This is a genomic window from Microbacterium zouquanmingi (assembly GCF_052266695.1).
Taxonomy (GTDB): Bacteria; Actinomycetota; Actinomycetes; order Actinomycetales; family Microbacteriaceae; genus Microbacterium.
Genome location: NZ_JBQPQZ010000001.1, coordinates 170,111 through 629,426 on the forward strand (window position 1 = coordinate 170,111; position 459,316 = coordinate 629,426).

Genomic DNA, 459,316 nt, shown 5'->3' on the forward strand with positions numbered 1-459,316 from the left:
TGGCGAAGCTCGCGGGTGTCTCTCCGCGCACGGTCTCCAATGTCGTGAACGACTTCGTCCATGTTCGCGACACCACCCGCCAGCGCGTGCTCGCCGCTATCGAAGAGCTGGGATACCGTCCGAACATCTCGGCCCGCCGCCTGCGTCAGGGACGCACGCGGATCCTCGGATTCGCAGTTCCCGAGCTCTCGCAGCCCTACTTCGCCGAGCTCAGCGAACTGGTCGAGATCGCTGCGCAGAAGCGCGGATACACCGTCATCGCCACGCAGACCGGCGGCATCCGCGAGAACGAGGTGCGCGCCCTCCGCGACCTCGGTTCGCACATCGTAGACGGGCTCGTCTTCTCACCGATGTCGATGGAGAAGGAAGAGCTCTACCGCACTCCCCCGAATGTGCCCACCGTGCTCATCGGCGAGCAGATCTCCAGCTCGCGCTACACGAACATCGCCATCGACAACGTCGCAGCGACCGCGGACATCACCCGACACCTGCTCGAGCGCGGCCATCGGCGCATCGCCACGCTCGGCGCATATCACTCCGACGTCTACCGCAGCTCGCGCCTCCGGCTCAGCGGCTACCGCCAGGCACTCGACGATGCAGGTGTGCCCTTCGACCCTGACCTCGTGCTGTACACCGACCGTTTCGGAAGGCAGGCGGGGCTGGAAGGCATCATGCAGGCGTGGCAGGACGGCACTCGCTTCGACGCTCTCGTCTGCTTCACCGACCTCCTCGCCTTCGGTGCGATCCGAGCCTTCGCCAACCTCGGTGTGCGCATACCCGACGACGTCGCGATCGCTTCGATCGATGACGTGCAGGAGGCGGAGTTCTCCGTTCCCTCGCTGACGACGATCGCACCGGACAAGCAGGCGATCGCTGATCAGGCCGTCGATTCGCTGCTCGCGCTGCTCGATGACAACGACCTGGAGCCGACGAACATCGACATCGGGTACGAGCTGATCGTGCGCGAGAGTTCCGGACCGAACTGATCCCCCGAACGTCCGACGCCGGTGGCAGGATGGGCGCATGCCCGAGATGCCTGAGGTGCAGGGACTCGTCGACTTCCTCGGAGAGCGCGTGGTCGGGCACGCGATCACACGCACCAGCGTCGGCGAGATCGCGGCCCTGAAGACCTACGATCCGCCGAACACCGCCCTGCACGGCGCGACGATCACTGCGGCGAGCAGACAGGGCAAATTCATCGTCCTCTCCTGCGGAGATGAGCTGCATCTGGTCTTCCACCTCGCCAAGGCGGGCTGGCTGCGCTGGTACGAGCTGCTGCCGACCACGCTGATCAAGCCGGGCAAGTCCCCGATCGCGCTGCGCGTCGCACTCGATGACGACAGCGGCTTCGATCTCACCGAGGCGGGCACGAAGAAGTCGCTGGCCGTCTACGTCGTGCGCGACCCTCAGGACGTCCCAGGGATCGCGCGACTGGGTCCGGAACCGCTCGGCGCCGATTTCACCCGCGACGCGTTCGCCGCTCTTCTCGAGGGCAAACGGATGCAGATCAAGGGGCTGCTGCGCGACCAGAGCGTCATCGCCGGCATCGGAAACGCCTACAGCGATGAGATCCTGCACGCCGCGAAGATGTCGCCGTATGCGATCAGCGGCAAGCTCGATCCCGCCGAGGTCAACCAACTCTACGACGCGATGCAGAGCACGCTGAAGGATGCCGTGTCGACAGCATCCGGTAAACCGCCGGCCGACCTCAAAGACGCCAAGCGTTCCGGGTTCCGTGTGCACGCACGCCGAGGCGAAGCGTGTCCGGTCTGCGGCGACACCGTCCGCAGCGTGTTCTTCGCCGACCGCTCACTGGAGTACTGCCCGACATGCCAGACCGACGGCAAGATCCTCGCCGACCGGCGACTGTCCCGCCTGCTCAAATGACCTCGTGCAACGCGGAATGAATCCCGGGCTTGCGCGTTGACTACACTGAGCATCAACGTGCTCCGGGGTCGGTGAGAATCCGAACCGGCGGTGACAGTCCGCGAGCGCTTCGGATTCCGAAGTGCCGATCCGGTGAAATTCCGGGACCGACGGTGATGCGAGAGAGATCTCGCTAGTCCGGAAGGGAGGCAGCACGATGCGCGCAAGCGCGACTTCTGTCATCCCCGGAGCCAGACCGAAGGACGACGGATGGCAGTGACCGGGGCAGAGCGCCACGCGATGACGCGCGCGATCGAACTCGCCGCCCGCGGCCCTCGCGGTGTCAATCCGCAGGTCGGCGCAGTGATCCTCTCCCCCACAGGCGACGTCATCGCCGAGGGCTGGCATCGTGGCGCCGGCACCCCGCACGCTGAGGTCGACGCGCTCTCGAAGCTCGAAGACGGTGCCGCCCGCGGGGCGACAGCGGTCGTCACTCTCGAGCCCTGCAACCACACCGGACGCACGGGGCCCTGCGCGCTCGCGCTGATCGACGCCGGCATCGCCCGCGTGATCTACGCCGAGAGCGACCCCGGTGACGCATCGAGCGGAGGCGCCGAGCGGCTGCGTGCCGCCGGCGTCGAAGTGCAGTCCGGAGAGCAGACCGATGCCGTCGACACCCTGATCTCCGACTGGCTGACCGCGCATCGACTGGGCCGCCCGCACATCACGGTGAAGTGGGCGCAGAGTCTGGACGGTCGTGCCGCCGCCTCAGACGGCACCAGCCAGTGGATCACCGGCTCCGATGCGCGGGCCGACGTGCACCGCCGCAGGTCCGCTGCGGATGCGATCATCGTCGGCACGGGCACCGTGCTCGCAGACGACCCCGCGCTCACTGCCCGCGACGGAGATGCCCTGTACGACGATCAGCCGATCCCCGTCGTGATCGGGTCGCGCAAGACACCGGCGGATGCCGCGCTGCGCCGTCATCCGCACGAACCGCTGTTCTACGACACGCGCGATCTGCACGCCGTCGTCGCCGATCTTCATGCCCGCGGCATCCAGAGCGTCTTCATCGAGGGCGGTCCGACTCTTGCCAGCTCGTTCATCGCCGCGGGTCTCGCCGACCGCATCCTCGCCTATATCGCCCCCGTGCTCCTCGGCGGCGATCGCCTGGCTCTCACCGATATCGGCGTCCCGACCATCGCCGCTGCGCGGCGCCTTGCCGTCGACGAGTGGAAGCCGCTCGGCGCGGACCTGCTCGTGATCGCCCACGTCATCGACGACGACCCCCAGGGAGGAACCCACTGATGTTCACCGGAATCATTGAAGAGATCGGCGAGATCACCGCTATCGTGCCGTCCGGCGACGGCTGGCGTCTGACGGTGCGCGCGGCGAAGGCCGCACACGATGCCGTGCACGGCGAGTCGATCGCTGTCTCGGGTGTCTGCCTGACCGTGGTCGATTCTTCACCCGACACCTTCACCGTCGACGTCATGAAGCAGACGCTCGACGTCTCGGCATTGGCGACGGCATCTGTGGGAACGGCAGTCAACATCGAGAAGGCGATGCCGGTCGGTGCCCGCCTCGGCGGACACATCGTGCAGGGGCATGTGGACGGCACCGGCGTCGTCATCGATGTGCGTCCCGGCGATCAGTGGAGCGTGCTGCGCGTCTCCCTCCCCGCGGAGCTCGCACCACTCGTCGTCGACAAGGGGTCGATCTCGATCGATGGCACCTCCCTCACCGTCAGCGCGGTGAGTGAGGCGATCCCTGAGCCTGTCGAGGGGGCGGCCAGGCGCGACTGGCTCGAAGTCTCCCTCATTCCCGAGACCCTTGTCGCCACCACTCTCGGGCGCCTGGTCATCGGCGACCGCGTCAACCTCGAAACAGATATCCTCGCCCGTCATGTCGAGCGCCTTCTGGCGTTCCGGGCCGCTGCGGAAGGAGGCTCGCGATGAGCCTGTCCACCATCGAAGAAGCCCTCGAGTCGCTGAAGGCAGGTCGCCCTGTCATCGTCGCCGACGATGAGGATCGCGAGAACGAGGGCGACATCATCCTGTCGGCCGAGCTCGCCACACCCGAATGGGTCGCGTGGACAGTGCGCTGGTCATCCGGCTTCATCTGCGCCCCGATGCCGTCTGATCTCGCCGATCATCTAAACCTCCCTCCGATGGTCGAGGCCAACGAGGACGCCCGCTCCACCGCCTACACCGTGAGCGTGGATGCGGCCGAGGGCGTCACGACCGGCATCAGTGCCTCCGACCGCGCACACACTCTGAATGTTCTCGCGAACCCGGAGTCCACGGCGACGAGCGTCATCCGTCCCGGCCATGTTCTGCCGCTGCGCGCTGTCGATGGTGGCGTGCGCGAGCGCAGCGGCCACACCGAGGCAGCCGTCGACCTCATGAAGCTCGCGGGCCTGCACCCCGTCGGCGCGATCGCCGAGGTCGTCGCCGAGGACGGCAGCATGATGCGTCTGCCCGGGCTCCAGGAGCTCGGCAGGAGCAACAGCATCCCCGTCATCACGATCGAGCAGCTCATCGCGCACCTGAACGTGATCGACCCGCTCTCCGAGCCGATCACCCCCTCGCGCAGTGGTCGCCGCCGCGTGAGCCTACGAGCGGATGCCACGGTGCCGACCGACCACGGCACGTTCCGCTTCCTGGCGTACAAGGATCGCGTCACCGGAACCGACCACATCGCGGTCGTCTCGGGGGAGCTCGGCGAGACCGCGCTCGTGCGTGTGCACTCGGAGTGCCTGACCGGAGAAGCCTTCGGTTCCCTGAAGTGCGAGTGCGGGCCGCAACTGGATGCCGCACTCGACGCGATCGAGCAGGACGGCGGCGTCGTCATCTACATGCGCGGCCACGAAGGACGCGGCATCGGCCTGATCAACAAGCTGCGCGCCTACAGCCTGCAGGAGGACGGGCTCGACACCGTCGACGCGAACCTCGCCCTCGGCCTCCCCGCCGACGCGCGCGAATACGCGGCAGCCGCCGGCATCCTGAGCGACCTGGGGGTGTCGAAGGTGCGCCTGATGACCAACAACACCGACAAGGTCAGCAAGCTTCGCGAGCTCGGCCTCGATGTCATCGAGCAGGTGCCTCTGATCGTCGGCGTCGGACCGAACAACCACCAGTACCTCGAGACCAAGCGCGATCGCATGGGCCACATCATCGGCGAGGACGAACTCGCCGCGGCCCTCGCCGAAGGAAAGGACAACGCATGAGCGGCGTCGGAGCCCCCTCCCCTACTGAGAAGATCGACGGCACAGGTCTGCGCGTCGTCGTCATCGCCGGCACCTGGCATGATGTCATCACGAACGGGCTGATCGCCGGCGCAGAGCGCGTGCTCACAGCATCCGGAGCGTCTTTCGACACCGTGCGCGTGCCCGGGTCCTTCGAACTCGCCATCGCCGCGCAGGCGGCGTTCGCCGGTGGGGCGGATGCTGTGGTCACACTGGGCGTCATCATCCGAGGCGGCACTCCTCACTTCGAGTACGTGTCGGCGGCGACCACCGACGGACTCACGCGCGTCGCCCTGGATGCCGGAAAGCCGGTCGGATTCGGCGTACTCACTCTCGACGATGAACGGCAGGGTCTAGACCGGGCAGGCCTGGAAGGGTCGAAGGAAGACAAGGGTGCTGAGGCCGCGGATGCCGCGCTGCGCACAGCGCTTGTCGTCAAGGCGCTGCGCGGCTGAGGGTCGCCTGTGTGGCGGGAGGATGCGCGGAGGGCTAGCCTGTGGGCATGGAGACCCTGCGCCACATCGTTCTTTTCATCCACCTCATCGGCTTCGCCACGCTCTTCGGATCGTGGGCCGTGCAGGCGTTCGGTGGCAAGCGCCAGTTCACGAGCCTGATGAACACGGGCATGGCGATCGCCGCTGTCGCCGGTTTGATCCTCGCAGCCCCGTGGGGTCTGCCCGAGGGCTTCGAGATGAACTACGCCAAGATCGGCACCAAGCTTGTGATCCTGCTCATCATCGGTGCACTCCTCGGCATCGGCCTCGGCAAGCAGCGCAAGAACCAGAGTGTCGCACCGGCCCTGTTCTGGCTCGTCGGCGTCCTGACGCTCGTCAACGCCGGTATCGCTGTTCTCTGGTGACTCCGCGAGGTGTCACGACGCGAGCGCCTTCGTGATGCCCTCCGTCGGCGATGAGGCAACAGATCGTCGACGGCTCCGACGATGCTCATCAGCCCGCCCGGCCGCGGTTCGACGCTGAAGTCGATCAGCGCCTGCGCCAGCTCCGTGCTCATGCGTCCACGGACGAGCACTTCGAAGACCTGCGCGGTGTCCTGTTCGCGATCGGGATGTTCCTCGCCGGCGCTGCGCTGGGGCTGCTCGCCTCACAGCTCGGCAACGTCAACATGTCGAGTGTGACCGAGGAGGACACCAGTGAGGTCGGCGGACTCCAGGGCGTATTCCAGAACCTCGGCTCCTCGCTCGGCACCGCGCTGATCGGGTCGATCCTGATCGGCGCGCTGTCGACTTCCTTCGCCGCGGGGGTGACGGCGAGCAATCTGCCGAGCGACGTGCGCGAGACCGTGATCGATGCTCTTCTCACGCGGAATACCCACCGAGCTCGCGATCCGACGACGAACGAGATCGTCGGAGAGCCAGTGATCGACGAGCTCTCCGAAGGCGTAAAATCCCGAGGTGCTTGTCTCTCGAGCATCCGAACGTCAGGAGTACCTTGAGCGCCCCCGTCAAACCCGCCAACCCGCGCTCGCGCGTCATCACCGCGAGCCTGGTCGGAACCACCATCGAGTTCTACGACTTCTACGCGTACGCGACGGCTGCGGTCCTCGTGTTCCCGATTCTGTTCTTCCCGAGTGACAACGAGACGGCCTCTCTCCTGGCCTCTTTCGCCGTCTTCGGTGCGGCCATGGTCGCGCGCCCGATCGGTGCGATGGTGTTCGGTCACTTCGGCGACAAGTACGGACGCAAGGCGACGCTGGTGGCATCCCTGCTCACGATGGGAATCGCGACCGTGCTCATCGGTCTGCTCCCGACGTTCCAGCAGATCAACTGGCTCGCACCCCTGCTGCTGCTGGTTCTGCGTCTCGCCCAGGGCTTCGCACTCGGCGGAGAGTGGTCGGGCGCGGCCCTCGTCGCCACCGAGAATGCGCCGAAGGGCAAGCGCGCCTGGTACGGGTCCTTCCCGCAGCTGGGTGCGCCGATCGGCTTCATCATCGCCAACTTCATCTTCCTCGCGATCAACTGGCTGCTGCCGCACGCCGAGGATCCGGCGCTGAAGTCCGAGGCGTTCCTCTCCTGGGGGTGGCGCATCCCGTTCCTGTTCTCGGCCGTCATGGTGATCATCGGCCTGTGGGTGCGTCTGAAGCTCGTCGAGTCCGACACCTTCAAGAAGGCCGAGGAGAAGGGCACCATCCGCAAGATGCCGCTCGTGACGGTGTTCCAGCACCATTGGAAGCAGCTCATCCTCGGCACGTTCATCATGCTGGCGACGTACGTGCTGTTCTACCTGATGACGAACTTCACCCTCACGTACGGCGTCGCACTGACGGATGCTGAGGTGCCAGGTCTCGGGTTCGGATACACCGACTTCGTGCTGATGCAGATCGTCGGCGTCGTCTTCTTCGGAATCTTCACGCTGCTCTCCGGCCCGATCGCCGATGCCATCGGCCGCCGGAAGCTGCTGTTGTGGGTGACCGGGGCGATCATCGTGTTCGGCCTCACGTTCAACGTCTTCCTGATGCCGACGGCTGACCCGAAGTTCACCGGCGCACTCGTGCAGGCGTTCCTCGTCCTCGGCTTCATGCTCATGGGAACGACGTTCGGACCGATGGGCGCACTGCTGCCCGAGCTGTTCCCGACCAATGTGCGCTACTCAGGATCTGCGATCTCGTACAACGTCTCGTCGATCCTCGGCGCCGCTGTCGCGCCGTTCATCGCCGTCGCGCTGTGGGCTGCGGCCGACGGTTCACCGTGGCTGGTCGGCATCTATCTCGCGGCGATGGGTGTGCTGACCTTCATCGCGCTGATCTTCACGCCCGAGACGAAGGATCACGACTACGAGTCCGACCTCGGCCTCGCGCAGAGCGCGGAGCTGTGAACCCGGAGCCGTAAGCGCAGTCAGTAGCGGGCGAACACTTTCTGCTGCGCACCGTCGAGCACCATCTGGCCGCCGTAGGGCACGATCCACTGCGGCCGGGTGTGCCCGAACGGCACACCGACGCACACGACAGCATCCGGGTTGTAGCGGGCGATCGTCTCGATCACCACGTCGCGCTGGGCGGCGCGCAGCGCGTCTGCCTCGGCCGCGGACGGAAGGAACTCGAAGTCGCTGACCGGCGGGCGAGCGACGACGACACCGGCGATAGCCGCGAGGATGCCGCGCTCCCCCAGCCCGCGGAGCCACCGTGCGACCCATCCAGCCGCTGGACGCTCCTCGCTGGTCTCCACGAGCAGGATCGCGCCTTCGAGATCGCCTGCGGCCGGCAGACGGTCCGCGAAGGCGAGCCCGTCGAGTACCTCGAGGCATCCACCCCAGGTGCGGCCTTCCACGCGCTTCGCGGGGCCCGCCCAGGTCCACTGGTCGGTCGGGATCCGGTCGCCGTACTCGGTGAGCGCGCGCGAGTCTTCCCATCGCTTACCCACGTCCTCAGACTCCCCCGGTTCGGTGAGCTCGATCTCGCCGCCGTCGAGAAGGGCTGCGCGCAGGGACCGCAGGTGGATGTCATCGACAGCGGGACCTGGGCCGAGATGCACGGCAGTCGATCCGCCGTAGAACCCCTCGACACCGTGGCGCCAGAGCCAGTTGAGGATGTTCGTATTGTCGCTGTATCCGACGAACGGCTTCGGGTCCGCTATCGCGAACGCGGCATCCAGATGCGGCAGGACGAGAATCTGGTCGTCCCCGCCGATCGTGGCGAGAATCGCCCGGATGCTCGGATCGGCGAACGCCGCATTGACATCGGCCGCACGCGCCGCGGGGGTCGCGCCGAGCTCGCTCGTCGTCGGGTACTCGAGCGGGATGAGCCCCGTCAGATCTGTGAGGCGCCGCAGCGCCTGCTCGTGCAGCTCTGGCGCCACGGCGGGAGCGGCGAAGGAGGGAGAGAGGACGGCGACGCGGTCACCGGGAACGAGCTTGGGCGGTGTGAGCATCCGCCCATTGTGGCATCTGCCCGGCGTCCGCCTTGCCCGGCAAGACTCGCGCTCGATGAGGCATCCGCGGAACCGCGTCAACATGGCTTGACGATCGAACCGTGTCAATATATATTGACGATATGACCGCACGCACCGCGCAAGAGCTCGACCCCGACGGCGAGCCGATCGCCGAGCTGCACCGGCTCGCCGGCATCCGCACCGAGATCGCGCGTGCCGAAGAGGCTCAGGTGCACCGCGCCCGCCTGGCCGGATACTCCTGGCAGGCCATCGCCAGCGCCCTCGGAGTGACGAAGCAGGCCGCGCACAGGAAGTACGGTCGTAGGTAACCCCTTTTACTCAGATCGAGGTCTCGCATGTCTCGTACGGCGCCCACCCGCCGACGCGGACGCGGCGCGCAGCAGGACGGCCCGCGCGCCACATTCCGTCAGCTTCTCCCCTTCCTCTTCGAGCACAAGCGCACGCTGATCGTCGTCGCGGTGCTCAGCGTCATCGGCGCCGCCACCTCACTCGTGCAGCCGCTGCTGGTCGGACAGGTGATCAGCGCGGTGCAGACCAATCAGACCCTGGGCATGCTCGTGTGGGCGCTCGTCGGGTTCGTGGTGATCTCCTCCGTCATCTCGGGATACCAGCACTACCTGCTGCAGCGCACGGGAACGGCCGTCGTGCATTCCAGCCGCCGCCAGCTCATCGCCCGCATCCTGCACCTGCCGATCCGCGAGTTCGACGCCCGCCGCACCGGTGACCTCGTCTCGCGCGTCGGCACCGACACGACACTGCTGTACGCCGTGCTCACCCAAGGACTGGCGGATGCCGTCGGCAGCACGGTCCTCTTCGTCGGCGCACTGATCGCGATGCTCATCATCGACCCCATCCTGCTGCTGATCATCGTCGTGGTCGTGGGCGTCTCACTCACCGTCGTCGTGGTCCTCGGCGGACGCATCCGCACGGCATCATCCGCTCAGCAGGTGAAGGTCGGCGAGCTGGCATCTGCCGTCGAACGCGCTGTCGGCTCTATCCGCACCGTTCGGGCCTCGGGCGCGACCGAACGCGAGTCAGAGGCGGTCTCAGGGCTCGCGAAGGATGCGTACGGCATCGGCGTGCGCATCGCCAAGGTCTCGGCGCTCGTGGTGCCGATCTCGGGCGTCGCCCTGCAGCTCTCGCTGCTCGCCGTGCTCGGAGTCGGCGGCTTCCGCGTCGCCGCGGGGGCACTCACCGTGGCATCCCTCATCACATTCGTCATGTTCCTGTTCATGCTGCTCATGCCGCTCGCGACGACCTTCGGCGCGATCACCTCGGTGAACCAGGCGCTCGGAGCGCTCGGTCGCATCCAAGAGGTCTTGGACCTCCCGACCGAGGATCAGGACGACGCAGCGATCGCGGCATCTGTGAGCGACACTTCGACAGGGTCAGTGAGCGCGAACGGTGCGGCACCCGCGCTGTCGTTCCATGACGTGCGCTTCCGCTACCCCGACGCCGTCATCGCCGCCCGCGAGGCCGCGACGAAGGAAGCGCGCACGCTTCTGGTCGACGCGCATCTGGAGCGCACAGAAGAGGCGTTGGATGCTGAAGCACCCACCGGCCACGACGTGCTCCGCGGCGTCTCATTCGACGTGCCACGCGGTGCACGAGTCGCGCTGGTCGGACCCAGTGGTGCGGGCAAGAGCACGATCCTGTCTCTCGTAGAGCGCTTCTACGACCCGACCGGTGGTTCCATTCGCCTGGACGGACACGACATCCGCACCTATCCGCGCGCCGAGCTGCGCGCCCGCTTCGGCTACGTCGAGCAGGATGCCCCCACACTCGCCGGAACGCTCGCCGACAACCTGCGTCTTGCCTCGCCCGACGCGACGGATGCCCACTGCGAGCGGGTACTGCGCGCCGTGAACCTCGGCGATGTGCTCGAGCGCGGGCCTCTGGGCCTTCAGACGCCGGTGGGAGAAGACGGCGTCATGCTCTCTGGCGGTGAGCGCCAGCGCCTCGCGATCGCCCGCGCACTGCTGACCGAGGCTCCGATCCTGCTGCTCGACGAATCGACTTCGTCCCTTGACGGGGTGAACGAGCAGCGCATGCGCGAGGCCATCGATGCCGTGTCTGCCGACCGCACGCTCGTTGTGATCGCCCACCGGCTGTCGACGGTGGTCGACAGTGATCTGATCGTCGTGCTGCAGGACGGCGAGGTCGTCGGAAGCGGCACGCACACCGAGCTGGTCGAACAGGTTCCGCTGTACCGGGATCTCGCCCGGCATCAGCTGCTGGCGTAAGGCCCTCGACTCGCAGCATCCGGTCGGATCTCACGATTTACGGACTCTGTCCCGATCTGCAGACTGATTCCCCCGAAACGTCAGCAGAACGGGACAGGCCCGGATGATCGGGCGCGTGCGCCCGGCTATCTCGCGGCAGCAGGATGGCGGGACCACTCAGCCATGGGTCATCCCAGTCATCCCGCCGCCGCGGGTCTCAGTGAGACTGCAGATGCAGCCTCAAGCTTGTGCGAGGCGGTAGCGCAGCGAGGCGAGCTCGGTGCGCAGGGCCGCCGGAAGTGTGTCACCGAAGGTGTCGTAGAACGCCTCGGTCGAGTCGGCTTCGGCCGCCCAGGCCACCGGATCCACCTCGAAGAGCTCCTCGAGATCCTTCTCCGGCACATCCACGCCGTCGAGGTTGAGGTCCTCCGGACGGGGCAGGCGACCGATCGGGCTGTCAATTGCGGTGACCTCGCCGCTGATACGACGGATGATCCAGTCGATCACGCGGGAGTTGTCGCCGAATCCAGGCCACAGGAAGCGGCCGTCCGAACCGCGACGGAACCAGTTGACCTGGAAGATGCGCGGTGCGCGGTCGAAGCGCAGCGACCGGCCGACCTTCAGCCAATGCGCGAAGTAGTCGCCCATGTTGTAACCGCAGAACGGCAGCATCGCGAAGGGGTCGCGGCGCAGTTCGCCGACGGTTCCCTCAGCTGCGGCCGTGCGCTCCGAGGAGATGGTCGATCCGAGGAAGACGCCGTGCGTCCAGTCCGTGGCCTCGACGACGAGCGGTACGTTGCTCGCGCGGCGACCGCCGAACAGGATGACGTCGAGCGGGACTGCCTCTTCCCAGTCATCCGAGATCTGCGGACACTGCGCGGCAGCGACCGTGAAACGCGAGTTCGGGTGCGCAGCAGGGCGACCGGAGTCAGGCGTCCAGTCATTGCCCTCCCAATCGATGAGGTTCGCCGGCGGAGCGTCGGTCAGACCCTCCCACCAGACGTCGCCATCGGGGCGAAGCGCGACGTTCGTGAAGATCGTGTTGCCCCAGAGCGTCTCGATGGCGGTGACGTTGGTCGACTCGCCCGTGCCCGGTGCGACGCCGAAGAAACCGGCCTCGGGGTTGATGGCCCACATACGGCCGTCTTCACCCGGGCGGATCCAGGCGATGTCGTCGCCGAGAGTCTCGACCTTCCAGCCGGGGATGGTCGGGCGCAGCATCGCCAGGTTCGTCTTGCCGCATGCCGAGGGGAAGGCGGCAGCCACGTGGTAGGCCTTGCCCGCGGGATCGATGACGCGGATCAGGAGCATGTGCTCGGCGAGCCAGCCCTCGTCGCGGGCGATGACCGACGCGATCCGCAGCGCGAAGCACTTCTTGGCGAGGATGGCGTTTCCGCCGTAGCCAGAGCCGTAGGAGTAGACCTCGAGAGTGTCGGGGAAGTGCACGATGTACTTCTCGTCGCTGCACGGCCACTCGACGTCGTTCTCACCAGGAGCGAGCGGTGCGCCGACCGAGTGAACGGTCTTGACCCACGGCTTGCCCTCGGCGATCTGACGGGTGACCGCGTCTCCAACGCGGGTCATGATGCCGATGGATGCCACGGCGTAGGCGCTGTCAGTGATCTGGACGCCGATATGCGAGAGCGGACCGCCGATGGCACCCATCGAGAACGGCACGACGTACATCGTGCGGCCGCGCATGGAACCCTCGAAGATCTCGTCCATCTTCTTGTGCATCTCGGTGGGCTCAGCCCAGTTGTTCGTGGGGCCGGCGTCCTTCTCCTTCGCGGAAGCGATGAAGGTGCGCGCCTCTGTGCGAGCGACATCGCTCGGGTGAGAGCGGGCGAGGTACGACCCTGGGCGCCACTCGGGATTGAGCTTGATGATCTTGCCCTCATCGACGAGCCCGCGCAGAATCGCGTCGTTCTCGGCGGCGGAGCCGTCGACCCAGTGCACGGCGTCGGGCTGAGTGAGTTCGGCGATCTCGTCCACCCAGACCTGAAGCTCGGCCATGGCAGGCGTGTCATAGGTCGGAGCCGCTCCCAGGGTTCGCACTGCGGTAACCGCCGGAACGCGAGGGGTGAAGGTCTCAGCCATAGCCATGTCTACTCCTTGGTGATCGAAGAGATCGGTGTATGCATCCATTCTGCGCAACCTAAACGGGCACTTTCGGACGTTTCTGCTCTAAAGAAATGCGTTTCTTTCGCTATGATCAAGGAATGAGCAGCTCCGGCATCCATCTCACGACTCTCGGGCACCGCATCCGTCACCACCGCGTGGCTCAGGGCTTCACCCTCGACGAACTCGGCGCCCGGGTCGGCGTCGCAGGCTCACAGCTGAGCCTCATCGAGAACGGCAAGCGCGAACCCAAGCTCTCACTGCTGCAGGCCATCGCGCAGGCGACCGGCACCGAAGTCTCAGACCTCATCTCCGACGAACCGCCGAACCGGCGCGCGGCACTGGAGATCGAATTGGAGAAGGCGCAGGCAAGCCCGGTCTTCCGCCAGCTCGGCATCGACCCCGTGCGTGTGTCGAAGGGCATGCCAGACGAGACCATCGAGTCGGTCCTCGGCCTGCACCGTGAGCTGCAGCGCCGTGAGCGCGAGGCTATTGCGACTCCTGAAGAGGCCAGGCGCGCGAACACCGAGCTGCGTCTGCGCATGCGCGCGCAGAACAACTACATCAGCGATATCGAGAAGCTGGCAGAGAAGCAGCTCAAATCTGCCGGGCACGTCAGCGGCGCACTCACCCACCGCACCGTGATCATCATGGCCGAGAAGCTCGGCTTCGAGCTGATCTACGTGAACGATCTGCCGAAATCCACACGCTCGGTCACGGACCTCGAGAACAGCCGGATCTACTTGCCACCGGCATCCATTCCAGGTGGTCACGGCCTCCGCTCAATGTCGCTCCAGGCGATGGCGCACCGCCTTCTCGGCCACAAGCCGCCGACCGACTACGCCGACTTCCTGCAGCAGCGTCTCGAGATCAACTACTTCGCAGCGGCGTGCCTCATCCCTGAGACTGCTGGTGTAGCTTTCCTGCAGCAGGCGAAGAAGGACCGCAACCTCGCCGTCGAGGACTTCCGCGACGCATTCGGTGTCACGCACGAGGCCGCCGGGATGCGCATGACCAACCTCATGACCGAGCACCTCGGCATGAAGCTGCACTTCCTGCGCGTCGACCAGGCCGGTGCGATCACCCGCGTGTACGAGAACGACGACCTGCCACTGCCGATGGACGTGACCGGTGCAGTGGAGGGGCAGCCTGTGTGCCGCAAGTTCCAGGCGCGGGCTGCTTTCACGCAGCAGAACCGCACGACCGAGCGCCACCAGTACACGGACACTCCGTCGGGGACCTTCTGGTGCGCGACCCAGACCGGATCGGGCAGCGACGGCGAGTACTCGGTCACCGTGGGCGTGCCGTTCGACGACGCACGCTGGTGGCGCGGAAGGGAGACCGCCGATCGCGCCGTATCGACGTGCCCGGATGAGGCATGCTGCCGCCTGCCCTCCCCTGAGCTCGCCGGACACTGGGCGGGGCGCTCCTGGCCGAGCGCGCGCGTGCACACCCACATGTTCTCGCCGCTCCCCCGAGGCGCGTTCCCCGGTGTAGACGCCAGCGAGGTCTACTCGTTCCTCGACCGCCATGCGGCCGAGTAGGCCACTACCCGCTTGCGGCCCCGCACGGGCTGGATTTCGTCGCTCGAAAGCACTCCGCAGCGACGAAATCCATCTCGCGAGGCGGGGAAACGGTGAAAAGCCAGCATCAGCCGGTGATGAATGCGGCGTAGCGACCGAGCGCTGCCGCGACCTCCGCATCCGGCGCAACGCCGGTGGTGAGCAGTTCGGGCACAGGGTCGTCGGCGAGCCGGCCGACAGCGGTCGAATGCCGCCAGGTGCCGACAACGACGCCCTCAGCGAGGATGATCGGGCGCACCATGCCGTTCTTTCCCGGTCCGATGGCGGCGAGGTGTTCGGGTGGACAGGCGACCGTACGGTCCCGATACGAGATGTAGTACTCCTCGAAAGGGCCGAGGGCGAAGACGGATGCCGCGCGCGTCCGTAGCCGCGGACGCGTGCGCGCCAGGAACACGCCGTCGTCGATCTCATGGATGCGGTCATCGGGAACGGATGCCGCGGCCCGCGCCACCCCGAGCGTGACACCTGCCCACCAGGCAAAGTCCTCGGCAGTCGCAGGCCCGTGCCCGATGATGTAGCGAGCGAACATCTCGGCGGCAGGATCAGCGGGCGCGCCTGAGGTCTCGATGTGCTCCTCCGCGAGGACGAACAGCTGCTCGCGCGAGGCGCCGCCCTGGCGCGGCACGACGGGCCCCTGACAGATGATGCCGCGCAGGGCGAGGTTCTGGATCGAGTGCAGCCCGCGCTGACCTGTCGGGTCGATGCCCGCGGTCTCGAGCACGGTGAACAGCTCGGTCCGGGTCATCGCGTTGCCACCGCGCAGGGCGCGGGTCACCACGCGTTCGACCATGGCGAGCTCGTCGGCGCCGAGCCCCAGTTCCCGATAGCGCGGCGCGGCCATCCGCAGCTGGCGCGCGCCGGTCACACTCAGCACCCACGCCAGATCTTGGGCGGGGATGATGTGCAGCGTGCCGCGCTGCGTCCAGGCGCGGATGAGCGCGCCGCGGTTGAACAGTGCGTCCACCGCCCGCAGAGTCGACGCGCCAGTGGTCCGTGCGGCGAGCGCCCAGCGGCCCGCCCAGAATTCCTGCGCCTGCACGGCGAGCATGTGGTGCGCTGCATCCGCGACCGACCGTGCCGGTGCGATCAGCCGATGCGAGCGCAGGCGCTCCGCGCGCAGCATCCGGGGTTCCATCCCCCCATCCTGCCGGGTGCGAGCACTCCCGCACAGGGAACTACGCGCGGCGCGGGCGAGACCGTCAGACCTCCAGAGTCACCTCGCGGCGCGTCGGCAGCACGATCGGGTGCGAGCCCGCCATCACTTCGAGCACACGGATCACCTGGCACGAGTAGCCGTACTCGTTGTCGTACCAGACGTACAGCACGACATCACGGTCGTTCGCGATGGTTGCGAGCCCATCGACGATGCCGGCGCGATGAGAGCCGACGAAGTCCGTCGAGACCACTTCGGGCGACTCGACGTAATCGATCTGCTGGCGCAGCTTCGAGTGCAGTGAGACGCGGCGCAGGTAGTCGTTGAGCTGGTCCTTCTGCGCCGGGCGCTCCAGCGTCAGGTGGAGCACGGCGAGCGAGACATCAGGGGTGGGAACGCGAATCGCCGACCCGGTGAGCTTTCCCTCGAGCTCTGGCAGCGCCCGCGCCACAGCCTTCGCCGCGCCCGTTTCGGTGATGACCATGTTCAGCACTGCGGAGCGTCCGCGCCGGTCACCGGTGTGGAAGTTGTCGATGAGGTTCTGGTCATTCGTGAACGAGTGCACTGTCTCGACGTGTCCGCGCACGATGCCGTACGCCTCGTCCATGGCCTTCAGAACCGGCGTGATCGCGTTGGTCGTGCAGGATGCTGCCGACACGACGCGGTCGCCGTCCTCGATGGTCGCATCGTTGATTCCGTGCACGATGTTCTTCAGGCTCCCCTTGCCGGGGGCAGTCAGCAGAACTCGTGCTGCCCCCTTCGCCTCGAGGTGACGAGCAAGGCCCTCTTCATCGCGCCAGCGCCCGGTGTTGTCGACGATGATCGCGTGGCGAATACCGTAGCCGGTGTAGTCGATGGATGCCGGATCGTTCGAGTAGATCACCTGAATGCGCGTGCCGTTGGCGATGATCTGCTCGGCCTCTTCATCGACCGTCACGGAGCCTGCGAAGCGGCCGTGCACAGAGTCCCGCATCAGCAGCGAAGCGCGCTTGACGAGGTCGTTCTCCGAGCCGCGTCGCACGACGATCGCGCGCAGACGCAGTCCGCTGCCGCCGCTGTTGTGGGCGATGAGAATGCGGGCGAGCAGCCGTCCGATGCGGCCGAAGCCGTAGAGCACGACGTCGGTGGGATCTGCGGGTGTCGCGCCCATCGCCGGTGCGAGCACCTCGCGGAGGTACTCGTCCAGCGGTGCATCGGTCCGTCCCTCGACAAGACGTGCGACGTCGATCGAGGATGCTCCCGGGGCCAGTTCACGCAGACCTTCGAGCACCGCGAGGGTCTCTTCGAGTGCGAGCTCTTCATGCCCGAGCTGCGCCACGCGCTCGTGCAGTTCGATGATTCCCGTTGTCGACAGTCCGAGCAGCCGGTGCCCGTGCAACGAGGTCACGACCTCCCGATCACGGCGAAGTTCACCGACGAGGGGAACCATCTGTTCTGCGAGTTCTTCCTTGGCTTTCCAGTCATCACTGTGTGCCGCGAAGTCGTTCATCTGCGTCCTTGCATGTCTGAGCGCACCGAAGATCGTCCGGCGCGCAGGTTGCCGGGTAAAGCTTCGGGGGATGCCTCCAGGATACTGCGAAGCGCGAGGCCGTGATGCACCCCGGCTAGCCTGGATGCATGACCACCACTCTCTTTGCCCGTGCCGCGCTCCTGGACATGGATGGCACGCTCGTCGACTCGACGGCGGTTGTCGAGCGCCTGTGGTGGGAATGGGCAGCTCCCCACGGCCTCGACCAGGACACAGTGCTCCAGACCGTCCACGGCCGCCAGGGCTGGCAGAGCATGTCGATGCTGCTTCCCGACCGTGACCATGCGATCAATCTCGAAGAGAACCAGCAGATGCTCGCCCGCGAGAGCGCCGAGACCGACGGTGTCATCGAGATCCCCGGGGCCGCAGCGCTTCTGAGCGCGCTGCAGCGCGTGCCCCACGCGATCGTCACCTCAGCCGACATCGCGCTCATGAACGCCAGGATGAGTGCTGCAGGATTACAGATCCCCGCACTCGCGATCACAGCGGAGCGCGTCTCGAACAGCAAGCCCCACCCAGAGGGCTTCCTGCTCGCCGCATCCACTCTCGGCATCGCCGCTGCCGACTGCGTCGTCTTCGAAGACTCCGGCGCGGGCATTCGCGCAGGGATCGACGCCGGCATGACAGTCATCGGCGTCGGACCGCACGCACCGTCATTCGGTCCGGCGCATCACGTCGATGACCTCACGCAGATCGAGCTCGCCCCGAGCGATGGCGGGTTCGAGATTCGGATCAGCTGAGAAGTCGCCGTCAGGCGAGCCCGGCGATCGCCTCGCGCAGGATGCCGTCGGCGTCCGCCAGCGCAGCCTTCGCGCGCTCCGCGTCGGCACCGGTCACCAGCATGAGTACGGCGAGCTTCACCGAGCCATCCGCCGCGCGCAGCGCGGTCGATGATTCATCGATCTCGGCCCCCGAGAGCTGCGCGACAGTGCGAACCGATCGCGCGTGCAGCTTCTCGTTCGTCGCGATGAGATCAACCATCACGCCGCGATAGGTCTTGCCGAGCTTGATCATCGACAGCGTGGTCAGCATGTTGACGACGAGCTTCTGCGCGGTGCCCGATTTCAGCCGCGTCGAACCCGAGATGTACTCGGGACCGGTGACGACCTCGATCGCGATCTCAGCCGCTGCGCCGATCTCGGAATGCGCGTTCGACGAGATCGCCACTGTGAGCGCGCCGACGCTGCGTGCGTACTCGAGCCCGCCGGTGACGTAGGGCGTGCGCCCGGATGCCGAGATGCCCACGACCGTGTCGCGATCGGTGAGTTCGAGTTCGCGCAGCGCCTGCGGCGCAGCATCCGCATCGTCTTCGGCATTCTCGACGGCGTTGCGGATCGCCCTCTCGCCACCCGCGATCAGACCGACGACCATCGAGGGATCAGTCCCGAACGTCGGCGGACACTCACTCGCGTCGAGCACGCCGATGCGTCCGGCGGTTCCTGCGCCGATGTAGATGAGGCGACCACCGCGGCGGAAGCGTGCGGTGATGCCATCGACGGCCAGCGCGATGACGTCTGCGCGCTCCGCGACAGCGGCGGGCACGCGCCGGTCCTCTTGATTCATCTGATACACGAGCTCGACGGTGCCCTGCAGGTCGAGGTCGCCGCGCTCGGTCGTCACCGCCTCGGTGCTAAGCGTCGAGAGCACCTCGAGGAGCTCGGTCAGACGGGAGGAATCCGCTTCGGGGACAGTCTTATCGGGCACGGTGCACAAACCTTTCGTGGGGCATGTCGCTGCGGCGCACGAGAAGTGCGGCGCCATCTAGTGCGTCTCCGGCAGCTGGGGTGAGCGTGCGGCCGGAAATCGTCAGGGAGTTCTCGAGTTCGCTTCTGAACCAGGCGTGATCGGTCAGCCCGCCGTGGATCACGACGGCAGGGTCGGCGGATGCTGCGGTGGCGGATGCGGCGAGCAGCCGCACTGCCTCTCGAACGATCGCCTCGGCGACGGAGTCTCCGGCTTCCGCGGCATCCAGCACGAGCGGGGCGACGGTGGCGAGCTGCCTTGCGACGGGGATCTCACCGGCGAGCCAGGCGACGGCATCCGCGTGTGGTGCGATGTGCGCCTGCACGGCGACAGTGAGCACTGTCTGGTCTGCGAGCCCCGCGCGAGCACGCAGCGTCGCCCGAACGCCTTCACGGCCGATCCATGAGCCGCCGCCGAAGTCGCCGAGGTCGGGTCCCCAGCCATCGACCAGTCGCACACCTTCGGCATCGACGCCGAGGGCAGCGGCACCTGTGCCAGCGATCAGCAGCGTTCCCGGGTCTCCTTGCAGCGCCCCGACATGCGCGGTGACGACATCGGAGGCGACTGCCGCTGTGGCACCGGTAGCCCGCGCCAGCGCCCGTGCGAGTTCGAGCGCCGCGGATGATGCCGACCAGGCTCCGGCAGCTCCCACCCCGATCGCCTCTACCGCGCCCGCCTGTTCGAGAAGCGGAAGGATCGCGGCGAGCGCCGTGTCGACGCCATCGCTGGTGGCGAGCCCAGGGGAACCGGCATCGGCGAATGTCTCTCGCTCAGAGCCGCGAAGAACAGCGACTCGGCAACGAGACTTCCCAAGGTCGATGGCGGCGATCGTGAGCGGTATCGGCATCTCTCAACTCTCAGCTCAGCAGGCAGGACGGGAACAGTGAAAAGAGTCTACATGGAGCGTATGCTTGATGAAAAGAATTTACTCTTCGTTGAGGTTCCCGACGAGACATACTGTAATCCCACCCAGAAGGAGCGCGGATGAGCATCCAGTCCACGATCGAGGCCGCGGCGTCGACACTTCCGCCTTCACTTGCACGTATTGCGGCCGTGGTGCGGGAGACCCCCTCCACAGTGATCGATCTGACGATCAACGAACTCGCCGAGAAGTGCGATACGTCAGTGGCGTCCGTCGTGCGATTCTGCCGCGCGATCGGATTCAGTGGCTATGCTCCTCTGCGCATGGCGCTGGCCACAGAGCTCGGCAAGGAGTCCGCCCAGTTCCCCACGCGGGGAGCCCTCGGCTCAGAGATCTCCGACAGCGACACGCTCCCTGACGCAGTATCCAAACTCGCCACCCTCGAACTGCTCGCCATCGAAGAGACCGTCGGCAGCCTCGACTTCGGCGTGCTGGACGAGGCGATCACTGCGATTGATCAAGCGGAGCGCATCCTGCTCTTCGGGATCGGCGCCAGCCATTTCATCGCGGGCGACCTCGCCCACAAGCTGCTGCGCGTGGGGCGCAACGCTCACGCCATCACAGACCCGCACGAAGCCATCGCGGCGACCGCGCTGAAGAGCGGGCCGACCGTCGCGATCGGGTTCTCACACTCGGGGGCCACCGCCGAGACCGTGCGCTTCTTGCGCGCAGCGGGGCAGAGCGGTGCCACGACGATCGCGGTGACGTCGTCGAAGGAGACGCCGCTGGCTCGCGTCGCGGACCACGCGCTGTACACCGTCGTGCGCGAATCGACGTTCCGCGCTGGCGCGATGGTGAGCCGCATCGCGCAGCTCGCCCTGGTCGACTGCCTGTTCATCGGCGTCGCCAAGCGTCGCTACGCAGAGACGATGGACGCCCTCCAGCGCACGCGCGACGCAACACTCGCGCTGCGCGACTGACCGAGCAGCGCACCCTCGCCGAGGGCCGACCTCGTCAGAGCCGTACGACCTCTTCGTCTGCTGACGCGGTTTCTGCGGTCGCCCGCAGGAACACGATGATCCAGCTGAAGATGAGGATCGCGGCGATCAGCTCGACGGCGGTGAGGTTGTAGTAGCCCGTCGCGAAGAAGATCACCACGAGCACGATCACCGCAACATAGATGTATCCGAGTGCGACGAACACCTTAGAGACCGACGGCACCAGCCACGGCAGCGCGAGGACCACGAGGCCGAACGACACCACCATGCCGGTGGCCACGGTGTTGTGCACGAGGAAGAACTTGTCGACCGGGAAGATCCCCACGCACGTGAGGAAGATGCCCATGAGGATGAGACCGATGCGCACGACGTGGCGCCGGCGGATGGCCTTCTGGTCATCGACGGGCAGCTCCGAGGTCGCATAGCGCGCGATGATCGTCACGATGACGCCGGCGACGATCACGGTTCCGTTGAAGACCCACGACGAGGCATTGCTGGCCATGCCCAGTGCGGAGAGGTTGTCCTGCCACCAGTGCGCATCAGTGGCCGTGAGCATGCTGGCGAACGCGCCCACGACCAGGAAGATCGCCAGCACGAGCGAGAGTGTCATCGGCGTCAGCGATGCCGAGCTCAGGAAGCAGATGTACGCGGTCAGCGCAAAAGCGACGGCGACCAGGATCGCTCCGGGAAAGTCGAAGACCGGAGCGCCTGTGAAGCTGAGCTCGAGCAGCGACGCGACGCCCCACCACCCCAGGAATGCTGTCGATGCGTAGGCGAGCGCGATCGCTGCGATGTCGTACCAGCGCAGGCGATCATCGTGCATCTTCAGCCCGTCCGCACGGGTCTTCATGCCGATCTCGCGCGCCACGACGTATCTGCCCAGCAGCACGGACAGAACCGCGACCACTGCCCCGCCGATTGCGGCGTACGTACCGATCGAGCCCTCTCCCGTGATGGCGAGTTCGCGCCCCCAGAAGATGATGATCGCGATGAGGAAACCGAGCGCGAAGAACACCGCGCCGACGAGCAGAGCCGCACTCTCGAGAGTGATCACGCCCCTGCGCGAAGCGTGCTGCACCCGCTGCAGGAGTGATGAGGTTGAGGTTGTCATAGTCAGGCCGTCCCGGTGAGTCAAGGTACTTCCCAGCGTAGTGGGGGCCGCATGCTCAGCAGTGGTTTGGCGAACGACAGTAGAATCGAGTCGTCCGGCCGAGCCGGTGCTCGAAAAAAGGGCACGACGCCGACGTCGCAGCGATGCGATGCGCGAGACACATACGGAATCCTTCACCGATACCGTCTCGAAAGGCTTGCCATGCCCTCGGTTTCCGCACACGTCGCTCTCACCCTCGCTCAACACATCGATGCCGTCTTCGGCGTGATGGGCAACGGCAACGCCTACTTTCTCGATGCCTTGGAACGCGAGACCACGGCGGGATTCACCGCGGTGCGTCATGAGCAGGGCGCGGTCGTCGCGGCCGATGCCCACTATCGCGCCTCCGGCCGTGTCGCTGCGGGGACGGCGACCTACGGTGCAGGCTTCACGAACACGCTGACGGCCCTCGCGGAGGCGGTGCAGGCGCGCGTTCCGCTCGTTCTCGTCGTCGGCGATGAGCCGACCTCTGGCCCTCGCCCATGGGATGTGGATCAGATCGCACTGGCTTCGGCCGTCGGCGCCCGCACTTACACCGTCGGACATGCGGATGCCGCGGCGACAACCGTCATCGCCATCGAGCACGCACTCACCTACCGCGTGCCGGTCGTGCTCGCGATTCCCTACGACGTCGCCTCACGAGAAGCAGGGCCGGTCCCTGACGTTCCTTCCCCCCGCGTGCCTTCCGCCCCTGAACCAGAAGGCGAGTTCGCCGAAGGGATGCTGGATGAGATCGCTGCTGCGCTGCGCGATGCGAAGCGGCCGTTCCTGCTCGCGGGACGCGGCGCGTGGCTCTCCGGAGCAGGCGAGGCACTGGGGGCTCTGGCTGACGCGACCGGTGCGCTGACAGCATCCACCGCTCTCGGGCGAGGCGTGTTCCCCGCTGCAGAATTCGATCTGGGCGTCACCGGCGGATTCGGGGCAGACGGAGCGATGTCGCTGGTTCACGATGCCGACGTCGTGGTCGTCTTCGGTGCCTCGCTGAATCAGTTCACGATGCGCTTCGGCGAGCTGTTCGCCCCGGGAACCCGGGTGTTCCAAGTGGATGTCGCACCGGCCGCAACGCACGCCCACGTGGGCGGCTTCGTTCGAGGCGATGCCCGAGTGGTCGCGGAGGCCCTCGTCGCCCGGCTCAGTCGTACGAGCTTCTCCGGGCTGCCGTGGCGGGAGACAGTCGATGTGGCGGCGGCGCGCGCGTATGACGCCGGCGATGAACTCGCCCAGGACGGCCGCATCGACCCCCGCTCGGCTGCCCGTCGCATCGCCGAACTTCTGCCCGAGGACCGCATCGTCGTCTCGGACGGCGGACACTTCATCGGCTGGGCCAACATGTACTGGCCCGTCGCGGCCCCCGATCGCATGATGATGGTCGGCACCGCTTTCCAGGCGATCGGCCAGGGATGGCCGAGTGTCGTCGGCGCAGCGCGCGCGCGGCCTGAATCGACCATCGTCCTGACCACCGGAGACGGCGGCGGCCTGATGGCGATCGCCGATCTGGAGTCAGCCGTGCGCGCAGCGGGTGGACGTGGCTGCGCGGTGGTGTGGAACGATGCCGCGTACGGCGCCGAGGTTCACCTGTATGGACGAAAGGGTCTCGCCGAGGAGCCGATGCTGATTCCCGAGGTCGATTTCGCGGCATTCGCTGCCGCAGTCGGCGCCGAGGGGGTCGCCGTACGCACTCTCGATGATCTCGATCGTCTTGCGAGCTGGGTTGCGCAGCCGGCGGCCGAGCGCCCATTCCTGCTGCTCGACCTGCGCATCTCCCCCACGGTCATCGCGCCGTACCAGCAAGAGGTCATCCGCGTGAACTCCTGACGAGCCGTCTCTCACTCGAACCGTTCGATGCCCTCCAATCGGATCTGGTCGAGATCGAGTCGCGCAGAGATCTGATGCACGATGAGATCGTCTACGGTTCCCGCACGGCGGAGGCGACGAAGCACCTCGCGCTTGTGCTCGAGCATCGCGAGCTTCAGCCGCGACAGCTCGTCGTTCTTCAGCAGCGGCGAGCGCTGCTCGAGGTCGACATCCGACGAGGTGGCGACCATCTGCAGAACTCTCCCGGATGCCGCGACGGGAGCACTGCTCAGCTCCACCGAGCCATCGGCCAGCGGATCCGGTTCGTCCAGCATCTCTTCCATCGCCCCCACCTCGGCATTGACCAGGGCACGCTCCCTCGCCATCGCCCTGGCATTCGCGAGCTCGAGCATCTCGTAGCCGTCGCGTCGCACTCGATCTCGCACCTCTTCGCTGATCCCGTGCTCAGCGGCGAGCGCGTCCAGCGCCGCCATCGCCGAGCCCGAGATCGCACGCTCAGCGAGTTCGGACTCTTCGTCCTCGGCGTGATCGACCGGATACCGCGCCCAGCGGGCCACTATCGGCAGAAGAGGGCCCTGCACGAGAAGACTGAGCAGGATCACTCCTGCGGTGACGAAGATGATGTCGTCGCGGCCGTCGAGTCGGGCGCCGCTCTCGGTTGCGAGCGGAACCGAAAGCGCGATCGCGAGTGAGACCGCACCCCTCATCCCTGCCACGGTGCTCACGATCTGCATCCGCGTGCGCAGGCCGAGCGGGTGCACCGCCCCTCCCCCCATGCGCTGGAACGGCACCGCGAGCATCTGGAACAGGAAACGCACGACCAGAAGCGCCACCCATACGGCGACGGTGGCAATGGTCAACCAGCCGATCATTCGCAGCGAGGTCTGGTGCACGACCCATTGCACCTCCAGCCCGATCAGCACGAAGAGCGCCCCGTTGAGCAGGAAGACCCCGAACGGCCAGACCGCTTCTGCCTGTCGCCGGGAAGCAGCGGTGGTGACTCGCGGGCTGAGATACGCCGCGATGAGTCCGGCGACGACGACGGCGAGAACACCCGATGCATGAATCATCTCAGCGATCATGAACGCGGTGAACGGAACCAGCAGCATCGTCACATTGGTCGCGATCGTCGTGTGCACTCGACGCAGCAGCAGCCAGGCTGCAGCGGCGACCGCGATTCCGACTGCGATCCCGCCGAGGTACGACACAAGCACCGTCCAGGTGACGATCAGTGGAGTCACCTGGCCACCGACGGCGATAGACACGGCGATCGCGTACAGCACCAGCGCGGTGCCGTCATTCGTGAGGCTCTCCGCCTTCAACTTCATGAAAGCGCGCCGAGGCAGCAGTCTGCCAAGAGCTGCGACAGCCGTCGCATCCGGCGGCGCGACCGCGGCACCCAGGATGAGTGCGATCTCCCATGGCATTCCGAACATCACCGCCACTCCCGCTACCGCGAATGCGGAGGCGACCACGAGCAGAGTGCTCATCGGCAGGATGTATCGGAAGTCACGCCTGATCGACCGCAACGAGGTCGTCAGGCTCTCCCAGAACAGCATCACCGGAAGGAACAGCAGCAGCACCGTCTCCGGCGGCAGCTGCACCTCGCGCAGCGGCGGGACGAACCCCAGAAGCAGGCCGAACACGACGAGCACGAGTGGCAGCGCCAGGCGAAGACGCGGCGCGAGCAGCGTTCCCACCAGAATCGTCAGCCCCAGCAGGACCGTGATCTCGAGACCTTCCATGCGCATCGCCCTTCTGCCGTCGCGGGCGGACACGCAACGTGCGAAGAAGCACAGCGCCCGTCAAGGAAAAGGTATTCCTTGACGGTGCATCATAAAAGCCCCATCACTGTGCTCACGAGGCACTGTGCTCACGAGGCGCTGCCGTCAGGCTGCGCTGTAGTCGGGCAGCTGCTGCAGCGTCCACGTGTTGCCATCGGGATCGTCGAACGTCACGAACCTCCCCCATGCCTGCTCATCAACACCGTCAGCCTCGACGCCGACGTCGCGCAACTGCGCGAGGGCGGCATCTGCATCGGCAACGACGACCTGGATCGTGTTCTGCTGCCCGGGCTCGAGGCTGGTCCCGAGGTTCGTGCCGAACGCGATCGAGCATGCTGATCCGGGAGGCGTCATCTGCACGAACCGCAGCCCCTCAGCCGGGGTGTGATCGTGATCGGCGTTGAAACCGATCTTCACGTAGAAGTCCTTCGAGCGATCGACGTCGGTCACCGGCACGAAGATGAGTTCGATCTTCCAGTCCATCATCTGCTCCTCCTGGCGGGCATCGGCGCCCGGCCATCCACCACGCTACGCGCGACCACGGACATTCGTCCTGGATACTGATCAGATGACATCGCAGCGAGCGGCCGATCGAATGCAGATGATCCTCGACTCTCTGTGTCTCGGACAGAACGACGCACGGGTGAGTCAGCTGGTCGATGCGTTCGGAGGCGAACCCGTCGAGGTTCATGAGTACCGCTTCGGTGAACCACAGGTGTTCTCGCGGCACTTGTGTTTCGAGTCCGGCGGGGAGATCGTGCTTCACGACGATGCCGTCATCGCCGTGATCCTGCATGTGACCGCAACACCGTTCGCTCCACGTGGGCTCGACGTGGCGGAATGGATCGATGGTGTCGACAACGACGCGACGTTCCACGATTTCAAGACCGTCTTCGGCTCGTCATGGCACTTCGCCGACGGTGACCGCTGTTTCACACTCGATTCCGGGTTCGTGCTCCCTGAGTTCAAGAAGTACGGCGGCTCTGCAGCCGGCGATCTGCGGCGCGTGCTCTTCATCGTTGATGATCCGAAAGCCGATTGTCGCCCGGCAGACGAAGACTGCTCGGTGTGCCGCGATCTGATTCGCCGAACGTCCGACGGATCCTTCGACGTGGATGAAACGGTCGACGCTCTCATCGCGGCCGTCGACGCCGGGAGCCTCAAAGAAAAAGGCAGATGCGTGCCCCTCGCCGATCTTCGACCTTTGCATGTCTCGGCGTTGATGGCGCTGGTTGAGAGTCAGGCCACCTGCACCGCATGCCACCGGGTCGCATGCATCACGCTTCACCGCGATTCTGCCCCGACCTTCGGCCACTATCCCGTCGATGCCGCGATGCGACGTCCGCTCGAGGCGATTCCTCCTATCGAGCGATGGGCTGACGATGCCCGAATCGCTGCGGCCCGCGACGCAATGCGATACGTCGATCATGAACCGGCATCCTGGTTCCTCGTCGAGCGACCCGACGGGCTGTATCTCGACGTCAGGTACGCGATCAACACGATGGTCGACGACAGTGCTCTGATCCTTTTGGATGAGTCAGAGCAGCAGCAGTATCGCGAACGCGGTCACGGCTACATCACCGAGCTCGCCAGGCGTATCGAAAGAAGCGGTCCTTATGAAGAGACGTCTCCCTTCTACTCGAGGGACCTCTACCGCCGACCGGGCGGCCGACAGAAGTACGCTGCCGAGGTGAGCGCGGCGATCGCCAACCACACCTGGCTCGCGCAGATGAAGCAGTCAGCGGCGAAGCCCTGAGCTGCGGGCTCTTCCGCGAGCTGTCGTCAGATCCAGCCCTTGTCCTGCGCGATCCGCACCGCCTGGGCGCGGTTCGAAGCGCCGACCTTGCCGATCGCCGCGGACAGGTTGTTGCGCACCGTACCCGGTGAGAGGAACACTTCGGATGCGATCGCCGCGGCGCTGCGTCCGTCAGCTGCCAGTCGCAGCACCTGCTGCTCGCGTTCGCTGAGGGGGTTCGCGCCCTCGAACAGGCTGGCTTCGGCCAGCGCCGGATCGACGACGCGCAACCCTGCGTGCACCCGGCGCACAGCGTCGACGAGCTGCTCCACCGGAGCATCCTTCACGACGAATCCGCTCGCACCAGCCTCCAGAGCGGACCGCAGATAGCCGGGGCGCGCGAACGTCGTGACGATCAGCACCCGGGTATCGGGGCTCGCATCGCGCACGGCGCGCGTAGCGACGATGCCATCCATCCCCGGCATCTGAATATCCATCAGGCAGACGTCGGGATTCGTCTCGGAGACGACACGAACGGCTTCTTCACCATCGGAGGCAATGCCCACGACGCGGAGATCGGACTCGAGCTCCAGCAGGGCTGCAAGCGCACCGCGCAGCATCGCCTGGTCATCGGCGACCACGATCGTGATCTGCTCTGAATCTGTCACCAGGTCACCTCCACTTTCGTTCCCTGGTCGTCGGCCGGTGCAACACGAAACATTGCTCCGCTGGTCGTAGCGCGCTCGCGCATCCCGCGCACACCGTTGCCCTCGTTGCCGCTGTTTCCGCGCCCATCGTCGATCACCGCGAATTTCCCCGGCGCGATGCGCACAGTGACGCTCTTCGCATCCGCGTGCCGCAGAACGTTGGTCGTCGCCTCACGCAGAATCCAGCTCGCCGTCAGCGACTGCACCGGGGAGAGCACTGCGGGATCCCCCTCCACATGCAGCACCACGTCGGCCGACCTCAGCGCATCACGACAGGACTCGAGCTGGCTGCCGAGCGCCGCACTGCGGACCCCCGCGACCGTAGCGCGCACCCCGGCGATCGCCTCGGCGGTGAGGGACTCGATGTCCGCGAGCTCTGCCTTCGCGCGCCCAGGGTCGCTGTCGATGAGCTTGCGCACCAGCTGCGCCTTCAGCTTCACGACGGTCAGCGAGTGCCCGACGAGATCGTGCACATCACGAGCGACCGCTTCTCGCGCCTCGCTCGTGGTGAGCTCGCGATCCAGAGTGTCGGCTTCCGATGACCGAATGATCAAGGTCGTGGACACCGTATTGACCACCCCCAGCATGAGCACGATCGCGAGGATCGCGAGGTAGGTGAGCCACCCGGGCAACAGGAACACCGTCGCTGCCGTGATGACCACTCCCGAAGCGAGAGTGATCCAATGCGCGGGCCTGGTGAGTCCGTATGACGCGAACGACATGATGAAAGGAATGAAGCTCAGCGCGTTGCCGCCCACACTCGGGATCGTCAACACGCCGCAGACGATCAGCGCAGCGAACGCGCACCACTGAATGGGCTTGGGCGGACTCATGAGCCCGCCTCCGCTGCCGCTCATGCCGTTGATGAACCCCGCGACATAGATCACCACGAAGGCTGCCAGTGCGATCCAACCGGTGATGACCCAGCCGCGCGCCGCCGGAGAGTTCACGAGGGCGATGACCGGGTAGACGAGGAACACCAGCCAGATCACAGCCATCAGCCAGCCGTAGCGCTCCCACGGCGAGCGCTGGCCTCGGCGGGTGGTTCCATCCGTCATGTCTCGACCCTATCGGCGCGAGTACGAGCGCTTGATGCCTGCCATCACGAGGGCGGTGAACAGCGCGAGCCACACCACGATGTTCAGCACGACCATCCACAGCGGATCGACCTGTCCGGTAGTAAGGGTTCCGTCCGTGAGCGGCCAGCGGCTCAGTGCGACGTAGCCGTAGAGAGGGGTGAACCGCGCAATGTCGAGCATGACGCCATCAAGCGGCATGAACACGTTGCCGAAGAAAGCGAAGAAGGTCATCGAGATCGATGCCAGCGCCGCAGCCGTATCGGAGTTGAAGAACAGCCCCACACCGAGCCCGTACAAGCCGTAGACCAGGCCGAGGCTCAGCATGATCCCGGCAGACGCCCACCATCGCCAGGCATCGGATGCCTCCGCACCGGTGGCGAATCCGACGGCGAAGACCAGCAGCACCGCGAGAGCCGCGAAAGCGAGCGAGGTGAGGAGCTTGGTCACCGCGTATCCGGTCGTTCCAAGCGGAGTCATGGCGAGCTGACGCCCCCAGCCCTGCTTGGATTCCGTCGCTGCCAACGAGGACAGCGAACTCATCGCGACCGCGCAGCCGTAGGCCGCCATCGACACCATCACGTAGAACTTGACGTTGCCGTGTCCTGCGGTGATGTCGCCGTAGCCCATGCTCGCTCCGAAGAGCAGATACATCGCCACCGGCATCCCGAGCGTGAACGCGAGCGTGTACGGGTTTCTGACCTGACGCATCGCTTCGACGCGCAACATTGTGGGTGAGATCGACATGGCCATGATCAGTCCTCCGTGAGGGCGGTGAAAGCGGTTTCGAGGGTGGGCGCTGCGATCTCCAGATCGTGTGCCCCGGCGTTCAGAAGAGCGGATGCCGCGGCATCCGAATCTGTCGCCCGCAAGCTGACTCGATCACCGTCGACGCGCACGTCGACGATGCCGTCTGTCGCTTGCAGTTCGCGCACCAGAGCATCCGCACCTTCGGCGGGAAGGTTTGCTGCGAGGGTGCGTCCGCCGAGGTTCGCGCGCAACTGCGCGGTGGGCGCATCGGCGACGATCGCGCCCCGGCGCATGACGACCGTGCGGCGAGCGAACTGCTCGGCCTCTTCGAGGTAGTGCGTGGCGAAGAGAATCGTGCGGCCTGCATCCGCATCGGCGCGCATGACGTCCCAGAAGTGCCGGCGGGCGTTGACGTCCATTCCCGCGGTCGGTTCGTCGAGCACGAGGATGTCGGGGTCGGCGACCAGCGCCAACGCGAACTTCACCCGCTGCTGCTCACCACCGGAGCACTTGGCGACGCGACGGCGTGCGATCTCGGTCAGATCGGTGCGCGCGAGCACGTCCGGAACACGTGAGAGAGCGTCGGAGCCGTGCAGTGATGCGATCACCTCGACGGTCTCGCGAACAGTGAGGTCCGACAGCAGTCCGCCGGTCTGCAGCACGCCGGCGATCACGCCGGACTTGGCTGCCTTGCCCGGCTTCTCTCCGAAGATCGTCACACTCCCGCTGCTCGGCTCTGCGAGGCCAAGCAGCATGTCGAGAGTGCTCGTCTTGCCGGCACCATTGGGCCCGAGAAGAGCGACGATCTCGCCACGGCGGATGCTGAGGCTCACGCCGTCGACGGCCTTCACCGCACGCTCGCCCACGCCGAACCGCTTCTGCAGGTTCTCGATCGCGATGGCTGTGTCGGCTGCCGCGACTGCGGGTGTCCTCGGAGTCAGAGTTGCCTGTGAAGTGCTCATGCATCCAGCTTGGCGCAGCCGCTGCACAGGTTCCGGAGGCCGCTGTCACCTCGTCGGCATGACACGTGTCATGCCGTGGTCGGGGTCAGGCTCGCAGGAAGACGCCGTCCAGGAACGACGTGAGCTCGTCCGCCGCATCCAGCGGCAGCACCGCGGCGACGTACTGATCCGGGCGCACGACGACGACCACGCCGTCTCGGCTCAGCTCGCGCTCAGCGAAGATGTCCGCGTCCGTCCACGCGTTGGGAGCTGCGGTATAGACCTTCTCCCAGTCCGTCAGTCCCAGCGGACCGGACTTCGGCAGGAACAGCTCCGGCGCTGACAGGATCTCGATGTCCTCGTACTTCTCCTGGTAGATCACCTTCACATCGAAGACAGCATCCGCGTCAGCATCCGCCGGCGTGAATCCGGCGAGAATGGGCGCGGCATCTGCCGCCCACTTCTCCAGCTGTTCGTGCGAGGCGTCCGAGAACGCGTACACGCGCCAGCGCCCGTCGGCCTTCGCGTGGTGCCCGAGGTGCGCGACGTTGCCATCGCAGACCCGCACCACCTCGACCGACTTGAAGCGCCTCCCGAGCGGGAAGCCCACGGCGAGATCCTGGTGCTCAGAGCCGCCCGTGATCGCCGAGGGCTCGTAGTGCGTCATGAATCCAGAGGGGAACTCTGCGGTCGCGAGGTAGTAGTTCGACAGCTCCTGCGGGTCGGAGATCTCCTCGGGCTTGCGCGCCATGAGGGTCGACCATTCCCGGTCGAAGTCGATGAGCTGCTGCGCGACCGGCTGCCGCTCTGCGGAGAAAGTGCGCAGCAGGCTCTCCGGCGAGATTCCGGTGAGCACGGAGCCCAGCTTCCAACCGAGGTTGAAGCCGTCCTGCATCGAGACGTTCATGCCCTGGCCGGCCTTGGCGCTGTGGGTGTGGCAGGCATCTCCGGTGAGGAAGACGCGCGGTGCGCGGTCAGAAGTTCCAGCCACGTCATCGAATCCATCCGTGACGCGGTGTCCGACTTCGTAGACACTCGACCAAGCGATCTCTTTCACGTCCAGGGTGTACGGATGCAGGATCTCGTTCGCCTTCCTGATGATCGCTTCGATCGGCGTCTGGCGCACGCGATGGTTGTCGTCTGCGGCGACCTCGCCCAGATCGACGTAGACACGACTGAGGTAGCCGCCCTCGCGCGGAATATGCAGGATGTTCCCCGCCGCCGCGTTGATGGCGGCCTTGGTGCGCCAGTCCGGGAAGTCCGTGTTCGCCAGGATGTCCATGACGCCCCAGGCGTGCGCCGAGAACTCACCGATGTGCTGGCGACCGATCGCCTCGCGCACGCCACTGCGAGCCCCGTCGCAGCCGACGACGTACTTCGCACGGATCGTGCGCTCCTCGCCGTTGCGCTCCCCCGCGACGTAGCGCACGCGCACCTCAACGGGGTACTCGCCGGTCTCGCCGATGGTGAGCCCGAGGAACTCCACGCCGAAGTCCGGCACAATGCGCCCAGGACCGTCGGCAGCAGCCTCGGCGAAGTAGTCGAGCACGCGCGCCTGGTTCACGATGAGGTGCGGGAACTCGCTGATCTTGAATCCGTAGTCCTCAGTGCGAGTCGTGCGGATGATGTTCTCGGGGTTCTCCGGGTCGGGACTCCAGAAGTTCATGTACGCGATGTTGTACGCCTCAGCGATGATCCGCTCGGCGAACCCGAACGCTTGGAAGGTCTCCACGCTGCGCGGTTGAATGCCGTCGGCCTGGCCGAGCGGAAGCCGGCCGTCACGGCGTTCGATGATCCGCGTGGTGATCGTCGGATATTGCGACATCTGTGCGGACAGCAACATCCCCGCGGGCCCAGATCCGACGATCAGAACGTCCATCTCATCGGGAAGGTCAGCCGGGCGATCGATGCCGGTGCCCGCCGCCGCGACGACATGCGGGTCCTTCGAGACGTAACCGTGGTGGTGGAACTGCATTTCTTATGCCCTCGACATTCCGTAGATCGGACTCACTGATTGTTCGTCTTCATGGTCAGGACCCAGCGGAATCCCGCTTCGGTCGCGCAGCAGCAGAGTCGCGATCAACCCGATCAGCGTCATCCCCGCCAGGTACCAGGTGACCATCTCGGTGGAGCCGGTGGCAGCCACGATGGCCGCGGCGATCGTGGGAGCGAATGCGCCACCGACGATGGCACCGATCGCGTACGAGATAGAAACTCCCGAGAACCGAATGGATGCTGGGAACAGCTCTGTGTACAGCGCGGCTTGCGGCCCGTACGTGAACCCGAGGCCGATCGTGAGGATCGCAAGGCCAAGGAACAGAAGCCCGACGCTCCCGGTGTTCACCAGCGGGAAGAGCAGGAACACACCGACCAGCTGGAAGATCCACCCGGAGATGTAGGCGTTGCGGCGACCGATCTTGTCAGAGATCCATCCGGCGAGAAGAGTCGTCAGCAGCCAGGTGACCGCAGAGCCCGTGACCGCCCACAGCACCTCGCCGCGGTCCAGGCCGATCGGGCCCTCGGGGTTGGTCGCGTAGCCCTGGATGTACCCGCCGGTGGTCATGTACCCGACCGCGTTGTTGCCGGCGAAGACGAGGGCTGCGATGATCACGAGGAGCAGGTGCTTGCGGAACAACTGCACGATCGGCATTTTCGCCTTCTCCTTGCGTGCGGCGAGCTCGGCGAACACGGGGCTCTCTTCGACGTTGCGACGCACGTAGTAGCCGATCAGGATCAGCACGACGCTGAGCAGGAAGGGGATGCGCCATCCCCAGGCGAGGAATTGGTCGCCAGGTGCGATGACGGTCATGATCGCCATGACGGCAGAGGCCAGCAGCAGGCCGAGCGGCACGCCGATCTGCGGAGAGGCGCCGAAGATGCCGCGCTTGTGCTTAGGAGCGTGCTCGACGGCCATGAGCACCGCGCCGCCCCACTCGCCGCCTGCAGAGATGCCCTGCAGAATGCGCAGGAAGACGAGCATGATCGGTGCACCGATGCCGATGACCTCAGCGGTCGGCAGAACACCGATCAGCGCAGTGGCCGCACCCATCAGAATGAGCGTCCACATCAGCACGCGCTTGCGGCCGAGCCGGTCTCCGAAGTGTCCTGCCAGAAACGCGCCGAGTGGACGGAACAGGAAGCTGATGCCCACCGTGGCGAATCCGAGGATCACGGTGTTGGTTCCGAGCGCCGAGAAGAACAGCTGTCCGAAGACGAGGCCGACGGCGGTGGCATAGATGAAGAAGTCGTACCACTCGACGGTGGTGCCGACGACAGTCGCGAAGACGACGCGGCGGCGATCTGCGGCACTGGCGATGGTGCCGGTCGGCGTGAAGCCGGGCTGATCAGTCATTGATGCTCCTTGGGGGGACGTCGTTGTCTCGGGGCTGAAGTCATCCTTGCAACCTCGTGATCAGATGATATACGATTTCAAATACATCGCACAAGAGCGATGCACACACCGCAAGGAGGCGCTCACTGTGACGGACTCGATCGGTCGTCCTGGCAAGATCATCGCGATCCACCTCAGCTACACCTCTCGCGCGCAGCAGCGCGGCCGGCGGCCCGCTGCTCCCTCGTACTTCTTCAAGGCCGCAAGCTCGGTCGCGGCATCTGGTGGCACTGTCGAGCGCCCAGCCGGCACCGAGCTGCTCGCCTTCGAGGGCGAGATCGCGCTCGTCATCGGCGACCCCGCCCGACACGTGAGCCTCGAGGATGCGTGGTCGCATGTCGCATCCGTCACCGCGGCCAACGACCTCGGCCTCTACGACCTGCGCGCGAACGACAAGGGCTCGAACGTCCGCTCGAAGGGCGGCGATGGCTACACGCCGCTGGGTCCCGACCTGATCGACGCGCAGTCGATCGATCCGGGCGACATCCGAGTGCGCACCTGGGTCAACGGTGAACTCCGTCAGGACGACAACTCCGCCGGCCTCATCTTCCCTCTCGCGCAGTTCGTCGCAGATCTGTCGCAGCATTTCACGCTCGAGACCGGTGACGTGATCCTCGCCGGCACCCCGGCGGGCTCATCGGTGATCGTCCCCGGCGATGTCGTCGAGGTCGAAGTGGATGCTCCGAACGCACCCGGCTCCCCCACCTCGGGCCGGCTGGTCACCACTGTCACGCAGGGTTCGATTCCGTTCGACAAGACGCTGGGCTCGCTTCCCGCTGTCGATGACACGCAGCGCACGGAGGCGTGGGGATCTGCTGAGGAAGCGGATCTCACCCCCGCCACGCCGAGCGGCCTCTCTGCCGAGCTGCGGGCGAAGCTCGAGAAGGCCCCCACCGCCGGGCTCTCCGCCCAGCTGCGCAAGCGCGGGCACCACCAGTGCTTCATCGATGGCGTCGCCGCCAACATACCTGGAACGAAGATCGTGGGCACCGCGCGCACGCTGCGTTTCATTCCTGCTCGCCAAGACCTCTTCGCAAGCCATGGCGGCGGCTACAACGCGCAAAAACGCCTGTTCGACGCCGTCGGCGAGGGCGAGGTCATCGTCATCGAGGCACGAGGCGAGGCCACGACCGGAACGCTCGGCGATATTCTCGCCCTTCGCGCCACCGCGCGCGGCGCGGCTGGAGTGGTCACCGACGGCGGCGTGCGCGACTTCGACGAGGTCGCGCGCATCGGCCTACCGGTGTTCTCGCAAGGCGCCCACCCATCGGTACTCGGACGCAAGCATGTCCCCTGGGAGCTCGACATCACGATCGGCTGCGGTGGAGCCGCTGTTCAGCCCGGCGACGTGATCGTCGGTGATGGTGACGGCGTGATCGTGATTCCCCCGTCCATCGCTGAAGAGATCGTCGATGCGACCCTCGCGCAGGAGGACGAAGACGCCTGGATCGCCACGCAGGTCGAGGCAGGGCACCCGGTCGATGGCCTGTTCCCCATGAACGCCGAATGGCGCGCGAAGTACGAAGCGAGCCGTGCATGATCAAACCCCCCAGCAAGTCACAGCGCGCCTACCAGTGGATCAAAGAGCGCATCGCGAGCCAGAGCTACACACCCGGATATCGGCTCGTGCTCGGCAGCATCGCCGGCGAGCTCGACATGAGCGTCGTCCCCGTACGCGAGGCGATCCGCCAGCTCGAAGCCGAAGGTCTCGTGCAGTTCGAGCACAACGTCGGCGCACGCGTCGCCATGGTCGATGATGCGCAGTACCGCCACAGCATGGAGGCGCTCAGCGTGCTCGAGGGCAGTGCGACTGCCCTGTCGGCACCGCACCTCAAGTCCGAAGACCTCGAGCGCGCCCGCGCGATCAACGAGAAAATGACCGAGACCCTCGGTCACTTCAACCCGACTGCGTTCACCCAGTTGAACCAGCAGTTCCACGAGGCCCTCATCGCCTCATGCCCCAACCCGCGCCTGCGTGAGCTCGTCACCCTCGAGATGCAGCGCCTGAACCGTCTGCGCGATTCGACCTTCAGCTTCGTTCCCGGCCGTGCGCATGAATCGGTCCGCGAGCACGAGCAGATCATCGCGCTGATCGAGACCGGGGCGCCGTTCGCCGAGATCGAGGACGCCGCACGCAGACACCACTCGGCCACCCTCGAGGCCTACATTTCGCACGACCGTGCAGCTGCCCAAGAACAGCGCGACGATGCTGTCGCCGCCCCCGTCCATTGATACCGGAGGAATCATGACCGACTCACGCATCCCCGCAGACCTTCCCGATCACATCCAGCACTACATCGACGGAGAGTTCGTCGACTCGCTCGACGGCGACACCTTCGACGTGATCGACCCGGTCACCAACGAGGTCTACATCAAGGCGGCTTCCGGCAAGGTCGCCGATATCGACCGCGCCGTCGCCGCAGCCAAGCGCGCATTCGATGAGGGTCCATGGCCCAAGATGCTGCCCCGCGAGCGCTCGCGTGTGCTGCACAAGATCGCCGACATCGTCGAGTCCCGCGATCAGCGCCTTGCAGAGCTCGAGAGCTTCGACTCCGGCCTCCCGATCACCCAGGCTCTGGGTCAGGCTCGTCGCGCCGCCGAGAACTTCCGATTCTTCGCCGACCTGATCGTCGCGCAGGCCGATGACACCTTCAAGGTGCCGGGTCGCCAGATCAACTACGTCAACCGCAAGCCGATCGGTGTGGCAGGGCTCATCACGCCGTGGAACACCCCGTTCATGCTCGAGTCGTGGAAGCTCGGCCCTGCGCTTGCGACCGGCAACACGGTCGTGCTGAAGCCGGCCGAGTTCACCCCGCTGTCGGCATCCCTCTGGGCTGGCATCTTCGAGGAGGCCGGCCTCCCCGCCGGAGTCTTCAACCTCGTCAACGGCTTCGGCGAAGAGGGCTTTGCCGGCGACTCGCTGGTGAAGCACCCTGACGTTCCGCTCATCTCGTTCACCGGCGAAAGCCGCACCGGACAGCTGATCTTCGCCAACGCCGCGCCGTTCCTCAAGGGACTGTCGATGGAATTGGGCGGTAAATCGCCCGCTGTCGTGTTCGAAGATGCCGATCTGGACACGGCCATCGACGCGACCATCTTCGGCGTCTTCTCCCTCAACGGCGAGCGCTGCACTGCGGGTTCGCGCATTCTCGTGCAGCGCAGCATCTACGAGGAGTTCGTGACGCGCTACGCGACACAGGCAGGGCGCGTGAAGGTCGGACTCCCGAACGACCCGACCACCGAGGTCGGCGCTCTCGTCCACCCCGAGCACTACGACAAGGTCATGAGCTACATCGAGATCGGCAAGGGCGAGGCGAAGCTCGTCGCCGGCGGCGGGCGCCCGGAAGGGTTCGAGACCGGCAACTTCGTCGCCCCCACCGTTTTCGCCGATGTCTCCCCCGATGCGCGGATCTTCCAGGAGGAGATCTTCGGACCTGTCGTCGCGATCACGCCGTTCGATGACGACGAAGAGGCTCTCACCCTGGCGAACAACACCAGGTACGGCCTGGCTGCGTATATCTGGACGAATGACCTCAGGCGCGCACACAACTTCGCAGGAAATATCGAGGCAGGCATGGTCTGGCTGAACTCGAACAACGTGCGGGACCTCCGGACCCCGTTCGGCGGAGTGAAGGCGTCCGGCCTCGGCCACGAAGGCGGATACCGATCGATCGACTTCTACACCGACCAGCAGGCCGTGCACATCAACCTCGGCGAGGTCCACAACCCCGTTTTCGGAAAGCAGTAAGGACGCTGACATGACGAACCGTGAAGACATGACCCTGACCTCCTCGGGCTACTACGTGAGCGCAGAGGCACCCATCCAGACAGATAACCCGGTCGCGACCCCCAAGACGTCACCGCCAGACATCCTCCGCTGCGCGTACATGGAGCTCGTGGTCACCGATCTCGCAGCCTCCCGCCAGTTCTATGTCGACATCCTCGGCCTGCACGTGACCGCAGAGGACGACGAGGTGATCTACCTGCGCTCGACGGAGGAGTTCATCCACCACAACCTCGTGCTGCGCACGGGCCCGATCGCGGCCGTTGCCGCGTTCTCGTACCGTGTTCGTTCAGCGGAGGACCTCGACCGTGCCGTCGAGTTCTACACCGAACTCGGCTGCGACGTCCGCCGCAATGCAGATGGCTTCGTCAAGGGCATCGGCGACTCGGTGCGCGTGGTCGACCCGCTCGGCTTCCCGTACGAGTTCTTCTTCGAGACCACCCACGTCGAACGCCTCTCCTGGCGGTACGACCTGCACACTCCGGGTGAGCTCGTGCGTCTGGACCACTTCAACCAGGTCACCCCTGACGTGCCACGCGCAGTGCGCCACTACCAGGACCTCGGCTTCCGCGTCACGGAGGATATCCAGGACGAAGAAGGCACCGTCTACGCCGCCTGGATGCGCCGCAAGCCCACCGTGCACGACACCGCCGCTACCGGCGGCGATGGCCCGCGGATGCACCACGTCGCGTTCGCCACGCACGAGAAGCACAACATCCTCGCGATCTGCGACAAGCTCGGATCGCTGCGCCGTTCGGATGCCATCGAGCGCGGCCCCGGCCGTCACGGTGTGAGCAACGCGTTCTACCTGTACCTGCGCGACCCTGACGGGCACCGCGTCGAGATCTACACCCAGGACTACTACACGGGCGACCCCGACAACCCGGTCGTCACCTGGGATGTGCATGACAACCAGCGTCGTGACTGGTGGGGCACCCCCGTCGTACCCTCCTGGTACACCGAGGCTTCCCTCGTGCTCGACCTCGACGGCAACCCGCAGCCGGTCATCGCACGTACCGACTCCAGCGAGATGGCGGTCACGATCGGCGCCGATGGCTTCTCGTACACCCGCAAGGACGAGGGCGAAGACTCCATGCCCGAGTACAAGCAGGGCGAGTACAAACTGGGACACCAGTTGTGACGCTGCCTGCCGAGGTGATCGAAGCGATCGCGGACGAGCTCGCCGAGGCCGATCGCACGAAGAGCGTGATCCCGCGGATCACCGCGCGATACCCGGATGCGACGATCGAGGACTCCTATGCCATTCAAGGCATATGGCGGGACAAGAACGTCGCCTCCGGGCGCAAGCTCGCCGGTCGCAAGATCGGACTGACATCCAAAGCGATGCAGCAGGCAACCGGGATCACCGAGCCCGACTACGGCGTGATGTTCGATGACACCGTGTTCTCCTCTGGCGCCGAGATCCGGTTCGACGACTTCTCGAACGTGCGCATCGAGGTCGAACTCGCGTTCGTGCTGAAGGCGCCGCTCGAGGGCCCCGACTGCACGCTGGAAGACGCTCTGGCCGCGATCGACTACGCCGTTCCCGCGCTCGAAGTGCTCAACTCCCACATCGAGCTCGAGGGCCGCACGATCGTGGACACGATCAGCGACAATGCCGCCTACGGTGCGATGGTGCTCGGCGACGTGCGCAAGCGTCCCGATGAGATCGACCTGCGCTGGGTGCCCGGTGTCCTCTCGCGCAACGGCGAGATCGAGGAGACCGGCGTCGCACAGGGCGTACTCGGCCACCCGGCGACCGGAGTGGCATGGCTGGCGAACAAGTTCCACCAGCACGGTGCGCGCCTGGAGGCCGGCGAGGTCATTCTCGCCGGCTCCTTCACGCGCCCGATGTGGGTGCACAAGGGCGACGAGGTGCGCTGCGACTACGCAGAGATGGGCGAGATCACATGTCGTTTCATCTGACCCCGCCTCCGTCGTTCCGCGATCGCCTCGCGGCGAGCTCTCGGCCCCTGATCGGCGCGTGGATCTGCTCAGGCAGCCCGGTCGCGGCCGAGATCGTCGCGGGCTCTGGCCTGGACTGGACGCTGATCGACGGCGAACACAGCCCGATCGGCTTGGAGGCGATCCTCGCACTGCTGCAGGCTGTGGCGCCCTACCCGATCACCCCGGTCGTTCGTGTGCCATCGGCGGATCCGACCTGGATCAAGCAGGTCCTCGACCTCGGAGCGCAGAACCTGCTGGTGCCGATGGTGAACTCCGCTGAGGATGCCGCCGCCGCTGTCGCCGCCACCCGCTACCCGCCTCTCGGCGTCCGCGGCGTGGGCAGCGCGCTTGCGCGCGCAGCGCAGTTCAACCGCATCGAGGGCTACCTGCAGCGCGCTCACGAGATCACCTCGCTCACGGTGCAGATCGAGACGGATGCCGCAGTGCAGAACGCTCGTCGGATCGCCGAAGTCGATGGCGTGGACGCGGTCTTCATCGGTCCGAGCGATCTCGCAGCCTCCATGGGGCTGCTCGGCCAGCAGGAGCATCCCGACGTCGTCGCAGCTGTCGAGCACACGATCGCTGAGGTGCGCGCAGCCGGAAAGCCCGTCGGAGTGAACGCATTCGCCCCCGACACTGCCCGCCGCTATCTTGAGGCCGGGGCAGAATTCGTGCTGGTCGCCGCCGACGTATCGATCCTCGCGCGTGCGACCGAGAATCTGGCTGCGGAGTGGATTCCTGCGGCAGAGGCATCTGACCGGGCCAGCTACTGACGACTAGCGTGAGAGCATGCCTCACCTGCTGATCGTGCATCACTCACCGTCGTCGGGGGTGGCCGAGCTCGCCGCAGCGGTACTGCGTGGCGCGCGCACGGCGAAGGGCGAAGGCGTAGAGGTCATTGAACGTGCTGCCCTCGAGGCGACAGCGCAGGATCTGCTCGACGCGGATGCCGTGATCTTGGGCACGACGGCGAATTTCGGATACATCTCCGGTGCCCTCAAGCACTTCTTCGATACGACGTTCTACGAGACGCTCGAACACACGAAGGGTCTCCCCTTCTCCTACTGGATCCACGGCGGCCACGACACGACAGGCGCCGAGCACGCGATGACGTCGATGACGACCGGTTACGGCTTCCGGCTCGCCGCCGCGCCCGTGGTGTTCACCGGTGACATGACCGAAGAGCACCTCGAAGAAGCCGAGGACATGGGCGCAAGCGTCGCCTGGTCGCTCACGCTGTGAGCGGCGCACTCACCGCAGCGGGTCGGTGAGGAGCCTTGCGAAGGCTGCCTCGGCTGCGCCGATCAGCAGACGGTCCTGCCCGAGGGCAGCGGATGCGATATGCAGTTCTTTCGCAGAGATGGCGAGCGAACGCTCGCGTACCGCCGCGTCGAACCCCTCTGGGTCCTGATCGCGCAGAATGCCGAGGAATCCGCCGAGCACGATCATCGAAGGGTTCAAGACATTCACGGCGTTGCTGATGGTCGCAGCGAGCACGCCGCGTTGACGGTCGACCTCATCGTCCGCGGTGGGTCCCGGGTCGCTGGCGAGAGCGGCGGCAAGAGCGGCATCATCCCCGCCCACCAGCTGCGCTGCTGACATGAGCCGCGCCCTCCCGACCTCATCCTCCAGAACGCCGTCATGAGTGCGGCGATGTGATTCGTTCGCGATGCCGGGCCTGGTCTGTCCCCATTCACCGGCATAGCCGCCCGCTCCCCGGATCAGCGCACCGCCGAGGATCGCACCTCCACCGATACCACTGGCACCACCGTTCAGGTAGACGATGTCGGCATGCTCGCGAGCGGCGCCGAAGAGATGCTCAGCACGCGCACCCAGCGATGCATCGTTGTCGACGGCCACCGGCACGCCGAGTGCTTCGGAGAGCGGCGTCGCGATGTCTTCATCACGCCATTGCAGATGGGGCGCCAGGCGCACCAGTCCGTCGCCGGAGCGCACGAGACCCGGAACCGCCACGCCGATTCCGACGATGCGGCTGCCCGCGAGCTCGCCGTCCATCCATTCGCCGACGACGCGCGCGACGGTCTCGACCACCTCCGCGACCCCTGGGCGCACAGCGTCGACGCGGGCGCGCACGCGCACCGCTCCGCCGAGGCTGACCGCCCCGATCTCGATGGCGTCGACCTCAGGGTTCACCCCGATCGCCACGATCTCACGACTGCCCGCGACGATGGGGCTCGGCCGTCCAACCCTCTTGGTCGGATCGGGCTGCTGCTCGACGACAAGTCCGTGCTCTGCCAGTGCCGTCACGAGGTCCGCGACCGTCGACCTGTTGAGGCCCGTTTCCGCGGTGATGAGCGAGCGCGATCTTGGACCGAGGTGATGCACCAGACGCAGCACCTCGCCGAGGTTGGTACGGCGCACCTCTTCGACTGCGGTCGCGCGTTCCTTCATCGAGGTGCTCGTTCCTGTGTCATGGTCGATTGTTCTCAGGCTACCGGCGCGACCGCCTCATCCTCGGAGGGCTCGTAGCGGAAGTCGCGGATTCCCACGCAGCCGTGCGGTTCACGCCCATGACTGGTCGCGAAGACGCCCAGCCAGATTCCGAGGAAGCCGCCTGTCGACGAAGCATCCAGTTCGCGCCCGTCAGCGCGCGCCAGCACCTCGCCGCCTGCGACGAGCTGGTAGTCGTACCCGCGAGCGCGCACACCGAGAGTGACGGCTGCTTCGGCTGGGACGACCTGTCCGTCACTGACTGTGTCGCGGCCCGCCTTGCACTGCACGCTGCTCAGCTGCAGTCCAGCATCCGTTCTTGTGACCTGCACGCTCGCGTGGTCCTTCTCGGACTGCCGCACGACCAGCCCGGCTGTCTCACCCACGGCGAGCGCGGACACGTCGAGATCGACCGTCACATCGACGTGGTCGTGCTGCTGCCGCACACCGACGAATGCCACTGTTCCCGCATCGGTCAGAGTCTCTGACCTCACCGGCAGCGTCCATCCGTCGCCGTCAGAGGTGGCGATCGATCGCGGCACCGCGCGCAGAGACGTCCAGCGCGGGTCATCGGGAAGCACGATGCCTGCCCTTCGCGCGTCCGGCTGCCAGGTGCGATCGTCCACGGCCGCATCCAACCACGGAATCTCGATCGCCTGGGCCAGGCTTCCACGCCCAGGGGCGAACACGGGCCAGCCGTCCTCCCACGCGACGGCGCACAAGAAGGTCTCGCGTCCCAGCGGGTAGTGATGACCGTCCGCCGCACGCATTGCGAGCATGACTGCCTGCCATGAGCCGTCCGGGGCCTGGAAGAGGTCGGCGTGTCCCGCACCGATCACGCGCGAGCTCCGACCGAGGTGCCGATGGGTGAACACCGGATTGGCCCGGTTGCCGACGTAGGGGCCAGTGACCTCGTCAGCGCGTGCAACGCTCACTGCGTGATGGAACTCCGTGCCGCCTTCCGCCGCGATCAGGTACCAGCGGCCGTCGATCAGGTACAGGTGCGGCGCTTCAGCCCACACCACCCCATCCACCGCTCCATGCCAGATCACGTGCTCTTCGCCGATGAGTGTCTGCTGGGTGCGGGAGTACTCCCGCACCCAGACTTCGGTCTGATGGAACCACAGCGGATCGTCGGCGAGCCTGGTCCCATGCATCCACACCCGACCGTCTTCGTCGAACGCCACCGAGGGATCGATCCCTCGGACATCGAGCCAGACGGGATCACTCCATGGACCTGCGGGGTCCTCTGCGGTGATGACGAAGTTGCCTCCGCGCGAATCATCCTGTTGATCGACGATCGTGCAGACGATCCAGAACCGCTCTCCGTCATGTCGGATCGTCGGCGCGTACAGTCCGCCGGACGACGCGATCCGGTCGAAATCGAGCATCCCGTTGCGATCGATCGCGCAGCCGATGGTCTCCCAGTGCACGAGGTCGCGCGATCGCAGAATCGGGAGACCCGGCAGGTACTCGAAGGTCGACGTCACGAGGTAGTAGTCCTCACCGACCCGGCAGATCGAGGGATCCGGAAAGCACCCGGGAAGGATGGGGTTGGCCGCCGTGATCACGAATACGAGACTTCCACCAGACGAGCATCGGCCCCCGTGACGGCATGGACCTCACCGATGAGCGGAAGCACCCGTGCCGGCGTGGCGGAGGCACCGAAGTCGCGGTGATGACGATCACGCGAGTTCACGATCGCACCACCGGTCGTATCTCCGCGCTCGAGGTCAGGGGTCGCAGCCGCATGCGACCCCACCCAGACAGCGACATCACCGGGTTCGACGACCTTCACCCGTCGCCGGTCGGTGAAGGCGAACCTCGTCACAGGAACATCGAAACTTACTCGACGCGACTGGCCTGGCTCGAGCGGCACCCGCGCGTAGCCGAGCAGCTGAGTCACGGGGCGAGTGACGGATGCGACGAGGTCGCGCCCGTACAGCTGCACGACGTCCGCGCCCTCTCGGGAGCCCACGTTCGTCACGGTGACCGAGGCACTGAAGCGTCCGTCAGTCGTTGCCTGCGCATCGACGACGAAGTCCGTGTACTCGAAGGACGTGTACGTCAGGCCGAACCCGAACGGACGCACCGGCGTGGGGTCGGTCGAGGTCACGTCCGACGGTCCGCCGAGAATCGGATGCAGGTAGCTGTACGGCTGCGCACCCGCTGCCCGAGGCAGGCTCAGCGGCATCCTGCCGGATGGCGAAACGGCGCCGGTCAGCACGTCTGCGATTGCTGTCGCTCCCTCTTCGCCGGGGAAGAACGCCTGGAGCACTGCGCCAGGACGTGCCTCACCCGTGTCGAGCGCCCACTCGATCGCATAGGGGCGACCCGTGAGCAGCACCATGACGACGGGGGTTCCCGTCGCCGCGATCCGCTCGACGAGCTCGCGCTGAACACCAGGAAGGTCCAGTGACTCCACGTCGTTTCCCTCCCCCACCGTTCCGCGGCCGAAGAGCCCGGCCTGGTCGCCGATGATCACGATCGCGATGTCGGCGTCCGCCGCAGCCTGCTCGGCTTCGGCGAAGCCGGAACGGTCATCGCCTTCGACCTCGCCACCGCGGACATGCACGATCTCGGCATCCGGAATCGCGGCGACGAGCGCTTCGCGCACCGTCGGGATCTCGAACCCGTTCTCGAATCCCGGGTGGTGGGCCAGCACGTGGTTCGCGAAGGAATAGCATCCCTGCAGCGCATCCGTGCGATCGGCGTTCGGTCCGATCAGCGCGATGCGCCGGGCAGAGGATGCCAGCGGCAGGACGCCATCGTTCGACAGCAGCACCAGCGACTGCGCAGCCAGCCGCCGCGCCACCTCCCGGTGGCGCGGAGTGTCGAGGTCGATCTCCGCGGGCGGGCCGTCTTCGAACACGTCGGGCTCGAGCAGACCGAGCTGCTCCTTCTGCATGAGCACACGGATCACGGAGCGGTCGATGTACGCCTCGTCGAGGACGCCTGCGCGCACCCGATCGAGGAGCGGTGCGAGATACGCGTCCCCCGAAGGCAGCTCGACATCGATGCCTGCCTTCAGCGCGAGCTCCGCGGCTTCGCCGCGATCGACAGCGACCGCGTGCATCACTTCGAGGAAGGCGACCGCGAAGTAGTCTGCGACCACGACACCGTCGAAGCCGAGGCGTTCCCGCAGCTCATGCGTCAGCAGCTCCGGGTCGGATGCCACCGGGATCTCGTCGATCGCCGCGTAGCTGTTCATGACGCTGCGGACGTCGCCGTCGCGGATCGCCATCTCGAACGGCGGGAGGAACACATCGGCGATCTCGCGCGGACCGGCCGAGACCGGCGCGTGGTTGCGCCCCGCGCGCGACGCCGAGTACCCGAGGAAATGCTTGAGAGTCGCGTGGACCCCTGCGGACTGCAGCCCCTGCACATACGCAGTGCCGACGGTACCGACCAGATACGGGTCCTCTCCGATGCACTCGTCGACCCGCCCCCAGCGAGGATCGCGGACGACATCGAGCACCGGAGCGAGCCCCTGATGGATCCCGAGCTCCCGCATCGACTTCCCGATCAGCGCACCCATCTCGGCAACCAGATCAGGGTTGAACGAGGCTCCCCATGCGAGCGGAGTCGGGAACGTCGCAGCCTTCCACGCCGCAAGCCCCGTCAGGCACTCCTCATGCACGATGGCGGGGATGCCGAGGCGCGTCTCACTCTTCAGGCGCCGTTGCTCCGTCCACAGCCACGCCGCTCGTTCCACGGGGTCGACTGGCCTCGTGCCGTACACGCGGGTGAAGTGCCCGATGCCGTGACGGGTGATCTCTGCCAGCGCCTCAGAGTGACCGCCGCCTCCCATCTCGTTCTGCATCGGTGCGACGACCTCGCCACCCTGGTCGAGCCAATAGCCGACCAGCTGTGCCGCTTTCTCCTCGAGCGTCATCTGCGCGAGCAGTGCGCTCACCCGCTCTGATGCGACGGGGAATGCGGGAATCTCCGCGGTCATCTGAGGTGCCTCCAAGAAAGTATCGCTCGTCATGATCAGCCCTTCACCGCGCCGGTGAGTCCGCCGACGATGCGGCGCTCGAACAAGCTGAAGAAGATCAGGGCAGGAACCATGGACAGCGACGTGTATGCGAGCACACGTGCCGTGTCGACGGAATACTGCGAGGCGAAGCTCTGCACACCCAGTGGGAGCGTGAACAGACTCTGATCGCTGAGGATGAACAGCGGCAGCATGTAGCCGTTCCAGGAGCCGACGAAAGCCAGGATGCCTACGGTGATGACGCCGGGCAGGCTCAGTGGGATGACCATCCGCCAGAAGAACCCGAGTCGGGATGCACCGTCGATGGATGCAGCCTCTTCGAGCTCTTTCGGGATCGCTCGCAGGAACGGCACGAGGATGATGATGGTCGTCGGCAGAGCGAAAGCGATCTGCGGCAGGATGATCCCGGCCAGGCTGTTGACGAGCCCGAGGTTGCGGATCAGCAGGTACAGCGGCGTGATCGCGACGGTGATCGGGAACATCAGCCCTGCAGCGAACACCGAGTACATCAGGCCTCGTCCGCCGAAGTCGTAACGGGCGATCACGTAGCTGGCCATGAGCCCCAGCAGCACCGCGCCCACTGTGGTGCCGACTGCGGCGATCGTGGAGTTCAGCATCGCAGTCCAGAACTCGGAGCTCGCCAGCACGTCACCGTAGTTGGCGAGCTGCCAGGGTGCCGGGAAGCCGGACGGATCCAGGGTGATCTGGGAGTTCGTGCGGAACCCGCCGATGATGATGTACAGCACGGGCGTGATGCAGATGGTGATCAGGACGATCGCGATGAGGTAGACGCCGGGGCTTCCCCAGCGCACCTTCGGCGCACGGCGCACACCGCCGGGCTTCTTCGGCTGGACGAGCAGCGACGTGCTCAGGTTCTCGGTCGTCACTTCTTCTTCCTTCCGCTTTCGCCGGTCACTGCACCCTCGGTGTCGCGACGCAGCACGAAGCGCTGGTAGACGAGGGCGACGACCAGGGAGATGAGGAACAGCGTCACCGCCACAGCGTTTCCGAAGCCGTAGCTGCCGGCGAGGTGACCGTTCTGATACATGTAGGTCGCCATCGTCGACGTGCCTGCGGTGGCAGAGATGTACTGGCCCCAGATGATGTTGACCAGGTCGAACAGCTGCAGCGCGCCGATCATCGACAGGAACGCCCAGATGCGGATCGTGGGTCCGAGCAACGGCAGCGTGATGTGCCACTGGATCTTCCAGAAGCCGGCGCCGTCGATGGCAGCCGCCTCGTAGAGCTCTTCGGGGATCGACTGCATGCCCGCGAGCATGAGGATCACAGCGAAGCCGATGTACTTCCACGTGATGATGACCATCAGCGTCCAGATCGCGATGGAGGGGTCAGCGAGCCAGGACTGCTGGAATGCACCGAGGCCCCACTTCTCGAGAAGAGAGTTCAGTGCCCCCGCGTCCTGCATCATCAGGCTCCATCCGATGCCGACGATGACCTCGGAGATCACGTAGGGCATGAAGATGAGCACACGGATGATGGAGCGACCGCGAATCTTCTGGTTCAGCAGCAGTGCGAACAGAATCGCGATCGGGCCCTGCATGACGAGCGACAGCACGACGATGATGAAGTTGTGCGTCACCGCGTTGCGGAAGCTCTCGTCCTGCCAGAGCAGAACGTAGTTGTCCAGCCCGACGAACTCGGTCGGCCAACCGAACCCGTTCCATTTGAAGAAGCCGTAGTACGACGCCATCACCACGGGGAAGATGACGAAGCCGACGAAGACGATGAGGGCGGGACCTGAGAGGAGAGCGATCTCACCGCGCTTGCGCCAGTCGACGCGTCGCGGCCGCCGCACCGGGGCCGGCGAGTTGCCGGCCCCGGTGTGGGCGTTCTCAGGCACGGCGTTCGCCGTGACCTGGGTGTCGATCATGTGCCGGTTCAGCCTCTCGCTGCAGCCGTGGTGATCTGCTCGACGAGCTTGTCGGGCGTGCCCTGACCTGCGAGCATCTCGACGACGCCGACGTTCAGCGCGTTTCCGACGTTCTGGCCGAGCGCGGTGTCCAGCCACAGCGCGACGTACGGAGCCTGGCTGTAGGCCTCCATCAGCGGTATCAGCGACGGGTCGGTGACAGCACCGGTAGCCTCCTGCGACGCGGGGATGGTCTGGAAGGCCTCAGCGTACTTCTCCTGCCATTGCTTCGAGGAGACGAAGTTGAGGAAGTCCTCGCACGCTGCCGGAGAATCTGTCGAGCAGGAGTAGCCGTCAACGCCACCCATCATCGCTCCGGCCTCGCCTTCGCCGCCGGGAACCTCGGGGAAGGGGAACCAGCCGAGGTCAGGCAGCGGCTGCTCGTCGGGAGTCAGGCTCGCGATCACGCCGACGTTCCAGGCGCCCATGAGCTCCATGGCTGCCTTGTGGTTCGCCACGAGTCCTGCCGAGGAATTTGCTCCCTCCTGTGCGGAGGTCGTCAGGAAGCCCTCGCTGAAGGGATCGGTGCCCGCGAAGTCTGCCAGGTTCTCCGCAGCAGTCAGCCAGCACTCGTTCGTGAAGTCGGGGTCGGTGACAAGGTTGGAAATGACGTCCTGGCCGCAGGCGCGCAGCGCGAAGAAGTAATACCAGTGCGCTGCCGGCCATGCGTCCTTTGCACCAAGGGCGATCGGCTGGATGCCGGCATCCTTGAGCTTGCTGACGGCGGCATCGAGGTCATCGAGCGTCTTGGGCTCTTCAGCAATGCCGGCCTGCTCGAACAGGTCCTTGCTGTAGAAGATTCCACCCGGCAGCACAGCACTGGGCATGCCGTAGATCTTGCCGTCGACCGTGAAGGCCGCGAACGGCGCTTCGCCGAATGCGCTCTTCACATCGGGGTCGATGGCGTCAGTCAGGTCTTTGACCTTGCCCGCAGAAACGATGTCTGCGAGTTTGCCGCCACCGCGAGCCATGAAGATGTCCGGCATGTCGCCCGAGTTCACGGCGGTCTGCAGCTTGCCATCCATGTCTTCGTTCTGGATGGAGGTGACCTTGATGGTCACCTCGGGGTTTTCTTTGGTGAATGCTGCGGACGCATCATCCCAGTACTGTTTCCCATCACCGGTGGTGGAGTTGTGCCACATGGTCAGTTCGACGTCTCCACCCTCTGCGGTGTCGCCGGATCCACCAGAGCAGGCCGTCAGGCCCACTACCATCAGGGCTGCGACGGCTACCGCCGCCCCCCTCGCGCTGCGCATCTTCATGCCGTGTTCTCCTCTTCGTCGAGTGATTGCCTTTGTAGGGTGTTCGCACCGCTGCGTGAGCGATGATACGGCCGTTGCGGTCATTTGTTGCCAGCAACCCCAATATGCCGTGCGCCTACTCTGGCATCCGAGATCACGTTGTGTCAAACGTTATCGATAACGTTTTCGACACCTTGGCTATAGTGAAGCCATGAATGGCCGGATCACGATCAACGACGTCGCCCGTGCTGCCGGAGTCTCGGTCGCAACGGTGTCCAAAGCGATCAACGGGCGATACGGGGTCTCCCCCGAGACGATGGCGACCGTGATGGGCGTCGTCTCCGATCTCGGATACGAGAGCTCACTGGTCGCCACCTCGATGCGCCGTCGCAGCACGAACGTCATCGGCGTGCTGGTGGCCGAGTTCGAGCCGTTCTCGCTCCAGCTGCTGCGCGGAGTCTCCAGCGCGCTCCAGGACACCGACTACGACGTTCTCGCGTACGCCGGAACGGTATCGGCCGGCGACCACCTCGGCTGGGAGCACCGATCCCTGTCACGCCTGGGCGGCACACTCATCGACGGGGCAATCCTGGTCACACCCACCACCACGCGCACGAAGACTTCGGTGCCGATCGTCTCCGTCGACCCCCACATCGGCGCAGATGACCCCGCCACCGTGGGGGTTGCGAACGTCGAGGGGGCGCGCGCAGCGACCGAGCACCTCATCTCGCTCGGCCACCGCCGGATCGCGCACCTGCGCGGGCGCATCGACCTCGAATCCGCTCGGGAACGAGAGCGCGGATACCGTGAGGCCCTCGAGTCGGCCGGCATCCCCTTCGATCCCGAACTCATCGCCGATGGCGGATACCGCACCTCGGATTCCACAGAGGCGGCACGAGAGATTCTCGACCTGCCGGACGCCCCGACCGCGGTCTTCGCGGCAAACGACCTGTCTGCCATCGAGATGATCCGCATCGCTTCGGAGCGCGGACTGCGAGTGCCGGACGATATCTCGGTCGTCGGCTTCGACGACATCCTCGATGCCGCCTCGCACACACCACAGCTCACGACCGTGCGCCAGCCGCTGCCCGAGATGGGAACCGCCGCCGTGCGGATGCTGCTGGACGTGCTGCGGGGACACACACCGGAGCCGATCCGGATGCCGACGACACTCGTCGTGCGCGAATCCACCGCCGCCCCTCGACGCTGAGAATCGTCTCCGGCGATTGCAATTGCGGACGGGCCCTCGATGGCTTATGTTGTCTATCACAACTTATATTGAGCCACCGCTTGCAGAGGAGCAGCCATGCCCACCCCCACCCGCGAAGACAAGTTCTCCTTCGGTCTCTGGACCGTCGGCTACAACGGCACCGATCCCTTCGGCGGCCCTACCCGTCCGGCACTCGATGTCGTGCACGCTGTCGAGAAGCTCGCTGAGCTCGGCGCCTACGGTCTGACCTTCCACGACGACGACCTCTTCGCCTTCGGCTCCACCGACGCCGAGCGTCAGACCCAGATCGACCGCCTCAAGGGCGCGCTGGCTGACACCGGGCTGATCGTGCCGATGGTCACCACGAACCTGTTCAGCGCCCCCGTCTTCAAGGACGGCGGCTTCACCTCGAACGACCGCGACGTGCGTCGTTACGCGCTGCGCAAGGTCTTCCGCCAGCTCGACCTCGGTGCCGAGCTGGGAGCAAAGACCTTCGTCATGTGGGGCGGCCGCGAGGGCGCAGAGTACGACTCGGCCAAGGACGTCCGCCAGGCACTCGAGCGCTACCGCGAGGCCGTCAACCTGCTCGGCGACTACGTCACCGACAAGGGTTACGACATCCGCTTCGCCATCGAGCCCAAGCCCAACGAGCCCCGCGGCGACATCCTGCTGCCCACGCTCGGCCACGCGATCGCCTTCATCGACTCGCTGGAGCGCTCCGAGCTGTTCGGCGTGAACCCCGAGGTCGGCCACGAGCAGATGGCGGGCCTGAACTTCACCGCTGGCATCGCGCAGGCGCTGTACCACGGCAAGCTCTTCCACATCGACCTCAACGGCCAGCGCGGCATCAAGTACGACCAGGACCTCGTGTTCGGTCACGGCGATCTGCACAACGCATTCTCGCTCGTCGACCTGCTCGAGAACGGTGGCCCTTCGACAGGCTCAGGAACCCAGCCCGTTCCCGCCTACGACGGCCCTCGCCACTTCGACTACAAGCCGTCGCGCACCGAGGACGAGACGGGTGTCTGGACCTCGGCCGCAGCGAACATGCACACCTACCTGCTCCTCAAGGAGCGTGCCGCTGCGTTCCGCGCCGACCCCGAGGTCCAGGAAGCACTGGCTGCTGCCAAGGTCGACGAGCTCGCACAGCCGACTCTGAACCCGGGCGAGAGCTACGACGACTTCCTCGCCGACCGCAGCGCCTACGAGGACTTCGACGCAGACGCCTACCTCGGCGGCAAGGGCTTCGGCTTCGTTCGCCTGCAGCAGCTCGCCACAGAGCACCTTCTCGGCGCGCGCTGATCATGCCGCTTGCTCTCGGGGTCGACAGCTCGACCCAGTCCTGCAAGGTCGTCGTGGTGGACACCGCGACCGGTGCCGTCGTGCGCACCGGTCGCGCCTCCCATCCTGACGGCACGTCAGTCGACCCCGAGGCGTGGTGGACGGCGCTGAACATCGCGCTCACGGAGGCCGGCGGACTCGACGACGTCTCCGCGTGGGCGATCGGCGGCCAGCAGCACGGAATGGTGGCGCTCGACGCCGAAGGCCGCGTCATCCGCGATGCACTCCTCTGGAACGACACTCGTTCTGCGGATGCCGCGAAAGAGCTCATCGCTGAGTTCGGCGCCGAGCAGCTCGCTGCTCGCACAGGGCTCGTCCCAGTGGCGTCGTTCACCATCACCAAGCTGCGCTGGCTGCGCGACAACGAGCCGGAGAGCGCATCTCGCGTCGCGGCCGTCGCGCTTCCGCACGACTGGCTCACCTGGCGGCTGCGCGGTTTCGGGCCGGAGAACCCCGTGCTCGACGAGCTCGTCACCGACCGCTCGGATGCTTCAGGCACCGGATACTGGGATCCAGCCACCGGCGAGTACGACCGCGAACTGCTGATCGCCGCTCTCGGTCATGACGCGGCGCTCCCCCGCGTTCTCGGCCCCGACGAGTCAGTGCGCGATGCCTCTGATCGCCTGGTCGGAGCGGGCGCCGGAGACAACGCGGGCGCAGCCCTCGGACTCGGCGCAGCCCCCGGCGATGTCGTCGTCTCGATCGGCACGTCCGGAACGGTCTTCGCGGTCAGCGAGCGCGTTGTCACGGATCCGTCCGGTACGGTCGCCGGCTTCGCCGACGCGACCGGCAACTTCCTCCCCCTGGTGGCGACGCTCAATGCGGCGCGGGTGCTGGCTGTCACAGCATCCCTGCTGGGTGTCTCTCTCGACGACCTCAGCGCACTCGCGCTGGAGGCGGACGCTGGCGCCGGCGGGCTCACTCTCGTGCCGTATTTCGAGGGCGAGCGCACCCCGAACCTGCCGGATGCCACGGCGACGGTGTCTGGAATGACTCTGGCCTCCACGACCCGCCCCAACCTCGCCCGCGCGGCTGTGGAAGGCATGCTGAGCGGGCTCGGTGCAGGTCTTGACGCGCTTCGCGCTCTCGGCATCCCGCTTGAGCGCGCGCTCCTGATCGGCGGCGGAGCGCAGTCCGAAGCTGTGCGGCAGGTCGCCGCCCAGGTTCTCGGCCTTCCCATCGAGGTGCCGGAGCCCGCGGAGTACGTCGCTCTCGGCGCCGCCAAACAGGCCGGAGCGCTCGTCAGCTGAGCATCACCAGCGGTTGGCGACGTCCTCTGCCCACCCGAACAGTGAGCTGATCTCGATGCGTCTGCCATCGACGCGCACCCAGCCGTCAAAGGTTCCGAACACCTGATCGCCTCGCGTTCCGATCACCCCCAGATTGGTGCGCGAGGTGTGGTCGTACTCGGGCGTCAGTGTGACGTCGACGTCCGTTCCGGTGATGCGCCAAGGCTCCATGGGACGCTCGAGGTCGTACTCCCAGCGCAGCTGCTCCGAGATCTTCGTCGTCCGCCCATCGACGATCAGGGCGTTCTCGGTCATGCCGGTGCCCTCGGTCCATCTGGCACCGAACTGCAGCCCGACCAGGTGCCCGTCGGTGTGGCCGACCGCGGCAGCCCAGTTCCAGCGCACGTCGTGGTGCCAGCGCCCGCGCCCGTGGTCGAGCACGGCCCACGCATTCTCGAGCTCTGTGACGACCCCATCGATCTCGATGTGCCCGATCGCCGGACGCACGACGTCCTTCACCGTGTACTGGAAGCGCCTCCTGCTCCACGGCACGACGACCGCCATCGACTCGTGACTGGTCTCCCGTTCCGCGCTGATGCACACCGACAGCCCCGGTGCCTTCGCGGTGATCTTGGTGGCGCCTCGCACCTCGGTGATCTCGATCTCGAGATCACGCGTCTTCGCCGTCGCCGGTCCTTCACCCAGTGTTGGCGGCAGCGTCGCCGTCCACGGACCGCCGATCTTGCCTCGATCGGTCGTAACTCCAGTCCGCCGATCGCGCACCCAGAATCCGTGCACGGCGGCATAGTCGAGAGACGACACGGTGATCGAGATGATGTGGGTCGGGCTGACGATCGCCCAGTACTCCCAGCGCTTGTTGCGGCCGCGGTCGCGGATGCCGCGCGCGATTCCCGAGGTGTCATGCAGCGGCGTCCGGCTCCAGCCGACGGCATCCGGGTTGAGATCGCCGTTGGGCAAGCACAACGGGACGGGACTCGTGATCTCGCGCTCGGTCATCGTTCAGCACTCTCCTTGACTGATTCTTCGAACATCTCGCGGAACTGCGCGTTCAACGCGCGCACGATATCGGGGTCCGGCTTCACAGCGCTCCGATCAGCGGTGAGCAGGCCGTTCGACTCGTCCTCGACATCTGCCAGCTGGGTGTACACCGTCGCTGACAGCCCTTGGGCGATCGCGGGAAGCACCTCACGACGATGCAGCTTCTCATACGCTTCGGTGAGCGCTTCGCGCGTCTCGAAGCGCCGGTAGCCGAACTCCTTCTCGGGATAACTGTGCCCGGGCAGGCGCAGGCTGTATCCACCGTATTCGGAGACGACCAGCACCCTGCCATCGCGCCGCCACCAGCGCGCAGGACGGATCGGCTGGAAGTACACGTGCAGACTGCGCAGGTCTCCTGCGCCCTGGTCATGCCATCCGCTCGCATGATCGATCACCCGATCCGGGTCGCGCTGGCGCACCCGCTCAGCGACCTCCGCCGCATCGAACTGCCCCCAGCCCTCGTTGAAGGGAACCCAGGTCACAACCGCCGGCGAGTTGCGCAGCAGATCCACCGTGGCATCCAGCTCGTCGAGGAACTCTGCCCGGCCTTCGGCATCTGCTCTTCCGAACGCGCCGTAGCGGTGATCGGAGATCCCGACATGCGGTGAGATGGCGGGGGCCGAGACGACCCACCGCTTGTAGCGCTCACCGCCGTTGACCGCGTCCTGCCACACCAGGATGCCGAGCCGGTCACAGTGGTGGTACCAGCGCAGCGGCTCGATCTTGATGTGTTTGCGGATCATCGTGAATCCGAGATCCTTCATCGCGACGACGTCTGCTTCCAGTGCCGCATCGTCAGGCGGGGTGTAGAGACCGCGCTCCCAGTACCCCTGATCGAGCACGCCGATGTGCGGGTACGGGTCGCCGTTCAGATGCAGGCGCGGGATCCCGTTCGCATCCGGCTGCACACCGACACTTCGGACCCCTGCGTAACTGGTGACCCGGTCATCGCCGAGGGTCACTTCGATGTCGTAGAGATGGGGATCCTCCGGTGTCCACAGCCGTGGCTCGGCGATCTGCAGCTGGAGGGCTTCTCCTGGGGCCCCATGGGCGGTCGCGACGCGCTGTCCGGCCTGACTGATCATCACCGCAACCGGGGCGGCACTCGCCGCCTCGACGGTGATCTCGACGGATGCGGTCGCCGCTCCCGTCCGCGCATCGGGGGTCCGCAGGCGCAGCCCGGTGACGTGCTCGTCTGGAACGATCTCGAGCCAGACGGTCTGCCAGATTCCCGACTGCGCGGTGTACCAGATGCCCCCTCTGTCGAGTCGCTGCTTGCCGACCGAATGGTGCGATGTGTCACTGACGTCGCGTACTTCGACGATGAGCTCGTGCACGTCGCCGACGCCCAGAGCGCGTGTGATGTCGACGGTGAACGGCAGGTAGCCGCCGATGTGCGCGGCGACCTCGACTCCGTCGATGAGCACACGGCACGATTGATCGACCGCGCCGAAGTGCAGCAGGGTGCGATGCCCTCGCTTCGCTGCGACATCAAGCCTCCGGCGGTACCAGAACGACTCGTCCGGTTGCAGCTGTCGTCCGACGCCGGAGAGCGCGGCCTCGGGCGAGAAGGGCACAAGAATGCTGCCGTCCCAAGACTGGGGCGAGACTCCTGCGGCGGTGAACGCGCAGTCCCATCGTCCGTTGAGGATCATGAAGTTCTCGCGCCGCAACTGCGGCCTGGGATACTCGGGGAACGGCACAGCATCCGTCGTCATCGGCGTCGCTCCATCCGCGCACGGACGATGGCAAGCACCGGCACGAAGACGAGCACCGCCGCAGCGGCGAGGAACATCTCAGGACCTGGGACGGGCTTGGACACACCGAGGTCGACGTACGTCTGCCCAGCCCCGGAGATAACCCACGCACCGAGGAATGGTCCGACGATCATCGGGACCATGATCGCCGTGACCATGCGCAGTCCCTGCACCATCCCTGCGCGTCCGTCCGGCGTCTCGTCGCGCACCGTCGCCGAGATCGACGCGACCGCGAGCATCATGCCGCCAAGCGCGAGGGATGCCGCGACGATGACGAACACCATGTCTCGAGCGAAGAACATCAGCACGAGACCGACCGCGAACAGTGCTGCCGCGGGAAGCAGCACCCGCCGCTTGCCCACCCGGTCCATGACCCGACCTCCGAGCACACTGATCACGGCCGCAGCGATGAGCGATACGCCGAGCACGAGCGCGTAGGAGTCGACCTGCAGCCAGTACTGCAGGTAGATGATCACGTACGGCAAGAAGACCTGACTTGAGGTGCCGATGACCAGCCAGAGAACCAGCGAGAGGTACAGCGGCGCGTTCGCGCGAATCACCGCGGGGCGGAATCCCTCGATCAGCCGTGCGGCCACCGATGGACCGTGGGAGCCTGCCGGAAGGGCATCCCGCGGCACCTCTTTGACGAGGAACCAGGCGATGAATCCCGTGACCACGGTGGCAGCACCGACGACGGCGAAGAACAACCGCCACTCCCCCGCGCGTGTCAGAGGGTCCAGAAGACCGAACACCAGCAGCATGGCCATCAGCGGCATGATCGCCAGGACGCCGTCGACCCGCCCACGGGTGCGGACAGTCGTCGACTCGGTCACCCAGGCGCCGAAAGCGGCATCGTTCGCCCCAGAGCCGAACACGCTCATCACGCAGTCCAGGACGATCACGCCGACGACCGCTGCGAGCACATACGGCGCCGCGACGGCACCTGAATCCGGCGCCAGCAGCCCGAAGCCCGCGGTGCACAGGCCCCAGGCGATGTAGCCGATCGCGATGAAGACGCGGCGTCTGCGCAGCCGGTCTGACCACGCGCCGACGAAGATGGTCGCCGCGGTGGCCGCCACGGCGCTGAGGGCGACCATCGTGGCGATCGCCGCGGGGTCCGGCGTGATCGTCTCGTACACGAACACGTTGAGATACATGTTCTCGACGGTCCAGGCGAGCTGGCCGACCAGCCCGATCACGATCACCGTGAACCACAGTCGCGCGCCTGGGCGCTCCTCAAGGTCTGCGCGACTGCGCGGTGCAGAGTTCTGTTGTGCTGACGTCATCGTCGTTACCCCTTGCGGCCGGGTGCGGTGTGCGGCGGAGTGCAGTGCGTGTGCTCTTGCCACACTTTTCCACGTGGCAAAGCTCTAACACTCTAGTGCAGCAGCGCCCAGCGTGTGGCGAATGGGTAGGACTGCCCCGGCCGCGACAGTGGCGGACTCATAGGATGTGCGGCCACACTGGAGGCATGACTTTCGCAGCCCTTCAGCCACTCGCCGATCGCGCGTCCCTTTTCGCCGCTCTCCGCCAGGACGCGCTCACCAGTGCCGTCGACGCACTCGGCGAGCACCGCTGGGATGCCGACATGGCTGCCGGCACGCTGACGTTCAGCTCGATCACCAACCCCGCGCAGAACATCGTCACGCGGCCGCATCTGATCGCGACGATCGCGCCGGGGCCCCGCTCGCTGCTGTGGGCCTGGGCTCACCCTCAGGGCGACCCGCAGGGCATCGCCGCGCAGCTGCGCGATTACGGAGCACAGTACGATCTGGTCGAGCTGACCCAGTCCGAGCTCGCGTTCCCCGACGACGTCGGCGCTGATGCAGAAGCCTGGATCTCCGACACCGCGCACCAGATCGGTGCGATCGCCACCGAGATCACCGGGCGCTCCCCCTATTACTCCGCGCCGATCGGCGGTGGCACGCGAGCCGTGTTCCTGCTCGATGCGCCCCTCCCCGCCACGACTGTCGCGGATGCCGCCGCCAAGGCGCCTCGCATCCTCTCGGGCCTTGCCCTCAGCGATGCCCGCTCGTCTGTGTGGGATGCCGCGCGCCTCGCCGGCTGGAACCTGGAATGGACCGACGCCGAGTTCACCGGCGCGAAGGTCTCGGATGCTTCGGGCACAGCGACATTCCGATTCGATGAGCAGGCTCGGATCACCGGCATCGAGGGTAGTCTCGGCGCATGAAGAACTGGCTGATCCGCGCAGTTTCGCTGTACGTCTTCAATGTCGTCGTACTGTTCCTGATCGGCCTGATCATGCGCAGTGTCAGCGTCGGCTGGCACGCACTGTGGGCATCGATCATCCTCACGCTGGCGACTCTTGCGCTCAAGCCCACGCTGCTCAAGGCGTTCCGCGGCTCGGCAGCGAAATCGGCTGACTCGCGCTCGAAGCTGGCAGAGAAGCTCGTTCAGTACCTGCTCGTCTTCATCGTCGAGCTCATCGTCTGGGTGCTCACCGTGGTGCTCAGCGGCGTGAACGTGAACGGGTGGTTCTGGGGGTACGTGCTTCCCCCGCTCTATCTGCTGATCGCCTGGGTCATCTACGACCAGATCGACGACCGCATGGAGGCCAAGACCGGAGAGCTCATGGGTTCGGTCGCCTCGAAGGTCAAGGGCAGGGGTGCCGCGGCATCCGCCCCATCGTCTTCTGCGGGGCCGTCGCCCGCCCAGGCCGCAGGGCGCGCGGAACTGGACGACGGGCTCACGCCAGAGCAGCGCCGCATGCTCGACGAGCTCTAGGCGCTCTCGCCATCCCGCTCAGCGGGATGCTACGAGCCGCTCGGCTGCCTCGACGACGTTCGTCATCAGCAGCGCGACGGTCATCGGGCCCACGCCGCCGGGGTTCGGCGACACGAAGCCGGCGACCTCTGCGACATCGGGGTGCACGTCGCCGAACACGCGGCTCTTGCCGGTCTCGGGGTCATCCTCACGGGTGACGCCGACATCGAGCACCGCTGCGCCCGGCTTGACGTCTGAGGCCTTGATGAGGTGCTTGACTCCGGCGCCCGCGACGATCACGTCGGCCTGGCGCAGATACGGCGACATGTCAGGGGTACCGGTGTGCACCTGGGTGACGGTCGCGTTGATGTCGCGACGGGTCAGCAGCAGGCCCATCGGCCGGCCAATCGTGACACCTCGCCCGACGACGACGACGTGCTTGCCGCCCAGGTCGTAGCCATTGCGCTGCAGCAGTTCGATCACGCCGCGCGGGGTGCATGGCAGCGGCGTAGTGATCGGGTTGTTGACGTTCAGCACGAGGCGGCCGAGGTTCGTGGGGTGGAGGCCGTCCGCATCCTTCGCCGGATCGATGCGCTCGAGGATCGCGTCGGTGTCGAGGTGCTTCGGCAGCGGCAGCTGCACGATGTAACCGTGGCAGTCGGGGTCGGCGTTGAGCTCGTCGATCAGCGCCTCGACCTCTTGCTGCGCAGCATCCGCCGGCAGCTCGCGCTGGATCGAATTCATCCCGATCGCCTCGGACTGCCGGTGCTTCATCCCGACATACAGCTGTGATGCCGGGTCCGCACCGACGAGCACGGTGGCGATGCCGGGCACGATTCCCTGCGTGCGCAAGGCGGCGACCCGCGCTGTCAGCTCGCTCTTGATCTCCGCAGCTGCGGCTTTGCCGTCCAGTACCTGTGCGGTCATGTTGTCTTCCTCTCGAGCATCCCTCGAGAATTGCTCTGCCGCGCGAGAATCTGCGTGGCAGCAGAATCCTCGCGCGGCAAACCGATTCTCGCGGTGAATGTGGGCGGGGCGCGGCTTACTGCTGCAGGTCGGGGTACAGGGGGAACTGCACGGCGAGGGCGTCCACACGGGCCTTGAGAGCCTCGACGTCGGCGTCCGGGATCAGCGCCTCGGCGATGATGTCGGCGACCTCGGTGAACTCGGCATCGCCGAACCCGCGGGTGGCGAGCGCAGCTGTGCCGATGCGCAGCCCCGAGGTGACCATCGGCGGGCGAGGGTCGTTCGGAACAGCGTTGCGGTTGACGGTGATGTGGATGTCGTGCAGCAGGTCTTCGGCCTGCTTGCCGTCGATCGCGGCATCCCGAAGGTCGACGAGCACGAGGTGCACGTCGGTGCCGCCCGAGCGCACGGCGATTCCGGCGTCCTTGACGTCCTGCTGGGTGAGGCGGTCGGCGAGGATGCTGGCACCGGAGAGCGTGCGGACCTGACGGTCCTTGAACTCCGGCGTCGCTGCGAGCTTGAACGCCGTGGCCTTCGCAGCGATCACGTGCATGAGCGGTCCGCCCTGCTGACCGGGGAAGACAGCGGAGTTGATCTTCTTCGCGATCTCAGGGTCGTTCGAGAGGATGAAGCCCGAACGGGGGCCGCCGATCGTCTTGTGCACGGTCGATGAGACGACGTGTGCGTGCGGAACCGGGTTCGGGTGCAGACCTGCCGCGACGAGGCCGGCGAAGTGCGCCATGTCGACCCAGAGCAGAGCACCGACCTCATCGGCGATCGCCCGGAACGCAGCGAAGTCCAGCTGACGCGGGTATGCCGACCAGCCGGCGACGATGACCTTGGGCTTGTGCTCCATGGCGAGACGGCGGACCTCGTCCATGTCGACGAGCGACGTCTCTGGGTCGACGCCGTAGGCGACGATGTCGTAGAGACGGCCGGAGAAGTTGATCTTCATGCCGTGGGTCAGGTGTCCGCCGTGGTCGAGCGAGAGACCCAGGAGCGTATCGCCGGGGCGGGCGATCGCGTGCATGACGGCGGCGTTCGCCGTGGCACCGGAGTGCGGCTGAACGTTCGCGAACTCGGCGCCGAACAGGCTCTTCACGCGCTCGATCGCGAGGGATTCTGCGACGTCGACCTCTTCGCAGCCGCCGTAGTAGCGACGACCGGGGTAGCCCTCGGCGTACTTGTTCGTGAGCACCGAGCCCTGCGACTGAAGCACGGAGACGGGCACGAAGTTCTCGGATGCGATCATCTCGAGGAAGGTGCGCTGACGCTTCAGCTCGCGGTCGAGGACCTCGGCGATCTCGGGGTCGACCTCGGAGAGCGGGGCGTTGAAGTACGGATCGGTCATGTCGTCCTCTTTCGTTGCGGAATGAATGTCATCGGGGAATGGATGTCATCGGCCCAGGCGCGCGGTCGAATTTCCGTAACGGTCGCTCCCCGGTGGTAGCCCACCCAGACGCCAGTCGCGACCGTTCGAGCATACCGGAATCACTGGCGCCCGAACAGCGCTCGCACTTCGACGTTGCGGCCTGCACGGAGTACCTTTTGTTCATGACCCTTCCACTTGTTCCCGCTCCCTCCATCCTCGTCGAGCGCACCGGCGCACTCGCCCTCGCTTCGAGTGCGCGCGTCGTCGTCGAGGACGGCGCTCCCGGGGCCAGCACGCACCGAGAGCAGGTGGATGCCGCAGCATCCGTCCTGGCGGATGTGATCGCCGAGCGCGTTGGGCGCCGTCCGGAGATCGTGGACGGCGCCGCGGAACCGGGCGATCTCGTTCTCCGGCACGATCCCGACCACGGCGCGGAGGGCTACACCGTGCGCGTCGGCGAGGTCGTGCGCATTGAGGGCGCGGCCGCCGGTCTCTTCTACGGCATCCAGACCGTTCGTCAGCTGCTCATGCGCGATGGCGCCGCATGGACGCTGCCGCGCGTCGACATCGATGACGCCCCGCGTTTCGAGTACCGGGGGGTGATGCTCGACGTCGCGCGCACGTTCTTCGACGTCGACACGGTGAAGGCGTTCATCGAGCGGGCGGCATCCCTCAAATTCAACCGTCTGCACCTTCACCTCACCGACGACCAGGGATGGCGGCTGCAGATCGAGAGTCGTCCGCTGCTCACCGAGAAGGGGGCGACGACGGCAGTGTTCGGGCGTCCGGGAGGGTTCTACACGAAGGCCGATTTCCAGGAGATCGTGCGTCACGCGAGCGCGCACCACATGCTCGTCGTGCCGGAGATCGACCTGCCGGGTCACACGCACGCGATCGGCCTCGCGTATCCCGGCATCGTCGAGGAGCCGGTCATGAACGATGCGCTCATCGCGCAGGCAGAATCACTCAACCAGCCGCTGCCGATCAGCGGCGAGCCGTACCTGGGCTGGGGCGTCGGACACTCCTCGGTGAAGATCCACGACGAGAGCACGTGGGAGTTCCTGCGGGATGTCCTCTCCGAACTCGCCGACCTCACTCCCGGACCGTATCTTCATGTCGGCGGCGACGAAGCACTCGGCACCCCACCCGCGGACTTCGACGCCTTCATGGAGCGGGTCACCGCCCTGGTCGCAGAATTGGGCAAGACACCCGTCACGTGGCACGAGGCGGGCTCCGCGCAGGTAGCCGAGGGGACGATCGGCCAGTACTGGGGAAGCGTCACACCATCCGCGGCGCACGCCGATGAGGCGCGACGCTTCGCAGAGCGCGGGGGCCGGGTGATCATGTCACCGTCTGACACCGCATACCTCGACCAGAAGTACGACGCCGATTTTGCGCTGGGTCTCGACTGGGCAGCACTCATCGATCTGAAGACCGCCTACGAATGGGAGCCCACGGCGATCGTCGACGATCTCCCCGCCGAAGCCGTCATCGGAGTGGAGGGTCCGCTGTGGAGCGAGACGATCGCGACGCTCGCCGACATCGATCAGCTCTTCTTCCCCCGTGCCGCCGCGCTCGCAGAGACGGCCTGGTCGGCTACCGACCGCCGCGAGTGGTCGTCGTTCCGGGAGCGGGTGGGCGGACTCGGCGCCGTGTGGGATGCCGCAGAATGGGGAGGCCACCGCCCCGCCGAGGTCAATTGGAGCAACCGATGAGCGCCACCGTGATCCATTCCGCCCGTCTGATCACCAACGGGACCGAGACTGAGAACGCCTGGGTGCGCTTCGAGAACGGTCTGGTCGTCGAAGTCGGCACCGAGTCTGATTGGCCCGATGCCGACACGATCCTCGACGCCACGACGATCGCCGGCCCGGATGCCGTGCTCGCGCCGGGCTTCGTCGACATCCACGGGCATGGCGGCGCCGGAGCATCCTATGACGACGGCGCGGAGGCGATCCGCGCCGCACGCGCGATGCACAGGCATCACGGCACGACACGTGCGGTGATCTCGCTCGTCACGGCCTCTATTGACGATCTCATCGGCCAGGTCGGTGCGATCGCAGACCTGATGCAGACGGATGCCGATGTTCTCGGTTCGCACCTCGAAGGACCGTTCCTCGATGTCGCGCACCACGGCGCGCATGAGCCGTCTCTGCTTCGCGCTCCACTGGCGGAGGACGTGCAGCGGCTGCTCGACGCGGGGCGTGGCACGGTGCGCCAGGTCACGCTCGCCCCGGAACTGCCCGGCGGTATCGAGGCGATCCGACTGATCGTCGCGGCCGGCGCTGCGGCCGCGGTCGGCCACACGAGCGCAGATGCCGCTCAGACTGGTGCCGCGTTCGATGCAGGAGCGACGATCCTCACTCACGCGTTCAACGCGATGCCCGGCATCCATCACCGCGCGCCCGGTCCTGTGCTCACCGCCGCGGCAGACCACCGCGTCGTGCTCGAGGCGATCGCGGACAACGTGCATCTGGACCCGAAGGTCATCAAGCTGCTGTTCGACTCAGCTCCTGGCCGGGTGGCGCTTGTCACCGATGCCATGGCGGCCGCCGGCAGCGCCGATGGCAGTTACGACCTCGGTGCAGTACGGGTGACGGTAAAGGACGGCATTGCGCGCACGGATGCCACCGGATCCATTGCGGGATCGACTCTCACTCAAGACATCGCACTCCAGCGCGCGGTGCAGGCAGGAGTGCCTCTGGTCGACGCTGTCCGTGCACTCACGCAGACGCCAGCGGCAGCGATCGGTCTGGGCGCGCGTCTGGGACAGCTCGCACCCGGATTCGTCGGCGATGCCGTGGTGCTGGACGCAGCACTGCAGGTGAAGCATGTGCAGACGGGCGCGGCAGTGCGCTGAGCACACGCGCGATGAGAGGTGGAGGGGCCGCCCTCCCCAGCGGCGGACCCCGGCTCCCTCCGGGCCGAGAGCGGGAGGCCCAGGACCTCCTCCCCCGAGGGTCCTGAGCCTGCCCGACCGATGCGTTTACCCCTTGCATCGGAGCCGAACTCCGCCCCCCGGTGGAGTTCTTGTGGCTGTCTCTCACCTAGGAGACGAACGTCATGCCGATTCATTACGCGAGATCGAAAAGATTTTTTGAGAATTGTCTCCGAGTTATCCCCAGGGCTGGCCAGGCTGGGAATTTCGCGAGAGAATAGCTCGGGCGCGTGATGAATGAGCGATTCACGCGTCTCTTCTTGTGGAGGCCAACGACACGCCCCACAACCTACGGATGACAGTGCATAACGACGAAACCTCTGAGACCGAACCGGCAGCTGATGCTGACCTGATCCTGCGCACCCGCTCAGGAGACGGTGAAGCGTTCGGTGAGCTCTGGCGCCGCCACTACCCGTCGGGCGTCGCGGTCGCCCGCTCAGTCACGTCGAGCATCGATCCTGATGACCTGGTCCAGGAGTCGTACGCACGCATCTATCAGGCGATCCTGAAGGGCGGCGGCCCGAACGGTTCGTTCCGCGCCTACCTGTTCACGAGCATCCGCAATACTGCCGCCGCGTGGGGACGCGCGCGTCGCGAGACCGCGATGGACGAGCTCGAGACCGTTCCCGACCCTGACAGCACTGAACAGGCCACCAACGACGCGCTCGACCGCGGACTGACAGCGCAAGCGTTCCGCAGCCTGCCCACGCGCTGGCAAGAGGTGCTCTGGTACTCCGAAATCGAGCAGATGAAGCCTGCCGAGATCGGCCCCCTGCTGGGCATGAAGGCCGGTGCCGTGTCCCAGCTCGCCTTCCGCGCCCGCGAGGGGTTGCGCGAGGCATGGGTGCAGGCGCACCTTCGCAGCACAGCTTCCGATTCGGAATGCCACTGGACGATAGAGCATCTCGGAGCTTACTCACGCGGCAACGTCAGCACACGAGACCGCGCACGCGTCGACGCGCACCTCGGTGGCTGCGCACGCTGCCTCATCGTCGCCGGCGAAGCCGATGAGGTCTCCAGCCGACTCGCGCTGGTTCTGCTGCCCTTGGTCCTGGGTATCGCCGGAGCCAGCGGTTACGCAGCCATGCTGCAGACCGGCGGTGTTCCTGCCGTCGCCATCGCCGCAATGCCTTCCAGCGTGGTCGCTGGCGGCGTCGTCGTCACCGGTGCGACACCGGCCGGTGTGGAGGCTGCGGCGAGCACCGCTGGCAGCGGCTCAGCGGGCAGCGGTGCGAGTGGCGGAGCCATCACGGGCATCGGTGCACTCGTCGGCGCGGGATCGGCGGCGCTGGTCGTCGCCGGCGTAGTCGCAGCCGCGGCGATCGTCCCCGGTCTTCTCGTTGCCAGTCCCGTGACGTCACTGCCCAGCGCTGGTGATGCAGACAGCTCATCCATCTCTTCGGATGTCGCGCCCGATGGCAGCATCGAGTCGAAGGACACCCTCGTTCTCGACGTTCCGGAGAAGAAGACGCCGAAGGATGCTCCCGACCTGCAGCCGCCCGTCGCGCCGCCCGTCGCCGAGGCACCGGTGAAAGAGGCCTCTGCGCCTGTCGACGACGAGCAGTCCGGCGACCGTGAGGGTAACGACGGCATAGAGACGACGGAGCCGACCGACCCCGGCGACGGTGGGGAGACCGATCCGACGGACCCGACGGAGCCGACGGACCCGACCGACCCGACCGACCCGACCGACCCCACGGACCCCACCGACCCCACGGACCCGACCGATCCGACGGACCCTCCCGTGGATCCCACGGAGCCTCCTGTCGACCCGACAGACCCCGCCGAACCAGCCGGTCCCACCGCTCCTGTGACGATCGTCGGCACATCGGTCTCGATCGACAGCGCAGGAAAGACCCATCTCAACATCACCGTGAACGGGGTTCCCGGCACCACCGTGCAGGCGCTCATCGACGGCAGTTCGAACGGTGCGGGGCAGATCGTTCTCGATGCCGACGGCGCTGGCGTGCTGGACCTGCGTCCTACCTTCATCCAGATCGTGCGCAATGCGAGCGTCACCATCCAGTACTTCACTGACGATGGTGCGGAGTATCCGCTCATGAGCACACTCTGGTCCCTTGGCGCCAACCGCAATTCAGCAGCCTCCGCCGAACAGCCCACCGACGTCGAACCTCTCGCGCAGGCGCCGCAGAGCGCCGTCGAGCCTCCCTCAGCGGCGATGCCAGCAGACGAGTTCGCCATCGAAGAGACCATGGTTCCTGAGCAGCCCGCTGCCGACGAGTCCACCGATGCCGTTGAGACCGCTCCCGCGGCGGAAGTCCCCTCCGACGAACCTGCCATCGAGGAGCCCGAACCGGCGCCGACTGAGGAATCGATCCCGGCCGAATAGACTGGGATCATGCCCGAAGCAGTAGACGCCGTCCCCGATCCCACCCGGCCCAGGATCAGTCCACTCGAGATCATTCGGACCGTCGTCCTGATCGTCGCGCTGGCGTCGCTTGCGATCTGGGGCTTCTCGATGTGGGGCTTCCCGTGGAGCCTCGTCCTCGGTCTCGGCACACCCGCCGTCGTGCTGCTGGTCTGGGCGCTCTTCCTCTCTCCTCGCGCCGTACTGCAGCTGCATCCGTTCATCCGCGCGGCTGTCGAACTGCTGATCTACGCAGGCGTCACGCTGGCGTGGTGGTCGATGGGACAGGCGTGGGCTGGCATCGCCTTCGCGGTCGTCGCCGTGGCAACCGGTGTCGTCACGGGTAGGAGAAACCTGCGTTGACCGCCCTCGCGGCCCTGAGGGAAGCACTCGGCGACATTGTCGACGTCGCCGAAGATTCTCTGGAGGCCGCGCGCTCTGACCGGTCGGGACATCGCTCCCGTGGCAGACCGCTCGCAATCGTGCACGCGGAGAGCATCACCCACGTGCAGCAGACGATGCGTCTTGCTACCGAGCATCGCACTCCGGTCGTTGTTCGCGGCGCCGGAACTGGGCTCGCAGGGGCTGCGAATGCCGGCCCCGGCGAGATCGTGCTGTCGACCGTACGGATGAATCGGGTGCTCGAGATTCGCCCAGATGATCTGATCGCGGTCGTCGAGCCCGGCATCCTCAATTCGGATCTGGGCGCCCTGCTCGCCGAAAGCGGACTGTGGTGGCCACCTGACCCCGCCAGCCGCGACATCTCCACCGTCGGAGGCAATATCGCCACCGGCGCCGGCGGCCTGTTGTGTGCGAAATATGGCGTGGTCCGCGATTGCGTGCTCGCCATCGATCTCGTGCTCGCCGACGGGCGCCTCCTGCACCTGGGGCACCGGAGCGTGAAAGGCGTCACCGGTCTCGACTTGACGTCGCTCGTCATCGGCTCGGAGGGCACCCTCGGTGTCGTCGTCGGCGCCACTCTCAAACTTCGCCGCGTCGTCGAGGGCGAGACGTGCACGCTCACCGCACTGTTCTCGAGTGTGCGCGCAGCGGCAATGGGGTCGGCCGCGGTCACGGCATCCGGTGTCCAGCCGGCGATCATGGAGCTCATCGACGCGACCAGCCTCGCCGCAGTGCACGCGTACCTGTCGCTGTCCGCTCCCCCGCCCGCGACGTCACAGCTGACCATCCAGACCGATGGGCCCACTGCCCGCTCCGATGCCGATCGCATCGCAGAGGTCCTGCGCACGGCAGGCGGAGAGGTCGCGCTCACCTATGACCGCACCGAGGGCGAGCGGCGGCTCACGATCCGCCGCTCGATGCATGGCGCCTTCGCGAGTCTCGGCACGACCCTGATCGAAGACGTCTCGGTGCCGCGCAGCGCCCTGCCGGCGATGTACGACGAGATCGCCCGCATCGAAAAGCAGTATGGGCTGATCATCCCCTCGGTCGCCCATGCCGGCGACGGAAACCTGCACCCGAACTTCATCTTCGAAGGCGAAGAGGTCCCCGACGTCGTGTGGGCCGCCGCAGATGATCTGTTCCGTTCCGCGATCCGGTTGGGCGGCACCCTCACCGGCGAGCACGGCATCGGGATACTGAAGAGCCGGTGGCTCTCCGAAGAACTCGGCGAGGATCAGTGGGGGATCCAGCGACAGATCAAACGCGTGTTCGATCCCCTCGGCATCCTGAATCCCGGAAAGGTGTTCGATCATGCCTGATATCCACGTCAGCGCGGCGGTGATCCACGATCAGACCCGACGCGTGCTCGTCGTGCGCAAGCAGGGCACGACCGCGTTCATGCAGCCGGGAGGGAAGCCGGAGGCCGGCGAGAGCCCGGCCCAGACGCTCGCCCGCGAACTCGATGAAGAGCTCGGGCTGATCGTTGCCGAGACCGAACTGGAGCCCTTGGGCAGATTCACGTCCGCCGCCGCGAATGAACCGGGTCACCGCGTCATCGCCGACGCGTTCGCGCTCACGATCGACGCGGATGCGGTCAGCGTGCAGGCCGAGCTCGCCGAGCTGCGATGGATCACCCCGGCAGACATCGGCACGCTCGAGCTCGCGCCGCTGAGCCTCGAGCACCTGCTGCCGATCGCCTGGCCCGCGCTCGCGCGGGACCAGGACGCGCCCTCCCGGCGTTAGAGCCCCTGCCACTCCGGCTTGTTGTCGAAGGCGTAACGGTAGTAGTCGGCGAGCTTCAGCTGGGAGGCTGCGGCTTCATCGACGACGACCGTCACGTGTTCGTGCAGCTGAATGGCCGACCCCGGCAGCAGCGCGCTGACTGGCCCCTCGACGGCACCGGCGACGGCCCGTGCCTTCCCTTCGCCGAACGCGAGGAGCACGAGATGCCGCGCGCGCTGGATCGTGCCGAGGCCCTGAGTGATGCAGTGCATCGGCACATCGTCGATCGAGTCGAAGAAGCGGGCGTTGTCCTTGCGGGTCTGCTCGGTGAGGGTCTTCACGCGCGTGCGCGAAGCGAAGGATGAGCCGGGCTCGTTGAATCCGATGTGACCATCGGTGCCGATTCCGAGAATCTGCAGGTCGACGCCGCCAGCAGCCTCGATCGCGGCCTCGTAGTCAGCACCGGCATGCTGGACGCTCTCCAGAGCACCGTTCGGAGTGTGGATGCGCTCGGGGTTCAGACCCAGCGGTTCCACGACCTCGCGGGTGATCACAGACCGGTAGCTCTCGGGGTGAGCGGGGTCGATGCCGACGTACTCATCGAGAGCGAATCCGCGCACCTGCGACACATCTGTTCCCGCGAGACGTCCGTGCAGCGCCTCGTACACCGGGAGCGGAGTCGATCCGGTGGCAAGGCCCAATACGGCATCCGGACGCCGCGCGATCAATCGCACGATCTCATCCGCGACCAGCGCTCCCGCAGCAGCGGGGTTCTCGACGATGACGACTTCAGCCATGGATAGCAATCTCCTGTTCGGGGGCGAGCGCTCCGACCAGCGCGGCGCCGAGGGCGGCCGCCGGAGAACCGGAGGGAAGCAATTCGATTCTCTCATCGAGATGCAGCGACCGCAGGAACGGCGACCCTGCCGCATCGGCGATGAGAGAGTTTCGGATGAGGACGCCGAGGCGCTCACCGAGGGCGGTGATTCCGCCGCCGATGACGACCGTCTCGACGTCACAACTGAGCACGAGCACCCGCACGGCGGCCGCTGCGCCGCGCGCGAGGTCGGTGCGAAGCATCAGCGCTTCGGTGTCGCCTGCGTCGGCCGCGTCGAAGATGTCGCGCACAGGGAGGGCACCGGGTCGTCCCCAGGCGCGGGCGACCGAGCCTCCGCCGCAGAGCGTCTCGATGCAGCCGCGCTGACCGCAGGTGCACACTCGTCCGGTCGGATCGACGGAGATGTGGCCCACTTCACCCGCCGTGCCTCTGGCGCCTCTCCAGAGGCGACCGTCTGCGACGATTCCGGCGGCCACTCCCGTGCCGAGGTTGAGGTACGCCATCGAGGGAGCAGCCTGCGATCCGCGCAGGGATGCTGCGCCGAGAGCGGCGGCCTTCACATCATTCTCCACGGCGACAGGAACACCGAGCCTGGCGCCGGCGAGCGTGGCCAGATCAAGCGACTCCACACCGAGATTGACCGCGTGCAGCACCCGACCATGTGCTGCGTCGACGAGGCCAGGGATGCCGACGCCGACGCTGCGCACATCCGCAAGATCGAAGCCCGCTTCTGCCTGCAACTCGCGGACGCTGTCCACGACATCTGCGACGACAGCATCCGCTCCGTGCCCTGTCGGGCGACGAACGCGGCCGATGATGTCGCCCGCATCCGAGACGGCGACGGCATCTGTCTTCGTCCCGCCGATGTCAAGACCGATGCGAACGGCAACGACGCGGGAAAGGTCTGCCAGTGGCACTACGAGACTCCCAACTGACCGGAGAGCACCATGACAGCAGTACCGCGAAGCACGATGTCGTCCTGGCGGGTGAGCCGGATCACGACGTCGTCGAAGACACCTTCGAGCGTGCGGGCGCGCAGCGTTTCGGTGGCCGCCTCGATGAGCGGCCCGTCGAGCAGATCGGATGGTCCGGAGAGCACCACTTCAGAGAGGTCGAGCGCTGTGACGATGGGAGCGATAGCGATCGCCATGCGCGCTCCCGCATCGCGCAGGATCACGTCGCGGGCATCGGGGTGTGCTGCAACTTCGTCGCGCAGTCGCGTGACGCTGAGCCAGGCCTCCAGGCATCCGTCTCGTCCGCAGACGCAGTGCGGCCCCCCGTCGGTGCCGACGATGACGTGCCCGATCTCACCGGCGGCGAAACGGCTTCCCATCAGCGGTTGACTGCCGGAGATGAGACCTGCGCCGACGCCGAATCCGATCTTAATCAGGATGAAGTCGGACCGAGCGTCCCCGAACGTGTATTCGGCGAGCACCGCGGCGTTCGCGTCATTGCGCACGAGCACAGGCAGATCGAGGTCAGCTCCGAGTCGGGCCTCGAGAGGGAAGTCCCTCCAGCCGAGGTTGGGAGCGTTCAGGACGACCCCGTCCGGGCGCACGACGCCAGGGGTGCCGACGCCCACGCCCAGCAGCGACGCGGTGGCCGCAGACACGAGTGCGCGACTGAGGCTGAGAACCGCGTCATAAGCTGCGCCTCCGTCGGACTGCGCGGGCCGTGCGACCTCACGGCGCACCAGCACGTCGCCGTCGAGGCTGAGAACCGCGCCGCGGAACACTTCGGTGTCCGAGAGATCGAGCCCGATGATCTGGTGCCCGAGGCGATCGATGTCGATGAGGATAGGCGGCTTTCCGGGGCCGCTCGTCTCGCGGATGCCGAGTTCGATGACGATCCCGTCTGTGATGAATTCGGCGACGAGATCGGAGATGGTCACGCGGGTCAGCCCGGTCTCGCGCGAGAGATCGGCGCGACTCATCGACCCCGCGTGGTACAGCGTCTGCAGCACCAGCGCCCTGTTGTGCCCGCGGGCATGTTCGGGGAGCACCTTGGCGCGGGAACGCAGAGAGCGCGCCGGCCCGAAGGCATGCGGCTGCGCGCTGACGTACTGGACAGGGGTCGAATCCCGCGGCTCACCCGTTTCGGACATGTTTGTTAGTTCACCTTACGAACAGGGGTCTGCGCAAGTCGGAGTTCTTTCACGAGCTCCGTCACGATCTGCTCGCGGTCGGCGATGCTGATCGGCTTCCCGGGGATGCCGGGCCGACGCTGGTCGGGTGTCGGCCCGTCGAGCTGACGATACTGCACGCCGGCGGCGGCCAGTCGGCTCTGCTGCACCGGGAGACGGCGGAGGAAGCCTTCGATGTCGCCCGGTGCGCCCCCGGCCCAGAGTCGTTCCGCGATGGCGCTCAGACGCGGGAACATTGCGAAGTCCACGCGGTCACGGGTCGTCAGGTGCTCGGTCCAGGTGTTCGCCTGCCCACCGATGACGCCGTCCGGCAGGCTCAGACCGTACGCCCGCTCGAGCGAGAGCGGAGGACCGACCGGCACCGGCTCATCATCGGATGCGGATTGGCGATAGTCGAGATAGGTGTGCAGGTCGGGGCATCCGATGACCGGGATGCCGCGGCGCAGCGCCTCCGCCATGGCCACGGGGCCGCGCCAGGCGAGAATCGTCACACCATCGGGGACGTCGCCTTCGAGCACCTCATCCCACGCGATAGCCGTGCGCCCGCGGGCGCGGACATGCTCGACGAAGTGCCGGGTGAACCACGGCTGCACGTCGTGCGGTGCAGCAAGGCCGATCTCCTGCATCCGCTCGGCCGCCGCGGGACTCTGCGCCCATTCGTCGACCGGAACCTCGTCACCGCCGATCCCGATCCAGGGCGAGTCGAAGACGTCGCACAGCGCATCGATCGCCGCACGACCGAATGCCAATGCGTCTGGCGTCGGCGCCAGGACGCGGGGGTTGACTCCGAATCGCTCCCAGGGCGCCGTGGCCGCCTCGCCGACGTCGACGTTGCCGAGATCGGGATAGGCCGCAAGCGCAGCCTGCACGTGACCCGGCAGTTCGACCTCCGGCACGATCGTGACGAAGCGAGCTGCCGCATACTCGACGAGCTCTCGAAGCTCCGTCGTCGTGTAGAACCCTTCGTGCACACCGGCAACAACGCTCGCACGGGGCCCGTGACCGCGCTGAGTGGCGTCGCGGCGCGCACCGATCTCGGTGAGCCGGGGGAATCCGGGCACCTCGAAGCGCCAGCCCTGGTCATCGGTGAGGTGAAGGTGCAGCACATTCAGGTGGTGGGCGGCGAGCAGGTCGACCAGTCGGCGGATGTCGGCCGCCGGCCGGAAGTGCCGTGCGACGTCGAGCATCGCGCCGCGCCAGCGGTGAGCGGGGGCGCCCGCCCACGTGCCAGCGGGGATGCGAGAGCCGATCGCCGCGTCGGGAGCGCACAACTGACGCAGAGTCATCGCTGCCCGGAAGACGGCTACCGGTGCAGCCCCGGCGAGCACGATCTGGTCGCCATCGGCCTCGATCCGGAACGATTCATCCCTTTCGAGACTGTCATCGATTCGCAGCACGATCCGCGGAGCATCCGGATTCGTCGCATCGCTCAGTCCGAGACTCTCGCGCAGAATCGCGCCGACGCCGCCGAGCGACTCCGGCGCGATGACGGCTGCATCGCGATGCAACACGAACGACGCGCGGTGCGGGTCGATCTCGGCCTCGATCAGCGGCATGGTCGCCCGGTGAGGCGGCGGCGGCATCCGAAGTGCGCGACCGGGTGCGGCACCCGTGACATCGCCATTCGCGACGACGGGGGCGCCCGCGATGAGCACCTCGATGATTCCGACCGGTCGTGCTCTCGGATCGTCGAAGGTCGCGCCGGCGGCGATGGTATCAGGATCGAACAGCACGAGGTCGGCCGCGGCTCTCTCTCGGATCACACCACGCGGTGCGTCCGCGCGATCGAGCCCCAGTCTGCGCGCCGGTGTGGCCGAGAGATGCTGCACAGCCTCTTCCAGACTGAGGACGCCGAGCTCTCGCACATAGCGCCCCAGGTAGTGCGGGAACGCTCCGAATCCGCGAGGGTGCGGCTTCGCGCCGATCAGGATCCCGTCGCTGCCCCCGGTGTGATGCGGATGCCGCATGATCTCGCGGACGTTCTGCTCGTCACCGATGTGCATGAGGATGCCGGTGGCCCCGGCATCCTCCACGATCGTGTCGAGCACGACATCGATAGGGCGTCGGACTTGGTCAGCAGCGATCTGGGCGATGGTGCATCCGACCAGCCCGGAGAGGGCGGGATTCGCGGTGCCGGAGATCTCGATCTGCAACCAGTCCGCCCGTTCTCCGTGGAAGCCGTCGCAGCCGACTTCTTCGAGTTCGACGCGCACCTGCTCACGACCAGCGGCATCCAGCGCTCGGATGGCGGCGATGAGGTCTCCGCCGCCCGCGAGCCTGCTCGGCAGGAGGGCGGCGAGCGTCGTCGCGCCCGGCAGATACGGGTAGGTGTCGAGAGTGACGTCGACGCCGTCAGCGATGGCCGCATCGACCAGCGCGAGCAGGTCGGCGGCACGACCGCGATTGGGCGCAAAGTTCATCGTGGCGTGAGTGAGGTGGATGGGGCAGCCTGTGCGGCGACCGATATCGAGCGCCTCGCGGTAAGCGTCAAGGGCTCCCCCGCCATAGCTGCGGGTATGCGGGGCCCAGTATCCACCTCGCTCGGCCACGACGCGGCACAGGGCCTCGAGCTCAGCGGTGGAGGCGTACATTCCCGGCGTGTACGTGAGTCCGCTCGACATTCCGAATGCGCCGGCGTCGAGCGCTGCGCCCAGCAGCGCGCACATCCGGCCGATCTCCGCCTCGGTCGCGGCCCGGTTCTCATGACCGACGGTCATCATCCGGAGGTTCCCCTGGGGAACCAGCACGGCGACGTTCGCCGCCGTTGCCGCGTCTATCGCGGTGAGGAAGTCGTCCATCGTGCGCCATGGCGCATCGCACGGGCCGTTCCATCCGGCGATCTGCGCGGGAATTACCGACGCCGCCGCGTCATCGAGCGGAGCATATCCGAGGCCGTCCTGGCCCACGACCTCGGTGGTGACGCCTTGGCGCAGCTTCACCTCGTGCGCGGCGCCGGTGAGCACGGCAAGATCGCTGTGCGCGTGCATGTCGATGAAGCCGGGGGCGAGGACGAGACCGCTCGCCTCGACTTCGACCGCACCGGCCGGCAACTCGAGAGTTCGCTCGTCGCCTGTGCGGATGACGGCGACGATCCGCTCTCCCTCGACAGCGACATCTGCCGTGTACCGCGGAGCACCGCTGCCGTCGATGACTGTGGCGCGGCGGTAGATCCGCACGCGTCCCGCGGCAGCCTGTTCCGCGCTCAGAAGCATGTCGCCACCGCACCGATGATGTTCGGGTCATCCGCATCCGGATCGTCGATCACCGGCACGACCCGCCATTTGTCGAAGGCCGTGCACGGGTGCGACAGCCCGAGACGCACCACGGTGCCGACCGGAACCTGCCCCCCTGGGGCGAACTGCAAGAACGCATGCTGATCGTTCAGCGCGGTGATCTCACCCTGCACGGACTGGGGGACGGGAAGGTCGATGTCGAACGGCACGTCTCGGCGGCCGGCATCCAGAAGCGCGAGTCCCGGCTCCGGCTGTGAGACCACTCGTGCCCACGCATGCATCGCCGAACGCAGCCGCGCTGTACCGGTGAGCGGCCCGAACGGGGACATCCGCTCGTAGAAACCGTCGTCGTGGATCTGGAAGGCCCCCGATCGCAGCACGATCTCGACGTCGTCGCCTTCTGATGCGAGCACTGTCGCCGCCCGATCCGGGAACGAGCTGCCTCCGGCCGTGAGGATCGGACGGATGCCGGTCAGGTACGACAGTCGATGGTGCAGCTCGAGGATGGTGCCGAGGAAGGCATCGACCGCCTGCACCGACTCCGCACTTCGGTCGGGACCGAACGGCCCCTCGTAACCGCCGACGCCGGCGAGCCGGAGTCCCGCGGCATCGGTGATCGCCTGAGCGACCCTCTCGCCCTCGTCGATCGTCCGTGCACCGGTGCGCCCGCCGGCGCCGCCGAGTTCGACGAGCACATCGAGCGGATACCGAGGATCGATGCCCGCGCTCGCGAGAATCGTGATCGTGTCCACCGAATCCGCCCAGCAGATGATCCGCAGATCAGGATCGGCGGCGAGCGCCCGGCCCAGTTCGGCCGCGGCCGCGGCATCCGTCACGGAATTCGCGATGAGCACTCGGCGAACACCCGCCTCGATCGCGATCGAGGCCTGCCATGGGGTGGCCACGCTGATCCCCCATGCACCGGCGTCGAGAAGACGCTGCCAGAGGGCCGGCGCCATCGTCGTCTTGCCGTGCGGGGCGAGGACGACTCCCTGCTCCGCAGCCCAGTCGAAGACCGTGGTCTCGTTGTGCGCGAGGGCTGTCTCATTCACGGTCATCACCGGGGTGCGGAACTCGGACAGCCGTAGTCCCGCATCGGCGATGTCAGAGAGCCGCAGTCCGTGCGCTCGAGTGGGGAACGCCTTGGCCCATCGCCCGACGACCGGATCCGGAATTAGTAGAGGCATCTAACAATGCTACTAGGGTAAAAAGCATGACCATGAAGACCCGAATCATCACTGACGCCGCACCGGCTGCCGCGCACACCTTCTCACAGGGAGTGCGCAAAGGACCCTTCGTCCAGGTCTCCGGTCAGGGCCCCGTCGACCCGACGACGAACGAATACCTCTACCCCGGCGACGTCGCCGCCCAGACCACACGCACCCTCGAGAACGTCAAGGCGATCATCGAGGCATCCGGTGCGAGCTTCGACGACGTCGTGATGCTGCGGGTCTACCTCACCGAGCGATCGGACTTCGCCGCCATGAACGACGCCTATGGCGCCTTCGTGACCGCGCACACCCCCAGCGGCGTGCTTCCCTCGCGCACCACCGTGTTCACCGGCCTTCCCCGCGAGGAGATGCTCGTCGAGATTGACGGAATCGCGATTGTCGAGAGCTGAGCTTTCCCCCATGGGTGCTCCTCCCCATCGGCGGCGACCCTTCTGATGTGTTTGACTTGGTCACCGACCGGAGAATCGCACCGCTCTTCGTGGTGCCGTCATTGAGGAAATCACATATGAACCGTCGTATCGCAGCATTCGCCATCGCCACCGTCGCCGTCCTCGGCCTCACCGCATGTTCGGGAGGCGCGTCCGAGGACACCTCGAATGATTCGGCCGACTCGGCTGACAGCTCGGCGCCCGCAGAAGAGACCAACACCGACCAGTCCGTCGAAGAGGCTTGTGGCATCGTGCTGCCCAAGCTCCAGGAGGCGAGCACCGCCGCCGGTGAGATCGACACGACCGGGGCGACCGACCCGCAGACCACTGTCGACCAGTTCGACACCGTCGTCGCCGCCTTCGGCGACGCAGCAGACAGCGTCTCCAACGAAGAGGTCAAGGCTGCGACCACCGCGGTCTACGAAGACTTCGGAGCGCTGAGCGAGGTGCTCTCCAAGGTTCTCGTCGACCAGGACATGTCGGCAGCATCCGACCTCAGCACCATCACCACCGACATGACGGACTCGGCCACCGCACTGCAGGAACTCTGCAGCTGATCGGCTGAACCTCGAAGCGGGCCAAAACCGTCAAACGCCCGGGGGCCCCTCCTTTCCACACCCCCTCCCCCCCCCTCTCAACAAAACNCTGAACCTCGAAGCGCCCCGGCATCGTCAGATGCCGGGGCGCCTCTGCTTGACACACCGTTGCCTCGCCGTTATAAACAGCCCCGTATGATAGTGGGATATGTCACGTCAACTCACGGGGGGGTGAATTCGTGACCGATCTCATCGCATCACCTGGTGCAGAGACCGCTCCGAGCGCAGCGGTTACAGAGGCGTTGCCGCCGAACGATGGCGATCAGCCACTCGAGTGGGCACCTCGCGAGCCCGCACCCAAGAAGCACCGCACCGCCCTCTGGGTAGGACTCGGCGCGGGTGCACTGCTGGTGGCTCTGGGCGCCGCCTCGATGGTCCTTATCGCTCCTGGCACGACGATTGCGGGGATCCCGGTCGGCGGCTTGACCCCTGGCGCCGCCGCTGACGTCGTCGAGTCCCGCCTCGCTGACGTGGAGATCACGCTGACCGATGTCAACGGCGAACCGGTCATCACCGGTTCCGAGATCGGCGCGAGCGTCGATGCCGCGGCGCTTGCTGATGCGGCATTCACCGAGCACCCCATGTGGAATGTCGGCTCGTGGATGTCGGCCCCGATCGCAGGCGACATCGCCCTTGACCCCGCGCTGGCGCACAAGACTCTGCGCGCGCTGGCTCCGACAAGCTACGAAGACGCTGTCGACGCGGCCGTCGTCTTCGATGAGGCCACTGGCACTTATGCGACCACCCCGGCCATCGCCGGAACCGGCGTCGACCTCACTGGCCTCACCGCGGCGATGACCGATGCCGTCGCCTCAGACCACAATGCCGGTGAGTACTCCGGCGCGCCCTCTGAGGCGCCTGCCGCCGTCAGCGATGCCGACGCCACAGACGTCGCCACCAACCTGAACACGATGCTCACCACGCTCGGCTTCTATATCGGAGAAGAGCGCACCGTTCCGGTGGCTCCCGCTGTCGCTGCGACCTGGATCGATGTCGTCGACGAGGACGGCACGCTGCGTGTCGTTGCAGACGAAGCTGCCATCCAAGCAACTGTCGATGCCCTTCCTGCCGCGGTCGATCGCGCACCCGTGTCCGCAGAAACCATCACCAACGCCAACGGCACCGTGCTCAGAGAGCTGACGGCCGGTGTCAACGGACGCGCACTTGGAGACACCAGCACGGTCGCCGCAGACTTCGCCGAGAAGATCGAGGCTGGCGATGCCGTCCAGCCGATCGCGGTCACAGAGACTCCATTCGAGAGCACGGCGCTCGTTCGCGAGATCGACATCAACCTCTCGAACCAGACGGTTTCGGCTATCGAGAACGGCGCTGTCGTCGACTCCTGGTATGTGTCCTCAGGTATCGGCGAGAACGCTACGCACACCGGGTCGTTCCAGATCGGCTGGAAGACCTCCAGCCAGAACATGGGCAACCGCGATCTCACCAAGGCGCCCAACTACTTCCAGCCGGATGTGCCGTGGGTCATGTATTTCAACGGTGATGAAGCGCTGCACGGTGTCTACTGGCACAGCAACTGGGGCAACCCGATGAGCCACGGCTGCGTGGGCATGCCCATCGGAAAGGCCCAGTGGCTGTACAACTGGTCGCCCGAGGGCGTCACCGTCAACGTGCACTACTGACGCCGCCCTGCTCCACGCTGCAGTTCCCTGCTTCGCGCTGCTCAAAACCGTTCGCGCTGCTGATATTTTCGCCGCGCGAACAGGAATAAGCAGCGCGAGCAGGAATGAGCAGGAATGAGCCGCGCGAGCAGCGTGATGAATACGTAAAAGGCCGGATGCTGAAGCATCCGGCCTTTCGCGTAATCAGCGTCAGATCGCGTCGATGATCGCGTTCAGCGTCTGCGAGGGACGCATGATCTTCGCGACCTTCTCGACGTCGGGCCGGTAATACCCGCCGATGTCCGCGGCAGAGCCCTGAGCGTCGATGAGCTCGGAGACGATCTCCGCCTCGTCGGCTGCGAGCTTCTCAGCGATGGGGGCGAAGGCTGCCGCGAGCTCGGCATCCTTCGTCTGCTTCGCGAGCTCCTGAGCCCAGTACAGCCCCAGGTAGAAGTGGCTGCCGCGGTTGTCGATCGTGCCGAGCTTGCGCCCGGGCGAGCGGTCCTCCTCGAGGAAGGTGCCGGTTGCGGCATCCAGGGTCTCGGCGAGGACGCGGGCCTTCTCGTTTCCGGTGCGGTTCGCGAAGTGCTCGAGCGAGGCTGCCAGCGCGAAGAACTCGCCCAGCGAGTCCCAACGCAGATAGTTCTGCTCGACGAGCTGCTGCACGTGCTTCGGCGCCGATCCACCGGCACCGGTCTCGAACAGTCCACCGCCGGCGAGCAGCGGAACGATCGAGAGCATCTTCGCCGAGGTGCCCACCTCGAGGATCGGGAACAGATCCGTGAGGTAGTCGCGCAGCACGTTGCCCGTCACCGAAATGGTGTCGAGGCCGTGACGCATGCGCGCGAGCGTGTAGCGCGTCGCCTCTTCAGGGGCCAGGATCGAGATCTGCGCCCCATCGGTGTCGAGGGTTGCAAGCGCCTGGTGCACCTTCGCGATGAGCTGTGCATCGTGGGCGCGGTTCAGGTCGAGCCAGAACACGGCCGGGTCGCCGGTCGCCTGTGCACGAGAAACCGCAAGCCTCACCCAGTCCATGACCGGGATGTGCTTGGTCTGCGTTGCACGCCAGATGTCGCCCGCACCCACGCGGTGCTCGATCACGACATGGCCTTCACCATCGAGAACCTCGACGCGGCCGGCCGAAGCGATCTCGAACGTCTTGTCGTGGCTGCCGTACTCCTCAGCGGCCTGCGCCATGAGGCCCACGTTCGGCACGGTGCCGATCGTGGCCGGGTTCAGCGGACCGTTCGCGATGACGTCCTCGATCACGGCCTGGTACACACCGGCGTACGAGGAGTCCGGGATGACAGCGAGCGTGTCATCCTCTCCGCCGTCGACCCCCCAGAGCTTGCCGCCATTGCGGACGAGCGCGGGCATCGAGGCATCCACGATGACGTCCGAGGGGACGTGCAGGTTCGTGATGCCCTTGTCGGAGTTCGTATACGACAGGCGGGGACCTGCTGCGATCTTCGCGGCGAACTCGTCAGCGATCGCCTTGCCGCCCTCGATTTCTGCCAGGCCGGCGAGGAGCGAGCCGAGGCCGTCGTTGGCGCTGAGGCCGGCCGATGCCAGCTGGTCGCCGAAACGAGCGAACACATCCGCGAAGAAGGCCTTCACGACGTGGCCGAAGATGATCGGGTCAGAGACCTTCATCATCGTCGCCTTCAGGTGCACCGAGTACAGCACGTCGTCGCTCTTGGCCGCCTCGAGGGTCTCAGCAAGGAAAGCATCGAGAGCGGATGCTGACAGGAAGGTCGCATCGATGATCTCGCGCGGCAGCACCTTGAGGTTGTCCTTGAGCACGGTGACCGTGCCGTCCTCTGCGGTGTGACGGATCGTGAGGACGTCGTCGTGGGCGGCGACCCAGCTCTTCTCGTTGTGCTTGAAGTCGTTCTCGCTCATCGTGGCGACACGGGTCTTCGAGCCTTCGGCGAACGGCTTGTTCGTGTGCGGGTGCTTCTTGGCGTAATTCTTCACGGCCAGCGGCGCGCGGCGGTCGCTGTTGCCCTCGCGCAGCACGGGGTTCACAGCAGAGCCCTTGATGCGGTCGTAGCGTGCGCGGATGTCCTTCTCTTCGAGCGAGGACGGCTCATCGGGGAAGCTGGGGATCTCGTAGCCCTGCGCCTGCAGTTCGGCGATGGCTGCCTTCAGCTGCGGGATGGATGCCGAGATGTTCGGCAGCTTGATGATGTTCGCCTCGGGCAGTGTGGCAAGGCCGCCGAGCTCAGCGAGCGCGTCGGACACTTCCTGATCAGCCGTCAGCCGCTGCGGGAACGCTGCGAGGATGCGGCCGGCGAGCGAGATGTCGCGGGTCTCGATCTCGATTCCCGCCTTGCCTGCGTAAGCCTGAACGATCGGGAGGAGCGACGCGGTGGCCAGAGCCGGTGCCTCGTCCGTGTACGTATAGATGATGGCGTCGTCGGTCACCGGGAGATTCTCCGTTCACGAGTCAAATTTGTCTCGATACCAAGATACCTGAGTCGACTTATCAACGTTCGCTGACAACTTGGCGCACACACTGCGCAGAGACGTTACCCTGGGCGTATGACTGAACTGCGCGTGGTCGAACTGTCCGCTGCGACGATCGTCGCGGTCAACAACCTGTCTCTCAAGCCAGGGCAGGAGCAGTTCCTCGCACCTGTCTCGTATGGGATCGCCGCTACGGTGATCAACCCGCAGACGTCCTGGCAGCGTGTGGTCCTCGATCGCAACGAGGTCGTCGGCTTCGTCAGCGCCAACTTCGACCCTGAGGCGCCCGAAGAGCATTTCCGCTCCGTGCTGTGGCGCATCAATGTCGATGCCGACGATCAGGGTCGAGGCGTCGGCCGCTTCGCGGTAGCAGCGCTGATCGACGAAGCCCGCTCGCGCGACATGGGCCACGTCGATGTCATCTACGAGGCAGGCGATGGCGGCCCTGGCGCATTCTTCGAGCGCGTCGGCTTCACGCAGGTCGGCGAGACCGAGTACGGCGAGGTAATCGCGTCCATCCAGGTCGCCCCCTAATACCGGCGGCGGGGTCTCGGATCCCCTCCCCCACCGAGGCTCCGTCGCCTTCCTTCGATCGCTGGCATTCTTTTTGTTGCCCAACCCCACAAAAGGGTTGCGCTCTGCCATCGTCTCTGCATATCATTTCGTCGAAGCGCTTCGCGAAACGCTTCGATGAACTGATCTCACCGAGACGATGGAGTCCGCATGACCTCGATCCACGACGTGGCCAAAGCCGCTGGCGTCTCGATCAGCACGGTCTCCTATGCGCTCAGCGGCAATCGACCGGTTTCTGAGAAGACGCGTCGCCGCATTGAGGATGCCGTCCGAGAACTCGGCTACCTCCCCAATGCCGGCGCGCGGATGCTCGCAGGGCGACGCACGCACATCTTCGCACTCACCGAGCCTCTGCGTCCCGATACTCACGCGCCGACGCACATGGCTTTCGTCCTTGCCGCCTCGGTCGCAGCACGCAAGCGCGGCTATGACATCCTGCTCCTCACCGACGAGCAGGCCTCCGCAGGCATGAGCCGCGTCACGGCGAGCGACCTGGTCGACGCCGTACTGGTACTCGACGTCGCCCCCGACGATGAGCGTGTCGAGATCGCTCGCTCGATTCGCACGCCGACGATCTTCATCGGCATTCCCGATGATCACGAAGGGCTGCACTGCGTCGACCTCGATTTCGAGAGTGCTGGCGCTCTGGCGGTCGACCGACTCGTCGATGCGGGACACGAGAACATCGCACTCATCGGGCAGAGCGAAACCGCCTATCGCCGCTCGAACTTCCCGCGCCGGCTCCGTGCGGGCTTCCTCTCCCGCGCCGAGGAGCGCGGCGTTGCACCCGCGTTCAGTGCGAGCGGAGCATCCGTCACCGACAAGCGCATCGTCCGTCGCGCTGTCACCTCCGCACTCGACGAGGGAGCGACAGCACTCGTGCTCCACGCAGCTGACGATGTGCACGAGATCGTCCTGTCCGTCCTCGCAGAACGCGGCCTGCGCATCGGCGTGGACATCTCGGTCATCTCCGCGTGCGCCTCGTTCGACACCACGACGCTGGCCGTTGCCATCGACACCATCCCCCTCATCCCCCAGCTGTCCTGCGATCTCGCCGTCGACCTCGCGGTCCGAAGCCTCGACGAATCGCTTGTTCCGTCTGTACACCTGATTCCTCCCGAGTATCGAGAGGAAGGGTCAGTCGCACCCCCACGGGCGTGACCGATCCGCAGTCGATCGTTGCGCCATGCCCGCTGTCGAAGCGCTTCGATTCCACACCCGTCACACAGCGAACAACACCTGAAAGCACTGCCCGGCACCGCCGGACCCGAGAAAGGAGTGCCGACGATGGCACGATTCACCCGCAGTACGAAGACCCTGGCCGCACTGGCCGCGGTCACCACCCTAGGACTCACGGTGAGCGGATGCTCCGCCGGTGGGGGTGACGACGGAGCATCCGACACCCTGAAGCTCTGGCACTACGAGGGTGCTGACAGCGCGATGGGCAAGGCCTGGGCCGAGGCGATCTCGATCTTCGAAGAAGAGACCGGCGCCACGGTCGAGTTCGAGGAGAAGTCCTTCGAGCAGATTCAGAAGACGGCCAGCCAGGTGCTCGACACCGATGCCGCACCCGACCTGATGGAGTTCAACAAGGGAAACGCCACCGCCGGCTTCCTCGCATCGACCGGTCTGATCACCGACATCTCTGACGCTGTCGCTGAATACGGCTGGGACGAGAAGCTCGCACCTTCGCTACAGACGACAGCGCGCTACAGCGAAGACGGCGTCATGGGCGGAGACGCCTGGTACGGCGTCCCGAACTACGGCGAGTTCGTCGGTGTCTACTACAACAACGATGCCTTCGCCGCGGCAGGGCTCGAGATCCCCGAGACGTACGACGAGTTCGTCGCTGTCATGGATGCATTCGTCGCACAGGGCATCACTCCCCTCGCCGAGGCCGGCGCGGAGTACCCTCTCGGACAGCTCTGGTATCAGCTGGCGCTGACCCAGGCCGACCGCGGTTTCGTCGACGACTACCAGCTCTATGAGAACCCGGTCGATTGGGAGGGCGACGAGATCACCTACGCGACTCAGACGCTCCAGGATTACGTCGACAAGGGATACATCGCCAGCGACGTCTCGTCGATCAAGGCGGAGGATGCCGGAGTCTCGTTCATCAACGCAACCTCGCCCATCTTCGTCTCCGGCTCCTGGTGGTACGGACGCTTCGTCAACGAGGCCACCGGCTTCGACTGGACGCTGCAGGCGTTCCCCGAGGCGGAGCTCTCGCTGGGCTCGTCGGGCAACCTGTGGGTTGTGCCGGAGAACGCATCGAACAAGGAGCTCGCGTACGAGTTCATCGACATCACCATGCGCCCGGAGATCCAGGCGATCATCGGCAACAACGGTGGCCTTCCGGTCGCCGCTGACCCGGCAGACATCACCGACGAGAAGAGCCAGGAGCTCATCACCGCCTTCAACGGCGTCCTCGATGCTGATGGCCTGTCGTTCTTCCCGGACTGGCCGGCCCCCGGCTTCTATGACGTGATCGTGCAGGAGCTGCAGGGACTGATCACCGGTGCGCAGGACGTCGCCACGACCAACGCCAACCTCGGCGAGCAGTACGACGAAGGAACTGCGGAGTACCGCTGATCGATCGGTGGGGGCGGCTCAACACCGCCCCCACCCTCTCGCAGGGAAAGGCAACCACCATGTCACAACTCACACGCACCAAGCGGGTGCGCCCGCCGGCTGAGCAGCCGTCGATCCCACAGCGCGGCTCCGGCACGAAGGCTTACTGGGCGTACCTTCTCCCGGGCTTCGTCCTGCTGCTGGTCATCGTGATCGTGCCGCTCATCTGGAACGTGTACCTCACCTTCACCAAGTGGAAGGGGGTGCGCGCCCCCGAGTTCATCGGCCTCGAGAACTGGGTGAAGATCTTCGGCGACGACGACTTCTGGACCTCGTTCACGAACTCCATCTGGATGGTTCTTGCCATGGTGGTGCTGCCGACCATCCTCGGACTGGTCATCGCGGCTCTCCTCTTCGATGTCGTAGGGCGAAAGTTCGGCGGGCGCACCGCCAGCTTCCTGCGTGCGACCTTCTACCTCCCGCAGATCCTTCCGGTCGTCGTGGCCGGCATCGTGATCGGCTGGATCGTGCGCCCAGGATCGGACGGAGCGCTGAACCAGATCCTCGGCGCCTTCGGCATCGGTGCGGTCGATTGGCTCGGCAAGATGCCCTCGGCGCTCATCGTGCTCATGGTCGTGCTGATCTGGGTGCAGATCGGCTACCCCGTCGTCGTCTTCATGGCGGCCCTCCAGCGCGTCGACCCCGAACTCTACGAAGCCGCCGAGCTCGATGGAGCGAACTGGCTGCAGCGGTTCCGTCTCATCACGATGAGCATCATCCGCCCCGAGATCTTCGTCGTCACCCTCACCTGCACGATCGCGGCTCTGAAGGTCTTCGGCCCGGTCTACGTCATCACCGGCGGCGGACCCGCAGGGTCAACGCTGGTTCCCGCGTACTACGCGTACCAGGAGTTCTTCACGAAGCGGAACGTCGGCTATGGCGCCACAATCGCCACAGTTCTGACGATCGTCGTCGTCATCGTCTCGATCGTATTCATCCGGGTGCAGAACGCACTCGAGCGCAAAGAGAGGGCGGGACTGTGATGCACGCCACCACTGCCATCGTCACCGGCAAGCACGGGAAGAGCCGCCCCCGCGGGGGAATGACCAAGAAGCGCGGAGTCGACTGGCTGCTGCTCGCGCTCGTCATCATCGGAGCGATCGCTGTGCTCGCCCCGTTCTACCTCGTGCTGGTCAACTCGTTCAAGTCCCCCACCGAGTACGCCACAGCGGGCCCCCTGGGACTCCCGGCAAGTCTCGACTTCAGCGGAATGGTCGCGTTCTGGGAGCGCGTGAACTTCCCCGAGAAGGTCTGGAACTCGATCTTCATCTCGGGTGTCGTCTCGGTTCTCGCCGTCGTCATCTCGATGTTCAACGCCTTCGCCATCGGCATCGGCCGCGTGCGCGGACGCAGCTGGATCGTGCTGCTTTTCCTGATGGCGAACCTGCTGCCGCAGGAAGCGCTGCTCTACCCGCTGTACTACATGTTCAAGTCGGTAGGTCTCTACGACAACGTCTGGTCGGTGATCATCGTCTTCACCGTCGTGCAAGCGGCGTTCGGCACCTATCTGCTCTCTTCCGTGTACGGCACGTTCCCGAAGGAGGTGCTCGAGGCCGCATCGATCGATGGTGCGACCAAATGGCAGATCCTCTGGCGGGTGGTGTTCCCGATCAGCAGGCCGACCCTGTCGGTGCTCCTCATCTTCTTCTTCATCTGGACATGGAACGAGTTCCTCCTCCCGCTGACGTTCCTGGCATCCAATGCGAATCAGACCGTCCCCGTGGCGATCAGCGTTCTGCAGGGCGACCGGCTCATGGATGTCACCACGACGAGCGCCTCAGCCCTCCTGGGCATCATCCCCACGCTCATCTTCTTCCTCATCTTCCAGCGCACGCTCACGCGTGGCATCACGGCAGGAGCCATCAAATAATGAAGTTCACCGACGGATTCTGGCAGCTGCGCCCAGGCGTCACCGCGCTGTACGCACAGGAGGCGTACGACATCGAGCCCACGTCGAACACCCCGGACGGGCAGGGTCTGGTGATCACCGCTCCGACCTTCGTCATCTCCAAGCGCGGCGACACTCTCAACCGCCCGGTGCTGACCACGACCCTCTCCTCCCCCGCGGACGGTGTGATCCGGGTACGCATTGCACATCACGAAGGCGGCCACTGGCACGGCGGTTTCGAGCTGCCTGGCGCATCCGAAGGCGGAGCGGGAGCAGCATCCGTCACCGCGGCCAGCGGTGTGCTCACCGCTGGCCCCCTGACCGCGCGCGTCACCCCTGGCGCCCCGTGGAACCTCTCTTTCGAGATCGACGGGCGCCGGGTGACCGGCAGCGGACACAAATCGCAGGGTTACCTGCGCGTCGCCCCGGACGCCGAGGTCGACCAGGGCATCGTCGGCAACGCGCGCGCCGCATCGCCGGTGCCCGCCGAGACGACGTTCGTGCACGAGCAGCTCGATCTGGGCGTCGGAGAACTCATCTATGGGCTCGGCGAGCGCTTCGGCCCCGTGGTCAAGAACGGCCAGACCGTCGAGATCTGGAACGCTGATGGTGGAACCTCCAGCGAGCAGGCCTACAAGAGCGTGCCGTTGCATCTCTCCAACCGCGGCTACGGCATCCTCGTCAACGATCCGGGCCACGTCTCGTATGAGATCGGCTCGGAAGCCGTTGAGCGCGTGCAGTTCTCGGTGCCAGGCGAAGTGCTCGAATACTTCGTGATCGCGGGCCCCGCTCCGAAGGACGTGCTGGAGCGGTACACCGCGCTCACCGGGCGCCCGCCGGTGGTTCCGGCCTGGTCGTACGGCCTGTGGCTGTCGACCAGCTTCACAACCGACTACGACGAGAAGACCGTCAACTCGTTCATCGACGAGATGGCTGCACGCGAGCTTCCGGTCTCGGTGTTCCACTTCGACTGCTTCTGGATGCGCGAGTTCAACTGGTGCGATTTCGAGTGGGACCCCCGGGTGTTCCCCGACCCCACCGGAATGCTCGAGCGGCTGCACGAGAAGGATCTGCGCGTCTCGGTGTGGATCAACCCGTACATCGCGCAGCGTTCGCCGCTTTTCCGCGAGGCGGGTGACGCGGGGTACCTCGTGAAGCGCGCCGACGGATCGATCTGGCAGTGGGACCTGTGGCAGGCCGGAATGGGGCTCGTCGACTTCACCAACCCGGATGCTGTCGCCTGGTACCAGTCGAAGCTGCGAGGACTCGTCGCACAGGGAGTGGACTGCTTCAAGACCGACTTCGGCGAGCGCATCCCGACCGATGTGATCTGGGCCGACGGGTCAGACCCCGCTCGGATGCACAACCTCTATACCCAGCTCTATAACCGTGCCGTGCACGAAGTGCTCACCGAGGCTCGCGGCGAGGGCGAGGCGGTGCTGTTCGCCCGCTCCGCGACCGCCGGAGGCCAGAGCATGCCCGTGCACTGGGGCGGGGACTCGACCTCGACCTTCGCGTCGATGGCCGAGACGCTGCGCGGGGGGCTTTCGCTCGCACTCAGCGGCTTCGCGTTCTGGAGCCATGACATCGGCGGCTTCGAGGGCACGCCAGATGCCGGGGTCTTCAAGCGCTGGACGGCGTTCGGCCTGCTCGGCTCGCACTCTCGCTTCCACGGCTCGAGCTCGTATCGCGTGCCGTGGGCGTTCGATGAGGAAGCGGTCGAAGTGACCCGCATCTTCACCCACCTCAAGATGCGGCTGATGCCCTATCTGTTCCAACTCGGCGTGGACGCTGCGGCGACCGGTGTGCCGATCATGCGCCCGATGCAGCTCGAGTTCCCTGACGATCCCTCAGTCGCACACCTGGATCGCCAGTACATGCTGGGTGGGAATCTGCTCGTCGCACCGGTGTTCTCCGAGACCGGAGAGGTGGAGTTCTATCTGCCACAAGGTGAGTGGACCTCGCTGCTGACGGGTGAGGTCGTGCAGGGCGGCGGCTGGCGCCGTGAAACACATGATTACACATCTCTGCCTCTCTACGTCCGGCCCGGTAGCGTTGTGCCATGGGGCGCGCGCGAGGACCGTCCCGATTACGACTACCACGATGGCCTGACGCTGCGGGTGTTCCGCGGAGGCTCCGGAACCGCATCGGTAACAGTCACCGCCCCCGACGGTACAAGCCGCACTTACACTGCAGACCTTGAGGAGACCACCGAATGACTTCCATCACCGGTTCCGCTGACTATCGCGACTCCGGTCTCGTCTTCCCGCCCTCGTTCACGTTCGGATCGGCGACCGCGTCATACCAGATCGAGGGTGCGGCTGCCGCGGATGGCCGAACCCCCTCCATCTGGGACACGTTCAGCAAGACGCCCGGCAAGGTCTGGAACGGCGACACGGGAGACGTAGCCTGTGACCACTACCACCGCGCCTCGGAGGACCTCGACCTGATGAAGGACCTGGGTCTCGGCGCGTACCGCTTCTCGATCGCGTGGCCGCGCATCCAGCCGACCGCCACCGGCGAGGTCAATCAGGCGGGCATCGACTTCTATTCGCGTCTGGTCGACGGTCTGCTCGAGCGCGACATCCGCCCCGTCGCCACGCTCTATCACTGGGACCTCCCGCAGTACCTCGAAGACGCCGGCGGCTGGACCTCGCGCGCCACCACCGATGCCTTCGAACGCTATGCCGAGATCATGGGCACCGCGCTCGGCGACCGCGTGCACACCTGGACGACGCTCAACGAGCCGTGGTGCTCGGCCTACCTCGGCTACGGCCAGGGCGGCCACGCACCAGGGCGCACCGAGCCGGCATCCGCGCTGGCTGCCGTGCACCACCTCAACCTCGCGCACGGCCGCGCGATCCAGGCGCTGCGGGCAACCTCCACCGGAGACCCCGACTACTCGGTCACGCTCAACTTCCACGTGCTGCGCGGCCAGGGCGACGGTGCTGCCGAGGCGATGCGCCGCATCGATGGTCTCGCGAACCGCGCGTTCACGCATCCGATGCTGCGCGGCGAGTATCCCGCCGATCTGCTCGCCGACACCGCGGAGGTCACCGACTGGTCTTTCGTGCAGGACGGCGACCTTGCCACGATCAACCAGCCCATCGACGTGCTCGGTGTGAACTACTACTCCACGGCGACTGTCCGGCTGTGGGACGGCGTGTCCGAGAAGCAACAGAACGACGGGCATAAGGGCACCTCGGCCGGCACCGCATGGCCGGGCAGCGACCAGGCCGTCGAGTTCGTACAGCAGCCTGGGCCGTACACAGCGATGGGCTGGAACATCGCGCCGGAGGGCCTCGAGGAACTGCTGGTCTCGCTCTCGGAGCAGTTCCCCGAGCAGCCGCTCATGGTGACCGAGAACGGCGCCGCGTTCGAAGACGAGGTCGCAGAGGACGGGACTATTCCCGACCCCGAGCGCACCGACTATCTGCGTCGCCACTTCACCGCAGCGCACCGTGCCATGGAGCGCGGTGTCGACCTGCGCGGCTACTTCGTCTGGTCATTGCTGGACAACTTCGAGTGGGGCTATGGTTACGCGAAGCGATTCGGCATCGTCCGCGTCGATTTTGACACTCTGGAGCGCACGGTGAAGGACTCCGGGCGCTGGTACCAGGAGCTCGTGCACACTCGCTCTCTGCCTGCCTGAGCAGCGCTGGGCTCAGCGGTCCTGGTCGTCGCGCGGACGTTTGCGTGACGACCAGACCGCGAAGGCGGATGCCGCGGCTCCCGCGGCCTTATCCAACGCCTCCGCGGAACGATTGAGCATCTCCTGCGCGCTCTCCTGCCACCCGTTCGCACTGTTCGGGTTGCGGCCAGCAGCGCGCTCTTTCGCTGTGTGCTCAGCGATGTCGAAGGTGCGCTCGAGGCGTGCCACCGCTTCCCGGTATGCGGAGTACTCTTCGATCGAGAGACCGGCGCTCGACGAAGGACGAAGATCACGCGCCGCGCGTGCAGCGGCAAGGAACGCGGCCATCGCCGGATCCTTGCCATCGCTCATGACGGGGTACGCGATGAGCAGTGCCGGGTCGGTCTCGTATGCCATCCAGCGGGCGGTGATCGTGTCGTGGGCCCGGTGCAGTCGGGCGATCGGATAGCGCTCGCGCTGGGATGCCGATGGCACCTCCGCCTGCGCCACGCTCACGCGCACGCGGCGAGCGCGCACATCCGCACGTGCAGCTCTGGCATCCTGCTCGGCCTGCTTCAGCGCACGACGTGCACTTGCCACGTCTAACGCGGATGCTCGAGATGCCGTGCGTTCTGCGACCAGGCGTGCGTGCTCTGCACGGGCGATCTTGACCGCTCTGCGGCGTTCACCGGCGTCGCGCTGAGCGTCGCGCAGATCTTTGCGCGCAGCATCCAACGCCAGCCGGCGGCCGCTGTTCTTGACGCCGCGGCGCACGCCGACGGCGGTGACGGCGCCCGCTCCGACCGCGGTCGGAGCGACCCACCACCACTCGGCAGCCAGCATCCACAACGGATCCACTCTCCGATGGTATCGGTCGCGCGCTGGCCGCCGGTGGTCGTCAGACGAGCGTCTCCTGCCAGGCCGCATGCAGCTGGGCGAACTTGCCGGTTCCGCTGATCAGAGCATCCGGAGTGTCATCCTCGATGATCTTGCCGTGTTCCATCACGAGCACCCTGTCGGCAATCGCGACCGTCGACAGCCGGTGCGCGATGATGATCGCGGTGCGGTCGGCGAGCAGAGTCTGCAGCGCGTCCTGGATGAGTCGCTCTGACGGAATATCCAGGGATGCCGTGGCCTCATCGAGGATCAGCACCGCGGGGTCCGCGAGGAACGCGCGAGCGAACGAGATCAGCTGGCGCTGCCCCGCCGACACTCGCCCGCCGCGCTTGTTCACGTCGGAGCTGTAGCCGTCCGGCAGGGCGGAGATGAACTCGTCCGCACCCACAGCCCGGGCAGCCGCCCTGATCTCGTCGAGCGTCGCATCCGGCTTTCCGAGCGCGATGTTGTCGGCGACAGTGCCGCTGAACAGATACGCCTCCTGTGTGACCATCACGATCGCACGGCGCAGATCCTTCGGATGCAGCGAACGAAGATCCACGCCGTCGAGCGTCACATTCCCCTTCGAGGGATCGTAGAAGCGCGAGATGAGCTTGGCGAGCGTCGATTTGCCCGCTCCCGTGGTCCCTACCAGGGCGATCGTCTGGCCTGCGGGAATGTCGAGCGAGAAGTGCGGCAGGATCGTCTTCTCTCCCGAGTACCCGAACGTCACCTCGTCGAAGTTCACGTGCCCGCGAGACTCCCACAGGTCGACGGGCTCTTCGGGGTCAGGGACTGTCGGGACCTCATCGAGCACGCCAGAGACCTTCTCCAGCGCCGCCGTGGCGGACTGGTAGGAGTTCAGGAACATCGCGATCTCCTGCATGGGCGCGAAGAAGTTGCGCACATACAGCACGGCGGAAAGCAGCACGCCGACAGTCAGCGCGCCGTCGGCGACACGGATGCCGCCCCACAGCACGACAAGCCCCAGGGTGAGGGCCGCCACGGCCATCAGGCCGGGCTCGAACGTGCCGAACAGCAGCATCGAGCGACGGTTCACGTCGCGGTAGTCGCCGGCGACCTTCTGGAAAGCGACGTCGTTGCGCGGCTCCTTGCGGAACGCCTTCACCGCACGGATGCCGGTCATCGTCTCGACGAACTGCACGATCACCTTGGCGCTGATCACGCGCGACTCGCGGAAGATGACCTGGGAACGCGTGTAGAACCAGCGCATCAGCAGCACCAGCGGCACCCCTGCCAGCAGCAGGATGACGCCGGACTGCCAGTCCCACACCATCAGCGCGATGAACGTGAACGCACCGAAGAGCACGCCGGAGACCAGGTTGTTGAGGCCGCCATCGAGAAGCTCGCGGATCGAGTCGAGGTCGCTCGTCTGACGGGAGATGATGCGACCAGATGTGTACGTCTCATGGAACTCGAGACTCAGCCGCTGCGTGTGCAGGAAGATGCGCTTGCGGAGGTCGATGAGCACCGCCTGGGTGATGCGCGCGGCGAGGACGACGTACCAGCCGATCAGTGCCGCAGCCGCAGCTCCCGCGACCAGGTAGACGGTGCCGATCAGGAACGTCGGCATCCAGTCGGCGTTGTCCAGTACCTGCGGCAGAGCCCAGTCGATCCCGATGCTGATGAGGATGGGGCCGGCGACCTGCAGCGCCGTGGAGATCACGAGAACGACCGCGGCCAGGATAATCCTCGTGCGCAGCGGCGAGACGAGCGAGCCGAGCAGCCGCAGAGAGCGCTGACGGATCGCGCGGCTCTCTTCGCGCGTGTAGTTCGAGCGGTCTTCATCCTGGGTGCCGGTCAGCGACGCACTCACGCCTGCACCTCCTCTTCTTCGGTCTGCGTATCGTTCTGCATGTCGATGATCGGAATCGCACCGGTGCGCGCGGCCTCCTCGGCCTCGAGACTGGAGATCACGTGGCGGTAGTGCGAGCTCGATCGAAGAAGCCCCGAGTGCGTGCCGACAGCCGTGATCCGTCCCCGCTCGAGAAGTGCGACACGATCCGCGAGCGCCACCGTCGACGGCCGGTGCGCGACGATCAGCGCTGTCGTCTCGGCGAGCACGTGGCGTAGCGCCTCTTCGACGAGCGCCTCAGTGTCGACGTCCAGCGCCGACAGCGGGTCATCCAGCACGAGCACCTTGGGAGCCGCGGCCACCGCGCGGGCAAGAGCAAGTCGCTGGCGCTGACCGCCTGAGAGACTCAGCCCCTCTTCGCCGATCACGGTCTCCACGCCGTCGGGCAGCTCGTCAACGAAGCCGGCCTGCGCAACACCGAGCGCTTCGCGCAGCACACGCTCGCCTTCCGCACTGTGGATGTCGAGCTCGGCGCGTCCGAGCAGCACGTTCTCGCGCACGGATGCGGAGAAGAGCGTGGCGTCCTCGAACGCCATGGCGATGTGTCGACGCAGCTCGACGAGCGAGAGATCGCGCACATCGACGCCGTCGAGCAGCACTCGCCCACCCGTCACGTCGTACAGGCGTGCGGGCAGTGTCGTCAGCGTGGTCTTGCCGCTTCCGGTGAGGCCCACCAGTGCCATCGTCTCCCCGGGGCGCAGGACGAGGTCGATGCCGTCCAGGAGGTCGCGCTCGGCGGCTCCGGCATCCTGGTACCGGAAGTGCGCGTTCTCGAAGACCAGCTCACCGCGCGGCTGGCTGATCTGCACGGGGCTTTCCGGGTCTGTGATGCTGTTCGTCTCGGAGAAGATGTCGAACACGCGGTCGGTCGCGGTGCGGGCATCCAGCATGAACGAGAAGAGGAACCCGATCGATTCGATCGGCCACCGCAGCACGGTCGCCATCGCGAAGAACGCGAACAGCTGCGCGTCATCGATGGAGCCCTGCGAGATGAGCCAGATGCCCGACATCAGGCTCACACCGAAAGCGATCTGCGGCATCAGATCGAGGAAGAACCACAGCGCACCGACAGAGCGCGCCTTGCTCATCTCGGTCTCGCGCAGAGTCTCGGCCTGGCCGGAGAAGCGCTTGAGGGCGTGCTGTCCGCGGCCGAAGGCCTTGAGCACGCGGATGCCGTGCACACTCTCCTCGACGCTGGTGGCGAGATCACCGGTCTGGTCCTGGCTGCGGCGCGTGAGCACGCCGTAGCGCTTCTCGAACAGGTATCCGCGGATCCACATCGGGATGCCGGTGACCAGAAAGATCACCCCCAGCAGCCAGTGCCAGCGGAACAGCAGCACTGAGCCGATGAGGATCGTGAGGATGTTCACGACGAGCAGGATGAGCCCGAACGCGAGCCACCGGCGGATCAGACCGATGTCCTGCATCATGCGGCTGAGCAGCTGTCCGGACTGCCAGCGGTCGTGGAAGGCGACCGGCAGCGCCTGCAGCCGCGAATACAGCTGCGTGCGCATCTGGTACTCGACCTCGGTGGAGGGCTTGAGGATGAACCAGCGGCGCAGCCACACCATCACCGCCTCGCCGAGCCCGAGTGCGAGAACGGCAACCGCGCCGACGACGATGAGACTGATCTCACCGGACTCGATCGGTCCCCGCAGGATCTGCTCGAGCACGATCGGGATCATCAGGGCGATGATTGCCGCGGCGAGTGCGCTGGCGGCACCGCCGGCGAAGCGCCAGACGACCGGCTTGACGAAGGGGGCGAGGCGCCAGAGCGCCTGAGGAGTCGACAGCGAAGCGGAGTGCGAAGACGGGGAGGAAGACATGACTCTCAAACAAGTTGTGGTGCGGAAGGCGGTCGACGCGACAGCCTTACAGCCTATTGCTCTGAACCTCCGCTTCACAACCACTATTCCGCGATCGCGCCAGCGGATCCGGCGCCGTAGGCTGGGCGGATGAGCTCACGACTGCGCGTCACCGGTATCGACACGGGTCCCGACGACCTGAGCGAACAGCTGCCCGCCGAGGCCCGGCTGCTGCGTCAGATCCCGGGCCCTGACCGTCCTGACTACTTCTTCGCGGTGCTCGACGAAGCGATCAGGTATCGCACGTCGCTGACAGCGCTGCGCGAGCTGGGCGTGAATCCGGATGCCGCGGACCCGCAGCTCATCCGCATCCACGAAGACGGCACCGTCGACCTGCTCGTATTCGGCATTGTGATCGCGGCGCGCATCGCGGGCTCGCATCCGCACGCCGGCATGAAGGATTTCCCCGTCATGCTCGCCTACGTCGTCGACAACACCGCGCTGCGCGATGAAGTGCTCGACTTCACCAAGATCGTCTACTCGGCGGTCGGCTTCATCAGCGATATCGACTCCGAGACAGCGGCGCCGGTCAGCGCGAGCTGAGTGCGCGCTCGCGCGCAAGCAGTGATTCTTTGACCGGAAGGCCCCACGCGAAGCCTCCCAGCGAGCCGTCCGAGCGCAGCACGCGATGGCACGGAACGAAGAGTGCGGGAGCGTTGCGGGCGCAGATGGATGCCGCGGCACGCACCGCGCTCGGACTGCCGAGCTCCGCGGCGAACTCCGCATAGCTGAGCGGCTGACCCGGTGCGATCCTTCGCAGCCCGTCCCAGCCGACCTGCTGCAGTTCTGTGCCGAACTGGCGCACCGTGACGGAATCGATCGCGGTGAGGTCTCCCGCGTAGTACGCGCGAGCGGCAGACGCGGCCTGGGTCTGTCCCTCACGGATCTCGGCGGGACGATTCTTCGCCGCCAGCCGGGCGATGATCTCTGCCTGGTCGGGGGTCCACCCCGAGGCGAGCACTCGCTGGTGTTCGTCCACCAGAATGGTGAACGCGCCGTCTGCGGTGTCGATGGTCTGGATGAGAGCGGTCATGAGAGCTCCTCGTCGTGGCGTGCGGTCTTCTGTCGGCGCGGCGCCCGCACGGGAGCGGCACGCCAGAGGTGTGCGGAGAGGTAGCTGCGCCATGGTGCGGCCCGTTCTGCCCAGACTGTGAGCGGCGCAGCATCCGCCGGAATGCCGGAGGCCCCGGCTCCCGCGCGAATCGCGACGTCACCGGGGAGGAAGACGTCCGGATCGCCGATGACGCGCATTCGCACGTAGTCCGCAGTCCACGGGCCGATTCCCGGCATGGCGAGAAGGTCACGGCGCTGCGCGGCACGGTCGTCGCCGACGGTGAGGGTGAGCGTGCCGTCGGCAAGAGCCGCGGCAGCGCCCGTGATCGCGCGAATCCTGGCCGCTGGCCCCCTCAGCACCTCCGCGCCGCGCTCGGCGATCGCCGTCATCGTCGGGAACAGAATCCCCTCTTCACCATCGGGCGCCGCGACCCGCTCCCCGAGCGCCTGGGTCAGAGCGGTCAGCGCCGTGCGTGCGGCCGCGACAGTGATCTGCTGGCCCACCATCGCGCGGATGAGCATCTCGTGCGGGTCGGCCGAACCCGGCACCCGGATGCCGGGGACGTGGGCCACGAGCGGCGCGAGCAGCGGATGCCGCGAGAGCGCCGTGTCCACCGCAACAGGGTCGGCATCCAGATCGAAGACGCGGCGGGCGGTCGCGACGAGCGGGGCGAGGTCGCCCAGGTGTGCGACGCGCACTCGCAGACGCAGTCGGCCGTCAGACTCCTGGCGCACCTCGAACCACGCGGGCCCACCGGGCATCCGCAGGTGACGAGCGAAGGAATTCGCCGTCGACGTCTCGGCCCCGGGGATCGCACGGGCGGTCATCCATGCGAAGATGCCGGCGGCATCCATGGGCTCGCGGTGCGGCAGCAGCAGATCGATCTCGCCGAGGACGGTCTCCGGCTCCTGTGCGGCACGGCGGCGCGCCCGCAGCTCGCTCGGCGTCAGGCCGAACACCTCGCGGATCGTCTCGTTGCACTGGCGGATGCTCGAGAACCCTGCCGAGAACGCGACATCTGCGACCGGAAGGTCAGTGCCCACCAGCAGCATCCTGGCGTTGTGCGCGCGATGCGCGCGAGCCAGCGCAAGAGGACCTGCGCCGAGTTCTGCGGTCAGCAGACGAGTCAGATGCCTGCGGGAGTAGCCGAGTCGCGCAGCCAGCCCGGGAACGCCCTCGCGCTCGACCACTCCGTCAGCGATCAGACGCATGGCCCGGGCCGCGGCATCCCCTCGCAGATCCCAGGCAGGCGAGCCGGGAGCAGCCTCCGGAAGACACCTCTTGCACGCCCGAAATCCCGCCTCGTGGGCTGCGGCGCTGGTCGGATAGAAGCTGACATTCTGCTGCTTCGGCGTGCGCGCGGGGCATGAGGGGCGGCAATAGATGCCGGTGGAGTGCACGGCCGTGACGAACTGCCCGTCGAAGCGGGTATCGCGCGCGTCGATCGCGCGATACCGCTCGTCGAAGGTCATCGTCTGGAAGGTCACAGCTCCACTCTGACACGTCCGGATGCCGCGGGCTCGCGGAAATCGGACATGACAGTGCAGCTCAGATGTGAGCGCTGACAGCAGCCGCGTCGGCCACGAGCGCGAACAGATCCTTGGGGTCGACGGGATCAGCGATGAGATCGACGTCCTGGTAGACGTCCGTGCCCTCGATTGCGTCAGCGAGGTAGCGCAGCGCCGAGAAGTCCTCCAGCGCGAAGCCGACGGAGTCGAACACGGTTACCTCTTCGGCCGACGTGCGTCCAGGCGCGTCACCGCGCAACACGCGCCAGAACTCGGTCACCGGGTGATCGGCTGCCAGCTGCTGGATCTCGCCTTCCACCCTGGTCTGCGGCGGGTACTCGACGAAGATGTCGGAGCGTCGCAGAATGCGCGGGTCGAGCTCGGTCTTGCCAGGGCAGTCTCCGCCGATGGCGTTCACGTGCACGCCCTTGCCGACCATGTCGTCGGTGAGGATCGTCGCGTAGGCCTTGTCTGCGGTGCAGGTGGTGATGATCTCGGCACCCTGCACGGCCTCTTCGGCGCTCTGGGCCCTGACGACGTCGAAACCGAGCGGGCGGATGTTGCGCTCGAACGCGTCCATGGCCGCGGGGTCAGTGTCCCAGATGCGCAGGCGGTCGATCCCGAGCATGGCACGAAATGCGAGCGCCTGGAACTCTGACTGACTCCCGGTGCCGATCATCGCCATGGTCGAGGCGCCTTGCGGCGCGAGCACGCGTGCGACCAGCGCCGAAGTCGCCGCCGTGCGCAGCGCCGTGAGGATCGTCATCTCCGTCCACAGCGTCGGGTAGCCGCTGGCGACATCGGCCAGCACGCCGAATGCGGTGACCGTCTGCAGGCCGCGCGCCGGGTTCCCCGGGTGGCCGTTGACGAACTTGAACGCGTAGGTGCGGTCGTCGCTGATCGGCATGAGTTCGATCACACCGACCTCGGAATGGTTCGCCACCCGTGCGGACTTGTCGAACTCCGGCCAGCGCAGGAAGTCCGCTTCGATCGCAGCCGCGATCCCCGTGATCGCCGCCTCCAGCCCGGTCATCCTGACCCAGCGCTGCATTCCCGGCACATCCACGAAACGGACCATCCGCGCACTCCTTCGCTCAGTCTTCCCACCGTAGAGACAGAGCGAGCGCACTTTCAATCAGCAGCATGAGTCATTCCTGCTACTTCGTAGACATAATGCACACTTCTGGCATACATTCTGTGTCATGGCTGCCCTGGACGACCTGGACCGACGCTTGGTTTCGCTGCTGCGCGCGAACGGACGCGAGCCTGTCATCACCCTGGCCAGAAGGCTCGGCGTCACACGCGCGACGGTAGACAACCGTCTGCGACGACTCCTCGACAACGGCACCATCGTCGGCTTCTCCGTGCGCGTGCGCGACCCCGCCGAAGCCTCGACCGTGCGAGCCCTCATGATGGTCGCAGTCGAGGGGCGCAACACCGACGATGTCATCCGCAGCCTCCGCGGCATCCCGGAAATCGCAGCCCTCCACACGACGAACGGACGCTGGGATCTCGTCGCCGAGATCATCTGCGACAGCCTCGCGTCATTCGACGAGACGCTGGGCGCGGTGCGCGGCATCGACGGGATCCGCGACAGCGAAACGAGCATTCTGCTCAGTTCCGCGACCGCATGACCGGCGATGCCGCGAGCGGCGTCAGTGGAAGAAGTGCCGCTCTCCCGTGAAGAACATCGTGACGCCTGCGGCGTTCGCCGCAGCGATCACCTCGTCATCGCGCACGGATCCACCCGGCTGAATGATCGTCGAGATGCCGGCGTCGATGAGCACCTGGGGGCCATCGGCGAACGGGAAGAACGCATCGGATGCGGCGACCGACCCCGTTGCGCGATCCCCCGCGCGCTCCACCGCAAGGCGGCAAGAGTCGACGCGGTTGACCTGCCCCATGCCTACGCCGACCGTGGCGTTGCCCTTGGCGAGCACGATCGCGTTGGACTTCACCGCGCGGCACGCCTTCCAGGCGAAGATCATGTTCTCGAGCTCGGAGTCATCCGGGCGTTCGCCGGAGACCAGCTCCCAGTTCTTCGCGACCGAGAGGATGTCGTCGGGGAAGCGGTCAGCGTCCTGCAGCAGCAGACCACCCGACACGAGGCGCACATCCATGCGCTCCTGCTGCCAGTCATCCGGCAACTGCAGCAGGCGAAGGTTCTTCTTCGCCTTGAACACCTCGAGCGCTGCGGGTTCGAAGGAGGGGGCGACGATGACCTCGGTGAAGATGTCCTTGAGGTTCTCCGCCATCTTCAGCGTCACGGTGCCGTTGGTGGCGATGACGCCGCCGTAGGCGGAGACCGGGTCGCACTCGTGCGCGCGCAGGTGCGCGCTGGCGATCGGGTCGAGTGCGTTGGGTGCCGTGGTCGCGATGCCGCAGGGGTTCGCGTGCTTCACGATGGCCACCGCGGGCAACACCATGTCGAAGGCGGCGCGCAGCGCGGCATCCGCGTCGACGTAGTTGTTGTACGACATCTCCTTGCCCTGCAGCTGAACTGCCTGGGCGATGCCGTGCTCGCCGACGCGTGTGTAGATCGCACCGCGCTGATGCGAGTTCTCGCCGTAGCGCAGGGTGGACAGGCGCTCGGCCTTGATCGTGAGGTGTTCGGGCAGTTCACCGGTTTCGTCGTTGAGCGTGCCCTCGGAGAACCAGGCGGCGACAGCCGCGTCGTATGCCGCGGTGTGCGCGAACGCGCGAGCGGCGAGCTCCCGGCGCTGGGTGAAGTTCGTGCCGCCCGCCTGGATGGATTCGATGATCGCGGGGTAGGACTCGGGCGAGACGACGATCGCGACGTTGGCGTGGTTCTTCGCCGAGGCGCGCACCATGGCAGGACCGCCGATGTCGATCTGCTCGACGACGACATCGTCTGCTGCTCCCGATGCGACGGTCTCGACGAAGGGGTACAGGTTCACGACGACGAGCTCGAACGGTGCGATCTCGAGCTCAGCGAGCTGTCGCTCGTGGTCTTCGAGACGTAGGTCGGCGAGAAGTCCGCCATGGATGCTGGGGTGCAGAGTCTTCACGCGCCCATCGAGCATCTCGGCAGTGCCGGTCACCGAGGCGACATCGGTGACCGCGTGCCCGGCTTCACGGATCGTCGCCGCGGTGGATCCCGTCGAGACGATCTCGACACCGGCGTCGACCAGGGCCGCTGCCAGCACCAGCAGGTCGGTCTTGTCGCTGACCGACACCAATGCGCGTCTGATCGGGACGACGTCGCGATCGCGGTACAGGGATGAATCGTGGCTCGGACCGGCCATAGATGTTCTCCTTCTTGCGGGGGCGTGCGGGGGTTCGGTCAGGGGATGAGAGCGAGGTCGCCGGTGGCGATGCGGCGCACGACGTCGATGAGCAGCCTGCGCTCGACGGGCTTGATGCGCTCGTGCAGGGTGTGCTCGGTGTCGCCGGACTGCACGGGGATCCGCTCCTGCGCGAGGATCGGCCCCGAATCGACGCCGTCGTCGACGACAATGACGCTGGCACCGGTCTGTGTCGCACCGGCAGCGAGCGCGTCACGGACGCCGTGCGCTCCGGGGAACTCCGGAAGGTACGCCGGGTGTGTGTTGATGATGCGCGGTGCGTAGTGAGCGACGAGGTCCGCCGGGAGCAGACGCATGAGGCCACTCAGGACAATGAGGTCGGGCTGCCAGACGTCGAGCTGCCGGCCGAGCTCCTCGCCCCATGCTTCGCGGCTCTCGAATGCGCGGTAAGGAACAGCGAAGCTCGGGATGCCGAATTCTTCAGCGTGCGCGAGCCCATCGGCATCGCGATCAGCGCCGACGACGACGATCCGCGCGGGGAAATCCGGGTGGCGTGCGGCTTCGAGGAGGGCGCGGAGGTTCGAGCCGGCGCCAGAGATGAGAACGGCGACCGTGAGCACCCGGCCAGTCTAGCGGGGCGTGGGAGTGCTGCCGTCTTCGAGCGGCGACGTGCCCATCTCGGCGACCCAGCGGTCAGTGCGCTCCTCGGCGATCTCATCGCGATTGCGCGGTGCGAGAAGCATGATGGCCGCACCGACCAGCACTTCGGCTCCGATGGCGAGCGCTGTCCACCCGGCGTGGGGCCCGATCTCTGCCATGCGCCCGGGGCCGATCGACCCCGAGGCCAACGCCGAGGCGATGGCGACAACTCCGGCGGTGAGCCCCGCGACGGCCGAAGCGATCGCGACCCGCGGCCCGACGGCGTGTGCAGCATCGCTCCACACAAGACGTGATCGGATCAGCCAGCCGGCGAACGCACCAGCGCCGACCGGAAGCAGCACGACGATGAGCATCCAGATCGAGCTGTTCTCCGGTAGCAGTCCGAAAATCGGCACACCGGGAACGACGCCGAGCTGCGTCCCTGCGGGCGAGACCGCCGTGCCTGCGCCGACGGCGAAGCCGGGTCCTGCGATCCACGCGGTCGCCCACACCAGCAGCGTCGGGAGATAGGCGAGATGCCCGAGGGTGAGCACTGTCGCTCCCGTCGCGTCCACGCGCGCCAATTCGAACAGCGCGACCACCTCTCCCCCGCGCACAGCGACCGCGAGCGCGACGGCGAGCGCCGCTGCTCCCATCAGGGCGACGGTCACTGCGGCGGTGCCGCGAACGACTTCACCGGGGACGACTCTCCAGTCTCCCCAGCCGTCGACCCGGTCGTGGATGCGGTCGATGACCCCGCCATCTCCCTCACGCCACGCGTAGGACACGGCCCCACAGAGCGCGCCGACGAGATAGACGACTGAGGGCAGGAGTATCGCCAGCCACATCTGCACCTCCGCGATCGCGCTGCGCGCCGTGAGCGCGACGAGAACGGCGATCGCGGTGAAAACGATCGTGCCAGCCACAGCGCCGAGCAGCCCGGCTCCCGAGCGCGCGGCGCGTACGCCGGAGCGAGCAGCGAACAGCAGGGTGAACACGAGGAACGCCAGGGGCGTCAGCGAGAGCGTGAAGCGCGCAGCATCCGGGGCGATTCCGACGGCGGAGACGACGGCATCCGGGATGACGATGTCCATCGGCACCCCGTGACCGAACTGCCAGAGCGTGCCGGTGACGGGCCAGAGACCTCCCCAATCGGCTGTCGCGCCGAGCGTGAGGGTCCAGAGAAGGGTCAGGGGCGCGAGCAGCACCGCCAGTCCGACGGCCGCCGCGATGGCGGCATCGACGGCAGCGAGAATCGCGACAAGAAGGCGTTGCATGACTCAACGAGACTACGACGAGAACCTGATCGCCTCGCGTGGGCGCGCGCGAGCGCGCGGACACGATATCGTTCCGAAGGAGGTTTCCCGATGACAACTGCCCCCTCACCCGCCACCAACGCCCCCGCCGAGCCGCCAGCCGAGCCGAAGAACGCGCTTGACCGCTTCTTCGAGATCACCAAGCGCGGCTCGACGATCGGCACTGAAATCCGTGGCGGCATCGTCACGTTCGTCACGATGGCCTACATCGTGATCCTCAACCCGATCATCCTCTCCACCCCTGACATCGACGGCAACGTCCTCGACGGCGGCGCGGTCGCAGCGGCCACCGCCCTCACCGCCGGTGTCATGACTCTGCTGTTCGGCATCGTCACCCGCCTTCCGTTCGCTTTCGCCGCGGGACTCGGCATCAACGCCTTCCTGGCCTTCTCGGTCGTTGGATCGGTGACCTGGCCGGAGGCCATGGCGCTGGTCATGATCAACGGCGCGGTGATCGTGCTGCTGGCTGCAACGGGCCTTCGGAAGATGATCTTCGACGCCGTCCCCGTGCAGCTGAAGCTGGCTATCACGGTCGGCATCGGCCTGTTCATCGCCTTCATCGGTTTCGTCAACGCCGGATTCGTCACCGCGACCGGCAACCCCTCGCCGCCGATCGACCTCGGTGTCGGCGGCTCGGTCGCCACGATCCCGACGCTGATGTTCGTCGTGACGCTGCTCATCGGCGGCGTGCTGATGTCGCTGCGCACCAAGGGCGCGATCCTGATCGCTCTGGTCTCCGGCACCATCATCTCGGCGATCATCGCCGCGATCTGGCCCGACTCCGGATTCGTGTTCGACTTCTCCGGCGGAATCGTCGGCGTTCCCGACCTCAGCCTGATCGGACAGGTCGACTTCGGCTTCGACCTCGGCCGCGTCTCTGGCGTCGCGCTCGTGATGATCGTCTTCACGCTGATCTTCTCGAACTTCTTCGACGCCATGGGCACGATGACCGGCCTCGCCGGTGAAGCAGGCCTTGCCGACAAGAAGGGCGACTTCCCGCGCATCAAGTCGGCGCTGGTCATCGAGGGCGTCGGCGCGATCGCCGGTGGTGCAACATCCTCCTCGTCTGCGACCGTGTTCGTCGAATCCGGCTCCGGTATCGGTGAAGGTGCACGCACCGGATTCGCGACCTCGATCACCGGTGTGCTGTTCCTGCTGGCGATGTTCTTCGCGCCGCTCACCGGATTGGTGCCTGGCGAGATCGCCGCAGCGGCGCTCGTGCTCGTCGGTGCCCTCATGCTCTCGCAGATCAAGAACATCGACTTCAGCGACTTCCGCGTGCTGCTGCCGGTCTTCCTCACTGCGACCGTCATGCCGATGACCTACTCGATCGCCAATGGCATCGGCGCGGGCTTCGTCAGCTGGATCGTCGTGAACGCACTGTCCGGCCGCGCCAAGACCATCCACCCGCTGCTGTGGATCGTCGGTTTCGGGTTCGTGCTGTTCTTCGCCCGCGGGCCGATCGAGGCCGCCTTCGGCGTCGCCTGATCGCTCCGCGCCCCGACCAGGGCCGCGACCTGCTGAGATTCCCTCTGCGCTGAACGGCGCAGAGGGAATCTTCGTCTCTACGGTCGGACAAATGTAACGAAAAGGTCTCGACGCCGAGGCTCCGCTCTGTCAGGATGCTGATCATGAGCGTTCGACGACGACGCCTGTGGGGTGCAGGGGCGGCTTGTGCAACCGTGTGCACACTGCTCACGGGCTTCGTCTCACCCGTCGCTCATGCTCTCGCTTCTCCACCCGACGCCGCCCGGCACATCACGGGTGCAGCCACCAGCTCGGCGTCGCTGCTCGACCTGGTCACTCTTCGCCCATTGGCCGTGCTGCGCGAGCCGGGTCAGACCGCGGCGATCATCGGGCACCGCGGTGATTCCGCTGCAGCTCCCGAGAACACCATGGCCGCGTTCGAACTGACGACGAGCGTCGGCGCGGAGTACTTCGAGGTCGACATCCGGATGTCGAAAGACGGCGTCCCTGTCGTCATGCACGACAGCACTGTCGATCGGACGACCGACGGCACGGGAGCGGTGGCCGATCTGACGATCGCCGAGCTCGAGGCTCTGGACGCCGGATCCTGGTTCGACGAGTCCCACGCCGGCGCCCGTATCCCCGCGCTCGACGACGTGCTCGCTCTCGTCGCCGGCCCTCACCGCACCGACGTCGTCATCGAGTACAAGGGCCGCTGGACCAAGGCGGGCGTGAGGGCGACGATCGAGATGATCGACCATGCCGGTCTGGAGAACCGGGTCATCGCGCAGAGCTTCAGTGAGAAGACCGTCGCGCAGCTCAGAAAAGCCGCTCCCGATCTCGTCGTCGGCTGGCTCACCCACGCCCTTGACGCACAGACCATCTCAACCGCTCGCCAGATCGGTGCGGATGCCGTCAACCCTGCGGTCGCGAGCGCACGAGCCGTGGCTCTCGCGCACGATGCGGGGCTCGGCGTCTTCGTGTGGACGCACGACGCGGATGCCGACTGGGAGGAGCTCACCGCGATGGGCGTCGACGGGATCGTCACGAATCGCCCTGACGCACTCCAGGCGTGGTCTCATCAGCGCAGTGCAGATAGAAGAAGGCCCCAGGGTGGAGCCCGGGGCCTTCAGTTCTAGCTTACACGTGCTTACAGAGCGTTCACGATCTCGCGCATCAGGTCTGCAGTCTCGGACGGGGTCTTCCCGACCTTGACGCCGGCGGCCTCGAGTGCCTCCTTCTTCGCCTGTGCGGTTCCTGCGGAGCCGGAGACGATGGCACCTGCGTGGCCCATGGTCTTGCCCTCGGGTGCGGTGAAGCCCGCGACGTAGCCGACGACCGGCTTGGTGACATGCGCCTTGATGTACTCGGCCGCGCGCTCTTCGGCGTCGCCGCCGATCTCGCCGATCATGACGATCGCCTTGGTCTCGGGGTCTGCCTCGAACGCCTCGAGAGCGTCGATGTGCGTGGTGCCGATGACCGGGTCGCCGCCGATGCCGATGGCGGTCGAGAAGCCGAGGTCGCGCAGCTCGAACATCATCTGGTAGGTCAGCGTGCCCGACTTCGAGACGAGACCGATCGGGCCCTTGCCGGTGATGTTCGCCGGGGTGATGCCGACGAGCGCCTCATCGGGCGTGATGATGCCGGGGCAGTTCGGGCCGATGATTCGGGTCTTGTTGCCCTTGCTCTTCGCGTATGCCCATGCCTCAGCCGAGTCGCCGACGGGAACACCCTCGGTGATGACGACGAGCAGCGGGATCTCGGCGTCGATGGCCTCGATCATGGCGGACTTGGTGAAGGCGCCGGGGACGAAGGCGATCGACACGTCTGCGCCGGTCTCCTTCATCGCCTCTTCGACCGTGCCGAAGACGGGGAGCTCAACGGCCGCGCCGTCCTTGTCGGTGTGCGAGACGGTCGTGCCGGCCTTGCGGGCGTTGACGCCGCCGACGACCTGGGTGCCGGCCTTGAGCATGAGGGCGGTGTGCTTGGTGCCCTCGCCGCCGGTGATGCCCTGGACGATGACCTTGGAATCCTTGTTCAGGAAAATCGACATTTCTCTTATTCCTTTTCTAAGATCTCAGGCGTTCGCCAGCTCGGCGGCCTTGTCGGCGCCCTCGTCCATGGTGGCGGCGAGAGTCACAAGCGGGTGGGCGTACTCGGCGAGGATCGCGCGTCCCTCTTCGACGCGGTTGCCGTCCAGGCGCACGACGAGCGGCTTGGATGCCGCGGCGCCGAGAGTCTCGAGCGCACCCTTGATGCCGTTGGCGACAGCGTCACACGCGGTGATGCCACCGAAGACGTTGACGAAGACCGACTTGACCTGCGGGTCGCCGAGAATGACGTCGAGGCCGTTCGCCATGACCTCGGCGGATGCTCCGCCACCGATGTCGAGGAAGTTCGCGGGCTTGACGCCACCGTGGTTCTCACCGGCGTAGGCGACCACGTCGAGCGTCGACATGACAAGGCCTGCGCCGTTGCCGATGATGCCGACCTGGCCGTCGAGCTTGACGTAATTCAGACCAGACTTCTTGGCCTTGGCCTCGAGCGGGTCAGCGGCATCCTTGTCCTCGAGCGCCTCGTGCTCGGGGTGACGGATCTCAGAGGCGTTCTCGTCGAGAGTGACCTTGCCGTCGAGCGCGATGATGTCGCCCTCTTCGGTGCGAACCAGCGGGTTGACCTCGACGAGGGTTGCGTCCTCGCCCTTGTAGACCTCGTAGAGCTTCACGAAGACGTCGGAGACCTTCTCGATGAGGTCTTCGGGGAACTTCGCGGCGCGAGCGATCTCGACGGCCTTCTGCTTGTCGATTCCGGTCAGCGGGTCGACCTCGATGCGGGCGAGAGCCTCGGGACGCTCGACAGCGAGCTCTTCGATCTCCATGCCGCCCTCGACGCTGCACAGCGACAGGTAGGAGCGGTTGGCGCGGTCGAGCAGCACGGAGAAGTAGAACTCCTCGGCGATGCGGGCACCGGCTGCGACCATGACGCGCTTGACGATGTGGCCCTTGATGTCCAGGCCGAAGATGGCCTTGGCTGCTTCGTACGCCTCATCGGGGTTCTTGGCGACCTTGACACCGCCTGCCTTGCCACGACCACCGGTCTTGACCTGAGCCTTGACGACGACCACGCCGCCGAGCTTCTCCGCTGCCGCTTTCACCTCCTCGGGGGTGTCCGCGACGATGCCGGCGAGGACCGGCACTCCGTACTTCTCGAAAACGTCTCGTGCCTGGTACTCGTACAGATCCACTGTGCTTCCTTCACTGGGCTGCGGGGGCGGAAAGTCTCTCGATATCGAGATATCGACCAGTAGTACAGCCTACTACTCTCGTCTGAATGGGTAATCCGGCACCGCCGTGATGGCGCATAGCCCTAGGCTTCGTGCTATGCATGAGTCCGCAAAAATGCCGGGCGGCGTCGTTGCCGCAGCACTGGCTCTGTTCCGCGAGCAGGGGTTCGACCAGACTTCTGTCGAGCAGATCGCGAAAGCCGCGGGTGTGTCCCGGTCTACGTTCTTCCGACAGTTCGGCGGTAAGGAAGACGTCGTCTTCGCCGATCATGAAGTGCTCCTCGGAGAGCTGCGCGAGTTTCTCGCCGAAGGGCATCGCGACCCCTGGGAAGCAGTCTGCCGCGCGTCGCAGCACGTGTTCTCGCACTTCGCGCACGACCCAGAGATCGCCCGGCTCCGCTACCAGGTCGTGCGGCAGGTCCCGGCGCTGCGTGAACGCGAGATCGTGACGGTGTTCCGCTACGAGCGGCTCTTCGATGACTACCTGCGCCGTGCGCTTCCCGGGATCGACCCGTTGGATGCTGTCGGCTTCGCCGCCCTCGTCACCGCGGTGCACAATCACGTGCTCCGCCAACTGCTGCGCGGCACGAAGCGCGTGGCACCATCGGTGCTGCAGTCAGCACTCGACGATGTGCGCCGCCGATACGGCGTGCTGCCGGAGGCCCCGGATGCCGCCGCAGACGACGTCATCGTCGCGGTGTTCCCACGGGCCATGCCGATCGCGGAGGTATCGCGCCGGCTGCAGTCTGAGCTGGAGTCGTAGCTCAGTCGCAGTTGCAGCCGCCGGAGGCGTTGCGCACCATGAAGCACACGTCGCACACGCCGTATTCGCGTTCGGCCACCGGCGTCGCCTTCGGCTTGGCCGGAGCCGCCGAGCTCGCACGCGGTGCGCGCGATGCAGGCTTCTTGAGCGGGCTCAGCGGTCGGAACTCGCTCGGGTGCGAGACGTAGAAGTAAGGGGCGCGCCCTTCGCTCGGGCGAAGTCGCAGCGCGGCGGAGCCGACGAGGATCTGCTCGTCCTCGGTGAAGCCGTTCGTGTAGGTCTTGCCGATGTGGAGCGGTGCTCCTTCACCGAGGCGGATCGCCTCGATGTATCGGCCTCGGTCGATCAGCGAGCTGATGCCGACGGCATCCACGATCGCGGTGATGAACTCGATGTTCGCCGGGTCGGTTCTATGCGCGCGCAGCGCGTCGGAGAGATTGCGGTATGGACGGGAAGTGCCTGCGGGCGTAGGGCCCTGAATCTCATTCATCATCTCCAAGGGTCTCACGTCCAGCTGGGCAGTTGCGCCGAATGCCGCACACGGAGAGGTTCGGGCTGGAAGACTGAGGACATGACACGCGCGACGATCATCGGCAGCGGGCCGAACGGACTCGCCGCAGCCGTATCTCTCGCCCGTGGCGGCTACGAGGTCCGCGTCCTCGAAGCTGCGGACAGCATCGGGGGCGGCATCCGCACGACAGAGGCAACCCTCCCCGGCTTTGCGCACGACGTGTGCTCTGCGGTGCACCCCGCGGCGCTCGCATCCCCGTTCTTCCAGGCGTTCGGACTCGCCGAGCGCGTGGACTGGATCATGCCGGAGATCTCATACGCACACCCCCTGGATGGCGGTAGGGCAGCCATCGCCTGGCGCGACATCGAGCGCACCGCGAAGGATCTGGGTGCAGATGAGCGCTCCTGGCTCGCGCTGCTGCGTCCGCTGAGCTCGCACATCGACGGCGTCGTCGACTTCACCGGCAACCAGATGGTGCGACTGCCGCACGAACCGGTCACGGCCATGCGCTTCGCGATGCGAATGCTCGAGCACGGCACACCGCTCGCACGACGCGCATTCCGCACACCTGAGGCCGCCGCACTGCTGTCGGGGGTCTTCGCCCACGCGAACACTCCGCAGCCGTCGCTGGCGGGAGCCGCGGCAGGACTCCTGCTGGCCGCGCAGGGCCATGCGAGCGGCTGGATGTATCCGCGCGGCGGGGCGCAGCGCATCGCGGATGCTCTCGTGACTGATCTGGAGGCACACGGCGGCACGGTCGAGACCGGCGTGCATGTGCGCGATCTCGCCTCGCTCGACTGGGGAGATCCGAATCACGGCGACGTGCTGCTGCTGAACTCGTCGCCGCGCCTTGCGCTGACGCATCCGGATACCCCCGCGTCGTACGCGCGCGCCCTGCGACGCTACCGGTACGGACCCGCTGCCGCGAAGGTCGATTTCGCTCTTGATGGCCCCGTGCCGTGGCTCGACGCGCAGGTCGCACAGTCCCCCACCGTCCACGTGGGCGGCACCCGCGAAGAGATCTGGGCGAGCGAGAACGCTGTCATGGCCGGTCGCGTCTGTGCCCGCCCGTACGTGCTCGCCGTGCAGCCCTCCGTGCTTGATGGCTCTCGCGCCCCTGCGGGCAAGGCAGTGCTCTGGGCGTACGTCCACGTTCCCTTCGGATCCGACCTGGACGCCACCGACCTCATCACCGCGCAGATCGAGCGCTTCGCGCCGGGCTTCCGCGATCTCATCCTCGCAACACACTCGGTCCCGGCATCCGATCGGGAAGCGATCAACCCCTCCGAGATCGGCGGGGACGTGTTGGGCGGGGCATTCACCATCCCACAGGCACTGGCGCGCCCGGTGCTGTCGACGCATCCGTGGCGAACTCCGATGCGCGGGGTGTATCTGGCCTCGGCATCCACGCCGCCTGGCCCCGGGGTGAACGGAATGGCGGGCTGGCACGCGGCCAGGACCGTGCTCGAAGATGCCGGGCGGCCGTCCATGCTCACCGAGCTGTTCGCCTGATCGGCCGCGCGGCCGCGCCCCCGCGGCTGCCCGACCGCCCGCCCGCGGCCCGGACACTTGTCAGTGGATTTTCACACCTGCCAGCGTGTTTCGGCCGGTTTCCCAGCCGTCCGCGCATTTCGACTGACATGTGTCCCTGTCGCTCCGCGCGCACACGCGCGAAGATGGGGCCATGCGCTACGAGATCCCCGCACCGATGCTCGCGAAGGCGGCCACATCCGTTCCCGACCCAGTGAAAACAGTGGGCGGGATGCTGTTCGAGCCGAAGTGGGACGGGTTCAGAGGGCTGATCGCGTGGGACGGCGACACCGTTGAGATCGGTTCGCGCGGTGCGAAGCCGCTCACCCGCTACTTTCCCGAGCTCGTCGACGCTCTGCCGCAGATCCTCTCGGAACCGTGCCTGCTCGACGGCGAGATCGTCGTCGCCACCGGCGCACCGGGAGCACAGCGCCTCGACTGGGAGGCTCTGAGCCAACGCATCCACCCCGCCGCATCACGAGTCGCGCGACTGGCAGAAGAGACTCCCGCGATGTTCATCGCGTTCGACCTGCTGGCCCTCGGCGAGGAGTCCTTGCTGGCCGACCCGTTCCACCAGCGCCGAACCCGCCTGGAGAAGCTGCTGGGTGGTGTGCCGCACCCTCTCCACCTCACCCGCACGACACGTGACCACGCGGTTGCCGTGCAGTGGCTCGCCCAGTTCGAGGGTGCGGGGCTCGACGGCGTCGTCGCCAAGCCGCTGGACCAGCCGTACGCACCCGGCAAGCGCACGCTCATCAAGATCAAGCACGCACGCACCGCGGATGTCGTGGCGCTCGGCTACCGCATTCACAAGTCCGGTTCCGGCGTCGGATCACTTCTGGTCGGACTGTACGACAGCGACGGCACGCTTCGCCAGGTCGGCGCAGTCGCGGCCTGGAGCGACAAGCGCCGCCAGGAGCTCGTCGACGAACTCGCGCCGCTGGTCGAACGGGACGAGTCCGGCGACGCAGTCACGGGCGAGGGCGAGCGCAGCCGCTTCACCGGCGCGAAGGATGTCTCGTTCGTGCGACTCCGCCCCGAGCGCGTGCTCGAGGTGCGCTATGACCAGCTCGAGGGTGCGCGGTTTCGCCACACAGTGCAGTTCGAACGCTGGCGCCCTGACCGCGACGCGCGCTCGTGCACGTATGAGCAGCTGGAGACCGTCGCGGGGTACGACCTGGCCGACGTGCTCGCGTGACCGCGCGGGGTTTCAGTCCTCGATGCGGTTGCCGTCGGCATCCCAATTCGCGTCGACCCGCTTGCTCGGCTGAACCCGCGGCGGTTCCCCGGGCATCTTGGGAAAATCAGGCGGGAACGGCAGCTCTCCGAGACCGTTCGACACGTCGCGCTCCCACCATTCGAGCAGGGTGCTGATGCGGCCAGGGTTCTCCTGCATGCGCGCCCAGGGGTCGCCCACGTCGGCAAGACGCTGCGGGATGGTTCGGACAGTGAAGCTCTGCGGGGCGACGTCGTCGAGTTCGTCCCACTCGACCGGCGTCGATACGCTCGCGGTCGGCAGTGCGCGCGGACTATAGGCTCCTGCCATCGTGCGGTCACGATTGGCCTGGTTGAAGTCGACGAAGATGCGCTCGCCGCGCTCTTCCTTCCACCAGTTCGTGGTGACCTCGTCGGGCATCCGTCGCTCGAGCTCACGGCCGGCAGCGATCACCGCGTGCCGAACATCGAGGAACTCGTGCGTGGGCTCGATCGGGCAGAACACGTGCAGTCCTCGGTTGCCACTGGTCTTGATGAAGGCTTCCAGCTCCGCCTCACGCAGCACTTCTCGGAGGCCGTGGGCTGCGGTCACGGCATCCGAGAAATCCGTTCCCGGTTGCGGGTCGAGATCGATGCGCAGCTCGATCGGCTTGTCGGTATCCGAGGCGAGGGACGCCCACGGATGGAACACGATCGTGTTCATCTGAACTGCCCACACGATCGCGCTCGGACGGTTCAGGACGATCTGCGGATGCCGCCGACCGCTGTTGTACGTGACCGTCACCGCATCCACGAAATCAGGGGTTCCCTTGGGCGGGTTCTTCGAGAAGAAGCTCTCCGAAGAAGGGCCCACACCGTTGCGGAACCGCTCGAGCGACACCGGCCGATGACCGTTCGCGTTCAGGAACGGCTCGGCGACGGTCTGCACGTACTCGGCGAGCTCGGCCTTCGTGATGCCCTCTGAGCCTGTTGAAGGGTCTGGCCAGATGACCTTGTTCGGACTCGACAGGTCCACGTCGCGCTTCCCCTCAGGGTCAGCGATCGTCAATGTCACGCGCTCGGAAGCCATGCACCGACCCTACGGGCGTCGCGCGGCTTGCGGTAGGGGTCAGTCGCTGACGTCGACCGCGCGCACCAGCACCGCGCCCAGAGCGTCACGCTCGACGACGAGCGAGGGCCCAGCCGAGTCGATGATCACGCCGGAGAGGGCGGTGTGAGCGGAGAGCACCTTCGCGAGCTGATCCGGCTCGAAGGGCAACGGCTTGTCGCCCCGGCCGAGGGCGACGATCTCGAGCGGGTGCGAGAACAGCTGCAGAAAGCGTCGACCGTCAGCGGTGCGCGCTTCGGCGATGCCGACCTCGCCCTTGCCTCCGCCGTCGTTGACCGCCACCCACATCTTGGTCTTCGCGAGCGCGTCACCGACCTTCTGCACGGTATCCTGCTCGCGCGGGGCTGCGAGCAGCATCTTGACGGTCATGTTGACGTCGGCCTGCTCGAGCGCCTTCTTGAGCACCTCAGCGGGGAACACCGCCCGGCGCGCGCCGGAGGCGTTGTCGAGGATGAGGCCGGCGAAGTCTCCGGCGACGAGCTGCTGCAACACGGCCGTCACCGGCTGAGCGATCGCAGACGTCGCGGTGGGTTCGGTCTCGCGTTGCACGGATTCGCGCACGGCGGCAGCGGAGCTGAACGCGAGCATGTAGCTGCGCTCTGCGTCGCGGACCACGGCGATGGACAGCGGCTTACCTTCGGCCAGCTGGGCGCGCGCATCACCGTGCACCCGCAGGTACAGGTGGTTCTGCATCATCTGACGCAGCACGCCGATGAGCTGTTCGTTCGTCGAGCCTTCAGCACTCTCGGCGAGTTCAGCGAGCTCGGCAAGGGCCGTGCGCAGCAGCACGTTGTCCTTCATGCCCGGCATCGACTCGGTCGGCTCCGGCGGAAGCAGCGGCGCCAGCGGAAGAGTCCGCTTCGGCTCCGCCGCGGGTGCGGCGGGCGCCGTCTGCTGCACGGGTGCGGATGCTGCGGGTGCTGATCCTGCAGGACGCGCTGCGGCTGGCTGAGCGGGGTCTGGCAACGCGATCTCGGGACCCGCCGCAGCGCCTACACCTCGGAAGGCCTGGACGGAGATGCCGATCTCGGGGACCGGTTCTGCGGGCTGTGCGTATTCAGGAAGCTCGTCCGGAGAATCCGCCTGGTTCGGCGTCTGCGACTCGGACAGCGCGTCGCCGGTCTTCTTGCGGCGGGAGAACATTGCCATATCGATCAGCCTAACGTGGGGATGCCGCGTGCGAGCCTCAGCGGGGGCCTCAGAGCTTCTGGATCGGAGCGATCTTGATGAGGAGCTTCTTGAGCCCTGCGGAATCGAATCGCACATGGGCGATGCGCTTGGCGCCTTCACCGGTCACAGCGTCCACTCGCCCCTCGCCGAAGTCATCGTGCCGGATGCGGTCGCCGGCTGTGAGCTCGAGGTCGCCGTTGTCGCGGACCTTGCCGGTGACCTTGTTGGGGAACTTGTCCATCGCCGTCGACAGTGGCTTGATCCCGTCGCGCGAGCCGAGTGGCTTCACGGCGAACCGGTCGTTGCCGCCTCCGCCGCCGAAGCCGCCGGAGCCGCCGCCGAACCCACCCCGCCGCGCGTTGAGCGCACGGGACTGCGTGCCGCCGCGTGAGTTCACGTCTCCTGGAGACTGCCGCCAGTCGACGAGCTCGGCAGGGATCTCTTTCAGGAATCTGCTCGGCATCGCTACAGACACTTCGCCGAACTGCGCGCGTGTCATCGCGAGCGAAAGATGCAGTCGCTTTCGGGCGCGGGTGATGCCGACGTAGAACAGCCGTCGCTCTTCTTGCGGTCCGCCCGGCTCACCCGCGGAGATGCGGTGCGGGATGAGATCTTCTTCGACACCGGTGACGAACACCGCGTCGTACTCGAGACCCTTCGCCGTGTGCATCGTCATCATCGACACGGATCCGGATTCATCATCGAGATCGTCTGCATCGGCGACGAGCGCCACCTCTGTGAGAAAGTCGACGATCGTGCCCTCAGGGTTGTTGCGGGCGAAGTCGCGCGTGACGGCGACCAATTCGTCGAGGTTCTCGACGCGGGCTTCATCTTGCGGGTCGCGACTGGCGCGCAGCGCGTCGAGGTAGCCGCTCTTACCCAGCAGCAGGCTGAGCCCATCAGCGACAGCGGTGGGCGGGGGAATCTCGCCGGATGGCGGCAGCAACAGCGCGGTCGCCTCTTTCAGCACGGCATCGAGCTGAGTGATCGCCGCTTGGATCTTCGGACCGACACCGAGCTGAGCCGGGATCGACAGCGCATCGCGGAACGAGATGTCGTGATCTTCTGCGAACCGTGCGATCGCAGTCTCAGTGACATCGCCGATGCCGCGACGCGGCCTGTTGAGAATGCGGCGGACCGACATCTCGTCGGCCGGGTTCGCCACCGCGATCAGATACGCGAGGGCGTCCTTGATCTCTGCGCGCTCGTAGAACTTCGTGCCGCCCATGATCTTGTAGGGCACAGCAGAGCGGATGAAGATCTCTTCCAGCGCACGCGACTGCGAGTTGGTGCGGTAGAACACGGCCATCTCGGAGTACGGCATGCCTGAGCGGCGCAGGGACTCGACCTCGTCTGCGACGAACTGCGCCTCGTCATGCTGCGAGTACCCGGTGAAGCCGACGATCTTGTCGCCGTCGCCGCGGTCGCTCCAGAGGTTCTTGGCTTTGCGATCGAAGTTGTGCCCGATCACGGCGTTCGCGGCCGAGAGGATGTTCTGGCTCGAGCGGTAGTTCTGCTCGAGCAGCACGACCTTCGCCCCGGGGAAGTCGCGCTCGAACTCGCTGATGTTGCGGATGTCAGCGCCGCGGAACGCGTAGATCGACTGGTCGGAGTCACCGACGACGGTGAGGGATGCGCCGGGCAGCCCCGGCGTCGTCTCTGGCTCGAAGATCATCATGCCGTCTGAGGCATATGGGTCAGGTGCATCCGCCGACACCGGCCGGGTGAGCTCATGGATGAGCGCGTACTGGGCGTGGTTGGTGTCCTGGTATTCGTCAACGAGAATGTGCCGGAACCGGCGGCGGTACGTGTCGGCGACCTTCGGGAATGCACGGAACAGGTAGACCGTCTGGCCGATCAGGTCGTCGAAGTCGAAGGCATTCGCCTTGCGCAGGCGACGCTGGTAGTCGCCGAAGATCTCGACGAACTTACGCTCGGCGGGGTCGCTCATGTTCGCGTCGCGCGCGTACGACTCGGCGTCTTGCAGTTCGTTCTTGAGCTTGGAGATGCGGCCCTGCGTCGATGCCGGGGTCAGACCGTAAGCATCGGCCTCATGCTCCTTCACCAGGCGCTTGATCAGTGCACGCGAGTCGCCGGAGTCGTAGATCGTGAAGGATTTGGTGAAACCGAACTGGTCCGCCTCGCGGCGCAGGATCCGCACGCACGCCGAGTGGAAGGTCGAGATCCACATGCCTCGGGATGCTTCGCCGACGATGTCTGCGACGCGTTCACGCATCTCGCCCGCGGCCTTGTTCGTGAAGGTGATCGCAAGAATCTGACTCGGCCACGCCTCTCGATTTCGCAGCAGCGAGGCGATGCGACGGGTGAGCACACTCGTCTTGCCCGATCCCGCGCCCGCGACGATGAGCAGCGCGGGACCACGGTAGGTCACTGCTGCGAGCTGCTGCGGGTTGAGACCCGCGAGGAGGTCGTCCTGGCCTGATGCGGAGGGAGAGTCGGGGCCGGTGGATGAGGGAACGATGAGAGGAGCGTCGGTCATGGCGTTACGAGTCTAGGCTGGGCCGCAGACACCCGGTTGCGATCCGGATCAGGAGGACGACATGATCAGCGACCTGCCAGAGCAGGAGTGCTACGAACTGCTCACCACCACGACCGTCGGTCGGCTCGGATTCACCGAGAACGACCGCATCCAGATCTTCCCCGTGAACTATTCCGTGTCGGGGCGCGACCTGCTGATCCGCACGTCATCCGGCGGCAGCCTCAGCCGACTCGGCGACGAACGCGCGCAGGTGGCGTTCGAGATCGATTATCACGATGACCTCGCCGGCACCGGTTGGAGCGTCCTGATGCACGGCCAGGTGTCCACGGCCTCGCCCGAAGGCGGTCTGGACGGCTTCGATCGAGTCTCACCCTGGGCGGGCGAAGACCGCGCGAAACCCCTGCGATTCCGCATCGACAGTATCTCCGGCCGACGCGTGCGTCGCAACCGGCACTGAGCAAAGGAAAGCTCCATGCGCACGATTCTCAACATCATCTGGGTGATCTTCGCCGGCTGGGCCCTCTTCCTCGGGTACGTGCTTGCGGGAATCCTGCTGTGCATCCCGATCATCACGATCCCCTGGGCGATCGCCTCGTTCCGACTGGCCGGCTACGCGTTCTGGCCGTTCGGGCGCGAGGTCGTCGAGAAGCCGCGCGCCGGCGTGGGCGCATTCCTCGGAAACGTCATCTGGGTGATCCTCGCCGGATGGTGGCTGGCCATCGGTCACATCATCTCCGGTGTCGTGCTCTGCCTCACGATCATCGGCATCCCGATGGCCATCGCCGATTTCAAGATGGTGCCGGTCTCACTCATGCCGCTCGGCAAGGACATCGTCTCCACCAGGCGTGGCCCCTTCGACACGAAGTAGACGCGCGCGACGCATATTGACGCGCGCGGGATGGATTTCGCGGCCCGCACGCCCGTGCGGGCCGCGTTTTCCATCCCGCGACTTATGCCGAGTCGCCCCGTACGCCTTATGCCGACTGGCGCCGCACTCGGCGGGCGACGATGGTGAGGGCGCCAGCCAGCAGAAGCGTCAGCGCCAGGACGAGGGCCATGGCGGGGAGTTCGGATCCCGTCGTGGCGAGCCCGTCCGCGCCTGCCTCGCCGGAGACAGCGTCATCCGGGCCGGAGCCGTCGCCGGAGCCTGCGCCGCCGTCACTCCCGCCACCGCCGCCGCCCTCAACACCGGCCAGCGTGCCTGCGCGCAGCGCCTCTGCGGCGTAACCATCCGCAAACCACCACACCGCACGCTGACCGTCCGCCGACAGCGAGGCCGGTGCCGTCGCGAAGCCCTCGTTGTTGATGTCGGGCATGGACGCCGCACGCGCGAAGTGTGCGATCGCAGGATCGGCCGTGCCGTTCAGCGTGATCTGTGCCGACTTGCCGCCGCAGCCGTCATCGCAGACGGCCCAGAGCACGCCGAGCACGGAGTCGTAGTCGAGGCTCATCACTCCCGCGAGTCCCGGGTCGATGGTCGAGACGAGCACTGCAGAGCCGTCTGCGGCGAGCGCAAACGCGTAGACCCCGCCACCGTCCTCGACGGCGACGAAGAACAGTCCGTCGCCGGGATACGCGGCGCCGTCGTACGCCGCCTTCGTGTTGTCGTCGAAGAGCGCACCGGTGAGCGTCTCATCCGACACCCACTCGACGGCCTCGATCCCGAGGTTCGCGCCGACGGCAGGAAGCAGCGCGGTGAGATCCCACTCGGTCAGCGCGACGAGGTCACGGCCGGGTGCATCAGGGTTCACCTGGAGGATCGTGTTCTGGTTGACGCCCTTCGCGCTGTTATCGCGCTCGGATGCCGCATAGACGAGCCCATCGCCGTCGACAGTGATGCCTTCGGTGTCGGGGCCGGCAGCATCCGGGTTCGCGGCATCCTTCTGGAAGCGCACCCGCTTACCATCCGCCCATCCGTCGGCGAAGGCGACGGAGCCGTCTGCTGAGGCGACGAGCTTCCAGATCGTGCCGGTACCGTTGTCGATCGCCCACAGGAACGTGCCCTCTGCCGTCTCCTGCACGTCCAGTCCCGAGCTGTCCTCAAGGAACATCGGCGCCCCATCAAGCACCCGCACGTCGGCAGAGCCCGGCCACTGCGAGACGGCGACCTCACCGACGCAGATGTTGGCCTCGCCCGGTGTCGGCTCTGCGGTGACCGCAAACGGGCCTGCGGTGTCAGGGCAGCGTCCCCACGTGGTCAGGGCGTGTCCTGCACCCCAGACGGTGGAGTCCACGAGACGGTCGCCGTCGAAGACACGAACAGTGTCGTCCTTGCCGATGCCGAAGCCGAGGTCGTCGATGACGAGATAGCCCGCGGCCGGGATGCTGGTACCCGCAGCGATCTCGTACACATGAGCGTCATCGTCGTCCTTGAGCACGATGCCGGAGACGTCGAGCGCGTTACCTGTCGGGTTGACGAGCTCCACCCAGTCGGGCTCGCCGTCGGATTCCACCTCGTTGATGCGCACCGGATTGCCGCAGGCGTTGCGGATGCCGGGAGTGCCCACTGCAACATCCGCGAAGTCGCCGGCGCCATCCTCGCAACGCGCCCAGACGCCTTCTGCGTGGGCGTCGTAGACGTGCTCAGCAACGGTGAGTCCTGACGCGTTGCGGATGGTGACGGTGTCGCCATTGCCCAGGCCGAATGTGAAGTGGTCAGTGCCGTTGAAGACGAAGTACTCGCCGGGTGCGAGGATCGTACCCGCATCAAGCGGGTTCACATCAGCGGCGTGTCCGACCGGGTCGTTGTCCATGAGGGTCCAGCCGGAGATGTCGACTGGCTCCGTTCCGGTGTTGACGATCTCCGCCCAGTCCGGGGAACCGTTGGAGTCGATCTCGTTGATCGCGATCGTCGGCGGGACGCAGTTGTTCGCCTCGCCCGGTGTGGCGTATGCGAGCGCAAAGTCACCGATGCCATCGATGCAGCGCGCTAACGAGGCAGCCCCGAAGTCGCCGTCGATTGCGGCGTGGCTGGTCCATGCGCCAGTGCGATCGCTCAGTTCGCCCGCCGGGTCGAAAAGGCGGATCTCATCGGCGCTGCCGATTCCGAACTGGCCGAACTCTGTCTCCACGCCCTTTGTGAGGCCCACGTCGCCCTGTTCGACGACGAGGAACTCGCCGGCGGCGAGCACAGTGCCGTCGCGGAAAGCCCAGCGATGGTCGAGGTCATCATCGCTGTCGCGGATCTCGTAGCCCGAGATGTCGAACGGCTCGGTGCCGGGGTTGTACAGCTCGACCCAGTCGGCGGGCTGCGAGTCGACCTCGTTGAGAACGACTGCACCGGGGACCGGCGCCGTCGCGCAGTTGTTCGCCGCGCCGGGCGTGGCCTCGGTCGCGTGCGCCCAGTCGCCCGTGCCGTCAGGGCAGCGTGCAAAAGTCGCGATCGGCGCGGTGTTCTCGTACGTGTATGCGTCGACCTCGGCGCTGGTGGCATCGTAGAGGACGACCTCATCGCCCTTGCCCAGGCCGAACGCGAAGTCAACGTCGGTCTCGAGCACTACGAACGCCCCCGGCGCGAGCTCCGTACCCCGGGCGAACGGCGTGCTGAAGCGGTCGCGCTTGTCGTCGGAGATCGTCCATCCCGCGATCGATGCGGTATCGGTGCCCCTGTTGAAGATCTCGACGCGGTCGGAGTAACCGGAGATTTCGTCGTAGATGATCTCATTCAGCACGACGTCGGAGTCGGTGCCGGGTGTGCCTTCTTCGCCGCCATCGGTCGCGAAGATGTTCTCGGCGCCCTTGCTCGATTCTGCGGTGATGACGTACTCGGCGTCCGCACCGTCGCCCTGAGCGCCCCAGCTGGGCACGGCGTGGGTGTCGGCTGGCCAGGAGGTCTCAAGCACCGGAGTGTCAGTAGCAGTCGTTGCCCCCGGAGCGAACAGTCGGACGCTGTCGCCCTTGCCGAGACCGAAGGCGAAGTCCGTGTCGGTGTCCAGGACGAGGTACTCGCCCGGCTCGACGACCGTCGTCGACGCGAACGTATAGGCATCCTTCTGCGCGTTGTCGAGCAGGATGTAGCCACCCAGGTCGACGTCGCTGTCCGAGTAGTTGTAGAACTCGATCCAGTCGTCGGGGCTCCCCCCGTTGGACACGACTTCGTTGATGCGGATGCCGAGCGGCTCTTCAGCAGCTGTGGCAGCGGTCGGCACGGCGAGCAGCGTGGCAGCGCCGAGGGCGCACACAACGGATGCCGAAAGCCCGCGGGACAAGCGAGACATGTGACTCCAGGGGGTCGGGACGAGGAGAGGAACCTGCCCAGTCGACCGACTCCGGCTGTCGGAGAGAAGTACGGCATCCGACCGGGAGGTGAACGGACCGTGGCGTGTCGGAAACCGGCTCCGCGGCATCCCCGGTGGCGACCGCCTGGTCGTGCTCAGATGGGTGCGTCCGGCTGTTGGCGAACACCCTGCGTCGTAGAGAACCGCGCTCTGAAGGCCGTCGGCGTTATGCCCAGTTGACGAGCGAATGCTCGCCGGAGAGTCTCATCGGTGCCCATTCCGCTGAGTTGAGCTACGAGAGTGATCGGGTGGCCGTCCAGGATCAGGGTTCGTGCAGCGTCTACGCGGATCTGTTCCAGCCATCGCGCAGGGCTGGTCCCGATGTCGGCATGGAAGATCCGGTTGAGGTGACGCACGCTCACCCCTACTGCCGCCGCCATCGAGCTCACGGTATGGTCCCCCGCAGGATCGGCCACGACCATATCCATCACCGCGCGGAGTAGCCCGTTCGTTGCCGGAGGATGGCTCAATGCAGTGGAGAACTGACTTTGCCCGCCCGGGCGGTGCATGAACATCACCAGTTCACGAGCTACATTCCGAGCCGCCTCCACCCCGAGGTCGTCTTCAACCAGCGCCAATGCCAAATCGATTCCCGCCGTCACCCCTGCCGAGGTCAGGAAGCGACCGTCCCGAACATGGATCACGTCCGGCTCGACGACAATTCGCGGATGCCACTGCGCTAGCTGGTGCGCGTGACGCCAATGTGTCGTGGCTCGACGATCGTCCAGATATCCCAGCGCAGCTAGAACGAACGCGCCCGTGCACACCGAAGCCACGCGCTGTGCTGAAGCGGACAAGGTCTCCGCCGCAGCCATCAGCTGAGGGTCCTGTGGGAAATTCACCAGCGCCTCGCCACCGGCTACCAGCACGGTGTCACACGGCCCTGCCTCTGCTACAGCGATCGTGTCAGCGAGCACGAGGCCGGACGACGAGGCCACCGGCCCGCCCTCGACCGAGATGAAAGTCACCTCGTAGTGACTGCGCGAAGGGTCGGCTAGGTGAAACACCTCGGCTGGCCCGCTGGCATCGAGCAGCGTCATGCCATCGAAGACCAACACTCCGATACGGTGACTCAAGTCCGAAACCGAGGGTTATATGACAATCGGGACATGGCTTCACTCTACCCGCGGCGCAAAAATGAGAAGCAAGCAAACTCATGACTTCGACGAAAGGCACCTACCATGACTGAAATCATTGCCGGCGTGACAGTTCCCGACAGCAAAATGGCGCGAGACGCCACCGACCTGCTGCGTGACGTCGCCAACGACCTGGTTTTTGATCACTCCCGTCGAGTATTTCTCTTCGGCTCGCTACGTGGGCAAGAACAGGGGCTCGACTACGACCCTGAGCTGCTGTACATCGGAGCGATGTTCCATGACCTCGGCTTGACCGAAAAGTATCGCCGTACGGACCAGCGTTTTGAGATCGACGCTGCCGATGTGGCCCGCAGTTTCCTCAGCGAGTACGGTATCGACGGTGAGGCTGGTGACAAGGTGTGGAACGCTATCGCGTTGCACACCACCCCGGAAATCCCACTCCACATGGACCCCGTGGTCGCTCTCGTGACGCGCGGCGTCGAACTTGACGTGCTGGGCATCGGATACAACGCGATCACCGACCAGCAACGTCAGAATGTCGTCCAGGCCCACCCGCGCCCAGACTTCAAGAACCAGATCTTGGCCGCTTTCACCGACGGCCTCAAGGACCGACCGGACACCACCTTCGGCAACGTCAAGGCCGATGTGCTCCAGCACTTCCTTCCCGGCTTCCAGCGCGGAGACTTTGTTGAGGTCATCCGCAACAATGCTTGGTCAGAGTGATGTGAAATGGCCCGAAATGGTGCGCGATGTTCAGGCGATCCGAGTTCCCGGTGGCAGCATCCGAGCCGGAGTCCTCGTACGCGCCCAGGCGCCAGCGAATAGCCCGCCGGCAAGGACGACTTGGATGCCGAGACCGACGAACCAGCTCGGCACAGTGCTTTCGATCACCTCACGCGGTGCAGGTGAAGGGTTCTGCATCGTCGGCCGATCGCACTCGTCCCAGCGGTAATCCTCCGGCGGCAGCTGCGAGCTGCGCACGCTGTACTTGACCTGACCGAACATATCCACCGGCCAGCCGTTCGTGTCGTAAACGGTGGGAGTGGCATCCGCGAGTACGACGAACGGGTTCGCCGCGAGCACCCACCAGACCCGATCGAAGCGCGGTACATCGTGCGTGTAGGTCTCCCAGCGGTCGCAGTCGACGTTTCCCATGCTGTCGTAGGGACGGTTGTAGCTCGTTGCCTCGCTGCGCAGCGCCGTGCCACCGAGCCCGAAGGCGATGAGGGTGCCGATCGTCAATGCCGCAACAACGAGGTAGGTCGCCGCGACCGAGAACAGCGGGCGCGCGATGAGGCCGCTCAGGCCCACCCCGATGCCTGCGACGATGACGATCTCGGCGGCGAGCACGAGCAGCGACACCGCGAGTGTCGCCGGATGCACTCCCCCACCGACCAGCGATAGCGCGAGGAACGGCACCGCGACAACGAGAAACACCCCGCCGGTGGCGACCGCAGCGACGAGCTTGCCGACCATGATGTCGCCGGTGGATACCGCAGTCACCTGCACCGCCGCCAGCGTTGCGGCATCCCGATCGCCGTTGATCGCGTTGCCACTCAGCGTCGGCGAGACGAGCACGACCAACAGCAGCACGACGTTGACGACGATCGAGTAGACGCCAGCGCCCGCCGCTTCAGTGAATGAGTAGACCGCGAAGGAGAGCACGGTGACACCGAGCAGAATGAGCGCGAAGACGCCGAGCAAGATGTACCAGCCGACACTGCGCAGCCGCTGGATCAGTTCGAGCCGGGCAATGGTGCCGATGTGCGAAAAGTTCATGCTCGAGGCTCCGTCCGCGGCAGGTTGAGGAAGGTGTGTTCGAGCGCACTCTGCGCGGGGGCGAATTCGCTCACGCCCAGACCCGACTCGACGATCCGGCGAAGCCCTGCGGCTGCCGCCGCTTCGGTCTCGAAGCCGACGATGACGGCATTTCGGTCGATGCCGAGCGTACCCGGCTCGATGGCCAGTGCCGCGGCCACTTGGTCGGCATCGGCAGGCAGCCGCCCGGCATCAGTCCCCGCAAGACGAATGCGCCAGGCGCGTTCGGTGGCCTGTGCCGGCGCACCGTCGACGACGGAACCGGCGACGAGGAACACCGCATCGTCGATGACCTCTTCGAGTTCAGAGAGGATGTGGCTTGAGATGAGCACCGTGCGCCCCTCGGCCGCGAGCCGCCGCAACAGCACGCGCAGCTGCACGCGCGCTTCAGGGTCAAGCCCCGATGCCGGTTCGTCGAGCAACAGCACCTGAGGGTCGTGCACGAGCGCCCGCGCCAGGCCGAGCTTCTGCTTCTGCCCGCGCGAGAGCACCTTCGCCGGGGCATCCGCGAGCTCGTCCAGACCGACCAGGGCCAGCAACTCCGCTGCGCGCGCCGCCGCAGCATCCCGTTCAATGTGGTAGAGGCGTGCGGTCGTGACGATCGTCTCGCGCGCGGTGAGCGACGGCCAGGCACCGAGCGCATCCGGCATCCAGCCCAGCAGTCGTCTTGCGCTCAGCGGATCGTCGATCGGATCAACGTCGCCGATGCGGATCGTGCCAGAGTCGGGGGCGAGCAGAGATGCCAGCATCAGCAGCAGCGTCGTCTTGCCGGCGCCGTTGGGACCGACGAGACCTGTGACGCGACCGCGCTCGGCACGAAAACTCGCGGCTCGCACTGCGTGCACCGCGCCGAACGATCTGCTGACACCTTCGGCTGCGATTCCGCTCATCCGGTCAGTCTGTCAGGGACCATCCTTCGCGGAAGAATGCCACCCCGAGATCAGGATGGTCGACGAAGACGCCGTCGACGCCAGTGCGAGCGATGACCGACCACTCGGATTCGTAGTCTCCGTAGGCCTGCGGGCTGCCGTCACCGCGGAACTCCGCGGAGAGGAACGTATTCTCCGGTCGCGCCGTCCACGTGAAGACCGTCAAGCCTCGTTCGTGGGCGTCTTGGACGATCGTGTTTCCTGCGGCCAGCAGCATGCGCTTGCTGACGCTGATGCCATCCACTTCTCCGACGAGTCCGTCCAAGCCCTGGGGCGTGACGGTCGCCTTGTAGGTGAGCGCCTGGCGCCCGTGAGCGACGAGCTGGTCGTAAGGGCGGCCGGATGCTTCGATCAGGTAGATGTACGACGCGAAGACGCCCGCGGCACGCAGCTGTCGAAGAACGGTCGATTCGAAGGCTTCGATGGTCAGTGGCAGCTCGCCGTCCGCCCAGCCTGCCGCACGCAGGTCGCGCGCGATCAGCGGAGCCAGATCCAGACCGATGCTTGCGAAGTAGGTGGCGTGCTTGACCTCGAGGACGACGCCGATCTCCCGACCGTGATCACTGGATCCGTCGCGCACGAGGTCGAGCAGATCGATCAGGCGCAGAATCGGCTGCGTGTCATCGAAGGACGCGCTCGTGACGCGCAGCTCCGGCAGCCGCTCGCGCACTCGGAGGGTCGCCAGCTCCTCCCAGGTGAAGTCCTCGGTGAACCACCCCGTCAACGGCTCCCCGTCGATGCGCTTGGTCATCTTGCGGTCGGCGAACTCCGGATGGTCTGCGACATTCGTCGTGCCGGAGATCTCATTCTCGTGCCTGACCACGAGCACGCCGTCCTTGGTGGCGACCACGTCGGGCTCGACAGCATCCACCCCCATCGCGAGCGCGAGTTCGTACGAGGACCTGCTGTGCTCTGGACGGTAGCCGGGAGCGCCGCGATGGCCGATGACGAGCGGCGATTTCCTAAGCATGGTTTCAGGTTAGAACACCCCGCTCATAGGCTTCCGCCGGTATCGTAGAGGAAAGCGACCTTCAAACCTCTCGGAGTGAGGCCCAACCACCATGAGCAATTTCGCGTTCAACAACCCGGCGTTCCAGAAGCAGGATCCGCGCAACGTCGCCACCTACCCTGGTGCGCCCGGCTCCCAGCCCGGTGTTCAGGGCTCCCAGACTGCATCGCTCGCGCACGGCGCGGTGGATGCCGCCGCCAACGCACAGCTCGAGGGAATGTACGCAGCCCCGCCAGCCGGCGCGATCGAGACCGACCGGATGAGCGTCGAAGACACCGTCTGGAAGACTGCGGGACTCTTCGTCATTCTCCTCGTCACCGCCGCGATCGGCTGGGTATGGACCCTCGGTGGCGTAGAGGCGATCCCCGGCGCGGGCGCTTCGATGGCTCCGATGCTCATCGGCGCACTCGGCGGCTTCGTCCTTGCGATGATCATCACCTTCACCTCCCGCAAGAAGGTGCGCCCGGCGCTGATCTTCGGCTACGCAGCGCTTGAGGGACTGTTCGTCGGCGGTATCTCGGCATTCTTCGAGACCATGTACCCCGGCATCGTCATTCAGGCGACGCTCGCGACGGTCGCTGTTGTCGGTGTGACGCTCGCTCTCTTCGCCAGCGGCAAGATCCGCGCCTCGAAGAAGATGACGAAGATCTTCATGATCGCGATGCTCGGCTACCTCGTCTTCTCGGTGCTGAACCTGATTCTCATGTGGACGAACGTCCTTCCCGGCGACCAGGCCTTCGGCCTGCGCAGCATGACGATCGCCGGCATCCCGCTGGGCCTGATCATCGGTGTCCTGGTTGTCTTCATGGCCGCGTACTCGCTGGTGCTCGACTTCGATCAGATCCAGCAGGGTGTCCGCAACGGCGCACCCCGCAAGTACGGCTGGGTCGGCGGCTTCGGCATCATGGTCACCGTGGTGTGGCTGTACGTCGAGATCCTGCGCATCATCGCGATCGCCCGCGGCAGCAACTAAAGATTTTCACGGCAGAGGGGCTCATTTCTTCGGAGATGGGCCCCTCGCTCGTACCAGAGACACTCCGTCAAGGGGTTGTCTGAGAATCTCCAGCAAGAGCATGATGTGTGTACATCGTCACCAACGACGTAAAGGAGCGCATCATGAGTTTCCTCGGTTTTCTTCTTCTCGGCCTCATCGCCGGTGCGATCGCGAAGCTGATCCTTCCTGGCAAGCAGGGTGGCGGCTGGTTCATCACGCTGCTGCTCGGGGTCGTCGGAGCCATTCTCGGCGGATGGATCGGCAGCCTCCTCTTCAACCGACCACTCACTGAGTTCTGGGATCTCGGCACCTGGGCTCTCGCCATCGGTGGCGCGATCATCGTGCTACTGATCTACGGCCTCATCGTCGGCCGTGGCAACAAGGTCCGCGACTGACCTACTAGTCGGAGGCCTTCGCCTCTAGAAGGGCGCGCTCCCTGTCGTTCCCCGCGAGTTTCGCGGCGGCCACGAACTCGGAGCGCGCTTCTTCTTTTCTGCCGAGCCGCAGCAGCAGTTCGCCTCGCGTCGCGGGAAGCAGGTGGTAGCCGCGCAGCGCATCGGAGGCGGCGAGCTGATCGATGATGCGCAGAGCGGATGCTGGACCTGTTGCCATCGCCACCGCTGCTGCCCGGTTCAGTTCCACGACCGGCGACGGCGCCAGCCGCCCCAGCGCCTCATAGAGCACGACGATCCGTTCCCAGTCCGTCTCTTCAACGGAGGCTGCCACCGCATGACATTCCGCGATCGCTGCCTGGAGGCCATAGGCACCACGGCCCCTGCCGAAAGCATCCGCCCTCTCGAGAGCCGAGCGACCGCGTGAGATGCATCCGCGATCCCAACGGCGACGGTCCTGATCGGCGAGCAGGATCGGCTCACCCTGCGCGTCGACGCGCGCGGGGAAGCGCGCAGCGGTGAGTTCCATGAGGGCGAGCAGACTGTGCGCGTCGCGCTCGCGAGGCACGAGCGCTGTCAATACGCGCGCGAGGCGGATCGCCTCGTAGCTGAGGTCAGGGCGCATCCAGTCTTCGCCGCTGCTGGCCGCATAGCCCTCGTTGAAGATCAGGTAGAGCACGCCGAGAACCGCAGACAGGCGCTGCGCATACTCGTCGCGCGTCGGCACCTCGAAAGGTACCTTCGCAGCTCCCAGAGTCTTCTTGGCTCTGACGATGCGCTGCTGCACCGTGGCGGTGGGCACGACGAAGGCGCGGGCGATCTCTTCGCTCGAGAGACCGCCGATGACGCGCAGGGTCAGCGCGACGCTTGCCTCACGCGAGAGCACCGGGTGGCACGAGATGAAGATCAACCGCATCACGTCGTCATCGATGAGATCGGGGTCCCACGGATCGGTGTCAGCGCCCACCTGCGCACGCTCAAGGTCATGGGCGATCGATGCGACCCGGTCGTCGAGGCGCTCCTGGCGTCGCCACCCGTCGATCGCGCGACGCTTGGCGACCGCCGTGAGCCATGCTGCAGGGTTCCGCGGCACTCCCTCGGCGGGCCACTGCCGCAGCGCCTCGACGAGAGCATCCTGTGCCAGATCCTCGGCGAGCGCGAAGTCGCCGACCATCCGCGTCAGCGTTGCCACGATTTTCGCTGATTCGATGCGCCAGACCGCGGCGACGGTGTGCTCCGCATCTCTCGCGGAACGCACCGGCGCGTCGTCAGCTTCTGCGGTCATGTCACTGCTGCTGCGCGCGCTGTTCGGCGTCGTCGCGCCAGCCCTGTTCCTTCTGGATCCACTCGTTGTCGGCCGGGAAGTCGTCCATCTCGGTGACACGGCGCACCTCGAGGAGCCCGCCCTCGAGGAGAGGAGCACGGCTCGCCCACTCGATGGCCTCTTCCCGGCTGGCGACCTCGATGATCCAGAAGCCGTTGAACAGCTCCTTCGTCTCGCCATAAGGGCCATCGGTGACCAGCGGCTTCTCGTCGCTGAAGTCGACGACGAATCCTTCTGCCGCATCGGTCAGGCCTTCACCGGCGAGCAGCACGCCAGCCTTGATCATCGACTCGTTGTACGTGCCCATCGCTTCGATGATCTGCTCGAACGGGATGGTCTTATACGCCTCTACGCCTGCGTCGGTCGATCGCATGATCAGCATGTACTTCATGATTGTTCTCCTCCAGTCACCGGGCCGGTTTCGACCCTCTCACTGAAGACGTCGAACGGGAAGACCCCGGATCGACACAGAGCGAGAAAACTATTCAGCGGCGGGCGGGAGCGTCCAGAACATCGCGCGCTGCGGCGGCGAGGGCGGCGAGAGAGCGCTCGCTGCTCCAGACGGATGCCGCAGCCGGCGCCTCGTGCGCCAGCCGCTCATACAGCGCCGGTTCAGTGAGGACGCGTGTCAGTGCGGCTGCAAGAGCGTGTTCATCACCATCGGGCACGAGGAGACCGCCGCCGGCCGCGAGAAGATCGCTCGGGCCGTACCGGATGTCGTACGAGACGACAGGGCACGAGTGTGCGAGGGCTTCGGCGAGCGAGAGCCCCTGTCCTTCGAATGCACTGGCAGAAACCACGACGGCGGCGCGTTCGAGCACCTCTGCGGGGGTGGCCGTGACTCCGCACAGCAGCACGCGGTCACCACAGCCGAGTTCGGCGATGAGTGTCTCCAGATCCTGCTTCGAGGGACCGCCTCCCCAGATCTCGAGCGTGGAACCCGGAACGTCCGCTGCGAGGAAGGCACGGATGATGTGATCGACGCGCTTGCCCGGCGCGAGCCGAGAGAGCGAGATCACCAGGCCCGGCTCGGGTGCGCACTGCTCCCCTGCGGTGATCTCGATACCGTTGGGCATCACGATGCTGCGGATGCTCTCGCCGAAGCGGGCTGCGACATCATCGCGCTGGCGCTGCGTGGGCCAGGCCACAGCATCGAAGCGGTCCGCGAGGGCGAACCAGCGCGTCCAGAGGGCGTTCATCGGAGCATCCGGCGTGTACGGCGCCTCGAGGTGCATGGTGTGGATCGTATGGATGATTCGCACGCGCGGATCGTCCCAGTCCGCGATGAGCTCGCCGAGCTGACGGGACTCGCAGATGACGACGATCGGCCGGTCGCCGAACCCCGCTGTGAGGTGCTCGAGCCAGGCGCGGTACAGTCCGCGAAAGCCGGCCACACCGCCGACGACGCTGCCGTACTCGTCGTAGACGAGCACCGGCTCATCCGTGAGATGCCAGTCAGGATTGCCGGGGATCACCGGCAGTGCGGCGAACGGACGGCATTCGGCGTCGCGCAGCATCCGATATTCACGAGCCTCGCGGGGCTGGGAAAGATCAGCGGATGCCGCGGTGCGCAGCCACTGCGCCGCACCGCCTTCTGGCGTGACCGCTTCATCGAAGAGGTTGCGCAGGCGAGAGGGCGCGTCGATCGCGCCGCGCTGGGTGAACATCGACCGATGCTCGGCGTGCGCCGTAGCATCCCCCGGATCGAACGTGAGCAGCGAGACGTTTACTCCGGCGCCCACCAGCGCGCGGGCGCGCGCCAATGTCGCGACCGTGTACCCGCCGTCAAGGTCGGGAATCAGTCGGCTGGAGAGGACCAGATACTCTGCATCCGGCAGAGACCTGTCCCCCACCGCGACTACTCCCACTCGATGGTCCCCGGGGGCTTGGAGGTCACGTCGAGCACTACTCGGTTGACGTCGCGCACCCCGTTGGTGATGCGGTTGGAGATCTTCGAGAGCACGTCGTACGGCAGTCGGGTCCAGTCAGCCGTCATGGCGTCTTCGCTGGAGACAGGGCGCAGCACGATGGGGTGGCCGTACGTGCGGCCGTCGCCCTGCACTCCGACCGAGCGGACGTCGGCGAGCAGCACGACAGGGCACTGCCAGATCTCGTTGTCGAGGCCGGCCTTGGTGAGCTCTTCGCGGGCGATGGCATCGGCCTCGCGCAGGATCTCGAGACGGTCGGCGGTGACCTCGCCGACGATGCGGATGCCGAGGCCGGGGCCGGGGAACGGCTGGCGGCCGACGATCGCCTCTGGCAGGCCGAGGTCGCGCCCGATCTGGCGCACCTCGTCCTTGAAGAGGGTGCGTAGCGGCTCGATCAGCTCGAAGTCGAGGTCTTCGGGAAGACCGCCGACGTTGTGATGCGACTTGATGTTCGCCGTGCCAGTGCCGCCGCCGGACTCGACGACGTCGGGGTAGAGCGTGCCCTGCACGAGGAACTTCACCGGTTCGCCAGAAGCCTTGGCTTCGGCGACGAGATCGAGCTGAACCTTCTCGAAGGCGCGGATGAACTCGCGGCCGATGATCTTGCGCTTCTGCTCGGGGTCACTGACGCCCTTGAGGTGTCCGAGGAACGTGTCGGCGGCATCCACAGTGATCAGGCGCACGCCGGTGGACGCGACGTAGTCCTGCTCGACCTGCTCGCGCTCGCCCTTGCGGAGGAGGCCGTGGTCGACGAAGACCGCGGTGAGCTGGTCGCCGATGGCCTTGTGCACGAGAGCCGTCGAGACGGCGGAGTCGACGCCGCCGGAGAGTGCCGAGATGACACGTGCCGATCCGACCTGCTCGCGGATGCGGGCGACCTGCTCGTCGATGACGTTGCCGCTGTTCCAGTCGGCAGCGAGGCCTGCAGCCTTGTGCAGGAAGTTCTCGAGCACCTGCTGACCGTGGTCGGAGTGTTTGACCTCGGGGTGCCACTGCACGCCGTAGAAGCACTTCTCGTCGCTGCCGAAGGCGGCTACGGGAGTGTCGGTGGTGGAGGCCAGCACCTCGAAGCCTTCCGGGGCGCGGGAGACCTGGTCGCCGTGGCTCATCCAGACGTTCTGGGTGCGGGGCTGTCCGCCGAGCAGCACGCCGCCGTCACCGGTGAGCGCAGCATCCGTCGCGCCGTACTCACGCAGGCCGGTGTTGGCGACCTCGCCGCCGAGGGCGCGCGCCATGACCTGGAAGCCGTAGCAGATGCCGAGCGTGGGGATGCCGAGGGTGAAGATCGCATCGTCGAGCGTCGGCGCGTTCTCTTCGTACACCGACGAAGGCCCACCCGAGAGGACGAGCGCGACCGGATTCTTCTCGGCGATCTCCGCAGCGCTGACGGTGTGCGGAACGATCTCGCTGTAGACGCCGGCCTCACGCACGCGACGCGCGATGAGCTGCGCGTACTGCGCACCGAAGTCGATGACGAGGACCGGGCGCTGGGCGGTGTCTGCGCTCATCGCGCTGCCTCCTGAGTGTGGGTTTCTTCAGTGCTAGAGGTCCCTGAGCCTGTCGCGGTCCCTGAGCCCGTCGAAGGGTCACGGGATGCGAGGTACGCCTTGACCTCGCGGGAGATACGAGCCTCCATGAAGAAGGAGAGCAGCGGAATGACGCCGCCGAGCGCGAGAACGATGAACCGGCTGAACGGCCAGCGCATCAGGCTCCACAGGCGGAAGATCGCGAAGAGGTACAAGACATAGAACCAGCCGTGCGCGACGAGGATCAGCAGCGAGATGTTGGTGCCGTCGCCGACGGAGATCAGCTCGCACCCCATGCCACCGGGCACGAACAGCGAGTACCACTGACATCCGTCTCCGACGATGACGTCGGCGAGCCAGAGGACTCCCCCCGATCCGCCCGCGAACAGCTCGAGGTGGATGGGGCTGTACTTCAGGATCATCTCGGCCAGCAGCAGAAGCAGCATGACACCGGTGATGATCGACGCGATCTGATAGAACTTCAGCGCCCCGCGGATCTTCGGGAAGGAGGCGACTTTCGGCTCTGGCATGGTGTCCAGTCTACCCGGGGCCGGCCGTGCGCCCGGTCGTCCTCGATCACGCCGCCGGCGGGCAGGCGAGAAGCGCCCGCCGTGCACGCGCTCGTAGCGCTGAGCGCATGAACACTATCGAAAGCATCACACTCGAAGTCGCCGACCTCTCAGCCACCGAAGCGTTCTACGCCCAGGCATTCTCGCTCGGAGACCGGCTTCGACTTCGCGAATCGGATGCCGCCGCCTCCGTGTTCCGCGGATACACGCTCTCGCTCATCGTGTCGCAGCCGGCGAACGCGCAATTGCTGCTCGACGACAGCGCTGGCCAGATCGGAGAGGCGTGCGGCCGCAGAGGGCCCGCCGGGATTGATCCCGACGGGCCCTCTGCGTCACTGCTCGATCAGAACCAGCTGGTGAGGAGGTCCCAGAGCCAGTCGAGGATCTGCCCCACGATGCCGCCGCCATGACCGCCGCCCTTGGTGACGGTGACCATGTCAGTGGCCTGGTCGCCGTCGGCCTGTGAGACGCTCACGGTGTAGCGTCCGGCGTCGGTGTTCTTCGGCACGGTGAGCGAGGCCGAGAAGGAGCCGTCATCGCCGACCACGACAGCGCCGAGGTCGATCACCTTCCCCTTCTTCGACTCGAGCGCGACCGTGACGGTCTCGCCAGGGATGAAGTCCACGCCCGAGAGACGAAGCGCCTTGCCTGCCGAGACAGTGTTGCCCGCGACCTCGATGGTTCCAGCGAACTCCTGCTCACCCGCATCCGCGATCGTGAACGGCACCTGCACGCTTGTGCCCTCGGCCGTCGCGACGGTGAGCAGCTGCTCACCGAAGACTCCCTCAGGAACCGTGAACGCGAGGCTGGCGCGTCCTGCCTCGTCGGTCGTGTCGACGACGGCAGGGTCGACAGCACCGGTTGCGAGAACCGTGTCGCCGAGCGACACCGTGACCTCGCCGGGTACCGGGTCTCCGCCACTGAATGCGAGCGAGGAGAGGTCGATCGTGACCTCGTCGCCGGCGCTGTAGCCGTCAGCATCCGCGGCGCTCAGCGTCACGCCGACTGCGCGCTGAGCGAGGTCGGGTGCTGCCGTGCCGTTCGCGTCGAACCAGTCGACCATGGACTGCAGGTCGATCTTTCCGGTGTCTGCCTTGCTCGTGCCCTCTGCGAAGGTGGCGAAGTTGTCTCCACCCGCTGCGAGGAACGAGTTCGCCGCAACAAGGTACGACGCCGCAGGGTCGATCGGCTCGCCGTTCAGCGTGATCGAGGTGATCCGCTCCCCCGCTGCCGCCGTCGGGTCGTAGGTGTACTGCAGACCCTCTGAGAGACCGAGCTTCAGGAACGGACGGCTCGCGCCCTCCGGCTGCCACTGCTCCTCGAGCACGCCCTTGAGCTGCGCGCCGGTGAGGTTCAGAGTGACCAGCGTGTTGGCGAACGGCTGCACCGTCGCCGCCTCGCGGAAGGTCACGTTGCCGTCGGGGTCGCTCTCGCCCGTGGAGGCGTACGTGAGGTTCGCACGGATGCCGCCGGGGTTCATGATCGCGAGATCCGCACCGGTTGCCCACTGCTGAACGTCGGCGACGAAGTTGCCGATGGTCGACTCGCCTCCGCGGTTCTCCGACCCGTCGGTCTGGCGTGCGCGGTTGAAGTCACCGGTGATGTTTCCCACCGGCTCCGCACCGAGCACGTCGGCTTCCTGCTTGGCTGCGTCGACGATGGCCTGCACCGCACCATCAGCGTCGTACAGCGGCGTGATGACGTCCTTGCCGGTGACCGGGTCCTTCTCCGTCTTCGTGAGCGGCTTGATCTCGTTCGTGATTGAGAGCAGCTCCTTCGACTCGGGGTCGACCTGCAGGTTCATCAGACCGAAATTCTCGCCGTACTGACCCGCCGAGACGACCGGGCGGCCGTCGATGACGTGGTTGTACGCGAGGTGCGTGTGTGCCGAGACGATCGCGCTGACGCTGTCATCCACACCGGCGACGATCTCGCCGAGCGCCGATTCCGGGGTGATGCTCGCGACGTCGGTCGACGTCGCACCCTCGTGCACGAGAAGGACCAGCACATCGGCCTCGCCGTTGGCAGCGTCACCGTCGGTGAGTTCATCAGCCACCGTGTTCACCGAATCGACGATGCTGCGCACCTCGAGATCAGCGATGCCCTCGGGCGACACGAGCGAATCCAGCTCTTCCGTCACCGCACCGATGAAGCCGACGCGGACACCGTCCATCTCCTTGACCCACGCGGGCGCCAGAGCGGTCTCACCGGTCTCGGTGAGGAACACGTTCGAGGAGATGTACTCCCAGTCCGCGCGCTGCTGCACCCGGTCGCGCAGGTCCTCCCACCCCTGATCGAACTCGTGGTTGCCGGCGGCGCTCACTTCGAGCCCTGCCGCGTTCAGCGCGTCGATCGTGGGGTTGTCGTCATTGATGAACGATGTGAAGGTGGATGCACCGATCAGGTCACCGGCTGCCGCGAACACGGTGTTCGGGTTCGCCTCGCGCACCGACTTCACGGCGCCGGAGAGCACTGCGGCACCGGCTGCTGCACCATCAGCCTCGATCCGACCGTGGAAGTCGTTGATCGTCACGATGTCGATGTCTACCGGTGGGATCTCGCTCGAGATTCCGACGATGACCGGGTCATGATCGCTGGAGCGGAACGGTGTGCCCGCTTCGGCTGCGCCGAACGCGTAGCCGCGGTCGCTCCATTCAGGCGAGTTGATGCCCCAGACGCCCGTTCCCGTCACGGAACCGGCCAGCGACGGAGAAGCGATCGCGTGGTCGAGCGAACCGAGCTCACCGTCGAACGTGTAGGTGTACTGCCCCGCTGCGTTCGTGGGAACCAGGTCGGTCCAGCCGGCCTGCGCGAAGACGTCGATCGGGTCTTCCTTCGCATAGGCGTTGAAGTCGCCGAGCAGCAGGACGTCTTCGCTGCCGCTGGTCTCGGCGAGCTCGTCGGTGAATTCCAGCAGCGACTGCGCCTGGGCGGTGCGGTCGGCGTTGAAGTGTCCCTGGCCGTCGGCCGGCTCTGCGCCGTCGCCGGACTTCGACTTGAAATGGTTGGCGACGACCGAGACGATCCGGCCATCCATGTCGAAGGTCTGCGCGATGGGCTCGCGTGCATTGCCCCAGACCGACTCGTCGATCTGCGCTGCACTGTCGCCCACCGGCGTGACAGCGTCCTTGCGGTAGATGATGGCGCTGGTGATGACGTCCGTCTCGGTGTCGAGCAGTGCCTCAGGAGTCGGAACGTAGTCCCACACTTCAGCATCCGCGTCGGCGTTGAGGCCGTCGACGAGATCGGCGAGCGCGACATCTGCCGTGCCGTCGCCGAAGTGGATCGAGTTCTCGATCTCCATCAGAGCGACCACGTCGGCGTCGAGCCCGTTGATCGCGGTAACGATCTTCGAACGCTGGACATCGAAGAACCCCTGGTTCTTCGCGCCGCGGGCCAGAGGGTCGTCTTCGCTCATCGTCGTGAAGTAGTTGAAGACGTTGAAAGCGGCGACCTGCACGTCACCGCCGACTTCCGGAGCCGTCTGCGGGCGCGGGTTGTCGGTCGTGAAGGCCGCCTTGTATGTCGCATCGCTCGCGTCATCGATGGGGATGACCGGCTGCAGACGCCAGTCATCGAAGCCGTACTGCAGCACGTAGCCGGCCTCGGCGAAATCGACGACATCGCCGTTTCGAACGACGACGTCTTCGGTGAAGTACGGCTGCTCTCCCGGATGCGCGTTATTGCTGACCTGCACGCTGTAACCGTCGTCGAGCAGCACGCGGTCCGCGCGGTTGGCGGCGACGATCGCGTCAGCCTCCGCACCGGGACGAGTGACCTCTGTGCTCTTGACGTTGAGGTCCCCGGGGTTCAGCCACAGCGTGCCGTAGTTGTAGAGCTGGTGGCTCGAGGCCACCCGGTAGGTGCCAGCGGGCGCGACGAGCATATTCTCGTACGCTTCGCGGTCTGCCCCGACGACTGTTTCGGCGAGTGCCGTCGCGGCAGGCGCTCCGACGCCCGCGGTGACGACCGTGACGTCTGTGACTGCAGACGGTGAGATCTGCGTCTGTCCGTAGTTCTCGCCGGCGACGCCGGTCACCGAGACGAGGTCGCCGATCGCGAGCTCAGGAGCGAGAGCGTTCAGGTAGACGAAAATGCCATCGGATGCTCCGGGCGTGGCGTCTGTGTCTCCTCCGCTGCCTGCGGTCTGGATCGAGATGCCCTGGTAGCCGCCGGTGCGGTAGTCGCCGGTGACGATTCCCTCGACCGTGACTGTCTGCCCGGCAAGGGGTGTGGCGTCGCCTGTGCCCTGCACGTCGGCGATCGACACCGCGACGGGCTCAGTGGGCTCCTCTGGCTCTTCCGGCTCTTCCGGCTCTTCCGGATCCGTCGTCCCGGTTCCCTGCGGTGTGATCGTCGCCGACAGGCTGAAGTCGGCCGAGTTGTCGTCGGTGTCGACGCCATCGGCGCGGTTCAGCGACTTCACGTCCTGATTGTTCGCAGGGGCGGTGGCGAGCGCGGTCTCGAAGGTGTTCGAACCGCCGTAACCGAGCAGGTCGACGACACCGTCGGCGCTGACGATCGAGCCAGGGGTGAGAGCCGCCGCCGAGGTCCCCTGCACGAGCGCGAGGGTCCCTGTCGTGCCGCTGGGCGAGAGGCTGCTGGTCTGGTCAGGGGTCGGCAGCGCCGCACCCGCGGTGCCGTTGCTCCCGCCCTGCACGAGGAAGTATCCGCCAGCGGGGATCGTGCCGGAAAGAGCGATGACGCTGTTGAAGTTCCCGGTTCCCGTCGCGGAGCGATACTGCAGCGACATGCCATCGAGGACGATGTCTGCATCTGTCGGGTTGTAGAGCTCGACGAACTTGTTCGTGAACGCGGCACCGGCGCTTCCGCCGGAGAGATAGGCCTCGTTGATCACGACACCAGTGGCGTCTGCTGCCGCGAAGGCAGGTGAGGCGATGAGCGTTCCAAAGCCCATCGCGCATGCGGTGGTCAGCGCGAGAGCGCCGATGCGCCCCCGTCTGCGTGAAATCGATGATGCAGCGTTGGGTGCTGCACCGTAGGGGGTGGACATCATGCGGTAGTACTCCTCGACGTCGACGTATACACGGCTCCTTGGTCAGGCACCGCGGAGGTGGACGGCCGCTCGCATCAGCGCGAGTGCCCCTTCTACCTCAGAGCGAGTCTATGAACTGGATGAGACATTCTCGAGGGAATTCGAAGATCGCTCACCGGAAGTTCTCCTGCGCGTTGCCGTCAGAGCGCGGAGCCGGTGCGCTCTTCGAACTCTTCGACCTCGAGCTGCCAGCGGTCCTTCGCCAGGCGGTACCAGATGTAGAACGCGAATCCGGCGAAGACCGCCCACTCGATCGCATAGAAGACGTTGAGCCAGTTCACGGGGGAGAGTTCGTGCGGCGCGGGTGAGACGATATCGACCAGCCCGTCGGGAGCCGTCGTCGACGCGAGATACGGCCGGTACATCGCAAGCTGTTCCGTGTCGTGCCACTGGCCGAGCAGCATCGCGGGAGACATCCTGCTCATCCCGAAGGGTTCGTCCGTCGTCGGCAGTGCGGGGCCCTCATCGGAGATGATGCGGCCGGTGACGTCCACCTCGGTGCCTGCCGCGCTCTGCTCAAGGGCAGCCGCCGCAGCATCCGCACTCTCGCGGTCGGGTGCCCACCCGAGTGCGACGGCGATCGACGTGCCCTCGGCAACCCGGAGCTGCCCGGTCACCCAGTAGCCGGCCACGCCTTCATCAGAACCGTCGCCCTCGTTGAATCGCGACGAGACGACGAGGAAGTCGCCGCCGATCCACGTGCCAGCGGCCTCGACCCGCTGGCCGACCAGCGGCTCAGGGAGGTACTCGCCCGGCTGCACCACGGCAGTGAGGGCGCGCACGTCCTCGGTGATGCCCGCGGGCGGCGGATCGGTATCGATGGCGCGGTCGAGCTGCCACTGGCCGAGAAAGGCGAAAACGCCTGCCACGACGAGGCATGCGCACAGCACCGCGATCCAGCGGCCACGCAGCATGACCTCGCGAAGAGTCGGGGGGAACTCCGGGATCGTCACGAGTACTCGACGCAGCTCACGACTCGTACGGAGCGAGCACGACCTCGACGCGCTGGAACTCCTTGAGGTCAGAGTATCCGGTCGTGGCCATCGACTTGCGCAGCGCCCCGATCAGGTTCGCGGTGCCGTCGGCGACCGGAGCCGGGCCGTACAGGATCTCTTCGAGCGTCGCGATGCCGGGCGTCTGCACGCGGCGACCGCGCGGCAGCTGCGGGTGGTGCGCTTCAGGACCCCAGTGGAAACCTCGTCCAGGAGCATCCGTCGCGCGAGCCAGCGCGACGCCGAGCATCACTGCATCCGCACCCATCGCAAGCGCCTTGACGATGTCGCCGGATGTGCCGACTCCTCCGTCAGCGATGACGTGCACGTAGCGTCCGCCCGACTCGTCGAGATAGTCACGACGCGCGGCGGCGACGTCGGAGACGGCCGTCGCCATCGGCGCGTGGATGCCGAGGGTCGCGCGAGTCGTGGATGCCGCTCCCCCGCCGAACCCGACGAGCACGCCCGCCGCGCCCGTGCGCATGAGGTGCAGAGCAGTCGTGTAGGTGGCGGCACCGCCGACGATGACGGGAACGTCGAGGTCGTAGATGAACTTCTTCAGGTTCAAGGGCTCAGCGACGCTGGAGACGTGCTCGGCCGACACCGTGGTGCCGCGGATCACGAACAGATCAACGCCTGCGGCCGCGACGGTGTCGTAGAGCTCCTGGGTGCGCTGCGGGGTGAGGGATCCAGCAACCGTCACACCGGCCTCGCGGATCTCTGCGAGGCGTGAGGTGATGAGTGCGGGCTTGATCGGCTCGGAGTACAGCTGCTGCATCCGGACGGTCGCCTTCGCGTCCGGCAGCGCGGCGATCTCGGCGAGCAGCGGCTCGGGATTCTCGTAGCGCGTCCACAGTCCTTCGAGGTCGAGGACGCCTAGGCCCCCGAGCTTGCCGAGCATGATCGCAGTCTCGGGGCTGACGACCGAGTCCATCGGAGCGCCGATCACCGGAGTGTCGAACGAGAAGGCGTCGATCGCCCATGCTGTCGAGACGTCTTCGGGATTGCGGGTTCGCCGAGACGGCACCACCGCGATGTCGTCGAACGTGTATGCGCGACGCGCGCGCTTGGCCCGACCGATTTCGATGTCCATGCTCACGAGTCAAGCCTACCCGCAGCGGCTCACGAGCACGCCGTACGGGCCGAGCATCGAGTCATCCGCTGCGCTTGCGAGCACGGGTTCGGCCTTCGGCATCCCGCGCGGACGCGAGATCTGCCGATCGGTGAGGTTGACTTCGATGAGCCATTCGTCCTCTCCCTCGCCCCCGGTACGCACCCACGCGAAGCAGTCGCGCGAGCGCGGGGCGAGAAAGCGGATGCCGCCGGCGGCGAGCGCCCGATGCTCGCGGCGCAGCCGGATCAGGTCACGGGTGAAACTCCACACCGAGTCCGGTTCGTCCATCTGCTCGGCCACGGTGAAGCCGATCGAGTTCTCATTGCCTGCCTGCCACGGTGCGCCCGTCGTGAATCCGGAATGAGTCCCCGGCTCCCACCGCATCGGCGTCCTGGCGTGATCGCGCGCACCGGGCAGCACCTGCGCGAACGCCTCGGCATCGCTGTGCCCCGCCGCCCGTAGCTCCGCGTGGCGGTTGCGCGACTCCACGTCGCGGAGCTCGTCCAACCCCGCGAAATCCTGATCGATCGCACCGATCTCCTGCCCCTGGAACAGGAACGGCACCCCGCGCAGCATGAGCTGGATGGTCGCGAGCGCCTTGCCCACCGCGGTGCGCAGCCGCGGGTCGTCGGCTCGCGCTCCCAGCACTTTCGACAGCATCCGCGGATTGTCATGATTGTCGAAGAACAGCGCCGCGTGATCGCCAGGGCCGAGCCGCGTCAGCAGCTGGGTGTAATAGGTCTTCAGGTACCGGAGGTCGTAGGAGTAGTCATCCCAGCGGATGCGCCCCGGCATCTCGAGCACGTCGAAGTTGAACACCAGATCGAGTTCTGCGCGCTCCGGATCGCTCAGCAGACGCCCCATCTCGATCCCGACGCCGGGGGTCTCCCCCACCATCAATCCGTCCAGCGCCCCACCACCGGTGAAGCCCGCGGTACGCAGTTCGTGCAGATACTCGTGCAGTCGCGGGCCGAAGAAGTAGTTCTCGATGCCGAAGAAGCCCATCAGGCGCCCGATCGCCTCGTTTCCGTCCGGGAGGCCGTCGCGCTTGGAGATGTAGTTGATGACGTCCATCCGGAAGCCGTCGATTCCCCGGGCCCGCCACCATCGGACGATGTCTGCGACCTCGGCGCGGACCGCCGGGTTCTCCCAGTTCAGATCCATCTGCTCCGGTGCGAACAGGTGCAGAGCCCAGCGCTCCGCTTCGGGAATCCACCGCCATGCGCTGCCGCTGAAGAACGAGGTCCAGTTATTCGGCGGCGCACCGGACCCGTCTTCCCCCGGCGCCCCGGGTCGCAGGTGGTAGTAGTCGCCGTAGGGCCCGTCGGGGTCGGCGATGGCCGCCTGGAACCATTCGTGCTGCGCGGAGGTGTGATTGACGACGAGGTCCAGGATGATCCGCATGCCTCGGTCGTGGCATCCGGCGATGAGCTCATCGAGGTCGGCGAGAGTGCCCATCTCGGTCATCACGGCGCGATAATCGCGCACGTCGTAGCCCATGTCCTCGTTCGGCGAATCGAAGATCGGCGACAGCCAGACGCAGTCCACGCCGAGATCGTGCAGGTAGTCGAGTCGGTCGATGATCCCTCGGAGGTCTCCGATCCCATCGCCGTCGGAATCCTGGAACGAGCGCGGATACACCTGGTAGAAGACGGCGCTCTCCCACCAGCTCCTTTTCGCCTGTTCATCGGATCCGGTCGCCTGTCCGATGCGCTCCGGATGCTCCGCCAGGATGTGCGCGAACGCATCGGCGACCCCCGGGCCGATGAGGGGCGCGGCGAGCGTGCCGAGCGTGCGGAGGCGGAGGTTGGCGACGAGAGGGTTGGTGACCCAGCGCGGCGAACGCCCCAGCTGCAGCAGGATCTTGTCGACGGCGTCCCGTCCGACCGGATGCGCGTACACGTCTCTGAAGCGGATGCCGGCGTCACGACGCGCCATCGGGTAACTCCTCCGCTTTCTCGCGAAGCCGCAGATCGGCGACGATCTCGGCATACCGCGTCTCGTCCAGCCGGTACCGCCGGGCGAGCACCAGCCAGCTCACGACGACCAGAACCAGCGGAACCGCCAGCATCGCGATCTTGAACGCCAGCGCACCGGCGTCGGTGACGTCGGCAGCGCTTCCGGCCTCATTGATGCCGGAGACGATGAGGGTGATGCCCACGGCACCGGATGCCAGTGCACTGGATGCCTTGTAGATAAAGGGCTGCAGCGAGAAGGTGATCGACTCGTTGCGACGACCGAGTTTCCACTGTCCGTACTCAACCGAGTCGGCGATGAACATCATCATCAGCAGCTGGATGAACGCTTGACCGGCGAACAGCAGGAGACCTGCGATCCCGATGAGCAGCATCGAGGTGCCTGCGAGCAAGAACACCGCGTACCCGACTGCGCATGACGCGGTCGCCAGCAGGTGCACGCGGCGGCGACCCAGACGCGCCGAGGCGAGAGGGAACAGCAGCAGCCCGCCGATCTGGCTGACGCCGAGGATCGCGGCGAACATCGGATACATTCCCACATCGCCGTAGATATAGGTGAAGTAGTACAGACCGAGGCTCGCGGTGATCGTGTACCCGGTCATGAACAGCACCATCGCGAGAGTCACCCAGAGGAGCTGGTCGTTGCGGCCGATCACCGCGAAGAGCTCGCGCAACGGGGTGTGCACCCGCTCGCCAGCGACCTGCTCTTTCGTGGTCACGAGGGTGATGGTCTGGAAGACCAGCATGAATACCGCCACGACGACGGCCAGCGTGAGCCAGGCCGACTGCGCCGAGCCGAGCATGCTCTCCAGCGCAGACGTCACCGGAACGATGGCGATGACGACGCCGAAGATCCCGATGTTCGCGCACACCCGGGCGATGACTCCGATCCGCTCGCGCTCGACCTGATTGCGCGACAGCGACGGGAGCATCCCGTAGTACGAGATGTCATTGACCGTGTAGGCGACCTCCCACACCAGGTAGACCACGATGAACACGACGACGAACCACGGGCCGTCGACCCCCCAGTCGGAGAACATCACCACTGTCGCGCCAGCCCACGCCAGTGCACCGCCCGCGATCCACGGTTTGAATTTTCCCCAGCGGCTACGCGTGTTGTCGACGACCAGGCCCATCACCGGATCGTTGATCGCATCGAAGAGCCGCATCACCACCAGCACAACCGTGATCGCGGCGAGGACAGCGTTCGAGATCTGGACGACCTCGGTGAGATACACGATGAGGAACATCGTGACCATGGTGGCTGCCATGTCCCGGCCGAGCGTGCCCAATCCGAACCTCCACGCGTTGCGCCGGGAGGGGCCGGTGCGTGGGGGCAGGACGACGTCGGCTGCGCTGCCGACGGCCACAGGTTCCGTCATCGCGCCAGCTTAGTGGCGCCCTGCCGCCGTCGCGGTGGCGCCCTGGCACCTCAGGCGAGGACGCTCGAAACCGGCACCGGGTTCGCGAAGACATCGAGGACCGGGCAGTGCTCGTCGACGACCCGTCGAAGGTTCGCGTACTCCTCGGCGGTGTTCGGCCCGGCGATATCGATCTTCAGTCGTACATCGTGGAATCCGGCGCGTCCCGACCCGTCGATTCCGAACAGCCTGCGCGCGTCGAGGTCGCCCTCCGCGATGATCTCGATCTCATCGATCGTGAGGCCCAGCGACTGCGCGTACAGGCGGTAGACGACGACCTGGCACGAGACGAGGGCTCCGAGCGCATACTCGACCGGGCTCGGAGCTGCGTCGTCTCCGGCGAGAGCTCCGGGCTCATCCACGAGGAAACGGTGTCTGCCGGCCTGCACCTCTGTGGCCACCGATCCCACACCGCGCCCGCTGACCCGGTAGGTGAGCGCGGCGTTGCCCACATCGCGCGCGATGCGCTGGGTCCATGCCGTACCCGCGTCGGTCAGGCGCTCGTTCCGCTCAGCGGGCGTGACGGATGCGACGGTCTCTGCCTGTTCCTGAAAAAGAGTCATGACGCGACCGTAGCCACAGCATCCGCTCGCTCGCGGCGACCGCGTTACATGCCGTCATCACCCGTCATCGGACGCAATAAAGCCCCGCGCGCACACGGAGGGTAGCGACTACTTCTTGTAGTTGGGCGCCTCGACCACGATCTGCACGTCGTGCGGGTGCGATTCCTTGAGTCCTGCGGCCGTGATGCGCACGAACTTGCCGCGGGTCTTCAGCTCTTCGATCGTGCGTGCACCGACGTAGAACATCGACTGCCGAAGGCCTCCGACGAGCTGGTACGCCACCGCGGCGACAGGGCCGCGGTAGGGCACCTGTCCCTCGATGCCCTCGGGGATGAGCTTGTCGTCGCTGGGCACATCCGCCTGGAAGTAGCGGTCCTTCGAGTACGAGGTCTGCTTGCCGCGCGTCTGCATCGCACCGAGCGATCCCATTCCGCGGTACTGCTTGAACTGCTTGCCGGACTGGAAGACGATCTCTCCGGGCGACTCGTCGGTGCCGGCCAGAAGCGAGCCGAGCATGACAGCATCCGCACCAGCGACGAGCGCCTTGGCGATGTCACCCGAGTACTGCAGACCGCCGTCGGCGATCACGGGGATGCCGGCGGGACGCGCGGCGAGGGATGCCTCGTACACAGCGGTTACCTGCGGCACGCCGACACCGGCGACGACCCGGGTGGTGCAGATGGATCCGGGGCCGACGCCGACCTTCACCGCATCCACACCGGCTTCGATGAGCGCCTGCGCGCCCTCGCGGGTGGCGATGTTGCCGCCGATGACGTCGATGTGCGCGAACGACTCGTCTGCCTTGATGCGCGTGACGAGGTCGATGACGCCCTGGGACTGGCCGTTGGCGGTGTCGACCACGAGGACGTCCACACCGGCGTCGCGCAAGGCCTCAGCGCGCTCCCACGCGTCGCCGAAGAAGCCGATCGCAGCGCCTACGCGGAGGCGCCCCTGCTCGTCCTTGGTCGCGAGGGGGTATTTCTCGCTCTTGTCGAAGTCCTTGATGGTGATGAGACCGGCGAGCTTGCCGTTGTCGTCGATGAGCGGCAGCTTCTCGACGCGGTGCTTCGCGAACAGCGCGATGACCTCGCCGGCTGCCACGCCCACGGGCGCCGTCACGAGGCTCTCACTGGTCATGACGTCCTTGACGAAGGTCGTCGGGCGCTCGAACGCGGAGACAAACCGCATGTCGCGGTTGGTGATGATTCCGACGAGCCGGCCTTCTTCATCGACGACGGGAAGGCCCGAGATGCGGTACTTCGCACACATCTCGTCGACCTCTTCGACCGTCGCACCCGGCGATGTGGTGATCGGGTCGGTGATCATTCCGGATTCGCTGCGCTTGACACGGTCGACGTGCGTGGCCTGGTCAGCGATGGAGAGATTGCGATGCAGGATGCCGATGCCGCCCTCGCGTGCCATCGCGATGGCCATGCGGGACTCAGTGACCGTGTCCATGGCGCTGGAGAGGAGAGGCGTCGCGACCGAGATGCGGCGCGTGATGCGAGAGGAGGTATCTGCCTCGCTCGGGATCACATCAGTGTGCCCGGGAAGAAGAAGGACGTCGTCGTACGTGAGTCCGACGAAACCGAAGGGATCGTGCTGGTCCATGAATGATCCTCCTGCAGGCGTGGTGTTCTACCAATTCTAAGGGCGCGGATGCCGGGAAAATTCCCAGAACGGCATCCACTGAGCACTTCGCGCAGCCCACCGTTTCTATAACGACACACCGAACAGTGGCGTGAAACCGAGCCGAGACATTACGCTCAAAGCGTCGTTCATCACAGCCGATGCGACCCGAAGCCTCGGCACCCCTCGGACGACAAGGGAGGTTTCGTGGAACTGACGACCAGCCACAGACGCGGGCGCATACCGTGGGTGATCGCCCTGGTGAGCTTCCTGCTCGCGGCAGCGATGCTGTTCATGGCAGCACCTGCTTCATTCGCCGATACCGGTGACGGAGAGACGGACACCACGACGGCGTCCCCCAGCGATTCAGGCAGCGACGAGCAGGAGGTCACAGACTTCTTCTTCGCCGGAGTCATCAAGTACAACGCAGACCCCCTGCCCGGGGTCGCTGTCTCGATCGAGGGCAACGGCTTCGAGGCCGAGACCGAGACCGACGACACAGGGCGCTGGACGCTCTACGTCCCCGAGAGGGGCGAGTACGAGCTCACCGTCGATGAGTCGACCTTGCCGGATGGAGTCATCGTCGAAGGCGACTCTGCCTCGCAGGATGTCGAATTCGGGCTCGGCAACCGCGTCATCGTCAACCTATTCCTCGGTGAGGGCGTGCGCGAGACCACGAGTTTCGTCGACCAGCTCGTAGAGCGGATAATCAACGGCCTCAACTTCGGCCTGCTGCTCGCCCTCGCAGCGATCGGCGTCTCGCTGATCTTCGGAACCATGAACCTCACCAACTTCGCCCATGCCGAGATGGTGACGTTCGGCGCGGTGATGGCGGTGGTCTTCGGCGTATCCCTGGCGATACCGATGTGGCTGACGATTCCACTCGTCGTGATCTCCGGCGCGATATTCGGCTATCTGATGGATGTCGGCCTCTGGAAGCCCCTGCGAAAACGGGGAATGGGAATCATCCCGCTCATGATCGTGAGCATCGGATTCTCGTTCGCGCTGCGATACGTGTTCCTCTTCTTCTTCGGCGGCGGCACCGTGCAGCTTCCCAACGCGGGCGCTCCGAAGATCGAGATCTGGGGCCCGATTAGGCTCAGCTCGATCGACATGATGTCGATGGGACTCAGCATCGTCGTCCTCGTAGCCGTCGCATTCTGGCTGTTGCGCACCCGCACAGGCAAGGCGACGCGAGCGATCTCCGACAACCCCTCTCTTGCCGCGGCATCCGGAATCAACGTCGACCGGGTCATCCGGATCGTGTGGATCCTGGCATCCGCTCTCGCCGCCCTCGGCGGCATCCTGTGGGCGTATTTCCGCCCCGGCGTCCGCTGGGACATGGGCGTGCACATCCTGCTGCTCATCTTCGCGGCCGTCTGCCTCGGCGGCCTCGGAACGGCCTTCGGCGCGCTGATCGGCTCGATCATCGTCGGCCTCCTCGTCGAGGTCTCAACGCTGTGGCTGCCCTCTGACCTGAAGTACGTCGGAGCGCTGGCCGTCCTCATTCTGGTGCTGCTGTTTCGACCACAGGGCATCCTCGGTCGAAGAGAAAGGATCGGTTGATCATGGACTGGGGAGCAATCTTCGGAAACACCGCATCCTGGATGCTGAGCCCGACCACCATCGCCTATGCCATCGCGGCGACCGGGCTTGCCGTCCACTTCGGCTACGCCGGACTGCTCAACTTCGGTATGGCCGGATTCATGGCGATCGGTGCGTACAGCTACGCGATCTCGATCCTGACGTTCGGTCTGCCGTGGTGGGTGGGCATCATCGTCGGCATGGTGATGTCGACGGTATTCGCCTTCATCCTCGGCATCCCGACTCTGCGGCTGCGCGCTGACTATCTGGCCATCGCGACGATCGCCGCGGCCGAGATCGTGCGCCTGCTGTTCACCTCGACCGCGTTCGAGGAGCAGACGAACGCCGCTGACGGCCTCGGCGGCTACCACGCAGGGTTCCGTGCGGCCAATCCCTTCCCCGAAGGCACCTACGGCTTCGGCCCCTGGACCTACAACGCCAGCCAGCTCTGGGTGCGCGTGTTCGGTCTGCTGGTGCTCGCGGCGTGCATCTACCTGGTGTGGGCGCTCATGCGCAGCCCATGGGGACGGGTGCTCAAGGGAATCCGCGAGGACGAGGACGCCGTGCGCTCGCTCGGAAAGAACGTCTTCTCATACAAGATGCAAGCGCTGGTCATCGGTGGAATCATGGGTGGCCTCGGCGGCGCCGTATTCGCGCTGCCATCGGCGGTGGTGCCGGCGAGCTACACGACGTCGCTGACGTTCTTCCTCTGGACGATCCTGCTACTCGGTGGAGCAGCAACGGTCTTCGGGCCGGCGCTGGGAGCGGTGATCTTCTGGGTCATCATGGCGTTCCTCGAGGGTGTGCTGCCGAGCTTGGCAGCGCAAGGCATCCTTCCGATGTCGGCGATCCAGGCGGCAACACTCCGCTTCGTGATCGTCGGGGTCGCACTCATGCTGCTGGTGATCTTCCGCCCGCAGGGACTCCTCGGAAACAAGAGGGAGCTGACCTTTGTCAAATAACTCTGCAGAGAGCACGCCGAAGACCGGACGGATCAAGACGACAGGTCTTCACAAGGGCGATGCCGTCCCCGGTTGCGAGAAAGTCGATCCGATTCTCGTCGCCGACAAAGTAACGCGGCGCTTCGGCGGTCTGACCGCCGTCGACGTCGATCACATCGAGGTCCCCCGTCACGCCATCACGGCGCTGATCGGGCCGAACGGTGCCGGAAAGACGACGTTGTTCAACCTGCTGTGCGGCTTCGACAAGCCGAACACCGGCAAGTGGAGCTTCGACGGGCACCAGCTCTCGGGCATCCCCTCGTTCAAGGTCGCGCAGATGGGGCAGGTGCGCACATTCCAGCTCACCAAGGCGCTCTCGCTGCTGACCGTGCTCGAGAACATGAAGCTCGGGGCGCCGGACCAGAAGGGCGAAGGGTTCCTTCCCGCTCTGATTCCGGCGATTTGGCGCAAGCAGGACACCGAACTCGAAGCGAAGGCGATGGACCTGCTCGCCCGGTTCAAGCTCGACACGAAGGCGTCCGACTACGCCGCCAGCCTCTCGGGAGGTCAGCGCAAGCTGCTCGAGATGGCGCGCGCGCTGATGCGCGACCCTTCGCTGGTGATGCTCGACGAGCCGATGGCCGGTGTGAACCCGGCCCTCACCCAGTCGCTGCTCGACCACATTCTCGACCTCAAGGATCTGGGCATGACCGTGCTGTTCGTCGAGCACGACATGAACATGGTCCGTCACATCGCCGACTGGGTGATCGTGATGGCCGAGGGACGGATCGTCGCTGAAGGTCCGCCGCAGACCGTCATGCAGGATAAGGCCGTCATCGATGCCTACCTCGGCAGTCACCAGGACGTCGACCTCGGGGTCGTCACCGGGCGCTACAAGGGCGAGATCGATGAGTCTGCCAGCGAGATGCTCGAGGAGATCCGCGAGGAGCATGAAGCCGCGGTTCAGGCCGCCGAGGAGGACAAGCCATGAGCACGCCAACTGCCCCCGCAGCCGAACAGACAGCCGCGCAGCCCGTCGGGGACATCGTCGTCGAGGTCAAGGGCCTCACTGCGGGGTACCTGCCAGGGGTGAACATCCTCAACGACACGAATCTGACGGCTGCGAAGGGCGAGCTGGTCGGCATCATCGGCCCCAACGGCGCGGGCAAGTCGACGCTTCTGAAGGCGATCTTCGGACAGGTGAAGGTGCGCGGAGGCGAAATCCTCGTGAACGGCGAGAGCATCGTCGGGCTGAAGGCCAATGAGCTCGTGCAGCGCGGTGTGGGGTTCGTCCCGCAGACGAACAACGTGTTCCCCTCGCTGACCATCGAAGAGAATCTGCAGATGGGGATCATCCAGCGGCCGAAGGCGTACAAGGAGCGGCTGGAGTTCGTCACCGGCATCTTCGCCGAACTGGGCGCCAGGCTGAAGCAGCGCGCGGGGTCGCTGTCGGGCGGCGAGCGCCAGATGGTCGCGATGTCGCGAGCGCTGATGATGGATCCCTCGGTGCTGCTGCTTGATGAGCCTTCGGCTGGACTGTCACCGGTGCGCCAGGATGACGCGTTCATCCGCGTCTCCGACATCAACAAGGCGGGCGTGACAACGATCATGGTCGAGCAGAATGCGCGCCGCTGCCTGCAGATCTGCGACCGCGGCTACGTTCTCGACCAGGGCCACGACGCCTACACGGGAACCGGTCGGGAGCTGCTCAACGATCCGAAGGTGATCGGGCTCTACCTCGGCACGCTCGGGGAGGACTGAGGCGCGGGCCTGCGTCGCGTCCGCCCGCCCGCGTCCGCCGCGTCCGCGTCCGCGTCGCGCGCCCGCGTCCGCCCGCGTCCGCGTCGCGCGTCCGCCGCGTCCGCGTCGCGCGTCCGCTACGCGCGGCGCGGGATGGATTTCACGGCCTGGATGCTGTTTGCGCCGTGATTTCCATCCTGCGCTCGGCCATGACTCTCCGAAGCTGCGCGACGAAAGCATCCCGCGCACCCGCGGCCAGGTCGGCCTCCGTGAGGTGAAGGCTCACCCATCCGGCGGCGGTGAGCGCGCGGTGACGCTGGATGTCGCGCCGCCACTCGTCTTTGTCAGTGCGATGCCCGTCACCGTCGTATTCGATGCCGATCTTGAGCTCGGGGTAGGCGAGGTCCGGGCGGGCGATGAGCTCGCCCTCCACACGAACCTCGAACTGCACCACTGGTTCCGGGAGGCCGCTGTCGATGATCAGTAGGCGCGTCTCGGTCTCTTTCGGAGATTCCACTCCGACACGCGCAGAGGGCAGCGCCTGCTGAATCGTTCGCTGCCCGGGGAACTGCCGCCACATGGCCAGACGCGCCTCGATCTCTGAGAGCGTCGCCATCGGTTTTCCTGGTCCGAGGTCTGGATAGTTCAGCGCGGGCGTCAGCAGAGCGTCGATCATGACGATGGCTTGATCGACGGTGAGATCCGGCGCGCACATGAACAGCGCCGCGACGGCGTCGACGACCGGCACACCCTTCAGAATCCGGGTCACAGCACGCTCGGTTTTGAGCCTGCTCCCCCGCACTCTGCTCGTCTTCGGCGGTGTCGTGCCGGTCGGGACGACCACGTCGATCTCTTCGCCCTCTTTCCATCGCGTCGGCAACGGCAGCCCCCATAGCCGCGCGGCGGTCGTTCTGCCGAATCGTTGCCCGGGTTTGAGCCGCAGCGCGCAACACCTCACCCAGTCATCGAACGTCTCTGGCATCGTCATGGAGCGGACGCCGCTGTACGGACGATGCAGGTCGCGCGCGCTGTGCCGTCCTGGCCTGACGCCGACGGCTTCGGCATCCGCGATCGAGAATCGCTCGCCGAGCCGGCGCGGAAGCTTGGTTCTGTGGTGCATGCACTTCATCGTGCCGCGGTCGCGGGTCGCAGCATCCGGTCTAACCCACGTTCCGTGGACAACCCACCCAAGCCGGTCCCTGTGCAGAACGAGTGCCGCGCGCCCAACCCGTCGCGTAGCGCCCCGCGCAGCACCCCCGGACCGATCGCGCAAAGTGCACGCGGGCCGCGCACGGGATGAAAAACACGGCCTGGCCCGCCGCCCCAGACCCGGAATCCATCCCATGCCCGCCACGCGACCGGCGCAAGCACCGCACGGGATGGAAAGCGCGGCCGAGAACGCCTCCCCAGCCCCGAAATCCATCCCGCGCGCGCACGCCCGCGCCGAACGCGGCCGGGCGCGCAGAACGCGGCCGGGCGCGCAGAACGCGGCCGGGCGCGCAGAAGGGCCGGATGCCGCGGCATCCGACCCTTCGCGCACGTATCAGTTGATACGGGTGTGAGTGTTGTCGGCTCCGTACTGGAAGACGCCGATGGTCGCCTCGGTCGGGTCGCCGTTCTCATCGAACGTGATCGCGCCGGAGTATCCGTCGTAGTCAGCAGTGCCGCCGTCGAGGATGATCTGTGCACAGTCCGCGAAGGTGTCGCACTTCTCACCGTCACCCGAGCCGCCGGAGACCTCCTGGAGGGCACCTGCGATGTCGGTCGCATCCGTGGAGTTCGCAACCAGCGAGGCGAGTGCGAGCAGAACCACCGCGTCGTAGGACTCCGCGGCGTAGTTGAAGTCGACGAGCTCCTTGCCCGACTGCTCCTGCCACTGGTCGATCAGACGCTGCTGGAAGTCATCCGCGAGCACGGGCCCGGGCTGGGTTCCCTTGCTGCCCTCGATCGAGACGGGCATGTCGGCACCCCACTGCTGCGTGTTGCCGTCGACGAAGTAGAACTTGCTGCCGTCGAATCCGCTCGAGATGAACGCCGGAACGATCGTCGAGGTCTCCTCGAATCCGATCACCGCGACGGCGTCCGGGTTCTGCGCGAGGATGGTCGAGATCTGCGCGTCGAACGAGGTGTCGTTGGCGTTGTACGCCTCGGATGCCACGACCGTGCCGCCGCCCGCCTCGAAGTTCTCGGTCAACGACTTCTCAAGACCCGAGCCGTACGCGTCGTTGAGGTAGATGATCCCGAGGTTCGCGTGGCCGTCGATGCCGATCTCGCTGGCGAGGACCTCGCCCTGGAGCAGGTCGCTCGGAGCGGTGCGCCAGTAGAGGTTGTCATCGGGCCATTCGGTGAAGTCCGGCGAGGTGTTGGCCGGCGAGAAGGTGATGACACCCGCGCTGACCGCCTGGTCGAGGAAGAGCTTGGTGACACCGGACGATGCCGCACCGATGATCGCCGAAACGCCCGAGTCGAGCAGACGCGGGACCGTGGTCTCGAACGCCTTGTTGTCGGGGTCTCCGGAGTCTCCGTATTCGACCTCCACCGTGATGCCGAGATCTGCCTCATTGATCTCGGCGACGGCAAGACCGACGCCTGCTTCCTCGGGCGGGCCGAGGTAGGCGAGCTGACCGGTCTGCGGGAGGACCGTTCCGATGCTGAGCGTGAGTGCTTCACGATCAGTCGGTGCCGCCGGCTCTTCGGCGTCGCCGCCGCCGCCACTGCTGCACCCTGCCAAGACCATCGCGCCCGCGCTGATCAGGGCGATGCCGCCGATGACCTTTCGCGTACGCATGTGTGTGAAGACGCTCATGCTGCTCCCTTGCTATTCATGATCGCGACGACTCGGGCGTCGTCCGTGCCCTTAACGTATACGCGAAGAGGTCACGCGTGTGTTGCGATGCGTTAACGGTGTGTCCGGCGCGATCGCCTGGCCGCCAGAGCGAGGTCGACGAGGAACACCCCGACAGCGACCCACACGATGATGAATCCGATCCAGCGCTCGGCCGGCATGGGCTCGTGCAGGATGAGCACTCCGGTGAGGAATTGCATGATCGGAGTGATGAACTGGATCATCCCGATCACGGTGAGGTTGATGCGGCGAGCGCCCGCGGCGAACAGCAGCAGCGGCACTGCGGTGGCGATGCCGGCGAACAGCAGCAGCAGCGTGTGCCCAGTGCTGACGTTGCCGAAGGTGATCCCGGTCGTCTGCGCGACGATGATCAGCTGCACGGCCGCAACCGGCAGCAACCAGAAGGATTCGAGGGTGAGGCCGCTCACGGCATCCACCGCCGGTCCGACCTTCTTCTTGACCAGGCCATAAAGCCCGAAGGATGCTGTCAGCGACAGCGCGATCCACGGGAAGGCCCCGTAGCCGATGATGATGACGACCACAGCCAGCACAGCGACGCCGATGGCGACCCACTGCAGTCTGCGGATGCGCTCGCGCAGCACGAAGACGCCCAGCAGGACGGTGAAGATGGGGTTCATGAAGTACCCGAGAGACGTCTCAACCACTCGCTCGCTCAGCGTGCCGATGACGAAGACCTGCCAGTTGATGTAGATCAGCGTCCCCGCCAGCGCCGTCCACCCGAGGAGTCTGGGCTGCCGGATGATCGCGATGATGCGCCGCCATCCCCTGGCGAGTGTGAGCAGCAGTAGGCAGAACACGAACGAGAAGACGACGCGCGCCGCAACGATCTCCCAGGGACCTGTGGGCACGAGCAGCAGGAAGTACAGCGGAAGAAAGCCCCAGAGCAGGTAGGCGGCGGTGGCGTATGCGGCCCCTGTCGCCCGGGTCCGCGGGGATGCGACGATGCTCACTGCTCCACCTTAGGGCCCGGATCGGAGGCGCTACTGCGCGTTCAGAAAAATAAATCCGTCGAATTGACTATTACCTCTGGCGCTCTACGCCGAACAGTTCTATAGTGAGCCCCACCCCAGCAGTTCGAACTACCTGAACCGAGCCGCACACGCGGTCTCGGCTCATCCCAGCGACATGAGCGAACCTTCTTTCCTGGTCGCGATTGACGTCGGCAACAGCAGGGTTTCAGCTGCCGTTGCCCACGGTTCACGCGAGCCATACGATAACCCAGCTCTGTTCTCGTTAAGCGCTAACGAGCCCAGTGCTTCTTCTGCTGTGTACATCGCAGAGGACGGCACGCTGTTCTTCGGCGACGAGGCCGCGCACTACGGATCGACGAGTCCGCACCGGCTGGTCCGTGAATTCGCCCACGACGTCGGCGACGATGTCCCCGTGCTGATCGGTGAACACGCCGTACTCGCAGAGGACATCGTTGCGCGGCTGTGCGCCTGGATCGTCGATGAGGTCACCGCGGCAGAGGGCGAGCGCCCCGCGCTGATCGCCATCACTCATCCCACATCCTGGGGCGGACACCGCCTGTCACGCCTTCGCGCGGCCCTCGAGCGCGCGGGCATCGATGCACCCGTGCTGGTGAGCGAGTCCGAAGCATCCGCTCGACAGTCCGAGACGGTCCTTCCCCTCGATCCGGGGAACATGCTCGCGGTCTACGACCTCGGCGGCACCCGGTTCGACGCGCGTGTCCTGCGCCAGCGTTCCGGGGGGCGTTATCAGCCCGTCGGCGAGCAGGTGAGCATTGAGCACCTGGGAGGTGCGGACTTCGATGACGAGCTGATGCGCCATGTGCTCGCCAGCCAGAGCACTGATGTCTCCGACGCACCACTGGCTGCCTTGGCCGAAGTGCGCGGCGCGATCGTCAAGGCCAAAGAGCTCCTCTCCTCGGCGGGAGATGCGACAGTGCAGCTCGGCGCGCTCGCCGGTGGCGCGAGCGTGCGCATCACTCGCTCAGAACTCGAAGGCATGATCGTCGATGACCTCGACAAGACCGTCGAAGCCCTCGACCTCGCGATCGAGTCGGCAGACGCACACGGAGATCGGCTGAAGGGGATCGTCCTCGCCGGCGGGTCCTCTCGCACTCCGCTGGTCGCCCAGCGGCTCTCCGAACGGTTCGACGTCCCGATCGTCGCGGATGCTGATACGAAGGCCACCACGGTACTCGGCGCCGCGCGCATCGCGCGCGACCTGATCTCCGGCGTCGATGCCCCCGCCGACGCAGCCCCGGCGCCGAGCGCACGCACAGCGCGAGCCATTGAACAATGGACCGGGAAGAAGCCTGGCCAGGAGACCGAGCAGGAGGAGCAGGACGAGTCGGAGAACCAGCCGACGAGGGCCGCCGCGTTCGTGCGCACATTGTTCGCCAAGCCGTCTCGAACGACCTCTCCTGCGCTGCTCGCTGTGGCTGCGGTCTTCATCGCCGCCACGATCGTCCTCAGCAACACGACAGCCGCTGGCACCCGTTGGCCAGACTTCATCACGGAGGCGGCATCCAAGATCATGAGCCTGCCGAAACCTCTCGGTACTGCGCCGACGAAACCGTCGCCGGCTCCGAACCCGGCGCCGGCCGCACCCGCGACCCCCCAAACTCCGGCCGCAGAGTCGGGCATCCTTCCGGTGAGCAGCACGAAATCGGATGCTGGCGCGAAACAGACTCCGCCCAAGACCAGGCAGTCCGGGCCGAAGGTGGAACCGACCTCGCCTTCCAACGATTCCGGAGGCACACCGGGGTCTGGTCCGGTCACTCCCGGTTCGACCAACACGAGCAGCGATCCCACCACCGGCGGCCAGACCGACACCACGCAGCCTCCGGCAGATACGGGTGGTACGAGCGACACGACCACGACGCCTCCGCCGGACACCACTCCGACAGACCCGATTCCCGAAGACACGAACCCGCAAGACCCCGCCCCGGAAGACACCACCCCCGACGTCTCCAACCCGACAGACCCGACCGCTCCGCCCGCTGACACGACGCCACCACCAGAGAACCCTGCACCGGAGAACCCGACCCCGGTGTCAGAAACCCCTGAAACAGCCCCGACGACCAGCGAACAGCCCTCAGGTCCGGTAGCCACGCCCACCTGATCGGAGACGCCTGATCATGCTCGCCGAGCAACAGCGACAGCCCGCGACGACGTACGACGATTCCGCGCGCGCCACATCACGTCGGTTGTCATTGCCCGCACTCTGGGAGCACATGATCGGTCCGGCGCTCGAAGCCATCGACGATTCTGCTCCGCGTGCGCTGGTGGTCGGAAACGCCGGGTCGGGAAAGTCTACGACCCTGCGCCATCTGCATTCGCTGCTGACAGAGCGGGCCCGCGATGCCGTGTACATGCGCCCTGGCCCCGCGGATATCACTGAGGTTCCGCGCTCCCGCGTGCTCATCGTCGACGACCTGCACCGACTCGGCGGCGATCAACTGGCACAGCTGCGCATTCGCGCGGCAGACCCGGATGCGTCCCTCATCGTCGCGCTGCGCCCAGCGCGCTGGGACGACACGGTCGCCGAGATCTCGCAGCATCTCGAGCAGCATCATCCGAGCGTCGTCCTCGGACACGTATCGCGCGCCGACCTGCTGACGCATCTGTCTCAGCATGATCTGCGCATGTCGGAGGCATGCCTGAGCGACATTCTCGAGATCACCGGAGGCGTGTCCTGGCTGGTCAGCGAGGCGCTGCGCGCCCACGATGACCGCGACTGTCGAGGCGGTGCGGCGCACAGCGAACTGCGCATGGCACTTGAAGAGCGGATCGCGCACCGATTGAGCATGACCGCACCAGGCCTGCGCGCGCAGATCGAGCGGATCTGCGTCTCAAACGCCGGGATGCCGGACGCTGCTGATGAGTCCGGCGACCACGCCCTGCACGGTTACGCCGAAGGGCTTCTCCTGCGCAACGGACAGCCTGTTCCGCTCGTGCGCATCACTGCGCAGGCGGGGATGCCAGCCGGTCGCCTGATCGCGCTGGATGCCGCCGTCGCCCACACAGCGGGCGCGCCCCCGGGCGACCCGAGTCCACCGGGCGAAGTGCTGATCCGATATGCGGATACGCTTCTTCCCACGCATCCGAAGCGCGCCGCAGAGCTGTACGAGGGCGCCATCCGCTCCGGTGAGGATGCTTCGCTGCTGGCCGGACGACGCGCAGAAGCCGCGTGGGCGGCCGGGGACCTCGACACCGCGAGTGCGCTCGTGGACGAAGCAGGCCCGTTGACGGGTCCCTCCGCAGGTGCTCATGACCGCGACAGGCTCGCCGACACCACAGCAGCGATCTGGGCGGCACGCGGAATGATGGAGCAGGCCCACACGGTGTATCAGGTCACCTCGCCCTCCGGTCCGCTCTCCGCCGCCCGCGCGCGCATCGCTTCACTCGGCATCGGCATCGCTTCGGACACAGCTGCGGACGCCCCCACCACGACCGAAGATTCCGCCATCCCCTCGACTCTCGGCGTCGCGATGCGCCTGCTGCGCCGCGGACTCGATGCCTCGCTCGCGCCGGAGCAGGCTGAGCCGTCGCTGTCAGATCTCGTGCGCGCATCAGAGATGTACACGACCTCGCATGAGGCATCCGGCATTCCGGAACTGCCCGCGGTCATCGCGGCGATCGTCGCGTTGAATCTCGGCGCACTCGCCACAGCGTCTTCCGTCATCGACGATGCGATCGCGGGTGGGCAGGGCGGGCCATGGGCACGCCCCCGTCTGTTGCTGTGGCGTGCGTGGATCGCCGTGGAGCTCGCCCGGCCGGGTGAAGCCCGCGATGCGCTGGCGAGCGCCACTGCCGCGCGCTCCCCGCGCGACCTTCTGCTTGCGGATGCCGTGCGCGTCGCGATCGCGCGCCGCTACGAGGATGCCGCAGGGTTGGAAGCAGCCTGGCGTCGAGCGAGGGCGAGCCTGTTGCGGGTGGACGTCGATCTGTACCTGCTGCACCCCCTGGCCGAACTCATCAGCTCCGCATCGCGGGTGGGAGACCCCGAGAGGATCCGTCCGCAGTTCGAGCGAGCGCTCCAGCTCGTGAACCAGCTGCACGATCCTGCACTGTGGTCTGCCCATCTGCGCTGGGCGGGAATCCAGAACGGCATCCTGCTGAACAGCCCGGAATCGCTGCGCCCGCACGCGAAAGCACTCGTGGAAGCCTCGGCGCACAGTCGCATCGCCAGCACCATGGCGAAGGCGGGACGGGTCTGGACCTCGGTGCTCGGCGGCACCGTCGAGGCCGAAGCCGTAGAGAAGGCCGCAGAGGATCTCGCGTCCATCGGTCTGGTCTGGGATGGCGCACGCCTCGCCGGTCACGGCGCCGCCAGGTCGCAGGACCGCAAGGTGTCCGCACGACTGCTCGCCTGCGCGAGAGAACTGCACCCGATCGACGGGTCGCGTCGGGCGATGGCAGCGAAAGGCGGCGATGCGACGACCCCGACGAAGAGCACCCCGCAGGAGGTGCTCAGCGAACGCGAGCTCGAAGTGGCACGGCTGGTCATCGAAGGGAAGACCTACGCCGAGATCGGCGAGACGATCTTCATCTCGCCCCGCACTGCCGAGCATCACATCGCGCACATCCGGCGCCGGCTGGGTGCGAGCTCACGCTCCGAGATGCTCGCGCAATTGCGGCAGCTCATCGGGACTGACCGCGGCGCCGGCACCCCGCACCCCGGCGAAGACGGCACACCCCCCTAGTTCCACGGGGATGTATCGGGGTCACCCCCGATGATGCGAGCATCGCGGCGCAATACGCTCAGATGAGCTCCCCGATAGTGAACCATTGTCAGAGCAAGGCGAAGAGGCAACCTCATGATTTCACCTGTAGAGACCATCGCAGATGCGCTGATCTCGTTCATACTCAGCCTTCTGCACGATCCGGATGCCGCGGAAGAATTCACCGCTGATCCGGAGGCGGCGATGATGCGCGGCGGCGTGCAGAACGCCTGCGTCGCGGACGTGCGCGCGGTAGCGCCAGTCGTCGTGGATCACCCGTCGGTCACACCGCGCCCTCCGCACCCTGGGCCTCCCGAACCGCCGTCACCTCCCGACCCGGTGGTCAACGAGATCGTTCGCTTGGTGAGTCAGTTCACCACGATCGATGCCCGTTCGACGATCGTCGACCAGTCGGTGAACCAGAACATCTGGACCGACGGCGGCGATGTCACGCAGATCTTCGATCAGGACGCCGTGGTCGCTTCGGGCGATGAATCGGTCGCAGCCGGCGATGACGCCACGCTCACCGATACCGACACCGACATCACCACCGGTGACATCAGCATCGGCAACGACGAGTACAACGACTCGAACAACACCGACGGTTCCGATAACTCCACGATCGACGATTCGTTCCAGGACAACTCGCAGAACGATGCATCCGTCGACGTCACGGTGGAGGATTCGTTCCAGGACAACTCCACCGACGCGGGAACACAGGCACAGGTCGCCGCGACACCAGAGCTCTACGAACCGGTAGTGGCCCACGAGGAGCCAGCGGACGTGCTCGAGTCCGACATGGCCGCAGCTCCTGCGGAATCCTATACAGAGGATGCCTCCGGCGTCGTCGTCGAAGACGAGCCGATGATCGAGGAGCCGGTCGAGCAGCAGTGACCATTCAGTCCAACCCCGCTCCCGGCGATGGGAGCCCGCCGAGACGAGAGGCCCCCCAGCGGCCTCTCGTTCGCGGCGCGAACGAGGCACCGGTGTTGGTCAAGGTGCCGCCGCCCTTCTCGATCAGGCTGAGTCAGTTCTTCTGGATCATGAGCTTCGCGGTGGGCGGGTTCACCGCGGTGTACTTCTTCATCATCCGACAGGATCTGCTGCCATTGATCGCCGATGTCGCCAAGGGAGTGACCGAGGGTCGAGATGAGGCGACGTACAAGTCCGCGGCCGACATCATCTTCTGGATCGTGTTCACGGCGCTCGTTGCGATCCTGCTCACACAGATCGTGCTGATGGTGTCGTTCATGGGACGACGGCCTGGCACACGGTGGTGGCAGCTGGCCACCCTCGCCGTGCAGGCGCTCGTCGTGGTGCTCTCACCGGAGTGGGTTGCGCTGGGTCAGCAGGGTCAGCCACTCCCACCGCTTCTTACCGCTCAGGCGGTGCTTGTTCTTCTCGCTCTGCTCGCCAGCGTCCTGCCCCGCGCCATCGCCTGGACCGCCCGACAGCATGACGTCCGTCGGGGCCCAGAGACTCCGGCCGGCGCCGACTTCTGACGCGACCTCCTCGAGGCTGCGAAGAATCGTCCGGCACACCCCGACCGCGGCGCGCTCTGCCCGCGGCGACTGGCTCAGGCTCCGCCAGTGATCGATCTTCTCCGTCACGCTCGCGCGGAGCGCCTCGGCGTCAGCATCCGCGGGTAGACCGAGACGTGTGTGTACTGCGGTGCCGTCGACGCCGGCGATGCGCTGGGCCTCTTCTGCATCAGCATCCGACACCGGCAGACCGTCTGAGCGGGCGAGCGCGAGCAGCGCGAGCTCGCGTAGAGTGTGCGCACTCATCGTGATGCGCTCGATGCCGGCGTGCACCTCGTCCAGGCCCTCCGTGGGGTGGGCGCGCAGCAGTTGCTGAAGTTCCAGCAGCACCCCGCGGGTCTTCAGCGTCGCGGCTCTCGTGTGGAACTGCGCGGCGACGAACTCCTGCAACTCGATGAGCCCGCTCTGCTGCACCATCTGATCGGACAGTTCCGTCGAGGTGCGCGCACCGCCTCGGATGAGCGCGGTCGCCAGACGCACGCCGAAGATCCCGAACCGTGCGAGGAGATCTTCTCGCACGGTCGTGCTGAGCGTCGTCGTCGTGGAAGGACCTGCGAATCGGTCTGCCGAGATGATCAGCTTCTCACGGTCGGCGCGGTTCAGGCCTGCGAGCTCGCGAAGGGCGATGTACTCGCTCTCGCGGAGTGTGCGCGCCCCCTCGGCGAGAAGGCCGGCGACCGGCACGACCCGGAGCACCAGTGAGGCGAGGTCACCATCGCGCTCGTATCGCTGGGCTACTCTGCCGGCCGAGAGCAGCGAGTCGATGCGCCCCGCGCCGATCTCGTCCGACCGGGACAGCACCCCCACCGCACACACCGTCTGCGCGGCTCCTGCCGCAGTGTCGCGGAATGCCTCGAGGAAGTGCACGTCGGCACCGTGCAGATGCCGCATCAGATACACGACGGCATCCGCTGTCGACGGCGACTCGTCGGGGGTGAGGAAGCTGTGGGTGCGCGCAGAAGTCGCTTCAGACAGCGAACCGATGCCGGGCGTGTCGATGAGGATGACTGATCTCAGTCCCTCCAGCGGCCAGCCGACGTCGATCCATTCGACCTCCTCGGCTGAGAGCCCTCCGAGCGAGAGCACGAGCCTGCTGCCGTCGCGGCGAATCGGCATCCGACGCGGCGGGCCGACTCGCGGATGCAGCGTGATCGTCGGCGTGGCGCTGTACCGGTACCAGGTGACGACCTTGGTGCATTCTCCGGTGTCGGTCGGCGCGATCTCCTCGCCGAGCATGGCGTTCAGGAGGGTGGACTTGCCGGCCTTGACCATTCCGGCGATCGCCAGTCGGAGCGGCTCGTGCAGCCTCGTGCGCAGCCGTTCAAGCCCCGCCAGAACCGTCGAGTGGCGATGGTAGACCGTGGCAGCGGCGCTGAGCACGCGGTCGGCGTCAGCGATGACGTCTGTCATCGCGCGGTCCCGGAGTGCGCGGTGTCCTCAGCGGGCTGCGCGGACGGCCGTGCCGGGAGGCCGCGCCGCACGGGCGCTGGTGGGAGCTCGGGGATCAGGTCGCGGAGGCCGTCGAGCATGGCGATCTTCTCCTGCAGGGCGATCACCCGCTCATCACGTGTCGCGGTGAAGCTCCCCGCGGCCGTCTTCGCCGAGTTCAGTGCTTCAGAGAGCGAACGGTGCAGTTCCTCTGCCATCGAGCCGAAGTGATCGCGGGCAGTGCGCTGCACAAGGCGCAGCCGGTCCTTCAGCTGCTTTCCGACCTGGAAGATGACCTCATCGATGTACCGCCGCACGAGCAGCTTCGCTTCCTGCTGGCGGCGTGCCAGACGGGCGTGCATGTCCTCGCGGTAGGCGCGACGCCCGACGAGGATGCCGGCGAGCAGTGAAAGCGGATTGATCAGCGCCATTCCGATCAGACCGGTCGCGAGCCCCACCATGAGAACCCCACCGTAAGAGCCGCGCACACCGATGTAGATCTTCTCACCGGCGCCCATGCGCCCAGGGTCAAGGCCCGAGATCGGCTCGACGGGGTCGAGTACGCCTTCCGTGCTGCCGACATCGATCGCGGGGATCGCCGATTCACCCTCGCTGAACAGGTCGGCGACCTCTTCAGAGAGCCAGCGCGAGCGCTCGTCCGTCCACACGAACGTCTCGGTCACCGCGGAGGTCGCTCGCTGATCGATCCATTCGCTGATCTGGTCCCAGATAGGGCCAGGATCTCCCTCATCGATCGCTCGCTCTGCCTCGCGTTGCACCGTGCGAAGGCGGTCGCGCAGGTCATGCTCCATGTCGGCGATGAGGTCGCTGATGCCGTCGGTGAGGGTGACCTGCCAGTGGGCGGAGCGCCCGCGGAACTCGTCTGCCTTCGCCTTGGCCTCTTCGAGCTCGGCGATCATCCGCGGGGTGTCCTGCGGGTTGCGCAGCGCGTTCAACTCGGCGCGCATCGAGATGGCGAGCTGCTCGACCACCGAGAGCAGATCATGCACTGCGCTGCGCTCATGGATCACTTCAGCCCGACCGAGTACCTCGCGGCGCAGGTGGGCGACGAGTGCGGGGAAGCCGGACTCGTCGTTGAGCTCACGGTCCTGCAGCTCGGCTGCGAGCAGACGGAGGTCGCTCGATACCGAGAAGATCGGCACGTCGTCGCCGACGCCTTCGAGGTGGCCGCGGTCGATATCCTCGACCTGACGCCATTCCGGATACAGATCGGTCTTCGCGAGCACCGCTGCCACATTGGGAGAGACGCGCATCGCGTGCTTGAGGAACTGCACTTCCGGCTCGGTGTACTCCTGTGAAGCGTCGGAGACGACCAGCACCGCATGCGCAGTGGACAGGGCCGACAGGGTCGTCAGAGCATTCGACGAGTCGAGTCCGCCGACGCCGGGAGAATCGATGAGCTTCAGTCCGCCCTTGAGGAGCTCGCGCGGAAGCAGCACCTCTGCCGCGAGGAGGCCCCGCTCGTTGGAGGGGTTCCCCTGCTCTGAGACGTACTGTGCGAGATCGCTCAGTTCGATCTCCTCCCGCTCCACTGTGCGCACGGGCGGTTTCTTCGCCGAAGATCGCGTGGCCGGCGCATCCACTCGCCGGAGAACCCAGGCAGATGACTCCTCGCCGTATCCGACGGCGAGCGGCACACTCGTGGCGATATCGTCGTCGACCGGGCACACCGGCGCGTTCACGAGCGCGTTGATGAGCTTGCTCTTGCCCTGCTTGAACTCGCCGACGATGATCACGCGCACGGCGGGGTCGCGCAGCCGTGCGCTGGTGTGCTCGAGTCTTTCCGCGAGATCGGCGCGCCCTGTGGACGCGGCGATATCGCCGACGTCGCGGACGACGTCGACGATCGGTGTGACCTCGAAGTCTCTGTTCGGCACGTGAACTCCCCTGTCGTTCGCTGCCATTGGGCTGTTCGCAGCCGCACGTCCCGGGATCAGCCCAGGAAATCGATGTCGAATGTCCCGTCGCCGATGTCGGCGATGGGATTCGTTCCTTCGTCCCCCCAGAGCGAATCACTGTCGACGTCCCAATCCGACACATCTACGTTGTCGATCTCCTCGGCGAACATCTTCATTCCCGTGGGATCGGAGAACGCAGCATCCGAGTTATTCCATGCCGCGCCATCGGAACCGGTCTCGTCGATCGGGTCAGGCTCGTCATGGAACATCAGATCCCGCTTTCAGATCAGGATGCTTCGGAGTGTACTGGTACGCCCGGCCCCCCGAAAGGGAGGCCGGGCACTGTGTGCGGTTCGGATCAGAAATCGAGCTCCGTCGCGTCGCCGAACGGGCTGGCGACGTTCGAGTTCTCGACGTCGACATCCACCTCGAGCGAGTTGTCCTGGAAGGAGTCCTCCACCGACCAGTTGTCGGAGTTGTCGGTCATCGACTGGTCGTTGAACGAGTCGTTGACAGACCAGTTGTCAGACAGATCGGTGTTGAACGAGTTGTCGAAGTACTCGTTGCCGATGTTGATGTCTCCGACGGTGATGTCCGTGTCAATGTTGGTGATGCTGGCGTCTTCGCCGGCCGCAACCGATCCATCACCAGAGGCCACGTTGCTCGACTGACCGAAGTACTGCGAGACGTTGCCGCCGGAAGCGTCGCCGGCTCCTGCGAAGGCGTTGCCACCGTCACCGCCGCTGGCGTTGCCGCCATCTGCGAGGGAACCTGCATCTCCTGCACCCTGCGTGCCGCCGCCGTCGCCCTCGGCGTCGCCGCCGACACCGACACCAATCAGACCGACGCCGACACCCGTGCCGCCGTCAGATGCGCCGTCGCCGCCGTTGCCGGTGTCGCCACCGTTCGCGCCGGAGAATGCCGGCCCGCCCCAGCCGCCGTCTGAGTCGCCTCCGACGGCGATGGCTGCGCCGCCCGAGCCGGACGAGGTCGTGATGTTCTGGTTCACGGACTGGTCGTTGACCGTGCTGCGGCTGTCGATCTCAAGGTCGAGGTCGCCCCCGCCGCCGAGCCCGAATCCCGCACCTGCTCCAGAGCTGTCGAGCATCGCGTCGACGTCGACCTGGCTGTTGCTGTACTGGCGGATGCCAGCGTTGACCGAGAAGTCATTGGCCGAGTCGTGCACCGAGTTGTCCTGGAAGGAGTCGTTGATCGAGTCCTTCAGGCTGGAGTTGTCGTTGTTGGAGTCTGTGTCGGAGAAGTCGTCGTTGTCGTTGAACGAGTCATCGACGTCGACGTCGACATCCGTCTCGGTGTTGCCGACGTTGTTGTCTTCGATGTTCGTGTCGGTGTTGCCCACCTCGTTGTCAGCGATGACGGTGTTGTCGTCGACACTCGTTTCGGTGTTGCCCACCTCGTTGTCGGCGATGACCATGTTGTCTTCGACGTTCGTGTTCCCGATGTCCTCGACGCCCAGATTCCACTGGAGACCGAGAACGTTCAGGTTGTCTTCTACAGCCATGATGTTTTCCTCTGTTCGTGAGACTGCCGGAATGGCTTCGTCTTACGAGTGTGGATCTCGCGCGCTCTCCCTACATCGGGGGTCCCCCCGAGGCTTGACAGGAGTCACCGGGGGATCCCCGGGGGCTGATGGGGGGCGGATGGGTGACTTGCTGTCCCGAGCACAACAAAGGCCCGGATGCGTGATGCATCCGGGCCTTCTGAAGCGTTGAGCTTATGGAACCGCTCAGCGAACGACGACAGCGAGGACGTCGCGAGCCGAGAGCACGAGGTACTCATCGGCGCCGAACTTCACCTCGGTGCCACCGTACTTGCTGTACAGGACACGGTCGCCGACGGCGACGTCGAGCGGAACGCGGTTGCCGTTGTCATCGATGCGACCGGGGCCAACGGCCACGACCTCGCCCTCCTGGGGCTTCTCCTTGGCGGTGTCGGGGATGACCAGTCCACTCGCGGTGGTCTGCTCTGCCTCGACCTGCTGAATGACGATGCGGTCTTCGAGCGGCTTGATGGAAACCGACACGGTCTACCTCTTCTTTCTTGACGCTGACACGAAAGACTTGTTCGCACTCTCAACCCGAGAGTGCTAATCACAAGTGTAGGCGGTCGGCTGGCACTCACGCAATGCGAGTGCCAGTTTCGGGTGCTCGCCGTAGTCTGGACCAGTGGAGATGTCCGAGTTGACTGCACTGCTCACCCCCGAGGGCCTTCGGCTGCTCGACGAGGTGGGCACGATCTCATCGACCGCTGAAGTCGCGCAGACCGTGTCACGCCTTCGGGCTGCGGGCCATTCCCCTGATCTCGTGTCGGCCGTGGTCGGTCAGGCGCACCTGCGAGCGAAGGGCGCAGCCAAGTTCGGCGGCTTCGCCGAGCGGATGCTGTTCACCAGAGCCGGCCTCGAGCAGGCGACGCGTCTGGGGGTCGCCGCCCGGCACGCCGGGCGCATGCGCCGCGCGGGCATCTCACGACTGGCAGATCTGGGCTGCGGCATCGGCGGGGACGCCCTCGCGTTCGCCGGCGCAGGACTGGGCGTGGTCGCCGTCGATGTCGACGAGGTCACCGCCGCGATCGCCGCCTACAACCTCGCACCGTTCGGCGATGATGCCGCGGTGCAGCACGGCACCGCCGAAACCACCGATCTCGCCGGGATCGACGCGGTTTGGCTCGATCCGGCGCGCCGGACCGCCGGGCACAGCGAGACACGGCGGGTCATGGCATCCGATTACTCCCCCTCGCTCGACTGGGCGTTCGCGCTCGCAGAGCGCGTGCCCTGCGGCATCAAGCTCGGCCCTGCCCACGACCGCGATGCCCTGCCGGCAGACGCCGAGGCGCAGTGGGTCAGCGCCGACGGCAGCGTCGTCGAGCTCGTGCTGTGGTCGGGCATCCTCGCCCGCGAGGGCGTGCGCAGATCAGCGCTGGTGATCCGCGCAGACGAGTCGCACGAGCTGACGGCAGGGGCGGATGCTGAGGACGCGGAGACCCGCGAACTCGGGGCCTTCGTGCACGAACCCGACGGCGCGGTGATCAGGGCAAGACTCATCGGCGACGTCGCACGATCGCTGGATGCCGGGATGCTCGATGCGAAGATCGCCTATCTCACCGGGGACGCCGCGGTCACGAGCCCTTTCGTGCAGTCGTTCCGGGTGCGCGAGGTGACAGCGGCGAACCCGAAGGCCATCAATGCTGCGCTGCGCACGCACAACGTCGGCACGCTCGAGATCAAGAAGCGCGGAATGGATATCGATCCCGCCGCCTTCCGCAAGAAGCTGAACCTGCGCGGGAGCGCGAGCGCCACACTGATCCTCACACGCGTGGGCGACAAGCGCATGGCGATTCTCGCCGAGCGGGTCTGAGAACGGTCGGCTACTGGCCGGTCTTGTCGTCGATTGATGAAGGATCATCGGCGCCGAAGTAGTACTCCGCGTCGACGTCCTTGTACACCGTCAGCTGCGGCGAACGCATCTCGGACTGCGTGACGACGTAGCGGGTCGGGGTGCCGTCCACCTCGGTGCTGAGCGTGAGCATCTCATCCGGACCTTCGGCGCACGCCTCCGCGAAGTTGTGGGCGTCGGTGGACGCGATCACGCAGAGCATTCCGGTCTCCCAGCTCGACCACACGACGGTATCGCCGTCGTAGCCGAGGATGCTCAGCGCCGAGCCCATGTAGCCGGCCGCCTCCACCGAGTGCAGCTGGGCGAGCTCATCCTCGGTGTACTGCGCCTCCCAGTTGCGGTCTATATCCCACACTTGGATGAACGGTACGATCTCACCGTTCGTCGCGGGGATCAGGCTCGCCGTGAGCTGCTGCCCGGCCTTGTCTGCGCCTTCCGGAACGGTGCCGGTCGCGCTTGGCCAGGCGTAGTTGTCCATGTCACCTCGAGTCACACACCCGGTCCGAGCCTCGGTCTTCGGTCCGGTGATGATCACGCAGAGCTCTTCGCCATCGGAGCGGTCGGCGCGCCAGACGACGACGCCGTGCTCCTCGGCAACGGGCACGACGGTGCCGAGGTCGTAGTCCTGCCTGGCCTCGAGTTCGGCCTGCGTGTCGCCGTGTGCGGCGGCGAGCGCGGATGCTTCGCTGTCCCAGCCCCAGATCCCCCAGCCGATGCCCAGACCGACCGCGAGGAGACCCGCCGCGGTCGCCAGGAGGATCGGCCAGCGACGGGGGCGCCGCGGCGCTTCGACAGCGCCGATCGCTGAGTCTGTCGAAGCGTCGACAGAACCGCGCGGCCCTTCGACAGGCTCAGGGACCGAAACTTCAGGCTCAGGGACCGAACCTGAAGCGTCGGCGCCGATCGTGCCCCACCCCTCGAGTTCACGCAGTCGCGTGAGCTCTTCGGACGACAGACCATCGCCCTGGCCGTAGGCCTTGGCGCGCAGCATCCGCAGCTCTGCGTACCCTTCGACAGGCTCAGGGACCGGCTCTGAACACATCCGGCTATCCGAACTGCTCGAACTGCATGCCCGCCCAGACGAGCCATCCGAGGCTGAAGATCGTGGCAGCCATTCCCAGCACGAGCGCCCACGTCGCCATCGCGCGGCTTTCGACCGGACGCCGCAGCGACATGATCGCAGCGACGACCGAGATGATCGCAAGCGGGATGCCCCACCCGACGAACCACGATGCGATGAGCGCGACGATCGCCGCAAGGAGCGCCCACGGAGCGAGGCGCGAATTGTCTTCGATGGGCTCGAGCGACTGCGGATCCCACTGCGCGATCGGCATCCCGACGTCCTCTGACGGCCCGCTGCTGACGGTCGATTCCACGCCGATGGGCCCCGTCGGCATGCGCGTGTACTCCTCGCGGCGCGCGCCGGGCATGCGTGCGGGCCGCGGGGGCTCTGGCGTATTCGTCATGAGGCGCGCTCGGCGATCTGGATCTCGGTCACCGGCAGTGTCGAATCCGCTCCGAACTCGAGCGTCGAGGGCCGTCGCCCAGAGGCGATGAGGTCGGCGGCGAGGGCCGCGATCATCGCACCGTTGTCGGTGCACAGCGACAGCGGCGGAATCCGCACTGTGACCCCGGCCTCTGCGGCACGGGCCAGCGCGACTTCGCGCAGTCGTTTGTTGGCGATCACTCCCCCGCCGAGCAGCAACCGCGGCACGCCTCGATCCGCACACGCGGCGAGCGCCTTGGTGACGAGCACGTCGACGACGGCCTCGCGGAAGCTCGCGGCGACATCTGCGCGCGGTACGGGTTCTCCGGCGGCCTCGCATCGCTCGACCCATCGCGCCACGGCGGTCTTGAGCCCCGAGAACGAGAAGTCGTAGCGGTGCTTGGCCATATCGGTCGCCTTCGACAGGCCCCGCGGGAACCGAATCGCCTTCGGGTCGCCGTCGACGGCTGCCCGGTCGATCTCCGGCCCTCCCGGATACGGCAGCGACAGAAGCCTGGCCACTTTGTCGAATGCTTCACCGGCGGCGTCGTCGATCGTCTCACCGAGCAACTCGACGTCGGTGGTGAGATCGCGCACGTGCAGGAGCGAGGTGTGTCCGCCCGAGACGAGCAGGGCGATCGTGGGGTACTCCAGCGGCTCGGAGTCCGGTGTCACGATGTCGGCGGCGATGTGTCCGACGAGGTGGTTCACCGCGTACAGCGGCTTGCCGAGCGAGACCGCGAGCCCCTTGGCTGCACCGACTCCGACCATGAGTGCGCCAGCAAGGCCCGGGCCGCTGGTGACGGCGATCGCGTCGAGGTCTTCGAGTCGCACCTGCGCGGTCTCGAGCGCAGCCTCGATCGAGGGCTGCAGTGCTTCGAGGTGCGCGCGAGCGGCGACTTCTGGGACGACGCCGCCGTAGCGGGCATGTTCGTCCATGCTGGAGGCGATCGTGTTCGACAGCAGCGTGCGCCCGCGCACGATGCCGATGCCGGTCTCGTCGCAGCTCGTCTCGATTCCAAGCACGAGGGGTTCAGGGCTCACATCTTCACCTTCATCACGATCGCATCCACATCGTCTGGCTGGTAGTACCGCGGACGCCTGCCGATCTCTTCGAACCCCTCTGACAGGTACAGCGCCTCGGCTGCCGGATTGTCTGCGCGCACTTCGAGGAACACCTCGCGGGCACCGCGGGCGGATGCCTCGGCAAGCAGCGTCCGCAGCATCGCGCGTCCTCGCCCTTCGCCCCTGCGCGCGTCGATGAGCGCGATCGTCTGGATGTCGGCATCCGCACTCCCCCGGATCGACCGCAGCCCTGCGTACCCGATGACTCCGCCGTCTTCTTCATCGACGATGTAGTGGCTGTAGTCGGTGGCGAGCTCTGCCGCCATCGCCTCGCTGCTCCACGCATCGGTGGGAAAGGAGGCGTTCTCGATCGCCATGATCGCATCGAGGTCCGCGGGGGTGGCCAGACGGATCGCCATCAGCTCACCCGCTTCGGCGCACCGGGGACGGTGACATCGGGCTGACGCAGATACAGCGGCTCGGCGTCGGCGAGCACCCGTCCGGCCAGCGCCGCGCGCAGGCCGACCCGCGCCAGGGCCGCCGCGTCGAGCGTCGCCACCTCGATCGAATGGATGCCGCGCAGCCGTTCTTCCGAATCGACCCTGGGCACGAGGACGGTGGGCTCTGTGAGATTCGGGATTCCGTCGGCATCCGCCCCGTCGAAGACGGAGATCGCGACCTCGCGGCGGCGGGCATCCGTGACGATGGCGAACGGCGTGTTCGGAGCGTCGGCCTCGATCACGGCGAGGGCTGCGGCGAAGTGGCTGGGCACGGGGATGACGGGGATGCCGCGACCGAGTGCGAACGCACGCGCCGCGGCGATGCCGATTCGCAGTCCCGTGAAGGGACCGGGGCCCATACCCGCGACGACGTGGGTGATCTCGTCGTCCCCGGCATCGGCGAGCGCCTGATCCAGGAGGGTGCCGATCACCTCGGCGTGGCCGAGCGGGTCGGGGCTTTCGGCAGTCGCCCGCGCGTGGCCGTCGGTATCGATGAGGGCCACAGCCGTCCCGAGCGAGGTGTCGACGGAGAGAATCACCTCTCCAGGGTAGTCGGCGCTCGGTCGATGCGTTCGATCGTCACGACGCGGGGTGCGTCAGCATCCAGATCCTCGTCGGCGAGCTCTTCGTCACCGCCGACGGGCCGTTCGATCTCAATGTCCCACCAGGCGTCCGTGATCGCAGGGGCCATCTCGCGCCCCCACTCGATCACGACGACGGACCCTGCAAGGTCCACGTCGAGGTCGTCGAGCTCTGCAGCCGAACCGAGCCGGTACGCGTCGGCGTGCACGAGCGGGGCGCGTCCGACGAGGGAGGGATGGGTGCGGGCGATGACGAAGGTCGGGCTCTGCACGGGGCCGCGCACCCCGAGCCCTTCGGCGAGCCCCCGGGTGAAGGTGGTCTTCCCCGCGCCGAGGGGCCCGGTGAGCACGATCAGATCGCCAGCGACGAGCTGCTCGCCGATGACGAAGCCGAGCCGCTCCATGTCGTCGGAGGTCGTGATCTCACGACGTCCGAGGAACGCGGGGTCGATGCTCACGCGCTCCTCCGCGGCACGCGGTTGCCGATCCGCGTGACGATCTCGTAGTTGATGGTGCCGGCGGCGTTGGCCCATTCCGTGGCCGAGGGAACTCCGAGCGTCGGGTCGCCGAAGAGCACGACCTCGTCCCCCACCGAGACGGGAGAGTCGCCGACATCGACGACGAACTGGTCCATGGCGACGCGGCCCGCGACCGTGAAGCGGCGCCCGCCGATCGTTACGGGACCACGACCGGATGCCTGCCGGGGAACACCATCGGCATAGCCGAGCGGGACGAGGGCGAGCGTCGTCTCATCCTTCGTGCGGTGGTCGTAGCCGTACGAGACGCCGGCACCCGTGGGAACGCGCCGGACCGCGGCGACGGATGCGCGCAGGGTCATGGCAGGGCGCAGCCCGAGCTCGGCGGACGACCGATCATCGAACGGTGAGAGTCCGTACAGGCCGATGCCGATGCGGACCGCGTCGAGACGGGCCTCGGGCAGATCGATCGCCGCGGCTGTTGCGGCGATGTGCCGGATCTCGGGATGGATGCCGAGGGATGCGGCGAGCTGGGTGCCCTCTTCGAACCGGGCGAGCGCTTCGCGGTCATCAGCATCCGAAGCATTGGAGAGGTGGCTGAAGAGGCCGACGATGCGGATGCGGCCGATGCGCTCGAGTCTGGCCGCTTCGGCGAGCACGCGCGCCCAGTCCTTCGGTGGGATGCCGTTGCGCGACAGGCCGGTTTCGAGTTTGAGGTGAACGCCGAGGACGCCTTCGGTGCCGGCGGCAGCGCCGGCCGCCTCGAGCTGGTCGAAAGACGAGATGCCCACTTCGATGCGCTGCTCTGCGGCGCTCTCGAAGCGCTCACCCGGCGCGTGTAGCCAGGCCACGATCGGGGCGTTGATGCCTTGGCGGCGCAGGTCGAGGGCTTCGGCGATCTCTGCGACGCCGAGTCTGGTTGCACCTCCAGAGAGCGCGGCGACCGCCGCGGGCGCCGCGGCGTGGCCGTATGCGTTCGCTTTGACGACGGCGATGACGTCGACCCCGGTGAGTCTGCGGATGTGCCGGGTGTTGTCGGCGATGGCATCCATGTCGATGGTCGCCTCGCGGAACGGGACGGTCATGCTGCTCCCTCCGAGTTCTCGATGCGTTCGGCGATGCGCTCAGCGATGACGAATGCGGTGGCGAGCCCCGCGTCGTGCGACATCGTCAGGTGCAGGCTGGTGATCCCCCGCTGTTCGACGACGTCGGCGGTGGTGCCGGTGAGACGGAAGTACGGCTTGCCGGACTCTTCTGAGCCGATCTCGATCTCGGTCCAGTGCACGCCGTCTGAGCCGCCGAGCGCCTTGATGAGCGCCTCCTTCGCGGCGTAGCGGGCGGCGAGCGATGGGAGCTTGAGTGCACGCTCGGTCGGGGCGAACAGGCGCTCCATCAGCCGCGGAGTGCGAGAGATCGTGCGCTCGAACCGCGGGATGTCGACGAGGTCGATGCCGGTCCCGATGATCACGGTTCCAGCCTACCGGCCCGCGTCTCGCCGACCCCTGTCCCGGTCTCCTGTTCCCTGTCCCCTGTCCCCTGTCCCCTGTTCTACGGACGGATGGCTGGACGACCGCACATCGGGCCGCCGAACCTTCGGCGGGTCGGCAGCCATCCGTGCCGTGCCCCGGCCATCCGTGCCGTGCCCCAGCCATCCGTGCCGTGCCCCAGCCATCCGTACGCGGCACGCACGCAGCCACTCTTCCTGCACATCGGCCATCTTCGTCCGATTTATCCACATCGGCCCGTTTTGCACATACGACCGAGCCCGAAACGGGCAGGATCTGGGCATGGGCTCGGCATGTCAACTCATCGATCACTTCGGCGGGATCGCGCGCGGTCAGCAGCTCACTGCGTTCGGCTTCACCCGCAGGATGCTGGCGGATGCCGTAAACCACGGCGAGATCAGCCGTCTCCGCCCTGGCGTATTCTTCACGACATCCGTACCTCTCGCCGTGCGCGTCGCGGCCGAGCACGGTGGCGCTCTCACTTGTGCAGGTGCGCTGCGCCTGCACGGCGTGTGGGTGCTGCATGATGATCCGTCACCGCACGTCTGGCTCGGGCAGGCCGGGCGCGTTCATCACGAAGGGTGTCGCTGCGTGCCTCACTATCGCCCGGGGCAGATGCTGCTCGGCGTCGCAGAAGTGGAGCTCGCCCTCATCCACGCCTTCTATTGCCACGGCGACGAGTTCTTCTTCTGCGCGTTCGAATCGGCGTGGAACAAACGACTCATCAGTGCAGGCGCGCGATCTCGCATTCGCAAGGCGCTGCCCGCATCATCCCGCTGGTTGGTCGACTTCGCCCACCAGGACTCCGAGAGTGGCCTCGAATCACTCGTGCGGCTGCGCCTGCACCTCGTGGGCATCGTCGTGCGCGCTCAAGTGCAGATTCCCGGTGTTGGCCGGGTCGATTTCGTGATCGAGGGCCGGGTCATCCTCGAGGCAGATGGTGCGGAGCACCACGACGTGCCGCGGCAACGGCATCGCGATCTGCAACGGGATGCCGCGGCATCCGCCCTCGGATACGAATCGCTGCACTTCGACTACGCGATGATCATCCATGATTGGCCGAGGGTCATGTCGGCAATTCGTGCCGCGCTCGATCGCGCACGTGCCTGACCGACCCCGGCCCGTCGCCCGCGGTGCGCACGGATGGCTGGCCCGCGGCACGCCCGGCCGCGGATACAGCACGAAGCACCGGCCATCCGTACCGATCCCCAGCCATCCGTCCCGGATACCAGGGACGAATGACCGAGAAGACGGAAGGGCTGCGGAAGCAGGCGGCAGTGGCAGCTACTCGACGGTGACCGACTTGGCGAGGTTGCGGGGCTGGTCGACGTCCAGGCCCTTGGCGGTCGCCAGAGCCATGGCGAAGATCTGCAGCGGCACGACCGTGAGTACCGGCTCGAACATGGGTCCGGCCAGCGGGATGTGGATGACCTCGTCCGCGAACGGCAGAACGGCGGCATCCCCCTCTTCGGCGATGACGATGACGCGGGCGCCGCGGGCACGGATCTCCTGGATGTTGGAGACGACCTTCGAGTGGATCAGCGCGGAGTGGCGCGGCGACGGCACGATGACGAACACGGGCTGACCGGGTTCGATGAGGGCGATCGGTCCGTGCTTGAGCTCGCCGGCTGCGAACCCTTCGGCGTGGATGTAGGAGATCTCCTTGAGCTTCAGCGCACCCTCGAGAGCGATCGGGTAGCCCACGTGGCGGCCGAGGAACAGCACCGAGCGGGTGTCTGCCATCCAGTTCGCGAGCTGCGAGACGTGGTCGTTCTCCTTCTCGAGCACCTGTGCGATCTTGGCCGGCAGGTCCGCCAGCTCGGAAACAGCCGTGTCATCGGTCAGCACCTGGCGCACGCGCCCCATGTGCAGGCCGAGCAGCAGCAGAGCGGTGATCTGCGCCGAGAACGCCTTGGTCGATGCGACGGCAACCTCGGGGCCGGCATGCGTGTAGACGACGGCATCCGATTCGCGCGGGATCGTCGCGCCCTGGGTGTTGCAGATCGACAGCGTGCGGGCGCCGCGCTCGCGCGCATACTTGACGGCCATGAGCGTGTCCATGGTCTCGCCGGACTGGCTGATCGAGATGACGAGCGTGTCGTCGCCGATCACCGGGTCGCGGTAGCGGAACTCGTGCGCGAGCTCGACGTCGGTCGCCACACGCGCCCACTGCTCGATCGCGTACTTGCCGACGAGGGCGGCATAGGATGCTGTGCCGCAGGCCGTGATGATCACGCGGTTGATTCCGATGAAGAGCTCGTCGAGCCCGTCGAGCTCGGGGATCACGACCTGACCGTCGTGCACGCGGCCACGGATCGTGTTGGCGACGGCCTCGGGCTGCTCAGCGACCTCCTTCGCCATGAACGAAGACCATCCGCCCTTCTCAGCGGCGGCGGCATCCCAGGACACCTCGAACGGCTCGGCTTCGACGGGGTTGCCGGAGAAGTCGGTCACGGTGACGGCATCAGGGGTAATCGAGACGATCTGGTCCTGACCGATCGCGAGCGCCTTGCGGGTGTGCTCGACGAAGGCGGCGACGTCGGACCCGAGGAAGTTCTCCCCCTCGCCGAGGCCGATCACCAGTGGCGAGTTGCGGCGAGCGCCCACGACGAGGCCCGGGTGGTCCTGGTGCATGGCGAGAAGAGTGAATGCGCCTTCAAGACGGTTCACGACGTTCTGGAACGCGGTCTGCAGGTTGCCGCTCTTCGCGTACTCGCGTCCGAGAAGGGCTGCGGCGACCTCGCTGTCGGTCTCGCTGAGAAACTCGACGCCCGAGGCAGCGAGCTCGTCGCGGAGAGGGGCGAAGTTCTCGATGATGCCGTTGTGGATGAGGGCGAGCTTGCCGCCGTCTGCGAGGTGCGGGTGCGCGTTGACGTCGGTGGGTCCGCCGTGGGTGGCCCAGCGGGTGTGGCCGATGCCTGTTGCACCATCAGGGAGGGGTGCGTCGGCGAGCGAATCGCGCAGAGCTGCGAGCTTTCCCGCCTTCTTGCGCATGCCGAGGTGACCATCTGCATCGATCACCGCGATGCCGGCCGAGTCGTACCCCCGATACTCGAGGCGGGCGAGCCCGGCGATAAGGATGTCCTGGCTGGGGCGAGGGCCCACGTATCCGACGATTCCACACATGGTGTCAAGAATAAGCGGCAGATTTTGCGAGGGTTCCGAACGAAAACCCGTTCACAGTTTGCGCAGCAGCACGCTCTCGACGTTGTGGTCCAGACCCTTGTTCAGCACGAGGGTCGCCCGGTGCCTGGTCGGCATCACGTTCTCAATCAAGTTCGGCATATTGATCTCATTCCAGTACCCCATCGCGGTCGCGCGCGCCTCGGCATCGGTGAGATGTGCGAAGACGTTGAAGTACGACGAGGGGTTCGCGAACGCGCCCTGTCGCAGCGCCAAGAACCGATCCACGTACCACTTCTCGATGTGCGAGGTGTCGGCGTCTACGAAGATCGAGAAGTCGAAGAGGTCGCTCACGGCGACATCATTCGGCGCGGGCGGTGGCTGCAGCACGTTCAGTCCCTCGACGATCACGACGTCAGGGCGGCGCACGACGACCCGAGCATCCGGAACGATGTCGTAGCGCATGTGCGAATAGAACGGCGCGCGCACCTCAGGGGCACCCGACTTCACCTCGGTGAGGAACTCCAGAAGGGCCCGGCGGTCGTACGACTCGGGGAATCCCTTGCGGTCCATCAGCCCGCGGCGCTCGAGCTCGGCGTTCGGGTACAGGAACCCGTCGGTCGTGACCAGCTCGACTCGGGGCGTCCCAGGCCACCGGCTCATCAGTTCACGCAGCAGACGGGCGATCGTCGACTTCCCCACCGCAACAGATCCCGCAACACCCACGACGAAGGGAGTCGTGACGTCTTCTTCGTCGAGGAAAGCGCTCGTCGCCGCCCCCAGCCGCTTGGTCGCCGATGCGTAGAGGCTGAGCAGCCGACTCAGCGGCATGTACACCTCGCGGACCTCGGTGAGGTCAAGGCGATCGCCGATGCCGCGCAGTTCTACGACCTCGGTCTCACTCAGCGGCTGATCGAGCCCTGCGGCCAATCGCGCCCACTCCGCTCTTCCGATCTCGCGGTACGGCGATAGAGGCGCTGTCGTGTCGGCGGTGGTCACGGCATCCATCGTATCGGGCACCGAAGCGCTGCCCGCCCGATGGGTATGCCCCGCGACCCATCCGGGCCGCGGGGCATACTCTTCTGCGTTATCGGTTACGCCTGCACGCGACGGCGGCGGATCATCGCGACCGCGCCGATCGTCATGACGAGCAGTGCCATCGCGCTCACACCGAGCCACTGTGCGGCTTCGGCACCCGTGACAGCCAGCGCACCGACCGGAGTGGTCACGCTGTCCTCATCGGTGACCTCAGACCCGGTGGGCGGTGTGCCCGTGACGTTCGCGTCGTTCGTGATGCTGCCGGCCGCGCGGTCACCCGCGGTGACGGCGTACGACGCGGTCGCCGTGACGGATTCACCGGGCGCGAGCACGCCCTCAGCAGCCGGCCACTCACCGTAGGTGATCTCCGACAGGCCCTTGAGCTCATCGGTGATCGACACCCCGGTCAGCGTCACGTCGCCGGTGTTGGTGACGGCGAATGCGTACGAGATCGTGTCTCCGCTGACGGCGCCGGTCTTCTCCAGCAGGATGCTGGGGTTCTGCGGCACCGGCTGATCGAAGTCGTCCTCGTCGGTGACCGGAGTTCCGCTCGGCGGGTTTCCGGTCGTCGTCGCGGTGTTCTCCACCACGCCGGCGTCCCGGTCGGCCTGCGTCACCGTGTACGACGCGGTCGCCGTGACCGACTGGCCGGGAGCGAGCATGCCCTCAGCCGCAGGCCACGCGCCATAAGTGATCTCCGACAGGCCCTCAAGCTCATCAGCGATCGACACCCCGGTTAGCGTCACGTTGCCCGTGTTGGTCGCCGTGAACTCATAAGAGATGGTGTCGCCGTCGAGCGCGCCGGTCTTCTCCAGCAGGATGCTGGGGATCTGCGGCACTGGCTGGTCGAAGTCATCTTCGTCGGTGACCGGAGTGCCAGTCGGCGGGTTTCCGGTCGTCGTGGCGGTGTTCTCCACGATCCCGGCGTCGCGATCGGCCTGCGTCAACGTATACGTTGCCGTCGCCGTGACCGACTGGCCGGGAGCGAGCACGCCCTCAGCCGCAGGCCACGCACCATAAGTGATCTCCGACAGGCCCTTCAGGTCGTCGGCGATCGACACTCCCGTCAGGGTCACATCGCCCGTGTTGGTCGCCGTGAACTCATAAGAGATCGTGTCGCCCTCGAGCGCGCCGGTCTTCTCCAGCAGGATGCTGGGGTTCTGCGGCACCGGCTGATCGAAGTCGTCCTCGTCGGTGACCGGAGTTCCGCTCGGCGGGTTTCCGGTCGTCGTCGCGGTGTTCTCCACCACGCCGGCGTCCCGGTCGGCCTGCGTCACCGTGTACGACGCGGTCGCCGTGACCGACTGGCCGGGAGCGAGCATGCCCTCAGCCGCAGGCCACGCGCCATAAGTGATCTCCGACAGGCCCTCAAGCTCATCAGCGATCGACACCCCGGTTAGCGTCACGTTGCCCGTGTTGGTCGCCGTGAACTCATAAGAGATGGTGTCGCCGTCGAGCGCGCCGGTCTTCTCCAGCAGGATGCTGGGGATCTGCGGCACTGGCTGGTCGAAGTCATCTTCGTCGGTGACCGGAGTGCCAGTCGGCGGGTTTCCGGTCGTCGTGGCGGTGTTCTCCACGATCCCGGCGTCGCGATCGGCCTGCGTCAACGTATACGTTGCCGTCGCCGTGACCGACTGGCCGGGAGCGAGCACGCCCTCAGCCGCAGGCCACGCACCATAAGTGATCTCCGACAGGCCCTTCAGGTCGTCGGCGATCGACACTCCCGTCAGGGTCACATCGCCCGTGTTGGTCGCCGTGAACTCATAAGAGATCGTGTCGCCCTCGAGCGCACCGGTCTTCTCCAGCAGGATGCTGGGGTTCTGCGGCACCGGCTGATCGAAGTCGTCCTCGTCGGTGACCGGAGTTCCGCTCGGCGGGTTCCCTGTCGTCGTCGCGGTGTTCTCCACCACGCCGGCGTCCCGGTCGGTCTGCGTCAGCGTGTACGACGCGGTCGCCGTGACCGACTGGCCGGGAGCGAGCACGCCCTCAGCCGCAGGCCACGCACCGTAGGTGATCTCCGACAGACCCTCGAGCTCATCAGCGATCGACACCCCGGTCAGCGTCACGTTGCCCGTGTTGGTCGCCGTGAACTCGTAAGAGATGGCGTCGCCCTCGAGCGCACCGGTCTTGACCAACGAGATCCCCGGGCGTGAGTCGAGGGGCTGATCGAAGTCGTCCTCATCCGTGACCGGAGTGCCAGTCGGCGGGGTTCCCGTCGTCGTGGCAGTGTTCTCCACGATCCCGGCATCCCGATCGGCCTGCGTCAACGTATACGTTGCCGTCGCGGTGACCGACTGGCCAGGAGCAAGCACGCCGTCAGCCGCAGGCCACGCACCATAAGTGATCTCTGAGAGACCCTTCAGCTCATCAGCGATCGAGACACCCGTCAGGGTCACATTGCCCGTGTTGGTCGCCGTGAACTCATAAGAGATCGTGTCGCCCTCGAGCGCACCCGTCTTGACGAGAGAGATACCGGGCGCCTGCGGCACAGGCTGGTCGAAGTCGTCTTCGTCCGTGACGGGGGTGCCAGTCGGCGGGTTTCCGGTCGTCGTGGCGGTGTTCTCCACGATCCCGGCATCCCGATCGGCCTGCGTCAGCGTGTACGTTGCCGTCGCCGTGACCGACTGGCCAGGAGCAAGCACACCCTTAGCCGCAGGCCACGCGCCATAAGTGATCTCCGAGAGGCCCTCGAGCTCATCAGCGATCGAGACACTCGTGAGCGTGACGTTGCCCGTGTTGGTCGCCGTGAACTCATAAGAGATCGTGTCGCCCTCGAGCGCACCGGTCTTGACCAACGAGATTGCCGGGGCGAGCTCGGGAAGCTCGACGATTGCCGGGGACTCATCGGTGACGGGCTTGCCCGCGGGCGGTGTACCTGCGACGGTCGCCGTGTTGGTGACCTCGCCAGCGATGATGTCAGCGGCCGTGAGGTCGTACGTCGCCGATGCGGTCACCGATTGCCCGGGTTCGAGCACTCCCGGCTCACCCGGCCACGTGCCGAACTCGATGCTCGACAGTCCCGGCTTGGGGTCGGTGAGAGTCACGTTTTTGAGCGTGGCCGATCCGTCGTTGGTGACGGTGAATGCGTAATCCACGGTGTCCCCCTCGACGCCGATGGCGCCGGCAGCGAGCGTTCCGGTCTTCTCGAGGTCGATCGAGGCGCAGTTCGCGTTGACGATCTCGAGCAGAGTCGCCTGAAGCTCGTGGAATCCGGCGACGTAGTAGTCGCTGTCTTCGACGGGGCCGGAGATCAGCTTGATGTGCTCACGGAATTCTTCGAGGGCAGCACCTGAGAGGTTGTCGCTGACGCCGATCGGAACGATCCGGGTGTCTTCGCCCTTGAGCGCATTCGCGCTGCGCACAGCTGCATCGAGCACGGGCTTGTCGGTGCTGTTGCCGGGGCCGGCGGCGGGGCTGCCGTACTGCGTCGGGTTGCCGTCGGTCAAGAACAGCAGCGCGTCGTAGTGCTCTTCGGATGCCGCGACGGCGGCGAGGCTGCGATCCCAGTTGGTGCCGCCCTGCTGGCTCGCGGGGCGCTGTACTCCATTGACGTAGGAGCTGATCGCTGCGACACCAGCAGCATCGGCGACCGAGGTCAGCGGAAGCGGCGCGTTCGCAGGTACCGCTGAGGCCGGCGCGTTCGATGCGAAGGTGTGCACGGCGACCTTGACCGGGTACCCCTCGAGTGCGGTGACCAGTCCGCTCAGCTCTTCACGAGTCTTCGAGAGCTGCGCGTCGGTGACGGAGTTCGACAGGTCGATGCTGATCGCGAAGTCCATCGCGCAGTGCTCGGACAGCGCCGGGTTCGGTTGCACTGGTACATCGGATTCGACCGCGTTGGCGGTCGCCGCTCCGCCGAGGGCCAGCGCCGCCGCGAGAGTCGCAGCCACGGCCCCCTTCGCAGCGATGCGCGCACGCCGGCGCGGCATTGATTCTGGACGTGGTCGTCTCACGTGAATGACTCCTCTTTGCTCCCCCGGGCGCGCAGCAAATCAGATGCCAATGCGCGCGGCAGTCGGGTAACTGCCGACGTGACGTTACCCAGGGGCCACAAGGGCAAAAGCGCGGGTGAGTCGAATTCACCCCGCAGTTCACCCCGGCGTGTCGGGCCCGTCGGGACGCCTGATGAGCAGCGGGTCAGGGAGTGGTGCTGGCCAGCAGCCCGTGCCCGAGCGCGATGGCGAGCGCCTCTTCCCGCGAGGCGGCGCCGAGCTTGCGGTACAGACTCCGACGCTGCGACTTCACGGTGTTCGCCGAGACGTGCAGCCGGGCGGCGATCTTGTTCACGTTCGCGGTCTCGATCAGCTCGGCGAGGATGACATGTTCGCGTGCGGTGAGTTGAGGCACGCTCCCGCGTGCGTCCAAGGCCGGCCACGGCACGTCCAGGTCGAACAGCTCCCGATCCTCGACCGAGGTCAGCAGGAACGGCGTCGTCAACCCGTAGGTGCCGGCGATAGTGCCCGCCCGGCGCGCAGCCACCGCGGCTTCAACAGGGCGACCGAGCCGCCGCAGCACGATCGCATCGAGAACGGCGATCTGCGCCCTGACGCCTGGAGTCTCGGCCGCGATGGTCCCCAGCATCTGCAGCGCACGTTCGTGCAGCCCGTCGAACACGAGCGCCCGCGCCGCACCGATCGCCACCGGTGCGGCATCATCGGCGCGCGCCGTGAGCTTGCGTGCCGATGCGAGATCGCCGGCGGCGAGCGCCAATGAGGAATCCGTCAGATCGAGCAGGCGGGTCTGCGGGCGCGTGGTCCGAGAACCGCGGGAACGGCGAAGTGCGCGGAACCGCTCCAGTCCGGCATCCGCTTCGCCCCGGCAGATGTCGATCTGCGCCCGAAGATGTGCCAGCAGCGGCCAATGCTCGATGGTGTCGATGATGTGCCACACGCTGTCGAGGGCGGCCTCGGCGCGGTCGAGCTCACCGTGCTCGATGTGGATCTTCGCCTGCGCCATGTGCAGCAGACTGCCCGCGTACTCGTTGAGGATGTCGTCGGCCCACGCGTGCTCGAGCGCCGTGTCGACCCATCTCTGCGCCGAACCGAGGTCGCCGGCGAGCGCATGGACCACCGCGACGCCGCCCAACGAGATCAGCTGGATTCCGGGGCGCCCAGCGTTAGACAGGGCCCGCTCGAACTCGGCGGCCGCCTCGTCGAGGTGACCGGCGTACATGAGACTGATCGCACAATGCGTGTGCAGGTCGCCGAGCAGCCCCTCGATGGCGCGATACTCATCGGCCGGGAGCTCGCTGAGGATGGATGCCGCGGCGCGCGCCGACTTCGCTCCGCCGTCGCCGATGCCGAGCAGCCGCTGCAGCACGGATTCGATCACGCGCAGCAGCGCGCGATCGGCGGAACCGGGAGGAGCAGTGCGCGCGCCGATGAGGGCGATGCCCATGAGCTCGACGGCCCGCAGCCGGTGTTCGTGGCGAGCGTTGTAGATGAGCGCCTGTGCCATGGCGATGATCGGCCAGCGCCTCAGCTCCCACAGATGGATGCTGCGCAGCAGGATCATGATCGATGCGCCGTGCGCCTGGAGCAACGGTATCCCCCCACCCCTGAGCGCGCCATCGATGACCGGGAGCGACGCTGCGGCCGCGCCCTCGATGAGCGCTCCGTACCAGGCTCCCTGACCGAGCAGGGTCTGCGCGGCATCCTCCCGCACGGTCTGCGCGTTCTGCTGCGGGTGCATCTTCCGCGTCGCCGCGCGCACCGGGGCGGTGAGCAGGAACAGCGGGTGACCGGCATCCGCCACCCACTCCCCGAGACCTGCGCGCTCGCACTCCGCGATGAAATCCGCCGGCCCGCCGAGGCCGGCGACCACTTCGCCGGTCAGCACCTCGGGTATCGCGAGCGTGGCGTGCGGTGATGACAGCGGTCCCGGTGGCAGCTCTGCCAGGAGCGCCTGCACGATGTCGTCTCGGACCGTCTTCAGCGCGGCGACGGCGCCGACAGCCGACGGCAGCCCTCTGGTGGCGAGCTGGACGGCGCGGGCGTCGAGCGGCGACCCGCGCATCGACAGATAGGCCTGGGTCTCCTGGTCCGTGAAGGCCAGCTCGGCGATGAATTCGGCGCGCTCACCGGCCGGCACGGCGCTGCGACTGTGCGCGGCGGCGCGGATGACGAGCCCCTGCCGTGATCGGCGCAGCTCGCCCACGCGCGCCCAGTCGGCCTCGGTCAGCGCATCGGCATCGTCGATCATGAGGACGTCGCCCATCGGGTGCGGGATGCTGTGCGGCGCGGCCCAGGCGACGTTCGGATGCCGCGCGGCCCACTGCCGCAGGAGCATTGTCTTTCCCGCGCCGACCGGACCCACCAGGACGACGAGAGGCGCGGCAGAGGAGAGTGCGGAGAGCAGCCGGGGGCGCTCGAGTGACGTCGATGCGGCCGGGGATGTCGCCATCGGACCCGGAGCTGCCATTCCCTCACTCTATCTAGAGCGCTCTTCGGCGATGACGTGGTCTATCTGCTCGCCGCGGTCAACCTCGTCGCGCTCGGCTCGCTCACCACTCCCGTCTTAGCCGGAATCCCGCTGAAGATCGACGACCTCATGCCAGCCGATCAGCGGGCGACGGCGCTTGCAACGGTTCTGACGCTCGGCGGGCTGGCCGCATTGATCTCGAACCCGCTGTTCGGCGCGCTCTCGGACCGCACGCGAGGACGGTTCGGCAGACGCAGACCCTGGATGCTGGGCGGCGCCGTCGCCGGTCTCATAGGGGTCGCTGCGCTCTCTGCATCCGATTCGCTTCCGGCGATCATGGTCAGCTGCGTGTGCATCCAGACGGCCTTCAATGCGATCCTCGCCACAGCGGCCGCGCTACTCGCCGACACGGTGGCCGAGAGTCGTCGCGCCGCCGCATCCGGGGTGTTCACCGCGGCGGCGTTCGTCGGTGTCCTTCCCCCGCTCGTGCTCACGGCACTGTTGCCGCGCCACGTCGATCTCGTCTCGTTGGTGATGCCGGTCGCCGCGCTTGCCGTCGTCGGGGTGGCGATGACGGTTCCCGATCGGGCCTCAAGCGCACTGCCGACTGCCGGGCGCGGCCGGCGCCAAACTCCCGTCTCGCGGGCATTCGCTGCGGTGTGGCTGCAACGGCTGGCGATGCAGTCAGCGCTGTCGCTGGCGACCGCTTTCACGCTGTACATGATCATCGATCGGATGACGTCAGATCCGGTGGCGGCGACACCGATCGCCATGATCGCCGCTGTCGCCGGCGGTGCGGGCATCGTCATCGGAGCGGCATTCGGCGGAGCGTTGGCGTCACGCCTGCATCGATACATGCCGTTCCTGGTATGCGGCGCGGTGGGACTCTCCATCGGTGCGTCGCTGCGCGCGGTCGCGGACGTTCCGATCGCACTCTGGGTCGCATCCGCTGTCGGTGGTCTCGCAGTCGGCGCCTACCTCGCTGTCAATCTGGCACTGGCGATGCGGGTTCTTCCCGAGGGCCGCGCCGGCACCTACCTCGGTGTGCTCAGCATCACCGAGACGATCCCCCAGGTGCTGGTGCCGTTGGTCGCCGCGGGGCTGATGCGTCTCGGCCAGGGCGATCCGTTCTCCGGCGCGAGCGACAACTACCTCGTGCTGTACGCATCCGCAGCGGTGCTCGCGCTACTCAGCCTCGCGACGCTTCCTGCGCTACGCGCCGCTTCCCGCCCGCATCGTGCGATCGACGCACGATCAGCGCTGTAGTCTCGTCCCGTGCGTCTGGGAATCCTCGACATCGGCTCGAACACCGTCCACCTGCTCGCCGCCGATGCGCGCCCAGGTGGTCGGCCGCTGGCGACGACGAGCGATCGCAGTGTGGTGCGCCTGATGCGATTCCTCACCCCAGAGGGCGCAATCAGCGAGGAGGGCGTGCGAGCACTGGAAGCCGCCGTCACCCGCGCCCGGCAGATCGCCGAAGCCGAGCGCGTTGAGACGCTGCTGGCCACGGCGACCAGCGCGGTGCGCGCTGCGCTGAACGGCGAAGAGGTCATCGCTCGCATCGAGGCGGCGCTCGGCCAGCCGCTGCAGGTGCTCACGGGGGTCGAAGAGGCCGAGCTCACCTTCCTCGCCGTGCGGCGCTGGTTCGGGTGGGATGCCGGACGCATTTTGCTGCTCGATATCGGCGGCGGCTCGTTCGAGTTCGCCGCCGGCGGCGATGAGGTGCCGGAGGTCGCGGCATCCGTTCCCCTGGGCGCGGGGCGCACGACCGTGCAGTTCCTGCCGGAGGATCCACCCGGTGAGGATGCTGTCGAGCTGCTGCGCGCGCATGCTCGCGAAGTTCTCGGGCCGGTGACCGAGAAGCTCAATGCCCTTCCCTCCCCCGATCACCTGGTCGGATCCTCGAAGGCGATCCGCTCGCTGGCGAACCTCGCCGGACGCGAGGTGTCGGGGCTGGGCTTCGATCGCACGGTGATGTCGCGCTCAGCGCTGAAGTCGTGGATTCCGCGGCTCGCTCGTATTCCGGCATCCGCTCGTCAGGAACTGCCGGGCATCACTCCCGACCGCACGTTCCAGATCGTCGCGGCCGCGGTCTGCCTGCACACGGCGATGAAGATGCTCGACATCGACGAGCTCGAGGTCTCGCCATGGGCGCTGCGTGAGGGCGTGCTGCTGCGCTACACCGAGTCGATGAATTGGAGCGGTGTCGGGATCTGAAACCGGCGCACCGGGGTCAGCGGCGCTCGATAACCTTCTCCGGCCGGATGTCGAGCCTCCGCAACAACTGTGCATTGAGCGCGACGACGACCGTCGACAGCGACATCAGGATCGCGCCGACCGACATCGGCATCACGAAGCCGATCGGAGCGAGCACTCCGGCGGCGAGCGGAACCGAGATGAGGTTGTAGCCCGCGGCCCACCACAGGTTCTGCGTCATCTTGCGGTAGCTGGCCCGAGACAGCTCGATGACCGACAGTACGGCGCGCGGATCGTCGCTGGCGAGGATGACGCCTGCCGACGCGATGGCGACATCGGTGCCCGCGCCGATCGCGATTCCCACATCGGCCTGTGCGAGCGCCGGCGCGTCGTTGACGCCGTCGCCGACCATGGCCACCATTCGCCCTTCGTCCTGCAGGTTCTTCACCGTCGCGGCCTTGTCTTGCGGGCGCACGCCGGCGAAGTACCGGTCGATGCCCAGTTCCGACGCCACCGATGACGCGACGGCTTCGGCGTCTCCGGTGATCATCACGACCTGCACGCCACGGGCGTGCAGAGCATCGATCGCCTCGCGTGATTCGGGGCGGATCTCATCTGCCAGCCGCAGAGCGCCCGCCACGCGCCCGTCGATGAGCACGTGCAGGATGATCGCGCCGTCAGCACGCCAGTCGTCGGCGATCGGCAGTTCGTCCGCCCCCTCCTGGTCGAGCAGGTAGGGCCCGCCGACCTGCACGACGTGCCCGTCGACCTCGGCACGCACCCCGATCGCGGGCGATGACGAGAACCCAGACGATCGCGGCACCTCGAGGTGCGCTGCGGCGTTCACGATCGCGCGAGCCAGCGGATGCTCGGAGTCGCTCTCGGCGGCAGCAGCGAGCGCCAGCATCCGATCGTCGTCGCCCGATTCGACGGGATGGATGCCGGTGATCATCGACTCGTCCATGCTCGCGGCGCCCTGAAGCACGGTGCCGTCCGCTGGTACACGACCGCCGGGGCGCACCACGACGACGTCGCCGATGCGGAGATCTGCCGGAGCGACAATGACCGTGGTGTCGCCGTCGACGCGTTCGGCCTCATCGGGAAGGAGCGCTGACAACGAATCCAGTGCAGAGGTGGTCTGGGCGAGCGAGCGCATCTCGATCCAGTGACCGAGCAGCATGATCACGACGAGCAGCGCGAGCTCCCACCAGAACTCGAGTTCGTGGTGCAGCAGGCCGAGCGTCGCACCCCACGATGCGAGGAACGCGACCGTGATGGCGAGCCCGATAAGCAGCATCATGCCCGGCGCGCGCGTGCGCAGCTCGTGCACGGCACCGGTGAGGAACGGAGCACCGCCCCACACGTACATCACGGTTCCCAGCGCCGCAGAGATCCAGGTCGTCCAGGCGGGGAGTTCGTGCCCGATCAGCATCGCGAACGCACCCGAGAAGGCGACGACGGGCACCGCGAGCACGAGCATGATCCAGAACAGCCGGCGGAACTGACCGACATGATCGGCGTGACCGGAATGACCTGTGTGCGCCGAGTGGTCGTGCTCTACGTGGTGATGCTGACTCATCGGTTCTCCTCTGTGCTGCACGCGGTATCCACCGTCTACCTGAATACCCCCTAGGGGTATACTGATGGAGTCGTTCACCGTGCCGGACTGCAGTTCGATGTCGCCGGTTGATCTCTGAATAACCGGCGCACGGCGCAAGGAGATGCATCGTCGCCGATACACTGTGGCTTAAAGGGGAAGGAAACATCAGTGACACCTTTCTCAATGCCGTCGAATCGGGGATATTTCGGCGACGCACGGTGCCGATCGATCTGGCAATGGCAGCTGCTCATCGCCCTCAGCGTCGTCATGATCGGCCTGGGCGTGGCACTGCTGACGCCCATGCGATACGGCGATTGGTGCTTCAGCGTCGGCATGATTCTCGTCGTCGTGCTGACCGTGGGGTCGCTCGCGGTGCCGTGGCACCGGATCAACGCATCCGGCGTTCTCATCCTGCCGATACTCAATGTCTTCGCCATCGCCTTCATCACGATCGGCGATACTCCGGTCGCGGCCTACCTGTGGGTGATCCCCGTCACCTGGGTCGCGTCGTACTACTCCAGCGCGGCCATGGTGACGGTGCTCCTCCTTGTCGGCGCGCTGCGGATCGTCATCCTGATCGAGGACGGGATCTCCCCCGAGCGCACGATCAACACCGTGATGCTGGTCGTGACGCTGGGGATCGTCGCGATCATCACACGGGTCGCTGTGAGGCGGAACCGTTCGACCAGACAGCTCCTCAGCGACCAGGCCGGCAGGCTCGCCCGCTCGGTGCTGCGCGTCAACGAGCAAAAGGCCAGGAACAAGCGTCTGCTCGACTCCCTCGATATCGGCGTGGCCCGATTGACCGAGGACGGACTCGTCGAAGTGTCAAATAAAGCCTTCCACCGCATCTACTCGGTCGTCAGTACCTCGCAGTTCCACCCCGGCCGTGTCGTCGAATACCGTGCGCGTCGCGGCGAGTCGGTTCCTCCGAATGAGACCGCGATGATGCGCGCGGCACGCGGCGAGCTGTTCGAGAACGAAATCGTGTGGCTGTTCGGCTTCGACGGAGCGTGGCGCGCGGTCAAGGCCACGGCCAGAGTGCTCGGCCCCGAACAGGGCGACGACGGCCTGCTCCTGATCGTCGAGGACGTGACCGAAAGCATCGATCCGTACGCCATCGACGATGCGAAACGACGCAGCATCTCGCACGAGCTGCGCAATCCGCTGACGGCCGTGCTCGGCCACCTGGATCTGGTGCTCGAACGCGAGGATCTTCCCGGGGCAGCGCGCGCACAGTTGGAAGTCGTCGAGCGCGCTGGCGAGCGGATGCAGCGGCTCATCGACCAGGTACTGGAAGCACCCCAGGCGCGCGACGACGACCCCGTCCACGACTTCGATCTCACCGCCCTCGCGCGCGACTCGACGGAGGCATTCGCCCCGACGGCCGAGGCCGCCGGGGCGACCATCGTCGTCAAACTCGACGAGCCGTTGATCGCCCGCGGCGACGCCTTCCGTCTCCGCCAGGTGATCGACAACGTCATCGGCAACGCGATCAAGTACGCCCCGCACAGCGGCAAGGTCGCCGTGCGCACGTATGTCTCCGAGCTCGGCGAGGTCGCGTTGCAGGTCATTGACAACGGCATCGGCATCGCTGCCGAGGACATCCCCCGCATCTTCGAACGGGATTTCCGCACGGATGCTGCGCGCGCCAGCGGCATCCCCGGCACAGGACTCGGGCTCAGCATCTCGCGCGCGATCATCGAGTCCCAGGGCGGCCGTTTTGAAGTCATCAGCGACCTCGGTCAGGGAACCGCGGTCACGCTCACTCTCCCCACGCCGCTCAACAGCCCTCATGAACGGATGCCCGATTGATCACCCCATCTCTGGTGATGCCCGTCATCGCCATCACCACCGTGTGCACCATCGTCTCGATCGCTCTCGGATTCCTCCCTCGTCCATCCCGTGCGACAGTGCTGTGGTCGGCAGCGTTCGCGACGACGATGATCGCCTCTTACTTCTGGCTGGCGTACGAGCTGTTCATGTCCTCGTGGCTCCGGGACCTGGCCGCCGCGCTGGCGATCGCTCCGATGGCATTGATCTGGTCGGGCGTGCGCGCGTATCGGAGAACGCCCCGCACCTACGTGTGGCTCTCGTCGGCGTTCATCGTCGTCATCACCCTGATACTGCTCGGGTCGACCGCCATCGGCCTGTACGGCATCGGATTCCGGGTGCTCTTCTGCTCGACCGCTGTGTTCGCTGCACTGATCGTGTGGGAACTCGCCAAGCTCGGCCCCCGACTGCTCGATGAGGCGTTCCCGCTCATCGCCGCGGCCAGCCTGCTCGTCGTCGTCGCCCTGATCTATGTCGCCAGCGGCATCCTTGTTGCCTGTGGCGTCATCGGGGTCGACGCAAGCGCGACGTTCGTCGGTACGCTCAACTTCATCGGCATCGCCGTGTTCGCTGTCTGCACGCTGGTGACGACGCTGCTGCTCACCGTCAAGTCCGACGAGACGGCCATCGCACCGACGACCATGTTCGAGGCCTCCGCACGTCGCCGCCTCATCCGCGCCGAAGCGGCGCAAGAACCATGGTGGTCGCTGCTGGATATCCGCCTTGACGACCCGGATGAGATCCGCACCGCGTCGAGCACGGCGGCCTTCAACGATGTCGCACAGCTGTTCGCGATTCACATCGATGATGTGTTCCCCGCCGATGCCGACATCGACCGAGTGACGCCGACCCGCTTCCTGATTCTGGTGCCTCGCCCGCAGGGCGGCGTGCGTGAGCTGCTGACGGAGCTGCTCGAACGCGTGTCCAGCACGAACATCGGCACGCAGTACGCGGTGCGCATCTCGGCGAGCATCGGGTGGGTCCCGGTTTCGGCCGTCGGGTACGACTTCGGCGTGCTCGTCGCGATGGCGGATGCGTCAGTTCTGGCCGCCCAGTCAGCGGGCGGCGACAGATGGGAACGCGTCCATGGCACGGCGTAAACGCACCTGGCCGCGGCTGAGCAAGCGCACGTTCTGGCTCCTCATCGCCGCAGTCGCCCTCGTGGCGATCATCGTCGCCCTGGTGTTCGCCGTGACGGCGGTTCAGCAATGGTTCCATTCCGCGACAGCGCAGCCGCCGGGGGTCGGGACCGCCGTGGTCGCCGCAGAGCAGTCGAAGGCTCGGCAGGCGTTGGAGTCGATGAGCATGGACGCTGACGCCATTGCTGCCACGGAGTACTTGGCCGCCCAACCGACGGCGTACTGGCTCACCCCCGAGCAAGATCCGCCTGGCACGGCGGGCTCTGCGACCGCGTCGCTGCTGGCGCAGGCGAGGGAACAGGATGCCGCACTTGCGATCGTGATCTACGGTCTCCCCGAGCGCGACTGCGGCAACCACTCCGCCGGAGGGCTCTCGCCCGAGGACTACCGCTCGTGGGTGCGCGAGATCGGAAAGGCGCTCAGCGGGGCCCCTGATCTCAAGAAGATCGTGATCCTCGAGCCGGACAGCCTGTCTTTGGCCACGGAGTGCGGCAATCTGGACGATCGGGTCACCGAGCTGAAAGCAGCAGTGGAGGCTCTGGACGCTCCGGCTACGTGGATCTACCTCGACGGAGGGCACAGCGGGTGGCACTCTCCTACCGAGGCCGCATCCCTCATCAGCGCTGTGGGCGCGAACGACCGCATCCGCGGGTTTGCCACCAACGTCTCCAACTACCAGTCCAGCTATGACGAGTTCGAGTACGCGCACGCGGTCTCAGAGCACCTCGGCGGCCTGCACGCCATCATCGATACTTCCCGCAACGGTGCCGGCACGGCGGGATCCGAGTGGTGCAACCCCCGCGGGCAGCGTGTCGGCGATGCCGGTGGTACCTACGGCGATGACGTCGTCGACACGAATCTGTGGGTCAAACCCCCCGGTGAAAGCGATGGCCCGTGCAACGGAGGACCAGCCCCCGGGGTCTGGTGGCCGGAGGGCGCAGTCGAACTGACGCGTCCTTGATGAGCGGCTGCAAAAGGCGGCCATAATTATACGGCGCGTGCGCAGGATTCACATGTAGCCCCTGTAGCATGTCTTGTGGCGATCCCGACCTCCTGTGCGACCCCACCACCCCGAAGGTCTCTCAGCTCCCGCGCGCGCTCTGCACTAACCACGCGCGCACTGCTCAAGTTGAAAGCGACGTACTGCACCGATGATGGACGACTCCCCCCGCCCGAAGACCGCCGTGATCGTCGAAGACGACCCGGATGTACGCCACCTGCTCGCTGAAGTTCTGGAATCAGCGGGTTTCTCCACGGTCTCCGTCGGCAACGGCATCGATGGAGTGCGCGCCGTCGTCAACTACCAGCCGCTGATCACCACGCTCGATGTGAATATGCCCGGCATCGACGGGTTCGAGGCGGCACGCCGCATCCGGGCCCAGAGCGACACCTACATCATCATGCTCACGGCGCTCGATGAAGAGGCCGATGTCGTACTCGGACTCGGCGCTGGTGCCGATGAGTACCTGAACAAGCCGTTCCGTCCGCGGGAGCTGCGTGCACGCATCGAGGCGATGCTGCGCCGCCCTCGTCTGGGTTCGGCAGCTCCGCAGCCGCGTCAAGAGGAGGTCGGCCCCTCCTTCCCCGGCGCGCGCACGAACGCACCGGGGGGCGTGGGCGCGGCTCCCGTCGCCCCCACTGCCCCCGCACCTGCCATGCCGGCCGCTACCGCACCGCAGGTCGCGCCGCAGCCTGACGCGCACCCCACATTCGTGCTCACCCCCGAGCGTCCGGTCGATGCACCCGCAGAGCCGCAGCGAGAGGGCGAAGAACTCGCCCCGACGAGTGTGGTCACCGCTGAGCTGGCCGAAGGCACGTGGGACGCGCATCGCGACCTGCAGCTGAACGCCGATGCCCGAATCGTGCTGATCCGAGGCGAAGAGCTCGAGCTGACCCGCACCGAGTTCGACCTGCTGTCCACGCTGATGTCGTCCAAGCGCCGGGTGCGCAGCAAGGCCGATCTCACCCTCGTGCTGCGCGGCGAGTCGTACGTGACGAGCTACTTCGTCGGAGAAGCCGACAAGCGCGCCATCGAAGCGCACATGACGAACCTGCGCCGCAAGCTCGGCGATTCGGCTACCACACCGCGGTACATCGAAACCGTCCGCGGTGTGGGCTACCGGATGACCTCCGAGATCAACGCCTAGCTAAACCTGGTACCCCTGGTGCCGGCGCAGGAGCTTGAACATCATCATCACGGTCTGAATCACAGTGACCACGCCCACGACGGGCCAGCCGATCCACAGGATCGCCGACTGGGTGACCGGGCCCAGCAGCATCCATACGACGGCGAGTCCCGCAATGACGACGATCAGCAGGATGAACGGCATCCAGTGCCCGCTTCCGCTGCCCGTTTCAGCCTTGGCCTGCATCGCCCAGTTATCGACCTTCTTGCGTGAGAGAAAGCGGAACCACGACCGCAAGAAGTGACTCAGCCTGATCCACATGAAGATCTCGGCGGGAAAGACCAGGCCGGCGAAGAGGATGTCGCTGTTCTTGTGGTCTTTGATGCTGAAGGCCATGCGCAGGTTCAGCAGCACGGCGACTGCGACGGGAACCAGCCACCAGGGCGAGAACACGAACGCGTTGATCGAGAGCGACCCTGCCAGCAGGGTGATGAACGCGATGCGCACGAAGAGGTTGGTGAGCATGCCGAAGTTCTCGAACCAGCGCAGACGCAGGTTGGGGTGGAACGGCTGCCCCTTGGTGTCGCCACGCTGACCAGGCCACATGAGTTCGATCGCCCCGAAGGTCCACTTGACCTGCTGGGCGTCGTAGGCGCGCAGAGTTGTCATGCCGCCGACGTCGGCGCGCGCGTAGGGGCTGATCTTGGTCAGGTATCCGGCGCTCTTGATCTGCAGTGACAGCAGGGAGTCCTCGACCTCGCTGTCGCGCACCCAGGGCGTGCGCTGATGGTTGGCCTTCATGACCGCGCGCAGGGCCGTCGTCGAGAAGATCGAGAACTGTCCGCCGAGCACAGCCATGTTGCGCCCGCGCAGCAGGTTCTGCAGGTTGAACGCGGCGAACTGGGTGCGCTGGCCTGCGATGAGGAATTTGGCGATGGTGCCCTTGATCGGGTCCGGGTCGATCGAGTAGATCGCCGAGATGCCGCCGATGCGGGAGTCCGAGACTGCTTCGGTCTCGAGGTACTCGACGGCGCGCTTGTCGCCGAGAGTGTCGCCGTCGACGCCGAGCAGATAGTCATAGCCTTCGACGAGCGAGTAGCCGTAGTTGAGTGCGCCGACCTTCTTGTCGGGGTTCTTGCCGATATCGTGCACGAACACTTCAGTGAATTGCTCGCCGAGATCAGTGATGATCTCGTGCGGACCGGCGAATTCGGATGCGACGCGCACCGTCTGATCGGTGGTGTTGTTGACCACGACATGAATGACATCGGGCACGCGTGACTGTGCGAGCAGCGTTGTGAGCACCCCGGCGATGGACTCTTCTTCGTTGTATGCGGGGATCACGCAGCCGATGGTCGAGCGGTGCACCGTGGTGCTCTCGAGCACGGCGTCGAAGTCGTCGGCGAAGCCCGTGACGTGCTCGAGCTCACCGAACTCGCTCTCGGTGAAGGATTCTATGGATCGTTGAGACGGATTGAACTGTGTCGACATGTCGCTCACTCGCTCGCAGGGTAGATCGCGATCGGCAGCACCTGGTAGATCATCTGCTGCTGGAACGTGGTGTCATCGTTCGCCGAGCCTTCGACCGACACGGTGATGGCGAAGTCGAGGGTGATGCCGTAGGTGTCGTTCGGCAGCTGGTGGATCGTGGTCTGCGGCACGAGCAGTCCGCCCTGGAAGCTGTTCAGCAGCAATCCGCGGTCAGAGCGCAGGGTGTCGACGGGAACGAGCGTACGAGGGTCGGCACTGAACTGGAACGGGCTCGAGGACTGGTTCGAGGTCTGCGAGGTCTGCGACGTGATCGAGATCTGCGAGATGTAGACGCGACGCTTCTCGGTGAGCACAGCTTTCTCAGAGACGCGGTGGTCGTAGACGTTGACCGAGAAGCCGAAGGTCTTCTCGTTGGTCGGCGTCCATTCCATGGTGCGCTTGGGGTCGAAGGCCCAGACATCGAGTCGCACTTCGAGGTCTTCGGCGACGTCGCTGGAGAGCGAGACCGAGCCGTCGCGGGTGAACTGCGAGTCGAATGACAGCTCTTCCGGCGGTGTCTTGGCATCGGGCTGCTGGGTCGGCACGACGGCTTCGGCCTGCTGTGCGCCATTGAACGCGTCGATGATCTGAGAGCATCCGGTCGTCACGGACAGGGCGCCGATGAGGGCGATGACAGCGGCGGCGCGAGCGGCACCGCGGAGGCGACGGGAAGTCATGTGAACACCGATTCTGAAATTGCGTGCGGACGGCCTGTTGTACGACCTTCAACCACGCTACAGTGCGGTTTCGGGGCCCTCGCGGGTATTGGCGAGGACTTAAGAGGATCTTGCGGTGATCTTGTGCGTACCTGGAGCGACTACTCGGATTCGGCCGCAGGCTGCGCGATGGCAACGGTCAGTGTGTCGGTCGCGGTCTGCTTGGCGAACTCGTTGGAGGTCGGGGTCGTCTGCACCAGGAAGTCGTAGGTGAACTGCACGGTGACGTGGGTCGCTGCGTCGTCGACCGGGCCGACGTTGAAGGTCTGCGAGTAGCTGTACGGGTCGAGCACGAGGTACCCGGGGCTGACACTGGATGCGTCGACCTGCGGATCGAGAGGTGCGAACGTCGTGTCTTCGTTGGCGCCGAATGCGACCATGGTGGCCTTCTGCAGGTAGACCTTCTGGCCGTCGTCGGGGGTCACGGTGGTCACCAACGAGATGCTGATGGGCTTGACGGCGCCGGGAGTCCATCGATCCATCGCGAGCGTCGACCAGTAGTCGACGCTCGCGACGACGGCGCCGGCCGTAAGCTCGCGGGCAGTGCTGCCACTGGCGAGGTCGTTGGGCACGGGCGCTGCGACGCTGACCTCCGGCTTCGGGGATGGGCCCGCCTGCTCCTGCGTCCATGGCGCGGGTCCGCACCCAGCCATAGCAACGGATGCTGTCACGGCAGCGACGATCACAACGGCGCGCCGGATACCTCGAGTATGCATTCTTCTCCCCTACCATGCCCCTGCATGGCTCGAGGTAATCCTATGCCGCTGGCGGGTCGATCCCGCCCCATGCATAGCTGAGTGCGGTGCGCGGTCGCATCGTGAATGATTCTCCGGTGGGGTGATGCAGCGCGAAGTCGTCTTGCTGTCGGCGGCTGATCCTCCATCCGCCCTGGTGCAGCGTCATGTGGTGATATCGACAGAGCAGAATGCCGCGATCGATGTCGGTTCTGCCGTGGTCGCGATCCCATTCATCGATGTGATGTGCTTCGCAGTAGGACGCGGGGCGGTCGCACCCTCGCCATCGGCAACCGCCGTCGCGGATGGCGAGGGCGATGCGCTGTCGTGGGGTGAAGAGCCGCTGTTCGCGGCCGACATTGAGTGGATTTCCGTGTGGATCGAGGGTGACCGACACGATTCCGCTGTCGCAGACGTGCTGTTCGGCCACGGCCGCCGGCATCGAGATGAGGTGGTCTTCGGTGTGCACGACAGGCGCACCGGCACCGTCGGCGTCTACCACCTGCACGAGGCGCACGCCGGCTTGGCGCGTGCCGAACACGCTCTCGGCGTCGGCGAGAGTTCCTGTGCGCAGCACGTCAATGATCAGGTCGTAGGCGAGCTGGTCGTTCGTGCGCGGATCGTCGATGAGTGACGCGGCGCGTGCCTTCTCGTCGGGGTCCACGAATCGCGGTCCTCCGCGGCGCGGACGCAAGACTGCCGCCATCATCGTCTCGACGAACACTTCGCCTTCGTCGTCGAAGGCTATCGACGCGCGCTTCTGCCCGTCTTGCCCGCGATAGATGCGGAACGATCGGTTCTCGTACCGTGCGAGGAACCGCGCTTCGGCGCCTTCCGGGTCGAGCATGTCACGGATCGTCCGCGCCGCCTGCGCCAATTCTTCGACCGTGCGCTGTCCCGCCTCGCCGACCAGTTGCCGCGCGGCCTGCGCCCACGCTGCCCTGTCACCCATCTCGTCGCCGCTCCCCGCACCGGCCTCGGGCGGTTCCCCCAGTCCGCGCCGAATCGCGTCGAACTGCGCCGACGTCATCTGCCCATCGCGCATCGCGTCGCGCAGCGGCTGGAACCACGGCCCCCGCTCAGCCGCGCCATCCCAACCGACCGCGCCATCCGAACCGGCCGCGCCATCGATCAGCGCTTCACCGACCCGTGCGGCCCTGTTCGCCTCGGCCTTCGTCGAACCGGTCACGTCTTGAATCAATGATGCTGCCGAGCGATGCCCCTGCGTTGCTGACAGCCCCGAATGCCCACGCTCGCGCGAAGACCGCATCGCGATCACTCCGGCGGCCGCCATCTGGACCTGTTCTACCTGCTTGGCCAGCGCCGCTGTTTCGGCGAGCACGTTCAGCACCTCGGCATCTGACATAGACGCGATCGATGCCCGCGCGCAATCGGCATCTCCGACGTCGGCCCCGCACCCGCGCAGGGTGGGGATCAATGCCGCAACATCATCGAAAAGTGCCATACTTAATCATCTCAGAGGCCACCGACATTCGGACAAAGTTTCCCACTTATGTGGATAACTCTTATCCACTCCCCCGTAAACTCGATTCCATGCCCCGACCGTCTGCGCTTTCGATCACGGCCCGGGTTCTACTGGTCCCGTACATCGTCGGTTTGGCGCTCATCGTGTGGTTGCCAGCATCCGCTGCCTCTCGCGTGACGGGGCTCGCGTTCCGCGCTGCGCGAGTCTTCGCCGAGTACACCGGCATCTCGCTGTCGACGAGCTACACGCTGTTCGAGTTCCTGGCGAACATCGCGCTGTTCGTCCCGTTCGGCATTCTGCTGACCGCCGGCTGGCCGCGCACGAACACCTGGTGGATCATTCTGCTCGGCTTCTCGGCGAGCGCAGCTATCGAGCTCGTGCAGACGATGCTTCCCAGTCGCTATCCGACGCTGTCGGACGTGATCGCGAACGCACTGGGGACGATCATCGGATGCCTGGTAGTGAGGCTCTTCCTCCCGACCAGGGTCGCCCGCAGCCAGCCCGTGCGCGCACAAGCATAAAGCGCCCTGCTCGCGGCGCCGATAGGCTTCGGTCGCTGAGCCTGTCGAAGCGCCCGAGGCCGCGAGCTCGGACCCTTCGACAGGCTCAGGGATCGACAGGCTCAGGGATCGACAGGCTCAGGGACCGCGTTCCTTTCCCTATCGGCGCGACTCTAATCTGCGAGCCCCGTCGTCCACTAACGTGAGGTCTATGGCAACGAAGTCGGCGCCACCGAGAGCGCGTAAGACCGGAGTCGCGATGACCGTCGTCATGGCGCTGCTGGTCGTTGCGCCCATGATCGCGCTGAGCGCCTCTCCCCTGCATGTGAACAGCAGCCTCTGGTATCTGGGAATGCTGCCCGCGCTGATGGGGCTCTTCACTCACCGGCGGCTGGCGCTCGCGGCATCCGTTCTCACTCCTCTACTCATGGGCGCAGCCCTCCTGCTGCGCGATGACCCACTGCTCGGCGCGCTCTTCATGGCCGCGATCGGCGTCGGCACCGGGCTGTCGGCGGCGCGCGGATGGCACCTGATGGGTGCGTTCGCAGGACCGCTGGTGGCGTACGCGCTCATCGGTAACCTGCATGTCGCTCTCCCGGGTGACACTGTAGCCGCGGATGCTTCGCTCGTCTCGGGCCTCGTCACGATGGCCTATGTCGCTGCCGGCGGGCTGTGGACGACGCTGATGGGTGCGTTCGTCATCCGAGCGGTGGGGGTGAAGACTCCGCGCTCAGTGCCCGGTCACACCGCACGGCACTTCGCTGCGGCGCTCGGAATCCTCATCGGCGTCGCGGCGTACGTCTGCATGCAGTGGCTCGATCCCGCGTCGTGGTGGATCATCCTCACGTTCTTCGTCGTCGTGCAGCCGTACTACGCCGATTCCGCCAGGCGGATGCTCGAGCGCGTGGGAGGGACCTTCGCCGGTGCCCTCATCGCCGTGATCGTCGTGGCGGCATTGCACGACTTCCCCACCGTGATCACGGTCATCGCGTTCGCGCTCACGCTCGGCGCCGCCTACGCGAACCTCAAACTGCCCTACTGGATCTTCGCGATGCTGCTGACCCCTGCCGTGGTGCTCCAGACGACGGGGACCACCCACGATCTGCTCTTCGCAATCGGCGAGCGCGCCCTCTACACGCTCGTCGGCGCCGCAGCCGCGATCATCGTGATGTCGGTCGGGCACATGTACCTCGGCATGCGGATGAAGCGTCGGATCAGCTAGGGCGCGTCTCCCAATAACGTGGCCCAGGTGAGGCAAGCGTGGAGGACTGCTCCGGCACGGTAGGTGATGAGCATTGCGCCGTCGTTGCGTTGCCCACCGGTGACGACGATCGCTAACGGGAGGCCGTTGCCATCGACGGCATGATGGATCTTCGTCGTCAGCCCACCACGCGAGCGGCCGATGCCGTGGCCTGCAGGCTCGACGTCATCGATCGGCAGGTTCTTGTGATTCGATACCGCCGCCTGTGTCCTGGTCAGGGCGGGTCGTGTTCGTCGCGTGCTGATGCGCACGCGCGATCGTCGCATCCACGGACACATCCCAGTCACCCAAGCCCGCCGCGTCCGCACGTGCGAGCAGTGCCTGCAAGATCCGATCCCAGGTCCCGTCCCCGGCATAGCGGCGGTGCCGCTTCCAGATCGTCTGCCACGGCCCGAACTCAGCTCGAGGCACATCCCGCCATGGAGTTGAGGTCCTGAACCGATAGACGATTCCGTCCACGACACGACGATCGTCCTCGAAAGGTCGCCCACGTCGCCCTGTATTCGAGGGCAGCAAAGGCCCGATCACCGCCCATTGAGCATCACTCAACCGACGCGCACGAGAACCCACAACTGAAGACACGCATCCAGCTTCGCCGATCAATCACGTCCCATATAGGAGACACGCCCTAGAGCGCTCTTCGGCGATGACGTGGTCTATCTGCTCGCCGCGGTCAACCTCGTCGCGCTCGGCGGGCTGGCCGAGTTGATCTCGAACCCGCTGTTCGGCGCGCTCTCGGACCACACGTTCACGGGGTCAACCCGGGTGTCGCCGTAGTGAGCTCATCGATGCCGTGTTGCATGCACGCAACGCCGAAGAGATCCCCACCGCGCTGTAGTCTCGTCCCGTGCGTCTGGGAATCCTCGACATCGGCTCGAACACCGTCCACCTGCTCGCCGCCGATGCGCGCCCAGGTGGGCGGCCGCTGGCGACGACGAGCGATCGCAGCGTGGTGCGCCTGATGCGATTTCTCACCCCAGAGGGCGCAATCAGCGAGGAGGGCGTGCGAGCACTGGAAGCCGCCGTCACCCACGCCCGGCAGATCGCCGAAGCCGAGCGCGTTGAGACGCTGCTGGCCACGGCGACCAGCGCGGTGCGCGCTGCGCTGAACGGCGAAGAGGTCATCGCTCGCATCGAGGCGGCGCTCGGCCAGCCGCTGCAGGTGCTCACGGGGGTCGAAGAGGCCGAGCTCACCTTCCTCGCCGTGCGGCGCTGGTTCGGGTGGGATGCCGGACGCATTCTGCTGCTCGATATCGGCGGCGGCTCGTTCGAGTTCGCCGCCGGCGGCGATGAGGTGCCGGAGGTCGCGGCATCCGTTCCCCTGGGCGCGGGGCGCACGACCGTGCAGTTCCTGCCGGAGGATCCACCCGGTGAGGATGCTGTCGAGCTGCTGCGCGCGCATGCTCGCGAAGTTCTCGCGCCGGTGACCGAGAAGCTCAATGCCCTTCCCTCCCCCGATCACCTGGTCGGATCCTCGAAGGCGATCCGCTCGCTGGCGAACCTCGCCGGACGCGAGGTGTCGGGGCTGGGCTTCGATCGCACGGTGATGTCGCGCTCAGCGCTGAAGTCGTGGATTCCGCGGCTCGCTCGTATTCCGGCATCCGCTCGTCAGGAACTGCCGGGCATCACTCCCGACCGCACGTTCCAGATCGTCGCGGCCGCGGTCTGCCTGCACACGGCGATGAAGATGCTCGACATCGACGAGCTCGAGGTCTCGCCATGGGCGCTGCGTGAGGGCGTGCTGCTGCGCTACACCGAGTCGATGACGTGGGGCGGCGTGGGGATCTGAGTGATCGCCCTGTCGCGTTAGATCAGTCCGCGCTCCAGCGCGAGGCGCACGGCATCCGACCGGTCTGATGCGCCGAGTCTGCGATAAAGGGTCCGCAGCTGCGACTTGATGGTGTTCGGTGAGACATGGAGTCGAGCGGCGATCTGCGGGATCGATTCTGTGGTCAGCAGCTCGGTCAGCACGATCCGCTCGCGGGGCGTGAGCGGATCGTGCGTTGCCAGGGCAGCGAACGGGTCTCCCAGCGCAGCATCGAGCACGTCGCGATTCGCGTCCGACAGCAGTTCGCCGAGTTCGAACCGGGGGATGAAAGCCAGCGGCGAGACGAGGCGATATCGCTGAAGCACGTGGATTGCGCGGTACGCCAGCTCCCGGGCGCCGCCGGCGTTGCCCAACCTCTTGTGCGCGACCGCCGAGACGAGCAATCGCTCCGCGAGTTCGCGCGGCGGTGCCGCATCGGCGTTTCGTTCCACCGGCAGGAGGGCGATCGCGCGCTCTGGATGCTGGGTGGCGAGATGAAGTCGTGCGCGAGCGAGGATCGTGGCCGGCAGAGGCTGCGCCTCGTCGAGCACCCGCCGCGCGGTGCGAAGGTCTCCCGTGGCGGTCGCCAGGTCCGCGTGAATCGCGCGGAGCCTGCTGGTGAGGATGGCGCTTGCCGGACGTCCATGATGATCGCGCAACCCGAGGGTGAGCTCGTCGAGGCCGGCGGCAGCGTCGTCCGTTGTGAGGCGGATCAGAGCGCGAACCCAGAGGATGGTGGGCCAGTGTTCTACGACGAGGCCGCCGTTCTCGAACGGGTCGAGGGCCTGCAGTGCGTCGGATGGGTCTCCGCGCTCGAGGTGCACGATCGCGCTGGCGATGTTCCAGCCGACGCCGTAGAGCGAGCGCGACCAGGCTTCGAGGTACTCGGGAGAGATCGAGCCGAGAAGCTCCCCCGCGGTCGGCATCTCGCCTCGGACGGCATGCGCATATGCAAGAAGACTCCGGCGGTGGCGCGTGCGACCGGGGTGCGGGTCCTCGTCGAGGATGTACCCGACCGCGATCGCGGTGTCGATGTGCCCGGCGAGCATCTTGGTGATCAGAACCTGCTGGAGTCCGACGTGAACAGTCGATCCGACCCGTGCTCGAGGTTCCGCCCCCATGGCGGCGACGTGGTCGACGATGTCATCTCCGACGATCGCGGCCTCTTCGTATCGGCGCGTGGCCCGAAGACCGGCGAATCTCGCGATCAGGACCAGAAGTCGGTCGGAGGGGTTGGCGGCGGGAGCCCGAGTGCTCAGCTGCCGGATGCCGATATCGACCAGGTGCTGGAGTCGACGGGAGGGACGCGCTTCGCTCTCGCTGAGCATCACGGCGTGGCTGATCGCGAGAGTGCCGTGCTGTTCCAGCCTCTCCAGTGGCACGGTGTCGAGCAGGTGAATCACTTCTGCATTGCGGTGCTGGCTGAGTTCCGAGAAGTTCTCCGTGAAGAACGGCCAGACGTCCTCGTCCCGCCCGGCGGCGAGGAGCAGCCGGATGACGTCGACCGGGTCGCCCCACGCAGAGAGGCGGGATGCCGCGACGCTGCGTGCCCGGCGGATCTCGGTGTCGTCAAGTTCGGTGAGCAGCTGGCGTGTCAGGGATGCGGCGACGAGTGAGTGGAAGGCGAAGATGCGGCGACCGCTTCTGCTGTAGAAGCGGCCCAGCCCGTCTCGCTCGAAATCTTGCACCAGGGACCAGGCGTCGTCACGACCGCTGAGGGCTGCGGCCAGTGGCGCGTCGACCTCGGGCGAAAGCGCGACGAGACGGGCGACCTGCTCGTGCTCGACGTCGGCGAACGTCGGGAGCAGCTCCCGGGCTGCGAACGCGCTGACGGCGCTGACGATCTCTGATCGTTCCGCACTGCTAGCGCCAGGGCTCCGGTCACGAAGTGCCGTGAGCGCCAGCCGCGTCGCAAGGGCGTGCCCGCGAGTGACATCGTGCAGCACGTGCAGTTCATCGGGGAGGAGACGGCTCGTCACCTCGGGTGCCAACTCGGCGATCTCGTCGAAGGTGAACGCGAGTTCATCGGAACCGATCGCGCCGACGTCGAGCCGGGTGGCGACGAGAGGATCCTCGAGCCGGGTACGGGAACGTGCGGTTGCGACCAGTTCGAGCATGGGGGCTCGCTCGAGCACCCAGATCAACTTCGTCTGGGCGTTGTCCGCGAGCAGGTGCAGGTCGTCGAGCACCACTCGCACTCGCTCTCCGAAGGCGAACAGCGCCTCGACGAGCAGGCCCGGCACCATCGATACATCGATGGTGCCGCTGAGGAATGCGTTCAGCTGATCAGGTTCGGTCGATCCACGCTGTGCCACGACCGATGTGACGACACGATGCCAGAAAGAGTCGTTCGTGCCGCTGTTCTCGTCCAGTGCTATCCAGAACGTCGGCACGTCGTCACGTCGTTGCTGGACCCACGAGGCCACGGCAAGAGTTTTGCCAGCGCCGCCCTCTCCTCGAACGATCGCCACCCGGCCTAGTTGATCCAAGTGGTCAAGCAGACGCTGGCGGACGAGATAAGACCGTCGGGGCGCTCTCGAGGGCGCGTCGGGCGTCGCGCCCTGCTCACGTGCCTCGATCATCGTTGTCTCCACGTCTGGCCTCGATCAAGAGGCTTCGTCAAGAGGTCGACCGGGAAGTGGCCATGAAGTGCCGGCTTGGGGCAAGACCGGCGCCGCCGGCGCCAGCGCCAGCGCTCGACCGGACCCTACCCTAGCGGGCAGGAAGCATGGCGCCCCAGGCTGAGCCCGGCAGGCGCCGGGTCATACGATCGGTACATGCCCCGCACGCCCGCTCTCGTCGTCGCGGCACGTATCCTTCTCGTCCCGTACGTCGTCGCGCTGGGGCTGATCGTCTGGTTACCGGCCGAAGCCGCATCGGGCGCGACCGGCATCGTGTTCGAGTTCGCGCGGTTCGTGTCGGAGCAGTCGGGCGTCCCCCTGCAGACCAGCTATACGGTGTTCGAGTTCGTGGCGAATATCGTCCTCTTCGTTCCCTTCGGTCTGCTGGTGGCGATCGCGTGGCCACGCCTGAACGCGTGGTGGGTGATCTTGGCGGGCTTCTCGACGAGCGCGCTCATCGAGCTGGTCCAGTTGGTGGTTCCCGAGCGCGTATCGACGATCTCCGATGTGATCGCGAACACCCTCGGGACAGTCATCGGATGCTTCGCGATCCGCGGCATCCGATCCCTCTCGAAGGCCGCGAAAAAGTAACCCCAGACGGAGTTCTGCGGACGGGTCACGCTGCATTGCCCGCACCCGCCCTGAACCGTGCAGGCGGCGGATCGATCCCGCCGAAGGCGTAGCTGAGCACGGTGCGCGGTCTCAGCGCAAACGTCTCCCCCGATGAGCTTCGCAGGATGAAGTCGTCTTTGCCGTCGCGAGTGATGCGCCACTTGCCGTTGTGCAAAGTCATGTGGTGATAGCGACAGAGCAGGATTCCCCGATCGATATCGGTGCGACCATGATCTCGCTCCCACTCGTCGATGTGGTGGGCTTCGCCATACGATGCAGGTCGATCGCATCCGTGCCACCGGCATCCGCCATCACGCACTGCGAGCGCAATGCGCTGTTTCGGTGTGAATAGTCGTTGTTCTCGGCCCACGTCGAGCGGATTCCCGAACGTATCGATCGTCACGGGCACGAATCCGCTCTCGCACATCCGCTGCTCTGCCACCGCTTTCGGCACGGACATGGAATGGTCTTCGCTGTGCGCGACCGCGGCGGGGTGACCGTCGGCGTCGACGATCTGCACGAGCCGCACTCCGGCCTGACGCGTTCCGAACACGTTCTTGGCGTCTGCGAGAGTGCCGGCGCGGAGCACATCCATGATCAAGTCGTATGCGAGCTGGTCGTTCGTGCGGGTGTCATCGACGAGAGACGCCGCCCGCTCCTCCTCATCAGAGTCCACGAACCGCGGACCGCCTCGTCGCGGCCGCAACGCCGCGGAGAGCATGGTCTCGACAAACAGATCACCCTCGTCATCGAGCGCCATGCTCGCGTGCTTCTGTCCATCCTGATCTCGGTACGTGCGGAAGGATCGCTTCTCGAACCGCGCCAAGTACCGTGCCTCGGCGCCCTCCGGATCGAGCAGATCACGCACCGTGCGCGCCTGCTGCAGGAGTTCCTCCACTGTCCTCACGGCAGCTTCTGCGACGAGGTGCTCCGCGGCCTGCGCCCATGTCACGCGGATTTCTTCCCACGCTTCGCGTGAAGCTTCGCTCATCGCCCCCACACCGTCGATCGCCGGCGGCTCACCGAGCCCCCGCCGGATCGCGTCGAACTGCGCTGACGTCAGCGTTCCACCGCGCAGGGCGTGGTTCAACGGCTGGAACCACGGTCCGCGCGCAGCGCGTTCCTCGTCTCCCGGATGCAACCCGTTTGCCGGCAGACCGTCCAAGGGTGCAGCATCCGCCCCACCGCCCGCAGCATCCGCCCCACCGAACCATTCCGAGCGCCCGTCATCGAGCAGGGCCTCACCGACTCGCGCCTTGCGATTCGCGTCTGCCTTCGTCGACCCCGTCACGTTCTGGATCAGCGCCGCCGCCGACCGGTGGCCGCGCGACTGCGATAGCCCGGAATGCCCTCGATCGCGCGTCGAGCGCGCGGCGATCACGCCCGCCGCTACCACCTGAATCTGCTCGGCCTGCGTCACGAGATCAGATGCCTCTTGAAGAACTTTTACGACGTCAGCATCTGCCATCGCCATCAACGAGGCCTGTGCGTCTTCTGTCCCCTCACCGCCGGCAAGCTGCCCACGCAGGGTGGGGATCAGCGCCGCGACGTCGGTGAAAGTTGCCATACTTCATACTCTCAGCCACCACCGACATTGAAACAAAAGTTCGCAAATCTATGGATAACCAACTATGAAGCTCGACCCCGGTGCGGAGGGGGTGCACCGAGGTCGAGTTCTTCATCTCTCGCCGACGAGGCAGGCCTCATTCGGTCGTCTCTCGAATCGTAGGTTCGCCATCTGACATCGCGCTACGGGGGCATACCCCCTGATTCGCATCAGACCCTTCGGGTTTCAGCGAGCGCCGCCCCTAAAGCCGCCGCCGAGCAATAGTCACACCAAGGGTGACATCACTCGCACCCGACGCCGTCCCCATCACGGTCGAGCTTGCGACTGTAACCGGGATCGCCGGCATGGATCGGCGCCGCTCCCGCCGCGCGCACCGCATCGCAGTTCTTGTAGTACACGTCCGGCGCGGGAGCGGGCGCGGGAACCGGAGCGGGCTCAGCAGGCGCGAAGGGCACCGGCTCAGCCGGAGCAACCGGAGCAGGCTCAGCCGGCGCGACCTCGACAACCGGTGCGATCACCGCATACGCAGAGGTCAGCGCCGGCTCATCTGCACACGCCGCGAGCACTCGCGCGATGGCATCGCGCTCGGGCTGCGTGACCCATAGTCCGTAGGCGGCCTTCACCGAGACCTGACGCGCGACGTACTCGCAGCGGAAGCTCTTGTTCGACGGCAGCCAGGTCGCGGCGTCTCCATCGCCCTTCTGTGCATTGGCCTTTCCGTCGACGGCGAGCAGGTTGATCGGATCATTCGCGAACGACGCACGCTGATCAGCGCTGAGCGCCTGCGCACCCTTCTGCCATGCATCCGAGAGCGCGACGACGTGGTCGATCTGCACGAGTTCCGACGTGCCCTGCCCGCGCGAGAACCCGATGATGTTTCCCGTGAATGGGTCGTCCAGCGTGCCCGAGGTGACCTTGCAGGGTCCGGAGCGGACGACGCCTGTCAGCTGCGTGGCGAGCGTGTCGTTGCGGGTGTCGCATCCGTTGCGGTCCACGTCGAGCCAGCGTTGCCCGAACTCGTCGCGGTCGTATCCGGTCTTCGCCGCTCGTCCCTTGACCGGCAATGTCCCCAGCACCTCGAGCGCCGTGCGCCCCTCGGTTGCGGACGTGTCGGCGACCGTGCCCGCCTCGCCCGCGAATGCCACGAGTTCGTCGTCGGGAACAGCAGAAGCAGAAGGAGTGGCAGATGGAGACACCGAGACAGAGGGCGCAGCCGACGCCATCCCCGCAGGCTCCTCACGCGATGACCCGTAGACCCCGGCGCTGATATTGCCGGTGATGAGGAACGCGACGGCCGAGACAGCCGTGACGATCGTCGCCACCTTGCGGCTCGGGAACCGCAGCCAGGTCGGGGTGTTCTTGACGAGCGCGACGATCCCCGTGATGAGCACCACGAGCCACAGCGGGGCGAAGATCGGCGCGAGGATCACGCCGAGCAGGAGCACGCCGATCCCGATCAGGATCCAGGCCCAGATCGGCAGTCGTCGCCCCTGCGGGGCGGTCTGCAGAGCGGATGCCGCGGGCGGCGGCATCATCGACGCAGGTTGTTCGACCGAGTGCACGTGCGCGGTCCACGCCGCGCCGTCCCACCAGCGGACGTCGCCCTCATGGGCGGCCGAAGGGTCCGAGTACCACCCGGGAGGAGTCGATGTCATGTTGCCGTCCTTGAAGAGCGTCCGTGCTCATTCAAGCGCATAAAAACTATGCTGACGCAGCTCCGACCAGCCGCCCTCTCAGAACCAACCGCCCCGCCAACGGCCTGATGCCGCGCCGAGGACGTAGCGCTCAGCGGACGGGGAGCAGGTGACGCGGCGGCCCTTCGACGCGCGCGATCGCGATCTTGACTTCGACAAGTTCGTCGGCGACCCTGTCGATCCGCGCGCTCAGCTTCTCATCAAGCGCACTGATCTTGCCGTCGAGCCCGTCGATCCGCGCGCCGAGCTTGTGCTCCAGTCGGTTCTCGAGAAGATCCATCCGGTGCACCATCCAGCCGAACGCGCCGGCGAAGGCAAGCAGAATCGATACGATGCCGATCAGCACCGTGATCATCTCGACGGACATGTACACCCCTTCATTGTGCCTGACGGCTGCGCGATCCGGCAGTGCCCCGAGCGTAGCCGCGGCTTTCGACACCTCGAACACCAGAAGCCCGCAACGGGGGACAGATCTCCAATCTCAGCGATCGTGCAGAACCAGTTGAGTCAGCACTCCTAGGTGCACGAAGTCGTGATCAGATCTCGCACTCCGGCGCGGGCGGCTCCGGCCCCCTGCCTGCGGTGATGACCACCCAGGCGAGCCCGTAGGTCAGCGCCCAGAACACGAACCCGCGACGAACGCTGTTGCTCCATCCATGGGCGCCAGGAAATCGGCCTGCGTCTTCCGCCATTGCGGAACCACTCGAATCACGAGCAACATCCCCGCGAGACATGCCGTGATGACGCCCAGTACTGCTACGCTTCCCCGTCGTGCCCGTGCTTGATCAGTGCTCCGGCGATCATCCCGATCGGGATGCTGAAGACGATCCACGCCGCAACAGCCACAAGCACCCAGCCGGTCTCGTCCATGAGAATTCCGATCGTCGTGCTCAGAACCGTATGGCTGCGACGAGAAACGCCGCCACGGGGACCTCTCCCCTTTTACCGCTCCTATTCTTAATAGGGTGACTGAGATGATCCCCCACGGCATGACCCGGCGCGAACTGCGCGAACGGGCCGCAGCGCTCCACAAGAGCACAGAGCCGCGCATTCTGATGGTCTGCACGGGAAACATCTGCCGCTCCCCCATGGCTGAAGCCCTGCTCCGCGCGAGAATGGGCACCCCCGAAAAAGCCACCCACGCGGTGCGAGTGCACAGCGCTGGCACGCGCGCACTCATCGACAAGGCGATGACCGCCGACGCTCAGCAGCTCGCGGTCCGCAACGGCGCAGAAGAGAGCGACGTCGAGGCGCATCGCGCACGCTGGCTCGTCGAGCAGGTTGCTGAGGATGCTGATCTCATCTTCGCGATGGCGCGCGAGCATCGCACGACGGCTGTCGAGCTCGCCCCTCGCATGCTGCGCAAGACGTTCACGATCCGCGAGTTCGCGCGCCTCGCGAGTGCGCTCACCGACGATGAGGTCAAGAGCACAGCGGATACCGCGGGCACAGAGCCCCGCGCACGCCTCGCCGCCGTCACGGCACTGGTGACCCAGCAGCGGGGTATGTCACCGCATGCCGCTGACGATGATGATGTCATCGACCCGTACCGCCGCTCGCACGAAACCTATGAGCGCTCGGCTGCGCAACTCGTTCCCGCAGTCGACGAAGTCGCGCGCATACTGCGCGCGACGCTCGCCTAGCGCAGCTCAGGTCGTTCATCGCGTCCGTGCCCTATCGCGCGGTCACCCGGAACGATAGGTTCATCGCATGGACGACTACTCAGGAGCCGCTGCCGGAATAGGCATCGGCGTACTCATTTTCGGTTTCCTCGTGTACATCGCCACGCTCGCTCTCGCGTTGTGGATCGGCTACCTCATTATGCGCACGGCCGTGAAGAACGGCATTCTGCGTGCGGATGCGGAACGTGCACGGATGCACCCCGCCGCACAGCACGGGGCACCACCGACCTCCCCGCCCGGTTCCGGGTACTCGCAGTAGCAACAGAGAACTGGATTGGTCCACTCGCACGGTTCGTTGGATAGACCTATTGCCGCCAGTGAGCCGGGACGCTGGGAGGTACACCAGCCAATCGGATGGCTTCTGCCCCGGCCCTGTCGAATTTCATCCTGTCGAGCTGAGCTGACCCCGCCTCCGCGCGAGGTAATCTGCACTTCATGGGAACCATCGAGTACAACAGCTCACGCCCTCCGATCGAGGTTGAAGACGAAACCCTCGCGCACCTGAAGATCGTGATCGCAACGAAGCTCCGCCGTAACGAGAGTTTCATGATGACGTGGCTCCCCGATGAGAAGAACCCCGCGGGTCGCCTCACCATCTGGATGCACCCGAGCATTCCCCTCGTTCTCGCTTTCGAGAACGCCAAGATGTCGCCAATCGACCCGAAGAGACTCGCGCGCATGGTGGACCACCTCAACGCCCGCGGAGAGCTCGTACTCGACGAAATCGTCTGAAGCTGGTTGCGTCTAAAGAAGCCTCACCCGAGCTACGTCGCCCCGTTCCTTCTACTAGCGTGATGCTATGCCCACGGAATCGCCATCGCCCGCCGCGCGCAAGACCAGCGTCGCGATGCTCGTCATCATGGCGTTGCTCGTCGTGGCACCGATGATCGCGCTGAGCGCGTCGCCCCTGCGTGTGAACGGCAGCCTCTGGTACCTGGGCATGTTGCCCGCGCTCATGGGGCTCTTCACACACCGGCGACTCGCCCTCGCGGCGTCCATTCTCACCCCTCTACTCATGGGCATCGCCCTCATGCTGCGCGAGGACCCGATCCTCGGAGCGGTCTTCATGGCTGCCATCGGCATCGCAACGGGGCTGTCGGCGATGCGCGGGTGGCACGTGATGGGAGCGTTCGCAGGCCCGCTGGTTGCGTATGCCCTCATCGGAAACCTGCAGGTCACTCTTCCTGCCGGCACCGTCGTCGCCGATGCGTCGGTCACCTCGGGCCTGGCAGCGATGGCGTGTATCGCTGCGGGCGGCCTGTGGACGACGTTGATGGGCGCTTTCGTCATCCGGGCCAGCGGAGTGAAGACCCCGCGCTCGGTTCCCCGTCACACTGCACTCCACTTCGCCGCGGCGCTCGGAATCCTCATAGGCATCGCCGCGTACGTCTGCATGCAATGGCTCGACCCAGCCTCGTGGTGGATCATCCTGACGTTCTTCGTCGTCGTGCAGCCGTACTATTCCGACTCCGCGAGGAGGATGCTCGAGCGCGTGGGAGGAACCTTCGCCGGCGCGCTCATCGCCGTGATCGTCGTCGCGATATTGCACGGGGCTCCCGCGGTCATCACCGCCCTCGCTTTCGTACTCACGATCGGCGCCGCTTATGCCTATCTCAAGCTGCCCTATTGGGCCTTCGCGATGCTGCTGACCCCTGCCGTCGTGCTTCAGACGTCGGGGAGCACGCATGACCTCCTTTTCTCCATCGGCGAGCGCGCCCTCTACACACTGATCGGTGCCGCGGCAGCGATCACCGTGATGTCGGTCGGCCACATGTACCTAGGCATGCGAGCCAAGCAGAGCGCCGCATCCAACATTCACTGATCCCTGGCCCGGAACCCGGAAGAGAACTGTGCCTACGGCTCTATCACGGGGTCCGGCAACTCATCCCCGTAGAAGCGTTGCGTTCTTCGTTCTCACTCATGCGAGCAGACTAAGGCGGTGACGAGCGCTGCGCCCAGGGGCTTGCGCGGTGGAGCGGTCAGAGAGTGCAGCAGCGATGGCTCACTCTTCGCCAGCGCGGATCACACCTAACAGGTAAGTGAACACCAGCACTGCGCACAGAAAGATGAGTGCACCCCAAAGGGGTTCAAGCCCCCAGACAGTGCACGCGGTCCACGCCGCGCTGCACACTGTGACGATCGCCAAGAATCCGGAAAGCCGCCGGTGGTTTCCTGCTTCATTCAGAGACCTCGGACGAAACATGCTCAGCACCAGGGTGAACGCCGCTGACACGATCGTGATGCTGACGCTCACGACGTAGTCCCATACGTTCAGAATGACCATATCGATGTCGCTACCCGAGCAGCGTCCCGGCGACCGTCAGCAGCACGCCGGTTCCGTTGAACACGATGTGCACGAGGATGGCGGGCCAGATCCGCCCGGTGAAGACGACGAGCAACCCGCACACCAGCCCGACGAGAGTCAGACTCACTGCGGCGTCCGCCGACATCGCTCCAGCCAGATAGTGGGCGGCGACGAACAAAGCGGTGGATGCCACGACCGCGACGAACCCGCCGATGACGATGCCCGCCCGGTCATCGCCGGCGAACCGGCGCACGAGAGTGAAGATGACGACGAGCAGCAGCCCGCGGAAGAAGAGCTCCTCGATGACCGGCGCGACGATCGCCCCGCCGAGCAGGTCTTCGGCCCACCACAGCGGTGGCAGCGCTCCTTCGAGTGAGGGGTAGGAAGGCAACGCGCCTGAGCCTCCGAACGATACGGCCAGCCACCCTTGAATTCCACGCAGGATGCCGCCGAGCACGATGCCGTATAAGACATCCACCGCACGGAACTGCATCAGTCCGCGCGGAACACCACGGCGCAGCATCGCGAACAAGACCGCCGCCAGCAGCAAGGCCCACAGTACGAGCGTTCCGGCGAAGCCACCGAGCCATGCCCCGGCCAGCAGGCCGGCTCCGAGTGCCAGCAGAGCGATACCGAGAAGGTCGAGGTTCCATCGCCGCATCGACGATCCGCCGCGCCACCACGGGCGACGTCGCCCGGAGCGGGCGCGCACGCGCTCGGGCGCGGGAGTATCAGTGCTCATCGCCACCAGGCTACCGGTGCGCACAGGTATGCCGGTGGCCCGGCACAGCGGAGCACCTGTGGGACAATGACCCGGTACCCCGCGACCTTACGAGAGGCACCATGGAGCTCAGCGATTACATCCGCATCCTCCGCAAGAACTGGCTGGTGATTCTGGTCACGACGCTGGTCGGTCTCGCGGCTGCCGCGGGCTACTCTCTGACGCGTACGCCGATGTACGAGTCCCAGGCCGTCGTGTTCGTGCAGTCACAGGCCGGTGGCACCGCAGCTGAATTGCAGCAGGGGTCGAACTTCGCGCAGTCGCGCATCACCACCTATGTGAGCCTGGTACGTGAGCCCGTGGTCATGAATTCGGTCATCACTGAGCTCGGTCTCGACATGTCAGCTGATGATCTGGCCGAGAAGGTCGAATCCTCCAGTCCTCTTAACAGCACGCTGATCGAGATCACCGTCACCGATGCTGATCCCGTTCAGGCTGCTGACATTGCGAACGCTCTGGGTGCGAGCCTCGCGGCCGCCGTTGAGCGCATCGATACCCCCGCGGGGCAGGATGCCAGCCCGATCAAGCTCACTCGAGTGCGCGACGCTCTTGCAACGTTCACCCCCGTGAGCCCGAACGTGCCACTGAACATCGTTCTCGGCGTCCTCGTCGGCCTCGCGATCGGCATCGGCGTCGCGGTGCTGCGCGCCGTCCTAGATAACAAGGTGCGGTCGCCTCGCGACGTCGAGGCGCTGACGGATCGTCCCCTCATCGGTGCGATCCCGCACGATCCGAAGGCGAAGGAACGTCCGCTCATCCTTCATGCCGACCCGCATAGCCCTCGATCCGAGGCGTTCCGGTCGCTCCGCACCAACCTGCAGTTCCTCGAGATGGATGGCGGGCACACGTTCGTCATCACTTCGAGCATTCCCTCAGAGGGCAAATCGACGACAACGATCAACCTCGCCCTCGCCCTCGCCGACACCGGCAAGCGTGTTGCTCTGCTCGACACTGACCTGCGTAAGCCGAAGGTCGCCGAGTATCTCGGCATCGAGGGCGGCACCGGTCTCACCGACGTACTGATCGGCCGCGCACGCGTTGCCGACGTGTTGCTGCCCTGGGGGGGCCGCTCGCTGTATGTCTTGCCTGCCGGAAAGATTCCGCCGAACCCGAGCGAGCTGTTGGGCTCTGAGCGCATGCACAAGCTGCTCGACGCGCTCGGTAAAGAATTCGATGTCGTGCTCTGCGACGCCCCTCCGCTACTGCCAGTCACCGACGCCGCAGTGCTCTCGCGCGCGACATCAGGAGCGATCATGGTGGTTGCAGCCGGTCGCACCACGAACCACCAACTCGAAGGGGCTCTCGAGGCTCTCGAGACCGTCGGCTCGAAGGTCGCTGGCGTCGTGATGACGATGGTGCCGACGAAGGGCGCCGATGCATATACCTACGGTTACGGGTATGGCTATGGCGGTTACGGAACCTACACGCCCGATGCTCCCACCAAGGTGACGCCTAAGAAGAAGGCGGCTCCCTCGAAGGAGGCGATCACAGATCCCTCGACACCGGCCACAATGTCAGGTGACGAGTCAACGACCTTCGACGATCTGCTCAATCCTCGATGAGTCTGCAGCGTGAAGCGTAGGGAGCGCAGAGAAAGCGCGCCGAGACGATGGATAGTCGGCGCTGTCGTTGCTGTGCTTGCCACTGGTGCGCTCGCGCTGACCGCTCTCGCCTTTGCGCATGTGCGTTCTGCGCCAGAAGACGGCATCGTCGCCCCGATCCCCACGCTCACGCAGCCGAGCGATCAGACGGCGTCGCCGAGCCCTACGCCGACCGAGACCACCGCCCCAGCATATGACCGCTCGCAGGAACGTTTCTTGGCTGCCGCGTCGGACATCATCTGGCGCGGGGTTGCAGGCCAGTGCGGATCTGTCGAACCGCTGCTCGAGCGCTCAAGCGACGGAGGGGTGACGTGGACAGATGTCACACCGCGCTATCTCGGCATCGGGCAACTGATCACTTTGCTACCGTTCGCCGATGGTCAGGCCGAGATCGTTGCCGCGATGGGTGACAACTGTGACGTTCAAGCACTTCGAACTTTTACCCAGGGGCAGTTCTGGGAGTCGTACCCCGAAGTACTCGCAGCGTCTCAGTACGTTGATCCGGCTGATCCAGCGAGCATCGTGCGGCCTACTGGCGTGATGGCAGCACCGTGTGTCGATGCTCGTAGTTTGCGCAACGCCGGCGCGGTGCTCGCCCTCGTCTGTGAAGACGTCGCGTACGTGCTCGGCGAGGATGCGGAGTGGGTCGCGCTGGCGGCGACCGCCGCGACGGCCCTCGCTGTCGATGCCACAGATGTGGTCGTGGCGCATCGATCTGACGGGTGTACGGGAGTAGCGCTCACGCGCTACACCGACGCAGACCCGCAGGCTGCGCAAGACGCCGGATGCTTCGCCGATGCGGCCGCGCCACTGGCGCTCGCCGCGTCCGCTGCCGGCGTCACGCTCTGGAGCGGCGAAACCGTCGTAACTCAGTAACACACGAAACTTTGTGGAACCTTTGGTCTGGTAACGTGCATCCCGGGGAAGGATGCATTCAGTTTCATACTAGAAGGACACCTGTGACGTCGATCAGACGGACTAACGTTGCCTCCATTTTGGAGACCACTCCCCCACATCAGAAGGACTGGCGTCGACTGTACGCCCGCAACCTTCGCATCACAGATTTTTTCGTACTCGTTTGGGTCGTATTCGGCACCCAGATCGCCTGGCTGGGCTTCGCGGGTGCTTCCGTTCCGACGGACAACCTGCTCGGACTGCCGAATCTCTCCTATTGGACCTTTTCCGCTGGACTAATCGTCGTATGGATGTGGGCTCTGAGCCTTGTCGATTCTCGGAGCCATCGGGTGTTCGGCACCGGGACAACCGAGTACGTGCGTGTCGCGCGCGCAAGTTTCTCAGTCTTTGGCTGCATCGCGATCGTCGCATTCCTAACGAAAGTCGATGTCGCCCGGGGATACCTGCTCATCAGCCTACCGACCGGGATCATCACTCTGGTCTTCGTGCGCTGGTTATGGCGGCAGTGGCTCGTGTCGAACCGGCGAGCTGGCACGCACTCGGCCCAAGTCATACTGGTTGGGTCAGAGAGGTCCGTATTGAGCATCGCAGCCGAACTTCATCGGACTCCCGCCGCGGGCTATAAGGTGGTTGGTGCGTGTACGGCCACCGGCACAGTAGCCGCGGCCGTTCAGGGTGTGATCGATTTTCCCGTGCTAGGTCGGATCGATTCTGTTAGCCAGGCGCTGGAGACAACGGGCGCAGACACCGTGATCGTGACAAGCAGCGGAGACTTACCTCCGAACGGAGTCAAGGAGCTTTCTTGGGCACTCGAGGCAGGCAAGCAGCACCTCGTACTGGCGCCGAGCATTACCGACATCGCCGGCCCCCGGATACACACACGACCAGTGTCTGGTCTCCCGTTGATACACGTCGAGACTCCACGGTTCAGTTCGGGCCAACGCTTCTCTAAGCGCCTGACTGATATTTTGGGCTCACTGGCGCTCATTGTGCTCGCGTCTCCCGCGCTCGCCGCGGTGGCGATCGCCGTTAAGACAACCAGCACAGGGCCGTTGCTTTTCAAACAAGAGCGGATCGGCCTTGGTGGGGAAGCCTTTAAAATGCTCAAGTTCCGTTCGATGCGTGTTGGGGCAGACTCAGAGCTCGAAGGGCTGTTGACGAGCCAAGGAACGATAGAGCAACCTTTGTTTAAGGTAAAGAACGACCCGCGAATCACCCCTGTGGGAAGGTTCATTCGAAAGTACTCCCTCGATGAGCTCCCGCAGCTCTTCAACGTACTGAGCGGCACCATGAGTCTCGTGGGTCCGCGGCCGCAGATTGCTGCAGAAGTTGCGCTGTACACGGACGCCGCGCGACGTCGTCTGCTAGCAAGACCGGGGATCACGGGTCTATGGCAGGTAAGTGGGCGCAGCGCGTTGAATTGGGATCAAGCTGTGCGACTTGATTTGTATTACGTCGAGAATTGGTCCTTCATTGGAGACCTCGGAATTCTGTTGAAGACGGTGAAGGCAGTCCTCTCTCCCGGGGAGTCAGCGCATTGATCAAGTTCTCTGCCCGGCCCCTCCCGAGCGCATCACCAGGCGACCGTCGTCATGCGACCAGTACCGTCGCAACGCGGAGTCAGGTCCAGCTAAGCCGACGAGCACCGTCCAAATCATCCACGCGGAAATAACGAGAGATAGGAGAGGCGTGTCGAACCGCCCTTTCAAGCCGTTTGTGACCCTCACGGGCGAGTACCAGAATGTAGGAGACGGCGTGATTCGCCGTATTGCTTTGGATTGGGTTCGCGTCCCAGACAGTGACATTGTCGCTTACACCGGTGGAGCGCCCGATGACTGGATCGACCAAATGGCGCTATCCCCTTCTGATACGGTCATCCGGGGCGGTGTACGGGGGTTTTTCCCATGGATTTGGCGGATGGTGACTTGTAAGGCACGCCCCGTTTTGCTTACAGAGCCAGGCGAGATGACGCTCGCGCGGTATAACATGCCTCGCCAACTCGGGATCTTGGTCGCCGTGCTGGTCACACGCGCAAAACGCGGAATCGTCGTCCTGCCGCCCCGCGCTGTCACTCGTCGGACCGAGGCGTTGCCTTGGGTCCCGACGGTCCGAGTGCATCGAGCGATAAGCCGTCTGGCAACGTTCTCACTCTGGCGAGACGAATGGAGCTTGGCGAGAATTGGTTCCGGAGAAATCGTGCCAGACACGGCGTTCGGCGCAGAGATACGACACGCGATACCTCCGACCGAGCGCGACATTCTGTTCGTAAGCATGCGCGGGGCTCGCCCGCTACCCTCGAACGAGTGGTTTAATGCGCTTCGCGAGACCGCAGGTGTGTACGGCCTCGATATTATTGTGGCGGCCCAGGTAGAAGAGGACGATAGTAGAGCGGAGGAAATTGCGCTACGACTGGATGCAAATTTCCTGCCCTGGGATAGGAGCGGTATCGCGCGCGAGCAACAGTTGCGTGAAGTTTACGACAGGACGCGCGTCGCAGTCGCCGACCGTCTGCATGTGCTCATCCTCGCTGCGATGTCGGGAGCAGTTCCGCTGGAGATGGTGGACGCCCCCACGACCAAGATTTCGTCTCACTTCGCGACGATCGGAGTTCAATCCATAAGCTTCGATACACACGGGAAGCGTGCGCGCGAAATGTGCACTTGGCTGGCCGAACAGTACGACCGAGCGGACGAGGTTCAGGCAAGAATCGTGAACGCGAGAGGCACGATAACCGATCTGCAGCAGAGAATCGCGCAAGAACTCAAACTATGAAAGCAACTCCGGGCGGCACTCAGCGCACAGCGAAGGGCCTCGTAGTCGCGGGACAGGTGGCAGGAGGCTTGGCGCCCCTGCTAATGACGCCCATACTCACAAGGGCCTTCGACCCCAGCGTACTCGGCGCGTATCAGCTGGCACTGGCGATCGCGCTCGTCTTGCAGCCGCTGGCCACTTTACGGGTGGAGTTCGCACTGCCCGTCACGAGGGACCGGGGGTTTGCAATACGGCTCGTACGACGAGCAGTATTGATGACCGCGGCCGTGTGCGCTTTATTCTTGCTCGTAGGCGTTTACGGCCTCGTGGTCGGTATGGTAGCCGTAACGATGACCTGCGTCATGTCGGCCGCGCTCTTGGTGACTTACGCGACCGGCGCTGTCGACACAGCTCTGCTTATCCGCTCGCGGGATTTCAAGGCTCTTGCGTCACGAAACGTCCTTTTTGGCCTGCTGACGGCTGCGCTACAGCTTGGAGTCGTTTTCGTAGTCCCCCATGTGCTTGCGCTGGCCCTCTCAATAGTCTTCGGGCGTTTATTGGCGGTCCTCCTGACTCGGTCCCGTCGAGGCATTGAGTCGCTGGCAGGAGCGAGCGGTGAATCCATGTACGGGAGAAGGCGTATGTTTTACGCTGTACTCTCAGCACTTGGCGCGAGTTCTACGGCCCAGGGACTTCCGCTCTTCCTGGGTGCTACACAAAGCGTCACCTCAGTGGGGTATATTAGCGTTGCTCAGCGCATCACAACAGTCCCAGCCGCGCAACTCGCGCAGGCCTTTACTCAGCTCCTCCAGATCGAGACCTCGCAAGCTATTAAGACGGGCGAGCGCTCTCTTGCCGAAACGCTCAGGCGGCCGACGGCGATCACCTTTGCTTTCGCTGTCGCAGCTGGCGTCATCATCGCCATAGCCGGACCACCTCTAGTGGAACCCATGCTAGGACCAGGGTGGGATCAAGTCGCCGATCTCCTTCCAATTCTCGCGGTGCTGACTTTCACACAGCTACTTTCCGGCGCCCTGAGCCCCGTATTGGCGTTACTCGCGCAGGAACACTGGCTCGTTGCCGTTAACTTCACGCGGTTGATTCTGAGTGTCGGAGGCGCGGCAATCGCAACCACTCTTTCCTCCAACATCACCGTAATCGTTGCAGGATTCACCATCGGCAGTACGCTCGCGTTCTTGCTCCACATGTTTGTCGTTCTCCTTGGAGTTCGACGCTTCGATGGTGCGCGAAAGCACAACATTTCAGACGATCCGGACACCGAAAGCACGGAACCCAGTGAAAGTAATTAGTACCGTCCAGGGCTTCACCCCGCATCGAGTTGTGCGATGGGCGAAAGCGCGAAAGTACGATATAACCCTCGCAAGGGAGTACCTGGCTGACTACAGAAGGTACAGACAGCATGCTGTTGATAGCACCCGAATCGAACGACTGTCCCCGAGCCAACTTGAGGCCCAAATTACGAAAGATTACCACCGCATCGAGAAGGGTCTGGCGTTACCCTCACCTAGGCAACCTTTCGGACTGGATGTACTCGAGCGACTTGACGTCCTCATTCCCATGGCGCAGCGGGTCGCGCCATCCGCGCCGTACGTAGAACGCGCCCGCGTTGCACGTGATGCCCTCGACCGCTGGAACTCAAACGGAACCTCAGACGATCAAGTTGCTCCAATGATTTCGGCGGTCTCCAGTAGCGGCATATCCGATCCTATCCATCACTTATTCGTGACGCGGCGGTCAGTGCGCACCTTTGAAGCGACACCGGTTGACCCGGCTCAGGTCACGGAGGCAATTCGGTTAGCGCTAAACACACCTTCTGTTTGCAATCGCGCACCATGGAACGTGCGTATTTTTTCCGGCACCGAAGCGACCGATATTCTGCGCCATCAGAACGGGAATCGTGGATTTGGCCACCAGATCCCGGCTGTGTTGTTGGTTACCGTCAACGTGGGCCTGATGACAGGGACCGGAGAACGCAACCAGGCATGGATTGAAGGTGGCATATTCAGTTCTACCCTTGTTTGGGCGCTGCATTCAATGGATATCGCTACGTGTCTACTTAACCTGAGCCTTGAGACTGATCGTGCGAACGAACTTCGTGTGAATGCGGCCCTAGACGACTCGGACGTCCCGATCGCAATGATCGCGATCGGTCATGCAACACCAACCGCACGCGTGGCGGCGTCCACTCGAAGAAGGCTGGCGGACGTTCTGCGCTAGCACCGGAGATCATCGTGGTGGGTGCCGCGACCCCAGCGCGCCATCTCGATCGCGTCGAGGACCGTCTCTGTGCGCATGTGTGACGCGCACCGCCACCCCAACGATCGTCCTCGAGTACGCGTCGACGATGAAGCAGACTTACGCGACACCGGCCCATCGTCAGATCGATTACCCAGAGCCGGTTCGGGGCCGTCGCGGTGAACTCCCACTTCACGAGGTCCGGATGTCGCGCGGCCGCGGGATCGGGATGGGTTGTCTTCACTCGTTTGCTTCGTGTCGCGCCCTCGATTCCGACGTCACGCATAAGCCAGCCGGTCTGATCTCGACCGATGTCGATCCCGTTGCGACGGGCGGTCTTCCAGAGCTTGCGACCCCGTAGACGCAGTAGTTCGCCCTTCCAGAGCGAAACCAGTGCCGGCAAGAGTGCGGCGTCGTTCACCGCGCGCGCCGACGGGGCCCGGTCATTCGCGGCGTAATAGGTGCTCGGAACTACCTGCAGCACCGCTCTTAGCGCGTCCTGACGAACTCAGTTCCCGATGCGCGTCACGTGCCGGCACGCCTATCGGTCTCGCTGACATGACGCCGGCTTCCCTTCAGACGGCTATCGATCAACACGAGCAGAACGCAATCTGCGAAGCCACGCCCGAGGCTTGAGCACCACTCTTCTGAGCGAAGGGTACCCATCGCCGAGATACTTTAGAACTAGAGCCTTCGTCGCGAGTTTTGGGTCGACGGATGCAACCTTAAAGATGCGTGCGGCCTGCAGGCTTGACCGCGTGCGGTGCATCACTTCGCGTTGCGTTGAATCAGACGCAAGACGCAATGCCGTGCCGACGATCGAAAGATCGACGTCTAGCGAAAATCTCTCCATGAGCGTACGTCGACGTGCTGTGTCAGGAAGGCTTCGAGCCGCCCTTAAAACTGCATCACGCGAGTAATCCAAGTTTGCCAGCGGAGGATCCACTGAGTTCGTCACTGATCCGTCGCGAATCACGTGGTAGTAAAGCACGTTCGATATCAGCACTACATGTCGCGCCGAGGACAGGGCGGATGCCACAACACAAAGATCCTCTTGCGTGCGCATATTCGGAAATGGCTCGCGCCCCAAAAGCGCGCGGCGGAACAACTTATTCCACAAGTAGCCTCGCAGCACTCCGCGTAACAGAAGGTCAACCGCGTCGCTAGGCCCCACCGCAGCGTCATCATTGACGCCGTCAGTAACCTTTAGATCAACACCCGAGCCCAGTCGCCAACGAGCCCGGCATGCGACCACATCAGCAATACCACCTTCTGTCGCTTCGACGAGCACATCCAGAATGTTCGGCGCCCACTCGTCATCCCAGTCCACGAACCAAACGTAGTCGCCGTGTGCGACTGTCAGACCGAGGTTCCTGGCACCAGCAGGGCCAAGATTCTCCTCCGCCGTCAACAAGAATCGCGAGTCCCCACGGGCACAGAAGTCGGCAAGAACCGCACCAGTTCCGTCCGACGAGGCGTCATCAACGAAGATGAACTCGGTGTCGTCGCAACTGAGCTCCCCCAGCTGTCGCAGCGTGTGCTTGATCGCGTCGCCCGCGTTATGCACGGGAAGAATGACCGATACACGAACCATCACGAATCCTCCGTCTTAGCCAGCCGGGGCCGATCCTTCTTACGTGTCGGTGCCCGAAGGAGGGGCGCCGGTTCATGATCCTTCGTCAGGCAGGCCAGCAGGATCAGACTCGCCAGTATGGGAACGGAATGCCCGTCGACAGTACCCGGATTCCACATAACTTCGGTGATCCCGCTAATCAGGATATAGCAGAGCAATGTAAAGCCTGAAACGACTGTGGCATCGTTCAGGACAACTAGCCGAAAAAGACGCCAGAGCACGATGCCGTAGAGAACGCAGCCCAGCACCCCCGTCGCGAAAAAGAGAAGCACGAGTTGGTTGTGCGGAAAGTTAGTGGGCGGCAAAAGCCCGATGTTTTGGTACTGGGACCATCGACTTATTCCGAGGCCAGCCAACTCCGAGCCCTCCACCACGCGAAGGGTCCGTAACCAAATGCCTCCTCGGTTCGAGAAGTCGGCTGGTTCGGCTGAAGCAACAACGTACGTGCTCGTCAACATAAAAACGAGAACTACCCACGGCAGTACACCAGATCGCCAAGAATTAGGTGTCCTGGATAGCAAGTATCCGAAGACAAAAGATAGCCCAAGCGAAAGAGCAGCTGTGCGCGATGTTGCTGCGATAAGGACGACACCGCAGAGCACCAAGACCAGTACCCGTATTCGTCCCGCACCCGATACTGTTACAAGAATTGCCGCCACGGCAGCCACCTGCGCGAGATAATTCTCGGAGCCAAACGGCCCAGTAAATATTCCGTTAAACAAGCCACACTTGAACTGGTCACACGCACGCCATGGGTCGGACGAGAATGAGGCCAGCGAAGAGAGCCCCAGAAGCGCCCCACCAATGGCAGCTACGGAACGAGGAGAAATATGCGAAGCGCTGAACACTAGACCGAGAACTGCCCAGAAGAAGACAGGCCCTGCTCGAGCGAGGAGATCAACGAGCGACGAGCTCGGATTAGCAAGAGAATTTGTCAGAAATACCAGCGCAGCCATAACGGCCGGCAGAAACGCTGCGGGCACAACCCCTTGACGCCAGTAGTCCGGACGAACAATCAAGAGCAATATGCCCCAAGCGGAAGCCAGCACAAGGATCGATAACTGTACAACGGTGCGACTGCCCACAAGTTGCGTCTCGTAGGCAACCAAAGACACTGATATGAATAAGGCCAATGCCGTGGCACCTCGGTCAGAATGCTTGTCGCGCGTGAGGACCACGAGGCTCGCTAGGACGCATATCAGCGCCAATCCCGCGATGACGAGACCAACCTGCTGCTGCATCAAACTTTCCCGTCAAAGGCTATGCGCCACGATTCCAGAACGGCATCGGAGCTGAATATCCTGGAGCGCGCTTCGTCTGCGGCTGCGAAGACTTCGCTCGCCGGAGGAGTCGCTAGGATCTCTCCTATTGCATTCGCCAACTCAACAGCGGAGTCACCAACGAGCAGTCCTGGCACGAATGCGGGCACGATGCCCCGCGACACAGAGTTCGTCACGGCGACAACCGGTACGTGCCGATTCGCTGCCTCAAAGTACACGTAGCCGAAAGTCTCCCCGTGTGCGCAGTGAACGAGTAGATCGGCTCGCTCTAGGAGGCCCATGGCAGCGTCGTGCTCCAGAAATCCCTCGAACGACACATGGGCGCCTATCCCGAGTTCGTCTACGAGTCGCCGAAGAGCAAGCTCATTAGGACCCGATCCGACGATGCTCATGACCGCAGGCGAAGCGAGCTTCGCGAGAGCTTTGATCGCGAGTTCCTGGTTTTTCGTGTCGGTCAGCGAGCCGAGCATGATCAACCTCGCCGGATTATTGGCGCGCTCGGAAGTCGACCGTCCCAAAGGCTCCTCGATTACATTTGGAATCACGCGAGCATTGGCCACGCCCAGCGAACGAAGGTCCTGAGCCAACGGCTCGCTAACCCCAATAACTAAATCTGCTCGACGATACAGGCGCCGGGCGAGACCGGAAAGAACTTTTAACATTGCATTTGTTTGGATCTTCTCAGCACTTAAAGAGTGCTCCCAGACAATAATTCGCCTTTTATCGCGTCGATTCACGAGCAAGTACGGGATAGCCGCCCATGCTCCTACAAGAATTACTAGGTCTGTACCCGCAGAAACCCTTCGTGCTTTCGATGCTCGCCAGACGTTGAGGCGTTTCACTCCCTTTATTGGAGGTCCACAAATCACGGCATTCGGGAGCACTTTGAGGTCGCGGGCATCGCCTCCCATACAAACCACTTCGGAACTTACGCCGGATATCTCGAAGAGACGTTGCAGAACGACCAGGGCATTCTCAACACCGAGTCGAGGAGCCAGGTGCGAGGCGATAAACGATACGTTAGTCATTGGCTATCACCTGACGATCCGCATGGCGCTTTCGATACCACTTCGACTCAGTAGCCCTGCGGCTCCGATAACCACCGGACCTAGGGACGGCACCTTTCGTGCTCTTGTGATCGCCCGCAAGCATGTGCGCACCCCGTCCCAGGAGCGCGCCTGCAGCGCGTATCGCAATGTTTGCGCCGCGACGAAGTCTACGAACACTCGACCATCGCGCGGCTCCAAGACCTGCTCTGCCCAGCTAATCGACGCCCGCCAGTTCGAGCCGCTCGAGATTGATCCAGCGCTGCCGACGACGATGCTCACCAAGACCTCGGGACAATGGAAGACCTGAAAATCAGGATCCTTTGCGAGACTGAGAATCCAATCCCAGTCTTGGTGACGCGGCAAAGATTCGTCCCAAAGCACGCGCTTAGCCAAGTCCGCACGGACTAAGAGAGTGGAGGTGAACAGCGATGCGCGCAGTGCGCCTGGCCGGCGACGCACGAAAAGATAGCGCGCAGGGTCCTCGCCTCGCGCAATCAAACGAGAAGGAACGGCACTCGCAACCGATGCGAGCGACAGGGAACTCACTTGCGCCACTCGGGATGAGATCACGGTAGCGTCGTTCGTCACGGCTGCACTGAGTTGCTTTTGCAGTTTATCAGGCGTCCAATAGTCATCATCGTCCAGGAATGCGACCCACGTGCCGGAAGCTGCCGCTAGCCCTATGTTTCGAGCTCTTGCACCGCCTGCCCCGCCGCCAGTGAAAATGACCTGCGCTTCTGCGGCAGCCACGCGAACCGCCGGTGCGCGTGGGTCGTCAGTGGCCATGTCAGCCACCACAATTAGCTGCACATCGCTGATTGATTGTTGCCCCACCGACTCAATCGCTCGCTTCAGCTCGGGCCGACCCACTGAAGGGATCACCACCGCAACGTCGAACTCACTCACGTCGTCCTCTTCCTCATCCACGCTAAGCCAATCGCATCCGCCTACGATCAGCATGCGTCCGCGATCAGCATCCGGCTAGTGGCGCCGGGACGATTGTCGCAGATCAGCGCCGTACACTCGTCCTGGGGTAGGTAAAGCCAGTCCCAGGAAAGCGACGAACCTCACCACGACGACGTCCTGCTCTTCACGGACTCGTTCAATTCCAAGGAGCCCAGTGAAACTCTCAGTTATCGGTTGCGGTTACCTTGGTGCGGTGCACGCTGCCGCAATGGCGTCGATTGGGCATGAAGTCGTCGGCATCGACGTCGACGAGCGCAAGATCGCCTCGCTGTCCGCTGGCGAAGCCCCCTTCTTCGAGCCGGGGCTGCCCGAGATCCTCTCGGAGGGTATTGCGTCAGGCAAGCTGCGCTTCACGACCGACATGGCTGAAGCCAAGGGCGCCAAAGTGCACTTCATTGGTGTCGGAACCCCGCAGCAGAAGGACGGGTACGCTGCGGACCTCACGTACGTGAATGCCGCAGTTGACGCGCTGCTCCCATACCTGAGCCCGGGCGACATTGTTGCGGGCAAGTCCACTGTGCCTGTGGGCACCGCGGCCGAGCTGGCGCCACGGATTGAAGCTGCAGGGGCGACGCTCGTGTGGAACCCGGAGTTCTTGCGCGAGGGGTGGGCGGTGCAAGACACCATTGACCCGGATCGGTTGGTTGTCGGCGTCCCTTCGACAGGCTCAGGGAGCGGAGACGAAGCAGGCTCAGGGAGCGGCGACGGGAGCGAATCACGCTCTTCGACAGGCTCAGGGAGCGTCGATAGCAACGCGGCAGACGTGCTGCGGGAGGTTTATCACCCGGCAGTTGCGAAGGGGACGCCGTTCATTGTCACCGATCTTGCAACGGCAGAACTCGTAAAGGTCTCGGCGAACGCCTTCCTCGCGACGAAGATCTCGTTCATCAACGCCATGGCAGAGATCGCTGAAGTCACTGGCGCAGATGTCACCCAGCTTGCCGACGCGATCGGTCACGATGCGCGAATCGGACGGCGCTTCCTCGGCGCCGGCATCGGCTTCGGTGGAGGTTGCCTACCCAAGGACATCCGTGCTTTCGCTGCGCGCGCGGAAGAGCTCGGCCGCGGCGAGTCCGTCAGCTTCCTGCGCGAAGTCGACGCGATCAATCTCCGTCGTCGCGAACGTGCCGTTCAGCTCGTAGTCACCGCTCTGGGCGAAGACGTCGTCGGCAAGAAGGTGACCGTACTCGGCGCGGCGTTCAAGCCGCACAGCGATGACATCCGCGACTCCCCCGCACTCGATGTCGCTGTTCGCCTCAAGGGCCTCGGCGCTGAAGTCACAGTCACCGACCCCGAAGCGCTCGAGAATGCCAAGCGCCAGCATCCGCAGTTGAACTACATCGAAGAACGCGACGACGCCCTGCGCGACGCCGACGTCGTCGTCGTCGTGACCGAATGGGACGAGTACCGCCGCCAACTCTCACCCGAGCACGCGGGATCTCTGGTTGCCGACAAGGTCATCGTCGACGGACGCAATTGTCTCGACGCAGCCGCGTGGCGCGCAGCGGGATGGACGTACTACGGAATGGGTCGGCCGTAAGGCCCGACCCTTCGGCAGGCTCAGGGACCGATCGATCAGGGACCGACCGAGTCGACGGGCTATCGTGGCAGGGTGACTTCCGAGAGCCACGCCGCGCAGCGGCGACAACGCGCGGGGCGAGTGACCGCATGGGTGCTCGGAATCATCCTGCTGCTGGCGATCGCGGCCACCGCCTGGATCGGCGTGCGGGGCTTCCTTGCCTATATGCATCTGACGAGCGCCCAGGATTCGGCGAGTGACGCAGCATCCGCTCTCTCTGATCCGGCCAAGGCCGCCAACCTCATCGCCAACATCTCGTCGCACACTGCCGCCGCGCACGACCTCACCGACGACATCGTGTGGAAAGCGGGCGAGCAGCTGCCCTGGGTCGGGCCTCAGCTCGCCGCCGTCTCGACGGTCGCCGCCGCACTCGACGACGTCGCCTCACAGTCGCTGACGCCGCTTGCCTCGGCGGCAGCATCCTTCTCGCTCGACAGCATCCGACCGCAGAACGGCGCGATCGACCTCACGATCTTCACCGACCTTCAAGACGCGGCCAGCACCGGCGCCTCCGGCATCGGCGCCGCAACATCCGTGATCAACGGCATCGACACCACTCCCCTCGTCTCACCCCTTCGAAAGGCCGTCGACAAGGTCTCTGATCTGCTCACCCAGGTGCACACCGGAGCCGACGCCCTGAACCGCACCACCCAGCTAATGCCGGCCATGCTCGGCGCGGCCGGACCACGCAACTATCTCGTCGTCTTTCAGAACAACGCCGAATGGCGCTCGCTCGGCGGCATCGTCGGGGCGATGGTGCTCGTGCACACCGAGAACGGGCAGATCACTCTCGCAGGGCAAGCGTCATCGCAGGACTTTCCGCACTACGACTCTCCGGTCGTGCCGCTCACCGATGACGAGGTGCGGTTGTTCGGCACGCAGCCGGCGACGTACGTGCAGAACATCACCCAGATTCCCGACTTCACCCGCGACGCACCGATCATCAAGGCGATGTGGGAACAGCAGACCGGCACCCCCATCGACGGGGTGCTCTCACTCGACCCCGTGGCACTCTCGTACCTGCTCGAGGCGACTGGGCCCCTCACGCTGCCCACCGGCGACGAGCTGAACAGCTCGAACGCCGTGCAGCTGTTACTCAACGAGGCCTACCTGCGCTACGAAGACCCCGACGTGCAAGATCTGTTCTTCGCCGCCGCGGCTGGCTCGGTGTTCTCTGCCTTGACCGCGGGCGGCACCGATCCGGTGACGCTCGTCTCGGCACTCGGGCGCGCGGGCAATGAGGGCCGGCTCATGGTCTGGAACGCCGCGCCCGAAGAGCAGGCGATCCTCGACGGGACCACCCTGCAGGGAGCGCTCGGCCCCCTCGACCCAGACGTCACCGAGTTCGGCGTCTATCTCAACGACGGCACCGGCTCGAAGATGGACTACTACATGGAGGCCGCCAGCGATGCCGCGTGGTGCGATGGCGAAGCAGCGCTCAGCGTCACTCTGCGTAATAATGCACCGGCGGATGCGGCCTCACTTCCCAAGTACATCACCGGCGGCGGAAGCTTCGGCGTTCCGCCCGGGATCGTCGAAACACTCGCGTACGTGTACCTGCCCGAAGGCGCTGAGCTCGTGTCGACTTCCGTCGTGGGGCAAGAGAATCCCAGCTTCGGCGGCGGAACCGACGACGGCAGGCAGGTCATCGTGTGGAAGACCCGACTCGCTCCTGGCGAGCAGATCACTCTGAATGTTCGCGCAAACGTGCCGGGGAGTAACCAGATCGTTACGCGGATGACACCGACAATTCATAGAGATGACACGTCTCCATTTGCAATTACCTGTGAAGTTACCCAATAATCGGTATGGAATCGATTGGCGTTGGGCGCTCCTTCTTGTGCACCGGCGTATGAGTTGAACGGTGGCATCCTGCTACCGAGCAGGATCTACACAGTCCGGAGGGGACTCATGAAGCACACGTTTACGAAGGCAGCCGCAGTGGCCGCGCTCGTCGCCGGAGCAATGTTCGCTGTTCCGGTGGCGGCATCCGCCTACACCCCCGAGCCCAGCGGCGAGACCAGCACCTCGACCGTCGCCCCGGGTGGCACATTCACGTTCTTCGTTCAGGATGACGCGTTCGTCCCGAGCGAGCCCGTCTCGATCAGCCTCACGGGTGAGTACGCTTCTGGCGCATCTCTCGCGTTCGTGAAGTTCGCTGTCGAGACCAAGGCGCTCGGCACCACCACCGCTAACGCAGGCGGTGGCACCGACAACGTGCGGATCACTCTGCCGGCCAACGCCTCGGGCACCTACACGATCCTCGCGACCTCGCCGTCCAACCCGGTTGGCGCTGCCGCGACGGTCACGGTGGGCACCGCGACGAACCCCGGTGGCACTGACGACCTCGCCACCACTGGTGCAGATAGCGACGCGCTGCTCACCCTGTGGATCGGTGGCGGAGCGCTTCTGCTCGTCGGTGGCGGTATCGCCGTCGCAACGGCAGTGCGCCGCAACAAGCACCAGGCTGACGCAGCCTGACCCAGTTTTAACGGCGATGGCCGCGATTCCTTCGGGAGTCGCGGCCATCGCCTTTTTGCCTGCGTGGTGCGCTTACTTGGTTCTTACGCGCTGGTAGGGCTTCGCGACCGACTCCCCCACGGCCTGCGCCATGAGCTGCTCGGCCGTGTGGTTCTTGCGCGCGAGCTTCGCGATCATCTTGGTGAAGCGCGCCCCCTTGGCGAGGTCCTTCGCAGTGCGATCTTCGACCGCGTAGAACCACCGCGCACTCTCTGGCAGCAGAGAGAGGATGCCGTTGATCACGCGCCGTGTGCCCCAGCGAGCGATCGGACCCTTCACGTCAGGGTGGCGCAGCGTGTGCCCTGCAAGAGCGGCGAAGAGCGTCAGCGCCTTCGTGTTCATCTCTTCGTGGATGTACGCGTCGAGTTCCGCGAAGGTCTCGAAGTACGGGCCAGGAACGTGCAGGCTCTCTCCGCCTCTTCGGGACTCCTGAACGATCCGGTCCGAATCGGCTGTGGAAAGCCCCGGCCCGAACTCCTGGTAGCCGCGCACGGCCGACCAGATGTAGGTCCACCAAGTCCACCGCTGCCACGTGGGCTGCTTGGCGCTGACGACCTCACCCGTTTCGGGGTTGGTCCACGATGCGCGCTCGTGCAGCCGATCGACGTGCGCGGCCGCGGCATCCGCATGCGCCTTATCGGCGAAAATCGCGTCCCGCAGATACGCCGACGTGCGATCGAAGCGTGCCGCCATCTCTTCTGGACCGTCGGACGTGAGCGACACGCGCTCGAAGTGCACCATCATGCCCGGCTCGAGCATTTGCAGGAACAGCGCGTTCTTCGCGCCCAGCATCGTCGAGGGGTCGGAGAACACTCTCCATGACACGCTCTCGGGACCGTAATATCCCTCGTCGGCGCGAGGTGCGTCGGCGAGCTTTCGGCTCGGATAATCTTCGGACAAGGCAGCTCCTTATTTGGGGGTTTGGTCTACACGGCAGAGGTCCCCTCCCACGTGTTGTGGAAGGGGACCTCTGCTGTCTCTTACTTCGTTGTCGCCTTACGACGTCGAACCACAAGCGCGATTCCGCCGAAGGCGAGGAGCATCACTCCGAGAAGCGCTGCGTTGGTCATCTGCTCGACGGGAAGACCCGTCGTCGCCAGCGATCCCTTGCCACCAGCCGCCGTGGTGACGATCGTCTGGCTGACACTCGTTGCCTGGCCCGCGCTGTTCAGGCCCGTCCCGACAAGAGTGTGAGTACCCGCAGCGAGTCCCGCAGGAAGCTTCACCGTGAATGTCGCCACGCCATTGCTGTCTGCGATCGCACTGCCGAGCAGGATCGGCTCGGAGTACACGTAGAGGTTCACAAGCGAACCGGGTGCGAAGCCCTTGAGCACAACTGTGATCGTTGCCCCTGCGGCGGCATTGCTCGGAGCGGACGTCACCGTCGACCCGCCCGTGTTCGCAGGAGGCGTCGCCGGCGGAGCGCTCGCGGTCACGGTTCCGGTCGCCGCGGCACTCGCCGGCGAGTCACCAACCGCATTCTTCGCGATCACACTGGCCGAGACGGATCCCGCCGCGAGGTTCACGAATGCGCAAGACAGGGTCTCCGTCGTGCAGGTGACCGTCTTGGAGCCCTGTGTCAGCGTGACCTTGTAGCTGTCAGCATCCGCAGCAGCCGACCAGGAGACGAGCGCCTGCAGTTCGCCACCGCTCACCGTGACACCGGTCGGCATCGCCGGGGGAACCGGAATCAGCGTCCATACGCCGGTCAGCGTCATCGACTGCGTCACCGGGGAGGTGAAGTTCCACATCGCCGTACCGTCAGTCCACCCGTCGAAGGTGTAACCGGCGCGGGTCGGGGTCGTCGGCTGCGCCACTGCGTCGCCCTCGTCGACGGTCACTGCTGTTATCGGGTCGCCGTTAGCGGCGTCGAAGTTCACGTGGAAGATCTGGGTGACCTCCCCGCCGGATTCCTGGGCCTCTTCGAGGGATTCGTAGTGCACCGTGGTTCCATCGAGAACGACCGACGCGGCGGCGTGAGCGCGGGCGTCTGCTGTGGCCAGGACCTCGTACTTGAAAGCGGCGTGATCACTGTGGACGAGCTGCGACTTGCCATCGGCGACCAGGTTCCCTGCCGCGACGTCAGCGGTGAATGATCCGCCGCTGACGAAGTTGCTGAGGGCCGCGCCCGCCGAGTTCGTCGACATCACCCCACCCGTGAACGCACCGCCGGTCACCGTGACGTCGACGTCGCCCATCGGCACGTTGCCTTCGGGGTTCGCCACGTAGATCGCTGCGCCGCCGCTATACGCGCCCCCGTCGACCGTCACGTTGATGGCTTGCTTCGTGAGATGCTGCGCGATCGCGACGCCGACGTTGGTCGATGTCGCGCCGCTCGTCGCAGCGGCGAAGGTCGGCGTGCCGGTGCCAGCGCTGACCGTCGTGTCGGTCAGCGTGAGCGAGCCGGCGCGCACTTCGATTCCCGTGCCGGTGCCGCTGTCGGCGTCGATGGTGGAGTTGTGGATCGTGGTGCTGCCGGCTCCCGCGAGGTACATACCGAGCGAGTCGCCGTCACCAATGATCGTGGAGTTCGTGATGTTGAGGACGGGCATCACCTGGGTGGTGCCCGTGTTGATCGCCCCGTGGATGTAGACGGCGTAGTAGTAGCCGGTCAACGTCGCTCCGTCGATGTTGGCGACCATGCCGTTGTTGCCCCCACCTTCTGAGCCCGTGAGGAACACAGCGGGCCAGCCCTCGGCGGATACGCCTCCTGCGATGTCGACGACCGTGTAGTCCTCCACTGGGTCGACCGACCCGCGGAGTCGAAGGGGATCATCGTCGTAAGTCGTGCTGACGTCGATCGCCCCCGGGCCGTTGATGCTCAGGTGGACGTTTTGCGCTTCGAGCCTGTTGCTGCTCTCGGTCGTGATGGTGTGACCGGCGAGATCGAGCGTGAGCGTGCGGCCCTCGTCGAACCATGCGGCCCGATCGAGCGTTGTGTCGTCGAGCAGCGTGATCGTCGCTCCGTCGAGTGCAGCATCAGCTGCGTCAGCGAGCGTCGCGTACTCGTGCGTACCACTGGAATCGGTCACCGACGCAACACCACTGGCCGCAGAGGCCGCCGTGGGCACGAGGCCCAATCCCAAGACCGCAACCACGGTCCCTATTGCCGCGACATGCAGCGTTCTCATACGGGTCATTCAACCGCTCCCAGTCTTTCGCCCAGGCAGCACTGCCAGGGTTCGGGTCGTCCACCGTCGGCAGACCAGCGCAGTCGGGTACCGCGCGTAGGCCACACCGTAGCGCAGCCCCATCACCTCGTCAATCAATCGGGTGGTGGTGCGATGGCTGCGCGGATGCACCCTGCGGGAGTACTTTGGTCGCATGGTCACTGCGCTGGCGGAGTGGAGCGAGTTCAACGTCGCGATGGCAGGAGCGAGTGCCGCCCTCGCCGGACTGGTCATCGTCGCCGCCAGCGTCAACATCGACAAGATCATTCACGCCGGCACGCTTACTGCGCGCCTGGGGGCAGCGATCGCGTCGCTCGTGCTGGCCCTCGTGGCATCCGGGGCCGCGCTCATTCCCCGGCTCGACCTGCTCGGGTATGGAATCGTCGTGCTCGCGTGCACTCTCATCGCGGGCGCATTCCAGGTGCACGCCATGCGGGTCATCATGCGCGACACCGCCCCCGAGCAGCGGGCACGCGTCGTGAAGTCAGTACTCGGATACCTGCCGATCGTCGCGTATCTCTCAGGCGCAGTTCTGTTGATCGCCGGGGTCTCTTCAGGTCTCGTCCTCGTAGCCGCCGGATGCCTGCTCGCCATCGTCTCGGCGATCGTGGTCTCGTGGGTGGTGCTGGTCGAGGTGCTGCGCTGAGTTCTGTATCTCTGAGTTCTTCGGGCTCTCGTTCGAATGTCTGTGACCCCTGGGACTATGAGATATGGCCATTTTCAGCGAGTTGCGCGAGACCCTCGATGGGTTGGAATCGCGCATCGGCGACGTCGATATCGACGTCCTGCTGACGGCCATGCGCGGCCTCGACGACGACGAGATCGTCGCCGGCCTGGCAGAGGCGGCCGCCATCGCGAATTGTGCCGAGCGGATGCTGACGGTCGGCGCCGCCATCATCGCAGAGCGGTCGCAGCGCGAGGCCGGGCATTCCGGGCTCGCGGCCGTGCACGGCCATCGCAACGCGGTATCGCTGGTGCAGTCGGTCATCGGCGGCACGCGCGCCGACGCGGCACGTGCGGTGCGGTTGGGCGAGTTCGTCGCCGAAGGTTCGGATGCCGCGGCCGCGGTCGAGGCGAAAGAATCATCTGGCGGCGACGCGGATTCTTCCGGCGCCGGTGGCGATGTCGCCGGTGTCGATGTCGCCGGCGGTGCGGATGCTGCGGAAGGCGGCGGCGAGGCCGCTGGCGAGACGCGCGTGCGGATGCCGTGGCACGAGCCGTTGCGTCAAGCCCTGTTCTCGGGAGCGCTCACCACCGCGCAGCATGATGCGATCCTGCGCGGATTAGGGCAGCCACCCGTTCGAGGCGAGGCTGAGGGCCCGACCGACGCGATGATCGATGTCTGGTCACTGGCCGCGGAGCAGCTCGCCCGAGAATCCCACGACACGTCGGTCGAAGATCTCGCGCGCAGAGCGCGGCAGATGCGCGACTCGCTCGACCCAGAAGGGGTACAGGAGCGCTTCGAACGCTCGTACGCAGCGCGGTCGTGGCGGTCCTGGCGCAATGCCGAGGGGCAGCATCACACCCACATCGTGTCCGATGATGAGAATGCCGCCTGGCTCGATGCGATTCGAGACGCAGCGCTGCGGCCTCGTCGTGGCGGGCCGCGGTTCATGACCGATGAGGAGCGCGCCGCAGCAAGTGCCCTCGTCGACGATCCGCGCACGAACGACCAGCTCGCATACGACCTGTTCATGGACGTTCTGCGAGCGGGAGCCCTGGCAGACGCCTCAGATGTCTTCGGTGCCCGTCAGCCCGGTATTCGCATTGTCACGATCGATGGCGCCACCGGAGTGCATGACGCATTCGGGCGGATGCTCGCGAACGGACACCTCGAAGACGGCGGCGATGCGCTGCCCGGCGTCGTGCTCGACCGCAACCTCTGCGTCGTCGGCAGCCGGAACGTCACCGTCGACGCCGCCGGCAACCCTCTCGACGTGGGCCGAGAGCAGCGACTTTTCACCCCTGCGCAGCGGATCGCTCTCGCTGTGCGCGACGGCGGGTGTATGTTCCCCGAGTGCCGGGCACCCGCCTCGTACTGCGAAGCGCACCACTGCGACCATTGGAAAGAAGACCTCGGCCGCACCGACATCAACCGCGGCATTCTGCTGTGCCGACATCACCACATGCTGCTGCACAACAACAAGTGGAAGATCACGCGCGACGAGCTCGGTGCGTTCATGCTCCATCCGCGCAGACGCGGGAGCGGCACGGGCGGAGCCGGTCGCAGTGGCAGTGGCAGTGGCAGTGGTGACGGACGGGGTGATGATCCACCGCCGATCGTGCTCACCAGTCGGTCAGCCCTCCGCTGGGCGTGGGACCCGCCACCCGAACGGGCGGGGTGGCGAAGTCGCGCATCCGTCAGCTGACCGAGCGTCTAGCTGACCGAGCGTCGATGGCGACGCACGAGCAGACCGGCTCCAGCGATCAGCGCGAGCGCCGCGGCGATCGTCCAGCCGATCAGACCTGCGCCGTCACCACCGGTCGTCGCCAGCGCGCCGTCAGAGGCTCCGTCAGAGCCCTTGCCGTCCGTGCCCGCACCCGAGCCGCCAGAGCCGCCGGGCGTGCCGCCATCGCCGTCTCCGCCGTTTCCATCACCATCACCCGGGCCCGGGTCTGCAGCGGGCAACACCGTGAACAGCTGCACCGGCGAGACGTCGATCGCGCCGTACGGATCACTCGTGCGCACGTACCAGCCGCGCTCCCCCACCTCGGCCAGCGGCCACGTGGCCGACAGGATCGATCCTGACTCCACCTGCTCGAATGACGCGATCTCGTTCGCCGTGAGGATTTCTGCCGAGAAGGCATCCGTCCCCAGTATCCGCTCGACCGTCGAAATGCCGAGGTCTGCGAACGACAGCTCGAACTCCTGCGGGGCTGCCGCGAGCGTTGCGTCATCCGAGTTGTATTTGCCCAGCAGGCCGCCGTTCGCGGGGTCCTCCAGCGACGGGGAGAACGTGCGCACGATCATGCGCTCTCCCACCGTGTCGAAGTGCAGCAGGCGCAAGAAGCCCTGACCGCCCTCAGGAAGGCCCTGATAGTCGAACAGCATTGAGTAGACGTTGCGATCCATCACGCCATCGCCGTCGTCATCGAACTGATCGGTGCGGGTCAACGCGCTGTGGTAGTGCCCGGAGAACACCATCTTCACGTTCGGGTTGGTCGCGACGACCTCATCGAGGATCCGCTGCGGCGTAGCTCCCAGCCCACCCGTGGTGAGGATGAACTCATGCTGCGCGATGATCGCCACCCGATCGGGATACTGCGCGAGCACCTCGTTCATCCAGGCGATCTCGACATCGCCCGGACCCCACCCGGTGTAGACCATGATGAAGTCGATCCCACCCGCCGACAGCAGATCGTAGTGACTGCGATTGTTCTGGTCGCTGCCGCCGTACCAGGGGTTGCCCGCGAACCGATCCTCACCGAAGTACGTGCCGTAGTTCGTATAGTCGATCACCGAGTGGCCCACGTCATGGTTGCCGGCCAGCACACCGTACGGCAGACCGGCCTCGTCGAGGCGGCGGTACTCCGGGTCGGCGTTCTCCCACTGGTACGTCTGGTCGTAGTCGTCGACGATGTCGCCGGTGTGGAACAGATACTGCAGATTCAGCGTCTCGCGCTGCGCGAGCAGATAGCTGTGGATCGCCTGCTGGTGACGGTACCGGTCCTCTTCGGGAACGAGGTTCTCGTTGTAGTACTGGGTGTCGGACTCCCACCCGAAGGTGAAGTCGTACTCGGCGCGCGGAGTATCCAACGGGTGTCCCGGCGTCACGCCCGATTCGCGCGTGCTCAGATCAGTGCCCGCGAATCCCTCGGAGTGCTGGATCAGCACCCGCACGGCACCGTCGTGCGCGTGCGCGGTGACATCGATCGCCGCATCCAGCGTGAACGAGCCCTCATCGGCCGCGACGTGCCGGGTCTGCTCGGTCCACGCCGAGCCGTCTGCGGCGAGCGCGTACAGCACCACCGTCGCACCGGCGTTCGCGTGACCAGACCACGACACCCGCACGAGCGAGCCGTCGCCGGCGTCACCCGTGGCAACGTCGAAGAGCTGGTACGGGAACGCCTCGTTCGAAGACACATCTGCGGCGAGGCCGTCGGCGCTCGACAGCATCCGGATGTCTTCGTCGCTCAGTAGCTCGGGCTGCGCGCGATCCAGGCTCTGCGCGTCGTTCACCGTGCCCGACTGCAGTTCGATATCACCATCCGACAGGTCGACGCGACGGCCCTCGAGGAATGACACGTCGAGCACGTCTCCGGTCGGGTCTTCGACCTTCGCCTGCAGGGTCACGTCTCCTGCCTCGACCTCTTCGCCTTCGGCAGGCGACAACGCACCGGCGCTGGGCTGCTCGTCATAGGTAATGAAGCTCGTGGTGTATTCCGAAACGTTGCCCAGAGCATCCGTCGCCGTGATCGCGAGCGTGTGCGTACCTGCGGGCAGCACGACGGACGAGGTCTCGTACGGGAGCGGGATCTCGACTCCGTCGAGCATCGCGACCGTCTGCCCGACACCCGCTCCGGCGTCGGTCACCTCGGCGTCGATCGAGATCACGCCCTGGAATGCCGTGCCGTCGACGATCTCGGTCGTGACCTCCGGGCCGGTGTTGTCGACGTTCACGGTACGCGAGACGGTGTTCGCCGCATCCGTAGCCGCCACGACCGCCTGGCCGTCGTCGTGCGATGTCGTATTCCACTGGGCCGTGACCGCAGAGAATGCGTCATCCGGCAGGGTGAACCGTGCCTCGTAGAAGTCGAACTTGCCCGCGCTGTCGCCCATCGAGAGCACGGTCTCGGGGTTGTCGTACCCCTGCGGGAAGAGCGTGCGCCCGTCAGGGAGGATCATGCGCAGCCCGCGGATCACGAAGTCGTCGTTGTTCTCGAACTCATCGATCTCGGGGGCCTTCTTCGTGCCCGCCCAGACGCTGACGACCAGCTCGTCGCCCTGACGCACGTACGACAGCGGCACCGGGGTCGAGATGGTCTCCCAGTTCGAGTAGGTGCCCTTGTCGAAGATGTTCAGCACGTCATCGCCGATGCGCACACCGTTCTTGAAGTAGTAGTCGGTGTTCGACGTCTCGAACGCGAACACCGGCTCCGACTCGAGGCTCGTCGCGGTCTCGAGCGCATTGCCGTTGACGTCCAGGGCGATCTCTGCCGGGTACTCGTCTGACGCAGCAACAACCGTCTCGATGCCGCCCTTCGCGGCACCGCCGACGTACGCGCCGTCTTCGAGGCCCAGGCGCAGCGGCTCGGTGGAGACGCCCTTCACGTTGACGCGAACGGTGTCGAGCGTCGTCGTGTGCGTGCCATCGCTCGCCGTGACCGAGTACTCGAACCACGACTTGCCCGTGAGGTCGACTGCGGGGATCGTGTGGACGTACGCACCGTCGCCGGCATCCGACATGTTGACCGCCGGCATCTCGCCGTCGACGTCGTTGGCCAGCTCGAGCGTCACCGTGCGCGTCAGCACGTCGTCCGTGATGCCGAAGCTCAGCACGAAGTCCGCGGCCGGGTCGATCTCGCCCGCGGTGCGGTTCTCAATGACGGGAGCCGTGGTGTCGGGCGCGGGGATCATCAGCCCCGCGGGCACCTGGTCGGCCTGGATCGCACCGGGGGTCGCTGGAGTGATACCCAGAATGCGCTGCAGCGTCAGGTCGTCGTCGCTGGTGACGTAGCGGATGCCCTGATCGACCATCGTGTCATCGGCGCCGGCGAGGTTGTAGTGACCGCGGTTGATGGAGTGACCGGTGTTGGTGATGACCTCAACTCCGCGCGGGGTGCCGTTCGCCATTCCGCCGGAGAAGATCTCGACGAGGTTCTCGCCGAGCGTGAGAGTCGTGCCGAACGCGGCGTTAAACTCCGCTGCTCCGAGCTCGTCGTTCGGGCCGTTCTTGATCCACAGCACGAGCGTCTCTCCGGCCGGGATCACCACATCGGCGGGAGTCGCCGGCCACCGGCTCGTCTGCGTGTTGGTGTGCTCATCGACCGCGTAGAGGTAGTTGATCGAGTAGTCGCCGAAGTCGATCGGCTCGCTCGTGGCGTTGTACAGCTCGATGAACTCGAATCCGTCAGAGGCGCCGACGTTCGTCGAGTCGGGCAGCAGCTCGGTCACCTGCAGCGGCGCCGCGACCACCGAGGGATCGGGCTGCGGGTCGAACTCGGGCTCAGGCTCGGGGGCGTGTGCCGTGAGAGCGTCGGGTGAGATCACGCCCGGCGTCGGGGAGGCCGCTTCTTCGAGAAGCGGCATGCTGTGCTGGGCGATGTCGCCGGGAATGCGGAAGTGCGCGCTCAGGTCAATGCCGACCGAGCCTGCCGGATAGTACGACCAGCCGACGATCTCTTCAGCCTCGGCTACGTCTTTCACAACCCGGATGCCGCGGCCCCCGCCGTTCGCCATCCCGGCCTGTCCCTCGATCCGGATCACCCGCGTCTCGGCGGGTGCGCCCCAGTGGCCGCGGAACTCGTCCGCCGTGTGCGCGAAGGAGTCCAGGGTCGCGGTCGTGTAGCTCAGCCACATCACGACGGTCTCGCCGGGGGCGATCGCGGTCGGTGCGGCATCAGTGTCGGCATCCGTCGTCACCGTCAGCGCGACGTCACGAGTGCGGTCATCGGAATCCGCGAAGGAGTAGGCGAACGAGTACCCGCCGGTGGTCTCGGACGTCTGCAGATCGATCGGCTGGTTCGTGGTGTTGTGCACCTCGAAGTACTCGAAGGCGTCGGTGCCCGCGTTATCAGGTGCGATCTCGGTGACCATGAGCGGCCAGTTCGAAGCCGGCCCTGGCTGCGGCTCTTCGGGCTGCGTCGGCGCCGGACGCTCCAGCGCGATCGGCAGCACCGTGCCGGGGGTGCGCTCGGACTGCAGGCCGAGCACGCTGAGGCTTTCCGGCGCACCGGCCGTCTCTGGTGCGGCCGGCAGACGGAAGTGCACTCCGAAGTCATCGCCCATCGACCCCGCCGGATAGTGCGACCACGTCAGCAGCGCGTCATTCTTCAGAACCCGGATGCCGCGGTCTCCGCCATTGGCCATCCCCGCCTGGCCCGTGAGACGGACGACCTGGGTAGCAGCATCCACCCCGTGGTAGGTGCGGAAGTCATCGGCCGTGTGGGCGAACGAATCGACAGTGCCGCCGGTGTAGCTCAGCCAGAGAACAGCGGTCTCACCTGCGGCGAGTACCAGCGGCTCGGCGGTGAGCGCGACGTCGCGGCTGCGGTCGTCAGAGTCGGCGTAGGAGTACGCGAACGAGTAGCCCTCGGCCGCAAGATCGATTGCCGCGGCGGACGTGTTGTGAATCTCGACGTACTCGAACTGGTCGCTGCCGACGTTGTTCGCGACGATCTCGGTGACGATGATCGCGGGGGCGGCGGTGGCGGCTGCCGTCTTGGCGGGCGCCGCGGTGGCGGTCGCCGTCTTCAGCGCGTGCGGCGGGGCCGTGACGGATGCCGCGACCGGACTGACCGGAAGCAGCGTGGCGGCCAGCACGGTCACGCCGAAGATGGACGGGAGAGCAAGAGCAGGGCGGCGCAGGAGCACGTGGACACACCAATGGCTGGGGAAGTCGACAGGGACGTCCCGAAGCTATTGATGCGTCCGCAACGAGCGGTGTCGCACACACCCGACCTGCGTGGCCGTGAGGTTGCCGTCAGGTGAACTGGCACGCGCTACAGCGCGAGGCGCTCCTTGACGACCGCGGCAAGCCGGTCGGCGTAGGACTGTGCGGATTCAGCATCCGCCGCCTCGACCATCACGCGCACGAGCTGTTCGGTTCCGGACTTGCGCAGCAGCACTCGTCCTGAATCGCCGAGCTCGGCCTCGATGGCGGCGACGGCGCTCTGCACGCCCTCATCATCTGCGCAGCGTTCTCTGTCGACTCCGCGCACGTTGATGAGCACCTGCGGGTACACCGTCATCACGTTCGCGAGCTCAGCGAGGGTCTTCTTCTTGTGCGCCATCTCAGCGACCAGGTGAAGGCCAGTGAGCACACCGTCACCGGTCGTCGCGAACTCGCTCATGATGACGTGCCCGGACTGCTCACCGCCCAGCGCGAAGCCGCCTGCATTCATGTCTTCGAGCACGTAGCGGTCGCCGACAGCAGTCTGGCGCACGGCGATGCCGTGCTCTTCCATCGCGCGGTGCAGGCCGAGGTTGCTCATCACGGTTGCGACGAGGGTGTCCTTGACGAGGTGACCGCGCTCTTTCATAGCCACCGCGAGGATCGCCATGATGCGGTCGCCGTCGATGATGCGGCCGTCAGCGTCCACGGCGAGGCAGCGGTCTGCGTCACCGTCGTGGGCGATGCCGATGTCGGCGCCCAGACGCACGACGGCCTCAGCGAGGTTGTCGAGGTGCGTGGAGCCGACGCCGTCGTTGATGTTGATTCCGTCGGGCTCGGCGCCCATGACCGTCACGGTCGCGCCGGCGGCCTTGAAGGTCTCGGGTGAGACGCCGGATGCCGCGCCGTGCGCACAGTCGAGCACCACGTGGATGCCGTCGAGCGAGTGCGGGAGCGAGCCCAGCAGGTGCAGCTTGTAACGGTCTTCTGCGTCGGAGAAGCGCTGGATGCGCCCGACGCCAGAGCCGGTGGGGAGAAGCATCTCCCCCGCCATCGCGGCCTCGATGCGCTGCTCGACCTCATCGGGGAGCTTCACGCCGCCGCGGGCGAAGATCTTGATTCCGTTGTCCGGTGCGGGGTTGTGCGACGCGGACACCATGACGCCGAAGTCGGCGTCGTGGTCGCCGACGAGGAACGCCAGGGCCGGAGTGGGAATGACACCCGCGTCGAGAACGTCGACGCCGGATGCTGCGAGGCCTGCCGAGACGGCGGCCACGAGGAATTCACCGGAGATGCGCGGGTCGCGGGCGACGACTGCGGACAGTCGCTTGCCCTCGCCCTTGCGAGCCTCTGCAGTGCGGCCCTGGCCCAGGACGACAGCAGTCGCCTGGGCCAGGGTGAGCGCCAGATCGGCGGTGAGGATGCCATTGGCAAGCCCTCGCACGCCGTCCGTGCCGAAAAGCGGCATCGGAGTGGTGATCCTTAGCGCTTCGAGTACTGAGGCGCCTTGCGGGCCTTCTTCAGACCAGCCTTCTTGCGCTCGATGACGCGAGCGTCACGAGAGAGGAAGCCGGCCTTCTTGAGCGTTGCACGGTTGTTCTCGACGTCGATGCCATTCAGCGAGCGGGCGATGCCGAGACGCAGTGCGCCGGCCTGGCCCGAGTCGCCGCCACCTGAGATGCGCGCGATGACGTCGTACGCACCCTCGAGGTTCAGCACCTTGAACGGGTCGTTGATCAGCTGCTGGTGCAGCTTGTTCGGGAAGTAGTCCTCGAGCGTCCGGCCGTTGACCGTGATGGTGCCAGAGCCCGGGATCAGACGCACGCGGGCGATGGCCTGCTTGCGACGACCGACGGCAGCGCCGGGGACGTTGAGAACCGGACGGGGAGCCGTCTCGGTTGCCGCGGCCTCAGGGCTCGAGGTCGAGTAGTTCTGCGGAGTTTCGGTGGATTCGATGTCAGCCACGAGTATGTCCTTAGTCGTTACGGCGCTTACTGGGCGACCTGGTCGAGGGTGTACGGCTGGGGCTGCTGCGCGGCGTGCGGGTGCTCGGCACCGACGTACACCTTGAGCTTCGACAGCTGCTGACGGCCCAGGCTGTTCTTGGGGAGCATGCCGCGGACGGCCTTCTCGACAGCGCGGACGGGGTTCTTCTCGAGGAGCTCCTCATAGGAGACCTTCGACAGACCACCCGGGTAGCCGGAGTGGCGGTAAGCCATCTTCTTCTGAAGCTTCTGGCCGGTCAGGGCAACCTTGTCGGCGTTGATGATGACGACGAAGTCGCCGGTGTCGACGTGGTTGGCGAAGGTCGGCTTGTGCTTGCCGCGCAGGAGCGCTGCAGCGTGGGATGCCAGGCGGCCGAGAACGACGTCGTTGGCGTCGATGACGACCCAGTCACGCTGGATTGTCGCGGCCTTCGGGGTGTATGTGCGCGTCACAATAGTGCTGCTTTCTTGTTCGAACGGAGAGGTTCGTGAATCCCACTCCGGGGTGGTTCTCTTCGAAGCTCGCTGAGCTTGTGAAGCGGAACACGCCAGTGGAGGGCTCACGTTCGTGCGCCCAGCAGTAGGGCACCAAGGAGATAGCCTACGGCATTGCGTGTCACCCAGGCAAATGCGCGCTATCAGGACCGGCACCTTCGATGAGCTGGTCGAGCCCAGCCGAGTAAGTCGCGGGCGGCGGTGGTGGAGCCTTCGAGACCACCATCTTCACGACCGCAGACTCGGAAGAGGCGAACCGCAGAGTGTCCGCCGAGGCGAACGTGCCCTGCAACAGGTAGGCCTCGACCGCGAACCCGGCAGCGATGCGTCTCTGAAACTGGGTGAAGCGATGCGCCGAAGCTCCGCCGCGCGCGTCGATGCCGACTAGGTCCTCCTGGTTGACGAGGTTGGTCACATAAGCGAGCCGTGCGGCCTTCTTGGTGAGCGTGTTCGGGTCCCTCGCATCGGCTCCACCACTAACAGCGACGGAATCAGACAAGGGGCGGCACGGAGGAATCCGTACCGCCCCACAGCTATTGCCGTCTTGCTCAGGCCTCCAGCCGGCGACGCTTAATGATCAGCAGCGCACCGCCACCGATCAGCGCCACCATGGCCGCGATCAGACCCGCTGGGACGAGGCCTCCACCGGTGGTGGCGAGATCCGGGATCCTCTCAAACTCGTTGTCGAGCGAGATCTCGGCATCCACGCCTGGTTCGCCGGTCACTGTCACCACGACCTCGGTGCCCTCCCCGTCGATCGCGACGTCCGCGGACTCGCTCGACCAGACCGCACCCAGCCACTTGGCGTTCGCGGGCAGGCCGGTCGCGGAATCCTCGGTGAGGGCGACCTCGGTGCCCAGCGGCAGGCCCTCGATCACTCCCGGCGTTCCCGCCTTGAGGTCGAGCGTCACCCGCTGCTCTTCGCCCATGAGGTCGGTCCACGTCGCGATGACGGGGAACACGACATCCGCCGGGACGACATCCGAGTCGCCCGAGAGCGTCTTTCGCACCCATAGGCTGCCGAGCGACGCTGTGGCATTGTTCGTCAGCACCACGTCGACGTCGGTCGCCGCGCCGATCGTGATCGTCGCACTGCCGTCCCCGTGGAGCACGATGCCCACGGCATCCCAGATCGGAGCATCCCACGTGAATGCCGCGCCGTCGACCGGCGCGTGCTCGGTGAGCGTCACCTCGGTGCCGTGCGGCAGGTCGCCACCGAACGGCACGACCGTGCCGTTGGTCGGGACCGTGACATCCTGCGCGAACGGCTCGCCGTCTTCGAACCAGGACGCCGTCACCAAGACCTCATCCGGAACATCAGAGTTGTTCAGCAGGACTCCCGAGACGTCTTTCGCGAGATTGAAGGTGCCCGGCGCCCATGTCGCCTCGTTCGTCACCGTCACCAGCGTCGCGTCGGTGTGCTGGTCGGACACGATGATCTCCGCGCTGCCGTCACCGTTGTCGGTGACGCCATCGCCCGTAATCGTGATCGAGTCCCAGATGACCGTGTCGATACCGGGGCGCTCGCCCTCGGTGATCATCACGACGGTACCCGCGAGGAAGTCATCGCCGAGCAGCGTCGGCTCCACCGCGTTGATCGTGATGTTCTTCGACTGCTCGATGCCCTCACCGTCGGTCCAGGTCGCCGTGACCGGGAACTCGGTGTCGGAGTCGACCTCGCCCGTCGCTTCACCAGCGATGCCCTTGATCAGGCTGAGCCCCGCGACAGAGGTCGCCGCGTGGTTCTCGAGAGTGACGGTGGCGGCAGCATCCCGACCGATGGTCACGACCGCGTCGCTGCCTTCGACAGTCACTCCGGTTCCTGACCAAGTCGGCGACCCCCAAGCGATGCTCGAGCCGTCGCTGAGCGGCGTCTCGGAGAGCGTGACCTCGGTACCGATGAGCAGGTTCTCACCGAGCGGCAACGGAGTGCCATCGGTGGGAACCGTCAGCGTCTTCGTGCCCTCCGTGCCCTCCGCGTCCCAGGTCGCCGTGACGGTGACGCTGGCGGGGACGGCCGGATTCGCGGCCTGCTCGCCGGTCACGGTCTTCACGAGCGAGAAAGTGCCGACCGTGCGCTCGACCGAGTTGGTGAGAGCGACCGATGCCGGTGCCGACGCATGCGCGGCGGTGATGGCCACGCTCGCAGGGCTGAACACCGGGGTCCCCCAGGTGAGCCGATCATCATTAGCCGGGGCTGCCTCGCTGAAGGTGACGACCGCGCCGATCGGCAGGTCGCTCAACGTGGCAGGCGCGCCTTCGGTCAGATCGATCACGCGGTCCGGCTGCGCGGGGAAAGTCGCGCCCAGCGCGCTCGTGTCGATCTTCGCGGTGACCTTGTAGTTCTTCGCGTCATCGACCAACGCTGCCGCCCCACCGGTCACGGCCTTGACGATGCTCAGCGACCCCAGCTGCGCGGTGTTGGTGAGACCGACGGCGATGTTCTTGCCCGGGGCCAGGGAGACCGTGGCTACTGTTCCCCCATCGCTGACGATGACGCCGGCGCTCTCGGTGAAGACCGGAGTTCCGAAGGCGACGCCGGGGATCGAGGGGAAGGTCGGCTCGGTGATCTTGGCGGTCCAGCCAGTGCCGCGCGAGTTCGGTCCGCTGACCGCGTCGCCGTTCAACGGCACCTGACGGTCGTACTCGAGCTGCATCGTGCCGCTCGGGTCGAACTCCTGCACATGCACGGTGAACATCGCATCCGCTGGCACGAAAGCCGCACCCGGCGTATCGGCGATCAGTTTGCTGATCGCCATCGAGCCGCGCGGCACGCCCGAACCGGAGCCGCTCCCGCGATTGCTCTGCGTCACCGACTTCTCATAAGTTTTGCCGTTGACGGTGGCCGTGTTGCCGTATGTCGTGCCCGGAGCATCCATGCCGCCAGTCGTCGTACACGTCGTATAGCTGATGACGTACTGGTACTCGCGGCTGAAACCGGTCTGCGTCGTCTTGTCGGGCTGCACAAGAGTCGGCTGAGGGATCGTGAACGTCAGCTTCTGGCCGTCTTGGGCGACCGTGACCGTCTCGGTCAGATCAACGGTCTTGAGTCCGCCGTTGGTGATCTGGTCGCGTGCCTCGATCTTCAAGCCGAGCTGCGCGGCCGGGCCGCCGGTCAGCTCACCCGCCGTACACACCTGGTGCGCGTCGGAGAGCGTGTCGGTGACGACCAGGTCGCTCTCGATATCGGCCAGACGCTCACCCGGAACCGTGATGTCCCAGTTCATCGTCGTCTGCGGCAGGTGCTCGACGCCGTCGAGGGTCACGCCCTTGGTGTTGATGGAACCGTTCTTGCCCTCGGTGCGTGTCGGAACCACCGCTTCCACGGGGCGGGTGATGACTCCGTCTACATTCACGCTGTTGGAGTATGCCGTCCCTGCCGCAGGCAGATTCGGGTCGGTCACGCAGGTGTTGTACGTCACGACGTAGCGGTAGTCGGATGCCTTGAACTGCAGAGCCGCGGAATCGTTGATGTCGAACTGCACCTGGAAGACCTGCTCCGACTGAGACCGGATGGTCGGCGTCAGCAGCGCTGTGACATCGCGCTCCAACTGGGTGCTGGGTCCGTACTGCTCGGTGATCCTGATCCCGCTGATCGTGCCCGGCTTACCGTCCGCGGGCAGGCACAGTTCATGGCCGGCGCCGAGGGTCTCGGAGAAGGTGAAGCCGTCCTTGCCCTCGAGGTGATCGCCCGGGACCGTGACGGCCCACGCGATTTTGCCATTACGATCGCCACTGTCGAGGACGGAGCCCAACTTCGTGAGCTCCTCGTGCCACGACTGCGGGTTGATGCCGATGACTCCGGATGACGCATCACCCCAGATGTCGACCGTGGCCTCGTTGGTGTACTCGGTGGTCGCGGGGTCGATCTGCCCGTCGGGCGTGCAGGTGGCGTAGCTCACGCGGTAGGTGACGTTCGGGTCGAACCCGCCGTCGGGTGCGGTCAGCGCGATGGTGAAGTGCTGCGCATCGGTGCCGGGGACGACCGTGGCGATGCTCGACACGTCGACGACCTTGTCACCGCGCACGGTCTCGACCTTGAGCTGCGAGGGCTCGCAGAGGACGTGTCCGACGCCGAGCGTGTCCGCGATGTTGACCGTCTCGTGGCCCTGCAGGTTCTGACCGGGAAGATTGATCTTCCACGTCATCGACCAGTTGTTCGTGTTCATCTCACCGGTCTTGTCCCAGTTGTCAGGGATCTCGATGCCGTCGTCGATGCCGCCGCCGCCAGGGAGGACGATGGGAGTGCCTGCGCCGTTCAGGCTGAAGCTCAGCTCCTTTTCTGTCGTCGCCTCGACAGCCTTGACGTCGAAAGCGAACGTACCCTGAACGAGTTCGGGGTTTGCCTCGACCTCGTCGGTGAGCGTGCACACGACCTCATCGACCCCGGCAGTCGCCAGGCACGTCGCCCAGATCGCTGTCGATCCATCAGGACGCGGCCCGGTGAGATTGAACGGAACATCCGTGGGGATGTTGAGCTCCTTGGGGAGCCCGATCATGAAGGTGTCGCCCTTGTGCGGGTCAGCGGCAGACGCGTCCCAGGTTCCGCTGATCTCGATCGTGTCTCCGATCACCAGCTGTCCATCGACTCCCGTACCGCCACCCGTGGTGACCGCATCGACCACGATGGCGTTGTTCGCGGCCGCCATCGCCGTAGCCGGCAGCGCGACCAGCCCGACGGCGGTAAGCGTCACCGCGCCCACGGCCGAAACGATCCGTCGGATCAAACTCCCTCGACGTGCGGCACCGGTTTTATGGCGCGCTCGAATGTACTTCTCAGCCTGCACGAAGTGCTTCTCCCCTATTAGTCCCCAACAGGCGCCGTCAGCCGAAGTTTCTCCGAGACGACGCAAAGGTCTAATTTTATGAGTTAGTTCAGCGCAGGTACAAATCCGACCGCCGTCGCATGCCGATTTGAGAATACGCTGCGAATGCTCTACACCCAGCGGATCCTTACGGGTGCATTCACTCCGGGAACGGTGCGTCGGCACGGGTGAGGGCGCGCACGCGCGGCTACTCCGGGAACGGCACGCGCGAAGCGCGACCAGAGGGGGCGTTAACGAAGTCCGTCCCGGCGCGCAGGCGACTCTTCTCGATGTTCACGAGCGCGGACTCGACGGATGCCGCGAACACTCGCCCACCGGCATCCCCGGGGTGGGTGCCGTCACCGGCGAGGAGATCCTCATGCGGGGTGATGGCGCCCGACCAGTCGGCGATCCAGACGCGGCGGTGGCTGTCGGCGAACGCCTCGAGATCGGCGTTGACGCCGGGAATCCAGTCTCGTGGCGCATGCGCGTTGACGAGGATGATGTTGCGATCCGCACCGGCGATCTGCGCCATCTGCTCGAGCACATCCCTATCGACGGGACCGTTCGTGCCGAGTGCGACCACGACGTTTTCGCGGAGCGCGCCACCCGCGGCGAGGCTCTGCAGAATGTCCGGTCCCGCCCAGATCGACCGCGAAACTTCTGCGTCCACGGCGATGCCGGGGAACTGCTCGAGCAGTGCCGGCGCAGAGGCCAGCATGACCGAGTCCCCCACCGCGGTGATCTCGGTGCCGGCCGGAATCACGATCTGGTCTTCGGCCGGGGCTGGAGCAGGTGTGGGCGCGGGTGTGGTGGTGGCCTCGCCCAAGGCATCCTGTCCGCGAGTGATCGCGTCCGCCGCGGTTGTCGTGTGCGGCGCGCTGATGATCGCCGCGGTCGTGCCGCCGATGGCGACCAGCACGACCGCCATCGCTGCGATTCCGCTGAACCTGCTGAGCGGAGCGCCCGCGATCCGCCGACCGAGCGCGCGCAGCGCGAGACGGAATCCGTATCGGCGGAACGGCTGCTCCACGAAACGGTACGACAGCGCTGCAGCGGCCACTGAAACCACGAGCGCAGCGATTCCGGTCCACACCGGAATGCCCGCTTCAGGCCCGAAGCCCTGGGTGCCGACGAGCATCAGCACGAGCACCGGCCAGTGCCACAGGTAGATGCCGTACGAACGATCGCCGACCCACTTCAGCGGGGCGACATCGAGGCTGCGCCCGAACCACGAACCGGGCCAGATACCGACGAAGATGGCGAGGGCTGCGCCGCCGCCACGACGATCGCCGACAGCCCGACCACTCCCCCGAGCAGCGCAGCCGCGCGCGCATTCTGCGAACGCATCCATTCCCGTTCCGACATATTCGTGACGGCGAGCGCCAGCGCGATGCCGATGAGCAGGCCGAAGGCGTGCGCATCCGTGCCGAAGTAGGCGCGGGTGACATCACGGGACGCGACGAGCTGCGCCATCCACCACGCCGACCCACCCGCGGCGACGAGCATGAGTGCGACGCGCGGCCAGCGCCCTGGAATCAGCAGCACGAGCGGAAGAAGCAGCGGCCACACCACGTAGAACTGTTCTTCCACCGCCAGCGACCAGAAGTTGCGGAACAGCTCAGGCGCGGTCGCCGCGAAGTAATCGGTGCCGTCGGCGACCGCGAGCCAGTTGTAGCTGAAGGTCACCGCCCCCAGCACCTGACGCCCCATGCCCACCAGCAGGTCGCCGCCGAGCATCCAAGCCGCCGTCGCACAGACCGTGACGACGACCGCGAGAGCGGGGATCAGCCGTCGTGCGCGTCGCCGCCAGAAATCGACGAGGCGGCGCGGCGAACCGAGCCGCCCGAGCCTCGACGGACGCAGCAGAAGAGAGGTGATCAGAAAGCCGCTGATGACGAAGTCTGGTTCAGCATCTGAGGAGGGCGACTTCGCGGATAGATCGGGGCGAAACCAAAGCTCCAGCTTAGGCTGGGCCCGTGAGGATTCGTCTGGATATCGCCTACGACGGCACGCATTTTCGCGGGTGGGCGACGCAGCCCGGCCTGCGCACCGTGCAGGGCACTCTTGAGGCCGCTCTCGCACGTATCGTCGGCTCTGACGTGCGCTTCGTCGTCGCCGGACGAACGGATGCCGGGGTGCATGCCGCAGGGCAAGTCGCCCACGTCGATCTCGACGACGAGCAATGGGCGCGCATCGAATCGCGCCACGGGCGCGCAGCATCCGACCCAGCCGCGACGATCGCACGCCGCATGCGCGGCGTGCTCGGCGCGTACCCCGACGTCGTCGTGCACCGCTCCTCGCTCGCGCCGAAGGGCTTCGACGCGCGCTTCTCGGCGGTGTGGCGCCGTTATCGCTACCGGCTCGCTGACGACGCCGCCGGTTACGATCCGGCGCGCAGGCACGACACCACCAGCATCCGGGGCGTTCTGGATGCCCGGGCGATGGATGCCGCGGCACGCTCCCTCATCGGACTCCACGACTTCGCCGCGTACTGCAAGGCCCGCGACGACGCGACGACGATCCGCACCCTGCTCGACTACCGCTGGGCGCGGGATGCCGATGGCGTTCTCGTCGCGGAGGTCAAAGCCGATGCCTTCTGCCACAGCATGGTGCGCGCGCTCGTCGGTGCATGCGCGGCTGTCGGCGAGCAGCGCCTCGATGTCTCGGATCTCGCCGTTCTTCGCGATGCGTTGGAGCGCACGAGCGCGTTCAAGGTGCTGGCCGCACGCGGGCTCACACTGACCGAGGTCGGGTATCCCGCCGACGACCTGCTCGCCACCAGGGCGGAGCAGACCCGCGCGCGGCGCGACACCGAGTAGCGTGGCAAACGTGAAGGTCATCTCGTACAACCTGCGCAAGCATCGCGCCGCGACCGAGCTCGAGCAGCTCGTGGACCAGTACGCGCCCGATCTGCTGTGTCTGCAGGAGTGCGATGTCGACGCGCTGCCCGACGAGATCAGCGGTCTGGCCCTCGCCGATGCCACACACGGCAACCGCCTGGGACTCGCGCTGTACTACCGGAAGAACACTTTCCGGCTGCGGGACATCCGCACGTTCGGGCTGAAGAAGTCACTCCACGATCGGATGCTTAAGCCCGCGCACGAGCGCGTGCTCGGGGTACGGCTGCAGGACATCGACAACGGCCAGGAGTTGATCGTCGCATCGTTCCATGCGGCGCCGCTGACCGCGCTGAACTCGCTGCGGCGCAACCAGATCCGTGCCGCGCTGACCGAGCTCGAGTCGATGGGCGCAGGCCTGCCGCTGCTCATGGTCGGCGACTACAACTACCCGGTGTTCAAAGAGAATCTCGGGCAGACGGTCCGCGATCACGGGTACACCCTCACGCTCAGCGACGATCGCACCTACACGCGGTATCGGGTCTTCAAAGGGCACTACGACTTCGCGACTTCGGATGGGTTCCGCATCGACAGCATCCAGACCCTGCCTCAGCGATCGAGCGATCACCGCCCGATTCTGGTGACCACCACCATCGGTTAGCACTCTTACCCACTGTTCAGGTCGCAAAAGGGGTCGCTCTGACCTCACGAAAACGGCATAGTTCGCGACCTGAACTGGTTTCGGCGGTCAGCGCTCGACGAGAATTCCGTCCTCATCGGCATACAAGTGCTTGCCGACGCGGAACACGATCCCCCCGAATGCAAGGTCGACATCGATCTCGCCGGCACCGAGCTTTGCGCTCTTGCGAGGGTTCGTCCCGAGAGCTTTCACGCCGAGGTCGAGGTGCGAGATGGCGACGCTGTCTCGTATCGCCCCGTGGATGACAACGCCGGCCCACCCGTTGCGGACGGCCGACTCGGCGATCATGTCGCCCATCAGCGCGGTGCTCAGCGAACCGCTGCCGTCGATGACCAGCACGGCGCCGTCGCCTGGCGTGGCGAGTGCGGCCTTGACGAGCGCGTTGTCCTCGAAGCAGCGAATCGTGCGGATCGGCCCGTCGAAGGCCGAGCGTCCGCCGATCGAGCGGAACTGCATCGAGGTCGGTTGGAGGTCTTCGCCGAACTCATCGTAGAGATCTGCAGTGGCTTTGGTCATGCAGGCATCTTCGCATGGGCAGCTCTATCCCCCTGCAACTTGTGTGATCTACCTGGGAAGTTGCTATCTTGACCAACGTTGACTGTTCTAGCGGCGCTTGTCGCATACTCGGGGGGAATTGAACTTGAAATCGATACACCGCAGGTGGCTCACCACCACCGTGGCTACCGTGGGCGTTACAGCCCTCACTTTCGGCGGAGCGGTTCTTCCCGCATCCGCTGACGACTCGGCCGAGCCTGTCGAGCTCAACATCACCGCAGACAAGTACGAGCTCGCCGCCGCTCGCACCGGTGATTCCGCCGCAGAGATCGAGGCCAAGGAAACGGCCGAGCTGATCAGCGTTTCGGATCAGGGCTTCTTCTATTACGTCGACGAGGCGCACGAATCCCACGGCCTCTCGCTCTTCAACCTGCCTCAGGCTGAAGGCGCCCCCATCCCCAGCACCCCCGCCGCAGGTTCGCGTCCTGGCGCACCGGTCACCGTGTACCTCGACTTCGATGGCGAGACGCTGACGGGCACACAGTGGAACGCCTACGCGGAGATCCCTTCGCTGGCGTTCGCCGCTGGCACTGTGCCGGACAAGGCCGCTGTCTGGGCCGCCGTCTCCGAAGACTACGCACCATTCAACGTGAACGTCACGACCACGCGCCCGAGCCCCGACGCGCTGTACAAGACGTCCATTGGCGATAACGAGTACGGCGCTCACGTCATCATCACTGATTCCTACACCGACGTCCTTCCGGCCGCTGCAGGCTCCGGCGGTATCGCCTGGGTGAACGCTGTAGGCTCCGAGTACATGTCCGGTGCGCTCGTCTTCACCGAGGGCTCCGGCGGCGACGCCAAGAAGATCGCCGAGATCGCGTCGCACGAGTCCGGACACAACTTCGGCCTCGGGCACGACGGCATCGCAGGCTCCACCGACGGTGAGTACTACATACCGACGCAGGGCCTGTGGGCACCGATCATGGGCGCCGGCTACTACACGCCTGTGACCCAGTGGTCCGCCGGCGGCTACGCCGGAGCGACCAACACCCAGGATGACCTGGCGACCATCACCGATCGCGATGCGGCGGCTGCTTACTTGATCAACGTCACGCTGTCGGACGGCACCCCGTACGAGGGCAGGGTGTGTGTGCTCTCGGGTGACCCGGCGAACCCTCAGCCTGGTGACCAGTACCGCGCCTCGAATCCTGACGGCACCTGCGACCCGATCGGCGAACTGCTCACGCTCAACTTCACCTACACGGATCGCGCGAACTACGCTGCCGACACCGTCGGCGACACGCCCGCCACGGCAGCGGTGCTCGACAACGCTGACGACACCTTCGAGGCCGCAAGCGTCATCGAGACCACAACGGACGTCGATGTGTTCGTACTGACCACAATCGGTGGCGAGCTCACCGCCCAGGTGTCGGTCGCCGAGATCGGGCCGAACCTCGACGCCAAGCTGACCCTCACCAACGCAGCCGGCGCGATCGTCGCAGAGAACGACCCGGCGGCAGCGCGTGTCAGCATCAGCACGGCCTCGGGCCTGAACGCGTCGATCTCCGAGACTGGTCTCGCCGCCGGCGCATATTACCTGTCGGTCGAAGGAGTCGGCACAGGTGACCCGAGTACTGCGACACCCGACAACGCGAACGGCTACGTCAAGTACGGCAGCCTCGGCAACTTCACGCTCTCGGGCACTGCCGACGCCACCGACCCCATCGTGATCGAGACTCCCGCTGACGGTGCTGCTGTTGCAGGAGCATCCGAGATCGACGTCACCGGCACCGCAACTCCCGGCGCCCAGGTGACGCTCACCATCGCCGGCACGGTCGTCGACACAGTGACCGCTGACAGCAATGGCGACTGGGCCGCTGCTGTCACAGTGGGCCAGTACGGCAACACCGTGATCACCGCCTCGCAGACCATCGATGGCATCGAGATCGCCGGCACCGATTCGGTCACTGTGACCGCTCCTCCGGCTCCGGTCGCGGCTCCCGTGATCACGACGCCCGGTGCGGGATCGACGACGGGTGACACCACCCCGACGATCGGCGGCACCGGAGTTGCCGGCGCCACGGTCATCATCACGGTGCGGAACGCCGACGGCAAGGAGGTCTTCGCCGAGGCCCTCGTCGCGGCGGACGGCACCTGGTCTGTTGACCTGACCGGAGCGCTCGCTGACGGCACCTACACAGTCGTCGCGGTCCAGTCGCTGGGCGGGATCACGTCCGACGACAGCGCAGCGGTCGCGTTCACGGTTGCGGCAGCTCCCGGCGGCACCGGTGGCAACGGCGACGGCAATGGCAACGGCGGCGACAGCCTCGCTACGACCGGTGGCGACTTCAACGCCACGCCGTTCGCAGCGATGGCCGGTGTGCTGCTCCTCATCGGAGCAGGCCTGGCCGTCTACGCACGACGCAAGCACCTCTCCTCGGAGAGCTGAGTCGTCTGACTGAAGGGGCGGGGATCGGGTAACTGGTCCTCGCCCCTTTTTTTCGCCAGATCTCAGAAAGGATCCTTATGATGAGGGGCCGTTCGCACCACCGCAGGATGCCGCTCGCCAGGAGGCTGACGTGACAAACCAACCAGGACGTCGAAGTCGAGGACTCACGATCGCGCTGCTGATCGTCGCTGTCGTGATCGTTGTGGGAACCATCATCGTCGTCGTGTCCGCGACGCGCGGTGGCCAGATTTCAGCATCCGCCCGACCGTCCTCGTCTGCCCAGCCCGAGACTTCGGCGCCGGCCGATCCGAATACTGACACAGAAGAAGGCACCGTGCAGCCGTCGCCATCCCCGTTCACCGGAGCAGTCCTCCCCGAGCCCATGGGCGGCCAGGAAGCTATCGATGCTCTCGGAGACAAGATCGAGATCGTCGCGAAGCGCAACGCCATGACCGTCGAGGAGCTCGAGGAGCTCCTGCTGCGCGACAAGACCGCGCAGGTCTCGACGACGGGCTTCATCGTCTACATTGACACCTTCAAGAACGAAGGCTGAAGCAGGAGCGGGTCTTGGACCCGCGACCGCGCGATTATGCGTGGCAGCGCTGATCAGGCGCGACCGATGCGCAGCTCTCGCGGGGTCAGCCGATAGATGTCTTCCAGAGCCCTGCGCATACTGTCGCTCGATCCGAACCCGGCCCTCGCCGAGACGTCACCGATGGTCAAGTGATCGAACCGCGAGTCCTGCAGAATCGAACGTGAGATCCGCGCGCGTTCGCGGCGGATCTCACCGGCGATTGACGTGCCAGCCTCGGCGAAGATCACTTGCAGGTGCCGCAGGGACATGCCGACGGCTCTGGCTACCCCGGCTGGGTCGAGTCGAGGGTCCGAGCTGTCCGCGGAGATCGTCGCCATAGCGCGATCGCGCGCGGCGGCGCGGGGCGAGCCCGACGGCGGGTTCGTTCCCTGACGCGCGCGGAGGACTGACCCCGCCATCTCGAGCACCATCCGATCGACCGTCTGACTGTCGCCCGGCGACACCGGTTGCTCGCTCTCGACGGATTGCGTGAGAAACGCCCCCATCGCGCGCTCGGACACGCTGAGTTCGTCGAAGAATCGAGCGTCGTCGCCGAGCATCGGCACGAACTGCACCATCTGTTCGCGGGGCACCCGCGCAACGACGAAGCGCCAGTCGCTCACGAACCGTACCCGGTTGGGCAGGCCGCTTGACGCAATGATCAGCGGACTGCTCGACGCGACCCAGACTCCGGCGTGCAGATACTCGAACTCGCCCTGGTGAACGAAGATGATGTCGATGGTGGGCAAGTCAGGACGGATCGGTCGCCGTTCGATCTCGCTCGGGGAGCCGCTCACACCGATGACGAGGATCGCACCGAACGCACGCACCCTGGCGTTCATGCTCAGCTCACCGCTGACCCCGCGAACTCCGATCTTGGCGAGGTCGCGACTGCCGTACAGAGTGATCGAACGTTCTTCCAGGCCCTCTACTTCGGGGGCGGTCTGAGGGTACACCCGTTCATGCTACCCCTGAATGAGTGATCACCGGACAGCCCGACGAGCCACGCCGCTCCGCTGCAGGGAGCGGCGTGACGTGTCGATCACCCCTGGTCGTCGGAGCAGACGAGCCCGTCTTCCGGCAGGTCACCAGAGAGCAGGTAGCCGGTGATCACGTCGTCGACGCACACAGAGCGCCCAGTGAAGGAAGCGCCATGTCCCGCCCCTTCGAGGGTGACGAGCCTGGCATTGCCGAGCTGCCGGGTGAGCTCCTGCGCTCCCTCATAGGGGGTCGCGTGGTCGCCGGTGATCCCCACAACCAGCACGGTGGCATCGGGCGATCCGGTGAAGGTGTCGGTGATGTCGTCTCCGCTCCCGGGGAGCGCGTCGCAGCCAAGATTTGTGAACGGACGGAGGGATTCGTCCGTGATCTCGGGGCCACCATACAGCACGGGCATGCCCATCTCGTTGATGTGGTCAAGCAGACCGATGATGTTGGGATCATCGGGGAAGGAATGGCAACGCACGACCGTTCCCGCAAGACTGACACTCGCACCGCCGCCGGTCATCGCTGCGACGAGGTCGTCGATCTGAGCCTGGTCGCCCGCGAGCACGCCAGCGACCGTCTCGAGCGCTTCGGTACGCCCAGCGCCGCGCTTATACAGCGCCGTAGTGAGGTAACCGTGCAACGTCGAGCTTGTGAGCTCGGAGCCATCGCTGGCGAGGAGCGGCTCGGCCGCGAGTGTGTCCATCACTGCGAGGTATTCCGCCTCAGACGTGATCGGGCACGACGCCGCGTTGTATGCGGCGCCGCATTGAGCGAACAGTTCGACGACCTGAGTCGCGATCGCGAACTGCTGGTTGAACGAGCCGATCAGCCCAGCCCATTGCGCGGCCTCCGCACTATCGAGAACCATGCGTCCGACATTCTCGGGGAACAGCGTCGAATACGTCGCACCGAGCATGGTGCCGTATGAGTATCCGAGGTAGTTCAACGTGTCGTCGTTCACCAGATGGCGCATGAGTTCCATGTCTCGAGCGACCTGCGAGGTACCGATCGAAGCCGCGAGCGGCTGATCCGCGGCGCAAACGGCAAGGTTGATCTCGAAGACGTCCGAGACTCCATCGCACTCGAGAGGTGTGCTCCGGCCGATACCGCGCGGATCGAAGCCGAAGAGGTCGTACTGCGCCGTGATCTTATCGAAGCCGGGCGACAGGGCTATCCCGAACGTGTAGGCCAGCCCACTCGCACCGGGTCCACCGGGATTGCCGAACAGTGTGCCGAGCTTCTCGGCGTCGCCGGTAGCACCGCGCCGCGTCACCGCGAGCTCGATCGTCTCAGAATTGTCGGGATCGTTCCAGTCGAACGGCGCCGCGATCATGGCGCATTCGAAGGCATCAGCATCCCCGCCCATCGACTCCATCACCCCGACGAGGTCATCGGTCATACCGAAATCGGCGCCGCACTCTGCCCAGTCGATGGTCTGCGCGTACACTTCGGCGAAGGACTCGGCCTGCACATCGCTCGCTTTCGACTCCGCGCCCGTGGAACAGGCGGTCATTGCTAGTCCGGCGACGGCGAGCAGCGCGGCCACCCGAATAGTTCGCTTCGTCGTACTCTCACGCATACTGTCTCCCTCAGACGCACGCCTGTCATAGGCGATTTTCGTTATCCTGCCATCGTCCAGGACACGGAGCTGCCGCACAGCGACGAGCGCCGATCTCAGCGCGAATTGCGCGGGGGACGCGCGAATTGCGTCGCGCAGGACAGCCAGCCCTGCCGTTTCCGTAGGTGCGAATGCCAAAGTGGTGTCGCCGGCCGGAGCCGGACCGTGCCCCATCGGCGTATGAAACGGGTACAAAACCGGCACAGAAACGCGCCCGCCCCCATTGCGAGAAGAATTTCCCGGCTTAAGGTGCGTTCGGAGCCGGGAAATTCTTCTCGCAATGCCGGAGACGTGGCGGACTGGCCCCGCGACGACGCGCCCGACATACGACAAAACCCCCGACTTTCCGGGGGTTTTCATCTGTAGCAGGAGCGGGGCTTGAACCCGCGACCTCACGATTATGAGTCGTGCGCTCTCACCAACTGAGCTACCCTGCCGCACGACATCCGATCAAAAGAAAGGATGCTGCGAGCCCCGAGTCAGGATTGAACTGACGACCCCTTCCTTACCATGGAAGTGCTCTACCACTGAGCTATCGGGGCGCTGTCACCCGTGAAGGCAACCACACGAGAATACCATCACTTCGGCGTTCTCACGAAACCGGGACGACCCCGTCATAGCGACCAGCATTTTCCTGTAGCCACGGGAGCGGATCGATGGTCGCTCCATCGATGATCAGCTCGAAATGCAGGTGCGCTCCGAACGAACGACCGGTGTTGCCCACCTTGCCGATGACGTCGCCGACCTCGACCATCTGCCCCGCCTTGACGAGCAGAGATCCGTACTGCATGTGCGAGTAGTGGCTGGTGACCAGGTCGCCGTCGATCATGTGATCGATGTAGACGGTGACACCGTAGTTACCCCCGGTCTCGGTCGCGATCCGGACGGTACCGCCCGCAATCGCCTGAACCGGCGCACCATCGCCCGGGACGAGATCCAAGCCCTCATGCAGGCGCCCGTCGCGCATGCCGTAGCCGTAGCTCATGCCGACGCCCACCATGAAGGGCCACTGAATCGCGGCATCCGGATCGTTCGTGTAGACCGACGTCGAATAGTCGATGCCCTGCTCATGCGCGATGTCGATCAGCGACGCGGTCGAGAACTTATCGGCGCGTTCGATCGTGCCATTCTGCAGATCCGACGACGCGACGAACGCCTGGATCTCGTCCCCGCGGATTCCTGATCCGCGCTGTTCGGATGCTGCGACAAGCGACGCCGCTACCGAGGACTGCGCACTCTGAGCCGCAGCCACGGCCCCCGCCGGCAGCGTCATCGACACCGCGAGCAGACCGGCGACGCCCATGATGCCGACCGAGGCACCAACAGTGAGGAACCTGCTTCTCGTGCGCTCCTCCGGCATCGGCAGCGGCGCCGAGCGGAACGCGCTCAGATCCCGCGGCTCAGCTGCTCCGGCGCCGGTCACGTAGACGGGCAGACTCGGCGGGACGGCGAGGAACGCTCGGCATGCCGAGTTGAATGAATCGACTCCGTCTTCGCAGCTCGCCGGCTCAGCCTGCGACTGCTCGGCTCGCGCTCGCCTGATGCTCGCCCTCGTCAGAGGAGCAGGCTCAACGACCACAGGCTCGCGCTCAACGCTCTCGGGCGCAACATCCTCACCCTGTCGAAGCTCACGCAGCGCACGCCGCGACAGCGGCACGGCAGCGGTAGCGGCATCCACCGTGGCTTCTGCAGCGCGACGTCGCGAACGACGCGTGGGCGCAGGGCCAGCGAGGGAGGAATCAAAGGGCAAAACAGAACTCTCGGGCAGTCGTCAGCGGGGGCGCCTTCGTGTGGGTAGCACGAAGGTAACGATTACAAAAACACTACCTTGGCGACGTCGACAATGACATGCCTTTCACCATTACTTTTCGTCGGAAAGAACACTCAGCAGCCGCGTGTGCAGCGCGGGGCCGGCAGCGACCGTCATCGGACGAGCGGATGCCGCGTCCAGCCAGCTCACCATGCCGCCGGCCTCTTGCACGAGCAGCGCGCCCGCAGCGAAGTCCCAGGGATTGAGCCCGCGTTCGAAGTACCCGTCCAGACGCCCTGCTGCGACGTACGCGAGGTCGAGCGCAGCGGCCCCCATCCGTCGAAGATCACGCGCGAGCGGCATCACTTCGCGCACGGTGGCGATGTCGCCGTCGTGCGTCGCGGGGTCGTAGCCGAACCCGGTCGCCAGCAGCGCTCCCGCCGGGGTCTCTGTCGTCACCGCGAGCTTCTCACCGGCGAGCCAGGCACCGCCGCCATGGGATGCTTCGAACAGCTCCCCCAGCGCCGGCGCGTGCACGGCTGCGGCGAGCGCCTGCCAGCCACCAGGAACGGTACCGCCCTGCACTGCGGCGATGCTCACGTTGTACATCGGCATGCCATAGGCGTAGTTCACTGTGCCGTCGATCGGATCCACGACCCAGGTCACCCCGGTCGTCGATACGGCGGCGCCAGATTCCTCGCCCAGAAAGCCATCGCCCGGGCGCTCGGCCGCGAGTCTCGTGCGGATGAGATCTTCGACCTCGCGGTCAGCCTCGGTGACGATGTCTGCCAGGTTCGTCTTGGTCGCCGCAAGAGAGACGCCAGCCGCCCGGCGCTGCCGAGCGAGGGCTCCCGCTTCACGGGCGATGTCTGCAGCGAGCTCTCGCAGCCGTGCGGGGTCGACCGACACCACGCCGCTCACTGGTGCGGCGCCGGAGGCGGAGGCGGGAACGCGCCGGGCGCCGGGGGCGCGATCGGCGGCTCTTGTGGCGCAGCAGGCTGCTCAGGAGCAGCAGGCTGCTCTGGCATCGGCGGCACGGGTGGCACTGCTGGTGGCTGCGGCATCCGCTCGTGGGTCGCGTCGAGGTCGGCCTGCACGGGAGAAGCCTGCACGGGAGGGGTCTGCGGCGTGGGGAACTGCCACGCCGCTTCGCCCAGGATGCCATCGTGCGCGGCTGGCGCTCCGGCAGGAGGCACCGGGAAACCATCTGGACCGATCGGAGCATCCGGAGAGGAGACGAGGCCTACAGGCGCGTGCTGACCGGACGGCGCCTGCAGGGCGATCTGCGTCGGATACCCGGTGTAATACGCGTTCCAGTCCGGGGATCCGTCCGAAAGAACCGGCAGCGGAGTGACTCCATCGGCGTACGTCGGCCATTGCTGCGCCGCAGACCCTGCGGGGGCGGTGGGCGCCGCGAGGGCGGGAGCGTACGCCTGCACCGGCGCGTAACGGCCAGCCGACGCAGGCTTTTTCGGGGCGAACAGGGCGTTCAGCAGCGGAATCAGAGTCGTGCCGACAGCGGCGAGGATCGCGAGCGCGACCACGATGCGCCAGTACAGCTCGCTGTAGTCGAAGGTGTCTGGGAGCGTCAGGAAGATGACGAGCATCGCCACGAGCAGCACCAGCATCGCGATGGTGACGTAGTAGATGACGCGTGTGAACGTTGTGACGTACCGCTGCGCGGCGGGGGTGAACAGCCGCACGTGCAGCAGCGCGAGCTGCAGAACGCCCACGATGACGAGCAACATGAAGAAGCGACCAGCGCCGCCGGCGTACTCGTAGGGCTCACTCGGAAGCCAGATCTTGATGGCACCCGCGATGAGCGCGACGATCCAGGTGATCATGCTGGCAAGCGCCAGCCAGTCAGGGCGACGGGCCGCCAGACCTGCTTCGAGGATTGCGATCCCCGCGAATCCCGCGAGCAGGAGGATCGTGAGGAACGCTCGCCCGATGATGCCGTTCTGGTCGCCGATGAGCACCCACACGACGCAGACCAGCGCCGCAGCGATCAGGGCGCCGATGGCGATCCAGATCGCGCCACGGATCAGCAGTGACGCACCCGGCTTCGACTGGGCGTGATTGATCTCTGACATCATGATCTCCTCGTCGTCAGCGTTGCACTCATCCTCGCATGCGACGGCGTCTGCACGACGGGCATCCGGGCGGTTGTGAGTAACTCGTCGAGGATCTCAGCGAGCTTTCTTCGCCGACTGCGCAGCGAACGCCGCGACCCGCGCCTTCGCATCGGGCGTGTCGAAGGATGCCCCGATCGAACGGGCCTCTTCGGCGAGCTGGTCCGCGAAGCTGCGCGCCGGCTGCGAACGGACCAGCCGCTTCGCCTGCCCGTACGCGCGCGCGGCGCCCGCGAGCCAGAACCGTGCGATCTCCTCCGCGCGTGCACGCACGCGCTCGGCCTCGTCTGCAGCATCCGACCCGCTGACCACCTCGGCGACCAGACCCCATTCGAGAGCCTCTTCGGCGCTGAGCAGGCGGTCCTGCAGCACCAGCTGAAGCGCGCGGCGCTGGCCGACAGCATCCGCCAGATGCGCCGAGACCGACAGGTCGGGCGTGAGGCCGATGTTCGCGTACAGGCTGCCGATCTTCGAGCGTCCACCGATCACGGCGTAGTCCGTGCAGAGCAGAATGCCCAGGCCTCCGCCTGCCGTCGTGCCGTGCGCGGCGGCCACCACGGGGACCGACGACTCGGTGAGAGCCCGGATCCCCTCGTTGATGACACCGGCGAGCGCGGTGAGCGGACCGCCGTCTGCCATCGACGTGGCCATCTCGATCACGTCGCCGCCGGCGCAGAAGGACGGGCCGGATGCATCGAGCAGAATCGCCCGCACATCATCTCTCGACGTCGCCTCTATCGTCGCATCCCGCCATGCCACCGCGAGATCCTCGTTGAAGGCGTTCAGCCGTGCGGGACGGTTCAGAGTGAGGCGCGCGAGCCCCTCATCGATCGACAACAGGATGGCATCGCTCATGGGCATCTCCTTCGAAGCGCGGACTCCGTCAGCCTAGCCGCGACCGTGGACCCCGGCATCGTAGTCCGAGGAATACGTTCTTCCGTCGTGCGGATCCCCAACGTGACGCACAGCACGAGGCCCCACGTCTGCGTCGTGGGGCCTCGTTCGTTGTTCGAATCAGCCGAGCGGACCGTACAGAGACGGGGCAGTCCGCGCCTGGTTTGCCTGTTCGATCGCGTAGGCGAAGCCGAGCAGCTCACCCTCGGCGAAGTCGCGCCCGAAGATCTCGAGGTTGACGCCGGCGCCGGTGATGGTGCCATCAGCCTCGATCGCCTGTCCCATGGGGACGGTCACCGCCGGCATACCGGTGTTCGGGCTCAGCCGCAGGTTGTTGCCCACGGTGCCGTAGGGGTTGCCGCTGGGATAGACCATCGCATCCAGTCCCCGCTCATCGAGGACCCCGGTCATCTGCACCTTGAACGCGGCAAGCGCCGTGCTGTGGCTGCCGTCCGGCCCTGCCCACGCGAGGTAAGTCTCCTCGGTGACCTGCGCGCGGCTCTCGTAGGTGCGCTGACGCGACGTCACGAAGCGCCCGGACTCGACGATCTGCTCGATCGTGCGAGCCGCCACTTCCGGCGCGAGATATGCATCGACGTACTCAGTCAGATCGTGGCGGAATTCGTTCGTGCTCCCGCTTCCCTCACCGAGCACGCGCGAGAACCACTCCGGTGCGGCGATCTCGACGATTGTCGCACCCTGAGCTTCCATCAGCGCCTTCGTCTCAGCCCACAGACGCAGAGTCGTCGGGTTGGTGCCGAGCATCGACGGGATATACCCGATCTGCGCGCCCTCGAGCGCGTTCGCGTCGAGATACTCCGTGTACGAGACGGGCACGTGTCCTGCCTGCGCCGCCGTCACAGGGTCGTTCTCGTCGACGCCGACGACGGCATCGAGCGCGACTGCCGCATCGATCACGGATCGGGCCATCGGTCCGCCAGTATCCTGGGTGAGCGCGAGCGGCACGATCCCGTCACGGCTGGCAAGCCCCACAGTCGGACGGATGCCGACGAGCTGGTTGTACGACGATGGAACGCGGATGGATCCTCCGGTGTCGGTGCCGAAGCCGATGCCCACGAGGTTCGCGGCGATCGCGGCTCCCGTGCCACCGCTGGATCCGCCAGCGGTCCGTTCGGTGACGTAGGGGCTCGCAACGTAGAGTGCCGCGCCGGTCTCCTGGTTCGCCGAGAACTGCGACTCGAAGCCGTAGGCGAACTCATCGAGACTCGTCTTCGCGAGGAGCACTGCTCCGCTCTCGCGGAGGCCCGTGACCATCGTCGCGTCGTCGGCCGTCCAGTTGTCATCCCAGCATCCGCACCCGGCGGTCGTGGCCATGTCGGTCGTGTTGTAGTTGTCCTTGACGGCCACCGGCACACCCAACAGCATGCTCATCATGCCGTTCGACGCGCGCTCGGCGTCGGCGGCGGCCGCCGCCGAGAGCGCCGCGTCGCTCGTGCTGATGATCGAGTTCAGCGCGCGTCCACCCGCAGCGATGTCGATCAGCGTGCGGTCGTAGGCTGCAATCCGGGCGAGATACTGCTGCGTGATCGCAACCGAGGTGGTGACCCCGGCATTCATCGCAGCCTGCATGTCAAGGACGCTCGCTTCAACGAGCTCGAACGGGCCGTCGTCGTACACCATGCGCTGTGAGAGGCCAGCGAGGTCAGTGACGCTGAGCTTCCCATCGCCGTCGAAGTCCCAGCCCGCGAGCGCGTCCCATCCCACGGAGCCGGCGGTATCGCCCAGGCTGTCGGCGAGCACCTCGAGGTCCGCGACGGTGACCTGGGCATCCCCGGTCAGATCCTTCTCGGTGTAGAACGGCATGAGCAGTGCCGTCGAAGCGTCCGTCGTCTCCGCGCTCGCGGGCACGGTCGCGAAGAACGCGCCACCCATCGACACGATCGCAACGGACGCGGCGGTGAGTCGTTTCGCGTTACGCACTCGGTGATTCCTTCCCGCAGACTTCATCGACGAGGTGGGGATGCTTTCGGTCATCGGACAGCTCCCTTGCGAGCACGGCGGGCGAAGAGAACGATGCCTGCTGCGATGGCCGCGAGGGCCGCGCCGATCAGCACGCCGACCATCTCGGTGCTTCCACCGGTGGAGGCGAGGTCGCCATCGATCTTGTCGGTCGGGCTATTGCCGCCGCCTCCGCCACCTTCGGTGACGGGCGGTGTCGTCGGCGTCGGAGTGGGGGGTGTGGGTTCGGCGACCATCACCGCATCAACGGTCACATCCGTGAACGCCGTAGCGACGCCATCAGTGCCGACGAGTGTGAGTGTCGGTGCCGACAACGCGGCATCTCCCTCGGCCACGGCCGTGAACTCGAGCGTGGCGATGATGAGATCGCCAGCCAGCCCCGGGGAACTCCCCAAGCGCGTGTAGGTGAGGGCGACCGAATCCGTCGACGCGGCTGCGGCGCCGAATCCGCCGTCCGGATATTCGTCGCTGTCGGGTACGAAGGTGATGACGGACTCGTCGAACTCCACCTCTGCCTCGTAGGCGAACAGATCTGCGGAACCTGCGACCGTCACGGTGACCGCAAAGTTGTCGCCGACCGTCACGTCTGCGGGGGCTGCGACAGCCACAGCCGTGACGCTCGCGGCATACGCTGCGGGCGCGATGGTGAGTGCGGCGAGTCCGACGAGCACCAAGGTGGTGATCGTCGCCAGCCGGCGTCTGGGCACGGGGTGTATCGGGGTGCTTCGGGGCATGCCGGAGCCGTCCTTCCAGGGAACATGATGAAACGATCGAACGCTCACCCCATCGGAAGCGACCGCTTCAGGCACACCCTCTCAGGCACAGATGTCGCCGTGATGTCGGATTGTTGCCAGCAGGTTTCGCCTACGCCGCAGACGGTCCCACCCGGATGTTGATGCTCTTCATCAGCGGCTGATCGCTCTGCGCACTGAAGTCGTTCGGACCGATCAGCACGTTCATCTCGGGCATGTAGCCGGCCGCACTCCCCCGCGGCAGGTCATAGGCGATGGCACGGTAGCGGCGCAGGCGCCGCTCTGTGCCGTCCTTCGATGTGGAGACGATGTCGACGAAGTCACCCGTCGCGATACCGCGCTCGCGCATGTCCTCCGCATGCAGGAAGATCAGCTCGCGCAGGTTCTTCACCCCGCGGTAGCGGTCATTCGCGGTGTAGATCGTGGTGTTCCACTGGTCGTGTGCGCGCATGGTCTGCAGCACGAGCATGTCCTCTGCGGGCGGGCGCACATCGTGCAGCGGTGCGGCAGAGAACATCGCCCGCGCGGTCGGCGTGCGGAAGTCGCGCTCGCGCGCGGGCTGCGGAATCCGGAATCCGTTCGGTGTAGCAATGAGCTCGTTGAAGCCATCGAAACCGGGGAGGACTCTGGCCATCACATCTCGGATGCGCGCGTAGTCGGCGACGTACTCCTCCCACGGCGTCGCGCTGTCGGGGATGGTCGCCCGCGCCATGCGGGCGATGATGTCGGGTTCGGAGAGCAGACGATCGGATGCCGGCTTTCGCCCGCCGACCGACAGATGAACCATGCTCATGGCATCCTCGACGGTCTGCCCCTGCCGCCCGCTCGACTGGTCATCGCGTTCGGTGCGTGCCAGGCACGGCAGGATCAGGGCCTTGGCCCCGTGCACGATGTGGCTGCGGTTGAGCTTCGTGCTCACCTGCACCGTGAGCCGGCAACTGCTCATCGCCTCGGCGGTGAACACTGTATCGGGTGCGGCGGTGACGAAGTTGCCGCCCAGCCCCACGAACACTTTCACCGCCCCTGCGTGCATCTGGTGGATACTTCCGACGGTGTCGAGTCCGGGCCGGCGTGGAGAGGTGATGCCGCAGACTTCGTCGAGCTTGTCGAGCAGCCACGCAGGCGAGTGGTGGTTGATTCCGCAGGTGCGGTTGCCCTGCACGTTGCTGTGACCGCGGACCGGAGCGGGCCCTGCGCCGGGGCGCCCGATGTTGCCGCGCAGCAGCAGCACGTTGACGATCTCGCGGACCATGTCGACGGCGTGCTCATGCTGGCTGATGCCGAGGCACCAGCTCACGATCGCGCTGTCGGCCTTCAGATAGATGCCACCTGCCGTGCGGATCTGCTCCTCGCTGAGCCCCGACTGGATGACGAGATCGTCCCAGCTGGTGGCTTCCACCAGCGCGCGGTATTCCGCGAGCCCTTGCGCGAAGCGTTCGAGGAACGCAGCGTCCAGTGCCGCAGCATCCGTCTCCGCCGCCTCGAAGACGACCTTCGCGATGCCGCGCATGAGCGCCATGTCTCCGCCCGGACGCACCTGCAGATCAAGCGTTCCGGTCTCATGCGTCTTGAACAGCGCCATGTCGACGAAATCGTGCGGCACGGTCGTCCGCCGGGATGCCGCCTCGATGAGCGGGTTCACATGCACGACCTGTGCGCCGTTCTTCACGGCGTTCGACAGCGCCGTCAGCATCCGCGGCGCGTTGGAAGCGGCGTTGACTCCGAGCAGGAACAGCGCGTCGGTCTGCTCCCAGTCCTCGACGGTCGTCGTGCCCTTTCCCGACCCGATGGATGCCGTCAAGGCACGACCGGATGCCTCGTGGCACATGTTCGAGCAGTCAGGCATGTTGTTCGTGCCGTATTCGCGGATCATCAGCTGGTACAGGAAGGATGCCTCGTTGCTGAGCCTTCCCGACGTGTAGAAGCTCGCTTCATCTGGGCTGCCGAGACCACGCAGCTCCTCGCCGATCAGGGTGAACGCGTCATCCCAGCTGATCGGCACATAGCGGTCGAGCTCGGCGTCGTAGACCATCGGCTCGGTGAGGCGTCCTGCGTTCTCGAGTTCGTAATCGGTCCACTCGGCCAGCTCCGTCACCGTGTGCTTCGCGAAGAACGCCGGTCCTACGCGCTTGTGCGTCATCTCCCACGTGACGTGCTTCATGCCGTTCTCGCAGATGTCGAGCTTCAGGCCCTTCTGGTCGTCCGGCCACGCGCACCCAGGGCAGTCGAAGCCCTTGATGGGATGGTTCATCGTGAGCATGGCCAGCGCCCCGGTCACCGGCTGGCGCTCGCGGAGCAGTACCTGTCCGACCGACAGCGCCGCACCCCAGGCAGCAACGGGATGGGTGTAGTCCTCCTGCGACCACTGCTTGGTCGTTACCGGCCCGTACCCGCCCTGGCGCGGCACGTCCGATATGAGGCCGAAGGCAGTTCCCGGCCGCGGGTTCTCGCTGACGCTCGTCATGAGGCGCTTCCTTCTCTCAGCCATCCGGATTCTGCGGCATCGCTCACCGACACCCGTTCCGCATGCGTGTAGACGTTCATCGACCGGCCGCGCAGGAACCCGATCAGGGTGAGGCCGAGCGAGTCCGCGAGTTCTGCCGCCAGCGACGACGGCGCCGAGACGGCCGCAAGAATCGGGATGCCGGCCATCGTCGCCTTCTGGACGAGTTCGAAGCTCGCGCGTCCCGAGACCTGCAGAACGGTGCCGCGCAGTGGAAGGCGATTCTGAAGGACTGCCCAGCCGATCACCTTGTCGACGGCGTTGTGCCGGCCGACGTCTTCGCGCAGCACGAGCATCTCGCCGGTGTCGACATCGAACAGGGCTGCGGCATGCAGGCCACCGGTCTTGTCGAACGCGCTCTGATGCGCGCGCAGACGCACCGGGAACTCTGCGAGCGCCTCGGCGGTCACCGACGCATCGTCATGAGTGAGCAGATGATGTGAGATGGTCCGCACCGCATCGATACTCGCCTTGCCGCAGATGCCGCAGGAGCTGGTCGTGTAGAACTCGCGGCGCAGTTCGGGGGCGGGCGGTGCCACCCCGGGAGCAAGAGTGACATCGAGAACGTTGTAGGTGTTCTCTTCACCACCGGTGCCGGGGCCGCCGCAGTGGATTGCCGAGCGGAACTCGGCGCCTTCGGCGATGACGCCCTCGGAGACGAGAAAGCCGGCCGCGAGTTCGACGTCGTTGCCGGGAGTGCGCATGGTGACCGCGAGCCCAGTGCCGCCGACGCGGATCTCGAGCGGCTCCTCGACGGCGAGGGTGTCGACCCGGCGAGTGGGCGGATGCCCCAGTGCGATCTTCAGCACCGGTCGTCTGGTGACGATACGACCCATACCATCTCCTTCGTCTCCGTCGACGTGCTCGCCTGATCGGCGCGCTTGCGGAGTCGCTGTACGGCTCTCGCACCACCCAGTCTACGAAGCGGGAGCCTGCGCGGGGTCGCGGCTGAGGCTTCTGTCGCGAATGAGGAACCCGAACCCGAATGCGATGAAGAACATCAGGACGCCGTAGACCGCGGCAGGAAGGCTCAGCTCGACCGAGCCGAGGACGCTCTGGGCGATCACGATCGCAAGAGTGGCGTTGTGGATGCCGATCTCGAACGAGGTCGCGATGGCCTGACGTCGCCCGATCCGCAGCAGGCGCGGAACCAGGTAGCCGAGCGCCAGGCTGATGAGGCAGAAGACGATCGTGATCAGCGCGAGTCGCGCGAAGTTGTCGACCAGCAGGGCCCAGTTCGACGCCACCGCACCGGCGATCACCACGATGAGGATGATGATGCTCGCGATCCGCACCGGGCGGTCCATGCCATCGGCGAACCTCGGCCACAGCCGGCGGATCAACATGCCGAGCGCAACTGGGAGCAGCACGATCGCGAACACCTCGAGTGCCTTCGACCACTGCAGGCCCAGCTGGTCGTCGAACGGCTGGAAGTACATGATCGCGAGGTTCGTGATCACAGGCAGCGTGATCACGGCGATGACCGAGTTCACCGCCGTGAGCGAGATGTTCAAGGCGATATCGCCGCGGAACAGATGGCTGTAGAGGTTCGCCGTCGTCCCTCCCGGCGATGCCGCGAGCATCATCATGCCCACGGCCAGCACCGGCGGCAGCTGAAACAGCACCACGAGACCGAAGCAGAGCGCCGGCAGCACCACCAATTGGCACAGCAGAGCGATGAGCACCGCCTTGGGCTGCTTGAGCACACGGCGGAAGTCGGCGAGCGTGAGGCTGAGCCCGAGACCCAGCATGATGATGCCGAGGGCGACGGGTAATCCGATGGTGGTCAACGCTGATCCCATAGGACTCAGTGTGGCCGATCTCAGGGCTCGGTGTCACGCATTCGTTCGATCAGCGGGAGAATGCCTGGTGAAACGAAGAAAGCCCCGCATGTGCGGGGCTTTCTTCAGTGGTGGCAAGTACTGGATTCGAACCAGTGAATGCGATGCAGGCTGATTTACAGTCAGCTCCCTTTGGCCACTTGGGTAACTTGCCAGATGCACACCCGTCCAGCTTTTCCAGCCAACCGGGGGCGCGAGTATCAATCATACCTGCCAGAAGCGAGGCTAAGAAATCGAGCCCTCAGCTGCCGTGGACGCCTCTTTCTGCGTCGGCGAGAGAGCCTGCAGTGCGCAGCAATCCGCCCTCAGAACGACAGGTGGCCGCGGCGACTTCCATGGCGCTATCCAGCAGCGCTTGCCACTGTTCGGCGGACGCTGGACGCGCATCGACGAGGCCTTCGGCAACGCTCGCAAGAGTCGCATCCCCCGCCCCCACCGTGTCGATGATGGGGCCAGGCAGGTCGACGATCGACGCCGTGAGCGTGCCGGAATCCACGTCGAGCACCGCGCCTTCCTTGCCTGCCGTCGCGAGCACGGCTTCGGAACCCAGTTCTCGGAGTCGGGTGCGGAGCCGCTCGAGATCGCCGTCATAGAGAAGCCGTGCGTCATCGGCACCGACCTTGACGATTGCTGCACCTGAAGCCACACGCTCGAATCCGCGCACGAATTCGTCTCTGCTGCGGAGCATGCCGGTCCGCGGATTCGGATCGATCGCGACGCGTGCGTCTCCGAGGGCCGCGACGAGCGCATCGACTTCGACCGGGTTGTCGAAGGGGAAACAGCTGATCACGACGAGGTCCGCTGCGGCAATCGACTGCCGCGCGGGTTTGCCATAGCGGATGCTGCGCCGCTGGGCCGCCTCATTGAAGACGTAGGTCGGTTCTCCGCCAGCATCCCGCTGCACGACGGCACGCGACGATCCGCGCGGGGCCACGCTCTCGATCAGCTGCACGTCGTGATCGACAAGGTACTCGCGGATGTGCTCGCCCGCCTCATCATCGCCCACCATCGCGACCAGGCTCGTCTGGACGCCAAGGCGGCGCATGCCGACGGCGACGTTGAGGGCTGCTCCGCCCACCAGCTCCCGGATGCCGCCGGCGTCGTGGATCTCGTCGATCAGGGCATCACCGATCACGACGGCGCGCGGGGACGTCAGCATTCCCTCATTCTGCCCGTATCCCTCGTCCCGGTCGCAATATGTGTCGCTCTGCGCGGCTGAAAGCGGCACAATTCGCGACCTGAACGGGACTTGCCCGGCCAACGCGGGGGTGGGGACCACGAAAAAACCCCGCACCTCCGAAGAGGTGCGGGGCCTTCTCAATCAGTCACGCTCAGTTATAGGTACCAGGCGTCACGTCATCGGTCGAGAACGCGTCGAAGTCGACGTAACCGAAGTCACCCTCGGCGTACGCTCCGTCGGATGCGAAGATCCGGTTCGGGTAGCGCTCGCTCTTGGCCTCTTCCGTCGCCTCGACAGTGATGTCGCGGTACTTCGACAGACCGGTTCCAGCGGGGATGAGCTTACCGATGATGACGTTCTCCTTGAGACCGACCAGCGGGTCGCGCTTGCCCTGCATCGCGGCCTCGGTGAGCACGCGGGTCGTCTCCTGGAACGAGGCGGCCGACAGCCACGACTCGGTCGCAAGCGACGCCTTGGTGATACCCATCAGCTCCGAGCGGCCGGACGCGGGGCGCTTGCCCTCTGCCACAGTCTCACGGTTGATCGCCTGGTAGCGCTTGAGGTCGACCATCTCACCCGGCAGCAGGTTCGTGTCGGCGTGATCGACGACAGTGACCTTGCGGAGCATCTGGCGAACGATGACCTCGATGTGCTTGTCGTGGATCGGCACACCCTGCGAGCGGTAAACGCCCTGGACACCGTTGACGAGGTAACGCTGCACCTCGCGGGCGCCCATGACACGCATGACCTCCTTGGGGTCCAGCGTGCCGACCAAGATCGGCTGACCGACGGTGACGTGCTGGCCGTCCTCGACGAGAAGCGTTGCACGCCTCAGCACCGGGTAGATGACCTCTTCATCGCCGTTGTCGGGCGTGAGGATGACCTTCTTGCCCTTGTCGTTCTCATCGATCGTGATGCGACCATCGGCCTCGGCGATCGGAGATGCCCCCTTGGGCGTACGAGCCTCGAAGAGCTCCTGCACACGGGGCAGACCCTGGGTGATGTCGTCCGCCGATGCAGAACCACCGGTGTGGAAGGTACGCATCGTCAGCTGGGTACCGGGCTCACCGATCGACTGTGCGGCGATGATACCGACTGCCTCTCCGATGTCGACGGTCTTACCGGTTGCGAGCGAGCGGCCGTAGCACTGCGCGCAGACACCGACAGCCGAGTCGCACGTCAGCACCGAGCGCACCTTGATGTTGTCGACACCGAGGGCGACGAGCTTGTCGATCAGCACGTCTCCGACGTCGTCACCAGCCGAAGCGAGAACCTCGCCCGACTCGCTGACGACGTCAGACGCCAGCGTACGAGCGAACACCGAGTTCTCGACGTTCGCGTCGCGCACGAGCTCACCCTGCGAGTTCGGAGCAGCGATCGGGAGCTCGAGACCCTTCGACGTGCCGCAGTCCTCTTCGCGGATGATGACGTCCTGCGAGACGTCCACCAGACGACGGGTCAGGTAACCCGAGTCGGCGGTACGCAGAGCGGTGTCAGCCAGACCCTTACGGGTACCGTGCGTCGCGATGAAGTACTCCGCGACCGACAGCCCCTCGCGGTACGAGGAGATGATCGGGCGAGGGATGATCTCACCCTTCGGGTTGTTCACCAGGCCTCGCATACCCGCGATGTTGCGGATCTGCAGCCAGTTACCACGAGCACCGGAGGACACCATGCGGTTGATGGTGTTGTCCTCAGGGAAGTTCTCGCGCATCGCGACCTGAACCTCGTCGGTTGCCTCGGTCCAGATCTTGATGAGCTCCTGACGACGCTCGGCGTCGGTGGTGAGGCCCTTCTCGTACTGGGACTGAACCTTCGCGGCCAGCTTCTCGTAACGGCCGACGATCTCCTTCTTGTTCGGAGGAGTGAGGATGTCGCTGAGGGCAACGGTCACACCCGAGCGCGTGGCCCAGTAGAAACCGGCGTCCTTGATGCGGTCCAGCGTCGCAGCAGTCTCGACCTTGGGGTACTCCTCGGCCAGCTTGTTGACGATCTGCGACAGCTTGCCCTTGTCAGCGGGCTCGCGGACGAACGGGTAGCCCTTGGGCAGCGTGGCGTTGAAGATCGCCTGGCCGAGAGACGCGTCCACCAGGTGGTGCTTCTCGTAGCCCTCAGGGGCTTCGCCCTCGAGGAATGCCATGCCAGGGATGCGGATGCGGACCTTGGCCTGCAGGTCGAGGGTTCCCTCGTCCTTGGCCAGGATCGCCTCGGAGACCGAGCCGAACGCACGTCCCTCACCCTTCGCGCCTTCCTTGACCACCGTGAGGTGGTGGAGGCCGATGATCATGTCCTGCGAAGGCAGGGTGACCGGACGGCCGTCAGAAGGCTTCAGGATGTTGTTCGATGCGAGCATCAGCACGCGGGCCTCGGCCTGAGCCTCGACCGACAGCGGCAGGTGCACAGCCATCTGGTCACCGTCGAAGTCAGCGTTGAAGGCTGCACAGACGAGCGGGTGAAGCTGGATGGCCTTGCCCTCGACGAGCTGCGGCTCGAACGCCTGGATGCCCAGACGGTGCAGGGTGGGTGCACGGTTGAGCAGCACAGGACGCTCGCGGATGATCTCCTCGAGCACGTCCCAGACCTCGGGACGGGTGCGCTCGACGGCGCGCTTGGCAGCCTTGATGTTCTGCGAGTGACCGAGGTCGATCAGGCGCTTGATCACGAACGGCTTGAAGAGCTCCAGAGCCATCTGCTTGGGCAGACCACACTGGTGCAGCTGCAGCTGCGGGCCGACGACGATGACCGAACGGCCAGAGTAGTCGACGCGCTTTCCGAGCAGGTTCTGGCGGAAACGACCCTGCTTGCCCTTCAGCATGTCGCTGAGGGACTTCAGCGCACGGTTTCCGGTGCCGGTGACGGGGCGACCGCGGCGGCCGTTGTCGAACAGCGCGTCGACGGCCTCCTGCAGCATGCGCTTCTCGTTGTTGACGATGATCTCAGGGGCACCGAGATCGATCAGACGACGGAGGCGGTTGTTGCGGTTGATCACACGACGGTAGAGGTCGTTGAGGTCACTGGTCGCGAAGCGACCACCGTCGAGCTGCACCATCGGGCGCAGCTCCGGCGGGATGACCGGAACGACATCGAGAACCATGGATGCCGGGGACATACCGGTCTCCAGGAACGAGCTGACGACCTTCAGACGCTTGATCGCACGGATCTTGCGCTGGCCCTTGCCCTCAGAGATCTGCAGACGCAAGTTCTCCGCCTCGGTCTTCAGATCGAAGGCGGCGAGGCGACGCTGGATCGACTCCGCGCCCATGTGGGCCTCGAAGTACTGACCGAAACGGTCCTGCAGCTCGTGGAAGACGTCGTCCTCCGGGCGAAGTGCGCCGACCTCGAGCGTGCGGAAGTCTTCCCACACGCGCTCGAGCTTGGCGATCGCCTCGTCGGCGCCCTTGCGGATAAGGTTCATCTCCTTCTCCGCTGCGTCCTTCACCTTCTTCTTGGCGTCGGCCTTGGCGCCCTCGGCCTCAAGGGCCGCGAGCTCTTCCTCAAGCTTGGTGAGGCGCTCGGCGATCTTCGCGTCGCGACGATCTCCCAGCGTCTTCAGCTCGAGGCGGACGTTGTTCTCCTGCGTGGCCAGGTCGCGGTGACGAGCATCCTCATCGACCGAGATGACCATGTACGCGGCGAAGTAGATGACCTTCTCGAGGTCCTTCGGCGCCATGTCGAGCAGGTACCCGAGGCGTGAGGGGACGCCCTTGAAGTACCAGATGTGCGTGACGGGTGCAGCCAGCTCAATGTGCCCCATGCGCTCGCGACGGACGGAGCTCTTGGTGACCTCCACGCCGCAGCGCTCGCACACGATGCCCTTGAAGCGGACGCGCTTGTACTTGCCGCACGCACACTCCCAGTCGCGGGAAGGTCCGAAGATCTGCTCGCCGAACAGACCGTCCTTCTCGGGCTTGAGGGTGCGGTAGTTGATTGTTTCGGGCTTCTTCACCTCACCGTAGGACCATCCGCGGATGTCGTCTGCGGTGGCCAGGCCGATGCGAAGCTCATCGAAGGTGTTTGACTCGAGCACTAGTTCTCCTGTGTCTCAATAAATTTTTAGGGACCCGGTCCCTGAGCTTGTCGAAGGGTGCGCGTCAGATCTCGTCGATCGAGGCGGACTCGAATCGGCTGGAGATGTTGATACCGAGCTCTTCTGCGGCACGGAATGCCTCATCGTCGGTGTCGCGGAGGTTGACCGTCGTACCGTCAGCCGAGAGCACCTCGACGTTCAGGCAGAGCGACTGCATCTCCTTCATGAGCACCTTGAACGACTCGGGGATGCCAGGCTCCTGGATGTTCTCGCCCTTGACGATCGCCTCGTACACCTTGACGCGGCCGAGGATGTCGTCGGACTTGATCGTGAGGAGCTCCTGGAGTGCGTATGCCGCACCGTAAGCCTCGAGGGCCCACACTTCCATCTCACCGAAGCGCTGTCCACCGAACTGCGCCTTACCACCGAGCGGCTGCTGGGTGATCATCGAGTACGGTCCGGTCGAACGGGCGTGGATCTTGTCGTCGACCAGGTGGTGCAGCTTCAGGATGTACATGTAGCCGACCGAGATCGGTGCCGGGAACGGCTCTCCTGAGCGGCCATCGAACAGCTGTGTCTTGCCCGAGCGGCCGATGAGACGGTCGCCGTCGCGAGTCGGCAGAGTCGAGTCGAGGAGACCAGCGATCTCGTGCTCTTCTGCACCGTCGAACACAGGCGTTGCGACCTTCGTGCCGGGGGCCGCCTCGAAGGCGTCCTTCGGGAGCGTAGCCGCCCACTCGGGGTTGCCCTCGACCTTCCAGCCCTGCTTGGCGATCCACCCGAGGTGGGTCTCCAGCACCTGACCGAAGTTCATTCGTCCAGGGATGCCGAGCGGGTTCAGGACGATGTCTACCGGGGTACCGTCCGGAAGGAACGGCATGTCCTCGATGGGGAGGATCTTCGCGATGACACCCTTGTTGCCGTGACGGCCGGCGAGCTTGTCACCCTCGGTGATCTTGCGCTTCTGGGCGATGTAGACCACGACGCGGCGGTTGACGCCGGAGCCGAGCTCGTCGTCGCCATCTTCAGCGTTGAACTCCTTGACCGCGATGATCGTGCCCTGCTCACCGTGCGGAACCTTCAGCGACGTGTCGCGAACCTCACGGCTCTTCTCGTTGAAGATGGCGCGGAGCAGACGTTCCTCGGCCGACAGCTCGGTCTCACCCTTGGGCGTGACCTTGCCGACGAGGATGTCGCCGGGGCGAACCTCGGCACCGATGCGGATGATGCCGCGCTCGTCGAGGTCCTTCAGCAGCTCAGGGCTGACGTTGGGGAGGTCACGGGTGATCTCCTCCTTGCCGAGCTTCGTGTCGCGAGCGTCGACCTCGTACTCTTCGATGTGAATCGAGGAGAGCGTGTCGTCCTTCACGAGGTCCTGGCTGAGGATGATCGCATCCTCGAAGTTGTAGCCTTCCCAGGTCATGAACGCGACGAGCAGGTTCTTGCCGAGGGCGAGCTCGCCGTTCTCGGTGGCGGGACCATCAGCGATGACCTCGTTCACCTCAACGCGCTCACCGGCCGAGACGACGACCTTCTGGTTGTAGGAGGTGCCCTGGTTCGAGCGGTCGAACTTGCGCAGGTGGTACTCCTGCGTGCCGCCCTCGTCGAGCTGCACGACGACGCGGTCTGCGGAGACCTCGGTGACCACACCAGCCTTGTCGGCGGTGAGCACGTCACCGGCGTCGACGGCTGCGTAGCCCTCCATACCGGTTCCAACCAGCGGCGAGTCGCTGCGAAGCAGCGGCACAGCCTGACGCTGCATGTTGGCGCCCATGAGCGCGCGCTGTGCGTCATCGTGCTCGAGGAACGGCACGAGCGAGGTCGCCACCGACACCATCTGGCGCGGGGAGACGTCCATGTAGCCGATCTCGGCGGGCTCGAACATGTCGACCTCACCGCTTCCGCCCTTCGGGCGTGCGAGCACGTGGCTGTCGACGAATTTCTTGTTCTTGTCGAGCTTCGCGTTCGCCTGAGCGATGTTGAAGTCGTTCTCCTCGGCTGCGGTGAGGTAGTCGATGTCGTCGGTGACGACGCCGTTCTCAACGCGACGGTACGGGGTCTCGATGAACCCGAAGGAGTTGATGCGAGCGAAGGTCGCGAGTGATCCGATCAGACCGATGTTCGGGCCTTCAGGAGTCTCGATGGGGCACATGCGGCCGTAGTGCGACGGGTGAACGTCGCGAACCTCGACGCCTGCGCGGTCACGGGACAGACCACCAGGGCCAAGAGCCGAGAGGCGGCGCTTGTGGGTCAGACCCGCGAGCGGGTTGTTCTGGTCCATGAACTGCGAGAGCTGCGAGGTTCCGAAGAACTCCTTGATCGCGGCGACGACGGGGCGCACGTTGATCAGGGTCTGCGGGGTGATGGCCTCGATGTCCTGCGTGGTCATGCGCTCGCGGACGACGCGCTCCATGCGGGACAGACCCGTGCGGACCTGGTTCTGGATGAGCTCTCCGACGGCGCGGATACGACGGTTGCCGAAGTTGTCGATGTCATCGGTCGCGATGCGGATCTCGGCCTTCTTGCCGCTGCGGAAACCGGTGAAGGTCTCGTCGCCGCGGTGCAGACGCACGAGGTACTTGATGGTCGCGACGATGTCCTCGACGGTCAGCACCGAAGAGTCCAGCGGCTGGTTCAGGCCCAGCTTCTGGTTGATCTTGTAGCGACCGACCTTCGCGAGGTCATAGCGCTTCGAGTTGAAGTAGAAGTTGTCCAGCAGCGCGCGGGCAGCCTCAGCGGCAACCTGCTCGCCCGGACGGAGCTTGCGGTAGATGTCGCGAAGGGCGTCTTCCTTGGTGAGGATGGTGTCCTTGGCGAGGGTCTCTTCGATCGACGGGAAGCCGGCGAACTCAGCGAGGATCTCTTCGCTTGTCATGCCGAGAGCCTTGAGGAAGACCGTGACGGACTGCTTGCGCTTGCGGTCGACGCGGACGCCGACCTGGTCGCGCTTGTCGATCTCGAACTCGAGCCATGCACCACGGCTCGGGATGACGCGAGCGGAGACGATGTCCTTGTCACTGGTCTTGTCGGGCGTCTTGTCGAAGTAGACACCGGGCGAGCGGACGAGCTGGGACACGACGACACGTTCGGTGCCGTTGATGATGAAGGTTCCCTTGCTGGTCTGCAGCGGGAAGTCGCCCATGAAGACGGTCTGAGTCTTGATCTCACCGGTCTGGTGGTTCATGAACTCGGCCTCGACGTAGAGCGGCGCGGCGTAGGTCTTGCCACGCTCCTTGCACTCGTCGATCGAGTACTTCTCAGGCTCGAGGTACGGGTTGGTGAAGCTCAGCTGCATCGTCTCGCTGAGGTCTTCGATCGGAGAGATCTCCTCGAAGATCTCCTCCAGACCGCTGAACTCGTTGAGATCCTTGCGGCCGGCCTTCTTGCCTTCGGCGAGGCGGGCCTTCCACGTGTCGTTGCCGACGAGCCAGTCGAAGGACTCGGTCTGCAACGCGAGAAGGTCAGGGACCGTCAGCGTGTCGGAGATCTTGGCGAACGAGAGACGCGATGCGCCGCGCCCGTTCTTGTTGGTGGTGGATGTGGATGCGTTGGGAGCAGCAGCCAAGGGAATAACCTCCGTGAGCCCCGCAGGGCTTCTCGATTCCTTTGTCGTCAGGTGGAGTGCGCACTCGGATGCTCAGCATCTGCCGACCACCATATGAGGGCAGGGAGAACCGAGGCGCAAAGAACAACTATACGTCCGATTTCGCGACATGGCAAGCGTAATCCTTGACCAATTCCGGATGCTGCGGTAAAAGGCCCCCGCAAACCTGCAAAACCACGCCGAGACCGCGGCGATTCGCCGCGGTCTCGGCGTGGTTTTGCAGGTTAGTAGAGGAAGGGGAGGAGGAGCGGCGGGGTCAGGCGATGTTCAGTTCGTTGCCCGGAATCGAGGCGAGCAGTCGCCTCGTGTACGGGTCACGGGGGTTCGTGAAGATCTCTTCGCTCGTCGCAGCCTCGACGAGTGCGCCGTCCTTCATCACGCACACGTAGTCGCTGATCAGCCGCACGACCGCGAGATCGTGCGAGATGAACAGGTAGCTCAACCCGTACTCGCGCTGCAGGTCGCCGAGCAGCGTCAGGATCTGGTCCTGGACCAGAACATCGAGTGCCGAGACCGGCTCGTCGCAGACGATGAGATCGGGCGAGAGCGCCAGTGCGCGTGCGATCGCGACGCGCTGGCGCTGGCCACCCGACAGCTCGGAGGGATAGCGCCGCAGCATCGACTGCGGCAGCGCGACGTCATCGAGCAGCTGCCGCACGCGCTTGCGCCGCTCGGCACCGCTCCCCCGCTTGTAGAACTCCAGCGGTTCGGCGATCAGACGCTCGATCGTGAACATCGGGTTCAGGCTCGAGTACGGATCCTGGAAGATCGGCTGCACCCGCTGACGGAAATCCTTCGACTCGGCGCGAGTGAGCTTGGAGATGTCTTTGCCCTCGTACCGGATGACGCCGCTGGTCGGATCGATCAGTTTCAGCAGCATCCGCGCCGTGGTCGTCTTGCCCGACCCGGATTCGCCGACGATCGCGACGGTCTCCCCGCGCGGGATCACCAGCGAGACGTCGTTGACGGCGACGAAATCCTCGCCTCGCCCGCGCACCGGGTACACCTTGGTGAGGTTCTCGATCTCGACGATGTTGTCGGATGCCGCGCGAACAGGTTCTGCCCCCTCGGCAGGCTCAGGGGCCGAACGCTGAGCAGACGCCGTGAACGCCTCGGGTTGCAGGCGCGCGACGGCGACGGACGGGGCCGCCGCGACGAGCGACTTCGTGTACGGATGCTGCGGGTCCTCGAGGATCTGCCGCGCATCGCCCTGCTCGACGACTTTTCCGCGGTGCATGACGATCACGCGCTCCGCGCGCTCGGCGGCGAGCCCGAGGTCATGGGTGATCAGCAGCACCGCGGTGCCGAGTTCCCTCGTCATCTGACCGATCTGATCGAGGATCGTCTGCTGCACCGTGACATCGAGCGCACTCGTGGGCTCGTCGGCGATGAGGAGCCGTGGCTTGCAGGCGAGCCCGATCGCGATCAGCGCACGCTGGCGCATGCCTCCGGAGAACTCGTGCGGGTACTGCTTCGCGCGCTTCGCTGCATCGGGGAGCCCCGCGGCCTCCAGCGCCTCGACGACCTTCTTCGAGACGTTCTGGCGGTTCGCGAGTCCATGCGCGAGCAGCGTCTCGGCCACCTGCGTGCCGATCTTCGCGACCGGGTTGAGGTTCGACATCGGGTCTTGAGGCACCAGTCCGATATCCCGACCCCGGATGCTGCGCAGTTCACTCTCGGACGCATGAGAGATGTCACGCCCGTCGAGCCGGATGCTGCCTCTGGCGATGTGTCCGCCACCCGCGAGGAGTCCGATGATAGCCATCGCGGTGGTCGACTTGCCGGAGCCCGACTCCCCCACGATCGCCACCGTCTGGCCCTCGGAGATCTCCAGATCGACGCCCTCGACGGCGTGGACTGTGCCGTCCAAAGTGTGGAAGTCGACAGCGAGCCCCTCGACCGACAACAGCGGAGTGCTGGCCTTCTGTGCTTCTGTCATGTCAGCGCGCCCTCGTCTTCGGGTCCATGGATTCTCGCAGCGCCTCACCGAACAGCGTGAAGCCGAGAGCGGTGACCGCGATGCAGATGCCGGGGAAGAACGCCAGCCACGGCGCGATCGCGAGCTCGCTCTGCGCGTAGGTGAGCATCCGCCCCCATTCCGCCGTCTCGGGGCGCCCACCGCCGAGGCCGAGGAAGGAGAGCGCTGCCGCATCGATGACCGCGGTGGCGAGCGTCAGCGTGCCCTGCACGATGACCGGGCCGATCGCGTTGGGCAGCACGTGCGACATCGTGATCCGGCCGCGCCCGAGGCCGAGGGTCTGCGCCGAGAGCACGTAGTCGCTGGATCGCTGCTGCAGCATGGATGCCCGCAGCAGTCGCGCGAAGATCGGCACCTGCGAGGCACCGATGGCGATCATCACCGCGAACGGCGTCTGGCCGAGGATCGCAGCGATCGAGACGGCGAGCAGCAGGTTCGGCACCGACAGGATGATGTCGACGATTCGCATGATCAGGGTGTCGACCCAGCCGCCGAAGGTTCCGGCGAGCAGGCCGAGCACCATTCCGCCGACGAGGCCAAGGGCGGTGGAGACCACACCCACCAGCAGAGACGCTCGCGCGCCCCAGATGAGTTTGGAGAGCACGTCGCCGCCGAAGCGGTCAAGGCCGAGCGGGAAGCCGGGAATCTCACCGGGACCGGGGATGTGCGTCGGTGTGATGTCGCGTGCACCGGGGAGAGCGGTCTCCGGGTATGGCGCCAGGAGGGGAGCCAGGATGGCGACCGCCACGAAGAGGAAGACGATGACCGCGCCGATCCATGCGGTCGGGTTTCCACGCAGACGCCGGAAGACGTCGTGCCAGAAGCCGCCGGGGCTCTCGCTCATATCCGTCTGCAGCATCGTGACGGTGTCGAGGGCGCCGCCGCCCTGCGCGGGAGGAAGTGGAATGCTCATTGGACCCTCACTCTCGGGTCGATCAGGCTGTAGGAGACATCCACCGCGAGGTTGATCAGCGCGTACGCGATCGCGATGAAGATGATGAACCCCTGCAGCACGGGGAAGTCGCGCGTGAAGATCGCGCGGGCCAGGAACGATCCGATACCCGGATAGGCGAAGACCGTCTCGGTGAGCACCGCGCCCGATATCAAAAGGCCGGTCTGCAGACCGATCGTGGTGACCACCGGCAGCAGGGCGTTGCGCAGGATGAAGCGTCCGCGCAGCGTGGAGCTCGAGACGCCCTTGGCGCGGCCGGTGCGGACGTAGTCGGCGTTCTGCACCTCGAGCACACTCGCTCGGGTGATGCGCACGATGATCGCCAGCGGAATAGTGCCGAGGGCGACCGCCGGCAGGATCAGGTGCAGGATGGCATCCCACGACGCATCGAACTCACCGGTGATGATGCCGTCCCACACATAGAACCCCGTGGGGTGCGTGGCGTCGATCCGCGGATTCTGCCGACCGTCGGCGGGGAGCCACCCCAGCTGCACCGCGAAGATGTACTTCAGGATGAAGGCCAGGAAGAAGACCGGGATCGTGATTCCGACCAGGCTCAGCACGACCGCGGAGTGGTCGCTGAACTTGCCGTGTCGGCGCGCAGCCCAGTAGCCCAGCGGAACGCCGATGCCGATCGCGATGATGAGGGCCGCGATAGACAGTTCGATCGTCGCAGGGAAGCGGCGGAGGAACTCTTCCAGCACTGGCCGGTTCGTCTGGATCGAGGTGCCGAAGTCTCCCTGCAGGAGTCGGCCTATCCAGATGAAGTACTGCTCGATAAGAGGTCTGTCGAAGCCGTAGAGCTCGTTGACCCGCTCGATGGCTTCTGGTGTCGCCTTCTCACCGAGGAGAGCGACGGCGGGTCCGCCTGGAAGGGCCCTGACCCAGGCGAACAGCAGGATGCTGAGGCCGAACAGGGTGGGAATGAGGAACAGCAGTCGCCTGCCGATGGTGCGCAGCAAGAAGTACTCCGTCTGATTCGGGTGCCGGCACCGCCCCGTTTCGACCCTTTGACAGGCTCAGGGATCGAAACGGGGCGGTGAGAGCGGCGTTACTTCGTGAGGACGATCTCGTTGAAGACCTCGTCGTTCACCGGGCTCGCGGGGAAGCTCTCGACTCGTGAGTCGAAGGCCAGCGTCGGAGCCGGGTGTGCGAGCGGCACACCGGGGATGAACTCTGCGACCATCTCATTGATGCTCTGGTACAGACCGGTCTGCTCATCGAGATCCGCGACGCCACGCGCCTCGGACAGGGCGCCGAACAGGTCGGGGTTGTCAAAGCCCCACTCCGAGCTCTGCGCACCGAAGAAGACGCCGACGAAGTTGTCGGTGTCGTTGTAGTCGCCGGTCCAGCCCAGCAGGTGGATGCCGTGATCTGCCGTGCCGGTGGTGCGGTCGAGGTATTCGACCCACTCCTCCGAGACCGGAGTGGTCTCCACGCCTGCTTCTGCGAGCTGCGTCGACAGAACGGTGAAGATCTGCTCGGGGTCGGGCATGTACGGACGCGAGACGTTCACGGGGTAGTTGAAGTCGAGCTTCAGCGGGTTGGCCTCGTCGTAGCCGGCCTCTGCCAGCAGCGCCTTGGCCTTGTCGACGTCGTAGTCGTAGGTGGTGATGTCCTCGTTGTAGCCGTTGACGACCGGCGGGATGAACTGCGTCGCCTTCTGCGTGCCCTCGGGCAGCACCTGCGAGATCAGGGCATCCTTGTCGATCGCGTAGGAGAGCGCCTCACGCACCTTCGGGTCCTGCAGCTCAGGGATCTGCTGGTTGAACGCCAGGTACAGGATCGTGAACGGAGGACGCGACACCATGTTGAACCCGGCCTCCTCGAGAGCCGCCGTGTCAGCGGGGCCGACCAGGTCGTACCCGTCGATGTCGCCTGCCTCGAGCGACTGACGACGAGCCGTCGGGTCATCGATCGTGCGGAAGATGATCTCGTCGATCTGGCCCTTGTCGCCCCAGTATTCGTCGAAGTAGGTGAGCGTGAGCTGCTCGCCGCGCGCCCAGTCCTCGAACTTGAACGGACCGGTTCCGGCCGGGTGGCCCTCGGCGTACTCCGACATCTGCGGAGCCTCAGCCGAACCGCCGACCTCGTCAGCGCCGAACTCGTTCATCGCGCTCGGGCTCTGCATCGAGAAGGCCGGCAGCGAAAGTGCGGGGATGAAACCGGCGAAGGGTTTGTTCAGCTCGACGGTGACCGAGTAGTCGCCATCGGGCGTGCAGGACTTGTACACGGCGTCTTCAGGGCTGTCGGCGTAACCGTGGAAGAGCTTGTTGTAGTAGTAGCCGAAGGCTTCGGATGCGGCAAGCCCGGTCCAGTTGTACCAGCGGTCGAAGTTCGCGCACACGGCCTCGGCGTTGAACGGGGTGCCGTCGTGGAAGGTCACGTCCTCCTTCAGCGCGAAGGTGTGCGACATGCCGTCCTCAGCGGACTCCCATGACTCAGCCAGCAGCGGCGCGGGGTCGGCAGTGCCTGGCTCCGTGCCCACGAGACCCTCGAAGATCTGCCGGGAGACGCGGAAGGTCTCGCCGTCCTGCGCGAAGGCAGGATCGAGGCTGGCCGGGTCCGAGGAGGCCGCGAACACGAACGTGCTGTCGACGTCTCCTCCACCGCCATCACCGGAGTCGTCGCCGCGTTCACTGGCGACGCAGCCGGAGAGCAGCATCGCCGCGATTGCGGTGCCGGTGACGGCGATGAGCCCTCGCCGTCTGCGCATAGATGTAGTGATCATGCTGTGTACCTTCCCTGTTGGGGCGCTTCCTTGCGCGTTCTGGGAGCAACGTCGCTCTCGTGACACGTGATGCATTGACGCTACCCAGACCGCTCCCGGAATCCAAACGCATTAATGTTGCGATCCGGTATCAGCCGAGTAACAAGCGCCGCACCCGGCGCCCCATCTCAGCGAGAAAGCAGGAGCGCGCGGGCCGCCTCAGCCCCCACACGACTCGCCGCGGCGACCTCCACGACAGGCAAAGACAGCGGATGCTGCGACGCGAGCCCCACGTTCACCACGACCGCTTCCCGGTCACGAGCGGCGGCGAGCTCGACGAGCGCACGCTGATCATCGTCCACGTCCGGGCGGTCGATCAGCACCACGAGTCGACCCTCCGCGGCGACCGCGGCATCGAGGGCAGCATCCCGCTCGGCATCCGTCGCGCGGGCGACATCGAGCCGCACACGGAAACCTTCCCCCGCCAGCGCTTCAGCGACGTATGCGGCGGCACTGTCGACGGCGAGCGTCGAGCGTCGACGAGCGTCGATGACCGAAAGAGCGGATGCCGCGGCATCCGCCTCGCCTGTCATCCGCAGTGCGCGCGTGACGATCGCTGCGCCGTCGAACGCCGGCGCCTCGACAGGTGCTGCGGCACGGAGCTTCGTCGACAGAGCGCGCACGCGATCGCGGGCCTGCTCGACTCGCTCGCGGGAGAGCGTCCCATCGCGCAGCGCAGCGACGATCGCGTCGCGCACGGCGAGGAAGTCGCGCTCGTCCTGGTCGGATGCTGCGGCATCCCCCGGGTTCGTCGGGTTGCCGATGCAGAGCAGATCCGCTCCGGCAGCCAGAGCCTGCACAGCCCCACCGCCGAGTCCGACCGACTCGCGGATCGCCGCCATGTCGAGCGCATCCGTGATGATGACGCCCTCGAATCCCATCTCTCGCAGACGCCCGAGCACCGCAGGATTCAGCGTCGCGGGCTGGTCGCCCCATGCGGGAACCACGATGTGCGCGGTCATGATCGTGTCGACGCCGGCGGCGATCGCGGCGAGGAAGGGCTCCAGATGGACGTCCTCGATCTCCGACGGATCGAGCGTGATCACCGGCAGCGCGTGATGCGAATCGAGATGCGTGTCGCCGTGGCCGGGGAAGTGCTTTACGCACGCCGCCACGCCCCCGTCTTGCAGGCCGCGCACCGTGGCTGCGACATGGCGCGAGACGAGCTGCGCATCGGACCCGAACGAACGCACACCGATCACGGGATTACGCGGATCCGTATTGACGTCGGCGACGGGTCCGAGGACGACGTCGACGCCGACCGCGCGGGCGCGCCTGGCGAGCTCCGCACCGGTCGCCGCGCTCGCGACCGGATCGTCGAGGATGCCGAGCTGCGCTGCCCCTGGAAGCGTTGACCCGGTGGCGACCTCGAGGCGGGTGACACTGCCGCCCTCCTCGTCGATGCCGATCAGGGCGTCGGGGTTGGCCGCATGGATCTCGGCACTCAGCTCCACGAGGGCGGGTGAGATGTTCTGCCCGAAGTAGACGACGCCGGCCAGATCCTGCGCGAGCGCCTCGCGCAGCCACGCGGGCGCGTCCGTGCCGAAGAAGCCCGGCCACAGCACGCTGTTGGCGAGGCGAGTGAGCTCGTCGGTCATCCCTTGACTGCCCCCGCGGTCATCCCGCTGGCGAGGCGCCCCTGCACGATGACGAAGAAGATCATGACCGGGATCGTGATGATGGTCGATGCCGCCATGATGCTGCCCCAGTCGTTCGAGTGCAGACCGAAGAACGACTTCAGGCCGATCGCGACCGTGTACTGGTCCTGGGCACCGCCGAGCATCGTCATGGCGAAGATGAACTCGTTCCACGCCGTGATGAAGCTGAAGATCGAGGTCGCGACGAGGCCGGGCATCACGAGCGGCAGCAGGACCGAGCGGAACATCCGCCACCAGCTGGCGCCGTCGAGGTACGCGGCCTCCTCGAGCTCGACCGGGACGGCGGCGACGAATCCACGCAGCATCCAGATGCCGAAGGCGAGCGAGAGCGCGACGTACACGATCATCAGACCGATGATGCTGTTGAGCAGACCGAGACTCTTGACCTGCAGGAACAGCGGGATCACGAGCGCCTCGAGCGGCACCATTTGCACGATGAGGATCATCATGAGGATCATGGTGCGGAACTTGAACTTGAAGCGGGCCACGGCGACGGCGGCGAGCAGGCACACCAGGGCGCTGACGAGGACCGTCACGAGCGCCACGATCGCGGAGTTGCGCAGATACGTGCCGAAGCCGCCCTCGTTGAACACGAAGACGAAGTGATCGAGCGTCCACTCCTCGGGGATGAAGGAGCGGCCGCCGCTGGAGGCATTCGCATCGAAGGCGCTGGAAATCATCCAGTACGCGGGGAACAGGGTGAATGCGAGGACAACGGCGACGGCGACCCCGATGCCTGTGCGGGAGAGGATGGACTTCTTGTTCGGGTTCACAGTTCGTCCTCCTTCATGAGCGAGCGGATGTACACGATCGTGATTCCGATCAGCACGAGAGTGAGAAGCACGGCGAGCGCCGCGCCGAAGCCGTAACGGTTCTGGCCGAACGATTCGACGTACGACCAGACGCCGAGGTTGAGCACGGAGCGGTTCGATCCGGATCCGCCGGGCATCAGGTAGACCTGCGCGAACACCTTGAAGTCCCAGATGGTCGACAGGATGATCACGACCGCGAAGACCGGGCGCAGTGTGGGGAAGACGATCTGCCAGAAGCGGCGCCATGCGCCTGCGCCGTCCATGGCCGCGGCTTCGAGCATCTCCTTCGACACGCCGAGGAGACCGGCGAGAATAGTGATCGCGACGAACGGGAAGCCGTGGTGCACGACGTTCAGCAGAACGATCGCATAGAAGGACCACTGGTTGGTGAACCAGTTGACCGGTCCGTCGATGAGTCCGAGATCGAGCAGGACGCTGTTGAAGATTCCTCGGTCGGCATCGAAGATGAAGGTCCAGACATATGTGCCCGTGACCGCGGGCATCGCCCAGGCGATCATGATGCAGCTGGAGACGATCAGCCGCCACGTCTTGCCAAGGCGCTGGAGCAGAAGAGCCACCAGGGTGCCGATGGCGACCGTGGTGATCACCGCGACAACGGCGAAGCCGACGGTGTTGGGCAGCACGACGGTCCACAGCGTGGAGTCGGTGAGTGCCTCGATGTAGTTGCCGAAGCCGATCCAGTTGTTCTCACCGGTGTTGATCTCGCGAAGACCGTAGTCCTGCAGCGAGAAGATGAACACCTGGATGAGGGGCCAGAGCATCAGCCCCGCGAGGATGATCAGCCCCGGCGCAAGCAGCAGCCACGGCCGCGACTTCGCGATCAGAGTGAACCGATTGGATCGGCGGCCACCGGCCACGGAGGCGGGGTTGTTCCCCGCCTCCGTGGGTGTCGGCAGCGGTGCATGCACCGTCGACATCAAGAGATACTGCCTAACTCTTCGTTACTGGTATTCCAGTCTTACTGGTTGAGCAGCTCGGTCATCTCAGCTGCGGCATCCTTCGTCGCGGTGGCGACGTCCTTCTGCCCGCTGAGGATCGACTGCATCATCGCGTTGGTGGTCTTCTTCGCCTGGACGGCGCCGAAGTTGGGGGTGACCGGCACGGATGCGCCGCCCTGGACCATCTGCTCGGCGAACGGTGCGACCAGCGGGTCGGTCGAGGCCAGGGCCTCTTCCATTGCCGATGCGACACCCGGGAAGTAGCCGGTCTGCGCCGCCCACTGCTCGGCGAACTCACCGGTGGTCATCATCTTCGTGAACTCCCACGCGAGGTCGGCGTTCTTCGTGTTGTTGAAGATCGACAGGTGCGATCCGCCGAGGACGGAAGGAGCGATGCCGCCATCCTTGCCCGGGATGACCGCGGCGCCGATCTTGCCCTCGAGGTCGGGGCCTGCCTCGACGAGCGAAGCAGGAGTCCACGAACCCGACAACATCATCGCGACGTTGCCCTGTGCGAAGTTGTCGCTGAGGTCGGTCTCCTTCCAGGTGGTGGCACCTGGGGAAGAGAAGCCGTGCTTGGTCGCGAGATCCGTGTAGAACTGGATGCCCTCCTGCGACTCGGCGCTGTCGAGCTCGCTGGTCCACTCGCCGCCGTCTTCGGTGGCGACCTCTCCGCCTGCACCCCAGACCCAGGGGTAGACCTGGAACTCGGCGTCGCCGGGAACCGGGAATGCCATCATCTCGGGATGCGCGGCCTTGACTGCTTCGCCCGCGGTGACGATGTCGTCCCACGTCTTCGGAGCCTCGAGCCCGAGCTCCTCGAAGATGTCGGTGCGGTAGACCAACGCGCGAACGCCCGCGTACCAGGGCATGCCGTAGAGCTCTTCGTCGTAGGTTCCGGCGACGGCGAGACCCTCGACGAGGTCATCGCGGAGGCCGTCTTCGGCGTCGACGTACTCATCGAGCGGAAGCAGTGCGCCGGCGTCGGCGAACTCTGCAGTCCAGGTGGTGCCCGTCTCGGCGACGTCGGGGGTCGTGCCACCGGCGATCGATGTGACGAAGCGGTCGTGTGCGTCGGCCCACTGAACCTCTTCGATCTCGACCTTGGCGCCCGTCTTCTCTTCGAAGGCCGCGGAGACCTCGTCGTAGAAGGCGGTGGCGTCGGGGTTGGTGCCCTTCATGATCCAGACGTTGAGGGTCTCCCCTTCGCCATTCGATCCGCTGTTGCCGCTGTCGCCGCTGTCGCCAGCACAGCCGGCCAGACCCATTGCCGCCGTGACGCCGAGCGCCACGATCGGAAGAATACGCTTCTTCATCAGGTGAATCTCCTCATTGAAAACTGCCTTCGGCCGCACGATTGCACGCCGCCTCCGAAAAAGTATTTACCACTAACAAATTCTATGCAAATCCAGTCCGCGATCGTCACACAGCTGTAACGTAGGCTCCTTGTCGTGGGAAGAACGCGCGCTCGGGATGCCGAGAATCCGACCGCTCGCCTCGATCACGGCGGCATCGCGAGCATCGTGCCGTCCGAGTTCACCTCGGGGTTCGAGCTCGTCGTCGACGGCACTCCTCAGTCGCACGTCGACCTCGATGACCCCACCCACCTGCACTTCGAGTACATCGTGCGGATGGGAGCGGTGATCGATCAGCTGCGCCCAGGCCCGGTGACGGCGGTGCATCTGGGTGCGGGGGCGCTGACCATTCCGCGCTATATCGATGCGACCCGACCAGGATCGCGCCAGCAGGTGATCGAGCTCGAGGCACCTCTGGCCACGCTCGTTCGAGAGCACCTGCCGCTGCCACGTGCAGCATCCATTCGGATTCGGATCGGCGATGCGCGCGAAGGCGTCGCTCGCCTGCCCGCAGCGCTCATCGGCGCGTGCGACCTCGTCGTCTCGGACGTGTACTCCGGCGCGCAGACGCCCGCACACCTGACCAGCGTCGAGTTCTACCGAGAAGTCTCGGCTCTGCTCGCGCCCGCGGGCGTCCTGCTGGTGAACGTCGCCGATGGCCCCGGTCTCGCGTTCGCGCGCCGCCAGATCGCGACCGTTGCCCACGTGCTTCCCGAGGTTGCGCTACTGGCCGACGCCCAGGTACTCAAGGGCCGTCGATTCGGGAACCTCGTGATCGCGGCATCCGCCTCTCCCCTGCCGACCGAATGGCTGCCCAGGATGCTGGCGGCGGGCCCCCATCCGGCCAAGATCGCCCAGGGTGCAGAGGTCGACGCTTTCGCCCAGGGCGCGCGGATCGTCACGGATGCGGATGCGGTGGCGTCCCCGAAGCCGGACGCATCGATCTTCCTCCGCTGAAATCAGACTGCGGGGCGCGCCGACCGCTCTTCTCAGCCGGTCACAGGCAGACTGGAGACGCGCGAGAGGAGAGCACATTGGGTTACATCAAGGGGTACGACTCAGAGACTCTTCGTGAGACGGTCGATCGGATCGAGTGCGGCGAGAGACTCGTTGAGATCGAGTCGCAGCGAAGCCTTCCCGCCATGCTCGAACGGGTATGGCTTTTGAAGGTGCTCGGCAGCCTCGACGAGGCGCTTGCCCTCGCTGATGAGACCGTTCGCCTCGCGCGCATGGCGGGCACCCGCAAAGATGTGCTGCGCTCGCGCGTGCTGCACGCGACAGTCCTGCAGTATCGCGGTGCATACGCTGCCGCAGAGCAGGAGCTGACCACCTGCATCACCGAAGCCGAGGGACAGGGCTGGGGCGGAATCGCCGCCTTCGCGCACCAGCATCAGGGCCGCAACGCCTATGAAGCGGGAGACTTCGAACTCGCCCGCGAGAGCTTCAAGCAGGAGCTGTTCCTTCGCCGAGAAGCGGGAGCGGCCGACTCCAAACTCGAAGTCGTGCTCCTCGCCATCGAGGCCACGGAGAAGCGCCGCACCGGGCAGCTCATCAGCAGCTGAGCGGGCAGCAGCGGATCGGACGCGCGATTGTCTGAGCCGTGTTCTATTCTGAGCGCATGGCGGATCTGAACCGAGTGCGCGTCTGGGGCGAGGCGCTGATTCGCATGCACCTCGACGAGTCGTGGGCTTTCGGCTTCGACAACGCGAAGCGGCGCGCAGGTCAATGCGACTTCCGCGCGAAGCGCATCACTGTTTCGCGCTATCTCGCCGCCCGCTTCGACGATGACGAGATCCATCAGGTCCTGCTGCACGAGGTCGCGCATGCCCTTGCCGGTCACCGTGCCGCGCACGGATCCAGCTGGAAGCGCATCGCCCTCGAGATCGGCTACGTCGGCGGCACCACGCACCAGGGTGAGACCGCCGTAGAGCTCGCGCCCTGGATCGGCACGTGCCCAGTCGGCCACGTCACCTATCGGCACCGCCGGCCGAGCCGGGCGACATCGTGCGCCAAGTGCTCGAAGACCTTCAACCCGCAGTTCGAGTTCAGCTGGGTGCGCCGCGAGATCACTCCCGCCGCGAAGCTCGCCGCCCGCACCCCGCGCTGAGTCGGCTACTCGAACGCGACGAACGTCTCGCCTACGAGCACCGGGACCGCGTCGGTGGCATCGACCTCGGATGCCGCAGCAGCCTCGGTGGGAGCGACTCCCGAAGCCAGCATCTTCGCGGTGGACCCGACGCCGTCGGCGATCTCTTTGGCAGACCCGGATGCCGTGAGCAGGTGCCGCATCGCCCGCCGGAGGCCACGCGCGGATTCGCAGGCTGCGGCGGCTTCCGGCGAAGTGTGATCCGCGCCGAGGTCGCTGAGCGCCGCGATGATCATCCCCGCGCCGAGCTGGTCTTCGACGGCGAAGCGGACGTCTCCGGCATCCGTCAATTCACCCGCGGCGATCACGTTGACCGATGTGCGCGTCTGACGCCGGTTCTGCACTTCCAGCACCGCACGAGCAACCGCAGAGGCGTTGCGCAGCGATCCGACCAGCACCGTCGCATCCCCTGCCGCTGCCGCCGCGACGGCTGCGCCGTTGCGGGACCAGCTCACGGCATCCGGGAGCGAGATGCTACTGCCGGATGCCACGGCATCCGTCACCGTCGAGGAGAAGCGCAGCACATCGACCACGACCACGATGTCGGCCGGGGCGAGGCGAGCGAGACCCGCGACTCCCCACTCGAAGCGGACCTGATACGACGGCTGGGAGAACGGCTGCGACATGCGTCTCAGCCTAGAGGCGGGTGCCCTCGTGGCGACGGCGTGTGTCGCACTGTCACGAGCCACCCGAGTGGTCAATCCACCGCGAGCGCTTCGACCGGCGCCACCCTGGTTGCCAGCCTCGTCGGTGCTGCGGCAGCGACGAGAGTCAGCACCGCGGTCGCGACGACGATGACCAGCACGGGCACCCACGGAACCGCCGGAGCTATGAGCCCTGCCGTCTGATCGAAGTGCGGCGGCATCCTCACCGAGCCGAGCAGTGACTGCGCGGCGATCCAGCCGTACAGCACACCGAGCACGAGCCCCGTGGCCGTCGCGGTGAGGGTGATATGCAGCGCCTCGAGCAGGATCATCCGTCGCACCTGCACGTTCGACAGGCCGATCGCGCGCAGCAGTCCGAGCTCACGGCGCCGCTGCACGACACCGATTGTCAGCAGGTTCACGAGCCCCACCGCAGCGATCACCGCCGAGATCCCGACGAGCACCATCATCACCGCGGCGAAGCCGTCCATGATGAGTGCGAACTCCGAGTCGAGTTCTCCACCCGCCGCCTTCGTCAGCAGCACCTTGACCGACTCCAGCGCGACGGCGAACATCGTCACCAACGTCACCCCCATCACCACGCCGATCGCCATGCGGCTCGAGCGTTCCGGATACCGCAGCGCGTTCTCCGCGGCCAACCGCGCCGTCGCCGACTTCCCGAACAGGCGTCCGACCAGGCGCAGCAGCGGCGGCATGACGAGCACTGCGCCGATCGAGAGCCCGGTGAATGACAGCAGGCCGCCGAAGAACGCCACGATCACACCGAGAGGGGTGACGAGGCCCGCGAGGACTCCGAACACGAGCAGCGCGAGGCCGAGGATGAGCAGCAGCAGAGCGCCGACGTGACGGGCGGGGCGGGCTTTCGCGTTGTCGTGCGATCGCTCGACAGAACCGCCGATCGCCTGCAGCGGGGTCACCGACAGCACTCGGCGTGAGCCGACCCACGCTGCCAGCCAGGTCGTCAGCACCACGCCGAGCGCCGGGATCAGGACCGCCGGCTGTACGAGCGACGCCTCCGGCACGGCACCGAGCAGCCGATCGGCGAGAAGCAGGCCGGAGGCTGCAACCAGCAGCCCCACGACCAGACCGATCAGCGCTCCGAGCGCGCCGACGCCGAAACCGTGGCCTGCGACCTCGGCGCGCTGCGAGCGTGCCGTGGCACCGATGAGTCGCATCAGCGCGATGCGACGCGTGCGGCCGGCGACGATCGTCGCAAAGGTGTTCGCGGTGACGATCGCCGCGACGTAGAGGGCGACACCGACGAGGAGGACGGAGAGGATCGCGACGATCACCGCGAGGGTCCCGCTGTCGCCGATGTACGGGTCTGCCTTCAGCAGCGCACCGATGTAGGCCGTCGCCTCGACGAGCACCACCCCGAACGCCGACGACAGTGCGGCGACGAGAATGCTCGCTCCCATCCCGCGCTCGCGCAGCCAGCCGAACCGTGGCCCTGTGGCCGTCGATTCGGGGACGGACGTCATCACGGCGCTCATGCGGCGGCCTCTGCCGCTTCGGAAGCTTCAGCCGCCAGCATGTGCGACGCGATCTGCTCGGCGCTCTGGCGGGGGTGGTCGGCGACGATGCGACCATCGCCGAGGAAGAGCACGCGGTCGGCATGGCTGGCGGCGATCGCATCGTGGGTGACCATCGCGATCGACTGTCCCTGCTCGCGGCTCGCCGTGGCCAGCAGCGCCAGCACCTCGCGCCCGCTGCGGGAGTCGAGGTTGCCGGTCGGCTCATCGGCGAAGACGAGGTCTGGGCCGGTGGCGAGCGCGCGGGCGATCGCCACGCGCTGCTGCTGCCCGCCGGAGAGCTCGTGCGGACGGTGATTCAGTCTCGCCGCAAGCCCCAGCCGTTCGACGAGCGCATCGATTCGCGCGCGTTCGATGGCGCTGGGCCTGCGCCCGTCGAGCTCGAAGGGCAGCAGGATGTTGCCGAGCGCATCGAGCGTGGGCACGAGGTTGAACGCCTGGAAGATGAACCCGACGCGGCGACGGCGCAGGATCGTCAGCTCGACGTCGTTGAGGCCGGTGACGTCGGTGTCGCCGATCCACGCTCGCCCTTCGGTCGGAGCATCCAGCCCCGCCATGATGTGCATGAGCGTGGACTTGCCCGAACCGCTCGGCCCCATGATCGCGGTGAACTGGCCGCGGCGGATGCCGACGCTCACGTCGTCGAGCGCCTTCACCGCGCCGTCGCCGGAGCCGTAGGACTTGGTCAGGTGCTGGACCCGGGCGGCGAGCCCGAGGTCGGTGGTCGTGATCTCCATGACTTCGACGCTATTTCGGCGCTGTGCATCGCCGCATCGCCCGCGCGGAGCATCCGTCTACATCTCGAGGATGATCCGCAACCCTGCAAAACCACGCCGAGACCGCATCGTGTAGCCGTGGTCTCGGCGTGGTTTTGCAGGTTTGGAGGGAGGGAGGGAGGGGGTCAGGCGAGGCCGTGCTCGAAGGCGAACACCACCAGCTGCACGCGATCGCGTAGCGAGAGCTTTGTCAGAATGCGGCTGATGTGCGTCTTCACTGTCGCTTCGCTCAGGTACTCACGCCCGGCGATCTCGGCGTTCGAGAGGCCCCTGGCTGCGAGTGCGAAAATCTCCTGCTCGCGCTCGGTCAGCGAGGCGAAGCAGTCCGGTACCGGCCGCGTCTGTGGAGTGAAGTGGGCGAAGAGCTCACGCGTGGCGGATGCCGCGATCACGCTCGATCCGGAATGCACAGTGCGGATCGCGGCGAGCAGGAACTCCGGCTCGGCATCCTTCAGAAGGAACCCACTCGCGCCCTGACGGATCGCCCGTGCCGCTGCCTCATCCAGATCGAACGTGGTGAGCATCACGACCCTGGGCGGCTGGGGCCGCGAGAGGATCTCGGCCGTCGCCGTCAGGCCGTCCATCACCGGCATCCGAATGTCCATCAGGACCACATCCGGGCGGTGCGCGGCGACTGCGCCCAAGGCTTCCTGCCCGTTTCCTGCTTCGCCGACGACCTCCATGTCGGGCTGCGAAGAGACAAGCATGCGGATGCCGGCACGGAACAGCGACTGGTCATCCACCAGCAGCACTCGGATCATTCTTGTCCTCCCGCACCGATGGTGCTCCCGATCGGTAATGTGCCGCGCACGACGAATTCTTCGCCGTCGCGAGAAGCGGTCAGTGCGCCGCCGATCAACTGTGCGCGCTCGCGCATGCCGACGATGCCGTGACCGCCGGTCGCGGCGGTCTGCGTCGAGGCCACCGAGTTCTTCACCTCGAGGTCGACGCGGTCCGCCATCCACGCCATTCGCACGTCAACATTGTCTCCCGCACCGTGCCGGATCGCGTTGGTCAGAGCCTCCTGCAGGATCCGGTACACGGCGAGCTGCACCGCCGCGGGCGGCTCCCCCGGTGGCATCGGATCGACTGTCACGCGCGGCTCGAGCCCTGCCTGTCGCACGTGCGCGAACAGCTGCTCCAGGTCGGCGATCGTCGGCTGGGGTCCGTCGCCCTGGCGATGACGCAACTGGGTCAGCAGCATCCGCACGTCTGAGAGCGCGGCGCGCGCGGTCTGCGAAACCGTTCCGAGCGTCTCGATCGCGACGTCGGGCGCGGTTGCCGCCGCATACCGCGCACCATCGGACTGCGCGATGATCACCGCGAGGGAATGCGCGACGACGTCATGCATGTCACGCGCGATGCGCACGCGTTCCTGCTCTTCGGCGGCGGCGAGCTCTGCGATGGACTGCGCCGCCCGGCTGGCGCGCCAGCGCAGCACCATTCGCCATCCGAAGCCGCCGAGCCACGGCGCGCCGAGAACCAGGATGCTGATGATGCTGAACAGCACGACATTGACGGCGCTACTCAGCGCGCTCACGCCGGTCAGCAGTCCGTTCACGTAGACCATGTATGCACCGGCGATGACCCCGCCCACGAGAACGGATGCCAGCCCCGCCCAGAACGTCCGCGTGGCCCCCCACGCAGCAGTGGCGTAGAGAACTGCGAGGATCGCGACGTTGATGGGCAGTGGAGCCAGGCCCGCCGCCATCTGTACGACCGCTCCGATCCAGGCTGTTGCGAGCGCGAGGCCCGGGGCGAGCCTGCCGATCGCAACCGCACCGCACTGCAGCAGTCCCGCGATGAACACGACGGCGACCGACACTGATTCGGAAGCGATCGTGCTCATGCTGCCAGGGGCATAGAACACCAGAGACAACGGAGCAACCACGGCGAACAGCACGAAGGCCCCGACGATGTCGAGGACGAGCGCGGCGGGAGACAGTGGACGGGTCACGCTTTCACGCTACGCGAGCGAGTGGTCTGCGGCATCCGCCTGGAGATGTATCTGGTGCTCAGACGCGGCAGAGGATCTCGCCGTGCGGCAGGAGGAACCAGCCGTCACCGTCATCCGCCCACGCGCGCCATGCGTCGCTGATTCGTGTGAGGTCCGCTCTGGTCGCCATCGCAGAATCGACCAGCTGCCGCGCAAGAGCCGACTCGAGAATGCGATCGGCCCACATGCCGCCCCACCACGCGCGCTCCTCGGGCGTCGCGTAGCACCAGGTGGATGCTGTCGACGTGATGTCCTCGAACCCGGCGGCGCGTGCCCACGAGAGGAGTCTGCGACCAGCATCCGGTTCGCCGCCGTTGGCGCGTGCGGCCTCGCGGTACAGGCGTAGCCATTCATCGAGCTCCGTCAGCAGCGGGAACCAGAAGAACCCCGCATAGTCGGCGTCGCGCGCGGCGACCACACCGCCCGGTTTTGCGACGCGGCCCATCTCGCGGAGCGCCTGTACGGGGTCCGCGACGTGCTGCAGCACCTGGTGCGCGTGGACGACATCGAAAGTGTCGTCGGGGAAGCTCAACGCGTGCACGTCTTCGACCGCGAAATCGATGTTCGAGACGCCCTGCTCTGCGGCGAGCGCCCGCGACAGCGCCAGCTCGGCATCGCCGATCTCTGTCGCGGTGACGTGTTCGACCGCCGCGGCGAACTCCATCGTGATCGTGCCCGGCCCCGCGCCCACGTCGAGAAGGCTCATGCCGGGTGCGAGATGCGGCCTCAGATACTCAGCAGAGTTCGCGATCGTGCGGTTGTTGTGCGAGCGCAGCACCGACTCGTGGTGTCCGTGGGTGTAGGTGGCCATTCGCTCAGTCTCGCACCATCGCCGCAGTGGGCATCCGTCGGTGGGCAGGGGCGCGGCGGGCGGGCGCTCACGGGTGAGAGCGTCCTTCAAGCGCGCGGGATGGAAAACGCGCCGGAAAACGTGCTCCCAGCCACGAAATGCATCCTGCGCGACCGACGCGAGTGAGCGCACGCCCGCCCGCGGGTCAGCGGAGCTCGGCGGCGATGCGACGAATCGCCTCGCGGTCGGGCTTGCCCGAAGACAGCGTCGCAAGCTGGTCGACGAAGATCAGCCGCGCGGGCCTCGCCGGCTTCCCGAGCTCCTCCGCCACCGCCTCGCGGGCCCGCTCGAGCTGCTCGGCTTCGCTGCGGCGCAGGGCCTCGCCGCGCGCGGCGACGATGACGGATGCTTCGCCCCACCGCTCATCATCGACGCCGACGACCACGGCAGACGTGAGACCAGGGATGCCGCGGACGATGCGCTCCACCCGGTCGAGTGAGACGTTGACGCCCCCGGAGACGATGACGTTGTCCGCCCGCCCGTGCACGCTGACCGTGCCGTCTTCGACGATCCCGAGATCGCCCGTGCGATACCAGCGAATGCCGTGCACATCCCGCAGGAACGTCCGCGCTGTCAGCGCGGGATCTCCGAGGTAACCGTCTGCGAGCATGGCACCGGCGATCTGCAGCTCTCCATCGACCGTGCGCACCGCGGCAGTGTCGAGCGGGATGCCGTCATACACGCATCCGCCGCTCGTCTCCGTCGAGCCGTAGGTGCGCACGAGCCGCACGTCCAGCTCGGTCGCGCGATCGCGCACCGGCTGCGGCAATGCCTGGCCTCCGACGAGAATCGCCCGATAGGCCTGGAGCGCTGCGAGCACGGTCGTATCATCCGCCGCGTCGAGCAGTGACGAGATCTGTGCGGGGACGAGAGACGTGAACAGCGGTTCCGCCGAGATCATGGGGAGCGTCGCCTCGGCGAACGCCCGCGGCGAGAACCCACCGTCGAGAACGACAGGGTTCGTGCCCGAGAGGATGGACCTCACCAGCACCTGGAGCCCCGCGACATAACCGGCGGGCAGCGCGAGTAGCCAGCGCCCAGAGCCGATCCGGTTCGCTGTCGCTTCGGCTCCGGCACGCAGAGCCTCGCCGCTGAGCACGACCCGCTTGGGGATGCCGGTGGAGCCGGAGGTTCCGAGCACCACAGCGGTGCCGTCTTCAACCTCGCCTGGCTGATCCCCCAGCATCCCGAGCCCGAGTGCGGGGCCGCCGGCGAGCGCGCGCGCGAGGTGCTGCTGCAGCAGAGTCGCGTCGTCAGCCGCGGTAGTGACGAGCTGGGTCATTCGGGCCTCCCCGCGTCAGAAGTGGTACGGGAACGACGACCAGTCGGGATCGCGCTTCTCGAGGAACGAGTCGCGGCCCTCGACCGCCTCGTCAGTGCCGTAGGCCAGGCGCGTCGCTTCGCCGGCGAAGATCTGCTGCCCCACGAGTCCGTCATCGACAGCGTTGAACGCGAATTTCAGCATCCGAATCGCCGTCGGCGACTTCGTCAGCACCGTGCGCGCCATCGCGAGCGCCTCCTTCTCGAGCTCCTCGTGCGGCACGACGCGGTTGACGGTGCCCATCTCGTAGGCACGCTGCGCCGAGTACTCCTCAGCGAGGAAGAACACTTCGCGGGCGATCTTCTGCCCGCTCTGGCGCGCCATGTACGCCGAGCCGTATCCGGCGTCGAAACTGCCGACGTCAGCATCCGTCTGCTTGAACTTGCCGTGCTCTGCCGAGGCGATCGACAGATCGCACACGATGTGCAGCGAGTGTCCGCCGCCAGCCGCCCACCCGGGGATGACCGCGATGACGACCTTCGGCATGAAACGGATCAGTCGCTGCACCTCGAGGATGTGCAGGCGCCCCAACGAGGCAGAGGATGTAGCGCCCTCGGTTGCTGAGCCTGTCGAAGCATACTTGTAACCATCACGCCCTCGGATGCGCTGATCACCCCCCGAGCAGAACGCCCAGCCGCCGTCCTTCGCACTCGGGCCGTTGCCCGTGAGCAGCACGGCTCCGATCTTCGGATCCTGACGGGCGATGTCGAGCGCGCGATACAGCTCGTCCACGGTGTGCGGGCGGAACGCATTGCGCACCTCCGGACGATTGAACGCGATGCGAGCGACGCCGCCGTCGTGAGTGACGTGCGCGGTGATGTCAGTGTAGGCGTCGGCACCGGGCGCGAGCACCCATTCCGCGGGATCGAAGAGATCAGAGACCATGGCTCCAGCCTATGCCGCGACCTGAACGTGTGTCGCGTCAGCGAACGAGCGTGCGGTCGTCAGCCGCGCTGCGCGCGACGCGCCTTGCGCCAGCCGTCGATGATGTCCCAGGCGGCGACACCGATGATAACCGCGCCTGTGAGCACCGCCAGGATCCGGAAGATACCGCCTTCACCCGCTGCCTCGGCGTCTCCGGCTGCGAAGCCTTCTCCGCCGGCATCCACCACGAACGCAAGGAAGTCCGGGTTCATCAGCTGGCCGGTCACCAGCAGGTAGATCGCACCGGATGCGAACACGATGGCGAGCACGGTGTTGAACACGGCCAGGCCCGAATGCCATCCGCGCCCTGCGTAGACGGCGATCGCGAGAGCCGCTTCGAGCGCGATAAGCACCAGAGCCCCGCCCAGCCACCAGGGCCACAGCTCCGGATTCAGGAACGGCATCGCCGCCGTCTGCCCGCCCAGTCCCTTGGTCACGTCGAGGTCGCCCGTTGAGAACACCACGAATCCGACGAAACGGTCCCACAGCAGCGCCGCGGCGGCGAGCCCCAGGAACACCAGCGAGGCGATGAGGTCACTTCGACCCGCACCGCTCTCGTGCGGCTCCGGCAGAGAATCCACCGACCATTTCACCCCCGTGTCGGCCCCGGTCCGCTCCAGGATGAAGAACACCAGAGTGGTCCAGAAGCAGAGGTGCACGGCGACCGAGAGCGTCACGGCGATCGTCTGACCGATGATCTCGCCGACAGGCGCGTTCGAGATCGTCAGCCCGAGCGCCACGGCTGCCGCGACGCTCACGGGCACGATCCACAGCAGCAGCTTCAGCAGTCGCCACCACGTGAGAAAGTACTTCGGCCCGATCAGGTGCAGCGGACGATCGGCGAAGCCGGCCGCAAGCACCGCGGGGTCACCGAGTTCGGTGAGGACGGCGCGCTCAGCATCCGTTCGCTTCTCGCCCTGGTCAGCGCGCGCCTCGACGGCGGCGCTGATGGAGGCTTCGAGCTCGGCGCGGACGTCTTCCTGGGTGGTGGGGTCCAGAGACTTCGTGACGGCGGCGATGTACCGCTCGATGAGTGTTGCAGCCATGATCAGTTCTCCTGTTCAGGGGTGTCCAGGGGGAGGGTCGCGATCGCTTCGGTGAGCGAGGCCCATTCGGTCGTGAGCGCATCAGCCAGGCGGATGCCGGCACCAGAGGTGCGATAGAACTTTCGAGGCCGGGCCTCTTCGGTGTTCCACTCGCTGGTGAGATACTCCTGCTTCTCGAGACGGCGAAGCAGCGGATACACGGTGTTCGCGTCGGTCGCGAACCCATGGCGCTCGAGGTCTTCGAGCAGGCCGTAGCCGTAACCCGGAGTGCGAAGCAGCTGCAGGCAGGCGAGCACGATGGTGCCGCGCCGCAGCTCTTGCAGGTGCGTATCGAGCGTTTCGTTCATGTCGATCACATTACTGTGCGTCACACACTATTGTCAATGACACATTGATGAGACTGGATCGAGGGTACCGTTGCAGGATGCTTCAGGTCACGCAGATAGACCCCTTCGACCGCGCGTCGGTCGATCTGTGGTGGAACATCTACGCCGCCGCGGAACGCGCCGATCGCGGAGCGGACACGGCCGTGTGGACGCGCAACGAGTCACGGCACGAACTGCAGCAGCGCACCGACACCGTCGAGCGCCGCGCCTACCTGGCGATCCTCGACGGCAACGTCGTCGCGAGCGGACGACTCGCATTGCCGCTGCGCGACAACCTGCGTTCGGCCGCCCTCGGCGTCCACGTCGCCCCCGACCTTCGACGACGCGGCACCGGAACGGCAGTGCTCAGCGCCCTGGAGACTGCGGCGCGCAGCGCCGGGCGCAGCATCCTCACCTCGAATGCATCGTGGCCCTACTCTGCGGGCGACGACGGCACCGGCATCCCGGGTCGCGAATTCGCGCGGCGCCACGGGTATACGCTCGCACTCGGCGATGTGCAGAGCCGTCTGCGTCTGCCGCTGGATGCGGAGCTGCTCGGTGACCTCGAGCACGACGCGACGGCACACAATTCCGGCTACACGCTGCGCTCATGGATCGGCAATATCCCGAAAGATCTCGTCCGCGACTGGGCCGAGCTGGATGCCTCCCTCGATACCGAGGCGCCGGTGGGAGACCTCGACATCGAACCCACGACAGTCGACGTCGATGCGGTACGCGAGAACGAGGTGCTGCTCGCGAGACAGAATCGGCGCAGCTACGGCACCGCCGCGCAAGATGCCACCGGCCGCGTGGTCGCCTACACCCAGCTAGTCGTCTCGGGCGATGACGGCAACGCGTACCAATGGGGCACGCTCGTACGGCGCGAGGCCCGCGGGCACCGCCTGGGCATGGCTGTCAAGGTCGCAAATCTTCGGATGCTGCAGCAGCACGCGTCCGCGGTCCGCTCACTCCACACGTACAACGCCGGCGTGAACACTCAGATGCTTGCGATCAATCGCGCACTGGGCTTCGCCCCCTCCGAGCACTTGGCCGAGTTCCAGAAGAAGCTGTAGGCCCGCTCGCCCCCGTTCAGGTCGCGAATCGTGCCGCTATGCGGACGCCAAACCGGCGCAATTCGCGACCTGGACGAGGGTTCGGGGCAGAATGAGCACATGACAGCCGACATCGCCGATCTGCTCAGCACAGCGCGCGTGGTGTCGCTGCCGATGACAACCCGCTTCCGCGGGGTCACCACCCGCGAGGCGCTCCTGTTCGAGGGCCCGCAGGGGTGGGCGGAGTTCTCTCCGTTCGTCGAGTATGCCGATGCCGAGGCATCCGTCTGGCTTTCCGCGGCCATCGACTTCGCCTGGAACACACAGCCCGCGCCGCTGCGCGAGAGCATCCCGGTCAACGCCACCGTTCCCGCCGTCGCCGCCGGTCAAGTCGCGCACATCCTCGCGCGCTTTCCCGGATGCCGCACCGCGAAGGTCAAGGTCGCAGACCCGGGGCAGCACCTCGAAGACGACATCGCCCGCGTGCGCGCCGCGCGCGAAGCGCTGGGGCCCGAGGGGCGGGTCCGCATCGACGCGAACGCCGCCTGGAACGTCGACGAGGCAGAGCGGGCGCTGCACGCTCTCGCCGAGTTCGACCTCGAGTACGCCGAGCAGCCGTGCGCCACGGTTGAAGAGCTCGCCGAACTGCGCGCGCGCGTGAAGTACATGGGCATCCCGATCGCGGCCGATGAGAGCATCCGCAAGGCCGAGGACCCACTGGCCGTCGCACGAGCTGGCGCCGCGGACCTCATCGTCATCAAGGCCCAGCCGCTGGGCGGCATCCGGCGAGCGCTCGACATCGTCGCCGAAGCCGGGCTGCCCGCCGTCGTCTCCAGCGCGCTCGACACTGCGGTCGGCCTGAGTCACGGCGCGGCGCTCGCCGCAGCCCTCCCCCAGCTCGAATTCGACTGCGGCCTCGGCACCAGTGCGCTCTTCATCGAGGACGTGGTCGATCTGTCACCTGCTGACGGCGCGATCCAAGTCGGCCGCGTGATACCTGACTCTGCACGACTCGATCGGCTCGCGGCCTCCGCTGATCGTCAGCAGTGGTGGCTCGACCGCCTGCGTCGCAGCTACGCGCTGCTCGCGGCATCCGCCAACTGACGCGAGAAACATCCTGCAGCATCAGAAACGTCTTGGAAGCACCTGTGTCAGGCAGAAGGACGTTTCTCGCCAACGGGCGGCACGGCGGGCGGCACGGCGGGCGGCACGGCCGGCGCGATGATCAGTTCGACGACCCGAGCAAGCGCCTCAGCGCCGACGCGGTGCAACTGCTCGCCGTCGTGACCTGCGATCGCTCCGCGGGCCATGCTTCCTTCCCACTGCACCATCAGAATATGGGCCGCGGCAGGAACCTCCACCCGCAGGGCGAAGAGGCCTGAGTCAACGATGCCCTGGATGATGCCTTCGATACTGCTCGCAAGTGCATTCTCCTGGGCGAGATACGCCGCCGCGAATGTTGCATCGCGCAGCGCATGTATGCGGATCTCGCTCATCAGGAGGACGCTCAGTCGATCATCCTCGCCCGAGTCCATTACACGCTGCACGAGCTCGGCAGGATCGGCATCGGCAGACAGGATTCCTGACTTCACGAACTCATCGATGCGCGCGCGCACTGTGGTGATTCGCTGCTCGGCGACAGCGGCTGCCAACTGCAGGAACAGCTCGTCCTTCGACTCGAAGTTTGAGTAGAACGCGCCGCGCGTGAACCCCGCACGCTCGCAGATCGCCTCGACACTCGCCCCTTCGAGCCCGACTGCCGCGAAGACCTGGGCTGCGGCTTCCAGAAGGCGCGCACGCGTGTTCTCGCGTCGTCTCGTCACGGGGGTCGTCATGGCCTCACTTCACATCCTGCGCACAGTTTTCGCAACTCGAATAATCGTAGGATACATATGTGTATCGGATACATCTCTGTATCCAGTCTCCCACGCCTGCTTCTCGGAGGATCCTGTGTCCACACTCCTATCGTCGCTCGGACGCTGGTCATTCCGCCACCCGTGGCGGGTGCTCGTCGCCTGGCTCCTCATCCTCGCGGCGGCCGGTGGCGGTGCAGTGGTCCTGCAGCAGGGCACCGACAACTCCTTCACCATCCCGGGCACCGAAGCTCAGGAGGGCATCGAGCAGCTCTCGCGCTCCTTCCCCCAGGTGAGCGGCACGAATGCCCAGTTCATCATCGTCGCCGCAGAAGGCGACAAGATCACCGACGACGATTACCGCGAGCCGATAGAGAAGGCCGTCACCGAACTCGCTGACTTCGACGATGTCCTCGCGGCCACGTCTCCCTACGACGAAATGATCGAGGGAATGATCAATGACGGCAAGACCGCAGCCATCGTGCAGTTGCAATTCGATGGCCAGTCCACCGACGTCTCCGACGAGACGAAAGACACCCTCACCGCGGCAGTAGATGCGCTCGGCGCTGAGCTTCCCGCCGACTCGCAAATCAAACTTGGCGGAGACCTCTTCGCGATCTCGATCCCCGGCGTGACGCTCACCGAAGCCGTCGGCCTCGTCATCGCTCTGCTCGTGCTGATCGTCACGTTCAGATCGTTCGTGATCGCTGGTCTCCCGCTGCTGACCGCTGTTCTCGGTGTCGGCATCTCGATGGCCGGAATCTTCGCGGCCACCGCTTTCGCCCCGGTCTCCTCGACGACGCCGCTGCTGGCGCTCATGCTGGGCCTCGCGGTCGGCATCGACTACGCGCTGTTCATCATGGCCAGGCACCAGGATCAGGTGCGCGAAGGCACCGACCCGGAAGAGTCCGCTGCCCGCGCCGTCGGCACCGCGGGCTCCGCCGTGGTCTTCGCCGGCATCACCGTGCTCATCGCGCTGATCGGGCTCGGCTTCGCCGGCATCCCGTTCCTCACCACGATGGGCATCGCCGCGTCGGTCGCGGTCGCGGTGGCTGTCGCGATCGCCGTCACCCTGGCCCCCGCTCTGCTCGGATTCCTGGGGGGCAAGGCTGCGGGCCGCCCGAAGAAGGAGCGCAAGACGCGCGCACCGCGCCGTCAGTTCAGCGAACGCTGGGTCGGCGGGGTGACCAAGCATCCGGTCATCACGACTCTTGCGATCGTGATCGGCCTCGGAATCGTCGCTGTCCCGGCCCTCAGCCTCAATCTCGCCCTCCCGAACGCTGGTGTGCTCGCACCCGACGACGAAGCTCGACAGAGCTATGACCTGGTCGCCGATGAGTTCGGCCCTGGCTTCAACGGTCCCCTCGTCCTGACCGGAACGATTGTCACCTCCACCGATCCGCTCACCCTGATGGAAGACCTCGGAGATGCTGTCGCGAAGGTCCCAGGGGTCAAGGAAGTCGCTCTCGCGACACCGAATGAGACCGCAGACACCGGCATCGTCCAGGTGATCCCCGATACCGCGCCGGATGACCCGGCGACGAGCGACCTCGTCCGTGAGCTGCGCTCGCACCACGACGAGTGGCTCGAAGAGTTCGGCATCGACGTGAAGATCACCGGCTTCACCGCCGTCGCGATCGACATCTCCGACCAGCTCGGAGCGGCCCTGCTGCCGTTCGGCATCTTCGTGATCGGGCTGTCGCTGATCCTGCTGACGATCGTGTTCCGCTCGCTCTGGGTGCCGATCACGGCAGCCCTCGGCTACCTGCTGTCGATCATCGCGGCGTTCGGAGTCGTCGGCGCCGTGTTCGAGTGGGGCTGGCTCGCCGATGCTCTGCACGTGGCGAAGGTCGGACCGATCATCAGCTTCATGCCGATCATCCTCATGGGCGTGCTGTTCGGTCTCGCGATGGACTACCAGGTGTTCCTCGTCTCGCGCATGCGCGAGGACTTCGTACACGACCCCGAATCGAAATCCGCGACTCGTGCAAAGCGCCGTGCCGCAGCCCTCCGCGCCGTCCGCTCCGGCTTCACCGGATCGGCCAAGGTCGTCACTGCCGCGGGGCTCATCATGTTCGCCGTCTTCGTCGCGTTCGTGCCCGAGGGCGACTCGTCGCTCAAGCCCATCGCGCTGGGCCTTGCCGCCGGTATCGCGATCGACGCGTTCCTCGTGCGTATGACCCTGATCCCCGCGCTCATGGCGATCCTCGGCGAGCGCGCCTGGGAGATTCCGCGCTGGCTGGAGAAGATCCTTCCGAGCGTCGACATCGAGGGTGAGGCCGTCGAGCGCGAACGTCACCTCTCGGGGTGGCCTGGTGACGATTCGGTCGTCGCCGCCGACGATCTCGTGCTCAGCGCGGATGCTCCGATCGTCGAAGGACTGTCGCTGCGCGTGGCTCCCGGCGAGGCCGTCATCGCGGCCGGTCGCGATGCCCGGGTCCGCCGCGCGGTCGCGCTGGCGGTCGCGGGGCGCCTGACTGCGGATGCGGGATTGCTCCGCGTCGTCGGACATCTGCTGCCGGGCCGCGCGGCCTGGGTGCGCGGGCACGTCGGCAGCGTGCTGGTCGATGATGCGGATGCTGCGCTGCTCGACCTGCGCGAGGCGCTGCGCGGCAGGTCACGCCTCGTCGTCATCGACGGCATCGACCGGTTCACCGGCGGACAGCGCGATCAGGCGACGACGATGCTGCAGCGCGCTGCGGCATCCCGTCCGCTCGCGGTCTTCGCGACAGCATCCGACCCTGACATCGCCCGCACGCTTCTCGCGGAGGCCGGCTGGCCGACCGCTTCCGTCCTCGACGTCGCGCAGACGTCGAACTCCCACAACGACCTCGAGGTGGACGCATGAACCTCTCCATCGAGCGGGCACGATCCCGCAAGCCCGTCACCCTGCTGACGATCATCGGCGTACTGCTGCTGCCCGCGATCATCGGCGGCATCCTGGTCGCGGCTCTGCAAAACCCGACCGAGCGCCTCGACAGCATGACCGCGGCCATCGTCAATCTCGACGAGCCGGTGACGCTCAACGAGCAGTACACGCCCCTCGGACGCCAGCTCGCCGCTGGCCTCGTCGAGGGCTCCGATGACATGGACTCGAACCTCACCTGGGTCATCTCGAACGAGAAGGATGCCGCGGCGGGCCTCGCCGACGGCAACTACCAGGCGATTGTCACGATTCCGGCAGAGTTCTCGGCAGCGGCGACCTCCGCGGGCCAGACGATCGCGAACGGCAGCGGGACGCCCGAGCAGGCCACGATCGAGGTCACAACTCCCGATGACGGCCTCGTCGCCGACGACCTCATCACCTCGCAGATCGCATCCGTCGCGGCCTCCACCATGGGCACCATGCTGAGCGAGGCGACGATGGAGAACGTGCTCGTCGGCTTTACGACGATCGGCGATCAGATCGGCGAAGCGGCCTCCGGTGCGGACCAGCTCGCCGGCGGCGCGCGCACCGCCGCCGATGGCGCAGCTGCGCTTCCCGACGGCGCGACGCAGCTTGCCAGCGGCGCATCTCAGCTGGGTTCCGGCGCGTCGGACCTGGCCTCGGGTCTGGGGACGATCGCATCGGGCACGCGGGATGCCGCGAACGGCGCGAGCGCGCTCGGTTCGGGGTTGACGGGTGGGGCTGCGGCTCTGGAGCAGTCCGGACTCGTGCCGGCACAGTTGTTCACCGCAGCCGATGGCGCACAGCAGGCGACCACGGGTGTCTCAGCGGGGCTCGCCGGCCTGGATTCTCAGTTGAAGGACCTGCTCGCCACCTGTGACTTCACGGGGACCCCAGAGTTCTGCCAGGATCTCGCCACGGCGTCGGGGACTGCGAGCGCACTCACGGAGCCAGCAGCCCAGGCAGCCCAGGCCGCCGCAGGAACAGCATCCGGCCTCGCGATCTTCAACACTGAGGCGACGGCGACGATGGCCGGTCAGCTCCGATCCGCGGGTGAAGGCGCAACCGGGCTCGCCACTGGCCTCACCCAGCTCGCCGATGGCACGTCTCAGTCGTCCGCCGGAGCATCCGCTCTGAGCACCGGAGCATCAGGGCTCAGCGAGGGTGCAACGGCGCTTGCCGACGGAGCCGCCACGCTCGCCTCCGGACTCGATGAGCTCGCAACGGGCACCGCCGATCTCGCTGGCGGACTGCGCCAGGCCACCGAGCAGCTTCCGTCATTCAACGACGAGGAGTCGACGTCGCTGGCATCCGTGATCGCCGACCCCGTGTCGTCGAACGCGCAGGTGAACATGATCTTCGGGCCGACCGCGATTCCGCTCCTCGCAGCGGTGGTGCTGTGGCTCGGCGGCCTGGCCTCGTTCATCGTGATGCGCGCGCACACCGCCCGCACGCTCACCTCACGTCGTTCATCGGCGGGGCTTGCCCTGCGGGCTCTCTGGCCTGCGGCGGCGATCGGAGCAGGCCAGGGCGTGCTCGTCGCGCTGATCGTGCAGATCGTCGCCTCGTACGATCTGGCGACCTGGTGGGCCTTCGCGGGAACTGCCGTGCTCGCCGGCGTCGCATTCGCCGCGGTGAACCAGGCGCTGGTGGCCATCTTCGGCGGTGCCGGACGCTGGATCAGCGCTGTCATCGCGGTCACCGCCGTGGCAACGGGACTCATCTCGACAGTGCCGGGGTGGCTCGCCTCCATCGGCGCCGCGCTCCCGACCGCACCGGCCTTCACAGGGCTGATCGCCGCGAACGGCGGAGCTGTCGCAGGGCTCGTCGTCTGGGCGGTGCTGTCACTGGTCGCGACGACGATCGCCGTCGCCCTGCGCCGCACGACCTCCGTCAAGGCGGTGCTCGCCACGGCGTAGCATCCGGACAGCGAAAAGCCCCCTCCCGCACACAGTCAGCGTGCGACGGAGGGGGCTTTTTCGAATGTCTCAGGCGCGGCTGAGCGCCGCCTGCTTCAGCTTGTCGAACTCTGCTGCGGTGATCGCACCCGAGTCGAGCAGCTCCTTCGCGTGGGCGATCTCGGCCGCCGGGGTGGGCGCACTGCCCGACACCGAACGGATGTAGTCGTCCGTTGCCGACTGCGCAGCAGCAGCCTGCTTCTGCGCGCGCTCCGACATGCCGCGTCCGCGTGCGATGAGGTACACGATCGCAGTGACGAACGGCAGGAAGATCAGGAAGATGAACCAGATTGCCTTGGCCCAGCCATTCAGCTTGTGGTCACGGAACAGGTCGGTGATGATCGAGAAAAGTGCCATCAGGTAGGCGACGAACACGAAGATCGTCAGGAACCACCAGATGACGTCCCAGATCTGGGTCCAAAATGTCATGCCGTTCACTCCTTGTTTAGGGCGGGAGCATTAGGCATGCTCACTCGCCCCCTGAGCATATCGGCAGTGACGGGTCAGCTGAGGCCGCTGTAGGCGTGCAGCCCCTTGAAGAAGACGTTGACGATCGTGAAGTTGAAGATGACGGCAGTGAAGCCGATGATCGACAGCCACGCCGATGGCGTTCCCCGCCATCCGCGGGTCGCACGTGCGTGCAGGTATCCGGCGTAAAGCACCCAGATGATGAACGTCCAGGTCTCCTTGACGTCGAAGCCCCAGTAACGGCCCCAGGCATCCTGCGCCCAGATGGAACCCGCGATGAGCGTGAAGGTCCAGAGGATGAAGCCGACGATCGCGAATCGGAAGGCCGTGCCCTCGAGGCGGTCGGCGCTCGGCAGCGTCGCGAGGAAGCCAGGACCAGGCTTCTCAAGCGCTTCTGCCAGGCGGCGCTCGCGCCGGGTCTGCATGAGCTGCAGAATCGACAGCGCGCAGGCGAGAGCGAAGAACGCGGTGCCGAGCGACGCGACGAAGACGTGGATGACGAGCCACACGCTCTTGAGCGGATCCATCAGCGGCACGACCCCGACGTAGAAGCTGAGCGACGCGGCACCCAGCAGAACGACGACGATCCCGAGGATGAACGTGCCGAGGTAGCGCAGATCGACCCGGAGGTTCACGAGCAGATAGACGAAGACGATCAGCAGCGTGCCGATCATCGCGAACTCGTACAGGTTCGCCCACGGCACGCGCTCAGCGGCGATTCCGCGCAACACCGTCGCTGCGAGGTGGAACACGAACCCGAGCGTCGTCAGAACGGTGCCGATCCTGGCCATCACATATCGCGGCTTCACCGGCACATCGGATGCGTCGCCCGCCGCATCCGCACCCGATGAGGAAGACCTGTCGACAACCGGCGCCCCGGCGCCGACCAGCGCCGCCTCGCTCTCGCGGACGAGACGCGCATCGGAACTCACCTCGGAACGCCGAGCGAGATCGAAGGCGTAGGCGATGAAAGCCGCTGCGTAGATCGCGATCGCCGTCCAGACGAACAGGATCGAGAGAGAGTCGAGATCGGGCATGGTGCCAGTCTACTTTCGGGTTGTCGCGGAGGAAGGGGCATCGAGCAGCCGCGCGTGACCTGTGACCAGGTCGTCGACGGCGCCGCCGAGAGTGGGATCCTCGCCGCGGGCGAGGCCGGCGTACTCCAGCCGCACCTCACCACCCGCGACGGATGCTTTGACCCACATGCGCCGGCGCGGAATGAACAGCGCGAGCATCAGGCCGGCGAGCGAGAGGAGAGCGAAGACGAGCACCCACACGGCGGATGCATCGTGGTGCACCTGCAGAGACGCGAAGCGCTTGACCGACTGGGTGAAGTCGGTGGCGCCCGCGGGCGCTTCATCTTCGAACGTGATCGTTCCGCGGCCGCCCGGAAGCTCGGCAGTCTCGCCCGGCTGCAGCTCGATCGAGGGCGCATCGCCCCCGTCGCCGGCGATCGGGGTGAGCTCATCGGTGTCGAGCACGTAGACGGACTTCGGCGTACCGTCATCGATGCCGAGGTCACCCTCGTAGACGCGGAGGGTGAGCAGAGGGGCGAGCAGATCGCCGTGCGCCGACGCGAATGCACCGTTGTCGTTCTTCACCGCGCTGGGGTAGAAGAATGCGGCGATGCCGAGCTGTTCCGGCATCCCATCGGTCACCTTGATGACGCCGAGCGAGGTGAGCGCCGTGTCCTGAGGCAGGAACGGCACCGAGTTGCGGTAGACGACCTCGTCGTCAGCGTTTCGGACCGTGATCGTCGGCGCGTAGCCGTTGCCGAGCAGATAAACGTTGTTGCCGGCGATATTGAGCGGGTGGTTGACGCGCACGGAGGCCTCGCGCGTCTCACCGTTCTCTCGAATGGTCATGTTGGCCGAGAAGTCCCCCGCCTGACCGGATGCCGCCGACCCGTACTCCTGATACGTCACATCGAACGAGTCGAGGGTCATCGAATACGGGCTGAGCGCGTCATCACTGACGAACCGGCCGCGGTTCATCGATTCGTAATCCAGGAGCGTGTTGACGAACGTCTGCCCCTCCACGACCACCCGCTGACCGGTGTAGGCGAAGCTTCCCCCGACCCCGACGGTGACGAGCACGCCGACGAGCGCGATATGGAAGAGCAGGTTGCCGGTCTCGCGCCAATAGCCGCGCTCTGCCGAGACCGAGTACGTGCGCCCCGCCTTGGTGGTGAGGTCGTAGCGCTCGACACGGTAGCCGAGGGCCTTCAGCTGCTTCTGTGCGACATCGATCGAACGGGATGCTTCGGCGTCAGCATCCGCCTCATTGCTCCCTGAGCCTGTCGAAGGGCGTACGGTTTCGCGGTAGTCCTCGAGACGCTGCAGACGAGCGGGCGTCCGCGGCGGGCGGGCGCGCAGAGCCTTCAGATGGTGCTTGACGCGTGGGATGACGCAGCCGACGAGCGAGATGAACAGCAGCAGGTAGATCGCGGAGAACCAGGGCGACAGGTAGACGTCGAACAGGCCCATCGCGTCGAGCACGGGGAACAGGTCGGGGTTGTCGGCCTCCCACTGGGTGACGCCGTTGGGGTCTGCCATCCGCTGCGGGAAGATCGAGCCGGGAATCGCCGCGATCGCAAGCACGAGCAGCAGGACGATCGCCGTGCGCATCGAGGTCAGCTGACGCCAGCCCCAGCGCAGCCAACCGACGAACCCGAGGCGCGGCTGGATGATGGTGCTGTTATCGCCGTCGATGTGATCAGACGGGCGGAGCGGGTCGGAACTCGTCACAGCATCCTTCTTGGGAGCGGGGGAATCAGAGCGGGAGCTGGACACTGCCCATCACCGCCGTGAGCCTCGACATGAGGTCGGTCCACAGACCAGAGACCATCAGCACGCCCAGCGCGATCAGCAGAACGCCGCCGATGATGTTGACGACGCGGATGTGCCGGCGCAGAAACCCGATGGTCTTCGTCGCCCAACCGAAGCCGAGCGCGACCAACAGGAACGGGATGCCGAGGCCAAGACTGTACGCGAGGCCGAGGAGGGCTGCCCGCCAGGGGTCGCCGATGGTCCACGCGACGCTGGTGATCGCGGCGAGGGTCGGGCCGATGCACGGCGCCCAGCCGATGCCGAGCGCGAAGCCCAGCAGCGGGGCACCGATCAGCCCGGTCTTCGATGTGACGTGCATGCGCCACTCGCGCTGCGCGAAGCCGAACATCCCGAGGAAGACGAGCCCCATCGCGATGATGACGCCCCCCAGGATTCGGGTGATCAGCTCGCCCCACTGCAGGAAGAAGACGGATGCTGCGCCGCCGATGACGGTGAACGTGATGAACACGATGCTGAAACCGAGGATGAACAGCAGCACGCCCAGCACCAGGCGGCCACGGCCAGTCTGAGCAGCGTTCGCGGTCGTGCCGCGCGGCGCCGCCGCTCCCCCGATGAATCCGAGGTACCCGGGAACGAGCGGGAGCACGCACGGCGAGAGGAACGAGACGAGGCCCGCGAGCATTGCAACCGGGATGGCAAGCCAGAGGGCGCCGGATCCGATCAGTTCCTGGGTGTTCACGCGCCCTCCGCGAGCGCGTCTCCGACGAGGGTTGCGAGGATGCTGGGTCCGTCAAGCTGCCCGATGATGCGCGCTGCGACCCGGCCCTGATTGTCGAGCACGAGAGTCGTCGGCGTCGCCTGGATCGGCGTCGCGCCCGCGAAGGCGAGCTTGGCCGTGCCACTGTCGACGTCGATGAGGCTCGGATACGTGACCCCGTAGGTCTTGGCGAAAGCCTTCGCCGTGTCGGGCTGGTCGTAGGTGTTGACGCCGATGAACGACACCTCGTCGTCGGAGTACTGCTGCCAGACCTCTTCGAGAGCACCCGCCTCAGCACGGCAAGGGGCGCATCCGGCGTACCAGAAGTTGACGACTGTGACGTCGCCGGCGATGTCTGTGCTCTCGAACTGATCGCCCTCTTCGGTCACCCCACTGAAGACGACCGGTTCACCGCGCTCTGCGACGGGAATCTCTTCGACCGCGCCATCGGCGGAGATGTATCCCTTGCCGTCACCGTCGAGATACTGCTGCGCGACGGGGTCCGCTGCGCAACCGACCAGCGTGACGGCGAACACCGCGGCGAGCGCGGCAGAAAGCAGCAAGCGGGGGCGGGGCATATTCCCAGTTTACGCAGGGGTTTCTATGGGTGATCTGGAAGGTGCAGGTGCCGTGATCAGAACTTCGCGAGCACGTCCTCGACGCCGGAACGGAACCGCGGGCACGTGGTGATGTCATGCGCAGTGCAGCGCACGGCGTGCTCGGTCATCTCTTTCGAGCGGCGCATCTCCTCCATCCGTCGGTCAAGATCAGCGAGATGAGCGAAGAGCACTTCATGGCGCCCACTCCGGCCGTCATCGAGCAGGATCGCGATCTGCTCGAGGGTCATTCCGGCGGCTTTGCTGCGCTGGATCACGGCGATGCGGACGATCTCTTCCTCGCCGTACCGACGGCGTCTGGCTTGATCGCGCGCCGGACGAAGAAGTCCGACCGATTCCCAGTGCCTGAGCACATTCGTGGGCAGATCGACTCTTTCGGCGACCTCTCCGACGGACCAGGGATGAGAAGAGCTTGACTTCATGTTGACATGAAGTCACAGACTGATCGAGAAATCAAGCTCACGAGAGGAACACCATGTACGACGCGATCGTTATCGGCGCCGGACCCGCGGGTCTCCAGGCGGGTCTGACCCTGGGACGGATGCACCGCAAGACGCTCGTTCTCGACTCGGGCAAGTACCGCAATGGCACCGTCTCCCACATGCACAACGTGCTGGGTGACGACGGGACGGCACCAGCGGACTACCGCGCACGGGCGCGCACGCAGCTCGCGGAGTATCCAGATGTGGAGCTCAGTCCCGGCACCGTCGCTCGCATCTCCGGCGCCATCGACGGCTTCACAGTCCACTTCCCCGACGGACACAGCGAGGACACGCGCCGCATCGTGCTCGCCACCGGCGCCATCGACGAGCTGCCCATTGTCCCAGGGCTCACCGAGCTCTGGGGGCGGCGCGCCTTCGCCTGCCCGTTCTGCGACGGCCACGAGTTCGCCGGCAAAGAGATCGGAGTCATCGGCGCAGGCCCCCGCGCCGGGCACCTGATCGGGATGCTCGGGAGAATCGCCTCGCGCATCACGGTGTTCCCGCTCGCCACCGATCTTCCCGGCGACCTGGCCGGGCTCGAGTACGCCGATGTGCAGGTCGCGCCGGTGGTGGACTCGGCGACTGCAGCAGACGAAGGCGTGACCGTGACCGCCGGTGACCAGGAGTTCGCAGTGGCGGGTCTGTTCGTTGCCGCGGGAACGTTTCGCCAGAGTGCGCCCTTCATCGCGGAGCTCGGACTGCGCATTCTCGACAGCGGGGGGATCGAGATCGACGACTTCGGGCATACCTCGGTCGCAGGCATCTCGGCGGCGGGAGACCTCGCGCACCGCGCCTCGATGCCAGGGCCGATGCCGTCGGTCCTTCAGGCCGCAGCGGCAGGACAGCTGGCAGCGTCCGCGATCGTGCAGGAGCTGAGCGACTGAGAGGTCAGACTGCGCCGAGGTCGATGCCGGCCGCGGCGGGCTCGGCGTAGTCGACCTCGCGCCACACGTCGCCCACACGTTCGAACGAGGTGATGCTGGAGAGCGCACAGCGGCGCGTCCGCGGGTCGTGCGGCAGACGGAGCCCCGCGACATGCAGGTGCGTGATCCAGATCGGCGCCTGGTGCGAGACGATCACGATGTCGCCGTTATCGGTCTCGTGCCAGACGTCGTTCATCGCGGCTTCCATGCGCTCGGCGATGGAGATGTACGGCTCCCCCCAGCTCGGCACCGCGGGACGACGCAGCTTCCACCAGTTGCGCGGGTCACGCAGTGCACGACTCATCCGCTTGCCTTCGAACAGGTTCGTCGGCTCGATCACCCGCTCATCCAGCACCGGGTCGACCCCGAAGATCTCGGCGAAGGGCTCGGCAGACTCCTGCGTCCGCTGCAGCGGAGAGCACCGCAGAGCCGTCACCGAGCGATCGAGGCCCTCGAGATACTCGGCGGCGGCTCGCGCCATGCGGCGCCCGTCTTCGCTCAGCCGGTAGTGCGGAAGCCGCCCGTAGAGGAGCCGCTGCGGGTTGTGGACCTCCCCGTGACGAACAAGGTGAAGGCGTTCGGCCGGCACCTCACACCTTTCGGTACTGCGCGGAGCCGAAGCCGATGATGAAGTTCCCGATCATGGGGATCAGCCACAGCAGGAAGAAGGAGAACACTCCACCCTTGCCGAAGTTCTTGCCCTGTTTGACGGCGACGACGATCGCGAAGACGATGTTGACGATCGGAATCAGGTACAGCAGAACGAACCAGCCGCTCATCCCTGCGATCTTGACGAGGAAGACCAGGTTGACGATCGGAATAAGGGCCAGGATGCCGGGGTACCCAGCCTTCGTGAACACCTTCCACAATGCCACCGCGTAGAGGATGTAGAGCACCAGTGTGATGATGCCCGCACTGCCGGAGAACACTTGCTGGGTGTAGTCATTGAGGTCCATGGCCATGAGTCTAGAGGTGCACTCGCTCCTGAGTGCGGATGCCGCGATGCGCCCACGTAGACTGGCTGGATGCTTCGCACTCACACGACCGGCTCACTGCGAGCCGAGCACATCGGCCAGACTGTCACCCTCACGGGTTGGGTCGATCGTCGTCGTGATCACGGAGGAGTCGCGTTCATCGATCTCCGCGATGCCTCAGGCATCGCCCAGGTGGTCATCCGCGATGAAGAGGTTGCGCACCCACTGCGCAGCGAGTTCGTGCTGAAGGTGACCGGTGAGGTCTCGCAGCGCCCTGAGGGCAACGCGAACTCGAACCTTCCCACCGGCGACATCGAGGTCATCGCGACCGAGGTCGAGGTCCTCAACGAGTCCGCTCCCCTGCCTTTCCAGGTGTCCACCGGTCTCGGCGACTCCGAGACCGTCGGCGAGGATGTGCGATTCAAGTACCGCTATCTCGACCTGCGACGCCCGGCCGCAGCATCCGCTCTTCGTCTTCGCTCGAAGGTCTACAAGGCCGTGCGCGACGTTCTCGACAGCCGTGAGTTCGTCGAGGTCGAGACCCCGACTCTCACGAAGTCGACGCCAGAGGGCGCCCGTGACTTCGTCGTGCCCGCGCGTCTGCACCCCGGCAGCTGGTACGCCCTGCCGCAGTCGCCGCAGCTGTTCAAGCAGCTGCTCATGGTCGGTGGCATCGAGAAGTACTACCAGATGGCTCGCTCCTACCGCGATGAGGACTTCCGCGCCGACCGTCAGCCGGAGTTCACGCAGCTCGACATCGAGATGAGCTTCGTCGACCAGGAAGACGTCATCGAGATGATGGAAAGCGTCTTGGCGGCGATGTGGAAGACGATCGGCGTCGACCTGCAGACCCCGCTGCCGCGCATCACCTACGCCGACGCGATGGCGAAGTACGGCTCGGACAAGCCCGACCTGCGCTTCGGGCTCGAGCTCGTCGACGCGACCGAGTACTTCTCCGAGACGACCTTCCGCGTGTTCCAGTCGGAGTACGTCGGCGCAGTGGTCATGCCCGGTGGCGCATCGCAGCCGCGCAAGAAGCTCGATGCCTGGCAGGACTGGGCCAAGCAGCGCGGCGCCCGCGGCCTCGCGTATGTGCTGTTCAACGAGGACGGCTCGCTCGGCGGCCCCGTGGCCAAGAACCTGTCCGATGCGGAGCAGGCGGGTCTTGCGGACTTCGTGGGCGCGAAGCCGGGCGACTGCGTGTTCTTCGCCGCAGGATCGGCGAAGGACTCCCGCGCACTGCTCGGCGCCGCACGCGTCGAGATCGGCCGCCGCCTCGATCTGCTCGACCCCGACACGTTCGCGTTCACGTGGGTTGTGGATGCTCCGATGTTCGAGCCCGCAGCGGACGCTGTGGCCTCGGGCGACGTCGCCGTCGGAGCCGGCGCATGGACCGCTGTGCACCACGCGTTCACCGGCCCGAAGCCGGAGTTCGCCGACACCTTCGACACCGACCCGGGATCGGCGCTCGCCTACGCGTACGACATCGTGTGCAACGGCTCTGAGCTCGGCGGCGGATCGATCCGCATCCACCGCGAAGACGTGCAGAAGCGTGTCTTCGAAGTCATGGGTATCTCGGAAGAGGTTGCGAACGAGCAGTTCGGCTTCCTGCTGGACGCGTTCAAGTTCGGCGCCCCGCCACACGGCGGAATCGCGCTCGGCATGGACCGCGTGCTGCAGCACCTCACCAAGACCGAGTCGATCCGCGAGGTCATCGCGTTCCCGAAGACCGGCAACGGCTTCGACCCGCTGACTTCTGCTCCCGCCGCCATCACCGACGCGCAGCGCGCCGAGGCCGGCGTGGACTTCGTTCCGGAGGCTTGACCCCCTTCTACCGTCGCTGAGACCCCATCCTGCCGCCGAGACCCCGTCGTATTGACGTCTGCACGACGAGGTCTCGGCACAAAGGTGGGGTCTCAGTGTTGCAGGGCGGCGAGCCCTGGAGCGATGTTCTCGTTCCACACGTCGAAGCCGAGCTTTCCGATGAGAGCCACCACGACGACGAGGAACACGATGCGGATGAACTTCGTCCCTCGGGCGATCGCCATCCGCGAGCCCAGATAGCTGCCGGCCACGTTCGCCACCGCGAGGATGCCACCGAGCACCCACAGCACTGACCCGTGCGGGATGAACAACAGCAGCGCGCCGATGTTCGTGGCGAGGTTGACGATCTTCGCCTTGGCGCTGGCCTGTAGAAAGTCGTATCCCATGAGAGCGACGAGCGTGATGACGAGGAACGTCCCGGTTCCAGGGCCGATCATGCCGTCGTAGAAGCCGATCGCAAGTCCCGCGGCACCCGCCATGATGTGGTGCTTATGCCCCGCGAATCGCAGCTTCGTCGCCACGCCCATCTCGGGCTTGAACACCGTGAAGATCGCGACCGCGAGCAGCGCGACCACGATGATCGGCTTGAACGCCTCGGGGGGCAGCACGGTGGCGACCGCTGCGCCTCCGAACGAGCCCGCGAGCGCGATTGCCGCCATCGGCAAGGCCGTGCGGATATCGGGCTTCGCTCGTCGGTAGTACGTGGCGCTGCTCGTGGCCGTGCCGAAGACCGAGGCGAGCTTGTTCGTCGCGAGCGCCTGCACCGGAGCGATTCCCGGGATCAGCAGTAGCGCCGGCAGCTGCAGCAGCCCACCACCGCCAACGACAGCGTCGATCCAGCCGGCGCCGAAGGCTGCGAGGACGACGAATATCAGCATCCCCCAGGTGAGCTGTTCAAGCCCGAGCAGCTCACCGATTTCCATTGCATCATTATCGCGCGCTGCGGTCGTGTCTCGATGACAGACTGGGATCATGCTCGATGCTCTTCCGCTGCCGCATCCGTTCGAATCTCGTGTCGGATCCGCGGTGCTCCGCCGTGCCACGGGCGACGACATCGACGCACTGATGGCGCTGCTCTCCGACGACCCGATCAGCGCCGCACGTGGTGACGTCGCATCCGACGCGGATCACGACGCCTACGCCAGCGCACTGCAGGATATCCTCGCCGAACCGTCGAACGACCTGCTCGTGGTCGACCTCGATGGCACCGTCGTCGGCACGCTGCAGCTCACGTCCATCCCCGGGATGGCGCGCCGGGGTGCGCGCCGCCTGCTCGTCGAGGCGGTGCGGGTGCGCAGCAGTCTGCGCTCGTCCGGAATCGGTTCGGCTGTCATGCGCTGGGTATCGGATGCCGCAGCTCCCGCCCTCGGCGCGTCCCTCGTGCAGCTCACGTCTGATGCCGCACGCACCGACGCGCACCGGTTCTACGATCGCCTCGGGTACGTCGGCTCACACGTCGGTTTCAAGTACGACGTTCCCCGCCCCGCACACTGATCTGAGAGTTGCTTTGCGCGGCGAGGCTCTGCCTGCCAGCGCGATTCTCGCACGGCAGGCCGATTCTCGAGGCCACGCTGGGTCGGCGTTCACCTTCAGGACTCTGCGCGTTCATCGCGCCCGCGAGAACCGGTAACTCTCGCGCCGTAGCGTCCAGTGGCATCCCGACACCGACGCCCTGCGCGCCGAACCTCCGAGAGGAACCCACCCTGATGGCAACAATTACCCGCCGTGCACGTTTCATCGCCGGCATCGCCCTGGCTGCATCCGCCGCCATGGCGCTGACCTCCTGCGCCGCCGACAGCAGCGCCGGAAGCAGCGACGCCGGCGACTCTTCCGCCGCCGCATCCGCCACGTCCCTCGCCGACTTCGGCAGCTTCGAGGATCTCGAGGCCGCAGCCAAGGCCGAGGGCCAGCTGAACGTCATCGCCCTCCCCCGCGACTGGGCCAACTACGGCGAGATCCTCGACCTTTTCGCCGAGCGCTACCCGGAGATCACGATCAATGAGGCGTCTCCCGACGTCTCCAGCGCCGAAGAGATCACCGCAGCCGAGACGAACCAGGGCCTCGACACCGCCCCCGACGTGTTCGACCTGGGACTGGCCGTCGCGCTCGAGAACACGGACGTGTTCGCGCCATACAAGGTCGAGAACTTCGACGAGATCCCCGACGCTCTGAAGGAGCCGACCGGCCTCTTCGTCGGCGACTACGGCGGATACATGTCGATCGGCTACGACTCCTCGAAGTTCGACGAGCCCACGTCGCTCGACGATCTCAAGGGCGCTGACTTCAAGGGCGCCGTGGCGATCAACGGCGACCCGACTCAGGCTGGTTCTGCTTTCGCAGCCGTCGGTCTCGCCGCGGTGCAGTCCGGTGGCGACCTGGATGACTTCACCCCCGGAATCGAGTACTTCGGAGAACTGCAGAAGGCCGGCAACTTCCTCAAGGTCGATGTGACTCCTGCGACGATCACCAGCGGTGAGACTCCGGTCGTCTTCGATTGGGACTACTTGAACGCCGCTGCCGGTGCCGACAACGCCGATTGGAAGGTCGTCGTGCTCGACGGCGTCGGCTACGCCTCGTACTACAACCAGGCCATCAACAAGGATGCTCCGCACCCCGCCGCCGCCCGTCTGTGGCAGGAGTTCCTCTACAGCGACGAGGTGCAGAACCTGTGGCTGAAGGGTGGCGCCCGTCCTGCCCGTATGGAGGCCATGACCGAGGCCGGCACGATCGACGCCGAGCTCGCTGCGGCTCTCCCCGAGGTGCCCTCGGAGACCGTCGTCCCGACCGAAGAGCAGTCCACGGCAGCGGGCACCCTGCTCGGCGAGAAGTGGGCCGCGGCCGTCCAGTGACAGCGATCATCACGGGGGCGGGTGCTCCCGCATCCGCCCCCACCACCGCCGGGCCCGTTCCCACGGCCCGGCGGTCGGGTCTGTCGTGGGCGTGGCTGGGACTCGTGCCCTTCGGCGCCTATGTGCTGCTGTTCCTCGGCGTGCCGACGATCCTTGCGATCGGCTCGGGCTTCGCAGGCGAAGACGGAGCGTTCACGTGGACGAACGTCGCAGCCCTCGCGGATCCCGTCGTGCTGAACACCTTCGCGAACTCTGCGTGGGTATCGCTGCTCACCTCCGTCGTCGGCGCCGTCGCAGGCGCTGTGGTCTGTTACGGCATGCTCGGCATGAATCCGCAGGGCGCGGTGCGCCAGAGCGTGGATGCTGCGGCCGGCGTGCTCGCGCAGTTCGGCGGCGTCATGCTCGCGTTCGCGTTCATCGCGACGATCGGCGCCCAGGGTGTCATCACGGTGTTGCTCCGCGACTCGTTCGGGGTCAACATCTTCGAAAACGGCATGTGGCTGTACGAGGTGCCTGGCCTGATCTTCCCCTACATCTACTTCCAGGTGCCGCTCATGGTGATCACGTTCATGCCCGCGCTCGCAGCACTCAAGCCGCAGTGGTCCGAGGCGAACCTCACTCTGGGCGGTACGCGGCTCGGCTTCTGGACTCGCATCGGCGTTCCGGTGCTCGCGCCGTCGTTCCTCGCCAGCCTGCTGCTGCTGTTCGCCAACGCGTTCTCTTCGTATGCCACGGCGGCCGCTCTTGCCAGCCAGGGGTCGCAGATCGTCCCCCTGCAGATCCGCGCAGCTCTCACCAGCGAGACCGTACTCGGCCGCGAGAACCTCGCCGGCGCCCTCGCGCTCGGCATGATCCTGGTCGTTGGCGTGGTGATGGCGCTGTACTCGCTGATCCAGCGGCGCGCTGCGAGGTGGCAGTCGTGAACAAGATCGCTCCCTCCCGCGTGACGCGCTGGATCATCGGCATCCTGATCGGCGGTTTCTTCGCGATCCCGCTGATCTCGACCTTTCTCTACACGCTGCGCGGCACCGACGGCGAGCTCTCTTTCGAACGCTGGGCGACGCTGCTGGACCCCGCGGCGTCCTCGGCGATCAAGCCGATCTGGACGGGCCTGGGCAACTCGCTGATCCTCGCTCTCGTCACGGTCCTGATCGTTCTCTTGCTGCTCGCGCCGACCATGATCCTGGTGAATCTGCGGTTCCCGAAGCTGAAGCCGTTCTTCGAGTTCACGGCGCTCCTGCCGATCTCGATCCCCGCGATCGTCATCGTCGTCGGGCTCTCGCCGATCTACCTGCAGATCGGGCGCGCTCTCGGCACCGGCACCTGGACGCTCGCTTTCGCTTACGGCATCACGGTGCTGCCATTCGCGTACCGCTCGATCCAGGCATCCATCGATGCCGCCGATCTCCGCACGCTCGCAGAAGCGGCAAGGTCGCTGGGTTCGAGCTGGCCGACCGTGGTGGTGAAGGTGCTCGCACCCAACCTGCGACAGGGGCTGCTGTCGGCGTCGCTCATCTCGATCGCCGTCGTGCTCGGCGAGTTCACGATCGCCTCTCTGCTGAACCGTCAGGTGTTCCAGACGGCGATGGTCGTCGTCGGCAAGCAGGATGCCTATGCCCCCGCGATCTTCACACTGCTCGCGCTGCTGCTCTGCTTTCTGCTGCTGCTCATCATCGGCCGCACCGCGCGCGGCAACCGAAAGGCCTCACAATGACCATCCCGCTCCCCCCGACCAAGGACAATCAGCTGCTCGCAGAGGCCGGCGAAGGCACGCGCGTGCAGCTCCGAGGCATCGAGAAGAGCTACGGCACGAACCGCGTGCTGCACGGCGTCGACCTCGACATCGCCCCCGGTGAGTTCGTGTCGCTGCTCGGCCCGTCCGGCTGCGGAAAGACCACCGCGCTTCGCATTCTCGCAGGGCTTGAGAACGCCGATGCCGGCGCCGTGCGGCTCGGCAGCCAGGACGTCTCGCGCGTGCCCACCAACAAGCGCGATATCGGCATGGTCTTCCAGGCGTACTCGCTGTTCCCGCACCTGAGCGTTGCGGATAACACTTCATTCGGTCTGCGCCGGCGCGGCGTGAGCAGATCCGCAGCGGGACGCCGCGCACTGGACGCGCTCGCGCTGGTCGGTCTCGACGGCTTCGCTGACCGCTTTCCACACCAGCTCTCGGGCGGGCAGCAGCAGCGCGTCGCGCTCGCGCGCGCCCTGGTCACCGAGCCGCGAGTGCTGCTCCTCGACGAGCCGCTGTCGGCGCTCGATGCCAAGGTGCGAGTGCAGCTGCGCGATGAGATCCGCCGCCTCCAGCTGCGCCTGGGCATCACGACGGTGTTCGTCACGCATGATCAGGAAGAAGCGCTGGCCGTCTCTGACCGGATCGCCGTCATGGATGCCGGACGCATCGACCAGATCGACTCTCCGGAAGAGCTCTACCTGCGCCCGGCGACTGCCCACGTCGCTGCGTTCGTGGGGCTGTCGAGCGTCGTGCCTGGCGCCGCCTCAGGGGACAGCGTGTCGGTGTGGGGACGATCGCTTCCCCTGAACTCCCCGGTCACCGGCGAGGTCGATGTGCACCTGCGCCCCGAGAACCTGCGCTTCACGGGGCAGGCGGATGCCGCGACCGGCGGCGTGGTCGAGGAGAGCACGTTCCTCGGCAGCATCCGGCGCACTCTGGTCAAGACCGATTCGGGCGAGCTGGTCCGCGTGCAGCACGACGCGCACCAGCATCCGGCCTTCGGCGACCGCGTCTGGCTGGCGATCGCGCCGGTGCCGGTGGCTGCGCGCGCGCGTTCCTGACCGCGGGGCGCCCGCGGCGCGGAAGGGCGAGCGGATGCCGCAGGCTCAGAGCACGCGCGAGAGGAAATCCTGTGTGCGGGGATGCTGCGGGTTCGCCAGCACCTCGCGGGGATCGCCCTGCTCGAGGATGTGTCCGCCGTCCATGAAGATCAGGCGGCTGCCGACCTCGCGCGCGAAACCCATCTCGTGAGTGACGACGAGCATCGTCATCCCCTCGTCCGCAAGAGAACGCATGACCTGCAGCACCTCGCCCACGAGTTCGGGGTCGAGGGCCGACGTCGGCTCGTCGAAGAGCATCATGTCGGGGTTCATGCACAGTGCCCTGGCGATCGCCACACGCTGTTGCTGGCCGCCCGAGAGGTGCCCCGGGTACGCATCGGCTTTCTCGCTGAGTCCCACGCGTGCGAGCATCGCGAGTGCGACCTTCTCGGCCTCTGCCTTGGTGCGCTTCTTCACGCGCCGCTGCGCGAGGGTCAGGTTGCCCATCACATCGAGGTGCGGAAACAGGTTGAAGCTCTGGAACACCATGCCGATGCGGGTGCGCACACGATCGATGTCGGTGTCTTCATCGGTGATGTCGATGCCCTCGATGAGGATCTTGCCGCCGGTGGGCTCTTCGAGCAGGTTGATCGAGCGCAGGAGCGTCGACTTGCCTGAGCCTGACGGGCCGATCACGCACACCACCTCACCGCCGGAGACGGTCAGATCGATGTTCTTGAGCACTTCGTTGTCGCCGAAAGTCTTGACCAGCCCACGGACCTCGATGGCCGGAGCGTGGATGTCGATCAGATCGGTGCTCATCGCTGCCTCGCCATTCGTCGCTCGAGCCACGCGCTGAACCGCGTGAGGGGAATCGTCACGACCAGGTACAGCAGAGCCGCCATGATCAACGGCGTCGCGTTGCCGTTCTGCGTCGTCGCGTCGCGTGCGAACGTGGTGAGCTCCTTCGACCAGATGAAGCTTCCCGCGATGAACAGCAGCGAGGTGTCCTTCAGCAGCAGCACGAACTCGTTGGTGAGCGGCGGGATGATGATCCGGAAGCCCTGCGGAATGACGATCCAGAACGTGGTCTTCAGCGGGGACATGCCCAGCGAGCGAGCAGCTTCGGTCTGCCCCTTCGGCACGGCCTGGAGTCCTGCACGGATCGTCTCTGCCATGTACGCCGAGGCGACGAGGATCAAGCCGACGAGGCCCAGCACGACTGGGCCGCCGAGGTCCTGGTTTCGCACACCGACCGCGATCGGAAGAATGTAGGCGATCGCGAAGATCGTCAGCAGCGCCGGGAGCCCCCGGAACAGCTCGATCCAGACCGTGGCGATCCAGCGGAACGGTGCGATGACCGACATCTTCATCAGCGCCAGCACGACACCGAGCACGAGCCCGCCCGCGAATGCCACCGCGGTGAACCACAGCGTATTGACGAGACCGACCGTGACGATGCCCGGGAGCATCTTGAGCGCGACCTCAGGGTTGAGGAACAGCGGCCCGAGCCGCGCCCAATCCGCGGTGACCAGCGCCCATACCAACAGGGCGGCCAGCACCACGTACACGGTGTAGCGGTAGAGCTTCTGTTTCTGCGTGCGCCTCAACGCCATCGTCAAGGTCCTCCCGACCCGCTCGTTCCTCCGGGTCAGTTCGCGGTGAAGTACGTGTCGTAGATCGTGTCGTATTCGCCGCTGTCGCGCAGCTCCTGCAGTGCGGAGTTGACGGCCTCGAGCAGTGCTGTCTTCTCACCCTTGGCGAAAGCGAAGCCGTACTGCTCGTCGGTGTTGTATTCCTCGACGATCTTGTAGTTCGAGTCGGCCTTCTCGTGCTCGAGGTTCACCGGCTGGTCCTGCAGGATCGCATCGATCGTGCCAGCCTGGATCGCGGGCCACAGCTCACCGTCGGACGGGAGCTGCAGAAGCTCGGCGCCCGGTGCGTTCTCCGAAGCGTAGGCCTCGCCGGTGGTTCCCTGCTGAACGCCGACGATCTTGCCGTCGAGGTCGTCGATCGACGTGATTCCGGAATCAGTGGGGACCAGCAGCGACTGCAGCGAGTCATAGTACGGGTCGGAGAAGTCGAGGTTCGCCTTGCGCTCGTCGGTGATCGTCATGGCGGATGCTCCGATGTCGCACGTACCCGACGCGAGAGTCGTGCCGGACTGCAGAGCGTCGAACCCGACGTCCTGCACAGCGAGCTTGAGGTCGAGCTTCTTCGCGATCGCGTCGAGCAGGTCGATGTCGAAGCCGGTGTAGCCGGTGCCGTTGTCGCCGCCCTCGAACTCGAAGGGAGCGTAGGGGATGTCAGAGCAGATCGTCAGCGCGCCCGCCTCGACCAGACCGTATTCGTCTCCCGCGGATGCCGGAGCATCAGCATCGCCCCCCGCATCGTTTCCTCCGCCAGCACAGCCGGCAAGAGCAAGAGTGGCGCTCGCAGCGAGTGCGATACCGAGAATGAGGTTACGGCGACGGGTCATGACCGCTCCAAGCTGAGGGGGCCGCGTGGCCCGCTGACGGGTGTGGAGTTCATCCTGACACGGCGCAGCGCATTTTTCCCAGCATCCGCGGATTACGTTTGCATTTCGCCCGCGCGCTTCGACAGGCTCAGCGAGCGGATCGGCTCAGACCTCGAAGTCGACGGCCACTCGCGATGCCACAACCGAGCGGATGTAGACGGCGACCTCTTCGTGAGCCGGATGCACGGCATATGCTTCGAGATCTTCGACGGAATCGAAATCTGCGACGACCGTCACGTCCCAGTTCACGTCGGGATAGATCGCATTCGCGCCCGCGGAGATCGAGCGGATCTGGGGCACGACGCCGTCCAGGGCGTTCAGGCGGCGGGCCATCTCGGCCGCCTGAGCGCCGCGCTCCGCGGCATCCTCACTCGCGAGCTTCCAGGTGACCACGTGACGAAGCGTCATATCTTCTCCAGCCTCTGGCGCAGCCGATCGGGCGATACCCGCCACTGCGCGTGAAATTCGTCGTCGATCAGCACGACGGGGATCTTCTCCCACCACAATTCATACAGGGTCGGATCGTCGTCGATCGACCGCTCTACGATCTCGATGTCGTCCGCGGTGTCATCCGGAAGCCCCGCGACGACCTCTTCGACGATTCCGAGCGCCGTCGGGCACAGGTGGCATCCATGCCTGCCGATGACCGTGATCGTGGTCACGCCGTGGGGACCTCAACCGGACGACCCGCTGCGATCCACTCGCCGGTGCCGCCTTCGACGTTCGTCGCGTCGTAGCCGCGCGGCTCGAGCGCCTGCACCACGCGTCCGGAGCGCGCGCCAGCCTGGCAGATGACGTCGAACGCCTCGGCAGGAAGCTCATCCAAACGGTTTCCGATCTCAGACATCGGAATGTTCACTGCCCCGGGCACGTGCCCGGCGGCGAACTCGTCCTTCTCGCGCACGTCGATGAGCGGCGTGCCCTCACGCGCAGCGAGCTCGGCGATGGTGATCGACTTCATGGATTCCTCGATTTCCTCGTCGCAGAGACACAAAACGCCCGTCCGTAGACAGGCGTTCGTGTAGCCGCTTACTTCTTGTTGCGGCGCTGGTGGCGAGTCTTGCGAAGCAGCTTGCGGTGCTTCTTCTTCGCCATGCGCTTGCGGCGCTTCTTGATGACTGAACCCACGGAAACCTCACTAAGTCAGGGGCTGGGCGTCACAGAAAATCGGACACCCGGGTACGGGCACGGAAAATGCCTCGGATCAGTTTAGCAAACGCGAAGGCATGCGAAGTCCATGATTCACATTCACTGGTTGCCAGCGTCAGCCGACGTCGGCAATGGGACGCTGGAGCGCTGCGGTGACAGCGCTCTCAGGGACACGGTAGCTGCGGCCGAAACGGATCGCCGGAAGGTCGCCGGAGTGCACCATGCGATAGACAGTCATCTTGGACACGCGCATGAGCTCTGCGACCTCTGCGACGGTCAAGAATCGAACCTCGGGAACATCGGGCATCGCATGTACCCCTTTCTGCTGATGCCCAACTCTATGGGGAAGTCGGGACGCGTGTAAACCCATGTGGCGAATGTGATCCATGTGACAACAGCACCGCCGTCGCCTGCTCAGGAGGTGCGCGACAGAGCCGCGCGCGGTCTGCACACGAGGGGTTCGGCTTAAGCGCCCAGACGCTTGAGCGCGGTCGTGACGACATGCTTTGCGGATGCCGCGGCGCGACCGACGACCTCGGCTGCGTGACTGGCACCATCGGGAATCGGCAGGAAGGAGAAGTCGATCTCCGGGGCGCTCTCGCCGAATGCATCGACCAGGAACGGAACCAGCCAGTCGTCGACAACCTCCAGCGGCTCGACCTCGATGCTGTAGAACCGGCGCTGCCCATCTTCGCGGACGCTGACCAGTTCGGCATCTCGCAACACCTTGAGGTGCTTCGAAACGGTGGGCTGGCTGACCCCGAGCTCGCTCACGATCTGTGAGACGCTGGTGCCGGCGTCACCTTCAGTGGACCGTCGAAGCAGGAGCTGGAGGATGTCGCGCCTCGTGCCGTCCGCGATCACGTCGAAGATGTCCGTCATGATGATCAGGGTAGTCGTCCCGCGGCCGGAGTACCATGACGAAGGCTCGTCGTGATCGGCGTCGAGCGACAGCAGACGACTTCGAGGGGGCCGTGTGTCGAGCATCGACTGGTCGACTTCGCCCCGCGCGCGCACGCGCGACCTGTGGCACTTCGTGCGCCGCGTCATCACCTCGTCGCCCTCGCGATTCGCGATTCTCATCTTCGCCTCGCTGATTCTGCTGTTCACGGCGCTGTTCTCGCTGCCGATCGCTTCAGCCGCCGGCACCGTGACCCCGCTGAGCGATGCCCTGTTCACCGCCGTCTCCACGATCTGTGTGACGGGTCTGGCAACGGTCGACATGGCAGCGCACTGGTCACCGTTCGGACAAGTGCTCATCTTCCTCGGCGTGAACATCGGCGGAATGGGCGTGCTCACCCTGGCATCCGTTCTCGGTCTGGTCATCTCGAAGAAGCTGGGCCTACGCGCCAAGCTGCTGGCCGCTGGTGACAGCAACCCGCTGCGTGCGCACGGCGGCGTCGTCAACGAGGGCCAGACGGTGCGCCTCGGTGAAGTCGGTCAGCTGCTGATCACGGTGGCGATGTCGCTGTTGGTCATCGAACTTGTACTCGCGCTCCTGCTGTACCCGGGTCTCGTGATGGCCGGCGTCCATCCGCTGACCGCGCTCTGGGAAGCGCCGTTCTACTCGGCGATGGCGTTCACGAACACGGGCTTCTCGCCGAACGCCACCGGAGTCGTCGAATTCGTCGACGATTACTTCGTGCTGACCGTGCTGATGGTGGGAGTGTTCCTGGGCAGCATCGGCTTCCCCGTCATCTACGCCCTCGCCAAACATCGTTTCCATGCGAAGCGCTGGTCGCTGCACTCCAAGCTCACCCTGATCACGACCACGATCCTGCTCGTCCTCGGCGCTGTCGTCTTGGTCATCCTCGAATTCGACAATCCCAAGACGTTCGGGTCGATGGATGCGGCAGACACGACGTTCCAATCGGTGTTCCTGTCGACGATGACGCGCTCCGGCGGATTCAGTGTGATCGATATCAGCGACCTGAACGGGTCGTCCAAACTGTCGATCTCAATGCTCATGTTCGTCGGAGGCGGGTCCGCTTCCACTGCCGGCGGCATCAAGGTGACCACGCTCGCCGTGCTTGCCATCGCCGTCTGGTCAGAGGCTCGTGGTCGCCAGAGCGTGCAGGCGTTCGGTCGTCGCATCCCGAGCGACGTGCAGCGCGTCGCTCTCAGCGTCGTCGCGTGGGGAGCCACGATCGTCGCCCTCTCTACCGTCGTGATCACCCAGATCACCAAAGCCTCCACCGAGGATGTGCTCTTCGATGTGATCTCGGCATTCGGCACCGTCGGACTCACGACCGGACTGACCGAGAGCCTCCCTGATCCCGCTGTCTACGTCATGGCCTTGACCATCTTCATGGGGCGCGTTGGTACAGTGACTCTCGCCGCGGCGGTCGCCGCGACGACGCGAACGCAGCTGTATTCGCTGCCCGTCGAAAGGCCGATCGTTGGTTGAATCCCTCCGCAGCGATGCCCCCGTCCTCGTCATCGGGCTCGGGCGCTTCGGTGCCGCATGTGCGGGCGAGCTGGACCGGCTCGACCGCGAAGTGCTCGCCATGGACGAGAGTCTCGAGCTCGTGCAGAAGTGGTCCGACCGGGTCACCCACACCGTGCAGGGCGATGCGAGGAACATCGACGCGCTCAAGCAGATCGGCGCGCAGGACTTCCAGGTCGCGGTGGTCGCGGTCGGTTCGCTGATCGAAGCATCCGTTCTCATCACCGCCAACCTCGTCGACCTCAAGGTCCCCCAGATCTGGGCGAAGGCGGTGTCGCAGTCGCACGGCAAGATCCTCGCGCGCGTCGGCGCCAACCACGTCATCTACCCGGAGCGCGAAGCCGGCGAGCGCGTCGCGCACCTCGTGAGCGGACGGATGCTCGACTTCATCCGCTTCGACGACGACTTCGTGCTGGCGAAGATGTACCCGCCGAAGTTCATCCGCGGCGTGAGTCTGCAGGACTCCGGGATGCGCACGAAGTACCGGGTCACGGTCGTCGGCGTCAAGACGCCGGGAAAGCCGTTCCGCTACGCCGAGGCCGACACCGTCATCACCAACCACGACCTCATCATCGCGTCGGGTACCAACAGCGACATCGAGCGTTTCGCCGCGCTGGATCGCTGACTCACTCCCCGCGGGCGAGTTCCTTCGCGCGTTCCAGCGCAGCATCCGTCGCTCTGGCGAGCACCTCGTCGAGGTGGGCGTCCTGCAGGACCGCAACCGCGCGCTCGGTCGTGCCCTTCGGGCTCGTCACGCGTCTGCGCAACTCGGCCGGGTCCGCATCGGATGCTTCGAGCAGTGCCGTCGCACCGATGAAGGTCTGCTCTGCCATCAGGCGCGCATCTGCTTCGTCGAATCCCTTGCCGACGGCAGCCTTGGTCAGTTCCTCGATGAGCAGGAAGACGTAGGCCGGTCCCGAGCCGGAGATGGTCGAGAGGGCGTCGATCTTCTCTTCCGGCACTTCGACGACAGCTCCGACGAGCTCGAACAGCTGCCGGACGAGGGCGAGATCATCGGCCGTGGCAGCCGCGCCGCGAGCGAGGCCAGTGACGGCCTTCCCAACGGTCGCCGGCGTATTCGGCATCGACCGGATGACTCTTGCCCTATCCCCCAGGCCCTCAGCAAACGTTGCGAGAGTGACGCCGGCGGCAAGGCTGACGACGATCGCGTCGTCCCGCAGGACGGGCGCGATCTCACGAAGCAGATCGGGGACCATGGCCGGCTTCACACCGACCAGAATGACGCGAGCGGATGCCGCGGCATCCGTGTTTCCCTCCGGCGAGGTCTCCAGAGCGATAGCCGTGACGTTCGCCAGCCCTTCCAACGCGGCGGCCTTCTCAGCTGTGCGGTTCGTAGCGATGATGCCACCGTCGACGGGGACGCCCGAAGCGACGACGCCGTGCAGAATCGCACCACCCATCGATCCTGCGCCGAGAAATGCGAGAGAAGGAAGAGACGGGGTCATGCCGCAATCCTACGCACGGCATCCGACCCCGCCGTAGTGCCTCATGCGGATCACAGCCGCCGGAACTAGACTCGCGGCATGAGCGGATCCGCCAGCAAACACGACCTCGACCTGATCATGGATGCCATCCTGGGATGCTCCGAAGTCGAGAAGCTCATCAGCCTCAAGACCTTCTTGATCAAGCCGGATGAGCTCCTCGTCACTGCGAAGATCGCGCTGCCTGCGGAGAAGACCGTCCGCGATGTCGCGGACAGCATCGATGAGATCGAGGAGCAGATCCGCAAGACCGTCCCCACCGCGCGGACGATCTGCATCCAGCCGGACATCTACCGACCTTCGCTCGATCCTGAGCCCTCGACCGACGTGTTCGTGCTGAAGTCCGCGGACTGAGCGTCGGTTCGACGCGTCAGCTTTTTCGGCGGCTTGGCGCCTCAGCGCCTCAGCTCGAAGAATTCGCGAAGCAGCACGGTTGCGGCATCCTCTTCGACCCCGCCGACCACTTCGGCACGGTACGGGAGCCTGCGGTCCCGCAGCACGTCGTACATCGAGCCTGCCGCTCCCGCCTTCTCGTCCCATGCGCCGAAGACGACGCGGCCGATCCTCGCCTGGAGGATCGCTCCCGCGCACATCACGCACGGTTCGAGAGTGACGACGAGGGTGTGACTCTCGAGATTCCATAACCCGAGCGCTTCGGCGGCTTGGCGGAGCGCAACGATCTCGGCGTGCCCGGTGGGATCATGCGTCTCTTCGCGAGTGTTGCGGCCCTCGCCGACGATCAGGCCCGCCTCGTCGATGACGACGGCACCGACCGGCACCTCTCCGGCTGCGGCTGCTGCTTCGGCCAGCTCGAGGGCGCGCCGCATTGCGGATTCATCGGCGCGTGTCATGCGTCGAGCCTACTTGCCCACCGCGCCGTACCCGTGAGCCCCCGTGCAGTAGATGCCGCACGCGGATCGTGCGGATGCCCCGGGCGCATTACTCTGTAATCATGCGTGTTCACGTCGCCGACCACCCCCTCATCACTCACAAGCTCACGGTGCTGCGCGATGAGCGCACCCCGTCACCAGTTTTTCGCCAGCTGACCGAAGAGCTTGTGACCCTGCTTGCCTACGAGGCGACACGGAACGTCAAGGTCTCGCCGATCGAGATCACGACGCCTGTCACGAAGACCATGGGGGTGAAGATCTCCGAGCCGCGCCCGATCGTCGTGCCGATCCTGCGCGCAGGCCTCGGCATGCTTGAGGGGCTCGTCAAGCTCCTCCCCACCGCCGAGGTCGGCTTCCTCGGAATGGTCCGCGATGAGACCACTTACGAGCCGACGACCTACGCTGAGCGTCTTCCTGAAGATCTCAGTGACCGTCAGTGCTTCGCCATCGACCCGATGCTCGCCACCGGCGGCTCACTCGCAGCGGCGATCCAGTTCTTCTTCGACCGCGGCGCGAAGGATGTCACCGCGATCTGCCTGCTCGGCACACCCGAAGGCCTCGAGGCGATCGAGAAGCTCGTCGGGGATCGCGATGTCACGATCGTGCTCGGCGCGCTGGATGAGGGCCTGGACGAGAACCGCTACATCGTCCCCGGCCTCGGCGACGCCGGAGACCGCCTGTACGGCACCGTCTGAGCTCGCTCGGCGGAATCCTCGGGCGCCCGAATCAGCTCAGACACTATTCGCGCGGCTCTTTCTCATTCGCGCTACTGAAGCTTCTGCAGCGCCAACGACCTTGGACAGCGCGGAGCAGGTTTCGACAGCGCGAAGCGGCAGCTCTCAGGCGCGGTCGGCGCCGACGAGGCGCGCGAACGCGCTGAGCCGTGCCACGCCGTCGGGAGTGCGCGGCAGGTCGTCGAGCAGTGCGGGCGAGTAGATCAGGTATGCGGCGACCTGAGCGCGTGAGATCGCGACGTTCAGCCGATTCTGCAGCAGCAGGAACTCCGGGCCGCGCGGCGCATCCCGCCCGCTGGATGCGGCGAGTGTCGTGATCGACACGACAGCTTCTTTGCCCTGGAAATTGTCGACCGTGCCCACCGGCACTTGACCGAACCCTGCCGCGGCCAGCGAGTCAAGGACAAGCTGCTTCTGCGCGTTGTACGGCGCAACCATGATGATGTCGGCCTGTTCGAGACGGCGCGGCGCGGCATCCTTATCGGTGAATTCCCGGCCCAGCAGGTCACGGACGATCCGCACAACTTCTTCCGCTTCCTCAGCCGACTGCGTCGCGTTGCCGCGGTGTCGCAATGGGAGCACGTGCACGCCCGGTTCGACTCCGTCGATCGCGCGCTGTTCAGTACCGGATGCTGACGCTAGCTGCCCCGCGTACGACAACCGTGACACGGGTTCTGCGACAGCCGGATGCATCCGCCAACTGCGGTCGAGGAAGTACCCGTACTCGGGCTTCACGACAGCATCGCCGTCCATCACCCAACCGAGAGCCGAGGTATCGACCGGCTCGGGGTGGGCCCCTTGACTGACCTGCGGCAGCTGCTGCGGGTCGCCGAGCAGCAGCAGCCGCTTCGTCCCAGCGGCCACGGCGATCGTGGAGGCGAGCGAGAATTGGCCGGCCTCGTCGATCACGATGAGATCCAGCGCACCGCGCTCGACCCGGGTGATGTTGCTGAAGTCCCAGGCGGTTCCGCCGACGACGACGCCCTGCCCCTCGCGTTCGCGGAGGAACGAGGCCATGCCGTTCTTCGGAATCGGGGTGTAGACCGGATCGCTCCCCTTCTCTTTGGGGCTCTTCGCCACCTGTCCCGCAGGGACTCCGGCGGCGACGACTCGCTCGAGCAGCGTTTCGATGATGGCGTGCGACTGCGCAACGACGCCGACCCTGAAGCCGTACTCGTTCACGAGCCGAGCGATGACGTGAGAGCCGGTATAGGTCTTGCCCGTGCCAGGAGGACCCTGCACCGCAAGGTAGCTGCGATCGAGGTCGCGCACCGCGCGAACGATCGCATCGATCACATCGCCGTCGGCGGATGGCAGTCCCGCACCCGAAACAGTGCGCGGGGGAACTCTGCGGAGGATGTCGGTCGCCGCGCCGGCGGGGAACGACGGAGCCGCCTGGTGCACAGCATCCGCCCACTCATCGATCGCACCCTGCAACGACACCACGCGAGGTGGTGCGGCCGGAGTGAGGGCGAGCGGCAGTTCGTCCCACGTCTGACCGTCTACCGCGTTCTCTGCAACCACGTAGCCGTCTTCGAGCACGTCGACGATCTTGACCATGCGCGGAACGTGCACTGCCCGCGATGGGACATCGAGGACGAACGGTGCGGGGAACGGGTAGAGAGCGAACGGCTCGCCTCCCTCGTTGAGCGTTGTCCCTGGCGACACCTCGCCACGGATCTCGATCTCGCGCGACATGACCCGTCGCCCCTCTTCGACGCTCCAGTCCCGGCGGACCACGGAGGCTGAGGCATCCACTCTGACGACATCGCGGGTCTGATCCCACATCGAGAGCGGTTCGCGCAGCCGCTGGAAGTGCGCCACCCAAAAGCTCTTCGCCTCACGCGGGAAGTAGTCGATCGCCGCGGCCGCAACCCGGTGCGCCTCACCATCTCCCCCGCGCGCGACGTCACTGTCCGCATCGGCGAGCAGCGCCACCGAGCGCGGAGACGGTTCGTAGACCACTGCGTCCGATTCGTCAGGCGGTGCGGGATTGACGCCCTTCTCCTTGGCGATCTCGATCAGCCAGTTGCGCAGGCGCCTTGTCGATACGCAGTCGTAGCGGTTGTAGTCGGCGAGATCGGCGAGCACGGCATCCGCTTCATCGGTCTGCCCCACAGCTGCGAGCTGACGAGCCGCAACGTACTGCACGATCGAGTCGTCACCCTTCTGCACGTCGCTTGTGCGCACCTCTTCACCCATGTACAGCGGCTCGAGCTTCTTGATCGAGTACGACCGAGAGCCCACCCGCACGGTGCGCAGGACGAGCGGATAGAGATCGACGAAAACACCCTCACGCAGCAGCTTGTCGACCTCGCCCTCTCGGATGCCGTGGCGCGACGCCATTGCGACCAGGTGTGAGGTCTCATACGGCGCGTAGTGATAGATGTGCATGTCGGGGTGCGAAGCCCTGCGGACATTCACGAAGTCGAGGAACAGCTCGAGCGCCCGCTTCTCGTCGGCGAAGTTGTGCGCCCAGAGCGGTGTGTACTGATCGTCGTTGTCTACCCAGCCGAACAGGTAGTCAATGCCCCACTGCACCTGTCCGTCTGGCGCGGGCTCGGTGTAGAGCGGATCGCCCTCGAAGTCGAAGAAGATATCGCCCTGGCTCGGCCGCGGCAGCGTGTGGATGGCCTCTGGGTGATACACGTCGAAGGTCGGGGCGTCGTCGACATCGGCCCGCAGCTGCAGGCGCGCCTGCGCCCGAAGCGAATGAAAGATGTCGGCGTTCATACCGCGAGGAACATCTACGGCCTCGGCTAACGCATCGATCGTCTCGATGCCTGCGTCGCGCAGGCGCGTGCGCTGCACAGGGCGCATTCTCGCGACCATGAGCAGGTCGCGCGAGGCATCGACCTGCTGAGTGCAGGTCTCGCAGCGACCACAGGCGGTGATCTCGAGGTCTCCCCGGTCATCGCCCCAGGCCAGAGGCGGGCCCGCTGCCCCCGCCGCAACATCGCGATCGGCGATCAGGGCGCGCAGACGCGCACGTCGCACGTGGAACAGCGGCAGCAGATCGTTGACGGCGTGCGTGCTGATCGTTCCGTCACCGAGGATCAGGTCGACCTCGTCGGATCGCGGGATGCCGAGACGGTCGAGCTGGTCGACATATGCCGCAAGTTGCATGAGCGCCGTGACGCGTGCGGTTCGGGCGAGCTTGGAGTCCTGTACGCGCCAGCGGCCGTCATCTTCGCGGAGCAGGAAGTCAGCGAATCCGACGAACTCATCCGTCGCGAACGCGGCTTGGAAGAGCAGCTTGGCGTCGGACCGAAGTGCGGCGAGAGTCTCTGCAACGACTGCCGACAGCTCCTCAGGTTTGGCCGAGTTCACCTTCGGCACTTCGTGGACAGCATCTGCCCCGAAACGCTCGCGATATTCGTCGAGCACCTTCACTTCGTGGGCATCACCGAGCGCAGCGGCCCGTTTGAGGGTGGCGTCTTCAGGCTCTTCGACCACCGGCACACGACCGAGCTTCGCGTCGATCGCCCGCGCCCACGCGAACTCGCATTCTGCCGCCGCTTTCAGGTCGCTGGCGCTGAAGATGACGCGCTGCGCCTGAGTGTCGATCCGCATGCTTCGAGAGTAGCCGGGGGCTCAGACACTGGACGTGTGCGGCGTCAGCGCCACCACGCATCGTCTGGAGTCACCGGCAGATGGCGCTTGTGCTGGGAGGCCAGGTACTTCTGCTCGATTCGGCCGGCGGCATCAGCATCCACGGGCTTGCCCTCGAGATAGTCGTCGATCTGCTCGTAGGTGATTCCGAGTTCGTCCTCGTCGGCACGGCCCGGCTGGCCGTCGAGGAGGTCGGCGGTGGGCACCTTCGTCCACAGGCGCTCCGGCGCGCGCAGCTCCTGCAGAAGCCGCTTTCCCTGACGCTTGGTGAGGCCGGCGAGCGGCAGGATGTCAGCGGCTCCATCACCGAACTTCGTGTAGAAGCCGGTCACCGCTTCGGCGGCGTGGTCGGTGCCGATGACGAGATGCCCCTCGTGGCCCGCGAGCGCGTACTGCGTCACCATGCGGATGCGCGCCTTGATGTTGCCACGATTGAAATCCGAGATGGATGCCCCGGCAGCCTGCTCGAGGTCCGTCTCGACGCCGTCCACACCGTGCTGGATATTCACTTCGACAACGCGGTCAGCAGCGACGAACTCGATGGCCGCCACCGCATCGGCCGCGTCATACTGCACCTTGTACGGCAGGCGAACGGCGATGAAGTCGGCCGCACCGCCCTCCGCGCGCACGCGCTCCACAGCGAGTTGGGCGAGCCGGCCGCCGAGGGTGGAGTCCTGTCCTCCCGAGATTCCAAGCACGAACCCGGATGCTCCCGTCTTGGCGAGATAGTCGACGAGAAACTGCACCCGCCGTTCGATCTCGACCGCGGGGTCGATCTCCGACTGCACACCGAGGGTCTGCGCGATCTCCTGCTGAAGCGTCATGCATCCAGTATCGCCCGCCCGGTGTTACGACGGTATGACCTGGCGCCGCGCACCCGGGCATACGCGAGAATCGAAGTACCTCGGCCTCACGTGAAAGCGAGCACAATGACTCTCCTCGGTAGCAGCGACCTCGATGTCTTCCCCCTTGCCCTCGGCGGGAACGTGTTCGGCTGGACGGCCGACCGCGACTCCTCCTTCGAGATCCTCGACGCGTACACCGCGGGTGGCGGAGATTTCATCGACACGGCCGACGGGTACAGCGCCTGGGCGCCGGCCAACGGCGGGGGTGAGAGCGAGACGCTCATCGGCGAATGGCTCGCCTCGCGCAAGCCATCCGGCGTCACGATCGCGACCAAGGTGAGCAGTCACCCGGAGTTCCGCGGGCTCTCCGCGTCGAACGTGCGTGCCGCTGCCGAAGCTTCGCTGAAGCGCCTCGGCGTCGATTCGATCGACCTGTACTACGCGCACTTCGATGATCTCGAGACCCCACTGGAGGAGACCGTCGCCGCATTCGGACAGCTCGTCACCGACGGTCTCGTGCGCAACATCGGCGTCTCGAACTATTCGGCCGACCGCATCCGCTCGTGGACCTCGATCTCGCAGGAGACGGGAGTCCCACTGCCGGTCGCGATCCAACCGCACTACAACCTCGTGCACCGCGAAGATGCTGAAGAGAGCATCATTCCCGTGGCTGAGGAGTTCGGAATGAGCCTGGTGCCGTATTACGCGCTGGCCAGCGGATTCCTCACCGGCAAGTACCGGTCTCAGGATGCCGCGGGCACGTCTCCTCGCGCCGAAGGAGCCGCGAAGTACGCCACTGAGCACGGTCTTCGCATCCTTGCGGAACTCGAGCGCATTGCCGGGGAGCACGAGGCATCGATCGCCTCGGTTTCGCTGGCGTGGCTCCGCGCACAGCCGACGGTTGCGGCTCCCCTCGCGAGCGCCTCTCGTGCAGAGCAGGTCGCAGACCTGCTTGTAGGCGCGACACTCGAGCTGACTGCCGACGAGGTGCAGGCTCTGAACACCGTCTCCGAGTGGAGCCCCGCGAACGTCTGAGCCCGCTCAGCGGCTCGGCCTCTCAGTCGTTCAGCGGCTGCGGATGCGACTCGGGCCAGCCTGAGTCTGCTCGACCACGAGCTGCGCGGGGATCTGCTCCTGCATGGATTCGACGTGGCTGATGATGCCGACTGTGCGCCCGCCCGAGCGCAGCTCGTCGAGCGTGCGCATGGCGACTTCGAGGGTGTCGGCATCCAGAGAACCGAATCCTTCGTCGATGAACAGGGTGTCGAGCTGGATGCCGCCTGCCCGTGCCGTGACGACCTCGGCGAGGCCGAGTGCGAGCGCAAGTGAGCTGAGGAAGGTCTCACCTCCCGACAGTGACTGCGCCGGGCGCGTCTGGCCGGTGAACGCGTCGAACACCACGATGCCGAGGCCGGATGCTGCGCCGCGAGCCGCGAGCGCATCGGAATGCTGCAGGCGATATCTGCCCGCCGACATATCGCTCAGGCGCCGGTTCGCCGCATCGACGATCTCTTCGAGCTCGGCCGCCAGAACGAACGTCTCGAGCGTCATCTTGTGCGTGTTGCCCGCGCGCCCTGCGATCGTGTCGGCGAGGCCGCGGAGCACTTCGAAGTCCGCCTGCTGTTCTGCGCTTCGCGCATACGCAGTCTGCGCAGCCTCGATCAGACTGCTGAGCTGCTCAGCGGTGGCGTCCGCCCGCCCGGCGAGATCGACCAGGGTCTTCCAGGTCGAACGCGCGGTCGCCGCGGCCTCTTCGACGCGAGTGAGGTCAAGCGGCTCCTCCGGGAGAACGCGCATCTCGAGGGCGAGCAGGATTTCGCGCTCCTTCGTGCGCTGCACAGTGTGCGCGGTGACGCGCGCGTCAAGCGCCTGCTGCTCGGATGCAGCCAGGAGCGCCCCACGCACGCTGGCTGCGTCAGCGAAGTCCGAGGTGGCAAGGGCCTCGATTTGCGCGGTCTGCGCATCGGCGAGCACGGCGGCACGACGAACCTGCTCGTCGAGAGCATCGGAGAATACGCGCGCCGTGCGAATGAGATCGGCCACCGCCGCGATACGCGCGCCGACAGACTCCGCATCGCCCCGCGCTTCGGCGATCAGTCTCTGTGCCTCATCGCGGCGCTGGGCGACGAGTGCGAGCGCCTCGCTCGCGGCCGCCCGCGCAGCGGCCGCGTCTGTCCGCGCCTTCTCGAGCTCGGCGGACTGCGCGGAGAGCTCCGTCAGTTTCCGCTCGGCCGCTTCGAGAGCTGCGACCGCCTGCTGCGCCGCGGTGTGAGCGTCGACCGCGGCCGCCAGCTCTGCGAATGCGATCTCGACCGTGCGCTCTTCTGCGCGCGCGGCGGCACTCGCCTGTGCTGCCCGAACCTCGGTCACACGGTTGTGCGCTTCTCGTTCGACCTCGACTGCAGCGTCCCGCTCGGACTCGGCGTGCTCGATGTCGTCTGCCGATACCGGATCGCTGTGCGCTGCCGGGGACGGGTGAGCCGTTGACCCGCAGACCGTGCACGGCTCGCCCTCGGTGAGCGCTGTGGCGAGCTCGCCGGCGAATCCGTCCAGACGTCGTCTGCGCAGCTGCGCGAGCGCAGTCTGCTGCGCAGCCAGAGCGCCAGAGGCTTCGGCCAACGCCCGTTCGGCGGCAGCACGTTCGGCGTCCAGGGACTCCACCTGCACAGCGGCTTCGCGTCTTGTCTGCGCCGCAGTCAGCGCGGCCGCGACGTCGTCGATGCGATCCGCGCTGCGCCGGGCTGCATCTCGTTGCGACGTCAGCTCCGCGAGGCGGCCCGGCTGTTCTGCGTGCGCGGCTTCAGCAGCCTCCGCACGCGCAGAGGTCTCATCAACTCTGACCTGTGCGGCGGCGAGCTCTGCAGCCAGAGCATCCGTGTTCTGCTCGAGTCCTGCGGCGTGCCGCCAGGCACCGATCTCTTGAGTGCGATCGGCCGCCCACTCCTGCAGAGCGGATGTGCTCGGGTCGTCGAGCTCAATGCCCGCAGCCTCCCAGGCCTCGCGCGCCTGGACCTGCTGTGCGACCGCCGCATCGTGCGCTTCGAGTGCTCGCTCGGCCGCGGTGATCGTCGCGCGCAACGCCTCGGCCTCTCGGGCCCGCCGCAGCCGCGTGCTGGCCTCATCGATCTCAGGCTGCTCCGCCTCCAACCGCGCCACGGCTGCCCTGGCGCGATCACGTTCCTGCTGCGCCTTCTGCTCGTCCCGAAGAGTCGCAAGTGCGGCATCCGCCTCGGTCAGTCGTTTCTCGGCCTCATCGCGCTCGGTGCCCCGGCGCTCGACCTGGTACGCCGCACGTGCCAACGCATCGTGCAGCGCTGAAAGTCTCAGATCGGTCGTGACCGGCTGCCCATCGGCGTGGCTGTGCTCGCCCCACAGCTCGGCCGCGGTGACCACCCGCTCGGCCTCATCAATGCGCGCGCCCACGGTGGCGGCGATTCCGGCGAGCGCAGACTCGGCTGCGCGTCGTCGGGTCTCGAACCTCGACTGCACGTCCTCGAAGCGCTCCGTGCCGAACAGCCGTCGCAGCAGCGCCTGGCGTTCTTTGCTGTCGGCAAGCAGGAACCGGGCGAACCGGTTCTGTGCGAGCAGGATCACCTGCAGGAACTGCTCTCGGCTCAGCTGCAGGATCTCATCGAGTTCATCGGCGACCCGCTTCTCTTTGGCAGCGAGCGTGATCCACTCATCTGCCTCGAGAACGTCGAGCTGCACCCCCGACGCCTGCTTCGTCAGCCCACCGCCACGCTTGGCTGGGCGCTCGTACTCGGGTGAGCGGATCACCCGGTAACGCCCAGAGGTGGTGCTGAACTCGACGACCACTTCGCTCGGATCGCCCGGTTCGCAGTGATCGCTGCGCAATCGCTTCTCGCCGCCCTCGTAGCGCGGGACGGACCCGTACAGGCCGAAGCAGACAGCATCCAGGATGCTCGATTTGCCGGCGCCGGTTCGTCCGGCGATCAGGAAGAGGCCATCGCCCGCGAATCCGTCGAAGTCGACGATCTGCCTCGTGCGGAACGGACCGAAGCCCTCGATCTCGAGGCGGTGAAGGCGCACTAGACCAGAGCCTCGGCGAGTACGCGCTCGTCGAGCACCTCGCGGATGAGCTCGCTCTCGCGCTCGCTCGGCCCCTGTCCTGCGCGCACGTGTTCGAGGAATGCCTCGATCCGATCGGTGTCGGTGACGGCGGTCTTCAGTCGCGCAGAGTAGGAGTGCTTTTTCGTCTCGTGCACCGAGGCCGGAGTGTGCTGCACCATCGCACAGTGCGGGAAGTGCTCTTTCAAACGGCGCATCGGCTCTGCCTGCGGCAGTGCGTCGGTGTAGACAGCGCACACCCAGTCGTCAGCGTGCTCAGCGACGTTCTCTGCAGAGCGGATCTCGTCCAGAGTGCCGGTGAGTGTGACCAGACGCCGTGGCACCGGGAGGGCGAGCCACTGGATCGATGCGAGCCCGGAAGCATCCAGATCGATCAGCCAGGATCCGCGCTCTTTGTGCTGTTCACCGAAGCTGTAGTGCAGTGGCGCACCCGCGTACCGCACTCGATCACTGATCGCCTGCCGTCCGTGGATATGCCCGAGAGCGACGTAGTCCGGCCCGTCGAAGACCTCGAGCGGAACGACATCGAGTCCGCCCTGTCGCACTTCGCGCTCAAGGCCGACCGTGGCATCGACACCGGCTGCGAAGCAGTGCGCGATCGCAACCGAACGCCCCTCGTGCGTGCCCATTCCGGTACGGACGAGGCCCATCGCGTGGGCCATCGTCTGCGCCTGCGTCTTGAGGGCGACCCCCCGCCAGTGGCGCCGCACGATCGCCGGCTCGAGATAGGGGATGCCGTAGAAGTGCACCGGACCGGCCTCATCAGAGATCGTGACCGGCTCACCCACCGCCAGCGGGTCGGTGAGCACGTGAATGCCCTCACGCAGCAGTCCGGCTTGGAAACCGAGACGAGCCGCTGAGTCGTGGTTGCCGCTTGTGACGATCACCCGCGCACCCGCGTCGTGCAGTGCAAGAAGCGTCTCACCGAGAAGCGTGTATGCAGGCCCCGCGGGAGTCGCAGAGTCAAACACGTCGCCGGCGACGATTACGACGTCGACGGAGTTCTCTCGCACCTGCTCGACCAGCGTCGCCAGCACCTCGGCCAGAGCATCCATGGTCGAGTTGCCATGGAAGGTTCGGCCGATGTGCCAGTCGGAGGTGTGCAGGATTCGCATATTCACACCGTACGGAGAGCCTCGGACATTCGCTCAGAGGCGTGCCGCGGCATCCGGATCAGCGCACCGTCGAGAGCGTGTCGGTGTCGTCCGACAGACGCGCGACGGGCGCATCGTCCGAGATGGGTCCGAGCGGCAGCAGATCCTCCTTGCGCCCGCGCACCATCGTGATCGCGATGGCTGATGCCGCCAGCATCCCGATCGCAGCGGCGACGAAGACACCGCCGTAGCCAGCAGTCAACTCCGAAGGGCCGACCTGCGCTTGTCCGGCGACGACAGCCGCGTACACCGCGGTGAACACCGACAGACCGATCGATCCACCGATCTGCATCGCCGAGTTGGTGACCGCAGATGCGACACCCGCATCATGCGGTGCGACACCGGTGAGTGCGACGTTCTGCAGCGGGATGAAGACGAACGCCATGCCCATTCCCATCACCAGCAGCGCTGGCGCGACCTGCACGAGGTAGTTGCCATCCGGAGTGATGAACGACAGGTAGAGCAGCGCGGCCGCGACGACGAGCGGACCGCCGATCAGCATCGGGCGCGGACCCATACGTCCGAGAATCTTCGTGGCGAGTCCTGCGAGAACCATTGTGCCCAGCGGCAACGGAAGGCTCGCGACGCCCGCTTCCAGCGCACCCATGCCGAGCACGATCTGCAGGTAGAAGGTGAGATACAGCGTCGCGCCGATCATGACGCTCCCGGCGACGGCCTGGATGAGGAAGGCCCCACCGCGCACCCTGTGCGTCACCACGCGCAACGGCAGCAGCGGATTGCTGACGCGCGTCTCCACCCATACGAACACGGCGAGCAGCACGACCCCGAGCACGATGAACGTGATCGTGAGCGGACTCGTCCAGCCGGTTTCGGCGAGGCTGAAGCCGTAGACGAGCGAGCCGAGGCCCGCGGTCACGAACAGCGCACCCCAGAGGTCGTAGCGGTTGTCTCCGCCCGCTCTGCTCTCGGTGAGGAACAGCCCACCGCCGATGAGACCGACCACGACGAAGAAGAGGTTGACCAGCAGGCACCAGCGCCAGTCGAAGAACTCGGTGAGCAACCCGCCGAGCACCATGCCCACTGCGGCTCCCGCACCCGCGACCGTGCCGAACACGGCGAAGGCCACATTGCGCTCCTTGCCGGAGGGGAACAGCGTGGTGAGCAGCGCAAGGGCAGCGGGCGCGAGCATGGCGGCGAAGACGCCCTGCAGTGCGCGCCCGAGGATCAGCTCCCACCCGGCAGCGGCCATGCCCGCGTACAGCGATGCCAGGCCGAACCCGATCATGCCGACCATGAAAGTGCGCTTGCGTCCCCAGAAGTCGGCGATGCGACCGCCGAGCAGCAGGAGTGCTCCGAACGCGAGAGCGTACGCCGTGACCACCCACTGACGCAGATGATCGTCCATGTTCAGGGCGATCTGCGCCTGGGGCAGGGCGATGTTGACGATCGTGCCGTCGAGGACGACGACGAGCTGCGTCAGCGAGATGACGAACAGTGCCCACCACTTGGCTTTGGGATGAGAGCGCAGGGGATGGGAGCGCAGGGATGACGACATGGAAAAACCTCCGGTGTCTGGTGAGGATGCCGGAGGTTTCAAGCCTCGGACCAGCGCTCCCGAAGGAGCCGCTGACCACCTCAGCTGACGGCGCTGAGCAGACCTAAATTATATCGCCTGGTGCTGGGCAGATGCTGACGGACCGCTGCGCGACGGGCGGGGCCGCGTAACAGAAGGTCACATTTTCTGCGGTCAGTGACGACGCAGAATGCCAGCGCGCTCCGGATGCTGCGTGAACCACTCTGCGACGTACCAACAGACCGGATCGACCTTTCGATCGCCACGGCCCTCGAGGTCGGCGACCGCGCCCTCGACAACGCGCGCCGCATAGCCGTGGCCGCGGAAAGTCGGCACAGTGAAGGCTCTGGTCATGGCGATCGTCTTGCCGTCATCGCGATAATCCAGAACGCTGACGAGCTGTCCGTCACGCATGAGCGTGTAGCGCGAAGCATCCTTCTCATCTGTGAGGAGGAACCCGTCGACCATCGTGGAATTCGTCATGACTCCACGCTAGGCCACCCCGTCACATCGGGACTCGTTTTGACACCGTGGGACATTCTCAGACATAATCCAACCCATGACCACCAACGCACGCCCTTTGTCCGCCCAGGAGGCGAACAGGACTGCCGGGATGATGATGCCCGGTCGCGTTGGCATGTGTTGCCGAATGTGTCGCTGAACCTTCAGCCATACCGACCGGCTCGGCCCTTCGCCATCTGCGACGCCTGAGCCACCGAGCACCCACCTGCGTGCTCGTTCTCGGCCCTCCGGGTCATTCCTGCAACGCATCCGAGCCGCATCGGCTCACCCTCCCAAGGACTCATCATCATGTCGAACATTGCCCTCCTCGAGCGTCCCGCAACCCGCGCGCCTCACCTTCGCGCCGTTCCGCCGATCACCGCTGCAGCCGCCGCGACACCGACGAGCCCCGCTGATCTTCCCGCTACCCGTTCGCCGCGCGGTTTCGCCCTCTATGTCGGTCTCGACGAGATCAAGGCTGCCGAAGCCGGAGTGAGCCTGCCGCTTCTCGTCGATGCACTGCGCCGCACTCTCGCTGAACTCGCACCCGGCGCCGAGACCCACGCCACCGTCGCCCTGGCACCTCACGGCTCCGGCGGTCGCGACCTCGACGTCGTGCGCCTCGCACTGCAGGAGCCCGGCGCCGTCGCCCGCGCCAAGGCGGCCACCGAGTCCGAAGAACAAGACGAGGACTACGGCGTCACTGTCGACATCTCCCGCAAGCGCGTGCTGATCGACGGCGACTCCGCCGCATTCACGTACAAGGAATTCGAACTTCTGCAGTACCTCGTGCTGCGTGAGGGACGCACGATCGAGCGCTCCGAACTGGTCGAAGCGCTGTGGCAGTCCCCCGACGACGAGACCCCGGGCGAGCGCACGATCGATGTGCACGTGCGTCGCCTGCGCGCCAAGCTCGGCCGCTATGAGGACATCGTTCGCACTGTGCGTGGAGTCGGCTACCGCTTCGATCGCCACGCCGACGTCGTCATCCGCTACGGCCACGGCACCCCCTCCCCCGACCGCTTCTGAGGACGCTGCACAGCGGCTGTCAGTGCCGCGGCGTAGGGTGTTCGCATGACGACGACAGCGGATGCCACAGCACCCGCACCGGCGACCTCATCCGCCCGCGCCACCCCGCTGACCACGATCTACCGCCCCGTGCACCCGCTGCACCTCTTCCGCACTGCGGGCGTCCTGATGCGCGGGCCGAAGGATCCGACGATGCTCGTCGACGGCGGGACGCTCTGGCGCGCGGCCCGCACTCCTGATGGCATCGCGACCCTCGCGCTGCGCCAGTCGCCCGAAGGGATCCACGCCACCGCCTGGGGACCAGGATCAGACTGGGCGCTCACGCAGCTCCCCCGACTCTGCGGCGCAGACGATGATGCGACCGGATTCGACGTCTCTGCCCACCCGGTTCTCGCCAGCGTCGCTCGGCGCACCGCCAGCACGCGGCTCACCCGCACCGACCTCGTCTTCGATGCGTTCGCGAGTGCGGCGCTCGAGCAGAAGGTCACCTCTTACCAGGCGTTCGGCGCGTGGCGAGTACTCGTCACGCGTTTCGGCGGCCGCGCACCAGGCCCCACTCCGCGGGCGATGTTCGCTCCCCCGACGATCGACGAGTGGCGCCGCATCCCCTCGTGGGCGTGGCATCGCGCCGGTGTCGAGCCTCCGCAGTCGCGTGCGATCGTCCGGGCTGCGGAGCGCGGGCAGCGCATCGCGGATGCCGTGATCGCCGCCGCGACCGGCGACGATCGCGACCGCATCCTCACGAGCCTCCCCGGCATCGGCGCATGGACGTCCGCCGAGACGCGCGTCCGCGCGCTCGGAGACCCGGATGCCGTCAGCGTCGGCGACTACCATCTCGCACACCAGGTCGGCTTCGCACTCACCGGATCACGCGTCGATGACGACGGGATGCTGGAACTCCTCGAACCCTGGCGAGGAAACCGTCAGCGGGTCATCCGCCTCATTCTCGCCAGCGGCATCGTCGAGCCCCGCCGTGGACCGCGCCTCGCCCCCGAGGATCATCGCCGCCGCTAGGCTGACACCATGGCAGGAACGAAGAAACAGCGCTGGACCTGGCTCGGCGGCACAGTCGTGCTCGTCGTGCTCGGAATCGTGATCGGGCTCATTCTGCAGAACGTCTGGCTGGGGCTTCTGCTCGCGGCCATCATCTCGGTGGGCTGGCTGCTCGCCGTCGAGTCGCGCAAGGGCGGCAACGTCGGCGTCAACGACGAGTCACGCGGCATCGAGCTCTAGCCCGGCAGAGCCACGCTGCCAGGGCCTCAGTAATACACGGCCAATCGCCCGCGCGGACCATTGATCACTTCTACAGGGGTATCGAAGACGTCGCTGAGCACAGCGTCCGTCATGATCTCGTCGGGGGTGCCGAAGCGCACGACGCGACCGTCCTTGACCGCGCAGATGTGGTCCGCGTAGTGGCCCGCGAAGTTGATGTCGTGCAGCACGATCACGATCGTGCGCCCGAGCTCCGCGGCCGCACGACGCAGATGCTGCATCATCTGCACGGAGTGGCGCATGTCGAGGTTGTTGAGCGGTTCGTCGAGCAGCACGTAGTCAGTGTCCTGCGCGAGCACCATCGCGACGTATGCTCGCTGTCGCTGCCCTCCGGACAGCTCGTCGAGGTACCGCCCCTCGAGGTCTGAGAGTCCGAGGAAGTCGATCGCCTCGCTGATCACCCGCTCGTCCTCGACGTTCAGCCGCCCCTTGGAGTGCGGGAAGCGCCCGAACCCGACCAGCTGGCGCACGGTGAGCCGCGTGATGAAGTGGTTCTCCTGGCGCAGGACCGACACGATCTTGGCGAGGTCCTTCGACGGCGTGCGGACGACGTCGTATCCGCCGATCTCGATCGTTCCGGCATCCAGCCCGAGAAGGCGACCGATCATCGTGAGCAGCGTCGACTTTCCGGCACCGTTCGGTCCCACCAGCGCGGTCACTCCCCCGGCCGGGATCTGCAGGTCGACCGGACCGATCGAAACCTCGTCGCTGTATGCCTTGCTGACTGAGGTGAGAGAGATCACAGTCGACCCTTTCTGAGAATGACGATGAGGAAGAGGGTGCCGCCGACGAGTTCGATGATGATCGAGACGACGCCCTGCGCATAGAAGAGGTTCTTCATGACGAAGTAGGCGCCCGAGAGCACGACGAATCCGGTCAGCACGGCGATCGGGAAGACGTAGCGGTGGTCGTACGTGTCGGCGAATTGATATGCGAGAGTCGCTACGAGGAACCCGAGGAAGGTCATCGGGCCGACCATCGCGGTCGACACGGCCATCAGCACCGACACCAGCACGAGCGTGCGGATCAGCTCCCGGCGGTGATTGATTCCGAGTCCCATCGTGATGTCTTTGCCGAGTGCGAGCAGGTTCAACCGGCGCGAGCCGGACCAGAGCAGAATGCCGGCGGCCAGAGCCAGCGGAATCGCAATCGGCAGCTGCTCCGGGTCAGCGTTCGAGACGCTGCCGAACATCTGCGCCGTGAGCACATCGAACTCGCTCGGGGTCAACAGGCGCTGCATGAACGCAGAGACCGACCCGAGACCGCCTCCGATGATGATGCCGATCAGCAGCATGACCTGCAGGTTCGCGTAGCGCCCGGACAGCAGCCAGCCGTACAGCAGCACCGACAGCCCGACCATGATGGCGATCTGCAGCACGAACTGCACGTTGCCCTGAAGCGCGACGAGGCCTGCGATGCCGAAGAAGTACACACCCGCGGTCTGCACAGAGATGTAGAGCGCCTCGAACCCCATGATCGACGGCGTGATGATGCGGTTCTCGGTCACCGTCTGGAAGCTCACCGTCGCCACCGCCTGGCAGAACGCGACGACCGCCATGACGACGATGCTGGTGCCGCGCATCTGGGCGATGCGCCAGAAGCCCTCGGTGCCGACCGGCATCGGGTTCTCCCAGGCGAGGAGCCCGAACGCGAAGCCGACGGCCATCACGATCAGGATGCCGAGGATCACGAAGTACTTGCGACGGGCGCGTCCGTTCGGCAGGGCGCCCGCATGTCGTGGCGCGGCCTGCGCGAGGGCCGGTGCGGCCCTAAGCACGACGACGCTGCTTCAACAGGAGGGCGATGAAGACGATCGCACCGACGACGCCGAGGATCAGCGACACCGGCACCTCGAACGGCATGATGATCGTGCGCCCGATGATGTCGCAGACCGTCACGATCGCGATGCCGAGCAGGCACACCCACGGCAGGTTGCTGCGCAGATCATCGCCGCGGACCATCGAGACGATGTTGGGCACGATCAGCCCGAGGAACGGCAGATTCCCGACGATCACGGTGACGACGCCCGTGGCCACAGCGATGAGCGCGGTGCCCAGCAGCACGACCCGGTTGTAGTTCAGGCCCACGTTGGTCGAGATCTCCTCGCCGAGACCTGCGACAGTGAACCGGTCGGCGACGATGAAGATCACCACACCCACGATGGCGACGATCCACAGCGCCTCATACTGTCCGCGCAGCACCGAGGTGAAACTGCCGGCGAACCACACGCCGAGACTCTGGAGCGTGTCGGTCTGCAGCGCGATGTAGGTCGAGATCGAGCCGACGACTGCGCCGAGCATGATGCCGACGATCGGCACGATCAGCGAAGACCGCAGCGACACCCGCCGCAGAAAGAGGAAGAACACCATCGTGCCGATGAACGCCGCGATGACAGCGCCGGTCATCTTCGCCGCGATGCCCGCTGTCGGCGCGAGGATCATCACCGCGAGCAGTCCGAGGCCTGCCCATTCGGTGGTTCCGGTCGTGGTCGGCTCGACGAAGCGGTTCTGGGTCAGCAGCTGCATCACCAGGCCCGACATTGCCATCGCGGCGCCCGCGAGCATCAGTGCGATGGTGCGCGGGATGCGCGTGATCGCGAACATCTCCGCCCCGTCTTCGGCGCCGAAGACGTCGTAGACGCCGATGAACAGCGAGGCGACCAGCAGGAGCGCCACAACGGCGATGCCGATCAGCAATGCGGGGTCGAACAGCCTCCCGCGCGTACGCGAGAGGCTGTCCGGTGTCGTGCGACTCATCTCAGGGACGCTCAGCGCGCCTCGAGTGCGTCCGCGAAGCTGTTCAGGAACTCCGTGTACGTCTGGATGCCCTCGTTCGTGTACGTGTCGGCGGGCATGTAGACGATGTGCCCCTCGCTCACCGCGGTGACGTTCGCGAGCGCCTCCGAGCGCTCGAGAATGTCGGATGCCGGCGAGTAGTTCGGGTCATCGGAGGCGACAGCGGCGTCGCGATCCATCACCAGGATCCAGTCGGGGTTCGAATCAGCGATCGCCTCGACCGCGATGTCGTCGCCCTGATGGTCGTCGCTGGCGTCGGCGACCTCAAGAGCGGGAGTGAGCTCGAGGAAATCGAATACCGGTCCGAGCGTGCGGCCGACGTGCGGTGCGAGATAGCCGATCTCTCCGCCGGAGGTGGTGACGGCCATCACGCTCTCTCCGTCGTAGGCCTCCTTGACGCGAGCGATCGCGTCGTCGAGCGCGTCCGTGAGCTCCTTCGCCTCGGTCTGCTTTCCGAAGATCTCGCCGAGGACGGTGGTCTGGCGCTTGAGCTCCTCATCGAAGGGCTCACCCTCGCGGGGGTCGAGTTCGAGAACCGTGGCATCCGGCGCGTACGTGACGAAGTCGTCGTGGAACTGGGCGAAGCGCTGGCCGTTGATGATGAGGTCGGGTGCGACGGCGACGATCGCCTCGAGGTTGGGTTCGCGGTGGTTGCCGAGGTCGATGATCGACGAGTCCTCGGTGTACGAGATCGTGCTCGGCATGAGAGCCACGGCACCCGCCGTCAGCTCGATGCCCCAGGAATCGAGCGTCTCGAAAGTACGGTTGTCAGTCGCGACGACGGAGGTCAGCGGGAGGTCGAGCGTGTGCGTGCCGTTGTTGTCTTCGATCGTGATCGAGGTGGCTTCTGCCGCGGAGGTGGGCTGCTCAGGTTCTGCGGCAGGTGTCGAAGCGCAGCTCGCGAGAGCAAGTGCAGAGACGAGAACGGCGGATGCTGCGGCGTACACGCGTCGCGATGACATAGAAAAGCTCCTCTTGCTGTGGGGCAGATGGTCGAGCTGGTTAAGGTAAGCCTTACCTTTACCAGGACTTAGTCAGGCTAGCCTAAGTTCATGACCACTTCGAAATCGTCTTTCTCGCTGGAGCGAACGCCTCTCGAACTCCAGTTCCGCACGGCGACTCTCACAGCGCGCGAGGTCCTCTCTCCGAACTATGTGCGCGTGCGGCTCGAAGGCGACGACCTGTACGGGTTCACGTCGCTGGGAAGCGACGATCATATGCGCCTCTTCTTCCCTGATGAGGTGCCGGATTCGGTCGAGGCGATGCGGGCATCCCCCAGCCGCGAGTACACGCCGCTGGTGTGGGACGAGAACTGGCTCGAAGTCGAGTTCGCGATCCACGGCGACGAAGGCGTCGCTGCTCGTTGGGCAGCGACCGCCCCGGTCGGATCGCCGATCGGTGTCGGCGGGCCGCGCGGCTCTGCGGTGCTCACCGGGACGCCCGGCTCGTGGTTCTTGGCGGGCGACGAGACGGCGATTCCCGCAATGCGCCGCTTCGCCGCACTGATCGGTGATCAGCCCGCGCGCATCGTCATCGAGGTTCGCGGCTCAGAAGACGAGATCGCGATCGATGCTCCGGTGCAGGTCGAGTGGCTGCACCGCGGCGATGCACCCGCAGGTTCCGCGCTGATCTCGTTCCTCGAAGGCCTCGAGGAATCGGATGCCGTCGGCGAGGACCCGTTCGTCTTCGTCGCCGCCGAGCAGTCGGTCGTCAAACCCGGCCGCGCCCTGCTCACCCGTTGGGGCGTCGACACCGATCACGCCATCGTCAAGGGATATTGGAAGCGCGACGAGAGCGAGTACCACGCTCCGCACTGATCGCGCGCGGGACCGACCGATTCACACGAGCGGCGCGGCCTCGAGGTCCGGGGCGCGATCGGTGAAGGCCTGCTTCGGCACGAACAGCAGGAGCACCGCCGCAGCGAGCGCAGTGACGCCGCAGACGATCCACACGGTGAAGTAACCCTCGAGAGACCCGGCGGTGCCTGCGGTTCCCCCGGCTGTCGCGGCCACGCCGTTCAGCAGCGCGATGCCGAACACGCAGGATGCGATCGCCCCACCGACGGTCTTGACCGAGTTGGTGAGGCCCGTGGCGACGCCGGTCTGCGTGTCGGGCGCGGCGGACGCTGCGGCCGCCGGCAGCGCAGCCACCAGGGCACCGGAACCGAGCCCGACGATCACCATGTTGGTGACGACCTGCAGGTACGTGTCGTGGAGCGGCAGGAAGAGCAGGAATCCGACACCGACGAGGATGGACGCTCCGAGCAGAGTGATGCGGGGAGTCGCGAGACGGGCGATCACGGGGAAGAGCAACGCTCCGGTGATCATGCCGATCAGGTAGATGCCGATGATGAGCGAGGTGGCGAAGCCGCTCGTGCCGAGCCCGTATCCGTAGACGGACGGATCGGTGCGCGCGAACGTCGACAGCGGCGCCTGCGCACCGAGCACGCTGACGCCGAAGAGACCGGCGGTGAGGAACACCGGCCCGAGTGCGGGCGAGCGGAACATCCGCACATCGATCAACGGATCGTCGTGACGCAGCTCCCACAGCACGAACGGCACGACCAGCACCAGTCCGAGCACGACGACGGCCCAGGACCACAGGTTCGCCAGTCCCCCATCGAGCCGCAGCAGGCTGAGGCCCCCGGTGAAGCAGATCAGCGCCATCGAGATCAGCACGAGTCCGACCGTGTCGAGCACACCGCCGGTGGAATCGGGCGATTCCTTCACTCCGAACAGGATGACGAAGAAGCACACCACGACCAGCAGCGCCGGGATCAGCAGCACGGTCGTCAGCGGCAGCACATCGATGAGTGCGCCGCCGACAAGCGCGCCGATGATGGCTCCGCCTTCGAGAGCTGCGACCAGCATTCCCGCTGCCCGCGCGGTGATGACGGACCGCCCTTCCATCCGGCGCGACCGTGACCAGATCAGTGCAATCTCCAGCGGCAGCCACACGACGTAGAAGCCCATCAGAGTCCACGCGATAAGGAAGACCCAGAATGAATCTGTGAACGGCAGGGCGAGAGCAGCGGCAGCCGTGAGCGCTGTGGAAATCAGTAGCATCCGCTTGTGACCGATCATGTCACCGAGCTTCGCGAAGGCCGGAACGACGAGTGCAGACAGCATGAGCTGGGTGCCCTCGAACCAGTTCACATCAGCATCGTGGATCTGCAGGTGCCGCGCGATGTCCGACAGCATCGGAGTGTAATAGCCCTGCAGCACGCCGCTGGTGAACTCGACGAACGCGAGGAATCCGACGACGGCTGCGAGCGCGCCGAGAGTGACTTTGTGCGACATCTGTGTCCTAGTTCAGTTTTTCGAGCAGCGCTCGGTGGAACTTCTCGCCCCGCTCGAGCGTAGCGATCTCGACGCTCTCGTCGACGCCGTGGATCGCAGCGCGCTGCGCGTTGGACATCTCCAGAGGCGCGAAGCGGTAGACCGTCGGGGTGAACCGGTGGAAGTGGCGCGAATCGGTCGCCGCCATCATCACGTACGGCACCGGCCGCACACCCGGGAAGGCGTCCTCGAGCGCACGCCCCAGCAGCGCGAACTGCGCGTTGTCGGTGGGCGATTCCGGAGATGGCTCGCTGCCTTCGAGGACCTCGATCGAGACGAGCGGGTCGCGGATCCGGCGGCGCACGCGCGTGAGGGCGCCCTCGACGCTCCCGCCGAGCGCGATGCGCAGATTCACCGTGGCGGATGCCTGTGAGGGGATGACATTCGCCGCTGTTCCCCCGGACTGCATAGTGGGCGCGATCGTGGTGCGCACCATGGCGGCAGGCTCGCCGCCGAGCGTCGCGAACACCCGGCCAGTGAGCGGCGGCACGGCCGCGAGCACCTTCAACAGCAACCGCGATGGCCCAGAGGTCTGCTCGGAGAACAGCGACAGCATCCGAGGGATCGCCTTCGGCGTGCGCGGACGGAACGTTCCGGGACCGAGACGATTGACCGCACGCGCGATGCGACGCACCGCGGTCAGCGTGGGCGGCGCGGATGCGTGTCCGCCGTCGCCGCGCGCGCTGAGCTTCAGGGTCAGCACGCCCTTCTCACCGACGCCGATCATCGCGGCCCGTCCCTGCACGAATGCCAACGGCGCGTCGACGACGGCGCCGCCCTCATCGAGGACGAGCCATGGCACGATTCCGCGCTTCTCGAACGCACGCGAGATCTCGGCGGCAGCGGCGCCGAAGGTCTCCTCGTTGCCGCCGAACGAGAGATAGACATCGCGGGCGGGCGTGAAGCCTGTTGCGAGCAGGTTCTCGACCGCTTCGAGCACGACGATGAGCGGGCCCTTGTCGTCGAGGGTGCCGCGGCCGAACACCCGACCGTCGGCGATGACGCCGGCGAAGGGCGGGTGGGTCCACGGGTCGGACTCGTCGACGGGCACGACGTCGTAGTGCGCCATGAGCACGAGCGGTGCGGCGTCGGAAGCGCCCTTCCAGTGGAACAGCAGACCGAGATCGGTGTGCCGTTCGAGTGCGAGATGCGCGTGGGTGAGCGGGTACAGTTCGGCGATCAGGGCGACGAAATCGTCGAACGGACCCATGCCGCGCTCTTCGAGTTCGGCGGACACAGTCGGCAACTGGATCATGCGGGAGAGCCGCTCGGCGATGCCAGAGCGGGCGACGACTGCGTCCATTTGTTCATGCTATCTGTGCGCATCGGTCTCGCTGACGCCGAAAACGCACCCGCAGTACAGTCGAGTCCATGCGGATAGCCATCGCAGGTGGAACAGGAGTCGTCGGCACACCGACGGTCGAGGCGGTGCAGTCAGCCGGGCATGAAACCATTGTCCTGGCGCGTTCACGGGGCATAGATCTGCTCACCGGCGCCGGGGTGGATGCCGCGCTCGACGGCGTCGATGCGGTGATCGACACCCTGAACGTGACCACGTTGAGCGCAGACGCAGCCGTCGAGTTCTTCACGAGGGCCACCGGCAACCTCATCGCGGCATCCGAGCGCGCCGGCGTCACGCACGTCGTAGTGCTGTCGATCGTCGGCATCGACCGGATCCCGGTCGGCTACTACGCCGGCAAGCTGGCCCAAGAGAGCACCGGATATCGCGGATGGGTGCCGTCCGTCAGCATCCCCACCGCGCAGCTGAAGGGAATGCGCGAAGGTCTCGCCTTGCCGGGCCCGGATGCGGATCTCGGCAGCCAGACCTTCGCCGACTGGCTCGCCGCGCGGTCAGCCTGACGCTCAGGTCGCGAACTGTGCGGTGAGCCTGTTCCGCTTCGCCCCTCGCGCGGGCCCCGGTGGCAGCTCGGGCTGCATCGGGTGCTGGTCACCGTGCTCGGCGTCGGCGTGTACGCGCTACTGGTTCTGCTGCACCCGGCAGGACTGTGGATCGCCCTTCTGCTGGGCATCATGCAGTTCTCGGTCGAGCTGGTCGTCGTGCGTCACTACGCGCTCGCCCTGACCATCATCACCCCGCTGGTGTTGCTGCTCACGGGAGCTGCGACAGGCGACATCGGCTCCATGGATGTCGCAGTGGAACGCATCATCGACGCCATCGTCGGCGCGGCTTTGGGCGCAGCACCCGGGGTTCTGCATCCGCGCGCGAACGCGAAAGAATAGGTGGCGGCATCCTGACGGCCTGCTGGCGGGTCATCGGCGTCACCGTGACGTGGTGCTGACGTAAGGGGTACGGGAAGCATGAAATCCATGAACAACACACGAATCATGGAGCTCCGCCAGTCGCAGGGCTGGACGCAGGAACGACTCGCCAACGAGAGCGGCGTCGGGCTGCGCACCATCCAGCGGCTCGAGGCCGGGCAGGACGCCAGCCTGGAGACGCTCTCACTCGTCGCCGAAGCACTGCACGTACCAGTGAAGGAGCTCTTCACGTCGATCGACGATGCCGCGATGAGCAGCAAGGTCGATTTGCTGCAGGACCGCACCGACGAGCAGCAGGCAGCTCGCGACCGGATCAGCGGCGCGTGGCGCTGGCTCTATATCGGCGTGGGCGTCGTACTCACGCTGGTCAGCTTCACTTTCCCGTACGGCCTCGTGCTGTTCCTCAGCTACTGGGTGGGCGGGTACATCATCCTCGTGGCGATCCGACGCATCTATCTCGAGCCGCGCCTGGATGAGAGGTATCCGCTCTCGCGTGCGCAGCCCTCGCGTCGTGAGCGACGCAGGGCCACGGTGCGGTAGCGCCAGAACCGGTGCCGCGTCCGCCTCATCAGACTGAGGGGATGCCTGGCACCGGATGCAGCGTGTCCGGAGCGCGGGCGGCCAGCTCTGCTGCGGTGGAGAGAACGACCCGCCGCATGGCACGCGCGGCGACCGTTGGCGTCACATCCGACCTGTGCGCGATGCCGATCGTGCGAGTGAGCACCGGGTCGATCAGCCGCACCGAGCGCAGCGCAGGGCGATCGACCAGCACTGTCGCCGGCACGACCGCGACCCCGATCCCCCGCTCGGCGAAGCGGAGCACAGCATCCATCTCGCCGCCCTCGACCACCACATGCGGGCTGAGCCCCGCCGCGCGGAATGCCGCGTCGGTCACAACGCGCAGGTCGTAGCTCTCTGCCAGAGCGATGAACGGCAGGTCGGCGAGATCAGCGAGCGAGACCTCACGCTCGGCGACCGGAGGGACGTCTGCCGATGACACCACGACGAGGTCCTCACTGATCAACGGCTCGGTCACGAGCACTGGACCGGTGATCGGTGAGCGCTCCGAGAGGGTGATCAATGCCATATCGACGTTGCCGGTCGCCAACTGTTCGATGAGCAGATTCGTGCCGCCCTCGACCAGTTGGATCTCGATGCCGGGGTGTGCGGCGCGGAAGGTGCGAAGCACTTCGGGCACGAGGCTGATGCACAGCGTCGGCGCCGCACCGAGGCGCACGCGTCCGCGCTGGAGCCCGGCGAGTTCCGCCATCTCAGTGCGAATCGCATCGGCATCCGCCAGCATTCGACGCGCCCGCGGAAGCAGCGTCTCGCCAGCCGCGGTCAGCGAGATGTTGCCGCGGGCGCGGTGAAACAGCTCTGCTCCGAGTTCCTGCTCCAGCGTCGAGATCTGCCGACTCAGCGACGGCTGCGCGAGGTGCAGTCTCTCGGATGCGCGGGTGAAATGACCGAGTTCGGCGACGGTGACGAATCCTTTGAGCTGTTCCAGATTCATACTCTCAGCGTATCGTCGCGGACTTTGCAATGCGCTGGAGTGATCGCCCGGGTGCTCAGCGCAGCTTGCGCCGATACACCATCACGGCGATACCGTAGGCGACGATCAGGATGCCGATGAGCCACGCCAGCGCGACCCAGAGGTCTGCGCCAACCGACTGCCCGCCGAAGAGCGCGCGGATCGAGTTCACGATCGAGGTCACCGGCTGATACTGCGCGAACCAGGCGACCGGCGCGGGCATGGTGTCGGTCGGAACGAACGCAGAGCTGATGAATGGCAGGAAGATCAGCGGGTAGCTGAAGGCGCTCGCCCCATCGACGGTTTTGGCCGAGAGTCCCGCGATCACCGCGAGCCAGGTCAGCGCGAGAGTGAACAGGATGAGGATGCCGGCGATGCCGAGCCATGCGCCCAAGGATGCTTCCGTGCGGAAGCCCATGGCGAACGCGACGGCCGTGACGATCGCGACCGAGAGGACGTTTGCCACGGCGGAGGTGATCACATGCGCCCACAGCACGCTTGAGCGCGCGATCGGCATCGACTGGAACCGCTCGAAGACCCCGCCCTGCATGTCGAGGAAGAGCCGGTACGCGGTATACGAGATGCCCGACGCGATTGTGATCAGCAGGATGCCGGGGAGCATGTACTCGATGTACGGCACGTCTCCGCCAGTGTCGATCGCGCCGCCGAACACCCAGACGAAGAGCATGAGCAGAGCAATCGGCGTGATCGCGGTGGTGATGATCGTGTCGGGGCTGCGCAGAATGTGACGCAACGAGCGCCCGGTGAGAACACGAGTGTCGCTGAGGACGTGACCGGTCATGTCAGTTCCTTTCCGAGGACGGCGGCCCCACGAGTGCGAGGAAGACCTCTTCCAACGAAGGCTTCTTCTCGACGTACTCGACTTCGGCTGCGGGAAGCAGGCTCTTGAGCTCTGCGAGCGTGCCGTTCTGAATGATGGTGCCCTGATGCAGGATCGCGATTCGATCCGCGAGCTGTTCTGCCTCATCGAGATACTGCGTGGTCAGCAGCACGGTGGCGCCGCCATCGGCGAGATTTCGCACGGTCTGCCAGACCTCGATGCGCGACTGAGGGTCAAGGCCTGTGGTCGGCTCATCGAGGAAGACCACGGGCGGTTCACCGACCAGGCTCATGGCGATATCGAGACGGCGGCACATGCCGCCCGAGTAGGTGCCGACGCGTCGAGCGCCGGCATCCGTCAGCGAGAGTCGGGCGAGCATGTCGTCCGCGATCTTGCCGGGGCCCGAGAGGTGGCGCAGCTTGGCGACGAGAATGAGGTTCTCGCGCCCGGTGAGCACCTTGTCGACAGCAGCGAACTGCCCGGTGAGGCTGATCGACTCGCGCACTCGCCCTGGCTCGGTCGCGACGTCGTGGCCGTTGATCACCGCCCGACCCTCGTCAGCCTTCAGCAGCGTGGAGAGGATGCGGATGAGCGTCGTCTTTCCCGCTCCATTCGAGCCGAGCAGGGCGAAGATCGATCCAGCCTCGACCGTGAAATCAACACCTTTGAGGACATCGAGATCCCCAAACGACTTGGTGAGGCCGTCGACCTGGATCATCATTGCTCGCGCTCCGATTGGTCTCGGCCGGCAGCATCGTCGATCGCGTCGGCGAGGCGCTGGCGCTCCTTGTCTGCCCAGTGCGTGCCCGCATACGCCTGGGCGAAGGTGTCCGCGAACTCCGAGGGGTTCTCCCCCACGATCTCGCGGACCGGTGTGCCGTCGACTGCGGCCTGCTCCCACAGGTCGGCGAAGTCGTCGAACATGCGAATCATGGTCTCGCCATCGGTGACGCCACCTGATGCGAGAAGGTACCGATGCAGCGCCTTCGCAGAGGCGCGATAGGGCTCAGGCAGAGCGTCGATGCGCGCCATGCTCTGCTTGTACTGCTTCTTCTGCTCGAGCGAACCAGTGAGTGTTTCGATCCATTTCGCGGTCATGATTGCTTCTCCTCTTCGAGCTGCGTGTCGGTGATGTTGTGGTGGAGGTGATCGATCCGTCCGACGAGAAAACTCCAGGTCTCCCAGAAGTCGTCGAGCTGTTCGCGGCCCTTGGCATTGATCGAATAGACCTTCCGGGGCGGCCCTTTCTCAGACGGAACCTTCTCCACGTCCACGAGCCCGCGCTGCTCGATTCGCACAAGCAATGCGTAGATCGTGCCCTCTGCGATCTCGGTGAAACCCTCGTCGCGAAGTCGCGCGGTGATCTCATACCCGTATGCAGGACTCGAGGACAGGATCGCAAGCACGATGCCCTCGAGCGTGCCCTTGAGCATCTCGGTCATCTGATTACCCACTACGCCCCCTCTACTCAGTGATGTTGACTACCTGTAGAAAGTAACACTAAGTACCAGTACTTAGCAAGAGTAAGTACTGGAGTAGCGCTCACACCCGGCATCCAGCGGTCACGGAGGTCGCGCACAGCATCGATGATGCAGAATCGTTACCTTGTGCGCTCGCCCCGAGAGCGCACACATGCCGCTTCGAGAGCGGCCCCCACCACGTTTAAGGATCGTTACGTTCGTCATGTCTGAAACTTCTTTGACCCCTTCGGCCCGCCGTCGCCTCGTCGCACTCACTCTCGTCGCCGGCGCGGCCCTCGGCGTCCTCGCGACCGCTGGCCTCACAACGGCAGTGCCGGTTGCCGCCGACGTATCCGGGCGCACAGCGGTCACGGATCGCAGCGAACTGCGCGCCGAACTGGCCAGTGCTGCCGCAACCGTCGAGCGTGGGCGCGATGCCGTGGCCGCGGCATCGGCGGCCGTGGCTGAGGCGAAAGCATCCGGTTTCGATCTCGGCACCATCACGATCGACACCACCGGGCTGGCCAATGTCCTGGGCGCCCTCTCCAGCGATGAGGCGGTCGGGCCCACCCGCGCCGTCCTGACGGCCAACACGCTGGTCGAGACGGAAATCGCCACCGCCAATGTCGCCGAGCTGCGCGGACGGCTGGATGCCGCGATCGCGCAGAAGCAGGCCGAAGAGGCCGCGGCCGTAGAAGCTGCCGCACAGGCCGCGGCGCTTGCCACAGCGAACACTCCCGACGGTGCCCGTTCGGTCGCGGCGACCATCGCCGCAAGCGAATACGGCTGGGGAGCCGACCAGTTCTCTTGCCTCAACTCGCTGTGGAACAAAGAATCCGGCTGGGACTACCAGGCGTACAACCCGTCCGGCGCGACCGGCATCCCACAGGCACTCCCCGGCGACAAGATGTCCAGCGCAGGCGCCGACTGGCAGAGCAACGCCACGACCCAGATCCGCTGGGGCCTGGGCTACATCGCCAGCGTTTACGGCACGCCGTGCTCGGCCTGGGGCCACTCGCAGTCGATGAACTGGTACTGAGGCAGACCCCTCTTTCTGTCAAGGCCCCTTCGCTCTTCGCACCGTGCGCCTATCGTCGCGATCTACGACGGTGCCGTCGCCAGCCAAGGCGGTGCCCTAGACCTGCAAGGGAGAAGACGATGCCTCGCGATGCCGATTCACGGCTGAAGGATCCAGAGCTCTATGAGGAGCTGAGGGATGACGGCGCGTCCAAAGAGAAGGCCGCGCGCATCTCCAACGCGACCGGCGGTACGAAGAAGGGTCGCTCCGAGGTCGGCCGACGCGGTGGAGAAGCGGGCGACTACGACGACTGGACGGTCGACGAGTTGCGCAAGCGCGCCAAAGAACTCGGGATCACCGGGTACTCCGACAAGCGCAAGGCCGAGATCATCAAGATGCTGCGCAACCACTGACAGCTGCGGTCGCGCGCGTCAGCTATCACCGTCTCAGGATGGCGTCAAGCCCCACGACGGGACGGTTGTCGCCCTGCCACGCTCAGGAATGTCGAAAGGATGAGCTCTTGCTCGTCCGACACACACTGCAAGGAGAACAACCATGAATATCGCTCTCATCATCATCATCGTCGTTGCCGTCATCCTGGCAATCGTCGGTGGACTGAACGCCGCTCTCAACTGGTTGCTCTGGGTAGCGCTGATCGTCGGAGTGATCGCGCTCATCGCGTTCCTGTTCCGAGTCATCGGCGGTCGGAACCGCGTGTGACCTGCTAGCGGAAGGAGTGCTGCTTTGTCTTCGAAGCTGACTGCACTGATCATCACCTGCACGCTGAAACCGTCTCCCGCCGAGTCCAGCTCGGAGGTGCTCGCACAGCAGATCTCCGCCTTCCTTCATCAGCAGGAGGTGGAAACGACGACTATCCGAGCCGTCGACCACCAGATTCTTCCTGGTGTCGAGAAGGACATGGGCGGCGGCGACGAATGGCCGGCTCTGCGCGAGAAGGTTCTGGCCGCCGACATCATCGTCCTTGTGACGCCGACGTGGCTGGGCCAGCACTCCAGCGTCGCCCAACGCGTGCTCGAACGTCTCGATGCCGAGTTGAGCCAGACCAGACCAGATGGCCGGCCGACCCTGTTCGACAAGGTCGCGGTCGCTGGCGTGGTCGGCAACGAGGATGGTGCTCACCACATCGTCGGCGTGTTCTATCAGGCACTGAACGATGTCGGCTTCACTGTCCCGGCTCAAGGTTGCGTGTATTGGAACGGTGAAGCGATGCACGGCACCGACTACAAAGATCTGCAGGAGACGCCCGAGGTGGTCATCACCGCGATGTCCACTGCGCTGACCAATGCCATCCACCTGGCAGGGCTGCTTACGGAAGCCGGCTACCCGAAACCCGCCTGAGATCTGACACGCGACCCGATCGCCCCCTCTTACATGCGGCGGCGATCGGGTCGCGGCATCTCCCCCTGTGACAGGCGGACGCCCAGTGGTATATCTGAATCATGTCGCTCAGTGAGCTCTACCAGCAGGCACGTGCAGACACACCAGACAAGACGGCACTCACCTTTCGAGATACGTCGCTGTCCTTTCGCGAGCTCTCGGATGCCGTCTACCGATCAGCCAGGCGACTCATCCACCTCGGGATCGGGCACGGCGATCGCGTCGCGATCTTCATGCGCAACCGATCCGAGTTCATCGAGCTGTATCTCGCGTGCTTCCGCATCGGAGCCATCGCCGTCCCGCTCAATCACCGCTTCCAAGCCGATGAGGTCGCGTTCGCCTGCAATCACTGCACCGCGGCGCTGCTCATCACCGACGGACCGCTGTATCCACGCATCCAGGGTGTGCAGGCCGAGATCCCGACCCTCAAGGCGATCTATCTCTACGGCGACGTGCCACCGGAGGTGACCGATTCGAGATGGGACGCTGTCGACACCACGGATGCCGCAGAGTGGCCGACCATCACCGACGACGATCCGGCCATGATCCTCTACACCTCGGGCAGCACGGGCAAACCGAAAGGCGTCGTGCATACGCACGGGTCGATCCTCGACACTGCAAAGGGTCGTGCGGCGACGCAACAGCTCTCAGCCGAGGACATATCTCTGGCCGCCACCGCCATCTGCCACGGCGGCGGATCGATCGGGGTCACATTCCCGACGCTGTACGCCGGTGGCAGCGTCGTGATTTTGGAGGAGAGCGAACCGGGCCTGTTCCTGGAGGCGCTCGCGAAGCATCGTCCAACGCGCACACTTCTGCTTCCCGCGCAGCTGCTCGACGCGGTCGAATCTCCCGAGGCTTCCGACGTGGACTTCAGCAGCCTGCGCGAAGTGCAGTGCGGCGGCGACCAGATCTCCCCCGACCTTTACACGCACTTCTCAGAGGTCGAGAGTCTCGAGCTGAATCAGGCGTACGGCATGACCGAGTGCGAGGGATGCAGCATGAACCCGCCGTTCGGTCTCATCAAGCGCGGTTCGATCGGACTGCCCCGCGAAGGCGTGGAGTTCCGCGTGGTGCTCAGCGGGAAGGACCTGCCCGATGGCGAGGTCGGTGAATTCCTTGTGCGGAGCAGGTCGGTGATGGCCGGATATTGGAACGACCCTGACAACACGGCGGCGGTGATGGTCGACGGCTGGCTGCGCACTGGCGATCTCGGCAGCCGCGATGAAGAGGGCTATCTGCATTTCGCCGGTCGTATCAAAGAGGTCATCATCAAGGGCGGCTCGAACATCGCGCCCGGCGAGGTGGAGGATGTGCTCAACGCGCATCCAGATGTCGAGTTGAGCGGGGTCGTCGGTTCGCCCGATGAGCGACTCGGCTCGCTCGTGCATGCGTTCGTTCAGCCGCATCCGGGTCTTGACGCTCCCCCGTCTGAGCAGGATCTCATCGCGTTCGCGTCTGACCGACTGGCCGCCTATAAGGTGCCAGATCGCTGGACCTTCGTCGACAATCTGCCCAAGAACAACGTGGGCAAGATCGACCGCAAGTCGCTGCACGCGCGGGCTGCCGAACTCGATGGGAAGGACCCGAACCGCTCTTGAGCTGGTGACAACCAGTACCCAGGTACTGGTCACTCAGCAGAACCCGCACCCCGCTCCGATGCCGCCCTGAGGGCGCCGTTCCTACGCTACTGAGCATGCGAAAGGTACTGAATTGATTGCCGCCGAAGCGCTCGTGAAGCGCTACGGCACCAAGGTCGCCGTCGATGCGATCGACTTCACCGTGAAGCCCGGCCAGGTGACGGGGTTCCTGGGGCCCAACGGCGCGGGAAAGTCCACGACGATGCGAATGATCGTGGGGCTCGACCGGCCCACCTCGGGGACGGTCGAGGTGAATGGTCGCGTGTATCGGGAGCATCCGGCCCCGCTTCACGAGGTCGGCGTTCTGCTCGATGCGAAGGCTGCCCACCCAGGGCGCTCGGCCTACAAGCACCTGCTCTCCATCGCGGCCACCCACCGCATCGGAGCATCCCGCGTGCGTGAGGTCCTGCGCCTCGCCGGTCTCGACTCTGTCGCGGGCAAGCGCATCGGCGGGTTCTCCCTCGGAATGGGCCAGCGGCTGGGCATCGCCGCCGCGCTCCTCGGCGATCCCGAGACGATCATCCTCGACGAGCCGGTCAATGGGCTTGACCCCGAGGGCGTGCGCTGGGTGCGGAACCTCATGAAGAGTCTTGCCGCGGAGGGACGCACCGTGCTCCTCTCTTCCCACCTCATGAGCGAAATGGCACAGACCGCTGATCAACTGATCGTGATCGGACGCGGCAGGATTCTGGCGGACGGGCCGATCGACGAGATCATCTCGCGCGCGACCGCATCGGTGATCCGCGTCAGAACGCGGGAGGCGGCGCGCCTGATGGCGGCGATCACCGACCCTGATGCCACCGTGTCTGTCCTGGCAGACGGCGCGGTCGAGATCTCCGGACTGACCGCAGAACAGGTCGCCATCGCTGCCGCTGGCGCAGGTGTCGTCCTGCATGAGGTGGTCACGCTCTCCGGTTCGCTCGAAGAGGCATATATCGCCCTCACCGCCGGTGAGGTCGAGTACCGATCGTCTATCGCCGCAGGAACAGGAGCACACCGATGACCACTCTCGAGAAGAAGCGTGCGACCTTCGTTCCGCGCGCGGAGCGCCTCACGTTCGGTGGGATCATGCGATCCGAGTTCATCAAGATCACCAGCCTTCGCTCCACCGTTGGCCTGCTGCTCGCAATCATCGTCTTCGGGATCGGGGTGAGTGCTGCGCTGGGTCTGACGATGGAGGGTGCGGGGCTGCCCGACCAGCCGTCGGCAGGTTTCATGCTCGACCAGGTCACGCTCGGCACCGTGCTGTTCGGTCAGCTCGTCGCGGCCATCCTCGGCGTGCTCGTCATCAGTGGCGAGTACTCAAGCGGCACGATCCAACCGACGATGATCGCCGTCCCCGCGCGCTTGCCTGTGCTCTGGGCGAAGACGCTCGTCGTGTTCGCCATGGCGACAGCATCCGCGCTTGTCGCGACTTTCGGATCATGGGCCGTCACTTATCCGATGTTCGGCGCGTTCGGTCTCGAGATCGGGCTGACGGAACCGGGCGTCGTGATGTCGTTCGTCGGCGGGTCTGTCTACGTCGGCCTCTCGGCTATTCTCGGGTTGGGCATCGGGACTCTGTTGCGCGGTGTCGCCGCAAGCGTCGCCACCGCGATCTCGGTCATGCTGCTGCTGCCCATTGTGCTGTCGGTTCTGCCCGCATCTCAGGCGGTGCGCAACCTTCAGCTGCTGTCTATGTCGAAGGCTGGAGACGCGATGAGCAACCCGAGTGACGGCGCGGCGGTGCAGGTGGACCTCGTGAACGGATATGTCAGTTCAGGGGCAGGCTGGGTCGTCGCGATCGTCTGGGCTGCGATCTTCCTCGCACTCGGTGCGGTCAGGATGCGTCGGGGGGACGTCTGAACGCCCGGCTCGCAGATGCCATCGTCCTGGTGGCATACGGGGTCGTTGCGCTGGGCCTGACTGTTCTCTCCCTTGAGCCGCCGTACGCCACGCCCCTATGGGTGATGATCCTGTTGGCAGCCGGCGGTTTCACAACGCTGGCTCTCCGTCATCGTCGCCCGTATGTGGCCTTCACCGCGGCGATGGCGCTCGCCGTCCTCTCGCTTGCAGTGGGATCGGGGGCGGAGACGCTCATCGCGCTGATCGCGATGTACTCCGCAGGTGTGAAGTGGCGCGCCGCGGTCACGTGGATGCTGTTCGGAGTCGCGGCGCTGTGCGGTGCGCTCGGAGCGCTCGCGCTGACCATGCGCGGCACTGTCGGCCCGCCGATCCTCGGGTTGCAGCCGCCGATCGCGCCTCGTGACAGCCTGCAGGACTGGGCGAACTTCTTTCTGATCATCATCGTGGTGCTCTTGATCGCGACGCTGCTCGGCACCAGTGTGGGCCACCGACGGCGGTACATCAGGGAGCTGGTGCACCGTGCGGATCAGCTGGCGCGCGAGCGCGACCAGCAGGCCGAGACAGCACGGGCACGAGAGCGCGAGCGCATCGCGAGAGAGATGCACGATGTCATCGCACACAGCCTCTCGGTGATGATCGCGATCTCCGACGGCGCGTACCTGGCCGCCGACACCCGCCCAGCAGAGGCGAAGGAAGCGATCGGTCGCGTCGCCGAGACCGGCAGGAAGACGCTCGGCGAAGTCCGCCGGTTGCTCGGTTCGGTGCGCGCCGATGGTTCCGGAAATGAGCATGCTCCCCAGCCGGATGCTTCCCAGCTCGCGTCCCTCGTGCAGGAGTTCGTCACAGCGGGGCTCCCTGCACGACTCACCATCACCGGCCAGGCTGTGCCAGACCCGGCCCTGGGCCTGACGGTCTACCGGATCGTTCAGGAGTCGCTGACCAACGTGCTGCGCCATGCGCGCGACGTCGAGGCGGTGACGATCTCGGTGGTCTGGCAGAGGGAAGAGGTGACGATCCTCGTTCAGGATGTGTCGTCGATTCCGTCCACGCCATCGGATGCCGGGCGCGGAGTGCTCGGGATGCAGGAACGGGTTGCGCTGTACGACGGTGAGGTCAGCGCAGGGCCATATGACCGCGGATGGTGCGTCTTCGCGCGTCTGCGATGGGAGGATCGGTAACCATGACAGACGATATCCGGGTGCTTCTCGTCGATGACCAGGAACTCGTGCGTTACGGCTTCCGACTGATGCTCGAGGCGACCGACGGCATGGTCGTCGTCGGCGAAGCGGATGACGGAGCAAGAGCGATCGGGGCGGCCGAGCGACTGCAGCCTGATGTCGTCGTGATGGACGTGCGGATGCCAGGTATCGGCGGCATCGAGGCGACCAGGCAGATCACGAGCCGGCATCCCGATACGCGTGTCCTGGTGCTCACCACCTACGACCTCGATGAGTACGCCTTCGGTGCGCTGCATGCAGGGGCCGCAGGCTTCCTTCTCAAAGACACCCGGCCGGACGGTCTTGTCGCGGCGATTCGCGCGGTCCATGCCGGCGACGCGGTCGTCTCGCCCCGCATCACCGCGAAGCTCATCGAGGCCGCCGCTCCCCATCTGGGCAGCCCTCGTGAGGAAGACGCCGATGACGCCCTGTCAGCGCTGACCGCACGCGAGCGCGAGATCTTCGCGCTCATCGGTCGCGGACTGACCAACAGCGAGATCGCCGCGAATCTTCATCTGAGCGACTCGACGGTGAAGGCGCACGTCGGACGAGTGCTCTTCAAACTGGATCTGCGCAATCGCGTGGAAGCCGTGATCCGCGCCTATGAACTCGGCGTCGTGGGGGCGTAGAGCTCTTCCCATGTGCTGATCCAGTCGTTCGCGCCGGAGGGATACAGCGGCATCGTCACGTCGGCGTCATCGAATGGCCGCCAGACGACAGGGACGACCGAGCCGTCGGACTCAGTGAGCGTGCCGCCCTCGCCGGCTATCACCGGATCCAGGCGCCCCGAGTACAGGGCGACGATCTCGTGGCCGAGTTCGCCATTGAACCGGAAGATATTCTCGACGATGCCAAGGTGGGTGAGGTCGAGGATGCGCGCGCCTAGTTCCTCGTCCACTTCGCGGACGATCGCTTCCCGATGCGTTTCGCCCAGCTCGACGCTGCCCCCGATCAGTCGGTGGAACCCCACCGGATTCTCGAGGCTGGGAGCATTGACGCTGACGAGATGCCTGGCGCCATCAGCGCTCGGGACGATGAGCATGGCTTTCACCCGGATGTAGGAGCGAGCGATCGTCATGCCTCCATCATCCTCGGCTAGCCTCGACTCATGCCACTCGTGCTTGTCACCGGAGCCGCTCGCGCCAACAGCATCGCCGCAGGGAGGTCGTGACCAGCGACCTCGAATCAGGGGAACGCCCAGTGACATCGCGAGCGTGACGTCTTTCCTCATCTCAGAAGAAGGCCGCTGGATCAGCGGGCAGCTGCTTCACGCAGATGGCGGCTTCTCCGCCCGCTTCTGAAGATTCGTCTGCGCAACTGCCTCCTCGATCAGGTCGTCAAAGTGACCTGTGGGGATGACGCCGCAGTTGACGAGACCCGCGAGTCCCCGGAGAGTGGCGAGGAATGTCACAGCAACGCGCTCAGGCTTTCGCCCTAGGAGCAGATCCTCAGCCGCACATCGGTGAAACACCTGCGATATCGGCGCAAATGCGGCCGCGGCGCTAACACCCACAGCTTCGCCGTCTGCTCCGTGCTTGTGGGCGAACATCAGCTCGGACGGCGCCTCCGCAGCTTCCCTCAAGCCTGCCCCGAGCCGAACGAAGCCCTCGACAGCCAGCGCGTCGAGAAGTTCCAGCCTGCCGGCGAAGTACCGGCGCGGGGCTGCGTGGGTGACCCCGATAGTGGCGGCCAGTTCCCGCAACACCTCCTTCGAAGCGCTGACCGGCTTCCGGATTCACACGGCGCGAGGCCTCGAGCAGCTCGCCCGCAGGCTCCGCGCCGATGGATCAGTCAGATCCGACTTCACCGTTCACGACATCATCCTCATTCTCACCGCGGTCCGAGCCGCAGCGGTCGTCCACGGCACGAAACCCGAGACATCGACCAGACGGATGCTCACTCAAATTTTCAACGTCTAGAATTTCGCCTTATGGAAGACCCCCCTAGTCATAGTCCCAAGCCTCTTGATGTTCCGGCCGCGTACGCGTCCGCCACAGTCGGGAGGCGCCACGCATGAACGAATGGGTGATGCTCGGCATCGGCCTCGTTCTGACAGTCGGAACCGGGTTGTTCGTCGCGAGCGAGTTCGCACTCGTCAACCTTGACCGAAACGATTTGGAAAACCGGCAAAGCCGCGGAGAGAAGCGACTCGGGCCCACCATCAAGGCCCTGAGAATCACATCGACGCACCTCTCCAGTGCGCAGCTCGGTATCACGCTCACTACGCTGCTGACGGGATACACATTCGAACCAGCGGTGAGCTCGCTCCTTTCGGGGCCTCTGAGCTCTGCGGGCCTCGCCCCGGGACTGGTGCCGGTTGTCGGCACGATCGTCGGGGTCGTGCTTGCCACGCTGTTCTCGATGATCATCGGCGAGCTTGTGCCGAAGAACTTCGCGCTCGCGCTACCGCGCGCCACGGCGAAGGTCGTCATTCCGTTCCAGGCGGCGTTCACGATGGTCTTCAAGCCCTTGATTCTGATGCTGAACAACACCGCGAACGCCATCATCCGGGCCATGGGTATCGAGCCCAAGGAGGAGCTCTCCGGCGCGCGCAGCGCTGACGAGCTTTCGTATCTGATCCGGCACTCCGCGCTCTCCGGCTTGCTCGAAGCGGACGATGCGGTGTTGTTGCGCAGGACTCTCCGGTTTGCTGAGCACGACGCCTCGGATGTCATGACGCCCCGCGTGCGCATGGCGAGTGTCGGCATAGACGACACCGCTGCCGCGGTTGTCGCGCTCTCGCTTGCGACTGGGTTCTCGCGGTTCCCGGTCATCGACGGGACGCCCGACAGTGTCACCGGTTTCGTGCACGCCAAGCAGGCGTTCGCGGTTCCGATCCCGGAGCAGGCATCCATCACTGCTCGAGCCCTGCAGACCGAAGCCCTCCGGGTGCCGGAGTCGATGGGCGCATCCGCATTGTTGACGCTTCTGCGCGCCGAGCGGCACCAGGTTGCTGTCGTCGTGGATGAGCATGGCGGCACCGCCGGTGTCGTGACGCTCGAAGACCTTGTGGAAGAAATCGTGGGTGAACTCGAGGACGAGCATGACCGGCACCGTACCGGATTCACTCGACGCGGTCGCTCGGTCACGTTCGATGCCTCGTGGCGGCCGGACGAGCTCCTCGATCGCCTGTCGATCGAGGTGCCGGAACACGGCGACTACGACACGATCGGCGGTTTCATCACCGACACCCTCGAACGACTACCGGAGCTCGGCGACGAGATCACGATCGCGACGGGGACTCTTCGTGTCGAGCACATCGACGGTACGCGCATCTTGCGTGTGCGGTATCTCCCGAATGACCCCGACAGGGATGCGAGCACGATGAGCCGTCACGACCGAACCGTCGAACAGCTGAAGGAGGAGATGACTCATGAGTGAGTACCTGCCCGGAATCCTGTGGCTGTTCGTTCTCCTGATCGGCAACGCGTTCTTCGTCGGCGCTGAGTTCGCGGTGATCTCGGCGAAGCGCTCGCAAATCGAGCCCCTCGCAGAGCGCGGCAGCAGGGCTGCGAAGACCACGCTGTGGGCGATGGAGCACGCGACGCTCATGCTGGCGACCAGCCAGCTGGGCATCACCGTGTGCTCGCTGCTCATCCTGAACGTGTCGGAGCCCGCGATTCACCACCTGCTGGAGATCCCGCTCGGGCTGACACCACTGACCCCAGAGGCGATCAGCGTGATCGCATTCGTGGTGGCGCTGGTCCTGGTGACGTTCTTGCACGTCGTGTTCGGCGAGATGATCCCGAAGAACCTCGCGTTCTCGGTCCCGGATCGCGCTTCGCTGCTGCTCGCACCACCCCTTGTCGTGGTCTCGAAGATCTTCAACCCGGTGATCTGGAGCCTCAACGGCATCGCGAACGGCATCCTCCGGCTCTTCAAAGTCGAGCCGAAGAACGAAGCGACGAGCACCTACACGCTCGATGAGGTGGCGGGCATCGTCGAGCAGTCGACCCGTGAGGGAACGCTAAGTGACGCATCAGGCACTCTTGCCGGGGCATTCGAGTTCACGGAGAAGCGCGTCTTCGACGTGGACGTGCCGCTCGAGGGCATGGTGTTGCTACCAGTGAACGCTCGACCGACTGATGTGCAGGAGGCTGTAATCAAGCATGGCTTCTCGCGCTACGTCATCTCCGACGAGTCGGGTGACCCTTCAAGCTACATCCATATGAAGGACGTCATGGATCTCATGAGTCCGGAATTGTTCACCGCCCCCATTCCGGAGAAGCGGCTTCGACGCCTCCTCTCAGTGTCGAGGGATGCGGAGCTCGAAGACGCCATGGCTGTCTTGCGGCGCCGAGGAGCACACGTCGCCAAGACACTCGACGCGGAAGGTCAGGTCACGGGTCTGCTCTTCCTTGAAGACGTGCTCGAAGTACTCGTGGGTGAAGTAAACGCGGCCGCAGGAGCCGAGTGATCTGACAGAGCATCGGCGAGCCAGATTTGAAGGTCCCCACCCGCACGGTGGGGACCTTCACTCGTCCATACGCTCGGGAGGCCGTCGTCGGATAGCGGCCGTGGAGTAGCCATCGCATCTGACGATGGAGAGGGCATGGTGAGGCGCCGTCCGGAATGTCCCCCTGGGCGCCAAGACACAGCGACGCAGTTCTTCTACGTGCTTGAGGGCGCCCCTCAAATACAAACCGCGGAAGGTACCGTGGAGATCGCTCCCCGAAGCGATGTCGAAATCCCGCTCGTGATCAGTTCGTGGAGCACGCTGGGTGACCGGCGTCCTATCGACCGCAGCCACAACAATCAACAGCGTCGTGATGGCCGACATGGCGGCGAGCCCTGTGGCGTGCGACAACATCGCCAGAACAACAGCGAGCGCGGTGATTGTGATGTACACGCACTCCTTCAACCGTGCAGCGCGCTCATCTGGGGCCTGGCCGACCCTCTTCCCCCGGACGCGGATCGGGACTTTGTCATGCAGCGCCTCGGAGTCGTAGAGTTTTCGTCGCGGTGAGCCAGGCAAGATCAGACGAGCGCGGAACTTGTCGGAAGGAAGCCCTCCTGCGGGTGGGTGACAGGTGCGGTGAGCATTCCTGCGCATGCATCTATGAGGAAGTTCGCCATACCCGCCCAATCGGCGGGCTCCGCGCTAGAGTTCAGCTGTCTTTCATAGTCAGCACACGCTCGGAGCACCAATTGTCCGACGACGGCTGATCGCGCGCGCTTCACCTCGTCCGATATCCCCTCCGCAGGAAATACCCTGACAGCGAGATTGCTGTTGTCACCCGTTTCCTCGACGTGCACCCTGACCATCTCCGTCGTCGAAGGAGTCGTCCCCATCTGCGCGAGAAACTGTGCATGCCAGCTAGGGCGTGGCAACGATGACAGCAGGTCGATGTAGGGCACTAGCCGACAACGCAGGATGTCATGGGCGCTCGGTTCCGCGCCGAGCTCGGCGATAAGCGCATCGCGCCCGCGGGACGTAGCCTCCGCGTGGCGGCGCAACAGAGCGCGGAGAAGGTCCTCGCGGGTTCCGAAATGATAGGCAACCGCGGAGTGGTTCGACGCGCCTGCGCGCTCTGCGACACGGCGGCTCGAGACGGCGTCGACACCGAACGCTGCGAACAGCTCTTCCGCGGCGTTCATAAGAGCCTCGCGCGCCAGGCTGCTTCGCGCCATGCCACCCCGATCTCTATGAATGCACTGAGTGTGTGCATGATTCATCATACAACTCTAAGTCACGTGACTTAGAATTGCGTGGTCCTGGTCGATGATGATCACGCCGACGACCGACATCACCCCAGGAGCGCAACCTATGACAACACCACCTCTGTCCCGCAAGGAAGCCCGAGAGGACTCCGAACATACGCCGGATCCTCAGATCCAAGACGGCACGGATGCGAAGGCGGCCCAGCGCGCGAAGGCAGAGGGGATCGTGCGCACGGCAATGATCTTCATCATGCCGCTGATCATCGTGGGCATGATGATCACGGGGTACCTCGCCACGATGCACTCCCCTGCGCCGCACGACATGCCGATCGCCGTCGTCGGGTCCAGCTCTGCGACCGAATCGCTCACGCAGGCGCTGGAAAAGGCGGAGGAGGGTGCTGTCGCGGTTCAGAGTGCCGATACTGCACTTGACGCTCGCGAACAGGTCATCTCCCGAGACGTCGCCGGCGCCATCGTGATCGACGGCTCCGCTGCGACTGTTTACACTGCCAACGCATCCGGAGCAACCCAGGCCACGGTAGTCACGTCATTGGTCACACCGGCACTTCTCGCCGAAGGCCTGACCGTCACCGCCGAGGACCTCGTACCACTGCCCGACAACGATATGGCAGGGCTGGGTGCGATGTTCCTGGCCACTGCGCTGATCATGGCGGGATACCTCCCGTTCAGCGTGCTGCGTTCGAACTCGCCCGAGCTTTTGAAGTTCCGCCGGATCGTCCCGCTATTGGCCGGTTGGGCCGCGCTGATCGCAGGCCTCGTGTGGGTTGTCACCGGCCCGGCGCTCGGTGTCGTGACGAGCGATCACTACGTCGGAGTATTGGGCGTGGCGTGGCTGGGCGTGTTTGCTGTCAGTTGCGTGCAGTTGTTCATCACGCGTGTGTTCGGCCCACTCGGTGTCATCGCAGGCATGTTCTTGCTGATGGTGCTCGGGATGCCGGCATCGAACATGAGCATCTCGGTTCACATGCTGCCGTCGTTCTTCGGGTTCCTGCACGATATTTTGCCCATGGCCGCCATCGGTGAAGCCATGCGTTCGGTCCTTTACTTCGACGGCGTCGGCGTGGCCGCGTACCTGCTCGTACTGGCCATCGGAGCCGTCGCCGGCCTATTGGCCACGGCCGCATGGGACAAGTTCCGAGGTCGCCGACACCCGGAAGGCGTGCCGACCGACGTCAGCATGCCTTCTCTACATGGCGGGCCGCGCCCCAAGAACAAGATCTGGCGTTACCTCTCCCTGCTGTTCTTCCCTCTGGCTATGGTCATCATGATGATCGTGACAATGCTCGGCGCCATGCATCAACCGACCCCGCGCGACATGCCTGTCGCCGTCGTTGGCGCCACAGTCGAGCAGGCGGAAGAGACGATCGCGGGACTCGAGGAGAACATGAGCGGTCTCTTCGCGTTCGCCCCATACGCGGCCATCGATGAGGAAGAGGTGACCACCCTCGTTGAGAACCGTGACCTCGTCGCCGGACTCGTGCTGCCTTCCCAGAATTCACCCGAGTTCACACTGATCGCGAACGAAGCCGGCAGCACCAGCGCATATCAGGTCGTCGCTGCCACGTTCAACCAGGTAGCCGCGGCACAACAGATGCCGCTGAAGATCGACGACGTCGCGCCCCTCCCCGACGTTGACAGTCAAGGCATCGTCACCATGTACATCGCGATGGGATGGATTCTCGCGGGATTCATGGTCGTCGTCGTCGGCGCCAACGCGGCACCGGCCACACGTCCACTGCGCAGGATGCTGCCACTGACTGGGATCTACGCGGTCTTCATGTCAGCGGTCCTATGGCTCATCGCTGGCCCCATTACCGGGGCCGTCGAGGGTCACTTCCTGGCCCTCTGGGGTGCGGGCATCGTTGCGATCTTCAGCGTGGCGATGTTCGCACTGGTTCTGGAGCGCCTCATCGGCATGCTCGCCACCATTCCCGTGGTCGGCATACTCATGCTCCTAGGCGTCCCTTCCTCGAACGCCGCCCTCTCCATATACATGGCACCGGAGTGGTTCCGCACACTGTACGACTTCCTTCCGATGCCAGCCGCCGCAGAGACCGTACGCTCGATCCTGTATTTCAACGGAGACGTCGTCACGCACCATCTCCAGGTGCTGAGCCTCTGGGGCCTGATCTCGCTCGCACTGGTGTTCGTCATCGACTCGCTCAAGCCGGTCCGCACCGAGCACGACTTCGGTGGCCTCGCGATACCATCGGCCACAGCTCTGCCCACGCCTGCAGTCCCAGCGACAGACGAGAAGCTGATTCTCCCCTCAACAGAGGTGGCCGATGGAGCGGCGATTGCCGACGAACGAGCACCAGAACCAGCAACGTTCTGAGTCTCGAAACCACCGATCCGCGGGAGACCGAAACTCGCCGGGCCGCACCTTCCGATACTTTTCGTGAGATCGGACACTTGATGTCCGATCTCATGAAAGTTGTCAGTCGGTGAGACGCGACACCCCTGAAAAACGGGTGAGTGCTGTGACGCCGAGGCCGCCAGTTTTTCTCACGAAGCATGTCGGTAGTCCCGTTTTGCCCTGACGTCTCCGCCAACCTGCCGCAAACATCCGGCGGACCATTTCGGTGCAACAGGTTCCGGCAGGGGGGATCGGCAGCTACCTGATCGGCGTGTCTGCCCGCACCTGGACCAAGATCGTCATTCCACCGAAAACGATCGCTTCCGGGCGCTTCTCCAGCCTCCTCATGGCGAATGGGGGGAGCTCGATTCTTAGCGGACCTTGATCTGGCCAAGTTCCTGGGTTGCACGAGTGAGTGCCACATAGAGACGGTTCCAGCCGCGTGGTTCGGCGGCGATGCCGTCGGGATCGATGACGAGGGTGGCGTCCCATTCCAGACCTTTGGATTGGGTGGCAGTGATGACCGGGATTCCTGGCAGCGCGGCCTGCAGCTCAAGTACTCTCGGGGCAGCGGCAATGACGCCGATCGTGCCGCCTGCCCAGCGTTCGGTGAGTTCTTCGTAGGTTTGGGTGATCTCGGCGACCAGTTCAGACTCGGCGACGTCTCGTGCCCAGGGGTCGACACCGGAGAAGCGCACAGCGTTTGGTGGCTCGTTGACGCTGCCGGCCTTTTTGAGGATGGGGCCGGTGAGCGCCATGACTTCGGCTGGCGTCCGGTAGCCGATGGTGAGTTTCGCTTGGGTCCAGCGTTCGCCAAAGACGGCGGTGACCGCTTGCGCCCATGTTGTGTGCTCGTGGGGCGTTTCGGCCTGGTCGATGTCACCCACCGCGGTGATGGAAAGCTGTGGGGCTCGCCGGGCAACCATGTGCCATTGCATCTCGGACAGTTCTTGCGCTTCATCGACGATGACATGTCCGTAGATCCAGTCGCGGCGCGCTGCGGCCCGTTCTGAAAGGAACGTGTCAGACGTCGGGTGAACCACGGTCTCTCCGATCAGGTCCGACATGGCGTCGAGCAAGGGAATGTCGCTGCTTGCCCATCCGGTCTTCGTGGCGACGACGGCCCGTCGCTCGTCATCGCTTAGCTCGGGGACGAACTGTTGGAGCAGTTCTTCATCGTCCAGCAGGCGGCGGAGTTCCGCTGCGGGATCCAGGGTCGGCCAGATGTCCGCGAGGGCCGCGGCTACGCGGGGGTTGTCGGCGATTTCATCGCGGAGCTTGTCGAGCTCCTGCTCGGTGAGTACGCCGTCGACCTCGCTACCTTCGTCGTCGCGGTCCACCTTCTGGAAACTGGTCCTAGCGTGTACGACGCCTTCGAGGCCCTCGTCAATTCTCGCGAAAATGTCCTCAAACCGCTCGGCGATCGCGTGAGTAAGTCGATCGTGCATTTGCTCGTAGAACCACCTCTGGGCGGCATGGTAGCTGCGCCCGGACGTAGCGGTCGTGATGAGGCGTTCCACCAGGTCCGCGGGGATTTCGTATTGTTCGCCTTCCCAGCCAAGCATGACAAGCGTTCCCTCGGGTGTGCGCGCAGCCACGTATCGCTCGAGGGCGGGTTGCCAGAGGGCGCGCCCCTTGATGCCCTCGACGATGCGCGGCTCATCTGCAGTGACTGCCACTCCGGGGATGAGTGTATCCGGCGTTGCCGCGACGATGGCCGTCTCGCCAAGAGCAGGGAGCACCTGGGCAATGTAGTCCAGGAAGCGTCGTGATGGTCCGAGCGTCAGCACGCCGCGTGCGGCGAGCTGCGGGCTTGCGAACAGCAAATACGCGGCCCGGTGGAGCGCGACAACCGTCTTGCCCGTGCCTGGGCCGCCCTGCACCACCAGCGGTCCCCGAACCCCCGCGCGCACGATCTCGTCCTGCTCGCGTTGGAGTGTGGCTGCGGCGCTGGTCATCTGTCCCGTGCGTCGCTCGGACAGGGCGCTGAACAGCGCGCCCTCACCGACCAGCCCGCTGCTGCTCTCACCGTCTAGCGGTTCGTCGTCCACCCCTGCGACGGTGGTGCCTTCAATGCGGATGTGTCGGCGATGCGCCTGTCCAAGGGGCTCGACAGGTGTCGCCATGTAGAAGGGTCTTGCCGCTGGTGCGCGCCAGTCGATGACCATTGGATCAGCGTCGTCCGCTGCTGACGAAACTCCAACACGACCGATGCGTAGGGTGGTGCCATCAAGAGCGTCAAGACGACCGAAGATCAAACCGTTCTCGGCATGTGTCAGCTCGGTGCGCTGGCGAACCATTCCTTGGCGGCGGGCGTGGCCGACTGCGTCATGCACGGAGGTGGACAGCTCGGTGTTCAAATAGTGAAGTATCTCTGCTCGGCGCGCGAGGGTGGCGTCAAGGTAGTCCTGCTCTTCGGTGATCGCAGCTTCGCGTGTATCGAGAGGCGAAACAGTCTCGTTCAGCACCGGGTCTCCTTCAATGCTCTTGCCCCAGCAACGCCCGCTAAACGGCGGAAACATGGCGGAAGTCGGAACCGCCAATTGGGCAAGATCACTAGTAAATCAGCACCACTTGGAAAAACCTAGTACTAGGTATCTCGTAGCAGATCGTGTCAAATTCAGTTACGCTCAAGCCATGGCAATCCGATCGCGCCTCGTGAGCACTGAACGTGACGCCGGATTGCAGACAGCCTTTGGCATTCTGGGCAAGAAGTGGAACGGTCGAATCCTTGCCGCCCTCCGCGGGGGTCCCATGAAGTTCACAGATTTGAGACGAGCGGTTGGAGCGATCACGGACTCTGTTCTTTCCGATCGCCTCGTCGACCTCACCAACGCGGGACTCATCGAGCGAGCGGAAACGCAAGCACGCCCTGTCCACATCGCCTACTGCCTCTCACAGCGAGGCGAGAATGTTCAACCCGTTCTGGACGACCTCGCGATATGGGCTGTAAAGAACCTCGAGGTCGAACTGCCGCGAAACTGAACCTACGGGTTTCGATGTGTCTCGCAACCTCCCCGTCTCGAACCCATAGGTTTCGCGACAGGTGCCATCCCCCACGCCGTTTGCGGAACAGACTGGTGCGTCTCCGCGAGATCAGCCGGAAACCTTGCCGTTTGGTGGTTATGACGAACGGTTGTGGCAAGCATTCCGAGCCCTGGCTCTGGATTACGCCGTAAACGATCGTTAGTGGGAGGCACGGGAAAAGAGCATCGTTCTTATGCCGTCGTCAGGTCGGCCACATCGCTCAGCACGGCATCACGTGAGCGCCCGTACTTGGTAAGCATCTCTTCGGGGGAACTAATGAGGGCCTTCCACAGCGCCCATGCCGCTCCTCGCAACCATGCATCCTCCGGTAGCTCTAGCCGGTCGTGCAGTCGATCACGTTCGCGAGAGCTGCAACTCAACCATGCGAAGGCCAGGTCGCAGGCGGGGTCTCCAACGCACGTCTGTCCGAAGTCGATAAGCGCCGCCAACTGGCCGCTGCTGTCGAACAACATGTTGCCTGGCGCGACATCGCCATGGACCCACACCGGCGGCTCGGTCCACACTGTGGCCACGGCCGCTTCCCAGAGTTCCCGACATCCCTCAGCGTGGCGTCTGGCCAGGAGCGGGAGCCGGCCCTGTATCTCCTCGCCAACCGCGCTGATGTGACAGCCGCGGTAAGCAGATGCGCTTCCCGCCCATGGGCCGTGGACCGTGTCGCAGGCCTGCAACTCCCTCAGGGCGTCGCCCAAGCTACTGATGGCGCTCGCTCGCTCGCGCGTTTCAACCGCGGTTAAAGTGTGCCCCTCAATCCACTCGCGAACGGACCAAGGTCGGTTGAATGCCGCCGAGGGGGCCCCGGTCGCTACTACGCGGGGGGTCGCGACGCGAAAGCTGGAGCCGAGGATCGCGAGGGTTTTCTCCTCTCGAACTAGGCCGGCGACGTAGCCGTCAGCGCTCGGGAGGCGGACCGTCATTCGGTCACCAAGCCGGAAGGTGCGGTTGTCCCACCCCTGAACTTCCACCGGGCGGATCGGCAACTCCGACCACTGAGGGAACTGCTCCGACACAAGGGAGCGAACCAACGAAGAAGTGATCTCTTCGGAAGCGGCGGCCATCGCGCCAGCTTATTAGACGACCCCGCGAGCATTCGGAGATTCGCGCAAACGCCCGAAACTGATCGTTGTCGGTCGTGACCCCGGTCGCCTCGCACTTCGTTGGCGCGCCGCACCATCCGCCAACCGAACATCGCTTACCAAGCGATGCCGACGAGCGGAACCACGAATACAGACGCGCCACCTTCGTGAGACGCTCCGACACCCTTCCTGAGAATCCGACACTTTTCGTGAGATCGGATACAGAGCATCCGAAAAGATTCCGTAACCAAACCGTTGCATTCGTTACCGCGCCGTTATACAGTGATCACACGGTGAATGTTTGCTGTGGCATTCACCGCATGTGATTGCAGGACACTCTTGGTGCAAGGGACAAGGGCCGGTCGGGAGCCTCTCCGACCGGCCCTTCACCATTCCGTTACTCTTAGTGTCATGACGGACCGTAAACTCGCGCTCGAGGCGTGGGAAGGCCTGTTCCGCGCGCAACATGAACTGTTCATGGCGATGGCTGCGGACTTCGAGAACACGCCGATCAGCCAAGCCGAGTACGACGTGCTCCTCACCGTCACTCGTGCACCGAACATGACCGCGCGACTGCGCAACGTCACGACGAACATGCTCATCAGTCAGCCGAGCGTCTCGCGCCTCGTCGACCGCATGGTCGGCCGCGGCCTGATCACGAAAACCTCCGACCCCGAAGACGGTCGCGGGGCCGTGCTGACCGCGACGGATGCCGGAGCGCGAAGCTTTCGCGAGGTAGCCACCGCCCACAGTCGCTCCATCGCCGAACGCATGTCCCCTCTCAGCGATGAAGAGCTCTGCGAGCTGCGAAAGCTGACAGACAAGCTCCGCGGACGCTGATCCCACAGATTCCCCGAGGCCCAACGGCTGCGACACCATCTCTGGCATAGTCGTGTGTGCAGTCCGCGCACGAGCGGACTACCGGAGGGGGAAACTTACATGGAGATCGCCGGAGCTATCGGCATTCTGGTTCTCGTCGGCATCGCTGTCGTCGTCCTGATCGTGGTCGGGCTGATCGTGCTGTTGTTCGCACGCAGCTGGATCAAGGTCGCCCGCGCCGACGAAGCGCTGGTCATCTCGGGACGCAAGCAGCGAGTGCAGCGCGCGATCATCAACGCCGATGGCACGAGCAGTTCTGAGAGCGTCGACTCGCCTGTGACCGTCATCGTCAACGGCAAGTCGCTCGTCAACCCGATCACCCAGCGCCACGAGATCATCTCGCTGCGATCACGTCAGGTGTCGCTGAACGCCGAAGCGCAGTCACTCGACAGCGTGACGCTCAACGTTGATGGTGTTGCAATCGTGAAGATCGGCTCCGACCCGCTGTACGTCCGCCGCGCCGCAGAGCGCTTCGCCTCGCAGGATGCCGCGATCGAACAGTTCACCACCGAACAGCTCGAGGGTGCACTCCGCGGCATCGTCGCGACGCTCTCGGTCGTCGAGCTCATGCGCGAGCGCAAGAAGTTCTCCGACCAGATCGCCGCCGACGTCTCTCACGAGCTCGCCGAGCAGGGGCTGATCCTCGACTCCTTCCAGATCAAGGGCATCACCGACGCGGTCGGGTACATCCAGTCACTCGGTGCGCCGGAGATCCAGTCGAAGCGTCAGTCGGCAGAGATCTCGCAGACCAACGCCGACCGCGCGATCAACCAGAAGATCATCGCCAACCAGGAGTCGAACCTGGTCGAGCAGACGGCTCTCGACACGAACACCGCGAACGCGAACGCCGGCATCGGCCGCGCCCGCGCCGAGGCTGAGCAGGCCGAACACCTCGCCCGCGCCCAGGCAGAGCAGGCCGTTCTGCAGCAGAACGCCGAGAATCGCCAGGCCCAGTTGGATGCCGACGTCAAGCGCGTCGCCGACGCACAGCGGTACGAAGCCGAGACCCGCGCCCAGGCAGATCTCTATACGCGTGAGCGTGCTGCTGAGGCCGCCGCGATCGAGCAGGTCAAGCAGGCCGAGGCACGCACCCGCATTGCCGAGCAGCAGGCAGAGGCCGACCGCGCCCGCGCCGCCGGTGAGGCCGCCGCAGCCGAGTCCAAGGCCACCGGTGAGGCCAACGCCCTGCGTGCTCTCGCCGACGCCGAGGCAGAAGCCCGCCGCCTGCGCGCGAACGCCGAAGCCGATGCCATTCGCGCCGAGGGTGAAGCTCGCGCTGCCGCGACCGAAGCAGAGGCGAAGGCCATCGCCTCGAACCAGGAAGCCTTCCTCTCGCAGCGCGTACTCGATGTGCTGCCGTCGATCATGAGCGAGTTCGCCAAGGGCTATGCCACGATCGGCAACGTGTCGATCATCGGCAGCTCCGGCGAAGACGGCGCATCGAACGTCGTCGGCGCCGACAACGCGAAGGCGTTGAAGTCGGTCTTCGACAGCGTGAGCTCCGCGACGGGCCTCGACCTCGCCGCCATCATCCAGGGCCAGGCAGTCGGCCGCGGCATCGGCGACGGCATCGCGGGCGCCCAGACCATCACCAATGCCCAGACCGCAGCGTCGAAGCCTGCGAAGGCGCCGAAGACCAAGACCGCAGCATCGGCATCTGCTCCTACCTCGACGCAGGCCGCCTCGGAGTGATCCCCAGAAGGCGTCGACCCGGATTCGTCCGCGTCGACGCCTTCTTCGTGCCCGGTCGCCACTCATGCCAGATGCTTTGCGCCGGATATGAGCGCGCATAGCCGTCCATTTTCATCTCGCCTGGCACCCCACACCGCCCACACCACACGCCGAAGGTGCCGCCCCGACGCGGCGAGAGGCGAAGATAGACACGTGAGCAGCATCCCGTTCGACATCGCCGCGATCGGCGCAGGCCTGGTCTTCGCCGCCGCGGTCGGCGACCTCGACTCTGCGCTCGGGCGAAGCCGGGCCGCGGTCATCAGCGCGCCGCCCGGCACCGGAAAGACCACGCTCGTACCCCCGCTGCTCGCGAACCGTGTGCACGGTCGGGTGATCGTCACCCAGCCCCGACGGGTTGCCGCCCGCGCCGCCGCACGCCGGCTCGCACAACTCGATGGCTCCGGGCTCGGCACCCGGGTCGGCTTCACCGTCCGCGGCGAGCGCTCCGTCAGCCAAGAGACGCAGATCGAGTTCGTTACCGCCGGAGTGCTGCTGCGGCGCCTGCTCAGCGACCCTGGGCTCGACGGAGTCGACGCAGTCGTCATCGACGAGGTGCACGAGCGCGCCCTCGAGACCGACCTGCTGATCGGGCTGCTCACCGAGGTGCGCGAACTCCGTGATGACCTCACGCTCGTCGCGATGTCCGCGACGCTGGACGCCGAGAGGATCGCCGCTGTCTTGGGCACCGATGAGCCCGCTCCAATCGTCACGCAGACCGTGCCGCAGCATCCGCTCCACGAGCGTTGGGCACCCAGCCCGATTCCGCGTCTCGATGAGCGCGGCGTCACCTGGGGCTTCCTTGATCATGTCGCTGGCGTCGCGGCATCCGCTGCGCGAGAACTGACCGGCGCAGATCCTGCGGCCGACGTCCTCGTGTTCGCACCCGGTGCACGTGAGGTCGCCGAGATCGCGCAGCGTATCCGCACGGCTGGCCGCGACTTCGACGTCCGCGAATTGCACGGGCAGATGCCTGCGCGCGACCAGGATGCTGTCATCAGCGGGCGTGCGCCGGCCGAACCGCCACGCATCATCGTCACGACCTCCCTGGCCGAATCGTCTCTGACCGTGCCCGGCGTCCGGATGGTCGTCGACACCTGCCTCTCTCGCGCTCCGCAGCGCGATGCCGCCCGCGGCATGACCGGACTGGTCACCGTGCCCACCTCACGGGCCTCAGCGATCCAGCGATCCGGACGCGCGACGCGACAGGGCCCAGGAACCGTCATCCGCTGCGTCGACGAGCGCACTTTCGCGGCAGCTCCCGCGCGTCCCGCTCCCGAGATCGCGACCGCAGATCTCACCGATGCGGCCCTGCTGCTGGCATGCTGGGGGTCGCCCGGCGGCGCAGGACTGCGGATGCTCGATCCGCTCCCCGCCAACAGCCTGAGCGATGCCACCGCCGTGCTGTACAGCATCGGGGCGATCGACGACGAAGGGCGCGCGACCGACGAGGGGCGAGAGCTCGCCCGCATCCCGACCGATCCCCGGCTCGCTCGCGCACTGCGCGACGGCACACCGCTCGTCGGCGCCCGATTCGCCGCCGAGGTCGTCGCGCTGATCGGCGGAGACATCCGCGTCACAGGTGGCGATATCGCCTCGGCTCTCGTCGATCTGCGCAAACGCAGGGCACCGGAATCGCGCCGCTGGACGCAGGAGGTCGCGCGTTTGCTGCGCAACGCGTCGTTCGCGAACGATGACCGCACCGGAGCAAGCACGGACGACGTCGGCCTGATCGTCGCGCTCGCTTTTCCCGAACGGATCGCACGGCGAGTGGAGCGCACGGCGAGCGGAGCAACTTTTCTGCTGGCCTCGGGAACCCGCGCGGGGATCACGGGCCCCCTCGCCGACGCGAAATGGCTCGCGGTCGCCGATGTCACTCGAGCGCAGGGACGCGCGGCAGCAGGCACCGGGGCGGTCATCCGCGCCACCGCAGCGATTTCCGAAGAGCAGGCCGAGTTCGCGGCAAGTCACCTTCGCACCGACCGTGTCGAGGCAGAATTCACCGGTGGACGCGTCGTCGCACGTCGCGAGCGCCGCATCGGAGCGATCGTCCAGGCGTCGGTTCCGGTGCGCGCGCAGGCCGATATGGGCGGGCGGGCCGCCGTGCGCCGAGCCCTCACACGCCATGGCCTGGACGTCTTCGCCTGGTCGGATGCCGCTGATGAGTTGCGACGCCGCCTTGCCCTGCTGCACCGCATACTCGGATCGCCCTGGCCGAATGTCTCAGACTCAGCACTCCTCGATGACCTCGAGACCTGGCTCCGCCCAGAACTCGATGCTCTCGCCAGCGGTCAGCCGGCGGCCCGCGTCGATCTCGCCAGCGCTCTGCGGCGCCTGCTGCCCTGGCCAGCAGCATCCGCCTTCGATTCTCTCGCCCCTGAGCGACTCGAGGTGCCCAGCGGATCGCGCGCCCGCATCACCTACCCGCCGCTGGATGACCCGACAGCACGACCCTTCGTCGCCGTCAAACTGCAGGAGTGCTTCGGATGGGCAGAGACCCCGCGGCTCGTCGGTGGACGCGTTCCGGTGCTGTTCCACCTGCTCTCCCCCGCCGGGCGCCCGCTCGCGGTGACGGATGACCTCGCCTCGTTCTGGTCGGGCCCCTACTCGCAGGTGCGCGCCGAGATGCGCGGCCGCTACCCCAAGCATCCGTGGCCTGAAGACCCGTGGCAGGCGGCACCGACGCGGCATACCACTAAGCGCGCCACGCGCGAGTAGGCGCTCAGCACTCGATGACGTTGACCGCGAGACCGCCCTCGCTGGTCTCTTTGTACTTGGTCGACATGTCTGCGCCGGTCTGCCGCATCGTCTCCACGACAGCATCCAGCGACACATAGTGCTCGCCGTCGCCGCGCAGCGCGAGACGCGCGGCAGTCACAGCGGTGGATGCCGCGATCGCATTGCGCTCGATACAGGGAATCTGCACGAGCCCACCGATCGGGTCGCAGGTGAGGCCGAGATGGTGCTCCATCGCGATCTCAGCGGCATTCTCGATCTGCCGGGTCGTGCCGCCCATCACCGCGGTGAGCCCGCCGGCAGCCATCGCGCAGGCCGAGCCGACCTCCGCCTGGCATCCGCCTTCGGCACCCGAGATCGACGCGTTCGCTTTGAACAACGACCCGAGTGCAGTTGCGGTGAGCAAGAACCTGCGGATGCCGCGGCGTCTGTTCGCTTCGGCAACGGCGACGGAATCGATCTCTGTCGAAGAGTCAGCTTCCCTGCGTGAAGCGCCGGAGAATCCGAGCAGGGCGCTGCCGACGAGCTCGCCATACGGGGTGACGGCGTTTCCTGACCCGAGTCCGGAGTCGGCCAGGAACCGCCACCAGTACATCGCGACCGCGGGGAGGATGCCGGCCGCGCCGTTGGTGGGCGCCGTGACGACCCGGCCGCCGGCCGCGTTCTCCTCATTGACCGCGAGCGCGAACGCGCCGAGCCACTCTCCGGGGATCGCAGCGGACCCGTGGGCTTCGATCCCGTCGAGCTGCTCACGGAGCGCGCCGGCGCGGCGCTTGACCTTGAGGATGCCGGGGAGCACGCCGTCGGCGTGCAGACCCGCATCCACACAGCTGGCCATCGCGTCCCAGATCGCATCGAGGCCTGCGGCGACCTCGGCCTCCGATCGCAGTGACATCTCGTTCTCCCGAGCGACGTCGGCGATCGTGATGCCGCGCTCATCGCAGATCGTGATCAGAGACGCCGCGTCGGGATAGTTGAGCGGGAACCCGCCGGCGGCGATCTGCGCCTCTTCGCCGTCGCGGCGGATGAATCCTCCGCCGATCGAGTAGTAAGTATGCTCGACAAGCGACAAGCCGTCAGCCGCATGCGCGCGCAAGGTCATGGCATTCGGATGCCCCGGTAGCCGTGTGCGCGGAGCGAACTCGATATCGCCCTTGGCGAAGGGCACGGCATGAGCACCAGCCACGAGCAGGCTCTCCCCCTCGGGATACGACGTCCACGCACGGCTCACGTCGGCGGGGTCGCACGACTCGGGTTCGAGTCCGCGCAGGCCAGCGACCACAGCATCCGGCGTGCCGTGGCCGATGCCGGTGGCGCCGAGCGATCCGTACAGCGTGCAGGTCACCCGGGTGATGTCCTCGAGTGCTGCTTCACCGGCCAGCCGGCGTGAGAAATCGAGAGCTGCCCGCATCGGACCGACTGTGTGCGAGCTCGACGGCCCCACCCCGATGGAGAACAGGTCGAAGGCCGAGACGTACGCAGTCACACCACCAGGCTAACGCTGTCGTCTGAGAGGCAGCCGACGTCAGCCGACGAACATCCGCATGAGTCTGACGACGAGCACACCCACGGACACGACCAGTCCGAGGTACGCCAGGATGAGGCCGAGGATCGCCATCCAGAGGAGGGGGCCGCGGCGGCTGACAGAGCGATGGCCGATGACGATGGCAACGACGCTCACCGCGATCACCACAAGGTAGCCGACGACACCGCTGGGAATGACGTAGAACGCCAGTATCGCGACTAATCCGGCCACCAAGGCGACCACATGGCTGACCCGTTGGGCCGACAGTTGTTCGGTGTCAGTCACCTGAGAAGCATATCGAACTAAAAACCCCCGCCGCTTTCGCGACGGGGGTTCACTACTGTCTCAACACAGTGTGCGCCACAAGGGACTCGAACCCCTAACCTTCTGATCCGTAGTCAGATGCTCTATCCATTGAGCTAGTGGCGCATTCTCTCGGCCTGCTTCGTTCAAACGGGCCTCAGCAAGAATACATGACGAAGGACCGGAACGCGAAACGAGCGTCAGGAGGCCGTTTCGCGCTTGCGCTTCGCCCGCTGCTGCGACGAAAGCGCCTGCAGATCGACCAGGCGAAGAGCCTGCATCCTGGCCTCTCGCATCGTGGCGTAATCGGGGTCCTGGTCCGGACGCATGCCTTCGACGACGAGGCGTCGATCGAGGTTTCCTCGCACGTCTCCCCATGCAGCGGCACGGGCATCCTCCACCAGGGGCTCCAATTGCGCGGGATCATCTGCCATGGCCTTCAGTCGCTCGGCGACACCGGCGGACTGCTTGGCACGACGACGCAGGTTCCGTACGTCTCGATCACGGTAATCGTGGGTACCGGCGGGATCGGAGTGACGGCCCCGCGCACGCTTGCGCAGGCGGATGACGTTCTCTGCGGCCTGCTCGGATTCTGCGGACATCGCGAGCAGTGCCTCACGGGCCACATCACGATACTTCGCCGCGTCGAAGACCCCGCCCTTGGCGATCGTACCGACGAGGATCTGGTTCTTCACTGCCAGGCGCGCGGCAGCAGTGGCGATCGCGACACCTTCAGCGATGGCATCCGCAGTTCGTCCCACCAGAACCTCCTTCCCAGATCGTATCGTTCCCCAACGACACCATTGTCGGTCACAATAGAGTCCGACAGGTATCCCGGCCTGTCTGATACGTGCAGTGCTGCACGAACGCCGCAAGGAGGATGGATGCGACGGCTCACCCTTGCCGGCCACACCACCGTGATCACCGGTGCCGCCAGCGGCATGGGCGCATCAATTGCCCGCCAGCTCGCCGCTCAGGGTGCGCATCTCGCCCTGATCGATCGCAACGCCGAAGCGCTGAGCTCCCTCACGGATGAGCTTGCCGGCACGATCAGCACGCACGTCGTGGATCTCCGCGATGATGACGCTGTCGTCGCAGCGGCCGCCGAGATCACTGCGGCCCACCCGAGCGTCAACGCGCTGATCACGTGCGCCGGGTCGTCGATGCTCGGCACTCTCGATCAGCTCACCATGGAAGAGATGCGCTGGCTGGTCGACGTGAACCTCTGGGGAACCGTCTCGATCACCAAGGCTCTGATGCCTGCGCTCCGGCAAGCACCCGCCGCACACGTCAGCCATCTCGGCAGCCTCTACGCGATCGCTGCCCCTGCGGGGCGCATCCCCTATTCGATGAGCAAGTTCGCTGTGCGCGGTTTCTCCGAAGCTCTCCGGCACGAGCTGGAAGGCACTTCCGTCAGCGTCGGCATCATCCACCCGGCCGGCGTCCGCACCGGTATCGTTCTGCACGGTCGCTATGCCGCCTCGATCGACCCGGCGGTCGCGGCGCGAGCCGCGTCCGCGCAGGCAGCGATGTACCACACCGAGCCCGAAGACGCGGCGGCGCAGATCATTCGCGCTACCGAGCGACGCCGCTCGCGCACCTTCGTCGGCCGTGAAGCACGGCTCGTCGACGCCATCGTGCGGATCGCTCCCGCGCGGTACTGGCGCACGATGCGCGCGACGCTCCGCCAGGCCACGGATACGACCACGCCGATCAGCTAGAGCGACGCGTTCAGATCCTGCTGACCCTGCCCGAAGGAAGAATCCCCTCGGCGACGGAGCGTCCTCTGGTGTTGGACCACTGACTCCACGAACCCGGATACACCCGCGCGCGGATACCGGCATGCGCGAGGGCGAGGGCCATGTGCATGGCCGCAACTCCTGACCCGCAGTACACGGCGACGTCGGACTGCGCGTGCACTCCCACCGCGGCGAAGATGCGCTGCATCGCGACAGGGGATCGGAAGCGTCCCGCTCCGTCGAGCGTCGCCAGCGCAGGCAGATTCACGGCCCCCGGAATGTGCCCGCCGACCGGTGCGCCGACCGTGCGTGCTCCGCTGTACTGCTCAGGCGTGCGCACGTCCAGCAGCACTCCGCGACGTGCGAAGTCTTCCACGTCATCGATGGTGAGCGCGGCCTGGTTGTCGGGGACGAGCGTCACTCTGCCGAATGCAGGCAGCACGTCGCCCTGTTCGATGGGAAGCCCTTCCGCTGCCCACGCCCGGATGCCACCATCGAGCACCCTGGCATCGACGCCGTTGCCGCTGAGGAGCCACCACAGCCGCGCCGCCGGCACACTGCTGTTGTCGTCGTACGCGACGACGATGTCGCCGTCATCGATCCCCCAACTGCGGGCCGCGTGCTGCAGGTCCTCGAGCGCGGGAAGCGGATGCTGACCGTCCTGTGGCTGCCCGCGGCGGGAGAGCTCGTGTTCGAGATCTACATAGACTGCACCCGGCAGGTGAGCACGAAGGTACTCGGGTCGCCCCTCCGGACGGTCGAGTCGCCAGCGCACATCCAGCAACCGCACCGGAGCGCCAGCGCCATGTTCAGCGTCGATCCGCAGCTGCTGCAGCTGCACCGCGCTGACCAGATGGCTCATGCACCCCAGCATCCGGGCCGTTGCGGCGTCCCGTCACGCACATACGACACGCGCGTTAACGGAGCGACATGCAAGGTAACGCGCGACCCGCTCGCCTCGGTCGCGCGAGATCAGGGCAGGCGGTTCGCCTTGGCGAGGTTCTCGGTCAGCTCAGCGGCGTTCTGACGCACCACATACGCAGGACGGTCGCGCTCCACACGCCAAGACTGGCTGAGCGGACCGATGTTCACCGTGTCGAATCCGATCTCGTCGTAGAACGAGGTGACGAATGCCGCAGCGTCATCGAAGTCGCTCGCCGTCGCGAGAGCGCGGCGGTTCTCGGTGCCCGCAGGCAGACCATCGGTGGTGATGTCGCCAGATGTGATGTGGTTGAAGGCCTTGGCGACCTTGGATGCGGGCAGGTGCTTCTGCAGCATCTGCGAGGTCGTCGTCTCGCCCTCATCGAGAGCTGAGATGTGTCCATCGCGCTCGAAATAGTAGTTGTTCGTGTCGAGCACGATCTTGCCGGCGAGCGGCTCGACCGGAACCTGGTTGAGCGCGTGCAACGGCACGGTCACCACGACCACGTCGCCCGCTGCGCCCGCTTCAGCGGCGGTCGCCGCACGCGCATTCGGTCCGAGCTCTGCGATGAGGGCGCTCAGGGTCTCTGGACCCCGCGAGTTCGAGATCACGACCTGGTGCCCGTGTGCGAGAGCCGCGCGCGCGACCTGGCTGCCGATGTGTCCTGCGCCGATGATTCCGAAAGTTGTCATGGTGGGGACAACGTGCACTGCGCCCGGATATTCCGTCAGTCGAGCTTGCGCATCGCGTCTTCTGCGGCGACCCAGCCGAGCATGGCGCACTTCACCCGCGCCACATACTTGGACACGCTGCCGAGCACGGCCGCGTCTCCGAGTAGCTCTTCATCGGGCTCGATCTTTCCCCGCGAACGCATCGCCTCGCGGAACACGTCGATCCTCTTCTGCGCCTCGGGAACGGTCATGCCCTCGACGAGGTCGGCGAACAGGGATGCCGAGGCCTGAGAGATCGCGCAGCCGTGCCCCTCCCACGCGATGGCCTCGATCGTCTGGTCGTCGGCGAGGTGCACCTGCAGGGTGATCTCGTCGCCGCACGTGGGGTTCAACTGGTGGGATTGCGCCTTGACCTCGTCGCGCAGCCCGAAGCCGTGTGGGGTGCGCGAATGGTCGAGGATCAGCTCCTGGTAGAGGTTCTGCAGGTCGCTGGAGGTCATGAGCGCACTCCGAAGAAGTCGATGGTGGCAGCGACGCCGTCGAGGAAGGCGTCGATCTCGTCGTCGGTCGAGTACAGGTACGTGCTGGCGCGGGTGGATGCTGTCACGCCGAGCCTGCGGTGCAGCGGCTGCGCACAGTGATGCCCGACCCGCACGGCAATTCCCCGGTCGTCGAGGAACTGTCCGACGTCGTGCGAATGGATGCCGGGGATGTCGAAGCTCGCCAGCCCCACTCGCGGCAGCTCGATGCCCGCTCCGAGCACGCGGACGCCATCGATTGCAGTGAGTCCATCGACGAGCCTTGCCCCCAGTTGCGCCTCATGGGCGGCGATGCGCGGCATCCCGACGCCATCAAGATAGCGAATGGCGGCGGCGAGCGCGACCGCCTGCGAGACCCGCTGGGTGCCCGCTTCGAACCGCTGAGGCGGGGGCAGATACTCGGCCGCGGTGGTGGTGACCGTTGTGATCATGGAGCCGCCGGTGAGGAACGGCGGCATTACCTCGAGCAGCTCGCGGCGCCCGTAGAGCGCGCCAATACCGGTGGGGCCGAGCATCTTGTGACCGGAGAGAACGGCGAAATCGACCTCGAGCTGCTTCACGTCGATCGGCAGGTGCGGGGCCGACTGGCACACGTCGAGCAGCACCAGCGCGCCGACCTCGTGCGCTCGGGCGATCACCTGTTCAACCGGGTTGATGACCCCGAGCACATTGGACACGTGAGTGATCGCGACGATCTTCGTGCGCTCGGTGATCAGATTCGAGGTCTGGTCGAGCCGGAGTGCGCCGTCATCGTCGAGCGGGATGACGCGCAGGGTCGCCCCGGTGCGCGCGGCGAGCTCTTGCCACGGGATGAGGTTGGCGTGGTGCTCCATCTCGGTCGTCACGATCTCGTCGCCCTCGCCGAGGCGGAATCGTTCAGCCACCGCTCCCCCGCGCCCAGCCGACGCATTGGAGAACGCGTACGCGACGAGGTTGATCGCCTCGGTCGCGTTCGACGTCCAGACGACCTCGTCGTCATCGGCTCCGACGAAGCGGGCGAGCGTGCTGCGAGCGTCTTCGAACACCTCGGTCGCCTCCGCGGCGAGAGTGTGCGCGCCCCGGTGCACAGCGGAGTTCAGCGTCGTGAGGAACTCGCGCTCTGCGTCCAGCACCGCGAGCGGTCGCTGGGCTGTGGCACCGGAGTCGAGATAGACCAGCGGATGCCCGTTCACCTCGGTCTGCAGGATCGGGAAGTCCGCGCGGATGCCGCGAATCTCAGCATCCGTCAGTGCATCGGTCACGGGCAGAGACGAAGTCATTGTTCAAGCTTCTCACCTGCGCCGAGGGGCAGGGCGACGGGCGGGACTCAGGCGGGTGAATCGTCCGGGTTCAGCGCCTTCAGCGCGTCCTCTTCGACCTCGTTGTCAGCATGCAACTGCTCCTCAGTCGTCTTGTCACCGCCGAGAGGTGCGTCGTCGGTGCGTGCGACATCTGCGGCGCTCTCTTCGGGGCGGCTTTCGTCAGCAGGGTCGTGTCGATGCTCATCCATATCCGCACCGTACGCCCCAACCCGGCCGAACGCCATCAGGCGACCGCTTCGGCCGGGCGAACGCTGATCATTTTTGTTCGCCACGCGGGCTCAGAATCGACGAAACTCATCTCGCATCTGAAGCCGTCGCGCTCGCGATCGCACGTCGCAGGCGCGAGAACAGGGCTGCGCCGCCGTTGGCGAGGTCTTCCTGCGTCAAGCGGATCACAATCCAGCCATGGTCCTCCAGATCTCGCTGGCGTCGGATGTCGGTGCGCCACTGTTTCGGGTCGCGACGATGACCGTCGCCTTCGTACTCGATAGCGATCTTGAGCTTGGGGTACGCGAGATCGACGCGAGCGATAAAGCGTCCGCCGTCACACACTTTGTGCTGGACGACTGGTTCCCCGAATCCCGCATCCGTGATCAGCAGGCGCGTCTCGGTCTCCTTCGGCGACTCGACCTTCGGACGCGCCAGCGATAGCGCCCCGCGCACCGTCCCGCACCCCGGGAACCTGCCCCAGACCGACAAACGCTCCTCGATCTCATCGATCGTCGCGAGAGGTCTCCCCGGCCCCAGACCCGGGTAGCCGTCGGCGTCGGTGATGAGGGCATCGATGATCGTGACTGCCTCGTTGACGGTGAGTCCCGGCGCGCAGGTAAAGAGTGCGCTCACGGCATCGACGACCGGCACACCCGATATCCGCCACCTGTTCACCTTGCGGTCGGCAAGACGTCGCCCCCTGACCCCCGCGATCCTCGGCGGGTTCACGTGCAGGGGCACAGCCACGTCGAGAGGCTCGTCCGGCATCCAGAACCACGGGAGGGGAAGACCCCACAGTCTTGCGGCGGTGCGTCCGGCGAAGTCATCGGCGGGCCGCATGCGCGGCCGATAGCAGTCAACCGTTTGACGAAACGTCTCGGGCGCGCTTTTCGAACGTGTGCCGTGGAACGGACGGTGCAGGTCGTCGGCATCCCGACGCGACCGCCCAACACCGGCGGAATTCGCAGAGCGGATGCTGAAGTGGTCGCCCAGCCGCGACGGGAGCTTCTTCCGGATGCGCATGCACACAGCTTGAGCGGTCCGTGAAGCATCGCAGACACCCATCCGCACGAATGTGGACAACCCGCGGCATCCGCTCGCTGTGCAGTACGTGTCCCCCGCCCCTCTGACGCATGCGGGATACTTCGTGTCGGTTCTGAGGCCGGACAACCGGCAAAAGGTATCTCTCGCCGCGACGGCGCGGCGGTGCGACGCGGGGTCATTCCGCAGTGCCACCAGGTCGGTACCGCAGGAGGACGCGGGACCATGCCCGCCATCCGTAGCGTCGAAGCATGATCACTGCAGAAGGCCTCACGAAGAGGTTCGGAGACAAGACCGCCGTCCAAGATGTGTCGTTCACGATCCGCCCTGGCACGGTCACGGGCTTCCTCGGCCCGAACGGCGCCGGAAAATCGACCACAATGCGCATGATCGTGGGCCTTGACCGTCCAACGTCCGGGCGCACCACGGTCAACGGCCAGGAGTACCGCAAACTGCGCGCCCCACTGAGCGAAGTGGGCGTGCTCCTCGACGCGAAGGCCGTGCACACCGGCCGCACTGCCCGCAACCATCTGCGCGCGATGGCAGCGACGCACGGCATCCCCGCCTCCCGCGTCGATGAGGTCATCGACCTCGCCGGCATCGGTCCTGTTGCCCGCAAGCGTGCTGGCAAGTTCTCGCTCGGCATGGGGCAGCGCCTCGGCATCGCGTCGGCGCTCCTGGGCGACCCGCACACGCTCATCCTCGATGAGCCGGTCAACGGACTCGACCCCGAGGGTGTGCGCTGGGTGCGCCAGTTCGTGCGCCACGCAGCATCCGAGGGCCGCACGGTGCTGCTCTCCAGCCATCTCATGAGCGAGATGGCGCAGACCGCCGATCACGTGATCGTCATGGGGCGCGGTCGGGTGCTGGCGGATGCTCCGCTCCCTGAGCTCGTGCGCTCATGGACGACGAACTCCGTGCTCGTGCGCACACCACGCGCCACTGAGCTCGCCTCCGCACTGGAAGGACCCGAAGTGGAGATCGTGACCACAGGGCCCGAGACACTCGAGGTCAATGGCATCCCGGCATTCCGCATCGGTGATGTCGCCGCGGCCGAGCGCATTGCGCTGCACGAACTCACCCCTACAACCGGCTCGCTCGAAGACGCCTATCTCGCCCTGACCGGCGAGTCCGTCGAGTACCGCAGCTCCGTCGAGAACCCCGAGGAGATCTCATGACCACCACGACCGCCCCGCGGCGAGCCACCCACGTCGCATCGCCTTCTCGATTGACCTTCCCGCGCCTGCTGCGCAGCGAGTGGATCAAGCTCTCAACCCTCCGCTCGACCTGGTGGGCGATCGGCATCTCCGCTGCGCTCACGATCGGAATCGCCCTGATCGCGGCAGCATCGCTCAAAGACGTCGTGGGCTTCGAGCCGATCCAGGCCGTGGTCTCGCCGATGCAGTTCACGATGCTGCTCGCGGGAATCCTCGGCGTGATCTCGGTCACCGGTGAGTACTCCACGGGAATGATCCGGTCGACCTTCACCGCGCAGCCCGTCCGCGGTGCGGTGCTGGCGGCGAAGGCTGTCGTCATCGCGATCGTGCTCTTCGTCTCATCGCTGATCATCTTCTGCACCGCAGCTCTCGCCGTCACCCCGTTCTTCGCGGACGGCGACATCTCGTTCGCATGGGACGATGCCTCGAAGTCGACCCTGCCGATCCTGGCCGCGTCGATCTCGATGGCCGTGTTCGCGGTGATCGGTCTCGCCTTCGGCTTCCTCCTGCGCTCCGGTGCGGGGGCGATCGCCGCGACCGTCGGTCTGCTGTTCGTGCTGCCGCTGATCGCGGGCCTGTTCGCAGGTGCTGGCCCTGGATGGGAATGGATCGCAACCGTCGTGAACCACCTGCCGATGTCGGCTGCGCAGAGTGCGATCCTCCCGCAGGACGACTGGGGCCTGCCGGTCGCCGAGGCTTACACGACCCTCGCGGCATGGGTTGCCGCAGGCATGCTCGGTGCCTGGGCGATTCTGCGCACACGTGACGCGTAGAGTCGACCACGTGAACACCGGCCGCAGCTCCTCTGTCCTCATGGACACGGAGCTGCGGCTGCCGCGCACCCCCGGGGTGATCCGCAGGTTCTGGGCGCGGCATCCGCTGCTCGCCGACGTTCTGATCGCACTGATCTGCTTCTTGATGAACACCGGTCCGCTCACTTTCATCGGCTTCTACTCGGCGTCGGACCACATGGACGAACCGGTTCCACCCGTGCCCGTGCCAATCATCATCGCCGCCATGATCCTGATCGCCTGCGGCCTCATGCTTCGTCGACGACGCTGGCCGGTGATCGTCTTCATCGCAGCGTACGCAGTATCGATCGCGTACCTTTTCTCATTGTCGCCCGCTGGCGGTGTCCTACTCCTCGTCGCGAGCTACTCGCTCGCCGTCTACCGCTCGACGCGCGCCGCCTGGACCGGCCTGGCATACGGGATGGGCGGCTATGCGCTGATCGCGCTGGTGATGTGGCTGACCGGGGTACTGACCCTTCAGAGCACTCTGAACGGTGTGGCGGGCGAGCTCACCATGGCTCTGATCGGAACCCTCATCGGCGTCAACATCGGCGGCCGAAAGCGCTACGTCGAAGCGATCATCGCCCGCTCCCGTCAGTTGCTCATCGAGCGCGATCAGCAGGGCCGGATCGCCGCCGCGACAGAGCGGGCGCGCATCGCCCGCGAGATGCACGACATCGTCTCGCATTCGCTCACTGTGGTCGTCGCCCTGTCCGAAGGCGCCGCCGCCACGGACGACCACGAGCGCGCACGGGATGCATCGGCGGCCGCTGCTGCGACCGCGCGCGGCGCGCTGACCGAGATGCGCGCCATGCTCGGGGTGCTGCGCGATGGAGATGCGGATGCTCCGCTCGCTCCCTCCGCTCCCGTGAGCCCGCAGGACACGGTCGCGGCCGCGCAGCGCGCAGGGTATCCGGCGACGCTGACGGTGAAGGGGGCGGGCGCGGGATCACCTGCGGCCTCGCCTGCCGTCGAGTTCGCGATCGGACGCATCGTGCAGGAAGGCATGACGAACGCGATGAGACACGCGCGCGGCGCCCGCACCATCTCGGTGCGCATCGCGTACGAACCAGAGCTCGTCACGATCGACATCGAGAACGACGGGGTCTCCGGCACCGCCGGCACGTCCGGATTCGGCATCCGCGGTCTTCAGGAACGCGCCGCCCATGTCGGCGGCACGCTGACCTCCGCGCCGGTGAGCGAGAACCGCTGGCTCCTGCACGCCGAACTGCACGCAGACGCATCAGAGACCGAGGAACACCATGAGTGACAGCATCCGCGTGCTGCTCGTCGACGATCAGGAGCTGATCAGGGTCGGCTTCCGACTCGTCCTCGAGGCCGAGTCCGATATCGACGTCGTCGGCGAGGCCGCCGACGGGGATGCCGCTATCGCGGCCGCTCGCACGCTGCGCCCCGACGTGGTGCTGATGGACGTGCGGATGCCGGGAACCGACGGCATCACCGCAACACAGACCATCACGAAAGAGCTCCCGGAGAGCCGCGTGCTCGTCCTCACCACCTTCGATCTCGACGAATACGCATTCGGCGCGATCGCCGCCGGTGCGGGCGGGTTCCTCCTGAAAGATGCGCAACGGAACGAGCTGATCTCGGCCGTGCGCGCTGTGCACCGCGGCGACGCCGTGCTCTCGCCCCGGGTGACGCGGCGATTCCTCGAGCACCTCAGCCCGCAGCTGCGCACAGCGCCCGCCGTGGATGATCCCACCGGGTCACTGACCGAGCGCGAGCGGGACGTGTTCATCGCGATCGGCGAGGGCCTGACGAACGCCGAGATCGCGCAGAAGCTGTTCCTGAGCGAATCAACCGTGAAGACGCACGTCGGGCGGGTGCTGATGAAGCTCGAAGTGCGCGACCGCATCCAGGCAGTGATCCTCGCCCACCGCCTCGGCCTCGCCGGCTGAGCGGCATCGCCTGGTCGAAGTCGCGCTCAGGGAGTCGTGCGCTCGTTCTTGACCACCGCACCTGCAGTCACGAACACCAGCGCACCCACAATGCTGCCGGTCACCCAGATCCACGGGTCGAGTGTGAGCGGAAAGACCGGGTTCCAGACCACCGCGATGACGACGAGCGCGATCGTCCACCACCATTGCGCTGCCTGCAGCGCGAACCACGCGACGATCAGCGCGAGGATCGTGACGACGAAGAGGACGATGGTCCTCCCCAGCCCCTCTGCGAACAGCGGCAGCGGAGAGATGATCAGCGCGATCGCCGCGAGGATGCCGGGGACCAGAGCATTGCGCTGCAGCTGTGGGGAAGGAGAAGCCATAGCTCCATCTTCGCGCATTCGCGTTCAGTGCGTGGGCGGGAAGTGCGGGATGTGCGTCGGGCGGGTGGAACGCGAAGGCATGTCGGCTACCTGCGCGGCATCAAGTTCGTCGAGCATCTCGTCGATGCTGCGGTAGCGGGAACGCGTGGGGCACGGACTGCGCAACCAGAGTACGTCGAAGTGCCCGCTCTCGTTGCGGTCGATATAGGCGACCAGGCGGGACGCATCTGCTTCAGTAAGCGCAGCATCGCAGATCCGCCACGAGTTGTGGGTGAGCGGGATCACTTCCCAGACGGACGCCGGTCGCGGGGGCTCTGGGGCTGTCATGGTCATAATGGCTTTCCCCCGGTGACGGGAAGGATCGCACCGGACGTGTACGACGACTCCGCGGACGCGAGGTACACGTAAGCGCCGGCGAGCTCGGCAGGCTGTCCCGCGCGCCCGAGAGGTGTGTCACTGCCGAAGGTGCGGATCTTCTCTTCATCCCATCCCGTGCCGGGAATCAGCGGCGTCCAGATCGGGCCGGGTGCCACCGCGTTGACACGGATGCCGCGTGGGCCCGCCTCTTCGGCGAGCGCTCGCACGAATGCCACCTGAGCCGCCTTGGTCATTGCGTAGTCGATGAGTCCCGAAGACGGGTTGAACGACTGGATGGATGCCGTGACGATGATGCTCGCTCCGGCTTCCAGCCCTTCGAACGCGGCCCGAGCGGAGAAGAGCAGACCTTCGAGGTTGGTCTGGAAGACGCGGCGCATCTCGTCGGTGCGCAGATTCGCGAAACCGTCGATGTCGTGCTGATAGCCGGCGTTGAGAACGAGGACGTCCAGCCCGCCGAGTCCCTCCCGCGTTTTGCGCACGACTTCAGTGGCGAAGTCCTCGTTACGCAGATCGCCCGCGAGGCTGAGCCCGGTGCGTCCTGCCTCTCTCACGAGGTCGAGGGTGGCGTCAGCATCCGCCTGCTCTTCGGGCATGTGAACGATGGACACGTCCGCCCCCTCGCGGGCGAACGCGACCGACACTGCCCGCCCAATGCCGGAATCACCACCGGTAATGAGCGCCTTACGGCCTTCGAGACGACCATGACCGACGTAGCTCGTCTCGCCGTGGTCGGGCTCGGGGCGCATCTGATCCGTCAGACCGGGCTGGTTCTGCGTCTGCGCGGGGAATCCCGCATCTGAATGCGCATGGCGGGGATCTTCCGCGTTCATGTGTGACCTCCTCGCAATGGGTGTAGTCACACTCTCCTTCTATCCAGCCTCCCCGACCAGGGGGTTGACACGATGATCGACCGGTGCGAATGAGCACACACGTTCGACAGGTCAGCTGACGGGTGGCACCGTCGACATCTCTGCGGTGCCGGCTTCACCGTTGTCTGCCGGCTCAGGAACGAGGTAGAGGCCGGATGGGGAGTTCGCGGTGTATGCGAGGGCGTCGACCCATGCACGGTTCACTGATGGCTGACGCCCACCGTAGTACTTGTACACGATCGAACTGCCGGGATGCACCCACACCGTGGTGCGACCACCGCCCACGCTGGCGTCCTCGCGCCAACTGAAAGCGAACGGTTCACCCCGCCGCAGCTTTGCGCTGATCACGAGCTGCAGATGAGTCAGCGCGCGATCTTCGATTTCTACCTTGACACCACCCTCGTAGATGAACTTGCCCATAGTTGCCTTACTTTCATGACGTCGCTTCGGGATCGAAGCGTGAAGTACTTTCGCGCCCGCTTCCCCGTGGCTAGCGTAATGCCATGGGAACGATCTTCTATGGTGGCGGCTCAGATCCGATCTCGGTCGAAGACCGCGCCCTCGCACACCTCAAAGTCGTCATCGCGACCAAGCTGCGCCGCAACGAGAGCTTCACCCTCTCGTGGAGGCACCCCGAGGGAGAGAAGCCTGGCCGGTCGACTGTCTGGCTGCATCCGTCGATCCCGCTGCGCTTCGTATTCGATACCCCTGAACCGCCTGCGCTGAGTGCGGAGTGGATCACTGCGATGGCCAACTCCGCCAATACGAGCGGGGGCATCACCCTGATCCCCGAGGATGTGCGGCCCTCGGGGAGCTACAGCTAGCCGCGCACCGTCTCGAGGTCAAGCCCCTCTCCTCCGCCCTCCGGTCGGCCTAACGTTGCCACCCAGTGAGAGAAGGAAGGGACCGGACAATGACCGACCAGACTGCCCCCGGGTACAAACCGACGACAACCCATGCCGAGTGGGGAGCGGGCGATCCGAGGTTGCTCGTCTCGCGTGAGGACGACCGGTTCGTGCACCACATCACGATCGACGCGGTGCGCATCGGCTCGGCGGACGGGAACGAGCTCCAGCTCACCGACACCGACCCCGTCCACGCGACGATTGCTCACGACGATCGAGATGAGTACGTGCTCACTCTGCATGGCGAGGGCGAGATGAACGCGAGTCCGCTCGCTGCCGAGGCAGACGGCGGTGACCGTTCAGAGATTCTGCGCACGGGAGCGCGCTTCACCGCGGGCCCGTGGACCCTCGTCTTCAGCCGGGATGAGTTCGCCGATCATGGCCGCCCATACGGCGGGCGAGAGGGCGGCGAACTGGACGACCAGCCGCCGCAGCCGGCGCGACCGGACTACACCGATCGCGTCGATGAGGAGCCGGCTTCCAACCTCGAAGTCAAGGACGGCTGAGTCACCGCTATGCACGTCGACGGAGAAGGAGAAGGAGAATGACGCTCGCGAGGGACATCATGACTTCCGCACCACGGTGCATCGGAGAGAACGACTCGCTCAGTATCGCGGCAGCCGTCATGTCCGAACTGGATGTCGGGGCATTGCCGATCTGCGGCGAAGACCGGAAGCTGAAGGGCATGCTCACCGACCGCGACATCGTCGTCGGTGCGGTCGCCGAGGGCCTCGATACCGAGAGCACGCCGGCGCGAGCGCTCGCTCAGGGGCGACCGGTGACCGTCGAGGCGTCGGATGACATCCAGGTCGCACTGCAGAAGATGCAGGAGCATCAGATCCGCCGGTTGCCGGTGATGGATGATCACCTGCTCGTGGGAATCATCAGCCAGGCCGATGTCGCGCGTTCCCTGGCCCCCGAGACAACCGGCGTCACCGTCGAGAGCATCTCTCGGTAGGAGACGGGATGAGCACGCCTCCGTCTGCCGACGTCAATCGGATCAGCGAACTGGCACGCGTTCACGGTCTGCGCATCGCTGTGGTCGAGTCGCTCACAGCCGGCGGCCTCGCCCTTTTCGATGCCGACGTCTGCGTCGTCACGACCGGTGTCGGCGGGCCCGACCCCGAAGGAGGGCACGAGCCGGGAACGGTGTATCTGGGCTGGGCGACAGGCGACGGCGTCGGACACCTTCGCCTCCAGCTCGAGGGTGATCCCGACACCGTGCTGACGGCCACAATCGCCGCGGCCTGTCGCCTGGTGCGTGCGCGCACCGAAGAGTTCCGCCGGCCTGAACACTCGGAGTGAAAATGCGCAGTCGACTGCACGGAATTCTGCTGGCATTGGCGATGACCGCAGCTCTCACAGGATGCGGCATCACTGTGCCGACAGATCCCGACGGCACGCTGCAGACAGTCTCCGGCGGTGAGCTCCGCGTCGGAGTTGCTCCGGACGAGGGACTGGTGGATGTCTCCACAGCGGCACCGACCGGCCCACTCGTCGATCTCATCGACGAGTTCGCCGCCTCCCTGGATGCCGACGTGCGATGGACCATTGGCAGCGAGGAAGAGCTCGTGGTGAAGGCGGAGGAAGGAGACCTGGACCTCGTGGTCGGCGGATTCACCGACCAGACGCCGTGGGTCAATCGAGTAGGTGTCACGCGCGGGTACACCGGCATCGAGGGCTCGGGAGGTCGTTCCACTGTGATGTTCGTCCCGCTCGGCGAGAACGCCTTCTTGTCCAGCTTGGAAGAGTTCCTCGATGCGGAGGTCGGCCGATGAGCACGCATCACCAGTTCGGACGCACGGATCTTCCACCTGAGCAGCAGCGCGCGCTGAAGAAGGCCGTGCGGTGGGAATACGCCACGATCGGCTACACCATCTGCACGATCATCCTGGTCGCGTTCGTCGTCGGAAACTCTCAGGCGATGCGAACAGCGTGGATCGAGGACATGCTCTCCCTCATTCCGCAGATCTCGTTTCTCATCGCGCTGATCTTCGTCCGACGTGGACCGACCGTGGACCATCCCTACGGGATGCATCGGGCAATGGGCGTCGGTCACCTCGTCGCCGGTGTCGCCCTTCTCGCCGTCGGTCTGAACCTCGCCTACGAAGCGATCTCGGGACTTGCCGCAGCGGAGCATCCGACGATCGGGACGGTCAACCTCTTCGGACACACGATCTGGCTCGGCTGGCTGATGGTCGGCGTCATGACGATCATCGTGATCGGACCATTCGTGTACGGCCGTGCGAAGTCGAAGCTCGCACCACTGCTGCACAACAAGATCCTCTACGCCGATGCCGACATGGCCAAAGCGGACTGGCAGACCAATGCCGCCTCGATCGTCGGTGTTCTCGGCGTCGGAATCGGCGCGTGGTGGCTCGACGGTGCCGCCGCGCTCTTCATCTCACTGAGCATCATCTGGGACGGTTTTCGCAACACCAAGGGCGCTGTCGTCGATCTCATGGACCATCGTGCGCGCACCTACGATGACAGGCATCCGCATCCACTCGCGCGTGAGATCGTCGAGCATCTTCGCGCACAGCTGTGGATCAAGGATGCGGCGGTACGCATGCGCGATCAGGGCCAGGTGTTCCACGTCGAGGCGTTCATCCTCCCTCGAAAGACGCGGGTGGCGGTCGCTCAGATCGACGCGCTCTCCGAGTCCATCTCGGCGATGGACTGGAAGGTGCAGGATGTCGTGGTGATTCCCTGTACCCGCCTGCCTGATGAAGCCGACAGCGGGCTGAACTACGAGAACGCCGGCTAGGTCTGCCGCGCCAGTACTGTCATCACTCTTCTTCCGGCTCCGCGGTCTCGCATCACCGACCAGGCGACGTGCTCTCTCGTCGGCGCAACCACTGTGCGAGCGCATAAAGGCCGAGCCCGACGACGATGAGCACGCCCCCGAAGAGCCATACGAGCCCCCGCTGCTGAGTCAGCAGCAGGATGCAGGACGCGATGCCGAGCACAGGGACGAAAGTCCAGACCCGGAAATGATCATGTTCGACGCGGTCACGTCGAAGTACGAGCACCGAGACGTTGGCGCTGAGGAAGACGAACAGCAGTAGGAGAACGACGGTCTCGGCCAACGTCGCAAGATCACCGATGAGCGTCAGCAGCATGGCCACGAGCGTCGTCGCGATGATCGCCACCCATGGTGTCTTGCGGCGCGGCAGCACACGCGCGAGTCCGCTCGGCAGGAGGCCCTGTTCGGCCATCCCGTAGGCGAGCCGGCTCGCCATGATCATCGTGAGAAGCGCGCCGTTGGCGACCGCGATCAGCGCGATCAGGCTGAACAGCCACGACGGCACGCCGATGCCGGTCGCCTCGACGACGGCGAGAAGCGGTCCGCTGGATTCCTGGAGCTCCTCAGCGGGCAGGGCAACCGCGCTGGCGAGTCCGACCAGCACGTACACGACGCCCGCTGTCGCAAGAGCGCCGAACAGCGCTCTGGGATATGTCTTCGATGGCTCCTTGACCTCTTCGATCACGTTCGCGGAGGTCTCGAAGCCCACGAACGAGTAGTAGGCGATGATCGCGCCTCCCAGCACCGCCATCCCCACCGTGGTGCCTTCCGGTGCTTCCAGCAATCGTGATGCGTCACCTCCGCCACCTGCGAAGAAGAAGCCGACGACGGCGATGACGATCACGAGTCCGCTCAGCTCGATCGCCGTCATCACCAGGTTCGCTCCCATGGATTCGCGGATGCCGCGGGCGTTGAGCGCGGCGACGATGACGAGGAAGACCATCGCGGCCGGGATCGGCGGCACGGGAAGGAACGTCTGCAGATAATCCCCTGCGAACGCGATCGCGAGGCCCGCAGCGCTCACCACTCCCGCGGCGAGCATGCTGAAGCCGATCAGGAACGACACGATCGGGCTGCGGAAAGCGCGCTCCGCGAAGACGGCGGCACCGCCGGCTCGCGGGTACTTCGTGACGAGCTCCGCGTACGATCCCGCCGTGAGCAGCGCGAGCAGAAGGGCGAGCAACAACGGAGCCCACAGCATCCCGCCGACTTCCTCAGAGAGGACGCCCATCAGTGCGTAGATCCCGGCGCCGAGGACATCGCCGAGGATGAACGCGAAGAGCATCGGGCCTGTGATGGCACGACGCAGCCGCGAGGGCGCTTCTGTCTCTTTCGTCATTGCTCCAACCTAGAGATCGCGCGAGCAACGCTCACGACCCTTGACAGTGGGAGCCTGTTCATGTGTGCGCGTCGTCTGACTCGGCCTGCGCCTCGCGACGGATACGGTGAGCCTCGGCCACGTCGGCGCTGTCTTTGCGGACGGTCTTCGCGATCCGGGTCGCGTCGCGCAACGGCAGCTGCACCTGCCTCTCGGCAGGCACTCCGTCGCGGAGCTCGCGCACGCGCTCCAGCTCCCGGTCAAACTCGACCCCGACAAGAAGGGACATGTTCGCGATCCACATCCACAGCGCGAAGATGATGACCCCCGCCAGCGGCCCGTAGACCCGGTCATAGCCCGAGAGGTTGACGATGTAGAAGCCGAACGCGATGGAGGCGATCGCCAGTACGAGGATGGCGACGGCGGCCCCGAGGCTCATCCAGCGAAATCGCGACGGTCGAATGTTCGGTGCGAAGTAATACAGCAGCGCCACGACGAACACGACGAGGAGCACGAGCAGCGGCCACCGCACGATGCGCCAGACGAAGAGCACGACGTCGCCGAGACCGAAAACCTCGCCCACCGCCTGCGCAACAGGGTCCGAGCCGGCGAGGAACAACGCGGCGATCACGGCACAGACGATGATGACCACGGCGATAGCCAGCTGGCTGAGCTTGAGCGCCCAGATGCGACGTCCCTCCTCCACGCGATGTATCCGGTTCATTCCGCGCGCGAAGACCCCGACGTAGCGCGCCACCGCCCAGATCGACAGCAGCACCCCGCTCGCCAGCAGAAGGCCAGACATCCGTAGGTCGGCGAGCTCTTTCAAGAAGTCCGCCACCCCGTCGGCCGCTTCCTCGGGTGCGACGGCGCGCACGATGTCGAGAGAGATCTGCGCGGTCTCCTCATCCCGTCCGAGCACGCTGAGGATGGAGAATCCGACCATCGACGCAGGTAGCAGGGCGAGGATCGCGTAGAACGCGAGGCTCGCGCCGATGTCTGCGCACCCGTCCGCAGCAAACGCTCGAAAGATCCGTCTGATCGCAAAAGTCCATGGCCGGGTCATAGACCCACACTCGTCGCTCCCCGGCGCGATGCCATGCCCCTTGACACGGCCTCGCCCCCAGGCCTCCGGCTCTCAGTTCTGCGTGTCGCCTCAGCTCTGCGTTTCGAGCACCTCGTCGACAAGCAAGATGCCGCCCGTCGAGTTCGCCGAGTGCATCAGCTCTTCGACCCAGCGAGCGTTGAGCGGCGCAGCATCCGGCTCATCGAAGACGAAGCGCAGCGGAATGGACGGATGCACCCAGATCGTCGAGCGACCGACCGGATCGCCGTCTGCATGCTTCCACGACAGAGTGAACGATTCCTGGCGTCGCAGCTTCGTGGCGATGACGACCTTGAGGTGCGCCAACGCGCGATCGTCGATGTGAATCGGGTCTTCAGACCCACCGTACTGAATCGAACCCATACGCTGACCGTAGCGCATGGCAATCACCATTTACTCCCGTGCTTTCAGCAGAAGGAGAATCCGCCGCAGGTGCATGCACATGAGCACCCCCGGCCCCATCGCCTGGTGCGAGTCGACAGCAGCCTGATTCACGGACTCGAGGAGCACTCGAACCGCTCGTGCTGCGCTTTCGCGCGCCTCGTGCGCGGCCGTGCTGTCGTCCTCGTCGAGTGCGATGCAGTCGGCGACGCGCAGGCATGCCGCACTCAGCGGTTCCGCGAGCGTCGGGTTGAGACCCAGCCCGCCCGGCCGATCCCAGATGGCATCGGCGAGCACCTCGGAGATGTCCCGGATACGCACGGCGATCAGCTCGAGGGCCTCCAGCCGATCGTGCGCTTCGGACGTGTCATGCCGACCCCGCATCGCCCTCGGATTGCCCTTGCGGCTGGTGTCGGCTTCGTCGAGCGCCTGCCGTACCTGGCGTGACGTATCTGCCAGCGCCGCAGCATCCCGGACCCACCCGTCGCGTTCCGGTGGCCACGAATCGGACACCGCTTCGCCGATCTCGTGCAGGTGCGCGGCGAGCTGTTCGCGAAAGCCGCTGATCCTGGCTGAAGCTACCGCGGTGAGAGTGCCGGGGGCAATGAGCAGGTTCACGGCAAGCCCGACCACAACCCCGACCGCCATCTGGCTGACGTACCCCAGCGAGTAGTCATCTGAGTTCTGGCCGCCGATGACCAGCACGAACAGTGCCGCGATCGGGACGTACTCACGCCCCACTCCGAACCACCCGGTCCCTGACAGCAGCACTCCGAAGCCTGCGACGAGGGGAATGGTCCACCAGTTCGGCCCGACGGTCACGACCACGATGAGCGCGAGTGCGATGCCCGTCACCAGACCCAACAGCGTCTGCAGACCCGACTTCATTGACTCCATCAGAGTCGGATACATGCTCAGCAACGCGCCGAGCGGTGCGTAGTACGGATATTCATCCGTCACGCCGGGCATGTGCAGCGCGACGGCCCACGCGATGCCGACAGCGAGCGCCGCTTTCGCCGCGAGCAGCAGGCGCGCAGGCCCTAACGCCGCCTTCAGCGACTCAAACCGTTCGCCACTCATGCCCTGTGATGGCCGCACCGGCCTGTGGTCCCATCTGGAGCATGCCGCCGTCGATCACGAGTGAGGTGCCCGAGATATAGGCGGCCTCCGGCGAGGCGAGAAAAGCGATGAGCGCTCCGACCTCGCGGGCATCTCCCGGACGCCCCAGAGGGATGCCCGGCCGGTCCACCGTCTTCGGGTCGATGTCGACGCCGCCGGCCTTCGCTATCGAGATATCTCCCGGCGCCACACTGACGGCGCTGATCCCGTATTGACCGAGCTCCAGCGCCAGGTTCTTCACGAGTCCGCTGAGACCGTGCTTCGCGGCATCGTACGCGCTGAAGCGCACCATGGGCTGATGCGCGTGCACACTCGTCACCGCTATCAGACGTCCACCGCGTCCGGCGGCGACCATGGCGCGTGCGGCGCGCTGCAGGCAGACGAAGGCTCCGGTCAGGTCGGTGTCGAAGACGTGGTTCCACTCTTCGAGTGTCATCTCCAGGAATGGCGTCTGCGTGCCGATACCCGAATTGTTCACGAAGACGTCGATGCCGCCGAGCTCATCGATCATGCCGTCGATGACGTCGCCACAGGCCGGCATGTCGGTCACATCGAGTTGCGCGACGACCGCCCTGGCGCCGTGGCTGCGCACCTCTTCGGCGGTCTTCTCCGCCCCGTCCCGGTCGGTGTGCCAGGTGACGCCGACATCCAGGCCTGCGGCTGCGAGCGCGACCGCGGCCGCGCGGCCGATACCCGAGTCCGAGCCGGTGACGATCGCCCGGCGCACTTCTCGATCAGGGTTCATCGTCACCCACCAGACGGGTTGTCGAGCGGCATCCCGTTTTCGTCGGTGGTCTCGGGGAGCCCATCTGATCTCGGCAGACGCTCGCCGACCACGGCGACGTCGTCCTCAGGGGCGCCTCCGTCGGTGATGCCTCCGCTCGGAACCGCATCCTCGATCGTGTGACTTGATCCATTGCGCAAAGCGAAGTCCCGACCAGCCTCGACGGCTTCCTCTCGACTGCTGAAACTGAGAGAGAGCTCATTCGCTCCCTCCACCTCATTGACCCACTGACCCTGCTTATCCCTGGTGACAACATCCAGATGCGACAAGTCCCCTACCTCCCGGCTTCGACATGATGCTCGATCTCGAGTTCCCACGCTACGAAGGGCAAGTTGCCCCGGCGAGGGCCTTGACACCGCGACGATGTCTGCTTCGGTGGCTTTCGCTCTTGTCAACCCTGTTGGCGACGACACCTCGCTCTGCGAATGTCACTGTACGAATTATCTTCGACAAGCAGCTGACCCTGTGGATGGGCCAGTGCAACGTCAAGCGCTGGGTGGACGAGATCCTGCCGCTGGTGGAGGATCCGGCCGATCCGCTCGGCGTGCTCGACCTCGCGACACATCATGCACCGCTCGCGGACACACCGGAGCTCTACTCGACGTTCCAGCGCAAGGAGGACGGCTGCATCAAGGTCGTGCTGAATCCCTGAGTCACAGTTCGATCGGCGGTGCCGGCTCCGTCCCGGATTCTTCCGGATGCAGCACGAGATTCACGATCGCAGCGACGAGCCCGCCCCACACGGTGACCATCGCGATGATCATGAAGATGATGGCCGCGGTTGTCATGCGCCCGTTCCCTTCGTCGTCCGGATCGTTCCGGTCTCAGCATCCGGTTCGTAGCTCTCCTCGACGAGGAACTCGTCGTACTCCGCATCGTCCTTGGCATGCGAGCGTCCGCTCCATGGGATGAGCGAGAGCAGCACGGCGAGGACCACGAGGGCGATGACCATGCCCCAGCCGAAGATCCCCAGGAACCACTCCGGATAGCCTCCGTACGGGTCCTGGCTCTTCGCGATCAGCTCACTGATGAACAGGTAGCCGAGCACGATGGGTGCGAGCAGTCCCACGAGCAGCTTCCAGATCAGCCCGACACGGAAGCTGGAGCGGCGGTTGAGGTGCTCCTGCAGAACCGGCAGCTTGTGGAGCACCCATGCCACGACGATGACCGCGACGAGGGCTACTGCCATGATGCCGAAGGCGTTGACGAAGGCATCCGTCGTGTCGAGAACGGCGAGCGCCGTCGTTGTAGAGAAGAACGCCATCGAGATCACCGCGAGCGGAATCGTCACCGTGAGTGTGGCGCGCACGCGACCCCAGCCGAGCTTGTCCTGGATGGCCGCGACGATGACCTCGAGGATGGAGATCATCGAAGTAAGCCCGGCGAACGTCAATGCACCGAAGAACAGCACGCCGATGATGGGTCCGCCGGCCGCCTGCGAGACGATCGTCGGGAACGCGACGAAGGCGAGGCCGATGCCAGCGGACGCGACATCGGACACCTCGGCCGACTGCGCCTGGGCCATGAACCCGAGGGCGGCGAACACGCCGATGCCGGCGAGGATCTCGAAGCCCGAGTTCGCAAAGCCGACGACGAGGCCGGAGCCGGTGAGGTCGGTCTTGCGCTTCAGGTAGGACGAGTAGGTGACCATGATGCCGAACGCCACCGACAGCGAGAAGAAGATGTGTCCGTATGCGCTCGCCCACACTGCCGGGTCACCGAGTGCTTCCCAGTTCGGGGTGAAGAAGGCGTTCAGGCCGTCCATCGCTCCGGGGAGGAACAGCGCCTGGACCACGAGCACGATGAACATGACCGTCAGCAGTGGCAGGAGCACGGTGTTGGCGGCACCGATGCCGCGCTTGACGCCGAGACCCATGATCACGATGGTGACCAACCATACGATCAGCAGCGGAATGCCGACCTGCGGAACGAACTCCATCGAGATGCCGGTGGAGACGTCGCCCATGTTCAGGAACTCGCCGAAGAAGAAGTCGTTCTCGTTGCCCTCGCCCCAAGAAAGCTGGACCGAGAACCACGTGTACATCGCCGCCCAGGCGATGATCACGGCGTAGTAGACCGAGATCACGACGCAGATGAGCACCTGCCACCAGCCGAGGGGTTCGGCGGCGCGGTGGAGGCGACGGAAAGCGAGGGGCGCGGAGCCGCGGAAGCGGTGGCCGATCGCGTAGTCGAAGAACAGCAGCGGGATGCCGGCGGTCAGCAGCGCGCACAGATAGGGGATGAGGAACGCTCCACCGCCGCCCTCGTAGGCGACGTACGGGAAACGCCAGATGTTTCCCAGGCCGACGGCTGAGCCGATCGCTGAGAGGATGAAGACATTGCGCGAGCCGAAGGCTTCGCGCTTCGCGGTCTGTGGTCGAGCGGATGTCATGCGCCGACCTTACCGCGAAGCACGAAGTGCGCAATATACTGGGCTTTTAATCCGAGGGACGGCCAGATGCGTCGATACGCAGCGGTATTGAGCGCAGTTGCGCTGCTCGGCGCACTCGCCTTGAGCGGCTGCAGTTCTGCGTCGGAAGCAGATGCCACCGGCGGCAGAGTGATCTCGACCGCGGTCCTCACCCCGCCGCCCCCTCCCAATGATCTGAGTGACGAGCAGGTGGCGCAGATCACCACCGTGCAGTGTCCGGATGCGATCACCGAAGACACCCTTCGCGCACTCGTGCAGCCGCAGGCGGATGCCGTCGAGTTCTTCGCGACTACCCTGCAGTGCGGTGACATCGCAGCGGTGGTGGCTGTCGGTGAGGGCGCGCCCGCTTTCGTGTCGCCGATGCAGTACATCGATGCGCCGTGCCCTGCGGGGACGCTGTTCACCGTCTGGGCGCACTACGACGATGACCTGATCTTCGGCAGCCCGACGATTCCGCAGGCGCTCGACGCTGGTCAGTGCGTGCGCAACCTGTATCTGACGGGGTCGGATGCCGGCAAGGGTCTGGATTACGCGTACGGACGCGAAGACGGACTCCGCGATTCCTACGACGTTCTGCTCGGGGCGCCGCTGGAGTGGGAGGAGCGCACGGTCACGCTCGTCAACGGACTCACACTGGCGATGAGCCGTCCGATCGGCGATCCCCGCGTCACGCTGTTCTTCCTCAGGCTCCCCGACGGTGGTCTTGGTGCCAGCGGCTTTGAAGCCACCGGATGGGAGAGCCTGCCGAAGCTACTCGCAGGCACTCTCAGCGAACTGCACATGATCGACGCCGGCACCCCGGTGTCGATCGACGGCATCAGTTCCACCGTCGTGGAGCTGTACAACGCGTACCAGCCGGTGACGGTGATGGCGCATCTGCCCGGCAGCGCCGAGGGCACGAGCGGCGACCACCCCGATCATCAGGTCACCGGGGATATCGTCATGGGAACAGCGGATTCCGGACAGATCGACCCCGCGAGGGTGATCTACGCACAGGGCTACCCCAGCGCGGACCGGCCCCAGAACCTCGACGGTGATGTCCTGCAGCGCAAGCTCGACGCATTCGCCGCCTATGCGATACATGACCCGGTGATCCGCTGCTCAACGGCTGACACCTGCGCCAATGTGAAGCTCTTCGGGGCGTGGCTGTTGCGCCAGTACACGATCCCGCACGCGGAGCTCGTGCGCCCGTAGCCGCGCTTCCCGGTCCCGCCGCCCGTCTATTCAGCCGCGCGGGATGCTTCTCGCGTCTGAGCGGCGCGCAGGAGCGGCGAAATCCATCCCGCGCGGCGATACTAGGGAGTGTCACCGTCGGCTTGACGCCGAGAACGGAGCGTACGGATGACGAATCTCGAGAAGAAGCCCGAAGAGGAGATCCTCGCCTCCGGCGAACCGTGCGTCGGTGTGGAGGTCCTCGGGCCGCGCGAAGTGCCGCTCGGTGGGCCGCGGGCGATGACCGTGTACCGGACGCTTCCGTCGAAGGGGCGCTCGTTCGTCGGTGCGTGGTGCTTCCTCGATCATTACGGTCCGGACGATGTCGCGGACACGGGCGGGATGGAGGTACCGCGGCATCCGCATACTGGACTGGCGACGGTCTCGTGGCTGTTCACCGGAAGCATCGACCATCTCGATTCCGGCGGCAACGCCGCCGAAGTGCGCCCCGGCGAGCTGAATCTGATGATCTCGGGGCGCGGGATCACGCACTCGGAGATCAGCACGCCGGAGACGCGCGCGCTCCACGGCGTGCAGCTCTGGTACGCGATGCCGGAATCGACGAGGTTCGGCGACAACGAGTTCATCCACTACGTACCGGATGCCGTCACGCGAGCGGGTCTCTCGGCGCGCGTCTTCATCGGCGAGCTGCTGGGGGCCGCGGCTCCCGTCGATACGCGGACGCCCGATCTTCTCGGCGCGGAGCTCGTGCTCACCCCTGGCACGGAGGTCGCTCTCACCGTGCGCACGGATTTCGAACACGGCGTATTGGCCGAGTCAGGTGCAGTGTCGGTGAACGGAACGGTGCTCGTGCATCGCGCGCTCGCCTACGTGCCGACCGGATCGGATACGCTCCAGCTCACCGCCGGCCCCGAAGGCGCGCGCGTGATTCTTCTGGGCGGTGTGCCCCTCGGCGAGCGCATCGTGATGTGGTGGAACTTCATCGGACGCTCGCACGAGGAGATCGTGGAGTTCCGGCGCCGGTACCAGTCCGAGCTGGGGTTCGAACCAGACGATCCGATGGATGCCGGAAAACCGAGGCTGTTCGGAGAGTTCCCCACCGGTCAGCGCGATCCGCTGCCCGCGCCCGCGCTGCCTACGGTGCGGCTGAAGCCGCGGGAGTAGTCGGAGCTATGCTCGCGGCCGTTCGAGGGCGGCGCAGCCACGTCGCACGGCCGTAGTCGCGCTGCAGCCATGGCCAGAACAGCCACCACACAAGGAGTGCCGCAGCAGAACCGGCGAGGAGTCCGGTGACCGCGTCAGAGAGCCAATGCGCGTTGATCAGTGTGCGCTGCCAGGCCATGCCGATCATGACCAACGCACTGATGACGATCCAGCCGATGCGCACGCGACGAAGACGCGGCGGGATCAGCGCCAACACGATGATGACGAGCACCCCGGCGGCGGTCGCATGACCGGAGGGGAACGAACCGTGGTCGACGGCGAACAGCGGCCCGAACAGTCCGGCTGCCTCGTCGGCAGCGGGGCGCGGTCGGTTGACGAGATTCTTCGTCACCTGCGAGTACACGCCCATTCCCATGAGGCATGCGACGAATACGAACAGCGCGGACCGCCAGCGCCCAAAGATCACGAGGCCGAGCGGCAGGAGAATCCCCATCGCCACAGCGCCGGGGGCCTCGCCGAGCAACTGGAAGAACATCGCCAGCGGCTGCTGGTAGATCGCCGCATCAGGCGACACTCCGACCGCCGCCCGCCATGCGTCATCGATGGGCTGCATGAGCGGATTCTGCGGGTCTTGCGCCACGATGATACCCATCGCGATGAACACCGCAGTCAGCCCGACCGCCCACCACAGCAGTGCGATCGGGCGTTTCTCCACAAGTCCATGCGCCGCCTTCGGCTGTGTTTCGGCGATGGATGGGACAACATTGTCGACCATGGGATTCTCCTTTTCAGACGCGACGCCGCGTCAGTTGAACAGATCGGTTCGCAGCAGTGCGAACATCACGGCATGCACACGGTCGCGCAGCCCATTGCCGACGCCGACGGGGTCATCGTCGTAGGCCGCGTTCACCTGCGTTGCCGTCGAGTTGCCGAGCATCGCCAGCATCAGGTCGTTGCCGTACCGGACGCCGAGCGCGGGGTCCATGAACCCGCCGAGCACAGCGTCCGATGACACGACACCATCAAAACCCCATTCGCCGCGCAGGACGTCCTGCAGAAGCGGCTCGCTGCCACCCGCCCATCGTCCACCGATGTTGATGAATGAGCTCATCGCGCCCCAGGCATCTGCCTCCTTGACGGTGATCTCGAACGGTCGCAAGTAGAGCTCGCGCATCGCCTGCTCGTCAGCGAAGATGTTCACACCGGTGCGGGCGTTGGTCTCCTGCTCATTCAGCGCGAAGTGCTTCATGAACGTGAGAACGTCCTTGCTCTGCGCACCTGCGACCATCGCCGCGCTCATCTTGCCGGACACCAGCGGGTCCTCGGAGAAGTACTCGAAGTTGCGACCGCCGAATGGCGTGCGGTGCAGGTTCATGCCCGGGGCGTACCACCCCTGTACCCCGTAGGCATTGGCTTCGGCACCGACCGCTTCACCCATCTCGCGCGCCAGCTGCTCGTTCCACGTCGAGGCGATGACCACCTCCGTCGGGAAGGACGCCGCGGTCAATGAGCTGAACAGCGAATTCAGGCCGGCAGGGCCGTCCAGCAGGATCGCGGACGGCACCCCGAGGCGCTCGACCGGCTCGGTCTTGTACGCGCCCTTGGAGAACACCGCGGTGAGCTCGTCGCGGGTGAACTGGTCGAGGAACGACTCCCACGTCGGATCGTCGTAGTCGAGACCTGCGAGGTCTTCTAGTTGCAGTCCGTTGTCGGCGCCGTAGGTCGGCTCCTCGCCCGAGGTCGCCTCGAAAGTCGGGTTCATGAATGCGAGCAGCTCGTCGGATGCCGTGGTCTCGACATCGGAGGCGTCCGGATACGTGCCCTCCCAGTCGTTGCGCGACAGGTAGGTCAGGTCACCGTCGGCGTACTCGAAGCGATTCTCGAGAGCGGCTCCCGTGGCAGCATCCGTGTCGTACACCACCGTGTCGGCGATCTCGATCGGGAACGTGCCCACGGGAGTGTGCACGTCGGTGCCCACCGTGATCTCGTAGGTGCCTGCCTCCAGGACATAGGCCTCCCGGTCCGCAGCATCCCACGAAGCCATGTCCCGCACGGCGAAGGTGACCGTCACATCCTCCGAGGCACCCGGTTCGAGCATCGACGTCTTGGCGAAGCCCGCAAGCTCGATCGAGGACTTCTCAACGCCTCCTGGCGTGTACGGGGCGGAGTAGTAGACCTGGACGACGTCTTTGCCCGCCACCTCACCGGTGTTCGTCACGGTCACATCGACGCTGATCGTGCCATCGTCAACGACCGGCGCCGCGGTCTGCCAAGTGAAGTCGGTGTAGCTGAGTCCATAGCCGAAGGGATACTGCACGGCGGCCTGATATCCGGCCTCATCGTCCTGGTACCGCGTCTCGTAGTAGCGGTACCCGATGTAGATGCCCTCCTCGTACTCGTACAGTCCACGGGACGCGTTCTCGTATTGGAAGTTGCCGAAGTTCTCTGACGCCGGTGCACTATCGACGTCATAGGCGTAGGTATCGGTGAGATGTCCGGACGGATTCACGTCACCCGCGAGGACCTTCGCGAGAGACACGGCGCCCTGCGGGCCGGGGGTGCCGATCCACAGTGCCGCGGTGATCTGCGGGTACTCCTCGAGGAAGCCGAGCTCCATCTGGTTGCCGGAGTTGATCACGACGATGACGTCGTCGAAACTCTCGGTCACGACATCGAGCAGTGCCTCTTGACCACCCGACACGCGCAGCTCATCGGCTGCGAAGTCCGCCCCCTCGACCCCATCGTTCCCGATCACGACGAGCGCGGTGTCGGAGAATTCCTTCGCCTGGGCCAGCACCGGCTCGGTGAGGTAATCGGGGTCTGGCTCCGTCTTCTTGCCGCTGCCGGTGAACAGACCGACCATCTGCTCGATGAAGCCCTGCGAGCCCTGTTCGGTCTCAGCGCCGGCATCTTCCATCGCGGCATACAGTTCGGAGTTGTACTCGATCCCCTGCCCTTCGAGCGCGTCGTAGAGGGTGACGGCCGATGACTGGTCGGCGCCACCGGAACCGCCTCCGCCGTAACGCAGGTTGAAGGATGCGAAACTGAACACGTTGAGCTTCGCATCGGTGAGCGGCAGTGCGCCCTCGTTCTCGAGCAGCACGATGCCTTCATCCGAGATGCGCCCCGCCAGTTCGGTGCCGTACTCGCGCGACTCGACCCCGTCCGGTGTGGACGAGTCGATCTGCAGCGAGGTCAGCCGCTGGACGTCGTTGATGACCGGGGCCACAAGCACGCCGATCACCACGATGACGACAGCGAAGATGCTCCACCCGACGATGCGTCGTGGGCGGTGCGCGACCTTTCGGTAGACGCGCTCGCGACGTCTGTCCTCCCGTCGCTCGGCGCGCGTCATCCCGTCGCGGTGCGCCTTGCGATCGATCTTCGCCTGCGTCTTCGCCGCGCGTGCTTCCGCACGATCTGCCGCCTTCGCCGCCTTCCGGTCGGCGGAAGACATCGCTCCCAGCTCAGCGCGGCGGGCGCGCCGCTCGGTCCGCTCGACCGCCACGCGCGCGAGCGCGTCCTGCTTGATCTCTTTCCGAGTTGCCACGTTGCTTCCCTTTCAACAATCTCTGCAAGTCCTGCTGCTATTCGCTCAGGCGCGCACGCCGGTGCGCTCGCCACGCCGCGAAGAGCTGACGCGCCCCGCGCCAGAATCGTCCGTTCACCATCACCAGCAATGCGTCGAGCATCGCGTCGTTCACTGCGCCGCCCGACATCCGCGCTATGGAACGAAACGGCAGATCCAGAGCGAACCGCGTGTTATTGGCGGCATGCGGCCTCCCCAGCAGCATCAGCACGTCGCTGCTGCGGTCGATCACGCTGTAAAGGACGCTCGCGAACCCGCCGCGCCCCTTCGTCTGCGCGACGATGTCGTCGCGCGTCAGCGGACGGTTCGACTGCCACGTCGCCGGTGGCAGTTCACGCCCCAGCAGGGTCTGGAACTCGTCATCCGTCACCCGATCCACGTGACCGCTGCGGTAATGCTCGAGTCCGGATGCGAGGTCGAGATCACCCTGGCCTTCCACCCTGATCGATGCGCGCAACCGGATGTCCCTCGACGATGCCGCCGCGAGCACGGTGTACTCGCCCCCGATCGTGCGCCATGCGCCTGATACGGGGTCGTAGATGTCGAACGCGTGCTCGGCATACTCGATGTGCACCGTCTTGCTCTCTCCAGGCCGCAGCGCCACCTTCGCGAAGCCGCGCAGTTCGCGTATCGCTCGGAACCGCTCATCGGCAGCATCCGGGGCCTCGATGTACAGCTGCACGACCTCGGAACCGGCCACCTCTCCGGTGTTGGTGACGGTGATGTCGGCCGCTGCAGGGCCGACGATGAGATCGGAATAGGCGAACGTCGTGTAGCTGAGCCCGTGGCCGAATGGGTACCGTACGGACACCCCGGCCTTGTCGAAGTATCGATAGCCCACGTAGATGCTCTCGCGATGCTCACTCGTCGCTTCGGTGCGCCCGAACGTTGCCGAAGACGGAACGTCCGCGTACCGCAGCGGGTACGACTCGGCGAGCTTGCCGCTGGGATTCACCTGCCCGGTGAGCACGCGCACCACTGCACGCCCGCCCCCTTGCCCGGCGAGAGAGCTGTTCAGGATCGCGTCGACCTCGTCCGCGAACGGCAGTTCGACAGGAGCACCGCCGGCAAGGACCACCACGATGGGTACATTCAGCGCGATGAGCTCTCTCGTCAGCTGCAGCTGATTCGCGGCGAGACGCATGTGGGTGCGATCCACGGCCTCGGCCTCGGCCGATTCATCCAGTCCCAGAAAGAGCAGCACTCGGTCCGCACGCGCAGCCAGCCGCAGTGCCCGACGAAGACGTCGCGCGGAAGGCCGGTCTCGTCGGGCGAAGCCGGGTTCATAGCCGATGACGTCGAGAGCGCTCGCGCGCAGCGCGTCGAGTGCGGTCTCGGCGCGCGTCGGGTTCACGAGCGAACTGCCGGATCCTTGATACCGCGGCACTGCGGCGAAGTCGCCGATGACCGCGATCCGCCCGCTCTCGGGCGCGAGCGGGAGGATGCCGTTCTCGTTGCGCAACAGGACGAGCGAGTTCTCGGCTGCTTCGACGGCGAGATCGTGGTGGGCGTCCAAGTCCGCTGCCGGCGCATCCGGTGAGGGCGCGGTGCGCTCGATCAGTCGGAGCATCTCCTCGACGCGGTCATCGAGCACGCTCTCATCGATGGTTCCGGACTCGACAGCGGCGATGATCACCCGGTCGGTCACGCCGTCGGTCGAGGGCATCTCGAGCGCGTTGCCGGCGACCAGCCCCGCCACCCGGTCGTTGTTGCCGCCCCAGTCCGTCACGACAAGACCGTCGAAACCCCAGGACGTGCGCAGTACATCGCGCAGCAGGCTGACATTCTCGTTCGCGTAGGTGCCGTTGACCCGGTTGTACGAGCTCATCACCGTCCAGGGGTCGCCCTCGGCGACAGCGATCCGGAAGCCTTCGAGGTATATCTCGTGCAGCGCCCGCTCATCGACGATCTCGTCGATGCTCATGCGATGCGTCTCCTGACTGTTGACCGCGAAGTGCTTGGCACTCGCCGCAACGCCGCGCGACTGGATGCCGCGGATGAGTGCCGCAGCCAACCTGCCTGCGACCAGCGGATCCTCGGAGAAGTACTCGAAATTGCGACCAGCCAGCGGATTGCGCTTGATGTTCAGCCCCGGGCCGAGCAGCACGCTCACGCGCTCTGCCGCGGCCTCGGAGCCGAGCGCCGCACCGACACGAGCGAGCAGCGATGCATCCCAACTGGTCGCCAGCGCGACCGCCGGGGGGAAGCAGGTCGCGGGAAGGCTGTCGTTGAGACCCAGGTGGTCGGCAGCGCCGCCCTGCTTGCGCAGTCCGTGAGGGCCGTCGGTCAGCATGATCGACGGGATGCCGAGGCGAGGAACTGGCTTGGTGTTCCAGAAGTTCGCGCCAGACATCAGCGATGCCTTCTCGGCGAGCGTCATCGCTGAGCGAAGCCCTCGGATGCTGTCAGGTGTGGACACGATACGAGAGTCTACTCGAAGTTCCACCACCTGGTGGAACTTGTTCGACAGGCTCCGCCTGGCCGTCGAATACTATGGACGACGTGCCCGACCTCGAGGATCCAGAGCCCTCTCCCGCCGGCTATGCGACAGGCCGTGCGACGAAGAAGACCATCGTGGCGAGCGCCACCACCGCGTTCGCCGAGCGCGGCTTCTACGGAACGTCGTTGCGCAGCATCGCCCGCGAGGCCGGTGTCGATCATTCAACGCTGCTGCACCACTTCGGCAACAAGACGGCACTACTGCTCGCCGTGATCGAATTGCACGATCAACAGCAGCTGCGCGCTGCTGTGCCGCGCAAGCTCACCGCGGATGCACTTGTCGACGCGTTCACCCAGACTGCGGCCAGCAACCAGGCGACGCCCGGCCTGACGCAGCTGCTCTCGATCCTGACCGCAGAAGCCGGAGCTCCAGGGCATCCGGCGCGTGCCGCGCTGCAGCGCCGCCACAATCGGATCCGCACGGTGTTGACCCTGATGATCCGACGCCAGCGGTCTCGGCTCGGACTCCCCGACGACGGTCTGCGTGCCGAAGAGCGCGCGGCACTCGTCATCGCCACCTGGGACGGTCTGCAACTGTATGACGCGCTGCACCCAGGCGAACTGGACGTCCCGGCTCTCGTCAACCGGAGCCTGCGTGACGCATTCGGGCTGACGACCGCAACCGGCTAAACCGGGCCTCGATCATCGCGGCCCTCTGACAGCACTCACGGGGTTGCCCCGTCACCAGCGCGGGTGGACGGCGGCGCGGAAGCGGCGGTCGTAGAGCTCCCGCACAGACGCGGTGAAGGCTTCGCCCAGGTCCGGTGCCGAGCCCGCCGCCGCGTTCGATCGAGCCTGCGTGACACTGCGGGCACCGGGAATCACAGACGAGACGCCTGGGAGCTGCGCGACCCACGCGAGGGCGGCCGTGGCCGGCTCGAGCTCGACGTCTCGGGCGAGTGTGGAGAACTCGTGCGCCGCTTCCACGCCCTCCTCGTAGTCGACGCCGGAGAAGGTCTCGCCCTGGTCGAATGCCTCACCCTGCCTGTTGAAGGTGCGGTGATCGTTCGCGGCGAAGACCGTGTCGCGGGAGTAGCGGCCAGAGAGAAGTCCGCTCGCGAGCGGCACTCGCGTGATGATGCCGACGCCGGCTTCGCGCGCTGCCGGAAGGACCTCGTCGAGCGGCTTCAACCGGAACGCATTGAGGATGATCTGCACCGTCGCGACGCGGGGACGTGCGATCGCGGCGAGCGCTTCGGCAGTCGTCTCGACGCTCACGCCGTAGTTCGCGATGGCGCCCTCCTCGACGAGGCGATCGAGTGCGTCGAACACAGCATCGTCCGCGTACACCGCGGTCGGCGGGCAGTGCAGCTGCACGAGGTCGAGCGTGTCGACGCCAAGGTTGCGGCGACTGCGATCGGTCCACCCACGGAACTTCTCGTACACATAGTTGGCCGGGATCTGCTCCTCGCGGCGCCCCATCTTGGTGGCGACGGTCAACTCGACATCCGGGTTATCGCGTCGCCACTGTCCGATGATCGATTCGCTGCGTCCGTCACCGTAGACGTCGGCCGTGTCGAAGAAGGTGACTCCGGCTTCCGCACTCGCATCGAGCACTGCGCGGGCGTCGGCTTCGCTCACTTCACCCCAATCAGCACCGAGCTGCCAGGTTCCGAGACCGATGGTGGAGACGTCGCGGCCAGTGCGACCCAGGGAGCGATGTTGCATGGCGCCGAGTCTACGGTGAACCGGGGTGAGGCCGGCCCGGAATACGGGACGCCAGCTCGGCAAAGAGCGCGTCCAGGCCGGGGTCGACACGCTGCAGCTCAGGGTGGGCGTCATGCCAATCGATGATCTCCCGAGCCGCGAGGTGAAATGCGACGGTCGGGTTGAAGTCGGGCACCACTCGACGGATCTTCGTGTTGTCGAAGATCACGGAGTGCGCCATGTCGCCGGTGAGCTGACCTGCGCGCTCGGGAGCTGCCTGCTCGATCGCGGCACTGGTGGCGTAGCGGAGCTTCGGCTCCACCCCTACTGCTCGACCGAGGATCGTGTAGATCTCGTTCCACGTGTAGACGAAATCGCTCGTGATCTGGAACGTGTCGCCGTAGGCAAGCGGGTTACCGAGGAGTCCGACGAATCCGACCGCGAAGTCACTCGCATGCGTGAGGGTCCACAGCGAGGTGCCGTCGCCGTGAACGACGATCTCCTCGCCGCGTCGGATTCTGTCGATCGCCGTCCAACCTCCGAATGCGGTGATCGGCGGCCGGGCAACAGCCCGCGATTGAGTACGTCACGTCCATCCCGCGCCGTGCCGCGAGGGCGCTCGCCGCGGAGGAGATGATCCCCGTCCCGCCGATGAACAGGACCTTCACGTCAGCCATGCACGCATGCTATCGAAGCGGTCGCTCCCCGGCGCTCTGTTCTCCTCGCTTCGCGAAGTACTCAACCGTCGCCAGAGAGGTACTGACCAGGGGCCCGATCCCGGTCGGCGAGCCGTCCGGCGCTGCAACGAGTCCGCTCAGGTATGCGTCACTCAGTGACCTTGTGATTCCGGCCGCTGCGACCACAAGCATCTCGATCGCACCCGCAGGCGACGCTTCTTCGACGGGCACCACAACGCTGAGCGCCGCGTAGACCCCGCCATGGGGTCCGAAAACAGGCACCGCGATGCCGCGTGACTCTTCATAGATGTGCCCGTCCATCACTGCGGATCCATCTGCACGCACCCGGCGAAGCCGATCACGTAACGCGGCGCCGTCGCTCAGCGTGTGCCGAGTGTGGCGGGTCCACCCCGCACGGATCACCTCGCTGACGACATCGTCACCGGCATGTGCGAGAAGGACCAGGCCGCTGGAGCTCACGGCGAGAGGAATACGACCGCCGATGAGCGTCGCGTTGACCACCGCACCGCGGGTGGACATTCGCTCGATGAAGAGGACGTCGAGCCCGTTCAAGACACCGAGCTGCGTGTGCTGAGTGATCCGGCTGTGTACAGCGTTCATCCATGGTCGTGCCAGCTCACGCAGCCCCAGCGCACCCGGCGTGCGCGAAGCGAACTCCCAAAGGCGCACTCCGAGTCGATATGACCGGTCGGGGAGCCGCTCAAGCAGTCCCTCACGCTCCAGTTCCGCAACCAGTCTGTGCGCTGTCGAGGGAGCAAGCGCCGCCGCATCCGAGATCTCGGCCAGCGTGAGGAACGGCCGTAGCGCGTCGAACACATCCAGAACTCGCAGGTGCTTACTCAGCACCGACTCTCCTGCGGACCCCCGCGCCATCCTGCCTCCTTCGAGCAGACTACTCTCGATTCCGTTCAATGGAATCGAGAGTAAAGCGCGTCGACCCCGAAGATACCGTTTTCTCACCGACACAGCCGTCGGAACCTCAACGAAGAGGAGACGAATTTGTCCTCGATCACGGTCGACACCATCTCCACACCGCGCAACGCTTCGAGCGGATGCCTGGTCGTGGCACACCGACGTGAGATCTCAGCCAGCGTCGTGGAGTTCAGTCTTCGCGCTCCGGACGGCACGCGCTTGCCTGATTGGTCGCCCGGCGCGCACATCGACGTCATTCTCGACGACGGCACCACCCGCCAATACTCGCTCTGCGGGGACCGATGGGATGCCCATACCTACCGGATCGCCGTGCAGCGCGAGTCCGGCGGATCCGGCGGATCAATCGCACTGCACGACACCGTGCGCGAGGGCGACACGCTGCGGTTCGGTGGACCGCGAAACAACTTCCGCCTCGCGCCGTCCGGCCGGTACCTGTTCGTGGCAGGCGGCATCGGCATCACACCTCTGCTTCCGATGATCCATCAGGCCGAGTTACTGGGCACCGATTGGCGGCTCCTGTACCTGGGCCGCAGCAGAACGACACTCGCATACGCCGACGAGCTGGCAGCCTTCACCGATCGGGTCACCATCCACTGCGCGGATGAATTCGGACGCGCCGACCTCAATTCCTGGCGACCGATCGACAGCGTTGAGCGTGTCTACGCCTGCGGACCGGCACGGTTGCTGGACGACATCGAAGCATGGGGTGCGCCCCCGAGCGGTCATCCGGCGAAGGTGGAGCGATTTACCGCATCCGCGAAGTCGTCCTCGCCCGCGACTGCTTTCGATGTCGTTGCCGCCCGATCTGGCCGTTCTACCACCGTGGCGGTCGACGAGACCGTGGTCATCGCACTGCGGCGCATCGGCGTGGATGTGCTGACATCGTGCGGCCAAGGGGTGTGTGGAACCTGCGAAACCGGCGTTGTCGCCGGCAGACCAGACCATCGTGACTCTCTCCTGAACGATGCGGAGCGCTCGTCTTCAGAATGCTTGTTCCCCTGCGTCTCACGCAGTCTCGACACACAGCTCGTCCTCGATATTTGACCTAGGAGAAACAATGCCCACCACCGCACCCTCGATTCCTGTCTCGGATATCGATCCGTTCTCTACTGAGTTCCTCAGCGACCCGTTGCCATTGCACGAAGAGTTGCGCGAACTCGGTCCCGTCGTCTACCTGCCTCGCTACGATGTCCACGCCGTCGCGCGCTATGACGATGTCCACCGCGCGCTGACCGATTGGCAGTCGCTGCAGTCGGGCGCTGGCGTAGGGCTCAGCAACTTCAACCACGAAGCGCCGTGGCGTCCGCCCAGCCTTCTGCTGGAAGCCGACCCGCCTCGTCACGATGCCCCGCGCGCCGTTCTGTCGCAGTTGCTGTCGCCGCGACGACTGCGGTCACTGGAGTCACGCTGGCAGGCAGATGCCGTCGCCCTGGTGGAGCGAGTGCTGTCAGAGGGACACGAGTTCGATGCCGTGACGTCCCTCGCCGAGCCCTTCCCTCTGCGCGTCTTTCCCGACGCGGTGGGGATCGGAACGCACAACAGGGAGAACCTCCTTCCCTACGGTGACTTCGCCTTCAATGCGTTCGGTCCGATGAACGAACGTGTCACCGATCCGGCGAAGACCATCGGCCCAACAGTCGAGTGGATCGCTGCACAGTGCCGCCGTGAGAATCTCAGCGAGACCGGATTCGGCGCGCAGATCTGGGAGGCCGCCGACCGCGGTGAGATCGGATACGAACAGGCGCCGCTCATCGTCCGCTCGCTGCTGACTGCCGGCGTGGATACGACCGTCACCGGCATCTCCGCCGTGCTGCATGCCGTCGCCACCCACCCGGATCAGTGGCAGCGACTCCGTGCCGAGCGAGAGCTGCTGCCGCGCGCCTTCGAAGAGGCGATCCGCCTCGAATCTCCGGTGCAGACCTTCTTTCGCACCACAACAGTTGAAACGCGGATCGCCGATACCGTGCTCGCGCCAGAACGCAAGGTACTCATGTTCCTCGGCGCGGCGAACCACGATCCCCGCCGATGGAATGAGCCCGAGCGATTTGATCTGTCACGAGACCCCTCCGGTCACGTCGGATTCGGCATGGGCATCCATCAGTGCGTCGGCCAGCACATCGCGCGACTGGAGGCAGTGACGCTGCTCGACGCGCTCTTGGATCGAGTGTCATCCATCGAACTCGCAGGGGCTCCGCGGCGACACTTGAACAACACGCTGCGCGGCTGGGAGAGCATGCCCGTACGTGTGGTCGTCTGACTGAGCGAGGGGCAAGCCCGGACCGTCAGCCGTATGTGGACTCAGTGCACGTCGTTGATGACCACCGTGAGAACGCTGTCCAGGAACCGGCGAGTCACCGCAAGTTGGCTCTCGTGACCGACGTCGTAGAGACGCTGGAGCTGAAGTCCATCGGAGAGGGCGACGTAGGTCTGCGCGGCTTCTGCCGGAGTGATCCCCTCGCGCAAGTCGCCATGCTCAGCAGCCTCTTCGAACGCTCCGCGCACCGTGCGCAGAATCAGCTCGTAGCGTTCACGGAAGTACACGTGGGCGGGGTGGTCGTCAGCCGTCGCTTCTGCGGAGAGGATTGCGAACAGCTGCGTGAGGCCACGGTCATCCTGGTCTCGCTCGGCGATCGCGAGCAGACCGCGGAGGAGCTCGACGCCGTGCCGCCCCCGGAGGTGACGCACCGCGTCGAGATCGCGTTGTTGCAGGACAGCCTCGAGGAGACCAGGCTTCGTCGGAAAGTGATGAGTCACACCAGGCAGTGTCATCCCCGCACGCTTGGCAATCTCGCTCATCGAGCTGTTCAGATACCCGTAGCGCGCAAACACCCCGAACGCGGCGTCAAGAATCTCCTCGCGCCGCTTCGGGGTCTTGGCATACTCACCGCGTGGGCCCGGTCTGCGTGACATCCAGCCAAGCTACCAAAACCTTTCGCAAGTTAAAACTTTCACTCCTTAAGGTTTTCGTGCTAGTTTTTCGTCGTCGCCACAGTTTCGTGCCGGCACACCCGATCGTTCCGAGAGGACGTGCAAAGATGCACCGCACCAAAATCATGCGCGCCGTTGCCATCGGCGGACTCGCCACCGTGCTTGCTGCGACCGGCTGCTCAGCGCAGGCGCCGGCAGCTAGCGACGAGCCGACGACGCTCCGTCTGGGAGTCGTCACGCAGTTGGCGTCGTTCGCACCCTGGGAAGCTTCCTGGGCCAATCAGTCACCGTATCTGCAGGCCGTCTACGACACGCTGCTGCGGACGGACCCCGACGGCACGATCGTGGCGGGGCTTGCCACGTCGTGGGAATGGGACGCGTCGCGAACGGCCCTCACCCTCACCCTCCGCGACGACGTGGAGTTCTCCGACGGTACGGTGCTCACTGCGCAAGTGGCGGCCGAGAACCTGACCCGTTTCCGTGACGGCACGAGCGAGAATGCGTCCTTCCTCGCCGGAATGACGTCGGCGGAAGCGCCTGATGACACGACGCTCGTCATCACGCTCAGCGCTCCCGACCCCGCACTCCCGGTGTACCTGAGCCAGAACGCCGGCCTCGTAGGCAGCGCGGCGATGTTCGACTCTCCGGATGCGCAGACGACGCCGGTCGGAAGCGGCCCGTACCTGCTTGACGAGCAGGACACGGTCGTCGGATCCAAGTGGGTGTTCGATGCGAATCCCGACTACTGGGACTCCGAGTCGGCTCACTACGACTCGATCGAGATGAGCTTCTACGGTGACCCGACCGCGCTGATGAACGCTGTCAAGGGCGGCCAGGTGGATGCGACCAACGCGCAGAGTCCGACGCAGATTCCCGAAGCGGAAGCCGCCGGATTCACCGCACTGACATACGAGCAGAACTGGAGCGGATTCCTGCTGGTCGACCGTGCCGGCCAGCTCAACCCCGCTCTGGGTGATGTCCGTGTTCGCCAGGCATTCAACTATGCGCTCGACCGAGAAGGACTGCTTCAGGCGCTCGCTGGCGGATCGGGCACACCGACAACTCAGGTGTTCAGCGTCCAGTCGTCCGCCTACGATGACGCTCTCAATGACGCGTACCCCTTTGATCCAGAGAAGGCGAAGTCACTTCTCACCGAAGCCGGATACCCCGACGGCGTCGACCTGGTCATGCCGAGCAACAACTTCGTCCCGGAGTCCGAGTTCGCGATCTACAAGGAGCAGCTGGCGGCCGGCGGCTTCAACGTCGAGTGGGAGACGACCGGCGACGACCTGTTCGGACAGATGCTCGGTGGCACGTGGGCGGCGTTCCCGTTCCTCCTGCAGACCGACCCGACGTCGTGGCAGACGATCCAGTTCTCGATGCTTCCCGAATCGGCATGGAATGTGTTCCATGGTGGCGATCCGACGGTCATCGAACTCGCCGAGATTGTGCGCTCAGGCGACGAGGCGGATGCGGATGCCGCGGCCAAGGAACTCAACGAGTACATCGTCGATCAGGCATGGTTTGCGCCGATCTATCGGCCATCCTCCGCTTTCCTGACAGCGGAGGGCACCGAAGCGGTCGTTCAGGCCGACAACGCGATGCCGTACCTGTGGAACATCTACCCCTCCGAGTGAGATAGGAAGAACCGTTCCGGGGCCGGTCAACGCCGCCCCGGAACGGGCAACATCAATGCTGATCTTCATTCTTCGCCGCCTCGTCGCTGGCATTCTGACCGTGGCGAGCATCTGCGTACTCGGGTTCTTCCTGCTGTACCTCGGTGCCGCTGGCGTCGCCCGACGGATCGTGGGTGCGACCGCCGCCCCCGAGATCGTCGCACGCAAGGAACAAGAGCTGGGGCTCGATCGCCCGCTCATCATTCAGTTCGTCGATTGGGCGAGCGGGGCCCTCACCGGAAATCTGGGCCGCTCCTGGTTCTCCGGGCAGCCAGTCGCTGACGCCCTCATGAGCCGCCTCCCCGTCACGCTTTCGCTCACGATCGGTGCGATCCTCGTGACTGCGGCGGTGGGCACTGTCATCGGCGTTGTCGCCGCCACTCGCCGCGGGTGGGCCGACCGAAGCATCCAAATCGCCTCTGTCGTCGCGTCAGCGATTCCCGGCTTCCTCGTCGCGTTGGTCCTCGTCCTCGTCATCGCCATCGGGCTGCGCTGGGTGCCTGCGACGGGGTACATCCGTCCCGAGGCATCGATCACAGGTTGGCTCTCCACGATCATTCTTCCCGTCATCGCCCTGTCGATTGGCGCCATCGCCAGCGTCGCGCAACAGGTGCGCGGCTCGATGGTGGACGCCCAGCGCATGGACTACGTGCGAACGCTGCGCGCTCGCGGCATCCCGCACCACGCCGTCGTATACCGGCACGTCCTCCGGAACGCCTCGGGCCCGGCACTCAGCGTCCTCGGCATCCAGTTCATCGTCCTCTTCGGCGGTGCCGTCGTCGTCGAGCAGGTGTTCTCCCTGCCTGGGCTCGGTCAGACCGCCGTCTCGGCGACACTCCAGGGCGACATCCCCCTCGTCATGGGATTACTCGTCATGACCGCACTTATCGTGCTCCTAATCAATCTCGCCGTCGACCTTCTGCAGGGATGGCTCAACCCGAAGGTGCGTCTGTCGTGACAAATCCTGCTGCCGCCCCCGCGCACCGATCGCTCGGCCGTCGCCTCTTGCGCAACCCGCTGGGCGCGGTCTCTTCGGTCTATCTCGTTCTGCTGCTTGCCGTAGCAGTGTTCGGCCCATTGCTCGCCCCACACTCCGCCGATTCGTCTTCGCTCCCCCTCGTGCTGTCGCCACCCAGCCCCGAACATCTGCTCGGTGGCGACAGCGCCGGAAGAGACGTATTCTCCCGACTTATCCACGCGAGCTCGACGAGTCTTCTCGGGGCAACTATCGCCGTCGCTGTCGCGGCTGCACTCGGGGTAACTAGCGGCCTCATCGCGGGGTACCGAGGCGGGTGGTTTGACGGCGTCGCTAGCTGGCTCGCTGGCACGATCCTCTCTCTCCCTGCCATCGTGGTCTTGCTCGCAGCGCGCTCGGTGATTGGCCCGTCGATCTGGCTGATCATGGCGATCTTCGGCATCGTGCTGGCACCCTCCTATTACCGCATCGTCTATGGCGCGGTAGTAGGAGTACGCGGAGAGCTCTACATCGACGCTGCGCGAGTATCAGGGTTGAGTGATCTGCGCATCGTCGGGCGACACATCCTCACGGCTGTCCGCGCGCCGGTGATCCTGCTTACGGCCGGCCTCTTCGCCGTCGCAATCGCCATCCAAGCAAGCCTGGATTTCCTGGGTGTGGGAGACCCTTCGCTACCCACCTGGGGAGGGATGCTGAGCGAAGGGTTCACCAACCTCTCGCGCACCCCTTGGCTGATGGTGTGGCCCAGCCTCGCAATCGCGCTGACATGTATTGCGTTGAGTCTTTTCGGCACCGCTTTGCGTGACGAGCTCGAGCAAACGGGCGACGCCACCTCGACACGATACGTCGCCTGGAGCGCTCCCCTGCCACGGCCCTCCTCTGCGATCGCGCACGACGATGCAGCCGCCGCCACCGAGCCGCTGCTCAGTATCGAGAATCTCTCGATCGCGTACCGCGTCGAGAGCGGATGGAAAACGGTCGTAGACGACGTATCGATCGCGATCGGGCGTGGTGAGATCCACGCGCTGATCGGCGAATCCGGTTCCGGTAAAACGCAGACGGCGTGGTCGACCCTGGGGCTCCTCCCCCAGGGCGGCACATGCGTCGCTGGCGCGATAAAGCTCAATGACACTGACCTGCTCCGCGTCACCGCCCGTCAGATGGAGCAGGTCCGGGGCCGGCGCATCGGTTATATTCCGCAGGAGCCGATGTCGAACCTCGACCCCTCCTACACAATCGGACATCAGCTCGTGGAGCCGATGCGCGCAGTCCTCGGACTCTCCCGACAGGCAGCTCGCACACGTGCGCTGGAGCTTCTCGACCGTGTCGGGATCACCGATCCGGCACGCACGTTCGCCGCCTACCCGCACCAGATCTCAGGAGGTATGGCCCAGCGGGTACTCATCGCGGGTGCCATCGCCCCGGAGCCCGAGATCATCATCGCCGACGAACCCACAACGGCACTGGATGTCACCGTCCAAGCTGAGATCCTCCAGCTGTTGCGCGACCTCCAGCGAGAAACGGGAATGTCGATGCTGCTTGTGACCCACAACTTCGGCGTGGTCGCAGATCTGGCCGATCGAGTGTCGGTGATGCGGTCCGGAAGCATCGTCGAGACCGGGTCGGTTGCGGATGTCTTTACCTCTCCGCAGCACGAATACACGCGCGGACTGTTTGCCGCGCTCCTCGATGATGCGCCCGCTCGTGGCCCGCTCACTCTCGGATCGGACTCGGTATGACCCTCCGCGAACCACACCCGTCGACGCCGCTGCTCGATGTCCGCGATCTCCACGTCGCGTACCCGGCGCGTGGCTTCCGACGGCCGCCCATCGAGGTACTCCACGGCGTGACCCTCGATGTCCGCGCCGGCGAAACAGTAGGCCTCGTCGGCGAATCAGGCTCGGGGAAGTCGACCCTCGGACGTGCGGTTCTCGGGCTCGCGCCGGTCACGGGCGGAACCATCATGATCAACGGTGAAGATGTTTCGCACGCTGCACGGAAACGCCGACGAGCGCTCGCAGGCGATCTGCAGGTCATCTTTCAAGATCCCTATTCTTCGCTGAGCCCGTCGCTCACGATCGGCGACACGCTTTCCGAGCCGCTCCGCGCGAACGGAATGTCGTCGAAGGATGCGGCCCGTCGCGTCGGCAACCTGCTCGATCTTGTTCATCTCCCCTCGGATGCCGCGCGCCGGCTGCCGCGTGAGTTCAGCGGCGGGCAGCGCCAACGGGTCGCAATAGCGCGTGCCATCGCGCTGGAGCCACGCATCATCGTGTGCGACGAGCCGGTCTCGGCCCTCGACCTCACAACGCAGGCACACATCCTCGATCTCCTGCGGGAAGTCCAGTCGCGAACCGGTGTCGCTTACCTCTTCATCTCGCACGATCTCAATGTCGTGCGAGTGCTGTGCCATCGGGTCGCCGTCATGAGCGCCGGCGAGATCGTCGAGTGGGGCGATGGCGAGACCGTGACATCGTCTCCCTCACATCCCTACACTCGCCAACTCCTTCTGGCCTCCCCCGTGGCAGATCCGAAAGAGCAGGCACGTCGCCGCGAACTTCTGCACGCGGCGAAGAATGAACCTGCGGCCGCTATACGCGTTATGAAAGAAAAGTGATGAATCACTCTCCATCGACCGCTCCCGATCAACGCACTCGTGCCCACGAGGTCGTCGCAAGCTTGAGCGCACAAGAGAAAGCAGGATTGCTCTTTCACCCGATCCTCACGATCGACGCAGACCACGACCCGGATGCGCCATCACCCTTCGGACCGTCCAGTCGCGAACTGATCGTGGATCGCGGCATCCGCCATTTCTGTCTTGCCTCAATCCCATCCCCACTCGAAACCGCAGCAGTGCTCGCTCGGTTGCAGGAGATCGCTGTCTCGCACGGATCGCGGTTGCCCATCGTGTTCTCGAGCGACCCGCGTCACTCTTTCCTCAGCAATATGGGCGCGACACATCGCGCGGATGGCGTTTCGCAGTGGCCTGAACCAATAGGGCTCGGCGCCCTTGACGACCCGGAGCTTGTCGAGATGTTCGCTCGAATCGTTCGCGACGATTACCGCGCGATGGGCATTCGCATGGCGTTGCACCCGCAGGTCGACCTCGCCACCGATGCTCGGTGGGCACGCCAGGCACAGAGCTTCGGAGCCGACCCCGCACTCACGTCGCGCCTCCTTTCCGCATTCCTCGCCGGCCTCCAGGGCCCAGAACTCGGCAGCACGAGCGTTGCGGCTACGGTCAAACACTTCCCCGGTGGAGGTCCGCAGAAGGACGGCGAAGATCCGCACTTCCCTTACGGACGCGAACAGGTGTACCCCGGCGGACGTTTCGAGGAGCACCTTCTTCCGTTCCGCACCGCGATCGCCGCTGGCGTCGCGGCGATCATGCCCTACTACGGCATGCCGGTCGGTCTGACTCGCAACGGTCACCCAATCGAGGAGGTCGGATTCGCATTCAATCGTGCGCTCATCACTGATCTGCTTCGGAACGAGCTGGGCTTTGCCGGCGTCGTGCTGAGTGACTTCGGTCTCATCACCGACGCGCACGTGTTCGGCAAGCCATTCCCTGCCCGCGCATGGGGCGTAGAACATCTCGATTCCGCCGGTCGAATGGCGCGTCTTTTTGCCGCGGGCGTCGATCAGCTCGGCGGCGAGAGCGATACGGCACAGCTGCTTCGTCTGCTTGACGATGATCTGGTCAGCGAAGACCGCATCGACGACGCTGCGACGCGAATCGTCGATGTCATGCTGAGGCTCAACGGCGACGGTTCGGGATCGTCCGTGCCCGATGCCGCACTGATGCCCGCTCGTGAGCACGTCGCACTGGGCCTTCACGCTCAATCGCGGGCCATCACTGTGCTGAAGTGCCCCGACAACGCTCTGCCGCTGACCGGCCCCCAACGCGTGCACGTCCGCGGCCTCGACCCGATCTCGCTGCCAACGGGTTGGGACGCTACCGCCCTGGAAAATGCTGATATCGCGATCGTGCGCCTGGCGGCGCCGTTTGAGCCTCGCGATCAGTACTTCCTCGAAGCAGGAATGGAGCAAGGTTCACTGGAGTTCCCCACCGAAGTCGTCGAGCAGCTGCGCGCGGTCGCAGCGCATATTCCACTGATCATCTCAGTCACGCTGAGCCGCCCTGCGATCCTGACGCCGCTCGATGAGTTCGCCACTGTGATCATTGGCGACTACGGTGCGTCCGACGCAGCACTATTGGATGCGCTCACTGGTCGAGTTACTCCCGAAGGGCGTCTCCCCTTCGAGCTACCGCGCAGCATGGCCGCGGTCGCGGCGAGCAGGCCAGATGTGCCAGGCGACACCATCGCACCGCTATACCCGGCAGGCTGGAGTGCGACATCCTCGCTTAAAACAGAAGGAGTAAGTCGATGAGCACTCCCGTCCACATTGGGTCCGTCTCGGCGGAGCGCCGTAGGGACACCCCGTTTGTCGCGACCGATCGTCCTCGCCTGTCGTGGATCGTCGACTCTGCCCCTTCGGGATGGAAGCAGGCAGGAGCACAGGTCCGCCTCGACGGAGAGCACGTCGTGCAGCTCGAGGGGGATGACCATGTTTTCGTGGCCTGGCCCTTCGCGCCCCTGCAAGACGACGCCCCGCACACCATAGAACTGCGAGTTGTAGGCGCGAACGATGAGGCATCCAATTGGAGTGCACCGCTCGTCGTACGTCTTGCTTCGGTCGCCGAGTGGAAGGCGCCGTTCATCGGTCTGGCCGCGCCCACTCGTCCGGCCCACCCGGTGTTGTTGTCACGTACCATCGATATCGCCGAGGGTCTCGTCTCGGCGGTCATGCACGTCTCCGCGCTCGGCATCGCCGCCGTCACCATCGACGACACGTCAATCGATGATTCCATCCTGGGGCCGGGCTGGACGAGCTACGACTCACGCGTCCTCCACGACACGATGGACGTCCTACCACTGCTCTCCCCCGGCTCGCACGACCTACGCATCGCGCTGACAGGCGGCTGGTACACGGAGGAATACGGTTTCGGCCCGCAGGGCACCCGCGTGTACGGAGAGCAGCCGGCTGTCGCAGCCGAGCTCCACCTGTGCTGGGCAGACGGCCGTCAACAAGTGATCGGAACGGATGCTTCGTGGCATGCGACCGGCACGTGGCAGGTCGTTGACTCGGGCATCTATGCCGGTGAGACTGTTGACCTTCGACGCGATCCAGCGGACCATGCACCCGCGGTGATCATTGAAACACCGCTTGTTCCGATCGCGCGAGGGTTCGAGCCCGTCCGCAGGATCGAGACCATCGCACCGGTGTCAGTCGAGCGCACCAGTGCCGACACCTATCTACTCGACTTCGGTCAGAACCTCGTGGGCAACCTGCGTCTTGCGGTGAACGGGCCGGAGGGAACCGCGATTACGGTGCGCCACGCAGAGGTTCTCGAGAACGGCGAGCTCGCGACTCGGCCGCTGCGCCGCGCGAGTGCAACTGATCGATACATTCTGGATGGCGGTGGGCATCGCGTTCTCGAGCCGATGGGCACTTTCCACGGTTTCCGTTTCGCCGAGATCTCAGGCTGGCCCGGCGAGCTCGATCCCCGCGCCGTCGTCGCCGTCGTGATTCACACAGACATGCGTCGCACTGCCTGGTTCGATTCCTCTGCTCCCCTTCTCAACAGGTTGCACGAGAACGTCGTATGGTCGATGCGCGGAAACTTCCTCTCGGTGCCTAGCGACTGTCCGCAGCGTGATGAGCGAATGGGGTGGACCGGAGACGCGCAGGTTTTCGCCCCGACCGCCGCGACGCTCTTTGACTGCGATGGTTTCCTGTCGAACTGGCTGGAAGACCTCGCATTCGAGCAGAGCAAGCGCGATGGAATCGTACCGTTCGTCGTGCCCGACGTGCTGCGCTTCCCCGTCGCACCGACAGCGGCGTGGGGAGACGCTGCGACAGTAGTTCCCACCGTGCTGGCCGACCGCTTCGGCGATGAGGACGTCCTTGCGCGACAGTTCGACTCGATGCGCGCCTGGGTCGACAGCATCCTTCCGCTGCTAGATGCGAACGGTCTCTGGGCCAATCACAACCAGCTCGGCGACTGGCTCGATCCGCTGGCACCGCCGGATGCCCCGAGCCTTGCACAAACGCCGGGTGACATCGTCGCCACCGCGTATCTGTTCCGATCCGCAGATCTCGTGGCTCGTGCGGCAGCAAGGGTCGGGCGTCCCGAGTTCATCGCGCGGTACGCCGAGATCGCCGAGCGCACGCGCCAGGCATTCTTGGCCGCGTATGTGACGCCGTTCGGGCGCATGACTGCGGATGCGCCCACGGCATATGCGCTGGCTCTCGTCTTCGGTATCTCGACCGATCTTGCCCAGCGTCAAGCACTCGGCGATCGACTGGCGCACGTTTCCCGCCGCACGGCATTTCACATCGCGACCGGGTTCGTGGGCACTCCGCTCGTGCTCGACGCACTCGTGGACACAGGACACGTTGAGACAGCCGGTCGACTGCTTCTGCAGACGGGCTATCCGTCGTGGCTCTATCCCGTCACGATGGGAGCAACAACGGTGTGGGAGCGGTGGGACTCAATGCTCCCCGACGGATCCGTTAACCCGGGCGAAATGACAAGCTTCAACCACTACGCGTTCGGCGCCGTCGTCGACTGGCTGCACCGCAGAGTCGCGGGTGTCACACCCATCGAACGCGCGTATCGCCGGATTCGCTTCGCTCCGACGCTCGTTGACGGTCTCGACCACGCAACGACGACAATTGACACGCCGTCCGGTCGGGTGATCGGCGGGTGGGAGCGGTCAGCCGAGACGATTGCGCTGCGGCTGACGGTTCCTGCCCATTCCACCGCCGAGGTTGTGCTGCCAGACGGAACCGCTATTGAGGTCGGCCACGGCACGCACTCATGGACGGTCCCCGCGCCTACTGGACACCGCGAACTCCCATTGCCATCGTTGGAATCAACGTTCCGCGATATCGCCGACGATGCGGACGCTTTGACGGCTGTCCTCGCAACGTTAGAAGAGCAGGACCCCGCATATGCGACGCTCGCGCGGCGTCGGATCGATTGGAACGTCGAGGACCCGCTGCCGGCGGGGCTGTACGACATGCCGCCGGCAGCGTTCGGAGCCCTCGCGGGCGCGCTGGGCGCTCTCGCGGCGAAGCGTGCTCACGACGGAGTCGGAGGTGTCACGCGATAACGGCGGCGAACCGCCCACCCGACTCGATCCGCTGCTCCTCTGCGCCCGGAAGGAGGACAACTCCCTCGACGCCAGTGGGCACCGAGAGCGTGTATTCGGTTCCGTCCGCCGTTCGCTGCCAGGCTGCCTCGATGAGGCCGTATGGCGAATCGAAGGCGATCCGAGCATGTTCGAGGTTTCCGCCCGGCTCCGGTGCCCAGCGGATTCTTTGATAGCCGGGGGCAGCAGGCGATAGCCCTCCGATCACGCGGTGCATCCAGTCCGCCACAGAACCGAGCGCATAGTGGTTGAAGCTGGTCATCTCTCCGGGGTTGATCGTGCCGTCCGGCAACATCGAATCCCAACGCTCCCAGATCGTCGTTCCACCCATGCGCACCGTGTACAACCACGAGGGACATTCGGTCTCGAGAAGCAGATCGTACGCGGTGTCGAGGTGCCCTGATGAAGATAGCGCGTCGCTGATCACCGGCGTTCCGGCGAAACCGGTCGCGATCCGGTTGTTTTCCTCGCGCACGAGTTCCGCCAGCCGATGCCCCGCGGACTCCTGCTCGTCCGCACTCAGAAGGCCGAAGCGAATCGCGAGGGCATAGGCGGTCTGCGCATCCGATGTCAGCTTCCGGTCGCCCGTCACGTACTCGGCGCGGAATGCATCACGCGCTTCTAGGGCCACGCGCGCGTACCTGTCTGCGTCGGCATCCCGCCCCAGTAGTCGAGCGATGTCCGCCAAGCGTCGCGTCGAGTACGCGAAGTACGCGGCAGCAACCAGGTATTTGTCTGTCCGCGCGTCGGCTGGATCATGCGGCGGCGCGGCCGGATCCAGCCAGTCTCCGAGCTGATGTCCACTCGACCAGAGTCTGCTGGATCCGGCCTGACGGATCATGCGCTCTACCCACTTCTGAGCGCTGTCGTACTGGCGACGGAGAACATCGAGATCCCCGTACCGCTCGTAGAGCGTCCACGGCGTGAGCACCGCGACATCTCCCCAGACAGCACCTGTCTCGATCGGCGTCCACGAGGGACCTCCGGGGATCACCGGAACGAACCACGGAACAGTCCCGTCTGGTAGCTGCTCGAGCGCAACATCGACGAGCCAGCTCTCGAGGAACCCCGCAGAGTCATAGAGGAACGATGCCGTGGGCGCAAACACCTGGATGTCGCCTGTCCACCCCAGGCGCTCGTCGCGCTGTGGGCAGTCGGTGGGGATGCTGAGAAAGTTCCCCCTCATACCCCAACGAACGTTCTCATGCAGACGGTTGAGGTCACTGTTCGACGTCTCGAACCAGCCGGTGCGCCGCATGTCGTTGTGCAGCACGCGCGCGACGACATCCCCCTCCGCGAGATCAGTCAGCCCTGCAACCGTCGCGTAGCGGAACCCGTGGAACGTAAACTTCGGTTCCCAAAGACGTTCCGGACCGCCGTCGAGGGTGATGGTGTCGTGCGCGTCGGCGAGGCGCAGCGGGCGCACACCGAGCGCGCCGTTGTCGAGGACCTCGGCGTGACGCAGTTCGATTATCTGCCCGGCGTCACCGCTCACCCGCACGCGTAGACGTCCCACGAGGTTCTGTCCGAAGTCCAGCAGGTGAACATCCTCGCTCACGCGAGTCACGCTCACCGGTGCGAGCTCCTCCGTGCAGCGCACGGGCGGGAGCGAGGGTGCCACGAGCGTGTGGGGGTCCCGACGACCCACTTCCACCGGTGTCCATCCCTCGTGCTCGACTGTGGAACTCGACCAGCCAGCCTGCTCAGCGCGCGCATCGTGCTTCTCGCCGTCGTACAGCCCGGAGAGCTGGATGGGACTGCGGGTAGCCTGCCAGGTGCTGTCTGTAGCAACAGTGGTTCGAGTGCCATCTTCATGGAGCAATTCGAGCTGGGCGATCAATGCCTGGTCGACGCCGTAGAGGTCGCGATACCCACCGTTGAATCCGAGGCGTCCTCGGTACCATCCGTCACCGAGCCATGCCCCGATCACGTTCTCGCCGACACGGATGTCGTCTGTCACGTCGAACGTCCAGTACACCAGCCGCTCGTCGTACTTCGTCCAACCCGGTGAGAGCTCGTGGTCGCTGATCCGGCGGCCGTTGATCTCCGCCTCGTAGAGGCCGTGAGCGGTGACGTAGAGGCGGGCACGGGCGACCGGACTCTCCACCGTGAAACCGCGCCGGACAAGCGCCGGGCGGCGCTCCGTATCTGCCGGCTGCTCCCATCCACCCCCGACCGGCTCAGCTGCCCAATCGGTGGCCAGAAGAAGACCGGCCTCAGCAGACGCCGGTTCACTCCACTCGGACCAGACGGCGTCGGCGCCGCGGACGCGAACGCGGATCTCCACCCGTTCCCTTGAGGTCAGCGGCTCGAAGGGCCACGCCACCAGAACCTGCCCAGCGCCGCTTCCGGAGGCCACCACGATGCCGTCCGCGCGTTCGCAAGAGATCTGCCATCCGTGCTGTGTCCAGCCGCTCTCGGCGGAGGTTTTCCACGACACACGTGGCATCGGCGTGCCGAGCCCCAAAGCATCGTTGAGGTGTTCGAACCGGGGCGCAGAGATCCTCACGCGGTTCCTTTCGAGTCGTCGATCGATCATCCCTTGACAGCTCCTGCGGTCAGACCCTTCTGGATTCGCTGGTTCAGGATGAGGTAAATAAGCAGCAGGGCGAACACATTGATGCTGACCGCAGCGAACAGCGGACCGTACTGAGTCGTCCCGAACTGACCGTTGAAGTTGAGGAGACCGACTTGCAGCGTTCGCAGGTCGCCAGAGTTGGCGAATGTGAGCGCGATGAGCAGGTCATTCCAGAAGAAGAAGAACTGTACGAGCCCGACGGTGAAAAGTCCGTTCTTCATCATCGGCACCGCGATGGAGAAGAACTGCCGGTAGATGCTCGCACCGTCGAGAGTCGCCGCTTCGAACACCTCACGCGGGATTGCGCGGAAGTACGTCGCCATGAGGAAGACCGTCAGCGGCATGCCCGTCGCGGTATAGGTGATCAGCAAGGGCCAGAGAGTGCCGGTGAGGCCAATCTGGAAGTAGGCGCTGAACAACGGCAGCAGGATCATCTGCGTCGGCACCATGATTCCTGCAAGGAAGATGATGAGCACTCCACCTCGCCCCTTCCACACCAGCACCTCGAGCGCAAAAGCTGCGGCAGTACCGAGCAGAAGCATGAGGAAAAGCGCCGGAAGGACTGTGATCGCGCTGTTGAACAGTGCTTGTCCGAGACCCGCGGTGTCCCAAGCGACGATGTAGTTGTCGAAGTTCCACTGCTCCGGAAGCGCCCAGGTCGGCGCCTCGAGGAACTCCTGCTGAGTCTTGAAAGAGCCTAGGAAGAGCCAGACGAGCGGATACCCGACGATGACGAGAAGAAGGGCGACGAGGATCCAGATCGGCAGACGCTTGAGCGAGCGTGACGCGCGACGAGAGACGGAAAAGGTCATGCTGCGAATCCCTTCTTCTTGGTACCAGCATTCGCGCGGAATATGAACACGGTCACGACGAGGCAGATGATCGTGAGGAGCATGGCGATCGTCGAGCCGTATCCGTAGTTGCCGTAAGTGAACGCGTTGTCGAACATCGAGATCGTCAAGGGGCTCGTCGAGGTTCCCGGTCCGCCGTTGGTCAGGGCGAGAACACTGTCGAAGACCTTCAGGGTTCCGTTGACGGAGAAGATCAGGGAGGACACGAGGACGGGCGCGGACAGCGGCAGGATGATGTGGCGGACGAGCTTCCACCCACTCGCACCATCGAGTCGCGCAGACTCCAGAACATCCTCTGGAATGTCGATCAGGCCTGCGTAGAGAAGAACGCCATAGAAGCCCATGGATCGCCAGATATCCATGATCGCAATGACGATGAAGGCGCTGGCCCCGTCGCCGAACCAGTCAACGGGGACGCCCCCGAGCCCGGAGAGCAGAGAGTTCACCACGCCCTGGGTCGGCGCGATCGAGAACAGCTGCTGGAAGAGCAAAGCCACGGCGACGGTGGGCATGACCACCGGGAAGAAGACGAGTGTGCGGACGATCCCAGAAGCCCGCTTGAGCGCAAAGACATAGAGGAGCGAAAGCAAGTACCCCAGCAGCACCTGCCCGACGGTCACGACGAGGGCGTACTTGAGCGTGAAGATCAGAGCTGCATGCACCTCTGAGTCGCCGAAGAGACGAACGAAGTTGTCGACACCGACGAATTCGAAGCCGACGATGGCGTTGCCCTCGAAGAGTGTGTAGCCAAGTGACCAGATGACCGGCACAAGCATGACGACCGTATAGATCACCAGTGCAGGCCCGAGAAGGATGGCGATCGCCTTGCGGTCGCCCAGCACGTTCTGCATTCGTTCTCCTGTGTATCGAGGGGGTGACGGCGCGAACCGTCACCCCCTCCGGGTCATCAGTCCAGGTCCGCCTGGACCATCGACATGAACTCTTCAGCCGAGATACTGCCGGTCATCAGCGGAGCCGCATTGCGCTGGCTAGTGGTCGTCGCCTCTGCGGAGAACAGTGCCTCGAACCACAGCACCGTGGTCTCGGTGCTGGCAATCTGTTCCTGGACGAGCTGCGTGAGCGGGGGGACGTCCGTGACTTCCTCGTTCAGGGCGAAGCCAGACACCCGGTTCTCCTGAGCGAGAGCGGTACTGCCGTAGTTCTCCACGATGCAGGACAGCCAGCCTTCGGTGTCTTCGTTGACGGCTTTTGCGTTCATCGTGACCGGAAGGCCTACGTTCGCAGCGAGCTGCGAACGGTCGCCAGCACCGCCTTCTACTCCGGGGAACGGCATGAACCCGACGTTCTCCGCGCCGATCTGGTTCATCTCCGGGTCGTTCAGACCGCTGAGGAACCACGAGCCCATGTAGAACATTGCGGCGGATCCGTTGAGGAACTGGTTCTCGCTCGTGGCCATATCGATCGATCCGATGCCCTGCCCGAAATAGCCCTCGGCGCCAAGGTCGGCTATGGCCTGTGCCGCAGCGACGTATTCCGGATCCGTGAGGCTTGCATCCCCATCGGCGACCTTCTGGAGCGCATCTGGGCCCAGATCGCGGAAGATGTAGCTCGAGATGAGCCGGGTGATCGGCCAGCCTTGCTCACCGCTCGCAGAGAACGGCTGGACGCCTGCGGCGTCGAGCGTCCCGGCAGCGGCGACGAGGTCATCGAAAGTCTGCGGCTCTTCGATACCCTGCTCTGCGAAGAACGACTTGTTGTACCAGATGCCTTCGACGTTGTATTCAAACGGCAGAGCACGGAAGCCACCGTAGAGGTTCTCGATGGTCGAGATGGCGGCGGGCTCGATGTTGTCGATGACGTCGAGATCGGTGAGAACCTCTTCAAAGTCGACGACGTTACCAGCCTCCGCCAAAGTTTGAGTCAGCGCCGGAGCGTTGCCGGCTGAGAAGAGAACGGGCAGATCGCCCTGGCCGGCCTTCAGCTGAAGCTGCTGGTCGAGATTGCTTTGGGGAACGGTCTCCACCTTGAGAGGGAGAGCCTCGGCAGCCGAAGCGCATGCGCCGTCGGCCAACGTCTCCAGGACCGCGGGGATCTCGGTGTTCTCCACGTTGATGAAGAGCGACATGGCGTCGCTGCCTGCGGATGCGCCTCCTCCGCCGCAGGCGGTGAGTGCGAGGGCTGATGCCCCGGCGATGACGGTGAGGGCACCGCGCTTGAAATGCACTGCTGTGTTGCGCTTCATTAATTCCTCCTTGAATGGGCGAGCCTGGTTGATCACTTCTTGAAGCGCTTCAGATAGTACGCTTGAAGCGTTACAAAATGCAAACGCACCGATGATGGACGGATGGATCAGATGAACTCGACGCCAAGCGCGGGCCGTCCGCGCCCCGTCATGACCGATGTTGCTCGCCATGCGGGCGTGTCCCTCGGCACAGTGTCGAACGTGCTGAACAATCCGCACATCGTCACCCAAGAGAAGCGCGAACGGGTGCTTCGGTCGATCAGAGAGCTGGGGTTCGTCCGCAACAACGCGGCCCGATCGCTGGTCATCGGGCGCGCGGACACGGTCGGATTCGTCGTCGTAGACGTGGGAAACTCGTTCTTCATCGATCTCGCGCGCGGGGTGGAGGAAGAGCTCGATGAACACGGGATCCGTCTTCTCCTGGCTAACAGCGATGTCAATCTGTCCAAACAAGACGCCTACATCAATGTCTTCGAGGAAACCAAGGTTGCCGGGATTCTGCTGGCGCCACTCGATGCACCCCTGGAGGCGGCTCGTGCCACGCGCGGACGTGGCGTACCGGTCGTGCATGTGAACTGGCCAGGCGATCAGGATGCTTGCGGAGTGGTCGTAGATGAGGAGCTAGGTGGCTATCTCGCCGCTCGACATCTCCTCGACCGCGGACTCCGTCGCCTCGCGTTCGCCGGCGGCCCATTCTCCCTATCTGCAATCGCCCAACGACTCGCCGGCGCCACCCGTGCCGTCACGGAGGTCGACGACGCTACACTCCAAAAGATCGAGACTCGGAGCATCAGCGTGCGCGGCGGCTACGATCTCGGCGCTGCCCTCAGCGAGCGTGGCATCCTGGACCGCCCCGACGGCCTCGTCGCCGCATCTGACGCCCTGGCGGCTGGCGCGATTCAAACCATGCAGCTCGCGGGGATCCGTGTTCCAGAAGACATGGCTGTCGTCGGATACGACAACAACCACTTCGCCCAGGACAGTTCAATTCCGATCACAAGTGTGGGGCAACCCGGCCACGAGATGGGTAAAATCGCCGCGCAGGTCTTGCTGGAGGAGATTTCATCGGCTAGTCACGCGCATCGCACGATCACGCTGGCCCCGACGCTGTTCGAACGCGTGAGCTCCGCAGTCTGATCGAGATTCCAGGTGTTGCTACGCCGTTTCATCGGGTGGCCTGGCCCGCTAGACAGACCCCGCGCCGGCGGACACGAAGGAAGCCCAGGAGACGGAGGGACAAAGCCCCTCCGTCTCCTCACGCCCCGCCAAGGCGAAAAGGCACGTGAACAGGGCTTTCATGCGCGGCCACCATTCGAATCCGAGGCCTTCTGTCCACGATTCCGTGGGCAATTTGACGCAAGCCTGACGCAGAACATCTAGAAAATAGCTTCTGGCCAGGGAAAAATGGCGGAGACGGAGGGATTTGAACCCTCGGTCCCCTTAGAGAGGACTCCACCTTAGCAGGGTGGTGCACCGTTGATTTCGCCCCCTCGAGGCGGGCACGCGAGCGACGCGTGACAGCCTGGATGCCCACGATTCCGCGGTCTCGTTCCGTCCCTGAGTCACACTCGCGTCACGCTGGAGGCACCTGCCTGCACCCCAGGATCATCATCCTCGGTTCACTCCGGACACTTTCCGGACACTTGTAGACAGCTCCGCGTCCGTTCCTCTCGTGCGGATATCAGGGCAACGAGCGCGAATAGCACCGAGTGGTGTCGGCGGCGCTCGAAAACTGGATAATAGCGGCGCTTGGGAAGTTGACACTCGACGATTGGAGTGTGATCACTTGGGAAGACTGGGCACTGGTTCGCCGGCTTGCCGGGGAGGGTGTGGCGAAGGCGCAGATCGCGACGAGGTTGGGGATCTCGCGGACGACGGTGTATGCCGCGTTGGCGTTGGATTCGCCGCCGAAGTATGAGCGGACGGCGGCGGTGACGTCGTTCACGCCGTTCGAAGCGCGGGTGAAGGAACTCTTGCGGGAGACGCCCGAGATGCCGGCGACGGTGCTGGCCGAGCGGGTGGGCTGGACGGGCTCGATCCGCTGGTTCCGTGACAACGTGAAACGATTGCGGCCCGAGCAGCGGCGCATCGATCCCGCGGACCGGTTGATCTGGGAGCCGGGAGATGCGGCGCAGTGTGATCTCTGGTTCCCGCCGAGGAAGATCCCGCTCGAGGACGGGACGGCGAAGGTGTTGCCGGTTCTGGTGATCACGCCCGCGCACTCCAGGTTCATCGTCGGGCGGATGATCCCGACCCGCAAGACGGAGGACCTGCTGCTGGGGTCCTAGGAGCTGTTACAGCAGATCGGTGCGGTCCCGCGCCGATTCATCTGGGACAACGAGCCCGGGATCGGGCGCGGACCACGGCGGGCAGAAGGGGTCGCGTCGTTCATGGGGACGCTGGCGGCGAAGCTGGTGCTGTTGCCTCCTCGGGATCCGGAGTCCAAGGGGATCGTCGAGCGCCGCAACGGCTGGTTCGAGACGTCGTTCATGCCGGGACGCTCGTTCGCATCTCCGGGAGACTTCAACGAGCAGTTCACCGACTGGTTGCAGATCGCCAACGCGCGCACGGTCCGCACACTGAAGGCGTCGCCGGAGCAGCGCATCGACGCGGACCGGGCTGCGATGCTGCCGCTGCCACCGGTCCCGTTGCACCTGGGCTGGCGGAACCGGGTCCGGCTGGGGCGGGACTACTACGTCCGCGTCGACACGAACGACTACTCCGTCGACCCCCGCGCCGTCGGCCGGCTCGTCGATGTCTCCGCCGATATGGACCGCGTCAGGGTCAGGACCGATGGCCGTCTGGTCGCCGAGCACACGCGGGTTTGGGCGCGCGGGATGACGATCACGGACCCGGCGCACTTAGAGACCGCGAAAGGGCTGCGGGAGCAGTTCCGGGCCCCGCGACCGGTCGCCGCGGGCGATGACCTCATCCGAGATCTTGCCGACTATGACCGGGCCTTCGGGATCGGAGGCGGGTTCTGATGGCGACCAAGCAGACCGACCAGATCAAGCAGCTCACCTACCTTGCCGGCTCACTGAAGGCGCCGCGCATCCTCGAAGCCGCAGGCCGGCTCGCGGGGCAGGCGAGGGCCGCGGGCTGGTCCTTCGAGGATTACCTCGCCGCGGTGCTCGAACGCGAAGTGAGCGCCCGCAACGCCTCCGGCGCCCGCCTGCGGATCCGCGCGGCCGGGTTCCCCGCGGTCAAGACCATCGAGGACTTCGACTGGGATCAGCAGTCAGCCGTCCGACAGCAGGTTGCGAGCCTGGCATCAGGGGCGTTCCTCCTCGAGGCCCGCAACGTGGTTCTCCTCGGGCCTCCCGGCACCGGGAAGACGCACCTGGCCACCGCGCTCGGCGTCATCGCCGCCCACCAAGGCCACCGGGTTCTGTTCGCCACCGCCACCGAATGGGTCACACGCCTCTCCGACGCCCACCGCCAAGGCCGGCTCCCGCAGGAACTCGCCCGGCTACGACGCTACGGACTGATCATCGTCGACGAGGTCGGCTACCTGCCGTTCGAGCAAGACTCCGCGAACCTGTTCTTCCAGCTCGTGTCATCCCGCTACGAACACGCCTCTCTCGTGCTCACCTCGAACCTGCCATTCTCCGGCTGGGGCACAGTGTTCGGAGACCAAGTCGTCGCCGCAGCGATGATCGACCGCATCGTTCACCACGCCGAAGTCATCACCCTCAAAGGCGCCAGCTACCGGCTCCGAGGGCGAGGCATCGACAGCCTCCCCAGCACACGGACCGACATCACCGACCCGGCTGACTAGACTGCCGACAAGTGGGGCGGTCGATGCTGCCCATCGCGTCATGGCGTCATGCGGACTTCACTCCAGTTCCAGGAGACGACGCACGCGTCCACCGACGGGTCTTGGTGTCACGCACCGACGAATCCTTCAACGTGATTACAGATCCTCGCGTTGGGCCTGGTCTGCGGATGCCTTGTGGCAAGCTAACGCGGAGGCGGGGTACCGGAGACCACTCAGCCATGGGTTTTTCTCCTAAAACCCCGCCTTCGCGGGTCTGAGCGAAACCTGCTTTGAGCTATCAGTTTCGAAGCCTTGGAACCGCTCACGTCATGGCGGATCGGCGTGCCCCCCGCCAATAGCGCACTGGGGCTGCAGCGAGTCGAATCGCTGGACACGAGCGGGAATGGGAGAACTAGCGGCCACCTCCCCCGAGGCGGCCGCCAGCGGACATCGGCACTCTCAGAGCACGGCGGCGCCCGCCTCGGCGACGCTGTGGTCCTGCTCTCCGGAGCCGCCGCTGACGCCCACCGCGCCGACGATGACACCGTCGCGCTTCAGCGGGATGCCGCCGGCGAAGATCGCGACGCCGCGTCCGTGGGCGTTGGTGGTGTGGATGCCGAAGAACTGCTGCGTCGGCTGCGCGTTGTCGCCGAGATCCTTCGTGGTGATGTCGAAGGCGCGGGAGGTCCAGGCCTTGCTGATCGAGATGTCGATGCTGCCGATCCACGCGCCGTCCTGTCGCACATGAGCGACCAGGTTGCCTCCGGCGTCGACGACGGCGATGTTCATGGGCTGACCGATCTCATCGGCGCGCACCTCGGCGGCGGCGATGATCAGGCGGGCATCCTCGAGGGTGACGGACATGGTGTTCCTTTGCTTTGGGGTCAACATTCGACGACGTTGACGGCGAGGCCGCCGAGCGACGTCTCCTTGTATTTGGTCTGCATATCAGCACCGGTGTCTCTCATGGTGCGGATGGCCTGGTCGAGCGACACGCGGTGCGAGCCATCGCCATGGAGACTCATCCGCGCCGCGTTGATCGCTTTCACGCTCGCGATCGCATTGCGTTCGATGCACGGGATCTGAACGAGGCCCCCGACCGGATCGCACGTCAGACCGAGATTGTGCTCGATTCCGATCTCTGCCGCGTTCTCGACCTGGGCGGGACTTCCCCCGAGCACCTCGGCGAGCCCTGCCGCCGCCATCGAGCACGCCGAGCCGACCTCGCCCTGACATCCGACCTCTGCGCCCGATATCGAGGCGTTGGTCTTGAACAGCACGCCGATCGCAGAAGCCGCGAGAAGGAAGCGGATCACCCCGGCATCATCGGCTCCGGGCACGAATCGAACGTAGTAGCTGAGAACCGCGGGGATGATGCCGGCGGCGCCGTTCGTGGGGGCGGTGACGACGCGCCCTCCGGAGGCGTTCTCCTCGTTGACCGCGAGGGCATAGAGGTTCACCCATTCCATGGCATGCAGGGCATCGCGGTTGTCCGCCTCTACAAGTCGGCGATGCAGGTCAGGCGCCCGACGCCAAACCTGCAGCCCGCCGGGCAGCATGGAGCGGTCGCGGGCGACACCGTTGCCGATGCACTCCTTCATCACCGACCAGATCTCCAGAAGCCTGGTCTCGAGTTCTCTCTCCGAGACGCGTGCAAGCTCATTTCTCCGCATGACTTCGCTGATGCTCAGATCATGCTCTGCGCAGACGGCGAGCAGTTCCTCTGACGTCGAAAACGGGAAGGGCACCTGCGCATCGTCGACGGAGCCGGACGAAGCGAGATCCTGATCCGTCACGACGAAGCCACCGCCGATCGAATAAAAGGTTTCGCGATGCAGGGCCCGATCACGATCGTCGAACGCGACGAGAGTCATCGCGTTCGGATGGGCGGGGAGGGACTCTCCCAGGCGCAGCTGAACGTCAGTGGTCATCGAGAACGGGATTGACGTCACGCCGCCCAAGACCAGCGAACCATCACCGACGACTTTCTCGATCGCACGTTCCGCGTGGACAGGGTCGATCGTCTCCGGGGACTCTCCCATGAGGCCGTGAACCACTGCCCGGTCGGTCCCATGGCCTCTTCCCGTCGCTCCGAGAGATCCGAACAGGTCGACGTGCACCCGAGCGACATCGGCGATGGCGCCGTCAGCACGCAGCGCTTCGACGAACGCGGACGCCGCCCTCATCGGACCGACCGTGTGTGAAGACGACGGCCCTATTCCGATGCTGTAGAGATCCAAAGCGCTGATCATGCGAGCCTCCATCCGACTCCTGCTACTCAACTGGAATCGGGTGCCGCGAAACAGGCGCGATTGATGATCAGCTAGTTCAGCTGTGCTTCACGATCATGTCGAGCAAAGGTCGTGCCCGCAGCGGAGATCACCGCGCTCTGAACAGCGTCGATCAGGTGAGACGGCTGGCTGGAGCGGCGACGCGCTACCCGAACAGTGCGGAAACGAGCAGGTGCCAGCGAGCTGGTTCGAATGGCGAAGGCCTCTCGCCGCAGGTGCATGCGACTGAGCAGAGCCACGCCGATACCGGCCTCGACCAATGCCAAGGTCACCGAGACGTTCCTGCAACGCGCGACGATGTCGGGAGTGAATCCGCTCTCATCGCACAGCTCGTGCAGATAGGCGTCGAACACCTCCTGGCTGCCGTCGAGCAGCCAACGCGCGTCGCGGAGCTCGCCGACCTCGATGGGCCCCTCCGCGAAATCCCCCCTGTCGGGGGTGCACATCACCAGCTCGTCGCGCCCGATCTCCCGAACGTCGAGATCGCCCAGCTGAAAGGGATTGAGATCGTCGATCAGGGCCAGATCGACGACCCCGTCCCTCAGGGCGCGCACGCTTTCGAACGGCTCGAGGTCCGATACGAGCACGTTCAGCTCGGGGTGCTGCGCTCTGAGGTTCGCGATGGCCGTCGGCAGGATCGCACTCGCGGAACTCGGGAAGGCGCTGATGTGCACCTCGCCCCGATATGTCCCGCTGAAGCGCCGCATGGTGGCCACGGCCGCCTCCGAAACGCCCGCCATTTCATCAGCGAAGCCCACAAGCGCCAGCCCCGCGGGCGTCAGGACCGCGCGTCTGCCGCGTCGTTCGGTGAGAGCGACCCCGACCTCACCCTCCAGGAGGCGGATTTGCTGGCTGACCGCTGACGCCGACATGAACAGCGCGTCTGCGGCAGCCGCCATGGTTCCCAGGCTCGAGAAGGCTCGGAGGACCTCGAGTCGGCGCTGATCGATCATCTTTTCGCGTATCGCGATCTCGTGACGAACCCTGCTTAGCGGGCCGCCGACCCTTCGGCGAAACCGTCATCATGCGACTTGACCCAGGACATGAGCTTGCGCAGGTCCCGTCCCGTCGCCTCGATCGGATGCTGCTCGCCCTCGGCGCGCAAACGCGCGAACTCGACGGCGCCGTTGTCCTGATCGGTGATGAACCTCTCCGCGAAGGCTCCGCTTCGCACGTCATCGAGAGCCGCCTTCATGTTCGCACGCACGTGGTCGTCGACGATGCGAGGCCCGGTGACATAGTCGCCGTACTCGGCGGTGTCGGACACGGACCATCGCTGCTTCGCGATGCCCCCCTCGTACATGAGATCCACGATCAGCTTCAGCTCGTGCAGGACTTCGAAGTACGCGACCTCGGGCTGGTAGCCCGCGTCCGTGAGAGTCTCGAAACCGGCCTGCACCAGGTGGCTCACTCCCCCGCAGAGCACGACCTGCTCACCGAACAGATCCGTCTCGGTCTCCTCGGTGAACGTCGTCTTAATGCCTCCGGCCCGCAGGCCGCCGATGGCCGCCGCGTACGACAGCGCAAGATTCCAGGCCGAACCGGATGCATCATTCTCCACCGCCACCAGCACGGGAACGCCACGGCCGTCGACGAACTCGCGCCGAACGAGGTGTCCGGGGCCCTTCGGGGCGACCATGACCACGTCGACGTCTTCTGGCGGAGTGATGTAGCCGAAACGGATACTGAACCCGTGCCCGAACAAAAGGGCGTCCCCCGGCGCCAGATTCGGAGCGATCTCTTCGGCATAGACGGTGCGCTGCACATGATCCGGAGCGAGAAGCACGACTAGGTCGGCTTCTGCCGCCGCCTCGGCCGGAGTGAGGACCTTCAGCCCCTGCTCCTCTGCTTTCGTCCTGCTCTTGGAGCCGACAGGGAGCCCGATGCGCACGTCCACACCTGAATCCCGGAGCGACAACGCGTGGGCGTGTCCTTGGCTGCCGAAGCCGATCACGGCCACTCGACGCCGCTGAATCAGGCCGAGATCTGCGTCAGACTCGGTGAACATCTCTGCCATGGGATCCTCCACTAACGATCGGTAACGGCACTTGCGCGTGGGTCGATTATAGCAGAAAATGCATAATCGATATTAATTCGACTCGTGCATGTGAGCGGAGGGCGTCAGCTGTAGGTCGCCACGGGATCGCCCAGCACATCGAGGCGCGGTGTCACACCGAGACCGGGTCGATCTGGCGCGACAGCCCAGCCGTCGGCGACATCGAACGGGCCGTCCGCTGTGCGCAGATCGGACATCTCGCGGATGTCCCAGACGCCCCGGAGATAGCGTGGATTGAACGACTGACCGAGGTGCAGTATCGCGGCGAATGCGACATCTGAGCCGGCTGAATCCCAGATCGCGGAGGTGAGACCAGCAGCGGTACCGATATCCCGTTGCCGGCGAGACCTCGTCAGGCCGCCGTTCTTGGTGATCTTGATGCCGAATCCCTCCGCGGCGTCATCGGCGACGAGCTGCGCGATCGACGCGTCGCTGGTGGCGAGCTCATCCATGATGATCGGCACAGTGGTGCGCCGCCGCAGCGAGACGCACTCCCGCCAGGTGGCGCATGGCGCTTCGAGGACGAAGTCCAGTCCGTCCGGAAGCAAGCGCAACATCCGCGACGCCGTCTCCACGGTCATGCCGCCGTTCGCATCGACGATGAAGTACTCCCCCGCACGCTGTTCTGCCAGCGCCGCGATCAGGCGTTCCGCATCCTCTCTCGGATCGCCGCCTATCTTGAGCGAGTGAGCCCTGTACCCCATCGACCGATACTTCTCGACCTGAGACCTCATCTGCTCGGGCGAGCCCATGGGAATCGATGAGATGAGCGGCATGCGCTGGTCGGTTCGGCCTCCCAGCAGTTCGCAGACCGGAAGGCCGACGGACTTGCCGAAGAGATCCCAACACGCCACATCCAAAGCGGTCTTCGCGTGTTCGTGCCCGAGTAGCGCCGCATCCATCGTGTCGTTGATCCGGTCGACGCGACGGGGGTCAGATCCGATCAGGTGGGGCGCGATCTCTGCAATCCCGGAACGAACGCCGCCGGCGTGGGCGGCGACGTAGTTCGCTCCGAACGGCGTGCTCTCCCCCCAGCCCTCGATACCGCCATCGGTCGTGATCCGCACGAAGGTCGCGTCGAAGGAGCGGTACTCCCGACCCCCCGAAAGTCGGTACACCCCACCCGAATAAGGCAGATCGAGCTGGAACACTTCGATCGCGGCAATCCGCAAGTTGGCAGCCATCACGCGGTCCTCCGATTCTCTTCTGGCGTGACGAGGAGCACGATCTTGCCGCTCGTCCGCTTGGACAGGAACTCCTTCTGCGCTTCGATGATCTCGGAGAGTGGATAGACCGAGCCGATGAACGGTCTGATCTCACCTCGCTCTACGTAGCCCACCAGGTTTCGGAACACGACATCCTCCTGGAAGGTGCAGCCGAAGAAGCTCAGGTCCTTCAGGTACAGAGTTCGCAGGTCGAGCTCCACCATCGGCCCTGCTATCGCCCCCGCGACCGCATAGCGCCCACCACGCGCAAGCGTCGTCAACAGATCGGGGAACGACGGGCCCCCCGCGACGTCGATCACGACATCGTGCGACTCTGCTCCGAGGGCGGCGAGGAGGTTCTCTTCACGGAAGACCGCACGGTCAGCCCCGACGGCCATGACGTCCTCGGCTTTGGTCCGCGACACGACGGCAGTGATGAAGGCGCCGCGCCGCTTGGCGAGCTGAACGGCAGCAGAACCGACCCCGCCGGAGGCACCCGTGATCAGCACCCTGTCCCCGGCGGTGACACGCGCGCGGTGCAGCATGTTCTCGGCAGTGGCATATGCGGTCGGAAGCGAAGCGAGTTCGGCATCCGACCAGTCGCTCTCGACGCGGTGCGCCTCGGCTGACGGCACCTTGGCGTATTCGGCGAACGCCCCATCGCATTCCGATCCGAGGCACCAGGCTTCCCACGGCCGGCCGTCGACGTAGTGGCGTAGCGACACCTGGACGATGACGCGTTCACCGATCCGTGAGGCATCCACGGCATCGCCGACGGCGACGATGTAGCCGCAGCAATCGGCTCCTTGAATACGAGGGAAGACCATGGACGCCCCGGTCCACGTCGCGTCGCCGTCGTCGACATGCTCGAAACCCGAGGCACCGCCCGCCGTCGTCCCGGTCGTGACCTTCTTCGAGTACCAGCCGGTGCGGGTGTTGATGTCGGTGTTGTTCACGCCGGCCGCGGCCACCCTGATCAGGACTTCGTCGCGCCCGATCCGGGGTACGGGCAGATCGTGGCGGTACTCGAGCTTGTCAAAGCCCCCGTGACCGGTCAGCAGAACGCCGCTCATCACCTCCGGAAGCTCCTGGTCCGGGCTGGATACGTCCTTCACGTGTGCCCTCTCGCTGCGTTCGGGTGCTCGTTCAGGTGTAGATCGCCACGGCGTCGCCGAGGACGTCGATGCGCGGGGCGACACCGAGCCCCGGTTCGAGGGGCGCCGAGATGCGACCGTCGATGACGTCGTAATCCCCGTCCGCTGTCTTGAGCGCGAGAAGCGCGCGGCTCTCCAGGATGGGGCGAAGGAATTTGGGCGGGACGGTCTGGGCAAGATGCACGATCGCGGCGAAGGCGAAGTCCGTTCCCGCGGTCTCCTGCACGCTCATCGTCAAGCCAGCCGCGATACCTATATCGCGCTGACGTCGGCCGCGGGTCAGACCGCCGTTCTTGGAGATCTTGAGACCGAATCCGTCGGCCGCATCATCGCCGACGAGGTGCGCGATCGAGGCGTCGCTCATCGCGAGTTCATCGGCAATGATCGGCACATCCGTCCGGCGCCGCAGTGATAGGCACTCTCGCCATGTGGCGCACGGCGCTTCCAGGACGAAATCCAACCCGTCGGGGAGCAGCCGCAGCAGGCGCAGAGCCGTCTCGACCGTCAGACCTCCGTTGGCGTCGACGATGAAGTACTCCCCGGCAGTCTGATCCGCGAGGGCGGCCGTGATCCGGCCGGCGTCTTCCCGCGGATCGCCACCGATCTTCACCGAATGTGCGGTGAATCCCAGCGCACGGTGCCGCGCCACATCAGCCCTCATGGCATCCGGGTCGTCCATGCCAATCGCGGAGATGACAGGCATACTCCGACCGGTGCTGCCACCGAGCAGCTCGCAGACGGGCAGCCCAGCCGCTTTGCCGAAGATGTCCCAGCAGGCGACGTCGAGGGGGGTCTTCGCGTGCTCGTGACCGAGGAGCGCGGCATCCATCGCGTCGTTGGTGCGGTCGGCTCGAATCGGGTCGAGTCCGAGCAGGTGAGGCGCGATCTCCGCGATTCCCGAACGAACGCCCAGCGCGTGAGCGGCGACGTAGTCCGGCCCAAAGGGGGTGCTCTCGCCCCACCCCTCGATCCCGTCCTGCGTGGTCACGCGCACGATGGTCGAGTCGAACGTCCGATACTCGCGGCCGCCTGACAGATGGTAGAGCCCGCCCGAGTACGGCTGCTCGACCCGGAACACCTCGATCTTCTCGATCCTCTGTCGTCGCATGTGTTCTTCCTCCTTGGCTTGGTTCGGAGTACGGGCAGGTCAGAGCGGAGCCGACAGCTTCGCCATCCGCGCGCCGTCGACGGAGATCACCTGTCCCGACACGAAGGTCGATCGATCGCTGGCGAGATACACGGCCATGCTCCCGATGTCGATCGGGCTTCCGATGCGGCCGACCGGGTGGATGCGGTCGATGTTCTGCCATGCTGCCGCGGGATCGGGGAGAGATGCCACGTACGCTTCGGTGAGCGCTGTGAGGATGTACCCCGGCGCGATCGCATTGCACCGGATACCGATCTCACCGAGATCGACCGCGAGTGCCTTGGTGAGGCCGTGGATGCCGGCTTTCGAAGAGGAGTACACGGTGTGGAAAGGGTTGGACGCGAACCCTTCCACCGAGCCGGTGTTGATGATGCTTCCACCGCCCCGTGCCTTCATGTGCGGAAGCACCGCCTGCGCCAGGAAGAGCGGGGCCTTGAGGTTGAGGTCCATCATGAAGTTCCACTGATCGACGGTGACGTCGGCGACGGTCCATTCGGCACTGACGCCGGCGTTGTTGGCGAGGATGTCGATGCCGCCGAGCTTCTGCGCGACCTCGTCGATGGCTGCGGTCGCCGCGGAGATGTCCATGAGATCGACCTCAATGGCGAGCACACGATCATCGTTCTCGAGATCATCGTCGAGCGGTTTGTTCTGAAGGATCGCGACGGTCGCTCCCTCCTCGAGGAAACGCTGGACGATCCCTCGTCCGATGCCCTGTCCCCCGCCGGTGACTACGGCGATCTTGCCTTCGAGTTCCATGTCTATCCTCTCCACTGAAGCCCACTGTTCGAAGATTATGCATAATCGATATTGAGGTCAAGCAATTTTTTGCTAGTTCCTTCCGCGGGGTCATCCAGCGCGGAGACCTCGGCGAGGCGCATCCAGGTTTCGACGACCGTGTCAGGATTGAGCGACATCGATTCGATCCCCTGCGCGAGGAGCCAGTCGGCGAGCTCCGGGTGATCCGAGGGCCCCTGACCGCAGATCCCGACGTATTTTCCACGGCGCAGGCAGGCCCCGATCGCCATACTCATTATCGCGAGGACGGCGGGATCGCGTTCATCGAACGTGCCGGCAACGAGAGCGGAATCACGGTCGAGTCCCAGCGTGAGCTGCGTCATATCGTTCGATCCGATCGAGAATCCATCGAAATGATCGAGGAACTGATCGGCCAGCAGGGCGTTCGACGGGAGCTCGCACATCATCATGATCTGCAGACCGTTCTCACCGCGTCGAAGGCCGTTCTCCGCGAGCAGGTTCACGACAGCTTCCGCCTCGGTCAGCGTGCGGACGAACGGCACCATCACCTGCACGTTGGTCAGGCCCATGTCCTCGCGCACTCGTCTGATCGCCTCGCACTCCATGTCGAAGCAGGCCCGGAACTCCGAGGAGATGTATCTCGAAGCCCCGCGATACCCGAGCATCGGGTTCTCCTCCTCGGGTTCGTAGAGGTGCCCGCCGACGAGATTCGCGTACTCGTTCGACTTGAAGTCGCTCAGCCTCACGATCACCCGCTCCGGCGCGAAGGCCGCTGCGATCGTCGACACCCCCTCCGCGACCCGACGAATGAAGAACTCCCGTGCCGACGGATAGGCGACGATCCGTCCGCGAATGTCCTCACGCACATCCTCCGGCAGCTCCTCCAGATCGAGGAGCGCGCGCGGATGGATGCCGATCTGGCGGTTGATGATGAATTCGAGACGAGCAAGCCCGACGCCGCGATGCGGCAACCGAGAGAAAGTGAATGCTTGATCGGGCGTCCCGACGTTCATCATCACTTTCACGGGAAGCTCGGGCATGCGGTCCAGCCGGGTGATCTCCTCTTCGAAGGGCAGGATGCCGTCGTAGACGAAGCCCTCGTTACCCTCCGCGCACGATACAGTCACCGGGCGCCCGTCGGCGAGCACCCGCGTGGCCGAGCCTGTCCCGACCACGGCGGGGATGCCGAGCTCCCGCGCGATGATCGCGGCGTGGCACGTACGCCCTCCACGGTCTGTCACGATCGCCGACGCCCGCTTCATGATCGGCTCCCAGTCGGGGTCGGTCATGTCGGCCACGAGCACGTCGCCCGGAACGAAGTCGCTCATCTCATCGAGCGATCGGAGCACTCTGACCGGGCCGGCACCGATTCGCTGCCCGATCGCTCGCCCTTCGATCACCACGGGGCCGCGCTCCTGCAGCACATATCGGCTCATGACGTTCGACTCGCGCCGGGACACCACCGTCTCCGGTCGGGCCTGGAGAACGTACAGCCGACCGTCGAGGCCGTCCCTGCCCCACTCGATGTCCATCGGCCGCCCGTAGTGCCGCTCGATGGTCACGGCGATGCGACCGAGCTCTTCGACCTCGGCATCGGTCAGAGATAGCAGCACGCGCTCGTCCGCCGGCACGTCGACGAAGACCGTCGACCCTCCGACGTCGTGGCCTTCCGCATAGCGCATCGCGATCGCTTTCTCACCGACGGTGCGCTTGAGGATCGCCTGCTTGCCCGCCTCCAGTGCGGGCTTGTAGACGTAGAACTCGTCAGGATTCACGGCGCCCTGCACGACGGCCTCGCCGAGCCCGTACGAGCTCGTCACGAAGACGGCATCCTCGAATCCGGACTCGGTGTCGATGCTGAACATCACACCGGACGCGCCGATGTCTGATCGCACCATCCGCTGCACGCCCGCCGAGAGCGCCACATCGTGGTGATCGAATCCGTGGTGCACGCGGTAGGCGATGGCGCGATCGTTGTACAGCGACGCGAACACCCGTTTGATCGCCTGCAGCACGTTGTCGATCCCACCGATGTTCAGGAAGGTCTCCTGCTGACCGGCGAAGGAGGCGTCCGGGAGGTCCTCGGCCGTCGCGCTCGAGCGCACCGCCCACGTGATGTGTTCCGGATCCTCCTCCTCGCTCTGCGACTGAGCGAACGCGGCGCGGATGTCCGCTTCGAGGTCGGCGGGGAGGGGCTGCTCTTCGATGAGCCGGCGCACGGAGGCACCCACGCGTGCCAACTCGACGACATCATCCGGGTCAAGTGGCTCGACCAGCTGTCGGATACGTCGGTCGAGGGAGTCGGCGCTGAGGAATCGCCGAAAAGCATCGGACGTCGTCGCGAAGCCCGGCGGCACGCGCACCCCCGCTCCGGACAGCTGCGAGACCATCTCGCCCAGTGATGCGTTCTTTCCCCCGACCTGGGCGAGGTCGCCCATTCCGAGGTTCTCGAATCGCAGGATGTTCGTCATGGTGGTGCCTCTCAGAGGGTCAGGCTCGAAGCCTGAGCGATTGCAGGATCACGGCGGACATCTCCTCGACGCTCTTGGTCGAGGAGTTGAGAAAGGGGATGCGATTGCGGCGATAGAGGTCTTCCGCGCGCCGCAGCTCAATCGCACATTGAGGCAGGCTGGCGTAGCGCGAATCGGGACGCCTCTCGTGCCTGATCTGACTCAGCCTCTGCGGGGTCGTGGTGAGTCCGAAGCATCGCGCCGCGAACGGTGCGATCGCCCGGGGCAGGGCATCCATGGGCAGGTCGTCGTCCGTGAGCGGATAATTGGCTACAAGGAGACCGTGCTGAAGCGCCAGGTACATGGTGGTCGGCGTTTTCCCGCATCGCGAAGGCGCGATGATCACGAGGGCGGCCTGATCGAGGGCCCGGAGGCTCTGGCCGTCGTCGTGCTCGATCGCGTACTCGACCGCACGCATACGCGCGAAGTATCGCTCCGCGTCACCGACGCCGTGATATCCACTGAGCTGTTCGGTCGCGGCGGCGCCCAGCGCAGCCTCCACCTCGGTGAGGTGACCGGCGAGTAAGTCGATGACGACACCTTGGACGTCACCGAGCTCTCGACGAACTCTTGGGTTCTTCACGGTGAGGAAGACCAGCGGCGCTTCTGCCGCCGCCTCGGCAGCGCCCGCCACCTCGGCCTTCACGGCTCGTGCCGCCTTCGAGCTGTCGATGAAGGGAATCGTGCTCCGGACGAAGGTGAATCCCGGGAAGTTCGCGAGCAGCGCGTTGCCCAGAGTCTCCGCCGTGATTCCGGTGCCGTCCGACACGAAGAACACGGCGCGGGCCGGAGGGGTCATTGATCGCCGTTGTTGATGAGGGAGATCCATCTGCCGAAGCGACGGGCACCCTGCGGGGGGAGCATCGGTCGCGTCTCTCGCTCTACGGATGCGTTCTCCGTCTGACCGCGTTCATCTTCGGGATCGTTCTTGCCAGCGCCCATGATTCTCCTTGCGTCGTCGCACGGTGACCGCAAACCGCGGCCTCACCGGAAATATCGATTGTGCATATTCAATTTGAGCCGAGAGATGCCCCGTGCTCGCGAGGAGTGCGGGGCGGGTCCTCAGAGTGCGAGGTGGGGGGCCATCAGAGGACTGCGCGGATATCCGCGCGATCGCGCGCCGTGTCCGCGTTGTCGAGTTCTTCCTTGGCGTCGCGAACGGTGATCCGTAGATGATCACGCGTCGCTCGGGCCGCCCAGGACGGGTCGTTGGCCTCGCAAGCGTCGATGATGTCATCGTGCTCGTGCTCGAAATCACCCGGAAGCTGCACAGCTCGCCCGGAGGTGATCTGCAGGTACGCCTTCGAGGAGGCGCGGAGCTGCTCGATCATGTCGTAGAGGCGCGCCCGCTGGGCGACTCGGTAGATGCCCATATGGAAGCGATGGTTGAGCTCGACGTGCTCCTCCGCGTCCTTACAGGCGCGCATCCGCTCGATCAGCGCACGCAGTGGAACCGCGTCTTCCGGGGTGAAGTTCTCCGCTGCACGCTGAACCGCGAGGCACTCCAGCTCGATCCGGATCTCGTACAGCTCGTCCAGGTCGCGCTTGTTGGGGACGACCGCCGACGCGCCGCGCTGCGGGTGAAGCTGCACCAGCCCCTGCCTCTGCAGCAGCCCGAACGCCTCCCGCACCGGGGTGGTGCTGACGTCGTACTCCTTGGCGATCTCGACCTGACGAAGCCGTTCCCCTGACTCGTATCGACCGCCGATGATATCGGCACGGATGGAATGCGCGATCGCCTCAGCCGTCGTCCGTGCGGTCGGACGAACGCCCGCGCCATCGGTCCGCGTCACGCCGGGCGCTTGGGTGCTGTTGTTCATAAATCCTCCTCGTCGCGACCGCAAGTGTGTCTGCGCACGATGGTGCGCGTGGCCTGTCGAGTCTTCCCACGAATTCTCGCCGATCATGACGAATCCGTTTCGGAAATCCTACTGGATGCCTCATTATATCGATATTGCACTTTCGGTGCGCCCTCTAATTCCCCCAGCACCTCAGAGACGGAGAGTTCCCCTCGGCTGGCGATCGTGACCGCCTCTGCGTTCGCCGACGCGGGGTTGCGGACCGCGATGCACTCATGTGTCGCCGACAGACGAACGACCACGCCACGGGGACCGAGCGCATCGTCCATCGCCTCTGCGATCCTCTCCCCCAACTGCTCCTGGAGCTGCGGGCGGCGCGCGGCGAGTCCGACGAGATCGGCGATGCGGCTGAATCCGGCCACCGCGTCCCCGGGTGCGTAGAACACGTCGGCATGTCCGCGGAACGGCGTTAGGTGGTGTTCGCAGGTCGAGCGAAACGGGATCTTCGTCAACGCGACCACTCCTCGCACGGGTTCCGTCTCGACCAGCCCGCCGTCCGTGAGGACCGCCCCGAGATCGGCGTCGATACCCGAGAAGGCGAGCGCGAACTGCTCGGACACCCGCGCGGGCGTCTTCGCCAGTCCCGGGCGCTCAGGATCCTCGCCGAGGGCGACCAGCAGGGCACGCACGGCATCAGCCGCCGCCCCGAGATCAACCGTGCGGCCTCCGCGTCGATATCCGTCAGAACACGATGGTGTGATTGCCATGCCGGATCACCCGGTCTTCCGAGTGCCACCTCACCGCACGGGACAAGACCTCGCGCTCCACCAGTGCGCCGCGCGCCTGCAGGTCGGCGGCCGAGTGGCGGTGGTCGACGCGCGTGACATCCTGCTCGATGATCGGCCCCTCGTCCAGATCCGCCGTGACGTAGTGCGAGGTCGCTCCGATGAGCTTGACACCGCGTTCCTTCGCCTTCCGATACGGCGCTGCGCCGATGAAGGCCGGGAGGAACGAGTGGTGGATGTTGATCACCGGCACGCCGATCTTCTCGAGGAAGTCCTCCGAGATGATCTGCATGTACCGCGCGAGCACCACGAAGTCGACGTTGCCCTTTAGGAGCTCCAGGATCCTCGCCTCGGCCGCGGACTTGTCCGGGCCCTGCGAGGGAACGTGGAAGAAGGGGACGCCGAAAGTGCGCACGTCTTCCGCGGTGTTCGTGTGGTTCGAGATGACCATCGGAACCGTCACTTGCAGTTCGCCGCGACGGTGACGCCACAGCAGATCGAGGAGACAGTGATCGCTCGTCGAGGCCAGGATCGCCATCCGCTTGGGAATCGACTGGTCCGTGAGCTGCCAGGTCATCCCGAAGGGACCGAGTGCCTTGCCGAGGTCCGCGTCGATGTCCGGCAGGGCCGCGGAGAGATCAGCGCGATGGAACACCACACGCTGGAAGAAGTTGCCTCCGTTGGCATCGTCGGAGTACTGATCCAGGGTGATGATGTTGCCCTCATTGCGAAGGATCGTCTGAGTGATGGCCGAGACGAGACCGGCCTGGTCGGGCCCATGAACGATCAGGCATGCCTGGTCGCGTCGGGATTCGAGATGCTGTGACATGTGATTCTCCTCGGGAGGTCAGGACCGCAGACGGCTCATCGTCGGGTCGAACAGCGGTTCGGCGGTGAGTGTGGCGGACACGCGGCGGCCGAAATACTCGATGTCGACGGATCCGCCGACATCGATCGAGGTCGGCAGGTAGGCGTACGCGATCGGGGCGCGAACCGTGTAGCCGTAGGTGGCGCTGGTCACGTAGCCGACCACTGTCTCACCGTCGTAGACCGGCTCCTTGCCGAGCACGACGGTTCGTCCGTCATCGATCGTGAGGCAACGCAGACGGCGGCCGGAGTTCTCCTCGGTCCGCCCTTCCAGCGCTGCTTTGCCGTTGAAGGACTCCTTCGCCGACTTTACGGCGAAGGACACTCCGGCCTCGTAGGGGTCGTACTCGGTCGTCATGTCCGTACCCCAGAGCCGATAGCCCTTCTCGATGCGCAGCGAGTTGAAGGCCGCCCGTCCCGCCGCGATGACGCCGAATGGCTGCCCGGCTTCCCAGAGCACGTCCCAGAGCCGCTGGGCGACGTCGGCGCTCGTGTAGAGCTCCCATCCGAGTTCGCCGACATAGGAGACACGCAGGGCTGTGACCGGAATGCCCCCAACGATGACGTTCTTCGCTCGGAAATAGCGCAGACCGCCCTCGTTCGTGAAGTCGTCGTCGCTGATTGTCGAGATGAGGTCTCGCGCGAGGGGACCCCAGAGACCGATGCACGCCGTCCCGCCGGTGATGTCACGGACCTGCACCCATTCCCGGGCATCCCGCGCCGTCTGGTGGCGGGCAGCGCGAGTGAAGTAGGCGGTGTCCACGCTGTTGTTCACGCCCAGCTGGAAGAGGTCGTCCTCCAGACGAGCGACCGTGATGTCGCTGCGGATGCCGCCCTGCTCATCGAGCACGAGGGTGTAGGTCACGGCCCCGGGCTTCTTGGCGAGGTCACCCGTGGTCAGTTCCTGCAGAAGCGTGAGCGCTCCCGGCCCCGAGACCTCCAGTCGCTTGAGCGGGGTCATGTCGTACATCGCCACCGCTGTGCGCGTCTTCCATGCTTCGGCAGCGGCGATGGGCGACGTGAACATCGCCGACCAGGGGTCGCGCGTCGGCGGACGCCACTCGAACGGCATCTGGGCGACCAGGTCGGCGTTCGCGTCGAACCAGTGCGGGCGCTCCCACCCGCCGGATTCGAGGAAGAAAGCGCCGAGCTCCTTCTGGCGGGCGTGGAAGGGGCTCACGCGCAGGTTGCGCGGTGCGGCCTTCGGCTGGAGCGGGTGCAGGATGTCGTACACCTCGACGTAGTTCTGCGTCGAGGTCTCCTTCACGTAGGTGGGAGTGAGCTGGATCTTCTCGAACCGGTTGATGTCGCAGTCCGCGAGGTCGATCGAGGAGCGCCCGTCGGTGAGGAGCTCAGCCATCGCGCGGGCGACGCCGGCGGAATGGGTGACCCAGACAGCCTCGGCGATGAAGAAGCCGTCGAGGTCTCGTGACTCCCCGAGCAGCGAGCCGCCGTCGGGCGTGAACGAGAAGATGCCGTTGAAGCCCTCTTCGATCTCGCTCCCGCGCAGCGACGGCATCAGGTCCTGCGCCGCCTCCCACGCGGGTGCGAAGTCCTCGGGAGTGAACTCGAGCCGTGACGGCATCGTGTACTCGTCCATCTCCTCGGGGTCGTAGTCCACGAGGTCTTGGAGGTCGACGGGCATCGGCCGGTGGCCGTAGTAGCCCGCGCCGATCCGATCGCCGTGCTCGCGGAAGTACATGTCCTTGTCCTGATGGCGGAGCATCGGGAGCGTGGCGCCGTTCGGGCCGTCGTTGCGGCCCGCCTGCTCGGGAATCGCCGTCGTCTTGACGTACTGGTGTGCCATCGGGAGCAGCGGGATGGGAGTCTCAGCCAGGGCCCCGACCTTGGGACCCCAGAAGCCGGCGCAGGAGACGACGATGTCGGCAGGGATCACCGAATCGTCCGCGATGCGGACTCCGGTGACTCGACCGCCCTCCCGTTCGATGCCGGTCACCGTGGTGTTGCCGCGGTAGACGACGCCCGCCTCGGTGGTGCGCTTGATGAGCAGCTGCACAGCCCGCGGCGAGTCCGCGATGCCGTCCGAGGGCACGTGATAACCCCCCAGCACGACATTCTGGTCGAGCAGCGGGTACACCTCCACGCACTCTTCCGGCGTCAGCACGCGCGCGTCGAGACCCCATGACCTCGCCCATCCGGCTCGTCGGTGAAGATCCACGAGACGCTCTTCCGTGGTGGCGACCTCGAGTCCGCCGTTCTGCTTGAAGCAGCTGACGCCGTCTTCTTCGAGCGAGAGGAGCTTCTCGACGGTGTACTTCGCGAACAGCGTCATGGTGCGCGAGGAATTCGTCTGGAAGACACCACCCGGTGCGTGAGAGCTGGACCCGCCTGGCAGGTTCAACGGCCCTTGGTCGAGAACCGTGATGTCGTTCCAGCCTCGCGAGACCAGCTCGTCGGCGAGGTTGGTCCCGACTATTCCCGCTCCGATGATGACGACGCGCCGCCCAGAATCCATCGATATCTCCCTGTCCGGTCTCGTTGTGGCAGTTCCGACCGCGCAGTCGACGATCGGGGATGTTCTCGAAGAATATGCACAATCGATATTCTTGGCAACCCCGGTTCGCCAACCTTGCGATAAATATCGATTGTGCATATTCTGGTGATGTTGTTCGACCATATCTGACGAAGGAGTACCCGATGGCCCTACGTGAATCGGCCCGCACCCTGAAGTTCGCGTTCGTGAACGGACCCAACATGGGTCAGCTCGGAAAGCGCAACCCCGGCCTGTTCGGCCCGGTGACCTCCCTCGACGCGCTCAACGCGATGGTCGACGAGTTCGCCGCCGACATCAACGTCGAGATCGTGCACTTCCAATCCGACATCGAAGGGGAGATCCTCCACTTCATCCACGAGACCACCGGCACCGTGGACGGGTTCCTCATCAACCCCGCCGGCCTCACCTACTTCGGCCAGGCCACCCGCGACGCCCTCACCGACACCGGCGCCCCCTACATGGAAGTCCACTTCGCGAACCTCTCCACCTGGAAGCACAGCGTCGACCCCGGCCGCGACGTCGGCTCGATCTTCAGCCACACCGCCGTCGGCATCTACGAAGGCATGCGCCACTACGGCTACTTCGCCGCCGTACTCTCCCTCGCCCTCGCCATCGACGACACCAGCTTCCTCGGAGCCGACAAGTAATCGAGAACCGCCGGTCCGGGGCGGTGGGCGGCCACACCCGGCCGCCCTCCGCCGATCCTCGCCCAACACGAATGCGAGCTGCGATGAGCACCCAGGCACTCCCCGAGCACCCGGACTTCCTCTGGCGCAACCCCGACCCCAAGTCGTCGTACGACGCCGTGATCGTCGGCGGAGGCGGGCACGGTCTCGCCACCGCGTACTACCTCGCCCACGAGCACGGCATGACGAACATCGCGGTGCTCGAGAAGGGATGGTTGGCCGGCGGCAACATGGCCCGCAACACTGCGATCATCCGCTCCAACTATCTGCGCGATGAGACGGCGGCGATCTTCGACCACGGCCTCAAGCTGTGGGAGACGCTGCCGGAGGAGCTCGACTACGACTTCCTCTTCAGTCAGCGCGGCGTGGTCAGCCTCGCGCACGCCCTCGGCGACGTGCGCGAGGGAATGCGACGCGTCGGCGCCAACACGCTCAACGGCGTGGATGCCGAATGGCTCGATACGGCGCAGGTGAAAGAAGCCTGTCCGATCATCAACGTCAGCGATGACATCCGCTATCCCGTCATGGGCGCGACGTACCAGGCGCGAGCCGGTATCGCGAAGCACGATCATGTGGCGTGGGCGTTCGCACGCAAGTGCGACCAGCTGGGCGTGGACATCATCCAGAACTGCGAGGTCACCGGTTTCCTCAAAAGCGGCGACCGGGTCGTCGGCGTCGAGACCACCCGCGGCACCATCCACACCGACAAGGTCGGGCTCTCTGCCGCAGGCCACAGCTCCGTCGTCGCGGAACGTGCGGGCTTCCGCCTCCCCATCCAGTCCCGTCCGCTCCAGGCCCTGGTCTCCGAGCTGCACGAGCCCGTGCACCCGACCGTCGTCATGTCGAACCACGTGCACGTGTACGTCTCGCAGGCGCATAAGGGCGAGCTCGTGATGGGCGCCGGCCTCGATGGATACAACGGCTACGGCCAACGCGGATCGTTCCATGTGATCGAGCATCAGATGGCCGCGGTCGTCGAGTTGTTCCCGGTCTTCGCGCGCGCGCACGTTCTGCGAACGTGGGGAGGTGTGGTGGACGTCACGCTGGACGCCTCCCCCATCATCGGCCTGACTCCGGTGGAGAACATGTACGTCAACTGCGGATGGGGAACCGGCGGTTTCAAGGCCACCCCGTCGGCGGGTCAGACCTTCGCCCACACGATAGCAACCGGCGCCCCGCACCCCATCAACGCCCCCTTCAGCCTCTCCCGCTTCGAGACCGGCGACCTGATTGACGAGCACGGCGCAGCCGGCGTCGCGCACTAGTCGGAACCCGCGACAGAAAGAGACGCCATGCTGCTGATCCCCTGCATTTACTGCGGTCCGCGCGACGAGACCGAGTTCCACTACGGCGGCCAGGCCGGTGTCCCTTACCCCGAGAATCCCGATGAACTGTCCGACGCCGAGTGGGCGCAGTACCTGTTCTACCGGGACAATCCCAAGGGTCTGTTCGACGAGCGCTGGCTGCACCGCACGGGGTGTCGTCAGTGGTTCAACGTCACCCGCGACACCGTCACCTACGAGATCTTGGATGCTTACCCTGTCGGCACGCAGCGTCCGCATCGGACCTCGCCGACGGCCACGGCCGAGACCGGAACGGCGAGCACGGCACCCGACAGCACAGCGGTGGGCTCCGCAGCCCCCGATCCGACCGGCACCACCGACGCGCTCGCCGACATCTCTCGGCAGGAGGAGAACCGATGACCTCGCAGCCGAACCGTCTTCCATCCGGCGGGCGTATCGATCGCACCGCCTCGATCCGTTTCCACGTGAACGGCGAGGAACTCGCCGGCCTCGAGGGAGACACGGTCGCATCCGCCCTCCTCGCCAACGGGCGAGCACGGGTCGGCTCGTCGCTGTACGAGTCGCGCCCGCGCGGGATCATGGCGGCGGGCGTCGAAGAGGCGAACGCACTCATCCGCATCGCGTCGCGCAGAACAGGCCACGCATCTGAGTCCATGCTTCCCGCAACGACGGTCGAACTCGTCGACGGCATGGAAATCGAACTCCTGGAGGGACTCGGACGCCTCGATCCCTCGCCCGACGGCGCCGAATACGACAAGGTGACGGCGCACACAGAGGTCCTCGTCATCGGCGGCGGCCCCGCAGGCCTCGCAGCCGCGCGCGAGGCGATCACACGTGGCGAGCGCGTCATCCTCATCGACGACCAGCGCGAGCTCGGCGGCAGCCTGCTGGCTTCGTCCGCACGCCCCGGCAGCGGCGACACGATCGACGGCCTGCCGGCCGTGCAATGGGCGGCGAAAGTCGCCTCCGAACTGGCCGCCGCACCAGAGTGCACCGTGCTGCTCCGGACGACCGCGTTCGGCTCCTTCGATTCCAACTACATCGTCGCGGTGGAGAACCGCACCGATCACCTCTCGGAAGCCACGCCGGACGGCATCTCCCGCCAGCGTGTCTGGCACATCCGCGCACGGCAGGTCGTGCTCGCGCCCGGCGCCCACGAGCGTCCTCTCGTCTTCCAGAACAATGATCGGCCGGGGATCATGCTCGCGTCGGCGGTGAGAACCTACCTCAACCGCTACGCGGTCGCCGCCGGTGAGACCTTCGTCGTCGCCACCACGAACGACAGCGCCTATGCTCTCGCGTCCGACCTCCACGCTGCTGGCCTCTCCGTGCAGGTCGTCGACGCACGCGAACATCCGTCGCGCGTCGCCACCGCCGCGCTCGAACAGGGCATGAGCGTCACGCTGGGCTCCGCTGTCACCGACACCACCGCCGACGCAGATGGACGCCTCGCCCGCGTCACCGTGCAAAGGGTCGACGGAGACGGCGAGCTCATCGGCGAGATCGACCGGATCGATTGCGACGTTCTCGCCGTGTCCGGCGGATGGAGCCCCGTCATCCATCTGCACAGCCAACGACAGGGAAAGATCACCTGGGACGACGAGCTCGCCGCCTTCCGGCCCGTGCCGACCGTGCGTGGTCAGCATGTGATCGGGAGCGCCCGAGGCAGCTTCGCGCTCGTCGACTGCATCGATGAGGGCACCCGTGCCGGCGCGTTCGCTGCCGACGCGGCGCGCGGCGCGGAGGCCGCCGAGCTCGAACTCCCTGCTCCCCGCGCCATCGCACCGACGCGCCAGCTCTGGGTCGTTCCCGGCGACGGCGAGCCCGGAGAATGGCACGAGCATTACGTGGATCTGCAGCGAGACCAGTCGGTCGCCGATGTGCTTCGGGCGACAGGCGCCGGTATGCGCTCCGTCGAGCACGTGAAGCGCTACACGTCGATCAGCACCGCCAACGACCAGGGCCGTACCTCTGGTGTCGCCGTGATCGGCGTCATCGCTGCTGCT

400 protein-coding genes, 5 tRNA genes, 4 pseudogenes and 2 riboswitches (2 of these 411 cut by a window edge) are annotated in these 459,316 nt (G+C 65.7%); of the genes and pseudogenes, 170 read left to right on the forward strand and 239 right to left on the reverse strand.

Translation table 11 applies throughout. The features are described from left to right. The 9 genes from ACTU6U_RS00840 to ACTU6U_RS00880 form a co-directional block, all read left to right on the forward strand. On the forward strand, window positions 1–986 hold the 3' portion of the coding sequence (locus ACTU6U_RS00840; RefSeq protein ID WP_443467265.1) for a LacI family DNA-binding transcriptional regulator. It extends 22 nt beyond the left edge of the window; only the last 986 of its 1,008 coding nucleotides appear in the window; the start codon falls outside the window, past its left edge; the stop codon is at window positions 984–986. A gap of 37 nt (window positions 987–1,023) precedes the next feature. Continuing rightward, window positions 1,024–1,887, forward strand: a complete 864-nt coding sequence (locus ACTU6U_RS00845; protein WP_443467266.1) for an Fpg/Nei family DNA glycosylase — start codon at window positions 1,024–1,026, stop codon at window positions 1,885–1,887. Between the two features lie 54 nt (window positions 1,888–1,941). Continuing rightward, a riboswitch (FMN riboswitch) is annotated at window positions 1,942–2,085 on the forward strand. A gap of 51 nt (window positions 2,086–2,136) precedes the next feature. Next, on the forward strand, window positions 2,137–3,174 hold the full coding sequence (ribD, locus tag ACTU6U_RS00850; RefSeq protein ID WP_443467267.1) for a bifunctional diaminohydroxyphosphoribosylaminopyrimidine deaminase/5-amino-6-(5-phosphoribosylamino)uracil reductase RibD: 1,038 nt from the start codon (window positions 2,137–2,139) through the stop codon (window positions 3,172–3,174). Then, window positions 3,174–3,824, forward strand: coding sequence for a riboflavin synthase (locus ACTU6U_RS00855; protein ID WP_443467268.1), 651 nt, complete (start codon window positions 3,174–3,176; stop codon window positions 3,822–3,824). Before ribD ends, ACTU6U_RS00855 begins: the two co-directional genes overlap by 1 nt. Next, window positions 3,821–5,095 (forward strand): GTP cyclohydrolase II, encoded by a 1,275-nt coding sequence (ribA, locus tag ACTU6U_RS00860; protein WP_443467269.1) that lies wholly within the window; start codon window positions 3,821–3,823, stop codon window positions 5,093–5,095. Before ACTU6U_RS00855 ends, ribA begins: the two co-directional genes overlap by 4 nt. Continuing rightward, a complete protein-coding gene (ribH, locus tag ACTU6U_RS00865; RefSeq protein ID WP_443467270.1) occupies window positions 5,092–5,568 on the forward strand; it encodes a 6,7-dimethyl-8-ribityllumazine synthase in 477 nt (158 codons plus the stop codon). Before ribA ends, ribH begins: the two co-directional genes overlap by 4 nt. A gap of 47 nt (window positions 5,569–5,615) precedes the next feature. After that, a complete protein-coding gene (locus ACTU6U_RS00870) occupies window positions 5,616–5,972 on the forward strand; it encodes a Fe-S protein (RefSeq protein WP_443467271.1) in 357 nt (118 codons plus the stop codon). Between the two features lie 50 nt (window positions 5,973–6,022). Next, entirely contained in the window at window positions 6,023–6,565 is a 543-nt protein-coding gene (locus ACTU6U_RS00875) for a hypothetical protein (RefSeq protein ID WP_443467272.1), read from the forward strand. Further along, complete coding sequence (locus ACTU6U_RS00880; protein WP_443467273.1) at window positions 6,562–7,944, forward strand: MFS transporter; 1,383 nt, start codon at window positions 6,562–6,564, stop codon at window positions 7,942–7,944. The genes ACTU6U_RS00875 and ACTU6U_RS00880 overlap by 4 nt, the downstream gene beginning before the upstream one ends. 20 nt (window positions 7,945–7,964) lie before the next feature. On the opposite strand, the gene ACTU6U_RS00885 is transcribed toward ACTU6U_RS00880, so the two are convergent. Beyond that, a complete protein-coding gene (locus tag ACTU6U_RS00885; RefSeq protein WP_443467274.1) occupies window positions 7,965–8,996 on the reverse strand; it encodes an LD-carboxypeptidase in 1,032 nt (343 codons plus the stop codon). A gap of 122 nt (window positions 8,997–9,118) precedes the next feature. Here ACTU6U_RS00885 and ACTU6U_RS00890 point away from each other — a divergent pair, with 122 nt between their 5' ends. Both ACTU6U_RS00890 and ACTU6U_RS00895 read left to right on the forward strand, forming a co-directional pair. After that, entirely contained in the window at window positions 9,119–9,325 is a 207-nt protein-coding gene (locus tag ACTU6U_RS00890; RefSeq protein ID WP_443467275.1) for an AsnC family protein, read from the forward strand. Window positions 9,326–9,352: 27 nt separating this feature from the next. Continuing rightward, complete coding sequence (locus ACTU6U_RS00895) at window positions 9,353–11,260, forward strand: ABC transporter ATP-binding protein (RefSeq protein ID WP_443467276.1); 1,908 nt, start codon at window positions 9,353–9,355, stop codon at window positions 11,258–11,260. A gap of 219 nt (window positions 11,261–11,479) precedes the next feature. Here ACTU6U_RS00895 and ACTU6U_RS00900 read toward each other — a convergent pair whose 3' ends face one another. Continuing rightward, on the reverse strand, window positions 11,480–13,342 hold the full coding sequence (locus tag ACTU6U_RS00900; protein ID WP_443467277.1) for a phosphoenolpyruvate carboxykinase (GTP): 1,863 nt from the start codon (window positions 13,340–13,342) through the stop codon (window positions 11,480–11,482). A gap of 116 nt (window positions 13,343–13,458) precedes the next feature. Here ACTU6U_RS00900 and ACTU6U_RS00905 point away from each other — a divergent pair, with 116 nt between their 5' ends. Continuing rightward, a complete protein-coding gene (locus ACTU6U_RS00905; protein WP_443467278.1) occupies window positions 13,459–14,901 on the forward strand; it encodes a helix-turn-helix domain-containing protein in 1,443 nt (480 codons plus the stop codon). Window positions 14,902–15,007: 106 nt separating this feature from the next. Here the strand turns inward: ACTU6U_RS00905 and ACTU6U_RS00910 are convergent, their stop codons facing one another. Together ACTU6U_RS00910 and ACTU6U_RS00915 are read right to left on the reverse strand one after the other, a co-directional pair. Continuing rightward, a complete protein-coding gene (locus ACTU6U_RS00910; protein WP_443467279.1) occupies window positions 15,008–16,075 on the reverse strand; it encodes a winged helix DNA-binding domain-containing protein in 1,068 nt (355 codons plus the stop codon). Between the two features lie 64 nt (window positions 16,076–16,139). Beyond that, window positions 16,140–17,582, reverse strand: a complete 1,443-nt coding sequence (locus ACTU6U_RS00915; RefSeq protein WP_443467280.1) for a glyceraldehyde-3-phosphate dehydrogenase — start codon at window positions 17,580–17,582, stop codon at window positions 16,140–16,142. Window positions 17,583–17,710: 128 nt separating this feature from the next. Here ACTU6U_RS00915 and ACTU6U_RS00920 point away from each other — a divergent pair, with 128 nt between their 5' ends. Continuing rightward, a complete protein-coding gene (locus ACTU6U_RS00920; RefSeq protein ID WP_443467281.1) occupies window positions 17,711–18,361 on the forward strand; it encodes an HAD-IA family hydrolase in 651 nt (216 codons plus the stop codon). A gap of 10 nt (window positions 18,362–18,371) precedes the next feature. On the opposite strand, the gene murQ is transcribed toward ACTU6U_RS00920, so the two are convergent. Further along, window positions 18,372–19,325 carry an N-acetylmuramic acid 6-phosphate etherase gene (gene murQ / locus ACTU6U_RS00925; protein ID WP_443467282.1) on the reverse strand — a complete coding sequence of 318 codons (954 nt, stop codon included), beginning with the start codon at window positions 19,323–19,325 and terminating at the stop codon, window positions 18,372–18,374. Further along, window positions 19,315–20,211, reverse strand: coding sequence for an N-acetylglucosamine kinase (locus ACTU6U_RS00930; RefSeq protein ID WP_443467283.1), 897 nt, complete (start codon window positions 20,209–20,211; stop codon window positions 19,315–19,317). Before ACTU6U_RS00930 ends, murQ begins: the two co-directional genes overlap by 11 nt. Before the next feature lie 137 nt (window positions 20,212–20,348). Between ACTU6U_RS00930 and ACTU6U_RS00935 the strand changes: the two genes are divergently transcribed. Then, on the forward strand, window positions 20,349–21,206 hold the full coding sequence (locus ACTU6U_RS00935) for a MurR/RpiR family transcriptional regulator (protein WP_443467284.1): 858 nt from the start codon (window positions 20,349–20,351) through the stop codon (window positions 21,204–21,206). 34 nt (window positions 21,207–21,240) lie between these two features. Here ACTU6U_RS00935 and ACTU6U_RS00940 read toward each other — a convergent pair whose 3' ends face one another. Continuing rightward, window positions 21,241–22,335 carry a DUF998 domain-containing protein gene (locus tag ACTU6U_RS00940; RefSeq protein WP_443467285.1) on the reverse strand — a complete coding sequence of 365 codons (1,095 nt, stop codon included), beginning with the start codon at window positions 22,333–22,335 and terminating at the stop codon, window positions 21,241–21,243. A gap of 201 nt (window positions 22,336–22,536) precedes the next feature. Between ACTU6U_RS00940 and ACTU6U_RS00945 the strand changes: the two genes are divergently transcribed. Continuing rightward, the gene (locus ACTU6U_RS00945) at window positions 22,537–24,189 is read left to right on the forward strand and encodes a thiamine pyrophosphate-binding protein (protein ID WP_443467286.1); all 1,653 of its coding nucleotides are present in this window, start codon (window positions 22,537–22,539) and stop codon (window positions 24,187–24,189) included. Window positions 24,190–24,200: 11 nt separating this feature from the next. Here the strand turns inward: ACTU6U_RS00945 and ACTU6U_RS00950 are convergent, their stop codons facing one another. After that, a complete protein-coding gene (locus tag ACTU6U_RS00950; protein ID WP_443467287.1) occupies window positions 24,201–25,934 on the reverse strand; it encodes a Na+/H+ antiporter in 1,734 nt (577 codons plus the stop codon). Window positions 25,935–26,078: 144 nt separating this feature from the next. Next, a complete protein-coding gene (locus tag ACTU6U_RS00955; protein WP_443467894.1) occupies window positions 26,079–26,456 on the reverse strand; it encodes a VOC family protein in 378 nt (125 codons plus the stop codon). An 85-nt stretch (window positions 26,457–26,541) separates the two neighbouring features. Here ACTU6U_RS00955 and ACTU6U_RS00960 point away from each other — a divergent pair, with 85 nt between their 5' ends. Next, window positions 26,542–27,729 (forward strand): hypothetical protein, encoded by a 1,188-nt coding sequence (locus tag ACTU6U_RS00960; RefSeq protein ID WP_443467288.1) that lies wholly within the window; start codon window positions 26,542–26,544, stop codon window positions 27,727–27,729. Window positions 27,730–27,755: 26 nt separating this feature from the next. Here the strand turns inward: ACTU6U_RS00960 and ACTU6U_RS00965 are convergent, their stop codons facing one another. The 6 genes from ACTU6U_RS00965 to ACTU6U_RS00990 form a co-directional block, all read right to left on the reverse strand. After that, entirely contained in the window at window positions 27,756–28,376 is a 621-nt protein-coding gene (locus ACTU6U_RS00965) for a response regulator (RefSeq protein WP_443467289.1), read from the reverse strand. Next, a complete protein-coding gene (locus tag ACTU6U_RS00970; RefSeq protein WP_443467290.1) occupies window positions 28,373–29,473 on the reverse strand; it encodes a sensor histidine kinase in 1,101 nt (366 codons plus the stop codon). Before ACTU6U_RS00970 ends, ACTU6U_RS00965 begins: the two co-directional genes overlap by 4 nt. A gap of 9 nt (window positions 29,474–29,482) precedes the next feature. Continuing rightward, window positions 29,483–30,244 (reverse strand): ABC transporter permease, encoded by a 762-nt coding sequence (locus tag ACTU6U_RS00975; protein ID WP_443467291.1) that lies wholly within the window; start codon window positions 30,242–30,244, stop codon window positions 29,483–29,485. Window positions 30,245–30,246: 2 nt separating this feature from the next. Next, window positions 30,247–31,203, reverse strand: coding sequence for an ABC transporter ATP-binding protein (locus ACTU6U_RS00980; protein ID WP_443467292.1), 957 nt, complete (start codon window positions 31,201–31,203; stop codon window positions 30,247–30,249). A gap of 85 nt (window positions 31,204–31,288) precedes the next feature. Then, window positions 31,289–33,157 (reverse strand): FAD-dependent monooxygenase, encoded by a 1,869-nt coding sequence (locus tag ACTU6U_RS00985; protein ID WP_443467293.1) that lies wholly within the window; start codon window positions 33,155–33,157, stop codon window positions 31,289–31,291. A 3-nt stretch (window positions 33,158–33,160) separates the two neighbouring features. After that, the gene (locus ACTU6U_RS00990; protein ID WP_443467294.1) at window positions 33,161–34,534 is read right to left on the reverse strand and encodes an MFS transporter; all 1,374 of its coding nucleotides are present in this window, start codon (window positions 34,532–34,534) and stop codon (window positions 33,161–33,163) included. Window positions 34,535–34,661: 127 nt separating this feature from the next. Between ACTU6U_RS00990 and ACTU6U_RS00995 the strand changes: the two genes are divergently transcribed. From ACTU6U_RS00995 to ACTU6U_RS01025, 7 genes are read left to right on the forward strand one after another with little or no spacing between them, the layout of a single operon-like run. Next, entirely contained in the window at window positions 34,662–36,113 is a 1,452-nt protein-coding gene (locus tag ACTU6U_RS00995; RefSeq protein ID WP_443467295.1) for a fumarylacetoacetate hydrolase family protein, read from the forward strand. Then, complete coding sequence (locus ACTU6U_RS01000; protein ID WP_443467296.1) at window positions 36,110–36,805, forward strand: GntR family transcriptional regulator; 696 nt, start codon at window positions 36,110–36,112, stop codon at window positions 36,803–36,805. Before ACTU6U_RS00995 ends, ACTU6U_RS01000 begins: the two co-directional genes overlap by 4 nt. Before the next feature lie 13 nt (window positions 36,806–36,818). Beyond that, the gene (hpaE, locus tag ACTU6U_RS01005) at window positions 36,819–38,321 is read left to right on the forward strand and encodes a 5-carboxymethyl-2-hydroxymuconate semialdehyde dehydrogenase (RefSeq protein WP_443467297.1); all 1,503 of its coding nucleotides are present in this window, start codon (window positions 36,819–36,821) and stop codon (window positions 38,319–38,321) included. Between the two features lie 10 nt (window positions 38,322–38,331). Next, window positions 38,332–39,498: a 3,4-dihydroxyphenylacetate 2,3-dioxygenase gene (hpaD, locus tag ACTU6U_RS01010; protein WP_443467298.1), complete on the forward strand. Its 1,167-nt coding sequence runs from the start codon at window positions 38,332–38,334 to the stop codon at window positions 39,496–39,498. Window positions 39,499–39,500: 2 nt separating this feature from the next. Continuing rightward, the gene (locus tag ACTU6U_RS01015; RefSeq protein ID WP_443467895.1) at window positions 39,501–40,283 is read left to right on the forward strand and encodes a 2-keto-4-pentenoate hydratase; all 783 of its coding nucleotides are present in this window, start codon (window positions 39,501–39,503) and stop codon (window positions 40,281–40,283) included. After that, window positions 40,268–41,077 carry an HpcH/HpaI aldolase family protein gene (locus ACTU6U_RS01020; RefSeq protein WP_443467299.1) on the forward strand — a complete coding sequence of 270 codons (810 nt, stop codon included), beginning with the start codon at window positions 40,268–40,270 and terminating at the stop codon, window positions 41,075–41,077. Before ACTU6U_RS01015 ends, ACTU6U_RS01020 begins: the two co-directional genes overlap by 16 nt. A 16-nt stretch (window positions 41,078–41,093) precedes the next feature. After that, window positions 41,094–41,546 carry a flavodoxin family protein gene (locus tag ACTU6U_RS01025; protein ID WP_443467300.1) on the forward strand — a complete coding sequence of 151 codons (453 nt, stop codon included), beginning with the start codon at window positions 41,094–41,096 and terminating at the stop codon, window positions 41,544–41,546. Window positions 41,547–41,555: 9 nt separating this feature from the next. On the opposite strand, the gene ACTU6U_RS01030 is transcribed toward ACTU6U_RS01025, so the two are convergent. The 6 genes from ACTU6U_RS01030 to ACTU6U_RS01055 are packed head-to-tail and all read right to left on the reverse strand — an operon-like array spanning window position 41,556 to window position 49,944. Beyond that, entirely contained in the window at window positions 41,556–42,716 is a 1,161-nt protein-coding gene (locus ACTU6U_RS01030) for an ROK family protein (RefSeq protein WP_443467301.1), read from the reverse strand. A gap of 35 nt (window positions 42,717–42,751) precedes the next feature. Further along, window positions 42,752–44,326 carry a glycoside hydrolase family 43 protein gene (locus tag ACTU6U_RS01035; protein ID WP_443467302.1) on the reverse strand — a complete coding sequence of 525 codons (1,575 nt, stop codon included), beginning with the start codon at window positions 44,324–44,326 and terminating at the stop codon, window positions 42,752–42,754. After that, window positions 44,323–46,746, reverse strand: coding sequence for a beta-xylosidase/alpha-l-arabinosidase (locus ACTU6U_RS01040; RefSeq protein WP_443467303.1), 2,424 nt, complete (start codon window positions 46,744–46,746; stop codon window positions 44,323–44,325). The genes ACTU6U_RS01035 and ACTU6U_RS01040 overlap by 4 nt, the downstream gene beginning before the upstream one ends. A gap of 2 nt (window positions 46,747–46,748) precedes the next feature. Beyond that, a complete protein-coding gene (locus ACTU6U_RS01045) occupies window positions 46,749–47,639 on the reverse strand; it encodes a carbohydrate ABC transporter permease (RefSeq protein ID WP_443467304.1) in 891 nt (296 codons plus the stop codon). Beyond that, window positions 47,636–48,643, reverse strand: coding sequence for a carbohydrate ABC transporter permease (locus ACTU6U_RS01050; RefSeq protein ID WP_443467305.1), 1,008 nt, complete (start codon window positions 48,641–48,643; stop codon window positions 47,636–47,638). Before ACTU6U_RS01050 ends, ACTU6U_RS01045 begins: the two co-directional genes overlap by 4 nt. A gap of 8 nt (window positions 48,644–48,651) precedes the next feature. Beyond that, window positions 48,652–49,944 carry an extracellular solute-binding protein gene (locus ACTU6U_RS01055; RefSeq protein ID WP_443467306.1) on the reverse strand — a complete coding sequence of 431 codons (1,293 nt, stop codon included), beginning with the start codon at window positions 49,942–49,944 and terminating at the stop codon, window positions 48,652–48,654. Window positions 49,945–50,134: 190 nt separating this feature from the next. Here ACTU6U_RS01055 and ACTU6U_RS01060 point away from each other — a divergent pair, with 190 nt between their 5' ends. The 3 genes from ACTU6U_RS01060 (at window position 50,135) to xylB (ending at window position 53,724) form a co-directional block, all read left to right on the forward strand. After that, complete coding sequence (locus tag ACTU6U_RS01060) at window positions 50,135–51,133, forward strand: LacI family DNA-binding transcriptional regulator (protein WP_443467307.1); 999 nt, start codon at window positions 50,135–50,137, stop codon at window positions 51,131–51,133. Window positions 51,134–51,229: 96 nt separating this feature from the next. Continuing rightward, window positions 51,230–52,435, forward strand: coding sequence for a xylose isomerase (gene xylA / locus ACTU6U_RS01065; RefSeq protein ID WP_443467308.1), 1,206 nt, complete (start codon window positions 51,230–51,232; stop codon window positions 52,433–52,435). A gap of 2 nt (window positions 52,436–52,437) precedes the next feature. Then, entirely contained in the window at window positions 52,438–53,724 is a 1,287-nt protein-coding gene (gene xylB / locus ACTU6U_RS01070; RefSeq protein ID WP_443467309.1) for a xylulokinase, read from the forward strand. 3 nt (window positions 53,725–53,727) lie between these two features. On the opposite strand, the gene ACTU6U_RS01075 is transcribed toward xylB, so the two are convergent. The 3 genes from ACTU6U_RS01075 to ACTU6U_RS01085 are packed head-to-tail and all read right to left on the reverse strand — an operon-like array spanning window position 53,728 to window position 57,805. Further along, entirely contained in the window at window positions 53,728–54,720 is a 993-nt protein-coding gene (locus tag ACTU6U_RS01075; RefSeq protein ID WP_443467310.1) for a DUF2804 domain-containing protein, read from the reverse strand. Then, entirely contained in the window at window positions 54,717–56,480 is a 1,764-nt protein-coding gene (locus ACTU6U_RS01080; protein WP_443467311.1) for a glycoside hydrolase family 2 protein, read from the reverse strand. The genes ACTU6U_RS01075 and ACTU6U_RS01080 overlap by 4 nt, the downstream gene beginning before the upstream one ends. After that, a complete protein-coding gene (locus ACTU6U_RS01085; protein WP_443467312.1) occupies window positions 56,477–57,805 on the reverse strand; it encodes an MFS transporter in 1,329 nt (442 codons plus the stop codon). The genes ACTU6U_RS01080 and ACTU6U_RS01085 overlap by 4 nt, the downstream gene beginning before the upstream one ends. A 185-nt stretch (window positions 57,806–57,990) precedes the next feature. On the opposite strand from ACTU6U_RS01085, the gene ACTU6U_RS01090 reads away from it, so the two are divergent. Further along, complete coding sequence (locus ACTU6U_RS01090; RefSeq protein WP_443467313.1) at window positions 57,991–58,710, forward strand: DUF6882 domain-containing protein; 720 nt, start codon at window positions 57,991–57,993, stop codon at window positions 58,708–58,710. Next, window positions 58,707–59,264, forward strand: coding sequence for a hypothetical protein (locus tag ACTU6U_RS01095; protein ID WP_443467314.1), 558 nt, complete (start codon window positions 58,707–58,709; stop codon window positions 59,262–59,264). Before ACTU6U_RS01090 ends, ACTU6U_RS01095 begins: the two co-directional genes overlap by 4 nt. A gap of 18 nt (window positions 59,265–59,282) precedes the next feature. On the opposite strand, the gene ACTU6U_RS01100 is transcribed toward ACTU6U_RS01095, so the two are convergent. Both ACTU6U_RS01100 and glyA read right to left on the reverse strand, forming a co-directional pair. Further along, a complete protein-coding gene (locus tag ACTU6U_RS01100; protein ID WP_443467315.1) occupies window positions 59,283–60,170 on the reverse strand; it encodes a bifunctional methylenetetrahydrofolate dehydrogenase/methenyltetrahydrofolate cyclohydrolase in 888 nt (295 codons plus the stop codon). Between the two features lie 115 nt (window positions 60,171–60,285). After that, window positions 60,286–61,560, reverse strand: a complete 1,275-nt coding sequence (glyA, locus tag ACTU6U_RS01105; RefSeq protein ID WP_443467316.1) for a serine hydroxymethyltransferase — start codon at window positions 61,558–61,560, stop codon at window positions 60,286–60,288. 44 nt (window positions 61,561–61,604) lie between these two features. Beyond that, window positions 61,605–61,689, reverse strand: a riboswitch (ZMP/ZTP riboswitch). Window positions 61,690–61,763: 74 nt separating this feature from the next. On the opposite strand from glyA, the gene ACTU6U_RS01110 reads away from it, so the two are divergent. The 6 genes from ACTU6U_RS01110 to ACTU6U_RS01135 all read left to right on the forward strand — a co-directional run bounded on the left by ACTU6U_RS01110 (window position 61,764) and on the right by ACTU6U_RS01135 (window position 69,032). After that, a complete protein-coding gene (locus ACTU6U_RS01110) occupies window positions 61,764–63,296 on the forward strand; it encodes a beta-N-acetylhexosaminidase (protein WP_443467317.1) in 1,533 nt (510 codons plus the stop codon). Continuing rightward, window positions 63,293–64,441: an N-acetylglucosamine-6-phosphate deacetylase gene (gene nagA, locus ACTU6U_RS01115; protein WP_443467318.1), complete on the forward strand. Its 1,149-nt coding sequence runs from the start codon at window positions 63,293–63,295 to the stop codon at window positions 64,439–64,441. The genes ACTU6U_RS01110 and nagA overlap by 4 nt, the downstream gene beginning before the upstream one ends. A 379-nt stretch (window positions 64,442–64,820) precedes the next feature. Further along, on the forward strand, window positions 64,821–66,869 hold the full coding sequence (locus tag ACTU6U_RS01120; protein WP_443467319.1) for a sigma-70 family RNA polymerase sigma factor: 2,049 nt from the start codon (window positions 64,821–64,823) through the stop codon (window positions 66,867–66,869). A 9-nt stretch (window positions 66,870–66,878) separates the two neighbouring features. Then, entirely contained in the window at window positions 66,879–67,250 is a 372-nt protein-coding gene (locus ACTU6U_RS01125; protein WP_443467320.1) for a YrdB family protein, read from the forward strand. Continuing rightward, window positions 67,247–68,608, forward strand: coding sequence for an FAD-binding oxidoreductase (locus ACTU6U_RS01130; protein ID WP_443467321.1), 1,362 nt, complete (start codon window positions 67,247–67,249; stop codon window positions 68,606–68,608). The genes ACTU6U_RS01125 and ACTU6U_RS01130 overlap by 4 nt, the downstream gene beginning before the upstream one ends. Further along, on the forward strand, window positions 68,601–69,032 hold the full coding sequence (locus ACTU6U_RS01135) for an NUDIX hydrolase (RefSeq protein WP_443467322.1): 432 nt from the start codon (window positions 68,601–68,603) through the stop codon (window positions 69,030–69,032). Before ACTU6U_RS01130 ends, ACTU6U_RS01135 begins: the two co-directional genes overlap by 8 nt. Here the strand turns inward: ACTU6U_RS01135 and ACTU6U_RS01140 are convergent. Genes ACTU6U_RS01140 through ACTU6U_RS01160 form a run of 5 tightly spaced genes read right to left on the reverse strand, consistent with a single transcriptional unit; the run spans window position 69,029 to window position 76,412 of the window. Continuing rightward, window positions 69,029–69,808, reverse strand: coding sequence for a glucosamine-6-phosphate deaminase (locus ACTU6U_RS01140; RefSeq protein ID WP_443467323.1), 780 nt, complete (start codon window positions 69,806–69,808; stop codon window positions 69,029–69,031). The genes ACTU6U_RS01135 and ACTU6U_RS01140 overlap by 4 nt on opposite strands. Then, window positions 69,801–70,766 carry an ROK family protein gene (locus ACTU6U_RS01145; RefSeq protein WP_443467324.1) on the reverse strand — a complete coding sequence of 322 codons (966 nt, stop codon included), beginning with the start codon at window positions 70,764–70,766 and terminating at the stop codon, window positions 69,801–69,803. Before ACTU6U_RS01145 ends, ACTU6U_RS01140 begins: the two co-directional genes overlap by 8 nt. After that, window positions 70,766–71,953, reverse strand: a complete 1,188-nt coding sequence (locus tag ACTU6U_RS01150) for an ROK family transcriptional regulator (RefSeq protein WP_443467325.1) — start codon at window positions 71,951–71,953, stop codon at window positions 70,766–70,768. Before ACTU6U_RS01150 ends, ACTU6U_RS01145 begins: the two co-directional genes overlap by 1 nt. A gap of 5 nt (window positions 71,954–71,958) precedes the next feature. Continuing rightward, on the reverse strand, window positions 71,959–75,204 hold the full coding sequence (locus ACTU6U_RS01155) for a family 20 glycosylhydrolase (protein ID WP_443467326.1): 3,246 nt from the start codon (window positions 75,202–75,204) through the stop codon (window positions 71,959–71,961). Beyond that, window positions 75,195–76,412, reverse strand: coding sequence for a type III PLP-dependent enzyme domain-containing protein (locus tag ACTU6U_RS01160; RefSeq protein WP_443467327.1), 1,218 nt, complete (start codon window positions 76,410–76,412; stop codon window positions 75,195–75,197). Before ACTU6U_RS01160 ends, ACTU6U_RS01155 begins: the two co-directional genes overlap by 10 nt. A gap of 26 nt (window positions 76,413–76,438) precedes the next feature. Here ACTU6U_RS01160 and ACTU6U_RS01165 point away from each other — a divergent pair, with 26 nt between their 5' ends. The 3 genes from ACTU6U_RS01165 to ACTU6U_RS01175 all read left to right on the forward strand — a co-directional run bounded on the left by ACTU6U_RS01165 (window position 76,439) and on the right by ACTU6U_RS01175 (window position 79,121). After that, a complete protein-coding gene (locus tag ACTU6U_RS01165; RefSeq protein ID WP_443467328.1) occupies window positions 76,439–76,846 on the forward strand; it encodes a RidA family protein in 408 nt (135 codons plus the stop codon). Between the two features lie 116 nt (window positions 76,847–76,962). Next, window positions 76,963–77,442: a hypothetical protein gene (locus ACTU6U_RS01170; RefSeq protein ID WP_443467329.1), complete on the forward strand. Its 480-nt coding sequence runs from the start codon at window positions 76,963–76,965 to the stop codon at window positions 77,440–77,442. A 218-nt stretch (window positions 77,443–77,660) separates the two neighbouring features. Further along, entirely contained in the window at window positions 77,661–79,121 is a 1,461-nt protein-coding gene (locus ACTU6U_RS01175; protein ID WP_443467330.1) for a L,D-transpeptidase family protein, read from the forward strand. Between the two features lie 189 nt (window positions 79,122–79,310). Here ACTU6U_RS01175 and ACTU6U_RS01180 read toward each other — a convergent pair whose 3' ends face one another. Further along, window positions 79,311–81,527 carry an NADP-dependent isocitrate dehydrogenase gene (locus ACTU6U_RS01180; RefSeq protein WP_443467331.1) on the reverse strand — a complete coding sequence of 739 codons (2,217 nt, stop codon included), beginning with the start codon at window positions 81,525–81,527 and terminating at the stop codon, window positions 79,311–79,313. A 117-nt stretch (window positions 81,528–81,644) separates the two neighbouring features. Between ACTU6U_RS01180 and ACTU6U_RS01185 the strand changes: the two genes are divergently transcribed. The 7 genes from ACTU6U_RS01185 to ACTU6U_RS01215 all read left to right on the forward strand — a co-directional run bounded on the left by ACTU6U_RS01185 (window position 81,645) and on the right by ACTU6U_RS01215 (window position 90,313). Next, window positions 81,645–82,103: a GNAT family N-acetyltransferase gene (locus ACTU6U_RS01185; RefSeq protein WP_443467332.1), complete on the forward strand. Its 459-nt coding sequence runs from the start codon at window positions 81,645–81,647 to the stop codon at window positions 82,101–82,103. 189 nt (window positions 82,104–82,292) lie between these two features. Beyond that, a complete protein-coding gene (locus ACTU6U_RS01190) occupies window positions 82,293–83,303 on the forward strand; it encodes a LacI family DNA-binding transcriptional regulator (RefSeq protein ID WP_443467333.1) in 1,011 nt (336 codons plus the stop codon). A gap of 126 nt (window positions 83,304–83,429) precedes the next feature. Beyond that, window positions 83,430–84,734 carry an ABC transporter substrate-binding protein gene (locus ACTU6U_RS01195; protein WP_443467334.1) on the forward strand — a complete coding sequence of 435 codons (1,305 nt, stop codon included), beginning with the start codon at window positions 83,430–83,432 and terminating at the stop codon, window positions 84,732–84,734. A gap of 59 nt (window positions 84,735–84,793) precedes the next feature. Further along, window positions 84,794–85,756, forward strand: coding sequence for a carbohydrate ABC transporter permease (locus tag ACTU6U_RS01200; protein ID WP_443467335.1), 963 nt, complete (start codon window positions 84,794–84,796; stop codon window positions 85,754–85,756). Beyond that, window positions 85,756–86,643 (forward strand): carbohydrate ABC transporter permease, encoded by an 888-nt coding sequence (locus ACTU6U_RS01205; protein ID WP_443467896.1) that lies wholly within the window; start codon window positions 85,756–85,758, stop codon window positions 86,641–86,643. Before ACTU6U_RS01200 ends, ACTU6U_RS01205 begins: the two co-directional genes overlap by 1 nt. Continuing rightward, window positions 86,643–88,880 (forward strand): alpha-xylosidase, encoded by a 2,238-nt coding sequence (gene yicI, locus ACTU6U_RS01210; protein WP_443467336.1) that lies wholly within the window; start codon window positions 86,643–86,645, stop codon window positions 88,878–88,880. The genes ACTU6U_RS01205 and yicI overlap by 1 nt, the downstream gene beginning before the upstream one ends. Next, window positions 88,877–90,313, forward strand: a complete 1,437-nt coding sequence (locus ACTU6U_RS01215; RefSeq protein ID WP_443467337.1) for a GH1 family beta-glucosidase — start codon at window positions 88,877–88,879, stop codon at window positions 90,311–90,313. The genes yicI and ACTU6U_RS01215 overlap by 4 nt, the downstream gene beginning before the upstream one ends. 12 nt (window positions 90,314–90,325) lie before the next feature. Here the strand turns inward: ACTU6U_RS01215 and ACTU6U_RS01220 are convergent, their stop codons facing one another. From ACTU6U_RS01220 to ACTU6U_RS01230, 3 genes are read right to left on the reverse strand one after another with little or no spacing between them, the layout of a single operon-like run. After that, window positions 90,326–91,150, reverse strand: a complete 825-nt coding sequence (locus ACTU6U_RS01220) for a hypothetical protein (RefSeq protein ID WP_443467338.1) — start codon at window positions 91,148–91,150, stop codon at window positions 90,326–90,328. A gap of 40 nt (window positions 91,151–91,190) precedes the next feature. Beyond that, window positions 91,191–93,005 carry an ABC transporter ATP-binding protein gene (locus ACTU6U_RS01225; RefSeq protein ID WP_443467339.1) on the reverse strand — a complete coding sequence of 605 codons (1,815 nt, stop codon included), beginning with the start codon at window positions 93,003–93,005 and terminating at the stop codon, window positions 91,191–91,193. Next, window positions 93,002–94,870 (reverse strand): ABC transporter ATP-binding protein, encoded by a 1,869-nt coding sequence (locus ACTU6U_RS01230; RefSeq protein ID WP_443467340.1) that lies wholly within the window; start codon window positions 94,868–94,870, stop codon window positions 93,002–93,004. Before ACTU6U_RS01230 ends, ACTU6U_RS01225 begins: the two co-directional genes overlap by 4 nt. Window positions 94,871–94,999: 129 nt before the next feature. On the opposite strand from ACTU6U_RS01230, the gene ACTU6U_RS01235 reads away from it, so the two are divergent. After that, complete coding sequence (locus ACTU6U_RS01235; protein ID WP_443467341.1) at window positions 95,000–95,452, forward strand: hypothetical protein; 453 nt, start codon at window positions 95,000–95,002, stop codon at window positions 95,450–95,452. Here the strand turns inward: ACTU6U_RS01235 and ACTU6U_RS01240 are convergent. The 3 genes from ACTU6U_RS01240 to ocd all read right to left on the reverse strand — a co-directional run bounded on the left by ACTU6U_RS01240 (window position 95,439) and on the right by ocd (window position 98,549). Further along, entirely contained in the window at window positions 95,439–95,942 is a 504-nt protein-coding gene (locus ACTU6U_RS01240) for a methylated-DNA--[protein]-cysteine S-methyltransferase (RefSeq protein ID WP_443467342.1), read from the reverse strand. The two genes, ACTU6U_RS01235 and ACTU6U_RS01240, sit on opposite strands and share 14 nt — an antisense overlap. Continuing rightward, window positions 95,939–97,435, reverse strand: a complete 1,497-nt coding sequence (locus ACTU6U_RS01245) for an AlkA N-terminal domain-containing protein (protein WP_443467897.1) — start codon at window positions 97,433–97,435, stop codon at window positions 95,939–95,941. Before ACTU6U_RS01245 ends, ACTU6U_RS01240 begins: the two co-directional genes overlap by 4 nt. Before the next feature lie 76 nt (window positions 97,436–97,511). Next, a complete protein-coding gene (ocd, locus tag ACTU6U_RS01250) occupies window positions 97,512–98,549 on the reverse strand; it encodes an ornithine cyclodeaminase (protein WP_443467343.1) in 1,038 nt (345 codons plus the stop codon). 124 nt (window positions 98,550–98,673) lie between these two features. On the opposite strand from ocd, the gene ACTU6U_RS01255 reads away from it, so the two are divergent. Continuing rightward, the gene (locus ACTU6U_RS01255) at window positions 98,674–99,105 is read left to right on the forward strand and encodes an Lrp/AsnC family transcriptional regulator (RefSeq protein ID WP_443467344.1); all 432 of its coding nucleotides are present in this window, start codon (window positions 98,674–98,676) and stop codon (window positions 99,103–99,105) included. A gap of 21 nt (window positions 99,106–99,126) precedes the next feature. On the opposite strand, the gene purH is transcribed toward ACTU6U_RS01255, so the two are convergent. From purH to ACTU6U_RS01270, 3 genes are read right to left on the reverse strand one after another with little or no spacing between them, the layout of a single operon-like run. Further along, on the reverse strand, window positions 99,127–100,737 hold the full coding sequence (purH, locus tag ACTU6U_RS01260) for a bifunctional phosphoribosylaminoimidazolecarboxamide formyltransferase/IMP cyclohydrolase (RefSeq protein ID WP_443467345.1): 1,611 nt from the start codon (window positions 100,735–100,737) through the stop codon (window positions 99,127–99,129). Window positions 100,738–100,775: 38 nt separating this feature from the next. Further along, window positions 100,776–101,357, reverse strand: coding sequence for a phosphoribosylglycinamide formyltransferase (gene purN, locus ACTU6U_RS01265; RefSeq protein WP_443467346.1), 582 nt, complete (start codon window positions 101,355–101,357; stop codon window positions 100,776–100,778). A gap of 9 nt (window positions 101,358–101,366) precedes the next feature. Continuing rightward, window positions 101,367–102,653, reverse strand: coding sequence for a cell division protein PerM (locus ACTU6U_RS01270; RefSeq protein WP_443467347.1), 1,287 nt, complete (start codon window positions 102,651–102,653; stop codon window positions 101,367–101,369). 90 nt (window positions 102,654–102,743) lie between these two features. Here ACTU6U_RS01270 and ACTU6U_RS01275 point away from each other — a divergent pair, with 90 nt between their 5' ends. Together ACTU6U_RS01275 and ACTU6U_RS01280 are read left to right on the forward strand one after the other, a co-directional pair. Continuing rightward, window positions 102,744–104,180, forward strand: a complete 1,437-nt coding sequence (locus tag ACTU6U_RS01275) for an NCS2 family permease (RefSeq protein ID WP_443467348.1) — start codon at window positions 102,744–102,746, stop codon at window positions 104,178–104,180. 143 nt (window positions 104,181–104,323) lie between these two features. After that, entirely contained in the window at window positions 104,324–105,298 is a 975-nt protein-coding gene (locus tag ACTU6U_RS01280) for a glycerophosphodiester phosphodiesterase (RefSeq protein WP_443467349.1), read from the forward strand. An 11-nt stretch (window positions 105,299–105,309) separates the two neighbouring features. Here ACTU6U_RS01280 and sucD read toward each other — a convergent pair whose 3' ends face one another. After that, window positions 105,310–106,212, reverse strand: coding sequence for a succinate--CoA ligase subunit alpha (gene sucD, locus ACTU6U_RS01285; protein ID WP_443467350.1), 903 nt, complete (start codon window positions 106,210–106,212; stop codon window positions 105,310–105,312). 24 nt (window positions 106,213–106,236) lie between these two features. Next, a complete protein-coding gene (sucC, locus tag ACTU6U_RS01290; RefSeq protein WP_443467351.1) occupies window positions 106,237–107,403 on the reverse strand; it encodes an ADP-forming succinate--CoA ligase subunit beta in 1,167 nt (388 codons plus the stop codon). A gap of 136 nt (window positions 107,404–107,539) precedes the next feature. Between sucC and ACTU6U_RS01295 the strand changes: the two genes are divergently transcribed. Next, window positions 107,540–108,205: a TetR/AcrR family transcriptional regulator gene (locus ACTU6U_RS01295; protein WP_443467352.1), complete on the forward strand. Its 666-nt coding sequence runs from the start codon at window positions 107,540–107,542 to the stop codon at window positions 108,203–108,205. A gap of 1 nt (window position 108,206) precedes the next feature. Here the strand turns inward: ACTU6U_RS01295 and ACTU6U_RS01300 are convergent, their stop codons facing one another. Further along, complete coding sequence (locus tag ACTU6U_RS01300; RefSeq protein ID WP_443467353.1) at window positions 108,207–108,695, reverse strand: hypothetical protein; 489 nt, start codon at window positions 108,693–108,695, stop codon at window positions 108,207–108,209. An 81-nt stretch (window positions 108,696–108,776) separates the two neighbouring features. Between ACTU6U_RS01300 and ACTU6U_RS01305 the strand changes: the two genes are divergently transcribed. Both ACTU6U_RS01305 and ACTU6U_RS01310 read left to right on the forward strand, forming a co-directional pair. Then, window positions 108,777–110,228 (forward strand): phytoene desaturase family protein, encoded by a 1,452-nt coding sequence (locus ACTU6U_RS01305; RefSeq protein ID WP_443467354.1) that lies wholly within the window; start codon window positions 108,777–108,779, stop codon window positions 110,226–110,228. A gap of 172 nt (window positions 110,229–110,400) precedes the next feature. Next, window positions 110,401–111,444, forward strand: coding sequence for an ATP-dependent DNA ligase (locus tag ACTU6U_RS01310; RefSeq protein ID WP_443467355.1), 1,044 nt, complete (start codon window positions 110,401–110,403; stop codon window positions 111,442–111,444). A gap of 12 nt (window positions 111,445–111,456) precedes the next feature. Here ACTU6U_RS01310 and ligD read toward each other — a convergent pair whose 3' ends face one another. Genes ligD through ACTU6U_RS01325 form a run of 3 tightly spaced genes read right to left on the reverse strand, consistent with a single transcriptional unit; the run spans window position 111,457 to window position 116,239 of the window. Next, window positions 111,457–112,530 (reverse strand): non-homologous end-joining DNA ligase, encoded by a 1,074-nt coding sequence (gene ligD, locus ACTU6U_RS01315; protein ID WP_443467356.1) that lies wholly within the window; start codon window positions 112,528–112,530, stop codon window positions 111,457–111,459. A 39-nt stretch (window positions 112,531–112,569) separates the two neighbouring features. Then, window positions 112,570–113,718 carry an SseB family protein gene (locus tag ACTU6U_RS01320; protein WP_443467357.1) on the reverse strand — a complete coding sequence of 383 codons (1,149 nt, stop codon included), beginning with the start codon at window positions 113,716–113,718 and terminating at the stop codon, window positions 112,570–112,572. Between the two features lie 49 nt (window positions 113,719–113,767). Next, entirely contained in the window at window positions 113,768–116,239 is a 2,472-nt protein-coding gene (locus ACTU6U_RS01325; RefSeq protein ID WP_443467358.1) for an ATP-dependent helicase, read from the reverse strand. A gap of 61 nt (window positions 116,240–116,300) precedes the next feature. Between ACTU6U_RS01325 and ACTU6U_RS01330 the strand changes: the two genes are divergently transcribed. Together ACTU6U_RS01330 and ACTU6U_RS01335 are read left to right on the forward strand one after the other, a co-directional pair. Further along, entirely contained in the window at window positions 116,301–116,696 is a 396-nt protein-coding gene (locus tag ACTU6U_RS01330) for a pyridoxamine 5'-phosphate oxidase family protein (RefSeq protein ID WP_443467359.1), read from the forward strand. Window positions 116,697–116,711: 15 nt separating this feature from the next. Continuing rightward, entirely contained in the window at window positions 116,712–117,107 is a 396-nt protein-coding gene (locus ACTU6U_RS01335; RefSeq protein WP_443467360.1) for a YccF domain-containing protein, read from the forward strand. A gap of 106 nt (window positions 117,108–117,213) precedes the next feature. On the opposite strand, the gene ACTU6U_RS01340 is transcribed toward ACTU6U_RS01335, so the two are convergent. Then, window positions 117,214–120,456 (reverse strand): lamin tail domain-containing protein, encoded by a 3,243-nt coding sequence (locus tag ACTU6U_RS01340; protein ID WP_443467361.1) that lies wholly within the window; start codon window positions 120,454–120,456, stop codon window positions 117,214–117,216. 155 nt (window positions 120,457–120,611) lie between these two features. Then, a complete protein-coding gene (locus ACTU6U_RS01345) occupies window positions 120,612–121,574 on the reverse strand; it encodes a GlxA family transcriptional regulator (protein WP_443467362.1) in 963 nt (320 codons plus the stop codon). 123 nt (window positions 121,575–121,697) lie between these two features. Between ACTU6U_RS01345 and ACTU6U_RS01350 the strand changes: the two genes are divergently transcribed. Beyond that, complete coding sequence (locus tag ACTU6U_RS01350; RefSeq protein WP_443467363.1) at window positions 121,698–122,336, forward strand: HD domain-containing protein; 639 nt, start codon at window positions 121,698–121,700, stop codon at window positions 122,334–122,336. A 30-nt stretch (window positions 122,337–122,366) separates the two neighbouring features. On the opposite strand, the gene ACTU6U_RS01355 is transcribed toward ACTU6U_RS01350, so the two are convergent. From ACTU6U_RS01355 to ACTU6U_RS01365, 3 genes are read right to left on the reverse strand one after another with little or no spacing between them, the layout of a single operon-like run. Further along, complete coding sequence (locus ACTU6U_RS01355; protein WP_443467364.1) at window positions 122,367–123,392, reverse strand: ABC transporter permease; 1,026 nt, start codon at window positions 123,390–123,392, stop codon at window positions 122,367–122,369. Beyond that, a complete protein-coding gene (locus tag ACTU6U_RS01360; RefSeq protein ID WP_443467365.1) occupies window positions 123,389–124,321 on the reverse strand; it encodes an ABC transporter ATP-binding protein in 933 nt (310 codons plus the stop codon). The genes ACTU6U_RS01355 and ACTU6U_RS01360 overlap by 4 nt, the downstream gene beginning before the upstream one ends. Window positions 124,322–124,325: 4 nt before the next feature. Further along, on the reverse strand, window positions 124,326–125,330 hold the full coding sequence (locus tag ACTU6U_RS01365) for a glycerophosphodiester phosphodiesterase family protein (RefSeq protein WP_443467366.1): 1,005 nt from the start codon (window positions 125,328–125,330) through the stop codon (window positions 124,326–124,328). A 91-nt stretch (window positions 125,331–125,421) separates the two neighbouring features. On the opposite strand from ACTU6U_RS01365, the gene ACTU6U_RS01370 reads away from it, so the two are divergent. Both ACTU6U_RS01370 and ACTU6U_RS01375 read left to right on the forward strand, forming a co-directional pair. Next, window positions 125,422–126,342 (forward strand): Bax inhibitor-1/YccA family protein, encoded by a 921-nt coding sequence (locus tag ACTU6U_RS01370; protein ID WP_443467367.1) that lies wholly within the window; start codon window positions 125,422–125,424, stop codon window positions 126,340–126,342. A gap of 143 nt (window positions 126,343–126,485) precedes the next feature. Further along, window positions 126,486–126,758 carry a GlsB/YeaQ/YmgE family stress response membrane protein gene (locus ACTU6U_RS01375; RefSeq protein WP_443467368.1) on the forward strand — a complete coding sequence of 91 codons (273 nt, stop codon included), beginning with the start codon at window positions 126,486–126,488 and terminating at the stop codon, window positions 126,756–126,758. Between the two features lie 4 nt (window positions 126,759–126,762). On the opposite strand, the gene ACTU6U_RS01380 is transcribed toward ACTU6U_RS01375, so the two are convergent. The 5 genes from ACTU6U_RS01380 to ACTU6U_RS01400 all read right to left on the reverse strand — a co-directional run bounded on the left by ACTU6U_RS01380 (window position 126,763) and on the right by ACTU6U_RS01400 (window position 132,063). Beyond that, entirely contained in the window at window positions 126,763–128,040 is a 1,278-nt protein-coding gene (locus ACTU6U_RS01380; RefSeq protein WP_443467369.1) for an RNA polymerase sigma factor, read from the reverse strand. 1 nt (window position 128,041) lies between these two features. Next, window positions 128,042–128,470: a YciI family protein gene (locus tag ACTU6U_RS01385; protein ID WP_443467370.1), complete on the reverse strand. Its 429-nt coding sequence runs from the start codon at window positions 128,468–128,470 to the stop codon at window positions 128,042–128,044. A 94-nt stretch (window positions 128,471–128,564) separates the two neighbouring features. After that, window positions 128,565–129,932, reverse strand: a complete 1,368-nt coding sequence (locus ACTU6U_RS01390) for a glycosyltransferase (protein WP_443467371.1) — start codon at window positions 129,930–129,932, stop codon at window positions 128,565–128,567. Between the two features lie 5 nt (window positions 129,933–129,937). Next, window positions 129,938–131,515, reverse strand: coding sequence for a glutamine-hydrolyzing GMP synthase (gene guaA, locus ACTU6U_RS01395; RefSeq protein WP_443467372.1), 1,578 nt, complete (start codon window positions 131,513–131,515; stop codon window positions 129,938–129,940). After that, on the reverse strand, window positions 131,512–132,063 hold the full coding sequence (locus ACTU6U_RS01400; RefSeq protein ID WP_443467373.1) for a DUF3817 domain-containing protein: 552 nt from the start codon (window positions 132,061–132,063) through the stop codon (window positions 131,512–131,514). Before ACTU6U_RS01400 ends, guaA begins: the two co-directional genes overlap by 4 nt. Window positions 132,064–132,170: 107 nt before the next feature. Here ACTU6U_RS01400 and ACTU6U_RS01405 point away from each other — a divergent pair, with 107 nt between their 5' ends. Next, window positions 132,171–132,512: a hypothetical protein gene (locus tag ACTU6U_RS01405; protein WP_443467374.1), complete on the forward strand. Its 342-nt coding sequence runs from the start codon at window positions 132,171–132,173 to the stop codon at window positions 132,510–132,512. On the opposite strand, the gene ACTU6U_RS01410 is transcribed toward ACTU6U_RS01405, so the two are convergent. From ACTU6U_RS01410 to guaB, 7 genes are all read right to left on the reverse strand, one after another. Beyond that, the gene (locus ACTU6U_RS01410) at window positions 132,446–137,119 is read right to left on the reverse strand and encodes an ExeM/NucH family extracellular endonuclease (RefSeq protein WP_443467375.1); all 4,674 of its coding nucleotides are present in this window, start codon (window positions 137,117–137,119) and stop codon (window positions 132,446–132,448) included. The two genes, ACTU6U_RS01405 and ACTU6U_RS01410, sit on opposite strands and share 67 nt — an antisense overlap. A 179-nt stretch (window positions 137,120–137,298) precedes the next feature. Then, window positions 137,299–138,072: an SURF1 family protein gene (locus tag ACTU6U_RS01415; RefSeq protein ID WP_443467898.1), complete on the reverse strand. Its 774-nt coding sequence runs from the start codon at window positions 138,070–138,072 to the stop codon at window positions 137,299–137,301. Window positions 138,073–138,127: 55 nt separating this feature from the next. Beyond that, window positions 138,128–139,243, reverse strand: coding sequence for a GuaB3 family IMP dehydrogenase-related protein (locus ACTU6U_RS01420; RefSeq protein WP_443467899.1), 1,116 nt, complete (start codon window positions 139,241–139,243; stop codon window positions 138,128–138,130). Window positions 139,244–139,258: 15 nt separating this feature from the next. Beyond that, window positions 139,259–141,202 (reverse strand): alpha-glucosidase, encoded by a 1,944-nt coding sequence (locus ACTU6U_RS01425; RefSeq protein ID WP_443467376.1) that lies wholly within the window; start codon window positions 141,200–141,202, stop codon window positions 139,259–139,261. After that, window positions 141,189–142,622, reverse strand: a complete 1,434-nt coding sequence (locus ACTU6U_RS01430) for a glycoside-pentoside-hexuronide (GPH):cation symporter (RefSeq protein ID WP_443467377.1) — start codon at window positions 142,620–142,622, stop codon at window positions 141,189–141,191. Before ACTU6U_RS01430 ends, ACTU6U_RS01425 begins: the two co-directional genes overlap by 14 nt. 50 nt (window positions 142,623–142,672) lie before the next feature. Then, window positions 142,673–143,224 (reverse strand): OsmC family protein, encoded by a 552-nt coding sequence (locus ACTU6U_RS01435; protein ID WP_443467378.1) that lies wholly within the window; start codon window positions 143,222–143,224, stop codon window positions 142,673–142,675. A gap of 108 nt (window positions 143,225–143,332) precedes the next feature. After that, entirely contained in the window at window positions 143,333–144,835 is a 1,503-nt protein-coding gene (guaB, locus tag ACTU6U_RS01440; protein ID WP_443467379.1) for an IMP dehydrogenase, read from the reverse strand. A 225-nt stretch (window positions 144,836–145,060) separates the two neighbouring features. Here guaB and ACTU6U_RS01445 point away from each other — a divergent pair, with 225 nt between their 5' ends. Genes ACTU6U_RS01445 through ACTU6U_RS01460 form a run of 4 tightly spaced genes read left to right on the forward strand, consistent with a single transcriptional unit; the run spans window position 145,061 to window position 149,139 of the window. Next, window positions 145,061–146,419 carry an ABC transporter permease subunit gene (locus ACTU6U_RS01445; RefSeq protein ID WP_443467380.1) on the forward strand — a complete coding sequence of 453 codons (1,359 nt, stop codon included), beginning with the start codon at window positions 145,061–145,063 and terminating at the stop codon, window positions 146,417–146,419. A 2-nt stretch (window positions 146,420–146,421) separates the two neighbouring features. Then, a complete protein-coding gene (locus ACTU6U_RS01450) occupies window positions 146,422–147,399 on the forward strand; it encodes a branched-chain amino acid ABC transporter permease (protein WP_443467381.1) in 978 nt (325 codons plus the stop codon). A gap of 31 nt (window positions 147,400–147,430) precedes the next feature. Next, window positions 147,431–148,369 (forward strand): ABC transporter ATP-binding protein, encoded by a 939-nt coding sequence (locus tag ACTU6U_RS01455; RefSeq protein ID WP_443467900.1) that lies wholly within the window; start codon window positions 147,431–147,433, stop codon window positions 148,367–148,369. After that, complete coding sequence (locus tag ACTU6U_RS01460; protein WP_443467382.1) at window positions 148,366–149,139, forward strand: ABC transporter ATP-binding protein; 774 nt, start codon at window positions 148,366–148,368, stop codon at window positions 149,137–149,139. Before ACTU6U_RS01455 ends, ACTU6U_RS01460 begins: the two co-directional genes overlap by 4 nt. A gap of 139 nt (window positions 149,140–149,278) precedes the next feature. Here the strand turns inward: ACTU6U_RS01460 and ACTU6U_RS01465 are convergent, their stop codons facing one another. The 3 genes from ACTU6U_RS01465 to rarD form a co-directional block, all read right to left on the reverse strand. Continuing rightward, window positions 149,279–150,238, reverse strand: coding sequence for a putative endonuclease domain-containing protein (locus tag ACTU6U_RS01465; protein ID WP_443467383.1), 960 nt, complete (start codon window positions 150,236–150,238; stop codon window positions 149,279–149,281). A 423-nt stretch (window positions 150,239–150,661) separates the two neighbouring features. Then, on the reverse strand, window positions 150,662–151,924 hold the full coding sequence (locus tag ACTU6U_RS01470) for an ABC transporter substrate-binding protein (protein ID WP_443467384.1): 1,263 nt from the start codon (window positions 151,922–151,924) through the stop codon (window positions 150,662–150,664). A gap of 92 nt (window positions 151,925–152,016) precedes the next feature. Continuing rightward, complete coding sequence (rarD, locus tag ACTU6U_RS01475) at window positions 152,017–152,934, reverse strand: EamA family transporter RarD (RefSeq protein WP_443467385.1); 918 nt, start codon at window positions 152,932–152,934, stop codon at window positions 152,017–152,019. Between the two features lie 316 nt (window positions 152,935–153,250). On the opposite strand from rarD, the gene ACTU6U_RS01480 reads away from it, so the two are divergent. From ACTU6U_RS01480 to ACTU6U_RS01490, 3 genes are all read left to right on the forward strand, one after another. Further along, complete coding sequence (locus ACTU6U_RS01480; protein WP_443467386.1) at window positions 153,251–155,074, forward strand: Hsp70 family protein; 1,824 nt, start codon at window positions 153,251–153,253, stop codon at window positions 155,072–155,074. 16 nt (window positions 155,075–155,090) lie between these two features. Next, window positions 155,091–157,658, forward strand: a complete 2,568-nt coding sequence (locus ACTU6U_RS01485) for a LuxR C-terminal-related transcriptional regulator (RefSeq protein ID WP_443467387.1) — start codon at window positions 155,091–155,093, stop codon at window positions 157,656–157,658. 114 nt (window positions 157,659–157,772) lie between these two features. Further along, complete coding sequence (locus ACTU6U_RS01490; protein ID WP_443467388.1) at window positions 157,773–158,570, forward strand: IniB N-terminal domain-containing protein; 798 nt, start codon at window positions 157,773–157,775, stop codon at window positions 158,568–158,570. Window positions 158,571–158,998: 428 nt separating this feature from the next. Here the strand turns inward: ACTU6U_RS01490 and ACTU6U_RS01495 are convergent, their stop codons facing one another. The 5 genes from ACTU6U_RS01495 to groES all read right to left on the reverse strand — a co-directional run bounded on the left by ACTU6U_RS01495 (window position 158,999) and on the right by groES (window position 164,608). Continuing rightward, the gene (locus ACTU6U_RS01495; RefSeq protein ID WP_443467389.1) at window positions 158,999–160,627 is read right to left on the reverse strand and encodes a dynamin family protein; all 1,629 of its coding nucleotides are present in this window, start codon (window positions 160,625–160,627) and stop codon (window positions 158,999–159,001) included. Then, the gene (locus tag ACTU6U_RS01500; protein ID WP_443467390.1) at window positions 160,624–162,570 is read right to left on the reverse strand and encodes a dynamin family protein; all 1,947 of its coding nucleotides are present in this window, start codon (window positions 162,568–162,570) and stop codon (window positions 160,624–160,626) included. Before ACTU6U_RS01500 ends, ACTU6U_RS01495 begins: the two co-directional genes overlap by 4 nt. A gap of 29 nt (window positions 162,571–162,599) precedes the next feature. Beyond that, window positions 162,600–162,833 carry a hypothetical protein gene (locus ACTU6U_RS01505; protein ID WP_443467391.1) on the reverse strand — a complete coding sequence of 78 codons (234 nt, stop codon included), beginning with the start codon at window positions 162,831–162,833 and terminating at the stop codon, window positions 162,600–162,602. Window positions 162,834–162,922: 89 nt separating this feature from the next. Next, entirely contained in the window at window positions 162,923–164,086 is a 1,164-nt protein-coding gene (locus ACTU6U_RS01510; RefSeq protein ID WP_443467392.1) for a hypothetical protein, read from the reverse strand. Between the two features lie 225 nt (window positions 164,087–164,311). Further along, entirely contained in the window at window positions 164,312–164,608 is a 297-nt protein-coding gene (gene groES / locus ACTU6U_RS01515) for a co-chaperone GroES (RefSeq protein ID WP_067242196.1), read from the reverse strand. Between the two features lie 142 nt (window positions 164,609–164,750). Between groES and ACTU6U_RS01520 the strand changes: the two genes are divergently transcribed. After that, window positions 164,751–165,938, forward strand: a complete 1,188-nt coding sequence (locus ACTU6U_RS01520) for a THUMP-like domain-containing protein (protein ID WP_443467393.1) — start codon at window positions 164,751–164,753, stop codon at window positions 165,936–165,938. A gap of 10 nt (window positions 165,939–165,948) precedes the next feature. Here ACTU6U_RS01520 and ACTU6U_RS01525 read toward each other — a convergent pair whose 3' ends face one another. Genes ACTU6U_RS01525 through ACTU6U_RS01560 form a run of 8 tightly spaced genes read right to left on the reverse strand, consistent with a single transcriptional unit; the run spans window position 165,949 to window position 171,553 of the window. Further along, window positions 165,949–167,019 carry a hypothetical protein gene (locus tag ACTU6U_RS01525; RefSeq protein WP_443467394.1) on the reverse strand — a complete coding sequence of 357 codons (1,071 nt, stop codon included), beginning with the start codon at window positions 167,017–167,019 and terminating at the stop codon, window positions 165,949–165,951. 4 nt (window positions 167,020–167,023) lie between these two features. Then, a complete protein-coding gene (locus ACTU6U_RS01530) occupies window positions 167,024–167,443 on the reverse strand; it encodes a hypothetical protein (RefSeq protein ID WP_443467395.1) in 420 nt (139 codons plus the stop codon). Beyond that, complete coding sequence (tsaD, locus tag ACTU6U_RS01535) at window positions 167,440–168,507, reverse strand: tRNA (adenosine(37)-N6)-threonylcarbamoyltransferase complex transferase subunit TsaD (protein WP_443467396.1); 1,068 nt, start codon at window positions 168,505–168,507, stop codon at window positions 167,440–167,442. The genes ACTU6U_RS01530 and tsaD overlap by 4 nt, the downstream gene beginning before the upstream one ends. Further along, entirely contained in the window at window positions 168,504–168,947 is a 444-nt protein-coding gene (rimI, locus tag ACTU6U_RS01540; protein WP_443467397.1) for a ribosomal protein S18-alanine N-acetyltransferase, read from the reverse strand. Before rimI ends, tsaD begins: the two co-directional genes overlap by 4 nt. After that, a complete protein-coding gene (tsaB, locus tag ACTU6U_RS01545; RefSeq protein WP_443467398.1) occupies window positions 168,947–169,567 on the reverse strand; it encodes a tRNA (adenosine(37)-N6)-threonylcarbamoyltransferase complex dimerization subunit type 1 TsaB in 621 nt (206 codons plus the stop codon). Before tsaB ends, rimI begins: the two co-directional genes overlap by 1 nt. Next, window positions 169,564–170,067 (reverse strand): tRNA (adenosine(37)-N6)-threonylcarbamoyltransferase complex ATPase subunit type 1 TsaE, encoded by a 504-nt coding sequence (gene tsaE / locus ACTU6U_RS01550; protein WP_443467399.1) that lies wholly within the window; start codon window positions 170,065–170,067, stop codon window positions 169,564–169,566. Before tsaE ends, tsaB begins: the two co-directional genes overlap by 4 nt. Next, window positions 170,064–171,170: an alanine racemase gene (gene alr / locus ACTU6U_RS01555; RefSeq protein WP_443467400.1), complete on the reverse strand. Its 1,107-nt coding sequence runs from the start codon at window positions 171,168–171,170 to the stop codon at window positions 170,064–170,066. Before alr ends, tsaE begins: the two co-directional genes overlap by 4 nt. After that, window positions 171,167–171,553, reverse strand: a complete 387-nt coding sequence (locus ACTU6U_RS01560) for a holo-ACP synthase (protein WP_443467401.1) — start codon at window positions 171,551–171,553, stop codon at window positions 171,167–171,169. The genes alr and ACTU6U_RS01560 overlap by 4 nt, the downstream gene beginning before the upstream one ends. 319 nt (window positions 171,554–171,872) lie before the next feature. Between ACTU6U_RS01560 and ACTU6U_RS01565 the strand changes: the two genes are divergently transcribed. Continuing rightward, a complete protein-coding gene (locus ACTU6U_RS01565; RefSeq protein WP_443467402.1) occupies window positions 171,873–172,700 on the forward strand; it encodes a DUF559 domain-containing protein in 828 nt (275 codons plus the stop codon). 174 nt (window positions 172,701–172,874) lie between these two features. Here ACTU6U_RS01565 and glmS read toward each other — a convergent pair whose 3' ends face one another. The 4 genes from glmS to ACTU6U_RS01585 all read right to left on the reverse strand — a co-directional run bounded on the left by glmS (window position 172,875) and on the right by ACTU6U_RS01585 (window position 182,171). Then, on the reverse strand, window positions 172,875–174,716 hold the full coding sequence (gene glmS, locus ACTU6U_RS01570) for a glutamine--fructose-6-phosphate transaminase (isomerizing) (RefSeq protein ID WP_443467403.1): 1,842 nt from the start codon (window positions 174,714–174,716) through the stop codon (window positions 172,875–172,877). A 51-nt stretch (window positions 174,717–174,767) separates the two neighbouring features. Further along, window positions 174,768–175,721: a type I pantothenate kinase gene (gene coaA, locus ACTU6U_RS01575; RefSeq protein WP_443467901.1), complete on the reverse strand. Its 954-nt coding sequence runs from the start codon at window positions 175,719–175,721 to the stop codon at window positions 174,768–174,770. Window positions 175,722–175,807: 86 nt separating this feature from the next. Beyond that, window positions 175,808–179,641 (reverse strand): CLIPPER-2 domain-containing protein, encoded by a 3,834-nt coding sequence (locus ACTU6U_RS01580; protein WP_443467404.1) that lies wholly within the window; start codon window positions 179,639–179,641, stop codon window positions 175,808–175,810. A 247-nt stretch (window positions 179,642–179,888) separates the two neighbouring features. Then, the gene (locus tag ACTU6U_RS01585; protein ID WP_443467405.1) at window positions 179,889–182,171 is read right to left on the reverse strand and encodes a helix-turn-helix transcriptional regulator; all 2,283 of its coding nucleotides are present in this window, start codon (window positions 182,169–182,171) and stop codon (window positions 179,889–179,891) included. A 36-nt stretch (window positions 182,172–182,207) separates the two neighbouring features. Here ACTU6U_RS01585 and ACTU6U_RS01590 point away from each other — a divergent pair, with 36 nt between their 5' ends. Continuing rightward, on the forward strand, window positions 182,208–183,437 hold the full coding sequence (locus ACTU6U_RS01590; RefSeq protein ID WP_443467406.1) for an MFS transporter: 1,230 nt from the start codon (window positions 182,208–182,210) through the stop codon (window positions 183,435–183,437). A gap of 9 nt (window positions 183,438–183,446) precedes the next feature. After that, complete coding sequence (locus ACTU6U_RS01595) at window positions 183,447–184,388, forward strand: Ppx/GppA phosphatase family protein (protein ID WP_443467407.1); 942 nt, start codon at window positions 183,447–183,449, stop codon at window positions 184,386–184,388. A 16-nt stretch (window positions 184,389–184,404) separates the two neighbouring features. On the opposite strand, the gene ACTU6U_RS01600 is transcribed toward ACTU6U_RS01595, so the two are convergent. Continuing rightward, window positions 184,405–185,799: an HAD-IC family P-type ATPase gene (locus ACTU6U_RS01600; protein WP_443467902.1), complete on the reverse strand. Its 1,395-nt coding sequence runs from the start codon at window positions 185,797–185,799 to the stop codon at window positions 184,405–184,407. A 336-nt stretch (window positions 185,800–186,135) separates the two neighbouring features. On the opposite strand from ACTU6U_RS01600, the gene ACTU6U_RS01605 reads away from it, so the two are divergent. The 4 genes from ACTU6U_RS01605 (at window position 186,136) to ACTU6U_RS01620 (ending at window position 191,086) form a co-directional block, all read left to right on the forward strand. Further along, a complete protein-coding gene (locus ACTU6U_RS01605) occupies window positions 186,136–187,782 on the forward strand; it encodes a sensor histidine kinase (RefSeq protein WP_443467408.1) in 1,647 nt (548 codons plus the stop codon). After that, window positions 187,779–188,900 carry a hypothetical protein gene (locus ACTU6U_RS01610; protein WP_443467409.1) on the forward strand — a complete coding sequence of 374 codons (1,122 nt, stop codon included), beginning with the start codon at window positions 187,779–187,781 and terminating at the stop codon, window positions 188,898–188,900. The genes ACTU6U_RS01605 and ACTU6U_RS01610 overlap by 4 nt, the downstream gene beginning before the upstream one ends. After that, on the forward strand, window positions 188,887–189,900 hold the full coding sequence (locus ACTU6U_RS01615) for a glycoside hydrolase family 6 protein (protein WP_443467410.1): 1,014 nt from the start codon (window positions 188,887–188,889) through the stop codon (window positions 189,898–189,900). The genes ACTU6U_RS01610 and ACTU6U_RS01615 overlap by 14 nt, the downstream gene beginning before the upstream one ends. Window positions 189,901–190,090: 190 nt before the next feature. Then, entirely contained in the window at window positions 190,091–191,086 is a 996-nt protein-coding gene (locus tag ACTU6U_RS01620; protein WP_443467411.1) for a response regulator transcription factor, read from the forward strand. On the opposite strand, the gene ACTU6U_RS01625 is transcribed toward ACTU6U_RS01620, so the two are convergent. From ACTU6U_RS01625 to ACTU6U_RS01640, 4 genes are all read right to left on the reverse strand, one after another. Further along, window positions 191,087–192,556: a glycosyltransferase family 2 protein gene (locus tag ACTU6U_RS01625; RefSeq protein WP_443467903.1), complete on the reverse strand. Its 1,470-nt coding sequence runs from the start codon at window positions 192,554–192,556 to the stop codon at window positions 191,087–191,089. It abuts the gene before it with no gap. A gap of 5 nt (window positions 192,557–192,561) precedes the next feature. Beyond that, complete coding sequence (locus ACTU6U_RS01630; RefSeq protein WP_443467412.1) at window positions 192,562–193,272, reverse strand: fructose 1,6-bisphosphatase; 711 nt, start codon at window positions 193,270–193,272, stop codon at window positions 192,562–192,564. A 140-nt stretch (window positions 193,273–193,412) separates the two neighbouring features. Beyond that, the gene (locus ACTU6U_RS01635) at window positions 193,413–194,027 is read right to left on the reverse strand and encodes a hypothetical protein (protein WP_443467413.1); all 615 of its coding nucleotides are present in this window, start codon (window positions 194,025–194,027) and stop codon (window positions 193,413–193,415) included. 40 nt (window positions 194,028–194,067) lie between these two features. Further along, entirely contained in the window at window positions 194,068–195,510 is a 1,443-nt protein-coding gene (locus ACTU6U_RS01640) for an HNH endonuclease signature motif containing protein (RefSeq protein WP_443467414.1), read from the reverse strand. Between the two features lie 89 nt (window positions 195,511–195,599). Between ACTU6U_RS01640 and ACTU6U_RS01645 the strand changes: the two genes are divergently transcribed. Next, window positions 195,600–196,052, forward strand: a complete 453-nt coding sequence (locus ACTU6U_RS01645; protein ID WP_443467415.1) for a VanZ family protein — start codon at window positions 195,600–195,602, stop codon at window positions 196,050–196,052. 190 nt (window positions 196,053–196,242) lie between these two features. Further along, window positions 196,243–197,253, forward strand: coding sequence for an FUSC family protein (locus ACTU6U_RS01650; protein WP_443467416.1), 1,011 nt, complete (start codon window positions 196,243–196,245; stop codon window positions 197,251–197,253). A 65-nt stretch (window positions 197,254–197,318) separates the two neighbouring features. On the opposite strand, the pseudogene ACTU6U_RS01655 reads toward ACTU6U_RS01650, so the two are convergent. Then, window positions 197,319–197,874, reverse strand: a pseudogene (locus ACTU6U_RS01655) (IS5 family transposase); the annotation flags it as partial. Window positions 197,875–197,943: 69 nt separating this feature from the next. Here ACTU6U_RS01655 and ACTU6U_RS01660 point away from each other — a divergent pair. Further along, the gene (locus ACTU6U_RS01660) at window positions 197,944–198,069 is read left to right on the forward strand and encodes a hypothetical protein (protein ID WP_443467417.1); all 126 of its coding nucleotides are present in this window, start codon (window positions 197,944–197,946) and stop codon (window positions 198,067–198,069) included. Window positions 198,070–198,139: 70 nt separating this feature from the next. Continuing rightward, window positions 198,140–199,081 carry a Ppx/GppA phosphatase family protein gene (locus tag ACTU6U_RS01665; RefSeq protein WP_443467418.1) on the forward strand — a complete coding sequence of 314 codons (942 nt, stop codon included), beginning with the start codon at window positions 198,140–198,142 and terminating at the stop codon, window positions 199,079–199,081. Window positions 199,082–199,098: 17 nt separating this feature from the next. Here the strand turns inward: ACTU6U_RS01665 and ACTU6U_RS01670 are convergent, their stop codons facing one another. After that, window positions 199,099–201,525, reverse strand: coding sequence for a LuxR C-terminal-related transcriptional regulator (locus tag ACTU6U_RS01670; protein ID WP_443467419.1), 2,427 nt, complete (start codon window positions 201,523–201,525; stop codon window positions 199,099–199,101). Between the two features lie 351 nt (window positions 201,526–201,876). On the opposite strand from ACTU6U_RS01670, the gene ACTU6U_RS01675 reads away from it, so the two are divergent. After that, on the forward strand, window positions 201,877–202,311 hold the full coding sequence (locus tag ACTU6U_RS01675) for a VanZ family protein (protein WP_443467420.1): 435 nt from the start codon (window positions 201,877–201,879) through the stop codon (window positions 202,309–202,311). 25 nt (window positions 202,312–202,336) lie between these two features. On the opposite strand, the gene ACTU6U_RS01680 is transcribed toward ACTU6U_RS01675, so the two are convergent. The 4 genes from ACTU6U_RS01680 to ACTU6U_RS01695 form a co-directional block, all read right to left on the reverse strand. Further along, complete coding sequence (locus tag ACTU6U_RS01680) at window positions 202,337–203,899, reverse strand: HNH endonuclease signature motif containing protein (protein WP_443467421.1); 1,563 nt, start codon at window positions 203,897–203,899, stop codon at window positions 202,337–202,339. A gap of 281 nt (window positions 203,900–204,180) precedes the next feature. Further along, window positions 204,181–205,554, reverse strand: a complete 1,374-nt coding sequence (locus ACTU6U_RS01685; RefSeq protein ID WP_443467422.1) for a GmrSD restriction endonuclease domain-containing protein — start codon at window positions 205,552–205,554, stop codon at window positions 204,181–204,183. Between the two features lie 130 nt (window positions 205,555–205,684). Continuing rightward, the gene (locus tag ACTU6U_RS01690; RefSeq protein ID WP_443467423.1) at window positions 205,685–205,960 is read right to left on the reverse strand and encodes a hypothetical protein; all 276 of its coding nucleotides are present in this window, start codon (window positions 205,958–205,960) and stop codon (window positions 205,685–205,687) included. A 169-nt stretch (window positions 205,961–206,129) separates the two neighbouring features. Beyond that, window positions 206,130–206,285 carry a hypothetical protein gene (locus ACTU6U_RS01695; RefSeq protein ID WP_443467424.1) on the reverse strand — a complete coding sequence of 52 codons (156 nt, stop codon included), beginning with the start codon at window positions 206,283–206,285 and terminating at the stop codon, window positions 206,130–206,132. 282 nt (window positions 206,286–206,567) lie between these two features. Here ACTU6U_RS01695 and ACTU6U_RS01700 point away from each other — a divergent pair, with 282 nt between their 5' ends. The 4 genes from ACTU6U_RS01700 (at window position 206,568) to ACTU6U_RS01715 (ending at window position 209,097) form a co-directional block, all read left to right on the forward strand. Further along, window positions 206,568–207,236, forward strand: coding sequence for an arsenate reductase/protein-tyrosine-phosphatase family protein (locus ACTU6U_RS01700; protein ID WP_443467904.1), 669 nt, complete (start codon window positions 206,568–206,570; stop codon window positions 207,234–207,236). A 67-nt stretch (window positions 207,237–207,303) separates the two neighbouring features. Next, a complete protein-coding gene (locus ACTU6U_RS01705) occupies window positions 207,304–207,534 on the forward strand; it encodes a hypothetical protein (RefSeq protein WP_443467425.1) in 231 nt (76 codons plus the stop codon). A 176-nt stretch (window positions 207,535–207,710) separates the two neighbouring features. Next, on the forward strand, window positions 207,711–208,007 hold the full coding sequence (locus tag ACTU6U_RS01710) for a DUF7882 family protein (protein WP_443467426.1): 297 nt from the start codon (window positions 207,711–207,713) through the stop codon (window positions 208,005–208,007). A 67-nt stretch (window positions 208,008–208,074) separates the two neighbouring features. Continuing rightward, window positions 208,075–209,097, forward strand: a complete 1,023-nt coding sequence (locus ACTU6U_RS01715; protein ID WP_443467427.1) for an FUSC family protein — start codon at window positions 208,075–208,077, stop codon at window positions 209,095–209,097. A gap of 180 nt (window positions 209,098–209,277) precedes the next feature. On the opposite strand, the gene ACTU6U_RS01720 is transcribed toward ACTU6U_RS01715, so the two are convergent. Together ACTU6U_RS01720 and ACTU6U_RS01725 are read right to left on the reverse strand one after the other, a co-directional pair. Continuing rightward, entirely contained in the window at window positions 209,278–209,559 is a 282-nt protein-coding gene (locus ACTU6U_RS01720; RefSeq protein WP_443467428.1) for a hypothetical protein, read from the reverse strand. Window positions 209,560–209,569: 10 nt separating this feature from the next. Next, window positions 209,570–210,322, reverse strand: a complete 753-nt coding sequence (locus ACTU6U_RS01725; protein ID WP_443467429.1) for a CPBP family intramembrane glutamic endopeptidase — start codon at window positions 210,320–210,322, stop codon at window positions 209,570–209,572. Between the two features lie 101 nt (window positions 210,323–210,423). On the opposite strand from ACTU6U_RS01725, the gene ACTU6U_RS01730 reads away from it, so the two are divergent. From ACTU6U_RS01730 to ACTU6U_RS01755, 6 genes are all read left to right on the forward strand, one after another. Continuing rightward, the gene (locus tag ACTU6U_RS01730; RefSeq protein WP_443467430.1) at window positions 210,424–211,923 is read left to right on the forward strand and encodes a tyrosine-protein kinase domain-containing protein; all 1,500 of its coding nucleotides are present in this window, start codon (window positions 210,424–210,426) and stop codon (window positions 211,921–211,923) included. Between the two features lie 72 nt (window positions 211,924–211,995). Further along, the gene (locus tag ACTU6U_RS01735; RefSeq protein WP_443467431.1) at window positions 211,996–212,838 is read left to right on the forward strand and encodes a hypothetical protein; all 843 of its coding nucleotides are present in this window, start codon (window positions 211,996–211,998) and stop codon (window positions 212,836–212,838) included. An 83-nt stretch (window positions 212,839–212,921) separates the two neighbouring features. Further along, window positions 212,922–214,418: a sugar transferase gene (locus tag ACTU6U_RS01740; protein ID WP_443467432.1), complete on the forward strand. Its 1,497-nt coding sequence runs from the start codon at window positions 212,922–212,924 to the stop codon at window positions 214,416–214,418. Window positions 214,419–214,566: 148 nt separating this feature from the next. Further along, window positions 214,567–215,649 carry a polysaccharide pyruvyl transferase family protein gene (locus tag ACTU6U_RS01745; protein WP_443467433.1) on the forward strand — a complete coding sequence of 361 codons (1,083 nt, stop codon included), beginning with the start codon at window positions 214,567–214,569 and terminating at the stop codon, window positions 215,647–215,649. A gap of 83 nt (window positions 215,650–215,732) precedes the next feature. Continuing rightward, window positions 215,733–216,938: a lipopolysaccharide biosynthesis protein gene (locus ACTU6U_RS01750; RefSeq protein WP_443467434.1), complete on the forward strand. Its 1,206-nt coding sequence runs from the start codon at window positions 215,733–215,735 to the stop codon at window positions 216,936–216,938. Between the two features lie 268 nt (window positions 216,939–217,206). Continuing rightward, on the forward strand, window positions 217,207–217,866 hold the full coding sequence (locus ACTU6U_RS01755) for a nitroreductase family protein (protein ID WP_443467435.1): 660 nt from the start codon (window positions 217,207–217,209) through the stop codon (window positions 217,864–217,866). Here ACTU6U_RS01755 and ACTU6U_RS01760 read toward each other — a convergent pair. From ACTU6U_RS01760 to ACTU6U_RS01780, 5 genes and pseudogenes are all read right to left on the reverse strand, one after another. After that, window positions 217,866–218,368, reverse strand: a pseudogene (locus tag ACTU6U_RS01760) (DDE-type integrase/transposase/recombinase); the annotation flags it as partial. The gene ACTU6U_RS01755 and the pseudogene ACTU6U_RS01760 overlap by 1 nt on opposite strands. 99 nt (window positions 218,369–218,467) lie before the next feature. After that, entirely contained in the window at window positions 218,468–219,478 is a 1,011-nt protein-coding gene (locus tag ACTU6U_RS01765; RefSeq protein ID WP_443467436.1) for a glycosyltransferase family 2 protein, read from the reverse strand. Next, entirely contained in the window at window positions 219,478–220,758 is a 1,281-nt protein-coding gene (locus tag ACTU6U_RS01770) for an O-antigen ligase family protein (protein ID WP_443467437.1), read from the reverse strand. The genes ACTU6U_RS01765 and ACTU6U_RS01770 overlap by 1 nt, the downstream gene beginning before the upstream one ends. After that, window positions 220,758–221,825, reverse strand: a complete 1,068-nt coding sequence (locus tag ACTU6U_RS01775) for a glycosyltransferase family 4 protein (protein ID WP_443467438.1) — start codon at window positions 221,823–221,825, stop codon at window positions 220,758–220,760. Before ACTU6U_RS01775 ends, ACTU6U_RS01770 begins: the two co-directional genes overlap by 1 nt. A 6-nt stretch (window positions 221,826–221,831) precedes the next feature. Next, entirely contained in the window at window positions 221,832–222,752 is a 921-nt protein-coding gene (locus ACTU6U_RS01780; protein ID WP_443467439.1) for a glycosyltransferase family 2 protein, read from the reverse strand. 214 nt (window positions 222,753–222,966) lie between these two features. Here ACTU6U_RS01780 and ACTU6U_RS01785 point away from each other — a divergent pair, with 214 nt between their 5' ends. The 3 genes from ACTU6U_RS01785 to ACTU6U_RS01795 all read left to right on the forward strand — a co-directional run bounded on the left by ACTU6U_RS01785 (window position 222,967) and on the right by ACTU6U_RS01795 (window position 226,872). Further along, entirely contained in the window at window positions 222,967–224,352 is a 1,386-nt protein-coding gene (locus ACTU6U_RS01785) for a UDP-glucose dehydrogenase family protein (protein ID WP_443467440.1), read from the forward strand. Between the two features lie 72 nt (window positions 224,353–224,424). Continuing rightward, window positions 224,425–226,194 carry a DUF4012 domain-containing protein gene (locus ACTU6U_RS01790; protein ID WP_443467441.1) on the forward strand — a complete coding sequence of 590 codons (1,770 nt, stop codon included), beginning with the start codon at window positions 224,425–224,427 and terminating at the stop codon, window positions 226,192–226,194. Between the two features lie 108 nt (window positions 226,195–226,302). Continuing rightward, the gene (locus tag ACTU6U_RS01795) at window positions 226,303–226,872 is read left to right on the forward strand and encodes a hypothetical protein (protein WP_443467442.1); all 570 of its coding nucleotides are present in this window, start codon (window positions 226,303–226,305) and stop codon (window positions 226,870–226,872) included. Window positions 226,873–226,944: 72 nt separating this feature from the next. Here the strand turns inward: ACTU6U_RS01795 and ACTU6U_RS01800 are convergent, their stop codons facing one another. Beyond that, window positions 226,945–227,811 (reverse strand): oxygenase MpaB family protein, encoded by an 867-nt coding sequence (locus ACTU6U_RS01800; RefSeq protein WP_443467443.1) that lies wholly within the window; start codon window positions 227,809–227,811, stop codon window positions 226,945–226,947. A gap of 80 nt (window positions 227,812–227,891) precedes the next feature. Then, window positions 227,892–230,051 (reverse strand): InlB B-repeat-containing protein, encoded by a 2,160-nt coding sequence (locus tag ACTU6U_RS01805; RefSeq protein ID WP_443467444.1) that lies wholly within the window; start codon window positions 230,049–230,051, stop codon window positions 227,892–227,894. Between the two features lie 184 nt (window positions 230,052–230,235). Here ACTU6U_RS01805 and ACTU6U_RS01810 point away from each other — a divergent pair, with 184 nt between their 5' ends. Next, entirely contained in the window at window positions 230,236–230,727 is a 492-nt protein-coding gene (locus ACTU6U_RS01810; RefSeq protein ID WP_443467445.1) for a hypothetical protein, read from the forward strand. 64 nt (window positions 230,728–230,791) lie between these two features. Beyond that, the gene (locus ACTU6U_RS01815; RefSeq protein ID WP_443467446.1) at window positions 230,792–232,450 is read left to right on the forward strand and encodes an HNH endonuclease signature motif containing protein; all 1,659 of its coding nucleotides are present in this window, start codon (window positions 230,792–230,794) and stop codon (window positions 232,448–232,450) included. Window positions 232,451–232,458: 8 nt separating this feature from the next. On the opposite strand, the gene ACTU6U_RS01820 is transcribed toward ACTU6U_RS01815, so the two are convergent. From ACTU6U_RS01820 to ACTU6U_RS01850, 7 genes are all read right to left on the reverse strand, one after another. After that, window positions 232,459–237,615, reverse strand: a complete 5,157-nt coding sequence (locus ACTU6U_RS01820) for a lamin tail domain-containing protein (protein ID WP_443467447.1) — start codon at window positions 237,613–237,615, stop codon at window positions 232,459–232,461. A 128-nt stretch (window positions 237,616–237,743) separates the two neighbouring features. Then, window positions 237,744–239,102 carry a phosphoglucosamine mutase gene (glmM, locus tag ACTU6U_RS01825; RefSeq protein WP_443467448.1) on the reverse strand — a complete coding sequence of 453 codons (1,359 nt, stop codon included), beginning with the start codon at window positions 239,100–239,102 and terminating at the stop codon, window positions 237,744–237,746. Window positions 239,103–239,116: 14 nt separating this feature from the next. Further along, window positions 239,117–239,599, reverse strand: coding sequence for a 30S ribosomal protein S9 (gene rpsI, locus ACTU6U_RS01830; protein ID WP_443467449.1), 483 nt, complete (start codon window positions 239,597–239,599; stop codon window positions 239,117–239,119). Between the two features lie 26 nt (window positions 239,600–239,625). After that, the gene (gene rplM, locus ACTU6U_RS01835) at window positions 239,626–240,072 is read right to left on the reverse strand and encodes a 50S ribosomal protein L13 (protein ID WP_417510404.1); all 447 of its coding nucleotides are present in this window, start codon (window positions 240,070–240,072) and stop codon (window positions 239,626–239,628) included. A gap of 163 nt (window positions 240,073–240,235) precedes the next feature. Further along, window positions 240,236–240,613 (reverse strand): hypothetical protein, encoded by a 378-nt coding sequence (locus ACTU6U_RS01840; RefSeq protein WP_443467450.1) that lies wholly within the window; start codon window positions 240,611–240,613, stop codon window positions 240,236–240,238. 49 nt (window positions 240,614–240,662) lie between these two features. Continuing rightward, window positions 240,663–244,817, reverse strand: a complete 4,155-nt coding sequence (locus ACTU6U_RS01845) for a DUF5979 domain-containing protein (RefSeq protein WP_443467451.1) — start codon at window positions 244,815–244,817, stop codon at window positions 240,663–240,665. A gap of 1,302 nt (window positions 244,818–246,119) precedes the next feature. Continuing rightward, window positions 246,120–247,004 (reverse strand): acyltransferase family protein, encoded by an 885-nt coding sequence (locus tag ACTU6U_RS01850; RefSeq protein ID WP_443467452.1) that lies wholly within the window; start codon window positions 247,002–247,004, stop codon window positions 246,120–246,122. Between ACTU6U_RS01850 and truA the strand changes: the two genes are divergently transcribed. Together truA and ACTU6U_RS01860 are read left to right on the forward strand one after the other, a co-directional pair. Further along, window positions 246,899–247,741: a tRNA pseudouridine(38-40) synthase TruA gene (truA, locus tag ACTU6U_RS01855; protein WP_443467453.1), complete on the forward strand. Its 843-nt coding sequence runs from the start codon at window positions 246,899–246,901 to the stop codon at window positions 247,739–247,741. The genes ACTU6U_RS01850 and truA overlap by 106 nt on opposite strands. Before the next feature lie 10 nt (window positions 247,742–247,751). Then, complete coding sequence (locus ACTU6U_RS01860) at window positions 247,752–248,420, forward strand: endonuclease/exonuclease/phosphatase family protein (protein ID WP_443467454.1); 669 nt, start codon at window positions 247,752–247,754, stop codon at window positions 248,418–248,420. Between the two features lie 87 nt (window positions 248,421–248,507). On the opposite strand, the gene rraA is transcribed toward ACTU6U_RS01860, so the two are convergent. Further along, window positions 248,508–248,975, reverse strand: coding sequence for a ribonuclease E activity regulator RraA (gene rraA / locus ACTU6U_RS01865; RefSeq protein WP_443467455.1), 468 nt, complete (start codon window positions 248,973–248,975; stop codon window positions 248,508–248,510). 169 nt (window positions 248,976–249,144) lie between these two features. Here rraA and ACTU6U_RS01870 point away from each other — a divergent pair, with 169 nt between their 5' ends. After that, complete coding sequence (locus ACTU6U_RS01870) at window positions 249,145–251,406, forward strand: Ig-like domain-containing protein (protein ID WP_443467456.1); 2,262 nt, start codon at window positions 249,145–249,147, stop codon at window positions 251,404–251,406. A gap of 130 nt (window positions 251,407–251,536) precedes the next feature. Then, entirely contained in the window at window positions 251,537–251,959 is a 423-nt protein-coding gene (locus tag ACTU6U_RS01875; RefSeq protein ID WP_443467457.1) for a hypothetical protein, read from the forward strand. 53 nt (window positions 251,960–252,012) lie between these two features. On the opposite strand, the gene ACTU6U_RS01880 is transcribed toward ACTU6U_RS01875, so the two are convergent. The 25 genes from ACTU6U_RS01880 to ACTU6U_RS02000 all read right to left on the reverse strand — a co-directional run bounded on the left by ACTU6U_RS01880 (window position 252,013) and on the right by ACTU6U_RS02000 (window position 285,693). Then, window positions 252,013–252,936: a helix-turn-helix domain-containing protein gene (locus tag ACTU6U_RS01880; protein ID WP_443467458.1), complete on the reverse strand. Its 924-nt coding sequence runs from the start codon at window positions 252,934–252,936 to the stop codon at window positions 252,013–252,015. 86 nt (window positions 252,937–253,022) lie between these two features. After that, a complete protein-coding gene (locus tag ACTU6U_RS01885) occupies window positions 253,023–254,546 on the reverse strand; it encodes an alpha/beta hydrolase (protein WP_443467459.1) in 1,524 nt (507 codons plus the stop codon). A 402-nt stretch (window positions 254,547–254,948) separates the two neighbouring features. Further along, a tRNA-Met gene (locus ACTU6U_RS01890) sits at window positions 254,949–255,022 on the reverse strand. Between the two features lie 33 nt (window positions 255,023–255,055). After that, window positions 255,056–255,127, reverse strand: a tRNA-Thr gene (locus tag ACTU6U_RS01895). 50 nt (window positions 255,128–255,177) lie between these two features. Continuing rightward, complete coding sequence (locus ACTU6U_RS01900; protein WP_443467460.1) at window positions 255,178–256,263, reverse strand: M23 family metallopeptidase; 1,086 nt, start codon at window positions 256,261–256,263, stop codon at window positions 255,178–255,180. A 183-nt stretch (window positions 256,264–256,446) separates the two neighbouring features. After that, complete coding sequence (locus ACTU6U_RS01905) at window positions 256,447–257,256, reverse strand: inositol monophosphatase family protein (protein WP_443467461.1); 810 nt, start codon at window positions 257,254–257,256, stop codon at window positions 256,447–256,449. After that, on the reverse strand, window positions 257,253–258,428 hold the full coding sequence (locus tag ACTU6U_RS01910) for a hypothetical protein (protein ID WP_443467462.1): 1,176 nt from the start codon (window positions 258,426–258,428) through the stop codon (window positions 257,253–257,255). The genes ACTU6U_RS01905 and ACTU6U_RS01910 overlap by 4 nt, the downstream gene beginning before the upstream one ends. A 96-nt stretch (window positions 258,429–258,524) precedes the next feature. Further along, window positions 258,525–259,322 carry an enoyl-CoA hydratase/isomerase family protein gene (locus ACTU6U_RS01915; RefSeq protein ID WP_443467463.1) on the reverse strand — a complete coding sequence of 266 codons (798 nt, stop codon included), beginning with the start codon at window positions 259,320–259,322 and terminating at the stop codon, window positions 258,525–258,527. A 159-nt stretch (window positions 259,323–259,481) separates the two neighbouring features. Beyond that, window positions 259,482–261,356 (reverse strand): amidase family protein, encoded by a 1,875-nt coding sequence (locus ACTU6U_RS01920; protein WP_443467464.1) that lies wholly within the window; start codon window positions 261,354–261,356, stop codon window positions 259,482–259,484. Continuing rightward, the gene (locus ACTU6U_RS01925; RefSeq protein WP_443467465.1) at window positions 261,353–262,075 is read right to left on the reverse strand and encodes a cohesin domain-containing protein; all 723 of its coding nucleotides are present in this window, start codon (window positions 262,073–262,075) and stop codon (window positions 261,353–261,355) included. The genes ACTU6U_RS01920 and ACTU6U_RS01925 overlap by 4 nt, the downstream gene beginning before the upstream one ends. 130 nt (window positions 262,076–262,205) lie before the next feature. Then, window positions 262,206–264,557, reverse strand: coding sequence for an FdhF/YdeP family oxidoreductase (locus ACTU6U_RS01930; protein WP_443467466.1), 2,352 nt, complete (start codon window positions 264,555–264,557; stop codon window positions 262,206–262,208). Continuing rightward, on the reverse strand, window positions 264,554–265,432 hold the full coding sequence (gene fdhD, locus ACTU6U_RS01935) for a formate dehydrogenase accessory sulfurtransferase FdhD (protein ID WP_443467467.1): 879 nt from the start codon (window positions 265,430–265,432) through the stop codon (window positions 264,554–264,556). Before fdhD ends, ACTU6U_RS01930 begins: the two co-directional genes overlap by 4 nt. Window positions 265,433–265,513: 81 nt before the next feature. Further along, window positions 265,514–266,398 (reverse strand): bile acid:sodium symporter family protein, encoded by an 885-nt coding sequence (locus ACTU6U_RS01940; protein WP_443467468.1) that lies wholly within the window; start codon window positions 266,396–266,398, stop codon window positions 265,514–265,516. Window positions 266,399–266,506: 108 nt separating this feature from the next. Then, a tRNA-Tyr gene (locus tag ACTU6U_RS01945) sits at window positions 266,507–266,591 on the reverse strand. Window positions 266,592–266,678: 87 nt separating this feature from the next. After that, window positions 266,679–267,596, reverse strand: a complete 918-nt coding sequence (locus ACTU6U_RS01950; protein WP_443467469.1) for a carbohydrate kinase family protein — start codon at window positions 267,594–267,596, stop codon at window positions 266,679–266,681. A gap of 172 nt (window positions 267,597–267,768) precedes the next feature. Continuing rightward, window positions 267,769–271,644: a DNA-directed RNA polymerase subunit beta' gene (gene rpoC / locus ACTU6U_RS01955; protein ID WP_443467470.1), complete on the reverse strand. Its 3,876-nt coding sequence runs from the start codon at window positions 271,642–271,644 to the stop codon at window positions 267,769–267,771. A gap of 64 nt (window positions 271,645–271,708) precedes the next feature. Beyond that, on the reverse strand, window positions 271,709–275,209 hold the full coding sequence (gene rpoB / locus ACTU6U_RS01960; RefSeq protein WP_443467471.1) for a DNA-directed RNA polymerase subunit beta: 3,501 nt from the start codon (window positions 275,207–275,209) through the stop codon (window positions 271,709–271,711). Between the two features lie 295 nt (window positions 275,210–275,504). Further along, a complete protein-coding gene (locus tag ACTU6U_RS01965) occupies window positions 275,505–277,187 on the reverse strand; it encodes an ABC transporter ATP-binding protein (protein WP_443467472.1) in 1,683 nt (560 codons plus the stop codon). Between the two features lies 1 nt (window position 277,188). Further along, window positions 277,189–278,139: an ABC transporter permease gene (locus ACTU6U_RS01970; protein WP_443467473.1), complete on the reverse strand. Its 951-nt coding sequence runs from the start codon at window positions 278,137–278,139 to the stop codon at window positions 277,189–277,191. After that, on the reverse strand, window positions 278,136–279,140 hold the full coding sequence (locus ACTU6U_RS01975; RefSeq protein ID WP_443467474.1) for an ABC transporter permease: 1,005 nt from the start codon (window positions 279,138–279,140) through the stop codon (window positions 278,136–278,138). The genes ACTU6U_RS01970 and ACTU6U_RS01975 overlap by 4 nt, the downstream gene beginning before the upstream one ends. An 89-nt stretch (window positions 279,141–279,229) precedes the next feature. Beyond that, complete coding sequence (locus ACTU6U_RS01980; RefSeq protein ID WP_443467475.1) at window positions 279,230–280,909, reverse strand: ABC transporter substrate-binding protein; 1,680 nt, start codon at window positions 280,907–280,909, stop codon at window positions 279,230–279,232. A 167-nt stretch (window positions 280,910–281,076) separates the two neighbouring features. Beyond that, entirely contained in the window at window positions 281,077–282,546 is a 1,470-nt protein-coding gene (locus tag ACTU6U_RS01985) for a glycoside hydrolase family 3 protein (protein WP_443467476.1), read from the reverse strand. After that, window positions 282,543–283,379, reverse strand: coding sequence for a carbohydrate ABC transporter permease (locus ACTU6U_RS01990; protein WP_443467477.1), 837 nt, complete (start codon window positions 283,377–283,379; stop codon window positions 282,543–282,545). The genes ACTU6U_RS01985 and ACTU6U_RS01990 overlap by 4 nt, the downstream gene beginning before the upstream one ends. Beyond that, window positions 283,376–284,356, reverse strand: a complete 981-nt coding sequence (locus ACTU6U_RS01995; RefSeq protein ID WP_443467478.1) for a carbohydrate ABC transporter permease — start codon at window positions 284,354–284,356, stop codon at window positions 283,376–283,378. Before ACTU6U_RS01995 ends, ACTU6U_RS01990 begins: the two co-directional genes overlap by 4 nt. Window positions 284,357–284,397: 41 nt before the next feature. Next, entirely contained in the window at window positions 284,398–285,693 is a 1,296-nt protein-coding gene (locus ACTU6U_RS02000) for a sugar ABC transporter substrate-binding protein (RefSeq protein ID WP_443467479.1), read from the reverse strand. Window positions 285,694–285,828: 135 nt separating this feature from the next. Here ACTU6U_RS02000 and ACTU6U_RS02005 point away from each other — a divergent pair, with 135 nt between their 5' ends. From ACTU6U_RS02005 to ACTU6U_RS02015, 3 genes are all read left to right on the forward strand, one after another. Then, the gene (locus ACTU6U_RS02005; RefSeq protein ID WP_443467480.1) at window positions 285,829–286,689 is read left to right on the forward strand and encodes a spermidine synthase; all 861 of its coding nucleotides are present in this window, start codon (window positions 285,829–285,831) and stop codon (window positions 286,687–286,689) included. 77 nt (window positions 286,690–286,766) lie between these two features. Further along, window positions 286,767–287,294: a tetratricopeptide repeat protein gene (locus ACTU6U_RS02010; RefSeq protein ID WP_443467481.1), complete on the forward strand. Its 528-nt coding sequence runs from the start codon at window positions 286,767–286,769 to the stop codon at window positions 287,292–287,294. Window positions 287,295–287,350: 56 nt separating this feature from the next. After that, entirely contained in the window at window positions 287,351–287,839 is a 489-nt protein-coding gene (locus ACTU6U_RS02015) for a SprT-like domain-containing protein (RefSeq protein ID WP_443467482.1), read from the forward strand. A gap of 5 nt (window positions 287,840–287,844) precedes the next feature. Here ACTU6U_RS02015 and ACTU6U_RS02020 read toward each other — a convergent pair whose 3' ends face one another. From ACTU6U_RS02020 to ACTU6U_RS02065, 10 genes are all read right to left on the reverse strand, one after another. After that, entirely contained in the window at window positions 287,845–288,504 is a 660-nt protein-coding gene (locus ACTU6U_RS02020; RefSeq protein ID WP_443467483.1) for a 2-phosphosulfolactate phosphatase, read from the reverse strand. A 71-nt stretch (window positions 288,505–288,575) separates the two neighbouring features. Then, window positions 288,576–290,036: an ABC transporter permease gene (locus ACTU6U_RS02025; RefSeq protein WP_443467484.1), complete on the reverse strand. Its 1,461-nt coding sequence runs from the start codon at window positions 290,034–290,036 to the stop codon at window positions 288,576–288,578. Then, on the reverse strand, window positions 290,033–290,812 hold the full coding sequence (locus ACTU6U_RS02030; RefSeq protein WP_443467485.1) for an ABC transporter ATP-binding protein: 780 nt from the start codon (window positions 290,810–290,812) through the stop codon (window positions 290,033–290,035). The genes ACTU6U_RS02025 and ACTU6U_RS02030 overlap by 4 nt, the downstream gene beginning before the upstream one ends. 164 nt (window positions 290,813–290,976) lie before the next feature. Then, complete coding sequence (locus ACTU6U_RS02035) at window positions 290,977–291,612, reverse strand: response regulator (protein WP_443467486.1); 636 nt, start codon at window positions 291,610–291,612, stop codon at window positions 290,977–290,979. Next, window positions 291,609–292,808, reverse strand: a complete 1,200-nt coding sequence (locus tag ACTU6U_RS02040) for a sensor histidine kinase (RefSeq protein WP_443467487.1) — start codon at window positions 292,806–292,808, stop codon at window positions 291,609–291,611. Before ACTU6U_RS02040 ends, ACTU6U_RS02035 begins: the two co-directional genes overlap by 4 nt. Window positions 292,809–292,866: 58 nt before the next feature. Next, entirely contained in the window at window positions 292,867–293,658 is a 792-nt protein-coding gene (locus ACTU6U_RS02045) for a class I SAM-dependent methyltransferase (RefSeq protein WP_443467488.1), read from the reverse strand. 184 nt (window positions 293,659–293,842) lie between these two features. Further along, window positions 293,843–294,979, reverse strand: a complete 1,137-nt coding sequence (locus ACTU6U_RS02050; RefSeq protein WP_443467489.1) for an AMP-binding protein — start codon at window positions 294,977–294,979, stop codon at window positions 293,843–293,845. Window positions 294,980–294,994: 15 nt separating this feature from the next. Further along, window positions 294,995–295,903 (reverse strand): 1,4-dihydroxy-2-naphthoyl-CoA synthase, encoded by a 909-nt coding sequence (locus tag ACTU6U_RS02055; protein ID WP_443467490.1) that lies wholly within the window; start codon window positions 295,901–295,903, stop codon window positions 294,995–294,997. 59 nt (window positions 295,904–295,962) lie between these two features. Then, window positions 295,963–296,988 carry an HAAS signaling domain-containing protein gene (locus ACTU6U_RS02060; RefSeq protein WP_443467491.1) on the reverse strand — a complete coding sequence of 342 codons (1,026 nt, stop codon included), beginning with the start codon at window positions 296,986–296,988 and terminating at the stop codon, window positions 295,963–295,965. 2 nt (window positions 296,989–296,990) lie between these two features. After that, complete coding sequence (locus tag ACTU6U_RS02065) at window positions 296,991–297,335, reverse strand: PadR family transcriptional regulator (protein ID WP_443467492.1); 345 nt, start codon at window positions 297,333–297,335, stop codon at window positions 296,991–296,993. 77 nt (window positions 297,336–297,412) lie between these two features. Here ACTU6U_RS02065 and ACTU6U_RS02070 point away from each other — a divergent pair, with 77 nt between their 5' ends. Together ACTU6U_RS02070 and ACTU6U_RS02075 are read left to right on the forward strand one after the other, a co-directional pair. Next, window positions 297,413–298,426 (forward strand): GNAT family N-acetyltransferase, encoded by a 1,014-nt coding sequence (locus tag ACTU6U_RS02070; RefSeq protein WP_443467493.1) that lies wholly within the window; start codon window positions 297,413–297,415, stop codon window positions 298,424–298,426. A gap of 99 nt (window positions 298,427–298,525) precedes the next feature. Next, window positions 298,526–299,509, forward strand: coding sequence for an o-succinylbenzoate synthase (locus ACTU6U_RS02075; RefSeq protein ID WP_443467494.1), 984 nt, complete (start codon window positions 298,526–298,528; stop codon window positions 299,507–299,509). A gap of 47 nt (window positions 299,510–299,556) precedes the next feature. On the opposite strand, the gene ACTU6U_RS02080 is transcribed toward ACTU6U_RS02075, so the two are convergent. Next, window positions 299,557–300,240 carry a TetR/AcrR family transcriptional regulator gene (locus ACTU6U_RS02080; RefSeq protein ID WP_443467495.1) on the reverse strand — a complete coding sequence of 228 codons (684 nt, stop codon included), beginning with the start codon at window positions 300,238–300,240 and terminating at the stop codon, window positions 299,557–299,559. A 115-nt stretch (window positions 300,241–300,355) separates the two neighbouring features. Here ACTU6U_RS02080 and ACTU6U_RS02085 point away from each other — a divergent pair, with 115 nt between their 5' ends. Together ACTU6U_RS02085 and ACTU6U_RS02090 are read left to right on the forward strand one after the other, a co-directional pair. Further along, window positions 300,356–303,106: an MMPL family transporter gene (locus ACTU6U_RS02085; RefSeq protein ID WP_443467496.1), complete on the forward strand. Its 2,751-nt coding sequence runs from the start codon at window positions 300,356–300,358 to the stop codon at window positions 303,104–303,106. Next, window positions 303,103–305,064 (forward strand): YhgE/Pip domain-containing protein, encoded by a 1,962-nt coding sequence (locus tag ACTU6U_RS02090; protein ID WP_443467497.1) that lies wholly within the window; start codon window positions 303,103–303,105, stop codon window positions 305,062–305,064. The genes ACTU6U_RS02085 and ACTU6U_RS02090 overlap by 4 nt, the downstream gene beginning before the upstream one ends. A gap of 69 nt (window positions 305,065–305,133) precedes the next feature. Here ACTU6U_RS02090 and ACTU6U_RS02095 read toward each other — a convergent pair whose 3' ends face one another. The 6 genes from ACTU6U_RS02095 to ACTU6U_RS02120 form a co-directional block, all read right to left on the reverse strand. Further along, the gene (locus tag ACTU6U_RS02095; protein WP_443467498.1) at window positions 305,134–305,532 is read right to left on the reverse strand and encodes an SHOCT domain-containing protein; all 399 of its coding nucleotides are present in this window, start codon (window positions 305,530–305,532) and stop codon (window positions 305,134–305,136) included. Between the two features lie 74 nt (window positions 305,533–305,606). Continuing rightward, a complete protein-coding gene (gene ccsB / locus ACTU6U_RS02100) occupies window positions 305,607–306,608 on the reverse strand; it encodes a c-type cytochrome biogenesis protein CcsB (RefSeq protein WP_443467499.1) in 1,002 nt (333 codons plus the stop codon). Between the two features lie 9 nt (window positions 306,609–306,617). Beyond that, the gene (gene resB / locus ACTU6U_RS02105; RefSeq protein ID WP_443467500.1) at window positions 306,618–308,363 is read right to left on the reverse strand and encodes a cytochrome c biogenesis protein ResB; all 1,746 of its coding nucleotides are present in this window, start codon (window positions 308,361–308,363) and stop codon (window positions 306,618–306,620) included. Continuing rightward, entirely contained in the window at window positions 308,344–309,099 is a 756-nt protein-coding gene (locus ACTU6U_RS02110) for a cytochrome c biogenesis CcdA family protein (RefSeq protein WP_443467501.1), read from the reverse strand. Before ACTU6U_RS02110 ends, resB begins: the two co-directional genes overlap by 20 nt. After that, entirely contained in the window at window positions 309,096–309,695 is a 600-nt protein-coding gene (locus ACTU6U_RS02115) for a TlpA family protein disulfide reductase (RefSeq protein WP_443467502.1), read from the reverse strand. The genes ACTU6U_RS02110 and ACTU6U_RS02115 overlap by 4 nt, the downstream gene beginning before the upstream one ends. Before the next feature lie 56 nt (window positions 309,696–309,751). Continuing rightward, the gene (locus tag ACTU6U_RS02120; RefSeq protein WP_443467503.1) at window positions 309,752–310,156 is read right to left on the reverse strand and encodes a MerR family transcriptional regulator; all 405 of its coding nucleotides are present in this window, start codon (window positions 310,154–310,156) and stop codon (window positions 309,752–309,754) included. Window positions 310,157–310,209: 53 nt separating this feature from the next. On the opposite strand from ACTU6U_RS02120, the gene ACTU6U_RS02125 reads away from it, so the two are divergent. Continuing rightward, window positions 310,210–311,100 carry an NAD(P)/FAD-dependent oxidoreductase gene (locus tag ACTU6U_RS02125; RefSeq protein ID WP_443467504.1) on the forward strand — a complete coding sequence of 297 codons (891 nt, stop codon included), beginning with the start codon at window positions 310,210–310,212 and terminating at the stop codon, window positions 311,098–311,100. Window positions 311,101–311,104: 4 nt separating this feature from the next. Here ACTU6U_RS02125 and ACTU6U_RS02130 read toward each other — a convergent pair whose 3' ends face one another. Both ACTU6U_RS02130 and ACTU6U_RS02135 read right to left on the reverse strand, forming a co-directional pair. After that, window positions 311,105–311,728, reverse strand: a complete 624-nt coding sequence (locus tag ACTU6U_RS02130; RefSeq protein ID WP_443467505.1) for a histidine phosphatase family protein — start codon at window positions 311,726–311,728, stop codon at window positions 311,105–311,107. 1 nt (window position 311,729) lies between these two features. Continuing rightward, on the reverse strand, window positions 311,730–312,095 hold the full coding sequence (locus ACTU6U_RS02135) for a DUF5684 domain-containing protein (RefSeq protein WP_443467506.1): 366 nt from the start codon (window positions 312,093–312,095) through the stop codon (window positions 311,730–311,732). A 69-nt stretch (window positions 312,096–312,164) separates the two neighbouring features. On the opposite strand from ACTU6U_RS02135, the gene aspS reads away from it, so the two are divergent. After that, entirely contained in the window at window positions 312,165–313,937 is a 1,773-nt protein-coding gene (gene aspS, locus ACTU6U_RS02140) for an aspartate--tRNA ligase (protein WP_443467507.1), read from the forward strand. A gap of 92 nt (window positions 313,938–314,029) precedes the next feature. Here aspS and ACTU6U_RS02145 read toward each other — a convergent pair whose 3' ends face one another. Next, the gene (locus ACTU6U_RS02145; protein WP_443467508.1) at window positions 314,030–314,860 is read right to left on the reverse strand and encodes a sulfite exporter TauE/SafE family protein; all 831 of its coding nucleotides are present in this window, start codon (window positions 314,858–314,860) and stop codon (window positions 314,030–314,032) included. A gap of 49 nt (window positions 314,861–314,909) precedes the next feature. Here ACTU6U_RS02145 and ACTU6U_RS02150 point away from each other — a divergent pair, with 49 nt between their 5' ends. The 5 genes from ACTU6U_RS02150 (at window position 314,910) to ACTU6U_RS02170 (ending at window position 319,582) form a co-directional block, all read left to right on the forward strand. Beyond that, the gene (locus ACTU6U_RS02150) at window positions 314,910–315,431 is read left to right on the forward strand and encodes a GNAT family N-acetyltransferase (protein ID WP_443467509.1); all 522 of its coding nucleotides are present in this window, start codon (window positions 314,910–314,912) and stop codon (window positions 315,429–315,431) included. Between the two features lie 212 nt (window positions 315,432–315,643). Beyond that, the gene (locus ACTU6U_RS02155; RefSeq protein ID WP_443467510.1) at window positions 315,644–316,786 is read left to right on the forward strand and encodes an ABC transporter substrate-binding protein; all 1,143 of its coding nucleotides are present in this window, start codon (window positions 315,644–315,646) and stop codon (window positions 316,784–316,786) included. Next, window positions 316,783–317,709, forward strand: a complete 927-nt coding sequence (locus ACTU6U_RS02160) for an ABC transporter permease (protein WP_443467511.1) — start codon at window positions 316,783–316,785, stop codon at window positions 317,707–317,709. Before ACTU6U_RS02155 ends, ACTU6U_RS02160 begins: the two co-directional genes overlap by 4 nt. Then, window positions 317,706–318,500: an ABC transporter permease gene (locus ACTU6U_RS02165; RefSeq protein ID WP_443467512.1), complete on the forward strand. Its 795-nt coding sequence runs from the start codon at window positions 317,706–317,708 to the stop codon at window positions 318,498–318,500. The genes ACTU6U_RS02160 and ACTU6U_RS02165 overlap by 4 nt, the downstream gene beginning before the upstream one ends. Next, window positions 318,497–319,582 (forward strand): ABC transporter ATP-binding protein, encoded by a 1,086-nt coding sequence (locus ACTU6U_RS02170; protein ID WP_443467513.1) that lies wholly within the window; start codon window positions 318,497–318,499, stop codon window positions 319,580–319,582. The genes ACTU6U_RS02165 and ACTU6U_RS02170 overlap by 4 nt, the downstream gene beginning before the upstream one ends. Before the next feature lie 45 nt (window positions 319,583–319,627). Here the strand turns inward: ACTU6U_RS02170 and ACTU6U_RS02175 are convergent, their stop codons facing one another. From ACTU6U_RS02175 to ACTU6U_RS02215, 9 genes are all read right to left on the reverse strand, one after another. Continuing rightward, window positions 319,628–320,383, reverse strand: coding sequence for an amino acid ABC transporter ATP-binding protein (locus ACTU6U_RS02175; protein WP_443467514.1), 756 nt, complete (start codon window positions 320,381–320,383; stop codon window positions 319,628–319,630). Then, the gene (locus tag ACTU6U_RS02180) at window positions 320,380–321,177 is read right to left on the reverse strand and encodes an amino acid ABC transporter permease (protein WP_443467515.1); all 798 of its coding nucleotides are present in this window, start codon (window positions 321,175–321,177) and stop codon (window positions 320,380–320,382) included. The genes ACTU6U_RS02175 and ACTU6U_RS02180 overlap by 4 nt, the downstream gene beginning before the upstream one ends. Window positions 321,178–321,212: 35 nt before the next feature. Then, a complete protein-coding gene (locus ACTU6U_RS02185; RefSeq protein WP_443467516.1) occupies window positions 321,213–322,040 on the reverse strand; it encodes a transporter substrate-binding domain-containing protein in 828 nt (275 codons plus the stop codon). A 144-nt stretch (window positions 322,041–322,184) separates the two neighbouring features. Further along, the gene (locus ACTU6U_RS02190) at window positions 322,185–322,487 is read right to left on the reverse strand and encodes a Dabb family protein (protein ID WP_443467517.1); all 303 of its coding nucleotides are present in this window, start codon (window positions 322,485–322,487) and stop codon (window positions 322,185–322,187) included. Then, window positions 322,484–322,741, reverse strand: a complete 258-nt coding sequence (locus ACTU6U_RS02195; protein WP_443467518.1) for a glutaredoxin family protein — start codon at window positions 322,739–322,741, stop codon at window positions 322,484–322,486. Before ACTU6U_RS02195 ends, ACTU6U_RS02190 begins: the two co-directional genes overlap by 4 nt. Continuing rightward, the gene (locus ACTU6U_RS02200) at window positions 322,738–323,040 is read right to left on the reverse strand and encodes a rhodanese-like domain-containing protein (protein WP_443467519.1); all 303 of its coding nucleotides are present in this window, start codon (window positions 323,038–323,040) and stop codon (window positions 322,738–322,740) included. Before ACTU6U_RS02200 ends, ACTU6U_RS02195 begins: the two co-directional genes overlap by 4 nt. A 68-nt stretch (window positions 323,041–323,108) precedes the next feature. Further along, on the reverse strand, window positions 323,109–323,207 hold the full coding sequence (locus ACTU6U_RS02205) for a 30S ribosomal protein bS22 (RefSeq protein WP_003792170.1): 99 nt from the start codon (window positions 323,205–323,207) through the stop codon (window positions 323,109–323,111). A 136-nt stretch (window positions 323,208–323,343) separates the two neighbouring features. Beyond that, on the reverse strand, window positions 323,344–323,535 hold the full coding sequence (locus ACTU6U_RS02210; RefSeq protein ID WP_443467520.1) for a helix-turn-helix domain-containing protein: 192 nt from the start codon (window positions 323,533–323,535) through the stop codon (window positions 323,344–323,346). 158 nt (window positions 323,536–323,693) lie between these two features. Then, entirely contained in the window at window positions 323,694–324,110 is a 417-nt protein-coding gene (locus tag ACTU6U_RS02215; RefSeq protein ID WP_417510242.1) for an ArsR/SmtB family transcription factor, read from the reverse strand. Window positions 324,111–324,252: 142 nt separating this feature from the next. On the opposite strand from ACTU6U_RS02215, the gene ACTU6U_RS02220 reads away from it, so the two are divergent. Together ACTU6U_RS02220 and ACTU6U_RS02225 are read left to right on the forward strand one after the other, a co-directional pair. Next, complete coding sequence (locus ACTU6U_RS02220) at window positions 324,253–325,635, forward strand: TrkH family potassium uptake protein (RefSeq protein WP_443467905.1); 1,383 nt, start codon at window positions 324,253–324,255, stop codon at window positions 325,633–325,635. Then, window positions 325,628–326,299, forward strand: a complete 672-nt coding sequence (locus tag ACTU6U_RS02225; RefSeq protein ID WP_443467521.1) for a potassium channel family protein — start codon at window positions 325,628–325,630, stop codon at window positions 326,297–326,299. The genes ACTU6U_RS02220 and ACTU6U_RS02225 overlap by 8 nt, the downstream gene beginning before the upstream one ends. Window position 326,300: 1 nt before the next feature. On the opposite strand, the gene proC is transcribed toward ACTU6U_RS02225, so the two are convergent. Next, window positions 326,301–327,140: a pyrroline-5-carboxylate reductase gene (gene proC / locus ACTU6U_RS02230; protein ID WP_443467522.1), complete on the reverse strand. Its 840-nt coding sequence runs from the start codon at window positions 327,138–327,140 to the stop codon at window positions 326,301–326,303. A gap of 78 nt (window positions 327,141–327,218) precedes the next feature. Here proC and ACTU6U_RS02235 point away from each other — a divergent pair, with 78 nt between their 5' ends. Then, complete coding sequence (locus ACTU6U_RS02235) at window positions 327,219–327,530, forward strand: cation transporter dimerization domain-containing protein (RefSeq protein WP_443467523.1); 312 nt, start codon at window positions 327,219–327,221, stop codon at window positions 327,528–327,530. A 41-nt stretch (window positions 327,531–327,571) separates the two neighbouring features. Here the strand turns inward: ACTU6U_RS02235 and tadA are convergent, their stop codons facing one another. Further along, complete coding sequence (gene tadA / locus ACTU6U_RS02240) at window positions 327,572–328,027, reverse strand: tRNA adenosine(34) deaminase TadA (protein ID WP_443467524.1); 456 nt, start codon at window positions 328,025–328,027, stop codon at window positions 327,572–327,574. A 101-nt stretch (window positions 328,028–328,128) separates the two neighbouring features. Here tadA and upp point away from each other — a divergent pair, with 101 nt between their 5' ends. Continuing rightward, entirely contained in the window at window positions 328,129–328,761 is a 633-nt protein-coding gene (gene upp / locus ACTU6U_RS02245; protein ID WP_417510230.1) for a uracil phosphoribosyltransferase, read from the forward strand. A 144-nt stretch (window positions 328,762–328,905) separates the two neighbouring features. On the opposite strand, the gene ACTU6U_RS02250 is transcribed toward upp, so the two are convergent. Next, a complete protein-coding gene (locus ACTU6U_RS02250; RefSeq protein ID WP_443467525.1) occupies window positions 328,906–332,373 on the reverse strand; it encodes a TM0106 family RecB-like putative nuclease in 3,468 nt (1,155 codons plus the stop codon). A gap of 44 nt (window positions 332,374–332,417) precedes the next feature. Next, on the reverse strand, window positions 332,418–333,236 hold the full coding sequence (nadE, locus tag ACTU6U_RS02255; protein WP_443467526.1) for an NAD(+) synthase: 819 nt from the start codon (window positions 333,234–333,236) through the stop codon (window positions 332,418–332,420). A 105-nt stretch (window positions 333,237–333,341) separates the two neighbouring features. Between nadE and ACTU6U_RS02260 the strand changes: the two genes are divergently transcribed. After that, complete coding sequence (locus tag ACTU6U_RS02260) at window positions 333,342–334,292, forward strand: aldo/keto reductase (RefSeq protein WP_443467527.1); 951 nt, start codon at window positions 333,342–333,344, stop codon at window positions 334,290–334,292. 30 nt (window positions 334,293–334,322) lie between these two features. Here the strand turns inward: ACTU6U_RS02260 and ACTU6U_RS02265 are convergent, their stop codons facing one another. The 4 genes from ACTU6U_RS02265 to ACTU6U_RS02280 all read right to left on the reverse strand — a co-directional run bounded on the left by ACTU6U_RS02265 (window position 334,323) and on the right by ACTU6U_RS02280 (window position 340,517). Then, complete coding sequence (locus ACTU6U_RS02265; protein WP_443467528.1) at window positions 334,323–337,307, reverse strand: AAA family ATPase; 2,985 nt, start codon at window positions 337,305–337,307, stop codon at window positions 334,323–334,325. After that, window positions 337,307–338,461 carry an exonuclease SbcCD subunit D gene (locus tag ACTU6U_RS02270; protein ID WP_443467529.1) on the reverse strand — a complete coding sequence of 385 codons (1,155 nt, stop codon included), beginning with the start codon at window positions 338,459–338,461 and terminating at the stop codon, window positions 337,307–337,309. Before ACTU6U_RS02270 ends, ACTU6U_RS02265 begins: the two co-directional genes overlap by 1 nt. Window positions 338,462–338,519: 58 nt before the next feature. Beyond that, a complete protein-coding gene (locus tag ACTU6U_RS02275) occupies window positions 338,520–340,016 on the reverse strand; it encodes an MFS transporter (protein WP_443467530.1) in 1,497 nt (498 codons plus the stop codon). Between the two features lie 192 nt (window positions 340,017–340,208). After that, window positions 340,209–340,517, reverse strand: a complete 309-nt coding sequence (locus ACTU6U_RS02280; RefSeq protein ID WP_443467531.1) for a GNAT family N-acetyltransferase — start codon at window positions 340,515–340,517, stop codon at window positions 340,209–340,211. A 327-nt stretch (window positions 340,518–340,844) separates the two neighbouring features. Between ACTU6U_RS02280 and ACTU6U_RS02285 the strand changes: the two genes are divergently transcribed. From ACTU6U_RS02285 to ACTU6U_RS02295, 3 genes are read left to right on the forward strand one after another with little or no spacing between them, the layout of a single operon-like run. After that, window positions 340,845–341,564: a winged helix-turn-helix domain-containing protein gene (locus ACTU6U_RS02285; RefSeq protein ID WP_443467532.1), complete on the forward strand. Its 720-nt coding sequence runs from the start codon at window positions 340,845–340,847 to the stop codon at window positions 341,562–341,564. Window positions 341,565–341,609: 45 nt separating this feature from the next. Further along, window positions 341,610–342,578 (forward strand): DNA-3-methyladenine glycosylase family protein, encoded by a 969-nt coding sequence (locus ACTU6U_RS02290; protein WP_443467533.1) that lies wholly within the window; start codon window positions 341,610–341,612, stop codon window positions 342,576–342,578. Between the two features lie 9 nt (window positions 342,579–342,587). Beyond that, window positions 342,588–342,797: a hypothetical protein gene (locus tag ACTU6U_RS02295; protein WP_417510209.1), complete on the forward strand. Its 210-nt coding sequence runs from the start codon at window positions 342,588–342,590 to the stop codon at window positions 342,795–342,797. A 26-nt stretch (window positions 342,798–342,823) separates the two neighbouring features. Here ACTU6U_RS02295 and ACTU6U_RS02300 read toward each other — a convergent pair whose 3' ends face one another. The 4 genes from ACTU6U_RS02300 to ACTU6U_RS02315 are packed head-to-tail and all read right to left on the reverse strand — an operon-like array spanning window position 342,824 to window position 346,593. Further along, complete coding sequence (locus ACTU6U_RS02300) at window positions 342,824–343,579, reverse strand: iron ABC transporter ATP-binding protein (protein ID WP_443467534.1); 756 nt, start codon at window positions 343,577–343,579, stop codon at window positions 342,824–342,826. After that, window positions 343,576–344,613 (reverse strand): iron chelate uptake ABC transporter family permease subunit, encoded by a 1,038-nt coding sequence (locus ACTU6U_RS02305; RefSeq protein WP_443467535.1) that lies wholly within the window; start codon window positions 344,611–344,613, stop codon window positions 343,576–343,578. Before ACTU6U_RS02305 ends, ACTU6U_RS02300 begins: the two co-directional genes overlap by 4 nt. Further along, on the reverse strand, window positions 344,606–345,592 hold the full coding sequence (locus ACTU6U_RS02310; protein WP_443467536.1) for an ABC transporter permease: 987 nt from the start codon (window positions 345,590–345,592) through the stop codon (window positions 344,606–344,608). The genes ACTU6U_RS02305 and ACTU6U_RS02310 overlap by 8 nt, the downstream gene beginning before the upstream one ends. An 11-nt stretch (window positions 345,593–345,603) precedes the next feature. Next, entirely contained in the window at window positions 345,604–346,593 is a 990-nt protein-coding gene (locus ACTU6U_RS02315) for a siderophore ABC transporter substrate-binding protein (RefSeq protein ID WP_443467537.1), read from the reverse strand. A 90-nt stretch (window positions 346,594–346,683) separates the two neighbouring features. Here ACTU6U_RS02315 and ACTU6U_RS02320 point away from each other — a divergent pair, with 90 nt between their 5' ends. Beyond that, on the forward strand, window positions 346,684–347,448 hold the full coding sequence (locus tag ACTU6U_RS02320; protein WP_443467538.1) for a siderophore-interacting protein: 765 nt from the start codon (window positions 346,684–346,686) through the stop codon (window positions 347,446–347,448). A gap of 21 nt (window positions 347,449–347,469) precedes the next feature. Here the strand turns inward: ACTU6U_RS02320 and ACTU6U_RS02325 are convergent, their stop codons facing one another. Both ACTU6U_RS02325 and ACTU6U_RS02330 read right to left on the reverse strand, forming a co-directional pair. Further along, entirely contained in the window at window positions 347,470–348,930 is a 1,461-nt protein-coding gene (locus tag ACTU6U_RS02325; protein WP_443467539.1) for an MFS transporter, read from the reverse strand. Window positions 348,931–348,937: 7 nt separating this feature from the next. After that, window positions 348,938–350,272, reverse strand: a complete 1,335-nt coding sequence (locus tag ACTU6U_RS02330; RefSeq protein WP_443467540.1) for a M20/M25/M40 family metallo-hydrolase — start codon at window positions 350,270–350,272, stop codon at window positions 348,938–348,940. Window positions 350,273–350,340: 68 nt separating this feature from the next. Here ACTU6U_RS02330 and ACTU6U_RS02335 point away from each other — a divergent pair, with 68 nt between their 5' ends. From ACTU6U_RS02335 to ACTU6U_RS02345, 3 genes are all read left to right on the forward strand, one after another. Beyond that, on the forward strand, window positions 350,341–350,829 hold the full coding sequence (locus ACTU6U_RS02335; RefSeq protein ID WP_443467541.1) for an SDR family oxidoreductase: 489 nt from the start codon (window positions 350,341–350,343) through the stop codon (window positions 350,827–350,829). Window positions 350,830–350,844: 15 nt separating this feature from the next. Next, window positions 350,845–351,210 carry an FUSC family protein gene (locus ACTU6U_RS02340; RefSeq protein WP_443467906.1) on the forward strand — a complete coding sequence of 122 codons (366 nt, stop codon included), beginning with the start codon at window positions 350,845–350,847 and terminating at the stop codon, window positions 351,208–351,210. An 87-nt stretch (window positions 351,211–351,297) separates the two neighbouring features. Beyond that, a complete protein-coding gene (locus ACTU6U_RS02345; protein ID WP_443467542.1) occupies window positions 351,298–351,789 on the forward strand; it encodes a helix-turn-helix domain-containing protein in 492 nt (163 codons plus the stop codon). Window positions 351,790–351,817: 28 nt separating this feature from the next. On the opposite strand, the gene ACTU6U_RS02350 is transcribed toward ACTU6U_RS02345, so the two are convergent. From ACTU6U_RS02350 to ACTU6U_RS02370, 5 genes are read right to left on the reverse strand one after another with little or no spacing between them, the layout of a single operon-like run. After that, window positions 351,818–352,762: a LysR family transcriptional regulator gene (locus ACTU6U_RS02350; protein WP_443467543.1), complete on the reverse strand. Its 945-nt coding sequence runs from the start codon at window positions 352,760–352,762 to the stop codon at window positions 351,818–351,820. A gap of 55 nt (window positions 352,763–352,817) precedes the next feature. Then, complete coding sequence (locus ACTU6U_RS02355) at window positions 352,818–353,582, reverse strand: ABC transporter permease (RefSeq protein WP_443467544.1); 765 nt, start codon at window positions 353,580–353,582, stop codon at window positions 352,818–352,820. Between the two features lies 1 nt (window position 353,583). Beyond that, entirely contained in the window at window positions 353,584–354,342 is a 759-nt protein-coding gene (locus ACTU6U_RS02360) for an ABC transporter ATP-binding protein (protein ID WP_443467545.1), read from the reverse strand. Next, entirely contained in the window at window positions 354,339–354,719 is a 381-nt protein-coding gene (locus tag ACTU6U_RS02365; protein WP_443467546.1) for a DUF1048 domain-containing protein, read from the reverse strand. Before ACTU6U_RS02365 ends, ACTU6U_RS02360 begins: the two co-directional genes overlap by 4 nt. Further along, entirely contained in the window at window positions 354,716–355,075 is a 360-nt protein-coding gene (locus ACTU6U_RS02370; protein WP_443467547.1) for a PadR family transcriptional regulator, read from the reverse strand. The genes ACTU6U_RS02365 and ACTU6U_RS02370 overlap by 4 nt, the downstream gene beginning before the upstream one ends. A gap of 229 nt (window positions 355,076–355,304) precedes the next feature. On the opposite strand from ACTU6U_RS02370, the gene ACTU6U_RS02375 reads away from it, so the two are divergent. The 9 genes from ACTU6U_RS02375 (at window position 355,305) to ACTU6U_RS02415 (ending at window position 362,828) form a co-directional block, all read left to right on the forward strand. Further along, window positions 355,305–356,120, forward strand: a complete 816-nt coding sequence (locus tag ACTU6U_RS02375; protein ID WP_443467548.1) for an aggregation-promoting factor C-terminal-like domain-containing protein — start codon at window positions 355,305–355,307, stop codon at window positions 356,118–356,120. A 119-nt stretch (window positions 356,121–356,239) separates the two neighbouring features. After that, the gene (locus ACTU6U_RS02380) at window positions 356,240–356,512 is read left to right on the forward strand and encodes a DUF7218 family protein (RefSeq protein ID WP_443467549.1); all 273 of its coding nucleotides are present in this window, start codon (window positions 356,240–356,242) and stop codon (window positions 356,510–356,512) included. 142 nt (window positions 356,513–356,654) lie between these two features. Then, a complete protein-coding gene (locus ACTU6U_RS02385; protein ID WP_417510189.1) occupies window positions 356,655–356,819 on the forward strand; it encodes a hypothetical protein in 165 nt (54 codons plus the stop codon). A gap of 24 nt (window positions 356,820–356,843) precedes the next feature. Continuing rightward, window positions 356,844–357,458, forward strand: a complete 615-nt coding sequence (locus tag ACTU6U_RS02390) for a flavodoxin family protein (RefSeq protein ID WP_443467550.1) — start codon at window positions 356,844–356,846, stop codon at window positions 357,456–357,458. A 101-nt stretch (window positions 357,459–357,559) separates the two neighbouring features. Then, the gene (locus ACTU6U_RS02395; RefSeq protein ID WP_443467551.1) at window positions 357,560–359,098 is read left to right on the forward strand and encodes a class I adenylate-forming enzyme family protein; all 1,539 of its coding nucleotides are present in this window, start codon (window positions 357,560–357,562) and stop codon (window positions 359,096–359,098) included. A gap of 112 nt (window positions 359,099–359,210) precedes the next feature. After that, the gene (locus tag ACTU6U_RS02400) at window positions 359,211–360,140 is read left to right on the forward strand and encodes an ABC transporter ATP-binding protein (RefSeq protein ID WP_443467552.1); all 930 of its coding nucleotides are present in this window, start codon (window positions 359,211–359,213) and stop codon (window positions 360,138–360,140) included. Next, entirely contained in the window at window positions 360,137–360,982 is an 846-nt protein-coding gene (locus ACTU6U_RS02405; RefSeq protein ID WP_443467553.1) for an ABC transporter permease, read from the forward strand. Before ACTU6U_RS02400 ends, ACTU6U_RS02405 begins: the two co-directional genes overlap by 4 nt. Window positions 360,983–361,011: 29 nt before the next feature. Further along, window positions 361,012–362,160, forward strand: coding sequence for a sensor histidine kinase (locus tag ACTU6U_RS02410; RefSeq protein ID WP_443467554.1), 1,149 nt, complete (start codon window positions 361,012–361,014; stop codon window positions 362,158–362,160). A 2-nt stretch (window positions 362,161–362,162) separates the two neighbouring features. Then, entirely contained in the window at window positions 362,163–362,828 is a 666-nt protein-coding gene (locus tag ACTU6U_RS02415; protein ID WP_443467555.1) for a response regulator, read from the forward strand. On the opposite strand, the gene ACTU6U_RS02420 is transcribed toward ACTU6U_RS02415, so the two are convergent. Continuing rightward, entirely contained in the window at window positions 362,801–363,277 is a 477-nt protein-coding gene (locus ACTU6U_RS02420) for an NUDIX domain-containing protein (RefSeq protein ID WP_443467556.1), read from the reverse strand. The two genes, ACTU6U_RS02415 and ACTU6U_RS02420, sit on opposite strands and share 28 nt — an antisense overlap. Here ACTU6U_RS02420 and ACTU6U_RS02425 point away from each other — a divergent pair. Then, window positions 363,276–363,500, forward strand: coding sequence for an SDR family oxidoreductase (locus ACTU6U_RS02425; RefSeq protein ID WP_443467557.1), 225 nt, complete (start codon window positions 363,276–363,278; stop codon window positions 363,498–363,500). The two genes, ACTU6U_RS02420 and ACTU6U_RS02425, sit on opposite strands and share 2 nt — an antisense overlap. On the opposite strand, the gene ACTU6U_RS02430 is transcribed toward ACTU6U_RS02425, so the two are convergent. Next, on the reverse strand, window positions 363,467–363,904 hold the full coding sequence (locus tag ACTU6U_RS02430) for a hypothetical protein (RefSeq protein WP_443467915.1): 438 nt from the start codon (window positions 363,902–363,904) through the stop codon (window positions 363,467–363,469). The genes ACTU6U_RS02425 and ACTU6U_RS02430 overlap by 34 nt on opposite strands. Here ACTU6U_RS02430 and ACTU6U_RS02435 point away from each other — a divergent pair. The 3 genes from ACTU6U_RS02435 (at window position 363,870) to ACTU6U_RS02445 (ending at window position 366,616) form a co-directional block, all read left to right on the forward strand. After that, a complete protein-coding gene (locus tag ACTU6U_RS02435) occupies window positions 363,870–364,118 on the forward strand; it encodes a hypothetical protein (RefSeq protein WP_443467558.1) in 249 nt (82 codons plus the stop codon). The two genes, ACTU6U_RS02430 and ACTU6U_RS02435, sit on opposite strands and share 35 nt — an antisense overlap. 94 nt (window positions 364,119–364,212) lie before the next feature. Next, entirely contained in the window at window positions 364,213–365,580 is a 1,368-nt protein-coding gene (locus tag ACTU6U_RS02440; protein ID WP_443467559.1) for a hemolysin family protein, read from the forward strand. Next, complete coding sequence (locus ACTU6U_RS02445; protein ID WP_443467560.1) at window positions 365,573–366,616, forward strand: hemolysin family protein; 1,044 nt, start codon at window positions 365,573–365,575, stop codon at window positions 366,614–366,616. The genes ACTU6U_RS02440 and ACTU6U_RS02445 overlap by 8 nt, the downstream gene beginning before the upstream one ends. A gap of 560 nt (window positions 366,617–367,176) precedes the next feature. Here the strand turns inward: ACTU6U_RS02445 and ACTU6U_RS02450 are convergent. Then, a complete protein-coding gene (locus tag ACTU6U_RS02450; protein ID WP_443467561.1) occupies window positions 367,177–367,830 on the reverse strand; it encodes a TetR/AcrR family transcriptional regulator in 654 nt (217 codons plus the stop codon). 136 nt (window positions 367,831–367,966) lie between these two features. On the opposite strand from ACTU6U_RS02450, the gene ACTU6U_RS02455 reads away from it, so the two are divergent. Continuing rightward, window positions 367,967–370,216 carry an ABC transporter permease gene (locus tag ACTU6U_RS02455; protein WP_443467562.1) on the forward strand — a complete coding sequence of 750 codons (2,250 nt, stop codon included), beginning with the start codon at window positions 367,967–367,969 and terminating at the stop codon, window positions 370,214–370,216. Window positions 370,217–370,608: 392 nt separating this feature from the next. Here ACTU6U_RS02455 and ACTU6U_RS02460 read toward each other — a convergent pair whose 3' ends face one another. Then, window positions 370,609–372,705 (reverse strand): HelD family protein, encoded by a 2,097-nt coding sequence (locus ACTU6U_RS02460; RefSeq protein WP_443467563.1) that lies wholly within the window; start codon window positions 372,703–372,705, stop codon window positions 370,609–370,611. 169 nt (window positions 372,706–372,874) lie between these two features. On the opposite strand from ACTU6U_RS02460, the gene ACTU6U_RS02465 reads away from it, so the two are divergent. After that, entirely contained in the window at window positions 372,875–373,222 is a 348-nt protein-coding gene (locus ACTU6U_RS02465) for a winged helix-turn-helix transcriptional regulator (protein ID WP_443467564.1), read from the forward strand. A 233-nt stretch (window positions 373,223–373,455) separates the two neighbouring features. Here the strand turns inward: ACTU6U_RS02465 and ACTU6U_RS02470 are convergent, their stop codons facing one another. After that, on the reverse strand, window positions 373,456–374,340 hold the full coding sequence (locus tag ACTU6U_RS02470; protein WP_443467565.1) for an aminoglycoside phosphotransferase family protein: 885 nt from the start codon (window positions 374,338–374,340) through the stop codon (window positions 373,456–373,458). 429 nt (window positions 374,341–374,769) lie between these two features. Between ACTU6U_RS02470 and ACTU6U_RS02475 the strand changes: the two genes are divergently transcribed. The 3 genes from ACTU6U_RS02475 to hrpB all read left to right on the forward strand — a co-directional run bounded on the left by ACTU6U_RS02475 (window position 374,770) and on the right by hrpB (window position 379,683). Beyond that, complete coding sequence (locus ACTU6U_RS02475; RefSeq protein WP_443467566.1) at window positions 374,770–375,198, forward strand: MarR family winged helix-turn-helix transcriptional regulator; 429 nt, start codon at window positions 374,770–374,772, stop codon at window positions 375,196–375,198. A gap of 99 nt (window positions 375,199–375,297) precedes the next feature. Further along, window positions 375,298–376,929 (forward strand): SPFH domain-containing protein, encoded by a 1,632-nt coding sequence (locus tag ACTU6U_RS02480; protein ID WP_443467567.1) that lies wholly within the window; start codon window positions 375,298–375,300, stop codon window positions 376,927–376,929. Window positions 376,930–377,121: 192 nt separating this feature from the next. Then, window positions 377,122–379,683: an ATP-dependent helicase HrpB gene (gene hrpB / locus ACTU6U_RS02485; RefSeq protein WP_443467568.1), complete on the forward strand. Its 2,562-nt coding sequence runs from the start codon at window positions 377,122–377,124 to the stop codon at window positions 379,681–379,683. 4 nt (window positions 379,684–379,687) lie between these two features. Here the strand turns inward: hrpB and ACTU6U_RS02490 are convergent, their stop codons facing one another. The 4 genes from ACTU6U_RS02490 to ACTU6U_RS02505 all read right to left on the reverse strand — a co-directional run bounded on the left by ACTU6U_RS02490 (window position 379,688) and on the right by ACTU6U_RS02505 (window position 382,290). Next, a complete protein-coding gene (locus tag ACTU6U_RS02490; protein ID WP_443467569.1) occupies window positions 379,688–381,187 on the reverse strand; it encodes an L-serine ammonia-lyase, iron-sulfur-dependent, subunit alpha in 1,500 nt (499 codons plus the stop codon). Between the two features lie 39 nt (window positions 381,188–381,226). Further along, window positions 381,227–381,511 (reverse strand): hypothetical protein, encoded by a 285-nt coding sequence (locus tag ACTU6U_RS02495; RefSeq protein WP_443467570.1) that lies wholly within the window; start codon window positions 381,509–381,511, stop codon window positions 381,227–381,229. A 71-nt stretch (window positions 381,512–381,582) separates the two neighbouring features. Beyond that, window positions 381,583–381,655, reverse strand: a tRNA-Arg gene (locus ACTU6U_RS02500). A gap of 74 nt (window positions 381,656–381,729) precedes the next feature. Continuing rightward, window positions 381,730–382,290, reverse strand: coding sequence for an asparagine synthase (locus ACTU6U_RS02505; RefSeq protein WP_443467571.1), 561 nt, complete (start codon window positions 382,288–382,290; stop codon window positions 381,730–381,732). A 123-nt stretch (window positions 382,291–382,413) separates the two neighbouring features. Here ACTU6U_RS02505 and ACTU6U_RS02510 point away from each other — a divergent pair, with 123 nt between their 5' ends. Next, window positions 382,414–383,250 (forward strand): SDR family NAD(P)-dependent oxidoreductase, encoded by an 837-nt coding sequence (locus ACTU6U_RS02510; protein ID WP_443467572.1) that lies wholly within the window; start codon window positions 382,414–382,416, stop codon window positions 383,248–383,250. A 10-nt stretch (window positions 383,251–383,260) separates the two neighbouring features. On the opposite strand, the gene ACTU6U_RS02515 is transcribed toward ACTU6U_RS02510, so the two are convergent. From ACTU6U_RS02515 to ACTU6U_RS02540, 6 genes are all read right to left on the reverse strand, one after another. Continuing rightward, window positions 383,261–384,130: a sulfurtransferase gene (locus tag ACTU6U_RS02515; protein ID WP_443467573.1), complete on the reverse strand. Its 870-nt coding sequence runs from the start codon at window positions 384,128–384,130 to the stop codon at window positions 383,261–383,263. A gap of 110 nt (window positions 384,131–384,240) precedes the next feature. Then, window positions 384,241–384,882, reverse strand: a complete 642-nt coding sequence (locus ACTU6U_RS02520; protein WP_443467574.1) for an NADPH-dependent F420 reductase — start codon at window positions 384,880–384,882, stop codon at window positions 384,241–384,243. Between the two features lie 35 nt (window positions 384,883–384,917). Beyond that, entirely contained in the window at window positions 384,918–385,361 is a 444-nt protein-coding gene (gene sufU, locus ACTU6U_RS02525) for a Fe-S cluster assembly sulfur transfer protein SufU (RefSeq protein WP_443467575.1), read from the reverse strand. Beyond that, window positions 385,358–386,659, reverse strand: a complete 1,302-nt coding sequence (locus ACTU6U_RS02530; protein WP_443467576.1) for a cysteine desulfurase — start codon at window positions 386,657–386,659, stop codon at window positions 385,358–385,360. Before ACTU6U_RS02530 ends, sufU begins: the two co-directional genes overlap by 4 nt. Before the next feature lie 47 nt (window positions 386,660–386,706). After that, window positions 386,707–386,889 (reverse strand): hypothetical protein, encoded by a 183-nt coding sequence (locus tag ACTU6U_RS02535; RefSeq protein ID WP_443467577.1) that lies wholly within the window; start codon window positions 386,887–386,889, stop codon window positions 386,707–386,709. Between the two features lie 106 nt (window positions 386,890–386,995). Further along, window positions 386,996–387,934: an endonuclease domain-containing protein gene (locus ACTU6U_RS02540; RefSeq protein ID WP_443467578.1), complete on the reverse strand. Its 939-nt coding sequence runs from the start codon at window positions 387,932–387,934 to the stop codon at window positions 386,996–386,998. A 269-nt stretch (window positions 387,935–388,203) separates the two neighbouring features. Here ACTU6U_RS02540 and ACTU6U_RS02545 point away from each other — a divergent pair, with 269 nt between their 5' ends. The 4 genes from ACTU6U_RS02545 to ACTU6U_RS02560 are packed head-to-tail and all read left to right on the forward strand — an operon-like array spanning window position 388,204 to window position 391,879. Continuing rightward, a complete protein-coding gene (locus tag ACTU6U_RS02545; protein ID WP_443467579.1) occupies window positions 388,204–389,130 on the forward strand; it encodes an ABC transporter ATP-binding protein in 927 nt (308 codons plus the stop codon). Continuing rightward, window positions 389,127–389,942, forward strand: coding sequence for an ABC transporter permease (locus ACTU6U_RS02550; protein WP_443467580.1), 816 nt, complete (start codon window positions 389,127–389,129; stop codon window positions 389,940–389,942). Before ACTU6U_RS02545 ends, ACTU6U_RS02550 begins: the two co-directional genes overlap by 4 nt. Before the next feature lie 10 nt (window positions 389,943–389,952). Next, window positions 389,953–391,230, forward strand: coding sequence for a sensor histidine kinase (locus ACTU6U_RS02555; RefSeq protein WP_443467581.1), 1,278 nt, complete (start codon window positions 389,953–389,955; stop codon window positions 391,228–391,230). Next, complete coding sequence (locus ACTU6U_RS02560; protein WP_443467582.1) at window positions 391,223–391,879, forward strand: response regulator; 657 nt, start codon at window positions 391,223–391,225, stop codon at window positions 391,877–391,879. Before ACTU6U_RS02555 ends, ACTU6U_RS02560 begins: the two co-directional genes overlap by 8 nt. 26 nt (window positions 391,880–391,905) lie before the next feature. Here the strand turns inward: ACTU6U_RS02560 and ACTU6U_RS02565 are convergent, their stop codons facing one another. From ACTU6U_RS02565 to ACTU6U_RS02580, 4 genes are all read right to left on the reverse strand, one after another. Then, complete coding sequence (locus ACTU6U_RS02565) at window positions 391,906–392,244, reverse strand: DUF6804 family protein (protein WP_443467583.1); 339 nt, start codon at window positions 392,242–392,244, stop codon at window positions 391,906–391,908. A 24-nt stretch (window positions 392,245–392,268) separates the two neighbouring features. After that, window positions 392,269–392,577, reverse strand: a complete 309-nt coding sequence (locus ACTU6U_RS02570) for a hypothetical protein (RefSeq protein ID WP_443467584.1) — start codon at window positions 392,575–392,577, stop codon at window positions 392,269–392,271. Further along, window positions 392,574–393,452, reverse strand: a complete 879-nt coding sequence (locus ACTU6U_RS02575) for an SDR family oxidoreductase (protein ID WP_443467585.1) — start codon at window positions 393,450–393,452, stop codon at window positions 392,574–392,576. The genes ACTU6U_RS02570 and ACTU6U_RS02575 overlap by 4 nt, the downstream gene beginning before the upstream one ends. A gap of 111 nt (window positions 393,453–393,563) precedes the next feature. Beyond that, entirely contained in the window at window positions 393,564–393,911 is a 348-nt protein-coding gene (locus ACTU6U_RS02580) for a DUF7882 family protein (RefSeq protein ID WP_443467586.1), read from the reverse strand. Between the two features lie 83 nt (window positions 393,912–393,994). On the opposite strand from ACTU6U_RS02580, the gene ACTU6U_RS02585 reads away from it, so the two are divergent. The 6 genes from ACTU6U_RS02585 (at window position 393,995) to ACTU6U_RS02610 (ending at window position 397,163) form a co-directional block, all read left to right on the forward strand. Continuing rightward, window positions 393,995–394,315 (forward strand): DUF7882 family protein, encoded by a 321-nt coding sequence (locus tag ACTU6U_RS02585; protein WP_443467587.1) that lies wholly within the window; start codon window positions 393,995–393,997, stop codon window positions 394,313–394,315. Window positions 394,316–394,404: 89 nt separating this feature from the next. Further along, window positions 394,405–394,902, forward strand: a complete 498-nt coding sequence (locus tag ACTU6U_RS02590; protein ID WP_443467588.1) for a hypothetical protein — start codon at window positions 394,405–394,407, stop codon at window positions 394,900–394,902. Between the two features lie 38 nt (window positions 394,903–394,940). Beyond that, a complete protein-coding gene (locus ACTU6U_RS02595; RefSeq protein ID WP_443467589.1) occupies window positions 394,941–395,354 on the forward strand; it encodes a CBS domain-containing protein in 414 nt (137 codons plus the stop codon). A gap of 8 nt (window positions 395,355–395,362) precedes the next feature. Beyond that, the gene (locus tag ACTU6U_RS02600; protein WP_443467590.1) at window positions 395,363–395,701 is read left to right on the forward strand and encodes a CinA family protein; all 339 of its coding nucleotides are present in this window, start codon (window positions 395,363–395,365) and stop codon (window positions 395,699–395,701) included. A 2-nt stretch (window positions 395,702–395,703) separates the two neighbouring features. Further along, on the forward strand, window positions 395,704–396,174 hold the full coding sequence (locus tag ACTU6U_RS02605) for a type 2 periplasmic-binding domain-containing protein (protein WP_443467591.1): 471 nt from the start codon (window positions 395,704–395,706) through the stop codon (window positions 396,172–396,174). After that, window positions 396,171–397,163, forward strand: coding sequence for a cation diffusion facilitator family transporter (locus ACTU6U_RS02610; protein ID WP_443467592.1), 993 nt, complete (start codon window positions 396,171–396,173; stop codon window positions 397,161–397,163). The genes ACTU6U_RS02605 and ACTU6U_RS02610 overlap by 4 nt, the downstream gene beginning before the upstream one ends. A gap of 52 nt (window positions 397,164–397,215) precedes the next feature. Here ACTU6U_RS02610 and ACTU6U_RS02615 read toward each other — a convergent pair whose 3' ends face one another. The 6 genes from ACTU6U_RS02615 to ACTU6U_RS02640 form a co-directional block, all read right to left on the reverse strand. Beyond that, on the reverse strand, window positions 397,216–398,541 hold the full coding sequence (locus ACTU6U_RS02615; protein ID WP_443467593.1) for an APC family permease: 1,326 nt from the start codon (window positions 398,539–398,541) through the stop codon (window positions 397,216–397,218). A 58-nt stretch (window positions 398,542–398,599) separates the two neighbouring features. Next, window positions 398,600–399,586: a YihY/virulence factor BrkB family protein gene (locus ACTU6U_RS02620; RefSeq protein WP_443467594.1), complete on the reverse strand. Its 987-nt coding sequence runs from the start codon at window positions 399,584–399,586 to the stop codon at window positions 398,600–398,602. Window positions 399,587–399,676: 90 nt separating this feature from the next. Continuing rightward, window positions 399,677–399,988: a DUF7882 family protein gene (locus tag ACTU6U_RS02625; RefSeq protein WP_443467595.1), complete on the reverse strand. Its 312-nt coding sequence runs from the start codon at window positions 399,986–399,988 to the stop codon at window positions 399,677–399,679. A gap of 30 nt (window positions 399,989–400,018) precedes the next feature. Continuing rightward, a complete protein-coding gene (locus tag ACTU6U_RS02630; RefSeq protein WP_443467596.1) occupies window positions 400,019–401,086 on the reverse strand; it encodes an FUSC family protein in 1,068 nt (355 codons plus the stop codon). Then, window positions 401,067–401,870: an SDR family oxidoreductase gene (locus tag ACTU6U_RS02635; protein WP_443467597.1), complete on the reverse strand. Its 804-nt coding sequence runs from the start codon at window positions 401,868–401,870 to the stop codon at window positions 401,067–401,069. The genes ACTU6U_RS02630 and ACTU6U_RS02635 overlap by 20 nt, the downstream gene beginning before the upstream one ends. Window positions 401,871–401,872: 2 nt before the next feature. Beyond that, window positions 401,873–402,178, reverse strand: a complete 306-nt coding sequence (locus tag ACTU6U_RS02640; RefSeq protein ID WP_443467598.1) for a DUF2188 domain-containing protein — start codon at window positions 402,176–402,178, stop codon at window positions 401,873–401,875. A 173-nt stretch (window positions 402,179–402,351) separates the two neighbouring features. On the opposite strand from ACTU6U_RS02640, the pseudogene ACTU6U_RS02645 reads away from it, so the two are divergent. Further along, window positions 402,352–402,561, forward strand: a pseudogene (locus ACTU6U_RS02645) (glutathione-dependent formaldehyde dehydrogenase); the annotation flags it as partial. Window position 402,562: 1 nt separating this feature from the next. Here ACTU6U_RS02645 and ACTU6U_RS02650 read toward each other — a convergent pair. Next, window positions 402,563–402,697: a methionine/alanine import family NSS transporter small subunit gene (locus ACTU6U_RS02650; protein ID WP_443467599.1), complete on the reverse strand. Its 135-nt coding sequence runs from the start codon at window positions 402,695–402,697 to the stop codon at window positions 402,563–402,565. Beyond that, window positions 402,694–404,301, reverse strand: a complete 1,608-nt coding sequence (locus ACTU6U_RS02655) for a sodium-dependent transporter (protein WP_443467600.1) — start codon at window positions 404,299–404,301, stop codon at window positions 402,694–402,696. Before ACTU6U_RS02655 ends, ACTU6U_RS02650 begins: the two co-directional genes overlap by 4 nt. 66 nt (window positions 404,302–404,367) lie before the next feature. On the opposite strand from ACTU6U_RS02655, the gene ACTU6U_RS02660 reads away from it, so the two are divergent. Both ACTU6U_RS02660 and ACTU6U_RS02665 read left to right on the forward strand, forming a co-directional pair. Next, window positions 404,368–405,534: a PIG-L deacetylase family protein gene (locus ACTU6U_RS02660; protein WP_443467601.1), complete on the forward strand. Its 1,167-nt coding sequence runs from the start codon at window positions 404,368–404,370 to the stop codon at window positions 405,532–405,534. Window positions 405,535–405,681: 147 nt separating this feature from the next. Beyond that, entirely contained in the window at window positions 405,682–406,677 is a 996-nt protein-coding gene (locus ACTU6U_RS02665) for a pirin family protein (RefSeq protein ID WP_443467602.1), read from the forward strand. On the opposite strand, the gene ACTU6U_RS02670 is transcribed toward ACTU6U_RS02665, so the two are convergent. Genes ACTU6U_RS02670 through ACTU6U_RS02680 form a run of 3 tightly spaced genes read right to left on the reverse strand, consistent with a single transcriptional unit; the run spans window position 406,649 to window position 412,685 of the window. Next, on the reverse strand, window positions 406,649–407,452 hold the full coding sequence (locus ACTU6U_RS02670; protein WP_443467603.1) for a phosphatase PAP2 family protein: 804 nt from the start codon (window positions 407,450–407,452) through the stop codon (window positions 406,649–406,651). The two genes, ACTU6U_RS02665 and ACTU6U_RS02670, sit on opposite strands and share 29 nt — an antisense overlap. A gap of 30 nt (window positions 407,453–407,482) precedes the next feature. Further along, on the reverse strand, window positions 407,483–410,227 hold the full coding sequence (locus ACTU6U_RS02675) for a beta-glucosidase (RefSeq protein WP_443467604.1): 2,745 nt from the start codon (window positions 410,225–410,227) through the stop codon (window positions 407,483–407,485). A 37-nt stretch (window positions 410,228–410,264) separates the two neighbouring features. Further along, window positions 410,265–412,685: a glycoside hydrolase family 3 C-terminal domain-containing protein gene (locus ACTU6U_RS02680; RefSeq protein ID WP_443467605.1), complete on the reverse strand. Its 2,421-nt coding sequence runs from the start codon at window positions 412,683–412,685 to the stop codon at window positions 410,265–410,267. 83 nt (window positions 412,686–412,768) lie between these two features. Here ACTU6U_RS02680 and ACTU6U_RS02685 point away from each other — a divergent pair, with 83 nt between their 5' ends. Beyond that, a complete protein-coding gene (locus ACTU6U_RS02685; protein WP_443467606.1) occupies window positions 412,769–413,395 on the forward strand; it encodes a TetR/AcrR family transcriptional regulator in 627 nt (208 codons plus the stop codon). Between the two features lie 51 nt (window positions 413,396–413,446). Here the strand turns inward: ACTU6U_RS02685 and ACTU6U_RS02690 are convergent, their stop codons facing one another. From ACTU6U_RS02690 to ACTU6U_RS02700, 3 genes are all read right to left on the reverse strand, one after another. After that, complete coding sequence (locus ACTU6U_RS02690) at window positions 413,447–414,433, reverse strand: aldo/keto reductase (RefSeq protein ID WP_443467607.1); 987 nt, start codon at window positions 414,431–414,433, stop codon at window positions 413,447–413,449. Window positions 414,434–414,443: 10 nt separating this feature from the next. After that, window positions 414,444–414,734, reverse strand: coding sequence for a hypothetical protein (locus ACTU6U_RS02695; RefSeq protein ID WP_443467608.1), 291 nt, complete (start codon window positions 414,732–414,734; stop codon window positions 414,444–414,446). A 364-nt stretch (window positions 414,735–415,098) separates the two neighbouring features. Next, window positions 415,099–415,983: an IclR family transcriptional regulator gene (locus tag ACTU6U_RS02700; protein ID WP_443467609.1), complete on the reverse strand. Its 885-nt coding sequence runs from the start codon at window positions 415,981–415,983 to the stop codon at window positions 415,099–415,101. 126 nt (window positions 415,984–416,109) lie between these two features. Here ACTU6U_RS02700 and ACTU6U_RS02705 point away from each other — a divergent pair, with 126 nt between their 5' ends. Continuing rightward, window positions 416,110–417,087: a PDR/VanB family oxidoreductase gene (locus ACTU6U_RS02705; protein WP_443467610.1), complete on the forward strand. Its 978-nt coding sequence runs from the start codon at window positions 416,110–416,112 to the stop codon at window positions 417,085–417,087. A gap of 13 nt (window positions 417,088–417,100) precedes the next feature. Then, window positions 417,101–418,300, forward strand: a complete 1,200-nt coding sequence (locus tag ACTU6U_RS02710; RefSeq protein WP_443467611.1) for a cytochrome P450 — start codon at window positions 417,101–417,103, stop codon at window positions 418,298–418,300. A 41-nt stretch (window positions 418,301–418,341) separates the two neighbouring features. On the opposite strand, the gene ACTU6U_RS02715 is transcribed toward ACTU6U_RS02710, so the two are convergent. Then, complete coding sequence (locus ACTU6U_RS02715; RefSeq protein ID WP_443467612.1) at window positions 418,342–418,953, reverse strand: TetR family transcriptional regulator; 612 nt, start codon at window positions 418,951–418,953, stop codon at window positions 418,342–418,344. Between the two features lie 125 nt (window positions 418,954–419,078). Between ACTU6U_RS02715 and ACTU6U_RS02720 the strand changes: the two genes are divergently transcribed. The 6 genes from ACTU6U_RS02720 to ACTU6U_RS02745 are packed head-to-tail and all read left to right on the forward strand — an operon-like array spanning window position 419,079 to window position 428,804. Then, a complete protein-coding gene (locus ACTU6U_RS02720) occupies window positions 419,079–420,608 on the forward strand; it encodes an ABC transporter substrate-binding protein (protein WP_443467613.1) in 1,530 nt (509 codons plus the stop codon). Window positions 420,609–420,663: 55 nt separating this feature from the next. Beyond that, window positions 420,664–421,605, forward strand: coding sequence for an ABC transporter permease (locus tag ACTU6U_RS02725; RefSeq protein ID WP_443467614.1), 942 nt, complete (start codon window positions 420,664–420,666; stop codon window positions 421,603–421,605). Further along, the gene (locus ACTU6U_RS02730) at window positions 421,602–423,362 is read left to right on the forward strand and encodes an ATP-binding cassette domain-containing protein (protein ID WP_443467615.1); all 1,761 of its coding nucleotides are present in this window, start codon (window positions 421,602–421,604) and stop codon (window positions 423,360–423,362) included. The genes ACTU6U_RS02725 and ACTU6U_RS02730 overlap by 4 nt, the downstream gene beginning before the upstream one ends. Beyond that, window positions 423,359–424,240: an ATP-binding cassette domain-containing protein gene (locus ACTU6U_RS02735; protein ID WP_443467616.1), complete on the forward strand. Its 882-nt coding sequence runs from the start codon at window positions 423,359–423,361 to the stop codon at window positions 424,238–424,240. The genes ACTU6U_RS02730 and ACTU6U_RS02735 overlap by 4 nt, the downstream gene beginning before the upstream one ends. Next, window positions 424,240–426,015 carry a glycoside hydrolase family 3 protein gene (locus ACTU6U_RS02740; protein WP_443467617.1) on the forward strand — a complete coding sequence of 592 codons (1,776 nt, stop codon included), beginning with the start codon at window positions 424,240–424,242 and terminating at the stop codon, window positions 426,013–426,015. The genes ACTU6U_RS02735 and ACTU6U_RS02740 overlap by 1 nt, the downstream gene beginning before the upstream one ends. Continuing rightward, complete coding sequence (locus ACTU6U_RS02745; protein WP_443467618.1) at window positions 426,012–428,804, forward strand: family 78 glycoside hydrolase catalytic domain; 2,793 nt, start codon at window positions 426,012–426,014, stop codon at window positions 428,802–428,804. The genes ACTU6U_RS02740 and ACTU6U_RS02745 overlap by 4 nt, the downstream gene beginning before the upstream one ends. Here ACTU6U_RS02745 and ACTU6U_RS02750 read toward each other — a convergent pair. Genes ACTU6U_RS02750 through ACTU6U_RS02765 form a run of 4 tightly spaced genes read right to left on the reverse strand, consistent with a single transcriptional unit; the run spans window position 428,794 to window position 434,475 of the window. After that, window positions 428,794–431,352, reverse strand: a complete 2,559-nt coding sequence (locus ACTU6U_RS02750; protein ID WP_443467619.1) for a family 78 glycoside hydrolase catalytic domain — start codon at window positions 431,350–431,352, stop codon at window positions 428,794–428,796. The two genes, ACTU6U_RS02745 and ACTU6U_RS02750, sit on opposite strands and share 11 nt — an antisense overlap. Window positions 431,353–431,378: 26 nt before the next feature. Beyond that, window positions 431,379–432,233: a carbohydrate ABC transporter permease gene (locus ACTU6U_RS02755; protein WP_443467620.1), complete on the reverse strand. Its 855-nt coding sequence runs from the start codon at window positions 432,231–432,233 to the stop codon at window positions 431,379–431,381. Then, window positions 432,230–433,123, reverse strand: coding sequence for a carbohydrate ABC transporter permease (locus ACTU6U_RS02760; RefSeq protein ID WP_443467621.1), 894 nt, complete (start codon window positions 433,121–433,123; stop codon window positions 432,230–432,232). Before ACTU6U_RS02760 ends, ACTU6U_RS02755 begins: the two co-directional genes overlap by 4 nt. A 56-nt stretch (window positions 433,124–433,179) precedes the next feature. Further along, window positions 433,180–434,475, reverse strand: coding sequence for an ABC transporter substrate-binding protein (locus tag ACTU6U_RS02765; RefSeq protein ID WP_443467622.1), 1,296 nt, complete (start codon window positions 434,473–434,475; stop codon window positions 433,180–433,182). Between the two features lie 102 nt (window positions 434,476–434,577). Between ACTU6U_RS02765 and ACTU6U_RS02770 the strand changes: the two genes are divergently transcribed. Further along, the gene (locus ACTU6U_RS02770; RefSeq protein WP_443467623.1) at window positions 434,578–435,612 is read left to right on the forward strand and encodes a LacI family DNA-binding transcriptional regulator; all 1,035 of its coding nucleotides are present in this window, start codon (window positions 434,578–434,580) and stop codon (window positions 435,610–435,612) included. Between the two features lie 268 nt (window positions 435,613–435,880). Here ACTU6U_RS02770 and ACTU6U_RS02775 read toward each other — a convergent pair. Beyond that, a tRNA-OTHER gene (locus ACTU6U_RS02775) sits at window positions 435,881–435,965 on the reverse strand. 288 nt (window positions 435,966–436,253) lie between these two features. On the opposite strand from ACTU6U_RS02775, the pseudogene istA reads away from it, so the two are divergent. Next, window positions 436,254–437,459: pseudogene (gene istA / locus ACTU6U_RS02780) on the forward strand (IS21 family transposase). Next, window positions 437,459–438,253, forward strand: coding sequence for an IS21-like element helper ATPase IstB (istB, locus tag ACTU6U_RS02785; RefSeq protein WP_443467624.1), 795 nt, complete (start codon window positions 437,459–437,461; stop codon window positions 438,251–438,253). The pseudogene istA and the gene istB overlap by 1 nt, the downstream one beginning before the upstream one ends. A 438-nt stretch (window positions 438,254–438,691) precedes the next feature. Here istB and ACTU6U_RS02790 read toward each other — a convergent pair whose 3' ends face one another. The 15 genes from ACTU6U_RS02790 to ACTU6U_RS02860 form a co-directional block, all read right to left on the reverse strand. Next, window positions 438,692–439,096 carry a GlcG/HbpS family heme-binding protein gene (locus ACTU6U_RS02790; RefSeq protein WP_443467625.1) on the reverse strand — a complete coding sequence of 135 codons (405 nt, stop codon included), beginning with the start codon at window positions 439,094–439,096 and terminating at the stop codon, window positions 438,692–438,694. 20 nt (window positions 439,097–439,116) lie between these two features. Next, window positions 439,117–440,484 (reverse strand): L-serine ammonia-lyase, encoded by a 1,368-nt coding sequence (locus tag ACTU6U_RS02795; protein ID WP_443467626.1) that lies wholly within the window; start codon window positions 440,482–440,484, stop codon window positions 439,117–439,119. A gap of 71 nt (window positions 440,485–440,555) precedes the next feature. Beyond that, window positions 440,556–441,476, reverse strand: a complete 921-nt coding sequence (locus ACTU6U_RS02800; RefSeq protein WP_443467627.1) for a LysR family transcriptional regulator — start codon at window positions 441,474–441,476, stop codon at window positions 440,556–440,558. Window positions 441,477–441,511: 35 nt separating this feature from the next. Next, window positions 441,512–442,540 (reverse strand): ketol-acid reductoisomerase, encoded by a 1,029-nt coding sequence (ilvC, locus tag ACTU6U_RS02805; RefSeq protein ID WP_443467628.1) that lies wholly within the window; start codon window positions 442,538–442,540, stop codon window positions 441,512–441,514. Between the two features lie 104 nt (window positions 442,541–442,644). After that, the gene (locus ACTU6U_RS02810; RefSeq protein ID WP_443467629.1) at window positions 442,645–443,763 is read right to left on the reverse strand and encodes a mandelate racemase/muconate lactonizing enzyme family protein; all 1,119 of its coding nucleotides are present in this window, start codon (window positions 443,761–443,763) and stop codon (window positions 442,645–442,647) included. Next, a complete protein-coding gene (locus tag ACTU6U_RS02815; RefSeq protein ID WP_443467630.1) occupies window positions 443,763–444,899 on the reverse strand; it encodes an alcohol dehydrogenase family protein in 1,137 nt (378 codons plus the stop codon). Before ACTU6U_RS02815 ends, ACTU6U_RS02810 begins: the two co-directional genes overlap by 1 nt. A 31-nt stretch (window positions 444,900–444,930) precedes the next feature. Further along, window positions 444,931–446,046: a mandelate racemase/muconate lactonizing enzyme family protein gene (locus tag ACTU6U_RS02820; RefSeq protein WP_443467631.1), complete on the reverse strand. Its 1,116-nt coding sequence runs from the start codon at window positions 446,044–446,046 to the stop codon at window positions 444,931–444,933. A gap of 39 nt (window positions 446,047–446,085) precedes the next feature. Beyond that, window positions 446,086–446,844 carry an SDR family NAD(P)-dependent oxidoreductase gene (locus ACTU6U_RS02825; protein ID WP_443467632.1) on the reverse strand — a complete coding sequence of 253 codons (759 nt, stop codon included), beginning with the start codon at window positions 446,842–446,844 and terminating at the stop codon, window positions 446,086–446,088. Between the two features lie 35 nt (window positions 446,845–446,879). Then, a complete protein-coding gene (gene ppsA, locus ACTU6U_RS02830; RefSeq protein ID WP_443467633.1) occupies window positions 446,880–449,315 on the reverse strand; it encodes a phosphoenolpyruvate synthase in 2,436 nt (811 codons plus the stop codon). 19 nt (window positions 449,316–449,334) lie between these two features. Then, complete coding sequence (locus tag ACTU6U_RS02835) at window positions 449,335–450,153, reverse strand: pyruvate, water dikinase regulatory protein (protein ID WP_443467634.1); 819 nt, start codon at window positions 450,151–450,153, stop codon at window positions 449,335–449,337. Then, entirely contained in the window at window positions 450,150–450,296 is a 147-nt protein-coding gene (locus ACTU6U_RS02840) for a hypothetical protein (RefSeq protein ID WP_443467635.1), read from the reverse strand. Before ACTU6U_RS02840 ends, ACTU6U_RS02835 begins: the two co-directional genes overlap by 4 nt. A gap of 143 nt (window positions 450,297–450,439) precedes the next feature. Further along, window positions 450,440–451,174, reverse strand: a complete 735-nt coding sequence (locus ACTU6U_RS02845; protein ID WP_443467636.1) for a GntR family transcriptional regulator — start codon at window positions 451,172–451,174, stop codon at window positions 450,440–450,442. Window positions 451,175–451,257: 83 nt separating this feature from the next. Continuing rightward, window positions 451,258–451,920 carry a GTP cyclohydrolase I gene (folE, locus tag ACTU6U_RS02850; protein ID WP_443467637.1) on the reverse strand — a complete coding sequence of 221 codons (663 nt, stop codon included), beginning with the start codon at window positions 451,918–451,920 and terminating at the stop codon, window positions 451,258–451,260. Then, window positions 451,895–452,767: a formyltetrahydrofolate deformylase gene (purU, locus tag ACTU6U_RS02855; RefSeq protein ID WP_443467638.1), complete on the reverse strand. Its 873-nt coding sequence runs from the start codon at window positions 452,765–452,767 to the stop codon at window positions 451,895–451,897. Before purU ends, folE begins: the two co-directional genes overlap by 26 nt. Before the next feature lie 18 nt (window positions 452,768–452,785). After that, a complete protein-coding gene (locus ACTU6U_RS02860) occupies window positions 452,786–455,281 on the reverse strand; it encodes a GcvT family protein (RefSeq protein ID WP_443467639.1) in 2,496 nt (831 codons plus the stop codon). Between the two features lie 182 nt (window positions 455,282–455,463). On the opposite strand from ACTU6U_RS02860, the gene ACTU6U_RS02865 reads away from it, so the two are divergent. From ACTU6U_RS02865 to ACTU6U_RS02880, 4 genes are all read left to right on the forward strand, one after another. Continuing rightward, on the forward strand, window positions 455,464–455,967 hold the full coding sequence (locus ACTU6U_RS02865) for a type II 3-dehydroquinate dehydratase (RefSeq protein ID WP_443467640.1): 504 nt from the start codon (window positions 455,464–455,466) through the stop codon (window positions 455,965–455,967). 83 nt (window positions 455,968–456,050) lie between these two features. Next, window positions 456,051–457,271: a sarcosine oxidase subunit beta family protein gene (locus ACTU6U_RS02870; RefSeq protein WP_443467641.1), complete on the forward strand. Its 1,221-nt coding sequence runs from the start codon at window positions 456,051–456,053 to the stop codon at window positions 457,269–457,271. 27 nt (window positions 457,272–457,298) lie between these two features. After that, window positions 457,299–457,709 (forward strand): sarcosine oxidase subunit delta, encoded by a 411-nt coding sequence (locus ACTU6U_RS02875; RefSeq protein WP_443467642.1) that lies wholly within the window; start codon window positions 457,299–457,301, stop codon window positions 457,707–457,709. Further along, window positions 457,706–459,316: the 5' portion of a 2Fe-2S iron-sulfur cluster-binding protein gene (locus tag ACTU6U_RS02880; protein ID WP_443467643.1), read on the forward strand. 1,323 nt of this gene lie beyond the right edge of the window; 1,611 of the gene's 2,934 nt are visible here — the first part of the coding sequence; it begins with the start codon at window positions 457,706–457,708; its stop codon lies off the right edge, out of view. Before ACTU6U_RS02875 ends, ACTU6U_RS02880 begins: the two co-directional genes overlap by 4 nt.

Excerpts from the sequence above, each read along its gene's own strand:
- ACTU6U_RS01200 (WP_443467335.1), top strand. The coding sequence starts at position 84,794 with ATGTCACAACTCACACGCACCAAGCGGGTGCGCCCGCCGGCTGAGCAG.
- ACTU6U_RS02395 (WP_443467551.1), top strand. The coding sequence starts at position 357,560 with ATGTCGCTCAGTGAGCTCTACCAGCAGGCACGTGCAGACACACCAGAC.
- ACTU6U_RS01500 (WP_443467390.1), bottom strand. The coding sequence starts at position 162,570 with ATGGCAGCGAACGACAGGGGAGTTCACGTGCCGAACAGAGACTTCGAG.
- ACTU6U_RS01970 (WP_443467473.1), bottom strand. The coding sequence starts at position 278,139 with ATGAGCATTCCACTTCCTCCCGCGCAGGGCGGCGGCGCCCTCGACACC.
- ACTU6U_RS00985 (WP_443467293.1), bottom strand. The coding sequence starts at position 33,157 with ATGCAGTTCCACCACCACGGTTACGTCTCGAAGGACCCGCATGTCGTC.
- ACTU6U_RS01320 (WP_443467357.1), bottom strand. The coding sequence starts at position 113,718 with ATGGCAATGTTCTCCCGCCGCAAGAAGACCGGCGACGCGCTGTCCGAG.
- ACTU6U_RS01750 (WP_443467434.1), top strand. The coding sequence starts at position 215,733 with ATGACGCCCATACTCACAAGGGCCTTCGACCCCAGCGTACTCGGCGCG.
- ACTU6U_RS01190 (WP_443467333.1), top strand. The coding sequence starts at position 82,293 with ATGACCTCGATCCACGACGTGGCCAAAGCCGCTGGCGTCTCGATCAGC.
- ligD (WP_443467356.1), bottom strand. The coding sequence starts at position 112,530 with ATGGCTTCCGAGCGCGTGACATTGACGATCGCTGACCCTGAGGGGAAG.
- ACTU6U_RS01795 (WP_443467442.1), top strand. The coding sequence starts at position 226,303 with ATGAAGCACACGTTTACGAAGGCAGCCGCAGTGGCCGCGCTCGTCGCC.
- ACTU6U_RS01915 (WP_443467463.1), bottom strand. The coding sequence starts at position 259,322 with ATGAGCGATGCCATCCTGTTGTCGATCGATGAGGGGCTCGCGCGCCTC.
- ACTU6U_RS01495 (WP_443467389.1), bottom strand. The coding sequence starts at position 160,627 with ATGACAGACGTCATCGCTGACGCCGACCGCGTGCTCAGCGCCGCTGCC.
- ACTU6U_RS02285 (WP_443467532.1), top strand. The coding sequence starts at position 340,845 with ATGTCGAACATTGCCCTCCTCGAGCGTCCCGCAACCCGCGCGCCTCAC.
- ACTU6U_RS01155 (WP_443467326.1), bottom strand. The coding sequence starts at position 75,204 with ATGCTTCTGAGCGCGGAACAGGCTGCCGCGGGACGCGTGCGGATCTAC.
- ACTU6U_RS02045 (WP_443467488.1), bottom strand. The coding sequence starts at position 293,658 with ATGGCCACCTACACCCACGGACACCACGAGTCGGTGCTGCGCTCGCAC.
- ribA (WP_443467269.1), top strand. The coding sequence starts at position 3,821 with ATGAGCCTGTCCACCATCGAAGAAGCCCTCGAGTCGCTGAAGGCAGGT.
- ACTU6U_RS01245 (WP_443467897.1), bottom strand. The coding sequence starts at position 97,435 with ATGACCTTCGACGAGCGGTATCGCGCGATCGACGCGCGCGATACCCGC.
- ACTU6U_RS01995 (WP_443467478.1), bottom strand. The coding sequence starts at position 284,356 with ATGTCGACGGTGCATGCACCGCTGCCGACACCCACGGAGGCGGGGAAC.
- ACTU6U_RS01450 (WP_443467381.1), top strand. The coding sequence starts at position 146,422 with ATGGACTGGGGAGCAATCTTCGGAAACACCGCATCCTGGATGCTGAGC.
- ACTU6U_RS01765 (WP_443467436.1), bottom strand. The coding sequence starts at position 219,478 with ATGGTTCGTGTATCGGTCATTCTTCCCGTGCATAACGCGGGCGACGCG.
- ACTU6U_RS01465 (WP_443467383.1), bottom strand. The coding sequence starts at position 150,238 with ATGCACCACAGAACCAAGCTTCCGCGCCGGCTCGGCGAGCGATTCTCG.
- ACTU6U_RS02235 (WP_443467523.1), top strand. The coding sequence starts at position 327,219 with ATGAGCGGATCCGCCAGCAAACACGACCTCGACCTGATCATGGATGCC.
- ACTU6U_RS02610 (WP_443467592.1), top strand. The coding sequence starts at position 396,171 with ATGAGCACGCATCACCAGTTCGGACGCACGGATCTTCCACCTGAGCAG.
- ACTU6U_RS02070 (WP_443467493.1), top strand. The coding sequence starts at position 297,413 with ATGCTTCAGGTCACGCAGATAGACCCCTTCGACCGCGCGTCGGTCGAT.
- nadE (WP_443467526.1), bottom strand. The coding sequence starts at position 333,236 with ATGACGCTTCAGCAGGAGATCGCGCAGACCCTCGGTGTGCAGTCGGAG.
- ACTU6U_RS02665 (WP_443467602.1), top strand. The coding sequence starts at position 405,682 with ATGACGAATCTCGAGAAGAAGCCCGAAGAGGAGATCCTCGCCTCCGGC.
- ACTU6U_RS01525 (WP_443467394.1), bottom strand. The coding sequence starts at position 167,019 with ATGTGTTCAGAGCCGGTCCCTGAGCCTGTCGAAGGGTACGCAGAGCTG.
- ACTU6U_RS01510 (WP_443467392.1), bottom strand. The coding sequence starts at position 164,086 with ATGGCTGTAGAAGACAACCTGAACGTTCTCGGTCTCCAGTGGAATCTG.
- ACTU6U_RS01370 (WP_443467367.1), top strand. The coding sequence starts at position 125,422 with ATGAGCAATTTCGCGTTCAACAACCCGGCGTTCCAGAAGCAGGATCCG.
- ACTU6U_RS00935 (WP_443467284.1), top strand. The coding sequence starts at position 20,349 with ATGAGCATCCAGTCCACGATCGAGGCCGCGGCGTCGACACTTCCGCCT.
- ACTU6U_RS02755 (WP_443467620.1), bottom strand. The coding sequence starts at position 432,233 with ATGACCTTTTCCGTCTCTCGTCGCGCGTCACGCTCGCTCAAGCGTCTG.
- glmM (WP_443467448.1), bottom strand. The coding sequence starts at position 239,102 with ATGCCGCTTTTCGGCACGGACGGCGTGCGAGGGCTTGCCAATGGCATC.
- ACTU6U_RS02840 (WP_443467635.1), bottom strand. The coding sequence starts at position 450,296 with ATGGGCGCTGGCAAGAACGATCCCGAAGATGAACGCGGTCAGACGGAG.
- ACTU6U_RS00895 (WP_443467276.1), top strand. The coding sequence starts at position 9,353 with ATGTCTCGTACGGCGCCCACCCGCCGACGCGGACGCGGCGCGCAGCAG.
- hpaD (WP_443467298.1), top strand. The coding sequence starts at position 38,332 with ATGACGAACCGTGAAGACATGACCCTGACCTCCTCGGGCTACTACGTG.
- ACTU6U_RS02260 (WP_443467527.1), top strand. The coding sequence starts at position 333,342 with ATGACTCTCCTCGGTAGCAGCGACCTCGATGTCTTCCCCCTTGCCCTC.
- ACTU6U_RS00990 (WP_443467294.1), bottom strand. The coding sequence starts at position 34,534 with ATGACTGATCAGCCCGGCTTCACGCCGACCGGCACCATCGCCAGTGCC.
- ACTU6U_RS01810 (WP_443467445.1), top strand. The coding sequence starts at position 230,236 with ATGGTCACTGCGCTGGCGGAGTGGAGCGAGTTCAACGTCGCGATGGCA.
- ACTU6U_RS01620 (WP_443467411.1), top strand. The coding sequence starts at position 190,091 with ATGATGGACGACTCCCCCCGCCCGAAGACCGCCGTGATCGTCGAAGAC.
- ACTU6U_RS02670 (WP_443467603.1), bottom strand. The coding sequence starts at position 407,452 with ATGGTCGACAATGTTGTCCCATCCATCGCCGAAACACAGCCGAAGGCG.
- ACTU6U_RS02740 (WP_443467617.1), top strand. The coding sequence starts at position 424,240 with ATGAATCACTCTCCATCGACCGCTCCCGATCAACGCACTCGTGCCCAC.
- purH (WP_443467345.1), bottom strand. The coding sequence starts at position 100,737 with ATGGCCGGTCCGAGCCACGATTCATCCCTGTACCGCGATCGCGACGTC.
- glyA (WP_443467316.1), bottom strand. The coding sequence starts at position 61,560 with ATGACCGATCCGTACTTCAACGCCCCGCTCTCCGAGGTCGACCCCGAG.
- ACTU6U_RS02180 (WP_443467515.1), bottom strand. The coding sequence starts at position 321,177 with ATGGCGTTGAGGCGCACGCAGAAACAGAAGCTCTACCGCTACACCGTG.
- ppsA (WP_443467633.1), bottom strand. The coding sequence starts at position 449,315 with ATGACGAACATCCTGCGATTCGAGAACCTCGGAATGGGCGACCTCGCC.
- ACTU6U_RS01705 (WP_443467425.1), top strand. The coding sequence starts at position 207,304 with ATGGACGACTACTCAGGAGCCGCTGCCGGAATAGGCATCGGCGTACTC.
- ACTU6U_RS01615 (WP_443467410.1), top strand. The coding sequence starts at position 188,887 with ATGGCACGGCGTAAACGCACCTGGCCGCGGCTGAGCAAGCGCACGTTC.
- ACTU6U_RS02550 (WP_443467580.1), top strand. The coding sequence starts at position 389,127 with ATGACCACCACGACCGCCCCGCGGCGAGCCACCCACGTCGCATCGCCT.
- ACTU6U_RS02545 (WP_443467579.1), top strand. The coding sequence starts at position 388,204 with ATGATCACTGCAGAAGGCCTCACGAAGAGGTTCGGAGACAAGACCGCC.
- ACTU6U_RS02590 (WP_443467588.1), top strand. The coding sequence starts at position 394,405 with ATGACCGACCAGACTGCCCCCGGGTACAAACCGACGACAACCCATGCC.
- sufU (WP_443467575.1), bottom strand. The coding sequence starts at position 385,361 with ATGACCTCCAGCGACCTGCAGAACCTCTACCAGGAGCTGATCCTCGAC.
- ACTU6U_RS02000 (WP_443467479.1), bottom strand. The coding sequence starts at position 285,693 with ATGAAGAAGCGTATTCTTCCGATCGTGGCGCTCGGCGTCACGGCGGCA.
- ACTU6U_RS02065 (WP_443467492.1), bottom strand. The coding sequence starts at position 297,335 with ATGAACGAAACGCTCGATACGCACCTGCAAGAGCTGCGGCGCGGCACC.
- ACTU6U_RS02475 (WP_443467566.1), top strand. The coding sequence starts at position 374,770 with ATGACGGACCGTAAACTCGCGCTCGAGGCGTGGGAAGGCCTGTTCCGC.
- ACTU6U_RS00955 (WP_443467894.1), bottom strand. The coding sequence starts at position 26,456 with ATGGACTGGAAGATCGAACTCATCTTCGTGCCGGTGACCGACGTCGAT.
- ACTU6U_RS02585 (WP_443467587.1), top strand. The coding sequence starts at position 393,995 with ATGGGAACGATCTTCTATGGTGGCGGCTCAGATCCGATCTCGGTCGAA.
- ACTU6U_RS01410 (WP_443467375.1), bottom strand. The coding sequence starts at position 137,119 with ATGATGTCCACCCCCTACGGTGCAGCACCCAACGCTGCATCATCGATT.
- ACTU6U_RS01150 (WP_443467325.1), bottom strand. The coding sequence starts at position 71,953 with ATGTCCGAAACGGGTGAGCCGCGGGATTCGACCCCTGTCCAGTACGTC.
- ACTU6U_RS02290 (WP_443467533.1), top strand. The coding sequence starts at position 341,610 with ATGACGACGACAGCGGATGCCACAGCACCCGCACCGGCGACCTCATCC.
- ACTU6U_RS01460 (WP_443467382.1), top strand. The coding sequence starts at position 148,366 with ATGAGCACGCCAACTGCCCCCGCAGCCGAACAGACAGCCGCGCAGCCC.
- rimI (WP_443467397.1), bottom strand. The coding sequence starts at position 168,947 with ATGGCGATCCGTCTGGCCACCCCCGCGGACCTCGATGCGATCATGGCG.
- ACTU6U_RS01235 (WP_443467341.1), top strand. The coding sequence starts at position 95,000 with ATGAGCTCACGACTGCGCGTCACCGGTATCGACACGGGTCCCGACGAC.
- ACTU6U_RS02630 (WP_443467596.1), bottom strand. The coding sequence starts at position 401,086 with ATGAGTGGCGAACGGTTTGAGTCGCTGAAGGCGGCGTTAGGGCCTGCG.
- ACTU6U_RS02200 (WP_443467519.1), bottom strand. The coding sequence starts at position 323,040 with ATGAAGTCGATCACCATCGCCGAGCTCGCTGCGCGTGAGGGCACGCCG.
- ACTU6U_RS01435 (WP_443467378.1), bottom strand. The coding sequence starts at position 143,224 with ATGACTCTTTTTCAGGAACAGGCAGAGACCGTCGCATCCGTCACGCCC.
- coaA (WP_443467901.1), bottom strand. The coding sequence starts at position 175,721 with ATGGATGCCGTGACCACCGCCGACACGACAGCGCCTCTATCGCCGTAC.
- ACTU6U_RS02075 (WP_443467494.1), top strand. The coding sequence starts at position 298,526 with ATGACAGCCGACATCGCCGATCTGCTCAGCACAGCGCGCGTGGTGTCG.
- ACTU6U_RS01350 (WP_443467363.1), top strand. The coding sequence starts at position 121,698 with ATGACTGAAATCATTGCCGGCGTGACAGTTCCCGACAGCAAAATGGCG.
- ACTU6U_RS01270 (WP_443467347.1), bottom strand. The coding sequence starts at position 102,653 with ATGCAACGCCTTCTTGTCGCGATTCTCGCTGCCGTCGATGCCGCCATC.
- ACTU6U_RS01125 (WP_443467320.1), top strand. The coding sequence starts at position 66,879 with ATGCCCGAAGCAGTAGACGCCGTCCCCGATCCCACCCGGCCCAGGATC.
- ACTU6U_RS02615 (WP_443467593.1), bottom strand. The coding sequence starts at position 398,541 with ATGACGAAAGAGACAGAAGCGCCCTCGCGGCTGCGTCGTGCCATCACA.
- ACTU6U_RS02725 (WP_443467614.1), top strand. The coding sequence starts at position 420,664 with ATGCTGATCTTCATTCTTCGCCGCCTCGTCGCTGGCATTCTGACCGTG.
- ACTU6U_RS00980 (WP_443467292.1), bottom strand. The coding sequence starts at position 31,203 with ATGAGCACTTCACAGGCAACTCTGACTCCGAGGACACCCGCAGTCGCG.
- ACTU6U_RS01215 (WP_443467337.1), top strand. The coding sequence starts at position 88,877 with ATGACTTCCATCACCGGTTCCGCTGACTATCGCGACTCCGGTCTCGTC.
- ACTU6U_RS02425 (WP_443467557.1), top strand. The coding sequence starts at position 363,276 with ATGCCTCCATCATCCTCGGCTAGCCTCGACTCATGCCACTCGTGCTTG.
- ACTU6U_RS01600 (WP_443467902.1), bottom strand. The coding sequence starts at position 185,799 with ATGCTGATCGGGCACGAACTCCCCGCCTGGACGACCTGGATCTCTGCG.
- ACTU6U_RS01630 (WP_443467412.1), bottom strand. The coding sequence starts at position 193,272 with ATGACTTCCCGTCGCCTCCGCGGTGCCGCTCGCGCCGCCGCTGTCATC.
- ACTU6U_RS02700 (WP_443467609.1), bottom strand. The coding sequence starts at position 415,983 with ATGGCGCGGGGGTCCGCAGGAGAGTCGGTGCTGAGTAAGCACCTGCGA.
- rraA (WP_443467455.1), bottom strand. The coding sequence starts at position 248,975 with ATGACCAAAGCCACTGCAGATCTCTACGATGAGTTCGGCGAAGACCTC.
- ACTU6U_RS01930 (WP_443467466.1), bottom strand. The coding sequence starts at position 264,557 with ATGACGAGCGTCAGCGAGAACCCGCGGCCGGGAACTGCCTTCGGCCTC.
- ACTU6U_RS02030 (WP_443467485.1), bottom strand. The coding sequence starts at position 290,812 with ATGGAGATCACGACCACCGACCTCGGGCTCGCCGCCCGGGTCCAGCAC.
- ACTU6U_RS02515 (WP_443467573.1), bottom strand. The coding sequence starts at position 384,130 with ATGAGCCATCTGGTCAGCGCGGTGCAGCTGCAGCAGCTGCGGATCGAC.
- ACTU6U_RS02445 (WP_443467560.1), top strand. The coding sequence starts at position 365,573 with ATGAGTGAGTACCTGCCCGGAATCCTGTGGCTGTTCGTTCTCCTGATC.
- ACTU6U_RS01910 (WP_443467462.1), bottom strand. The coding sequence starts at position 258,428 with ATGTCAGAGATCAATCACGCCCAGTCGAAGCCGGGTGCGTCACTGCTG.
- proC (WP_443467522.1), bottom strand. The coding sequence starts at position 327,140 with ATGACCCCGTCTCTTCCTTCTCTCGCATTTCTCGGCGCAGGATCGATG.
- ACTU6U_RS00950 (WP_443467287.1), bottom strand. The coding sequence starts at position 25,934 with ATGGAAGGTCTCGAGATCACGGTCCTGCTGGGGCTGACGATTCTGGTG.
- ACTU6U_RS02335 (WP_443467541.1), top strand. The coding sequence starts at position 350,341 with ATGCGGATAGCCATCGCAGGTGGAACAGGAGTCGTCGGCACACCGACG.
- ACTU6U_RS02060 (WP_443467491.1), bottom strand. The coding sequence starts at position 296,988 with ATGGCTGCAACACTCATCGAGCGGTACATCGCCGCCGTCACGAAGTCT.
- ACTU6U_RS01965 (WP_443467472.1), bottom strand. The coding sequence starts at position 277,187 with ATGACAGAAGCACAGAAGGCCAGCACTCCGCTGTTGTCGGTCGAGGGG.
- ACTU6U_RS01505 (WP_443467391.1), bottom strand. The coding sequence starts at position 162,833 with ATGTTCCATGACGAGCCTGACCCGATCGACGAGACCGGTTCCGATGGC.
- ACTU6U_RS02575 (WP_443467585.1), bottom strand. The coding sequence starts at position 393,452 with ATGAACGCGGAAGATCCCCGCCATGCGCATTCAGATGCGGGATTCCCC.
- ilvC (WP_443467628.1), bottom strand. The coding sequence starts at position 442,540 with ATGGCAGAGATGTTCACCGAGTCTGACGCAGATCTCGGCCTGATTCAG.
- ACTU6U_RS01650 (WP_443467416.1), top strand. The coding sequence starts at position 196,243 with ATGGCAACGAAGTCGGCGCCACCGAGAGCGCGTAAGACCGGAGTCGCG.
- ACTU6U_RS02250 (WP_443467525.1), bottom strand. The coding sequence starts at position 332,373 with ATGCGGATCGACACTCAGGCGCAGCGCGTCATCTTCAGCGCCAGCGAC.
- ACTU6U_RS02380 (WP_443467549.1), top strand. The coding sequence starts at position 356,240 with ATGCCTCGCGATGCCGATTCACGGCTGAAGGATCCAGAGCTCTATGAG.
- ACTU6U_RS00885 (WP_443467274.1), bottom strand. The coding sequence starts at position 8,996 with ATGCTCACACCGCCCAAGCTCGTTCCCGGTGACCGCGTCGCCGTCCTC.
- ACTU6U_RS01080 (WP_443467311.1), bottom strand. The coding sequence starts at position 56,480 with ATGACGACGGATGCTGTGCCGTTCCCCGAGTATCCCAGGCCGCAGTTG.
- ACTU6U_RS01635 (WP_443467413.1), bottom strand. The coding sequence starts at position 194,027 with ATGCATACTCGAGGTATCCGGCGCGCCGTTGTGATCGTCGCTGCCGTG.
- ACTU6U_RS01020 (WP_443467299.1), top strand. The coding sequence starts at position 40,268 with ATGTCGTTTCATCTGACCCCGCCTCCGTCGTTCCGCGATCGCCTCGCG.
- ACTU6U_RS02735 (WP_443467616.1), top strand. The coding sequence starts at position 423,359 with ATGACCCTCCGCGAACCACACCCGTCGACGCCGCTGCTCGATGTCCGC.
- ACTU6U_RS02480 (WP_443467567.1), top strand. The coding sequence starts at position 375,298 with ATGGAGATCGCCGGAGCTATCGGCATTCTGGTTCTCGTCGGCATCGCT.
- ACTU6U_RS02125 (WP_443467504.1), top strand. The coding sequence starts at position 310,210 with ATGTACGACGCGATCGTTATCGGCGCCGGACCCGCGGGTCTCCAGGCG.
- ACTU6U_RS02760 (WP_443467621.1), bottom strand. The coding sequence starts at position 433,123 with ATGCAGAACGTGCTGGGCGACCGCAAGGCGATCGCCATCCTTCTCGGG.
- ACTU6U_RS01925 (WP_443467465.1), bottom strand. The coding sequence starts at position 262,075 with ATGCCCCGAAGCACCCCGATACACCCCGTGCCCAGACGCCGGCTGGCG.
- ACTU6U_RS01400 (WP_443467373.1), bottom strand. The coding sequence starts at position 132,063 with ATGCCAGAGCCGAAAGTCGCCTCCTTCCCGAAGATCCGCGGGGCGCTG.
- ACTU6U_RS02120 (WP_443467503.1), bottom strand. The coding sequence starts at position 310,156 with ATGAAGTCAAGCTCTTCTCATCCCTGGTCCGTCGGAGAGGTCGCCGAA.
- ACTU6U_RS02565 (WP_443467583.1), bottom strand. The coding sequence starts at position 392,244 with ATGGCTTCTCCTTCCCCACAGCTGCAGCGCAATGCTCTGGTCCCCGGC.
- ACTU6U_RS02875 (WP_443467642.1), top strand. The coding sequence starts at position 457,299 with ATGCTGCTGATCCCCTGCATTTACTGCGGTCCGCGCGACGAGACCGAG.
- ACTU6U_RS01405 (WP_443467374.1), top strand. The coding sequence starts at position 132,171 with ATGAACACTATCGAAAGCATCACACTCGAAGTCGCCGACCTCTCAGCC.
- ACTU6U_RS02450 (WP_443467561.1), bottom strand. The coding sequence starts at position 367,830 with ATGGCGCGAAGCAGCCTGGCGCGCGAGGCTCTTATGAACGCCGCGGAA.
- ACTU6U_RS02145 (WP_443467508.1), bottom strand. The coding sequence starts at position 314,860 with ATGGAAATCGGTGAGCTGCTCGGGCTTGAACAGCTCACCTGGGGGATG.
- ACTU6U_RS02795 (WP_443467626.1), bottom strand. The coding sequence starts at position 440,484 with ATGATCAGCGCTTTGGATCTCTACAGCATCGGAATAGGGCCGTCGTCT.
- tadA (WP_443467524.1), bottom strand. The coding sequence starts at position 328,027 with ATGACACGCGCCGATGAATCCGCAATGCGGCGCGCCCTCGAGCTGGCC.
- ACTU6U_RS00915 (WP_443467280.1), bottom strand. The coding sequence starts at position 17,582 with ATGAACGACTTCGCGGCACACAGTGATGACTGGAAAGCCAAGGAAGAA.
- ocd (WP_443467343.1), bottom strand. The coding sequence starts at position 98,549 with ATGGTCCGTTTCGTGGATGTGCCGGGAATGCAGCGCTGGGTCAGGATG.
- ACTU6U_RS02170 (WP_443467513.1), top strand. The coding sequence starts at position 318,497 with ATGACCATCCCGCTCCCCCCGACCAAGGACAATCAGCTGCTCGCAGAG.
- ACTU6U_RS01335 (WP_443467360.1), top strand. The coding sequence starts at position 116,712 with ATGCGCACGATTCTCAACATCATCTGGGTGATCTTCGCCGGCTGGGCC.
- ACTU6U_RS02470 (WP_443467565.1), bottom strand. The coding sequence starts at position 374,340 with ATGGCCGCCGCTTCCGAAGAGATCACTTCTTCGTTGGTTCGCTCCCTT.
- ACTU6U_RS02635 (WP_443467597.1), bottom strand. The coding sequence starts at position 401,870 with ATGAACCCTGATCGAGAAGTGCGCCGGGCGATCGTCACCGGCTCGGAC.
- ACTU6U_RS01000 (WP_443467296.1), top strand. The coding sequence starts at position 36,110 with ATGATCAAACCCCCCAGCAAGTCACAGCGCGCCTACCAGTGGATCAAA.
- ACTU6U_RS01425 (WP_443467376.1), bottom strand. The coding sequence starts at position 141,202 with ATGGCGCGTCGTGACGCCGGCATCCGCTTCAGAGACGTGTACGCGCAT.
- ACTU6U_RS01985 (WP_443467476.1), bottom strand. The coding sequence starts at position 282,546 with ATGACCGACGAGCTCACTCGCCTCGCCAACAGCGTGCTGTGGCCGGGC.
- ACTU6U_RS02810 (WP_443467629.1), bottom strand. The coding sequence starts at position 443,763 with ATGGCTGCCAACTTGCGGATTGCCGCGATCGAAGTGTTCCAGCTCGAT.
- ACTU6U_RS02320 (WP_443467538.1), top strand. The coding sequence starts at position 346,684 with ATGACCACTTCGAAATCGTCTTTCTCGCTGGAGCGAACGCCTCTCGAA.
- ACTU6U_RS01700 (WP_443467904.1), top strand. The coding sequence starts at position 206,568 with ATGATCCCCCACGGCATGACCCGGCGCGAACTGCGCGAACGGGCCGCA.
- ACTU6U_RS01185 (WP_443467332.1), top strand. The coding sequence starts at position 81,645 with ATGACTGAACTGCGCGTGGTCGAACTGTCCGCTGCGACGATCGTCGCG.
- ACTU6U_RS00910 (WP_443467279.1), bottom strand. The coding sequence starts at position 16,075 with ATGGAACCCCGGATGCTGCGCGCGGAGCGCCTGCGCTCGCATCGGCTG.
- ACTU6U_RS01325 (WP_443467358.1), bottom strand. The coding sequence starts at position 116,239 with ATGACCGACGCTCCTCTCATCGTTCCCTCATCCACCGGCCCCGACTCT.
- ACTU6U_RS02595 (WP_443467589.1), top strand. The coding sequence starts at position 394,941 with ATGACGCTCGCGAGGGACATCATGACTTCCGCACCACGGTGCATCGGA.
- ccsB (WP_443467499.1), bottom strand. The coding sequence starts at position 306,608 with ATGCCCGATCTCGACTCTCTCTCGATCCTGTTCGTCTGGACGGCGATC.
- ACTU6U_RS02135 (WP_443467506.1), bottom strand. The coding sequence starts at position 312,095 with ATGGACCTCAATGACTACACCCAGCAAGTGTTCTCCGGCAGTGCGGGC.
- ACTU6U_RS01165 (WP_443467328.1), top strand. The coding sequence starts at position 76,439 with ATGACCATGAAGACCCGAATCATCACTGACGCCGCACCGGCTGCCGCG.
- ACTU6U_RS01255 (WP_443467344.1), top strand. The coding sequence starts at position 98,674 with ATGGCTGCCCTGGACGACCTGGACCGACGCTTGGTTTCGCTGCTGCGC.
- ACTU6U_RS02655 (WP_443467600.1), bottom strand. The coding sequence starts at position 404,301 with ATGACATCCGCTCGACCACAGACCGCGAAGCGCGAAGCCTTCGGCTCG.
- ACTU6U_RS02720 (WP_443467613.1), top strand. The coding sequence starts at position 419,079 with ATGCACCGCACCAAAATCATGCGCGCCGTTGCCATCGGCGGACTCGCC.
- ACTU6U_RS01280 (WP_443467349.1), top strand. The coding sequence starts at position 104,324 with ATGAGCGTTCGACGACGACGCCTGTGGGGTGCAGGGGCGGCTTGTGCA.
- ACTU6U_RS01720 (WP_443467428.1), bottom strand. The coding sequence starts at position 209,559 with ATGGTCATTCTGAACGTATGGGACTACGTCGTGAGCGTCAGCATCACG.
- ACTU6U_RS00905 (WP_443467278.1), top strand. The coding sequence starts at position 13,459 with ATGAGCAGCTCCGGCATCCATCTCACGACTCTCGGGCACCGCATCCGT.
- ACTU6U_RS02415 (WP_443467555.1), top strand. The coding sequence starts at position 362,163 with ATGACAGACGATATCCGGGTGCTTCTCGTCGATGACCAGGAACTCGTG.
- ACTU6U_RS01430 (WP_443467377.1), bottom strand. The coding sequence starts at position 142,622 with ATGACGGAACCTGTGGCCGTCGGCAGCGCAGCCGACGTCGTCCTGCCC.
- ACTU6U_RS01160 (WP_443467327.1), bottom strand. The coding sequence starts at position 76,412 with ATGCCTCTACTAATTCCGGATCCGGTCGTCGGGCGATGGGCCAAGGCG.
- ACTU6U_RS02710 (WP_443467611.1), top strand. The coding sequence starts at position 417,101 with ATGCCCACCACCGCACCCTCGATTCCTGTCTCGGATATCGATCCGTTC.
- ACTU6U_RS01715 (WP_443467427.1), top strand. The coding sequence starts at position 208,075 with ATGCCCACGGAATCGCCATCGCCCGCCGCGCGCAAGACCAGCGTCGCG.
- ACTU6U_RS00900 (WP_443467277.1), bottom strand. The coding sequence starts at position 13,342 with ATGGCTATGGCTGAGACCTTCACCCCTCGCGTTCCGGCGGTTACCGCA.
- ACTU6U_RS01195 (WP_443467334.1), top strand. The coding sequence starts at position 83,430 with ATGGCACGATTCACCCGCAGTACGAAGACCCTGGCCGCACTGGCCGCG.
- ACTU6U_RS01725 (WP_443467429.1), bottom strand. The coding sequence starts at position 210,322 with ATGAGCACTGATACTCCCGCGCCCGAGCGCGTGCGCGCCCGCTCCGGG.
- ACTU6U_RS02870 (WP_443467641.1), top strand. The coding sequence starts at position 456,051 with ATGAGCACCCAGGCACTCCCCGAGCACCCGGACTTCCTCTGGCGCAAC.
- ACTU6U_RS02650 (WP_443467599.1), bottom strand. The coding sequence starts at position 402,697 with ATGACAACCGCGGCCATCATCTTCATGATCATCGCGATGGTCACCGTG.
- ACTU6U_RS00975 (WP_443467291.1), bottom strand. The coding sequence starts at position 30,244 with ATGGCCATGTCGATCTCACCCACAATGTTGCGCGTCGAAGCGATGCGT.
- ACTU6U_RS01135 (WP_443467322.1), top strand. The coding sequence starts at position 68,601 with ATGCCTGATATCCACGTCAGCGCGGCGGTGATCCACGATCAGACCCGA.
- ACTU6U_RS01030 (WP_443467301.1), bottom strand. The coding sequence starts at position 42,716 with ATGAAGGAACGCGCGACCGCAGTCGAAGAGGTGCGCCGTACCAACCTC.
- ACTU6U_RS02155 (WP_443467510.1), top strand. The coding sequence starts at position 315,644 with ATGGCAACAATTACCCGCCGTGCACGTTTCATCGCCGGCATCGCCCTG.
- ACTU6U_RS00970 (WP_443467290.1), bottom strand. The coding sequence starts at position 29,473 with ATGACGGATGGAACCACCCGCCGAGGCCAGCGCTCGCCGTGGGAGCGC.
- ACTU6U_RS02325 (WP_443467539.1), bottom strand. The coding sequence starts at position 348,930 with ATGTCGCACAAAGTCACTCTCGGCGCGCTCGCAGCCGTCGTCGGATTC.
- ACTU6U_RS02115 (WP_443467502.1), bottom strand. The coding sequence starts at position 309,695 with ATGCCCCGCCCCCGCTTGCTGCTTTCTGCCGCGCTCGCCGCGGTGTTC.
- ACTU6U_RS01275 (WP_443467348.1), top strand. The coding sequence starts at position 102,744 with ATGACAACTGCCCCCTCACCCGCCACCAACGCCCCCGCCGAGCCGCCA.
- ACTU6U_RS01140 (WP_443467323.1), bottom strand. The coding sequence starts at position 69,808 with ATGGCTGAAGTCGTCATCGTCGAGAACCCCGCTGCTGCGGGAGCGCTG.
- ACTU6U_RS02345 (WP_443467542.1), top strand. The coding sequence starts at position 351,298 with ATGAACAACACACGAATCATGGAGCTCCGCCAGTCGCAGGGCTGGACG.
- yicI (WP_443467336.1), top strand. The coding sequence starts at position 86,643 with ATGAAGTTCACCGACGGATTCTGGCAGCTGCGCCCAGGCGTCACCGCG.
- ACTU6U_RS02865 (WP_443467640.1), top strand. The coding sequence starts at position 455,464 with ATGGCCCTACGTGAATCGGCCCGCACCCTGAAGTTCGCGTTCGTGAAC.
- ACTU6U_RS02035 (WP_443467486.1), bottom strand. The coding sequence starts at position 291,612 with ATGATCCGAGTGCTGCTGGTGGATGACCAGTCGCTGTTCCGTGCCGGC.
- ACTU6U_RS01675 (WP_443467420.1), top strand. The coding sequence starts at position 201,877 with ATGCCCCGCACGCCCGCTCTCGTCGTCGCGGCACGTATCCTTCTCGTC.
- ACTU6U_RS02385 (WP_417510189.1), top strand. The coding sequence starts at position 356,655 with ATGAATATCGCTCTCATCATCATCATCGTCGTTGCCGTCATCCTGGCA.
- ACTU6U_RS01420 (WP_443467899.1), bottom strand. The coding sequence starts at position 139,243 with ATGGACATCGAAATCGGTCGGGCCAAGCGCGCGCGTCGCGCATACACG.
- ACTU6U_RS02185 (WP_443467516.1), bottom strand. The coding sequence starts at position 322,040 with ATGACCCGTCGCCGTAACCTCATTCTCGGTATCGCACTCGCTGCGAGC.
- ACTU6U_RS02860 (WP_443467639.1), bottom strand. The coding sequence starts at position 455,281 with ATGGATTCTGGGCGGCGCGTCGTCATCATCGGAGCGGGAATAGTCGGG.
- guaB (WP_443467379.1), bottom strand. The coding sequence starts at position 144,835 with ATGGACCAGCACGATCCCTTCGGTTTCGTCGGACTCACGTACGACGAC.
- ACTU6U_RS01640 (WP_443467414.1), bottom strand. The coding sequence starts at position 195,510 with ATGGCACTTTTCGATGATGTTGCGGCATTGATCCCCACCCTGCGCGGG.
- ACTU6U_RS02660 (WP_443467601.1), top strand. The coding sequence starts at position 404,368 with ATGCGTCGATACGCAGCGGTATTGAGCGCAGTTGCGCTGCTCGGCGCA.
- ACTU6U_RS00870 (WP_443467271.1), top strand. The coding sequence starts at position 5,616 with ATGGAGACCCTGCGCCACATCGTTCTTTTCATCCACCTCATCGGCTTC.
- ACTU6U_RS02440 (WP_443467559.1), top strand. The coding sequence starts at position 364,213 with ATGAACGAATGGGTGATGCTCGGCATCGGCCTCGTTCTGACAGTCGGA.
- ACTU6U_RS01470 (WP_443467384.1), bottom strand. The coding sequence starts at position 151,924 with ATGAGCGTCTTCACACACATGCGTACGCGAAAGGTCATCGGCGGCATC.
- ACTU6U_RS02015 (WP_443467482.1), top strand. The coding sequence starts at position 287,351 with ATGGCGGATCTGAACCGAGTGCGCGTCTGGGGCGAGGCGCTGATTCGC.
- ribD (WP_443467267.1), top strand. The coding sequence starts at position 2,137 with ATGGCAGTGACCGGGGCAGAGCGCCACGCGATGACGCGCGCGATCGAA.
- ACTU6U_RS02530 (WP_443467576.1), bottom strand. The coding sequence starts at position 386,659 with ATGACTTCGTCTCTGCCCGTGACCGATGCACTGACGGATGCTGAGATT.
- ACTU6U_RS02375 (WP_443467548.1), top strand. The coding sequence starts at position 355,305 with ATGTCTGAAACTTCTTTGACCCCTTCGGCCCGCCGTCGCCTCGTCGCA.
- ACTU6U_RS01695 (WP_443467424.1), bottom strand. The coding sequence starts at position 206,285 with ATGGCGGAAGACGCAGGCCGATTTCCTGGCGCCCATGGATGGAGCAAC.
- ACTU6U_RS01040 (WP_443467303.1), bottom strand. The coding sequence starts at position 46,746 with ATGACGAGCGATACTTTCTTGGAGGCACCTCAGATGACCGCGGAGATT.
- ACTU6U_RS02520 (WP_443467574.1), bottom strand. The coding sequence starts at position 384,882 with ATGACAACTTTCGGAATCATCGGCGCAGGACACATCGGCAGCCAGGTC.
- ACTU6U_RS01585 (WP_443467405.1), bottom strand. The coding sequence starts at position 182,171 with ATGGCAGCTCCGGGTCCGATGGCGACATCCCCGGCCGCATCGACGTCA.
- guaA (WP_443467372.1), bottom strand. The coding sequence starts at position 131,515 with ATGAGCGCAGACACCGCCCAGCGCCCGGTCCTCGTCATCGACTTCGGT.
- ACTU6U_RS01090 (WP_443467313.1), top strand. The coding sequence starts at position 57,991 with ATGACTTTCGCAGCCCTTCAGCCACTCGCCGATCGCGCGTCCCTTTTC.
- ACTU6U_RS01305 (WP_443467354.1), top strand. The coding sequence starts at position 108,777 with ATGACACGCGCGACGATCATCGGCAGCGGGCCGAACGGACTCGCCGCA.
- ACTU6U_RS02800 (WP_443467627.1), bottom strand. The coding sequence starts at position 441,476 with ATGATCGATCAGCGCCGACTCGAGGTCCTCCGAGCCTTCTCGAGCCTG.
- ACTU6U_RS02790 (WP_443467625.1), bottom strand. The coding sequence starts at position 439,096 with ATGTCCGTCACCCTCGAGGATGCCCGCCTGATCATCGCCGCCGCCGAG.
- ACTU6U_RS01775 (WP_443467438.1), bottom strand. The coding sequence starts at position 221,825 with ATGACTAACGTATCGTTTATCGCCTCGCACCTGGCTCCTCGACTCGGT.
- ACTU6U_RS02175 (WP_443467514.1), bottom strand. The coding sequence starts at position 320,383 with ATGAGCACCGATCTGATCGACATCCACGCTCCGGCCATCGAGGTCCGT.
- ACTU6U_RS01685 (WP_443467422.1), bottom strand. The coding sequence starts at position 205,554 with ATGACATCGACTCCTCCCGGGTGGTACTCGGACCCTTCGGCCGCCCAT.
- ACTU6U_RS02625 (WP_443467595.1), bottom strand. The coding sequence starts at position 399,988 with ATGGGTTCGATTCAGTACGGTGGGTCTGAAGACCCGATTCACATCGAC.
- ACTU6U_RS02090 (WP_443467497.1), top strand. The coding sequence starts at position 303,103 with ATGAACCTCTCCATCGAGCGGGCACGATCCCGCAAGCCCGTCACCCTG.
- ribH (WP_443467270.1), top strand. The coding sequence starts at position 5,092 with ATGAGCGGCGTCGGAGCCCCCTCCCCTACTGAGAAGATCGACGGCACA.
- hpaE (WP_443467297.1), top strand. The coding sequence starts at position 36,819 with ATGACCGACTCACGCATCCCCGCAGACCTTCCCGATCACATCCAGCAC.
- ACTU6U_RS01375 (WP_443467368.1), top strand. The coding sequence starts at position 126,486 with ATGAGTTTCCTCGGTTTTCTTCTTCTCGGCCTCATCGCCGGTGCGATC.
- ACTU6U_RS01050 (WP_443467305.1), bottom strand. The coding sequence starts at position 48,643 with ATGATCGACACCCAGGTCACGGCGAACGCCGTGCCTGAGAACGCCCAC.
- ACTU6U_RS02095 (WP_443467498.1), bottom strand. The coding sequence starts at position 305,532 with ATGACATTTTGGACCCAGATCTGGGACGTCATCTGGTGGTTCCTGACG.
- ACTU6U_RS02190 (WP_443467517.1), bottom strand. The coding sequence starts at position 322,487 with ATGACGCTTCGTCACGTGGTCACCTGGAAGCTCGCGAGTGAGGATGCC.
- ACTU6U_RS02770 (WP_443467623.1), top strand. The coding sequence starts at position 434,578 with ATGGATCAGATGAACTCGACGCCAAGCGCGGGCCGTCCGCGCCCCGTC.
- ACTU6U_RS01340 (WP_443467361.1), bottom strand. The coding sequence starts at position 120,456 with ATGTCTCGCTTGTCCCGCGGGCTTTCGGCATCCGTTGTGTGCGCCCTC.
- ACTU6U_RS01205 (WP_443467896.1), top strand. The coding sequence starts at position 85,756 with ATGCACGCCACCACTGCCATCGTCACCGGCAAGCACGGGAAGAGCCGC.
- ACTU6U_RS01085 (WP_443467312.1), bottom strand. The coding sequence starts at position 57,805 with ATGACGTCAGCACAACAGAACTCTGCACCGCGCAGTCGCGCAGACCTT.
- sucD (WP_443467350.1), bottom strand. The coding sequence starts at position 106,212 with ATGTCGATTTTCCTGAACAAGGATTCCAAGGTCATCGTCCAGGGCATC.
- ACTU6U_RS01075 (WP_443467310.1), bottom strand. The coding sequence starts at position 54,720 with ATGACCGAGCGCGAGATCACGAGTCCCGTCCCGTTGTGCTTGCCCAAC.
- ACTU6U_RS02280 (WP_443467531.1), bottom strand. The coding sequence starts at position 340,517 with ATGACGAATTCCACGATGGTCGACGGGTTCCTCCTCACAGATGAGAAG.
- ACTU6U_RS02405 (WP_443467553.1), top strand. The coding sequence starts at position 360,137 with ATGACCACTCTCGAGAAGAAGCGTGCGACCTTCGTTCCGCGCGCGGAG.
- ACTU6U_RS02690 (WP_443467607.1), bottom strand. The coding sequence starts at position 414,433 with ATGCAACATCGCTCCCTGGGTCGCACTGGCCGCGACGTCTCCACCATC.
- ACTU6U_RS01300 (WP_443467353.1), bottom strand. The coding sequence starts at position 108,695 with ATGAATGAGATTCAGGGCCCTACGCCCGCAGGCACTTCCCGTCCATAC.
- ACTU6U_RS01950 (WP_443467469.1), bottom strand. The coding sequence starts at position 267,596 with ATGCTGACGTCCCCGCGCGCCGTCGTGATCGGTGATGCCCTGATCGAC.
- xylB (WP_443467309.1), top strand. The coding sequence starts at position 52,438 with ATGCCGCTTGCTCTCGGGGTCGACAGCTCGACCCAGTCCTGCAAGGTC.
- ACTU6U_RS01680 (WP_443467421.1), bottom strand. The coding sequence starts at position 203,899 with ATGGCAACTTTCACCGACGTCGCGGCGCTGATCCCCACCCTGCGTGGG.
- ACTU6U_RS02215 (WP_417510242.1), bottom strand. The coding sequence starts at position 324,110 with ATGACGGACATCTTCGACGTGATCGCGGACGGCACGAGGCGCGACATC.
- ACTU6U_RS01730 (WP_443467430.1), top strand. The coding sequence starts at position 210,424 with ATGGAGCTCAGCGATTACATCCGCATCCTCCGCAAGAACTGGCTGGTG.
- ACTU6U_RS00875 (WP_443467272.1), top strand. The coding sequence starts at position 6,023 with ATGAGGCAACAGATCGTCGACGGCTCCGACGATGCTCATCAGCCCGCC.
- ACTU6U_RS02355 (WP_443467544.1), bottom strand. The coding sequence starts at position 353,582 with ATGACCGGTCACGTCCTCAGCGACACTCGTGTTCTCACCGGGCGCTCG.
- ACTU6U_RS01055 (WP_443467306.1), bottom strand. The coding sequence starts at position 49,944 with ATGAAGATGCGCAGCGCGAGGGGGGCGGCGGTAGCCGTCGCAGCCCTG.
- ACTU6U_RS02605 (WP_443467591.1), top strand. The coding sequence starts at position 395,704 with ATGCGCAGTCGACTGCACGGAATTCTGCTGGCATTGGCGATGACCGCA.
- ACTU6U_RS02350 (WP_443467543.1), bottom strand. The coding sequence starts at position 352,762 with ATGAATCTGGAACAGCTCAAAGGATTCGTCACCGTCGCCGAACTCGGT.
- ACTU6U_RS00845 (WP_443467266.1), top strand. The coding sequence starts at position 1,024 with ATGCCCGAGATGCCTGAGGTGCAGGGACTCGTCGACTTCCTCGGAGAG.
- ACTU6U_RS01025 (WP_443467300.1), top strand. The coding sequence starts at position 41,094 with ATGCCTCACCTGCTGATCGTGCATCACTCACCGTCGTCGGGGGTGGCC.
- ACTU6U_RS01110 (WP_443467317.1), top strand. The coding sequence starts at position 61,764 with ATGACCCTTCCACTTGTTCCCGCTCCCTCCATCCTCGTCGAGCGCACC.
- ACTU6U_RS01060 (WP_443467307.1), top strand. The coding sequence starts at position 50,135 with ATGAATGGCCGGATCACGATCAACGACGTCGCCCGTGCTGCCGGAGTC.
- ACTU6U_RS01230 (WP_443467340.1), bottom strand. The coding sequence starts at position 94,870 with ATGTCTTCCTCCCCGTCTTCGCACTCCGCTTCGCTGTCGACTCCTCAG.
- ACTU6U_RS00855 (WP_443467268.1), top strand. The coding sequence starts at position 3,174 with ATGTTCACCGGAATCATTGAAGAGATCGGCGAGATCACCGCTATCGTG.
- ACTU6U_RS01710 (WP_443467426.1), top strand. The coding sequence starts at position 207,711 with ATGGGAACCATCGAGTACAACAGCTCACGCCCTCCGATCGAGGTTGAA.
- ACTU6U_RS01310 (WP_443467355.1), top strand. The coding sequence starts at position 110,401 with ATGCGCTACGAGATCCCCGCACCGATGCTCGCGAAGGCGGCCACATCC.
- ACTU6U_RS02715 (WP_443467612.1), bottom strand. The coding sequence starts at position 418,953 with ATGTCACGCAGACCGGGCCCACGCGGTGAGTATGCCAAGACCCCGAAG.
- ACTU6U_RS02315 (WP_443467537.1), bottom strand. The coding sequence starts at position 346,593 with ATGTCATCGCGACGCGTGTACGCCGCAGCATCCGCCGTTCTCGTCTCT.
- ACTU6U_RS00920 (WP_443467281.1), top strand. The coding sequence starts at position 17,711 with ATGACCACCACTCTCTTTGCCCGTGCCGCGCTCCTGGACATGGATGGC.
- ACTU6U_RS01755 (WP_443467435.1), top strand. The coding sequence starts at position 217,207 with ATGGCGCAGCGGGTCGCGCCATCCGCGCCGTACGTAGAACGCGCCCGC.
- nagA (WP_443467318.1), top strand. The coding sequence starts at position 63,293 with ATGAGCGCCACCGTGATCCATTCCGCCCGTCTGATCACCAACGGGACC.
- ACTU6U_RS01770 (WP_443467437.1), bottom strand. The coding sequence starts at position 220,758 with ATGCAGCAGCAGGTTGGTCTCGTCATCGCGGGATTGGCGCTGATATGC.
- ACTU6U_RS02620 (WP_443467594.1), bottom strand. The coding sequence starts at position 399,586 with ATGACCCGGCCATGGACTTTTGCGATCAGACGGATCTTTCGAGCGTTT.
- ACTU6U_RS00930 (WP_443467283.1), bottom strand. The coding sequence starts at position 20,211 with ATGCCGATACCGCTCACGATCGCCGCCATCGACCTTGGGAAGTCTCGT.
- ACTU6U_RS02580 (WP_443467586.1), bottom strand. The coding sequence starts at position 393,911 with ATGGGCAAGTTCATCTACGAGGGTGGTGTCAAGGTAGAAATCGAAGAT.
- folE (WP_443467637.1), bottom strand. The coding sequence starts at position 451,920 with ATGGCAATCACACCATCGTGTTCTGACGGATATCGACGCGGAGGCCGC.
- alr (WP_443467400.1), bottom strand. The coding sequence starts at position 171,170 with ATGACCGTCCCGTTCCGCGAGGCGACCATCGACATGGATGCCATCGCC.
- ACTU6U_RS01565 (WP_443467402.1), top strand. The coding sequence starts at position 171,873 with ATGGGCTCGGCATGTCAACTCATCGATCACTTCGGCGGGATCGCGCGC.
- ACTU6U_RS00940 (WP_443467285.1), bottom strand. The coding sequence starts at position 22,335 with ATGACAACCTCAACCTCATCACTCCTGCAGCGGGTGCAGCACGCTTCG.
- ACTU6U_RS01365 (WP_443467366.1), bottom strand. The coding sequence starts at position 125,330 with ATGCTTAGGAAATCGCCGCTCGTCATCGGCCATCGCGGCGCTCCCGGC.
- ACTU6U_RS01805 (WP_443467444.1), bottom strand. The coding sequence starts at position 230,051 with ATGACCCGTATGAGAACGCTGCATGTCGCGGCAATAGGGACCGTGGTT.
- ACTU6U_RS01625 (WP_443467903.1), bottom strand. The coding sequence starts at position 192,556 with ATGTCGACACAGTTCAATCCGTCTCAACGATCCATAGAATCCTTCACC.
- ACTU6U_RS02560 (WP_443467582.1), top strand. The coding sequence starts at position 391,223 with ATGAGTGACAGCATCCGCGTGCTGCTCGTCGACGATCAGGAGCTGATC.
- ACTU6U_RS02150 (WP_443467509.1), top strand. The coding sequence starts at position 314,910 with ATGCTCGATGCTCTTCCGCTGCCGCATCCGTTCGAATCTCGTGTCGGA.
- ACTU6U_RS02420 (WP_443467556.1), bottom strand. The coding sequence starts at position 363,277 with ATGACGATCGCTCGCTCCTACATCCGGGTGAAAGCCATGCTCATCGTC.
- ACTU6U_RS02835 (WP_443467634.1), bottom strand. The coding sequence starts at position 450,153 with ATGACCCCTCCGGCCCGCGCCGTGTTCTTCGTGTCGGACGGCACCGGA.
- ACTU6U_RS01940 (WP_443467468.1), bottom strand. The coding sequence starts at position 266,398 with ATGGGATCAGCGTTGACCACCATCGGATTACCCGTCGCCCTCGGCATC.
- ACTU6U_RS02570 (WP_443467584.1), bottom strand. The coding sequence starts at position 392,577 with ATGACCATGACAGCCCCAGAGCCCCCGCGACCGGCGTCCGTCTGGGAA.
- istB (WP_443467624.1), top strand. The coding sequence starts at position 437,459 with ATGGCGACCAAGCAGACCGACCAGATCAAGCAGCTCACCTACCTTGCC.
- fdhD (WP_443467467.1), bottom strand. The coding sequence starts at position 265,432 with ATGGGTCGTATCGTCACCAGACGACCGGTGCTGAAGATCGCACTGGGG.
- ACTU6U_RS01530 (WP_443467395.1), bottom strand. The coding sequence starts at position 167,443 with ATGACGAATACGCCAGAGCCCCCGCGGCCCGCACGCATGCCCGGCGCG.
- glmS (WP_443467403.1), bottom strand. The coding sequence starts at position 174,716 with ATGTGTGGAATCGTCGGATACGTGGGCCCTCGCCCCAGCCAGGACATC.
- ACTU6U_RS01360 (WP_443467365.1), bottom strand. The coding sequence starts at position 124,321 with ATGAGCGGAATCGCAGCCGAAGGTGTCAGCAGATCGTTCGGCGCGGTG.
- ACTU6U_RS01815 (WP_443467446.1), top strand. The coding sequence starts at position 230,792 with ATGGCCATTTTCAGCGAGTTGCGCGAGACCCTCGATGGGTTGGAATCG.
- ACTU6U_RS01885 (WP_443467459.1), bottom strand. The coding sequence starts at position 254,546 with ATGCGTGAGAGTACGACGAAGCGAACTATTCGGGTGGCCGCGCTGCTC.
- ACTU6U_RS02020 (WP_443467483.1), bottom strand. The coding sequence starts at position 288,504 with ATGTCGCAGCCGTTCTCCCAGCCGTCGTATCAGGTCCGCTTCGAGTGG.
- ACTU6U_RS01980 (WP_443467475.1), bottom strand. The coding sequence starts at position 280,909 with ATGATCACTACATCTATGCGCAGACGGCGAGGGCTCATCGCCGTCACC.
- ACTU6U_RS02360 (WP_443467545.1), bottom strand. The coding sequence starts at position 354,342 with ATGATGATCCAGGTCGACGGCCTCACCAAGTCGTTTGGGGATCTCGAT.
- ACTU6U_RS02365 (WP_443467546.1), bottom strand. The coding sequence starts at position 354,719 with ATGACCGCGAAATGGATCGAAACACTCACTGGTTCGCTCGAGCAGAAG.
- ACTU6U_RS02745 (WP_443467618.1), top strand. The coding sequence starts at position 426,012 with ATGAGCACTCCCGTCCACATTGGGTCCGTCTCGGCGGAGCGCCGTAGG.
- ACTU6U_RS01100 (WP_443467315.1), bottom strand. The coding sequence starts at position 60,170 with ATGACCGCACAGGTACTGGACGGCAAAGCCGCAGCTGCGGAGATCAAG.
- ACTU6U_RS02330 (WP_443467540.1), bottom strand. The coding sequence starts at position 350,272 with ATGGACGCAGTCGTCGCCCGCTCTGGCATCGCCGAGCGGCTCTCCCGC.
- ACTU6U_RS00945 (WP_443467286.1), top strand. The coding sequence starts at position 22,537 with ATGCCCTCGGTTTCCGCACACGTCGCTCTCACCCTCGCTCAACACATC.
- ACTU6U_RS01645 (WP_443467415.1), top strand. The coding sequence starts at position 195,600 with ATGCCCCGACCGTCTGCGCTTTCGATCACGGCCCGGGTTCTACTGGTC.
- ACTU6U_RS02055 (WP_443467490.1), bottom strand. The coding sequence starts at position 295,903 with ATGGTCTCTGATCTCTTCGATCCCGCGGAATGGGTGCTCGCGCCCGGT.
- ACTU6U_RS02820 (WP_443467631.1), bottom strand. The coding sequence starts at position 446,046 with ATGCGACGACAGAGGATCGAGAAGATCGAGGTGTTCCGGGTCGAGCAG.
- ACTU6U_RS02510 (WP_443467572.1), top strand. The coding sequence starts at position 382,414 with ATGCGACGGCTCACCCTTGCCGGCCACACCACCGTGATCACCGGTGCC.
- ACTU6U_RS02310 (WP_443467536.1), bottom strand. The coding sequence starts at position 345,592 with ATGAGTCGCACGACACCGGACAGCCTCTCGCGTACGCGCGGGAGGCTG.
- ACTU6U_RS02825 (WP_443467632.1), bottom strand. The coding sequence starts at position 446,844 with ATGGAACTCGAAGGCAAGATCGCCGTAGTCACCGGCGGGGGACAGGGC.
- ACTU6U_RS02025 (WP_443467484.1), bottom strand. The coding sequence starts at position 290,036 with ATGAGCGCCGTGATGACGTCCGTCCCCGAATCGACGGCCACAGGGCCA.
- ACTU6U_RS02295 (WP_417510209.1), top strand. The coding sequence starts at position 342,588 with ATGGCAGGAACGAAGAAACAGCGCTGGACCTGGCTCGGCGGCACAGTC.
- ACTU6U_RS01920 (WP_443467464.1), bottom strand. The coding sequence starts at position 261,356 with ATGACCGAAAGCATCCCCACCTCGTCGATGAAGTCTGCGGGAAGGAAT.
- ACTU6U_RS01690 (WP_443467423.1), bottom strand. The coding sequence starts at position 205,960 with ATGTCCGTCGAGATGATCACGGTGCTGATCGGCATCGTATCGATTCTG.
- ACTU6U_RS02465 (WP_443467564.1), top strand. The coding sequence starts at position 372,875 with ATGGCAATCCGATCGCGCCTCGTGAGCACTGAACGTGACGCCGGATTG.
- ACTU6U_RS01485 (WP_443467387.1), top strand. The coding sequence starts at position 155,091 with ATGCTCGCCGAGCAACAGCGACAGCCCGCGACGACGTACGACGATTCC.
- ACTU6U_RS02210 (WP_443467520.1), bottom strand. The coding sequence starts at position 323,535 with ATGCCCGATGTTCCCGAGGTTCGATTCTTGACCGTCGCAGAGGTCGCA.
- upp (WP_417510230.1), top strand. The coding sequence starts at position 328,129 with ATGCGTGTTCACGTCGCCGACCACCCCCTCATCACTCACAAGCTCACG.
- ACTU6U_RS01170 (WP_443467329.1), top strand. The coding sequence starts at position 76,963 with ATGAACCGTCGTATCGCAGCATTCGCCATCGCCACCGTCGCCGTCCTC.
- ACTU6U_RS01240 (WP_443467342.1), bottom strand. The coding sequence starts at position 95,942 with ATGACCGCTCTCATCCAGACCATCGACACCGCAGACGGCGCGTTCACC.
- aspS (WP_443467507.1), top strand. The coding sequence starts at position 312,165 with ATGCTTCGCACTCACACGACCGGCTCACTGCGAGCCGAGCACATCGGC.
- ACTU6U_RS02270 (WP_443467529.1), bottom strand. The coding sequence starts at position 338,461 with ATGCGAATCCTGCACACCTCCGACTGGCACATCGGCCGAACCTTCCAT.
- ACTU6U_RS02535 (WP_443467577.1), bottom strand. The coding sequence starts at position 386,889 with ATGGATGAGCATCGACACGACCCTGCTGACGAAAGCCGCCCCGAAGAG.
- ACTU6U_RS02540 (WP_443467578.1), bottom strand. The coding sequence starts at position 387,934 with ATGCGCATCCGGAAGAAGCTCCCGTCGCGGCTGGGCGACCACTTCAGC.
- ACTU6U_RS01295 (WP_443467352.1), top strand. The coding sequence starts at position 107,540 with ATGCATGAGTCCGCAAAAATGCCGGGCGGCGTCGTTGCCGCAGCACTG.
- ACTU6U_RS02600 (WP_443467590.1), top strand. The coding sequence starts at position 395,363 with ATGAGCACGCCTCCGTCTGCCGACGTCAATCGGATCAGCGAACTGGCA.
- ACTU6U_RS01415 (WP_443467898.1), bottom strand. The coding sequence starts at position 138,072 with ATGCTGCGTGGCCGCTGGATCGCGGTGCTGTGCGCATGCCTCGTCGTG.
- ACTU6U_RS02765 (WP_443467622.1), bottom strand. The coding sequence starts at position 434,475 with ATGAAGCGCAACACAGCAGTGCATTTCAAGCGCGGTGCCCTCACCGTC.
- purU (WP_443467638.1), bottom strand. The coding sequence starts at position 452,767 with ATGTCACAGCATCTCGAATCCCGACGCGACCAGGCATGCCTGATCGTT.
- ACTU6U_RS02845 (WP_443467636.1), bottom strand. The coding sequence starts at position 451,174 with ATGAACAACAGCACCCAAGCGCCCGGCGTGACGCGGACCGATGGCGCG.
- ACTU6U_RS02275 (WP_443467530.1), bottom strand. The coding sequence starts at position 340,016 with ATGTCGTCATCCCTGCGCTCCCATCCCCTGCGCTCTCATCCCAAAGCC.
- ACTU6U_RS01385 (WP_443467370.1), bottom strand. The coding sequence starts at position 128,470 with ATGAAGTACATGCTGATCATGCGATCGACCGACGCAGGCGTAGAGGCG.
- ACTU6U_RS01380 (WP_443467369.1), bottom strand. The coding sequence starts at position 128,040 with ATGACCGCAGAAGCTGACGACGCGCCGGTGCGTTCCGCGAGAGATGCG.
- ACTU6U_RS01095 (WP_443467314.1), top strand. The coding sequence starts at position 58,707 with ATGAAGAACTGGCTGATCCGCGCAGTTTCGCTGTACGTCTTCAATGTC.
- ACTU6U_RS01490 (WP_443467388.1), top strand. The coding sequence starts at position 157,773 with ATGATTTCACCTGTAGAGACCATCGCAGATGCGCTGATCTCGTTCATA.
- ACTU6U_RS00890 (WP_443467275.1), top strand. The coding sequence starts at position 9,119 with ATGACCGCACGCACCGCGCAAGAGCTCGACCCCGACGGCGAGCCGATC.
- ACTU6U_RS02080 (WP_443467495.1), bottom strand. The coding sequence starts at position 300,240 with ATGACGACCCCCGTGACGAGACGACGCGAGAACACGCGTGCGCGCCTT.
- xylA (WP_443467308.1), top strand. The coding sequence starts at position 51,230 with ATGCCCACCCCCACCCGCGAAGACAAGTTCTCCTTCGGTCTCTGGACC.
- ACTU6U_RS00960 (WP_443467288.1), top strand. The coding sequence starts at position 26,542 with ATGACATCGCAGCGAGCGGCCGATCGAATGCAGATGATCCTCGACTCT.
- ACTU6U_RS01330 (WP_443467359.1), top strand. The coding sequence starts at position 116,301 with ATGATCAGCGACCTGCCAGAGCAGGAGTGCTACGAACTGCTCACCACC.
- ACTU6U_RS02050 (WP_443467489.1), bottom strand. The coding sequence starts at position 294,979 with ATGACCCAGCTCGTCACTACCGCGGCTGACGACGCGACTCTGCTGCAG.
- ACTU6U_RS01355 (WP_443467364.1), bottom strand. The coding sequence starts at position 123,392 with ATGAACTTTTCGCACATCGGCACCATTGCCCGGCTCGAACTGATCCAG.
- ACTU6U_RS02455 (WP_443467562.1), top strand. The coding sequence starts at position 367,967 with ATGACAACACCACCTCTGTCCCGCAAGGAAGCCCGAGAGGACTCCGAA.